Here is a 461,373-nt window from a genome sequence, read left to right as displayed (position 1 = left end):
TTGCGTTTGCCTAATATTGCCGCACCGATTCCGCTTTCTGCTCCACCCAATATGACCAATTTGTTTTTCAATGCTAAATTTTAATTGCTTAATTCGTTGATTTAATCTTATCTGATTTTCAGAGTAATAAATGTCAAAACGGCCAGTAGAATGCCGACAATCCAAAACCTCGTTACAACTGTTGCTTCATGTATTCCTTTTTTCTGATAATGATGGTGTAAGGGCGACATCAGAAATATCCTTTGCCCGGTTCCATACTTTCTTTTCGTATATTTGAAGTATGCCACCTGCATCAGCACAGATGCATTTTCGATGACAAAAATACCGCAAAGAATAGGTATCAACAATTCCTTGCGAACAGCAACAGCCAAAGTTGCGATGATGCCACCGAGTGTCAGGCTGCCTGTATCTCCCATAAATACTTGAGCCGGAAAAGCATTATACCACAAAAAACCGATGCAAGCACCGATAAATGCAGCGGAAAAAATGACCAGTTCTCCGGTATCGGGTAAGTGCATAATGTTCAGATAAGTAGCTGTTATGGCATTGCCTGACAAATAGGCCAATATTCCTAAACATGTACCTGCTATCGCTGATGTTCCTGTGGCTAATCCGTCAATACCATCTGTAAGATTTGCAGCATTTGAAACAGCAGTTACAATAAATATGACTGCCGGGATATAAATTAAAAATGCCCATTTATGGTAGTTATCCCCTAAAAAAGCAAGCAGTTTACCATAATCAAACTTATAGTTTTTCAGAAATGGCACGTTGGTTACCGCTGCTTTATAGTCCACCAACACTTTTTTAACTCCATCAACTTTTGTGGTAAACCGATATTCTTCTTTGTAAAAGGTTTTTTGAGGGGTATTGGAAATGTCTTCACGAATCACAATATTTGGATGGAAATACATGATACTGCCCACAATCAGTCCTAATCCCACTTGCCCTATTAGTTTGGTTCTGGCCCGCATTCCTCCTTTGTCGCGTTTAAAGACTTTGATATAATCGTCAATAAACCCGATTGTACCCATCCAAATCGTGGTAAGAAGCATCAATATGATATAGATGTTCAGCACTTTAGCAAGCAATAAGGTTGGCAGAAGAATGGCAAACAAAATAATTAAACCGCCCATCGTTGGTGTGCCTTTCTTTTTTTCTTCACCGGCCAGCCCCAATTGTCGGATATCGTCGCTAACCTGCATTTTATGCAGCTTGGCAATCAAGCGTCCTCCAAAAACAATGGTGATGACCAATGAAATAATTATGGCTAACCCTGCCCGAAACGAAATGTATTTAAACATTCCTGCACCGGAAACATTGTATTTTGCCAAATAATCAAAAAAATAATAGAGCACAATAAAAAATTAATAATTAACAATTTTCAGCATTTTCCAGTCTTCTTGAACTGCCTGCTTCTTCTTATTTACATATTTATGTTTTTAAACCCGAAATTTGATTTAAAGCGGTCTGTAATTCTTCCTTATCGTCAAAGTGTTGCCGGATGCCATTGATTTCCTGATATTTTTCATGCCCCTTGCCTGCAACGAGTATGATATCCCCTTTTTTAGCCAGCATACAAGCGGTTTTAATAGCTTCCCGGCGATTGGTGATGGAGATGGCTTTACCGGAATATTGAGGGCTAACTCCGGCTTTCATGTCATTAATAATAGCTTCTGCATCCTCATATCTCGGATTGTCAGAAGTCAGAATGACCCTATCACTTAATTCACAGGCCAACTTTGCCATGACCGGACGTTTGGCTTTATCTCTGTTTCCACCACATCCCACTACAGTGATGAGTTGTTCGTTTTTGGTTCTGATATGATTGATGGTTTGCAATACCTTTTCAAGCGCATCAGGGGTATGGGCATAATCAACAATGCCTATAATGGTTCGTTCCTGATTACTCACATTGTCAAACCGCCCTTCTGCAGCTTTTAAAGCACTTAAATGGGTCAGTATATTGATTTTTTCATCAATCAGGAGCATTGCGGCTGCATAAGCAGCAGTTAAATTGTAGGTATTAAACTCTCCAATGAGATGGGTATGCAGTTCTTGACCGTCCATCAAAAGGACTAATCCGTCAAAGGAATTTTCGAGAATTTTTGCTTTAAAATCAGCCGGTGATTTGAGGGCATAAGTAAATTTCCGGGCTCCTGTGTTTTGCAGCATGACCTTACCGTTTTTGTCATCTGCATTGACTAAAGCAAAAGCCTGAGAAGGCAGCATATCAAAAAAAGACTTTTTAGCTTTTATATAGTTGTCGTAAGTCAGATGAAAATCAAGATGATCGTGGGTGATATTGGTAAAAATACCTCCGGCAAAGTGTATCCCATTAACTCTGAATTGCACCATTGCATGTGAACTTACCTCCATAAAGCAATAAGTACATCCTTCATTGACCATTTCATTCAATAATCGGTTCAGTTGAATGGAATCAGGGGTTGTATGTGTTGAATCATACACGCGGTGATTGATGAAATATTGAATGGTCGAAATCAATCCGGTTTTAAAACCAAGTTTCAAAAACAGTTGATACAATAATGTGGTGGTAGTGGTTTTGCCATTAGTACCTGTAACTCCAACCACCTTCAATTTTGAGGAAGGATTGTCGTAAAAATTGTCTGCTATAATTCCTAAGGCTTCGGCAACATTATCTACTCTGATATAAGTGATATTGGTTTGAATAGCTTCCGGCATTTTTTCGCAAAGGATAACAATTGCACCTTTAAGAATAGCATCGCCTATAAAAGCATGCCCATCTGAAAGAGTGCCACTGATAGCTGCGAACAAAGTATTGGGTTGAACAAGCCTTGAGTCTAAACAAAGATGTTCAACTTCAAGATTCGTGCTGCCCAGCACTTCTTTGAGCGCTACCTTATATAATATGTTGCTTAATACCGGCAATTTTATCTTTGTTTTATGTTTGTTAATTCAAATCAATTGCAACTACATCTCCTTTTTTAAATCGTGCTCCATAGCTTGGATTTTGACCGACTACCTGACCATACCCCGAAAACTTGACCTTTAGACCTTGCGATTCGAGCAGATAAACAGCATCACGAAGCCCCATTCCCATAACATTGGGTACCAGATTGTCTATGACGGTCATATTTTTTAGTGCGATTTTCTTTTCTTTCCGGTCGGGAATTGCCCAATCGGTTATTTCAGCTTTAGAAGGCAGTGTCTGATGTTTAATTCCGAAAAAGTCATAGATGGCTTTCAAATCAGATTTGTAGCCACTTTTAATCATAGGAGGAAGTATTTTTTCCTCCTGACTGTTGTCGGATTGGTTGATGGCTACTTGAGAGGTCATTTTCAGAGAGTAGTATTTTTCAACCACATCCCTGAAAACCGGAGCTGCCACCTGCCCACCGTAATATTCACCGGAAGTAGGCGATTTTATGACAACAATACAGGAATACTCCGGTTTCTCGGCCGGAAAAAAACCTGCGATAGAAGCCTGATATACCGGTTTATAACCCTGATCTTCTTTGGCAATTCGAGCTGTACCTGTCTTACAGGCCATCGAAAAATTGGGATTATAAATGCTTTTAGCAGTGCCTCGTTCAACAACACCTTTCATTATTTCCCGTATTTTCTGAGCAGTAGATTTTTTACAGATTTGCCTTTTCAAAATGGTGGGTTTAAACTGTTTGATCTCAGTGCTCATATCTTTGATGCTGTTTACTAAATAAGGCTGCATCATCATTCCGTCATTGGCTATTGCATTAAAAAAGGTAAGCAATTGCAAGGGCGTGAATTCTATTTCATATCCGATAGACATTTGAGTAAGGGTAATTCCGCTCCAATCTTTATCAGTTGGTCTTTTTACAACCGGAAAAGGTTCACCCTGTATATCAATTCCGACCGGTTTTGTCAGACCCATTCGCTCTAAAGCATCAATAAATTCACCCGGGGCTTTGCGGTAATATTGGTCAATTAGTTTTGAAATGCCCACATTTGAAGAAATTTCAATTGCTCTTGCTACTGAAATAGAATCAACCGGATGTTTAGCCACATCCTCCATCCATTTATTGTGATATTTTTTCCTTCCGCCCTCAATATCAATGGTGGTGGTATCAGTAATAAACCCGGCATCGAGTAGGGTTGCCAAAGCAGCGATTTTAAAGGTTGAACCCGGATCGCCTTTTTCTCCGATTGCGTAGTTAAAGTCTTCGATATAGGAGCCATCAGAATTTAACACAAGATTGGAAATAGCTTTTATTTTACCGGTTTTCACCTCCATCACAATAGCACATCCATGGTCTGCGCGGTACTTTTGCAATGCGTTTCTTAGCGAGCTGTCTAAAATATCCTGAAGGTTAATGTCTATAGTGGTATAAACATCTTTCCCATTCTGAGGCTCTTCTCCAAATTGTTCGTAGATAGGCACCCATGTATTTGCCATGGAACGATACATAGAACGAGGCACTTGGGTTCCTCGTAAAAAAGCATCCTGAGTGGCTTCAATTCCAACTTGTTGCGCGTTTTCCCTGAAATAACCTATCGTTCTTCGGGCCAACATTCCAAAAGGTTGTTCTCTTTTTGTGCGGCTTTCAATGATTAACCCGCCTTTAAATCTTCCGAGTTTAAAAATCGGGAAGTTGCGGATGACCGGTAAATCATCGTAATCAACATTGGATTTTATCAACAAATAGGCATTTTGAGGAGGGGTTCTGCCATTGACTAATTTTTCAAGGTAATCTTCTTTACTTCGGTCTTTAAAGTACGCCGATAAACAGGTAGCCAAAGTATCCATTTGTTTCACCAAACTATCATCTAAAATGCGCATATCCATACGAATGTCGAATACCGGCAATGAAGTTGCGAGCAATCTTCCGTCTTCGGAATAGATATTTCCCCTTTCGCCTTCTATAGTGTCAACTCTCGTCGTATTGATGCCCTGTTTTCGCCAATAGTCTCCTTCTATTACCTGAATTTTTAGGGCAAACGCCATAATCATGACCCCCATCCCACATAAAAGCAGGAAGAACAAATTGATGCGCCAACTTATATCGCGTTTGATGCTCATTTGGGGAGATGTTAATGAATATTCGGAAAATCGTTTCTAAGAAATGTTTTTGGTAATTTTTAATCCTTGACTATAATTTTTTTCGGGGGCTCGTTGAGTTCTTCCAATCCGAGAGGCTTTACCATTTTTGCAACTTCACTTTGTTTGCTCCTGATCATCAGTTTTGACTTTGAGGTCATGTATTGCCATCTCAGTTCTTTTAGTTCACTTTGAATAGTGTTTAATTGTCTCATGCTTCGTTCGGCATATCTCGCATTGGCGATATAGATAACTGCAATAAAAGCAAGGAAAAAAATATAGCGCAAATTGTTGGCGATTAAGCTGCGCTCATCATATTCCTGACCGCTTAAAATCATTGATTTTAAACGGTATAAAAAGCGCTGTATGAAATTTGTTGCCATTTGCTTTGCGATTGTAATTAAGTTTGAACCATGCTTATTTTTTCCGGGCAACCCGCATTTTAGCACTGCTTGCTTTTGGATTTTGCCTGATTTCGTTTTCTGTTGGGGTAATTATTTTTTTGTTAACTCCAACCAACGGGATATTACTATTGCCATAAAGGTCTCTTTGTACGATGCCATCAATACTTCCAGTTTTGATGAAATTTTTAACCATCCGGTCTTCCACTGAATGATAAGAAATGACTACAAGCAAACCACCCGTGCGAAGTGCCTCTACGCTTTGTTCCAATAATGCCTGAAGAGCGGCCACTTCTTTGTTTACTTCCATTCTGACAGCCTGAAATACCCGAGCTAAATATTGCTGGGGTTTTCCGATGCACAAAGGTTCGGCCAATACCAATAGCTGTTGAATAGTATCAACCGGTCGTTTTTTTCGCTCTTGTACAATGGCATTGGCTAATTTCCGGGCATTGGGGATATCTCCAAAATCCTTAAAAATCTGCGCAAGATTTTCGGCCGGGTATTTATTAAGCACCTCATAAGCACTCAATTCATTATCAGCACTCATGCGCATATCTAACGCTTCAGATCCAAATCTTATGGAAAATCCGCGATTGGGAGTATTAAACTGATGCCAGGAAACACCAAGGTCGGCTAAAATTCCATCCACCTGATTGATATTGTACAGGCGCAAAAAGCGTTTCAGGTGTTTGAAGTTATGAGGTACGAAGGTAAATCTGGAATCAGTGAATGTGTTTTGGAGAGCATCCTGATCCTGATCGAATGCAATTAACCTTCCGAAATTCCCTAATTGCTCTAAAATAGCCTTTGAATGACCCCCTCCACCAAAAGTAACATCTACATAAATGCCGTCCGCTGCAATTTGCAGCGCTTCAACAGCTTCCTGTAGCAATACCGGTTGGTGATATAGGTGGTTTTCTGTCATTGGCTAATTTGTAGTTTAATGGGAACTCCATTCAAAAATTTTTTAGTTGGTCTTCTTTACTCTGTCCTCGCCCATAATGGTATTTGCTAAACTTGCAAATTTGACGGGATCCACATCCATGACTTCATCATATATTTTACTTGACCAAATCTCTATACGGTTAAAATACCCCAACAAAATGACATCCGATTCAATCTCTGCATAATCCAATAGTCGTTTGGGCAATAACAGTCTGTTATTTGAATCTAACATCACCTCGTTTGCTCCCCTAAAAAACTGTCGCACAAAGCGTATTTGCTCTGTGTTGTAAAAATTCAAATCTTCTAATTCTTTCGTTACCCGCTCCCATTCAGGAAATGTGTAAAGGGTCAGGCATTTTTCTATCCCGCGGTTGACCACAAACCCGGTGTTATTCTCAGCCGGCATTTGTTTGGTAAACCGAACAGGCATTACTAATCTGCCTTTCAGGTCAATTTTGCAATCTATTTCGCCTAAAAACCCGCTCATTTTCCCATTTTGTCAGGTAAATGTAAATTTTTGGGTAAAGTTACCACTTTCCTCCACTTTCCTCCACTTTTTACCACAAAATGATAATTTTTTTTTGAACCTTCTTTATTTTCATTAAAAAAGCCCCATTTCTTCCCTTTTTACCATCGGAAAACCACGATGTTATTAGTTTTGGTTTTAAGATTTAACCATTATGAAAGGGAAAAAATCAAAGATTTGTAAAGCAGAAATGCAGAAATTAAAATTCAGCATTGAGTGAGTACCCGAGAATGAAAGAATGGTTAGTTGCAACTTTTTTAGTTTCTCATCTAAGCAAATGTTTTTTACCGATTCTGTTTGTTACCATTCATAGGGGTACGCTTAACCTGATTATGTTTGGAAATCGTTGTGAATGTCAGTATTTTGCAATCTCAATTATGTTTGTGCAAACCCTCTCTATCTTATGATTAAAAATTTAACGCATTTAATTTATACGTTTAATTGTTTCCTTTTTTTATTGATTGGCAGTAATCTGCCTACCTGCATATCTATTGCCCAAAATCTAAGCATTACCCCAACCGGAACAGCTTGTGAAACCGACCCTGCCAGAGAACGCAGCAAGGCCGATCATAGTCAGGCAGATTGGTACTTGGCCATGTTGGAACCCAACGCAAATGTTCTGAAAGTCGAAAGTTTATATCAGGCGTATTTTGTCAAACATCCCAACGAACGAAGTAAGCTCAGAAAGCTTTGCCAGTTGTGGATTAACACCCAAAAACTACAAATGGATATCAACGGGCAACCTCTGCCTCATCCGGTTTGGGACGAAGATGATATCCGCAGTTTTATTCTTCAAAATTCATCGGATTTATCCGGCGGTCAATACAGAGATGATTGTTCAACCCAGCCGGCATGGAATGATTGTTCAGGATCCTGGCGAATGATTGGCCCTTATCATGCCGAACCTACCAGATGTTTGGCCGCACCAAATCCTTCTTCTTATATGATGGGTGGGTTTTGCGACCGCGTTTATATTAACCCATCCAATACAGATAATTTGTTTGCCGGACTTTCTTATGGCGGCCTTTGGGTGTCGCAGGACAAAGGAGAAAGCTGGACTTTAACAGACTCTCAATTCCCTAATGGCACCAATACTTACGCAAACCGGGATTATTATTATGGAAAAATTGAAGCAAGCATGGTAAATCCGGCATTGATTTATGCTGCAACAGAAACCGGGGTGCTTAAATCTACCAACTATGGAATGAACTGGACGTTGTGCCCAACTATAAACCGCACTGTAGATGCCACCAAGCGCCCCTATTTTGTTACGCTTGCAACTGACGATACTTTGACTGTTCTCGCCAGTTTTGGAAGAAGAATTTACCGTTCCGTAAACGCCGGACAAACCTGGAACATCGTATTTGACAACAACAGCGGCGGTCCCAATCACAATTTCACTTCCCAGCATGTGGTAAATACGACCTATGGTTTGTATGAAAGAACTTACAATTTTTGGGGCCTGGCTTTTCACCCTACTGACCCTAATGTTGTTTTACTTGGTGTTTACAACAGTTCAAACCAAGCATGCATTTACAAATCCATTGACAAAGGAGCTACATTTAGTTTATTAGTCAATGTAAGTCAAAATCTAAATCGCACTATGCCCGCCAACTTGTTTTTTGAAGTAAAACCTGTTGCCCCAAGTAAAATTTTTGTGTTTAGTTTGTTTACACAGGATACCTTATATAAATACAGCAGTGCCGACGGGGCTTTGTTAGACAAATACCGGGTTGGAGCAGAACTGGAGGCCTTTGACATAACCCATAACAACGAAAGCGTCCTGTATGCCGGATACTATGGTTCCGGTGAGGTTAAAAAATCGGTCAATGGCGGGTTAAATTTTACAGCTATGAATCCCGGCTATACAAGTTGCCCAAATTATATTCACCCGGATGTGCGCTGTATTCATGCCATTGGAAATACAATTCTTATTGCCACAGACGGCGGGGTTTCTATTTCCGAAGATGCAATGAGCACAACCCGCAGTATCGGCAACTTTATATCGGCCATTGATCTTTGGGGGTTTTCGAGTGCCTTTAAATCGGATATCGTAGCGGCAGGATGCGATCATGGGCCGACTAAAATACGAAGATTTGACGGCGAGGGAGGATGGCTGGAAGTCGGTGGTGGGGATGCTTCTGATGTAACGGTCAATCCCGTCAACGATCGCTGGTTTTACCACAACAACGGCTACAACAAATACAAAAGATACATTAACGACAATGGTACAACCAGCAGTTATGGAGTGGTTGAAAACATCAGTTTTCACCGGATAGAATTTCACCCCAATATCTGGACTACTTCCTATGGCATTTCCGGAAACAAAGTGTTGATTTCGACAGACAACCTCAGTACAGCTACCGATTTTTACGATTTTGGAGAAACGGTCAACCGATTTAAAATTGCCTTGAAAGATCCGGATATAATGTATGTCTTGCTGAGCAACAACAAAATCAGAAAATCAACCAACGGAGGAGCAACATGGACACTGATTACCCCACCTTCGGGAGTTACCGGCGGACAAACCAATATCCGTGATATCGAAGTTGGCGCAAATCCAAATGAATTGTACGCGCTTTACGGCAATTTTCAAACTACCTGCAAGGTGGTGAAATCCGGAAATGCGGGGGTTAACTGGAGCAACATAACCGGAAACCTGCCCTCAGCATCCGCCATTCAGTTGGTCTTTCAACGCGGCACAAATGAGGGCTTATATATTGCCTTAACCGGCAATGGAGTTTATTACCGCAACAACATGATGCCCGAGTGGGTAAATCTCGGATCTGGTTTGCCCATGTCGGGCTACTGGCAAAATATTTATACCGTACCGGCAAAAAACAAATACCGGATGGGCAGCAGTCGCGGAGCATGGGAACACGAACTTTATGAAACTTCCTATGTTCATACCCTCATCTCTACCGACAAAACTTCTACTTCCTGTATGAGGGACAGTATAGGGTTCAGAGATTATTCCGCCTATTATGGGGAAGTTAGTTTTGAATGGACTTTTGAAGGTGGAAATCCGCCAAATTCAAATCTCGAAAATCCAAATGTTTCTTATGATACTCCCGGAGTGTATGACGTATCTCTTACTGTAACAGATGCCATTGGCAACACAGATACTCAAATTCTCACCGATTTTATCACCGTACTGCCTTCGGTTTGCGAAGCAGATACTCTTGCGGGAAATGCACTTCAACTGGATGGAGTCAATCAGTATGCCACAATTCCCGCACTTAATCTGAACAGCAATACAGTTACTATAACTGCCTGGATAAAAAGGAACGGCACTCAGAACGATTGGGGTGGCATTGTTTTTTGCCGAGGTGGTAACACGACCGCCGGAATCAGCATCCGTTCTTCCAACGAACTTCGCTATCATTGGAATGACGGAGGGTATAACTGGTCTTCCGGATTAACAGTGCCCGATAATGATTGGACACATATCGCTTTAGTCGCTTCTCCAACATCCATGAAAATTTACCGCAATGGCATCGCAGCCACAAATACCACAACTATCAATCCTGAAGAATTTAACGCTTCCATCAATATCGGCTATGATGCTAACAGCAGTTCGAGGTATTTTAAAGGGTTAATTGATGAAGTCTGTATTTACGACCGAACACTCAGCCAAGGCGAAATCCGTGAACTGATGCATTTGACCAAAAAGCCGCAAACTGAATCCAACTTAGTTGGGTATTATCAGTTTAACAACAACAATACAGGTACTATAGAATACGACAAAGCCAGAGTTAACCACGCTACCCTGATAAACGGTGCTGAACGGGTGCTTTCTACCGGACCTTTTGCCGGAGGGCATAGTTTTAGAACCTCCGTTACTTCTGCCGCTGTAGTAGATGCCCCACAGGTTGGCTGGAAACTGAAGTTTGGTTCGGGAACATATCCCAATGGTGAAATTGTACTTAACCGGCTTCATGCTGTCCCCGATATGCTCCCCCCGTGCAGCAGTTATTCTTCAGACCATTATTACTGGATATTAAACAACTATGGAACAAATGCAATTTTTACCATTCCGGACTCCGTATATTTTTATGGAATCCATGTCCCCTCATCAGAAAATGTAGGGTTGAATCAATATAACTTATACCGCCGCAATTTTAATGCAGAAGGAAACACCTGGGGAGTTTCGCCCTCTATACCCGTTGGTCTCACGGAAGGCAATCAGGGCAGTTTTAAGTTTAGCAATCAAAACAATCTCAGCTCACAGGGGCAATACATTATTACTGCAAACCTGACCCAACAAAACATTGCAGGACAAACCCAAGCCTGTATAAATGGAACAGGCAGCTATTCGGTCGAACCTTTAAATGAAGTTAATGTCAGTTATACCTGGTTGATTGCTTCCGGAAACGGAGTGATTTTGTCAGGACAGAATACGCCTCAAATTGAAGTTCAGTGGCTCGACAATACCCCCGGACAGGTGAGTGTTACAATCGAAACCTGGTAAGTGCGAACTACGGACTTTGGAATTGAGCAGGTAGTCATTAAGCGTTTAAAGTAACGGGAAATACTGTCCGTAAAACCACCTATACGACCCTTATTTTGAAGAAAATTTTTCTAAAAAGAGGCTAAATTTACGAAACTACACCTATTCAGCCGAAATTGACAATTTCACTACAGGATAGAAGGATTGTTATTTTTTTAAAGGTTTACTTCTTTAAAAACCAATACCGCCCCCTTTTTGGAAAGGGCTTCTTCCAGAATATCCGCATCAGATAATCCAAATTTCCTGATTTCTTTTTTTGGTATGGTCATAATGTTGGATTTTAAAGGTTTATGTACAATATTGGTATCTAAATATTCTCAGTAGGATGCAAAAAGCACTGTGGCCGTGTTGAAGGTCATTGTGGCCGTGTTGAAGGTCATTGTGGCCGTGTTGAAGGTCATTGTGGCCGTGTTGAAGGTCATTGTGGCCGTGTTGAAGGTCATTGTGGCCGTGTTGAAGGGTATCGTGGCCGTGTTGAAGGGTATCGTGGCCGTGTTGAAGGGTATCGTGGCCGGCGACAGACGGCTTCAACACGGCCACCGGGGGTTTCAACACGGCCACCGGGGGTTTCAAAGCATCAGAAATCATATTTTTTTGGGGCAAAGAAGCATCAAAGCCGGAACAGGGGGGCTTTTTTGTGGTGTAAGGGGCTATTGATTTGATGGTTTGATGCATAAAAACAACGGTAAGGGGTTACAAAACGCATCCGAAGGGTTAAAAAAGGAGGATTTCGGGTTAAAAAATTCCGGGTTGAGATATTTTTAAAATAATCATGGCTGAAAATGCAAATTTTTTAACTATCCAAGCTTTTTTGGGAAAAAAATTTGAAGAATCTAGGTTTTTTTTTGGGGAAAGGGGGGATTAAGAAATTCAATTACACGGATGAGGTTCACCGGGTTTTTGGTTCCACAGCGGTTCGGGGAGTTTTTGAGTGTCCGGAGTTTTCTTTTTATACCAACTCTGATTTAATTTTGATCCATCAATTACTGACGTAGGTCTTTAAATTCCCCTCCTATCCCACTTGAGTTAATCTTGCAGGGGTTTGGTTGGTGTACCTGCTTTTGCCGGAATTGAGGATGCTTCGGAGTACCGGTGCTTTATTGCTTTATTCGGCAATTATTTATCACAGAGGTTCGCAGAGGCAGCACAGAGAACCACAGAGTATATTATTTTTCTCTGTGCAAAAATCTTCGGGGAGAAAAACCTCTACAAGATTAGCACTTGAGGGGAGCAGGGGGGTGTCGGGTTAGGGGTGGGTTCTTTTAGATAGTGAAGTGGTATAACCTTATTACCTTAGTAAAATATATAACAAGTAAACTCACAAACCTTATTACCTTTTAAAAATGAAAGCATAAAAAAGGGATGTATGCACTTCGGACAATAAAGTAATAAGGTTTTTTTTGAGTGTGTAATTAGTTGGTTACTAAGGTAATAAGGTGGTGGTGAAAACAAACTACTCGGTTTGTCACCTAAAGGAGGGCAGACTTTTTCAATTATTCTTAACCGCCTAAGTCAACTCTTTAAGTCATCCACAGACATTTAATACCAACTCTAATTTGATTTTGCACCATGCATGATTGGTTAAAGTTTTTAAATTGGGTGGGTTATTTTTAACAACGTAATGGTATTTAAACAAAAAACACCTGCCGCACATCGAATTGCAGCGCACATTTGTCCGCCTGTTATTATAAAATAACAGAATAAAGGGTATTAAATTAGGGGTACAATAAAGTTTTGCAGATTGACAATGACTTAATGCAGGGGTACTTTGAGTTATTGCAAAGGTGCATTAAGTCATTGCAGAGGTGAATTGAATTATTGCAGGGGCACACGAGCCTTTTTCAAAGGTACATTATATTAATGCAGGGGTGCAGTAACCCATTGCAAGGGTGCATTCATCCAATGCAGGGGTGCAATAACCAATTGCAGGGGTACATTAAGTCATTGCAGAGGTGATTTATTGTGTTGCAGAGGTGCAAGAAGCTTTTGCGGAGGGAATTTATTGTAATGCAGGGATACTTTGGAGCAAATTAAATCCTGCTCAATCAACTGATATTATTGGCTGTTTAATGTGAGTTCCCCCAAAGTTTTAAAATTGCCAGCAAATGACAAAACAATACAGCCGGGACTATAAAAGCAGGTAATAAAATGAACGGGGAATAAAAAACAGCAATATTGGGTTGAGCAAAACCGAATCGCTGAAAAGGAAAGGGAGCAGAAAGTACCGCTGTTAAAACAATATTGAATAATAACCCCAGGCAAATCAGATTCCACAACAATAAATGTTTTTTTTGAAGGATTCCTTTTTCTGCTCCATAGTATGCAACCAAAGGAGCAGTCAACCCGGCCAAAATGTCAAAATTTCGTCCTCCGAAAGTCATAATTTCAGGAATTGCCCCTTGTACAAAACACCAGTACAAAACTAACTCTACCGGTATCCGGGCTACATGCAACCAGGTCAACAAATTTAATGGCATGGATTTGGCATAAAGTAAGGCAGGGCGATACATCAACACAAAAACGATAAACAGTAAAGGGGGGAGCACAGCCAGCAAGAAACGGGGAGGAATATCGTTGTAGTGTCTGTAAAAACCTGTCCAACCTAACCAAAATTGGAGCAATATCCAAACAGCAATACAACCAAATAAAAGTGAAAACCATCTTTTGTGGGCAATTTCATCTGATTTTTTAACCGCCAAACCTAAAAAAAACAAAACAAGCAACAAGCTTATAACAAAGGTCAGGGTAACATAAGCAGGTAGTCCGGGTAACATAGCAATATGATTATTAAAAAAATAACTGCTTTTAATTAAAGCGGGTGAAATTAGTCAGAATACAAATAATTTGGCGCAATATGTGAGTAATTTTTCCCGTATTTACTTTTTTTATATCCGGTAAAACCAAAAACATACGACAATTTGGTTCTTTTAGTTGCAACTGATACATTTTAGCCCTTTTATCCTTAATTTTATCGGCCAATTTCTGCCTTATTTGATAAACCTTTAATTTACTTAACCCAAGCTAAATATTAAAAATTAAACTTCACTTAAAATATGAGAAAACTTCTACCTGCCTTAGTTTTATTTTTTCTCCACTTTTCCATTTATGCACAGGTTCCACCTGATACTGACCTTTGTCATTGGGTGGATGCAGGGCCTGACCAAACCACTTGCGGAGGGCAGGCGGTTACCCTGACTGCTACTTTTGCAAACATGAGAGAAACAAACACTTATGCGGTTGGTAATATACCCTACAATCCATTTAGCTTTACCACCGGAACCAATATATTAGTAAACATAGATGATATTTGGTCAAGTGTCATCAACATGGGCTTCAATTTTTGTTATTTCGGAAACAACTACAACCAATTAGTCGTTGGTTCGAACGGAGTAGTTTCTTTTAACCTGCCCTACGCCAACGGTTACTGCACATGGCCGATTAACGCAGCATGGCCTAGTGCAGCACAGAATATGAATAACACCATCGGTTGTCCCTGGCACGATATTGACCCAAGTGTTGGTTTTAATCCCAACCGTATTAAAATTCACGTAGATGGTACAGCGCCTTGTCGCAGATTTATCATCACGTTTTATCAAATTCCGATGTTCAGTTTTGCCTGTAACAGTCAACTTTCATCCCAGCAGATAATTCTCCATGAATCGAGCAATATCATTGACCAACATATTTTGAATAAACCACTTTGTACCACATGGAATAGTGGACGTGCCATACAGGGCATTCAAAATGCGGCGGGTAATGTGGCGGTTGTAGTTCCGGGTCGCAACTCCCCCACTCAATGGACCGCAGCAAACGACGGAAAACGTTTTTATCCGACAGGTGTTCCCACCTATACTATATCATGGCTTCAGGGTGCTACTGTAATTGGAAATACAGCTTCAATCAGTGTAACACCTTCCGCTACTACCACATACACAGTAAGAATAACTTATGTCAACTGTAATGGAACGCAAACCACAGTTACCGATAATGTAACCGTAAATGTAAACCCCATCACGCCCCCACCATTGCTTCCACAGGATATTTGTGCGGGACAGCCTGCTACTTTAAATGCCGGGCCGGGTTTTACCAATTATGCATGGTCTAATGGTGCTTCCACTTCATCCATCACGATAAGTCCTGCTACAACAACCACCTATACCGTTACTGTAACAAACGGAGCAGGTTGTACGGCAAGCAGTAGCGCATTAGTAACGGTCGGAAACAATATTGTTCCTCCTACTATCCCTCCTGCAACGATTTGTCAAAGTGCCTCTATTCCTTTAAATGCCGGAACAGGATTTAGCGATTATCAATGGTCAACCGGACAAACCGGACAAACCATCACCGTTAATCCCGCAGCAACAACCACCTACTCAGTTACGGTAACCAATTCCCTGGGCTGTAGTGGTGTGAGTAATGTTACAATAACCGTCAATCAGGTTACACCGCCGGCTTTGGCTCCGGTAAATGTATGTGCCGGTCAAAGTGGATTATTAGATGCCGGCCCGGGTTATAACGGTTATGCCTGGTCAACCGGATCAACGACACAAACAACTACGGTCAATCCCGCAGTACCCACTACCTATACCGTAACTGTGACGAGTATTGACGGTTGTACAGCAAGCAGCAGTGTATTGGTCAATATCAGTACTTTGACTCCACCTTCCCTGATTGGACCTCCCGTGCTTTGTTCGGGAAGTTCTGCCATTCTGAATGCCGGACCCGGATATGCTTCTTATGCTTGGTCCACAGGGGGAACCGGTCAATCCATAACGGTCAGCCCGACCACCGGAACAACCTACACTTTAACTGTAACTGATGCTTTCGGTTGCACGGCAGCAGCCTCCGTATCTGTTCCTGTTAACCCCCCGCCTACCCCAAGTATCAGTGGTTCAACCACTTTTTGTGCCGGAGGCAATACTACATTGAGCGCACCACCCGGATTTAACATTTATACCTGGTCAAATGGGGGGAATACCCAAAGTATTACCGTAACCGGTGCCGGTACCTATACAGTAACCGTTACAGATGCAAATACCTGTACCGGAACTGCGCAAACAACCGTTACAGTTAATACTAATTTAAATCCATCCATTGCCGGGAATCTTACTCCTTGCATTGGACAAAATACTACATTGGATGTTGGGGCAGGTTTTGCGACCTATTTGTGGACTCCAGGTGGAGCGACCTCTCAAAGTATTAATGTTCCGGCAAACTCCGGAACCTATACTGTTTCTGTTACTTCATCAAACGGGTGTACCGGAACCGCTAATGTGACAGTAACCAATGCGCCTGACCCAACTGTTTCTATCAGCGGAGATACTGATATCTGCACCGGTGTAGGATCGTTGTTGACCGCAAATCCGGCAGGCTATTCACAATATCAGTGGTCGAACGGAGCATTGGGCCAAACCTTGAATGTAACAGCAGGAGGAACTTACTCCGTTACCGTTACCGACTCAAACGGATGTACGGCCAGCACAAGTTCTACGGTCAATCTTAACGATATATCTTTATCGCCTTTAACGGCTCAGCAAACTTGTTTTGGAGGCACGGTAAATCTTTCTGCACCTGCCGGATACAATAACTACGCATGGTCGAACGGTTCAACCGGTCCTGATATCAGTGTCAGTCCTGCAGCTACTACTACTTATACCCTTACAGTAACGGATGCAGATGGATGTACTGCTTCTACAACCGCTACCGTCAACATTACCCCACCACCTGTAGCCTCAACTGATGGTGATTTAAACGCTTGTGTTGGCGATGTCGTGTTTTTGGGTGCAACAGGTGGGGTAGATTATGTTTGGAGCAATGGCGATACGGGTTTTGTTATTGCAGTTAGTCCTGTAACTACAACTACTTACACTGTTACAGTTACCGATGCAGGAGGATGTACGGCTACTGCTGAAAGTACGGTTTTTGTTTCACCGCTTCCGGTACCGGTTGTAACAGCCACACCTCCCGAATTTTGTATCGGAGGAACTTCTATACTTACAGCAAGCGGCGGAACCAATTATTCATGGAGCACAGGAGGGGGGAATGTTCCTTCAGTGGTGGTAACCCCAACCTCTACAACAACTTATACTGTTACCGTTACCAGTGCTGCCAACTGTTCGATTACCTCATCAGTAACAGTAACCGTAAATCCGCTTCCGGTGGTCAATATCAGCGCGCCTTTGGCAATATGCAATGGTCAGGTTGCCAGTTTAACCGCAAGTGGCGGAGTTAGTTATGTTTGGGATAACGGAATGACGGGTGCTACTATTAATGTAAATCCCTCACTCACTACCACATATTCTGTAACTGCCACCGATGCCAACGGATGTACGGCTTCTCAAATTTTTACGCTTGGTGTAAACGGAATACCGCAGGCTATTGCCGCAAGTAACGGGCCTGTTTGTACCAGTCAGTTTATTCAGTTGTTAGGAGATGTTACCGTTCCGGGTGGTATTCCTCCGGGCAGCGCAATTGAATATAGTTGGACAGGGCCAGGCGGCTATACTTCGAGCGATCAAATTCCTTTCATACAGGCCGATACTGCAATTCCGGGTACCTATACTTTAGTGGTAACCGTAAACGGATGTGTTTCTGCGCCTGCCAGTACAGTAGTTGATTTGCTGATAGCTCCAATAGCAACAGCAAGCAACAATGGCCCGGCTTGTGGCGGCAATATCCAGTTATTTGCTACCTCCGACCAACCCGGCGCAACTTATCAGTGGTTTGGACCGGGCATTACTCCTGCTACAGAATTTCAGCAAAATCCAATTCTTACCGGAATGAATGCTCAATCGGGCGAATATACCGTTTTAGTTATCGTTGGAAATTGCCCTGCCGTTCCGGTCAGTACAGATGTGATTGTTACGCCGCCTCCGGTTGTCAATATTCCACCGGTAAGTTTTTGTCAGGGGAATGTTGCCAATTTATCCGCAACTGCAGGATTTGAACAATATCAATGGGCATCCGGTGAAACCACCCAAACCATTACCATCATTGGCAGCGGCACATACACAGTTACTGTTACAGATTTGGCAGGTTGTACAGCCTCTGCAACAGTAAATATCAATACCAGCGCATTACCGGTGCCGGCAATCAGCGGAAACACTACTATTTGTAACGGAGTAGCTACCACCCTGACAGCAAGCGGTGGAACTACTTATCAATGGAGTAACGGAACCAATACAGCAAGCATCAATGTTACTCCTGCAACTACTACTACCTATACAGTTACTGTTACTAATGCGGCAAACTGTACCGCCGAAACAAGCGTTACGGTTACGGTCAATGCATTGCCGGTTCCCGTTATGGACGGACCGGGTGATATTTGCATCGGCAGCAGCGCTACTTTAACGGCATCCGGAGGAGCAACCTACCAATGGAGTGGTGGATTGGGAACTAACAGTTCTGTAACTGTAAGCCCATCAAATACAACGACCTACACAGTAACTGCCACTAATGCTCAAGGGTGTACTGCCACTGCCAATTATCAGTTAATCGTTAATTCGCAACTCACTCCTAATATTCCCGGACCAACTACCCTCTGTGCCGGTTTGTCTATGACCTTAGGAGTTTCCGGTGCTTATACCACCTATAACTGGAGCGAAGGCAGTACTTCTTCTACGATTACTGTTTCTCCGACAACCAATACTACCTATAGTGTTACTGTTTCAGACATCAACGGATGTACCGGAACTGATAATATCAATATCACCGTATTCCCCCAACAATATGTAACGATTACTGCTGCACCTGCTTGTGGTGGAACAGGAGTGTTGAGTGCAACAACCGGTTTCTTCAGTTATTTATGGACTGGAAACCAAAACTCGCCCAACCTGAATGTTAATGCTCCCGGAACTTACACAGTTACTGTAACCGATGCAAATGGCTGTACAGCCAGCGATTCCTATACTTTTGTTCCCATACCCAACCCGACTTTATCTGTACTTAGTACAACCAACCCAACTTGTGGTAATCCAAACGGAAGTATCAATGTGAGTGGAGGAGGTGGAACCGGAACATTAACTTACAGTTGGTCACACAACCTCGGGTTGAATGCATCCACTGCCAACGGACTTACTGCCGGTTCTTATACAGTTACAGTTTCTGACGGTAACAACTGCACGGCTGTTCAAACTGCAACCATCACCAATATTCCGGGCCGGTTATCAATACAATGACCCCAACCAATGCCACTTGCGGAAATGCTAACGGAAACATCAGCGTAACTGCATCAGGCGGAACAGGTGCATTGACCTATGCGTGGTCGCATAATGCAGTGTTGAACAACCCCAATGCAACAGGATTAAATACCGGTTCTTATACCGTTACTGTTACCGATGCCAATAACTGTACCACTTCGCAAACTGTAAGCATCATCAATCTTGCAGGGCCAACATTAGCTGTCAGCAACATTTTTAATGCCGCCTGTGGTTTAAGCAATGGCGAAGCTACGGTTTCTGTATCAGGAGGAACTGCTCCTATTACCTATAGCTGGTCACAAAATCCGGCATTAAACAATTCAACTGCTTCTAACCTTGCAGCAGGAAGTTATACTGTTACGGCAACCGATGCTAACGGATGTCAGGCAATCTTGCCAATTGGTATTGCAAACGAGGGTGCTCCTACTGTTACCCTGAACAGCAGCACTAATGCAACATGCGGGGGAACCAATGGTGCAATCAGTGTATCTGCATCAGGTGGCACCGGTGTTCTCAATTATACATGGTCGCATAACGGAGCTCTTAACTCAGGAGATGCGACCAATCTTGGAGCAGGCAACTATTTTGTTACCGTTACAGACGAGAACAACTGTATTGATGTGGAAGCCATTGTAATTACCAATATCCCCGGACCTACGCTGTCAGTAACAGGCATTACAGCCGCCAACTGCGGCGGACCTACAGGAAGCATAACAGTTTCTCCTGCAGGAGGAACTGCACCATTGACCTATTCATGGTCGCATAATGGAGGATTAAACAGTCCGAATGCAACCGGATTAGTTCCGGGTCTTTATACTGTAACTGTAACTGATAGTAACCTATGTGTTTTTACCATAGATGCAACCGTTGTTGCAACGCCAGTACCGACTTTATTGGTTACTGCCGAAAATCCGGCCAGTTGCGGACAGTCCAACGGTAGCGCAACGGTTAGTGCATCCGGTGGAGTTGGACCTTATAATTATTCATGGTCTCATAACCTTGCTCTAAACGCTAACGCCGCTTCAAATCTTGCTACCGGGGCTTATACGGTAACCGTTACAGATAACAACGGTTGTACGGCTTCTGTTGCCGTTAATGTTCCTACACTGAATGCAGCAGTTTTGAATCTCGTTTCCACTGTCAATTCCACTTGTGGATTAGACAATGGTACTGCTACTATCTCTGCCACCGGCGGAAACGGTACAATTACTTACGCTTGGTCGCACAATATCGGGCTTAACAGTACTAATGCCACCGGACTTGCACCGGGCAACTATACCGTTTCTGCTACCGATGCTACCGGATGTCTGACAACACTTGATCTCAGTGTCAGTGCCGATCAAGTCCCCTCAGTCAGCGTAACCGGAGTTAACCCGACCACTTGTGGAAATGACAACGGAAGTATTCTGGTTTCAGCATCAGGTGGAATAGGTACAATTTCCTACTCATGGTCACACAATCCGGGACTGAACAACCCAAATCCAACCAACCTTCCAAGTGGTACTTATACGGTAACTGTAACGGATGGAAATGGTTGCGAAGCAACTATTTCAGCCGATGTTGCCTCAAGCCCTGCTCCGACAGCAAGCATAGCGCCAACTGCAACGACCTGTGGGTTGGATAACGGATTAGCTTCAGCTTCAAGCACCGGGATTACCGGACCTGCTTACAGTTGGTCAAATGGAATGAATACCCAAAATCTGAGTAATCTTGCAGCCGGTATCTATACAGTTACAATTACCGGAACAGATGGATGTACAGCAACAGCAAGTGCCACGGTGGACACAAGTCCTTTGCCAACTGCAAGTGCCGCACCGGTTGCTACAACCTGTGGATTGGATAATGGAAGTATTGCAGCATCAAGTACCGATATTACCGGACCGACTTATAACTGGTCAAATGGGTTGACCACCCAAACCATTTCAAATATACCTGCAGGCAACTATACCGTTACCGTTAGTGGTGGAGGATGTTCTGCAACTGCAAGTGCTACTGTAGATGTCAGCGCATTACCAACTGCCAACCTAACACCTGTCGCTACTACCTGTGGAATCAATAACGGTAGCCTTAGTGTAACAAGTACCGGTATAACATTGCCATCATATAGCTGGTCTCCTGCGATAGCCGGTAATCCGCAAAATCCAACAGGATTAGCGCCGGGTTCTTATTCCGTTACAGTTACCGGCACAGACGGATGTACTGCAACCCAAACAGCAACAATAGCGGCATCAACTGCTCCGGTACTCAGTACCGGAACTGTAAATCCCGCAAGTTGTGGTCAAACGGATGGTTCTGCAAGCGTATCCGTAACCGGAGGAACAGCCCCTTACACTTATTCCTGGTCTCAAAATCCCGGATTGGACAACCCCAATGCCACCGGTTTAGGGGTGGGTTCTTATGCGGTTACTGTAACAGATGCCAATGGTTGCACCGATAACCATAGCCTTAATGTAACTTCGTTGAACGGACCTCAATTAACTTTAGTAGGAACAACTCCCGCACTTTGTGGTCAAAATACCGGTACTGTAACCTTCAGTTCTTCCGGAGGTACGGGAGCTTTAACCTATACATGGTCTCACGACCCATCATTAAACAGCCTGACTGCATCAGATTTACCCGGCGGTACTTATACAATTACAGTAACTGATCTCAACAATTGCGACAATGTATTGTCGGCTACTGTTGACAGTTTCGACTCTCCGGTTGCAAGTTTAAACGCTACCGGTTCTGACTGCGGATTAACCGATGGAACAGCAACTTTAACCGTATCTAACGGCACGGCACCGTTCAGCTATACCTGGTCGCATAATGCTTCCCTTAATTCACCAAATGCAACAGGTTTAGCGCCAGGTAGTTATTCTGTAACCGTTATCGACGACAATGGCTGTGATGATACAGCAACAGTAATTGTACCCGGAAATATGCCGCCGCCTGCCCCTGTTTGTGGACTAATTACCAATGCCTCACTCGAATTTTTATGGACTGACATTCCCGGTGCTACAGGCTATGAAATTACTGTGAACGGAGTAACAGATACATTACCTGCCGGTACCACAACTTATACTGCTACAGGTTTGGCTCAGGATGAAACCGTTACAATCAGTTTAACTGCTTTAGGCCCTCCTGAATGTGGAAACAGTATAACCGTATCTCAAAGCTGTATCACTTTGTCATGTCCGGCATTAACGCCCGTTATTTCAGGCTTATCGGCGACTTATTGTATTGATGCCGCCGCCGTTACTCTTACCGGAACTCCTTCAGGTGGAACTTTTAGTGGTACAGGAATCAGCGGTAATACCTTTGATCCTGCACTTGCAGGTGAAGGGACTCATACCATCACTTATGATTACAATGATGGTGGAGTTTGCTTTTATACTTCTTCCCTACCTGTTATAGTAGCCGGATTACCGGAAGCAGCTTTCACAGCTCCTGATGTCATCTGTTTAGGCGATCAGGCAGATTTCCAATTTACTGGAACGGCAGTTGCCGGCTCGACTTATTCGTGGAATTTCGGAACTGCAGGAACTCAAACCGGCGCAGGCCCACACAGTATATCTTGGAACAGTCCGGGTAATTATACGGCATCATTAATCGTTACCACTCCGGAAGGTTGTACAGCTCAGTTTTCTCAACCCGTTGGTGTTTCTAATGTAAGTGTTACCGCTACCACGGGTACCGGCTTTATTAACCCGGGTCAATCGGCACAGCTTACAGCTCTTGCCAATTCGGCCTTAAATGGTTCACTGACCTATTCATGGAGTTTAACAGGCGGTACTATTGATTGTACCGATTGTTCTGACCCCATTGTAACCCCTGTTGACGATAATACTACATACACGGTTGTTGCAACTGACGAATATGGTTGTTTGGCTTCCGCCTCACTTAACATAGGACTGATCTACCAAAAATCTGTCCTTATTCCCAATGCCTTCTCTCCAAACGGAGACGGTGAGAATGATATTTTCAGACTCGCCGGCTTCAATGTTGAAACCGTCAACCTGTATATCTATGACCGTTGGGGAAGTCAAAAATTCCAGATGATTGGAGAAACCATTGACAAAGGATGGGATGGAACGTTCAAAGGAAAGGATGCGGAACTTGGCGTTTATGTATATTATGCCGAAGTAACTTTTACCGATGGTTCTGAAGAGTTCTTTAAAGGCAATGTTACTCTTATAAAATAAAAACGGGGTTTGAACCTATCGTTTTACTCCCGATAATTTTATCAATTATCGGGAGTTTTTTTGTTACATACTTCAAAAATTCTAATACCGGCTATGCTATAATTTTACACCACGAGTTAATGGAAAATGCTTTTAAAATCAACTCCTATAAGCAATCTGAGTGGTTTATTTTGGATATTGAAGGAGTATTTATACGAGCTAATTTTAAATAAAAGGTGGCATTAACACCCAGACGGCATAAGAAAATAAATCGCATTTTTACAAATCTGACATGGGATTCCGTATTTGTAAAAACATTGTATTAGCTTTGAGGCATGATAGATCGTTTGCTTTCAGAAAAGATGCGCAGCCTGGCAACAAAAATGCCGGTTATCAGCTTGACAGGTCCAAGACAATCCGGTAAGACAATGCTGGTTCGCCGTATTTTTAATGATTATCGGTATGTCAATTTAGAAAATCTGGAACAGAGGCAGTTTGCCCAACAAGACCCACAAGGGTTTATCCGTTCATTAGGGGCTGGAGTTGTGATTGACGAGGCTCAATATGCCCCCGATATTTTTTCTTATATTCAGGTTGTAGTGGATGAAACCCGGCGAAATGGGGAATTTATCTTAACCGGCTCCCAAAACTTTCAATTATCTGCCCGGATTAGTCAAAGTTTGGCAGGACGAGCTGCAAATTTGTATCTGTTACCTTTTTCCAACGAAGAACTAAAAAAAGAAAACTTGTTGCCTGATGATTACGAGTTGATTTTATTTAATGGTTCATATCCAAGAATATACGACCAACAAGTATCGCCACAGGATTTTTATCCTTCCTATATCGAAAACTATGTAGAGCGGGACGTAAGACAACTGCTCAATGTTGCCGATTTAAGCAAATTCCAGTTATTTATTCGTTTGTGCGCAAGCCGAATTGGTCAGTTGCTCAATTTAAGTGCAATTTCTGTAGAAGCCGGAGTAGATGCCAATACGGTTAAACGATGGTTTTCTATTCTTGAAACCGGTTTTATTGCATTCAGATTACAGCCCTATTTCAAAAATTTCAACAAGCGGCTTACAAAAACTCCAAAATTATATTTTTATGATACCGGTTTAGTCTGTGCATTACTTGGTATTCGCACAAAAGAACAATTAGACACACATTTTATGAAAGGATCTATTTTTGAAAACTTAATTGTAATCGAAACCATGAAGCAGTTTTATCATCGGGGTATTCGCCCAAATTGTTTTTTCTGGCGCGACAATACAGGAATTGAAATTGATTTGATTATAGAAGAAGGTGGCAAAATCTTTCCGGTGGAAATTAAATCCGGTCGTACAATTCAGTCCGATTTTTTCCGAAACCTCGAATTTTTCAATCGCATTTCTGACAATCCACCTGAACTCGGGCATATTATCTATGGAGGTGATAATAATCAATTTCGTTCTTCAGCCACAGTGAACGGTTGGAAAGATATGCCGGTGTGGTGTGACATACGTTAAAACTATTCGTTCTAATATTATAATTCGCCAATACCCACACTCCCGTAAAAAAGAGTATCCTGCTTAAGCGCCTTTAAACTGAATTTTCGACTAATTCTCTTTTAAACTCAGATACTTCGTAATCTAATGCGCTCCCTGAGCAGTTTCAACAGCCTCCTTTTCGCCCAAATAGCGGTCAATAACAGAATGTGCGAGGTAAATCAATGGTGTAAGTACTACCGCCGCCGTAATTTTATAAATATATTGAATAATACCGACCGAAATAACCTGTTGAAAACTCCAGTTTCCAAGTACATAAAAGGCAAGGAACAAAATCAGAAAACTATCTACAAGTTGAGAAATAAAAGTTGAACCGGTGGCTCTTAGCCAAATCAACTTGTTGCCTGTTATGCGCCGGAAATGATGGAACAGTGTGGCATCTAAAAACTGACTGACTAAAAAGGTGGTCAAAGAAGCAAAGATAATATTCATTCCCTGAGTGAAAATACTGCTGAAGGCAGTATTGATATTATACGGATTTCCACCTAAATCTACGGTATTGTTTTCGACCCAGAAACCGGCAGGAGGCAAACCCGTAACGATATAGATAATCAGGAATCCATAAATAATTGCTCCGACAGATAGAAAGGTAATTCTTCGAACACCTGCACGCCCGAAGTATTCGTTGACCACATCGGTTAGAATAAAAACAATCGGCCACAAAACTACTCCGGCACTCAGATTGATGTCCAGTTTAAGACCTCCTACTAATGGAATCTGTGCAGGTGCCCATCCTACCAATTGTTCAAACGAAAAAATCTTTACCCCTATAATTTCGGCAAGTAAGGCATTGGCGATAAAAATGACAGTAAGCCCTACAAAAACATTGTGTTTCCGTTGTTCAAATGTGAGTGTCATATTTAAAATTTGCGATTAGTCATTGATTTCGTTTGAGCGTACCAATTTACTTCCAATTGCACAATGAAGGCAGCGTTTACGACTACAGTACTCGTTGAAAAGTTGTAATAAGGCCTGCGTTTGATGAGCACTTTTTGTTTTAACGCCTAAAGATTTCCAATGGTCAACAATATGATTGGTTTCAGCAGGTAATTGCTCTAAAAGCTGTAAAGCTTTGTCTTTAAGTTCGGGTATATCCCGGGCATTGCCATAAACAAACAAAACCGGTGCAATGGTATTAATAATTATTGTATAAATAGTCGGGTTTCCCAATGTTTTATTGGACGATTTCGACTCTTTGTCAAAAACATAATGATTCTTCCAATACCCTGAAATAGAAACTGAAAGCATATTCTTGTATGCCTCTTTAGTTTCTGCTTCAAGTATATGTGAAAATAAACCGCTTGCTGATTGATGAAACATCAGTGCAAACTGTGCCAATCGTATAGTAGGGAAATTGGGAGGTCTCAATCCTCCAAACTTCCATAAATGACCGGGTAACGACTTCAACTGATGCTTTTGTTGCAAAAACTGAAATTCCTTTTTCAAGGCAACAGGATAATCGTCTTTAAAATCCTGATTCAATAACCCCGACATGCCAAACAACAAAGCTTCCAACTGAAACAGTTTATCTTTGTATTTAGCCAAAATAATTGAAGGCAAGGATTTCGCCAGCAATTCGAAGGGTTCAGCATTGGCTTTTGCCCCAAAACTACGCGCCAAAAACTGATAAAATGTTTCTTCCCAATTATGCAGATTATTTTCCAGGACCTGCATAATGGGCAGGGTTTTTTGTTCGAGCCGCTCCACAAGGAGTCTGTCGAGCCAATTAGAAAGCACAAAATTATCGGTTTGTGGGAAAAACTTTTCACATGGTATCCACCTCGAATTTCCAAGCAGTAAAAGATAATTCCGGTATAAACGCGGATCTAAAAATTTTTGGAGTTCTAAGGTAGGAATATTGCTTCCGGCAGTATTAATTAAAGGGATATCGTCTTCATACACTACATGCAAGATGATATTCTGATAAGCCCCATCGTGCTGATGTTGATGCTTTAACCAATCGGACGATTTAATATGAATTTCAACGTTACCTGCCCACAAAGTATCGCCAATTTTTATTTTGGCATTAAAAAAGTCCGGACCTGAAGAAGTATGTGATTCACCGGTAGAAACTATTTGAACCTCCTCACCGGTTGTTGTGCGCAATCCATTCTGATTGTACAGTCGCAGTTTCCACACATAAGATAAAAATGCTTCTGTCATGGTGCATCAACAAGTTGGTGAAAGTTGGGTTTCGACACAAATTTATACAAAATAACCTTTTGCGCAACTTTCGTTCCTATTGACTCTTATAAATTAAAAACCTTTCGTAAATCTGTATAAAAGTTACCTTACGGGTAGGAATTCATTTACCTTAAAAGTGTAATATTCCCTTTGAGAAACTCCTGCCTGCCACTGATTAAATTTGCGACTAAAGTAAAGACGTAAACCTCCATTTCCTGTGGCTCACCTTTGTAGGTTCCATCCCATCTTCCCTGTGGGTCGTTTGTTTGGTAAACCATTTCTCCCCAACGATTAAAAATTTTAAGTTCCATAAAAGCAATCCCACTATTTCCTTCAACCTGTAAAAAGTCGTTGTTGCTATCTCCATTTGGTGAAAAAGCATTGGGTACGCCGATATAAATCACAGGAATCACTTGAATAGACTGACAAATAGTATCATTACACCCTTCATCAGTCATAGCAATCAGGCATACATCAAAAAACCCGGTATCTTCAAAGGCATAAATCGGGTTTATTTCAGTAGAAGTTCCTCCATCACCAAAGTTCCACAAATAACTATCTGCAAACTGGCTTTGATTGGTAAAGAAGACGATCTGACCTACCTCTGCTAATTGGTTGCTGTAGGTAAAATCTGCTATGGCATTGGTATAGACTTCTACGGTAGATAAGGTGATGTCGGAAATATTACAGGTGCTCGAATCAATAGCTGTCAGTTGTATGGTGTATATACCGGGGTTTGGATAAGTATGGCTCACCGAAGTTCCCTGAGCGGTGTTTCCATCTCCAAAATCCCATAGATACAATACAGCATTGCCCTCTGCCTGCAAATCAACGGAAAGAGGAGCACAGTTGCTTTGAGGCGGAATTAAAATATCTCCTTCGACCAGGGGAGGAGGTGGCAGAAAAAATGTTGCAGTAGCCGTATCCGGCAATGCACAAGGGGTTGAGACGACCAAAGTTGCGGTAATATTTCCCGAAATATTGTACAAATGAACCGGATTGGCTGCTGTAGAAGTTGTGCCATCACCAAAATCCCAAAGGTATGTTACATAATTTCCATAATTGGTAAAAAAGGAAACCTCTTGCGGGTCACAAATTCCGGGAAGCTGATAAGTGAAATCGGCTACAATAACAGTATCGAGAGCTTCAATATTAAAAATTGCCTGGTCGCTGAGGTTACAACTGCCCGGATTAAAGGCGGTCAGCGTAACTGTGTAAACTCCCGGCAATGGATAGGTAATCGTCGCATCAGGGGTAGTAGCAGTTATTCCATTACCAAAGTTCCAAAGATAACTTGTGGCATTGATGCTATTATTAGTCAGTTGAACATCGAGCGGAATACAACCAAAAACAGGGTCGGCTACAGCCTGTGCAATTACGGGAGGTAAAAGGGTAATTGTTTGTGTTGCGACTGCTGTTACCGGACAAGATGGGATTGTGCTTGCAATATTCAAAGTGATTGTATAAGTGCCGGGTTGATCGTAAAAATGGGTGGGATTTGGGTTTGTACTTATATAGCCGTCTCCAAAATCCCAATTGTATGAAACAGCCGGGTTTCCAACCTGGGGAGATACATAAACGGAAAGTTGAGCGCAGTCAATTGCAGGGGTAAAATCGGCGGTGAATGTTGCCGGATCTATTATGGTAATATTCAGGTAGGCAGTATCGGCAATATTGCATGCACCAGGTTTGGAAGCAATGAGCATCACCGTATAATAACCTGTATCGGTATAGGTATAGCTTGGGTTGGTTTGTGTGCTTGTTGCTCCATTGGTACCTAAATCCCAGAAATATTCTGTCGCACCATAACTGGAGTTTTGAAAATTGACAGTTAAAGGGGCACAGCCAACAAAATCAGGGGCAGCGGAAGCCGAAGCGAGCACATAAGGTGGTTCGAAGGCAAATTTTACCGCCCCTAAATTGCAATTGCTCGATTGATTGACATTTGACCATACTCCCGGTGTAGTTGGGAAAGCGCTTGTTCCACCACAACCCGCACAAACCGCCTGATATATGATACCCTCCTTATCAAATCGGCTTGTACCCCCATCAACATGCTCGGCAGCAGTAGTTAAAAAGCCTCCCGACCCACCAAAATAAGAGGCATATTCAACTGCAGAAGCATCTTCTTTGAGTACAAAGAAATAAAAGTCGCTGCCATCTGTTGAAAGTTGAAAGGCATTAGAGGTAACAGGAAGCCCGTTAGTAGTCGAAGTGGAAACACTTGAATTAACCTGACCTCCCCAACCTGAAACATAAACCCGGTCACAGATATCCACTAAAAAAGCGCTTGGTGAAATGTTAGGACCCCCGTTTCCGTTTCCAAAAACGGTAGAAAAGATGGTTGAACTCAAATTGTTGGTCAATTTATGGATATATTGCCCACTGTTTGGAACGCCATAAATTCCAGCCGGAAAAATTGGATATGCCCCGGTTGTCTGTCCTACCGTATAAACATTCAAATCATCGTCAAAGTCCACAAAAAAAGATTGATCATAGTTGTTCGTACCTAAATATGTTGAAGCTAAAATTGCCGTTCCCGCGGGGTTAATCTTTGCAATATACCCATCAACTATTCCTCCTCGATAGGAAGTATATAAAGCACCCGAAGTAACCGGAAAATTGGTGCTGACTGTACCGCCACAAACATAAGCGATACCGGAAGGGTCAATTTTTACCGAATAGGCTGCATCAGCCGAACTTCCACCAATATAACTGCTATATAGTAAGGTACTGAGATTGGGATTAAGTTTCACCAAAACTCCATCTTGTGTACCCCCGCCATAGTTTGTTTGAAAAGCACCGGATGTTGTTGGAAAATTTGCTGAGCGTGTACTTGAAGCAATAAATACATTTCCGGATGCATCTAAAAAAACTTCGCCCCTCGCCTCATCTCCATAATTATACCTCAGATTATTGGCTAAATTGAACCCATCATTATTGTTGCCGCCCAAAAAAGTTGAAGCCACCAAACTGCTGCCAGTTTGATTTAAACGGGTGATGACTATGTCTGAGCCGTTTACAAACTCAATATTGCTAATAGTTAAGCTGTTGCCACCATTAAATGTGTTGTCATAACTTGCAGTCATTGCTGGATAATTAGTACTACTAGTGGTACCTAAAATCAACAAATGATTGTTTGAAGGATCAACGATTAAACTGTGAGGCAACTCACTGCCTGTACTTCCACCGATATGAGTCGAATAAATCAGGGTATTGCCAGAAGAGGAAAATTTTGCGATGCCAATATCTGTAACAAAGTTTTGGATGCTACCTCCTCCCGAATAACTGATTTGAAACGCTCCTAAAGTTGTTGGATAGCCGGGTCCAAAAACTGCACTGCCCGCATATAAATTTCTCTGATTGTCGTAAGTGGCCGTCAGTCCCCAATTGTCTGCAAGTGAACCAGTAAAAGAAGAAAAAACAATAGTCGGATCAATAATGAGCTCCAAATCTGTTCGGTAACCCTTTGGAAAAAAAAATTTTAAACTGTTGCCTTGTAACCTGAAAACACAGGGCACCTGTATTTCCCTGCCGTTGACATATTGATAGGCATAAGGTTTTTGGTCTATCAAAGTACCGACCGAAGTAATGATCTGCAAATTGCCATCAGGTCCGAGCTGAATATCATCAGTTCCGCGATATTCAACTTCAATTTGATCTGCATTAGCATTGGGAGCCACTATAAAATCATATTTTATTGCTTGGTCTGATTGCGTATAAAGACGCAATTCAATACCGTTATACAGATTTTGGTATTGCACTTCCCTATACATTGGAACAAAAGTGGCCCAATTTTTGGGTTCATTGTCAATAAAATAGTTCCGGTATGCAGAAGATGGACAATTGCCTCTGATTTGAGTACCGATGGAATTGATAAAATTGATTTCAAAAGCATGGCATTCAATTGCTGAAAAATTAAGGTCTAAACCGGGATGATGCCTTTGATGATGCAACATATCTAATTGTTCTACATTCATCAACAGAAACGTGAGCTTTTTAGGTTCAACATATAATCGCCCTGCCTTGATTTCGGCCATCGAAAGAATGTTTTGCTGCCATTGGCCTTTGTTCTCAATAAAATATAGGTGATTACCATGCGGCTCGTCTGCATATTCATGTGGATATGAGGCAAATACAATCACAGGAAAAAGCAAAAAAATTAGAACTGTATGAATGCAGGAATAACAAGTATGTTTAAAAAAAGAGGGAACTTTAAGATGTTGAGTGCCGGTTCGAATGGCCATAGTATTAGGATTAAAGTTTTCTGGAAATATAAACTTCATGAGTTGTTCGATAATATAAACGTTAAACGCTTATCGAGTAGTTAAAAGTTGCTTTATTTTTGCCGCATTTATTTTTTAATCCAATAAAATAACGTGAGGTTGGAATTAAATTTAGATAAATAATAGTGGGGAATAGAAAAAAGAGGTTGTGGTTGATATAATTTTGAGTTTGGAAAAAAAATCACCAACCAACAACCCCTCTATTCTTTATGCTTCTTGTTATAACAAACAAACTGGTATCGTTGTACATAGAGATTGACGATTTATTGCTTGACTATACTAACTGCAATCAATCACACTGTATTTTGGGTCATAAACCTCGGGGACGAAAGCTTGGTTTAAGTCCATCGGAAATAGCCACAATTCTTGTATTTTACCAATTATCCGGTTACAAAACTTTTCAATACTACTATGAACAACTCATTTTGGGCGAATTTAACCATTATTTTCCGAAAGCACCTGGCTATAAGCACTTTTTATCATTGATACACAAATGCTTGCCGGTATTAGTGCTTTGGATGTTACGTTCATGTGAAAAAGCCCTCAAAACAGGCTGTTACTTCATAGACGCAACCAAATTACCGGTATGCCATATACATCGTCAAAGCCAAAATCGGGTGTTTAAAGACATCGCTGCCAAAGGTAAGACCTCCACAGGTTGGTTCTTTGGCTTGAAGTTGCATTTAGTCATCAACCAATTCGGAGAAATTGTTAAGTTTGCGTTTACTGCTGGAAATGTGGCAGACAATAACCACAACTTGCTGCGCTATCTGTTGGGCAACTTGCAGGGCAAATGTGCGAAAGACAAAGGCTATTACACCAAACTCTTTGACGAATTTGTTAAACAAGGTTTACAACTTATCCTAAAACCAAAGAAGAACCGTAAAAATCAATATCCCGCTTTGCCTAAAGATGTCTCTCTCAGTAAAAAAAGAGCATTGATTGAATCGGTAAATGATATTCTGAAAACAGTTTGCAATTTAGAACACACAAGACATCGCAAACCGGAAAACGCTGCTACACATTTTATGGCTGCGCTAATTGCCTATCAACACTTAGATAAAAAACCATCTGTTTTTATCCCCAACGAAAATAATTACACAAACACCATCCAATTTGTTGCTTAATATCACTTAATCCCTTGTAAAATAAGGCTCCAATTTCCAACCTCACGTTAAAATAACGAATAAGTAACGACGATTACAAAAAAACAGTTTGAGTTTTACTTTTCCGTTATCAATGTCATTAACCTTTTAACCTATAAAATTTATTGATTTTTATTTGTCTGATGTACTTTCAATATTACTACATGAATAAAAGATTACAATTTCTTGAGCGCTATTTGTTTTTTTTTCTTGGTCTTAGTATCGTTATCTGCTTTGCCGGTTTTAAATATCCTGCTCCATTTTCTCAAACAAGCATCAGTGACTATATTGACAAATACAAAGGTATTGCTATTTTAGAAATGCACCGCACAGGGATTCCTGCAAGCATCACATTGGGTCAAGGTATTTTGGAATCGAGCTATGGTAACAGTTATCTTTCAAGAAATGCAAATAACCATTTTGGGTTCAAATGTCGTAATGACTGGTTTGGCGAGGTTTTTATTCAACATGACGATAAAGCAGATGACTGTTTCAGAAAATACAATCATGTTTATGAGTCATTTATTGACCATTCCTATTTATTAACTACCAGTAAAAGATACGCCGGATTATTTACTCTTCCCCCTAACCAATATCGCAAATGGGCACAAGGACTTCAGGATGCCTATTATGCCTCCAGCAACAGATACGCTCAGTTCTTGATTAATATTATCGAATTTTACGGACTACATTATTACGATACTGCTTCCTATCAAAGATATGTAATTCATCCTGTTTATGCTGACTTGCTCACAAACTATGAAACCATCTATACTTTAACCCCGGTAGCACAAAAAAGCGAATCCACAGCCGCAAATGCACCAATTTCTGACACCAACAATTTTAATTTGATTTCACTTCAAATTGCAAAAACCGAGAAAAACTTATATGCTGTTCAATCAGGAGAAACGCTTTATAAAATTTCACGAAAATTTAACACCTCTGTTGAAATGATTAAACTTTTAAACAAACTCAGGGATACTAATATAAAAATCGGGCAACAACTGAAAATACCGGATTAACACCCCCCTCTTAGTTCTTATTGCAACTAATCCATTTGGTTCTTCGTGCCCTTTAGAAGTTATATATTACTCTTTACTTTGGTCTTCCCAATGAAGAAAAACTTCAAACTCTGGCTAATTGTAATTCTATGTTTGTTAGTCCTTCCTATGTTTTTCTCTGCAAGAGTTGTTATTCCTGTTGAAGAAACAGTTTTTAATGACTGGAATAAAAATAGTTTTTGGTATTACCCCTGGGGTAAATCGGGTGTACATAAAGGAATTGATATTTTTGCTCCTGAAGGAAGAAATGTTTTGTCTGCAGCAAAAGGTATAGTATTATTCAGCGGAGAAAATAAAATGGGTGGTAATGTGGTGGCAATTTTAGGTGCAAAATGGAGAATTTATTACTATGCACATTTACAGTCATTTCAGGTAAGTCCGGGACAATGGGTCAAACAAGGGGAAAAATTAGGTCAGGTAGGTACGAGCGGAAATGCAGCAGGAAAGCCTCCGCATTTACATTTTTCTGTTGCTACTCTTCTGCCCTATCCATGGAATTGGGACAACTCACCACAAGGATGGAAAAAAATGTTTTACCTAAATCCTGATAGGTTGTTGTGGAAATCATTCGGAAAAACCGAAATTAACTTAAAAAGGTGAAAATAGGTTATTTATTGCTTTTTAATACCTTTGCAAAGGTTTCTGAATGACACCGTTATATTTTTCTCCTCCAACCGATGTAAAACATGAATGCTCCCCAACATGTTATCCTGTTGATAGCAGATAGCCTCCGTTTTGATTCAATATATGCAAACAATGAAATTGGTTTACCTTATTTTCTTAAAAAAGGAATTCAATTTACCCAAGCCCGTTCGAGCGGATGTTGGACTTTACCTGCAACGGCTTCCCTCTTTACCGGGCTCATGCCGCATCAACATGGAGCGACCAGCCAAACCAGATTTTTAAACCCCGCCGTTCCAACTCTTGCTGAACAACTCAAGAATTTGGGATATAATACTTATCAGGTTACAGCAAATGTGGCAACAACCCATATTTTTGGCCTGCATAGAGGTTTTGATGAAATTTGCCGAACGTGGAAGATAGTTCCTGCAAAATTTAACCGGCTTCAGCAATTTCTCGCTCTGATTGGAAAGCCACGTTTAAGACGTATGTTGTTTTCAAAGGACTTGCTGATGAATACCATGTCCGAAGACATTGAAGCCAATAAAACATGGCTGCAATATACCCATCAAGATACGTTGAACGAAGCCCGCAACATTATTGCCCAAAATGAAAAAAAGAACGAGCGAAGTTTTATCTTCATAAATTTTATGGAATCCCATTTTCCATATCATGTTGCTCCAACTTTTCAAATGCTTTCATCCGGCTTTTACAAAAAATTCCGAGAATTGGCAAGCCTCTACAATACGCTAAATCAAACTTTTCTCAAAACCGATCAACTACATGTTAAAGAGGATATGTTGCAGGTATTACGCAAACGACAACGAAAAAGTTGGGAGGCTTTAGCCCCGGCAATCAATGATTTTGCCGAGGAAATGCACAAAGACCGCAATACTCTGTTGATGTTTGCCTCAGACCATGGTGAAAACTTCGGAGAGCAAGGGTGGCTTTATCATTTCAGCAATGTTACCGAAGCAGGAAACCGGGTGCCGCTGTTTGTACTTCCGCCCTACCACCAACAATCTTCAACAGTAGATATAGAAGTAAACACCAAAGACCTATACCATACGATAATCAAAGCCTGTGGAGGCGACACCTTGCAACCATCACTTTTAAAAGAGCCTCAAATGTCGGTTCCCGTTATGCAAAGTTATTGGTACAACAACCATGGCAGAACCCTTCCCAAATACAAATACAATCAGATTTGTTTTGTTAATGAAGGCTCCCGTTATCTTTTTCGTGACAACAAATGGTTTGTTGCACCGACTACCAGATTTACTGAAACAGAAACCAACTATGAACCCTTACCCGGTAATTCCAACCCACTTTATGAGTGCATTGATAACCTGGCTTTACGCAATAATATGTTAAATATACTGTCAGACTTTTCAGCCTTTTCGCAAAAAGTAGGAACCGGAAAATAATAAATCACTGAACCCTCTTTTTCTTTCAACACAATCAACTCTTATAAGCATAACAATGAAATTGGGGCATTTCTTGAACTACCGGAGATAAATCATCATCCTTTATCCATATCATGAATTCCAAATCGTTTTTTCTTCCCCTTTTTGGCTTTTATTACCTTCTTTTACTTTTTTTAATAGGTGCTTGTTCCGGAAACACATCAGCGGATGCAATTTCAACTTTTAAAACACCTGCGACAATATCACCTGAAGAAACAGTGATCCGGTTTTTGGAATGGTATAAATCCAACAGGCACGAATTGAATAAAATTCCCCTTGTTCTCAATTCGACAGCTTTAGAGGATACTACAAAACCATATACAGTAAATTTTGAAGGAACAGAACATTATTTATCCGAATTAAAAAAATGCGGGTATCTATCTGAGAAATATCTTTCCTCCTGGAGAGATTATTTTGACAAAGCGGCACAAAACTGGAAAGACAATCCGCAGTTTGAAGGGCCACCTGACTATTTTGATTATGATTTCATCATGTTGTCTCAGGATTTTACCGAAGAGCTGAAAGAACTTAACCTAAGCAATGCTACCCTCAATCAGATTGAAAACGATTTTGCTTATGTAGTTCTGAATTTCAAAGTCTCGCCTATGAAACTAAGTTATCAGCTTTCGCATAATGGTGGAAAATGGCAGATTGATGATATACAAAATATAAGCGGACAAGAATAAAATGTTTATTTTGTAGCCAAATCTTAGGTTTGATGGTTATATTTACCCGAAATTTCAAAAACAAACAATGAGTAATTTGCTGTTAGAGGTTAAGAATTTAAAGACCTACTTTCATGTAGAAGGAGGAACTGTAAAAGCAGTTGATGATGTGAGTTTTACTGTAAACAGAGGTGAAATTTTGGGTATAGTTGGCGAATCCGGTTCCGGAAAATCTGTTGCTTGTCTTTCAGCTATGCGATTGATTGCCACACCTCCCGGCGAATTTGCAGGTGGTGAAATTATATATCATAAAGAAGACGGCAGCACCGTGGATTTACTGAAAGTGCCATTACACGAAATGCGGCAGTACCGTGGAAATGATATTGCCATGATTTTTCAGGAACCGATGACTTCTCTCAATCCTGTGTTTACCTGCGGTGCACAGGTTGTTGAAGCAATTCAACTTCATCAAAAGCTACCTTTAAATGAAGCCAAAGCTTTAACGATTGATTTATTTGCGAGTGTAAAACTTCCAAATCCACAAAGAATTTACGATGCCTATCCGCATCAACTTTCGGGCGGGCAAAAGCAACGAGTTATGATTGCCATGGCTATGTCTTGCAAGCCTAGCCTTCTGATAGCCGATGAGCCAACTACCGCCCTGGATGTTACTGTTCAAAAAACTATACTTGAACTTATCAACGACTTGCAGACTGAAAAGGCTATGTCAACCCTGTTTATCACCCACGACCTCGGCGTAATTGCAGAAATAGCCGACCGTGTCATTGTGATGTATCAGGGTAAAATTGTGGAACAAGGCTCAGTTCTTGAAATATTTGACAACCCTCAGCATCCCTATACTAAAGGTTTACTTGCTTGCCGGCCTCCTTTGGGCAAGCGTCTGCGAAAATTACCCATTGTCAGTGATTTTATGACTACCGATAGTGAGGGAATCATGCAGGTAAAAGATATTTCAGTCAAAGATATGCTTAGTCAGGTAGAAGTAAAGCCCGAAGAAACTAAACAGCGCCTGAATACCCTGATGGAAACTCCCCCTTTATTGGAGGTCAATCAGCTTAAAACCTATTTCCCATCCAAAAAGAGTTTTTTTGGACGAACCCTAAGTTGGGTTCATGCAGTTGACGATGTCAGTTTTGTGGTACACGAAGGGGAAACACTTGGCTTAGTAGGCGAATCAGGTTGTGGTAAAACAACAATTGGAAGAACCATATTGAGATTGACTCCGGCTACTGAAGGTTCCGTTATTTACAGAGGGAAGTCTATTTTCGACCTAAGCAAGGGCGATATGAAAGATATGCGACGGCACATGCAGATTATTTTTCAGGATCCATATTCTTCGCTAAATCCTCGTATGACTATCGGAGCAAGTATCATAGAACCTCTGCAGATACACGGCATTTTGAACAACGACAAACAACGAATGGAAAAAGCCGCCGAATTACTTCAGACTGTGAGTATGTTTCCTGACCATCTGATGCGATATCCTCACGAGTTTTCGGGAGGGCAGAGACAACGAATCTGCATTGCCCGTGCCTTAGCTTTAGAGCCTGAGTTTATAATTTGCGACGAATCGGTATCTGCCCTTGATGTTTCAGTTCAGGCTCAGGTACTAAATCTGTTGATTGAACTGCGCGAAAAATACAAGTTTACCTATATTTTTATTTCTCACGACCTCAGTGTAGTAAAATTTATGAGCGATAGAATGGTGGTCATGAACAGAGGTAAAATCGAAGAAATCGGGCCTTCTGATGAAATTTACAACAATCCGACTCACGATTATACCAAAAAACTGATTGACGCTATTCCAACAGGAACTCTTGAGCGTATTAAAAGCAGAATGAATAATCGTATTGAAAAAACAATACTATAACCTATTATTTATCGTTAATAAGAAGTTAATGCAAAAACCTGGACTTCAAAAAAAATTTTTTGAAGGCATGACAATTTTTTTTAAACATTTTTGGAGTTAAGCTATTCAAATAACTACCACAATACCTACAAATTTAAGAAAACTACATACACACCTAAACTCTCATAACTCTATGTTTATTACCATCATACTACTTCAGGTTGCTGATACAACCGCCAAAGCTACCTCTTCAAGCGTTTCTCTTTCTTTTTTCGAATTATTTAAATTGGGAGGATTGCTTTTTATGATACCTCTTACTTTATTATCTATTTTAGGGGTATATATTTTTATTGAGCGGTATATAGCAATTACAACAGCTTCCAAAATTGACAGGAATTTTATGGACCAAATTCAGGGGCATATGATAAGAGGAGATATTCAATTGGCCACCAATCTTTGTCAGCAACAAAATACACCTATAGCCCGAATGGTCGAAAAAGGTATTAAACGATTAGGGAAACCCTTGCGCAGCATAGAAGTGGCTATTGAAAACGAAGGGAAACTTGAACTAATGAAACTAGAAAAGAACCTTGCTATATTAGCAACAATTGCCGGTGTTGCTCCAATGATTGGATTTTTAGGCACTGTTACAGGTATGATTACTGCTTTTTTCCAGATTTCCAATGCAGGTAGCAACGTAGATCCGAGTATGTTAGCCGGTGGAATTTACCAAGCCCTGATTACTACTGCAGCAGGTTTAATGATTGGTATCCCGGCATATATCGCTTATAATTTTTTAGTCAATATGGTCGAAAAAGTGGTTTTTAAAATGGAAGCTACATCAGTTGGTTTTGTTGACTTTCTTCAAGAACCGGCTAAATAAACCCATATTTGTTTAATTTGTCTGATTTGCAGTAAAATCAAACTAATAGGAGGTTGACTTTTTTTTTATTCATAAGTCTATTCCATCAAACACCCACATTCGTTATTTCGGCATCTATTTCTTAAATCAGTATTTGTTCAGTTTTAACATCGCCTTTCCGGTTTATCACAAACTAATTGCCATGGCTATCAAACCGTCTAACAAAGTCAATGCTACTTTCAGTACAGCGTCTATGACCGACATTGTATTTTTGTTGATTATATTTTTTCTGCTGACTTCCACTTTTGTCAATCCCAACGCGCTGAACCTCGTTTTACCCAGCTCGCAAAGTAAAACAACTGTAAACCAACCGGTATCTATTTCAATTTCGGCAGATTTGAAATATTATGTCGGCAAACAAGCCGTTGAGTTTGTCAATATACGACCCATAGTTACCGAACAGCTAAAAAATCAACCTGATGCAACAATTGTTTTAAATGCCGAAAAAAGTGTTCCTATCGAAAAAGTTGTCGAAATTATGGATATTGCCAATGATCTAAAAGTAAAAATGGTTTTGGCAACAGCCCCTCTTAAAGAATAAGCCATAAAACTTCTAAGCCATGAACTCATACCTACAGGAAAACGAACCAAAAATATCTACAGAAGGCGCAATTGGTACTGCCGTTGTCCATTTGTTGTTACTACTTTTACTTTTTTTCTTTGGGATGAATGCCGTCATCCCCCCTTTGGAAGAACAAGGAATACTGATAAATTTTGGCAACTCTGAACAAGGTTCAGGTGAAATTCAACCCGTTTCTGACGAAGCTGCCAGTAATTTCTCAGAAGCCACTTCAGTAGAATCAAGTGCTGCGGAACAGCCTAAAACCCAACTGCCTGACCCGGTTATTGATAATCAGGCACAAACTTCGAATGATGATGCTGCTCCGGCGCTCCCCGTAGAAGACAAAAACAAACATAAAGAAACTGAAGAGGTGAAAGATAACAAAAACAAACCCACCCCAAAAGACGATAATAAACCTAAAACCGATAAAGCACAGGAAAACACGCCACAAAATACCAACCCCAAACCCAATGTTGACCCCAAAGCGTTGTTCCCTGGCAACAACAGCAATAACACAACAAGTCAAGGCAACCAAAACAACAGCAACGAAGATATAGGAAAAATAATGGGTAAAGTGGACATTACTCCAAATACTGGAACTGAAAGCCCCGGTATGGGCGACAGCGGAGTAGGATATGAACTCAGCGGCAGACGGTTGTTGGGAATTCCACCAATTCAGGATAACTCGCAGGAAACCGGCAAAGTCGTAATTAGAATAAAAGTTGACCGAACCGGACAAGTTATTGATGCTCAGTTTCAATCTTCCGGTTCTACGACTACAAGTTCCACTTTAAAAAATAAGGCTTTGGCTGCTGCAAAAAAAGCCAAATTTAACGAAGCCTTGGCAGGACTTGAAATTCAAACCGGAACTATCTCCTTTACCTTTAAAGTCAAGTAATATTCTTTCATGAAACACCTTAGATTATAACCGTTAAAGGTTGTGGTTAAATAAGTTTTTTTGATCTTAAAAAATTTAGGTTTGCCACAAGCAACAGGAAAGTTGAATCGGGGTATTAATTCAATCATTCAAAAAAGTTAATGCACTTCCTTGCCATGAAAAAACTCATATTCTTATTTTTACTTACCTTACTATATACAGGCATGCAAGCACAAAATGAAAACCCCGATTTTGATCAGCAATTGGCCGATTCTCTTGGTGCTGATGAATTAGGTATGAGAAACTATTATTTGGTAATCCTGAAAACAGGAAGCAGTACCCTTGAAGACAAAGACCGGCTGAATACAATTTTCAGGGGGCATTTCGATTTTATCAAACAAATGATTACTGAGGGCAAACTGATTATTGCCGGGCCATTAGGCAAAAACGACAAATCATACCGGGGCATTTATATTTTTACTTTATCAACCAAAGATGAAGTCGAAATCCTTTTACAATCCGATTTGTCAGTTAAAGAAAAAATTTTCGACTATGAAATTTACCCTTGGTACGGATCTGCAGCATTGCCAACATACCTTGATACTCACAAGAAAATAGAAAAAAAGAAACTTTAGGCTTAATGTTAAAAACATAAAAGTTCCTTCTTTATATGAATCCTTACATTGCAAAATCTCTTTTTGTTTTCCATTTTTATTAGCGCAAAGATGGTAAGATATATTTGCATTAATTCACACAACTTTTATAGACCTTTTTAATCTTACCCATACCAAATTTCATCTGCGGCAAACAATTCCGGTTGAAGATTATGGTCAATTTGACGTTGTTGAGCAGGTTTCAGCATTTCTATTGCCAATTGCTTGATTTTAGTTTGATAGGCGGGCAATGTCCATTTTCCAAATATTGTATGCGCTCCTTCATATTCCTGAACCTTGTATTCCTGTGTCGTGGTGATATATCCATGATAGCCGTTGGAATAAGAAGCTATGATGGCATGTTTCACCCCTCTATGTTTTAAAATCCGTAAAGCTGAATCTGCTATGCGTTTACCTGCCATAGTGGTAACTTCTGCTGCAATACCCAAAATTGCCAATTCGCCGATGATGATGATTTGTAAAGGAACAATCCTCGGCATCCACGGTGTTCGCCCAAAATATCCTTCACGGTCAATTTGTTTCATTCGTTTGATAGTTTCATCAACTGCTCCCGGAATGATTAGTTTCTGGATATAATACGTCCCGAGAATTTTACCGATGCTCGATTCGATGGTAATTTGTTTGGAACCATGTGATCGGTATTTAAGCTGAATATCTTCCATATCTTTTTTGCTCCTGAACAAACGCAAAACGCTTGTTTCATAAGCCTTTATCATTTTGGGAAGGATGGGTCCGCCCAAACCAAGAAAAAAATTGCTGAATTCATCCAAAGCAGGACGATCATTAGCACCTAAAAGCATGTGAATCCCGACAGCAGAAGGTGCTGTTCTAACTCCTTTTCGTCCAAGAATAAACTCACTGTCCACTTCAATATTTGACATATTGATATACATCAGTTCGTAGTCTATTCCACCTGATAAGGCTTTTTGGTTTATGGCTTGCTCAAACAGGTCTTTGGCTTTTTCAAATTGCAAATACCCGTTTTGACGCGCAGATTCATATTCCTGATGAATCGGAATAGCAGGTTTGTATTGATGATTGGGAGAAACATCACCGGCAGTATCCTGAGCAAAAGCCGTAACAATACTATTATTTGCAGTTTTACGGCGGAGGTGTTTTTCTAAATATTCAGCAGCATAGCCTTTGTTATCATAACAAATCCGATGGTGTGTGTTACCAACACTTGTTGTATGTACTCCAAACCAATTGATTGCACCCAAGGGGGTTCCTCCTTCAGCTTCAAACCGAAGGAGTTTCATGTTGCGGTCAATTGCCAGATGATGATCTTTTTTAAGAAAGGGTTTAGAAACTTCGGGGTTTGCATTAAAAGCTCTGATTGAGCGATTGAATGCCACCGGAATATCTGGTTCAAAAACCCCGGAATTGAAAAACAACTCCGAAGGTTTCAAATTTTGGGCAGCAGATACAATGGCATTTACGGTGCCTGTAACAATATTATTAAAAACTTTCGGTTGAAAGCCGGGGATGGCTACGTTATACAAAACATAATGAGAATAACCGCCGGGAGCACTATGCGTATGTTGAGCACTCAATAAAACATTTGCGTCCTCAAATCCGAGTTCTGGATATTGAGTTTGCAAAACCCTGATTACTTCTGCTTTGACAGCAATTGTATAAAAACATATCTCAGTATTGACTAACGCAACTTTTTTTCCACTTTGTTTGTCCTGTATCACAAAAGCACGGACTGAGATAGGGGTTTCAACATCTTTGACAATATGTGTCGGAACAGCATATCCCATCATCCCTTTTCCGTAAACAAAAGCAGTAATATCTTCTTTAGCAACTCCTACTTCGAACATTATTAAATTGAGGTGTGATTTGAAAAACCCTGCCGATGTTGTTTTGACAACAACGGCAGGGAATATTTTTTAAATAATTGATCAGCGATTGTGAGTTATTGTATATCTGCTGATAGTTTATTTTTTTGAGTCGAGTTGGTTGGAATTTTTTAAAACGGATTGTTTCAGAACAAAATACAATTTAAAACGAATAGCTAAATCTGATATTGTAGCTTCTTGGCGGGTCAATCAACCCCGGACGAAGTGCGTATTCCAAATTTGTCATATTTTTACAGATAAAGGCTACACTTGCGGATTCCGTTACTCTGTAATTTAATCTTCCGTCAATAACCAAAGTGCCACCGTTGTGTTCTTCTCTGAATTCCTGAATACCCGGCAACAGGCGATTAAAGGCTTCGTCAATGGCTTCCATAAAACTATAGTATTGAAGATTCCCACCAATAGTCAGTTTTTGGATAAAAGTACCTTCAATATCAGCTTTGACCGTATGGCGGAATCTGTATTTCAGGATGTTTTCATCAGAAGAGGACAATACATTCTGTAGGGTATCAAAATCCTGAAATGTCGGAGTTATCCATGTATAACCAATTAAAGCATTGACAGGAAGTCCAAACACTTTTCCGGTTCCCGCCACAGTACAATCAAGTCCGAATATACGGGTATCGCCAATGTTGATAGATTGGAATCCGGTTCCGGCGTTACCGGTTAGGGTAACTGGGGGATTTACCAAATCTGCATATTCATTCCAAATATTAAACGTGCCTAACAAGGGGCGTAAGGCTTCATTTACCCCAAAAGTAAACTCCATCATGTTGTTATATTCGTTAATAAAGCCTGACACGTCAATAAATCCTTTCCAGTCAGAAATCTTAATTCCCTGTTTAATTCCTATCTCTCCGCTCCATCCGGTTTCGGAATCCAGGTTTTCGTTCGGGAAAATGCCGAAAGGAACCTGAATGGGTAACCCTTCAACTGAAATATTTCCAAGATTGGTAGAAACATATTTTTCGGCTATAGTTGGGAAACGGTAAGCTTGTCCAAAAGAAGCCCTGATAAAAGTAAATTGAGCTGCCTGATAGTTGGCTCCGGCTCTGAAAACGGGCTTGGCTTCTTTATCTCCTTCAATTTCATTATACTCATAGCGGGCACCGAAAGAAAGGTTAAGTTTCTCAAAAAACTTTTTGTCGAATTGTGCATAGGCGGCTAAATTAGAAGAAGAAAACTTGGCACCTCCTCCGTAAAGTTCAGCATCTGCTTTTGCATAATTACCGACTAACCCTCCTGTAATAGTAAACGCAATGTCTTCAAATCTTTTTTGTGCCTGGGCTTCACCATAGTAAAAATCTGATTTAGTGCTTTGATTAGTGTCGTTTTGGTTGTTGTTTCTATAATATCGCCCTAATACTTTTATTTTAAAGCCGGAGGCAGTAAAGTATTCGACAAATGGATCAAGGGTTGCTTTAAACCCGTTGTTGTTTATAGGAGGAAGTGCTTTGTATAATAAATACGCTCCCTCAGCAGCCGAGCCGCCATCATCTTTATCCCAAATCAAAAAACTGGCACTGGTGTTTTTCTGAATATTAGTATTTACCCCAACAGACAATCCGGGGCGGTTTTTAAAGCGATAGCGGGTATTGACATTAATCCTGCCCATTCTGCCATAATCCGGTCTTCGCCATCCTGTTTCATTAAAAAAATACCCCCCGGTTACTAAGTCAAACTGGTCAAATTTTCTTTTATAGGCAAAAGAACCTCCAGTTTCAATAGGGTATGCACCACCCCACCATCCTTTATTAACAGTATCTACAGGAGCACCGTCTTCATCGTAACGGATGACTTCGTTATCGCGCGGATTTTGATACATTCCGGTAAAAAAGGTTATTTTTCCTTCCGGTTTCGATTTTGGATAGGCTGTACGCATATTGATAATCCCGTTCATAGCAGAAGACCCATAAAGAGCAGATGAAGCACCTTTGATAATTTCAACCTGTTCCAGGTTTTCGATGGGGAGAAAATCCCAGTTTGGAAAACCTGCATCGGCCGTCAACACCGGAATATCGTCCATCAACAGCATAACACGGCTTCCTGCTCCATAAGAGTATCCGCTGCCACCCCTGATATTGGCCTGTCCGTCAACAACATCTACTCCCGGAATGCGCTGAATGGTTTGGTCAATGGCCGTACTGTTGGTATTTTCTACCATTGAAGGTTTGATAACTTCCAATGAAACAGTTTGTTCTCCAAGTTTCTGCTCAAATTTACCTGCGGTTACTACTAATTGATCTAAGAGTTCTGTTTTTTGAGTAATGGCAATATTAAGCGTAATCATATCTCCGGCTAATACTTTTTGGGTTATTTTCCTTTCAGTATAACCAACATAACTGTAAGTAATAGTATAGCTGCCGGCGGGAAGACTAAGAGAGTAGTTGCCGTCATAGTCTGTTTGAGCGCCCCTTGTTTCATTTTCAACCATTGTGGATACATTGACAAATCCTAATGGTTCGCTCGTTTCGTTATCGGTTACTACTCCTTTGATGGTTGCATTTTGAGCAAAACCAGTTAAAGGAAGCAGTGCGATGAAAAAAAAGATAAAAATTTGTTGAAATCTTTTCATAAAGCACCTGTTATAGTTAAATTATTGAGTAAATGAATTGGCTGTTCTGCAATGTATGGGCAAAGTTAATTTAGCTTGTCAGAAAGTTTGTAAGACTTTGCAAATTATACAGAAATCTTTGTGTTAAAAAACACCTTATTTATTTTTTGGCAGCAAATACATTTATATTTTGTCAAATATTGGTTTGTCTGCCTTATTTTGGAATACAACGTAATATTCCTGTTTTTCCTGTCGTCAGGTAACAAAAACCTCTTTTAAATAGTGAACTCATTGGAAAGCAAAATATAGATAATACTGAAAACCTGAAGCCATAAAAAACCAATAATAAAATCTTCTTCTTACTTGCCAAATTCATTAAAACAAATACTATGAAAAACTTATCCTTATTTTTCCTCGTAAAAATTTTTGGTTTCTTCTTAATCAGTATTTCGGTTCAAGCGCAAATTTCAACGCCAAACAATAATGAATACCAAGTAACAACTACACCAAGTATCACTGTGGGATTATGTCCAAAGCCTGATTTGCGTGTAACAGCATTTACAGCAAGGCATGTTACAAAAGGGGAGATTTTTGGAGAAGGGTCTCATCAAATCCGATACTATTATATCAATTACAGGGCAACAATTAAAAATGCCGGAAGTGTTGCAAGTGAAAAATGTAATCTTGATCAACAATTTAGCCCGCATAACCAAAATAATTTTACTTCCGGAGGTAATTGTTTGTCATTTGCACCTTTGGCTGGGAATAGTAGCAGGGATGTTGATGGAGTTATCACAGTTATAGTTCCGGTTTCTCATACAGCCGTAAAATTGCGATTACATATTGATGCTGCCTGTGGAGAACAACTGCCGCTTTATTTAAAGGTAAATGAATGTATAGAGAATAACAATTTCTCTGCCATTGTTACGCAGTCGCTTTTGTAGAGGACCTAAAACTTTTTCAATTTTTTTTTGAAATTATTCATTTTGGTAACAAACCACTTTATCTAAAAGTAAAATCATCGAAAACTGACCACAATATTTTTAATCATTCATAAATCTAAATTTTTCAAATCTCTTTAACCTTTAAAAAACAATTAAAAAAACCATGAAATCAATTTTCACTAAAACCCAAAAAAACATGAAAGACCTAACGTTTCTTTTTTCAACAGTATGCTTTTGTTTACTGATGTTTTGTACAAACTCTCAGGCTCAAAGTATCAATGTTAATCCGAACATTTACCAAACTCCGATTGGACAAAATTTTCCTTATGGAAATTACTTTTGCGTGAAAGCTGACTTACACATAACCGCATTTGCAGTTCAATCAATTACCCCCGGTTCAGTGGTCGGTACAGGTGCTACAGCAACCAAATATTATACGGTAAATTTCCGTGCAACAGTTAAAAACAGTGGACAAAGCGCCAGTGTTACCTGTAACCTGATGCCTGAGTTCAGTCGCTTTAATGAGAATAATTTTTATTATGCAGGATGTCAAACCTTCGCCCCCCTAAATGCCGGTGCATCCCGGGTTGTTGATGGAAGTATGACCATTCGCATACCGGTTTCCCATACTCAAGCCAAACTTCGTTTGTTTATAGATTCGCCTTGTGCTGAAGAATTCTTACCCGCTTATGTAAAAGTAAACGAGTGTAACGAGAACAATAACTACTCCACCATCATCACAACTACTCTTTCCGGACTTTAAGGATAGATTACAATCAAGACATATTCAAGCGGCAATTGTGAGATTGCCGCTTTTTTTATTTATATTTAGCTCCATTTCATCACAAACTTAACAAACCTTAACCATATTTAACCATCGCTTAACACCTTGCAATTATTTTATTGTCCTAAATTTGCCATCGTTACAATATTGTACTACAACCCCCTCATTTTTCACTTTTAAAAATCCAACATTATGAGACGTTTACCATTCTATTTTACTTTGACGGTTTTTATGGCAATCTTATCAGGAATTGCACTTTTTGTACAGGCTCAGGACTCCCAATCGGGAATGAAAAAGTACGAAGTTGTGATTGATAATTCGGAAGCAGGTAAGAGCAACAAAGGTTTTATGGGTGTGATGTTAAACATCAACAAAGATAAAAACATAGAAAACGGTGTTGAAACCGTAAATTCAACTATCACGATTACCGAAGTAATTAAAGACAGTGGTGCTGAAAAAGCAGGTTTAAAAGCCGGCGATGTAATTATGTCTGTCAATGGTACAGATGTGTCGAAAGACAGCGATTTGCTTGGCAAAGCTTTGGAAAACACAAAAGCCGGCGATCAAATAACAATGACTTATTTGCGTGAAGGTCAGACTGCTTCTACGACCCTGGTTTTGGGAGAACGGCCTCCCATGGAAGAAAAGAAAATGATTTGGATTGACAAATCGGAAGCCTCCAACAGCAACAAAGGATTCATGGGCGTGATGTTAGACATAAATAAAGAAGAAACGGTTGAAGACGGTAAAACTGAAAGCAGTTCTACTATTACTATCACCGAAGTAATTAAAGACAGTGGTGCTGAAAAAGCGGGACTAAAGTCCGGTGATGTCATTTTGTCTATCAATGGATCAGATGTATCCGGAGACGGCGATTTGCTATTCAAAGCTTTAGAAAACACCAAAGCCGGTGATGTGGTACGGGTAACCTACCTTCGCGATGGTCAAAAAGCCAATGCTTCTCTAACCTTGGGCAAACAACCTGAAAATCAAATGATGCAGCGAAAACAGGAATATAAAAGCAGCGGCGGTTGTGCAAATATGGAAAAATCTGCCGGATGTTGCGCAGGTGGTGCTAAAGACAGCAAAAAAACTTTTCTTGGTGTAGTAGGTGAAACTTTAACTGCTGAACTAATTGCAGAAAACAACTTTAAAAAGAATTTACAAGGTATTCTAATCAGCGAAGTGGTAAAAGGCAGTGCCGCTGAACAAGCCGGACTACAAACAGGCGATGTGTTGACTCATATTAATAAAGAAGACATGGAAACAATGGAAGAACTTGTTAGAACCATTGGCGCTATGTTGCCGGGTGATAAAGTTACCGTGAAATTTCAACGCAACGGGAAAAACAAAAAAGCAGAAGCGACCTTGTTAGAAAAAGGTAAAATGGAAGGAGGATGTTGTTCAAAAGGTTCAACTCCCCACTGCGAGAGTAAAGAAAGAAAAGGCACCTGGATGGGAAAAGATAATATGGAGAAAGTGATTATCATCAAAGACGGGCAACAGGGCGATGTCGTATTTATGAATGAAAACGGCGAGGAAACCCGGATTAAAATGGTCAAAGTAATCATTACTGAACCTAACGATGATGAAATGCAGATTTTGAGTTCGGCTATGGACAAAATTGCCAATAACTCAGATGCAAAAACCATCACAAATCAACCTGAAGCATTGGGTATCAACAATTTGTCTTTGTTTCCAAACCCAAATCAAGGTCAATTTACCTTGAGTTTTGATGCAGCTTCCAATCAACCGACTTCTGTAAGAATTAGCGACTTGTCGGGAAGGGAGATTTATAGAGAAGATATTACCAATATTGAAGGTAACTATACTAAAGAACTCGATATTTCAAGCAATTCAGAAGGCATTTATTTTCTTCAGATTGTACAGGGTGATAAAATTTTAGTGAAAAAACTGCTCTTACAACAATAGGTTGTTTCAAACATAGTAGTTTTTGTCTTTGTTCCTGGTTGTTTAACTACATCAATACTCCGGTAAACAGTTTTGTTTGCCGGAGTTTTTTGTTATCTGCATCTATTAATAAATCTTAGAAAAAATTTCAAGCGGACTTTTACTCAATATCAAAGGCACTGAAAAAGAAATTTCGCCATACCAAATTATAGTATATCAAACAACGGAGGCTCTGTTATTGACTTCCAAGTTTCAACACTGCCATGCCAGTATGCTTTTTCCATATCAGAATCAGGGGCTGTTATACACATCACAGAATCGGAAACAGGGTCTAACATACTCATCAGGGGTTGAAGGGCATTTTTCAACTGTTCTAATTCTTTCACTGAAAATTTGGGAGCTAAATGCACCGATTTTTGCAAACGGGAACATCCTTTTTGGGTCAATAGTTTTGAAATTTTTTGGCGCAACTTGTCATTGCTGATATCATAACTTATAATATAATTATTCATGCTTGTTTTTTTTCAGGATTAAACTGACTGTTTTTAATACAGTTACACAAAGAATTATGACCACCAATAGTTGAAGAATACCACCCATAGGGATAATTGGCAACCATAAACTATAGTTGTTGTCGCCATCTTCGTTTTTACGAAAAGGATGGTGTGCGTCTAACTGCATTAGTTCTTGTTGGTTTAGGTCTTGTGGATGGTCAAAATGTCTTTGTGTTGGAAGGAATATAAGCGCATCAGAATCTGGTGTTTTATATATCCAGAACCTAACTCCTCCTCTTCCACTGCAAGCACCTCTTCCGAACAGTTCCTGTTTAAAATTGTCCATACAAACTGAACCAACTCTAATTCCGTCTTGTGGCGGATTCTTAATTTTTTGAAAAGTACTGTCTGTTTGGTTAGAAGTACGGTATTTTTCATCCCAATCAATTGTGTCTGCTTCTGTTGTCCGGACGGTATCGTCTTCATTCGAATCGAAAAAAGATTCAAAAAAAGTTCTTAACCAGCTATTAGGTTGTTTCACCTCAGTTGTGTCTCTTACTTCTGAAACAGGAGGTTTTACAACGCCGGGAGAATGTTCGCTTGCATAAATTTGGTTAACACTAATACCCAACCACAGCAAAATGTTCAAACCATAGTTATTAAATGAGGACATAATTGGTAATCTTACTTTGGTGATGAAATAAATTATCGCCTATATTTATTAACCAGCACTAACTATAATTGTCATTTTAACATTCTATTCATTTAGATTTATGTCCATGAAAATCTCAACCTAAATTTTGTTACCCTATATTTAAAATCGTTTTAATTGTTTTATGATTTTTAATCCAAATCCTGATGTTCCGGTTTAAACTGTTTGAGCATAGTGGCAAAACGGTAAGCATCCATTTGAATATGTGTAATCCTCTTCCGGTTTTGTTTTTTATAAAACACCATTTGTTCTGTAAAATTCAGAAAAGAAGATATAACTACATTTTTTGACCTTCCGTTAAGTCTTACACCTTCAGTTTCTGAATGATCAAAATCTAATCCGGCATCTAACCTTCCATTTCTGCAAAGCATAATAGCCGTTTCATCTGCCCATTGGCGGTAAATTTCTACAAAATCATAAGTCATAGTCGGTTTGTTGTATTCATCGGCATGAAGTATGCCACAATAAGGATCTATTCCTGCTTGAATCAAGGCTAAATACACCATTGAATAGGTCATGCCATACAGATAGTTAAGTAGGGAGTTAAAAGGATCAATAGCCGGATTCCGGCTGCGGTTGGTATAAGCAAACTCAGCGGGGAGAAGAGTTGCCAAAGATTTAAAATAGTATTTAGACGCATTACCTTCCCATCCCCGAAAAGTTGCTAAGGTTTTCTCCCAGTTATTTTCTTCGGGAAAAGAAAAATACTTCCATTGTTTAAAGCGGTTTTCCATGTTTATCAAAATTTTTTGACTTAATGTAAACTGATCTTTAAATTCTCTTGGGCAATCTTCTGATTTCTCAAATTTATAAAGTAACTCCAACTGATGTTTTATTTTCTGCATCATTAAATGTTGTAACCAAATCAATGCATCCGGATGAGTACAAAACAGTGCCTGATTTTTTCGGATTGTGGCTATTGACCCAAATTGGCCGCTCCAAACCTGACCTTCGGCCTGTCCAATAGAATTGAGTAATAAAACCGGAATTTGACATTTCAATGCTAACCAAAGTGCTCCTGTACTGACGACAACCCCTTTCGTCAGGTATATTGCACGAATACTCCTTACTGCAAATTGAACAGGTGCTTCAGAATTTTTTGTTCTTACCAAAAACATTCCATCTTTTACGCCCAGATAAGAGCCATAACTGTCAATAAATAATTGCATTTTTTTGAGGTAAATTTTCCAGGTTTATTCTAAATGAGGAGTTTAAGTGGGATGAAGTACTTAAAAGAAGCGGATATTTTAACTCAAATATACTTAAATCTATTGGTGTATTAGATGTATTTCTCTTTTTTTAGCAGTCATCCTGCAAAACCTGCCAGGACTTTATGATTTTTCTTTGCAGATTTGATTTTTGATGATGACATTTGCAGGGCTGTTTACAATATTTAACTTTAGGTTAAAGTTTCTTAAAAAACATAAAAAAATGATAAAAACAAACCTGATTACAGGGTTTTTAATGTTTGTGCTTTCCTTTAATGTCGCGCAAAGTCAGGATTTAAACCTTGCCAAACTCGATAGTCTGGTAGATTTGCTTGCTATGAGCAACAAAGCCTTGGGAAGTGTTGCCATTTCCAAAGAAGGTAAAATACTGTATTCAAGAGCAATTGGACATATCGGCACTCAAAACGGAAAAAAAAAACCGGCTAATATCAACTCAAAGTATCGCATTGGTTCAATTACCAAAATGTTCACGGCTGTGATGATCATGCAATTGATAGAAGAAAAAAAATTGACTTTAAACACCCCTTTGAGCAAGTTTTACCGGAAAATACCCAATGCAAAAAAAATAACAATCAGCCATTTGCTAAAACACCAAAGCGGGATCTTCAATTTTACCGGTGATCCGGAGTATCCGACTTATATGATGTATCCTCATTCGGAAAAAGAAATGGTTTCAATTATTTCTAAACCTGATCCGGAATTTGAACCGGGAACAAAAACTTCATACAGCAATGCCAATTATGTTTTATTAGGTTTTATTGTTCAAAAACTCACTAAAGATTCCTATCAACAGGCTTTGTCCGAAAGAATTACTTCTAAATTAAGACTTCGGAATACTTATTTTGGCAATAAAGCCAACCTCCAAAAAAACGAAGCACGTTCCTATAAATGGCAAATGAATGATTGGCAAATAGAGCCCGAAACTGACATGAGTATTCCACACGGAGCCGGAGCAATTGTATCAACTCCAACCGATTTGACCAAATTTATTGAGGGTTTGTTCAACCATAAATTGGTAAAAGAGAGCAGCCTGAAACAAATGATGAACATGACAGACGGTTTGGGCATCGGTATGTTTCAGTTTCCTTTTGGTGAAAAAAAAGCTTTTGGTCATAATGGAGGCATTGATGGGTTTGCTTCTACTTTGGGTTATTTTCCGGACGAAAAAATAGCCATTGCTTATTGTACAAACGGACAGGCATATCCGATGAATGACATCCTGATCGGATTGCTGAGTATTTATTTTAATCAGCTTTACAACCTGCCCAACTTTAAAACTATAGAAGTTCCACCGGCTTCCTTAGATCAATATACCGGTGTTTACAGCAGCAGTCAAATACCTCTTAAAATAACTGTAACTAAAGAAAAGGATGCTTTAAAAGCACAAGCAACCGGTCAGCCGGCTTTTACCCTTGAACCTGCTGCGAAAGATGTGTTTAAGTATGACCCTTCAGGGGTTGTGATGGAGTTTCTTCCGGATAAAAATCAAATGACTCTAAAACAAGGCGGAGGAGTCTTTTTATTTATAAAAGATTAGATTAGAGGGGTGTAAGGCTATTCGTCCATGTTTTTGGTAGGCTTAAACTTATAACCAACCCCCTTAAGGGTTTTAATGTATCCTTTGCCCAATTTTTCGCGAAGTTTGCGAATATGTACATCAATAGTCCGATCATTGACAATCACATCCGTACCCCATACTTTATTTAGTATTTCTTCGCGATTAAATACTCTTCCGGGTTTGGAGGCCAGCAAATACAAGAGTGCAAATTCTTTTCTCGGAAGCTCAATCGGTTGGCCCTTCATGGTCAGGGAATGTGTAGTTTTATTGATGATTAAATCAGAAACCTTCAAGATTGCTTCCTCATCATCCGTTGTTTCAACTTTTTGAAAGCGACGCAAGAGTGATTTTATTTTACTAACTAACAAACGGGGCCGAATGGGTTTGGTGATATAATCATCAGCCCCCAAATCGAGTGCCATGACCTGGGTAAATTCCTCGCTCCGTGCAGTCAGAAATACGAGTATGGTATCTTTCAGTTCAGGCAACAATACCATTTCTTTGCAGGCCTGCATCCCATCCAATTCGGGCATCATGATGTCGAGAATGATAAGCTGCGGAACATGCTTTTTGGCCATTTCTATAGCTTTCAATCCATTAGGGGCTGTAATTACGGTGTAATTTTCTTTTTGCAGGTTATACCTGACAAACTCCAGTACATCGGGTTCATCATCGGCAATGAGAATCTTAATTTCGTTTGGTTCCATTATTTGGGATATTTGTTGATGATTAGCTTTTTTTACCCATTTTTGCGCTAATAAATCAACATATTCATTTTTTATCCTCCACTAAATTCAGGACAAATACTTTCCAACTATTGGCATCCTTCTACCCACTCCAAAAGCTTTTGACGACACCCTGAGTATTGGGGGTGTTTGATGCCGCTTAAATTCATTGATATTGACCAGTCTTAAAGTTTTTGCCACTAATGCTTTGTCAAATCCCATTGCAATAAGTTCATTTGGGCCTTGTCGTTTTTCAATATATTGATACAATACCTGATCTAATTCGTGATATTCCGGTAAAGAGTCGCTGTCTTTTTGATTAGGTCTGAGTTCAGCAGAAGGCGCTTTCACCAACACATTCGCGGGTATGATTTCTTTTTCACGATTGATATACCTGCATAAAGCGTAGATTTCCGTTTTGTATAAATCACCAATTACCGAAAGCCCTCCGCACATATCGCCGTATAAAGTACCATAACCTACGGCCGTTTCACTTTTGTTAGAAGTATTCAGGACAATGTATCCAAATTTGTTTGAAAGTGCCATCAGGATATTTGCCCTTATTCTTGCCTGTATGTTTTCTTCAGTAACATCAAAGGGCTTGCCTTCAAACAAAGGACCTATGGAGTCCATATAACTTTGATACATATCCCTGATCGGCACTATTTCATAAGGGCTACCTAAGTTATTTGCTAAATGAATGGCATCGTCTATCGAGTGATCGGATGAATACTGAGAAGGCATCAATACAGAACGCACATTATCTTTCCCCAAAGCATGAACTGCAAGTGTAAGGACTAAAGCAGAATCTACACCTCCGGACAATCCGAGGATGGCTTTCTTAAATCCAAGTTTTGAAAAATAATCCTTAATGCCCAATACCAAAGCGCCGTAAATCAGTTCTATTTTTTGCTTGGGTTGTTCTCCTGTTTTATCATTCGACAATGCAACCGGAATATTGTTATCCGGTAATTCATAATAACGCAAAGCTTCTTCGAAATAAGGTAATTCATCAATTATGTTACCGCTTGCATCCATCACCAGAGACCCACCGTCAAAAATCAACTCGGTCTGTGCTCCAATGCAATTTGAGTAAAAAATTGGCAAATCATACCGCCCGGCATTTGCTTTAAGTGTATGGATGCGCTCATTTGCCTGATTGAAATGAAAAGGCGATGCTGAGAGGTTTATCATCACATCGGGACGTTGTTTGACCAATTCATCCATCGGACAGATTGGGTAAAGAGGGTTTTCGTTGCCCACGTTCCATATATCTTCACAAATTGTCAAAGCTATCCGTTTACCTTTAAAAACAAAAGTTTCAAACGTTGTGGAAGGCTCAAAATACCGGTATTCGTCAAAGATATCATAAGTTGGCAGCAAGGCTTTGTTCGCAATATGCAAAACTTCGCCATCTGAGATAAAATAGGCAGAATTAAACAAATCTTTTCCCTCTGTTTTCGGATTTACCGTTGGGCATCCTACAGCAACGGCAATCCCTTTACTTTGTGCTTTGATTTTTTCCAATACCCCGTGGCAGCGATTGATAAAATCAGAAAATTCAAGAAAATCGCGGGGAGGATATCCACATACCGCTAACTCACTGAATACTATTAAATCCATCCCGTTTTGACGGGCCTGATCAATAGCTGCTAAAATTTTAACTGCATTGGAATCAAAATTTCCAATATGATAGTTTTGTTGTGCAATTGCAATCTTCATATTAAAACTTGTGCCCGCAAAGATAAAACGAATGAACAACAAGCAAGCAAAATTTTTTGTGTAAAATTTACACTTTGACAGATTCCAACTAACTATAACCTAAAAGAAGTTGAAATGGAATCTTAAAAAAAACAAAACTGCACAACCTGATCTGATTTTTGACCAGATAAAACTAATTATCCGATTCTTTAGAGAGGAAAACTGAGTAACTTATACTCAATCAGGTTTTTAAAACCTCCGGATTAAATTGAAAATAAAGACTCTTTTTTCAAAATCAGTTCAGGTAATTTTTTTTGCAGACGATTAAAAAAAACTTCCATCAAAGTACATTATCTCAATAGTTCGTTAAAATAAGTGAACTATACTCATAATCTACCTTTACTAAATTTAATAAAGTTTGGTAATCAATATGTCGGCATAACCTTATTACCTTAGTAACCGAGTACTTTCTTATTATCAAAACCTTATTACCTTATTCCCATAATAATAAGATACTATGTTAGTTTCAAAGGGAATTGATAAATTTTTTTAGGATTTTTTAAAAAAGTTTTAATTTTGCTGTTGGAAGTTGTGACTATTCGTTTAGGACATAGCTATCCTGTGTAGCAAGAGTTAATTCTCTTGCTACTTTTGTTTTGTATGAACACTTACAATATATACGCTAAATCTGTTTACCCGTTGGTAATTTTAGATAGCGTTATTATTATGCAAACGTATTTGCATTTTTAGAACTTGCACTGTTTTCTTTTTTACAGGCAATGTGCAAGCTTATTCGATTTGGCAGTAGTAGCTTCTACCCGTTTTTGATGGTAATGACTATCAAAATCTTTTTTGTTTTTTTCCATGGAACACATTAAACAGAGCAGTTTCCTGCTTGCAGCCGTGATGCCTTTCATTTTTATGCCACTCTTGTCAGTTATTCGGTCAAACAAGTCTTTGATAGGCATATTATACCTTACTGCTGATAGTGCCGGCATATAGAGTGCTGCTCTCAAAAAACTATTTCCGTGCTTTGAGATGCGTTGTTTGCCTTTAAAAGTGCCGGACTCTCTTTGTACTATATCAAGTCCTGTGTACTTGGTAACTTGCTTGGCATTGTTAAAATTCTTAAACAAATTAGTTTCAGCCAGCACAATCGTAGCCGTGATGCGCCCAATACCCCGGAATGCTGACGGCACGCTTAACTGCCTCTAACAATGGCTTGTGTTTACTAACCAATAGTGCCATTTCTTTTTCTACCGCCTCTATCTGTTTTTGTAGGAGATTGACAGACTCTTGATTTCGTCCAAGCGTTGATTTAGAGGGCATGGAAGACCTTAGCATGGCATGTGTACGATTTTTCACGACTGTTTTATCCGCTATTAACCGACCATGTTCTCTGCAAAGTTGTTTGAGTTCGTACACCTCTGCTGATGGCGGCTCCCAACGGGCTAAGGTCTTCTCAAGCCCATTTTAACAAGTAAGCGGGCATCTATACCATCGGTTTTTGACAATACATTTTCCGATTTTTTGTATGCCATCGCTCTACTGGGCAATACAACAGTTACAAAAGCTCCTGACTTGTCCAAATAATAAGCCAGATCCTCATGGTAAATGCCCGTAGCTTCCATCACAAAAACACGGTTAGTACAGTCTGGGTGGGTGAATTTAGTAACATACGCTAACAAGGCTTCATGACCCTGATCATCATTGGCAAAGGTCTTTTCCTCTCCAATATGTACCGTTTCCTCTATAGGCAGTTTGTATCCAATACGAACCGAATGGCTCTTAGAAGATACATCTATGCCAATAACTTCTTTTTTTGTGGCACTATTCTTTTAGCACCCAAGTTCTCAGTTCCTTTTTTCTTCATCTTATGCAAGATTTAAAGTGAAAAAATGGGTTAAACTACCTAATACCTCACTCCAACCATCCTCGCATTTCTATCCGAGATTATGCTTTTTCATCCTTTAGATGATCGATATCTCAAAATACTATTCGGTCTTCTGAACAGGATTGCGATATATCTTTGTGTTTGATTATCAAGGTAATAATGCCTCTCCTCTTTCCGAGCTTAACCCACACATAATAGCACTTCTATCTTAAAAAGCACTACTTTGCATCTATCGGGCAAACATACGAGGTAATAAGGTTGGAAAATTACTTGATGACATGTTGTTACAAAGGTAATAAGGTTTTGAACCAATATTAAAATGACCGTAATTTTGACATCTCTGATTAATATTGTGAGTTATCAATAAATCAGCCAACATTTTTGATCTCATATATTTGAGCTGTTATGCCGCTTCACTTTTAACGAACTATTGTTATCTTGCAGTAGGAGTGAAAGGCGAACTGGTTCAAAGATTTTACCATGACCAAAATACTAATTGAAAATTATTCACCACAATGGGCAGAAACATTTCAACAACTTAAAACAGTTTATCTCCAAAATTTGGGCAATCTTGTTTCTGATATTCAGCATGTCGGCAGTACTTCTGTGGTAGGATTGGCTGCAAAACCCATTATAGATATTGACATCATCATTGATGACCCCAAAAAATTAGATGCGGTAATTGAAAAACTTGCTGTCCTGGGTTATGAACATCGGGGTGATTTGGGTATAAAAGACCGGGAAGCATTTAAGCGAAGTTCAGAACAAACCCCTTTTGACGGCTCATTCAGGATTTGGGAAAAACACCATTTATACGTTTGTCTTTTAGGCAGTATCAGTTTAAATAATCATTTGGCTTTCCGTGACTTTTTAAGAAACCATGCGGACAAAGCCAAAGAATATGGAGCACTGAAAAAGAATCTGGCTCAGAAATATCCTTTTGATATAGATTTATATGTGGATGGTAAAACCTCGTTTATTATCAATATTCTCCAGTTAGCCGGATTTGTTCAAACAGATTTAGATGATATAGTAAAGTCAAATACTATCCCTTTAAAGAAGTAACGGGAAAATAAATTTTGGGTTTTCAGATTGTTTTAGGTGTTTTTCTTTGTATTCGGTGTAATTTTAATTTTCAATAATTCTGAAAATAATTGATGATAGTCGGTTATTTTTTAAATAAAGTATATCTTAGCATTTACTTTTGAAAAACCAATTTTTAAATAAGAAATAAATTTAAAATATAAGTCTGGTTGTTTAACACGTTCAATAATTTATAGCTGTTTTTTGGTTAATTCTAAGATTGGGTCATTTAATTCTGATGATTAGCAAAAGATTGAAAGTAGAATTTGTTTTTTTGTGAATGATAGAGTTAGGCTACGTATTTCCTAAATGCAAATAGCGATTTCACCTCTTATAAATACTTAATGTCAAATAATACTAACCTTCTAAAATGCAAACATCATGAGTAGTTTTTTAAAAATCATCAAATGGGCCGGGATAGCATTAGCAATAATAGCTATTTTTTTTATTGTATTTGTGCAACTTTCCTGGAATAAAAAATACGATGCGCCATACCCTGAAGTAAAGGCAAGTACAGATTCGAGCCTGATAGCAAGAGGGAAATACATAGTTTACGGGCCTGCACATTGTGCGACATGTCATGTATCGAAAGACAAAGAAACTGAGGCTGAAAACGGGCTTGAAATTCCATTAACCGGTGGTCGGGAATTTGACTTACCAATTGGAACCTACTATAGTTCAAATCTTACTCCCGACCCCGAAACAGGAATTGGAAAATTAACTGATGGAGAGATAGCACGAACCTTGCGACATTCAGTTGGAAGTGATGGCAGAGTGATTGTACCCTTTATGCCATTTCAGGGATTAAGTGATGAAGATTTAACAGCCGTGATTTCTTTCTTGCGTTCACAGGAACCGGTAAAAAATGAAGTTGCTAAAACTAAACTGAATTTATTGGGAAAAGCAATATACGCTTTTGGGGTTTTAAAACCTGAAGGACCTAAAAGTGATCCTCCCCAAAAAATAGCCATTGATTCAACTGTAGAATACGGCCATTATATCGCCAACTATGTGGCTAATTGTGTGGGTTGTCATACGGCAAGGGATATGAAAACAGGAGAATTTATTGGGGAACCATTTGCAGGGGGGCTAATGCTTGAACCAGAACCGGCTAATAAAAATTACGGGTTTATAACACCCAATCTTACTCCGGATAAAGAAACAGGCATTATGGCTCATTGGGATGAGGCAACATTTATCAAACGATTCAAAGCAGGTAAATTGCTGCCGGTAATGGGAATGCCTTGGGGATCTTTTTCAAGAATGAATGAAGTGGAGTTAAAAGCAGTCTATCGCTATCTTCAATCTTTGGAACCGGTTAAAAACAAAATTCCAAAGGTTGTTTTTGCTCCCGGAGAAAAATTCCCACATTAACTATTTTCTTATCAACAACTTATTCATAAGCCGGTTTTAAAAATTCTTTTGTAAAAGCTAAAATGTAATTGTTAAAATAGCATTAAACAAAACAGCATTAAAATGGGGTTAGATTTTGAAAACAAACTAACAATCAGAAGGATAAACCCGGCTGAAAATATCCCTTACGAGTTGCTTTTAATGGCCGATGATGCTGTGGAAGCAATTGATAAATATATTTATCACTCGCAAATCTTTATTTGTGAAATTGACAACCGACAAATTGCCTTATATGTGTTGAAAATAAACAACGATCAAACTGCCGAAATTAAAAACCTTGCGGTCATTCCAGAATTTCGGGGTTTTGGCATCGGAACTTTTCTGATCAACCATGCGATAGAAAATTTAACAAGCAAAGGAATCAAGACATTATTTGTCGGAACCGGTGAAACTTCTGAGGGCCCTTTAAAACTATACCGGAAACTTGGCTTTACAGACTATACTGTAATCAAGGATTTTTTTATAGACAATTATCCAAGACCAATTTACGAAAACGGAATATTGCTGAGAGATATGATTGTCCTAAAAAGAGATTTGTCTCTAAAAGATAGCACTATAAAGTAAAACTATTAAAAAAACTTGTCCGATATTTGTCTCTAAAAGATAGCACTATAAAGTAAAACTATTAAAAAAACTTGTCCGATATGACTTTAGTCATAAAATCTCACTTTTATACCGGCCTATCTTTGTAAGGAAATCAGTAATGCCCAAAGACAATTCAAAAATCACGATAAAAGAAGACATTACTACCAATCACTAAATATTTAACACATGAAAAAGATTGCTATTTTTCTAAGCCTTGTAATTTTCTTAGCTGCATGTGGAGGTGGGCAAATGACCCCTCCAAATCAGCCTACTACTATTAAAAAGACAAGTTCCTCTCCTGAAGACGATATGCTTGCACAAGGAAAAGGAATCGGAGAAGTTAAAAGTGTTGAACTCGGAACGCCTCTTGATCAGGCAAGGGTGGGTCGGGGTAAATCAATTTATGATATGAAATGTTCGGCCTGCCATAAACTAACCGCAGAGCGGGTGGTTGGCCCCGGCTGGTTAGGGTTAACAAAAACCCGAAAACCGGAATGGATAATGAACATGATTACCAATGTGGAAGTCATGCTCGAAAAAGACCCGGAGGCACAAAAGTTGCTGGAATTGTGTCTGACCCGTATGCCCAACCAAAACGTTTCAATCGGGGATGCCCGCGATGTGCTTGAATTTATGCGACAGGTTGACGGGGAAAAATAGAGTTTGAATGCCCTAATCTTTTCAAATCATTTCACTACACTCAAACTAAATATTTTCCAAATACCCTTTAATCCTGCTACTGTTCAACCATTTTTTAACTATTCAAATACTTAAACGACTGAATTATGAAAAATTCATTTTCGATGAAGCAATGGCTGATAGGCTCGCTTATTTTTGTAGCCATATTGGCTTTCGCAATAAACGGTTGTAAACCCCAAAATATGGCAACAGCCGTTACCGGGGATGCAGCAAGTAAAGTTTATGTAGCTCCCGGTAAATACGACGAATTTTACAACTTTGTTTCCGGTGGTTTTAGCGGTCAAATGGCTGTTTACGGACTGCCCTCCGGCAGATTGCTGAAAGTTCTTCCCGTGTTTTCAGTTAACCCCGAAAGTGGTTATGGGTATAGTGAAGAATCAAAACCCATGCTTAATACTTCACATGGTTTTGTTCCCTGGGATGACCTTCACCACCCAGAACTTTCTCAAACAAATGGTGAAGTTGACGGCCGTTGGATTTTTGGCAATGCAAACAATACTCCTCGTATTGCCAGATTAGACCTGAAATCTTTCAAAACAGCCGAAATAATCGAAATCCCCAACAGCAGTGGAAACCACTCTTCGCCGTTTATTACCGAAAATACAGAATATGTGATTGCCGGCACGCGGTTCAGCTATCCTATGGACAACAAAGAAAGCAATCCCGATGTGTCAATTGATACCTATAAAGACAACTTCAGGGGCACAGTTTCTTTTGTGGGAGTTGAAAAAGAAACCGGACACATGGATATCGCTTTTCAAATATTGTTGCCCGGGGTGAACTTTGACCTGAGCCATTCAGGAAAAGGTCCTTCAAGCGGTTGGTTTTTCTTTTCCTGCTACAATACCGAACAAGCCTATACTTTATTGGAAGTAAACGCTTCGCAAAAGGATAAAGACTTTATCATGGCGGTTAACTGGAAAAAAGCTGAAGAATATGTAAAACAAGGTAAAGGCAAAAAACAAAAAGTTCGTTATGCGGTGAACAGATTTGATGAACACACACATACCGCCACTTCTACTATTAAAGAAGAAGTTTTGGTTTTAGACCCGAAAGAATTGGCCGACATGGTCTATTTTATTCCTTGTCCCAAATCTCCGCACGGTTGTGATGTAGATCCTACCGGACAATACATTATTGGTAGCGGAAAACTGGCAGCGACAATCCCTGTATTTTCATTTGCAAAACTGCAAACAGCCATTCAGGCTAAAGATTTTGACGGCGATTTCGATGGTATTCCGGTTGTAAAATACGAATCTGCATTATATGGTGAAGTTAAAAAACCAGGACTTGGCCCGCTTCATACAGAGTTTGACGGCAAAGGAAATGCTTATACTTCTTTCTTCGTTTCTTCCGAAATCGTCAAATGGAATATCGAGAAACTGGAAGTTTTAGACCGCGTACCTACTTATTATTCAATTGGTCACCTTTGTGTTCCGGGCGGCGATTCTCAAAAACCGTTTGGCAAATATGTGATTGCATACAACAAAATTACCAAAGACCGCTATTTGCCCACAGGACCGGAGCTCACCCAATCAGCGCAGCTATATGACATTACCGGCGATAAAATGCAGTTGTTGCTTGACTTTCCGACCATCGGGGAACCCCACTACGCACAGGCATGTCCGGCAGATTTGATTGCTAAAAACTCGCTCAAAATTTTTAAAATTGAAGAAAACACGCATCCCCGCGCTGCTAAAGGCGAAGGTCAGGCCAAAGTGGAACGAAACGGCAACGATGTGCATGTTTATATGACTTCCATACGTTCTCATTTTGCTCCCGATAATATAGAAGGGGTTAAATTAGGCGACAATGTCTATTTTCATGTAACCAACTTAGAGCAAGATTGGGATGTTCCTCACGGATTTGCAGTTAAAGGTGCAAACAATGCTGAATTGCTCATTATGCCCGGCGAAACTCAAACCCTGAAATGGACACCCGACAGAGTTGGAGTGTTCCCCTTCTATTGTACCGACTTTTGCTCGGCACTGCATCAGGAAATGCAAGGATATTTGAGGGTTTCTCCGGCAGGCTCAAAAGTAGAACTCAAATATTCAATGGGTAAAACCGAAAAACCCGAATAAATCTTTTTCTAACTGATTATTATGACGAAGAACAGGGCTGAATAAGTAGTAATTTCTCTGCAACCTTGCGGGTGAAAACAAGCCCGCAAGGTTTTTTTTCTAAAAAAAACATTATGCACAAACTAACTATAGTTGCCCGAATAATCGTAGCTGTTGCTGCACTTTTATTAATAGCCACCTATTTTTTACCGGTATGGAAAATTCAACTTTGGGCACCTCAATATCCGGAAGGGTTGGTGATGAAAATTTGGTTAACCGATATTTCCGGAGATGTCAAAGTTATTAATGGTTTGAATCACTATATCGGAATGAGAACCATCGAAAAAGAAATGTTTCCGGAATTTACCTGGCTACCTATCATTATTGCCGTTTATATTGCACTTGGTTTGGCAGTCAGTTTGTTTAACCGGTTCAGAGGATTGGTAATTTATGCAGCACTGCTTGTAATTGGTGCTGCGGTTGCTATGACCGATTTTTATTGGTGGAGCTACGACTACGGGCATAATCTCAACCCTGATGCGGCCATTGTTGTACCGGGTATGGCATATCAACCCCCGCTTTTAGGTTATAAAGTGTTACTCAATTTTACCGCTTTATCTATTCCCGATACCGGAGGATGGGTCATCACCATTTCCGGAGTGCTTGTTTTTTTGGCATTGTTTTATGAAATTTACGTATCTCGCAAACACCGCTTCAATACTAAAAATGCGACGGCCGTCATTTTGGTGTTGAGCAGCTTGAGTATCTTTTCTTTTACCGCCTGCGAAGTAAAGCCAAGACCCATCAATTTTGGAAAAGACTATTGTTCTGTTTGCAAAATGACGTTGATGGACAAACGGTTTGGCGTTGAAGCTGTTACAAATAAAGGCAAAGTGTTTGTTTTCGACGATTTGGTCTGTGCTTCAGAATGGATTAAAAACGACAAAGCCAGGTATGACAATGTTGCTTTATGGCTAACCGTTGATTTTACCCAAAACGGAAAACTGATTGAAGCCACAAATGCACATTACCTTCACAGTTCCGAGTTTAAAAGCCCTATGGGTTCTAATACAGCCTGCTTTGAGCATCAGGCAGATTTTGACAAGGAGAAAAACCTGACCAATGGCGAGGTTACTTCATGGAGCAAAATCATGAAAACACGACAACTGAAATAAGGATTAGAGTTGTTGTTCTTCTCTTACACTGCATGTTTTCGACCCGGATTTTTTGATGTTTTACTTTTATCTCCATGCAAACAGCTAAATTAATTTTCGGACTTCCGGTTATTTTAATTTTCTTTTGCAGCATCGCTTCTGCACTATTCCCTTTAAATGCCGCAACGCATACAGTTTGTCAGGATTGCCCGTTAAACCAATTGCAAAATGCGCTCGATTTAGCAGAGGCCTGTGACACCATTCTTGTCAAAAAAGGAATTTACCAACCTGAAGTACTGGAAGTTAAAAAATCTATCGTTCTTATAGGTCTGGATTTCCCTGTATTGGATGGACAAGAAAAAAACGAATTGATAGCCATAAAAACCAACGATGTAACTATTTCGGGGTTTGAAATTATCAATGCTCCCTTTTCAAGTTCAAGAGAACTGGCAGGCATTAACGCCTACAATGCTTCCAATATTCACATCACCAATAACCGGTTTAGCAATACCTGTTTTGGGATTTACCTGGCTAATGTTGCGCATTGTACCATTGAAAATAATTTTCTGACCTCCAACAGCGAAATTGAGTTAAACGCCGGCAACGGAATACATGCGTGGAAATGCGAACACCTGCTCATTAGCAACAATGAGGTAACCGGACATCGGGATGGAATTTATTTTGAGTTTGTAACCCAATCTCAAATTACCGGTAACCATAGTTATGAAAACCTGAGATATGGTCTGCACTTTATGTTTTCACACGAAGATGAATACCGGAACAACAGTTTTGTCAATAACGGAGCCGGAGTTGCTGTGATGTACACTAAAAAAGTAACCATGTTAAACAACCGGTTTATCCACAACTGGGGAGACAGTGCTTATGGATTATTGCTGAAAGACATTACCGACAGCCATATTGAAAACAACTTGTTTGACCAAAATACCACCGGAATTCAAATGGAAGGAAGCAGCCGGATTGTGATTACCCACAACACTTTTTCTTTCAATGGTTGGGCAGTTCAGTTACAGGCAAGCTGCGACAACAACAATTTTTCAAAAAACAATTTTAGCGCTAACACTTTTGATATAGCCACCAACGGCACTTTGGTACTCAACGAAATCAACCACAATTATTGGGACAAATACGAGGGATATGACCTGAACAAAGATGGAGTTGGAGATGTGCCCTATCGCCCTGCAAGTTTATATGCCATGTTGGTTTCTGAAATGCCATTTACCATTATGCTGTGGCGAAGTTTTGTAGTTTATCTGCTCGACCGCATGGAAAAAATTATTCCGAGCATCACACCAGAAAGTTTAATAGATTCTAAACCTTTAATGAAACCGGTAAAACATGATCAGCATAGCACAACTCCATAAAACTTTTGGCAACCTGAAGGTGCTTAAAGACATCAATATAGCCTTTGACCAAGGGCAGGTTGTTGCGGTCATAGGCCCCAACGGCTCGGGCAAAACCACTTTTATCAAATGTCTGTTGGGAATGGTGATGCCCAATCAGGGACAGATTTTTTTTAACGGGAAAATCATCAACAACGACTGGAGTTATCGAAGCCAGATTGGATATATGCCTCAGATTGGCAGATATCCTGACAATATGAAGGTCGGACAGTTATTTGAAATGATGAAAGACATTCGCCACAACAGTACCGGCAACACACAAACAGACGAAGATTTGCTCAAATCTTTCAACATGGAAAGCATCTTTCATAAACCCATGAGAACTTTATCGGGAGGAACAAGACAAAAAGTAAGCGCATGTCTGGCATTCCTGTTTAACCCACCGGTCTTGATTTTGGATGAGCCTACAACCGGCCTCGACCCGCTTTCGGCCGAAATATTGAAACTTAAAATCGCCCGTGAAAAGGAAAACAACAAACTCATCCTGATAACCTCTCATATCCTGAGCGATCTGGATGAATTGGTAACCGATGTAATGTACATATTTGAAGGAGATGTGTTTTTTTACAAACCCCTCGAAGAATTAAAAACAGAAACCGGCGAAGAAAAATTAGGCAAAGCCATCGCAAAAATTATCAAACAAGGACATCAAATTTTTCAGGCCTGATTGCCGGTGCACACAAACCAAATTTAAAACTTAAAGAATGTATAAATATGGAAACTTCTGTCATCAAACAACGAACGATCGGTGAAATAGTTGCCGAAAACTACCATGCAGCAACCGTATTTGAAAAACATCAGATTGACTATTGTTGTGGAGGCAAAAAAACGCTAAATATGGTATGTCAGGAACGGGGCTTGGATCCGGTAAAGTTGCAAAAAGAAATAGAAGAAACCAATCTCCCTTCTGAAATGCCGCCTTCACAAAATTCTTCAAAATGGAGTTTGGCTTTATTGGTCAATTATATTGTCGAAGCACACCACCAATACATCAAAGAATCTATTCCGGTCTTGTTAAAAAATTTAGATAAAATAGCTTCAGTGCATGGTAAAAATCATCCCGAATTGTTCATCATTCACGAGATATTTAAAACCTTAAGCGTTGAACTATCCGAGCATTTACACAAAGAAGAAACTGTTTTGTTCCCTTATATCATTCAGTTGGTAAAAGCCGAAACAGAACATACAAAACCCGAATTGCCGGTTTTTAACACCATTCAAAATCCACTCAGAATGTTAGAAACTGAACACGATGTTGCCGGAAATTTGATGTTCAACATCAGAGAACTCAGCAACCGGTATTTTCCTCCTGCAGATGCCTGCACAACCTATAAAGTAACCCTGTTGAAACTTCAGGAGTTTGAAACAGACCTCCATCACCATGTTCATCTGGAAAACAATATCTTGTTTCCAAAAGCTGTGAAACTGGAAGAAAGTCTGAGAGCCAATCCCTAAAAGGGACTGCCTGACATTTTTTTACTGATTTTTGAGGACTAAAGTTGAAAACCTGACCTAAATGGGGGCAGGTTGAACAGCTTTTTGCAACTTTACATCCGGATTCTGTTTGGAAAAAAAGATAATAAATGGGAAAAATCATCAAATACGTACTGTACGATATACTTCAAAATAAAATCATTATTGCCTACACGCTGTTTTTATTAGTGGTCAGTGTCAGTATGCTGAGTTTGGAAACTGATCCGAATAAAGGTACACTCAGTTTGCTTAATATTATTTTAATCGTACTCCCTTTGGTGAGTATTGTGTTTGCAACCATTCATTTTTACAATTCGTATGAGTTTATCGAATTACTGATAGCTCAACCGCTCAAGCGCAGTAAAATATTGTTGAGCCAGTTTTTGGGAGTTTCTATTGCCTTGCTTTTGGCTTTTGGAATAGGGGTGGGATTGCCATTGGTAATTCTTGGTTTTAATGAAGCCGGTACTATGTTGCTGCTTTCCGGCGCTTTATTAACTGTAATATTCACATCTTTAGCTTTTTGGGCCTCCGTTATCACAAACGACAAAGCCAAAGGAATAGGAATTTCGCTGCTGATCTGGTTTTATTTTTCCCTCATCTACGATGGGTTGGTCTTGCTTTTATTGTTCAGTTTCAACGATTATCCCCTCGAAAAAGCGGTCATGCTGTTTACCGCCTTAAATCCGGTTGATTTGGGACGAATCATGATTCTGCTTAAATTAGACATCTCTGCTTTAATGGGATATACAGGAGCCTTGTATAAACAGTTTTTTGGAAGCGGTTACGGAACCATGATTTCAACTGCGGTCATGTTAATCTGGGCGGTAATTCCCATTGCTTTTGCAGTAAGAATTTTTAACCGGAAAGATTTGTAATCCAAAGAACAGGTAAAGAAAGTAGCTGCTTTGATTAAACGGATAAGTAACTAACTTAGTTGTTTTATGGAAACAACCCTGTAAACAGAAAAGTGAAATTAGTACTTGATTTTCAGTTACTGAAAATTAAGAAGAATCAATTCCAATAGGGTTGTTTGGCTTATAAATATGATGCGGAATGCAAATTCAAATCTAATAGTTGCAAAGAAAATACAACCTGAAAACATGTAATTCTAACTCATGTCAATCAAAACAAATCCAATTTAGGCAGGTTAAACACCCCCTTCCCCATCAGGAAAAGCCAATTTTAAATCAATTTTATTAAAAAAGGAAATAAGAAACGAACCGTTTCTTACTTCATTCTTCTTTAAAATTATAATTTCCCTCTTTAAAATTGACTTTTCCAAGGATAAAATGTAAATTCTTTCCCCTAAAATGTCAATTAAAATCTTACCAATTGAATTTTGCAAAGTTTTTGAAATCAGAAATGAACCGTTTCTTACTTCGTTCTTTTTTAAAATTATAATTTCCCTCTTTTAAATTGCAATTTTCACTTTTAAAATTGCAATTTTCACCTTTAAAATTGCAATTTTAATTGACAAAAAATACATTTTTTTTTTGGTTTGATTACTAATGTATCTGGTGTCTTTTTGAGAGAGGCGGTTCAAAATGAAAGCAAGGTCAGGCATTTTGAGGTATGCCTCCCGGTTTTTTGATGCAGGGTTACCAATTCTTGAAGTTGACAAACTTTGTTTACTTCAAATGCTCCATTTAAGTTGATTAGCCTTGTCTATGACAAACTCATTATTCTCCCACGAAGCAAGTAAAAGGAGGCGGTTGGGGATTTAGGGGTAAAAAAGGGTTGTTCATACAGGAACTAAGCCCTAACTTTGAAGCAGCAGTCAACAAATATATTATTTCTATTCGGGTATATCGTCTAAAAGTTCTTTCAACTCCTCATCCGATATATTATTTACTTCTGATTTATCATAAATAGCAAGCAAATAAAGCGTTAAAGCCACGACCATAAAATGGGTAACAATGCGTGCTCCACTTCGTTTCCCGCCGCCCTTTGATTGAATACTTAACCGAATTTTTATAGCAATTTTTCCCAAGCGATACCCCTTAACTTGGATATTCTGCTAATTTTACTACAAGTTCAGAAAACTCATTTTTCAAAGAAGGGTATTTTTTTACCAACCTTTTCAACTCTTTTCTAAACTTAGGAACGGCAATAATATTATAACTCATTTAACAAATCTTGTATAGTTATGCCGGTAAGTTTACCTTCCTGTATCATTTTTAGCTCCTCAACTGCCTTTTTAATGTCGCCTATTGTTTTTGCCTTTGCTTCGGTAAGGGGTTGAATTTTAACATAAGGTAAACTTTTAAGAACTTCCAATAGCGAATTAGCTTTGTTATCTTTAATTTCAAGCAAAACTTTCATGGTTTTTTTTTAAAAAAACAACCATTTATGCAACTTTGTTCTTAAACAAATTAAACACTTTTTTTTAATATTTATCTTCGATTGTTCTCTAATCCGGCGGCACGACCTCACCATTAAACCCGACTGCATTAAACAACTTTTTTCAAAATAGCAATTAAAAACGGTATTGACAACATTGAATACGCCTACGATGCCAATGCCTATATGATTCATTGATGCCAACAAAGGCATCATTCATGATACAATACAACGCGCATCAACCTGCATGAGACCATTAACCACTTCCAAAAATATACTCTGCCAACTTACCCTGCACCATCTCAACTTAAATATAGATTGGATGTTATCAATTCTAAGCATCCTTTCAAATATTTTTTCCTCTCCATTAATCCTGTTCAGTAAATTAGTAGGGAAAAGTGTTTGTTGGTTTGTTAAGTTACCTTTGTGGTTGTTCCGCTTGATTTTTTGGTAGGTATCCGGAAAAAAATCACATCCTGAAACTCAGATTATACTATGATCTTCAAAGGCTCAAACATTGAAATCATTGATTTTTCGGACGAAATCTGCGAACCGATTAAAACATTAAACTACGAATGGTTAGAAAAATATTTTCAAGTAGAAGAGGGAGATGTACGTTCGCTTTCTAACCCTAAAACTGAAATTATTGATAAAGGAGGTTTTGTTTTTTATGCAAAACTGAACCATGAAATTGTTGGCACTGCTTCACTTCTGAAAAAAACGGATCAGATTTTTGAATTGGGGAAAATGGCAGTAACAGAAAAAGCACAAGGTTTCGGAATCGGAACGCTTTTGTTGGAACACTGTTTAAAAATTGCAGGACAAATTGGCGTTCAAAGGCTCATTTTATATTCAAATACTAAACTAAAGCAGGCAATTCATCTTTACCGCAAATACGGGTTTGTTGAAGTTGAATTGGAATTAGGGCTCTACGAAAGGGCTAATATTAAAATGGAAAAGCGCTTATAACTTCAGCAGACTGAAGTTAAATCTGCCTTGATATCACAAATTTGGTGTTTTGTAATTTTTTGTGTTTTGGACAAAATCTCAGAAGTTTGTCGTTTAGAAACATGGGGGATTTTTGAAAAATTATACCTGCGTCTGTTTCAGTTACTGAGCAGTTTTATGCTTGCTGCATTTATTTTCATCCCAAAAACATCACAAAAAATTCCAAAAATTGCCGGAAGGCCCAAAGAGTTTTTAGGTTCAATGAATCCAATGTTTTAAGTAACCACATGCGGCAATTAATAGCGCAATAAAGGCAAACCAATGCGTTGAAAATTCGGTTGCATTGCCGAAAAATCGAAAGACGAAACATCTCCGTCCATATTTACATCGGCTTCTTTATAGCTGCTTAGTTGTAAAAATTGCTGCTTGTATTTGGTGAAATCTCCAATTGTTACTGCTCCGTTTGCATCGGCATCACCCGAATAAAGAAGGGCTTTTGTTCCTGACAAAATTTGCTGATTATTGCCATAGGCCTTGGAAACAGCCTGACTAAAGTCGAATGTGTTTCCGGAGTTTGGCAATACAACCGGCACATCGCTGAGAACTGCGAGATGATTTCTATGGCGAACTGCCACAAAACAGGTTGTGTTTGGCGGAATATTGTTAAAAACTACGCCTGTTGCGCTGCTTCCGTTTACATCCGTTATCCATCCGTCATTTAACAAAACAGCGGCCTTTCTGGCTATCAGCATTTTGGTGGCAGTTTCTCTCAATTCTATTAACACCCAATCTACCATATTAGCAGGTTTTGCAGAAGGGGAGGCAAAAGACTCTGTGCCGTTGTAATTATAGGGCGGCAAATTATAAGGCTGAGTTAATGGAATAATGTTCAGCGTGTTAAGGGTAGTGTTCATCAAATCGGTTGTCTGATTAAAGGCACCTTGTAAAAAAGCTTTGACAAAAACGGGCGTGTTGCAATCCTGTGCAATGGTTATGGTAAAATTTTGAGAGCACCCTCCAAAACTGTCTGACGTGTATTGAATTGAATAAATACCTGCCAAACTGGAAGTCAATAAAATTGCTCCTGTCTGGGCATCAATAGTAAGCCCTGCAGGTGTGGATGAAAACACTCCTCCGGGATTTCCGGTAATCACCGGAGTAACAAAACCCTGAGCTTTGCAATAAGTATTCCCGTTCGGAAAGTAAAAACCCGCATTGCAACTGACAAGGGCGGAATAGGCGCAGATTTCAAAGTCATCTATTCCGGCATACCAGTCCCAGCCATTCCCATCATTATAGATGAATCTCACCTGAAAATCCGGGTTGAGGTAGGGTGTAATGTCAATATCTGCCTGTGCATAATTGCAACCCCAAAATCCACAGTTGCTGTTAAAAGTATAAATCACATCTTCCCATGCACTTCCGCTCCATACACGAACCCTGAAAAACCCGCCTATCGTGTTGAAATTGTATTTAAACCGGAGCGATGCCGCAGAATAGTTGTTCATATTGATGACCGGAGAAGTAATCATCAGGGCTTCACCTCCATCTGAATCATAAGCATCATCGTCAAAAAACATCATACAGGATTCGTTGATGCTGTTGCCATCTGTAGTTGTTCCAAACTGCCACAAAGCAGCCGGGTTAAAACCTATGGCACTATTACTCCAACCTACAGGAATGGAACAACCATCAAAATTTTCAGAAAATACGGTACTACATTCACACTGTGGACGAAAACCGGTATAAGTACTGCTTCCGAAACAAAGAGAAGGGTTCAGATTGTCAGAAATGGAAACGGTTATGGTCATATTTCCGGTTGCCGGAAGATTGGGGATTATAACTTGCTGAGGGCTTCCGGAATAAGTTTGCGGGTATTCAGCTCCGTTTACTGATACAGTAAACTGACCCGACAACTGAAGATAATTGACTGTTAATGCGAGATCATAAGTGGCAGTTTGAGAATTGCAGTTTTGGGGTGTCAGTGCACTGATAAACAAATTAGAAGTTCTGAATTGTTGAATTCTTGGCGGTCCGAGTTGTCCGTCTCCGCAGTTTGCATAGGCATAAACCTCGTAGTAGGTACAAGGTAGTAACCCGTTTAATAAATAATTAACCCCGCTTTGCGCGATGGTTTCAAAAATCCAGACCGATGTTCCCTGCTGTTTAACTCGAATCAGATAATCGAATGAGGTAAAAGTATAGGTAATAAAGCCTACATTAGCCGAAGTTGGGGATAACGGCAATCCGAAAGCAACATAAGGAACAATTGCACTGATTGTGGCAGTTGCCGTATTGCTCAATAAAAAACCAGAACAAATACTTTGCAACTCCACCGAATAGCTTTTACAGGGTGATAACCCGTTGACTGTATAAGTATTGGTTGTAACTGCGGTATTCACCAAATAAACAGCACCTCCCGTTTCTTTAATCCTTACACTCACCAAACTCCCCCCGTTAGTCCAGTTAATGACCGCAGTGCCTGCACTGGGTTGAGAAACCATAATATTTGCAGGGCTGCTAACGGCAGGGATGTTCAGGGTTTGAGGATAGGCGGTAATATTTCCGCTACAGACAGGCAGTAGTTCAACTTCATAATCATAACATGCAGACAGTCCGCTAAAAGTATAGCTCTCTCCGGAAACCATAGTTTGTAAAATCCAGTTAGCCTCGCCACTCCGTTTTATACTGACCTGACATTGAGGTGCATTGTCTTGCCAGGTCAGGGTATTAGTATTACTGTCGAAGGCAATCTGAGTTGCTGATAAACAAAAAGGGCAATGATGTTCTAAACAGGTGCGGCTACCGAGATGGGTTTGTATTAAACTGATGGAGTTTGACGAAAATTCGGTTAACGTAGGAAGAATAGTTGGCTGCATGAGGTATAAGGAATTGCTCGGATCGTGGGTTGCTCCAAAACAATGACCAAGTTCGTGTGCCGATAAAGCTCTGAGCGAGTTAAAGTTTGCACTGTAATCCTGCACCAGACTATACCGGTTATTGGTACAAAGTGTGCCAACCGGTGAAACACCCACTACACTTCCCGTAAAATCGCGGTCAGTCCACAATTGTGCTACATCAAAAGGTTGGGAAAATCCTCCGGCGTTTCCCCATGCGGCAAAAGATGTTTGCAGAGCAGCCGGATCCAGTGTACTGCTATACCCATCACAGGTTTCACAACCCGAAACCACAATTTCAGTAAGCAAAAAATCTATACTAAATACTGCATAATTAGGCTGTACAGCATTTAAAACAGCATTGAGGTGTTTGTGTACCTTTTCCGGGCTGCCTTTTTCCTCTAACAACAGCCAATCGGCTGCAAATGTGAGCTCAACTGTTGTACATTCGTTTAATTGTTTGTTTTCATCGTCTTTTTCTCTGGGCTTGTACCCCTCATGAATTATTTTTTCAAAACAATTGAGCGGATGAGTTTGAATAAAGTCGTCCTGTTTATAGATCAAAAACACCTCTTCTTCAGCTCCTGAAATCCAATAGTTTAAAGGTTCAATCATCAACTCAATTCCTTGAGGATTGGTAACAAATCCGTAAATAAACCCGGGATCAACCGATAAACGCACTTCTCCCCCACCCATCAGGCTGCCTTTGTATGCAATATTTGTAGGAGTTGGTAAAATTTGTTTCCCCATTTGAGTTTGCAAAAAAAACTTAAACCCATTGCTCCGCATATCGTTGGGTGTTAAGTTGAGGTTCCACAAATCTTCTCCCAGATATAAGGTTAGATTCAACCTGTTATTCCTCGAAAACTTAAGATAGTTGCTTATTTCGGATGCAGGGATTTTAAACAACCGGTATTCTCTGATATGTTTGTCTATTTTAGACGATATTGACTCAGTTGGAATAACTGGAATACCATAAAATTCGGATTGAGCGAACGTTCTAACAGAAATAAAAAAAGAGAGTACACTCAAAACAGCCAACCCATAAAACCGGTACATAAAAAAAGATATTTTGCCTAAAGTTAAGGGATAAATCCTGATTCAACCCTATGCACAAGAGACAAGTATCCTGATGGGCTTTCGAAGGTATGGTAAAAAAAACAAAAAACCAACTGACACAAAAGCATCAGTTGGCTGAAATTGGTTAAAAAATGACTGTTTATAAAACAATTACATCCACATTACTAAGAAGTTCATAAATTCATGTTTCAATTCCCCGTAAAGGCGTCTGAAAATCTGCATATTATCTCTCATTTCTTTGTGATCGGGGAAATACCGATGTTCAATAGCAGTCGGATTCTTCTCGGTTTCAGTTATCAGATGCCCTTCATGTTCGTTAATTTGATGGCGATATTCATCAATGACCTCATTTTGGCGTATAAACTGATTCTGAAAATGCTCAATTTGAGCCTGAACTTCATGCTTCGTATTTTTCAGGGACACATCCCCCAACCTTTGTTGAAATATCTTTAATTCTTCTTTGTAAAAACTAAGTTCACTTTCCCAAATCTTGTGTTCAAAATGAAGGTCTTTCAGATAAATATGTTTTGCATTCATTGTGCTTTAATTTATTGTTAAAATTCTATTGTGTTTATCTGCTGCGAAGGTAAAGTTATTTAGCAGTTTTATAAATGATAAAAGTCACTATGGAACTTGATTTTTTACTCCGTCCGTTTAAAATGGGTATCCAGTTATAACATTGCCAATAAAAAAGTAAAAAGGCATCTCAATATCTAAGAGATGCCCAATTCCAACTTAAAGAAGAGAAAGTAAAAACATGGGTTTGTTTATCTCAACATAAGTTATCCTGCTTCAAATTAAATAGGCTTGATGCCCATAATCCTTTGCCAAAGTTCCCGGAATGCATCCCCCATTTTAAAATCTCTTCCATTATCATCCCTGCTTTGATGCATTACTACATTTCCGTCGGGGAGTTTTTTAAGATTAAAAGCGAAAATAAACTTTTCCGTACTACCTTCAAAACCCATTTTTCCGAATTTCAAGTCATAAAATCGAACTTCATCCGGATTATTATGCGGACGTACTGCATAATATCCGTTGCTGAACCACTTAACCCTGTCCACAGCATAGGAATCCTGAATACCGGACAGCAAACTATCGTTTCGGGCAATAAAGTCATAATGTATATGGCGGTCTTTGTCAAACAAGGAATAATAACCCATATAATAACCACGGTCCACCTCAACCACCGCATACCATAAAATGCTGTTAAGCGGGGTTGTTGCACTCATAAACCGCTGATAGTCTATCTTTTGCTCATGAAGAGAATTGGCAAAAATGCGGTCAACATAAACTTTAGTGCCCAAAGTAAACAGCATATAAACGCTGCTGATAATTAATCCGGCATAGTTAAGTTTCCTGCGCAAAGGGTTTGTGCGGTTAAAAAACATTGCAAGAATAAGCAGCAACAAAAAGGGAATGGTGTAAATAGGGTCAACAATAAAAATATTGTTTAACCCTACCCTGTAATCGCTAAAGGGTAAAAATAGCTGTGTGCCATAAGTGGTAAAAGAATCCAGAATAGGGTGTGTAATAATTCCTAACAGAAACAATTTAACCCAATCCTGAAGGGTAGTTTGAGCAGGGTGATTTTTATACCATTTCCAAAACAACCAACCGAGAATAGGCCCTACTATCAACGCAAATAACAAAGAATGACTATAGCCTCTGTGAAATCCCAGCCTTTGCACATTGTCCAACAAAGGGCTAAACATCACATCCAAATCCGGAATAGTTCCGGCAAATCCTCCCCAAAGAACTGCTTTATTGCCAATTTTTTTGCCAAGTACCGCCTCTCCGATAGCAGCACCAAGGGTAAACTGTGTAATAGAATCCATGCACTGAAGTAGAAATAAATAAATCAAAAACAACTTTTGCAGAAATACGATTACAATAACTCCAAATACATGGTAATAGTTTTGAAGTACAACCGCATATCTCAAACAAAGTAAGTTGCTTCAAAAAACGCTTCCATAACAAGGAAAGTCCTTACATTTGTAACATCAATTCAAATCTTTAACATTCAATTTTCTTCACTAAAAAGAATATGCCCGTTAAATACACAAAATCCTTTACCCTCCGGTATTTTATCATTTCCGCTTTGGTCATTAGTGCCGACCTGTTCCAAAACCATACCTTAGAATACTTTCTGAAGCCACTTTTGATGATCAATCTGATGCTGTGGTATTGGATTAATGCACCAAAACCGGCAGGCAAACTGACGATTATCGTGTTGGTTTCTTTATTTTTCTCTTGTTGCGGTGATGTATTTTTGATGATCAAACCTACTTCTCAAATTTTATTTATCAGCGGGTTAGTGTCATTTTTAGTAGCGCACCTGCTATACATCAGGGCATATCGGCTTACTTCTCTGCCAATCACACAAGGTATATTCAGAAAAAGTTGGTGGCTTTTGATTCCGTTTGTTGTTTTTGAAATTGCTTTGCTCTATTTGCTGTCTCCAAATTTAAAGGATTTAGCCATACCTGTAAGTGTATATGCAACAGTTTTATTGTTAATGGCTGTTTATGCATTGAACCGATACGGGGTTGTACCTGAAATTAGTTTCCGGGCTGTTTTTATCGGAGCTTTGGTATTTGTAGTTTCAGATTCTCTGATTGCAATCAATAAGTTTTATCAACCGGTACCTTTAGCAAGAGTCTGGATTATGGGAACATACTGCCTCTCTCAATGGCTGATTGTTTGGGGACTGATGAAAGGCGACAAGTGGTAAAAAGTTAGCTGAAAAAAATGAGCCTAAATCTGAACAACCAGCTTTCCGGTTTTTGGGTAGTATTCAACTTAATATCTTTGTGTTTTTTTTAATTTTAAGGTAAAATTCTTAAGCTATGTACAGGTTGATGTTGATATTTGTTTGGTGCTTGATGCCAATGGCGTTTCTTTATGCAGAAAGAGGGGATATCATCAGTTTCACCCTGATGGAAACCAAAACAGTAGCAGAATTACAGACCGAAGCTACTGCAGCCACCGGATTACCTCCCTCTCTTTTTGGATTTGAATATGATATTGCTGCCTATAAAGTGTTATATGAAACGGTTGATTATGATGGCATGTCTTCCACCATTGCATCTGCTTTGGTTTCATTTCCAACCAATTATCCATGTGCCCCTCCAATGTGCACTTATGGTCATGGGTTAGCCCTCAAACATTGGGAGGCTCCTTCCTCTCTTAACAATATTTACTCGTTTATCGGAAAAGGGATTGCTTCTAACGGATATATTTCACTAACCCCCGATTATATACATCTGGGCTATGATGCTTCGCCGGGGTTTCAGGCGTTTATGCACGCAACCACCGAATCAGCAGCTACCATAGACCTGATCCGTGCAACAAGAACCTATTGCCAAAACAGCGGCATAGATTTTAATGACCAATTATTTATCAGCGGATATTCACAGGGCGGACATTCTAGCATGGCTACCTGTAAACAAATTCAGGAACATCATTCCGATGAGTTTTCCATCACAGCAGCTATGCCGGGAGGAGGTACTTATGACCTTTCCGGCATTGCTGCCGACTCTTTGGCTTCTCCGACACGAACAACCGGAGAACCTCATGCTTTTTGCCTGATTAGCCGCGCTTATTACGAGATTTACCAGCCAGAGTTAATCAGCATGGGCATCACCACTCCTTTTTTCGACTATTTTAAATCTCCCTATGACTCACTCCTCACACTAATTTTGGATGCAACCAACCCCTTTGCCAATACTTCTCTTTTAGACAGTATTCCAAACCGGATGCTGGAGGATATTTACCGGGAAGAATTTTTATATAATCCTGACTTCTGGATGCGTGATTTTCTGGCCTTTAATGATTTATACGACTGGTCTCCACAAATGCCGATGCGATTGTTTCACAGCGATGCCGATGTCGAAAATCCGTTTCCGAATGTGTTATTTACTCTCGAACAATTTGGACTCAATGGTGCTGCTGATGTTGAGTTGCAAACGGTAAGCGGATTTAGCCATTCAAATGCAGGGCTTTATCACGCCCTGGCACTTCGTCAATGGTTTGGATCGCTGCGCGAAAGCTGTGCAATTGGGATTCATCAGGAAATACCTGAACTCCTAAAAGCAACCGCTTACCCGAATCCTTTTTCTGATATTTGTACAATTGACTTAAGCAACGTAAGGACTCAGGTTTCGGGATGGGAACTTTTAACAATTCAGGGGCAATCTCTTCAATCTGGAACAGTTGCTGGAGGTCAGCAGACTATTTCCTTTTCATATCAAACAAATGAAAAGGCACAGATTTTGGTCCTTGTTCTTAGTTCTGTCAATGGACAACAATCAGGAATTCCATTAATTTATCAACCACAACTTCATAAATAACCGAAACCCAATAAGATGCGGTATAAATTATTAGGCAAAAGCGGGCTTAGGGTTTCTGAACTCGCATTGGGAACCATGACATTTGGAGAAGATTGGGGTTGGGGAACCGCCAAAGAAGATTGCCGATTGATTTTTGATACTTACGCCGAATCAGGAGGCAATTTTATTGATACTGCAAATTACTATACCAAAGGTAACAGCGAATCAATTCTGAGCGATTTTATTCAAACTGACCGCGACTATTTTGTTTTGGCAACCAAATACTCGTTGAATATGAACCCTGCAAACCTGAATGCAGGAGGAAATCACCGGAAGAATCTAATGCAATCTGTACATGCGAGCTTAAACCGCCTAAAAACTGAATATATTGATTTGTTATGGATTCATGCCTGGGATTTTACAACCCAACCTGAAGAAATAATGCGTGCAATGGATGATTTGGTGCGCATGGGTAAAGTTCTTTATATCGGCATTTCTGATGTTCCTGCCTGGATAGTTGCAAAATGTAACACGCTTGCCGAATGTAAAGGATGGACTCAGTTTGTTGGACTTCAAATTCAATACAATCTGCTTGAAAGAACTGTTGAACGCGACCTGTTACCAATGGCTGATCATTTCGGACTATCTGTTTTGGCTTGGGGACCTCTTGCATCCGGTATTCTTACCGGAAAATACCAACCAAACAATCTTCAGCCGGTTGAGGAAAAAAGGCTGAAAGAAAACAACCCCAGGTTAACGGAAGCCAATTTTGCCATTGCGGATAAAGTTGTCAGTATTGCCAAAGATATAGGCTGCACGCCTTCGAATGTTGCCCTGAATTGGATTCGGCAACGTGGTAAAAATATCATTCCCATAATTGGTGCCAGAAATTTGAAACAACTAAATGATAACCTCGACTGCCTAAAGGTAAATTTACTACCCGAACAAGTAGCAGCTCTGAACGAATGTAGTACAGTAAAACTTGGTTTCCCGCACGAGTTTTTGCAATCCGACAATGTAAAAAAACTGTTATTTGGTGAAAACCATAGTAAACTCGATTTCTAAATTAAAAAGTCTGGAAAATCAAGTTTGATAATTCGGTAAATTATCAAGCCTGATTACTACAAATTCAATTTAAAAACAGGAGTCTTGTACAAAAAACAAAGGATAGGCAACCTATTTCATTGATGATTGCTTAAAAAACCAAAAAAAATAAAGGTTATCATTACAACGGATTTTTTTTTACTTATCTTTGCAGCCAATTTTTACGATTTTACAAACCAGTATCAGCAATGGAACAGATATTGAAATATGTGGAGGAGCAGTTAATACCCAAAGTAGAAACTCCAGAATTTAAAGCCGGCGACAATGTTACCGTTCACTACAAAATTATTGAGGGTGAAAAAGTTCGTATTCAGCAATTTAAAGGAATAGTTATCCAAATTAAAGGAGGTCCTAAAAATGCCAAACGAACCTTTACCGTCCGAAAAATTTCGAGTGGTATCGGGGTTGAACGCGTATTCCCCGTTTCTTCTCCTAATATTGAAAAAATTGAAGTGAACAGATATGGAAAAGTTCGCCGCGCACGTTTGTTCTATCTGCGTGATGCTCAGGGTAAACGTGCCCGTATCAAAGAACGCCGGGTACTTACAGGAGCAGATGCTAAAGGTAAAAACGATTAATTTAATGACTTCTTTGCATTAAACCGGAATGGATATCAATATCCGGCATAACATAATCTCCTAAAAAAGGGCGGCAACCAATAACAGGTTACCGCCCTTTTCCTTTTTATGCGATTTCAGGAAATTCAAATTTACCGGACAATTAGCTTAGAGGTGGCTTGTTGTGTTGAGGTCAGCACTTGAATCAGGTAAATTCCTTTCGGCAAACCTGAAACATCTATTTCACAAACTTCTGCAGATTTGTTAAGGGTTTCTTGTTTCCACACTGACCCATTTAAATCAAACAAAGAAATACTAATCGGACCCTCAATATTAAATAAAGCCAACGAAACCAGGTTGTTTGCGGGATTTGGAAACACCCTAAAAGCTGATTGCAGGTTAAAAATAGGGGTTTCACTAAAATCACCTGCAACAGAAGTAACCACTGAAGTTCCAATTTTTGTCAGAAAATAATCGTATTCTCCTAACGAAGTCAGTGTATCGGCATCGAAATTGGTTTGAATATCAAAAGCACCGGCAAAAAACAATTGATTCCCCGCATCAAAAGCAAGTGTGTTAACCGTTTCGGAATTTACGCCACCGGCTGTTTTAATCCATAGAATTTGCCCATCCGGATTTAATTTGGCTAACAAAACATCATCCGCACCCTGCGAATTCAAAGTGTCTGATTGATAAAAAACAGTTGGAGAAAAATTCCCGGCTAACCAGGCATTCCCATCGGCATCAACACTAAGTTGGCGAGCAATGCTGACACCCCAGCCATTGACAGGTGTTATCCATTGAACTGAACCGTCTTCTGTTGAAAAACGGGCAACAAAAGCTGAGTTGACACCGGTAATTTCTATGGTATCATTATTCACGGTCAAAGGTTCATTGGTCTGCCCGCATACATATAATTCACTGTTAATCCCTGTTGCTATACTTTGTAAACTTTGTATGCCGGGATAAGCCATCGTTTTGAGCCATTCCACATTTCCATTTGAATCAATTTTGGCTATAAAAGCATCTGTTTCATCCAAAGACTCATAATAATAGCCTCCAAATGTCATATATCCGGTAAAATAACCAACAGCATAAGTATTCCCGTCTAAATCGGTATTGATCGCAGCTAAAGTGATGCCTGTTTCATTATTTCCCAATTGATGCCACAACAGTGCTCCATTATTATCATATTTAACTACTGCAAAATTGTAAGAATCCGGTGGTACAACAATCAGGTCATGAATATTTATAGTATCTCTAAAATTAAAACCCAAATAGGCAGAACCAAATGCATCGGTCGCCAAGCCTGCTGAATTTGCATTTCCATTACCCCCAACCTGAGTTACCCATTGTATATTGCCTTCGTTGTTCATCATAGCAGTAAACACATCTGAATCAAATTTGCCGGAAGTTTGTAAAGGAACATCATCTAACATCAAAGTGTCTGAAAAGATGCCGGTTACAAAAAAATTGCCTTCACTTCCGGATACAATGTGCGTAGCGCGGTCATTCCCCTTTCCGGTGAAGGTTTTCTGCCAGATTGGATCACCTGAATTAGTAAAAGCTGTAAGTAAAATATCGGAAGTGTAAATCGTATCAATCAAGATATAGGTAGTATCAGTTCCGGATAGGGTGTCAATACTTACTGAAGGAGCAATAGTATGACCGGCAGCATAGATGTTTCCATCTGTGTTGGCTGTAATGCTTAATATTTCATCTAACCGCGTACTATTTCCTGAAACAGACCAATCAAAAGTCTGAGCCTGAACGAAAACAGAAGATAAAAAAACCAGAAATATAATAGCCAATAATAACCGGGAAAAAAGGTCCATTGGTGATTTCATTTTTTCGTTAAAACAAATTTATTTTTTCAACTTTAGCACCATCAACTAAGCAGGATAAACATAATCGTGTAAATACTCATATAGTTCGGTTAACATGCCCTGTTTTGTTATAGTAGCATGTTCTATGATAGGGCTACTCTTTTGCAACAATTCAGCTAAAACATGGTCTATTAACAATTTTCCAAAAGTTTCGGAGGAGTCGCGGGGCAATTCATTAGGCAGGTTATCTATTGCCATTATATCTATCGTATGAGGTTGGTAAGGGGTATCTTCTCCCTGAGTTTTGGGGTTATATCCCATAACCGGATTTCCGATCGTTGTTGCTCTCAAAGTAGCCGGAACAGACCCATTAATGTCGCAACTGATGTCTGCGATTACTTTAATCTTAAAATCAGGGCTGTTCATGTCAGATTTGGTAAAAAATACCGGGGCTTTGGGACTCCAATAAATACCGTTTATCATCAAATCGGTTTGGCTTGTAAAAGGCAGAAAAGTGCTGTAAAACAATTGAGGATGATGATAAAACTCATGTGTTTCGTAACTGTGAAACTTTTTATGCCGGTATAAATCATGATTATGCAAATGCACATAAACAGGATAGTCATATCTGTTATTTAAATATTCCTGTACTGATATATGTTTTATCTTCAGGAAATCTAAAACCTCTTTTGCTCCAGTCGCTACTCTTCCGGCACCTGTCAATGCAATTTTCATTGGTGGTAGTATCAAACGTTCATATACCCTTTTTAACTGTTCATAATCCCCACATTCATAAGCCGGTGGCAAGTTATATAGGCCTGTTTTTAAGCCGTAAGCCTTCAAACCGTTATGTGCACCAACAATTCCTGCAAATCCTCCAAACCCGATGATTCTTTTTCCGTTGGCATACCGGAGACATTCATAATCAATCAGCTCGATGTTTTTTTGGATTATCGTCTGTAACAGTTTTTGATTCGATACCTGCTTCTTAATGGTATGAGAAAAAAACAGGTAAGTTTTACCTGCTATCAACCTGTCTGGCAACGGTTCTTTCACTCCCATCAAGATATGGCATTTAGTGAGATCTTCCTTGACTTCAATTCCTGCCTGTTCATATTCAGAATCGGCAAAACATCGCTGTATTGAAGGCTGTACACTTATACTGACTTCCGGAAAGTTTTCTTGTATAAAGGAACATTGACGGGGTGTTAATGGTACTCGGTTGTCGGGAGGATTCTTTTCTTCCCTTATTATACCTATCAGGGTTTTATTCATGAGGGCAGTTTCTAACTTTAGCGGGCGCAAAAGTAACAATTTGTAACGAAACGACTGCAAAAATCGTACAGTGCCAATATGAAAACGACATTCCCTGCGAAAGGATATGATAAAAAACTTTCTGTAGTTACAGGTTGTTTATATGAACATATCCACATCCTTTTAAAACCGGTTTAAATGCAATTGTATGAATGCAGACAAGTTAGAACGCATTGCTATTATTCTAAAAACAGTTGCGCACCCTGTTCGCTTAGGTATTGTTGAATTACTGGAAGCTAACGGCAAATTATGTGTAAACGAAATTTGTGAACAGCTCAAAACAGAACAATCGCTGACATCCCATCATTTGGCCAATATGAAAATGAAAGGTTTGTTACATGCTGTAAGGGATGGGAAAAACGTTTTCTATTCTATTAAAGAAAAAGAAATCACCACAATCATAACTTGTCTCGAAAATTGTAATTGCAATATGAGGTAGTATTTTTTTGTAAGGCAAATTAGAGAATTGTCTTAAAATCAAAGTTCAAACACTTATTTTGTGCGGCCTAAGTTAAATTTCCTTAAAAACATGAAGTTGTCATCATATTTTTGTAGTTTTGTAGTTAAATAAAGCGACTTGTTTAACTAAATACTAAATCAACATAGTTGACAATCAAAAAGTACGATTTTCAGGTATGAAATACTCAAGCTAAGAGGGTTATTTATTTTTTTGATAAGAAGTATAAAAGAAATACCTTTGACACATGAAATTTAAAATAGAACAATTTTACGACAAACAATTAGCTCACGCTTCATATCTGATATTAAGCGAAGGAGAAATTGCATTAATAGATCCGGGGCGAAACCCGAATCCTTATTATGAATTCGCACAGGCACATCATGCAAATATTGTCGCCGTTATTGAAACACATCCCCATGCCGATTTTGTAAGCAGTCATTATGAAATTGCTAAAGCAACAGGGGCAACCATTTATGTGAGCGAATTGGTCGGAGCTACTTATCCTCACGAGACTTTTGATGACGGAGACATTATTACTATTGGGAAAACGTTTTTGCGTGCCATCAACACTCCGGGACATTCACCGGATAGTATTTGTGTTTTATTGAGCAACGAAGAAGGCACTGACTTAGCCTTGTTTACTGGTGATACCTTGTTTATTGGTGATGTCGGCCGTCCTGATTTGCGCGAAAACGCCGGCAATATTACGGCTACTAAAAGAGCATTGGCCTTGCAAATGTTTCACAGCACACGCGAGCGCATTATGCCTTTGCCAAAACATATTGCCATACTTCCAGCACACGGAGCAGGTAGTTTATGCGGTAAAAATCTAAGTGAAAATCTAAGCAGCACATTAGAAGAACAATTGCAATCTAATTACGCTTTGCAGGAAATGGAAGCTGAGGAATTTGTTAATATTCTGTTGGCTGAACAACCTTTTATACCCAAATACTTCGGTTATAATGTTGACCTGAACAAAAAAGGAGCTTGTGGTTTTGAAGCAAGTATTGCACAAGTGCCTCAGTTACCTTCAGATACTAAGATAAAAGAAAATAATCTGGTCATTGATGTCAGACCTCAGGAGGAATTTAAAAAAGGGCATATAAAAGGTGCTATCAATATACAAGTTAAAGGTAAATTTGAAACATGGCTTGGTTCAATTGTTGCCCCGGGAGAAAATTTCTACCTCGTTGGTTCAACTACTGAAGAAGTAGAAATGGCAGTCAAAAGAGCAGCTAAAATTGGTTACGAATCTTATATTACAGGAACTATTGTTAACCCTGAAAACTGTGATAGTCAAAGTCCGTCAATAAATATGGCCAATTTTGAAGAGTACCTTTCAGATTACACAATCTTAGATGTCAGAAACCCAAAAGAAGCTGAAAATAAAATTTTTGAATCAGCTATTCAAATTCCTCTTTACGAGTTGCGAGAAAGAATTAAAGAAATTCCAACCGACAAACCCGTTGTTGTTCATTGTGCCGGTGGGTCCCGATCTGCTGTTGGTGCGAGCATCTTACAACATGAATTTTGTGACGAACAAGAAGTTTTTGACCTCAGCGAAGCTGTCAAAACTTTTAATTCTAAAATAACAAATACAGAAACCGTTAATTAAATATTTTTTGCACAAACTGAAAGTCTTAAGACAAATCTGATACAAATATATTCGGGGAAGGCAACTAAAAACCACAAACTGCCTACTCTATATAAACAAAATGGTTTTTTCAAAAAACAAATACCATTTTAAAAAACCAATTGCCACTTAATCTTAAAACAACCCAACTTTTTTATGTCATCGGAAGAATTTAATACCGCAGTTGTTCGACTCTACGACACCATAAAACCCTATGCTGTCAGTTTGACTAAAAACATGATTGATGCCGAAGACTTGATTCAAGATACAATGACCAGAGCATTCAGGTATAAGGATAACTTTAAACATAACACCAATCTAAAATCATGGTTATTGGTTATCATGAAAAATATTTTCATTAATCAATACAGACAAAAAGCTACTCGCAAATATACCCTTGTAGATCCGGTTGAGCAGTTGTATCAAATGAATGTTTCTCATACTACTTTTAACAGCGGAGACTCGGATTTAACAATTGAAGACATCAATCATGCAATTGCACGTTTACCAAAAGCTTATCAAACCACGCTGTTAATGAACGTACAGGGCTATCAGTATCAGGAAATAGCAGATGCGCTGAATGTTCCTCTTGGAACAATCAAAAGCCGTATTTTTTGGATTCGCAAACGCCTCGCAGAAGAACTCAGACCTTATATTAACCGTACCGGTAAAAAGGTAGAATACTCGTTGAACTGATCATCGTTCACTTAAAGCAGAATAAAAAAGCGTGTGGTTGTTTTACCACACGCTTTTTTATTTTAGTGAAACTTTGACCACTTATAGACTTTGGTTTGAGTAGCCCCCGAAAGTTGAACCATATACAAACCTGATGATAGATCCGGAACCTGAAGCAAATGGCGGTTCTGACCCGGTATAATTGCCTCAAATGTCTGGCGATAAATCAAACTTCCGGCTGAGTTGTAAACAAACAAGTCTAACATTCCTGATTCGGTTTCGGGTAAAAAATAAAAAAGCTCCCAACCGGTATTTGGTGACCATGCTATATGTTTAATAGAAAGTGCAGTTCTATTTTCAATAGCAGGGTCAACACCAATAACTGCAGGGCAATCAAGCTCAGTTTCCAAAGTATAAGTATTCGTATTATTCTCCGGATCTGTTACTTCAATTTCAAAACTGAGAGTTGAAGTTTCACCCGCTAAGGCAGTATATGAATCTCCTGATTGAAGCGCTCCCCCATTGATAGTATATCCCAAAACATTTACTTCATATTCTCCAACCTGTGAACAAACCTCAACACTGACAGTACAGGTATCGGCAGGATTTATGACAAGGCGGGCACTTTCAAAGGGGTCGGGATATATTGTTACGTTAAACGGTAAAGCTGCGGGAGCGCAGCCGGATGGAATATCCCATAACTCAGCGTAAAAGTAATATTGTTGCTCTTCGCAAAAACCGGTATTGTTGGCAGTTAAAGTTATGCTGTTTCCAAATTGTCCATTTGACCAATATGTGGCACTACTTGATTCAGGGTTGGTCACCAAAGCCGACAAGGTATAATCCTGTCCGTCATAAACGCTTACCATTCCCGTAGTTCCGGTTGGATAGTTGATTGTAGGGCAAGGCGGAGTTGTGCATGAAGAATTAGTAAAGGTATCGTAAAAAGTACAGCCCGAATCATTTATGCGAAGCGTTACATTATCGTAGAATGGAACATTGGTAACTATGCCTTCATTTGATTCGTTCAGAAAAATTGGCATATTCATTACTGCATCAAAAACAGAATTAATAGAAATACCCGAAACTGAAAACGTTAAACTATAGGTCATACTACTAATGTAGCAATTTTGTTCTAAATATTGGACGGAAGGCGAAGGAAGAAGGATTATTTCAAACTGATGCCTTTCACCTTCACAATTCGTTGCGGGTTCGTATAAAGCCATATAATAAGTGCCTAAAGCAGGCGGATAAAAGGTAAGTCCGCTATTAATAAGAGTCCCCCCCACAGGAGCATCGTAGATTCGATAGACATAAATACCACCGCTGGGAGCTTCCAAAAATTTTGGGCCTATTAAAAAGGGATCACAAGCATAGTTTATAGCCGGCAGAGGAATGGCATCCGGCAAATTACACTCGACATAAGTATGAAAGGCTGAGGCTTCATTATTTGGAAAGCAGGTATATAAAGAACTCAAAACGGGATTAAAATCTGTATTGCCCGAAAAAGCACTATAGATGCATGTAGCACCCAAATCGGATTTTATCCAGGTTTGATCGGTTGTAAAACATGCTGCATTTGCCCAACCTGTATCTCCGGGGTTCACTCCTATTTGCCCAAACACATCCACATTATAAGCGCCATTGAACAAGGCGACTGCATCGTTTCCGTTAAAATTTAAATTAGAAGAGGTAATATCAGGGGTAAGACCGGCTAAATCGGCGCTCGGATGTGCTATCAATAAATAACTGTTGTGATTTAACATGCCTGATAATGGTACTGTACTACTTACCGTTGTACTACCATTGCTGTAAATCCGTACACTATAAGCCGATAAATCTATAGTTGCGCCGGTGCCGTTATAAATTTCAAGATATTTATTGAATGATGAACCTTCCATATAAGCAGAAATAAGTAAGTCTTCACAGCTTGAAGTATTATTGCGTAAAGCTCCCGAATTTATCCATTCTTTAATTATGGCAATATTGGCAGCACTCACACTTCCGGAAGGAGGCATATTTCCTCCTGAGCAGTTTGGGATAGTCGGATCAATTTTAGTAACGAGCGGGCTACCATTCGCATTAAATGGAATAACCGCCTGTCCGCAACTGCTACCGCCCGAAAACAAACCATTGTAACTGATATTTAAACCGCCTGAATTGGGATGGCAACCTCCACAACCATGCATACTAAAAATATTGCTGATGTTTGGGGTGTAATAATAAGGTTGTGAATAAACTTTAAGAGAAAAAAAACAAAAACACAGGGCAAGAAAAGTGGTAAAAACTGGCTTCATAAAAAATGGCAATTAAAGTTGGATATTTGATTACTTGAATTTTGTTAAATAATTTTGATGTCGAAAAAATTACTTAACTTACAACCCATATTTGTACTTATCGGTTTGCTTCTTTTATCACAAAAAAAGTTAGGTATATGACAAAAGTAATTACAACCCTACTTTGTTGTCTGTTTTGTGTTCAATTCCTTACAGCACAATTTAGTCCGAATGGCGAAATTGAAGATATCCGTGAGTTGTCCTCTAAAATAACCGTTCCATTTACTATGCCCGATGGCACTCAATTGATGACCGACATTACCTTGCCAATTTTAAGGGATTCACTGGTCATTAACCTTAATATGAATGTGCCAATTTTAGGAAGTGTGTCCGGAAAATTGCAAGTCTTGCCCAAAGGCACCTGGTATATCATTTATGAAACCCTGAACGGTGAACCCAACGACAACCCTTACCGCGTACCTATCATTTTAACCCGCACACCTTATGACAAAGAAGGAGAAGATATTGTAGGCTCGGTTGTTTCGGTGATGGGCTATGGATATTGTCAGCAAGACATGAGAGGGCGGTATTCTTCAGGAGGTGTTTACTTACCTATGTATAGCGATGGATGGCGTAAGGATCCTTATCATCCGGACATCAAACATGTTTTGGACATCACAGAACTGGATGATCCTCGAAACGGCAACTTTCACGAAGATGGATACAATTCCATTAAATTCATTACTGATAGCCTGACCTATTCTTATGATATAGATACAGATGGTATTCCTGATTTTACCGATTTACTTTGTAATGGAAGTGTCGGTATGTTTGGCGCATCGGCATTGGGAAACACACAGTTGCAATCTGCCTTAGCCCATAGAATTGACCCAATGACCCGAGGTCTTAAATGCCTCATGCCAATCGTTGCAGCCAGCGAACATTATAAATGTACAGGATATCAAAACGGTGTTTTCCGGGACAGATTGGTAACCGGCTGGCTCAGAGGACAAATTTTTAGTGGAACTGAAGATGATTTTATTGATATAGACACCGATCTCAACAACAATATCCATACTTCTGCCGATTATGGATTAACCAATATGTTTGATGCAGCAAATCTTGCAATTGATCATTTTGTCAGTGTAAGATACAACAATGGGGTTTGCAGCTATTATCCAAACGGAAGATTGCGGGGCGATATGGATGCAAGCCGTGCTCCTGTTAATGCAACAGGAGAAGGTGATATTGCCGGTGAACATAGTAGGTATGAAAATCTGGAAGTTCCTGTTTACCATGTAACCGGATGGTGGGACATATTCAACGATGGTCAGATAGAAACTCATCGTTTGACCAGACAGCATATCGGCCAAACTAATCGCCAACTTCAAAAAATAATTATAGGCCCGTGGGCACATCAAACAATAGGTAGCAGAACTACCGGAGATTTAACCTACAAGGAAAATGTTGCCGATTTCACCAAAATAGATATCAGCGATATTGACATAGACAATATCCCTGTTTCAGCTATTATCAATTCTGAACTTATCGGTTGGTTCAGGTACAATCTGAACTATAACAATTTTGCGAATATTGGCGAACCACGGGTTCGTATTCCGGCAAGCCAAATGTGGCAAACTGTTAATAGTTCTTTAGGGCAATTACAAGTCCGAGTTCCTGCAAGTGAATACCGGATTGATTTTCTTGACTTTTTTAATTTTATCAACGGAGCAGGCGGGTTAGATGCAGTTCCTGTTGAACTGACACTACCTTCGGGTGGAAACATTACTCTTAATGTAGCCATTCCGACTTTAGATGAACCCTTAATCAATGGATTAGACGGTATAGAACTTAACAGTATCCCTGTTCAGGATTTTCCTAATATTCCTGCCGTCAGGTTTTATGTAGTTGGGCCGGTTAACGATGGTGTTCCCGAAAATGAAAACGTTGGAAACTATTGGCGAGGCTCAGAAACTTTTCCCCCCAGCGAGAGTATAGAAAATCAAAAAATGTATTTACATCAGGACGGTTCCATTGATTTAACACCCCCATCAACTGACGAAGGTGTTAAAATGTATGTTCATGATCCGGACGATCCTATTTTAACCATAGGAGGCGCAAACATGATTGTACGTACTCCTCAGGACGATCGCGACAGTCAAGGTCAGTTAGATCTTGCGGATTCCCGTTACGCCCCTTATTCTATGGATCGGGAAGGTGTAGTGCATTTCATCAGTGAGGCCATACAAGATTCTTTAGCCATTATAGGAAATCCTGTATTCACACTTTATGCCAAAACAAATCCCGGAGGAACCATGAGCGGTCCTACTGATACTGACTTTTTTGTTCGTGTTTTAGATGTTTATCCGGACGGAAGAGAATTATTTGTGTTTGAAGGCTGTATCAATGCCCGCGCTCGGGAATATGCCCGTTCTATTGCCGAAGGGCTTGAAAATGACGAAGCTCCTTTTACCAACATTGAAATCGGACAGGTTTATGAATACAAATTCGCCATGCAACCCATAGGGTATGTTTGGGGGAAAAACCACCGGATAAAAATTCTAATCAGCAGCAGCAATTATACCCGTTATCAGGTAAATCCCAATCTTCCAATAGAAGATGGAGAATACTTCAGACGTAAACCCGGCGATGGCAGAACTTATACTTTCAATGGTGTTGAAATGACTCCCCGCACTGCCGTACAAAGGCTGCATTTCTCCCCCCAATATCCAACCAATATAGATTTACCGGTATTGACCAATGGTAGTATTACCGGCATAAATCCCGCGCCAAACAACAAACCTAATGCATTTACAATTTTAGCCTACCCAAATCCTGCCAATGAATTGCTGAGTATTTATCCATCGAAAACTGCAAATTATCAACTTTCTATAAATACGCTTGCAGGTCAATCGGTTTATCATGCTCAGTTTTCGGATGCAATCAGCATTCATCTCGGCAACTTTAACCCGGGTTTGTATATTGTAACTGTTACTAATCAAGATACCGGAGAATCGTCCATGCAAAAGGTTACAGTGGTTAAATAGATATCAAAAAAAAACGATGAACTCTTATTCGGGTTCATCGTTTTTTTTGTTAGAGAGTTTTACTACAGAGTTCTTGTGGTAATTCAAATGACTTAAGTTACCCAGGCAGTTCAAGCATTTTTAATTCCTCCTATTAGAATAACCGATGCTTTAACAAAAGAATTTGTCTCTATAAGGGACCTTTTTTGTTCTGTTTATCAAACTAATTCTGCTTTAAAGGCGACTTGGACAATACTTTTTCGAGGTCTGAAATAATACCCATATCGCTTGGTCTTTTGGCATTGCTGTCTGCAATAATTCCATCAGCATCAATTATCAGGTAACGAGGAACCCCTTTTACATTATATTGAAATCCGGCATCAGATTCTAATGCACTTGCTAACAAATGTAAACTGGTATCACTGCTGATATCTTTAGTTCTAAGGTAGTTTGCCCAAACTTCCTGACTTTCATCAACAGAAATATAGACAAACGCCACATTTTTATGACTAAACCTTTTTTTCAACTTCTCTGAGTACGGGAACTCTTTAATACAAGGTCCACACCAGGTAGCCCAAAAATCAACATATACGACTTTACCTCTTAACTGAGAGAGGGTTATAGTATCGCCATTCAAATTGGTCAGCGTAAAATCGGGTGCTTGTTGACCGGCTCTGATTTTATAAGATTGGTCAAAAATTTCAGCAAGGGCCTGATTGAAATTGCCAAAAGGACAGGCGATGATAAATTCATCAAATTTTGGTGCCATTAACTCTACTTTACTGTAAGTACAAGCATCGGCGATGCTGATGGCCTGAACAAAATAGAGCGCTTTTCCACTCAGTATTTTTTTTGCAAACTCGTATTTATCGGCATAAAAGTTTTCGGGATTGTAAGTTGCCCTGTTTATTGACTTGTTAAATTTATGCGTTACATACTTGAGCAGAAAATCTGTATAGACATTCAACTGCATGATTTCTTCGTTATTAAAATCAACTTCGCTCAAAAAATCATAATATCCGTCTGGTAAAACGGGGGAGATTTCATTGGTTTTGAAACTGTATGCAACCGGAAAATCCATCAAAACCGCTGCCCATTCTGCTAAAATCTGAGCTTTGACAAAGTTCTCGCAAAGGGCTGTAATTATGTTTTTTTCTTTAAAATCACTCAGCAACTGCTGCTTTTGTTTTTTTAAATCGTTGGCGTAAATGATAAAATCTTCCGGCGATAACTCGCTCATTTTTTGGGTAGTAATGCTTCGCTGGGTAGCACGGTTAAATTTACGGTAATATTCAGTGGTTAAGCGGCAGTTTTCAGCTCCTCGTCCTGTATATTTTATGGTATTGACTAAATCAACCCCATTTAATGTAATAGTTAACCCGTCTTCCGGATGAATGAAAACCGGTACACTTTGGTTGGCATGAAAAATCCAGGCGAATGTGGGATATTCCAAAGGTAGCTGAATGGTAAACTGACCGGTACTATCAATCTTAGAAGCAAAACTCAGAATGTTATTATTGATTGGATTATCCAGAATATCCAGACTTATCAAAGCATTCTGAGCTTTCGTAATTTTCCCGGAAATGGTAACTAAAGTTTGAGGTGTTTTTCTCTGAACAACCGGAACAATAGGGGCTATATCAGGTTCAACGATATTTGTAAGCTTGATAGGTTGTTTGTTTTTACCCTTCCTTTTTTGAGCGTTTGCAGTCTGAGGCATTAAAATCACCAAAGTCATAAGAATCGCAACAAAGCCGGGGAAAAAGCGAAATAATTTGCACATGAAAAAAGGCTAATTCAAATTGACCAATACAAAAACTGAAAAAATCGTATGATTTTAGTTGGTTGTGTTAAATGACCAAAATAAGCAATAATCACCGATGTTGTCTTTATGATTTTTTGATCTAAAAGACAACCAATGTCAAATGTTTTATACCGGCAAGTGGTATATCCATCAAATCTGACTAAAACTGTACTTCCTTTATTCTTAAATCTGTTAAAAATTTGCGGTCAGCGACTAAGAATTGGTTGACTCTACAATCTAATTTTCGCAAAGTTGGAATTTTAAAATCAATTGCTTTTAAGTTGCCTGCTTTAAGTAGATTATGAGAACAGTCTAATCTTTCGAGATTTTCGAGATATGGCAACCCATTCAGCGACATAAGTTTATTGTGGCTGCAATTAAAATCGGTCAGGTTTATCAGTTTCATAATCCCGTTTATATTGACCAGTTCATGCCCGCTTACATTCAATTTAGTAAGATTGGTTAGGTGTTTAATTCCCGACAAATTAGTTAACTTAAAGGTCAGTGTATTCTTAGTAGTATTGTCCAGGTCTAAGGTCTTCATATACACTAACCTCAATATGTCGGCATCAGTAGGTTTGTTGATGGATTCTATATTACCCATAGCCACATTGAATGCTTTTTTCCACTGGGGTTCTAATTTACTCCACCAATTAAGCCTTTTGTCTTCTGTTTCAAATTCTTCGGGCAGGGGTAATTCTACTTTTTTTGTTTGCTTGCCCCCTGTTTTAACATTCTTTTTAGCTGTTCCTTCTTCAGGATTCACGGTTGGTTTATTTGTGTCTTTTTCAGTCATTTTTTTGCTGTAATTTTCTGGTTTAGATATTTTAAATTCTTTTTTTTCGGTTGCTTGAACTTTATGATGCTTGGTTTCTTCTTTAACTACTTTTTCAACTACATTCTTTGAAGTTCGGAGATGAATAAGTTCAGTTTTCTCTTTTAAAGCCTTTACTGATTTGAAGTCTTTGATTAACAATTGTCGAGTTTCTTCATCTATTTTTGCATGGGGGCTGTTTTCAACCTCAATGTTTTTGTTTTTCAGATGCTCTTTAACAATATCAATTTCAACGTTAATTTCAGAAGCTACTCTGGTTAATCTATATGCCTTTCCTCCTATTTGTTTTGCCGGTACTACCATTTTTTTTTTCTGCAAAACTATGGTCTCACTTTTTCCGTTCAATTCAGTTTTTAATTCTGTCTTGGTTTCGGGAATTATCAAAACCGGAACAGGGTCTTGCACTTTAACTGCCTTTTGTTGTTTGGTACTTTTATTGATGGTGTTGGCTGCTTTGGAGGGTTGTTGTTGCTCTTTTTCGTTTGCTTGCTTATCTAATTCTTTGGGAAGTTTTAGTTCTGATTCAACAGATTTTTTAGAAGGTTTCTTTTTTAATGTTTTTTGCTTATTCTCAGTTTCAACATTTTTCTCTATTTCTTTTTCAGGCAACGGCGATTGAACTTCTGGTTTTATTTTAGATTTAAGTGCATTGATTTCTTCCTGATATGCCTTTTTTAAGGTTTCCAATTCTGATTCTGCCTTTTTTCTGATAACAATAAGTTCTTGTGCCTGCTGGTTCAGCTTTTTGTTGGACAACAACAATAACTCCTGCAGATTTTTAATTTTTTCTTCAGCAATTTTCACCTTTTCTTCTTGTTGTCTTAGCAACACTTCTGCACCCGGTGCTACAAATCTAATCTGACGGGCACATTCCCCTTTGCTGTTGGTACCAATGACACATTCAATTTCCATATTTTTGGTAATTACAGAATTGTCAACGCCCTCATCAAAATAAGATTTTCTGAAAAACAACCGCTGGGGTCCATCTACTATTGAGATAAATCCCGTTTCTCTTACCTCGTCATAAATTGAAATGACCCCTTTAAAAAACTTAATGGTTGCAGGCTTAATAACAACATCTTCGGCAAACAGTCCTTTTTCTGTCTCTGAAATTTTAAATTCAACCTCCTGTCCTTCTTCAAAACTCAGGTTGGAATCTGATGATTTTGTAAAAGCAATATCTGTTTCTTTCAAAAATGTGATTCCTCCCCATCCCCTTTGGTTATTGTAAAACTTAACCACCCCATTGTAATGCACTTTGGGGGGATTAAGAACCTTCTCTAATTCTTTGAATAGTTCGGAAACCGATTGGTCTAACCGTACATTGATGTCAAGATCGAACAACATTAAATGTTCTCCATCTGTTGTTTTAATTACCTCGCCCATAAATAAGCGGGTGGGTCGGTAATCGCGATCTTTCCAACGATAACGGCTGTATTTAGGATCTGAATAGTTATCATTGCTGATAACATTTCCATTATACATGTCTGCAAGACTCAAAATATAATCATCCGCTCTTTTGCCACCGCTTACCTGATGAAAATTGCCGTTATTGAGCATATAGTTGTAAATATCCCTTTCATCGGGTGGTAGCTTATGTGCGGTATTGGCATCAAAAATACAAAAGAACGGTTGTTTCTTGATTTTTCTGAGAATTAACAGCAATTTCAAAAGAACAGCTAATGAAGGAACTTCGGGGTTGCTCCAATAGCAAACATTCGTTGCGTCAATGTAATATGTGGTTGTTTTATTTATTTGGTTATTTGTCGTTAATTTACTCATTTTAGTTGGTTTGAAAAATCTGTCCAACCAATTGTATTGATGGCTTCTTTGAGAGCTACTAAAAAAACAAGCGAGTTGAAAATCGCTTCTTGCGTTAATATGTTTATGCTTAGTTACTTCATTTCTGTAGTCTGGTTACTTTAAGTTGATGTAACAACATATCTGATTAGTATGAAGAGGTGGGTGAAGCCTCAAAAATTTAATTGGTCTTTTTGTTAATGCTTTTTTTTGTGGTTTTTTTTTAGAAACGCAATTTTGCCCGCATTATTGCTTAGTTTGTTTTAAAAAAGATATTGTTTTTAAAAACTTACTAATGTTTGTTTTCTTGTTTTCTGTCTTTCAAAAAGCAATCTTTTCAAACATCTACAAATTGCAGTTGCAAAGTTAGCATTTTTCTAATTCAAAAAATACTAACCAATTCAACCTCTAAACACCGAATAGTGATATTTGGTTTAAAGGTTTTTTTGAAAAATTGTATTTATACTAATTAACACCACATTACAGGTCTAATCTATATGCTTAAGGATATAGTTGGGGTTAAGCATAGTTAGATTTGAAATTATTTGTTAGCTGATGCAGAGGTAGCTAACGATGAATTTGAGTATATAATCAGGCGAAGCATTTTGCAAGTTTGTAAAACTGCTCATTTTGATGTTATCATTCATATTCTGCCGGATATCTGTACAAACCTTTCTGTTTTCTTGTTTCTGTGTTATTGATTTGATTTAAGTGCTTTATAAGTTTTAGTACAATTTACCTCTTAAAACGTTTGAATAATTCAAAGAATTACCACGAACCTCCGGCACCTCCTCCTCCTCCCGAGCCGCCACCAAATCCTCCAAAAGAACCTGAACCTCCTGAAAAACTTCCAAAATCACTATCTCCCCAATGAATAATTACAGGCCCCGTTCCGCTAACTCCCCTTCCGCTAAAAGTTCTGCCTCCACCACCTCTCCTGTTTCTATTGATATAGGATATCATAATCATAATGAACATGTATATCAAAAATATGGCGACAGCTATCCAGATATCAGCATTTTTGTTTTCTGCCGAATCATCCGGAACAAACAACCCCGATAAAATTCCGATGATAGCGGTTGTAGCTTTATCAATACCTTCATAATAATTTCCATTCCGAAACGAAGGTATCATCTCTGTTTCAATAATGCGTTTACATCTTGCATCAGTCAACTCGCTTTCTAAACCATATCCTGTGGTGATAAAGGTTTGACGTTCGTTTGGTGCAACCAAAATAACAACTCCGTTATTTTTTCCGGCCTGCCCGACACCCCATTTTGACAGAATTTCCTGAGCAAAATTGTAAGGTGCATCACCGCCCAGCGATTGAACAGTAACAACCGCTATTTGAGTAGAAGTCGAATCATCATAAGCAACCAATTTTTTTTCTAATGCGGCCTCCTGATCATCAGGGAGAACATTAGCCAAATCATTGACCAAACGCGGCGGGTTCGGCCGGTCGGGTATCATTGAACCGGCAAAACCTGCATACAAATTAAACAAGGTGAATATAACAATTATCCAAACCTTTTTTATGGTTAAAAATCGGTTATTTATCATCAACTGAAGTTTGGTCATAGGTTGTTTTAGGGTAGCAAATTTATGGAAATGAGATAAAATCAGCAATAAGATGGCATCTCCTGACAATAGTTCGGGATTAACAATTCGTTTAATCACCAAATGAAATTTCATCCGGAAGTTCATTTATATCGTTTTCCTGATATGGGAAAAATTCGCGCAATTTGTTTCCTGCAATTGTAATGCCTTCTACTAAACCCTTAGAATACTGTTTGGCAGAAAAATACTTTAGTACTTTATCTCTTATCTCTTCCCAAAAATGTTCGGGAACTAATAAATTGATGCCTGCATCTCCAATTACAGCGAATTTATGATCCTGAACAGACAGATAAAATAAAATGCTGTTTCGCTGTGCTGTTTTATGCAACTCCAGTGTTTCGAAAACAGATGCCGCCCGGTCTAACGTTTCTTGAGGGCAATTGTCTTCTATATGTACCCGTACTTCGCCTGATGTTTGGGTTTCAGCATCCCGAATGGCACAAACGATATCAATTTGTTCTTGTTTTGAAAAAAAGTCTTTAGCAGTAAGCATTTTTAGAAAATTGAAAGTCAGAAAGCATCAATACCGATACCTCAAAAAAACTGAGAATCAGTTAAATACAAGTAATAAACCAAACTTGCTGCTGTATTTATTTTCCGAAATCAACAGTCGGTGCTTTTTCGCTTCCTTTGTCGGCTTCAAAATATCCTTTTTCTTCAAACTTAAACATTCCTGCAATTAAGTTGGACGGGAACTTCCTGATATAAGTATTATATGCCTTTACCGTTTCATTAAAGTTTTTCGTTCCACGGAAATACGGTTTTCTGTGCCTTCTAATTGTGATTGTAACTCAATAAAAGCCTGAGTTGCTTTTAGTTCGGGATATCTTTCTACACTAACTAACAGACGGGAAAGTGCGCCGCTTAATTCGTTTTGAGCTTCCTGAAATTTTTGAATAGATTCAGGGGTCAATTTACTGGCATCTACTGTTATTCCGGTTGCTTTTGAGCGTGCTTCAATTACTTTGGTGATGGTTTCTTGTTCAAAATTTGCAGCACCCTTTACCGTATTCACCAAATTGGGAATTAAATCGGCGCGTCTTTGATAAGCATTTTCTACTTGTGCCCAACCGGATTTTACTTCTTCATCAAGTGCAATCATCTTGTTATACCCACAAGAATTGAACAACAGCATGACCGCAAAAAAGACAGAAATTTGAAAGACTTTTTTTAACATTGTTAAGTTGTTTTTTAAAGTAAAAATAAAAAGTTCTGCAGGATTTCAGGTTCTCTTAAATCCATTTATTTATCTAAGGCAAATTTTAAGAAAACACTCAAATCTAAAACTAATTTACTTATGGTATAACCAAAATCAGCTTAAAACTGTTCCCTGAATTTTTATCCTCATTTAAAAAAATCAAAAAGGGGGTAGTTACAAGCTGCAAAGTTGATTTCTAACTCCTTGCCTGATACTGTCTTTACCCTATTTTGTAGGTTTGTATAAGCCAATGAAATAGTTTTTTTGTCAAATCACAAGTTTTAGTGTTTTTGTTCTCTTTATCACAGATATATCCCTCAAAATCATTCATTGACAAGGCTAACATCAGGAACTAAGCTGCCTTTTGGCTGAACCCTGTTTTAGTAAAAAAAATATAAGTGGCAGTTTTGAGGATTATTATCAATTCCTTGTTGAAAAATGAAATAAGAAACACTTGATTTCCTGTTTAAAAAAAAGAAAATGGAATAAGAAATGGGGCATTTCCAACTTCATTATTCTTAAATGAAGTAGTAAATGGGCCATTTCTTGTTTTAAAAGTTTTTAATAAAACAAGAAATGATCCGTTTCCAGTTTCATTATTTTTAGATGAAGTAAGAAATAGGTTGTTTCTTGTTTCATAAAAGAAAAACGAAGTAAGAAATGGGTTGTTTCTTGTTTCATAAAAGAAAAACGAAGTAAGAAATGGGTTAAAAACTGTTTCAATAAGTTTTAGAAAGTCAATTTTATTCCTTTTAAAATCAATTAAACCGGGTATGTTATTAATTTTTTGGAGGAGTTTTACTGTGAAATAGTTTTGAGGCAAGAAAAGATAAGCTGTAAAAGCAACGGCCCGATTTTAAATCTGTGAAAGCAACTATTTTCTTTATGTTCTAAGCCCGAAAAACCTTAGAGTAGATCTTTCTTCCTGGTTTTGCCGGTTTAGGAAAAATTCGATTTACGTCAAAATGTAAAAAATTCAATTCTTAAACTTTGTTAAGTTTGGGTAAAAAAGGCGATAAACAATAAAAAAAACAAGGCGATGGAACTTTTTTATCTATTTTTGCTTTCTAAAATAAAGATGTATGAGGATAGTAAAAAACCCGATAGCCGAAGGGATGCTCAAATTATCTATAGCAGGAGATTTAGATGCAGGCTCTTCTATGGAAGTTGACAGAGCTTTTAGCGAAGCGCTCCAAAACAGACAATTCAATATTTTAATTGACTGCAAACTACTCGAATATATTTCATCTGCCGGATTAGGAGTCTTTATTTCTCACAAAGATGATTTTGAAGACAACAAAGGGTCGTTTATCTTTTTCGATATGAACGAAAAAGTTTACAATGTTTTTGAGCTACTCGGCTTACACAATATTTTCAAAATAGTTTCGAATGAACAAGATGCCAAGAAGTTGCTTTCTTATGAAAAAAATTGAATTTACCACATCTTGCTCCAAAGACCGGTTAAGCGAAATTCGCGGTTTTGTCAGAGAGCAATTGGCGCAACTTCATATTTCTGATGTGGAAAAAAACCAAATAGTATTGGCAGTAGATGAGGCATGTGCTAACGCCATCATTCATGGAAACAATTGCGATGAAACCAAAAAATTAAAATTATTGCTTGAAATAGGGACCAACAATTTGTTAGTCGAAATTTCGGATGTCGGAAAGTTTCGGCCAAACGAAATAAACTGGTCCACCCGAAATGCAGTTGCGGAATCTTTACGCCACAAAAACCGGGGCGGATTGGGACTGGCACTGATGAACCGGATTATGGATAAGGTTAAGTTTTACAGCAAAAACGAAGTCAATATCTGTTTGTTGAGCAAACGGATTAAGAAAACTTAGCTCTTTTTTTGAAACGTCTTTCAGTTTATAGTTTCAATATTGAAATGTTGACAAAAGCTGCTTGAATAAAAACTTGTAATAACTAATTGATGAACCGGCTACTTTTAGCCGGTTTTTTGTTTGCTTAATTTTCTCAATGGTATAACTTTGCAAGCATAGTTAATCTGTTAGTTTATGACGAACCATATTCATAATTTTCTTAAAGCTTGCTGCTCTGTTGCCTGGCTTATGTTTTCGGTGATACTTTATGGTCAGGACTATACTTCATACATAGTCGGTGATACGGGTGATGTTTCTGCCACCACACAACCGGTTTATGCGTTGATGGGAGGTGCTTCAGAAAATGATTCTGCCATGGTCTGGTTTTTAGAGCATACCGGTGGCGGAGATATTGTCGTTTTGAAAACTGAAGGTGGAGACGATTACAACAATTACCTGTTCTCACAATTAGGTGTAACCCTGAACTCTGTTGAAACCATTGTTTGTCATAGCCCCTCTGCCTCCAATGACCCATATATTATCAACCAATTGAATAACGCAGAGGGAGTTTGGATTGCCGGTGGAAATCAGGCAACCTTTTTAAATTACTGGAAAGATACTCCGGTTGAAAATACCCTAAATTATCTGATTAATGAAAAACAAATACCTGTAGGTGGAATTTCTGCCGGCATGGCTATTATGGGTAGTGTGGTTTTTACACGCGAAAGCGGTGATGTCGTCTCTCCTCAGGCACTTTTGAATCCCTACAATGCCAATATGCTTTTTAGCAAAGATGAGTTTTTACAAAACCCTTTGCTTCAGGATGTCATTACAGATACCCATTACAACAACCCCGACCGAAGGGGCAGGCATGTTGGTTTTTTGGCACGAATTGCACAGGATTATGGCATATCTGCTTATGGAATCGCATGTAATGAATATACGGCTGTTTGTATTGATTCCGATGGCAACGCCTTTGTTTTTGGTGAGTTTCCGGCTTATGAAGATTATGCTTATTTTATTCAGGTAAATTGCCTGTTGCCCAATCTGCCTGAAGTATGTACTGCAGGACAACCTCTAACCTGGAACAGAAATCAACAGGCTTTATTGATTTATAAAGTTCCCGGCACAGTTGAAGGTTCTTACTCATTCAGGTTATCTGATTGGGAAACAGGAACAGGTGGTGAATGGGAGAACTGGTATGTCAATAATGGTCAGTTTTACGATCTTGCTGATGCAGAGCCTGAATCTTGTATCGGAACCAATATATCAGAATTGCCTTTTACAAGCTCTTTCCTTTCCTGTTTTCCAAACCCTGCGACAAACATGCTGACCATAGAACTGTCTGAAAAGTCTGCTACATTTGGTACTTTACGGTTAATAAGTACAAACGGACAGGTTTTAAAAAATATAGTACCCGAACAACATCAGGTCATTTTAGATATAAATTCATTAAATTCCGGAGTTTATTTTCTGCAATATACTTCAGCAAGCGCTAATCAAATTATACAATTTCACAAACAATAATTTATTTGCCGGATTTTTTAACCCCCGAATATGCCAAATCAAAAGAAAAGTAAAAGAAACAAAGCACCGGTAGAAGTTTGGATTGTAGATCCAATCAAACGATTTATTAATAATAGCACCATGAGTGGTATTATCTTGTTTTCCTCTGCGTTTTTAGCGCTCTTGTTGTCAAATTCTCCCTGGCATGAAGAGTTTCATCATTTATGGGAAATTGAATTTTCGATCCGGTTTGGAAATTTTGACATCACCAAAAACCTGCATCATTGGATTAATGACGGCTTAATGGCTGTTTTCTTTTTTGTGGTAGGGTTAGAGTTGAAACGCGAAATAGTAGCCGGTGAATTGAGCAGTCCTAAAAATGCCGTTTTACCAATTGCAGCAGCAATAGGCGGAATGTTTTTTCCGGCAGTTATTTATCTGTTGTTCAACCCTGAGGGAGACCCTCATAGTGGTTGGGGAATTCCGATGGCTACCGATATTGCTTTTGCTTTGGGGGTATTGTATTTATTGGGCGATAGAGTTCCTATTTCTCTCAAAATCTTTCTCACTGCACTGGCGATTGCCGATGATATTGGAGCGGTTTTAGTTATTGCCTTATTTTATACTTCCGATATAAATTTTTTGAGTTTGCTGACGGGTGCGGGTTTTCTAACGATTTTGTTGTTAGCTAACATAACAGGTGTACGAAACACCTTGTTTTATGCCATTATAGGAATAGGCGGATTGTGGCTTGCATTTTTAATGTCGGGAGTTCATGCAACCATAGCCGCAGTTTTAGCGGCTTTCACCATACCCGTTCGGGTAAAAGTGGACGAAGCAACATTTACCGAAGAGTTGAGCTATTTGCTTGAAAAATTTAAAGAGGCCCGTCCTAATAACGTTCCAACCGTTACTGATGAACAACTGCATATTTTAGAAGAAATCAGGGATGCTTCAAAAAATGCCTTAACACCGCTTCAAAGACTCGAACATGCCCTTCACCCGGTCGTAGCGTTTATCATTTTACCCATTTTTGCTTTGAGCAATGGTGGAATTACCTTTACAAGAGAGGTATTGACTCAATTGGGTAGTCCGGTGATGTTGGGAGTTTTTTTCGGACTTTTATTGGGAAAGGTTATTGGAGTAGTTGGAACCGTATATACAATTACCAAACTCAAATTGGTTTCGCTTCCAACAGGAATGAAATTCCGCCATGTTTGGGGTGCAGGTTTTTTAGCTGCAATCGGATTTACGATGTCATTGTTCATATCGGGTCTGGCTTTTAAAGACCCGGATTATATCATTCAGTCAAAAGTCGGGATTTTGTCTGCCTCTATAATTGCAAGTTTTATCGGCTATTTTATCATCCGATCGGCAGCTTCAAAATAAAAAACCTTTCGAGTGATAAAGATTCCTTGATTTTCAAGCCAAATAAAATGGCAACGGGAATATTGATATCTGTGGATTTTTCTAAAAAACGAAAATTGAACTCCGACTCTTACTTTTTCATAAACTGAAGAGCGTTCATTGCCTTGCCCGACAAACTCATTTTAGACATGGTCTTGAGCATTTTTCTCATTTCTTCAAATTGCTTCATAAACTGACTGACTTCTACCACATCATTTCCGCTTCCCGCTGCAATTCTTCGACGACGACTTGGGTCTATCAGGTCGGGATTGCTTCTTTCTTCGGGAGTCATGGATAAAATGATGGCTTCGAACCGTTTAAACTGAGAATCGTCAATATCCACATCTTTGAGAGCTTTCCCCAATCCGGGTATCATAGAAGCCAAGTCTTTGATATTGCCCATTTTGCGAATTTGGTTCAATTGTGACAGGAAGTCGTTGAAATCAAATTTGTTTTTGCTGATTTTCTTTCTAAGCTCCTCTGCTTGTTTGGCATCAAATTGTTCCTGTGCTTTTTCTACAAACGATACAATATCGCCCATGCCCAAAATTCTTTGAGCCATACGGTCAGGATAAAACAAGTCAATGGTATCCATTTTCTCGCCAAAGCTGACAAACTTGATAGGTTTATTGACCGTGTATTTGATAGACAAAGCAGCTCCTCCTCTTGTATCACCGTCTAATTTGGTAAGAACTACTCCGTCAAAATCTAATTTTTCGTTAAACACATGAGCGGTGTTAACCGCATCCTGACCGGTCATAGAATCGACTACAAACAAGGTTTCATCAGGATTGGTGCTTTGTTTTACTGCGCTAATCTCGTTCATCATTTGTTCGTCAACAGCCAAACGTCCGGCGGTGTCTATAATTACCAAATCAAATTTGTTGTCTTTGGCATGTTGAATTGCGTTTTTAGCAATGGCAACCGGATTTTTACTGCCTTCTTCAAAATAGACAGGTATCTCTATCTGACTACCCAGGATTTTTAATTGCTCCACAGCAGCCGGACGGTAAACGTCTCCGGCAACGAGCAAGGGGCGTTTTTTTCGTTTGGTTTTTAAAAAATTAGCCAGTTTTGCCGAAAAAGTCGTTTTTCCCGAACCTTGTAAGCCTGCAATCAAAATCACTGAGGGGTTACCTGTCAGTTTTACATCGCTGACGGTTCCACCCATCAACAAGGCTAACTCATCCTGCATGATTTTGACCAATAACTGTCCGGGCGATACCGCCGTCAGTACATTTTGTCCGATTGCTTTGTTTTTAACTGTATCTGTAAACTCTTTCGCAATTTTATAATTGACATCCGCATCAACCAAAGCCCGGCGGATTTCTTTCATCGTCGAAGCTACGTTGAGTTCATTGATGCTGCCGTGCCCTTTTAAGGTTTTAAACGCTCTGTCTAATTTTTCCTGCAAATTTTCAAACATATCTTTAGATCGTTTTTGTCATTTAATATCAATTCCGCTTTACTGCTTTCAAAACTTTTTCGTCTGCAAATGAAGGTTACTTATTGTAACCCCAAACACAAACCGGATTATAGTTGTAAAACGGCTGCAAAGTTAGCGATTCCGGTTAATATTCGGGTGATTTTAGACTTTGTAAAAATTATTGCGCTGGGTAGTCATGTGATTCGTCCCTAACAAATTTCTTAAAAGTTTGCTTGCTCCCTCTAAATCCAAAAATTCCGGATGTTTGTCGAACCCATATTTCAGGTAGTTTTCTTTCTTAAATGCCGATTTTTGGAGCATGTTTTTGTCCTCAGAGCCTAAATCAAACAATTTTTTTCCGGTTGTCGGTGGTACTTCTAAAAGCCAGACTAAGTAATCGTCTAAAACTCTTAAAATATAATCCCAATTATCATAAATACTTTGAACCAACCCAAGGTCTTGATGGGCATCTTCAAAAATACAGATTTGCATGATTTTTTCGGTAAGATCCGGTTGTTGATCTTTGACCGTGATGGATGAAAACAATTGGGCAAACTTGCCCTTAAATGCAAGTTGATTTACCGGTGAGCCTATAATCAAATAATGATAAGTTTCCGGATATAGTGAACGCATGACTTCCGTCAGTAATACTGTAAAAGTAGCGGTCAGTTTTACAAGATTGCCATCTTCCGGAATTTCGACCGATAAAATCATCGCCCTGCCTAATTTGTATTGCCTTACAGGAACCTCGTTGTTTACAATGGCCGTATAGGTATGTGCATCCTGCATTAAACTGATGTCGGTGTTAAAAGTCAGATAGCCGTTTGTTTTAACGTCAAAAGCACCTTCGCAAAGTTCGAGGGTAATTTTTTTGAGCAGAATTTTTCTTTGTGAATCATTCAAAGGCTCATCCAAACGGTAAAGGGTAACTTCCAAATCAGGATGGTAAGCTAAAACCGGTACCGGAGCTTTTGAATTGACAAGCATTTTATAGTTTAACCGGTCATAACCCTTGACCATACAAGATTTTCCGTCAAAGGAATGAATTTGAGAGGGCAGGTAATTTTGAAACAACAAGTCAAATGAAATAACATGTACTGTTTCAACTCCCTGTACAATTTCAATTTTCTTTAAAAAAAACAGATTGAGATCCTCTTTGATTCTGGGCAGCAGTTTATATAAATTAACCTGTTTGAACGAATCGGTTTCCCGGTCGTGTTCGTAAATAGATCGAATAGTCAGGTAATTGGAGGCTACAATATCAATATCAAATGCCAGACGAATTAAGGTTTGCAACTCCTGTTTTACAAATATTGCATTGGGGTTAATCCAAACAATCGCCTGAAGGATTTGGCTTTCAGACAGTTCATCAACAACTAATCTTTCCAGCAAAGTTCTGGCAACTTCAAACCTGCTGGTCATCCTTTTGGAAGAAAGCGCATAGAGGGGAGTACGCCAGAAATATTCGATATGCTGAACAAAAAATTCTCTCAATAAATAAGGAGGGGAAGCAATGTGCAAAAACAGATTTTCTTTTGCGTAAACCTGCCATTTTCTCAAAGCAGTAACTAAATTAAATTCTGCATCTCTGACTAATAAAAATGTATTAGTTCCGACAGCCATTAAGTTTCCTACCGCACTGCATTGTATCACATTGGTTCCCTTGGTTTGCAACGTTCGGGGAGCCACAATTGAGGGTATCAGGCTTCCCACATTGTTGTCGGTTTCTTCAATGTATTCGTAATACGGCAATTTTTCGTGGTTGGCAAATCGGATGTCTGAAATTTGTTCTCTCCTGGCAATCAAAGCAAGTACTGCTTCTGCTCCTAAAAATCTTTCGATATGTCCGGTCAATAATTTATGTTGAAACCAACTGTTCCCTTCTAACTTCCAGAATAAAACAAAAGCAGATTCAGACATGCTATGGCGCATTCTCACCTCTCTCAGATTTCTTTTAACTTCCAGATTGTGCATCACTGATGCCTGTAATGCTTCCCTGTAATCGGCTAAAACGATGCTTTGAATTTTGTCGAATTTGTTTTTCAGGATATTGAGAAGGATATTATTGGAAGTCAGTGCTTCAGAAAAAATTTCATCTCCATTTAAAAACAGGATAGTTTGCAGGTTTGAAAACCAACTATGTCCGATTATATTTTTTTCCAAAATATCTTCGGCAGAAGTTACAATAATACGGGAAGTAAATCCTACATCTTCAAGTCGGCTGAAAGTATGCACCCTGAAAAACTCTCGGTTGCCGGTCAGTCTGAATATCCATGAGTTAATCCAGTCAACGATTTGCTGATGGTATTTTGAGTTGGGATAACATCGTTTAGAAGTGATTACCAGAATATTTTCTCCATCCATCAGACGGCGTAAAAAAACCGAAAACAAGAGAGGGGCAACTTCGTCCAAAACCACATCATCTATCAACATATCGTTTTTGTTGACCAGATTTTGCAGAATATCATAATCGTCCAAAGTTAAATTGTACCCAATATTCATCAGACTTGTTGCCTCAATAATGTCCACTGTAGTCGGGGCAGGTACTTTTTCTTTTGGAGGGGCAAACGACCAGGAAAGCAGTTTTTTGTCTTCCCAAATCTTTTGATATTCAAACCAAAGTTGAAGATAATCATTGGGAATTGTCGTTTTTTCAGGCAACTGAGCCGGAGGTTCGGGTTGTTCTTCAATCCGGGGATGTGATAAATACCAATGCATTTCTAAAATAAGAAACAACGCAAACAAACAAAGAGCCGGAAGATTAATCAAATGGATATCAAATCTGTCAGACAATATTTTGAGGGCAAACAAAATTAAAAACATCCCCAATACAATCCAGGCAAGATACTTTGCATACAGTCCGGTAAACACCCATTCTTTTCGAATCACTATTCCTCCTTTATCATCGGTTTTATAGGCTATCGAAAACTTTGGCAAAACAGGAATCTGACCTGCGGTTTTCTTTTTCGAAAAAATCCGGCTTCCTTCGTTTGCAATCAGTTTCACGATACCAAATATGCCAATCAGCAAAAGAGAGTACATGATTTCTGTATATCCCTGGAATATAGGTAAAAAATCACCCTGTCTGATTAAATAATCCACATCAATATAATATTCGTAGATTGCCAACAATACCATTAAAAGACCAATAAAAGGAATCCAATATTGCTTCCATCGTTGGCCGTAAGGCTGGTTTCCGATGGCCAAAAGCAGATAAACGCCTAAAAGGGTAACTCCTATGTAAAGTAATATTTCCATGAAATCGTATAGGTGTGGAACTAAAAAATAAAGAGCAGGATTTTTTTAAAGTTTTAATCTTTGTAGTTGAGCAATGAACCGGTTTTACTATTTGTGGAAAAGAGTATCTTTTGTATAAATTAAATCCTGACTAAAAGAAACCATGCTGATTAAACGCGCACATTTTGAGGTAATCACGTAAGTAGTGTTTTCAACCGAACCCACTCTGAACTCCTCCCTTTGTCCGGTAAAAATATAAGATACCGGCATATATGCCAAGTTTGCCGATGGTGGAAGGTTTATATCAGGTTCAGTCATTTTCTGATTATACTCTGAGGTAATGTTGTTGGTGTTTTTTCCAAAAGCATTGAGTATTTTGCTCGCTATATTTTTATGATTTTGCAAATTTCTACGATGAAAATCGTAAAGAATGTTGATTTGTTGCTGTTCTAACTGAGCTTTACAAGCACGATCATAATTTCCTCTGACCACATTCAGATTACACAGCGATTTCAGATAGACTTTCTGACGGTCAAATTCATTGTTTATATTTGTGCGCCTTTCCTGTGCGCCATCAAATGTATATTGTAAAATACGCCGGATGTCTTTTCTGTGTTTTCTGCCGGCCAACCAAATCGCCAAAAAAACAGGTGCCAACATAAAGCCTAATACCAAAGCATAATAGGCCAGTTTAATCCCAAGTGGTTCGAACCGAATATAGACATTGGTAAAGGTAACCCCTAATATGATGATGCTGACAATTACAATCCATGTCAGTTCAACCATGCTCGGACGACTAAACAATAAAGGTTTTAACTTCCCTTCCTGTTGTTGGCTGAAATCATCCCAATCGTCGTGATAGGCTTTTGATAAAAAATTTTGTTTGGCTTCTTCTTGCAAAGTTTGTCGCTGACGTTCCAAATCCTCCACCAAATTATTGATCTGATCAACCGGTTTTTCTAAAGCATCTGATTCTGACTTAAATCCTGCATTGATGCAATTCTGAATCTTTCGCTTGGCCTGAATGCTGTAATCTTCCAACTGTTTTTTTAACTCTTTATTCCACTCATTCCATTTTAATACATCTCCATTTGTTCTTAAAAACTCTACCTGCAATATTTGAGACTGAACTTTTTCCAACACTTCTGTGCATCCGCAGTTATTGTTCTGAAAAAGTTTAATTTTAATGGGAGGGGGAACACTGTAACGATTGTTTAATTTAACCTCCAAATCATATAGCTGTACCCAATAATCTCCTATCAGCTTTATCAGTTCCGGTTCATTCAGGCTTAAGGTAACCGTATAGTTTTTGCCGGATAAACTGACAATGATGTCTTCCTGCTCTGCAATCAGGGTAAGCAGGAAAGACAGTTTGAGCAGGCTTTTTTGAAAAAACACATCGGGATTCATAAAAAAAGGCAAGCGCATCAATCTGAACAGGTCGTTTTTCAAAGCAAAAATTCCAAATTGCTCACTAAAGCAAATTTTTAATGCTCCCGAAGGTAAAAAATTGGCATATCGGGTAGGATCGTTTTTGGTGGTTTCCAATCTTTTAAAAAACTCGTTCTTTATCTCCTTCAAAACTTGCTCATCAATATATGCAATCTGTTGATTGGCATTAAAATCCTTTTTCTGAAGTTTGGATGGCTGTAACATTTCTTCTACTTTTTGAATAATGTTATTGACCACTTGCATTACATCTTGTTGCGTGTTTTGAGGAAGTCCTGAAAATCCGTTGTTAATGACAATGCTATTGTCTAAATTAATACGCCGCCAGATTGAATCCAATTCCATCATTTCTGCATCAGTTGTAATGAAATTTGCAGAAGACCGGATATAACCAAAAGCATCCAACTCCCAACATTCTTTATAAGACTTGCTTGCTCCAATCGAAGGAATCGCCTCGTCTTCATTGACCTGGTCAAGGGCAATTATGCGGGTTTGTGCCGGACGATTGGGAAACTGCCCTGCTTCTAAAAACAATTTTCTGATCAGCAACATTTGTGCAGAAATGCTGTCTCGGTACGGCGATTGTTGTCGGGCATCAATATTGATTAGAAAAACAACCTGCCATTTGACAAACCCGCGTCTTTCCAAAGTTTTTCGCACTTCCATAACCGATTGCTCCAGGCGTTGGGATACAGAGGCGGTGGTTGGAAAAATCAACTGTATTTTTTCCTCATTTATCAAAGAATATAAAAAAGGTTCGGCATGTGCCATGCCCGGAATACCGGGATGTAGATTGACGACAAAAGTTATCATGTTGCTGAGATAAATAGGGTGTAGATGGTCAGGTTTAGGTTAAAACACAAGATTAAACGATATAATCAAATCTTAAACGCTCCGGAAGGTTCAATTACAGATTTACATGATAAAAAGTAATAGATGAAAATCAAAAGTGGTGAAATAATTTAGATTTAACCTTTCGGGCAATAACCTGTATTGAATCAAACCTAATTGGCAAAGATAGGTTGTATCGTTCAAATTTTTACTTATAAACAGATTATATAAACAAGTGGAGCGAAAATGTATTAAATCTATAAAAAAACCATGAGTTTTTTGAAACAACTGATTTTTATCCCCGGCTTTGTATCCGAAAACAAACAGAAAAAAACTAACTTCATACCTTGGTATATATATATCAACTTAAACATCACTCTATCACCGTCAAACATTGTCAGTTTGGAAACCTGTTTCAGAAAAATTAACTTTGCAGATAAGGTTACCAATTCCCTTCTCATATTGCTCTTTCATCATTGACATTATAGATGCTAATTCGAAAAATCTTACAAACCGATAAGTCCAAAACAACAGTTTTAATCCGCTTGTTAGTCGGTGCCGTTTTTCTTTCTGAAGGTATTCAGAAATTTCTATTCCCAGCCATTCGTGGGGCAGGGCGTTTTGAAAAAATTGGACTACCCTACCCTGAGTTTTTAGGCAGTTTTGTAGGATTTTTTGAAATTGTATGTGGCACTTTTATTTTAGCAGGATTTCTGACACGCCTGTCTGTTATTCCAACAATCATCATCATATTGGTGGCAATAATGACTACAAAAACCGATATTTTAGTTAATCAGGGATTTTGGGAAATGCTGCATAGCAGCCGTACAGATTGGTCTATGTTGCTTGGCAGCTTTTTTTTACTTATCAAAGGTGGAGGGAATTGGTCAGTTGACCAAAAACTAAATCAAACATTTTAGCCCATGGAAATCTTTATTGTTTCCCTGCTCGCCTTTTTATTCGCTGTACTTACCTTCTTTTCAGGTTTTGGATTGGGAACTATGTTGACTCCCATTTTTATGATTTTTTTTCCTGTTGATTTAGCGATTGCTTTAACCGGTGTTGTGCACTTTTTTAACAATATTTTCAAACTACTTTTGGTGGGTCGCAAAGCAGACAAAGAAGTTTTGTTGCGTTTTGGTGTCCCTGCTGTTTTGGCTGCCATTTTGGGTTCGTGGTTATTGCTTCAAATTCCTGATCAAAAAGCCTTATTTTCTTACCAATTGATTGGTCATTCATTCGAGGTGTATCCGGTAAAACTATTGATTTCTATCCTGATCATCATTTTTGCAAGTATGGACTTGATACCTTATTTTAGCACTCTAACCTTTGATAAAAACAAACTTCCTGTCGGAGGTATATTAAGCGGATTTTTTGGTGGGCTTTCAGGAAATCAGGGGGCTTTGCGTAGTGCTTTTTTAATAAAAGCCGGGCTTTCCAAAGAATCTTTTATCGGAACGGCAGTTGTAGTTTCAACTTTTGTTGATATTACTCGTTTGAGCGTCTATGCCACAAAATTTACCAAAGCAGGACTTGGTAACAACCTGCTCCTTGTAACTTTTGCTACTTTATCAGCCATTGCAGGTGCTTTTCTTGGAAATAAACTGTTAAAAAAAATAACCTTCCGTTTCTTACAGGTGTCCGTGTCTATTCTGTTAATTATTGTTTCCATTGCCTTGGGAGCAGGATTTATTTGATAAGCCCTTGCGTTTTTAAAAATACTCTTGGCTTTAACTTGTATTAATTCCTTTTATGTACATCCCTAAATTAAATTTGATGACAGACCACAACGAAATTGTCGCATTTATGCAACAGTTTAGTTTTGCAATCATCATAACAACCAAGAAGGATTTGCCAATTGCTACACATTTGCCTTTCATAGTTACTGAGGAAAATGGAAGCATCGTTTTGTATTCTCATTTTGCAAAAGCAAACGAGCAATGGAAAGAAATAGAAAACCAAACAGTTTTGGTAATATTTTCAGAACCTCATGCCTATATCTCACCAAAACACTACGAAAAAGAACTAAATGTTCCGACCTGGAATTACTTGTCGGTTCATGCTTATGGTCAGGCAAAATTAGTAGTTGAACCCGATGAAGCGATGAACCTGCTGAACAATACCATCAGCAATTTTGATTCATCTTATCTGGAACAATGGGAAAAACTGCCCGAAACCTATAAAACTGGAATGATGAAAGGAATAGTCGGTTTTAAAATAACTGTTACAAACCTTCAGGCAAAGAAAAAATTAAGCCAAAACAAAACTTCGGTCGAACAACAGAATATCATCAACGAACTAAAGCAAAGCAGCAATTCAAACGAGAGACAAATTGGTGTATTTATGGAAAAGGAGAAACTCAGTTAAAGATTCAAAAGTGTTTTATAGTCTTAGTTTTAACATTTAATTTTTTAAAAACTTATGAATACGATTTCAAACCCGGTTGTGTATTTTGAAATTCCGGTAACCAATGTTTTAAGGGCTATTCAATTTTACCGGGCAGTTTTTGGTTTCGAATTTTTTACCGAAAATATTGACGGAAACGAAATGGCTCATTTTCCTTTTATTGAAAACGGAACGGGAATTAGCGGTTCGCTTGCAAAAGGTGAAACTTACAAACCAACCATTAATGGCACTTTGGTCTATTTCGGCTGCAACGATATAGACCTAATTCTCAACAAAGCAGTCGAAAATGGCGGGAAAGTTCTTTACCCAAAAACCTCAGTTGGTTCCATAGGATTTGTTGCCGAATTTCAGGATTGTGAAGGGAACAGAATAGCTCTGTATTCAAAGCCCTTAACTGATGAAGTATGAACTTTATTTTTCAAACTAAGAGGTTGAGTTTACGGAAGTTTGAGTTGACAGATTCAGAGTTTATAATCGAACTTTTAAACAGCGAAGGGTGGATACGGTTTATAGGCAACAGCAATGTTAAAACTGTAGATCAAGCCCAAAACTACCTGTTAAACAGCCCTCTAAAAAGTTATACTTTGAATGGTTTCGGCCTGTGTATGGTCGAAACCATAGCCGACAAATGTCCCATCGGTATGTGTGGTCTTGTTTTCCGCGAAAATTTGGACAAACCCGATATTGGATTTGCTTTTCTGCCTGCATATCACGGTAAAGGATATGCTTACGAAATAGCAAACGCCACCTTAAAATACGCTAAGGAACATTTAGATATTCCTGAGGTTTATGGCATTACCGTAGAAGATAACCACAAATCAATATCATTACTAAACCGACTCGGTTTTAATTACCTAAAAAATATCAACTTCTCTAATGACAATACTCCTTTAATGCTATTCAGCTCTGATAGCCATAAATCCTAACTTTAACCCTCAAACTGGTTAATCCTAAAAATCAATTCCCGGTATTGTTTTTAAATTGCTCTATTGAATCAAGACCGGTTTGTGTGGCAAAAAGAGAAAGTTGTTTTGACAGTAGCGTTATATAATATAGGATTGTCGTTTCTTTATCGGGAGAATGATTAAATAATGTGGCTTCTTGAATCCAAAACCTACCTATCAAAGTAAGCAAAGACACAAGGAAAGCAATATCTTCATCAGTTGACTGAATTTGTCCTGCCTCAATCAATGTTTTAAAGATTCTTGTAAATCCTGCCACTCTATTATTATAGGTTTCTTTATAGTTAAACGAATCCGCTGATTTTAGCTCTGACTGAATGTATTGATTACCTATAAAAACTCCTCTGTATTGATATTGAGATTCAAATATACTTTTCATTAGTTGGAGAAAATGACTTAATGTGGCATCCTTCTCAAAATATTCTTCATACAACGAAGAGTTAGCATCTCTAAACTGATTTAGCAATGCAATTAAAATATCTTCTTTCTTTCCAAAATGGTAAGAAAGGTTACCGGGGCTTATATCTAAATCACGGGCTATCTCTCTGACTCCCACATTTATATATCCTTTCTCATTAAACAATAACAGGGCTTTCTGAAGAATTTGCGCTTTCGTTTTCATTTTTTGAAAAATTTAGCACAATGTACTAAAAATAATTTGCAAAATTAGTACGATGTACTATTTTTGCAAAAAACATTATGAATTACCCATTTGAATTGCCACATACCATTCGTTCTCCATTTGGTGAAGTACTGATATTTCATGCTATTGAACATGAAGAGGGTGTCCCAAAAATGATTGTGTCCAACAAATTACAACCCGGATCAGGTCCTCCATTTCATGTTCACTTCAAACAAGATGAATGTTTGACTGTAATGACCGGTTTGATGGGTTATCAGATTGAAAATCAGCAAGAGGCTTACCTTAAAGAAGGAGAAAGTGTCATGTTTCCTAAAGGAGCTATGCATAGATTTTGGAACGCCGGTGAAGTTGTTCTGGAATGTAGTGGTTATATAAAACCGGCAAACACGATTGACTATTTTCTCACCGGAATTTACCGGTCAATGGAAAAAGCAGGCAAACCTGAAGGTGACCTTTTTGACAGCGCTTTTTTAATGACCCGCTACAAAACAGAGTATGATTTAAAAGACATTCCTGTTTTTGTAAAAAAAGTAATATTTCCGGTAACTGTCTTTATAGGAAACTTGCTCGGCAAGTATAAACATTTTGAAAACGCTCCTAAACCAATTAAATAATAAACAATGAACAACACATTACAACATCGTCTTTGGATCTTCTCAATGGTCGCTGCACCTGTTCTAATCTCTATCGCTCAGTTTTTTTGGGTTAATGGATTGCTGACCATAACAGCCGGATGGATTCAAGTATTGAGCTTTACCTTTTGGATAGTCGCATTGCAGGGCATGTTCTCTTTCCTTAAAATTGAGTTGCCTAAATATGCAGTTGTTGGCTTTTTAATAGCTGTTTATGCCTGTATCGGAGGTGCCGGGTTTGGTTATGATGGAATTTACACCAACGCTTTTGGATATACTACTCAGGCAGAAATTGATGGGTTAATTGCAAAAATCGGAGCAGGCATAATTCCTGTTTTGTTCCTGCCTGGGGCTTTGTTTCCTCTAAGCCTTGCAGTTCTTGGCATTCAACTCATCAGAACCAAAAAGATTGCTCCCTGGATCGGTATATTCTTGTTTGTTGCTGCAATTGGATTTCCACTTAGCCGTATTCCCAGAATAGATATTTTGGCACATTTTGACAATTTACTGCTGATCGTTTCTCATGTTTTAGTTGCAATCAAAATAAAAACCCAATAAACTTTGGAATTAATAACTTAATCCTGTCGAAGCGATTTTTACTATGGAAAAAGTTCGAATAACTGGAGTTTGGGTATATTCGACTTAAGCATTTATGTTTTTTTTACGGAATGTTAGCGACTATTATTTCTCAATATCCAAATTGGATTCATAAACTTCCGGAATCTCTGACAACGACAAATGAGTTTTATCTTTTAAATACAATTTGGTCAATTGTTGCTTCTGTTTCTTTATTGCTTCTTATTCCGGCATTATTTACCCTTTATAAAAATCACTTCTTAAGAAATTTGAATTGGCCTGAGCAATTCAGAAAATTACCGGTTAATGATTGATAAATATTTAATCTACAAAAGTTCTTAATCAATTTTATCCGGTTTTGGTTAATTTTGCAGTTTGAAGTTCTTAAGGTATTTCGTAAGAGTTGTTACCTCAAGTCAAACTGCTTTAACCAAAAATCACCTCATGGCCAAGTCAGGTAAAAAAGATACTAATTCGGGCATTAAAGACTCAAAACTGCCAATTGTTGATAAAGCGGAAGAAGAGGAGTTGTTCCCTGAATTGAAAAAAGCATGGAAGGATGTTCGATGGGTAGGCTTTTTTGTGTTTTTGTTTGTGTCTATTCCATCAATGGCTGTTTCCACTTTGCTAACGAAGTTGTTGTCACCAACTGCTATGAATGCAGAAATGGGACAAAATCTTTTAGAAATTGCCTTAAAAACTGCCCCGTTGACTTTGGCGGTTATCATTATAGTATTTATTCATCTTCGAGACTGGATTGAATTTGGGTGGGGATCGCTTTTTCTTAGCATTTTTGTTCTGCTCGTCACCACGCTGTTGCTTAACAAACAAGGGTACGAAATGATTAAACTGGCTTGGGCTCAGTCAACCGGAAACGTTGCTATTACTTTTTTGTTAAACCTGTTGTTAGGCTATTTAGGCATGTATTTTTGGTGGCCTTTTGTTTGTTCTTTAGTTGTCGGAACTTTTGGAGCTTGGGCAACCAACCGTCTGATTACTGCAATTGAGTAATATTCCTCAAAAAACGGACTTTGACAATATAAACACGACCAAAAGTCTTTGTAAATGGCTAAAATATAATGATTTTAAAATAAGATTACTTCGAAGTATAATATTGTCCATTCTCACTAATTTTTTGATAATTCCAGGCTATAATGTCTGTTGATACGCTTAAAAAACCTTTGATAGCATCAACTTGTTTTATTAAAATGAAACAATCAAACCGGTTTTTTATCGTATATGTTTGGGCTATTTTAGCTGTTTTCTCCTCTTGTGCAAACAGACAGGCATCCCCATTAACAAATTCTGCAAACAAACAAACCTCAAATAAATTAATGGAAACTCACAATTTAAATCCATCTGCAGTACCTGACTCTATTGAAATTGCAACCCTTGGCGGAGGTTGCTTCTGGTGTTTAGAAGCTGTTTACCAAAGTTTGGAAGGAGTCTTAAAAGTAGAATCGGGATATATGGGTGGTACCATTAAAAACCCCTCGTACAAAGAAGTCTGTACCGGTAAAACAGGTCATGCCGAAGTGGTTCAGGTTAGTTTTAACCCCAACCAAATTGGCTTTAAAGATATTTTAGAAGTTTTCTGGCATATTCACGATCCAACTACACTCAATCGTCAAGGAAATGATGTTGGAAGCCAGTATCGTTCTGCTATTTTTTATCATAGTCCGGAACAAAAAGCAATTGCTGAACAATCTAAATCAGAAATATCCCTGACCGGACTTTGGTTAAATCCGCTTGTTACTGAAATTACAAGTGCCACCGATTTTTTCAAGGCAGAAGATTACCATCAAAATTATTTCTCAGAAAATCCCGATCAGCCTTATTGTGTTTATGTGGTCAACCCAAAACTGGAAAAATTTAAAAAACAGTTTAAAAATCGGCTCAAAGAAGATATTGCAGAATAAAGGCATTAAAGATTGTATAAAAAAGAGCCAAATTTGGGTTGAAGAAGCAGTATAATTTTTTATTGCCAGACATTCCGGTTAAGACTGTCGGCAATTGAAATCATATCGCCCGTTTCGTAAAAATCATTGTAGATAAAGTTGGGATACCTGCCTGTACTCATTTTACAATCATCAATATGTTGTAAAAGTGAGGCTTTGGAATTAACAATAACTGCTGAATCGTAGCGGGGATTTATCACGGTAATAAAATGATTCAGCAAATATAAATCATGATCAATATTTCCCCTGTTAACAGAACACGAAAAATCGTACCGGCTTTGAGCCGAGTACGGATTGTCAAACATATGATTCCAGTTACTTAAAATTCCGGGTAAATTGTTTGGATTGCTAACATTAGCAAACACCACCAAACGCCGTTTACTATCAATCATCTCCTTTAAAGTTGGCCACGACTGATTTGATTGTTTGATGAACAGGTAATCACTTAGCTGAGTGAATGAAAATGCATCAAGTAGTTGGTTGATATTCGTATTTGTATCTTCAATTGTGATTGTAATTACTTCATTAGGCTGATTGTCCATAAATTGCTTAACTTCCAATAATATATCTGTAAAAAACAAACAGCCAAAACCGGGAAAATTGTGATAAACATAAATTGCGCTATCCACACAATAAGCATCTCCTGTAAGCCACCACACATCTAAATTCAGGCATCTGATACCATCTTGTAATTGCTGACTGATATTTCGTTTTTGATTGGCAACTAAGTTGTGAAATTCCGGTTCATATGCAAATGAATTGTGTGTACCTGCATAGGTATGTTGAGTATAAATATGGTTACAGAAATCAGGGCTACCATTACAACTTTGTGAACTTTCCAGAATTATTTCTTCTCTGCATCCACCGGAAATTACAGAGAAAAACAGAATTACAAAAAGAAACCAATGCTTTACAGCCTGTAAAAAGTTGCCAGAATATCGAGAAAACAAATTCATTTTTGCGCTATTTAATGATGCAAATCTACTATTATAAAACGATATTTTTGAAAAGTTGGAGACTTCAACTTATCCAATCTGTCGGCAAATACTCAAGATTTGAACAGAAAGGAATACTCCAAATATAAAACCGCATGAAAAACCTATACAATTGTTGATAAATTTTGTCTCTACCAATAAAATAATTATCTTTGCATCCACTTTAAATCTTTATTTAAAGAAAATATTTAATCCGTTTTTTTCACCATTAAAAATCTTTTGTTTTGACTGAAGAAAATTTCGAACAGCCTGAAATGCTGGATAATGATTCTGACAATAACGAGTCAGAAGAAATGGATAGCAATGCCGAAGAACAATTAGCTGCTGAAGATACAGAAGCTGTTGTTGAAAATGATACTGAAGAAACCGTCCTAAGTGTTGCAGCACTTATAGAGGATGATGAAAACACAGGCACTCCTGCCTCACATGATGATTTTGATTGGACCTTAGGTAAAAGGTCTCAGAAAAATTATGCTAAAGAAGAACGTGAAAAATACACAGACTTGTATGACAGCACTTTTAAAACCATTGCTAAAAATGAAATCATCAAAGGTCGGGTTGAAGCAATCAGCTCTACTGATGTTGTTTTAGATGTGGGTTTTAAATCTGATGGGTTAGTTGCTTTATCTGAATTTCGCGACATGCCTGATCTTAAGATTGGAGATATCGTAGATGTTTATGTCGTAGAAAAAGAAGACAAAAACGGCCAATTGATTTTATCCAGAAAAAGTGCAAAACTGCTCAAAGCATGGGAAAACATCGTTCGTGCACATGCTGAAGATGAAGTGGTACAAGGGCTTATTATCAGTAAAACAAAAGGTGGTCTTATCGCTGATGTATTCGGTTTGGAAACTTTCCTTCCCGGCTCTCAAATTGATGTGAAGCCTATTGTGGATTATGATGTATATGTTGGAAAAACCATGGACTTTAAAGTGGTTAAAATTAACGAAGCCATTAAAAATGCAGTGGTATCACACAAAGCACTTATTGAAAGTGATTTGGCAGAACAACGTCAACGAATTATCGCACTATTGGAAAAAGGTCAGGTTCTGGAAGGAACTGTGAAAAACATAACTGACTTTGGTGCATTTATTGACCTTGGCGGTGTTGATGGATTGCTCTATATCACCGATATTTCCTGGGGTCGTATCAACCATCCTTCTGAAGTGTTAACCTTAAACCAGAAACTCAATGTAGTAGTGATAGAATTTGACGATGCTAAAAAACGCATCTCACTCGGCTTGAAGCAACTAACCCCACATCCGTGGGATGTTTTGGACGGCACACTCAGCGAAGGCTCATTAGTTAAAGGCAAATTGGTTAATATTGAAGATTATGGGGCATTCCTCGAAATTACCCCGGGAGTAGAAGGGCTTATTCACGTATCAGAAGTATCCTGGTCAAACCAACCGATCAATGCTCGTGAATACTTTAAAGTCGGACAGGAGTTGGAAGCTAAAATCGTTACTCTCAATCGCGATGAGCGAAAAATGTCTTTAAGTATCAAACAATTACTTTCAGATCCATGGGAAAGCATTGAAGAACGCTTCCCGGTCGGTAGCCGTCATTCCGGAGAAGTCAAAAACATTACTCCTTATGGTGTTTTTGTCGAACTTTCAGAGGGAATTGGTGGAATGGTTCATATCTCAGACTTGTCATGGACTAAACGCTTTAGCCATCCTTCTGAATATTCAAAAGTTGGTGAACAATTAGAAGTCATAATTTTGGGTATTGATAAGGAAGCACGTAAACTTTCTCTTGGGCACAAACAAATCGAAGAAGACCCTTGGGATACTTTTGCTACTGTTTTCCCAACGGGATCTATTCACCAAGGTACCATCATCCGTAAAGACGACAATGGTGCAACAGTTTCCTTACCCTACGGTTTAGAGGCTTTTGCCCCTATTAAATTGTTGAAAAAGGAAGACAATACCACTGCCTCATTAGATGAAACCCTCGATTTTGTAATTTCAGAGTTCGACCGTAATGATAAACGCATTATTGTTTCCCATATAGAGACCTGGAAAAAACAAAAAGAGCAGGCTGAAAAAACTGAAAAAGAAAACAAAGCCAAAGAAGATCAGGAAGCTACCGAAAAGGTTCAAAAAATTAATCAGCAAACTGAAAAATCAACCTTTGGCGACTTAGATGAATTGGCTCAATTGAAAGCTAAAATGGAAAGTTCTTCATCAGAAGAAAGTAAAGTCGCAGAAACAGCAACTGAAGAAAACAATAATGAAGAAGAAACAACTGATGCTGAAGCTGAAAACGAATAAATAAGTCTATACTCTAAACTTGTTTTTTTATAACGACCGGCGTTGCTTATGCAATGCCGGTTTTTTATTGTTCAATTTTAGGTATTTTACAAAATATAACATACTATGTGTATGAAAAATGTTTCTGTTTATGGGTGATTGATACTTCTGTTAAACCTTATAAGTTATAACAAGTACCCAAAACCGTGATAGATAAACTGGAACAAAGCTTTGATTTCAGATATGTAGAATCAGAGGTGTTTATGCTTTTGCTCCGAAGAATGTAGGACTATTAAAACCCAGCAATAAAAAAGCCCTTTTACTTAAAAAAGTAAAAGGGCTTGATTTATCATTCGTTAAAATGTTGTTTAACGCCTAATCAATAATTGCCGGGTTTCGGTTAGTCATTCTTTCCAACTCTTCTTTAGAACCAACCACTAAACGACGGAATTGTCGGGAACCTGTTCCTGCAGGGATAAGGTGTCCAACAATGACATTTTCTTTTAGTCCAAGCAAATCGTCCCGTTTTGCAGCAATAGCTGCCTGACTAAGTACTTTGGTCGTTTCCTGAAATGAAGCGGCTGAAATCCAACTGCTTGTTCCTAAAGATGCTCTGGTAATACCCTGCAAAAGCGGTCTGGATGTGGCAGATATTGCATTCCTGAACTGAACTAATTTTTTATCATTTCGACGAAGGTAAGAGTTTTCTTCTCTCAATTGTCTAAGTGATACAATTTGTCCGGTTCTCAAAACAGTTGAATCTCCGGCATCAGTTACTACCTTTTTATCAAAAATGCGGTCGTTTTCTTCCATGAATTCGATTTTGTCAACCGCCATTTTTTCCATAAACCGGGTATCTCCGGGTTCAACGATGCTAACTTTACGCATCATCTGCCGCACAATAGACTCGATATGCTTATCATTGATTTTTACCCCTTGTAAACGGTAAACTTCCTGAACTTCATTGACCAAATATTCTTGAACAGCAAAGGTTCCTTTTATATTCAGAATGTCGGATGGAGTAATGGCTCCGTCTGAAAGCGGGTCTCCGGCTTTGACAGAATCATTTTCCAATACCAGGATATGTTTAGACACAGGGACTAAATAAGTGCGTTTTTTACCGGTTCGGGATGTAATGGTAATTTCGCGATTACCTCTTTTTATTTTTCCATAGGAAACAATTCCATCAATTTCAGAAACAACGGCCGGATTTGAAGGGTTACGGGCTTCGAACAGTTCAGTTACCCGAGGTAGTCCACCGGTAATATCCCTTACTTTACCAATAACGCGAGGAATTTTAATCAACACCTTGCCTCTGTGCACCATTTCGTGATTTTCCACATTAATGTGAGAACCTACCGGTAAACTGTAAGAATACAACTCTTTACCATCCACAGCATCTAAAATTCTGATAGAAGGAATCAAGGTTTTGTTTTTACTTTCAATAATAACCTTATCCCGATATCCGGTTTGTTCATCTGCTTCTTCGCGGTAGGTAACTCCTTCAGTTATGTGTTCATACTCGACAGCCCCTGTATATTCAGAAACAATTACAGCATTATAAGGATCCCAATCACAAATTACATCGCCTTTGGAAACTTGCTGTCCGTTTTTGACATAAAGGTTTGCACCATAAGGAATGTTATTAATAACCAATTGACGATTGGTTTTTGAATCTAAAATTCTGACTTCACCATTTCTTCCAAGTACAATTTCCTTAGTATCTCCATTTTCAGCAACGTGTACACAACTACGCAATTCATCAAGTTCAATTATACCGTCGAATTTTGCAGTCAACTTTGATTCTGTTGCTATGTTAGAAGCAGTACCTCCAACGTGGAAAGTACGGAGGGTCAACTGGGTTCCAGGTTCACCGATTGATTGAGCGGCAATGATTCCAACTGCATCTCCAATCTGTGCCATTCTGTTATGGGTAAGATTTCGTCCGTAACATTTTACACAGACACCGTACTTAGATTCACAAGTCAAAACTGAACGGATAGCAACACTTTCAATTCCGGTTTCCTCATCAATATAACGGGCAATATCATCTCCAATCTCTTCACCGGCAGCAACAATCAACTCTTCGGTATGCGGGTGGTAAATATCCTGAAGTGCCATACGTCCTAAGATTCTTTCATACAAAGGTTCTACAACATCTTCATTGTCTTTTAGAGCAGAAATTTCAATTCCTCTCAACGTATAGCAATCTTCCTCTGAAATTATTACATCCTGAGCCACATCCACCAACCTTCTGGTCAAGTAACCGGCATCTGCTGTTTTCAATGCCGTATCTGCCAACCCTTTTCTTGCACCGTGTGTAGATATAAAATATTCCAAAACTGACAGCCCTTCTTTAAAGTTTGCCAAAATTGGGTTTTCTACAATTTCCGGTCCTACAGAACCCGACTTTCTGGGTTTCGCCATCAGTCCTCTAAGTCCGGCCAACTGTTTAATTTGTTCTTTAGAACCCCGTGCACCGGAATGGAACATCATATATAAGGCGTTAAAGCCCTGACGATCTTCTTCAATACCTCTGATTAAAGTATCACTGATTCGAGTCCCTAAACGGGTCCAAATATCAATGACCTGATTGTAGCGTTCGTTATTGGTAATTAAGCCAATCTCATAGTTTGAAGCCACTTCATCTACTTCAGATTGTGCTCGTTGAATCATTTCAAGTTTTTGAGAAGGTACCAGCAAGTCGTTAATACTAAATGATAATCCCCCTTTAAATGCCCATTCAAAGCCCATTTTTTTGATATCATCTAAAAATTGAGCTGTTCTTGAAATTCCAACAACTTTTATTATATCTCCAATAACCGTTCTGAGTTCTTTTTTGGAAAGCAATTTATTTATGAAACCAACTTTAGAAGGCACCACTTCGTTGAATAAGACCCTGCCGGTTGTTGTAGTAAGGAGTTGGCTTGACAAATTGCCTTCTGCATTGCGAACCTTTACCTTCACTTTAATGATACTGTGCAAATCAAGTGCTCGCTCATTAAAAGCAATAATAACCTCCTCGGTAGAATAAAACATTTTACCTTCTCCCTTCATGGGATGACCGGGTATGCCTTTTCTTTCTTTGGTGATATAGTAAAGACCCAAAACCATATCCTGAGAAGGCAATGCAATAGGCGTACCATTTTGCGGATTGAGGATATTGTGAGAGGACAACATCAACAATTGAGCTTCCAGGATGGCTTCGTTACTTAACGGAACATGCACCGCCATTTGGTCTCCGTCAAAGTCAGCGTTAAATGCCGTACAAACGAGAGGGTGTAACTGAATGGCCTTGCCTTCCACTAATACAGGCTGAAAGGCCTGAATTGATAAACGGTGTAATGTCGGTGCCCGATTAAGCAATACCGGATGTCCTCTCAGAATGTTTTCAAGAATATCCCAAACTACGGACTCTTTCCGGTCAACTAATTTTTTTGCTGATTTTACCGTTTTTACTATCCCTCTTTCAATCAGTTTTCTGATAATAAATGGTTTAAACAACTCAGCAGCCATTGCTTTAGGCAGTCCACATTCGTGCATTTTCAAGGTCGGACCTACTACAATTACCGAACGACCGGAATAATCTACCCTTTTTCCAAGCAGGTTTTGTCGGAAACGTCCTTGTTTGCCTTTCAAAACGTCACTTAAAGATTTAAGTGCTCGTCCACCTTCTGCTTTTACCGCATTTGATTTTCTTGAATTATCAAACAAAGAATCCACTGACTCCTGAAGCATTCTTTTTTCGTTTCTCAAAATCACTTCAGGTGCCTTAATCTCAATCAACCTTTTAAGACGATTGTTTCTGATAATCACTCTACGGTAAAGGTCATTCAAATCAGAACTGGCAAATCTGCCTCCATCCAAAGGAACTAACGGTCGTAATTCCGGTGGAATAACTGGTAAGTATTGTACAACCATCCATTCAGGGCGGTTCTCTCTGACTGAATTTGCTTCGCGAAAAGCTTCAACAACACTTAATCGTTTAAGAGCTTCTGCTTTACGTTGTTGTGATGATTCATTTTCTGCGGAAGTTCTCAATTGGAATGATAAACTGTCGAGATCTATTCTTTCTAAAAGATCTTTTACAGCCTCACCTCCCATTTTTGCTATGAACTTATTAGGATCTGTATCAGGCAAATGTTGATTGTCTTTTGGAAGGGCATCCAGCATTTCGAGATAGTCTTCTTCGTTGAGCAGGTCGAGATAAGACACTTTGTTTTCCAAAACACCCGGCTGAATCACAACGTATCGTTCATAATAAATAACCGTCTCCATTTTTTTAGAAGACATTCCAAGTATATAACCGATTTTGTTGGGCAGTGATTTGAAATACCAAATATGTACTACCGGAACAACAAGTTTGATATGCCCCATGCGCTCTCTACGCACTTTCTTTTCTGTTACTTCAACTCCGCATCTGTCGCAAACAATACCTTTGTAACGAATACGCTTATATTTGCCGCAAAAGCATTCATAGTCCTTAATAGGCCCGAAAATGCGTTCACAAAACAAACCTTCGCGTTCCGGTTTATAAGTCCGGTAGTTAATGGTTTCAGGCTTTGTTACCTCTCCATAAGAATTTGCCAATATGATATCCGGAGATGCAAGGCTTATAGTAATGCTTGTAAAGTCAGCGTTTTTCTTTTTCTCTTTATCTTTTTTAATTGCGGACATAATTACCTTTTGGTTTAATGTTTTGAAAAACTTAGAAGACTTGTTGTTAACTTGCTGATCATGTATTCAGCTACTCTTACCCTTCTATTTTAAATCCAATTCAAGTGCTAAACCTTGCAACTCGTGCATGAGAACGTTAAAAGATTCCGGAATACCGGGATTTGGTATTACGTCTCCTTTAACTATTGCCTCATAAGCTTTCGCACGACCTATTATATCATCTGATTTAACAGTGAGCATTTCCCGTAAAATATTAGAAGCACCAAAAGCCTCCAATGCCCATACTTCCATTTCACCAAATCGCTGACCTCCAAACTGTGCTTTTCCACCAAGAGGCTGTTGTGTGATTAATGAATAAGGACCAATAGACCTTGCGTGCATCTTATCGTCAACCATGTGGGCTAATTTTAGCATGTAAATTACCCCTACGGTAGCTGGCTGATGGAATCTGTCACCGGTTTCTCCATCGTATAAATAAGTTTGTCCTAAAGATGGCAACCCGGCTTTTTTAATTTCAGATTCAATCACATCAACCGTAGGCCCGTCAAAGATAGGGCAAGCGTATTTTAGCCCCAGTTTTTTGCCGGCCCATCCTAAAACGGTTTCGTAAATTTGCCCTAAGTTCATCCGGGAAGGCACCCCCATCGGGTTGAGTACTATATCCATTGGCGTACCATCTGCTAAAAATGGCATGTCTTCTAAACGTACAATCTTCGCAACAATTCCTTTGTTACCGTGACGGCCTGCCAACTTATCACCTACGCGAAGTTTTCGTTTTTTGGCAATATACACTTTTGCTAATTTCAAAACACCAGTAGGCAATTCATCTCCGATGGTAATACTGAATTTTACACGTTTAAATCGGGCTATTTCTTCACCAACTTTGATTGTATAATTGTGAACAAGTCGTTTCAATGTATCGTTGGTCAGCGAATCAGTTGTCCATTTTCGCATATCCAATATTCTGAAATCATCTATAGCGCTTAAAATCGGAAGTGTGAACTTCACTCCAACTGGAATTACTTCTTCCTGGTGGTTATTGCGAATGCCTTCTGATCTTTTGCCTTCTAATAATTCCATCAGTTTGCCCAACAATATATCACGCAACTTGTCCAATACTACTTTGTGTTCGTGTTCAGCTTTGGTAACTTCGTCCTTTTCTTTGCCTTTGCTTTCTTTGTTTTTCTTGGCACGGGCAAAAAGTTGTTTTCCTATCACAACACCTTCAATAGAAGGTGGAACTTTTAAGGAAGCGTCTTTAACATCACCGGCCTTATCTCCAAAAATTGCCCGCAACAGTTTTTCTTCCGGTGTTGGATCAGATTCGCCTTTAGGTGTGATTTTACCAACCAGAATATCTCCTTCTTTGATATGAGCACCTATTCTGATTATTCCGTTCTCGTCCAAATCTTTAGTAGCATCTTCACTGACATTGGGAATATCATTGGTCAATTCTTCTTCACCCAATTTTGTGTCTCTGACTTCTAAATCAAAAGACTCGATATGAATAGATGAAAAGATGTCTTCTCTGACCACACGTTCAGAAATCACAATTGCATCCTCAAAGTTATAACCTTTCCAAGGCATGAAAGCAACTGTAAGATTCTGACCTAATGAAAGTTCACCATTGGCTGTAGCAAAACCCTCGCATAAAGCCTGCCCTGCTTCGACAAGATCGCCTTTTCGGACGACCGGTTTGAGATTTATGCAAGTTGCCTGATTGGTACGTCTGAATTTAATTAGTTCATAGGTTACACAATCATCTTCAAAACTAGCAATCCGCTCTTCATTCGTTCGTTCATATCGGACTACAATTTTGGTAGAATCTACAAATTCCACGATCCCCTTTCGTTCTGCGTTGAGCAACATTCGAGAGTCCTGGGCTACTTTTGCCTCCAAGCCTGTTCCAACAATCGGAACTTCAGGACGAAGCAGAGGAACCGCCTGCCGCTGCATGTTTGACCCCATCAAAGCGCGGTTTGCATCATCGTTTTCCAAGAATGGGATTAACGAAGCAGAAACTCCAACAATCTGGTTTGATGCAACGTCAATAAATTGAAGTTCTTCAGGAGCAACAATAGGGAACTCACCTTCCTGTCTGGCTTTAATTCTATCTGCCTTAATACTGCCGTCTTTCGAATCAATTTCTGCAATTGCCTGACCAATCATTTTATCATCTTCCTCTTCAGCAGATAAATAGGCTACATCTTTTGGCCCCATCAATACCTTACCTTCGCTCACTTTTCGGTAGGGAGTTTCCAAAAAGCCCAAATCATTTACTTTTGCATGAATGCACATCGTAGAAATTAAGCCGATATTTGGACCTTCAGGGGTTTCAATCGTACAAAGGCGTCCATAGTGAGAATAGTGTACGTCCCGGACTTCAAAACCAGCCCTTTCTCTAGATAACCCACCAGGACCTAAAGCAGAAATACGGCGTTTATGCGTGATTTCAGAAAGTGGGTTAGTTTGGTCTAAAAACTGTGAAAGTTGGCTGGTTCCGAAAAATGTATTGATAACAGAAGACAAAGTACGTGCATTAATCAGGTCAATTGGTGTAAAAACCTCTGTATCCCTAACATTCATACGTTCGCGTATAGTTCTTGCCATTCTTGCTAAACCAACACTAAACTGTGCAAACAATTGTTCACCAACTGTCCGAATACGGCGGTTACTTAAATGATCAATATCGTCAATCTCTGCGTTCTGATTGGTCAATTTCACCAGATATTCTACCATACTGATGATATCTTCCTTAGTAAGCACTCTTACAGATTCAGAAGTTGTCAACTTTAACTTCTTGTTGATTTTGTAACGTCCTACTTCCCCCAAATCATATCGTTTATCCGAGAAAAATAGTTTGTCAATAATACCACGGGCTGTTTCTTCATCCGGGGGGTCAGCACCTCTTAATTGTCTGTATATATGCTGAACAGCTTCTAATTCAGAGTTGGAAGTATCCTTTTGCAAAGTATTCAAAATAATTGCAAAATCTCCTGCACGTTCGTCTTTTTGAAGAATGATGGTTGCAATACCCGTTTCGAGAATATCCTGTATATTATTTTCGTCTAATACAGTATCCCTGTCCAATAATACTTCATTTCGCTCTATGGTAACAACTTCACCGGTATCTTCATCAACAAAATCTTCGACCCAGGTTCTAAGAACCCTCGCTGCCAGTTTTTTTCCAAGATTAGCCTCCAGGGTAGTTTGAGTTACCTGAATTTCATTGGCAAGGTCAAACAATTCTAAAATAGACTTATCCGTGTCATAACCAATTGCCCGTAACAAGGTAGTTACCGGAAACTTCTTTTTACGGTCAATATAAGCATACATCACATTGTTGATGTCTGTAGCAAATTCTATCCAGGCACCCTTAAAGGGAATTACTCTTGCAGAATAAATCCGTGTGCCATTTGGATGTACACTTTGACTAAAAAATACACCGGGAGAACGATGCAACTGCGAAACTACGATACGTTCAGCACCATTTACAATAAAAGTGCCCTTTGCAGTCATATAAGGCAGATTGCCCAAAAAAACCTCCTGCTCAATTGTTTTAAAGTCAACATGCTCTTCGTCGTTACATGACAAACGCAGTTTGGCTTTTAAAGGCACACTATAAGTTAGCCCCCTATTGATACATTCTTCAATAGTGTATCTGGGAGGATCTATAAAATAATCCAAAAATTCGAGGGTAAAAATGTTTCTTGCATCACTAATGGGGAAGTTTTCTCTGAAAACAGCATACAAACCCTCGTTGGACCTGTTTTCTGGAGTAGTTTCAATTTGAAAAAACTTCTTAAATGCATCAATTTGAATTCCTAATAAATCAGGGTAATCGAAAGTTTGTTTGATTTTGCCAAAGTTAACTCTCTCTGTGTAACCGCTTTTATAAATAGCCATATTAAAACAGACTTTATTTTGAATTAAAGTAAATACAAAATAGGCAAAGGAACAGGCTGTTCCATTGCCTATTTAAGCGGATAAATGTAGTTGTGTTGATAGTTTAAGCGTAGCGAGTAAAATTATGTGTGAAAAATTGGAAACAAAATAGGATTGTACAATAACAACGCACCAATTCCTTTAAACATTCAACAAGTAATAGTTGAATGACGGAGTTTCGCTAACTGTTTTTCAAAACACAATAATTACTTCACTTCTACTTCCGCACCAACTTCTACTAATTGAGCTTTAATTGATTCAGCCTCTTCTTTAGAAACTTTTTCTTTCACAACTGAAGGAGCTGCATCTACCAAATCTTTGGATTCTTTCAAACCTAAATTAGTAATGTTTTTTACAACTTTCACAACATTTAGTTTATTGGGACCAGCCGATTTTAGTAAAACATCAAATTCGGTTTGAACTGCTTCTGCTGCTTGTTCGGTACTGCCACCTCCACCGCCTGCAACCATAACTGGAGCAGCAGCAGCGGGTTCAATGCCGTAATCATCTTTTAGAATTCGGGCTAACTCGTTAACTTCTTTGACGGTTAAGTTAACTAACTGTTCTGCAAATGCTTTTAAATCTGCCATTTTATTATTTTTTTAAATTGTTTTCAAATTCGCCTTTTAAAAAAGCAAGCGTTAGTAAATATTGAATATATATCTAGAGTGCGTAACCAAAGGATTGTCTGTATTATTCTTTTTCAGATAAAGTCTTGACAATACCCGCCAATTTATCACCACCCGATTTCAAGGCAGAAATAACATTCTTGGCAGGAGATTGTAAAATTCCGATAACCTCTCCTAACAATTCAAACTTGGATTTCAGTTTAGTAAGTGTTTCCAGATTTTCTTCACCTACAAAAACTGCTGAGTCAATATATGCGGCTTTAAAAACAAAGCCTTCCATTTTCTCATTGTTTTGTAAGTCTTGAATTGCTTTTGCAGGTAGATTCGATGTCTCGGTAAAAATTATAGTTGTCGGTCCGTGTAACTGAGAGTAAATATCAGTGTATTTAGACTCGCTGATTTGGTCCAAGGCCTTTTTGATAAGTGTATTTTTAGCCACTTTCAACTGTAACCCCTTAGAATAAAATATTCTACGCACTTTGGTAATCTCTTCAACCGTAAGAGTTGATGAATCTGCCAGATAGAAATATTCGCTACTGCCAAATTTTTCCTTAAGCTCCTCAATGATTGCCGCTTTTCCTTCCCTTCTCATGATTAAATACCTTTAATTGATTTAGGTTCAATGGCAATTCCGGGACTCATCGTACTTGCCATAAAAATACTTTTAAAATAGGTGCCTTTTGCTGCAGTAGGTTTCATTTTAGCCAATGTCTGTACCAATTCCACTGCATTTTCTGTCAGTTTTTCGGGTGAAAAAGAAACCCGTCCAACCGATGCATGGATGATACCAAACTTGTCAACTTTAAATGCGATTTTACCTTGTTTTACTTCGGCAACAGCTGCGGCTACGTTAGGGGTAATAGTTCCGGTTTTGGGGTTTGGCATCAAACCACGGGGGCCTAAAACACGTCCTAACTTACCAACTTGAGCCATAACATTAGGGGTCGCAATAATGACATCTATATCTGTCCATCCTGCCAAAATCTTATCAACATACTCATTGAGTCCGTAATAATCGGCACCGGCTTGTTTTGCTTCTTCTTCTTTATCCGGAGTACACAAAACCAACACGCGTTTTACTTTTCCTGTACCATGTGGCAAGGAAACTGTACCACGAAGTGCCTGATCCGGTTTGCGCGGATCTACTCCAAGTCGCACATGCAAATCTACAGACGCATCAAACTTAGTGGTATTAACCTCTTTTACTAATGCAGCAGCTTCAGTAAGGGCATACATTTTGTTGCTGTCAACCTTGCCTACTATTGCTTTGCGTTTTTTTGTGAGTTTCACGATATTTAGTTTTTACTCTTTGCTCAAAAATCTGTTCCTAATATACTCTACTTGTCTAAGACTTCTGCCAGGGTGGGGTTCCTGATACTGTAACTCCCATACTTCGGGCTGTACCTGCGACCATTCTCATTGCAGATTCGATAGTAAAGGCATTCAAATCGGGCATTTTCTTTTCAGCTATCTGCTGAACCTGCTCCCATGTTAAATTGCCTACTTTACGACGGTTAGGCTCGGGCGAAGCTCCTGCGAGTTTGCTTGTTGCCTTTTTAGGTTTTAACTTACAAGCCTGTCCAATTAAAATTGGAGTAGGAGGCGTTTTAATGACAAATGTGAATGACTTGTCTTTATAAACTGTCAATAAGACCGGTAACAACTCGCCTTGCATCTCCTGAGTTCGTGCATTGAATTCTTTACAGAACTGCATAATATTAACACCTTTTGAACCGAGTGCCGGACCAATTGGCGGGGATGGATTTGCTTGTCCTCCTTTTACTATCAGCTTGACCAGGTTTTCTACTTCTTTAGCCATTAGCTTTGATTAATTTTTTCTACTTGAACAAAATTTAACTCGACCGGAGTTCTTCGACCAAAAATTCTTACGATGACTTTCAGTTTTTTCTTGTCTTCGTGTATTTCCTCAATTGTGCCGTCAAAATCATTAAACGGACCGTCAATAATCTTAACTTTTTCGCCAATAATAAATGGCTCTATAACATGTTCCCCAACATCCTGCATTTCATCTACTTTTCCTAAAATCCGGTTGACTTCAGATTCACGAAGCGGGATCGGAGTTTCAGTTCCCAGAAAATTAATGACTCCATTAAAATTCCGTATGCTTTGAACGATATCGGCGTGCATTTTACCTTCTAATGCTTCCACAAGAATATATCCCGGATAAAAGTTGCGGTCTTTGACCGATTTTTTTCCGTTCTTTACAGTATATACCTTTTCTAATGGAACTAAAATTTGTGTTACTATTTCGTTCCATTTATTAGCTATCAGCATTTTGTCAAGATGCTCTTTTATTTTGCGCTCCTTACCGCTAATAACCCTAAGGGCATACCACCTTTTTACAGGTACCTGTGTTATTTCTTCTTTCATGCTTAAAACAGAATGCTACAACCAATATTAACTAAAAATGCTGTAGATATAATACATAATTCCTTGAAACAGATTGTTTTCAGGATTTGCACCAAAAATAAAATCAATTAAAAAGATAGTGATCGAAAATATTAATGTGGCAATCAACACAACCATCACACTGCCCTGAAGTTCTTCCCAAGTGGGCCAACTTACTTTATATAACAGTTCGTGAATGGTTTCCTTTATGTATAGTTTTACCTTCTCCATTGTCGAATTTTCAGACTTTCAATTAAAATTAGCACGGGCGGAAGGGCTCGAACCCTCGGCCTACGGTTTTGGAGACCGTCGCTCTACCAACTGAGCTACACCCGTTCAAGTTCTTTTGAGAATAATAGTATTAAGATAAAATCTCAGTTACTTGACCTGCACCAACTGTACGACCACCTTCACGAATTGCGAAACGCAAACCTTTTTCCATAGCGATGGGGTAAATCAGTTCTACGTTAATGGTCAGGTTGTCGCCGGGCATTACCATTTCCACACCATCGGGAAGGGTAATTGAGCCGGTTACGTCAGTTGTTCGGAAATAGAATTGCGGACGGTATTTGTTAAAGAACGGAGTATGACGGCCGCCTTCTTCTTTGCTCAACACGTACACCTCAGCTAAAAATTTAGTGTGAGGTTTTACCGATCCGGGTTTGCAAATAACCATTCCTCGTTTAAGTGCGTCTTTGTCAATACCTCGCAACAGCAAACCTGCGTTATCACCGGCTTCTCCGCGGGTCAAGATTTTGCGGAACATTTCCACACCTGTTACTACAGAAGTTAAAGGTTTTTCTTCAACGGGACGAAGACCGATAATTTCTACAGGGTCGCCTGAGTTAATAACCCCTCTTTCAATTCTTCCGGTTGCCACAGTTCCACGACCTGTAATTGAAAACACGTCTTCAATAGGCATTAAGAAAGTTTTATCAACTGCACGCTCTGGTACAGGAACATAGTCATCAACAGCCTGCATCAATTCTTTGATAACCTTCATTTCTTCGGGGTCACCATTCAAAGCTTTTAGTGCAGAACCTTTAATAATTGGCGTATCATCACCGGGGAAGTTGTAAAAAGTGAGCAACTCACGTAATTCCATTTCTACCAACTCTATCAATTCCGGATCATCCACCAAATCCACTTTGTTCATATAAACAACGATACGGGGAACACCTACCTGACGAGCCAACAAGATGTGCTCACGGGTTTGAGGCATTGGGCCGTCAGTTGCTGCGCAAACCAAGATAGCACCGTCCATCTGAGCAGCACCGGTAACCATGTTTTTCACATAGTCGGCGTGGCCGGGGCAATCTACGTGTGCATAGTGACGGTTATTGGTTTCATACTCTACGTGAGCGGTATTAATCGTGATACCTCTTTCTTTTTCTTCAGGGGCAGAGTCAATTGAATCATAGTCTTTTTTCTGTGCCAATCCTTCCAAAGACAATACATAGGTAATTGCCGCTGTTAATGTGGTTTTACCGTGGTCAACGTGTCCGATAGTTCCGATGTTAACGTGCGGTTTGTTACGTACAAATTCCTGCTTAGCCATAGTTTAATTTTCCTTTTTAGGTTTAAGCGATTTTGTTAAATTTATTTTTATTTAATGAGCCAATGATGGGAATTGAACCCATGACCTCTTCCTTACCAAGGAAGTGCTCTGCCCCTGAGCTACATTGGCCTTTTTAACATTTGGTTTACAAATGAAAAAAGAGCGGGAGACGAGGCTCGAACCCGCGACCCTCAGCTTGGAAGGCTGATGCTCTACCAACTGAGCTACTCCCGCCTGCTTGTGTGCCGGTTACTTTCGTTTGGGCACACAAAGTTTCTATATTAAATACCGAGTGGGGGGAGCAGGATTCGAACCTACGAAGGCATGAGCCAGCAGATTTACAGTCTGCCCCAGTTGGCCGCTTTGGTATCCCCCCAATCAGAATTTTATATCCTTATCTATGTCAAAAATGCAGGATTTACTGACTTTAAACCCTGCTTTCTCTTTCGGTGTGCAAAGATACGATAATTGTTTTTATCAAGAGCATTTTTTTTGAAAAAAAATTACCGAAGTCGAATTTTATCTTTATATCTTTCAATTTGCTTTTTTAAGGATTCAACAGCCGCATCTATTGCCTCTTCAAACACTTTGTTTGTTTCTGCGGCTATGATTTGTTCACCCGGAAGATTGATTTTAATCTTTGCGGTCTTATCTTTTATATGGCTGGACTTATTGTCTAAGGTCAAATACACTTCAGCATCGGTGATACGGTCAAAATATTGTGATAATTTACTGACTTTTTTTTCAGTATAATCAAGCAAAGGTTGTGCTGCAGTAAACTGAACGGATTGAATGATTACCTTCATAAATTGTTGTTTTTCTGTTTAAAAAATTAACATTTTCACAAGCTCATTGTATCAAATACTGACTATATCATGTCTTCAGTATTTATAAATGATAAACTCAACTGTTGTTTATAGTTTTGGTGTTTACCCTCCTCTGGGATGTGCCTGCTTATAAGCTTCTTTTATCTTTTCAATAGAGGCGTGGGTATATATCTGGGTAGCAGAAAGACTGGAATGTCCCAGAAGTTTACTGATTGATTTTATGTCTGCTCCATTATTTAATAAAGTAGTGGCAAATGTATGACGCAGAACATGTGGGTTTTTAGCAGATGTGGTGGTAACATAACCTAAATATTTAACGGTTAAAAGGTAAACAGATTTCGGATTTAATAAATTCCCTTTTTTATTCAAAAATAAATGTTCCTGCGCAGGATTGGGAAATGTTTCATTGCGCACATTCATATAAACTTCAAGTTGTTTTAATTGTTTTTGACCGAGTGGCATTATTCGCTCTTTTTTTCCCTTGGCAATGAACCTTACTGTTTCAGACTGAGTGTCAATTGAGTTGATGGTTAATGACAAAAGCTCACTAACCCTCATGCCTGTGGCAAAAAACAGTTCGAGAATGGTTTTATCCCTAATTCCGGTAAAATCATCGGTAAACGTTACTTCATCTAAAAGAAATGCTATTTTTTCCTGATCAATATATTTCGGCAGTTTTCGTCCTGTCTTTTGTATTGACGGTATATTTTGCGTAGGAGTAACTTTTACAATAGACTCCCTTTTCAAAAACTTATAGTAAGATTTAACAGCAGATACTTTGCGCTTGATGCTTACGATTTTCAACTTTTGCAAAACCAGTTCAGCTATCCACGATTTCAGATGCTGCAAGGTAATTTTATCCGGGGTAATATCCTGAATTTCGTAAGTCAAAACCACATAAGCATACAGTTGCTCAATGTCATTTTTGTATGCAATCACCGTATGTGGTGAATATTTTTTCTGATTTTCTAAATACTCAATAAAAAGTTGGAGCGGTGGAGTACAACTCATCTATGCGCTAATGTTTAATGCCCGTAAATTAAAGTATTTATTTTGAAAGCTACAAATTTCCGGCTCATTACCACTAAGAATTTTTGATACCTTCGCTCACTTATTTTTGTAATAGCTAAAATTGTACACTTATTGTCCCTGTTTATCTTCTGGTTAATACTTAATTTCATACAACTTTACCAAACCTGATGCAAACCTAATTGTTATTTATTTCATAAAATCATGTGAATGAGATATCGAGTGTTGAAATTCACGATTATCTCTCTGATAATTTCACTGATGATTTTGCACAATTTTTTCCGCTTTTTTAACCAACTTGTAATTTTTCACTAAACATACCTAAATAAAATGTCTGTATTTGATTTAGACCTGATAAAATCGGTTTATGCCGATATGCCCCGAAGGGTAGCCGCTGCCCGCAATTTTTTGAATCACCCGCTCAGTCTGACCGAAAAAATTCTGTATAGCCATTTATGGGAAAACCGGTTACCTCAAACAGCTTTAAGCAGAGGAAACGACTATGTTGATTTTGCTCCTGACCGAGTGGCAATGCAGGATGCCACCGCACAAATGGCACTTCTACAATTTATGACAGCCGGTCGAACCAAAGTGGCAGTGCCAAGTACTGTTCACTGCGACCATTTGATTTTAGCCAAAAACGGAGCAGAAAAAGACCTGGCTGAAGCAATTGACACCAACAAAGAGGTCTATGACTTTTTGGCTTCTGTGTCTGATAAATACGGAATTGGATTTTGGAAACCCGGTGCCGGTATTATACACCAAGTGGTTTTAGAGAATTATGCTTTCCCGGGTGGCATGATGATCGGAACTGACTCCCATACCGTTAATGCAGGCGGTTTGGGTATGGTAGCTATCGGAGTAGGTGGAGCAGATGCAGTAGATGTAATGGCCGGAATGGCTTGGGAACTGCTGATGCCCAAACTCATCGGAGTTAAACTCACCGGAAAAATGAACGGTTGGACTTCGGCAAAAGATGTTATATTGAAAGTAGCCGGTATCTTGACTGTGAAAGGGGGTACCGGATGTATTCTGGAATACTTTGGCGAAGGTGCCCGCAATATATCGTGTACAGGAAAGGGAACAATTTGCAATATGGGTGCTGAAATCGGCGCAACTACCTCTTTGTTTGGCTACGACGAGGCTATGAGCAGATACTTACGAGCAACTGAACGAAAAGAAATAGCCGAACTTGCCGATGCTATCGCACACCACCTGACCGGTGATGATGAAGTTTACCTACACCCCGAAAAATATTTTGATCAGGTTATAGAAATTGATCTTTCCTCGCTCGAACCCCATGTAAATGGTCCCTACACCCCTGATTTGGCATGGCCAATTTCTGAGTTTGCAAAAGCAGTAAAAGACAATGGTTATCCGCAAAAGTTAGAAGTAGGATTGATAGGTTCTTGCACAAACTCCTCTTACGAGGATTTGGATAGAGCTGCTTCTATCGCAAAGCAGGCAATCGCTAAAAAATTGAAAGCAAAGTCTGAATTTACCATCACTCCCGGTTCTGAACAAGTTCGTTATACCGTAGAACGAGATGGAATCCTCAGTTTGTTTGAAAAAATAGGCGGAGTTGTGCTGGCGAATGCCTGCGGGCCTTGTATCGGGCAATGGAGCCGGCATACTAACGACCCAAACAAGGCCAACTCGATTATTACCTCGTTCAACCGGAACTTTGCCAAACGAAATGATGGCAATCCCGCCACCCGAGCATTTGTCGCATCGCCCGAAATCGTTACGGCCATGGTACTTGCAGGCGACCTTTCCTTCAATCCGCTTGCCGATACCTTAATTAATGAAGACGGAATTGAAGTAAAGTTAGATCCTCCTTTTGGCGATGAATTGCCCCAAAAAGGGTTTGATGTGAAAGATGCAGGCTATGTTGCCCCTGCGGATGATAGCAGTAAGGTTAATGTTGTCGTTCATCCCGATTCCAAACGCTTACAATTGCTCTCTCCTTTCCCCGCTTGGGAAGGTACTGACCTGAAAGGTCTTCGATTGCTCATCAAAGCCAAAGGCAAATGTACAACTGATCATATCTCGATGGCCGGACCTTGGCTGCGCTTTCGCGGTCATTTGGATAATATCTCTAACAATATGCTCATCGGGGCAACTAACTATTTCAATGATCTGGCAAATACTGTCTTTAATCCCTTAACCGGAGAATTTACAGCAGTTCCGGATTTAGCTCGCTATTTTAAAGCAAAAGGAATAGGCACCATAGTTTTTGGTGAAGAAAACTACGGAGAAGGCTCAAGTCGTGAACATGCCGCCATGGAACCCCGTCATTTGGGAGTAAGAGCTGTTGTCGTTAAATCGTTTGCCCGTATTCATGAAACAAACCTTAAAAAACAAGGTATGCTGGCACTGACTTTTGTCAATCCTGCTGATTACGACCTGATCCGTCAGGATGATGTTGTTGATGTAGTAGGTTTAACCCATTTTGAACCCGGTAAAAACCTGACTATCGTATTAACCCATGCTGATGGAAGTTCCAACTCATTTGAAGCAAAACATACTTACAACGAGCAACAAATAGCCTGGTTTAAAGCAGGTAGTGCACTAAATCTGATTCGTCAAAAACAACTTGTGTGAAACCTGTCTTTTAACTTAGAGGATTGATTTGTTAAATTGGCTGTTAGGTTAGTCTATATTAATGCCACTCCTTCCAAGGTAGTGGCATTAATTTTTTGGTTTTGTCAATGGGTAATACTCCTTTTAAATCCAACAAACTCGAACAATTAACCAATACTATTATAGTTTTAGCCATTCTGTAATTCTTTACCTGCTGACAAGCTTAATCCTCCTATCTCACCACCGCCACCTTCCCCCGCGCCAAAACTGCGCCCGATTGTGCTACGGTATAAACATACACCCCCTCCGGCAGATGTGCCACCGAAATGGTTTTATGGGTTTCGCCTGCACCAAGAGTAGTTTGCATCACGGTTTGGCCGGTGAGGGAGAGAAGTTTTACCCCTAAATCCCCTGAAGGGGACTTTAAGACATCTGTTAATTCAAATGTTAGGGTGTTTTGGGCGGGATTGGGGTAAATATGTATGGTTTTCTCCCCCTTTAGGGGGCCGGGGGGTAATATTCCCACCGGCCAATCGCAGCCATTGTAGGGCGGGCAGGGGTTGCCGAGGCTGTCGGTGCGGATGACCCAAGCATCTTGATTGTTGGGAAATACCCTGCCGCAAAAGCCTGCCAACATAAAACCGCCATCAGGAGCAGGGGCAAAGTCCCATAAATACTCTGAACGATTGGCTGCCGTTTCGTAGCGGTAGGTTCTGCTCCATAGACTGTCACCCTCCGCGTTGATTTTAAACAGCCAGCCGTCGGCAGAACCACCGCCGGTGCCAAAAGAAGCATTATTGGCAACACACATAAAGTTGCCATCTTCCAAAGGCATGATTTTAGTAATATTCTCACTATACTCTCCCCCATAAGTGCGCACCCACTGCGTAATGCCAAAGGTGTCTGTTTTTAGAATGTAGGCATTGCCGGCAATCTGCCAGGTGGGGGCAGCATATTGATTACCAGTTATCATATAGCCATCCGATACCTGTATTATATGTGAACCGTAAGTAGCAAAATTGTTCCCATAAAACCGTTCCCACAAAACATCGCCCTGTGGGTTGATGCGGATTAGCCAGATTTTAACGGTTTCTGTACCAGGGTAGATACGACTGCCCAATATTAAATACCCTCCGTCTGGTAGTTGCATCAGGTGTTCGCCGGCTTCCGAGTTGTTGTCAGTGCCATAATATCTGTCCCATTCCATATTGCCATCGGAATCTGTTTTGATAAACCATATCCGTGCATAGTCGTTGGGAAAGTTTTGCGAAAAACCTACCAGTGCAAACCCTCCGTCCGAGGTTTGGATAACGTCTTTGGCCCCTGTGATTTTGAGGCCTCCTAAATATTTTCGTAGCCAAATAGTATCACCTTCCAAGCCAAGTTTTAGCAAAGCATAACTGTATTCTGTTGTTTCAAAACTATAATGTGCAGTTGCAGAAACCACAAAATTATCTCCGGATTTGTAGTATATATCGGCATCTATAAAACTTTCATTTAGCTGACCATAGGCACGAGTCCAAATACTATCACCGCAAGCATCTATTCTGGCAAAACACATTTTAGAATTATTGGGTGATAAGTTTAAAGTTGAACCTCCTGTCAGGTAATCATCGTTTTCTAATAATACTATGGATTTGAAAGTATCATAATATCCGTTAAAATCATATAGGTTATCCGGCGAACAATCGGTTTGAGCCTTTAAAGGTATAGGGACGCACAATAAAAAAACTAAAATAAAGTGTGGGTTATTCATAGCGCAAATTATTTGGAGATGAACAATTTGCCCGTTTTAACATTCCCGTCACTTAATTGTAAAGATAGGATATAAATGCCGTTTGCCAGACCAATGGGCAAAGCATAGGCTTCGGAAACATTGATATAGCTCGCTTGCACTTGTCCATATAAATTGTAAAGTGTAAGTCTCTGCCAAGGTTCAACGGTTTTCAGACGAATACTGTGAGTTGCTGGATTGGGATAGAACCAATTTTGTTTTTGTGACAGCGAAGTCTGGTTCGGGCGTTTAGCACTCTGGCCTATTGGCTGAGGAGTTCGGTCGTAGGTTTGCAAACGAGGAATGGCCAACAAAGACTGAATATATGTTGCGGCAACAGTATTGTCGTTTACCGCAAGCTCTTCAAATTCTACAATTTCTTGCTCGGTCAAATCATACAGACTGCGCCCGTCTTTGACCACCAGTTCCAACAGCTTGTAATAATCTTTTAGATAGGCATTTACAACAGTATCAGCATCGAGTAACAGACGGTAGTGCCTGACCAAGGCGGTATCGCCCTGTTGCATGTAAGCGCCCAGCAACATGGTTCTGGCCAGACGGGTATCCAATTCGGTTAAAAAATCAATCGCCTCTTGTTGGGTAGAGTCCTGTTGCAAATAGTATTGCACAGCCTGTGTGGTACGGACAGATAGTTCGTTATCCGAAACCGAATTGTTTCTGATGTCGTCTGCTAGGGCTTCGGGGCTGCCGTCTCCAACGCCTGTCATTCCCTCAAAACCACTTAAATTAGGCAAAGGAGGCAATTGTATTTGGTACTCCTCCCCATGTGTAAGATAGCGGATACATTGTGCTTCAAAAGCAGCCTTAGTATTGCTTTGGGCTATAGTTTGTACCAATGACGTTTCTGTTGGGGTGAGTTGCTTTGCCGTTTGCGCAATGGTTGTTTGTTTCATGTTCCGGTATGATTTGGTTCTTACAAATATAGTTTGTTTGTTTAACTCTTTGCACACGGAATTGTAAGTTGGCGGGAATTTGTTTCGCCAAAACTATGAGGTTTTTAAACACCCTGCCTTTCAGGTTTTTACTTTTCACTTTTAGTTTTTCACTTTTCACTATCGCACCACCGCCACCTTACCCCGCGCCAAAACTGCGCCCGATTGTGCTACGGTATAAACATACACCCCCTCCGGCAGATGTGCCACCGAAATGGTTTTACTCGTTTCCCCTGCACCCAAAGTAGTTTGCAGGACGGTCTGACCGGTGAGGGAGAGAAGGGTAAGGCTCGTTTCGGCTTCGCTCAACGAGCCGGCGGAAAGATCGGGGAACGTGATTTGAAGGGTGTTTTGAGCGGGGTTGGGATAGACGACCACCCCTGCCCCTCCCAAGAGGGGAACCGGTGCTATACCTACCGGCCAATCGCAGCCATTGTAGGGCGGGCAGGGATTGCCGAGGCTGTCGGTGCGGATGACCCATGCGTCTTGATTGTTGGGAAACACCCTGCCACAAAAACCTGCCAACATAAAACCGCCATCAGGAGCAGGCTGAAAGTCCCATAAATACTCTGAGCGGTCTGCTGCAGTTTCGTAGCGGTAAGTTCTGCTCCAGAGGCTGTCGCCCTCCGCGCTGATTTTAAACAGCCATCCATCGGGCGAACCGCCGCCTGTGCCAAAGGTAGAAGTACTTCCTAAAATCATAAAATTCCCATCGGAAAGTTGCATGATTTTGTCAAACTGTTCGTAATAATAACCGCCAAAAGTATGTGACCATTGTGTGATGCCAAAAGTATCTGTTTTTAATACATAAGCATCGCCGTTAGTTTGCCAAGTAGTTCCCGGATGTTGGGTACCCACTAACATATAACCGTCTGACACAGGGATAATATGCGTTCCTCCTGTAAAATAGTTGTTTCCATAAAGCCGTTCCCACAAAACATCGCCTTGGTAATTGGTGCGGATAAGCAAGATACGGTACACTTGGGTGGAATGATTGTATCGGTAGCCCAATATTAAATACCCTCCATCGGGCAGTTGCATCAGGTGTTCTCCACCTTCCGAATTACTGTCAGTGCCGTAATATCTGTCCCATTCTATATTGCCTTCGGCATCGGTTTTGATAAACCAAATTTGTGCATAGTCGTTGGGAAAGTTTTGTGAAAAACCCACCAGCGCAAACCCGCCGTCCGAGGTTTGGATAACGTCTTTGGGACCAGTAACCTTTATGCTGTTCAGATAGGTGCGCAGCCAAACGGTATCGCCGTTCAGGTCAAGTTTCACCAAACCAAATCCGTAAATCTGGGTTATATGGTTGTAATAAGCGGTGGCGGATACTGCAAAATCATCTCCTGATTTGTAGTAAATGTCAGCATCAACAAAACTTTCATAGCTTTGCCCATAGGGAATTGACCATATAGTGTCGCCACATATATCTATTCGGGCATAGTACATATTATAATACCCAACCGTAGAACTCCATGAAGAACCACCTGCTATGTAGTCCCCATTATCTAATAAAGCTAATGATTTGAAAGCCTCTAATTGCCCGTTATAATCATACACTTTACCCGGAACACAGTCGTTTTGAGCCTGTATCAAAAAACCGATGCCGAGAAAAAAAACTGCGAAGTTGCATATTTTTTTCATGACGCAAACTATTTTGAGATGAACAATTTGGCCGTTTGAGTTTGGCCGTTTTCCAGAGTCAATTGGACGATATAAATTCCGTTTTGCAGGTTTTCGGGCAACGACAGACTATTATTTTCAGAAGTATATCCGGCTAATATCTTTCCGAGTAAATTGTAGAGGGTGGCTGTTTTCCATTGCAGGTTAGAAGCAATGTTTATGGTGTTTGTGGCGGGATTGGGATATAACCATGAAGCATTTTTTGACTGGCTTACTTGGTTTGGGCGTTTGTTGCTTTCATTTACAGGTTGCGGAATGCGGTTGTAGGTTTGCAGGCGGGGCATGGCCAGTAACGACTGAATGTAGGTGTCGGTAGAATTGTCGCTACCCATTAGAGATTCAAAATCTGAAGATTCATGCTCGGTCAAATCATACAGACTGCGCCCGTCTTTGACCACATCGTCCAACATTTTGTAGTAGTCTTTCAGGTTGGGATTGACAACAGTGTCAGCGTTCAACAGCAGGCGGTAGTGCCTCACCATAGCGGTATCGGACTGTTGCAGATAGGCACCGAGCAACATGGTTTTGGCTTCGTGGGTGTCTAATTCTGTTAAAAAATCAATCGCCTCTTGTTGGGTAGAGTCCTGTTGCAAATAGTATTGCACAGCCTGTGTGGTACGGACAGACAGTTCGTTATCCGAAACCGAATTGTTTCTGATGTCGTCTGCAAGATCTTCGGGGCTACCGTCTCCAACACCTGTCCCTTCAGAAAAACCGTTTAAATCGGGCAAAGGAGGCAATTGTATTTGGTACTCCTCCCCATGTGTAAGATAGCGGATACATTGTGCTTCAAAAGCAGCCTTAGTATTGCTTTGGGCTATAGTTTGTACCAATGACGTTTCTGTTGGGGTGAGTTGCTTTGCCGTTTGCGCAATGGTTGTTTGTTTCATGTTCCGGTATGATTTGGTTCTTACAAATATAGTTTGTTTGTTTAACTCTTTGCACACGGAATTGTAAGTTGGCGGGAATTTGTTTCGCCAAAACTATGAGGTTTTTAAACACCCTGCCTTTCAGGTTTTTTACTTTTCACTTTTAGTTTTTCACTTTTCACTATCTCACCACCGCCACCTTCCCCCGCGCCAAAGCAACACCGCCGTACTCAACCACATAAATATACAACCCCTCCGGAAGATGTGCCACCGAAATGGTTTTGACGGTTTCTCCCGCCGCAAGGGTGATTTGCAAAACCAACTGACCCGTGAGGTTGTAGAGTTTTACCCCTAAATCCCCTGTTACCCCCCAGCCCCCTGAAGGGGGAGTTTGGCCTTCGGGTAGGGCGAAGGTTAGGGTGTTTTGGGCGGGGTTGGGGTAAATATGTAAGGTTTTCTCCCTCTTTAGGGGGTCGGGAGGTGAAATGCCTACCGTCTGCACAACCACCTCCAGCGTGTAAACCGAAGTATCGGCACAGACTACCAAAGTGAGGGTAGCGGTGTAGCTGCCGTTTTCTTCGTATTCGTGAGTGGGGTGTTCTGCCGAAACCGGCGGGCTGCCGTCGCCGAAATCCCAAACATAGTAGCCGCCTTGGGCAAGGTAACTGTTTTGGCTTAGGTTGGTAAATATGATAGCACCGCTGAAATCCTGGTAACTAAATTCTGCCTGCGGATTGGGAACTACGCCGAAACAGATGGATTGGATTTGGGTGGAGGTATCGTTACAAACGATGGCTTGGAGGGTAACGCCGTAGATGCCCTCCGTCTGGTAGGTGTGGATGAGCGTATCTTGGGTGCAGGGGGCGTAGCCTTGCCCGCAGAGGTAGGGCGGGCTGCCATCGCCCCAATCCAATACGTAATACCCGCCGTCTATGCTGTCGGGATAGGCGTATTGGCTTTGGTTGGTGAACAGGAAACGGCTTGGTACATCGGGGTCTTGCTCTGTGGTAAATGCAGCTTCCGGCATAGTTAGCAAGCCCATGCAGTTGGTTTTGACTATATAGCCCCTCCCCAAAGACCATTGTATGCCGGGGTTGGAGGTGGGAACAATAGTATCTGTACGACCTACTACCACAAACCCGCCTTTGGGAATTGGTACCGGGGTAAAGTCATATCCGTAATCGTTAATTTCTTGTTGACCATATCGCCTATGCCACATCAGATTGCCCAATGAGTCTACTTTGGTGATGAGTAAATCCATACCAGGGTCATCATTTGATTTAATACTGCCAATGGCTACGTATGTAGTGTCCAGAAGGGAGGCCACCTTCACAAATTCACTTCTTTCTTCATTTAAAAAATATTTTTTACTCCATATACTATCACCGGCATTATTGGTCTTTAACAAATGTGCTTTTCTGAATCCACTTTCCCCACAAAGGATTAAACCACTATCTCGGGTCAGAGCCATATCATAACAGGCATCGGTAGTACCGACATCATAAATTCTTTCCCAAGCCATTGTTCCGTTGCTGTTAAACTTAGTTAGATAAAATTCGCCGGATTCGTTGAACAAATAGGCATTGACATACCCTGCGGCATAACAGCCGCCATCATCGGTGGGTAGTACAGCACGAAAGACGCAGTGGTAAGGATATGTCCAATCCGTGTATTCCCAAATCTTTTCTCCGCTTGAGTTAAGTTTAGCGAGGTAGAGTTTATCTCGATTGGGTGATATAAAGGGTGGGGTGTAGTAGCCGCCAATGAATAGGTCGCCTTCGGTGTTTTTGGCAATGGAGTAGCCTAATGAGGCATTGTTGTCGGGGGTAATGTTTTTTAACTCAATTACATTTCCCTCGTTATCAAGGTAAAGCAGAAAAATATAATAATAATTGTCAAATTCGTTTGTAGAAATGTATCCTGTAGCTACATATCCTGTTTCCGTTTTTACCATATCGTAAACGCCAAAATCTCCGCCAATAGTATCTACTTCGTAATATGTTATTGGAGTTTCAAAACCAAATTGGTTTGATTTTGCAAAGTAAGACCACGAAGTGTTAAAAGTGCCATAATCTATGAAATAGCGCCCTATTACAGAAAAAGTAGAATCATTCTCTGTCATCACACAAAAAACATCGTTACCTATGGGTGCATCTAACCTTGTTTCATAATACTTGTTTTGTGAAAACACAGCCCCTCCTAACAAAAAAAGCAAACAACAATATATTGATAGTAACTTTTTCATGTACAATCATTTTGCAAGTATTGCGTCGGTTTTGAAACCAACGCAATACTTAAAGGTAACTAAAATTACCCGTTTACTAATGCATTATCATTACTTTGTAGATAGTAATATTGTTTCCGTTTGTTATCATGCGACAGAAATAAATCCCGTTTGCCCACTGCGAAACATCAATGCTGTATGTGCCACTATTGGGCAGTGTTTGTATATCTTGTACTTTGCCAACTGTATTGTACCACTCTAGAGTAGCTGCTACGTCATCGGTATTTACATAATTCAGCGTAAGTATATCGCTTGCAGGATTAGGGTGTATTTGCAAACTGTTCGAGGCAAACGTACTAACGTTTTTAAAGTTGATATACATCTGCCAATAACCATTTAGTACCTCTTGCGGTAAGGGAGGTAATTGTATTTGGTACTCCTCCCCATGTGTTAGATAGCGGATACACTGTGCTTCAAAAGCAGCTTTGGTATTGCTTTGGGCTATAGTTTGTACCAATGACGTTTCTGTTGGGGTGAGTTGTAATGTGGTTTGCGCAATGGTTGTTTGTTTCATGTTCCGGTATGATTTAGTTCTTACAAATATAGTTTGTTTGTTTAACTCTTTGCACACGGAATTGTAAGTTGGCGGGAATTTGTTTTGCAAAAACTATGAGGTTTTAAACACCCTGCCATTCAGGTTTTTCACTTTTCACTTTTTAGTTTTTCACTTTTCACTATCGCACCACCGCCACCTTACCCCGCGCCAAAACTGCGCCCGATTGTGCTACGGTATAAACATACACCCCCACCGGCAAATGTGCCACCGAAATGGTTTTACTCGTTTCCCCTGCACCCAAAGTAGTTTGCAGGACGGTCTGACCGGTGAGGGAGAGAAGGGTAAGGCTCGTTTCGGCTTCGCTCAACGAGCCGGCGGAAAGATCGGGGAACGTGATTTGAAGGGTGTTTTGAGCGGGGTTGGGATAGACGACCACCCCTGCCCCTCCCAAGAGGGGAACCGGTGCTATACCTACCGGCCAATCGCAGCCATTGTAGGGCGGGCAGGGATTGCCGAGGCTGTCGGTGCGGATGACCCAAGCATCTTGATTGTTGGGAAACACCCTGCCGCAAAAGCCTGCCAACATAAACCCGCCATCAGGAGCAGGCTGAAAGTCCCATAAATACTCTGAGCGGTCTGCTGCAGTTTCGTAGCGGTAAGTTCTGCTCCAGAGGCTGTCGCCCTCTGCACTGATTTTAAACAGCCATCCATCGGGCGAACCGCCGCCTGTGCCAAAGGTAGAAGTACTTCCTAAAATCATAAAATTCCCATCGGAAAGTTGCATGATTTTGTCAAACTGTTCGTAATAATAACCGCCAAAAGTATGTGACCATTGTGTGATGCCAAAAGTATCTGTTTTTAATACATAAGCATCGCCGTTAGTTTGCCAAGTAGTTCCCGGATGTTGGGTACCCACTAACATAAAACCGTCTGACACAGGGATAATATGCGTTCCTCCTGTAAAATAGTTGTTCCCGTAAAACCGCTCCCACAAAACATCGCCTTGTGGGTCGGTGCGGATTAGCCAGATGCGCACCACTTCGGCAGTTACATTGTTGCGCCTGCCCAATATCAGATAGCCCCCGTCAGGTAGTTGCATTAAGTGTTCTCCGCTTTCAGAGTTGCCGTCAGTGCCGTAGTACCTTTCCCATTCCATATTGCCTTCGGCATCGGTTTTGATAAACCATATCCGGGCATAATCGTTGGGGAAATTTTGCGAAAAACCTATCAAGGCAAAACCGCCATCTGAAGTTTGGATAACGTCTTTAGGACCTGAAACCTTTATACTATTAAGATAGGTTCGCAACCATATAGTATCGCCATTCAGGCTGAGTTTCACCATTGCATACCCATACATTTGGGTTACGTGGCTGTAGTAGCTTGAAGTAGAAACCACAAAATTATCCCCGGCTTTGTAGTAAATATCGGCATCTACAAAACTTTCATTTAATTGACCATAGGCATGTGTCCAAATAGTATCACCGCAAACATCTATTCGCGCAAAACACATATTAGAATTACTGGACAATAAATTTAATGTGCCTCCCCCCGTAATATAATCTCCATTGTCTAATTTGACTATAGATTTGAATGCGTCTAAGTATCCGTTAAAGTCATAAACACTACCGGGTACACAATTCGTCTGGGCTGTTGTAATGCAGCAAGTGCTGATTAAAAAAACTATAGAATAGCACAATGTTTTCATGATACTGGTTATTTAAAAATGACCAACTTGGCAGATTGTGTTTGTCCATTTTGTAGGATTAGCCGCACGATATACATGCCATTTGGCAAATTGTCCGGTAGAGGTAGGGGTTGGTTGGCATAAGCATAACCTGCTACTTCGCGCCCATGTAAATTATACAGAGTAGCAGTGTCCCATAGCACATTACTTGCAATGTTGAATGTATGGGTAGCCGGATTGGGATATAACCATGAAGCATTTTTAGGGTGCATTGATTGGTTCGGGCGTTTGCTGCTTTCAGCCGTAGGTTGCGGAACCCGGTTGTAGGTTTGCAGGCGGGGTATGGCCAGTAACGACTGAATGTAGGTGTCGGTAGAATTGTCGCTACCCATTAGAGATTCAAAATCTGAAGATTCATGCTCGGTCAAATCATACAGACTGCGCCCGTCTTTAACCACATCGTCCAACATTTTATAGTAGTCTTTTAGGTTGGGATGAATGGTAGTGTCTTCTTGCAGTAGCAAATCGGAACGTTTTAATGATTTGGAAAAGGTTTGAACAAGCAAATATACTTCTTTTTGGTTTTTTATTTTTCAATGGTCGGTAAGCGGGTGCGACGCTGTCTGCGTTTCCAACGCAAACAGCGTTTTAAATGATACCTACCGCACCACCGCCACCTTACCCCGCGCCAAAACAGCACCACCGTTCTCAACCACATAAATATACAACCCCTCCGGAAGATGCGCCACCGAAACGGTTTTACTCGTTTCCCCTGCGGTAAAGGTTGTTTCGAGGATGGTCTGACCGGTGAGGGAGAGGAGTTTTACCCCTAAATCCCCTGTTACCCCCCAGCCCCCTGAAGGGGGAGTTTGGCTTTCGGGTAAGGTAAAGGTTAAGGTATTTTGGGTTGGGTTGGGATAAACCTGCAACATGCTCTGTAATTCCCCTCCTTGGAGGGGTTGGGGTGGGTTTCCTACCGTTTGCACAACAACCTCTTGCGAATACACCGAAGTATCTCCACAAACGACGAGGGTGAGGGTAACGGTGTAGCTGCCGTTTTCTTCGTATTCGTGGGTGGGGTGTTCTGCCGAAACCGGCGGGCTGCCGTCGCCAAAATCCCAGAGATAGTAGCCGCCTTGGGCAAGGTAGCTGTTTTGGCTTAGGTTGGTAAATATGATGGTGCCGCCGAAATCCTGGTAACTAAATTCTGCCTGCGGATTGGGAACTACGCCGAAACAGATGGATTGGATTTGTGTGGAGGTGTCGTTGCAAACGATGGCTTGGAGGGTAATGCCGTAAATGCCTTCTGTTTGGTAGGTGTGAATGAGCGTATCCTGAATGCAGGGGGCGTAGCCTTGCCCGCAGAGGTAGGGCGGGCTGCCATCGCCCCAATCTAAAATATAATGCCCGCCGTCTATGCTGTCGGGGTAGGCGTATTGGCTTTGGTTGGTAAAGAGGAAGCGGGCGGGCAGGTTGGGGTCTTGGGAAACGGAAAACGCCGCCTGCGGCAGGGTGAGCAAGCCCATGCAGTTGGTTTTGACGATGTACACATCTGCAGTTGATTCTGTTTCTGTTCGACCCACACAAACAAAACCTCCTAAGGGCTTCGGAACTGGGGTGAAATTGTAAAAATAATTGTGTGATAGTCCATAATTGTAAAACCGTGTCCAAATAAGTTCTCCATCAATGCCACGAATTTTCATAATAAATGCTTTCCAAGGAACTCCTATATACTTCACATTACCAATGCAGATAAAATTTTCTCCAGTTTGATAACACTTGACTGTTTCACTTTTGTAACTGTCAATCAAATACTGCATATTCCAAAGAGTATTTCTTTCTGAATCTAACCTTAAAATTGTAGCATACAAACGATTATTATTAACCGGATTTGGCAAATTACTTCCACCTGTGAGCAAAAATCCCTCATCGCAGGTCAATATAGCGTCAGTTAATCTATCTTCATATCCTACACTAAAAGTTTCACTCCATTCAATAAAACCGTCAGGATTGATTTTCAAGATAGCGAAGTTACCCAAATGATATCCAGTAAGTACATTAACATCTGCAACCGCATACACTCCGCCGTCAGATGCGGGAAGCAATTTGTGAATAGCATTCCTGTAATCATACGTGCCATAGTAATTTCGCCAAACTACTTCGCCATTGGTCATTTTTAACAGCCACATTTGGGTTGGGTTTGTGCTTTCAAATGCCTCCCCGCCCACATAATAGGTATTAGTTTCGGGGTAATAGTACATACACATAGCATCTCCTTGATAGGGGAACTCTCTAAGGTCGTAAAAATTTAACAAATTGCCTTGATGGTCAATTTCCGTTAAATACTGGTGGTCGTATGTGTCGTTGGTAATGGGTGCAGCTACCCCGTTGTTCATCCAACCACTTATGGCAAATCCAAATGGAGTTGAAATCATATCTCTACGCACAAAATCACCATACTCTGCACCATAATTAGTTACTATATAATTAGCCAAACGATCGTCAGAAAAAACAATATTTGTCTTTTCTCGGCTGTTAATATCAAAGTAGCTACCACACCCCAAAGCAAAAGTTGTATCGTTAGTGTAAATTATATCTGAAGATGCTTGTATCCAACCCCATGAAATAGTACCTTCGTAGTATTTAGATTGAGCTACAAGCAATTGCATAAGTACAGTCAGAAGTGTTATTATCACTACTTTATTCATAATTACTCATTTTAATAATTAATAATAATGCCTTGCTGCTTAAAGAGGGCAGCAAAGCATTATGAAAATTGCTACTTACCGGAAATCACAAATTTACCGGTGTAAGAAGTGTTTTGGTTGTCTGTCAAGTGGTAGTAGTATAAGCCGGTTTTCCAATGTGCAGTATTTACAGACAGTTTTGCAAGATTGTCTTTTATGATAACTTCTTGTACTTGTATCCCAATGCCATTGTAAATTTTGAGTGAGAAGGGATCCGTACCCTTCAAATTTAGCTGAAAATTAACATATTCGTTTGCAGGATTGGGATATACGGTTACCGATGGCGCATTACTACTGCCCTGATTTTTAAAATGTATATTCCAATTGCCCAAGCTATCGGCTATAATAGGAGGTAGCACAGGTAGTGCGAATACAATTTCTTCGCCATAAGCAGAGTACAGTATTATGCGGGCATCCATTGCAGCAAGGGTATTGGTCGCCGCAATTTCTCTTACCAATGCTTCTTCTTCGGAGGTAATATCGAGGTAAGTCAGGTTGCTTTGCGCCAAAGCGGTTTCTAACTGAACGAGCTGTTTAAATCTATGCGATTCTTCCTCCGTATCGGGCAAAGCGGCTGTAAGACTGCCTGACCTAAAGCCGGAAACAGGGAAAGGATTTTTTTCATTACGCATAAATTGGAGTTTAAATGCGGTTTAAAGAATGTTTTGTTAGTTGGTTTGTGTTCCCCAATTGCTAAATATAGGTGATGCAGATGAATGACGCAGTAATATACAAAAATAGTTGTGTGAGTTGTCAGGAAAAAAAATAAAACATCCTTCAATTTTAGGAGAGGGTCAAAAAATAGGGTTGACTCTAACGTAATGCAGGGGTACTTTGACTTAATGCAGGGGCGCAATGAGTTATTGCAGGGGGACTTTAAGTCAATGCAGGGGTGAATTAACCCAATGCAGGGGTGCATGAAGTCTTTGCAGAGGGGAATTGATTTATTGCAAGGGTGCATTAACCCGATTCAGAGGTGCATTAACCCAATTCAGGGGTGCAATAAGTTTTTGCAGGGGTACATTAAGTCATTGCAGAGGCACAAGGGTTCATTGCAGAGTGGCTTATGGGCTTTGCGAAGGAACAAAAAGCTAATGAAGACCCTGATTTTCGGGTATTGCATGAAAATTTGAACATTCTATTTTAAGACTGCAACAAAGAATGGCAGTAGTTATCTTTAAAAATGTTGTATTTTTATGCCTTATTCCGGCGCTTTAGAAATACCTACTTTTTGAAAGTTTTACCTATTTCAACAAAAATGGCAAGATTAATTTTCGGGTTTTCATTCACTTTGTTAACCCTCATCTGTTTCTGTCAAAACGGTTTTGCTCAAAACGGCGAGAAGCCCAAAGAGAAAGACATTACTTCGAGAATTAGCGCAACGACAGATTTTTCTGTAACCAAGAAGTTCGATTTTGCCTTTTCTCAAGAGGTAAGACTTAACCAAAATTTGGGTAAAGTGAACAGCCACCTGACAGAAGCATCGGTTGGATACAAAGTGTTTAAATGGTTGAACACCGGGCTAACCTACCGGTTTACCAAACGTTTTGAACCGGAAGCGAACAACAAACACCGGCTTTATGGCATTTTAGGCGTTGAATATCAGTTTGAACCCATTAAAACCGAATTTGGTGCAAGAGTAAGGGTAGAAAGAGAGTGGATACATGATGAAGACGGGGTGGAAGGTGACATCAGACCGAGAATTAGTGCTGCATATAAGAACAAAAATATTCGGTTTGAGCCCGGAGTGAGTGCTGAATTTTTTTGGACTAAAAAGCAGGAAGAAACAAAATATGTTTATTCTCGCTATCGTTTGAGAGCCGGATTGGATTACAAAATCACCAAACATCATGAGGTGTCAGGCTATTATGCTTATCAGAGTGAGGAGAAGAAAAAAAGTATAGAGGTTATCCATATTATAGGGCTTTCATACACTTATAAACTAAATTTGTATAAAAAGGGTAAAAAGAAAATACCTTCAAATATATAGTTTGAATATGTCCCAACCATTGATAGGAATAATTATGGGTAGTCAGTCAGATATGCCGGTTATGCAGGCAGCGGCTGATATGCTTCAACAGTTTGGAGTTTTGTACGAAATTACGATTGTTTCAGCACACCGCACACCCTTGCGGATGGTAGAATATGCGCAAAGTGCATACAAAAGAGGGCTGAAAGTAGTTATTGCCGGTGCCGGAGGGGCGGCACATCTTCCGGGCATGACGGCTTCACTCACTGCACTTCCAGTCATAGGCGTTCCCATAAAGTCGAGTAATTCAATTGACGGATGGGACTCTGTTTTGTCTATTCTTCAGATGCCCAACGGGGTGCCGGTTGCTACAGTAGCACTCAATGCTGCCAAAAATGCGGGATTGCTCGCCTTGCAAATTTTGGCAACATCTGACCCTGATATTTATCAAAAAATGTTGGATTACAAATCGGAGCAGGAAAAACTTGTGTTAAAACAGGCTAAGAAGCTTGAAAATGATGAATAATCTGTTTTTGAACTGGCAGAATAAAATTGTCTGTTTTAATAACAACACTGCGTAAATGATCGGGTTTTCATTAACAAATGTTGTTTAAAAAAAATTATACGGTTATTTGTTTTTACCGATAGCACTAAACATAAAAATAGAGCGCACGGTCAAAACATTATTAAACTGACCCGAAGCTCTGAATACGCTGTTGGGATCTTTTCTGACCGGCAACAGGGAATAGGCACCTCGCAAATTTACCCCCCAAACAGGGGTAAACATATAGGAAATGTCTGCAACAATAGACCATTCCCAATTATTAGCCTTGTTTGTACTAAAATAAGACTCGGTTGCATCTATCCCATTTTCAAAATACCTGCTTCTGACCAAACGGCCAAGGGCAAAGCCGGCACCAAACGTAAATCCGCCTTTCCGGTCGTGAAACTTGGCAATTACCGGAATTTCGGCATAATCTAGTATAATTTTAAAATCAAACGGATTATTAGCCGTGATCACTGCCCTACTCCCTTTTTGAGCAAAGAGCAATTCAAATCCGACTGACCAACGGTCGGTAAAAGGCAATTCCGACAAAAATCCGGTGTTTACCCCAAACTTGTTATATCCACCTATATTATCGCCATCTATTTGAGAAAAATTTACCCCTCCTGCAATACCCGCCCTGAATGTTTGGGACTGTACATTCAGACAAAAAAATATAAGCAGCAGGAAGTAACAAGATGTCTTTTTCATAAGTAAAATGGTGTTAATTAGAGAGCCAAGATAAGCCTTTTATTCTGTTTGGAACATAACCCCGCACAATGCAAGTTGTGATGGATTGATAACAACGAAAGTATGGCAAGGTTGATTTTAGGTAGCTATTTACGATGGTTGGTAACGAAAATATAACAAGCGCCGTATGTGCGGCATATTGGGAGCAACAGATATACAAGAAGTAATTTTGTCCCGTTGGGACATAATATAACTTCACCGGTGCTGTGTTACCAACATAACAACCCTAACGGGTTTAGCTTTTCTATACCTCCTAAGTTGTTGCGTTTATAGAAGGTATAGAATTGTTCTCAATTCACCCATAAATAGCTGTACGATAAATTTCTCCCCTCCAATATTCAATTAAATACCGGTAAAGTTTTGTGAAATACTTTTTGTTGTAATTTTAATGCTAATTAGCCCCGGCATTTTGAATTTGACTCATTCGGGAATTTAATCAGGACGGTAATAAATAGCGATTTCTGAAAGTATCAAATGCAAACAGGCTTATACTCACACTCTAAACTAAAGTTTTATGCGAATTTTAAAAATTGTCCTCTACGGGCTGGCCGGATTAGCCGCATTGTTATTGGTTGTTGCGTTATTATCACCGGGTTCTTATCGGGTCGAAAAATCAATTGAAATAAACAGTCCGATTGAGAGCGTTTTTCTTCAGGTTGCAAACTATAACCATTTCAGAAAATGGAATCCATGGTCTTTATCAGACCCTAAAGCAATCTATACTGTTACCGGAATTCCTGCAACAGCAGGACATCAGTATGAATGGAATGGTGAAAATGTCGGAATCGGCAAGTTAACGATGACCGAAGTTATTCCCAACAAATCCGTAGCTGCAAAGTTGACTTTTGTTGAACCGCACGTTTCGGGTGCAGACGATAACTGGACCTTTGAAACCACTGCATCGGGAGGCACTAAGGTAGTTTGGGTCAATTCCGGCAATCTTAGTTTTCCGGTCGAACGTCTTTTTGGCTTGTTTTTACGAGGCATGTTAAATAAACAGTTTGAAGAAGGCCTAAACAACCTCAAAAAAATCAGCGAAACAGGTAAATTATAGTTATATTAGTTGGATTAGCTTGATACTTTGCGTTTTTTTCCAAAAAAATAATCCTGGTTGATGCTTTCTACTAAAAGCAATATTGCTGCTAAACATCCCCTAAATATTTGGCTATGAAAAAAAAACTGATGTTGATGGTATGTATCTGGTTGCTCAATGATGCTTCAACCCTATGGGGGCAAGTGCCGACCGTATGGCAACCACAGGGAATTGGAGGTGGAGGGGCATTGTTTTTTCCAAAAATAAACCCTGACAATGACAACGAGTTTTATATCAGTTGCGATATGAGTCAGTTGTTTCACACTACCGATTTTGGACTAACTTATTCTCAATTGCATTTTCAGCAATTGACGGCAATGAATATATCTACTTATGAGTTTACCAATAATCCCAATATTGCTTATTCCATTTACAACGACGGCAACGATGGATATCCGGTTAAAACCATCAACGGCGGAACAACCTGGACGGCATTACCGGGTTATGACACTGATTTAGGGGCAGTTTACCGTTTGGTGTCTAACTACAACAACCCCAATCAATTGTTGATGAACTATTATGGCGATATTGTTTTCAGCAACAACGGAGGCACTTCGTTTACACTGGTCAAACATGCAGCCGATATGGGTGCAGGAATCATCATGGGCGGCGCATTTTTTGAAGGGAACAATATCTATATCGGCACAAACGAAGGCATTTTTTATTCCACAACTTCAGGAAGTTCGTTTACCCAAATGCCCAATACCGGCATTCCATCAAGCCAACGGTTATGGCAATTTTCGGCAGCAAAGGCTGGGGCTACCCTTCGGTTTTTATGCGTAGCAGGTAATAGCGGCGATATATACAACGGTTTGATGACCTGGGACTATTATGGTGTAGCGGCAGGAGTATATACAATGGACAACTTGTCGGGAACCTGGGTTTCCGCCTCATCGGGCATCAACTTGTCCAACGACTTTGTGATGTATTGCGGCATGGCCTGGAATGATGTCAACACCATGTATCTCGGTGGAAGCGATGGTGATCTTTCTGCTCCGATGATTTTAAAATCAACTAATGGCGGCTCAAGTTGGACCAAAGTATTTTTGTCCACCAACAACCAAAACATTCAAACCGGATGGAGTGGCTGGCAGGGAGATAAAAACTGGAGCTGGGGAGAATCGACCTTTGGAATAGCCGTAGCTCCATTCAACGCAAACAAAGTATTGTTTGGTGATTTTGGGTTTGTGCATACCACCTCTGATGGTGGTGCTAATTGGACACAAGCATATATCAATGAAGCAGACGAGCATCCTGCCGGAAGCCCGACTCCCAAAAATCAGACTTATCACAGCATCGGGCTTGAAAACACCACCTGTTGGCAGGTATTTTGGGTAAACAGCAATATTATGATGGGAGCTTTCAGCGATATAGGCGGAATCAGAAGTGCCGATGCCGGTGAAACCTGGGGATACACCTATTCCGGCTTTTCGGTCAATTCGCTATACAGGATTGTGCAAACCACAGGCGGCACTTTGTTTGGCGGAACATCCAACATTCACGATATCTACCAAAGTACCTATTTGCAAGACTCGCGGTTAGATGTAGCAGATGGTAACGGTAAAATCATTTATTCAACCGATAACAGCAGTACCTGGGTAACTATGAAAAACTTTGGGCATCCGGTATTTTGGTTAGCCTTAGACCCCAACAATCAAAACCGGTTGTATGCTTCGGTCATTCACTACGGCGGTGGTGGTGCCGGCAGTCAGGGCGGTATCTGGGTAACAGAAAATGCCAATCTTTTTGCTGCATCTACCTGGACCAAACTTCCCAACCCTCCAAGAACCGAAGGGCATCCGGCAACTGTTATTGTGTTAAATGATGGTAATGTCGTCTGCACTTATTCGGGCAGAAGAAACTCAGGAGGAACATTTACCGCAAGTTCAGGAGTGTTTATGTATAACCCTTCCCTCGGAACATGGTCAGACCTCAGTCATACAGGCATGTATTACTGGACTAAAGATATTGTAATAGACCCCAACGACCCTACTCAAAACACCTGGTATGTTTGTGTGTTTAGTGGTTGGGGAGGACCTCCAAACGGATTAGGCGGACTTTACCGCACCACCAACCGCGGTAATTCATGGACGAAACTCACCGGCTCTCAGTTTGACCGTGTAACCTCCATCACCTTTAACCCTCAAAATACCTCGCAAGTATATCTCACAACCGAAACTCAAGGGCTTTGGGTAACCGGCAATATCAGCGCAACTACCCCAACCTGGAACTTAGTGGACAGCTATCCTTTCAGACAACCAGAGCGGGTCTATTTTAACCCCTACGACCAAAACGAAGTTTGGGTGTCGAGTTTTGGAAACGGAATGAAAATGGGCAGCGTCTGTACCCTGACTCCCGAAATTACAGGAACCGTCAATGTATGCCAAAATAATTCTTATACCTATTCTGTTGTGCCCGGTCCGGCAGGAACCAACTATCAATGGACTGTAACCGGTGGAGTCATAACCTCGGGGCAAGGAACAAGCAGCATCACCGTTTTGTGGAACGTGGGAACAACCGGTACAGTTGGAATCATTCAATCAGAATGATTTAATCTTGAAAATCGGTCAATAAACATAATACTCCTATTTGCCTTCTTTAAAAATAAGATATTCTCCAAGTACCCAAAAAAACAAATAACGTTACCTTCGCAACTTGATTAACCATTGTTTAATAATGAAACACAACGATATGAAACGCAATTTTCTTTGGAGTCTTCTTTATTTTTACCCTTTGACTTTATTGCTTTCCTGCGATGACGGGAAAGAACAACCCTGGGAATTTTTTGAACGATTACCCGGCACCTGGCAACTTCAGGGAAAGCCGGTTACTGAAGTCTGGAAAAAAGGGGAGAAAAAACACGAATACACTGCAGTGGTGATGGAAACTCTTCAATCGGAAAATCTCCAGACTAAAGAGGTAGTGCGGGAAGAAATCAAAGTGGACAAAGAAAACGGAGAGGTGTATTACTATGCAAAGGTTTATGGCCATAACGAAGACAACACCGTTCCTTTTAAACTTATCAGTTTTACCAAAGACAAAGTGGTGTTTGAAAACAAGCGGCACGATTTCCCTCATAAAATTACTTATGAGTTTACCTCTGATCAATCTTTGCGTGCTGAAATAAGCGGCACTATGAACGGAAAAGAAGAATCTTTTCTGTTTGAATACCAAAAAAAGTTGTAAGGCGATCAATATTCTACCGGATTAGTGTAACATTGCCCTTAAACTCCTCTACCTTACCACTAACCAAGGTTACAGTTCCGTAATAAACATATACACCAATCGGGCAATCCTCCCCCTTAAAGGCACCGTTCCATGGAGCGGTCAGGCTATTGCTTGAAAAAACTTTTTCTCCCCAACGGTTGTAAACATAAAGCGATACGGCGGTGATATTTTCCGGTGGAGTAATCACCATAAACGCATCATTTCTGCCATCGGCATTTGGCGAAAAAGCCGAAGGTATAGCATAGGGTGCAACCGGATCTTCAGCTACAACTACCGTAACAATGCCCTTACAACCGTTAGCATCCGTAACCGTCAACCCATAGCTGCCCGGTTCAGAAACAGTGATGCCCGGCGAAACAGCACCGTTGCTCCATTGGTATGCGGTATAATTGCTGTCAGATTGCAGGGTGGTGGAAAAGCCCGTAAAAAATCTCAGATCTCCGGTGATGGAGGGCGTAGGTGGTGTGAGCAGACTAACCGTCGCTGCATCAGTGGCTGTTGCCACACAACCACCTATTATTTCGGTTACGGTAACACTGTATATACCGGGAGTTGACACATTGACAGACGGAGCAATTGACCCGTCAGACCATAAATAGGAAGTGTAATTGCCGTCGGTTGGGGAAAGTAAAAACGAAGCATCCGGACAAATTGCCACATCCGGCAGGTTGACTATCGTGCTGACTGTGGTCAGGGTTACATTGGCAGTTGCCGTTGCAAAAGCCTGACATCCGTTGACCATCTGACTGACGGTTACTCCGTAATTTCCGGGAGAAGAAACGTTAATAGAAGGGGTAGTCGCCCCGTTTGACCACAAATAGGTATCATAACTACTGTCAGTTGCAAGAGTTGCAACTCCATCGGGACAGATAACTGCATCAGGTACCAACACCTGTGAGGTAACACTGATCACTTCTACGGTAACAGAAACCTGAACAGAACATCCGTCGTCGTTGCTCACACTGACTATGTAAGTGGTTGTTTGCGAGGGTGAGGCAACCGGAGTCGGGCTTGTAGGGTCATCCAACCCGTCAAAAGGAAACCACAAAAAAATGTTGCCATTGGTTGAGTTGACTTCTAATTGAACCGATTCGCCCTGACAAACGGGCGCAACCGGAGCGGCTGTTGCCGTTACTGTCTGAGTAACAAAAATGGTAACCTCGTCTGAATCCTGACAATTGACGATTGGATTAATAACTGTCAGTGTGTAAGTAGTTGTTTGTGTCGGCGAGGCAATAGGGTTCAGGATATTGGGATTGCTCAAACCTGTAGCAGGCGACCATTGATAAACGGTTCCGTTAAATGCGGCTCCTTCCAGCATAATACTGGCTCCCAAACACATTGTAATATCTGCACCTGCCGAAGAATTTGCCTGCGCCAATACTACAGCGCAATTGGTTACATTAAACTGAAAATCGCGCAGGTTGGTGCTCAACAATACTCCGTCCCGGTATTCGTGCACGCAAACACCCACTACAAACTGTCCGATTTGATTGGGAAATGCGTTGAGCAAACCGGTAACGGGGTCAATACTCATCACGGGCGTTCCTCCCAATTGGTCTGTGGCTGTGTAAGGTGCAAGAAAAGTGATTGGGGTATAAGGAGGATCTGATGCGTTTAAGGGTTGAGGGTCGAGGTTGGTTGCTCCTGAAAAAGGGTTGCAAATTGTGTAAACCAATGAGTCGCCATCTGCATCGGTAGCCGAATGATCGAACACCAACGGGCTGTTGGCACAGATGGCTATGGGCGGGAAATTATTAAACACCGGCGAACTGTTGTTGCAAGGATTTAGGGCACTTTGGGGAACATTGGCCACATAGGTTGAGCCGGTGCCTCCCGGGTTGACAATGTTGACAATAGTGTTGTTGCGGCAACATCGCTGATAGACAATCTGATAACCTCCGGCAAGGAAGGGCAAATTGACGTTGGTTTGGTAAAAGCCTTCCTCAACACATACGTCCGGAACGGTTTCAATACATAGCCCGTCGGTAGTAATAGGTAATTGAGTGATGACGGGGCTAAACATATCAACTGACTGGACGATATCGCCCGATGAATTAAATATAGTGATATAAGCCGGGTTGTCAAATTCTGCGCAGGCAATACAATAACAATCGCGGTAAATCACCAAAGTTATCCTGAACTGATTACCTCCTATACATTCATAAGTCAACTCACCGCCCACGAGGTGGGCGGCATTTGCTTTTTTCGGAACAAAAGCCAGGATACTAAATAGCAGGAAACTGAAAACAATCAGGGTTGTGTTTGACTTCATAAGAGGTTTGGCTATTGTGGTTGGTGTGATATGGGCAAAGGCGGTTATCTTTCATACGCTTTGTGTTGAGCAGCATAGTAACAAAGTTACTACAATTTGAATTGATAGATTCATCCTGTTGACTAATATCCGACAATCACCAATATTTTTCGGTGAATATGAAGTGTTTGGCTATGTTTGAGTATATGTCGTATTTTAAGCGGGTTTGTTCAATACCAGTATCCCAGCATATCCAGTTCGCCGTCTTCCCAAAGTTTATCTCCAATGCTTTTCACCATCAGACAGCAGTCATCCACCTGTTCATAGCCCAATCCGCAGTTTTTACCCTCGTTAATTTTAAGCCAGGCTACCTTTTGCAGGGTTGCTTTATACCCTAAACGCTCGTAAAACGAGGGCTTATCAGTTACAAGAAACAGAAAATCAATATTGTTTGCATGATTTTTGGCGAGTTGCTCAAATGCGAGCATGAGCCTTGTTCCATATCCCTTGCCCTGACAGGAAGGGTGAACTGCCAGATCTATCACACCAAAAACCGTTACCAAAGCATTATTCAGATTCATCACCCGGAAATCTATGCCAAGTTGCCCGATAATTTTATTGTCCTCCGACAAAATAAGGCGGTGATGTGGCAATTGTTTATAGTAAATCCTGCCATTGTACCCGGCTTCCGGAAAACAAGCAGGCAGCAGTGCGCGGAGTTCTGCTTTGGCAGAATCGGTCAGATGAAATTCGCTGACTAAATCTATGGTTACAGTAGGGGGCATTGTGGCGTTTTTGTGCGGTAATATCTGAGGTTTTAGGAGCACTTCCAAACTCAGACAGGCGTAGCCACCAATTTGTCGTTATTCAACACGGGCGGTTTTCCGGCAAGCCATTCTTTTTCGTTTTCCGGTGTCAGGATCATGGGCATCCGTTTTTTGGAGTTGTGAATTTCGCTCATCAAAGCATTGGCCTCCATTGTCAGAATAGCGTAGGAGCAGATGACTTCTCCTGTGGACCGGTCAATCCACTCGCTCCAAATTCCTGCAAAGGCGAACGCTTCATTTCCGGGCAAGGTGAGGAAATATTTTTGCTTTTTTTTACCCTTTTCGTCCAACCACTGCCATTCAAAAAAGCCGTCTGCAAGCACTAAGCACCTGTTGTTTGCCGAGATTCTGAAAGCCGGTTTTTCAAATATGGTTTCGCTTCGGGCGTTCAGCGTGTTTTTTTTAATACTGTCGTCTTTTGCCCAAGGTGGTATTAACCCCCAATGAAACAGTTGTATGGTGTTTGGGGCAAGGTGGGTAATGACCGGTGTTTGGGGATGCTGAAACCCGTTGTAAACTGCCGGTTGGTATCGGGCTTTGTTTTCAAACCTGGCATCAAAGCGGTGTTCCAGTTCCTGAGCCGATTTAGATTGTTGAGAGTGAAAGCACATTAGATTTAATTAGAGGTGGATGGTGATGATGTCGCTCAGTTTGGTGGTGTATCGGGGAGAAAGTCTTTCCTGTTTCATTTTCCAAATCCGCTTGGTATCCTGCGAGCCTAACCTTATTTTTTGTTGTCCGTAGGCGGTATTAAGCCTGTCCATCACCTGCATCAGCGGAACATGCCTCGAATCGCTGTTTTCAAAAAAGGTGAGTTGTGTGGCATTTTCAGGGGTGAAATCCTGTACAATAACCCCTGCTTTTTTGTAGCGATAACCCGATTTAAAAATACGCTTCAATGCCTGTATAGCAAACTTCGACAGTTCGATGCTCGAATTGGTGGGGAAAGGCAGTTTAACCACAATGTTGCGGCTGTATTGGGGCAGGTCTTTCCGGTGTCCGTTGGTGTGGATAAATACCATTAAAGAGTTGCAGCGCGAATGTTGCCGGCGCAGCTTTTCGGCACACGAAGCCGCAAAAGTAGATACCCGTTCCTGTAGTTGGTCAAATCCGGTATAGTTTTTTTCGAACGAGCGGGTGGTGGCGATGTTTTTCTTGGGCTGCACATCTTCCAGTTCAATAGTCGGGATGCCTTGCAGGTCGCGTTTCAGGCGCAATCCTACGATGGTCAGGTGCTTTTTTACCCACACCTCGTCAAGTTGGGTAAAGTCATAAGCCGTTTTTACCCCAATGCCATTCAGCCGTTTTGAGTGTTGCCTGCCAATTCCCCAAACGTCTTCTACCTTCAACCATTTCAGCACTTTGATGCGTTTTTCCTCGCTGTCAATGATATAGACCCCCCCGGTGCGTTGGGGAAATTTTTTGGCGATCCGGTTAGCGGCTTTTGCCAATGCTTTTGTGGGAGCAATGCCAATACTGATGGGTATTCCCGTCCATTTGAGCACCTTGCTGCGCATCCGCCCTCCATATTCCTGCAAATCGTACCGCTCAAATCCGGTTAACTTTAAAAAAGCCTCGTCAATACTGTATATTTCCATATCGGGGCTGTACTCGCCCAATACGCTCATCACGCGATGGCTCATATCGCCATATAAAGCGAAGTTTGCAGAAAATACCTGCACATTATGTTCATCAAACAATGCCTGATATTCAAACGCCGGCGCACCCATCGGAATATTCAACGCCTTGGCCTCGTTGCTGCGGGCAATCACACAGCCATCGTTGTTGGACAACACCACCACAGGCTTGCCGATGAGGTCGGGACGGAATACCCGCTCGCACGAAGCGTAAAAATTATTGCAATCAACAAGGGCAAACATTATACGGATTTAATGACGTGGGTAACTACCCCCCAAATTTTCAAATCGTTAAATTCTTCAACTTTAATCGGACTATAGCTGACATTTGCCGGCATTAGCCATAGTTCCCTTTTCAGAATTTTGATTTTTTTCAGGGTAAACTCCCCGTCAATATAACAAACCGCTACCTTCCCGTCAACCGGCTCAATGCTTTTGTCTATCACCAACAAATCTCCGTCGTGTATTCCCGCGTCTCTCATCGAATCGCCTTTTACCCTGCCATAAAAAGTGGCAGACGGGTGTTTGACTAAATGCTTGTTCAGGTCAATGGTCAGATCAATAAAGTCGAGTGCCGGCGATGGGAAACCCGCACTGATGCCTGCCGACAAATAGGGCAACTCTAATTCCGAATCGGTCAGGGCGGAATAAATGTCTAAGGTCGGGCTTGTATGTAGTTTTAAGGGCGGTGGGGGCATAGTAATGTTGTTTAAGAATTATCCGGCCTTTAAAACAAACCGGTATTGTTCTCAAAAATACACCATTAAAAACAAAAAACAAGCAAACGTGGCAACATTTAAAAAACATTTAACCGGCAGAAAAGTGGAAAACACAATGCTAAAAAACGTAGCCAAAATATTTAAGGGGCGAAATCTTGACTACCAAAGTGCATAAATAAAAGGCTTATTTTAGTTGACTTTTACTTCTGCCCTACTAAATATTGCCGGACTTATTAGCTAAATTGTTTGGGTTTTTGTCCTTGCCCTGCAAGTTCCACCAATTCAGCAATCCGCTTCTGACGCGTTTCTTCTCGCTTGGCGAGTTTTAGCCATAACAATATGCTTTTTTTGACCGACTTGCTCCATCCAAGAAAATAATCCATAGCCTGGAGATTATCCAAAAATGCCATTTCCAAATCGGGCGGCAGCATCAATGCTTCCACATCGTCTAAAATGGTCCACGACCCATTTGCCTTTGCCCTTTCAACCACCTCCAATCCCGCCTGAGTCATTCTTCCCTCTTCTATCAGATTTTGGATCCTTGACTTGTTCAACATGGACCAGATACTGTCCGGCTTTCTTTTAGTAAAATATTGCATCGTCCTTTCGTCGTCAACCGATTTTGCTTTGCTGTCTATCCATCCGAAACAAAGGGCTTCTTCCACTGCTTCGCTGTACAGAATAGTCGGTTTGTCCGACTTTTTTTTGTAGTAAATCAGCCAAACCGATGGCTTGATTTGATGGTTTTGTTGCAACCATTCTCTCCATTCGCCTCGGTTTTTGGGGTAAAAGGTTTCTGTTTCTTTCATAACGCTTTTGGGGATTTGGAGGGAGCGTCAAAGTCAGGTCGGCGTTGTTGCTCAACAGTTTCTTGCTTTTTGCCGTATGGCTGCAAAGTTCGCAAAAACTTAATAGCGCATGAAAGGCATTAGCTGGCTTTTTTAATAAAATGGCAAAAAAACTAAAAAAAGTAAGACAAAAAACACAAAAAAAAAAAAAGTTAATAACTTTGCAATAACTTTGGATTGATTCCAAATCAAAACTATTACTGCCCAAGATTATAATCAAGCAAATACTTCAAATTCAGGTATTACATTAAACAATTTTACAAAATTAAAATCACTTGCGATGAAAAGAATTATTAACTTATTAGCAATCGGATTATTATTTGTTCTTTTTTTAAACTCATGCGGAAAAGACGAAGACTATCTTCCAACATTTAACTTGCGTTTTACCAATACTTCAAGTAATCCTTACCTAATAGAAGTTGACGGAAACAGCAATGTGATTCAGGGAAGTACATACAAGGACTATAAGCTTAAAATAGGCACTTATGCTTGGGAAGTAACACAACAATCGGGGTATATACTTTATCCTACAGTGCTATCTGGCACAGTCAATCTAGACAAGGATAAACAAATAGTATTCCCCTAAAACATAACAAGAATAAAAAACTATGAACCGTTCAATGGTCAATGTGATAGTCGAATGAGGAGGAAGTTGATACATAATATCTTATAGCCTCCAGCGTGAATGTATTGCCCCCCAAAAAATATATAACCGAAAACAAAATCACTTACAATGAAAAAAAACATTTACTTCGTGTCAATAGGAGTATTATTTGCAATTATCACACTAATGACAGTTTCATCTTGCACAAAAGTAAAACAAATAGGAAGAGTTAATATGATTTCGAACAGAAATGTTGACCCTAAACTAGATTATAGTGTTATATCAACATACTCAGGAGGCAGCCAACGAGAACTTAAAAAAACAAGAGCAGTAACATTAGAAGATGCAATAGACCAAACAGTTAGAAAAATTCCGGGAGGTGAGTTTCTAATGAACGCCAGACTTTATGTCGTAAATAAAAAATACTATGCTGTTGAAGGTGATGTTTGGGGTGTTAAGTCAAACATCGCTTATAGAGGTTTTAAGGTTGGAGATAAAGTGATTGTTGATGGCATCATCAATTCAATAGCAACCATAAAGTCGCTTAAGGACGACAAAACCTGTTTCATAGAAAGAATTAATGGGCTGATTGAGGAAGTGCGTTATGACAGAATAAGCAAGGCTGAATAATTAAACTTATTAGTGTTTAATCAAACAATTCACCGTCAGGCAATCAAATAAATAGTGGGATGAAAAGAAAACCAACCGATAGGGTCGGTTGGTAGTAAGATGGGTAGCAATGTTTCAATAAACAATTTTATTTGTGATTGGAATGATAAGCTTGTCCGACTTTTTTTTGTAGTAAATCAGCCAAACCGATGGCTTGATTTGATGGTTTTGTTGCAACCATTCTCTCCATTCGCCTCGGTTTTTGGGGTAAAAGGTTTCTGTATCCATAACGTCAGTGGAGGGTCAATACAAATTAAACTCATTAAATAATCCGATATAAATGCTTGAAAATTTAAGGGAAAGCACCGGTAGATTATGTAACGATCAGCCGCGAAAGTACGAATAAAAAGCAGGCCATTGCATGAAACAGAACTATTAACCGCCACAAACACAGTTGTGTTTTCGCGGCAAAAAAATAAATTTGGATACATTGTCAAGCGAATCTCATTTCTTAATTCCCTTCATTAGCTTAAAAAACTGACCGGTCAGGGGGCAGAGCTTCACCTCTAAATCCGCTGCTACCCCCCAGCACCCTGAAGCTAATCTTGCAGAGGTTTTTCTCCCGAAGATTTTTGCACAGAGAAAAATAATATACTCTGTGGTTCTCTGTGCTGCCTCCGCGAACCTCTGTGATAAAATAATCGCCGGGAATAAAGCACCGGTACTCCGAAACACCCTCAATTCCGGCAAAAGTCGGCACACCAACCAAACCCCTGCAAGATTAACACTGAAGGGAGAGTTAAGACGTTGTTTATTGCAAAGGTGAGTGTGTTTTGAGCGGGGTTGGGGAACAAATTACCATTATTAGCCAATCCCTTTTCAAAAAAATGTGCCGGTCGTCGCCCTTGTTTGCCACTGCATTTTGCCAAACCTCATAGTTTTGGCAAAACTATGAGGTTTTTAAACACCCTGCTTTTCAGGTTTTTTACTTTTCACTTTTAGTTTTTCACTTTTCACTATCTCACCACCGCCACCTTCCCCCGTGCCAAAACAGCCCTGCCGTTTTCAACCACATAAACATACAACCCCGCCGGCAGATGCGCCATATTTTATTTGCTGTCTGTAATTTTATCTGCCGGGGATTTAAACGGACAAATTCGGCGGAGCGTGTTCATAAAGCAGGGCTGTAGTTTACCCGGCAGAGGTTATTTCCTTTTGTCAATGAGTTGTTTGATGGTATAGTGAGAAAGGGCCATAATACTCATCATCGGGTTTACCCCGCTGCTTGCCGGAAAAGCGCTTGCATCTGCTACGTACAAGCCTTTAACGTTGACCATTTCGCCTTCGGGGGTCAGGGGGTGTGTTTTAATATTTCCTCCCATCCGGCAGGTGCCCATCTGATGGGCACTGAACAGTGAAAACTGTCCGCTTTTCCAACCCCATTCGGGCATTTGGTTAAAAAATTTGAGCAGTGCGTTTTCGGTCGTGTTGCCGGTAATATGCCTCAGCCGGTGATGGGGGAAGATAATTTCTTCAGCTCCGGCAGCTAAAAGAATCCTTGCAGATTTTTCTATACCTGCAAGCAGGTGAGTTCGGTCAAAGGGTTGTAAGGCATAGTGATAGCGCGGATACCCCTTGCGGTCAACGGTGACAGAACCTCCGAATTTATCGCGGGTAAGTACAATAATATTTGCTGCATTTGCCATTCTGAGCATATACGCTTTGTGCTGAGCAGCGGATTGCCAAGGAGTGGCCAATGCCATCAGTCCTGTATGTGCGGGCGGTGTTTCGAGACGAACGCCATAGTTTTCATTCATACGGGCATAGTCATCATTCAAAGCTGATATCATAGTGCCCCACCAGGGGTTGACTGCATTAGGGTAAAAACCACTGACAACCACAGTTGGGTGAAGAAACAAATGCCTCCCTAATTCGGGGTGGCTGATTCCGCTTCGCATCAATAAAGCAGGAGTATGTAATGCTCCGGCACATACTACCACGGTCGTTGCTTTGATGACCATGCGTGTTGCCAATCCCATCCCGTTTGTCTGAACAATTTCAACACCGGTAGCCTTCCCTTTTTTGGTAGTGATTTTCTGTGCTGTGGTATTGACCATAATTTTGGCACCTCGGTCATAAGCCCGCTGAATCCATGTTTTGAGTGTTCCTTGCTTATTGCCTGACTGACAACCGAATCCGCAATAGCCACAACTTTGACATTCATCATCTGAACATCCCTTTACATTTCTGGGCACGACTTTGGGCTTATTGCCCACCAACTCCGATCCTCGCCAAAGATACCGGTTTTGGGCATTATGGTTCGACTCGCTTTGGGTGATGTTGGCCTCATTTGAAACCATATTCATACTTTCGCGATAAGCATCTGTCAGCAGGTGTGGCAACAGGTGCTGATCTGACCATTCCTGTAAAATATAATCGGGGGTATTGATGGCAGCAGTCCAGTTAATCGTAGTGCCTCCGCCCAAACAACTGCCGGCAAAAAGAGATACGCCGCCATCTGTGGTAGTCAAAGCACCTTGTTGTTCGTAGGTGCGCTGTATCATCTCCACCTCACGTTGGTTAAAATCGCTTTCATTCAGGTATGCTCCTTTTTCGAGCAAAATGACCTCGAATCCGGCTTCGGCCAACATGCCTGCCGCCAAACCTCCACCGGCCCCGCTGCCAACGACCACCACATCGCAAGACAAGTGCGAAAGTCCGGCAGGGAAATAGGGCTGAATGGGTTTAGCTACCGGTTTGGGAGCACTTAAAGGTCCCGGATATTTAATAAACTTCCAATTGGGGTTGGGTTGCCGGTTGTAGGATATGCCATAGTGAAGGAAAGTTGTTATTTTTCGAAGGGCGCAAAATGCTTTGCGAATTTGGGGGATACGGCTGTTTGACCAACTTTGTAAAGCAGCTTCGCGCTGTTTAAAAGGCATAACCGCTATGCTTTTCAAACCTTTGAAGCAAGTCAATCCAAAAAGAGGGCTTGCAAGAAGAGAAAATAACTGTTTCAACTCCGATTGTTCGGCAGGGGGCAGTGTTGCTGCCAATTCCAATATCCGTTCCGGCACTTCCAGATCTGTGGCCTTCAATTGCCAAAAAAGAGACTCGGCCGGATTGTCTTGTTCTATTGGTGCTACAAACGTATTGCAAACAGCACAGAGTGCCTGAAATTGTCTGGCGTTTATCTGAAGTTTTGGAAGGCTCATAAAGTTGTGGTTGTCTGTATGTCTTGTTTCAAAACGGCGGCAATGAGGGATTAAAATGTCTGAAAGTAAGATGTTCGCTTTCGTTATCCGCAAACATAGCCGATTCTTTTTATTTACCCACCATCTGATTTTTATCTTCTTCGGTCAGTTGCAAATCGGCGGCACATTTGGAAGGAGTAGGACGATGTAACATAAAAGAGAAAAAAACGGCCATAAATAAATAGGCATGTACAATTTTTCCGGTAATGAACAGAGAGATTAAGCAAAACAAGGCCGCCCCTTCCAATATTGCAAGCTTCATAATATTAGCAGTAAAGTAATGGCGCAACTTTTCTTCGAGCGGCGTTTTTGAGGTAATCCGTGAACGCAACAGGTTCATATAAATAAAAGGTGCTCCTAAAATTGCCCCGACAGCTAATATTCCTGCAATTAGCTGAAGCACGGAGTTCATCTCTTCATTGGTCTGTTTTGTTTGGAACAACACTACAAAAGCAACCAATTGAACAACGACCAAGGCGGTAAAAATCAAGCCAAGAGTTCTGAAAAGGTGGCTGGTTTGTTCAGAAAGAGGGGTTTGCATATCAGACAGTGTTTTTAATTGACTAATAAGTATTTAATCAGAAAACATTCAACAAACATTTTAAACAAAGAAGTGGAAATATGTAGTATCCTGACCAAATTGCAGTTCAGACCGAATATCATTGCCCGCTATACTCCACGAAGTTTCGGGGAGTCTCATATAATCGCACCGACAGTTCAAATTCGGGACGAATGCGAAGGCGTAATTTTTGCCAGATCACCACCACTATGTTTTCGGCAGTCGGGTTGAGCGCAGCAAATTCAGGAGTATCGAGGTTGAGATTTTTATGATCAAAAGGCTCTATCACTTCTTCCTCAATAAGGTCCTTCAGCACTTTAATATCCATCACAAAACCCGTTTTAGGGTCAATTAAACCGGTAACTTTTACCTCAACTTCGTAATTGTGTCCGTGATAATTTGGATTATTACACAATCCGAATACTTGTTTGTTCTGCTCGTCAGTCCATTCCGGATTATGAAGCCGGTGTGCTGCATTAAAATGTGCGGTGCGAAATACAGATACTTTCATGCTTAGGGTTATTGTAAAATATATATTCCGTCTAAAAATATCCTTTTTACTTGCGAATGACTATTACATCAACCGGTGTAGCCGGAACATTTGCCTTTCAACAAATGGATAGCGTCTTTGTTTTTATTACTTTTGATGCCGTTTACATACATACTTTAAGCAAAAGTACAAACAATGACCAATTTCAGAACTATTTACGATTTCACTTTAGAAGGAATAGATGGAAAACCAATCACTTTTAAGCATTTTAAAGGAAAAAAGATATTGATTGTCAACACCGCTTCCGAATGTGGATATACTTCTCAATACGCACAACTACAAGAGTTACATTACTTTTTTGGGGACAAATTAGTGATTGTAGGCTGTCCGAGTAATGATTTCGGGAATCAGGAACCCGGATCAAACGAAGAAATAGCTGCTTTTTGCCAAACCAACTTTAAGGTTGAATTTCCTATGTCCAAAAAAATAAAAGTTGCCGGCGAAGGTAAACACCCCTTGTACAAATGGTTATCAACTCAGAACTACCATAAAGAAGTGAGTTGGAATTTTCAAAAATTTTTGTTCAACGAAGAAGGCAAATTAATGGATGTTGTGTCTCCGGCAACCGAGCCATTAAGTGCTGACATGTTAAGTCTGATACAATTACCCTGTTAGCCGATAAAATATACTATCCCATGTTGTTTGAAAACATTACTGGCCAGGATTGGGTTAAAAACCGCCTTCTTCAAAGTGCGAAGCAGGGAAGGGTTAGCCATGCACAGCTTTTTTTAGGCCCTGAAGGAAGTGGTAATTTGGCTTTAGCCATGGCTTATGCGCAATATCTTAATTGCACAAATAAACAGGAAACTGATTCCTGCGGGCGTTGTAACAATTGTTTAATGAACCGGAAAATGGCGCATCCGGATGTGCATTATACCTATCCGACCGTAACCACCGGCAGCAAAGGAAGGAAAAGTGCAGAATACATTGCCGAATGGCGGGAGGCAATTGGACAAAACCCGTACTTGAATGTGTTTGAATGGCTGCAATATATCAAGGCCGAAAACAAACAGGGCAATATTACCGCCGAAGAGTGTGATGAAATTGTCCGCAAACTCAGCCTTACCTCCTATCAGGGATTATATAAGGTGTTGATAATCTGGATGCCCGAATATTTAGGAAAAGAGGGCAACAAACTCCTGAAAATTTTAGAAGAACCGCCACCGGGCACCTTGTTTTTATTAGTAGCCGAAAATATGGACGTACTTCTGAGTACCATTGTTTCCAGAACGCAAATATTGCGCATCCCCCCACTCTATCCGGAAGAAATTAAACGATATCTTCAGGAACACCAAAATACATCTCCTGATATTGCATCACAGATATCGGGATTAGCCAACGGCAATTTGAATGCTGCTTTGCATCTGTTAGAAAATGCCGATGTAAACAACCGCCTGATGATGGTTCATTGGATGGATGTTTGCCTGAACAACAATGTTGCTGATTTCACAAGATTTGCCGATGAAATGTCCGAAAAAGGACGGGAAATTCAAAAAAACTTTATCGGATTTTGTCTGTTGTTTTTCAACCGGTGCCTTCGCTTCAGCATATTTAAAACAGAGATTCAGGAATTTGAAAATCAGGAAAAGACACTATGCCTGAGCATCCTGCCATATCTCAGCCTTAACAAATTTCAAACACTCATCACTTTGTTCGAAAAGGCAGATTACCACATCACCAGAAACGCCAATTCTAAAATTGTGTTTTTTAACCTGTCCTTGCAGCTTGCAGATTTGCGAAAGTGAAAAAAATCGTTGTACAGATAATTTTTACAAGGCAGTAATTTGATCAGCAATGACCTAATCAACGGTTAAAAACACCGGGCAATGATCGGCATGTTTGACATCCATAAAAATATCGGCACTTTGCAGTTCATTTTTCAATGCTTCTGATGCTGCCCAATAATCAATACGCCAGCCTTTGTTTTTTGACCTTGCATTGAACCTGAAACTCCACCAACTATACTGATGTGCTTTGTCGGGGTGAAACACCCTGAATGTATCTATAAAGCCACTTCCGAAAAATTCATCCATCCAGGCGCGTTCTTCAGGTAAAAATCCGGAACTCTTTTTGTTCCCAACTGGGTCGTGAATATCAATAGGCTTATGACAAATGTTGAAATCGCCCCCGATTAACAGTTTGGGTCTGATAGTTTTGACCAAAAGACAGTAAGGTAAAAAATCTGATAAAAACTGCATTTTAAAAGCCTGCCGTTCTTCTCCCGACGAACCCGAAGGGAGGTAAACATTCATCACCGAAAGCCCGTCTTCAAAATCGAGACGCAAGATTCGCCCTTCGCGGTCGTATTGCTCAATTCCACACCCTACTTCTACATGAACCGGAGCTTTTTTGGTCAGCGTAGCTACCCCGCTGTATCCTTTTTTTTCGGCACTGTGCCAATAAGTGTGGTAGCCAAGTGTTTCAAAAACACTCATATCCAATTGGTCAGGCTGTGCTTTGGTTTCCTGTAAACAAACAATATCAAAATTGCTTTGTTTCAGCCATTCCAACAACCCCTTATCCATTGCTGATCTGATGCCGTTAACATTGTAAGAAACAATTTTCATGGTATAGCTTTCTTTTCTGTATATTGAATTTCAACTTTTAAGGGTTAGTTAAGTTGCTAAAAGTTCCGGGAACTGTTATAATTTAAGTTTGTATTTTTGTGGGTTGTGATTAAGTTTCAAGTGACGATTCAAAATTAAAATTTAGGTAACCTCAGCCAAAAACCCATACAAAAATTCACAATTTTAACGTTATAATAACTCCATCATTAAACTTTGGCCTTTAACTTGTATCGTAAAGTTGTTATCGGGGTAAAATTAAACAAACACCACTAATGTGTTTTAAAAACCTGTTTTATTTTTATCCGGTTACTTTGAATGATGTTCAAAACCCTAATTTTGACCTTTCACCACTTTCATGCTATCAAAAACTAAAAACCTGTTGCTGTATCTGCGTTTTCATATCTTTTGCCTGATTTCTTTAGTGTCAATTTCTATTTGTTTATTATATACCTCAGAAATATCGGCACAATCCATTACTATTACCGGCAAAGTATTGGACGATGCAACTATTGAGCCAATACCCTTTGCAAGCGTTTATCTCAAAGGCACTACAACGGGAACAGTAACAGATTTGGATGGCACGTTTACCATTCAGACCCATCTTCCACTTCCCGATAGTATTGGTGTATCTTCGGTTGGTTATCAAAGCGTATTTAAATATCTTGGCCCATCTCCTTCACAAACTTATGTGTTTCGTCTTGTACGGATGGAAATAGTGATGGACGAGTTTACCATCCTTGCCGGCGAAAACCCCGCTGATATTTTGATGCAAAAAGTAATTGCTCAAAAAGAACAGCACAATATTGCCAATCGCGAAAATTACCAATACGAAACCTATAATAAAATTGAAGTTGACCTGACCGACATTAACCCAAAAGTTACAGAACGCAAAGTAATGAAACCCTTTGCTTTCATTTTTGACAATGTCGATTCCCTGTCAGAAGAAAAACCTTTTCTGCCTATTTTTTTAACCGAAACGCTGTCAGATTTTTATTACAGTAAAAATCCGAAATTAACCAAAGAGGTGATCAAAGCCAGCAAAGTGTCAGGCGTAGATAATGAAAGTGTTACCCAGTTTTTGGGAAATATGTATCAGCAAATCAACATTTATGATAACTGGATGCCGGTCATGGGTAAAAATTTTCCAAGCCCTATCAGTGACCAAGCTTTGTTTTATTACAAATTCTCCCTCATAGATAGCACTTTTATTGATAATCAATGGAGCTACCACCTTACTTTTAAAGCGCGCAGGGATTTAAGTACTGTTTTTTCCGGCGATTTATGGGTAAGAGATTCAGCTTATGTTGTTCGGCGGATTAATATGCATCTGGACGGTAAAAAAGTCAATATCAACTTTATTGACAAACTTAACCTGTATCAGGAGTTTAAAGAAACCAATACAGATATTTGGGTTTTGGTCAGAGACAAATTAGTGGTTGACTTTTCTGCCACCAAAAATGGAGCAGGCATTATAGGCCGAAAATCAACCTTCTACAAAAACTTCTTCTTTAACAACCCCCAAATCAACAAAATTCTCGAAAACCGCGAAGATGTAGTAGTAGCGAAGGATGTGTTTAGCAAGCCACCTGAGTTTTGGAATACGGCACGACATGACAGTCTGACTGCAAACGAAAAGTCGGTCTATGCCATGATAGACACACTGAGCAATATGCCGGTTGCCAAAACTTATGTCAATATTATAACCACAATTGTAGGCGGGTACAAAAAGTTAGGACCCATTGAAATTGGTCCGTATTTCAATTTAGTAAGTTCAAACGAAGTTGAGAAATGGCGATTTAGTATTGGAGGTCGAACCAGCAAAGATTTCAGCACCCGGGTTTTATTAAGCGGCTACGGTGCTTATGGACTTAAGGACAAGCGTTTTAAGTACAATGCCGAAGCGTTGGTATTACTCAACCGGAAACCATGGCAAACCTTGAATATAGGATATAAGAACGACCTCAATATTCAAAGCAACAGCACAGAAGAAATTGGACAGGACAACCTGTTAGCCGGGCTTTACCGCCGCCCTGTTCCCCAAAAACTGACCAATATCCGGGCAGCCGAACTAACTTATGCCCGCGATTGGTTTTTGGGTTGGTCAAACAAACTGACCTTGACACATAAAATTTTTCAGCCACAGTTCGATTTCTATTTTATTGACGAACTCAACCCGCTAACTCCGCCAGACAGCACCATTACTACCACCGAAATCAAACTGAATACTCGATTTGCCTATAAGGAAAAATTTGTTTCGGGTAAATTCTTCAGGGTTAGCTTAGGAAGTGATTTCCCCATTGTCAATGTCAATTATACCTTGGGCATTAAAGGCATTTTAAACAGCGAATTTAAATACCACCGTCTCGACCTTAGTGTTTACGATTGGTTTTATGTAGGTCCAATGGGCTATACCTCCTATAATTTTACAGCGGGAAAAATATTTGGCAAACTACCTTTTTTACTGCTGCACAACTTTCCGGGCAATGAAACCTTTTTTTACAATCGTTATGCCTTTAACAGGATGAACGAGTATGAATTTACCGCCGATACTTATGCCTCTTTGCTCATAACTCATCACTTTGAGGGCATTTTTTTTAACAGAATTCCGCTGCTAAAAAAGTTAAAACTGCGAGAACTCATGACCGCCAAAATAGCCGTTGGAAGTATCAGCCAACAAAATCGCAATGCCAATTACGACCCGGACGGACTTTACAAAAACTTTAACGACTTGTTGACCAAATGGGAACTGCCTGATTGGCAAATTCAAACCCCTACTCTGCAAAAACCTTATATTGAAGTGGGTGTTGGCATAGAAAACATACTCAAGGTTTTTAGAGTGGATGCCGTTTGGCGGTTAACCCACACTGATAAGCCCGGCAAAATTGGTATCAGAACCGGGCTGCAATTGGTTTTCTAACCCTGCCCGGCAAGATTATTTATCTGCAAAACTCCTCCTGTTTTTCAAATCAAACTGCTGTATTTGAGGCATTTGCAAATGAACTCAAAAAAAAACTCCGCTATTCCGAAACAGCATACTCGTTCATACTTTCACCATAACCATCGCCAATCTCTTTAAATCCTTTTTCCTGATCAGCAAGCAATTTGAGGATAAGATTAGAAATGTTTGTATCGTGATTATTGAATCTGAATTCCAATTCCTGCAAATACAAAAATGTATATTGAGGTTTTACACCATAAAACTTGGTCAGCTTCTCTTTGGAATAATGGTAAAAGCGATTGGCTAAAGGAGTAAATTTAGCTAAAATTTCAGCATCTGTTTCCCCGCTGTTGTTCACCTTATTTGTAGCGGGAACACTTCCTGAGTTGTTTGGCAATTTATTGGAGGAAGAATCTAACGGCAAGACATAAATCTTTTCGTCTGCATTAACTAAATGAAAAACCAACGACTCTTCAGCATTGTTTTGGTTGGAGTTGAGGCATAAACCCTGATTCTTATGCCATAATATTCTGCAACTGTTGTGAGGCATTATTTTCATTCCTAAACGTCCGAGCCGCTCTGATTCATACGCTGCTATAGCTTCCCTTATCTGACGATAGTATTTGTTAATAGTGTTTCTGTGAAGCTTGAGTTTAAATGAGGTATCAATTGCAGTTAACCCTGCGGCAAAACAATTGACAATACGCCGCACACGCCTTTTACTAAGGTTGTTAGTTTTCATTAGTTAATAGTTGAATTTAATAAGGGTGTCCTATAAAATTCAACACATTAATTAAACCCGGTTGTGCCTTAACTTAACACAATCTTGATTTCTTAAATTTAATGTATTGGTTTTATAGCTGTTTTCGGCCGCAAGATAAATAAAAAACCCAACCACATTTTACATTACCATGACATTTTGAAAAAAAAAACAACTGATAATTTCACATTTGTTTGCACGCATAAGTGTAAACCATTGTCAAGCAATTTTTTGGAGCATTTTTTTACCACATTACATGTGTTTAGCTTGAACTATGCTGTTTAAAAAAACGATTGTTTAATAAAATCGAAAATGTTAATTTAACATGAAAGTTGTACCGTGAAAAACAAATAAATGGAATCAGAAATTTAGTTTTGGAGTTTCGATATAATCATAAGCAGGATTCAAGTTATAAATGCAACTTTGTGTTTAATAGCTTACCTTTATAAGTTCTTTTAAAATTTAAAACAATATCCAAATTCCATGAAAAACATCTTCGACCAAAGCGTTACCGCTGAAATCATTGAACGCATCAACAAGTTAACTCCGGATACTCAACATTTATGGGGTAAAATGTCGGTTGACCAAATGTTGGCGCATTGTAATGTAACTTATGAAATGGTGTATGACAATATTCACCCAAAACCCAACTTTTTGATGCGTTTCATATTGAAAACATTTGTTAAGGGCAACATTGTCAACGAAAAAGCCTATGCTCAAAATTTACCGACCGCTCCGCAATTTCTCATAAAAGGCGATAAAGATTTTGAAAAAGAAAAAAAGCGGCTGATTGATTATATCACCAAAACCCAACAATTAGGCGAGGATTATTTTGATGGGAAAGAGTCTCATTCTTTTGGCACTTTAACAAAGTCTGAATGGAATAATATGTTTTACAAACACCTCAATCATCATTTATCCCAGTTTGGGGTTTAATTCAGAATGTTTGGGGACTTATAGATTAGTGCATCTTATTTTTTGCTTCTGCATATCCAAAATATGGTTATACAGAGTTTCTCAATTTTGTAATGTTTTAAATCAGGACATAACCACTCCAAAACAAAGGCATATTTTTATTGCTGATCATTTCTTGTTTTGCTTTTCGCAACGCACCGCTGTAGGTCTTGCCTTCCAACACGTATTTGAAAAAATATTTGACTAATTGACTGCTTTGATGGTCATATACTTTAAAGAGGGTAAATACAATGTTTTTTGCGCCTGCGAAAAGAAAGCCTCTGTTCAAAGCAAAAATTCCTTCGCCTTGTTTTTCCTCTCCTATTCCGCTTTCGCAACAACTCAATACTACTAAGTCTGCTTTGATTTTCAGGTTAAAAGCATCTGACAGGTAAAAAACAGGTTGTCTGTTTTCTTGAATATCGGGTGAAAATATGATGCCGGTCAGTTCCGGTTGGTTTTCGCGAAAGCCTGCATGGGCTGCTATGTGAATAAACTGATAATTTTCGGCTTCAGTGTTGAATTTTGAAATTGTGGCTTCTTCGTGAAGAAGGGTTTTACATGTTGCTCCTTTGTCAGAAAACAAGTCTTGAATGGCTTGTACTTCATCTTCGGAGTAGATCAGCTCCCGATATTCCATCCCGTTTATAAACCTGGAACGGGTTGCCGCAACAGACTGAAGTTGTTCATCGTTTTGTTGAGTGGTACTGAATGGAAGTATTTCGGAATTTGTTGCATTTGAATAAACCGGAGCTATGCCTAAATAGGTACTTGGTTTGGGTTGTATTTGATCTTCAGAATGTTTGCAAAGCTGGTAATGCCATAGCGTTGCAGAAAAATGATAACTGATTTCGTATTCGTTCAGGAGATATGGCAAATTTGAATAGGATTCTCCTGCGTTAGTTTCTCTTATTAAAAGTGTTTCAAAGGGCAAGCGGGATAAAATTCCATCGGGAATGATAATCAGCTTTGAGTCTTTTTCTAAAGGAAGTTTCTCTATAACCGGAGCAATCAATAGTTGGTAGAGCTTGAACCCTAGCGTCAGATATTCGTCTTTATCTATTTCTGCTATTCCTTTTGTTCCGACTCCGAAACGCAAAAAATCACTAACCTCCTCGTCGAAGTCTTCCGGTAAAAGAGATTTCAGCACAACAAAATCATCGAAAGTGATGGCAAAAGTGTATAGCTTGTTTCCACTTATAAAATACTCTAATAAGCAGACATCATTGGGCAGTGAAGACTGCAAGGTTTTAACACTAACCGTATTAGTTTGATATTTCAGCAAGAAATAGTCCGGATAGTCTGTTTCAAATTGCGACAAAAGACTATCTCTTTTTAGTTTCAGATCATAGATTTGCATTTTTAGCCCTTTAATTTGTTCCGGGTTTTGTTGCTCGTTTTTTTTACATTGTTCTTCCTCAAGTTCATTTTGCAATGCACTGAGTTTGAGCTTTAACCTGTGCTCTTCATCCAATAGCAGCTGTGGAATTCCACTGTTTGATTTTGCAACGCTCTCAATGAAACTGCTCAACAAAACAGACGATTTACTTTTTTCGGAACAATAAAACACTTCGTGTAACGCGCGATTGGGTATAGGGAGATCAATATCGGGGTTCAACTCCTGTATTTCATTACATGCTTTTTCAAGGTTATTGTTTTCGGTTTGAAGTCCGACTTTCCAACTTAGGTCAACGGCAGTGGTATAAACTTCTTTGGAAAACTTACCCAATGCCAGTTTACTTTCTTCAGACCTGAAACTTTTTCGGGTCAGGTCAATCAGTTGTGTAGCATGAAGACTGTAATACCATGAAAGAGCAAAGTCTAATTCCTGATGACCATTTTTATTATAGCAACTTAGAGAATCATTGGAAAAAGATAAGAAAACCTCCATCAATTCTTTGGAAGGAACGATTATATCATAAGAAGGCAAAGTATAAAAAGAATTGAATGAGTAGTCAGGCAATAAACTGACAAGGGCTTGTTGATAATACTTATATGCAGATTGAAACTGAGCCTTTTCGGTATGAACAATGGCTAAATTATGCAGGCAAACTGCCGTATAGTTGTGCCTTTCTCCATAACTAACTACCCAATTGCTCAAACATTTTTCAAAATAGTCAATAGCTAAATCTATTTCACCGATAGCTTTATATGCAGTTCCAAGGTTATTATAAGCAATTCCCACATAAGGATGGGTTTCTCCATATTGATTAATCCATAAATGAAGACTTTTCAGGTGATATTCAATTGCTTTACTAAAGTTGTTTTGTGCGTTATAGTTAAAACCGATATTTGTATATACGCCTCCTAAATGAGGGCTAGATTCATCGTTTAGCCTCAAAATGATTTCCATACATTTTATGTATTGCTCAGTCGATTCATCCAGCAATCCTTTACTGGCATAAACCGAACCCAAATGATAAAATCCCCATGCGGTATCCATATTCCATTCTCCGAGAATTTGCAACCTGATGTGTAGGCATTTTTCAATGTAGATAATTGCCATCTCAGAATCTCTCATAGAATTATATACTGAACTTAGGTTGTGATAACTCCAGGCAGTTTCAGGGTGCAATTCGCCCAAGACTTCTAATCTGATGCTTAAACTTTTTTTCAGGCAATAAAGGGCTTTTTCATATTGGTATTTTAAGTAGTATTGATGCCCTATATCTGAATAGCTTTTTGCTGTTTCGTGGTGCATTTCCCCATAAAATTGCAGTTCAATATCCAATGCTTTTTCACTATAACTTAAACCTTTATCCTGTTCACCTTTTCGGCAATAACAAACGCCTAAATTTTTTAAGGTTAATGCTATATCCGGATGATTTTCTCCTAATGTCTGCAAAAATATATCATAGCCTTTATGATAGTAAGGAATTGCTTTATCGTGTTGGCCCATATTAGAATAAATTGAACCTATATTATTATAGTTGACAGCAGTTTCGATATAATTCTCGCCAAACAATTGCAAATTTATACTTAGACTTTTTTCATAACACGACAAAGCCATTTCATATTTGCTATGAAGCGTATATGCAATTCCTAAATTGGTATAACTCCTTGCTGTTTCACCATGCAGTTCTCCTAAATGCTGGATAGCCTTGCTATGATTAAATTCCATCTCGGCTGTACGTCCATACAAAAGATTGGATTTCCACAAACATTTACCCCTATCATTTAAACTTTGTATATGTCTTTCCCAGTCCTGTGCTGCTTCAAATTCCGGAATTAGTTCGTCCAATAATGCCAAACAATCCTTATACCTACCATCTTTCATCATCATACGTATCTGATCAAACTGTTTTATAGCATACTCGAGGTTCATGTCATATTATTTTTTAGCGGGTAAAAAATATGAGATCATCTTTTGGCAAAACTAAACAAAAAACAAGTATGTTACTCTATTCTAATTCAAAGAAATTCCAAAAATTTTATCATAATTATAGGATACAATGTTTGAAGCTCTATCTATTTTAACTGACAAAACCGGTTAACAATGTTCCGATATATGATTTTTATATTGGAATGTTCCAGTTTAAAAATAAATCTGCCCAACGAAACTATTCATCGAATACACAAAAAAGCCCCAACTCTTTCCCCCGAAAGTGCATTAATTTGCAGTTCCCATTTTTCGACAAGAACCAAACAGTTATTGAAAAAAGGGGCAGGACAACTCCTCTACACATTCTTTATAAAACACTGTTTTAATGAAACCTTATGCTGATGTTTGGGGAAAAAACACCGGAGGTTTAACAGAAAGTATTGCGGTTATGCGAGAAACTCCTATGATTTAGAGAAGAAGATAATGAGTTTAAATCTCAGTCAGCGCGGTTTCCTGATATTCGTTGGTCAGTGCTCTGAAATCAACAGGAACTACTTTTGAAACACCTTCTTCGGGCATAGTTACGCCATAAATAACATCTACGGATGCCATGGTATTTTTGTTGTGGGTAACCAAAATGAACTGTGATTGTTCAGAAAACCTGCGAATCATGTTGCTGAACTTGGTAATGTTGGCATCATCCAAAGGGGCATCCACTTCATCTAAAATACAAAAAGGTGCCGGTTTAAAAAGATAAAGGGCGAAAATGAGCGCAAGTGCTGTCAGCGATTTTTCACCTCCCGACAACTGATTGATAGATTGGGGGCGTTTACCTTTTGGACGGGCAATGATGTCTATTTCTGACTCTAACGGATTTTCGGGGTCTGTCAACAACAAATCGCAGGCATCTTCTTCAGTAAACAGTGCTCGAAAAACATGGACAAAATGGGTTCTTATCTGGTTAAATGCCTCCATGAGTTTTTCGGTGGCGGTTTTTTCAATTTCCCGCATAGTTTTCAACAGCGATTTCTTTGCTTCGACTAAATCCTGTCTTTGTGCGATGATAAAATCATATCGCTCTTTTATTTCGTTATAGGCTTCAATGGCAAGTGGATTGATTTCGCCAAACTTTGTAATTTGAGCACGGGTTTTTTCTACTTTATCTTCGAGTTCGGGAAGGTCAATATTTTGTTTTGGCGATTGTTCCAACAGGTCTTCGATGTTTACCTGAAACTCGATGTCTAATCGCTCTTTGATTGACAAGCGGTTTATTTTTAGTTCGGTAAATTGCTGCTCTATATTGTTGAGCCGCATGTCGGCCTGTTGTTTTTGTTGAAACAGTTCCCTTATTTGTTTTTCGATATGTGCAATAGCGTTTCTGGCTTGGGTATAATCTGCTTCCACTTCTGCCACTTTTTTTTCCTGCTCCTCTTTTTGGCGGTAAAAAACTGAAAGAATTTCGACGATTTCGTTCAGTTCTTCCAGTTGTTTTTTGTGTTGTTCTTCAGATTGCTGGCGGGCAATCAGATTATTAGTCAATTGAAGATTGGTTTCTGCTAATTGTTTTTGTTTAAAACTAAGGTTTTGCTCTATGGTATTGAGCCGGTTTTGTTGTTTGTGAAATTCTATGTTTTGCCGGTTAAACTCGTTATTGGCAAGGATAAGCCGGTTGTTAGCCTGTTCAAGAACTTTTGTGTCTTGGTCAATCTTGAGATTTTGAGCATTCAGGGTTTCTTTGAATTTAGCAAGTTTAGCTTCTAAAACGGGAGTTTGGTTTTGAAGGTCCGTAATATTTGTTGCCAGACCGGCATCCATAGTTTGGCTTTCGTTGAGGTAAGATTGTAGATTTTCAATCCTTAGCTTGAATGATAGGATTTGTTTGGAAATGGTTTCTGTTTGGTTTTGATGCCGTTTAACTTCTGTTTGTTTGGCTACTTGCAAGTTTTTAAGCTGAATAAGTCGGTTTTTATGTTGTGTGATGCCATTTTGTAAGGCTTCTGCCTCAGTTTTCAGTTGTTCCAACAAAGCGGTAAGTTGTTCTAACTGTTGTCTCTTCCCAATTCTTTTGCCTTCATAGACACCGACTGATCCCCCTTCAACACTAGCTTTTGTTCGGATTGATTTTCCGTTTTGGCTGATGAAAACAGCACCTGTTGAAAGTTGTTCAGTCGTGGGTTCAAAATCATCAGAAACAATAAAAACGCGGTATAAAAGGTGTTCTGCCAATGATTTGTATTCCGGTTTATGAGTCAAAATGCCGGTAGCACTTTGAATTTTACCTGAAGGGTCAGAAAATTTAACGGGCAAAGGTGGTGAAGCACTGTTTAAATCTTCTAGGATGAAAAAACCGGCTTTCCCCTTTTTATTTTTATCGAGCAGTTGAAGAGCAGTTGAGGCTTCCTGCCATGTATTCAGTACATAATGGTTCAAATAAGGTTTCAGATAGTTTTCAACTGCTACCTTATACTCATCGGGACAATTGATAACATCCAACAACAAAGGCGCTTGCCTGGTATTCCATTGGTTTGCGTTTTGTTTGAGATATTTGACCGAATCGGGAAACCCCTCCAAACTGTCCACCATACTTTTGAGCAGATTAAATTCATTTAAACGGGCATCATATAGCCTGTTCAGGTCGTTAAGCTGCAATTGAATTTCGGCAAGTTGTTTGTCTGCTGCCGCAATTTGTGATTTCAGGCTTTCCTCCTCGTCTTGTAAATAGGTCAGGTAGTCCTGAGCATTTGCATGTTCTTTTTCCGATTCTTCAAGTCCTTGTCGAAGCTGCTCAAGTTCCTGCTGTTGCGAAAAAAGGCGGGATTGATTGTTGTCTAATTGTTTTTGAAGGTTGTCTTTCTGAGTGTTCAGAACTGCTAATTTCTTTTCCTGTTCAAATACTGATTTCTCTGTTTCGGCCGCAAGTTTTTTTAGTTCATCTGACTTAGAAAGTGCTTTATTGTGTTCAGTTTTGGCAAAGTCGGCTTGTTGTTGAAGATTCTGAAGCTTTGAAGTAAGTTGCCCGATAAGTTCTTTTTCACCATCGAGGTCATGAGCAAGAAAATCTGTCTCGCGGGTCAGGTTTTCGGTCAGTTGTGTGGCGTTGTTAATTTGTTGGTCAAGGTTTTCTGTTTTTTCTTTCAAAAAAGCAATATTCTGTTCCAACAGGTTTTTGTTGTTATCATGGGTTCTGAGTTGTGCTATACCTTCATTCAGGATTTGTTGTTCTTGTTTCAGCAGACTTTCTTTGTTCAGAATTTCGAGTTTGTTGTGTTCAATACCGGCTTCTGTTTGTGCGATTTGGGTTTCAATAAGTTGCCGGTTGTCGGTTTCGGTTTGCTGAAGAGAATTTAGTTGTTGAAGTGCCGCTTTGTGGGATTGTAGCTGATGAAGTGCTAACTCTACACTGAGTTCTTTGTATTGATTGCGGAGTTTGTAATATTTCTCGGTTTGCTTGGCCTGTTTTTCGAGTATTTTCAGGTTTTTTTCAATTTCAAACAACAAGTCTTCGATGCGGGTTAGGTCGGCATCTGTAGCAGCAAGTTTAGAAAGGGTTTCCTTTTTGCGTATTTTGTATTTGGAGATACCGGCAGCTTGTTCAAACAACCGGCTTCGGGAATTGTCTTTGTCGTTCAGGATTTCATCAATCATCTTCAGCTCGATGATGGCATACGAGTCGCTGCCAATTCCGGTATCTAAAAACAAATCGGTGATGTCTTTCAACCGGCAACGAACATCATTGAGGCGATATTCGCTGTCGCCGCTTCGATACAAAATGCGACTGATAGTAACTGTCGAAAATTCGGTGGGTAAAAGGTTGCGTGTGTTTTCGAGGGTAAGTGAAACTTCTGCCCTTCCTGAAGGTTGACGCTTTTTGCTGCCGTTAAAAATGATGTTGTCCATCTTTTCGAGGCGAAGCATCTTGCTTTTTTGCTCGCCAAGTACCCAACGAATAGCATCAACTGTATTGGATTTGCCACAACCGTTTGGCCCCACCACTCCGGTCATGTTTTCGGTAAAATGCAAAACGGTTTTGTCGGCAAAACTTTTAAAGCCTTTTATCTCAATAGATGATAACCGCATGGGAAGGGAAGAATTTGCGGCAAAGATAACTGAATAAAGTTAAACTTTAAAGCGAATCAGTCCTGCCTAATACCAAGTCTAATTTAATTTTGCACCACACATGATTAGTTAAAGTCTTTAAATTGGGTGGGTTATTTTTGACAACGTAATGGTATTAGTGCTTTCGGGAAAAACGCCTTCCCACTTTTTATTGGCACAGTCAAATAGTTTTTGAATTTTATCTTTCAGTTGGGTGATGCTTTTTCAAGAAAAAAGCAAATGTACGGCTATCACCCGTAAAACAATCAGAAAAGGAAATCTTCGCTTAAAGCGATGACCTCAGAAAAATAATCCCCCCTCCAATTCTTCATTTTTAACCCTATTTTCTTCAAAAATTAACCCGATAGCTTAAAGCTTTAATCGGATGGATTAATGCTTTAACAGGATGGATTAATGCTTTAATCAGATGGATTAATGCTTTAACCCGATGCCTTAATGCTTTAACCCGATGCCTTAATGCTTTAACCCGATGCCTTAATGCTTTAACCCGATGTCTTAATGCTTTAACCCGATGTCTTAATGCTTTAACCCGATGTCTTAAAGCTCTAACCGGATAGCTTAATGCTTTAACCCGATGTCTTAATGCTTTAACCCGATGTCTTAAAGCTCTAACCGGATAGCTTAATGCTTTAACCCGATGCCTTAATGCTTTAACCCGATGCCTTAATGCTTTAACCCGATGCCTTAAAGCTTTAACCCGATGCCTTAAAGTTTTGAGCTTTTTGGTTGTTATACCAACTATGATTTGATTTTGCACCACACATGATTAGTTAAAGTCTTTAAATTGGGTGGGTTATTTTTGACAACGTAATGGTATAATATACTGATGCATCCGGTTATGCTGTCAACTGTCAAATAATTAAATTTTATCTGCCATTGCCTTTTTATCTTAATTTGTGTTTATACTGAAGATGAGTGTTAATAATAACAATCACTTTAGTTCAACAAAAACCGGAGATAATTGAGATTTAAACTTGTTATCGGTAAGTTGTTTACTCTCCTTTGTTGTCCAGTTCATCAGGGTTATATGATATTGGCTTTCTTCGTTGTCTGAGCTGTTAAAAACTACCCATTTCCCATCCGGACTCCAGTCATGCCAACCTTCCGATAGTTCGTTTTCAATCAGTTTCCATTGTTTTTTGCCGTCAGGGGTGATGGCAAAAATACTATGCCTGCCGTCTTGTTTGGAAACATAAGAGATAAAGTTTTCGGTTGGGTGCCATTTGGCTGAACCTGCACGATAGCCGTATTCTTTGGCGGAAGGGTTGTTTTCGGGATAATGCGTTAATTGTATGCTGTTTGTTCCATCGGCGTTCATCAAAAACAATTCTTCGTGGGTGGCTTTATCCCTTTTGTTTTGTTTGAACGAATAAACAATCTGTTTTCCATCCGGAGAAAAGCAGGGATCACCATAACGCGCAATAGTGTCGGAAGTGATTTGAGAATATTTGCCCGTTAGGGTATTTACTATGAATAGTTGATGCCGGAGTTGATTGCCTTTACGACCGGTAACTACCAACTCTTGTCCGTTATTCCGGCTACTCATCCAACTATCTTCCAAACGTAGCGCGGAAACTTTTTTAATGTTCTTACCCTCAGCATCCATTTCATAAAGGAAGAAGCAACGATAGCAAGTATCTCGGTCGCTGATAAAAAACAGGCGATTTTGATAAGCATGATAAGTCCAGGCTACATCAGGATGGTTGGAGATGTTCTTTTTATCCGATCCGTCAAGGTTCATCGAAAATATTTCCCAATCGTCTTTAGAGGTATCGGGAAGGTGAATATTGTAGGCTATGCGGTATTCCTTATCCGAACTTTGAGTTTTTACAGGCAACTTTCCACAAGAGAGGAAGCAAACGAATACTGCTATCGGCAATAGCAGGTATTTCATTGTTTGTGGCATCGGTTATATGACCTGGTTAATAGTTCCAACAAATCGCGGTCAATTTGATTGGAGTTGGTAATGGAAATCATGTGAGAAATACGAGGCATTGGCCCGGTAAGTTTCGATTTTTGTATCACTTCGGTAAATGGTTCATCCCCAAGGTCAAGACCTAACCGGATTTCTTTGGGTTTTACATTCACCGCTGCAAATTCACGAACTGCGGTAAACGACAAATAAGTCTTTTTTGGGATTAACTGTGTTCCTTCAAATTCCGACATAATCTTTTCGGCAACTGCATCAAATAAAGGACGCATGTCCGCACATTTAGCAAATTGGTTTTCCAGCAAAGCGTTTTCATTTCCGTAAACCACTTCACCGTTGTTTAAAAATATTCCGGCTGTAAGAGAGGCTTGCATGTGATTTAACCCATACTCCCTTTTTAACCAATCCAATATTTCGTTTTGCTTCGCCAAACCCGATGTTTTCACCACATCTAACCATTCCTGCAACGTTTTTCCTGTTTTTTCTTTTGCAGTGTCTATAAATTCCCGTTCAAATTCGCCCGATGTTTTTGCCATGATGATGTTTTTTAGTAATTACCGCCAAGTACCAAGAATGAAGCCAATCAATGTAAAATAGAGGGTGATATAACCACCGTTGATTAAAATATACTTCCACGAACGCTGTTCAAAAAGCGCGACAACGGTAAAGATTAAAGCAGAGAAGCCAAAGCCTGCAAGAAACCCTGCCGTAGTTCCCCAAACCATATCGGTTTTATCGTCTCCAAGAAAGAAAGCAAGATTGTAGCTGATGAAGAAAGAGATAATTAAGGTTATGCCATAAGTTTTTGCTGGATTTACCTTTTGAATGTCTTCTTCCGTAAAGCTGTTTTCCTTCATCCACGCCTTGTAGAAAAGCATGGGGGAATACCAAATTGCCCCTAACAGTAAATTGACAACCGCACAAGTCAGCACTGCCCAATGATTGATGTAAAATTGTTCCATTGTCCTTTTTTTATACAAAGGAACAAAAATAGGTTGGTTGTGTATTGGAAAAAATTTACCTCACCCAACTGCTATGTAATTGGTAAACTCACTTTGGGCCCGAATAAATTGAGCAGGGGTAAAACCGGAATAGCTTTTGAAATCGTTGATAAAGTGGGCTTGATCGTAATAACCGCTATCAAAAGCGATGCCTGTCCAATCGGCAGTTTTGTTGTTCTCAATTTCGCGGATTGCTTTCTGAAAACGAATGATTTTAAGAAACCCTTTAGGTGTCAGTCCGACATGTTCTTTGAACAGTTTGATAAGATGTTTTTGTGAAAACCCTACTTTTGTCGAGATCCTTTCAATGCTTGTTTGATTTGGCTTTTGAAGAATTTGGTTGACGGCGTAGTCCACAAACGGATTAACGAAAAGTTTGTGTCTAAACATGTTAAGCAGATGGGTTTCGGCAAACAAAAACTTTTGCTTTACCAATTCTAAAGAAAGCAGCTTTTCCCTCATGTTCAAAATTTCGTTGGTCATCACCAAATCTCCATCTACCACACTGTCCGTCAAAACATGTAGCGGGATTTCAACAAACGGATAAGCCTTGCCTTTGTGAAAATTGATGATAAACATTTCGCTATCCCGCCCTGAAGGAATAGTGATGTAATGATTTCTGATACCCGAAAACCAAACCTGTTTGCAGGTCTGAATTTCCTTTAACGTGTGATTGTCATATATGAATTTGGGATAGTCGGTCAGGTCAATCACCACATTCACATTACCATCGGGCAAAAACCGGTCTATTGAATGAACGGGGTTAAAGTCTCTGTAATAGACGAAACTCTCAATAAACTGATTGAGCGGGAAAGCTGGGAAATGGGTTTCGAAAATCATGGAAGGGATATCATATCAAGCCATCGTTTTTGGGATTGTCTGCATATACAGCAAAGTTAGGTAAATGTTATTGTATTGCGCTCACTTCACCTAATTTCACTTAGGAAATGTGATTAAATAATTTCCCTTTTTTCATAAAAAGCAATGAGGACATAGGTGAAAGTTTAACCGCAAAGGAGCGCAAAGAATAGCACTGAATATGCTTTGCGAAACTTTGCAAGTAACTTTGCGGTAACGTTTATCTAAAAAAATATAGGGATTGATGTATGAGTAAGGATATTCGCCCCCATGAATTGTATGCAAAAATTGCCGGATTGCTTCAAAAAGCAAGGCAAAATGTGGTGCGTGCCGTTAACCAAACGATGGTCTATACCTATTATGAAATAGGGCGGATGATTGTGGAAGATGAACAGCAAGGTAAAGAACGGGCTGATTATGGTAAGCAGATTTTGAAGGAATTATCCAAACGGCTTGCCGTAGAATTTGGTAAATCCTTACAGTATAATGTATGTGTTTCAAGACACTCATCTGGTTTATAATACTTCTCTTGTAGAAGAAAGCCTCCCACTAATTTTAAATCATTTTTTGGAAAGCAATCATTGTTCGGCAAATCCTTAAATAAATTTTCCTTTGCTGCACCTAAAAGAAATGCTGCGGCAGGTAGTTTAAGTTGACGACTATAATTTCCCACAACTTTTGGGTTGTTGTTTCAACAAAAACGAAGATTTCAACTTCTTGAGCATTGTTTTTCTTTATTATTCGGGCTTATTTTTAAAAAAATGACAAAATTATGACAAAATAAATTTGCAAAAATTTGGAAATGTCATAAGGGGGGGGATTTTTGCATTTGTTAAATGGTTAATTACCAAATACGAACAAGAAAATGGTTGTTATTGCCTAAACATAGATAGTTTGCCGGTATAAAACAAGTGCGCAAAGTTTAATACCCACTACCTCAGGTAATAATAGGCGGTTTTTCCATAACACCACCAAAAACCGACTTATGGCGCAATTGCTGAAAGCGTTAGTGTAGGCAAAAATTTTAAACGTTTTTTATCATGAAGATTGTAACTTTTTTACTTGTGTGCTTATTTTTGTTGATTGTTTCCTGTTCAAAAGAGGAAGATTCTAATTTAATAACAGAAGAAGCTAAAACCGATTGTGTTTGGAAAACTCCGAACAACAAAATTATCCCGTGTCAATTTAAAGATAAGTGGGAAAAATATGAGCAGGAGAAAGAAAGAAATTGGTATTATAAAACCTTATATTGCACTACTGATGAACTTTTACCTGGAATAAAATGCATTAGTGGCGGTAACGATTGTAGTTCTGCATTTGGGTGTACTTACTGTCTTAACTGTTAAGCAGGTTATTAATAGTGCTAATTTAAAGAAGTTTTGCAAAAGTATTATTTAGAATTTCTAATCAAGAGCAAGATGCAATGTTGTTGTTCTATTATACAACAATTAATTAGCATTTTGCTCTTTGTTTCAATATTGATAAAATAATAATTTCTATTTATGAAAGTGATTTGTTACTTTTCATTATCCTTTATGATGTTGTGTTTTGTTTCATGTAACATCGCAAACAAGTATAAGGATAACTATGGAGGAATACCTATTAATGATAAAGCGCAAGCAAAGTACCCCTCTTTAATAAAGTTCAATTTTGATTCTCTTAAGATTTCCCCTGAAGGGATGATTGCTGACTATGGTGGAAGTAATCATACAGCGACAACGAACAGAGAAGATTCGGCTTTGGTTATTTTGCAGAATTGTGTAAATAACACAATAGACATGTATAACCTTGACAATTTACAATTTCATTCAACATACTATTTGCCTTTTAAAGAAAATGTTTGTGGAGACATGTCAAGTTGTGTTTGGGGACAGAAAAAAATATTTTGTCTTCTTCAGAATAGCAACTTATATAGTATGACTGACAGTAATAATTATCAACTAATTACTACCATCAATAATCATCCCCGAATGATTCATCAAAAACTAATTGTCAGCGAATCCTTAGATCATTGTAATGAAATTTTTATCAATAAAGATAGTTTGCTTTTTTTTCCTGTAACAAACCTAAATCATAATAGAAACTATGATTTTCCGCTAACCGCTGCATATAACCTTATAACAAATGAAATTAGTTTTCCCGGACTTCAATATCCTTTTATTATGTTTAAAAACGATTACGGGTTATTAGATAGAATTCATCAATATTATTTTGAAAGCAAAATTATATATACTTTTGAAGGTTTGCCTGAAATCTGGCTTTATGATACTAAAGGCAAAACAGTAGAACGATTCTCATGTAAAAGTTCTTACCAAACAGATACGATTTTGCCTATAAATTTTAAACGCAATCCAGAAACCAAAGATTTTTTATGGAAGCATTTTATGAATAGTGCACGTTATGAACGGTTAGTTTATGACCCGTTTAGAAAATGTTATTATCGCTTTTTTATACTGGCAATGCCGCAAAAAAATGAACAAGGATTTTTTAATACTTATAAAGATAGAAGACTTTCAGTTATGGTATTGGACGAAAATTTTAACATCATAGGAGAGTCCCTTTTACCCGAGGATTATTATGCAATATTTTTTGCTGTGGCTTCCAAACAGGGATTGTTGTTAAATCTCGGACCTCTTAAAAAAGCTACTATAAATGGATTTAATATACTCAAAATCAACTTTGCTACTCAATAGTGTTTTACCTATTTTGATGTATTGGTATTTATGTAGTCCGGTTTATGCGCAACAAAATACCAACTACAGTCAATTTGACAAAATGTTGCCCATAATTGACTCCACTATATTTATAAGTAATTATGATAAGGTTTTTATAGTTCATTTCAATTTTTGCACTTCGACCAAATACTGCGGGCAGCATCTTATCAATTACATGCTTGCCGCTAAAGGCAGTAGAATTCTGGTGGTTTGCGAAAACACCAATGCCAAAATTTTAGACCCGTTAAAAACGTCCGACCGGTTTGAGTTTAAGGAAATCAGCAATCTCACACTTACACAATACGGTCTGTTTTCGGTTTACAACCTCCTTATCCTTCCCGGTAAAAAGAAAATAAAAAAGTTGTTATGAAGCCGGTATTGTTGTGTTTCTTGTTTGTTGCTCTTTGGTCGGGTTGTTTAAGCTCCGACAATGCCGGTATCAGCAAAAGAAATGAAATGCCCGATACCGTTACCGTTGATTTTTTAAAGCGTGTATGTGCAATAAATCCTGATGACACCCGCCATGTTGTGCTTTTGGTTAATTCTTCTTTTTGCGGTTCGTGTACCGAAAAAGTGAGACTGTTTTTAAAAGAAATCGCCCCGTTACCCTGCCGGAAATGCTTTATTATTGCCAATCCCGACTCTGCCGTTACCCATATAGCGCAAAATGCAAGGAACAGTACACCGGTTTCCGTTTTACCCGACACGCTTGCCCGATATGATTTGTTAAACCCTTACAGTAAAATGTATGTGTTTCAAGACACTCATCTGGTTTATAATACTTCTCTTGTAGAAGAAAGCCTCCCACTAATTTTAAATCATTTTTTGGAAAGCAATCATTGTTCGGCAAATCCATAAATAAATTTTCATTAATTCTGCTTAGACGGTGTATTGTTATATATTTTAGACATAAATAGTGCCGGTCACGTTCTAAAATTGAATCCTGCATTTCCCTTTTTTCATCAAAAGCAATGAGGACATAGGTGAAAGTTTAACCGCAAAGGAGATCAAAGAATAGCACTGAATATGCTTTGCGAAACTTTGCGAGTAACTTTGCGGTAACGTTTATCTAAAAATATAGGGATTGATGTATGAGTAAGGATATTCGCCCCCATGAATTGTATGCAAAAATTGCCGGATTGCTTCAAACAGCAAGGCAAAATGTGGTGCGTGCCCTTAACCAAACGATGGTTTATATCTATTATGAAATAGGGCGGATGATTGTGGAAGATGAACAGCAAGGTAAAGAACGGGCTGATTATGGTAAGCAGATTTTAAAGGAATTATCCAAACGGCTTGCCGTAGAATTTGGTAAAGGGTTCTCTGTGGATAACCTTCAAAACATGAGGCAATTTTTTCTTGCCTTCTCAATTTACGAGACGACTTCTCGTATTTCTTCTTCACCTTTATGCGATGGCTCAAAATTAAATCATGTTGGTATAAACTCCGTGCAAAAATCTCTGAGATAAAAACCTCTACAAGATTAGCTCCTTTGGAGAGTCCGGGGGAGGTCGGGTGCTGGAGTGGGTTCTTTTAGTTGGTGAATTGGCATTAGTTGTTGCTGTGTTTTTACTAAGGTGGGCTGTATTGCCACTGAAAAGATAACGAGCTATTAAAATTCCTGCATCATTTTCCTATTTCCAACCCCATCATCCGTTCCAAATGATGATACCCGATCCCTAAATATGCTTTTATGTGTTTGATTTTGTTTAAAATGCCTTCTTTATCAACAGTTGCATGTTGTTTTCTTAGGGCGGTAATCATCACATTCTTCGGGGTATGAGCATCGGAAACAAACTCGAACACTTTTGTTGAGTAACCATAATACTCCAAGATTAAAGCACGGATACCATCAGTTACCATTTCGGCTTGCCGTTCTAAAAATATCCCGTGTTTGAGCAAAAAGTCTAATTCAGTATGGGTTTTATGTTTTTCCATCTCTCGCCTGATTTGTTTATGACAACAAGGGGCAACCACGATCAAATCGGCATGTCCGGTTATTCCTTTATAGATTGCATCGTCTGTTGCGGTATCGCAAGCATGAAGGGCAATTAAAACATGGGCATCATTGTTTTCGTATTGTTCGATAGAGCCTTCGACAAAATGCAAGTCCTGAAAACCGGAGTTTTGGGCAATTTGGTTGCATAACACTACCAAATCTTTTCTGTATTCTACCCCAATTACTTTTAACGGTGTTTTAAGAACATTATTCAGGTAATCATAGAGCGCAAAGGTTAAATATCCTTTTCCTGCTCCCATATCCACCACATTGGTTACTTCACGATTAGGTAGTTCTTTAAGCAGAGAACTCAACACCTCTATATAATGGTTGATTTGCCGGTATTTGTCCTGACTTGCTTTGTAAACATTTCCCGAACTGTCGGTAATGCCGAGTTCGTGAAGATACCGTTTTCCGGTTGTTTCAATTTTTCTGTTTTTTGTGTTGTCATGTTCTGTCGAGGGCAAGGTTTTAAATACAGGAGGATTCTTTTTTAAATTCCATTTTTTGTTGAATTCTAATTGAAAATCACTTTCGATGGTACAAAGTGCGACATGCCTAAAACTTTGAGTGCTTATCTGGCTTTCAATGACTGATACAGCTTCTATAAGGCCATAGTTTTTAACAATGTCTTTTGTTTTATATCGAAAAGTAAAACTCAGTTTCGATTCCTTTTTGATAAGGGCAATTTTGGCATAAATTTTTTTTAACTCTGTTTCCTGACCACGGTAATTTCCCATGCTGATTTTTACAAAAGTTCCCTTCTTCAGGCTTTTGTCTATTTCATCAACAAAATTGCGAATCGCACTCTCCATATCGTGGATATTGAACCTTTACAGGTATGCAGGCATACAGTTACTTGTTGAGGAAAGCAGAATACATCCAGACCAACTTTTCCTGCGCCCGGATATAATCACTCATCAGTGCATTTGTTCCTTCATCGCCTGCTTCTGAAGACAAATCGAGCAATTCTCGTTGAAGTATAATAATGGTCTGAAAGGATTTTAAAATATTGCCAACAGCTTCCATACCATCACTTACAAAAGTGCTTTCTTCAATTTTGGAAACCTTGCGATAATCTGAATAATTATGGTTGGGTGAATAGCCAAGCGTTAAAATTCGTTCGGCAACTTCGTCAATCTTTAGTAACAAGTCGTTGTAAAGTTCTTCAAATTTTAAGTGAAGTTCAAAAAACTTCTCGCCTTTAATATTCCAATGAAATCCCCGGGTGTTTTGGTAAAAAATGGAGTAATTGGCCAATAACTCATTGAGTTTCGAGGCCAGATTTTGAGACATGGTTCGGTCTAAACCAATGGCATTTACGTTTTTCATTGTATTTACTAATTTAGTATGTTAGAAGAATAACAGTTAAAAAATTGATAAGTTTTATCAATACTTTTTTCAACAAGTTTTTCAACTTGCTTTATGCTTCTTTTACTATTGATTGGCTACCTTTTGGCTTTCATCAGCAATTGAAAATAAACCTTATTGTAAACCGGTGTTTCGACTTGTAAATCCTTTGCTTGATTCACGACATAACCGGTCAGTGAATTTAGTTCGGTTTGATGATTGGCTTTAAAATCACGGTGCATGGAAGAAGTGTTTTCAGGAGGCAGCAATCTCAATCGGTTGAGTGTTTTTTCGGCAATTTCTTCGGGTGTTTCAATACCTTTGGAACGAGCTACCTTGATTATCTCGTCAATCAGTTGAACAACCGTTGGTTCATGATCTTTTAAAAGCGGGCCAAAAGAAGTATTGAAAAAAGAAGTTGCCGTAGCAATAGGAGAGATAAAAATAAATTTTTCCCAGGTAACTGCCAAAATATTCTTTGAATATGTTGCATCTATTCCTGCTTCTTTCATCGTTTTTTCGAGCCAGATCAAACTCGGATTGTCAGTAGTACCATCTCCAAAAAAAATCTTTTGAAATTGCCCGTCATTTTCAATCACGCCTGCCTCTTTCTTATGAGAAGCAATATAGACACAACCCTGTAATATCTTGGTCTCAGGTAAAAACTGTTGAATCCTTTCTTTAGCATCTACTCCGTTTAGTAGCGGTAAAATGATCGTATGTTCTGCTATACATGGTTTGAGTTGTAAAATAGTCTGTTCTAAATCATACCCTTTAGTACAAATAAGAATAAAATCGGCAACTCCTGTTTGAAAAACATCATCGGTAGCAAGTTTAGGAGTTGCGGTAAAGGTTTCTCCAGTTTTGTTTATCACCTTTAACCCATGTTGCTGAATTTGTTTTAAATGCTCGCCTCTTGCCAAAAAATAAATATCTAAGTTAGGGTTGTTGTGATTTTTTTGTGCTAAACGCCCTCCAAAATATCCCCCTACTCCACCAATACCTGCTATTAAAATTTTCATAGTTGCTCTCATTAGCATTGCACTTTTAAAACCATTCGTTATAATTCTTAAAAATTATTTTCCTTTTTTTCAATTAAGATAAAATTTGTTTTCAAAGAGTCTGTCGTTTGGTTAAAGAAGTTTTGGTACGTTGTTTTTTTTCTATTGGTATGTGTTCCCCAATAATCGAAATTGATAATGGTAAATTCCTTTTCCGGCACGATCCAAAACTTGAAATAATGATAGGGTTGTCCAAAAAAGCCCAAAGTATCAGTATGAATATATTTTTTATCGGGCTTCAATTGATTCGCTTCGGCAATTTGGTTGATGATTGAAAAAGCCCGGCTTTTTACCGAAAATTCTTCGTTTTTGTTTTTCACTTTATAAGATGCCATATACTTAGTTGTGTGCATACAAGCAGAAAATAAAGATAAAAGTGTGGTAAAAAACAAAAAAATCAAGGTCCTATTAAGTTTTCGCATGAAATAACGGGAATTAAGGGTAAAGAATGACTTTACAGTTATTTTTTACTTTTTTTGGCTTTAGGGTTAAAATCAAGACAAAGCTGAATCCAACCGGATAAATCTCCTTTAGTTTTAATGCCCGATTCTGTTACAAAGACATATCCTTTCATGGGTTTTCCGGAAAAATCCATCGGAATACAATCGTTTCGCTCTATAGCAGTAGGGTATGCCTCTTCTCCAATCCGGCAAAGCACATAATTTTCGTTGGTTTTTTTGTCAATATGTGTTCCGCAACACATTTTGTCATCTACCATAAAACAAATTCCGCTAAACATTTTTTTTTCGGTAAAATCAACGCCTTTGTCGGCTAAAATTTGCCTGATTCTCAAAGCTAAAGTTTCATCGTAAGCCATGGTTAACTAATTTTGGAGGTTTTGAATAAACACGAGCGTATTTCCATCCGGGTCTGTTATAGTTGCAGTTTTCTGTTGTTCTTTGACAAAAACTTCTCCCAAAAGCCTTCCACAATTTGAAATACATAATTCTATCGTTTCTTCAAGGTCTGGCACCTTAAATTCAAACTGATGTCTGCTTTGTTCTGCTTTAACACCGGCTATCTCATTGGGACAAAGAAGCAGGTTCAGTCCGAGTATTTTGCCGGCATATAAAGTAGTGCCATAAGCCTGTTTTGGCACAAATTTACATGAAAAAACTTGGCTGTAAAACAGCACCATGCTTTCAATATCCGTAGAAGCCAAGGTTATCTTATTTATTTGAATGGGATTCTGATTGTTCATTTCATAGTATGTTTTCTGAAAGGGGAAAAAATAAAAAGCCATATTTTGAACAGAACGAAATTTTTATTCCGATAAATTTCACATTTTATTCTAATAAACGAGGATGATTAGCTAAACGTCTCTTTCGCTTTGTTTTTGTTGTCGAAATAAGCTTTTACCGCTTTTTCTCCAAATGTATAAAAAACCACGGGGGTAACAATCATATCCAGCAAAGTGCTGCTGATTAACCCTCCCAAAATAACGGTAGCAACGGGGTATAGTATTTCTTTGCCCGATGCCTGAGGATCTAAAGTCAGGGGTATCAAAGCAAGTGCGGCAACAAGCGCAGTCATCAGAACCGGCACCAATCTTTCGAGCGAACCGCGAACAATCATTTGACGGTTAAAGGATTCGCCTTCGTGCTCCATGAGGTGAATGTAGTGTGAAATCATCATAATCCCGTTTCTCGATGCAATCCCTGTCAGCGTAATGAATCCCACCATCGTTGCAACAGAAAAAGTGCCCCCGGTAATCAAGACAGCCGCAACACTTCCTATTAATGCCAATGGAATATTGAGCATAATTTGCAAGGAGATTTGCACGGATTTGAAGTGCGAATAAAGGACAAGGAAAATGCCGATAATAGAGAAAATGCTGAGAAACAGGATGAAGCGCGAAGCAGATTTTTGGCTTTCAAACTGACCGCCATATTGTACGAAATACCCTTGCGGCAGTTTTACCTTTTCGGCAATATTGTTTTGGATCTCCTGAACGGTTGTGCCTAAATCTCTTCCTTGAACGTTACAACTGATGGTGATTTTGCGCTGTGTGTTTTCGTGCATGATACTGTTGATGCTCGTTGTGTTTTCGATGTCGGCAATTTGTTGTAATGGAATTAGCGTTCCATCGGGGGCATCAATCAAGGTGTTACGAATAGATTCTATGTTGGTGCGCTCTTCTCCGGTGGTGCGGAGCAGGATATCAAAAGTCTTGTTTCCATCCAAAATTTGTCCGACAATTTTGCCGTTGTGAAAAATCTCCAGGTCTTGTGCTACTTTACCTGACTGTAATCCGTAGCGTTGCAGGGCATCGCGGTTTACTTTGATGAGCAATTGCGGAACCATAACTTGTTTTTCGATTTGCACATCCACCACACCGGGAATGGTTTTAATGGTTTCTGAAATTTGATTGGCATTGGTGCGCAAGTCGGTTAGATCACTGCCAAATAGTTTGATGGCTACTTGGGCACGAACACCTGAAAGAAGATGGTCTAAACGATGCGAAATGGGTTGCCCTACGTTGATGCTTACTCCTTTAAGGATGTCTAATTTTTTGCGGATATCGGCAATAATCTCATCTCGGTTTCTGCTAATATCCGCTTTTAGTTGCACATCTATTTCAGAATTGGAAACGGGTTCTACATGTTCGTCCAATTCAGCACGTCCGGTTCTGCGACTGACAAATTCCACTTCGGGAACCTGTAACATCAGTTCTTCAGCCATTGTGCCTATTTTGTTGCTTTCTTCCAAAGAAGTTCCCGCAGGGGTAGAAAGGTTGATGGTAAAAGAACCTTCGTTGAAAGGAGGTAAAAACTCGGTTCCGAAAAAGGGAACGATGCTGATGGATGTGATAATTAAAAGAACCGCCCCGCTGATTATTGTTTTGGGTCGTTCCAAACCCCAATGAAGCAGTTTGGTGTCGTGTTTTTTGAGGAAGCGCACCAATCCGCTTTCTTTTTCGCTCTGTATTTTTTTACTTCCAAGCAAACAGGAACACAACACAGGAGTTACCGTAAGCGAAACAAGGAGCGAGGCGATGATAGAGGTAATATAAGCAATGCCTAACGGTGCAAAAATCCGCCCTTCGATGCCCTGCATCCAAAACAACGGAAGGAAAACCAATACCACAATTATTGTTGCATAAACAATAGAATTTCGCACTTCCCTACTTGCTTCATACACCACTTGTAACAGCGGTATGGGAGTTTGTGAAAGATTGTTTTCGCGAATTCGCCTGAACACATTTTCGACATCCACAATAGCATCATCCACCAATTCACCGATGGCAATAGCCAATCCCCCAAGCGTAAGGGTGTTGATGCTAAACCCAAAGAATTGGAAAATGATGGCAGTAATGACCAACGAAAGCGGAATAGCGGTGAGGGTAATCAGCGTTGTACGGATATTGAGCAGGAATAAAAACAAAATGATGACCACTAAAATAAATCCATCGCGCAAAGCAGCTTCTACATTCGACAAGGCGGCATTGATAAAATTCTTCTGCTGAAAAATTTTAGAATTGAGTTGGATGTCTTTGGGTAAAGACTTTTGCAGTTCGTCCAATGCTTTCTCTACTTCGTTGGTAAGGGAAACTGTACTAAAAGCAGGCTGTTTTTCGATGGTAAGAATGACAGCAGGTTTACCGTTAATTCCGGCATCCCCTCTTTTTTGTGCCCCGCCAAATTTCACCTCTGCCACTTGCGAAAGTAAAACAGGAAGGGCATCGCGGTTGGCTACGACCGTGCTTTGTAAATCTTGTAACGAATAAGCCCTGCCTACATTTCTGATAATGACCTCCGAGCCGTATTGATTAAAAAACCCTCCGGTGCTGTTTTGGTTGGTGAGCGTTAAAGCTTTGTCAATATCGTCAATAGAGAGGTTAAACTGTTTCAGTTTTGCCGACGAAATCAATACCTGATATTGCAAACGCTCGCCGCCGATAGCAATTACCTGCGAAATACCTTTGATGCTCATCAATCGTCTGCGAATGGTAAAGTCAGCCAAGGTGCGCAATTCGGACGGAGAAGTGCTGTCGGCCGAAATTCCCACCATCATTATTTGCCCCATTACGGAACTAATGGGTCCCATTATGGGGGTAATGCCGTTGGGTAACTGAACCGTCTGCAGTTTTTCGGCAACCAATTGCCTTGCTCTGTAAATATCGGTGTTCCAATCAAACTCAACAAAAACCATCCCGATACCAATTGCCGAACTGCTTCGAACATCCTCCACATTTGGAGCGCCATTCAAGGCTGTTTCAACAGGCAACACTACCTGAGTTTCGATTTCTTCGGGAGCCATACCGTTGGCCTCCAAGAAAATTGTTACCCGAGGACGGTTAAGATCGGGCAACACATCTACCGGCAAATTGATGATGGTGAAAACGCCATATACCACAAGCATTGCTGTAAAAGCAAGTACAAAAAGACGATTTTCGAGAGAGAATTTTATAAGTTTATTTAGCATGATGTTTTTTAATTTTCAATTGGCAAGTTTTTCAATTGGCAAGTTTTCCAATTGGCAATTTGCCCATTGCCCATTGCCTATTGCCTATTGCCTATTGCCTATTGCCCATTTGCCTATTTGCCTATTGCCCATTTGCCTATTTGCCTATTGCCCATTGCCTATTGCCCATTGCCCATTGCCTATTGCCCATTTGCCTATTTGCCTATTGCCCATTTGCCTATTTGCCTATTGCCCATTTGCCCATTTGCCCATTTGCCTATTTGCCTATTGCCCATTTGCCTATTTGCCTATTGCCCATTTGCCTATTGCCCATTGCCCATTGCCAATTTGCCCATTGCCTATTGCCCATTGCCCATTGCCTATTGCCCATTGCCCATTTGCCCATTTAAATATCAATACTTTTCAGGGTTTTGTATCATGTGATTTAAAAGTTTTCCAACCTCTTCAGATTTGGAGAAGAGGTCTTTAAACTGAATTTCGGTCATGTATTTACAGGCAAATGAAAATTCTAACCATGTCTGAGTTTCTGTATTTTCCATATCCGCATCACTTACTTTTGAAACGAAGTGGGCGGGGTATTGTCGTTTTCTGTAACTCTCTGAAAGATTAGCACAAACACTCCTACTGCTGCGTCTTATCTGATCGGTTAAAGAATACTTTTCTTCTGACGGAAACCTTTTACTTTCTTCAAAGATTTCCATTGCCAGCCGAAAAGCTAACTTATACGCCTTTGTATCCTGAACTCTTTTAACTGCCATAACTTTAGTTTTAAAAATAACCATTTGTTAATAGTAAATTGCCCATTGCCCATTGCCCATTGCCTATTGCATATTTGCCCATTTGCCTATTGCCCATTGCCCATTGCCCATTGCCCATTTGCCTATTGCCAATTGCCCATTTGCCTATTTGCCAATTGCCCATTTGCCCATTGCCAATTGCCCATTGCCCATTGCCCATTGCCCATTGCCCATTTGCCCATTGCCCATTGCCCATTGCCCATTGCCCATTGCCCATTGCCCATTTGCCCATTGCCCATTGCCCATTTGCCCATTGCCCATTTGCCAATTGCCTATTGCCTATTGCCCATTGCCCATTTGCCTATTGATTCAAATAAATCATCTTGAGTTGATAGCCCGAATTGTTAACCACTCTTTCACCCTCTTCGATGCCTTTGAGGATGCCGGTATGAGTGCCGTTATTCTCACCAAGTTGCACGTATCTGACAGTGTATGTTTCTGCTGCGTCTTTGATGAATACGACAGGTTTGCCGTTAATCTCCGTAATTGCCGAATTAGGTAAAGCAATTAAATGGGAACTTTCTGAGGCGAAGACACGGATATTGACAAACTCACCGATTTTAAAATCGCCATCGGGGTTTTTCAATTCAAACAATACTCGTTGAGATTGATTGGTGGCGTTGATTTCCTGTGCCAAGGAGAGCAGTTTGACATCGCTCGTTTTGTGGCTGTCGTTGTTGACACATTCGATGGTAAACTTTGCACCTTCCTGCACTTTGTGAGCGTCTTTATCAAACACCTGCGCTTCGGCATAAATTTGTTTCAGGTTGGTGATGGTGAACAGAGTTTGTCCTGCACTAACCGTTGAACCGATAGACAAATTGAAGTTGGCAACAACTCCGCTGATTGGGGCGGTAAGCGATATGGTTTTCCCTAAATTACCCTTAAACAACCGGAGATTGGTTTCGGCTTTTTGCAAACGTGCGGTGGCTTCGTCCACATCTTTTTTGGCGGCTATGTCTTTAATCGAATTTAACCGGTCGAACTCTTTTTTGGCGGCATCATATTCGGCAGCAAGGGTGTTTTTTTCGGCCATAAAGCTAACCTGAGTTTCCGCATCTATGTTTTGTTCGATAACGGCCAATTGTTGTCCTGCCTTAACCTGCCCCCCTACACGAACATTGAGGGAAATAATTTTCCCGTTTTGAGGCGTGCTGACTATTGCCTGACCGTTGCTGCTGGGGATGATTGTTCCGAACAATTTGGTGCTGCCGGTAAAAGAACCAACGGAGATTTTCTCGGTAAAAACATCGAACAGGAATTGGGTTTCTTTCGGAACATGAAAACTGTTTGAAAAATTGTTTCCGGTTTTTGCAGCCCCGTGATCATCGTCTCCGTGGGCTATATTGTTTTGAACAGGTATCAGCCAATAGGTAAACAAAAGCAGACAGGATATGAATTGCTTTCCGGCTTTGGTGTTTCGTTTTTGCAACAATAGTCCAATGCCCAATCCCACTACGAGTGCAGCAAGAATGGCTAACCATATCTGCCAATCACCCAAACTAAAGTGTTTGTGCGCTTCCTCTTCTTCGTGTGGTATTTCCATTCCTGCATCAATATTGGACAATAGAATGAGGTCAGCCCCTAATGCACTGTTTATGTTAACCGCCAATGAATACTTTTTCTTTTCGGGAAAAGTGGTTTCAACGGTGTAAGTCCCTTCCCCGCTTTGTTCGACAGTAAAAACAAGTTGACTGTCTTCTTGTGCAGCAATTTTTATGTCGGCTTTATCAACAGGTTTGTTGGTTGCATATTCGCTTACAAACAAAGTAAGGTGCGTGGGTTCACCTATATGAATATGTTCGTAACGGATAAGCAACTCGTATTTATCGGAGACCGCTTCTGAAGTTGAATACTTCTGCTCTTGAGCAGTTGGAGTTGGTGTTTCATCACCGTGCGTATGATCATCTCCGCCTCCGGCAATTAGCAATTGGCAATTGGCAATAAGGAATATCAGCAGCGATAATGTTTTAAAAGATTGGCTTGTTTTCATTACTTTCCTGTTAAAAAGTTTAGGCTAATCACTGATTGATTAAGGGAACGAATTGTTTCCAGATATTTTACCTGAATATCAAAGGCATCCGACAGCGTTCTTAAGTAAGTGATGTAGTCGGTTTGACCTGCCGAAAACATTCTTGACGAGGAGGATATTAAATCATCGGCTTGTTTTAGGGCTACCTTTTCGTAAAAATCTATCGAAGTTTGGAATTTTAAGACATCGCCTTTTACCTGATTCAAACTTGCAGCGAGGTTTTGGCTTTGCCCCAAAATATTTTGCCCGGTGATTTCCACGTTGGTTTGTGCGGCTTTGATTGTGGCTTTGTATTGCCAAAACCAAATCGGCACATTTAGTCCCACGCTAAACCTCAAGGGTATGATCGTGTTCCTTAGTCCTTGGTTCATATAGCCAAGGGTAAAGCCGGGTAATGCTTTGGTTTTTTCTAACTCCAAAGATTTTACAGCCACAGATTGCGCCTGAATTTGGTATTGAGCAAAGGGAGTGTTGACGGTTGATGAACTGTCGGAAACAAGGTCGGACAGTAAAAGCGCAGTGTTCCCTTTGGCAAAAGGCGTAGTGGAAATACTGTCGTCAATACCTGTGTATAATTGCAGTTGTTGTAAGGCAATCAGGGCATCGGTTTGGGCTTGGAGGTAGCGGTTATGCACCTCGCTATATTGTGCGGCGGAATATGTTTTGGCAACAAAATCTATCTGCCCGGCTGTAAACTGACGGTTGGCAGCATCGGAAATGTTGAAAAAGATGCTGTCCTGTTTTTTCAATTGTTGCAAGATTTGATTGGCAAATTGCAGGTGCAGGTAGGCGGTCTTCACCCGTTGCCTGATGTCTGCTTCGGTGATTTTCTTTCCTTTTTCTGCCAACAGGGTTTGCTGTTTCGCAAGTTCTCCTTGTTTTATATATACTGATGGGAACTCGAAAGACTGCAACACGCCAATTGTCATAAACTCTCCTGTCGGGCTTTCCATGACGATATCGGGGTTGGTAAGATTAAAACTTTTTCCCTCCAATTGCCTGTGCTGTTTCACTTGCAAGTCGGCAGCTTGGAGAAATGGGTTGTTTTTTAAAGCAAGATCAACGGCTTCCTGCTCGGATAAAAGGGTTTGAGCAGTTGCAGCCGATGTATAAATTATGCTAAAAAAAGCCAATAAAATGGAGGTAATATGTTTCATTTGTTGAGTTATTTACCATTGATTTTTCGCCTGATTGCAGGGCGAATTCCTTATCCTCCACTTAAAAAGTTAAGTGTAACAATGGAATTGGGAAGCAGAAATGTGTTTTTGGGTGCATCATTTCATTTCATTTTGCAACAGACATGGGAATTTGTCAAAAAGCAATAGAATGCCCTGCAAATCGAAACTCTTGTACAGAGCAGCTTAAGAAATGAAAACCGGCGATCCTCTAAGCCCGTTGGGTAACGGCAAGTAAGTTAGATTGGGAGGGGGGAGGTCGGGGAAAAATCGCACCTCGTCAAAGAATGGTGTAAGAGATGATTGAACTGTTATTGCTTCAATCAATAAAAGATTGAAGTAATAGCGGGAAATGTCGTTAAATTTGAAGGAGGGAGATACAACGTAATCTTCATAATGAGAAGGGTGGACGAAATGAGTGGAATGATCGTGTCCTTCGTTTTCTTGGCTATGATGAATGTGGGAGGTATGCTCTGATTGGTGGTGTCTGTCGGCTTCCTCTTTGGTTTCGTGGTGGTGGTGAGGGACAAACAAATGCACAAGCATCATCAAATATGCTGAAAATATACCGGCAAATATGAATTGATTTTTACGCATTGTCGCAAAGTTAGCATAATATTCTACTTAAAAGTTGTTTTTGTTCCTGCTTTTACTGTTTTCGACTTTGGGATTGATTAGAATAAGCCAAATATCGAAGGTGTTTATTCCCTTTAGTCTGTTAGAGTGTGTAATGCCGATGAGTTTATAGGTTTCAAGATTTTGTATCGCAACCTTAGTAACAGAGTAATATCTTATCATCTCAACCTTATTATCTTATTAATAAGGTAATAAGGTTAAAGAGTTTACTTGATGCTTTTTTACTAAGGTAATAAGGTTTTCCCCTCTCGGGATGCAAATTTTAAACTACCGTATCTTACAACCCAAAGGGAAAAACTTGTTCCATAACCTTTAGGCAGAACACATTGGCACCATCGTCATCTCTCTGTTGAATCCCTACGGGATATAGATGCAGTTATTCTTCCACATTCCAAACGAAGAATAGAATGAGAGGCAACCGCATTCCAAACAAACTATAGAAAATACTATCGCTGAATGGTGATTTTGCTTTGGCTGCTATGATTGCCGTTGGAAGCCTGCAAAATGTATATCCCCGATGGAAGATTTGTCAAATCAATATTGGAGGCGTTGGCGACTTCTTTTTGACTAAAAACAGTTTCACCCAATAGATTTACAATTTTAACTTCTACATAAGGGATGGCTTTGGGAAACTGAACAGTGAAGTTTCCCTGACTCGGATTGGGGAAAATGTAGGTTGCCATTTCTTCGTGAGCATCCAAACCGGTATTCAAATCAAACGACAGGCGGACGATTTCATTGGTGTTGGCATTGACATACCAAATCATACCATCAGGACCTATTTTTACACCCATCACTCCGGGAGTTCCGGTGGGTATTCTTCCCAACTCAACTCCGGCGCTTCCGGTGATGTCGTAAATAATGATGTCGCCATTGGCATGATCGCTCACAACCATTCTATCGCCCACTATATCAATTCCTGATGGCTCTGACAAACCCATATCTACATAAATATCAAAGATAGCATTGGTATAAGAAGAGTATTCGACAATTGGTTCGTGTGGTTCGAGGTTGGTTAAAAATGTCCCCGAAGTGGCATCCAATCTGACAATTCGCTGACCGCCGAAATCGCAGTAATACACCATGTCGGTGTTTTTATCGTAAACAATATCGCTGATGACATGATGGGTGGGGTCGGCTTCTAAAGTTGCCTGTGGAAATCGGCGAACGATTGCATCGGAATGGTCGGAGTGTCCGGGGCCATGATCGCCTGCAAAATCATAGCGCACGATATCGCCCGAATACCCATCGGTTACCCAAAATACATTTTCTTTTTCGGCAGCAATTCCCATGCAATGCGGGCTTTCGTGTACCATATCCAAATGGCTTCCGTTAAAGCCCGAAGGTTGGGCATAAATGAGGGGGTCGCTGCTCCAAAGGGTGGGGCCGGTAAAAGGTTCACCACCATCGTGATTGGCATCAAAAACGCCGGTGGAAGTAGCAAAATTTTCATTTTCGCTAAATTCAATACCGGTAGGCAAACTCATAAAATGCCATGCGTTTCCATCTTGTTTCCATTCCGAAGTCTGGTTCAAAAATCCGGCATTTTGAATGGTAACTGTACTTCCTCCGCTATTTTCAGTACCTTTATTGATTGCCCAAAGTTCATAACGGGTAAGGATGGGATGAAAATCCAAATCGCGGGGGGTTTCCAGTTCATTAGCAGAGGAGGCGACAATTGTTGCTACCGGAGTTTGCCCGATGAACTGGTCGAGATAATTTGGAGTTGGCGGGCCTACTATTACCGACTTTGTAATGATATCATTGCTCGGATCCATGTCCGGATTACCGTTGAGATTGCTTGCCCAAAAGGATACGTTAAAAGTTCCTAATGTGGCAATCCAGGGTAAACTTGTAATAGCTTGGTATTTGGTGAATGGGCTGATATTCAAACCGGAAATGGTTTCAGTAACCGGCACACTCCCCTCTATCTGATAATTCAAATCCAAAGAGGTAATGGTGTTGGAACTGTAATTATACAAAATAGCTTCTATGACTGTAATCCCCGGATTAATATAACTGTTCAGATTTATTTTTTGTGCGCCCATGTTGTAGGCAAGCGGCTCATCGGCAGTAAACGGAAGGCTTGTACCCGGGTCATCTCCGGAGCCTGTAAGTTCGCTGTAAACCGGAAACCCATTGATTAGAATGGTAAATTTAGCACCATAATCGCCCCAATCATCGGCATAAAAAATATGATAGTCTGCTCCTTCTGTCAGGCAGAAAGGGCCGGATGTATAGGTTTGGTTATTCCCATACCCACCGGGTTCCTGATCCTGATTGCCTGCACCATCGCAGCCCACTGCTGTGTTTCCGCCGCTTGCTATGGTTCCATCACCACAGTCGTTGGTTTCGGGCAGTAGTTGCCAGTAAATTTCATATCCGTAATTATCGGTTTGAAGCTGTATATATACTTCCACTTCACCGGTGTTGCATTGTGCCCAAACTTGTGTGGACATACCAAAAAACAAAAGCATCGCGTAAATAACTTTTTTCATTGCGTGTGTGTGTTTTGTTGGTTACAAAAGGGGTAACCGTCCTTGGTTGAAGTTCAATTTTATTGTTCGATGTGCCGCCGGCATCCCTTTGCAGCCAATGTTTCAACAAAGATACAAATTCAATCAGGATTTACAATTTTAGACGGAAGACAGCTTTAACATTCGCTTTCAAAACGATTATAGTGGGCAAAGGTAATCAGGTTGCGATGATAAGATTTTACCCTGTTACTAAGGTTGCGATACATAATCTTGAAACCTATAAAACCATCGGCATGACACATGCTAACAACCGAAAGAGAATAACTTATCCCCCCACCCCCCACCACAGCTAATCTTGCAGAGGTTTTTCTCCCGAAGATTTTTGCACAGAGAAAAATAATATACTCTGTGGTTCTCTGTGCTGCCTCCGCGAACCTCTGTGATAAATAATAGCCGGGAATAAAGCAATAAAGCACCGGTACTCCGTAATACCCTCAATTCCGGCAAAAGTCGGAACACCAACCAAACCCCTGCAAGATTAAACCCACAGAGGTCAGTAAAGACAAAAATATAAATTTTAAGCACTTACAGCTATCAGTTAAGACAAATAGAGAGGTCTATTTAAGTTACAGAGAAAAACTTAGACAAAGAGATGTTTCTGTAACTTACTTTGATAGCAGTTAAAACAAAATAATTACTCTGTAATCAGAATTGAGGTCAGTTAAAACAAAAAAATGTCGCTGTAACAAAAATAGATAGTAGTTAAGACAAAATAATTGCTCTGTATCATCAACAAAAGTCAATTAAAATAAACAGATAGCTCTGGGAGTAAAAAAAAAGTGAAAAAAAAGTTGGGTAGCGCAAACTTTTTGGATTTGGTTTGCGTTTTAATGGCAGATAGCAACAAATTTCTTACCGATAAACTAATTTGCCATGCCAACACCCCTTCCAGATTGGAGTTATTTGCGCAATGTGTTCAACAATGTGACAAGCAGTAATTTCAAACGCATGTTATCGCTTTCGGCCGACCACAAAGCAAAACTGTTACACAACAGCCTAACAAACCCCGACATCAATACTTTGTATCTGCTATTTGAGCCGATACATACGGCATTTACCAATAAATATACTGCCGTTACCACAAATTTTGGCGCATATAAAAGCGCAACAAAAACCGTAGAAACGCTTGCCGCCGAATTGAGTAGTAAGCATATTAAATCGTGGGATATTAAAATTCAAAACGTTTATGAAGATCACACTGCCGAATACGAATTAATCATGCACAACGGGCGCGCTCCTTTTCAGTCGGGCACTTACGAACAACGCCTTTTGGCAGTAGAATCCCTGGCAGAATCTTTAGCATCTTATCCTTTGCTTTCCACCGTTTTAACCTCGGTTCAGGCTTTTGCAACAGCATTTAAAACGGCACGCCTCAACCAACAAGCATTGGAAGGTGCCGACTCGAGTTTGCGCGTCGAATTAGAGCAAGCCCGCGAAGACCTTGCATTGGTGATGCACCGCATTTTTGGTCAGCTCATCTTTTTATTTGCCGATCAGCCCGGCATTATCGAATCTTACTACGAACTTCAGTACCTCAAAGCCCCCGTGCCAAAACCAAATCCAAACCCGTCAATAAATATCAATGCCAATAGCCGTCAACAGGCTATGGAAGGGCTATTTGTTAGTACCGACAATTTTGAATTGGAAAATACAGGCGATAATCCTTTAGGATTTTTCCTCACCGAAGACGAACTGAACCCCACGCCCGACAACTTGATGGTGATGCAACCCGATGCGAAACAAGTCTATTCCACCGCCGAACTTAGTGATACTACCACTCCTCGCAAATTGCTTGTCGTTAATTTAAACAGTACAGCAGGGAAATTTAAAGCAAGGCTGGTGCAAGAAGAGTAGCTTTTTTTGATTTGCGATTTTAAATTTTCTCCCTTTAGGCAGTTAGATACGGGAGTATGAAACTTGCAGCACGAGAGGGAAAATCCTTATTATCTTAGTAAAAAAAGCATCAAGTAAACTCAAATATCTCATTGCCCTATTTTCATTTCAACCGACAAAGGTTTGGGATAGATAGGTATCCCTATGGCATTGGGTTTAATCTTATCATACAATTCCACCTTAAAAATTCGACAAGTTACCATCAACACCAAAGCCTCTTTAAGCCCGTCAAGGCCAAATTAAAGACAAAGTGTTGCGATTTGATTAACTTTAAGTGAATAAACTTCGACTTAAAAGGCTACATTTATGTTCTAAAATCATTTTCAGACATAAACCTTTTAGCATGAAACAGTTTTTACTCACTATCATTTTCTTGTTCGGTCTGTTTTCCTTTTACATTCAAAAAGCCTTCGGGTCATCATGCTATCAAATTTGCACGACCGGTGAAACCGACATAGTTTGGTGTCCAAATGATTTGAGTTTTAACACCGAATCACTTCAAGTGGTAGATTTGCGCTTATTGCCTGTTAAAAAGGGGAAATTTCATTACATAGAAGGTCAGCTTTATGTAAAGATTAAAGACCGTGCCCATGTTAACATAGAATATAAAAACGGGCAAAATCCCAATATCAGCAGATGGAAAAAGCACATTTCTCAATATGGAATTACCAGAATTGAGAAAGCATTTCCACGTTTGCCGGAAATGAGCCAATATTATCGTGTTGTTTTTGACCGCAGCGACTTAACAAATGATTTGCTCAAAGATTTGAGCAGCTATTCCTATGTGGATTTTGCCGAAAAGGTACCCCAACATCAAAAGTTCCTCACTCCCAACGACATACACCCCAATCAGTACAATGTGTTGATAACCCAAGCTGAACAAGCATGGGATATTGTTACAGGCAGCAGCAATATTGTAATCGGTATGGTGGACGATGCCGTTAGGCTTGACCACGAAGATTTGGCAGCAAATATCTGGGTCAATACGGGCGAGATTGCCGGAAATGGAGTAGATGATGATGGAAACGGCTATATTGATGATATAAACGGGTGGGATGCTGCCGACAACGACAACGACCCCAACCCACCGGCTTCTGCCAATGACAACAATTTTTCGCATGGAACACACTGTGCCGGAATTGCTGCAGCCGTTACCGATAACGGTTTAGGAGTAGCTTCCGTAAGTTTTAATGTCAGTCTGATGGCAGTAAAAATTGCAGATGATGCTACCGAAACACTCACCGGTGCCATGCAGGGCGTTGAATATGCAATTGCTGCCGGAGCAGATGTCATCAGCATGTCTTGGGGAGGCGGCGCACCTTCGGCAACCGAGCAGGCAGTGTTTACAACTGCTCATAATGCCGGGATTGCCTTAATCGCTGCTGCCGGAAATGACAATACCGATGTGTTGATGTATCCTGCATCTTATGAACATGTGATTAGTGTGGGAGCATCTGACGATGCTGACCTAAAAGCAGGGTTTTCCAACTATGGCGACAGTATAGACGTGATGGCACCCGGTGTCAATATCTGGAGTTCTGTGGCTACTACGACAAGCTCTTATACTTTTTATGATGGTACTTCCATGGCATGTCCTTATGTATCGGGATTGGCGGCATTAATGCTTTCTCTTGATCCCAACCTTACTCCTACCCGATTAGAGCAATGTTTGGAAGAAACCGCCGACAATATTGATGCGCTCAACGCCGGTTTTGAAGGGCAGTTGGGTGCAGGAAGGGTCAATGCGTTTCAGGCAGTATTATGTGTGCCGAGCGAGCCGCTTGCCGCATTCAGCGCCAATTTCTTTGGAAATGCCTGTGCCGGTAACCCCATACAGTTTACCGATTATAGTGGAGGAATTGACCTTTCGCAATGGGAATGGTCTTTTCCCGGCGGCGTTCCGGCAAGCAGTACCCTTCAAAATCCTGTTGTAACTTATGCAGCAAACGGCACCTACAATGTTACCCTCATCGTTACTAATTATTTAGGGGTAGATACGCTTACAAAAACCATAGTCATAGGACCACCCACCGCTACCATTGGTTCTGATACGCTCATAATTGCGGGATACCCGGCTTATTTGAATATCAGTTTTACCGGAACTCCCCCATGGAGCGTAACTTACAACAATGGAACTACTAATATTACGGTGGATAATATCAACCAAACACCTTTAATTATCCCCGTTTTTCCATCGCAAACCACCAATTACACCATCGTCAGCACATCCGATGCCTATTGCAACGGAGTACCTGCAGGTAATGCCATGGTAACCGTTGACGGTGCTTTAGATGACCCCGACAGCCCCTACTTCCTCGTCCAACAAGTGCTTTTGGGAGGAGGATGTTTGAGTGTTTCCAATGTTCAATACACCGGTCATCCCGATGCGTTGGGCTATTTTGAGCAAACCCCCAATCTCGATATAGGATTTTCAGAAGGAGTTTTGCTGACCACCGGTTACAATAGTATAGTTTATGGACCGGACAATGAAGAAGGGGCAACAGAACCCGGAGGCGGTATGGGATTACCCGGATATGCCGACTTGAATCCTTTGGTTTCTCCGGCTATAACTTATGACGCAACAGTCTTGGAATTTGACTTTGTACCATCAACCGATAATATTTCATTCCGGTATGTGTTCGGGTCAGAAGAATATCTTGAATTTGTCGGTACGGGCTTTAACGATGTTTTTGCCTTTTTTATGAGCGGACCCGGTATTGTAGGGCAACAAAACATCGCCCTTGTTCCCGGCACTGCCATTCCCGTAACCATCAACAATGTCAACGACGGAAGTTTTTCAGCTTATTACATCAATACCCCCGATAATGCAGCCTATACTCAGTTAGATGGGATTACCACAACATTGACCGCTTCTAAAACAGGCTTAATTCCTTGTGAAACCTATCATATAAAATTGGCCATTGGCGATGCCGGTGACCATATCTTAGACTCAGGTGTATTTTTAGAAGCCAACAGCTTTAGCGATGGCAGTGCCATTGACGTTCAGGCTTTTGGTTCCGTTCCCGGTACAGTTCAAACCTACGAAGGTTGTGCTTCAGGCCAGTTTGTGTTTATCCGTCAAGACCTCAGCACCCTCAATCAGGATTATGTCATCAACCTGACCGTTTCGGGTTCGGCTATCAATGGTGTAGATTATGTTTCAATTCCCAGTTCTGTAACTATTCCTGCAGGTGATACTACTTTCACACTTATTATCAACGCCTTTAATGACGGGCTTCCCGAAACAATAGAAACCATTACCCTGCTGCTGACAGATATCCAATGCGATTGCACCTTTACCCCGCTCAATGCTACTTTGCTCATTTTCGACAACCTCGAAATAGATGCCGGCGAAACCGTCAGTATTTGCCCTGGTCAAAGCGGGCAATTACAAGCAACGGGGGGAACCAATTATATTTGGTCGCCTGCCGCTTCGCTCGATAATCCCAACATTGCCAACCCTGTTGCCTCGCCCGATGCCACAACCTGGTACACCGTAGAAGGTACCGATGCTTTTGGATGCCAATCGGTCGATTCGGTCATGGTGTTTGTCTTTAATACCCCCTATTTCCCCAATATCAGTTTAGACACAGTGATTTGCAGCACTGACGTAGCAATAATCCCGTTAGAAACAGTAACTCCTATATCAAATTATGATTACCAATGGATTCCTGCAACAGGTCTTGACGATCCCTTTAGCCCTAATCCCACAGCAACACTGACCGAAAGCATTGTCTATTCGCTGATTGTTACCAATCCACAGGGTTGCTCTGTTTCTCAAACAGTTACCATAGATATCAATGCAGTCAGTACTTCAGTGGAGTTACAAGATGCCGCTATTTGTCCGGGAGAAACTTACACTTTTGATGCAGGCAGTTTCGCCACTTACTTATGGAGCGATGGCTCATCCGGACAATTACATACTGTCGGAACTCCGGGAATTTATAGTGTTACGGTTTCAGATGCTGTAAATGGCTGTTTTGCTTCTGCATCGGCAGAAATAACTTCCCTCCCTCAACCAACTCCAGTCATATCAGGGGAAACCACCTTTGTTACCGGGCAAACCACTTTGCTGCAAGCAGACACAGATTATGCTTCTTATCTTTGGAGTACGGGCGAAACATCGGCCTCCATCAATGCCGGAACTGCCGGCACTTATAGTCTTACGGTTACTAACAGTGATGGATGCAGCGGAAGTACTGCTATCAATGTAACCGAAATTATCGTAGCTCCTTATATAATCCCAACTGCATTTTCGCCTAACGACGACAACGTAAACGACGGATTTATGGTCATAGCCAATTCTCAAAACATCAGTGCTGTTGAAATGACAGTTTATAACCGTTGGGGTCAGGAAATGTTTTTCAGCGACGACCTGAATAAATCATGGAACGGAAAATACAAAGGAGTAGATTGCGAAATCGGCACTTACGCCTATTTTGGAAATATTACTTTAAGTAACGGTGAGGTGAAAGCATTTAAGGGCAATGTAACACTTATCAGATAACTCGAACTACCCATTATATTAATCAGATGAGCGCTTAAACATTGCAAGGCAATCCTCAAAATCTTAATGTAAAGATGGAAATGCGAAGCACAATATTCAATACTATTCAAACTTCAACCTAATGAACAGAAAAGAATTCTTAAAAGCAATGGGAATTGCGGGCATCACACTTAGCTTACCCGCATCAAAAATGTTTAGCGGTCGTTTTCGTCCATACATTTCTGATAGTTGTGTGTTGATTCCCTCCGAAACAGCAGGTCCTTTCCCTTTAGATTTGACCACTAATATCTTTTACTTCCGGCAGGATATCCGCGAAGATAGGGCCGGAGTTCAGTTTAATGTTCGGCTAAAAATAATCGGTAATGTAAATTGCGAACCCATGCCCGATGTACGGGTCAATATCTGGCATTGCGATAAAGATGGAAACTATTCGGGTTATGGAACTCAAACCGGGTTGACCTATCTTCGCGGGTATCAGATGACTGATACCAACGGAGAAGTGGAGTTTATCACCATACTTCCCGGATGGTACAATGGCAGAGTTTGCCATATCCACTTTCAGGTTTACGTCAGTTCTGCTTATGCGGCAGTTTCGCAATTTGCTTTCGACCAGGCAACAATTAATACCATTTATGCAGCAAATCCTACTGTATATACCAAAGGAGAAGACCCCTTAACTCCTGCTACCGACAGTATTTTTGCTGACGGTTATTCTTTGCAAGTTGCAACAATTACCCCAAACCCTGTTACCGGAGGCTACGATGCATATCTGGAAGTAACTGTACAAGGAACCGGAACCACAGGCGTAGGACATATTGAAAAAGAAACCGCCAAACAGGTTACACTTGGTCAGAATTTTCCAAATCCTTTTTCCAACAAAACCGTCATCCCCTTTGAACTTCACCGCCCCGCCCAAGTAAAACTCGAGCTTTGGAATCTAAACGGCACAAAAGTCGCCACTATTGACAAAGGCTATTTACCGGCAGGCAACCACTCGGTAGATATTCAACTTAAAGACTTGAACCTTCCCGTTGCTTCATATGCCTATCAAATAGCAATCCAAAACGAGGCTGGCACTTTCGTAACTTATAAATTAATGACCGGATTATTTTAAAGATTCTTGTTGCCATTGCTAAGAGTAGAGACAAGACATGCCTTGTCTCTACAACAGCCCCAAAAAAAAAATCCCCGCCTGAAATTGCTTTTAGACGGGGATTTGTTTTTAGAGGGCTAATGCCTCTTATCAGTTAAATCGAAGCCGGTTTATTGACCTAAAATTAACTTATAGTTTTGAACATCTCCATTCGCAGTAGTCAGCCTTGCGATATAAATACCGGCAGGCAGGTCGTTTGCTTCAAGGGCTATATTAATAGTTTCACCGGCATTGACGATACCATTATACAGTTCTCTGGTTTGCTGACCATTTACACCATGTAGAGTAACCGTAGCTCCTGTTGTTTCTGCTACACTAAAGGCAATATTGGTCTGACCGACAAATGGGTTGGGATAAGCGGTGATACTTGACATTTCACCGGCTTTACCACGGCCACGAGATTCTTTTGGAACCCAGAACCATCCATAAGCACTCTGTCCGTCTGTAGAAGTTATATAAACAATATACCAACCTGTTTGCAGCCCAGAAATATCTTCAGTGGTAGCACTATATCCTAACGGTCCTTCCCAAGTATAAGTATAAGGTGGAGTACCCCCTGCAACTGTAATATTAACAGCACCAGTGCTAGTACCATTATCCACTGTAATCAGTGAACTTACGATTGATAAGTCATTGATACTTGTAGGCAAGTTAGAATATACTGTTTCACAACCCACTGCATCGGTAATCGTTACTGTAAATATGGCATCATCAGTGTAGAGAACATTGATGGTTCCGGGTGTAGGTACACCATAAGTAACATAAGGCGTAATATCCCATTGGTATTGCAATGGCATAGTAAACGAGCCTGTCAGGGTAATATAACCGAAGTTGAAGAATGAAGAAGTACTGGTACCTGCTTCATAAACCAATGTAAACGAAGCCTCCATATCGCAACCGATACACAAGGGCTTAAGAACGTCGTAAGTATAGGTACATCCGTTTACAGCAATATCTACTGCCATATTATAATCACCATCTCCGGGAACTTCATTGGTCAAAGGAGTAAGATAGCTGATATAAGGGCATTCCGGTGTTGAGTAGCTATACGTACAAACGAAATCGTTAACATTGATAGTCGGCATTTGCGGAGCAGCATAGAATGTCAGTGTTAATGTTCCTGCGGGTTGAAGTGTGCCGGTAGCACAGGTGCCCATTGCATAGAGGGTATATGTGCTAGGAGTACAACCGGTTGCTGTAAGGTTTAACGGAGCGTTTTCGTCAACAGGTTGAGTATAGTCGCTATCGTAATACCAATACACATCACCCAACCCGGGCATACCACCGGTGTCAAGGCTGCCTTCAAAGTCATCAAAGTCGGCTACTAAACCTTCACAGGCAGAACCTGTAATGTCAGATGGAATATAGCACACATCACAGGCCGGTTTTTCAATCTGATAAGTTACGGAACATCCGCCGTTGGTCGAGGTGACAGTTACCGTACTTTCAGGCGTACCCAAAACTTCGTTGGAAGGAATGGCCGGGATGAATGAAGTGGCAGGACAGGTAGCAGGCGCATAAGCGTATGTACAGATGGTGCCGGTGCTTGTTAAGACCAATACAGGTGCTTCGGGTGTCGGATAAATCACCAAAGTCATAAATCCGGCATCAAAAAACTCTCCTGTCGTACAGGTGGCTCTTGCCCATAAAATCACTGATTGCGGAGCGCAACCGGCGCCTGTATAGGTGGCTGTATAATCGGGAGGTGCCGGAACTGTATAAGTGGGATTGAGGAACCATTTGATGGTAAACACAGAGCCGTCGGCAGGATTGCCCTGATTATCCTGATAACCGATACTTGCTTCGGCAGCAGTGAAGTTGGGAGTTTCACCATCGCAAAGGAAGTCGGTAAAGGTAGATGGTGTTGAAATCACCTGAGTACATAAGCAACGAACATCAGCTTCCCAACCAATATCCGAAATGATGAAATCCGAAGTAAAGAAGAAGGTCAAGCAACCGCTGGGGTTAGAAGCTGTAAAAGTAGATCCTGCCCAATCACTTCCGGTAGCCGGTCCTGCAAGTGGTGTAGCACTTGGACCAAACGAATCATACACAGTCATGAAATCGAAATTGTTTTCGATTTGGAAGGTGTTAAATGTAACTTCTACCAAATCACCCGGGTTTTCGCCACAGATAATGTACCATCTGCGTTCCAAATCTACGTAATTTCCTGCTGCCCCTCCTGAATCGGTAAAGGTTTCGTTGCAACTTAAAATAGTAGGTTGGGTTTCCTCAATACAAAGGTCAAATGCTTCTTGTTCAAATGGATCGAATAAGTCCCATGCACGAACTATATAAGTTTGTCCCGGTGTTCCCTGGAACAACATTTCGTCGGCCGTATTATCCCAAAGAATTTCACATTGTTCAGCATTGGTTGCCGGAGCAGAAGTTGACAAACAGTTCACACAAGCAGGATTTGTTGCTGCCGCACCGGCGCAAAGACCATCCCACTGCGTATTACAACAGAAGGGGTCGGCAGCACAGATAGATGCCTGGCATGCGGGATCGGATGGGAAGCCGGGGCCGGGTTGTGCCTGATTACAGAACGGGCCTACAGGACCGCCTCCAAAATCTGCACAAGTACCGCTATATATTTCAAGACCTAATGGTGCAATCGGGGTGCCACCAATAAAAGCGAAGAAAGTAATATTGTCAATACTGATGGTAACCCAACCGCTTGCCGGCATCACAAAAGTGAACCAAACATCGCCGCCGAAATAATAGGAAGCCCCAAACTCATTGTCAAAACATTGAGGCCCTGAATCGGGGGAGTCACTTGCGCCCACTGTGCTGTACGTATTGCAGGACGGAACTTCTAAGTTGATCGCTGTTGCACATTCGTCATTGGTAACAGGTGGCGGCAAATCGGTGCAAGTCGCGGTTAAGGTGAAGTTACCGGTTGCTGAACCAAAGCCGGCTACCATCACATAATAAGTTACTCCGTTAAGAGCTGCAAAAGATACGGTTGATGGTCCAATACCGCCGCATCCGTCGTCATCGCCAATAACACAGGTAAATGCGCCGCAAGAACCGGTGTAAACGAAAAGTTTCGAGTCATACGTAGTTCCGGTACACAAACTAAGTGTTACAGCCTGATTGTTGGCAGTAAAGGTGTACCAAACGGCACCGGCAGTACTGGCTGCTGTAGTACAAAGAGGACCGTTACCGGCATTGGTAGCTCCAATTGTCGTACCTGTTACCGTTGCTCCGCAGGTAATGGGTATTGCTGTGGTACAAAGGTCGTTTCCAACCGGATCAATACAGGAAAGAGTCAAAGTAAAAGCACCAGTAGCTGTTCCAAATCCGGCTACCAGAATATAGTAGGTAGTGCCAGGTATGGAGGCAAAAGATACAGTTGATTGCAAACCGCAGGCATCGTCATTCCCTGTTACACAGGTAAATGCTCCGCAAGAACCTGTATATACAAATAATTTGGAGTCATAACTGGTGCCGATACATGTAGTTGCCTGAACAACCTGACCGGTTCCAACGAAAGTGTACCAAACACCACCTGCTGTACTTGCAGCCGTTACGCAAAGCGGCCCGTTACCGACATTGCTTGTGCCTGCAGTTGTACCTGTAACGGTTTGACCACAAATAAGCGGCAGAGCGTTTACGCACTCATCATTACTTACTGGAGGTGGTGGTGGTGCTAAACAACTTGTGCAGGCAGGATTAATCGCTGCAGCACTGGCACAAAGACCGTCCCAAGAAGTGTTGCAGCAATATGAGTCAGCGGCACAAATTGCTGCTTGGCAAGTTGGATCAGAGGGAAAACCTGGTGTTGGGAAAGGTTGAGCCTGATCGCAGTATGGCCCGCCGCCGCCGGCAGTAGAAAGGCAATTGGCACAGGAGGGGTTAGTGGCAGCAGCACCGGCACAAATACTGTCCCATTGGTTAGTACAACACCAAGAATCTGCGGCACAAATTACAGTTTGACAGGCGGGGTCAGACGGAAAGCCCGGTCCCGCTTGTGCCTGATCGCAATATGGCCCGCCGCCGCCGGCAGTAGAAAGGCAATTGGCACAGGAGGGGTTAGTGGCAGCAGCACCGGCACAAATACTGTCCCATTGGTTAGTACAACACCAAGAATCTGCGGCACAAATTACAGTTTGACAGGCGGGGTCAGACGGAAAGCCCGGTCCCGCTTGTGCCTGATCGCAATATGGCCCGCCGCCGCCGGCAGTAGAAAGGCAATTGGCACAGGAGGGGTTAGTGGCAGCAAGACCGGCACAAATACTGTCCCATTGGTTAGTACAACACCAAGAATCTGCGGCACAAATTACAGTTTGACAGGCGGGGTCAGACGGAAAGCCCGGTCCCGCTTGTGCCTGATCGCAATATGGCCCGCCGCCGCCGGCAGTAGAAAGGCAATTGGCACAGGAGGGGTTAGGGGCAGCAGCACCGGCACAAATACTGTCCCATTGGTTAGTACAACACCAAGAATCTGCGGCACAAATAACCGTTTGACAGGCGGGGTCAGATGCGAAACCTGCACCTGCTTGTGCCTGATCGCAGAAAGGTTGTGCTTGCGTTGATAACGCGGCAAAACACAACATGAGGATAAGCGTAATCTTTTTGATCATGGTTAAAAATTTTATGAATAAGTTGAAAGTTCCGAAATTTGGGAATTGGCAAGAAGTTATTTGGCTATTTTTTTTCTTTCTTCCAGTAAAGTAGCTTTATTTCTGAGAAGCTTGTTTTCTCTGATCATGTCCACAAACATTTGAGGACGGAAAGACACTTCCAATCTTAAGGCTTGATCTTGTTGAAATGCGAAATGGGGATATCGGGTATAAAAAGTTTCATACATTGCCTGAGTAGAAGTTCCGTATTTAATGTAGTCGGGTACCGGATAATTGGGGTCTAAGCGGTCATCTATCACATCGCGCATAAACTGTTTTAACTGCTCGTCTTTCATGTTGTAAATATCGGCCACTTTATATACTTTTCCATTGACGAGAATGGTTTCCTTACTGGATTTATTCTTTGAGTTAGCATTGGAATTCTCAGACGAAAGTACCCTGTCATTTGATGAATTGGATTTGGAATCAGCGGAGTGTTTTAAAGAGCCATTGTCTTTACTACATGCAAAAATCAGAGTTAAGCCCAAAAAGAGCAAGTAATAAACAAATGATTTAATTTGATGAAACATAAAATACAGATTAGCTTTAGGGGCTTAAAATTGTTTTGTATCAAAGATAAATAAAGTTGCTAATTTCCCAAAAAAAAATGATTTTTTTTTCAAGCTGCCTGCTTACAGATATATACAAATGCAGGCGGCATATTGAGCAAAGTAAAATGCAATTTTACACTGGAAAACATTTTTTCAAATTTTTTAAGTTGTAAAGGAGAATAGGAAAGGTGAACAAAAGTTCCGCCGGAAATCAGTGTTTTGGTTACTTCTGTTTCGATGTTTCGTGCAATATCTTTGGGCAAGACTACTAAGGGAACGGAAGAAACGATATAGTCAGCTTTTTCAAAGCCAAATTTTTGAAGATACTCCCCTATTTTTTCGGCAGAGTCACAAACCAAGTGGAGGCGGGTATCATTCACCTCTTTGTGTATCATGTTACAGAATTTTTCGTTTACTTCAAAGGAGATTAAAATAGCATCGGGATGCATTTTTTCAAGCATGGCCTTAGTGATGCACCCATCTCCGGCCCCCAATTCTACAATACATCTGGCTTTTATAAAATCTATTGGTGCAATGATGTTTTTTACCAAAAATTTTGAGCTGAAGGTAATTGTGCCTACTGTTTTGAGATTTTTAAAGGCTTCTGATAACAGGGTAATTTGTTTCATGCGTTAATTAATTAGCAGGAATTCAAAAGTTAAAAAATTGTGCTGAAAATATCTTTTTAACAGACAAAAACAGGTAGTTACAAATGTAAGAGGTTTTTGGTTATCTGTATCATATTATTGTAAAAGAATTCTAAATTACACAAAGAAAATTACAGCAATTGCCTGTTACCTGTATATTCATCATCAGGGAAAAGTAAAAAACAAGCATAAAAAAAGCCGCAAACACCCGAATTTGTTATGCAAGGTGTTTGCGGCTTTTATTTATTTCTTTTTGAACTCTATTTGTCTATAATGTTTTCAATTTCAGTTGCGTCATCAGCACCTGCAGGTCTTTCTGAAGGCAAGAAGGCATTGGAAAGCAAACTTAAAACGATGAGAGCAGCAGCAAGAGTCCAGGTTGCTTTTTCGAGAAAATCGGTAGTTTGTTTAACACCCCCCATTAAATTGGAAGAGCCTCCGCCAAAACCTGCACCTAACCCGCCACCTTTGGGGTTTTGGATGAGTACAACTACGATAATGAACAAGCAAATCAGGATGATTAGAATAGTAATGAACGAATACATAATATTACTTACGTTAATTTGTTTTTAATTTCTTGAATTTTGGCTGCAAAGTACGCCTTTTTTTCCGGAAACTTTATACATAAACTTTCATAAATTGCAATTGCCCTGTCATAATTTTCTTGCCTTGCATAAACTCTGGCCATTGTTTCGGTAATGTAGTTGTCTTCAATTGAAAAAACGGGCTTTGTTTTGGGTAGGTCGGAATCATCCAAAAAATTTTCTTCATCCTCTTTCGTTTCGGGCATTTCCTCCTTTTCCGGTAAAATCTGATCCGTTTGTTCATCTGTTTTTGGATCAAAATCCTGCTTTTGCTCCTGATTGCGATTCAGGTAATCCGCTAATCTTGATTTCAGGTTAGAAATCAGGTCAGAATCACTTTTTATACTATCATCAATGATTATTTGTGTGGAATCTAAAGCACCCTCTTCGTTTAACCTGTCAATATCATTAGCAATCATTTGCATCGCTTCCGCTTCAATTTGTGCCATATTAAAATCATCTGTATCAGAGAATTCTTCGTTTAAATCATTTGTATTTGCCAGAAAATTTTCGTGTAATTCCTGATCTACTAATTTATGAGCTTCTTCCTCTATGTTTATGGTATCCGAAGTCAGAGAACTGGATTCCGAATCGTCATCTTTAAGTTCATGGTAATTAACTATTTTGGAATGTTCTTCATTGTTCGATAAGTCTGAAATAATCTGCAACTTTTCTTCCTGAAGATAAAGCTCCGGACTTTCTGTTAGATGTCCTGTTTTATCGTTTTCAGACTTGTCTTCAGGTTTAAAAATCGAACGTTTAAGCCCTGAAGTCAAATTAAAATGTACGACATTTTCTTCCTCATCCGTTTCTGACTGAGCCGGTAACACTTTTTCTTGCTTTGTTTCAATATCCGGTAAATTGTCGGTGATTGAATGGTCAATATCCGGGTTCAGGTCTTTGTTTTTAACCGGCAGATTATAGGTTAACAACTGATGCAACTTTGTCCGGTTGGCGGCATATGTGGCACATTTGGTCAACACCTGCTTTATATTTGTATTTTCAGGATGCAGCAAGACTTGTTGTGCCATTAAGAGATATCCGGTCTGAAAATAGGGATATTCAGATAGCATTTCGCGGAGTTCTCTGAAATTCACCTCTGTAATCTGTTGAGGTTTATCTATTGCTTGTAAAAGTTTTCGTTTTTCCATGATGCCGATTTTGGGGTTAATGTATTATTTCGGCTTAAAGGTAACTGCTTCGTATTATATTTTGCTAATTTTTTTATCTTTTTTGCAAAAAAAATTAGCCCAAAGGGGGATTTGCTTCAAAAAAAAGTTAAAAAAATTGATTGAACCCAATAGACAAAATTGGGGGTGCAAATTAAGAAAAAAGCAAGAGATGTGGTTTACCAATTCGCAAAGGCTTTATTAAAAACATCATCTACCAAACGGGTAACGATCAGGTCTATGAGTTGAGATTCAACATCAGCCAAATTGGCATTACGGTCAAAGTTTTCAAATTGTTGAAACGACTGACTCCAACTTTCTTCAGTGATACTATTATTATACTCTACTCTGATCACAATAGTTAACCGGTTTAATGCTGCCTGATCTCCTGCACCGGATGCTGCCGGCTCTACAAAATAATTGAGAATTGACCCTTTAAACTCTGCATGACCTCCGGAAGGGACAATATCTAACCTCGCTTCTGATGCAAATTTGGTTTTCATCTTTTCAACGATAGCCTGACTTAAGGAAGGTGCAACAGTACTCGACAAATTCGGAAAATCTTCGACACTAACCGTTTTCACGCCCGGAGCAATACTGATACCTTTAAAGGTATAACAATTAGTGAGTAACAAAGTAAAAGAAGTAATCAGGAATAAACTAAAACGAAGCTGCATATTGCAAGTCGGTTGGCAAACAGATGAACAACAAAGGTACATATATCAGGCAAACTTTAAAAGACCGGGCAAATTTTGAATACATTCTACTTATTGAAATTGCTTTGGCTTTTTTCTTTGAATTACTAACCAAACCCCTTAAAAAAAAAGAGTTCAGCAACTGTTATGCCTTCTCCGGAGGTGGTTTAAAAACTGAAAATGAACCTATATTTGGTTCGATATTAAATATGGTATTGAAAGATCTTTGCTCCATCATTATTGGAAATCACGAATTAAACTCAAATCAAACAGATCTCATAAATTTTTTACAACAGTTTTTTAAGTTTTCTCTAATTTGTTATTTTTCCCTGAAATACTCATTTTTGATATAATTTAAACTCCTAAAAATAATCTGTCCATAAACCACAAATAACGTCAGTTTGGGTTGTGTTTATTTTAAATCCTATTCTGATTCCTTCAGTTCCTCTCCTGATTCCTTTTGAATGCCCAAAAAACCCGACCTATGAAATCAAAAAATGACTATGATCCTTATCAGTTATATGATGTGATTGAACCAAATTGTAATCCGATTCGCAGAAAAGTAAGAAAAGCTCAAAAACTAATTATTCAACCTTTAACAAACAATTTGCAAAATGAAAACATTTTTATCCATTTTGAAGTGGACGGGCATTGTGCTCGGCAGCTTAATTCTTCTGTTGGTCATTGCTGTTTACCTGAAATTTCCACCTAAATTAGATGCTCCTTATCCTGACATTACGGCGAGTACCGACAGTTCGGTGATTGCACATGGGAAGTACTTGGTTCATGGCCCTGCACATTGTGTTACCTGTCATTCGACCAATAATAGAAATGACCTGGGAAAATTGGGTGAAAATGTTTTTGCTTTCCCCCTTTCCGGAGGGTTGGATTTCAATATGCCGGGTGCTAAAATTTATTCGAAAAATCTAACTCCTGACAAAGAAACGGGAATTGGAAGATATAATGACCGGGAAGTAGCCCGTATGATACGACATGGAGTTAACGCAAAAAATGAAATCATGTTTCCGTTTATGTCTTTTGGAAATGTGAGTGATGAAGATTTAACTGCCATTATTTCCTATCTGCGATCGTTAGAGCCTGTAAAAAATGAGATACCCGATAGTGAACTCAATTTTATCATGAAGGGGTTGATGGCTTTTTTAATAGAGCCTTATGGGCCTAAAGGAGAAGTAGCCAAATCCGTTAAAAGGGATACAACGATTGAATATGGGAGTTATCTTGCCAATTCGATAGCTGCCTGTTATGATTGCCATACCAATTTCGACATGATGACCGGTAAGTTTATCGGTAAACCTTTTTCAGGTGGAGCTAAAACTCCGAGTGTCAATGAAGATCCCAATGTATGGGTGATGTCGCCAAACTTGACTCCTGACCCAAAAACCGGAAAAATAACGCAATGGCCGCAATCTCAGTTTGTTTCAAGGATGAAGGCCGGCAGATTGGTGAAAGAAAGTATCATGCCCTGGGAGTCCTTTAAAATTTTTGACGAAAAGGACCTGATTGCCATTTATAAATATCTGCAATCGCTGCCGCCTGTTTACAACGAAGTGAATGAAGTTGTGATTACCGAAAAATAGAAAGGTATTTCTAAAAATCAGCCCACTACAGCAGCCTGAATATCAGTCAATAACTGACGGGCTTCGGTCATGGTTTTGATTTGTTCAAACACAAGCATAAAACTCTCTTTGCTTTGCTTGAATACTGCCTGAGGCAAATTTTTATGAATATGCTGAATGATATTGAGAAAAACAGGCGATTGATAATAAGCCGAATTTTGATTTTGAACAAAGTAGCAACGTAGTTTGCGTCCTTTGAACAAAATGCGGTCGAAGCCTAATTTTTTTGCACACCAGCGAAGTCTTACGGCTTCAAACAACTCTTTGACCTCTTTTGGAGGAGCGCCAAAACGGTCTGAAAGTTCTGCTTTGAATTTTGCAAGTTCTTCTTCTGTTTCGACATTGTCCAAACGGGTGTAGAGGGCGAGCCGTTCGGGAGAACTGCTGACATAATCGTCAGGTATGAGCATATCGAGGTCGGTATCAATCTGACAATCCCCAATAAAAGACTGTTCGCGTTGGTTTTCCTCTTCGAACAGGTCTTTAAATTCGTTATGTTTCAGTTCGCGGATGGTTTCATCCAAAATTTTGTGATAGGTATCATAACCGATATCTGCAATAAACCCGCTTTGCTCTCCTCCCAGTAGATTTCCTGCACCACGGATGTCCAAATCGCGCATGGCAACCTGAAACCCACTACCCAGTTCTGAAAATTGTTCGATGGCTTTTAACCGCCTTCGGGCATCTTCGGGAAGGGTAAAAAGCGCAGGGCTGATCAGGTAGCAAAAAGCTTTCCGGTTAGAACGACCCACCCGGCCCCGCAACTGATGCAGGTCGCTGAGACCAAACCAATGTGCGTTGTTGATGATCATGGTATTAGCGTTGGGCACATCCAAACCGGCTTCGACGATATTGGTCGAAACCAACACATCGTATTTCCCCTCAATAAAGCTTAACATCCTTTCTTCCAACTGATCATTGTCCATTTGACCATGAGCCATTCCGACACTGACATCCGGACAAAGTTTCATAATCATATTGGCAACTTCGGCCAAATCTTTAACCCGGTTATGGACAAAAAACACTTGACCTCCCCGATAAACCTCATAGTTGACGGCTTCGCGGATTTTTACTTCATCAAACCCAATTACTTCTGTTTCAACAGGTTGTCTGTTTGGAGGTGCTGTGTTGATAACCGACAAATCTCTTGCCCCAAGCAGTGAAAACTGGAGCGTTCGTGGAATTGGAGTTGCAGTCAGGGTTAGGGTATCTACGTTAATTTTAAAATTGCGCAATTTTTCCTTTGCTGCTACGCCAAACTTTTGTTCTTCGTCAATAATTAGCAAGCCAAGGTCTTTAAATTTTACCTTGCCTCCTAAAATGGCATGGGTGCCAATCAGAATATCTATTTTCCCATCTGCCAGTTTTTGTAAGGTTTCTGTTTTTTGTTTGGAGGTTTTGAAGCGGTTTAGAAAATCTATGGTAGCCGGAAAATTTTTAAGCCGTTCCGTAAAAGTTTTAAAATGCTGAAGGGCTAAAATAGTAGTGGGCACCAAAATAGCGACTTGTTTGGAATCTGCAACGGCTTTGGCTGCTGCCCTGATAGCTACTTCAGTTTTACCAAATCCCACATCACCGCATACCAACCTGTCCATGGGGTAGGGTTTTTCCATGTCGCGTTTAACGTCCATCGTGCTTTTGAGTTGGTCAGGAGTATCTTCATAGATAAACGAAGCCTCCAACTCGGTTTGCAGGTAGGTATCGCGGTTAAACTGATATCCTTTGATTGCCTTTCTTTTGGCATAGAGTTTAATTAAATCCTGTGCAATATCTTTAATTTTCTGTTTCGCCTTGCGTTTGACATTTTCCCAGGCATCCGAACCAAGTTTGTTGATCTTTGGCGGGGTGCTGTCTTTACCCATGTATTTCGTCACTTTATGCAGGGAATTGATCCCAACATAAAGTAAATCGTTGTCTTTATATACAATCCGAATCACCTCCTGAACTTTTCCGGCCACTTCTATTTTGCTCAACCCCGAAAATACCCCTACCCCGTGGTCAATATGTGTAACATAATCTCCGGGTTGAAGAGAGCGAAGTAATTGAATGGTAATGGCTTTGTCCTTGCTATATCCTTGCTTGATATTGTATTTGTGGAAACGGTCAAAAATCTGATGATCGGTATAACAGACTAAATTCAGGTCGAGGTCTATAAACCCTTCGTGAATGGTAGTAACAAGCGGGTAGTATTTCAAATGAGCCTTCAAGTCAGTAAATATCTGGTCTAAACGGTTAACCTGTCTTGGGGTATCTACAAAAAGGAGGTTGGTAAAATTATTCGATTCGTTTTGTTTCAGGTCTTTAATCAACAAATCAAAGTTCTTGTTGAACGAGGGCTGAGGTTTAGAATGATATTCTAAAACTTCGGAATCTGCAAAAAGCCGTTCGCTACCAAACTCAACGATGGAAAACCCAAGTAAATCCTCTCTTAACTCCCTCGAACTGAGGAAATTTGAGGCTGGAGATTCGCCTTTAAACACTTCTTCGGCATCTACAATACCCTGATTCTGAAGATTTTCAATGGCTTGTAAGGCCTTGTCATAACAGATTTGGTTAATTTCCAACAGGGCCGGTAAATCCTTTACCCAAATTACTGTATTGGAGGGAATAATCTGAAACAGGGAGGTTTTTTCCTGACCTGTAAAATGGGTTTGGATGTTGGGGACAATAGTAACCTGTGCAAGTTTGCGAACAGAAAGTTGGGTGAGTGGGTCAAAAATCCGGATGGATTCCACCTCATCCCCAAAGAGTTCAATCCGGTATGGAAGGTCATTGCCAAAAGAATAGATATCTAAAATTCCTCCTCTGACCGAAAACTGACCGGGTTCATAAACAAAATCGGTTCGTTCAAAACCATAGGTAACCAATAATTCTATAATGAAATTGATATCGGCCAGTTCGTTGATTTTAAGAAAAATGGTGTTCTTATCCAACACTTTGGTATTGACTACTTTTTCAAAAAAAGCCTGCGGATAGGTTGCCAACAATTCACCGGTAGTGGCTGATGCATGGATTTTGCTCACTGTTTCGGTTCGAAGCAGTACATTGTTTTTGTTGACCTCTTCAATCGAGCCGGGTTTTTTAAAAGAATCCGGGAAAAAAAGCACCTCCTTTGACTGAAGCAGGTTTTTTAAGGTGTTCTGGAAATATGCAGCTTCTTCCTTATTATTAAGGATAAACAAGTGTGACTGTGGAGCAGCCCAATAAACACCTGCTGCCACAAATGCATCCTGAGAACCGGTTAGTCCGCTTAGATGAACCCGTGCGCCTGATAAAACCTGAACCCAGGAAACAAGTTGACGGGTTCGGGTATCTGTGCTGTATTGTTTAATCAGTTCTCGTAATTCCATGCCGAACGGCAAAGTTAACGTTTATTTGGAAATGCACCTCCCCATGCCTGAGTTAAACGATGAGGAGTAAAAGGCAGCAAAAAGCCGCAAACCTTCATTAAAAAGATTTGCGGCTGAAATTGTAGCGAGGACGGGAATTGAACCCGTGGCCTCCGGGTTATGAATCCGACGCTCTAACCATCTGAGCTACCTCGCCATTGACGGTGCAAAATTAGTGTTTTGCGACCACTAATTTACATTTATCGAGGTATAAATTCTAAATTATTGGTTTTAGTTCCTAAACCCAAGTATTAAAAGGCGATACCAAAGGTGATTTCAGTGTTAAATTCCAGATTTTTGAGTTTAATGGAAGACGGGTCGCTGCTCAGGTTGTTCAACACTTCGTTTTTGAACTGTGAAAAGCCAAGACTCGCCTCGCCGCCAATCCTTAATATCTTAAACAGGCGCAGATTTAAGCCGCCAAGCAAACTAAATCCTGCCTTTACACTTCCGTTGTCAATTTGATCTACGATATCATTCAAGTTGTTGCGGACATTGTCTTTACCATTAAATGTTAAAGGAACAAATACCCCTAAATAAGGCGAGAGAATACCGGTACCGAAATGTTTTTCAAGACCAAGGTAGGTGGTAATGCTTTCGCGTTTAACATCGTAATTGGTTACTAAAGAATCTCCAAACTGATAGGTAAGTTTATCGAGGCCGGCACCTAAACGAAAAGCCCATTGATTTTTGTCAAAAATACGAAGGTTGACCGAAAAAGAAGTCTCTCCTTTGTAGTTGACCTCTGTGCTGTCTAACCCTTCTACCTTTTCGATACCAAAGGCTTTAATATTTCCAATGATACTGACGCGTTGTTGTGCAAACACCTGTTGACTAAATCCAACCATGAAGGCAATCATTACTGACAAGATAGTGCCGTAAGTTAACTTCTTTACTGTGTTCATGAGAATTAATTTGGTAAGTGATGGAATAGATAATCCTTTTACGATCATTTTCGTTGATTGATGCCTTTATTAAATAAGGCAATAACCCGTATTTCATTGCATATTCATAGTATAAAAAGTTATGCAAAGGTAATTAGACTATTTTTATCTGCAATGTTTAATCAACCGGCAAATTAATCAGTTCGGGGGTTTATAAAGCAGCTTTAACAGAAAAATATCTGCTTTTTTTGTACTTTTGCGGGTTTGCTGAAACCGATACTCAATCGGTTTGACTGCCTTGACCGGAATCCTTTTATTCAATTTACAGCATGTCCATTACCATATTAGCCATAGAATCCTCGTGCGACGACACCGCGGCTGCCGTAATACAAGACGGAAAATTGCTGAGCAATGTGGTCGCAGGACAAAAAGTACATGAAGATTATGGCGGTGTGGTTCCGGAACTTGCATCCCGGGCACATCAACAACATATTGTGCCGGTTGTCCATCAGGCTTTGAAAGAAGCAGGTGTTGATAAACACGACCTGAATGCCATAGCATTTACTGTAGGTCCCGGTCTAATCGGATCTTTGTTTGTCGGGTCAAGTTTTGCTAAAGCATTAGCCCTTGGTTTAGACATCCCCCTCATAGCCGTCAACCACATGCGTGCCCATGTCCTGGCACATTTTATTGAAGAACCTACTCCAAAATTTCCCTTTCTATGCCTGACTGTTTCTGGCGGACATACTCAAATTGTTAAGGTAACAGATTTCAGAACGATGGAAATAATCGGTGAAACTTCAGACGATGCTGCAGGCGAGGCATTTGATAAAACTGCCAAACTATTAGGTCTCCCCTATCCCGGAGGACCTTTGATTGACCAATTGGCACAAAAAGGCAATCCCGATGCCTTTAAATTTCCGGATTCCAAAACTTCAGAACCTTTCGGTTTCAGTTTTAGCGGAATCAAAACTTCGGTCATGTATTTTTTGCAGAAGCAAACTAAAGCAAATCCCGATTTTATTGCCGAAAACCTGCACGACATTTGCGCTTCAGTACAAAAAACCATTGTCGGTACATTGTTGAAAAAGTTTTACCTCGCAGCTAAAGAGCTTCAAATAACTGAACTTGCCATTGCAGGAGGTGTATCTGCAAATTCAGCATTAAGAAACGAGTTTGAAAAGTTGGGGGTTCGCAATAACCTGAAAACCTATATTCCCAAGTTTGAGTATTGCACTGATAATGCCGGCATGATTGCCATGGCAGCCTGGTATCAGTATTTAGACCGCGACTTTGTTTCACAGTCGGCTGTTCCACAAGCCCGGTTTCCTATCAATGAGGTCTAAAACAACGAAAGAAGGTGTATTTTCCGTTTGCAGCTAACTATTCCATAAATTGATAATCGGTTGTGGCAGCTTGTTTTTTATCAGATAGTTTGAGAATACAACCAATATCCTGTACCTTCGCTTTTTGATAACTCCATCATTACAACCATTAAACTTCACCGGCAAGCATCATGAAATCAATACTGTACACATTGTTAGCAGTCTTTTTTACCCCTTTACTGCTATCGGGGCAGGAAAGCATCACGGTCAGCGGAACTGTTACAGATGCTCAAACCAAAGAACCTCTTATTGGAGCTACCATCACGGTTCAGGATACTGCTATCGGAACAACAACCGACATCTATGGCAACTATCAGCTTACGGTTAAGAAACTGAGCACGCTAAGGTATAGTTTTGTTGGATATGAAGACCAAACTGCCGTTGCGGGAGGGAGTATTGCCATATATATTGCGCTAAAACCGAGCGAACTCGGCTTGAACCCTGTGGTTGTCAGTGCTTCGCGAAGACGAGAAAAACTGCTCGATGCGCCTGCATCTATCTCGCTTATTGAAGCCAAAACCGTTAAAACTCAGGTAGCTGTAACAACCACGGATTTGGTAAACAATGTACCCGGAGTAGATGTAATGAAAACCGGTATTCAGGGTGCAAATGTCGTAGTGCGGGGATTTAATAGTTTGTTTTCAAACGATCTGATGGTATTGGTTGACAACCGGATTGCCGGAATACCCTCATTGCGTGCCAATTCTTTGCAAATGATTCCCAATGCCAATGAAGATATAGAGCGGATTGAAATATTAAGAGGACCTGCATCGGCAGTTTACGGGCCAAACAGCATCAACGGAGTCATGCACCTGATTACCAAATCTCCGATTGACGAACAGGGAACCCGCATTCAAGCAGGAATTGGATTGCGCTCTTATATGTCTGATACCTTGCCTGTTGTTTCTGCCGAAAACCCAAAATTCGATTCTAAAAATTTTGGAGACCGGATGGCCTGGAGCTATGGGTTAAGGCATGCTTCTGTCATTAAATCGAAAAACGAAAGCCTGAAAATGGGGTATAAAATTTCGGGCAATTATTTTAACGGAAACGATTGGAAATACAAAGACCCAAACGAACCCGATTCTATTATTCAGGGCATTCAAAACCCAAACGGCAGAATTGAATTATTGGAAAATGGTCAGCAAATACCCTCTGATTCAGTGGCTGCCGGTGTTAGGGGAGATTATGTGGACAATACCCGTAACGAGGAAATCAGCAGATATAATTTAGATGGAAGATTCGATTTGCGATTTAAAAAAACAGGTGAAGTTGTGCTTGCCGGCGGATGGAACAAAGTCTCCGACCTGTCTTTTACCCCACTGGGAGCTTTGCAAAACATCGGATGGCAATATTGGTATGCCCAAACCCGATTGCGCTATCGCAACTTGTTTGCTCAGTTTTATGTCAACGGAAGTCATTCCGGCGATAGTTATTTTCTGCAAACAGGCGACCGCTCTATAGAAAAATCTAAACTTTGGGCAGCCCAAATTCAACACAGCGCTTCTTTATTAAGCAGTCTTAAACTAATTTACGGAATAGATGCTTTCTGGACCCGACCAAATACCGAAGGCTCTATTAACGGAAGATTCGAAAACAAAGACAATATAAACGAATACGGTGCATACTTGCAGGCAGATTACAGAATCACCGCAAAACTCAACTTGACTGCTGCGCTTCGTTCTGACTATCACAGTGTGATGGAAAAAATTTTCCTCTCTCCGAGAGCTGCCCTGCAATATAAACCTAATGCTGCCCATGCGTTCAGGGCAACGGTGAACCGCGCTTTTAAAACACCCGGAGCCGGCGCATTGTTTATTGACATCCTTCAAAGCAGGCTGCCCACCGATATAACCGTCAGAGGAATTGGGAATACCGACGGATTTAACTATAGTTTTGCCCCAAATCCATTGTACGAAAACCAAAATCTCGCACAATTCAGAACTTCCTATGGAAATCAAAATCAATATTACAATGTGGGGGATCAAAGCATTAACAATGCAGCATGGAACGGCGCTTTGGACATAATATTCAGCGGCATTCAGCAACAGTTGAGTCAAGACAGTCTGTTGGCTCAGTTTGCCGATTTGGTCAATTTGGCGGTCGGACTCATTTTGCCCGATACATTGGGAAATGTAGGGCATGTAGTCAATGACCTCAATCTGAGTACCCGAACATTTTCACCTTCTGAGTGGAAAAACCTGAAAAACATCAGACCCATGCATAACGCCGCAGTAACAACTTATGAGTTGGGTTACAAGGGGTTGTTGGGAAAACAACTGTTTTTTACGATAGATGCCTACAGGTCAGTGTTTAACAATTACATCTCCCCTGCAACACTCATCACTCCGGTCCTCATGTTTAATGCTGATGATTTGTCCAACTACTTAGCGCCGATTGTGGCTTATAATCTCGAAAACTCTCCCTCTCCTGCCCTGAACGCCGCTTTGGTTACCATTTTAGATGACCCCGACCGGGAATTTTACGGATTGAGAGGGAACGGCAACGGCAGGGCAGATGATGAAGTGGTAGCGATTATGAGTTATGCCGCTTCACAATTGCCAATCGGAGCAATCAGTCCTGACAATACAGACGGAGCAACTATGGTGATTGCAACCCGAAACATTGGTGAACTAACTGTGAGCGGGATAGATTTTTCGGCAGCCATCTATCTATCAAAAGAACTAAAATTCAGTGGCTCTTATTCTTTTGTTGACAAAGATTCCATTCGGGTACCTGATGCACCTTACGGTTTTATTGCATTAAATGCTCCAAGACACAAATTCCGGGTAGCTGCCGATTATGCTTTACCCAAATCCGGGCTGACTTTTGGTGTTCAATTCAGATGGCAGGACGGTTTCCCTGCAAACTCGGGTTCCTATATCGGCTATGTCAATGCCCGAAGTGATTTGGACCTTCATTTTGCCTGGACACCCACTTTCTACCCAAAATTAGACCTCACCCTGTCAGTTCAAAATGTTTACAACAATAACACCCCTTACTTTGTAGGAACTCCGAATATCGGGCGATTCAGTATGTTTCGTATTGCTCATTCGCTTTGATTATTCCGAAAGAATCATCTAATCCATTTATTTACCTATTTTTGTACATCCTTTCATCATCAGCGCACTTTAACTTATGAAAAAAATCTTACTTTTTGTTTTGTTGGCTGCCGGAGTTACTTTCTTTCAATCATCCGGCCTTTTCGCCCAATGTGGCGACCGATACCTTTTGCCCATTTTCAGCAATGTAACGGTTGTTAATAATGTTCAGTACGGCAGCAATGTAACTGTTGAAGGAACAACTAAAATTTTGCAGTTCGACTTTTACGAACCTCAGGGGGATGATTTTGAAATGCGCCCCCTGATAATTCTGGCACATGGAGGCACATTTGTTGCCGGAGATGAAAACAGCCCCGACATCGTTTACCTGTGTCAGGAACTTGCAAAAAGAGGTTATGCCTGTGCTTCTATCAATTACCGGCTTCTGCCCTATGCGACGGCCATTGCTTCTTTGTTTAACGGTCAAATCCAATCAGTCTTTTTTGACGAAGTCGCTAAAGCCGTAACCGACATGCGTGCTGCTATCCGATATTTCCGTCAGGATGCTGCTACCACTAATGCGTATCGCATTGACCCCAATCAGATTTTTATCGGCGGTGCATCAGCCGGAGCAATAACCGCAGTTCATGCCGCCTATCTGACATCTGAAACAGATTTTGACGGTTATACCTTAACCGGAGGATTGACCCCTATGGATCATATCAACAACAATGGTGGATTTGAGGGCAACAGCGGAAATCCCGGCTATTCTTCATCGGTCATCGGATTGATAAACCTTTGCGGAGCAATCGGCAGTATCAATTTTATGCAGGCAGGTGAAACTCCAGTGGTCAGCCTTCACGGTACAACCGACAGCGTTGTGCCTTATGGAACAGGTAGCGCCAATGCCTTTGGAGTACCGGTAATTACGGTTGACGGAAGTCAGGTTATGCACCAACGCGCCGACCTGCTCAATATACCCAACGCCCTGTTAAGTTTTCCCGGCGAAGATCACATGGCGCACGACAGCCAGACAAACCGCCCTGCTTCATTGGCTTTTATCACCGAATTTTTGTATGACCTTGTTGATTGTTCGTCTCAATCGGTTGGAATAGAACAAAATACAACACAACAACTTCAACCCGACATTGTGCTATATCCTAACCCGGCAAGCAGCAATACCGAAGTAACGTTATCCTTTAGCAATTTTGATGCTCCCAATGTTACTGTCCAGTTGTTTTCCCTTTTAGGACAAAAAGTTTTAGAGTTTACAGCCCCCTCTAATACCTTTGTTTCCTTGAACCTCTCTAAGCTTTCTGCAGGAATGTATCAGGTTATGGTTTCAGATGGAGTTAAAATGTCTGTTAAAAAACTCAGCATCGTTAAATAATCTTCCATAATATTTTAATAACAACGTGCAAATAAAACTCCGGCAGGGTTCAAAACAGTCCCTGCCGGAGTTTTGTATTTTAGGAATGCCAATCAGATACTTCAGCCAATTCTGAAACATTGATTACCTTTGCACCTGAATTTTTAAGGTCTCGTAGTTCAACGGATAGAATAAGAGTTTCCTAAACTTTCGATCCGGGTTCGATTCCCGGCGAGACCACTTTTACTTATTCCCGCCATTATTTTTTTTCAGCCTGAATCCCCTTTTAGGCTTTTAAGCCAAATTGTAAAGGAAAAAATGTTAAATAGAAAGATTTTTAAGTTGAATTTAGCCTTTAAAATTGACTTTTTAGAGAATAAAATGAACATTTTGTTGAGGAAAATAGCAATTGTTTCCCTTACAATGTCAATTTAAACAAAGGAAATTAACATTAAAAACATCAAAAAGTCAATTTTAAAAGAAAAAATCGCAATTTAAACGATAAAAAAATCAATTAAAACTTGTAAAATGGATTTAGAAAAGATTTTTGAAGTAAGAAATGGTTCAAATCTTGTTTCAAAAATCTTTTCAATTGACATTATTTTTGGTCAAAATTTCTGTTCGGCTTCCAAAGAAATATTTTAATATTGGTGTTTACCGGCAGTCCAGCCTCGTTTTGACAAAAACTTTTCGCCGGATTCAACAGCTCCATTTTCGATTTGGGTTCCCATCGAGTCATTCCATCGGTTTAAAAATCCAAACAAAGCAATGACTCCGAGTATTTCGACAATTTCTCCATCATCCCAAAATTGTCTTAATTTTTCAGCAATTGAATCATCCACTGAATTAAAAGTGGTGGAACATGCCAGGGCAAAATCTAAGGCAGCCCTTTCAGGTTCGGTAAAAGCCGGATGGGTTTTAAATTCCCATATATTTTCAAGCTTTTCAGTTTCAGCTCCATATCTTTCAGCCGCTCTGATGGTATGCGCCTGACAGTATCTGCATCCTGCTGTATAACTGCTGATATATCCAATCAGTCTCTTCAGCGCACTGCTAACTCTTCCTCTATTTTCCATAACAGCCTTGTTGAGCGCAATAAAAGCATAAGCTATATGAGGGCGATGGTACATAGTTTTAACACTATTGGGACAAAATCCTAAAGTTTCGTTAAAAAAGGAAATCAATTTTTGGAACTCATTATCTTCTAATTCAGGAGCCGGGTAAACTAATGGCCTTTGCATTTAGCATTTGGGTTTATAATTTTTCTTAAAATACTCTAATTCACTGAAATTTTTTGGTTGATAACTGAATGACCTGATGTCATAAATTATGGTTAACCGGTTCTTCCCTCTACTACATCATCAAATTTGGTATCAACAGGCTCCCACAATTCGATTTTATTCCCCTCTAAATCAACTAAATGCACAAACTTTCCGTAATCATAGGTTTCGATGGGGCCAAGCACCTCAACTCCTTCATTTTTTAACTGTTCGACAAGGGCTTCGATATTTTCAACGCGGTAATTGATCATAAAATCCTTGGTTGACGGATCGAAATATTTTGTTTTATCCGAAAAAGGGCTCCATTGAGTATATCCTTTTTGATTGGGGTCATCTTCTTGTCGCCATTCAAATGTAGTACCCCATTGGTCCGTATTTAAACCTAAATGTGTTTTATACCAATCCTTTAATGCTTCGGGATCTTTACATTTAAAGAAAACGCCGCCTATTCCGGTTACTTTTTTCATGATATTTCAATTAAATTGTTTGATAAAAAATTTTTAAGAGAATACTTAGCTACCTGTAAAGCCATCAATGAATGTTTTCCGGATTAATTTATTGCTAACATGCCATTCAATTATTAGGCTGTTTGTTTCAACAAAAATAGTTTAACTGCTTAATTTAAGGCTAATTATAGAACAAATTATTCTTTGGGGCGACTAAACCCGGATATTCTGCCGTTAAATCGTCAATACGAGTGATTGAATTTTAAGAAATTTAAGTAGAAGTATGCTCAGAGTAAACCGAAAACAAGAACGAGTGTACCACTTTAATAAGAAGAAAAATTAGGCCTCTGAATGTCAAAACACTACCTTTGTATTTATTGACCCGAAACGTAATAAGTTGTAAATGATGATTCGGTTTAGTTTTCCACTCTTTTTAGGAGTTTTGGTAACCTTGCTTTTCATTCTGATTGCGGTCAGATATTTTGTTTTCAACCCACTAAAAATGGAAACCGTATCCAGTCAGGATTCAAGCATCTTGTTGGAGCGCATTAACAAAGTGTATAAAATGGTGTTGGTAGAAGGCGAGTTTACCGAATTGTTGTCTCACAGGGACTATTACGGCTACGATTTGCCAGGTTTCCGCAAAAAAGCCATCATCAAAATACAGGCAAAAGTTTTGGCAGGCTACAATTTAGACAGCTTGAAAATTGTAGTGGATGAAACCAACAAAGTATTGAAATTGCAAAAATGGCCTTCGCCCGAAATTCTTGCCATTGACTCCGACATCAGTTATTATGATATTGACAATGGTTGGTTTAACAGTTTTACACCCGAAGAACTGACAAAGCTGACCCGCGATGGAAAGGATTTAATCAGAAAAAAAGCAGAAGAAAGCACGTTGTTGCCAACCGCCGAAAAACAGGCAATTCAAATGTTGGAAATGATTCAGTTGCTTGCCGAAAGTTCAGGATACCGGGTAGAAATTGACCCAAAATTGCCGGTTAACCGTAGAAATTCATCAGAAAAGCCGACTTCAACCGAAGTGCCTATTCAAATTATCCATCCCATCGAGCCTTCAAAAACTGCGGTTGAACAAGAAAGCGGGAATTGATTTATAGAGGGCAAAGAATAGTTAGCTAAACAGGTATAAAACATCTGACTTGGTAAGGCTTTTGATAAACCCTTTATCAGTGCCAATCAGGTCGGCAGCAAGTGTCTTCTTTTTAAGTTGAAGCGCCAGAATTTTCTCTTCCACAGTGTCTTTACAAATCATTTTATAGGCAAACACATGATTGGTTTGACCTATGCGGTGGGTGCGGTCAATGGCTTGTTGTTCAACTGCCGGATTCCACCATGGATCTACAAGAAACACATAATCGGCTGCTGTGAGGTTAAGACCGGTACCTCCTGCTTTAAGGCTGATTAAAAACACTCTGCAATCGGGGTTAGTCTGAAACAGACGAACAGCTTCTTCCCGTCCGGCAGGAGTTGTTGCGCCGGTCAGATACGTAAAGCCGATATGCCGTTTTTGAAGTTGGTTTCTGATCAGTGATAACATGCCTAAAAACTGTGAAAACACGAGGATTTTGTGTTTGCCGGTATGCTCTGAAATATGTTCCAGCAATTCGGTCAATTTTACCGATTCGGCTCCATAATCTTCAGAATCTTTCAACAGTTCCGGAGAGTCGCAGATTTGGCGCAGTTTCATCAAACCTTCCAAAATGTAAATTCCTGCACGCGAAATCCCGTCACTGTCAATTTTCTCTAAAATTTTATCGCGATATCTGTCTTTAAATGCTTCATACACTTTGCGTTGCTTGCTGCCCATCTGACAATAAAGAATGGTTTCTGTTTTTTCAGGAAGTTCCTGCGCCACCACTTCTTTGGTACGTCTCAATATGAAAGGATGGACAATTCGTTTCAATTCATCAATTCTATCTGCGTCGTTCTGTTTGTCAATGGGGTTGGAATATTGTTCCTTGAAAAAATCAATACTGCCCAACATTCCGGGGTTCAAAAAATTGAGTTGCGCAAACAAGTCAAAGGTATTATTTTCAATCGGAGTGCCTGTCATGGCAATTCTGTTTCGGGCTTTCAGAAGCATTGCCGACTTGTATCGTTTGGTTTCCGGGTTTTTTATTGCCTGCGATTCGTCCAAAATCAGATAGTTAAAGGTAAAATCCATAAACTTTTCAATATCGGATGCCAAAGTACCGTAAGTAGTCAACACAATATCGAAACCTTCGAAAACGGGAAGGTCTATTTTAAATCTGTCTGTACCATGATAGCGAAGAACCTTCAATCCGGGGCAAAACTTTTCTACTTCTGCTTCCCAGTTAAAAATGAGCGAAGTTGGAACCACAACCAGATTGGTTGAATGTTGTCCAATGCTTTTCAAGTGCTGCAAAAAAGTCAGAACCTGAAGTGTTTTACCCAAACCCATATCATCTGCCAAACACCCCCCCCAACTAAATTCGTGAAGAAAATTGAGCCAATTAAAGCCGGCCTTTTGATAAGGGCGAAGCTCGGCACTGACTTCGGCAGGTATGGTTATTTGTTGAATTTGGTTAAAATTTTTTAGTTTTTCTTTTTTCTCCCGCAGTTCTTCCAACACAGATTCCTGATCAATGTCCTGGTAAAGTTCGTCTATAACTGAAAAGTGAAGTTTTGATATTTTAATTTCATTTTTACCTTTTACATCTCCCATTTTAAAAATGGCAGCATATCTTTTTATCCATTCTTCGGGTAAAATGCCAAGGGTTCCATCACTCAGTTTAACAAAATTTTCTTTTCTGATAATGGATTTCTGAACCTCTTTGAGCGATACGCTCAATTCACCAAATTGTATTTCGGCATGAATATCAAACCAATCAATCCCTGATCTGATGCTGAACGATAGCGTAGGTTTGTTTACGTTGTATTTAAATTTTGTTAGCGATTTTAAACCAAATATTTCAACCCCTTTGTTTTTCAACGTTTCGATTGCGTTTAAAATCCATCCGTTGACCATGACTTCCTCAAAACTGAGATAAAAAAACAAGCCGTTCGTATCGGCATACTGATCAATGAAATTGGGGTGGAGATGCAACATCAACTCTTTCAAATGTTGTTCAAAATCACCGTCTCTATGCAACCTGAATGTGTCAATATCGGTTGAATAGACTAAAACAGTCTCGTCATCCAATTCTACCTGAACGTCTCCATAATCAACAATTGGTTGTAAAATGAGATAATCTTCATTTTCTTTCAAATAAAGTTGAGCCTGGGGTGTTGCAGTTTTATCTTTCAGTTCAAATTCAGTCAATTTGTTTTCTACCTCAAAATAGCTTTGAAGTGGGGCAATTACATTAGCAAACAAACTTGGGTAAGCACTTTTTTTAACTTTTATCAACGGTTGCTTGATGAATGTTTTAAAAATTTCAGGTTGATCCCGGTCATCTATGATCATCAGTTTGCGTTGAGAAATCAAAAGAAAATTGGCTACCGTTTTTACATCGTTAATTGGAATTATTTCATGTCCAACATGAAGCCGGGCTTGAAGCTCAATAAAATCGTTGTTTTCGCAGACCAAAAAAGACATCACTGCCTTGTCGGACATTAGGGTAATTTCTTCCAGTAAATGTTTTACAATTCCGGCATATTCCGAGTTATTGAGATAAGCCCGTTTGCCCTGCATCAGCATAAACAATTCTTCCAGATTTTTTTTTACGTAGTTTTGCAGGAAATCATGTTGCTCTTTTGTCAGTCCTTTTTCTGAAAACATGGTTGAATTTTGGCCCCAAAAAGTATAAGTATTCACCTTCAGTTTTTTTGCTGCCAAATTCAAAATACTTTCAGCACTGATTTCCTGACATATTTGAATGAGACGAATGTCTTTCTCATCCAAAACAGGCATGTTTCTTAACTCCAGGTTTCCGGAAACATTGTACATAGAACTGATATGGGATATTAATCTATCACCATTCGGGCCGATTTTACCGGTTATTGGAGTCAGTCCAAAATAAGGATATTTCATGTTTGCCGTTCTTAAATCAAACACATACCCTATTCCAAATTTGTCCGGTTCGGGAAAACGCAGATCTTTTTCGCCTTTGTTTAGTGGATTTAGGGCAGCCTTAACCGGAAGTTCAATTTTTTTTAAATGAGGCGACAGATTGTTTTTATTTTGAGTTAAAACAGGGATTTCTTTCAATTTAATCAAAGATTTGTCGAGGACTTTCATCTTTAGATTTTCATTATCAAAGAAAAAACTAAACTTCCCTGTCAGGTCATCCTCGAGCGAAAATCCGTAATCTGCCAAAAGTTTGTTTTTTCGCTCCGTCCAATCTTTCATGTGCTCAAAAGCATACGGACCTTTTGAATAATAAAGTTGCATAAACACCACCGCCCGATGCAGACAAAGGGTATTTTGGGATTCTATGCAGTTGCAGGAAGTTGCGTATTGTTGGTCTGATATTTTTTGAATGGTGATGTTAAACAATTCATTTTTGTAACTCAATGAAGCAGATACAGTTTGGTTGATTTCCATTTCAATTTTTGCCCGCAACCCGTAAGCCAGTTGACGTACTTTGATCCAATCGTCTTTTGAAATATAACGCTTTAGAATCTTCTCATCAATCGCTGACATATTTAACAATACATTGCCTTCTTTGTATATTTCTGCCTTTTCAGCGACATTGGATTTAAATGTTAAAAGCCTAACTCCCAAATCCATTAAAGCAGCCACCCCATGTTTGCATACAAGTTGGGTGTCTGCGGCTAAACAGTTACAATTCACTTCTATCTCATCCGGATTCAAAAAATTCTTTATGACTACCTTATAGTTTTTATTGAAAAATGAATCGCTTTCAACACTATAGGTTGCCGTGTAATTTGTAGAATCAAACTTTTTAAGTGTGAATGAATTGGATTCATAAATACGTCTGCCTTTATCAAAGGTTTTCTTATCGGCAAAACTTGAGATAAAATCTAAAATTGTTTTATGAAAGATTTGCTCCATCATTGCTTGATTCTATTGGCTTTTCTAAAAATAAAACTTGGTTTGCGAAAAAACAAACCACAAAGGTAAGAATAAGCTCTAAAATCAAATTAAACAACAAAACCCCCTGCCAACTTTTTGGAAAAAGTAATGCTGAGGGTTTTGTTGTAGCCTGCCGGCAAAATGAGAAGTTGACCGGTAGGTTTTACTCGCTTAGTTTTATTTTTTTGCTAAATTCTTCGACTTCATCTTTAAATAATGAATTCATACTCTTTTGATCATTGACTGTATTAACGGCGTGCATTACAGTTGTATGATCTCGGTTAAAGAATTTACCTATTTCCGTCAAAGATTTGTTTGTAAAAGTCCGGCAAAGATACATTGCTACTTGACGCGGAATAACCAATTCCCGTTTTCTCGAATTACCTTTTATTCCTTCCATTGGTATCCGGTAATGTTCAGATATGGTTTTGGTGATAAATTCACAGGTAATTTCGGACGAAACATGATTGCTGACATTGCGGACACTTTCTTTGGCCATATTCAAATCAATTTCTCTGTTCATCAGTAAAGATTGTGCCAGCAAATGATTCAAAACCCCTTCCATGGTTCTAATACTGTCGTTGATATGATGAGCAACATAAGCAGATACGTCTCTTGGAATTTCGATGCCTTCCATTTGCGCCTTACGCTCAAGAATTGCAATTCTTGTTTCTAAATCAGGGATTTGAAGCTCGACGGCTAACCCCCATTTAAATCTCGATAACAAACGGTCGTTAATTCCAGGAAGATCGCGGGGCGGCACATCTGAGGTCAAAATCAACTGTTTACCACTTTGGTGCAAACTGTTAAATGTATGGAAAAAGTGCTCCTGTGTTTTTTCTTTGTTTGCAAAAAACTGAATATCATCAACAATCAGGACATCTATGTTTAAATAAATATTGCTGTATTGATTGGCTTTCCCCGATTTCAAGGCTTCAATAAACTGACTGATGTAAGCATCTGCATTGATAAACAGTACTTTCTTGTTGGGATGTTGAATTTTGAGCTCATTGCCAATTGCATGAGCGAGGTGAGTTTTACCTAACCCCGAATCACCATAAATTACCATCGGGTTATAGGCTGCACCGGGTTTTTTGGCAATCGCAAAACCTGCCGAACGTGCCAGTAAATTGCAGTCTCCTTCTATAAAATTTCTGAAAGTATAGGCGGGATTTAACTGAGAATCGAGTTTGATTTGACTGACAATTCCTGGAATTACCAGTGCATTTCCCTCAAAACCGTTTCTAAATTCTTCATCATCCAGATGCTTATTTCCTCCGGTTGCATTAGTAAACAAAGGTTGTCCATTCTTCTGTCCGCCTTTATCCACCATAATCATGTACTCAAACTTGGCATCCGGTCCTAATTCGGACTTAATGGATTTATTGATTTTATCGGCATAATGCTCTTCCAGCCATTCGTAAAAAAACTGGCTTGGCACCTGAATCGTGATGGTTTTATTTTCCAGCTTTACAGGTACTATTGGTAAAAACCATGTTGAGAAGCTCTGTTCATTGTTTATTATTTCTTTAAGGTATGATAAGCAATTATCCCAAACATTTTGTAATGTTTTCATGGCAAAATGGTAAAAAATTAATAATGTTTTTGGCGCTGTTTTGTTTTTTAATCATTTCTAATAGTACGACTCCCCTCGTTGAATTTCATCTCAAATTGTGTTCGTTCTTAACCGTTCATTGTTTTGCTTGAATTGAATAGCGTTGTTTAAGTTCAATATTTTAGCGACAAAAGCCCTTTACAAACCGGTTTGGATGGCTTCCAATGGTTTGCTGACGTGCAAATGCAGTGTATGTTTTTAATAATATACCCTACTAATTTAGTAGTGTGTTTTTTGGAACAGATTGTTCCGATGCCAGACTGATTGGCAATTCTTTTTTATATCCCCGCCTTGATGCGGGATTGCAAAGATGCTATAACTTTTGCTTTTTTTTAAGCCCGAATTGTCATTTTTTAAAGCAATTATTTAAACCTTTTTTATCCCTCGTCTTTTTTTAAATCCCAAACCACTAAAGATGCTTGATTAAAATAGACTTATCCATTTACAAGAAACTTAAATTGTTTAAATAAAAATGTTTCTATCCTCTTTTTTTAATCTGGCTTCAGGCAAAGTTCAGTATTTATGAAATGCTGATAAAAAGGTTATTTTATTCTGTATATTTACACCCTGATTTCAAACAACCTGAAATTGAAAAGTTTGCTTCCCATGAAAAAACTTATACTGACTATAGTCTTGTTTGTATTTACCGGACTTAGTGCTTTTGCACAACAAGATGCCCAATATACTCAATACCTGTTTAACGGCTTAGTTATAAATCCTGCTTATGCAGGTAGCCGTTCTGCTTTCAGTGCGCTGGCTATTTACCGCTATCAGTGGGTTAAAATTGAAGGTGCTCCCCGAACTTTGGGGGCAAGTTTGCATAGCCCGATCAATGAAAGCAATAATTCTTTAGGGCTGTCAATAGAAAACGACATGATTGGCGTGCATAACAGGTTTAGTGCTTATGCCAGCTATGCCTATCGTTTACAAATTTCAAACACCGCGCAACTTGCTCTGGGTTTAAGTGCCGGAATACTCAGCTACCGATCAGACTGGACAAAATTAGAAGCCATTCAGGACCCGACAGATCCAAATTTCAGTTCTGTTGCCGAAAACAAAATCTTGCCGAATTTCGGTTTAGGAGTATATTTTCATAGTGAGCGTTATTTTATCGGGCTTTCTGTTCCACATTTGCTGAGCAGCGAACTGGACGACCTGAGTCAACTCTCCAAATATAAACGTCATTATTTCCTGACCGGCGGCTATGTATTCGATTTAAGCCCTGCACTCAGACTTAAACCTTCTTTTCTTATTAAATCCGTTCCTTCAGATTCGCCTTTTCAGGCAGATTTGAATTTAAACCTTTTAATCAAAGACATGGTTTGGGTAGGAATGGGCTACCGGACAGGAGATGCTTTGTTATTTACTGCCGAATACCATTTGCAAAATGGTTTACGCTTTGGATATGCTTATGATTTCAGTGTATCAAAACTCAATCCCTATAACAGCGGCAGTCATGAAGTAATGATTGGCTGGGATGTCGTGCGGTCTAAACCCGAAAAAGTTTTAAGCCCCCGCTTCTTCTGACCACAACAACGCAAACCACTCATGCAACTCTTTTATGCTCCCGAAATCGCTCGGGATATCAATGTTTTATCACCGGAGGAGTCGCATCATTGTATCCATGTATTACGACATAAAGTTGGCGATACGATCCACCTCATTGACGGTGTTGGCAAGTTTTACAAAGTGCTAATCACTAAAGCAAGTTTAAAGGCCTGTGAATATGAAATTTTAGAAATTGTTCAGAGTGAGCAAGAACCTCCTGTTAATATACATCTTGCCGTTGCTCCGACTAAAAATATTGAACGGTGGGAGTGGATGTTGGAAAAAGCCACAGAATTGGGTGTATCTCAAATTACCCCGTTGATGACAAAACGCACGGAAAGAGCAAATCTAAGAATAGAACGACTACAAAAGATTATACTTTCTGCCACAAAACAGTCTTTAAAAGCAATTGTGCCTGTTCTGCATCCTCCGACAGGATTTACTCAACTCCTCTCAAATCAGCTTCAAACAACCGGAATACAAAAGTTAATTGCTGTTATTGATGACAACAATCTTCACCTTTGGCGGGTTTATACCAAAAGCAACGATGCGTTGATTCTGATTGGACCGGAAGGCGATTTTACACCTGAAGAAATAGAACTGGCATACCAAAACGGGTTTAGTCCTGTATCTTTGGGAAGAAGCCGGCTTAGAACGGAAACGGCTGCTATTGCCGCCTGCCATACTTTGAATATGCTAAACGAATAAATAATTTGACCCCCCAAATCAAAGCATGACCATGCTTAAGTTGGAACGGAATAAAATTTTTACTCCTTTTAATCACCTGACAAGTAATTATATGCGGAACAATTCGATTATTTGGTTCATTTTTTCTGCTGTTTTCTGCCTTATCAACCCTTCATTGGTTAATGCGCAAAATAGCAATGTTAAAATAGGATTGCTTAAATATAGCGGTGGGGGCGATTGGTATGCCAACCCAACCTCTTTGCCCAACCTGATAAAATATTGCAATAAGGAGTTAGGAACAAATATTGATCCTGAACCCGAAACTGTTGAAGTGGGAAGCCCTGAAATTTTTAACCTGCCTTTTATACACATGACCGGTCACGGAAATGTGGCTTTTTCCAATGATGACGCTAAAAATCTTCGTCAATATCTCGAATCCGGTGGGTTTTTACATGTTGACGACAACTATGGAATGGACCCCTATATCCGGCCGGCATTGAAGCTGGTCTTTCCTGAACTGGATTTGGTGGAACTGCCATTTTCACATCCTGTTTACAGCCAACGATACCAGATGCCAAACGGGTTGCCAAAAATTCATGAGCATGATGGTAAACCTTCTCAAGGGTTTGGGTTAATTTACCAGGGCAGGTTGGTGGTCTATTACAGTTTTGAAACAGACCTGGGAGATGGTTGGGAAGATCCCGATGTTCACAACGACCCACCGGAAGCCAGAGATAAAGCCTTAAAAATGGGTGCAAATTTAGTACAGTTTGTATTTACCCAATAATACCATTACGTAGTCAAAAATAACCCACCCAATTTAAAGACTTTAACCAATCAAGCGTAGTGTAAAATTAAATCATAGTTGGTATTAAATGTCTGTGGATGACTTAAAGAGTTGACTTTGGCTGTTAAGAATAATTGAAAAAGTCTGCCCTCCTTTAGGTGACAAACCGAGTAGTTTGTTTTCACCACCACCTAACTACCTTAGTAACCAACTAATTACACACTCAAAAAAAACCTTATTACCTTCTTGTCCGAAGTGCATACATCCCTTTTTTATGCTTTCATTTTTATAAAGTAATAAGGTTTGTGAGTTTACTTGTTATATATTTTACTAAGGTAATAAGGTTATACCATTTCACTATCTAAAAGAACCCACCCCTAACCCGACACCCCCCTGCTCCCCTCAAGTGCTAATCTTGTAGAGGTTTTTCTCCCGAAGATTTTTGCACAGAGAAAAATAATATACTCTGTGGTTCTCTGTGCTGCCTCTGCGAACCTCTGTGATAAATAATTGCGGGAATAAAGCAATAAAGCACCGGTACTCCAAAGCATCCTCAATTCCGGCAAAAGCCGGCACACTAACCAAACCCCTGCAAGATTAACTCAAATGGGATAGGAGGGGAATTTAAAGACCAACGTCAGTAATTGATGGATCAAAATTAAATCAGAGTTGGTATAACAAATAAACCATAACAAAAAAGCCTCGTGCTCTTTCGGGAACACGAGGCTTTTTTACTAATGTACAAAATAAACCTATTTGGCTTTGGGGCATTTTCGGTTAAAAATAGTGTAGGTAATCCCAACATTGGTCATCAGATAGCCATCTTTATCGGTCAGAAAACCGCGTTGTTTACCAACTTCACCGATTGGGTTTCCAACCTCATCAGACCGGTCTGAAAGTTCAGCAGCGATTGTTCCGTCACCTAAAAAATAAGTATCCGCAAAAGTAGTGCTGACATCATCTATATAATCGGTAAAGGTTTTGCGATAGGCAATCTCCACATAAAAATTCCAGCCTTTGCGCATCCAATACTTAATACCTCCTCCAAGAGGAATAGAGGGCTGTATGAGCTTATAAGGTTTGTGACCGGTGTAATCAGAGTTTTGCTGACCTTCAGTACCTAATTCATGAAGATTATAGGTTTCGCCTTCATATTTTGTTCTGGGATTAAAATAAAACAAGGCTAATCCTGTAGTCAGATAAGGCGTAAACGAATGTTTTGCGCTACCGATAATGTATTTTTTAAAATGCAGGTCAATTTGTCCGGAAACCTCAATCAGATTGCTTTTGAAACTCAGATTGCGGGCTTCCTGATATGGATTTTTAGAACTTGCGTCGTTGCCTACTAATCGTGTTATGCCAACGCCTGCCTTCAACATGATATAGTCATTCATGGTATAACGGTAAACTGCCCCAAAAGCGGGACGGGTTTTGGTCATATCATAGTTGGTATTTAAATCGCCAAAATAGGTGCCGCTGCCAAGCCACAAACCAACTTCAGAATGTTGGGCAAAACTATTAACTGCAAAGGCCAGAAAGGTGAGAGATAAAAAAACTGTTCTTAATTTAATGATCATTTCCGGAAATTAAAATTAGCATTTTGGTGTAAACGGAGAAAACTCCCGTCTTATTGTTTGGAGATGCTTTAAAATAAAGAGGTGACCGAAAAATAGTTTTAACAAAAAGAAAGGCACTAAAAAACAATCAGTTCTTTAGTGCCTCTACATGCAATAACTATATGATTAAAAAGGGAAAACCCAAATTTCAATTAGTTAAGAGCGTTTTCTAAATCTTTACCGGCTTTAAATTTAACTACGTTGCGGGCTGCAACAGATACTGCCTTTCCGGTTTGCGGATTGCGGGCAGTGCGAGCCGGACGGTTGCTTGACGAAAAAGTGCCAAAGCCAACTAAAATTACTTTGTCGCCTTTTTTAAGCGTGTCTTCAACGCCTTTAATTAAAGCGCTTAATGCAGCAGTAGCCTGAACTTTTGTTAAGCCCGACTCACCGGCAATATGGTCTATCAATTCTTTTTTGTTCATGATTATTAAGAATTTACAATTAAATTAAATCTGCCGCAAAGATAGTACATGTTCTTTTAATTGCAACCCTTTACAACAATCTTGTGTATATTTTTTTGAAATTTTACAATTTAAATCGTTTTGCATACATTTTAAGCTGCTTTTTGAGCAATAAAAAACAAGGTTCTTTTATATTTGCTCCATGAAAAATACTCCTTTTACCGATTTTCATATTGCGTCAGGCGCAAAAATGGCCGAGTTTGCCGGATATAATATGCCTATCAGCTATACCGGCATCAACGACGAACATCTCTGTGTACGTCAAAAAGCCGGCATATTCGATGTTTCCCACATGGGACAGTTTATTGTTCGGGGTGATGGCGCTGCACAACTTGTTCAGAAAATCAGCAGCAATGATGTATTAAAACTCGAAGAGGGGGAAGTTCAGTATTCCTGCCTGATGAATCATCAAGGCGGTATTACAGACGATATGTTGGTCTATAGACTTCCGGGTAATGCGTTTATGCTGGTGGTCAATGCCGCAAATATCGAAAAAGACTGGAACTGGCTGTTAAATGAAAATCATGAAAATGCCGAACTGATTGATATATCTGACCGCACAGCATTGCTGGCAGTTCAAGGCCCTATGGCAGCACAAATCCTGCAACCCCTTACAAAGATGAACCTGTCGGAAATGAAATACTATACTTTCGAAAAAGGAATCTTTGCCGGGTTTGAAAACATCCTGGTATCTGCCACCGGATATACCGGCGCAGGCGGGTTTGAAATATACTTCGATAATGAAAATGCTGCTGCTATCTGGGATGTAATTATGGAAAAAGGAACCCCCTTTGGTTTGCAACCTGCCGGGCTGGGTGCAAGAGATACCCTTCGACTTGAAAAAGGGTATTGCCTTTATGGCAACGATATTGACGATACCACCACCCCGCTCGAAGCCGGTTTGAGCTGGATTACCAAACTTAAAACAGACCTGCCTTTCATCGGCAGAAGTGAATTATTATCACAACAACAAACCGGAGTTGCCCGAAAACTTGTAGGTTTTGAATTGATACAAAAAGGAATACCCCGACACCACTACCCTATCACAGATGCAACCGGCAACCACATCGGAACGGTAACTTCCGGCACTTTCTCCCCCTCGCTCCAAAAAGCTATCGGTATGGGTTATGTTCCAACTGATTTTGCCAAAGCAGGCACTGCTATATATATAGATATCAGGGGCAAACTGACCGAAGCACGGGTGGTTAAAATGCCGTTTTTATAGTGCCGGTCTGTCTTGTTCTAAAACAGGTTTCCAACATTGGGGTGTTTACTCGTCCCATATCCGCAAAGATGTAAAATAATACAAGTTATTTATACAGCAATACTTAGCCCTTAATAATCGTTCAAAAAATCCAATGCTGCTATTTCGTTTTGCTCAATAGCTATTTCTACTGCCCGTTTTGCAGCCTCTAATAGTTCTTTGCTTTGGGCTTGTAATTTGAATGATTGCTGCATTTTTTCGGAAACTACCTTTTGTATATTATTTGGGAAAATAGGAATAACCAAATCCTTGATAGAGGTTTGAGTTATTAATGGCTGAACTGAACCACCAGCAATTTTTTCCATTAATTCTGCATTTATATTTGAATTTAAGTAGCAAGTATAAACGTCAGGCAATAAATTGTGATGAAGCCTTAAACACAATACATTATCCGAATAAATACTGTTTTCAAACTTTTTGTTAACAGTACCAAATGAACCAATTGCACCAACTCGTGCAGTTAGAATGTCTCCTTCTTTTGTAAATTTTGTTAATCCGTTAGTACTGACAAAATATTTTTCATCCTCAACAATCCGACCTTTTGATATATTGGTATTACGGATATAGAACGTTAGACCTTCAGCCTTTTCATGGTACTCGTTGCAAAAATCTCCTGTATTTATCTCCAATAAACTATTTCCTATGGTGGACCAACCATCTTTATATTCCTTTATTATATTTTCAATCTCATCATACTTCGGCTGATAATATTCCGCATCAATTCTTCCACTTGAAAGAAAACTTTCTTTTAGTGTTTTGGTATTGTTGTTTTTGATAGTAGGTTGCCAATTGATTAAACCCAATTCTTGTAATAGGATATTTTCGGCTTCGGTGTAAAGAACTTTGGATTGCTGAATTTTTAAATAATAGGTTTGAATTGTTTTTTCAATTACTTCCTGAAAACTATTTGAAATAACAGGCACTTTCATTTCTTGCAAACACTCTGTGCCTAAGTTTCTCTGTCTAATTCCTTTTGCATATCGTTCAAGTTGTTCTCTGCAATACTTAGTAGATAATATAACAAAGAACACTCTATTAGAGATAAAAACAGTTTGCTCATCCCTTAAATACACCTTAGCAACTCTTTGGTTCCAAGTTGCATTACAAGGCACTTCAAATATCAATGAAACTTTGCCAACATCTGGTGGGTCACCAGTTAAAGACATTAGTATATCATCAACTTTAAGTAATTCGCCTTTTTGAAAGATGAATTCTTCTAACTCTAAATTTTCCCATTGCTCTATAAATCTCTTTTGAGTTACATCACCAATCTTTGCAACTTTAACGCTGCGATTTTCCCATAAATTTAATTCCGAAAATTTATCAGAAGCATAAGCCCTGCCATTGTCATAATTGGCAACCTCAAAAAATGGTATGGAGTTTTTGCGGAGTAATTTTTCATTATTCAAAAATCGTTTATCAAAATATTCTGACTCAATTCTATAATCAATAATATTTTCTAAGGCGTTATATTTTATTTCAACCACTTCCAGCCCTTCCAAGAAACCTTTATATTTAGGTTCGTTGAATAGGGCGTTTAATCCCCCCGGCCCCCTTTTTAAGGGGGAGAAATATCCGCCCTCGTTGCGTTGAGGCTGTCTAAAAAGCCCCTCAAAAAGCAGTTCTCATAAATCAAAAAAAGTGATTTAAATATTTTTTTATGAGGGAAAGAAACTGTAACTTTAGGAATAAAAACAAGCGAAATGAAACCACAATTTAAAGCCATACCCGCCAATAAGTTAAGCCTGTTTCCTGAAAACATTTTTGACAAGATACCGGCAAACCATCCCGTTATGTTAGTAAATGAATTGGTGGATGGTTTGGATATAGACCACATAATCAAGCAATATAAAGGCGGAGGTACGACGAGTTATCATCCCGCATGATGTTAAAAGTATTGTTCTACGCCTATTTAAACAATATTTATTCGTGTCGTAAAATCGAAAAAGCGTTACATGAAAACATTCATTTTATGTGGCTTTCGGGGAATAGCCTTCCCGATTACAGAACCATCAATTATTTTCGGGGCAAAAGGCTGAAGGGGAGTATTCAGCAGTTGTTCGGGGATGTGGTTCGCATGTTACAGAAGTTGAAATATGTCAGCCTTGAAGTCCAATACATAGACGGTACGAAGATAGAATCGGCATCCAATCGTTATCGTTTTGTGTGGAAAGGGAGTGTAGAGAAAAACAAAGCGAAATTGGAAAAGAAAATACAGGCAATCTTGTCGGTAATAGAATCACAGATTAAAGAAGACCAATCGGAACCGGATGGGGAGGATACCTCCAAAGCCATTGACAGCAAAGAGCTAAAAGAAATGCTGTCAAAGTTGAACAGCGAAATAAAAGACAAAGACAAAACCATCCAAAAGCAGTTAAAAAAGTTGGCAGAAGAACACCTGCCCAAATTGGAGCAATATGAGCAACAGTTGGAAACGCTTGGCGGGAGGAACAGCTACAGCAAGACAGATGAGGATGCTACCTTTATGCGCTTGAAAGATGACCACATGCAAAACGGTCAGCTGAAACCGGCTTACAATGCACAAATCAGTACCGAAGATCAGTTCATTACCCATTACAGCATCCACCAAACGCCTGGCGACACCACGACTTTAGAAAAGCACCTCGACGGTTTTGAACAACAATACGAAACCCAAAGCAAAGAAATATCAGCCGATGCAGGTTATGGAAGCGAAGAGAATTACGAAATGCTGGAAAACAAACAAATAGCCGCTTATGTGAAATACAATTATTTCCACCATGAGCAAAAAAAGGCTCAAAAGAATAATCCATTTCTGGTTCAGAACTTATACTACAACAAACAGGAAGATTATTATGTATGTCCGATGGATAAAAGGATGGAGTTCGCCGGAAAAGGCAAACGGATAAGTTCCAATGGTTATGAATCAGAATTGCATTATTATGAAGCCAAACATTGTGAAGGGTGTCCGATGCGGGAAATGTGCCACAACTCACCCGGAAACAGAAGGATGGAAGTCAGCCATAATCTGAACCGGCACAGAGACAGAGCAAGAGAACTGCTTACTTCCCCAAAAAGGGTTATACTACCGGAGCAAACGACCGGTAGAAGTAGAAGCAGACATTCGGACAAATGAAAAGCAACAACAAGTTCACAAGGTTCACATTAAGGGGGCTTGATAAGGTTGCTATTGAATTTGGGTTAATGGCAATTGGGCATAACTTGAGAAAATTGGCAAAGAAGAAGGGAAATGCACAAAAAAACGGTCAAAATCCCTCATATACCGACCAAAATCAAGCAATAGTACTCCACTTTATCATTTTTGATAGTGCATGGGACATAGCCGCTTAATTTTCAGCTTAAATTAACCCACAATGTGGATGCTTTTTAGACAGCCTCTTAGGGGGAGTTATTTCCTGCTGCGGGTTAGGGGGAGTTATTTCCTGCTGCGGGTTAGGGGGAGTTAGCTCCGGAGTTAAAAAATGCGCTAATTCTTCCAGCACACCTGCCATATTTTTTCTTACGTCTTTATCTGCAATTCTAATTACTTTTAAGCCCAAAACTTTCATTTGCCTATCTCTTTCAGCATCATATTGCATTGCTTCTTCGGAAAAATGGCTTGCTCCGTCAATTTCTATAACTACTCCTTTTTCTTTACAATAAAAATCGGCTATGTAGTTGAGTATTGGCTTCTGACGATTGAAACTTAGTCCCAAAAATTTATCGGCTTTTAATTCATTCCAAAGCAGTATTTCTGCCAGTTCGCTTACATTTCTCAGATTTCTGCTAAACTGTTTTAAGTTTGGATTGTAAGGTAAATGGTACTTACTGAAAAGTAAATTTTTGGTGGGTATATTATTGTTTTCTAAAAATTCTTTTGTAAGCCCCTCTGTTGAAAATTTTACTTCTTCAAAGGGGCGGAAAGGAAAAAACTTAAACATTCTTTTTTTGCAAACTCTGCAAATGCTTCGGCTATTCCATCAAAGCCCCAATCTTCGTTTTCGGTGGTGCCGTCGTAAAAAGTAAAGCTGCCATAGTTCAATAAATCCTGTGCTACTACGGGATGCATATTGCCTTCTATAAAGGCATCTTTGCTTTTGGCAGTTATGTAGCTTTCGTAGTTGTTTACTCCCCCTTGCCCCCTCAATGATGGGGAATTCCAAGCAGCAAAGTTCTTTTTCCAATAAATGGGTTCGCCGCTATTGTTTTTACCGCTTATTTGCTGTGTGGCAAAAAATATGTTGTAGTCGTCAACTTTCGGGCAAAGTTTATCATCCCATTTTTGCACAAACAACACGCTGGTTTTGGTGCCGGTATGTGGTTTAAAGGTGTTGCCGTGCAAGCCAACTACTGCCAAAATTCGGCAATGCCCGGCAATGTATTCCCGTATGTATTTATCGCTGCTGTTATTAAACCTGCCCTGCGGCAATACCACTGCCATACGCCCTCCGGGTTTTAAAAATTTGAGGTTGCGCTCTATAAACAGAATATCTCTGCCCATTGGCTTTTGTCCGTTGCCTTTTTGCTGTGCAAGGTCGTAATGGCTGAGTATGGTTGTTTCTTTGATATCCCCTGCAAAGGGTGGATTTGCCATTACTACATCAAAATTAAAATGATTGTAGTCGCCTTTTCTCTCGGCTAATTTTCTTAACCGTTTAAAGCCTTCACCAAACACATCATCCCATGTCGGATCGTTTTTCAGCATTTCCCATTTGGTAAAATCGAGGGTGTTTAGCTGCAACACATTGGTTTGCCCATCACCGGCAATTAAATTTAACGCCCTGCTTACTCTTACGGCTTTTTCATCAAAATCAATGGCAAAAACTTTTTCTTGCACATATTCAATACAAGCCTGTGGTTTCTTTTCGGCTGTCATCATATAATTATGAGGCAAGCCCAATTTTTTTAACTGGTTCCGCCACACATGGAAAATACTATGTACTGTAAACCCACTGCTACCTGCGGCTGTGTCAATCACATACTCTTCGGGCTTTGGGTTCATCATCCGCACACACATATCAATCACATAACGCGGGGTGAAATATTGCCCCTTTTCGCCCTTGCTGCTTTTCTGCATCAAAAATTCAAAAGCACTGTCCACCACATCCAAATTGCTATTGAATAGCTTATAGTCTTGCAAAAAAGAAACACATACAGAAAGATGTGTTGGCGTAAGATTTATTTTAGTGCCTTCCGGAAAAACGCCTTCCCATTTTCTGTTTGCACGGTCAAACAGTTTTTGAATTTTATCTTTCAGTTGTATATCATCATGCCCGTGATTGTAAAATTCTAAATTTCTCGTACTTCTTTCCGGCTCATTGCCGCTTTGCATTTCATCAAACAGCTTTGAGAAAATAAGTTTAAACACTTCTTCAAATACATCAACTCCGGCATTTGCCAATACCTCATCTTCCATATCCTGAATAATATCTTTCAGCGATTTACCCTTTGGATTGGCTTTTTCCTGGTCTATCAGGTTTTGCAGCGTGAAAGGTTTATTGAGAAAATCGGCCAGTGTTTGGTCGGCTTTCGGCAAACCCAAAATGGCTTCAAAAAAGTTTGGGTTCTTTCGGTGGTAAAAATTGATGGCATCGCCATTTGTCCAAACTGCCATTGTTGCCCCTGTGCCATGGCAATAACTTTTTAATTGTTCTTTACCGTCTTTGGCTTTGGGCTTTTTTATTTCAGCAATGATGTAAGCCGTGCTAAGGTCTTTATCGCTTACTACCACAATATCTGCCCGTTTTGCTTCTCTGCCAAACTTGACAGGATATTCAAATTGGATTTGTTTTGCCGGGTAGCCGTATTCTTCCAATAACTTGTAGGCATATAATTGCCTGATCACTTCTTCGGGAGTAATTTTGATTTCCTTATTACGAATGATGCAAACGGCTTTGTATTCTTTGCCCTTTTTACCTTCGCTTACGGCGATGCGGTTTTCCAACCATTGTATTTCGGTTTCGGTAAAAATGGTTAGGCTATAGTCCGAATTTCTAAGTATTTCATGAATGTTGCTCATTTGATATTACTTTCTATAAAGGGTGATGCTATTTCAAGAAAAAAGCAAATGTACGGCTATCACCCGTAAAACAATCAGAAAAAGGAAATCTTCGCATAAAGCGACGACCTCAGAAAAATAATCCCCCCTCCAATTCTTCATTTTTAGCCTTATTTTCTTCAAAAATTAACCGGATGGGTTAATGCTTTAACCGGATGCCTTAAAGCTTTAACCGGATGCCTTAAAACTTTAATCAGATACCTTAAAACTTTAATCAGATACCTTAAAGCTTTAACCTGATGCCTTAAAGTTTTAACCTGATGCCTTAAAGTTTTAACCTGATGCCTTAAAGTTTTAACCTGATGCCTTAAAGCTTTAACCTGATGCCTTAAAGCTTTAACCTGATGCCTTAAAGCTTTAACCTGATGCCTTAAAGCTTTAACCTGATGCCTTAAAGCTTTAACCTGATGCCTTAAAGCTTTAACCTGATGCCTTAAAGCTTTAACCGGATAGCTTAAACTTTTGAGCTTTTTGGTTGTTATTTCAGTGTTTTGAGTTCAAAAACACAGTTTGGGCGATAAAGCAGCAAAAAATAGCGCTTGGAATACGTAATTTTAATTAATTCACATCTAAATCGTCGGATATGCCTTATGCCAATTTGAGAATAGCGTTTCCCGAAGCCGACTACCTGCTTGCCAAAAACGATTTTGATCATCTCAAAAGCCGGCTTCCGTTTGTTATCAACCTCACGCCGGCCGAAAAATCGGGATATTTGCGACTTGGCGGAAAAGCGATGATGTTTGTCAGAAAGTCGTTGCAGTTTTATACCGACAATCCTGCCTTGCAAACGGGATATGTTTCGCTGACGGAGTGGAAAAACGATTGGGAAACGATGGAACGCTTAGAGATGCTGTTGTTGCAGGTCAATGTTTTGCAAGAGGCTTTGCAAGACACGGTAACTGCCCTAAAAATGGAAAACATGAGTTCGGCGTTGTCGTTTTACAATATTTTGAAAAATGCTGCCCAACAAAACGTGCCCGGAACGGACAATATCCTTTCGGAACTGAAAGAGATGATGCCGGGCGTACATCGAAAAAAAGTCAAACCGGCCGAAGCTAAAGCCGAAAATCCCCAATTGAATGCAGATGAAACGGGTTCGTAACTATTTACCTGGCTTGGTTCGGAAGGCGTAAGCGATTAAAAGCTTAATATCTTAGTAACCAACTAATTACACACTCAAAAAAAACCTTATTATCTTATTGCCCGAAGTGCATACATCCCTTTTTTATGCTTTCATTTCTATAAGGTAATAAGGTTTGTGAGTTTACTTTTTATATATTTTACTAAGGTAATAAGGTTATACCATTACATTGTCAAAAATATCCCACCCCAATTTAAAGGCATAAACCAATCATGTGTGGTACAAAATCAAATCATAATTGGTATAATACCGCAGGTTTTCCTTTTGAAAAAAAGTTGTGCTTTAACTGTACTGAGTTAAAATCCTAAAAAAACCCCCGGAACATATTAAGTAACGGGGGTTTTAAATATCAAAGCGATGGTCTTATCTATGAAGCTCTATATATCCCTGCTTTCTGAAAAGTTCTCCCTGTGCTGTATTTCTCACCACAAAATAGTAGAAATAAGTACCGTCGGGAACCGGTTCGCCGTTGGTAAACCAGGTGCCATCCCAGGGGTCGTCATTGGAATAGTTGATTTGTTGATAAACCACATCACCCCAACGGTTGAAAATCATCATTTCTGTTTCTGCATCCACAAAACATTCGCTTAAGTTGTCCAAATTGCTGATGATATAGGTATCATTAATACCATCTTCATTGGGTGAAAAACCGGAAGCAAACAGAAGTTCACAACTTGCCACATTGATGAAAACCCAGGCAGTATCACAAACTGCTTCTGTGCTGCCTGCCGGCGTTTCGCAAAGTATGTACTGCAGAGAATCAACTCCTGTAAATCCTGAACCCGGCGTATAATTTATTGCCCAATTGTTCGGACTCTGTTCAACGGCCGTTGCTGTACCGTTTAACGGAAGAGTCAAAATGCTAACTGTTACAAGCCCCTCACCCGGATAAGTATCGTTGTCCAAAACCGGAATAGTAACAAGCGTATTGAGCAGGGTTTCGGCATTGTCGTTGACAGCGATCACAATAATTTGGGCTGTTGTATCAGGAGTAACACAAACCACCACTTGTGCTGTATCAGTCAGTAAATCATCAATAGCCTGTATGATATAACTAAATGTGTCGCAGCCTGTAAAGTCAGGATTGGGCGTGTAACTGATTGAATCTCCAACAATTACCGCAATCCCATTTGTTGGTTCGTCCACTATATCCATCAACACAACAGCATCAGGGTTTGAAGGATCGTCAGGATCGTAGTCGTTTGCCAATACCGGTATGGTTATAGGTGTGTTTTCGGGTGTTGTGCCGGCATCATCTACCGCAACAGGTGCATCGGGCACACAGGTAACGGTCATGTTAACGGTAACAGGCACACACGCTCCCGATTCATCGCAAACAGTAAGAATAAAAGTATCTTCACCACAAAAATCGGGGTCAGGGGTATAAGTGATACAAGTAGCACCACCCGAAGTTACCGTTCCGTTTAGAGGCGGCGTATCCACGACTATTACTGCCGGGGTCAGGTTTCCGAAGTCAAGTCCATAAACCGGATCTGTAACACAGATTAAAATGGGGGTATCTTCAGGTGTGGTTTCGGTGATAATATGATCCGGAGGCGGTGGGCCGATGATGGTAATGGTTACATAAGCTGTATCGCAAAGCACCGGCGAGCCGTCGTCGCAAATCACATAAGAGAAGTAGTCCACAGGTCCGCAACCCGATAGCGGAGTATAAGTAACTGATGCGCCATCGGCATTTAACACAGCAATTCCACAAGGTTCAGAGATAAATGTAACGGTAAGGTCATCATCATCGGGGTCGCTGTCGTTAGCCAAAATGTTAATCACCACCGGCACATCAAAATCGGTAAACGAAACATCGTTTTCGGCAAGCGGCGGATGATTGCCCGGAACACCGGCGCAAACATTGACCACCACAGTGGCCGTGTCGCAACATACAGCCAATCCGTTGTCGCAAATCACATAAGTAAAGCTGTCCAGCCCGCAGAACCCGGTGTTGGGCTGATAGCAAAGCGTGCTGTCAGGTTGGAAAATAACCGTTCCGTTTGTAGGTTGTTCAAAAGTAACAAGAGCCAGAATGTTTCCGCCAAAGGCATCGGAATCGTTGGCAAGTACGTTAATACAAACCTGCGTATCTTCGGGAGTAAATGCGGTATCGTTCCCTGCATTTGGGCACTCGTTGGTCATATCGAGCGGCAAGATGATGATGGTGACAAGTGTGGAGTCGCAAAGCCCCGCAGCATTACACACCTGATAGACAAAGTAATCGGTCGTATCCTGCTCTCCTGCATTGGGTGTATAAGTCGCCAAACCGGTGATCAGGTCAATTGTAACCACTCCCAAATCAGGGTTGTCGAGTACAACAATGGTAGCAGGTAAGGGGAATCCGATGTCGTTGTCCAAAATATCAATCACCACCGGTGTTTCGGGAGCAGTTACCGCAATATCGGGCTGTACCTCAAACGGAACGGGAGGTCCGGGTTGGATGGTGATGGTAACGTAAGCAGTATCGCAAAGTGTGGGGGATCCGTTATCACAAATAATGTATGAGAAGAAGTCAATTCCGGTTGCTCCCGCGTCAGGAGCGTAGGTAATATTACCTCCGCCTGCATCTGTAACAGTTCCAAACATCGGGTCTGAAAGGAAGGTAATCGTTATGAGGTCGCCATCGGGGTCGCTGTCATTTGCCAAAATATTGACGGTAATGGGCGTACTTTCCGCTGTAACATAATTATCATCCACTGCAAGCGGCGGATTGTTCATCGGGCCGGTTCCTACAGTTATAACGACTGTTCCGGTATCGCATAAAACAGGGCTACCGTTGTCGCAAATTATGTATGTAAGACTGTCAAGTCCGGTGAAGCCGGTCGGAGGAGTATAACACAATTGTTCGCCCGATTGCAAGATGGTGCCGCCATTTACTGAGGTTGCCTCAAAATTGGTCAGGAAAATACTGTTGCCTCCAAGCGGGTCAAAATCGTTTGCCAATACCGGAACACAAACCTGCGTGTTTATGGGTGTAGTGGTTACATCGTTTACGGCTACCGGAGGAAGATTGGTATCTGTTGGTGGCAATACAATAATAGTTACCAATGTGGTATCACAGTTCGTGGGACTATTGCAGATAACATATTCAAAATAGTCGGTTCCGACAAAATCGGTGTTGGGGGTATAGGTAATTACTCCTGTAATTGCATTGTCTATGCTTAGGGTGCCATTTTCGGGAGGGAAGCTGACCCCTGCTACGAAGATGCCATCGCCAAAGTCATTGACCAAAATATTATCGGTCAAAGGCACATTTACATTTGTATAGAAAATATCGGGTTGTGCCAAAACAGCTTCAGGTACTATGTTTACAATGACATACGAAGTGTCGCACAAAGACGGGCTTCCGTCATCACAAATAACATAAACAAAATAATCGGTTCCCAGATAACCTGTGTTGGGTGTGTAGGTTACCGTATTATCGGGATTAATCACCGTTGTTCCGTTAAGAGGCACAGTTGCTACTGTAACTGTAATCAAATCACCGTTCGGATCGCTGTCGTTGTCCAAAACGCTGATGATGACGGGGATATTAAGTGTTGTTGAGACGGTGTCGGGTTGAGCCAAAGGCGGTAGGTTGAGACAACCGGTATTACCCACTCCCACAGCAACATAAGCGGAGTCACAAAGAGCGGGATTACCATTGTCGCAAACAATATAACCAAACATGGTGCAGCCTTCAAAGCCCTCAACGGGGGTAAAAATAACACTCAATCCGTCGGGAGCAATCTCAGGAGTACCGACTAAAACCGGGTCAGGGGCATCAAAAATGCCGGTAACCACTATGGGATCTCCGTTGGGATCGGAATCATTATCCAATACCGGAATATCAACCGGCGTGTTGATTGGTGTTGAGGCATAGTCATTGTTTGCAATAGGAGGCTGATTCCCTACGTTTGCCGGAATAACAATCAACGCGACAATTGTTTCCTGACATTCGCCCGCACAATCGCAAGCGGTATAGAAGAAGTAGTCCTGTCCGATATAATCGGCATTGGGCAGATAGGCTAAGGTATTGCCGTCTGCAATGACAATTCCATGTGCAGGTTGTGTAAAACCGGTAATTGTGAGTTGCGCGCCAAAGTCATTTTCTAATACCGGCATCAATACCGACCCGTTTTGGGTTACAAAATAAATATCCGGTTGAAGCGATATGCCCGAAGATACATAAACGGTTACCGTTGCTGTATCACATAGCCCGGTCGGGTCGCAAATCTGATAATCAAATACATCAACACCCTCAAAACCAACAGATGGGATATAAGCAATTGAATTTCCGGGAACACTCACAAAAGCCTGCCCGTTGACAGGGGAGGTAATCAGGGTAATGAGCATCAACCCGCCATCTGCATCAAAATCGTTGTTCAAAACAAAAATCTCAACCGGCTCATTTACACCGATACAGATATCGTCGTCTGCCGCAACGGGAGGCACGCCTGTTGAACTGACCTGAATGGTTACCCAGGTAGTATCACACAAAGAGGGCATCCCGTCATCGCAAATGATGTATGTAAAGTAATCGGTTCCTGTAAAGCCCGGATTTGGTGTGTAAGTAGCTGTGTTGTCTGTATTCAGAATAACGGTGCCATTAGCCGGGTCTGATCCTATAGAAACGGTAATCGGGTCGCCATCGGGGTCAAAGTCGTTGCCCAAAATGTTTATCGTAACCGGTGTATTAACTCCTGTAAAGGCTTCATCCGGAACTGCAATCGGAGGATTGTTGGGATAAGGCGGAACTCCAACTGTTACGCCTATCATTGCTGTATCACAAAGAACCGGAGTTCCGGTATCACAAATCACATAAAGGAAACTATCTAACCCCGTAAAACCGGGATTAGGCGTATAAAGCACCTGATTGTCAACAATCGAAGCAGTACCGTTGGTTGGAGTGGTTACGGCAGTAACCGTCAACAGTTGTCCTTCGGGGTCGCTGTCGTTCACCAAAACCGGAATTTGAATGGGTGTATTGACAGGAGTTACCGCAAAATCATTGTTAGCGGTAGGCGGCAGGTTAGGGTTGCTTTCGGGCAAAACAGTTACCGAAACTATTGTGGTTTCGCAAACATTGGCCACACTGTCACAAACGGTATAGAAGAAATAATCTACTCCCGAAAAACCGGTATTGGGTGTATAAATTACCTGAGTACCATCAGGAGAGAAGGTTACCGTTCCATTGTCGGGTTGGGTAAAACTGCTGATGATGAGGTTAGCTCCTAAATCATTGGATAACACATTGATTTGAATAGGGGTGTTAAACGGTGTTTGCACCACATCGGGTTGAGGGTCAACTTCCGGAACCGGTCCGCCCCCTGTTACCGTTACCGTAACGGTTGTATTATCACATGCGCTTGCACTGCATAAATCACAAACCGTATAAGTAAATACAACAACGCCTGTAAAACCGGCAGGGGGTGTATAGACCACTTCATTATTGGCGTTTACCGAAGCAGTACCATCAGAGGGCTGTGTAACTACCGTAACGAGAATATCATCGCTGCAAATTCCTATATCGTTTGCCAATACATCTATGCTAACGGATTGCGTATTGGGCGTAGTAGCAATATCAGGAAAAGCAATCGGTGCTGCACAACTCACAAAAGAATAGACTACTGTTGTGTCGCAAACGCCTAAATTGGTACAACCAATAATGATGAGGGAGTCCTGTCCTGTGTATCCGGGCAGTGGCGTGTATTGAAAACAACCGTCAGTCAACAGGTTAATTCCACAATTAAAGGTTGCTGTTACACTGATGATGGTAATTCCATCTTCGGGACTGATGTTGCAAAATTCGGGACAGATAATGGTGGGCACCATCGGTTCAGTGCAAACAAATACCGGAGGTCCGTTCGGGCAATCGCTGATGATTTCAATGGTTACGACCGCAATATCACACAACCCTTCCGGATCACAAATCTGATAAGTAAATGTGTCAAATCCGGTATAATCATTATCAGGGGTATAAATAAAACCATCTCCATTGGCATTAAGCGTGATTGTGCCATGTGCCGGTGGTGTTGAGGCTGTTATTGTGATGACATCACCGTCAGGATCTGAGTCATTGGTCAGAACAATAATTTCTACCGGTGTATTTTCCGGAGTAGTCGCCGAATCATCAACTGCTACCGGCGGATTATTGACCGGTGTATCACAATTTGCCTGTACTATCACGTTGACGTAAATTGTCTGACAAGCACCTGTATTGTCGCAACCGGTGATGGCTAATAATTCCGGGCCAAGGAAACCGGGTAGCGGGATATATTGAATACATCCCTGTACCGGAAGAATCATTAAGCCGCAATTATACGTAGCGGTAATTCCGGTTACCTGTGCGGTTTCGTTCAAATCACAAAAAACAACACATATCTCCAAGGGGGTCATCGGCTCTGTACATAAATTGTCGGGGTTGATACAAGGCGGCTCCGGTTCTATTATAACCGTAACAATGGCTTCATCACATAGTCCATAAGGGTCGCATATCGTATAGTTGAAAACAGCAGTGCCGGAAAACCCGGGGGTAGGAGTAAACACCAAATTATTGCCAATCAACTCAACTGTTCCTCCTGAAGTCGGCTGTGTAAATGTGGTAATAGTGATAGGGTCGCCATTAGGGTCGCTGTCATTGACTAATACGGTTATTGTAACCGGTGTGTTAAACGGAGTAGTGGCTGTATCGTCAATGGCCACCGGCGGATCATTGACAGGTTCACAACTTTCAGCTACATTTACACTGACAAGTATGGTTTGGCAGGCTCCGGTATCATCGCATCCTGTAACAGCAATCACATCTATCCCCACATAGCCCGGTAGTGGAGTATATTGAACGCAGTTATCGCCCAATAATACAATTCCGCAATCGTAAGTTGGATGGACTTCTGTTATTGCTGCCGATTCGTTCAAATCACAGAAATTGACACAAAATTCAATGGGCGTTATAAAGGTAGTACACAGGTTATCCGGGTTTATACAAGGTTCCGGATCTACTTCACAGGTTTCCGCCACCAATATCGGAATCACAATGGTTTCACATTGTCCGGTGCTGTTACATCCCACCAATTCCATCATTTCAGTCCCCATAAAACCGGGCAACGGGGTATAAAGGATACAGTTGTCTGAGGTAATTAAGATGCCACAGTTATAAGTCGTGTTAATCTCCTGAATGGTAGTATTTCCACTGATATTACAAAACTCCACACAAAACTCAATGGGTGTCATCGGAGTTGTGCACAAGTTTTCCGGATTGCTGCAGGTTTGATTTCCACATTCAGCATCCACCTGAACAGACATATAAATCAATTCACAATTACCGGTATTGTCACAAGCCTTAATGGTAATTGTATTGCCTCCGGTCTGACCCGGTAAGGGAGTATATTGTATGCAGTTGTAGGCTTGTATAGACAATCCACTGTCAAATGTGCTGTTTACTTCTGTAATAGCTGCCGAAGCATTGAGGTTGCAAAATGAGACACAGATGCTTACAGGTGTAACCGGCTGAGTACAGATAGTACCTGAATTTGCAGGGTTGGTGCAAACGGTTGTACTTCCCCCGCCTGATTCAACGGTAAGAAAAACGGTAGCAGTATTGCAACCCGTTGCATCACAGGCAGTATATGTAAAAGAATCGGATCCTGAATAACCCGAATCTGATTGGTAACACAGTTCTCCTGTGCTCGAGTTAAGCGAAACTGTACCATGCAAAGGCGGTGTGAACGTACCTACACTAAATGAACTGCCATCCACATCATAATCGTTGGCTAAAACGTTTAAACATGTGGTTGTTCCTTGATTCACAGCAAAAGCATCTGCCACCGCAGTAGGAGCCTGCCCGCAAGCACCGACGGTCAGTTTTAAAGCTATTGTTTCGCAAACTGTGGGCGAAGAGCAGGCAATCAGGTAAATCGTATTCAGACCGGCAAATCCGGTTTGAGGTTGATAGCTCATACAGGTGCCCGAGTTGGTTATTGTTGCCGTACCATTACCCCCCGTATTGACTAAAATTATTTCATAACTTCCGGTCAGCAGGCAGAAATCGGGGCATAAGTTAAAGACAGTTCCGGCAGGGCTGCAGTCAAACAGAACGGTTTCACAATCATTGGGATTGTTGCAATCATCCGTGATTTGTAAAATTGAATTGGCTGTAACCGAACAGCCCATTCCGTCAATGATGTTAAAGCTGTAATTACCTTCCGAAAAGCCCTGAATACAGTGTTGTCCGTTTCCAAATCCGGTTCCATAATTTGCGCCGGAGCTGCCGGTAATCTGAAATGGCGGTGTTCCGCCGGAAATCGTAAAACAGACCTCACCGTCAGAATTTGTGCAACCCGGATTGTCAGATTGAACGGATACCGATATACCTGAAGAAGCACCGGTTATATTAAAGCTATGTTGTTTAGAACAACCCTGAGCATCAGTTACCGTAAAATTGTAGGTGCCTGCGGCTAATCCACTCACACATTGTTGCTGATTTTGGTTGTAATTACCATTCAGCATCGTAAGCCCTGTAATTGTATAAGGGGCAGTACCTCCATTGAAACTGACACAAACACCTCCCAAACCGGCACATCCTGCTGAGGTTGAAGTCAGGTTTACGTTGATAGTATTGTTAGTTTGGTTGATGGTAAACGTTTTTGAACCGACACATCCATTTGCGTCCGTCAATGTAAGTGTATATGTATTGCCTAAAAGATTGAAACACTGTTGAACGCCATTGGTAAACGTTGAATTAATACCTGCCACTCCTGAAGCGGTGTATGGAGGAGTTCCTCCACCGACAGTAATACAGACAGAACCCGGAGATTGACAAGTGGCGTTGCCGGTTGTTGCAGTAATATTGACAGAACTTGCTTCCATAACGATGCTGAACGCCCCGTTTTTGCTGCATCCGTTATTGTCCGTAACGGTAAAGTTGTAAGTGCCGGGGGCTATTCCGCCAAAACATCGCTCCTGACCTTGTCCAAAGCTTCCGGTAATTGCTGCAACTCCGGAAACTGAATAAGGAGCGTTTCCGCCGGTAAAGGTAAGACAAACTCCACCGCTTGAAGAGCATGTGGACGGTGTTACCTGTAAGTTTGTAAGAATATTATTGTTTTGCTGACCGATGCCCACAGTTTCTGTAACACTGCATCCGGTTCCTTCATCTGTTATAGACAGCACATACAATCCCGGAGGCAAATCTCCGGCACATTTTTGCTGATTATTCAGAAAAGTTCCAAATTCGTATCCGGTAGCATAGACCTGATAAGTACCTGTTCCGCCTGAAATTGTCAAACAAAAACTTCCATTAGCAGAGCCACAACCGGCATTTTGCACCGTACTGACCACATTTACGCTTGCGGGTTGCATAACTGTTGCCGAATGATTGGCAATACATCCGTTAGAGTCGGTGATTGTAAAATTATAAATACTGGCCTGTAATCCGGTCAAACAGGATGCTTGTCCTTCGTTCAGAACTGTTCCGCCACTCAAAGTGTAAGGCGGGGCACCACCGGACACAGTCAGGCAGATTTGCCCGTTTGCGATTTCGCAACTTGTCGGTAATACTGTGCTTTGAACTAACATATCAGTATCGGAACAATCATCGCAGGTTGCAGTTTGCATTATCGTAACAGGCGCTAAGGTTTTTGAACAGTCGTTGGCATCGCTGATCAAGATATCATAGTTGCCGGGAGAAAGATTTTGAATGCAATGAGAGCCTGTATTGTAAGAACCATAAGTTTCCCCGTTTAAGCTGACCGAGTAGGGAGGAGTACCGCCACCTGCAAAATTAAAACAGATCTGGCCTGAGTTGATGTCTTCGCAGTCGTTAACGTGAATTACCGAAGTCTGTACCCCATAGTCGGGTTCATCTTCGTAAACCTGAACGATTTGTGTAATGGGGGAACAACCACAACCTGTATCTGTTATGGTTATCTGATAAATACCTGAAGGAAGTGTTTGAGGATTAGCAACTGCCGTGCCGGTTATGGCATTTATTATTGAACCTGAATAATTGCCGGCACCACCACTTACTTCTACTGAAATACTTCCATTTGAAAGCCCGCAACCGGCATTTTCTGTTGAAACAAGCGCACTAAAATCCTGACAACAGCCACAAGCTGCTCCGGACAAAACGGTTATATGTACGGTATCCCGAACAATCGGGCAGGCCGGTTGCGTAACAGACCACACCAATTTGTTCAGCCCTAATGACAACCCGCTTACTGTTGTAGCAGGATTACTGCTGTTGGCAAATGTTCCGGTTCCGGCACCAGGAACCACCGACCAAACACCCGAACCGCCCACCGGAGCCGAAACTGCCGCAAGGGTGGTGGAGGTTTCACATATAGTTTGATCGCTTCCTGCCTGTGCGGTACAAGTCGGACAGACGGTGGCTGCATTAAAAGTATCGCTGATGGTAGCACTGCAACCTTGTGAATCGGTAAATGTTACGCTCCACAATGCGCCATTATTGACTGTAATTGTAATCGAAGTGCCATTAGTTACAGTAGTTGGCCCTGTATAAGTTGCATTATTGACACTGACAGTAAAAAGCTGACCTGCCTGATACAAAGGCATTCCTCCGGATGCTGCTACCCCTACTTGAGCCGTAGCACCACCACCTGCACAAACATAGGCAGATTTATTAGCTACAACCTGATGTAACAACACAAACGAAGCAGTCGGACTACTCAAATCTGTACAATTGGGATTAAAACTGCCCAAAGGAGCACCCTCACCAATGAACGAATACAGATATAAAGGTTGATTTAGTGAATTTAACTGATTGTTGGTAAAAACCGTATTAGGTCCAAGAAACAAATGGGACAATGAAGCCCCTGTCAAAGAGGTTAATCCGCCGTTGGTTGAAACAGCCAGTCCCACATAAGAACTTGCAACTCCAAGGGTATAGCCGGTTGCGCTGAATGAAATCTGATCTCCCCAACAGACAAAGTTTTTAGATCTTGAAGCTACTCCGGCATCTACACTGCATGCTGTTCCACAGACCGCACTGTTAAAGGTATTATTCAACACATAAGAACAGCCCTTGCTATCTGTAAAGGAAACAGACCATGCGCCATTCGCGATAATGATATTGACCGATTGTCCATTGTTGATTTGTGAAGGACCGCTGTATGTAGCACTTCCGCTAACTGTAACAGTAAATTTTTCATTGGCCGGGCTATATGCAGGCATACCGCCGGTAGGGGCTAATGCTATAGTTGCAGTTTGGTTGGCATTACAGACATAGGTAAACTGATTGTTTCCATTCAAATAAATGGGACCCAACAACACAAAAGAGGAAGATGGGGCACTCAGGTCAAAACAACTTGGGTTATACGAAAACGGATTGCCCTCACCTATAAAGGAATGGGCATACAGGGTTTGGTTTATCTCTGCAATATCGTTGTTGATATGTGAGGCTGTTGCTCCTGCATACAAGCCGTATTTCTCATCATTCATCAGGTCAGAAAATGAGGCATCCGGTGTAACCAATAAACCAACATAGCCTGTGGAGGGATTTCCAAAATTATAGCCCGATGCAGAAATTGAGATACTTTCGTTCCAACATACATATTGTTTGCTGACCGTAACCGAACCAGCGTTTGCGCTGCAAACGCCACAAACATTGGCCTCAATAAAAGTACCGGTTGCCACACCCTGACATCCGTCACTATCGGTAAATGTAACAGTCCACGGCAATCCGTTAGTAACTGTTATGCTGACTATCTGATTATTGCTGACCAAACTTGGTCCGCTATATGTTGCATTTTGTACGCTAATGTTAAATTTTTCTGTTCCGCTGTTATATGCAGGCATTCCCCCTGCAGCGACTATGTTTAAAGCAGCATTACCTCCGCCCAAACAAGCATAATTACTCGGAGAAGTGATGATGTTTTGTAAAACAACAAAAGGTCCTGCCGGAGGACTGATGCTAAAACAGGATGGGTTTATCTGTAAAATACTGCCGTTTCCCGACCCGATAAATGAATAGACATACAAAGGCGTATTTACCGGAAAACCGGTTCCATTTGGCGGAGTATTAGATGCACTTGCAGTTGGAACGCCGGTTGCAAGATATTTGGTTGCAGCTAAAAAACCGGCAGATGAATTTACTGCCGCATTATTTGTTACCATTAAACCCGTATAAAAACCGGAATTTGCCGAATAACCATTTGCCGAAAAATTAATGGATTCGCCCTGACAAACATAATTATTGCTAAAAGTCGCTGTTCCTGGGTTCCCGGCACTTCCCGAACCTGAAAGACTGTTAAGTGTGCCTAAGTTACCCTGATTATGTTGAGGCTGATTATTACTCATGTTAATCAGGGTAAACTCTGTGCTAAAATAGAGGTTAGGATTACCTGATGCATTGACCACATTAAAACAAACCGTCCCCATAGTTACCCAATTTGCAGCACTAACCACCGGACATTCAAAACCTGCGGTAAAGGAGTTTAACAAGGTTGTGAAATTTGCTTCTCCTTCCGAACCTGTTTCTGAAAAATTAAAGGAAGTGCTCAGATAAGGGTTATAATTAACAACTCCGGCTATGCTGCAAGTGGTTGCTGAATTGAAATTCAAAGCACTGTAAGCAGGGGTATTGACCACCGATTTGTTGTAATTAAACCAAATGGTATGTGAGCCTAATGCAAAATCAGGTGCTCCCGTTGATGCTTTTATTTGTATGTCTATACAATAGGTGCTACTCCCACACCCTCCTTGGCCATTGTTGAACCTCAAATCATACGTTGAAGGATTGCTGATTTGTGCGTAGCTCCAAATAGTGGTTATCAGCGCTAAAGCCAATATATAAACAGTCAGGGTTAACCTTTTGCTCATAGCAGAATTATTTTTCATTACTTATTGTATTGCTTTCGGGATAAGACGATGCTTTAACTAAGCAATCATTAAGCAATAATTATTCCACTTTTTTAGGGAGGTCTTAACCAACCACAGAGCAAACGAATTGCCCCTCTTGCATGAGCCTGATAACTTCTGGAGAGCAGGACAATTTCAGCAGTTTTTTAGCTTTTTAAAGTGAACCGGTTTAAAATCTGACTACAGTCCCACCTATGTACTTAAACATTAAACGGGGGGTAATACATATACGTAATATAGCCCGTTAGTAGCCCTTTCGTATAGCAGGTTCATAAAACACAAACGGTTCCGTGAAAAAAAGCTCAATTTTAATTTAATGTTTAACAAACACTAAACAAAGTAAAACTTTCAAAAAAACGAAAAACTAAACTAATTGGAAGAAAAAATCTGAAAAATAGCACATAAGCTTTAACCCCAAAGCAATGCTATTCTTTTGGAAATTAGTTTCGGATAGGCACTAAGTCTTTACAGTAGTGCCATTTTTTTTCCCCAGATAACACGAATTTTCGAAGAATTTTCAAGTGCGTATTAACCTGTTGCAGGGGTGCATTAGGTCATTGCAGGTGTGGATTAAGTCATTGCAGAGGTACCTTATTTTAAAGCAGGGGTGCATTAGTCCTATGCAGGGGTACAATGAGGCATTTCAGGGGTACAATGAATCATTGCAAGGGTACATTGGGTTTTTGCAGAGGCACATAATTCTATTGCAAGGGTTCATTGAGATATTGCAGAGGTACATTGACGCAATGCAGGGGTACATTGAGTTATTGCAGAGGGGCTTAGATGTAATGCAGGGGGGTATGGAGGCTTTGCAGAGGCTTAAAAAGTTGTTTTTCCTACTAAACCGTGTTGCAATTGGTTGCCACTGTCGGGTAGGTATATTACCTCCTGATACACTAACTCCCCTACCCCATGAACGGGGAAATGCCATCCTTGTTTAACCTAACCCTGCTTGAAACACCCTGAACCTTGCAATAAACAAAATCTTACCCCCCCTTCATGATGCTTGAGGTGACCGGTGATTTAGGGACAATTCAGGAATTCGAAGTGAGCTTTAACATCCTCATAGTTATGTGGTTCTACAAACCCGGATAACATCGGGCAAAACCGTTTAGTTTGCACATTTGCAGACGGGTTTTTATATTTATGGGGTAGTGTGTTTAAAACCACGTAGTTTTGGCAAAACGATGAGGTTTGACAAATCTCACAGGCAAACGACGGCGGCAGCCGACATACTTTTTTACAAAGGAACTGGGTAAAAATGGTAAATTGTACTCACTTCCAGCCTCAAACAATCCATATTATTGAATCTGTGTGAACATAATCTTTAAGTATCATCCGTAAATAAGTATGTTTCTTTAACCCACTTTTTGAAAATTATTCCATGAACTTTGCAAAACTTAAAAATGTTGTATAGTGCAAACCGATACTTAACTCAAAAACTTTTATGGTTAATCGGCCTTTGCTATAATTTTTTTATCTTTACAAATCTATAGAGACTTAAAAAACATACTCCATGTCAGTTCAAAACATCAATCCGGTAACAGATATTTCACCTATCAGCTTTACTCAAAGTGCTATCAATGAAATAAAAGCCTTAATTTATGAAAAAGAAATTCCTCAAGACCACGGGCTTCGTGTAGGGGTAAATGGTGGCGGATGCTCCGGGCTAACCTATATTCTTGGCTTTGATGTCAAAAAAGATGGCGATGAAGAATTTGACATGAACGGTGTCCGGATTTTTATGAACCGGGCACAAGGCATGTATTTATTGGGAATGGAAATAGATTATATGAATGATCTGAACAATAGAGGGTTTATTTTTAATAACCCTAATGCTTCATCAACCTGTGGTTGTGGTACTTCTTTTTCTGCTTGAGTATATTCGATTTCAGATAGTTTTGTCGGTATTTAATCCATCAAAAAAGGGGCTGTATTTAAACAGCCCCTTTTTTAATCAATTTTCAAGGTAATTTTTACCCGGTCAAACATCCGTTTTTTTATTCGTTCATATTCTTCGGGAGTTATAACCCCTTGCTGTTTCAACTTTTCAATATCTCTGAATGAACCGGCATCGGCCAAATTTTTAAATTGATCAGCAAAGGATTGTGCAAGTTCTTTACCTTCAGTTTTCATTTGGATAAACAAGTCGTTAAATTTTGACATTTCAAAGTTTTCAAGCGTTCCACCTTCCTGAAAATGTTTCGCCAAAACCTGTCCCACCGCATAAGTGCTGGCACCGGAGAGCAATGGCATTGAAATAGCACCTGTTACTGAGCCAATTATTGGAATAACTTTTATAATGCTGCTCATTACTCTTGGGGTCATCCCGCCAATCACAGCAATCACCCTTGATTTAGCTAAAGATTGGTTAAATGGGATACCATAAACCTCGCAAAGGCTTTTAATCATTTCTAATTGCAAAGCTGTAACCAATCCGAAATCGAGTATTGGAACCGGCAATAAACCTGCTGCAACCGACCATGAAACATGGTTTGTAATAACTTTTTGTGCGGTTAAATCCATGGTATTATGTTTATCTTACTGCAAGTTAAGTAATTTAGATTTTTAAACAACCAATAAAAGTGATTAACCCAATTATTCATTGAAGTTTTTGGTTGTTGGCATGTCTTAACGCATCCCGTTTAGTTTTTTTCTCTAAGTTTTTCAGCAAAACTTCGGTCAGATTGACTCCGGTTTGATTGGCTATACAAACTAAAACAAAGAATACATCGGCTAATTCGTCCCCTAAATCAGCAGTATGTTCACTTTCTTTAAACGATTGTTCTCCATACTGACGAGCTATTATTCTGGCCACCTCTCCTACTTCCTCGGTTAAAATTGCCATGTTTGTCAATTCGTTATAATAACGAACCCCTACCGTCCTTATCCAGTCATCTACCAATTGTTGTACTTCAGCAATAGTTATTACGGGAAGTTTTTCTTGCATTGTTTTAGATTTTAATAGTATGGTGAAATCATCAAATATACAAGTACACCTGTAACTGAAACATACAACCATAGTGGCATTGTCCATCGGGCAAGCCGGCGATGCCGGTCAAAATTGCCTGAAAAAGCTCTTAAAAAAGTAAATAAGATGAGCGGTAAAATTAGGGCAGCCAATACGATATGAGTCAGTAGTATAAAATAGTAAATATACTTCACAATTCCCTCTCCCCCAAATTTTGTCGATTCGGTCATGGCATGATAGGTAACATACGAGACCAAAAATAAAGCAGATAGTACTAATGCGGTTATGTTGCAGATTTTATGTTGTGTTACTTTTTTTCTTTTAATAAAATAAAAACTGGTTAAGAGTAAAAGTGTTACAGTTGCATTGATAATTGCATGAAGTTTTGGCAAGACCATAACATCGAACGGCAATTGAATATCTATCTGTGGCAATCTGAAAAGAATGGCAACAAGAATTGGAACAAGTACAGAAATAATTACAATCCCTTTCACCCAATATTTTTCACTACCGGGGTTTACCTGAATGCCCATAAACTGAATTTGTTTGAAGATTTATCTTAAATGAATGATGCTATAAATTTATTTGCTATTCTGTTTCCTGCTTTCGGCTTCTGCTGCGCTGCGCTGTCTGTCAAGCACCATTTCCTTTTTATTCGAAGGATAATCCAACTGTAAAATCTTAATATCGGTCATCAGTTTGTTGACCTCAAGGCTATCAGTTCCATCGTAATATCCTCTGATAACACCCGATTTATCCAACAAAACAAACTTTTCGGTGTGAATAAAATCCTCGGAACTCCCGTCCCCTTCTGTTGCAGTAACAAAATACCCCTTTCGGGCTATATGGTATAAGTCAGTTTTAGATCCGGTCAGGAACAACCATTTAGTTGGGTCGGCTTCATATAGACCTGCATATTCGGCCAGAGTTTCGACTGAATCACGTTCCGGGTCAACAGTATGAGATAATAGGAGAATGCTGTCATCATCTATAAATTCTTTTTGAACGCGCTGAAGTTGCGAGGACATTTTGGGGCAGATACCCAGACATTTTGTAAAGAAAAAATCAGCCACTACAATTTTATTGTGAATGGTACTTTGATTTACCATTTCACCGGTATGTGCCTGAAATTCAAATGCAGGAATTGTATGCCAGCTTGTATTATCAGCGACAACTCTGTTTGTCTGATTATTATCGGCTTCCAAAGCGCCATACCTTGGCAGCTCCGGTAGATTTTTTCGCCGCTGTGCCTGAAAATAGTCAAAATGGTCAAAAAACAAATAAAAAGCAACAGGCACTAATACTGCTATAAATAACCCTAATATTTTGGACTTCACAAATATTAATTTTTAATGTCAGAATTATGAAACTTAGAATTCAGAATTAATTAGCTTACCTGTAAAAAGAAATTGCGCCACGGTTGTAGTTGTATTAACCACGACTATGGCGCAATTGTTTTTAGACAAAATTGTTTATCTGGTATGCCCGGTTTAATGTCCGGCATCTTTATGTTCCTGGCTGTCATGCGAGCCATGATCATCGTCGTGGTGATGAGGTGCCCGGATTTCTTCCTGAATAAATTGACCGTCGGTTTTATTGTTTAACCATTCCTGGCCTTCCCAAAGGAAAGCGATAATAAACCATATCAGGAAAAAGGTTGGTGCCAGAATAGTTATGGTTAATGCACGGGTTTCATAACGAATATGCATAAACTCACCGACTATAAAATAAGCCTTGAGTAAACTTGCGGCAATAAAAAAGCTGTTCAATAACAATCTCGGACCGCTATGGTCTTTAAAAATGTTCATCCAGACTAATGCTGCAGCAACTTCAATAATTGTGATAATCGCGAGCCAAACCGTAGCTCTGTAAACCGCATTAACCTGACTTTTGTAAACCTGAGCGTCATACGTATGTGCCATTGTATGATTTTTTTAATGATTACAGTTCTTTAAATTAAAATAACAGACTTTTTTACAATAAGTAGAAAGCGAGGAATACGAAAACCCAAACCAAATCTACAAAGTGCCAGTAGAGTCCTACTTTTTCTACCATTTCATAATGTCCGCGTCTTTGATAAACTCCTCTTAAAGTCTGAACGAAGATGATTACATTGATTACTACCCCTGAAAAAACGTGAAACCCGTGAAATCCGGTGATCAGGAAAAATAACTGACCAAATGCCGGTGGTCCGTGAGGATTGTGAAAAAGTGTGGTTCCATGACTGATCAAGTGTGTCCATTCCCAAGCCTGACAGCCAAGGAATGCTGCCCCTCCTAAAATCCCCAGGAACATCCATTTTGCGACACCGCTTTGATTCATCATGTGCCCTTCCTGAACAGCACGTACTACAAACACACTACTCAAAATGAGTATGAAGGTCATAATACTGACGAAGCCTAAAGGAATATTCCATCCCTGTAAAAAAGGCATAGAGTTAAAAACTAAGTTGGGATCAGCCCAGACATCACTGCTAAACCGGATTGCGCCATAAGAAATGAGCAGAGCTGAGAAGGTAAAGGCATCTGAAACCAAAAAATACCACATCATCAGCTTACCATAGCTCACCGAAAATGGGGATTTTCCTCCTTTCCATTGCTCTTGGGCAGTAGCTCCTACTGTAAGCGTTTCTGTTGCCATTGAGTTGCGATTGTATTAAATTATTACAATAAATTCAGTTAAATAATCAATATAAATTCTTTCAGGCGGGCAAATTTACCTAAAAAAATAAAAAAATACGAGTAAATAAACCCAAAGAATTCCTACAAAATGCCAATATCCGGATAACATTTCAATTGGCAGGTTTTTTTCAGTATTGATTTCTTCCAAAAGTTCTTTGACAGGGTCAGGTTTCGGAAGGGCTTTAATAAAAAAAATAGTTAAAAACAAAATACCCCCTAATACGTGTGCTGCATGAAGCCCTGAAATCACATATACAAAAGAACCGGAAGGGTTGCCTCTCAACAATATGCCGTAGCTTGCAAGTTGCATCCATGAAGCATACTGCAAAATGATGAATAAAATCCCTAAAAGCAAAGTTAGTCCTATGAGATTTTTATAGGCAATCTTGTTATTTTGCTTAAATGCTTTTTGAGCGAATATGAGCGTCAAACTGCTTAAAGCTATTACTAAGGTGCTGATATAAAATAAAGGAGGTAATTCAAAGGCAAGCCAGTTCCCGGCAGCTCTTCTTACAATAAAAGCACTGGTAAGCCCCGCGAACATCATAATGATGGTCCCTATACCCAACCAAAGTGCAAACTTCTTGGGGTGTATTCTTTCAGGCTGTTTCAGTGTTTTAGCGTGCATTGTTACACTTTAATTCTTGGCGTAGTTTTATAAATTTAAAAGACCAAATCAAGCACCATTGCAACTTGCAATAGCGGGAGATACAAAATTGAAGCAATCATCACTTGTAAAGCATGCCGGCGATCATTATTTCTGACTAAGTTGATGCCGGAAAATAAAAACATCAAACCTAATATCAACGCTACTGCTGCAAAAACATAGCTAAAGATTCCCAATATGACAGGATACAGTGTTAACAGTATCAGGAAAAAGATGTATGCAGTAATTTGTCTCGAAGTTCGACCGCTTTTATCATCAGCTCCCGAATGAAATTTAAATCCAGCTTTGGCATATTCATCAGCACCAAGCCATCCAATTGCCCAAAAATGGGGAAATTGCCATAAAAATTGAATGCTAAACAAAAGATAGGCTTCATAACCTAATGATCCGGTAGCAGCAGTCCATCCGATTAAAGGGGGAAGCGCGCCGGGAATAGCACCTATTGCCACCGCAATATTTCCTACTCTTTTTAAAGGAGTATAAACAAATGAATAAAGCAGCAAAGACAAAACACCAATAAAAGCGGTAAGGCTGTTAAAAAAATAACTCAAAATGACTGCTCCTATTACACCGTTAATGCCAGCAATCAGCAAACCTTCAGTTGCACTCATTCGCCCGGCTGCAACAGGTCTGTTTTGTGTTCGAACCATCAGCTTGTCGAAGTCTTTTTCCAAAACCTGATTGATAGCATTTGCTGAGCCGGTAATAAAAAAACCGCCCAAGCCAAGTAATAACAAACTGAGGAATTCAAAGTTACCAATTGTAGCGAGACTATACCCCATCAAAGCTGAAAAAACAACAGTCAAATTAAGTCTGAATTTTACCAATAAAGCATAATCTTTTACCCTCTCTGCCATTAAAGCAAAAAAGTCGGAAAGAGATATATCTTTAACTGGAATCATATTAACAGTTTATCGGTTTGTATAGATTATTTTTGGATTTTAACGAATTAGCCTACGGTTTGTGTATCGTAGGCTAATTCGTTGGTTGTATTATATAAAATGAACTATGCTTGCTCGTTATTAGGTTTATCCTTCCAGATCTGATTATCCGGAAGGTGTTGTGGAACATAGTCCAATCCTCCTTTACCATATTCATAGGGTCCACGGTAAACACTTGGGATAGCACCGGGCCAGTTGCCATGTCCGGGAGCCATCGGAGTTGTCCATTCCAAAGAATTTGAATGGTAAGGATTTAGGGAGGTCATTTTCTTGCCGTAGAGGGCGCTGTGAATGAAATTAATGATAAAAAGAAACTGTGCAAAGAAAACCAGAAGCGCGGCAAGTGTAATAAATACATTCAAGCTACTATAAACATCAAAAGTTTCAAAGTTGCTGAACTGGAAGTAGCGGCGTGGAACACCGGTCATTCCAAGATAGTGCATCGGCCAGAAGATGCAGTAACTTCCGATAAAGGTTATCCAAAAGTGTATATAGCCTAAAGTGTTGTTCATCTGTCTGCCGTTGAACAGTTTAGGAAACCAATGATAAACACCCACAAAAAGTCCGAACCCTGCTGCGAGCCCCATTACAATATGAAAGTGTGCAACAACAAAATAAGTATCGTGAAGCGGAATGTCTAAAGCTGAGTTACCTAAATAGATACCGGTTAAACCTCCGGAAATAAACAAAGAAACAAAACCGATTGAAAATAAAGTATCAGGCGTAAAATTGATATTTCCTCGCCAAATAGTTCCAATCCAGTTAAAAACCTTGATTGCTGAAGGTACCGCAATTAAAAGAGTGAACAACACGAAAATTGAGCCTATGAATGGGTTCAGTCCTGAAATAAACATGTGGTGTGCCCACACAAGAAAGGCCAAAACAGTAATTGCCAGAATGGACATCACCATTGCTGAGTAACCAAAAATCGGTTTCCGGCTATTGGTAGCCAAGACATGGGATACCATACCCATTGCAGGTAAAATCACGATATAAACTTCAGGGTGTCCTAAAAACCAGAACAGGTGCTGAAACAAAATAGGGCTTCCTCCCTGCAGTAACTCGCCTGCTGCATTGGTAAGTGGTTGACCGCCGATATAGATATCTGAAAGGTAAAAACTTGTGCCTAAATGGCGGTCAAAAAGCAGCAATATAGCTCCTGAGAGAAGAACTGGAAAAGACAATACCCCTAAAACTGCGGTAAAGAAAAAAGCCCACATGGTCAAAGGCATACGCATCATGGTCATACCTTCGGTACGCATGTTTAAAATGGTTGTAATATAGTTCAAACCTCCAAGCAATGAAGATACAACAAACATTGCCATACTCAACAACCAAAGAGTCATACCAAATTCAGAACCTGTACTTGCCTGTGGTAAAGCACTTAAAGGTGGGTAAGCTGTCCAGCCTCCGTCAGCAGGACCTGTTGATATAAACAAGGAAACCAACATGATCATCCCTGCTAAAAAGAAGAACCAATAAGACAACATATTCAAGAAAGGAGAGGCCATATCTCTTGCTCCTATCTGAAGAGGTATGAGTAAGTTACTGAAAGTTCCACTCAACCCTGCAGTGAGTACAAAAAATACCATGATTGTACCGTGCATGGTAACTAATGCATAATAAAAATTGGGAGCTAATTTCCCACCTTCTGCCCACTTACCTAACAAATATTCCAGGATAGGGAAAGATTCATCAGGCCAAGCTAATTGCAACCTAAACAAGACAGAAAATAATACCCCTATAAAGGACCATATTATACCTGTGATTAAAAATTGCCTGGCAATCATTTTATGATCCTGGCTAAAGATGTATTTGCTTATAAAACTTTCTTCATGATGATGTTCATGTTCATGGTGGTCATGGTGGTCATGAACATCAATTTTTATTTCAGTTCCGCTTTCAGTGATAGCCATAACTTACTTTGCTAAAGGTTTAAAAAACTGTTGGATAAAAAAACGATTCAACCGGTCAGTTATATTTTTGAAGTTTTAGATTTCTGCGCCTTATCGCTGTCTGGTTGATTTTCTATATTTCCTGTTCCCGTTTTTTCGGGAGTCGTAGTTTTATTTAAGCCCAATTTAACATAAATTGGTTGCTGTTGGGCTTTCCATGCATTATAATCAGCTTCATCGTCAACAACAACGACTTTTCGCATATTAAAATGTGCCTGTCCGCATAACTCAGCACAAGCCAATTCATAGTTAAAGTCGGGGTTATTGAGTTCCTCCCGCATTTGTTTGGTTGTTTTAGTTGGTGTAAACCAGAACTGAGTTGGAATACCGGGAACAGCGTCCATTTTTACCCTGAAATGAGGCAGATAAAAACTATGCAGAACATCAATAGCATTGATGCGAACTAATACAGGCTGACCTAATTTAATATGCATTTCGTCTGCAATGAAGTCATCATGATTGGCAGTATCTTCCCAATCCAATCCAAGTGCATTGTCTCCGCCTATTAACTTGACCGATTTTTTGCCAATTTTATTATCTTCTCCACCATAACGGAGGGTCCAGAAAAACTGTTGCCCGGTAGCTTCTATCTCAACTGCTTCCTGTGGTGCAGGGCCGGTAATTTTGTACCAACTTCTCAATCCTTCATAAACCAAAAGAATCATTACAACAGCAGGAATTGCAGTCCAGATCAATTCTAATTTATTGCTTCCCGGAAAGTAGTATGCGGTGTTTGTGCCATCTCTTCTGTATTTGAAAGAATACCAGAACAAAGCAATATGGGTAAGGAAAAATACAGGTACTGTCGCAACTAAAGTCCAAAAAAACATGTCACGCAACCACACTCCATGCTCGGAAGAAGGAACAGGTAAATATAGAGGTGCATAGTGAAAAGTTGACCAAACAGAAGCGATAGTTCCAAAAATAAGGAAAAACAGAAACATCCTGCCATTAAACCTATTGGCATTATGCATAGCTTCTTCCTCTCCTTTAAGAGCAATAATCATCTCATTCGTCTTTGCTAACTGAAAGATAATAAGCAAGACAAGTGCTATAATCAGCAGACCTAATGTTGTTGTTAACATAGTATATCGTTAAGCGCGAAATTCAATAATTAAGAACAGATTTGAAACACCAAAAAACAATCAAATACTATTATAAATTTTTTTTACAGGGAGCCCAATTTTTTAGGTATGATAAACCCTGCTTTCTTTAAGAAACGGATGGTTTACAGGGGTTAAAGATTGTTTAGACAAGTTATACAACATTAAATAAACAAACAAACCGGCAAATGTTAACAACAATCCGACTTCATAAAGTCCTATTCTTACTACTTCTGCATGTTCGGCATGATGTCCGTCAGGTGCAGCATGATTGTCGGCAGCGTGTGCCATATTGGCAAAAGCTCCCGGCATTGTCATTTGATAAAAATCAAGCCAATGGCCAAAGATAATAATGAGCGCAGCGCCAATCATAATACTATGGGAACGATCTCTTTTAATATTTCTGGTAATTAACAGGAAGAAAGGAGTCACAAAGTTCATCAACACACATAACCACATCACCACCGGATAATTGTCAATCCTGTATTTAAAATAAAGGGTCTCTTCGGGTATATTGGCATACCAAATCAGCATAAACTGAGAATAGAACAAATAAGCCCATGCAACACTAAACCCAAACATAAACTTTCCTAAATCGTGAAAATGCTCATCGTTTACTCCTTGTAAATAGCCGTTTTTAGTAAGATATACCAAAACAAGCATCATGAACGATATGCAAGTTACAAAAATACTGATAAAGTTATACCAACCAAACAAAGTACTATACCAATGAGGCTGAATTGACATGATCCAATCCCATGAAGAAGTTGAGCTGGTAACCGCATAAACAACAATAAAGATGGCAGCTATATATTTACTGGTTTGATACAATTGTCTTCCTTGTTGTCTTGTTCCTAAGTCGCTTTGAACAGAATTCCGGCGAAGCAGCCAAATTAACCCTGTCCAAATAGCAATATAAGCTACAGCACGCCCCAAAAAGAAACTTACATTCAGAAAACTTCGCTTGCCATCTAAAATAGCATCGTAAGAAGGGCTGTTTGGATCATATAATTCTTCGTGCGACCAATGATAGATATGATGCATTCCAAAAACCAAAATAAGAATCATGAGTACGCCTCCAATAGGAACATACATCATCATCGCCTCCGGAACCCGTCTAAAAAGCGTAATCCATCCACCATAACCTACAATATGGGTTGAGAGGAAAAATGCGGCAACTAAGCCAAGCATCAGAAAAAACACATTATTATATAGTAATCCTGTCCAAAGTCGGGTAGGGTTATCTAAGTTCATAAATGCGCCTAATGCCGTAAGCACAATTCCTGCAATCAGCAAAATTAAGGTGAACCTTTTTGCTTCTCCGGTAATGGTATATTTTTCGTTTACCGTGCTCATTATAATAATTTTCGGTTAATTTTTATGCCTTATAAATTAAAGTACTCTGAATTCAGTACGACGGTTCATTGCTCTTCCTTCTTCGGTAGTATTTGGTGCGGCCGGTTTTGTAGCGCCAAAGCCTTTGAAGTCAAGACGGGTCTTGTCAATACCTTTGCTGACCAAATAGTCATACACAGCTTTTGCCCGCTCAGTGGACAATGTTTGATTAGCTGCAGCATCACCTTGATTGTCGGTATGACCGTCAATCTCAATTTTCATGGCAGGCTTGCTGTTTAATAATGCAATCAGTTTATCCAATTCTATATTTGATTCAGAGCGCAGGTTGAATTTACCGGAAGAATAAAATACGTTGTTTAGTTTAACTACTTCACCGGCTTTAAGTTCTCTTGCCTGAGCTGTAATTTTATCCAATTCAGATTCTACAAAAGTAACCGGGGCTTCAACTGAAGCATCTGTCATGCCTGTTGTTCCCGAAGCAGGAAGTTTTGGGAAGTTCATTCCTTTTGTATAAGACTTATTTTGTCCGGTAATAGCGGCCAACACATCTTCAATTGTGGCTTTGCTTTGTACTGCCAAACTGTCGTTTGCTAAAATATGTGCCGCCTGCAACTGTTTAATATATGAAATGACTTGCCACCTCTCGTCTTTATTCAGTTGCCCGGCATAAGAACCCATCAGGTTTTTTCCGTGCTGAACAGAATGGAACATTTTACCTTCGCTTAATACTAAAATACGATCTTCAAAATAAGAGGGAGGAGGTGCAGGGTATTTTCCATTGCTGACAATAAATCCTTTGCCGTCTCCTTTATCTCCATGGCAAATTGCACAGTTCACCGTATATAGTGCTTTTCCTTTTTCTGTTATCTGAGCATGGACTTTGTTGTAAGGATTGACCAATTCTGCACCTGCTGCTTCATATCCTTCGGGAGTATCCGGATAATGATAAGGCATATATCCTCGTGGGATTGTACCTTTTACCGGTTCTCTTGCCGATTTTCCATCAGTAAACAGATTGACCATTTGTCCGTCAACCATAACTGGTCTGCTTGGCGTGTAGTATTCATACGCAACAGAATGTGCCATGTCGGGCATATATTCACGACCGGTAAAGTCTCCTCCTGCCCTGCATCCTGCAAAGAACAAAACTATAACCGCTGTTACAAAAAATAGAATAGTATGTTTATGCATTTCAAATGCTTTTTTCGTTATCCGAGTCTTTAGTTAATGATGATGGGCATGTTCAGTAATTGAACCTCCATCTTGTCTGAAAAGATTAGGGGCTAATTCGTTTTCCATTTCCTTGACATATATTTCTTCGGCACCACTTTCTTTCATCAACCTGGTGATGTTGTTGATATCAGCTTCTTCGTGATAGCGTTTAAGACAAAAAGCCATTACAAACTTATCGTCGGTTATCCGGGTATCTACAATTTCGGCTTCTTTCAATACAGAAAACCCATTACGTAAATAGTAAACAACCGTCATGCCGACCGATGCAAAAAGTACGGTCAATTCAAATCCAATCGGACCATAAGCAGGAAAACTGAAAAAGGGTTTTCCACCTACAATCACCGGCCAATCTATTGCCATTGTATAAGACATAACAGACAGAGCAGTCAGTGTTCCGATAGCACCGAATACAAACCCTATGGTATGAAGCCGGGTGTCTTGCAAACCCATTGCTTCATCCAATCCATGAACCGGAAACGGAGTAAAAACTTCATGAATTTTATAGCCGTCTTTGCGAACTTTAGCTACCGCATTCAACAGCACATCATCGTCGTTATATACTCCAACTAAATATTTATGTTTCATTACTGCTTGTTTTTGATGCTTGCTTTTTGTGAAACCTATTTGTTATTTATCGTCTTTATCAAGCGCTCCTGCCAAATTGGCTCCTCCACTGTAAGATTTTTCTTCTTCGATTTTTTCTTTTTCTGCAATAGCCTTAATATGCTGGTCGCCGGCTACTTTTAAGATAGCCTTCACTTCTGCAATTGCAATAACCGGTAAGTAGCGGCAGAAAAGAAGGAAGAAAGTCAAAAATATACCTATCGTTCCGACAAAAATGCCTACTTCCACCAACGTCGGAGAGTAATAAGTCCAACTTGAAGGGATATAGTCGCGGTGTAGTGAAGTAACAATAATCACAAAACGCTCAAACCACATACCTATATTGATGAAGATAGACATGATAAAAGTAACAATCACACTACGGCGTAATTTTTTGAACCAGAATATTTGCGGTGACAATACATTACAGGTCATCATAGACCAATAAGCCCACCAATAAGGAGCAGGTTCAACGCCTAACATTGGGCCGAATATGAAAGGATCTGCCACCCTGTTCCGTATAAATACCCATTGCTCATAAACATTTCCCGAATACCAGGCAACAAAAAATTCAGTGATATAGGCAATTCCGACAATCGAACCGGTCATGACTATAATTTTATTCATTGATTCTATGTGGGCAATCGTAATATAGTTTTCGAGGTTCATCACTTTTCGGGCAATAAGCATCAGGGTTAAAACCATCGCAAATCCAGAAAAAATAGCCCCTGCAACGAAATAAGGAGGGAAAATAGTGGTATGCCATCCGGGAATAACAGAAGTAGCAAAGTCAAAACTTACGATAGAGTGAACTGAAAGAACCAGAGGAGTTGATAATCCTGCCAAAACAAGGCTTAATGATTCAAAACGCTGCCATTGTTTCGCGGTGCCTGTCCATCCAAAACAGAGGCGGGCATAAATTGCTTTAGCCCATCCTTTTGAGCGGTCGCGAATAGTAGCGATATCCGGTAAAAGGCCTGTGTACCAAAACAAAAGAGAAACCGTGAAATAGGTACTGATGGCAAATACGTCCCAAAGTAGCGGAGAGTTAAAGTTAGGCCAAAGGATACCCCTTGTGTTGGGATATGGAAAGATGAAAAATCCGAGCCAAATCCGACCCATGTGAATTAAAGGGAATAAACCGGCACACATGACCGCAAAAATTGTCATTGCTTCTGCTGCACGGTTCACTCCGGTTCGCCAGCGTTGTCTGAACAACAATAAAATTGCTGAAATCAGAGTACCGGCGTGACCAATACCAATCCACCAAACGAAGTTGGTAATATCCCATGCCCAGTTTACGGTTTTATTTAAACCCCAGACACCAATGCCTTTCCAGATTGTATAAAGAATGAGCAAAACACCCATGGTTGCAATTGCTCCCGAAACAAGAAAAGCAATCCACCAAAGACGGGGTGGTTGTTCTATACTCCGGCTTATGTCTTCTGTAATATTGTGAAGAGATTTGTTGCCGGTAATTAAAGGTTCTCTAATGGGAGAAGTATAGTGCATAACAAAAAACTGTTTTTTTCTACAAATAAGAAAAGCTAAACCTTGGCTTTTACCTAATGAAGGTCAATTATCCTTGATGTTTATCTACTTGAGACTGATTTTCTTCATCCATTGCTTCACGATTGCGGATCTGGGTTAAATAAGCTACTCCGGGAAGCACATGTAATTCTTCTAACAAACGGTAGCTGCGCTCGTTAGCAGTTAAAATTGAAACCTCTGTCGTTGGGTCATTGACATCTCCAAAAACAATAGCATCGGCAGGGCAAACTTGTTGACAAGCGGTTTTAATTTCACCATCCTGCAACTTGCGATTTGCTTTTTTAGCTTCCAATTTACCTTCCTGAATGCGTTGAACACAGAAACTGCATTTTTCAATTACTCCGCGGGAACGAACTGTTACATCGGGATTGAGGACCATGCGGGTTAAGTCTTCCAACATGATATGCTCATCATTATCAAAAATTGTGTTTTTGTAAAAGCTGTCTGCGCCCTGATAATCGTACCAGTTGAAACGGCGAACTTTGTAAGGACAGTTGTTCGCGCAATAACGGGTACCGATACAACGGTTATACGCCATTTGATTGATTCCTTCGCTGCTGTGGTTAGTTGCTGCAACCGGGCAAACGTTTTCGCAGGGAGCGTTGTCGCAATGTTGACACATCATAGGCATAAACGTAACATCCGGATTTTCCATATCTCCCGAATAATACCGGTCAATACGCATCCAATGCATTTCATGTGCCCTGACTACTTCCTGAGCTCCGACTATCGGGATATTGTTTTCGATATTACAAGCAGTTACACAGGCATTGCACCCCACACATGTATTTAGATCTATTGACAAACCCCAATGTAATCCTCGCGTATAAAGTTCGGTGTGGGGGCCATACTCATTGTCTTTTCCGTAAAGGGTAAAGAAATATTCGTCCTGATTTTCTTTCAGTTTCTTGCTGATATGATTACCTGCCCATTTGTCTTTCTGATAGGTGAGTAAATTTGTTTCCCGAATGAGAGGACGTTTGTTTTTCCCTACCCCTGTATCATCAATAGTATGATGGGTTTGAGTTCGGGGAAGTTCATAACGACCGCCAACTTTTTCGATACTTACTCCGGAAGAAACGGTATAGGTAAAGTGTTTGCCATCAAAGCCGACAAAAGGAAATGCATTTTTACCGACATTACACTGCGGAACTCCGGCTCGTGTTCTGCCATATCCCAAAGAAATAGAAATTGTATCTGCTTTTTGACCGGGTTGGAAAACTATGGGGAGTTGAACAGCATAATTGCCTGCTTTAACTTCAACCATATCATGTTCTTTCCAGCCTTTTTCGTCTGCCATTTTTTTAGAAACAGCAACAAAATTATCCCAGCATACTTTTGAAATCGGGTCGGGTGTTTCCTGAAGGAAAGGATTGTTGGCATATCGTCCGTCGCCCATCAGCACACTTTCATACACCACCAATTTTAATCCTGAATTGCCGGCAGTTTGAGAAATAGCCTGTACAGCAGCATTGATATCACCTGATGCAGGAATACTGACTGCATTGACAGTTCCTGTTTCGGTTTTGGTCTCTTGTTTACCGGATTCAATGGCTCGGTTGGCATACATGCCTCCAATTACCCCAACGGCAGTTTTGGAAGGGTTATTTACCTCAAAAATTCCGTCGTGCAAAGATTTGTCCCAAAACGAATCAAAACTGTTTAAAAGACTTTGCTTGGGGAAAATATTTTGCTGCCAGTTACTGCGAAGATAATCGTAGTATTGGGCTTCATTGCCTGACCATCTTAGCAAACTTTCCTGTGCAGGACGAGTATCAAACAACGGTGCAATAGTGGGTTGTGTAAGACTGTAACAGCCTTCTTTTACTTCAGCATCGCCCCATGATTCCAAAAAGTGATTATCCGGACATAGATAAGTTACATGTTCAGCAGTTTCGTCAATCCGGTCGGACATAGAAACCGTCAACGCAACTTTTTTCAATCCGCTGATAAATTTCTCACTTTCCCGATAATTATAGGCAGGATTTGCACCACTAAGTAGAATGGCTGCACCTACTCTGCCTGCATTCATCTCTTCGACTAAATCAACCATCGCTTTATCGTTACCCTGATAAAGTTTGTATGGACGGTTTAAATCTATGGTGTTGCCATAATTGCCCAACAAGTTGTTGATGGCATTAACGACCATTTGAACATTGGCATTTTTTGAACCACAAACCACCAAAGATTTACCTTTATTAGCACTAAGATCGGCAGCAACTTTTGAAACTGTTTCCTGTAATTTTGGATCTAAAGTTACCGTAGCACCGGTTCCACCCAAGGCTTTTAGTAGCGCAACTGCCACTGTGCCTTCTTCATCAGGACTTACCGTAATCCGATTATCAGCCTTTCCTCCTGTTATGGTCATCGTCGCTTCAAATTGCCAATGTTTAGACATTTTTGGCTCATCTTTGTCAGCAATTTTGCGATTTTTAATGTATTGTTTGGTAAATTCGACTGGCGAAACCCAGGTTCCTAAAAAATCTGCACCGATCCCAACGATCACATCTGCCTTACTAAAATCATAAGAAGGTATCACTGACTTACCAAACATTTGTTCGTTGGCCGTTGTGATGCTGTTGTATGAAATAGCGTCAAAAACTACATGTTTGGTATTGGGAAAACGAACTTTAAAATCATCAATAGCCTTCAAAGTTGTCGGGCTTGCGATGCTATCTGAGATGATCGCAATAGATCCGCTTGCTGAAGCTAATTTCTGCTTAATTTCCCCATCAATGGTTTTCCAATCAGCAACTTCACCATCCTTTTTTGGAGACAGACTTCTGGACCCGTCATATAAGCTGACTACGGCAGCTTGAGCGCGAGCATTTGTAGCACCTTGTGTAATTTCCGACAAAGGATTGCCTTCAATTTTTATTGGTCTTCCTTCGCGGGTTTTTACGAGAATACTGCAATAGTCATTGCCACTTAAAAATGAGGAGGCATAAAAATTGGCAATACCGGGAACTAATTCTTCAGGTTTGATGGCATAAGGAATTGCCCGTCTTACGGGTATCTCGCAACTGGCAGCTATGGCAGCGGCCGTAACGCTGAACCCTAAAACTTTTAGAAAATCCCGACGGGTGGCTGTGTTTTCATTGACAACATTACCCAACTCATTTAAAATGGGTAAATCTTCGGGAAATTCGTTGCGTTTTTCTTGAAGGAATTTTGAGTCTTCGTTCAATTCCTCGAAACCTTTCCAATATTTCTTGTGCTGCATGTTGCTTTATATCTTAGTGATTCCGACTATTTCTAAGCGAAAATATGATTTAAAAGTTGGCTGAGTATTCTATTATAAATTGCTGCATTTTAACAGCAAACAATGTTGTTTAATTAATAATGGCATTTTTGACATTCCAAACCGCCAATATCTTCTACGGTTACCTGTTTTACTTTTCCTGATTTCAACCCTTCATGCAGTTTCTCATAAGATTTGTAAAACTCATTGCCTCCAAAGTTGACACTTGTTTGGCGATGACAATTCACACACCACCCCATTCCTAAAGTTGAATGTTGTCTTAACACTTCCATTTCTTCGACAGGGCCATGACAAGTCTGACAGGCTACACCACCTGCTGTAACGTGTTGTGAATGGTTAAAATATACATGGTCGGGCAAATTATGGATACGAACCCACTCTATCGGTTTTTCTTCATAGTCAGGTTTGTATTGCATTTTATCAGGGTCCCAACCGACGGCATCATATATCTTTGCAATTTCGGTAGTTCCATATACAGGGCCTTGAGAAACTGCCTTGTGACAATTCATACACAAACTTGGAGAAGGGATAACCGCAGATTTTCCTTTTGCAGCCCCCGAATGGCAATACTGACAATCTATTTTATTAACTCCTGCGTGCAACTGATGTGAAAATTTGATGGGTTGTGCAGGAGCGTAGCCTTGTTGTCTTCCTAACTTGGTAGCACTGTCAACAGTTGCATATCCGAGAAAAATCAGAACTACCAAAGAAAGTAAGGCAATCATTTTTTTACTGAACAGTACTTTTCCAAGTGGAATTGAAACCGGAACAAGCTGGCCCATTCTTTCCCGCATCAAGTTGCGCAAAGCATCTGAAATTCGGGTTAAAATCAATAAAACAGCGAGTAAAACAACGGCTATAATAACCAGAAAAATAGTAATTGTATGATCACTGCCTCCGGTAGCAGCACCTGCTTCTCCTGTTGGGGCCGCAGCTACAGCAGCAGGGGTTTCGGTTTCTACCTTGATATAACTAAGAACAGCATCAACGTCGGCATCAGACAAGCTGAAAGCAGGCATCACCGACTTATTGAACTCGTTAAATATGGCAACTGCTTTCGGGTCATTAGCTTTAATTAATTCCTGCGAATTTTTAATCCAGCTTAGTAACCATGCTCTATCGTATTTATCATATACGCCGGCCAATGCAGGACCTACTAATTTTTGATTGATTTTATGGCAACTTGTACATTGTGATGTAAAAATGGTTTGTCCTTTCTTATATTCCTCTCCACTTCGAGGATCACCATCCTGAGCCTGAACAGACAAACCGGATAACGATAAAAAGAACAAGCAAATGATTAAATCGAACAGCCTTTTGTTAAGCATATTAATTTATCTATTTAGAGCTGCAATATTAATGGAAAGTCAAAAACTTATGTTAATATTAGTTAAGAACCTTTTTTGACGGTGCAAATTTATGGATTAAAACCATAAAAAAAATATTGCCCTAACTTTTTTTCGTTCTTTAGACAAGTTCTAAATTGCGACATGGCGTTTATTCAAATTTGGACAAAAATATACTTTATTCTCCCTGACACATTCATTTAATATTATTATAGTTTGTTTTTAAAAGCATTTACCTGTCTCAGGCATTGACTGAGTTATTGTAAATAGAATTTATTTCCTTTAACTTTGCAAACCTCATTAGGGTACTTTTATACCATCATTAATTTTTCAACTCCATTTACATGTTTAGTAATTTAAGTCCTTTAGAGATGCTGGTTTATGGCATTGGAGCGATTTTGCTCTTGTTTATTGCCTTGCGATTGGCCAAGTTTTTTTTCCGAATAGTAATCATTGTTGCAATTATTGCAGCAATTTATTATTTTTTGACCAATAAAAACGAAAAAACCAATACTCCGGACAACAACAATACGGTTAGCACCGAAAGTATATTTGGCGATACTGCTATTTCTGTGATGCACAAAAAATGCAATAACGGAACTTCTAAAGATACTAAATGTGTCTGTTTGGTTAATCCTGTTTATACAGACCTGAGAACCAGATATACGGAACTGGGCTTGAAAGAGTTGGAAGATAATAAAGTTTTGATGCTGAATGAAATTCGAAAGAGTTTAAAAAAGACCTACCCGGAAATAGAGTCCTGCCTTAAACAAAGAGGCAGTGAGGGTCTGAAGTTTCTCGATATGCTTCAGTTACCTTAAACCGAAAAAGGGTTAAACTTTTTGGTATCTTTAACAAGTACTAATGTTGTATTTAACTGCATATCAGGTATTCCACAAATGGAATACTTAACTTTTAAAGCTTTTATTTCAAGCGTTAGCCAAAAGGTTTAAAATTGTTTTGCATCGGTTTGTTGATTGTGCAAATCTTAGCCGGCCCTGCTTCAGAAATGCATATCATTTTAACCATAGTTTTATTTATACCTTTGTTGCAACAAATCAGACGATGAACAGACGCTTTGCAGCAAATGTAGCAGTATTGGTATTTGTCAATTTGCTCATAAAGCCTTTATGGATTTTTGGAATAGATCGAACCATACAAAACACGGTAGGTCCTGCGACTTATGGTGCTTATTTTGTTCTGTTTAACTTTTCTTTTTTGTTACAAACCCTGCTTGACTTTGGAATTAATAACTATAACAGTCGTGCAGTAGCACAAAACCACGATTGGATTGAAACTCATTTTTCAGGAATATTGACGGTAAAATTATTTTTAAGTTTAGGTTATCTAATCCTCTGTCTTTTAGGTGCTTGGATTTTAGGTTACAAAAACTTTGACCTGTACCTTCTTTTAATACTTTGTTTCAATCAGATTTTACTGTCATTCATCACCTATTTCCGTTCCAATCTTCAGGGTTTACACCGGTTTCGTTCAGACAGTTTTATGTCTGTACTCGACCGGATTTTGATGATTCTGATCTGTTCCGCAATTTTGTGGGGGGGAGTTTTACCTCCACCATTTAAAATTCAATGGTTTGTGTATGCTCAAACTGCCGGATACTTTTTAACGGCAATGGTAGGAATAGGTTTAGTTGCAGGGCATCTCAAAAAACCTGTATTTAACTTTGACCGGGAATTTTTAACCGGAATTTTGCGGAAAAGCTACCCCTTTGCTTTGATAGGAGTATTGATGAGCATCTATCATCGGATTGATTCGGTGATGCTTGAAAAAATTTTGCCGGAAGAAGGTGCATTTCAGGCAGGTATTTATGCTTCGGCTTACCGGATTTTAGATGCAGCCAATATGATAGGTGTCCTTTTGTCAACTATTTTGTTGCCTATGTTTGCAAGAATGTTGATCAAAAAGGAATCAGTAGAAAAATTAGTCGGATTTGCGTCTAAAGGTTTGTTTTCATTTGCAGCAGCCGGGGCTATTTCTTGTTTTTTCTTTAGGGAATCAATTATGAATTGGTTGTATGCTGATGCTACCCCTTACTATGCATCAGTATTTGGCTGGCTTATTTTGTCATTTATTGCCATTTCTTCTGTATATGTTTTTGGGGCTTTTTTGACCGCCAACAATAATTTATGGCAGATCAATTTAATTGCCCTGGTCAGTGTTGGAATAAATGTAGGATTAAACCTCTTATTGATTCCTCAATTCAAGGCAATAGGTTCCTCCTGGTCAGCTCTGATAACTCAAAGTTTTGCAGCCCTTGCATTTATAATTGTAGCCATCAAAAACCTATCCTTGCCTGTTCGATTCCTTGAAATTTTCAAATGCATTTGTTATTTGCTTTTATGTTCAGGCATATCCATTGCTGCTACCCAGATAAATTTTTTTTCGTGGCAACTCTCCTTTTTGCTGTCTTTTTTCGTCTGTCTGTTAACTGCATGGTTAATTGGTTTATTATCAATCAGAACAACAATGAATTTCTGATACAGGTTAAACGGATTTGCCGGTAGTTTAAGTCAGTATTTACCTATCTTTGCCCTTTATTTTAAATCAGATAAGCATTTTATTAAGCATATATTATGGAAGAACTCATCAGAATACTATATCGTTGGTTAAAACCTATCGGGATAGTCAGCGCTATAGCTGCTGTTATCAGTGCCATCGTTTCCTTATTATTACCTGAATATTTTTTATCTACCGCCATCATCACACCCATCAATCCGCATTTGATGGACAGAACCTCACTGTTCAGTGTTGAAGGTGGAGAAACGCCGGTTTATCTGTTTGGTGGCAAACCTGAACTTAACCGGTTAGTTACTTTATCACAATCCAGAGCTTTAGAATCTCATTTGGTGAACAAGTTCAGACTGTTTGAGCATTATGATATTGATACTACCGATAAATTAAAAGATTATTGGGTAAGCGAAGAATTGCGCAGTCATTTTAAAACCGTAAAAACTCCGGACGGTTTATTAAAAATTGAAGTCATAGACAAAGACCCTGCCTTAGCTGCCCAAATTGCCAACGAGATTGTTACCCAATTGGATACACTCAATAAGCTGGTGATTATGGAAAAAAAATTAGGCTTTACTTCTCTATATGCACGAGAAGCAGAAGTTGCTGAAATACGTCTTGAAACTATGCGCGACAGTCTGATAAGATCTATTGAAAATAACCCAAAAGACACGGTAACCGCCCATGTCTTGGAGCGAATTATCAGAAAAGCAGTAGAAGAGTATAATTCAGCAAATACTATATACAAACAACATCTTTCAGCAATTCATCAGCCATATTCTTCAGTTTATATAATCGAAAGTGCTGTTCCGGCGGTAAAGAGGATTAAGCCTGTCCGGTGGTTAATTGTTGTCAGTGCTACTTTAGTAACCTTGGCCAGTATGATGTTGATGGCTGTTTTTATTGAAAAGTTTAAAGACTTCAATTTTGAAGAGCACCATCAGGAAACATTTTAAACCCTTTTTTACCGGTGTTATGTAAATTAACTCGTCCTCTTTTTGTGGTGTTCCTAATTCTCTAACCCGATATGTCCGGTATCAGTCAGCAGTTTCGAATCAATCCGGCAGGAATATTTTCTGTTTTTGCCGTATTTACCTTAATTTCCGCAATCATGGCCATTGCCGAAAATGCCTGGTATCTTTATGCCCTGCCGATGTCGGTCATCTTCGGACTGTTTGTTGTCAAGTATTTCAGGCAAACCTACCTGTTACTGTGGTTTTTAATACCTCTATCTATAGAGTATGAGTTAAGTAGCAGCCTTGCGACTGATTTACCTACTGAACCTTTTATTGTTTTGCTGATGGGGGCAACAATACTATTTGCACTTGCCAACCCAAACACTATAACACGACAGTTGTTAAATCACCCTGTTACAACTATACTTTGTCTGCATGTAGTCTGGATAGGGATTACAGCTTTTTTTTCCCAACAACTTATCGTTTCGGGAAAGTTTTTTGTTTCAAAAATCTGGTATATCGTTGTTTTTTACTTTCTGACCTCTTTGCTTATCAGGAACGAAAAACAGTTTAAACCTATCTTTTGGTGCGTTGCCATCCCCTTGTGCTTTGTTATCATTCAATCTGTCATCCGGCACGCCATGCTTGATTTTGAGTTTCAGGAAGTCAATAAGACATTAACTCCGTTTTTCAGAAACCATGTCAATTATGCAGTAATGATTGCCGTAGTTTTCCCTATTGCAGTTCATGCAAGAACATGGTATAAAAGTGGGAGTTTAGAGCGGTTGCTGGTTCATCTGATACTTTTTGTCTTTTTGACAGGAATTGTATTTGCTTATACAAGAGCCGCCTACTTGTCTGTTCTGTTAATACCGGTCATCTATTTTATCTTCGCAAAAAGGCTTACGAAATGGATTGCTGCTTTGTCCTTATTTGCCATCTTATTGCTGGGTGTTTTTATGGCAAACGACAACCGGTATCTTTCTTATGCACCTGATTATGAATCGACCATCTATCACGAAGATCTGGAAGACCATATAATTGCCACATTTGAGGGTAAAGATGTCTCTTCCATGGAACGCATATACAGGTGGATAGCGGCTGCAAGAATGTGTGCCGACCGTCCGCTGGTTGGATTTGGACCCGGTAATTTTTATAGCTATTACCGTTATTATACCATTGACAACTTTGAAACTTATGTCAGTGATAATATAGAGCAGTCCGGAGTACACAATTATTTCCTGATGACTCTGGTAGATCAGGGAATAATCGGGCTGGCTTTGTTTTTGGCGTTTTGTCTTTCTGTGCTGATTGCCGGAGAATATCTTTACAGGAGAAGCCCGCCCGAACAAAAAAGATTTGTCATGACCTTGCTGATTTCATTTGCCATCATACTGCTCAATATTACTTTGGGCGATTTGATTGAAGTAGATAAAATCGGCTCCTTCTTTTTTATGATAGCCGCCCTGATTGTCAATTTTTCAATTTCATCTAAAAACAAAGAAGCCAATCTTTCTTTGCCGGAGGAAACAAACCATCCGTAAAAGAAAGATTGGCAATCTTAATATTGTGAATCAGCAGGTTATACAAACGTGCGTGCTTAGTCTTTGTCAACATATTCGACCTGAATAGTTACTTCTGACAAATCGCTTTCAATATCGGCATCAACCAAAATTCGGCCACAGTGTTCGCAAAGAAGGATTTTTTTGCGCTGCCCTATTTCGAGCTGTCTTTGAGGGGGTATAGTTCCGAAACAACCACCACAAGATGCACGGGAAATACGTGCAACGGCTAACCCGTTCTTGTAAGAGTTGCGAATTCGGTTATATGCACTAATCAAACGTTCTTCTATCATTGCGGCAGCCGAATTAGATTTTACCAACAACTCTTCTTCTTCTATCCGGGTTTCTTCAATGGTTTTTTCTAATTCTTCGCGCTTCAAAACCAAATCTTTTTTTCGCATATCAGCTTTTAGGGTAGCTTCGTCAAGTAGTTTTTGATTTTTATCAATCACCTCTTTGGTTTGCTTGATTGTTTTTTTAGCTAACTCAATATCCAATTGCTGGTTTTCAATTTCTTTAGCCAAAGCTTCAAACTCGCGGTTGTTTTTAACATTCATTTGCTGCCCTTCGTAACGGGAAATCAACGTTTGAGATTCCTCTATTTTCAGGTTTGAGGCGCTGATTGCTTCATTCAATTTGTCAATATCTCCTTGCAGGTTGCGGATTCTAAGGTTTAATCCTTCAATTTCATCTTCCATATCCTGAACCTCAACCGGCAACTCCCCTCTTAAAGAACGGATCTCGTCAATTTTGGAGTCGATTTGCTGCAAATGATACAGCGCTCTGAGTTTTTCTTCAACCGTAACTAATTCTTTATTGGTATTACTCATATTTTAAAAGCAAAGCGTTTGAAAGATGATTTAAAAATAAGGTTTGGGAGGTCTGAAACGACTTGAATTACAAATAATAAACCGGATTCGTGTTTATTTGAGTTAAAACGGCCGCAAAGTTAGTAATTTTTTCGGTTAACAAATCTTTTATCAATTCAATGGTAAATTGTTCACTTTCAAAATGCCCTATATCGGCAAGAATCAAGTGATGTTCGGCATCAAAAAACTGATGGTACTTAACATCGGCAGTAACATAAACATCGGCCTTTTGTGCTATTGCATGAGACAGTAGTGAAAACCCTGTACCTCCACAAACAGCCACCGTTTTAATCTGTTTCCCCAAGAGTTTTGTATGCCGGATACAACCGGTTTGCATTGTTGATTTTAAGTGCTTTAAAAATTCAGTTTCTTCCAGTGCCTGAGGCATATCGCCAATCATGCCCAAACCGATCCTAGAATGTGTATTTTCTATAGTATTGATTGTATAATTTAGCACGGAACCTGGAGGCAGGTTGTTAAGTGCTTTCATTATTTCTTTTTCCTGATGAACGGCAAAAACGGTTTCTATTCTGACTAAATCGCCATCGAAACTGCTGTTGTCTGAAAAACCATTCCCTGTGCTCAAAACGGTTTGTTCATACGTAAACCCGGCATCAATCGCTCTTTGAATTGAACCGGAGTTTAACCAGATCAACCTAAGTGCTTCTGCTTGTTCGTGATGACAAACAACGCTCAACTTCTTTAACAGCCCATTTTGAGGAACTAATATGCGGCAATTCTGAAGCCCAATTTTTTCGCAGATTTTTCGGCTGACACCATTTTGTACACTATCCAAATTGGTATGACAGGCATAAATGTTTATATCGTTTCTGATGGCCTTGATTACCGTGCGTTCTACATAATTTTTACCGGTAATTTTCTTTAAACCACCAAATACAATCGGATGATGAGCAATCACTAAGTTACAACCCAACGCAATCGCTTCGTCAATCACTTCCTCGGTCGAATCCAGACAAATCAATGCTTTAACAAAGGGTGCATCAGGGTTTCCGGCAATCAAACCGCTATTGTCATAACTTTCCTGATATCTAAGCGGAGCAATATTTTCTAAAATATTGACAACATCTTTAATGGTCATACTGACGTAATGGGATTCGGGCAACTAATAGAAGTCTTGATAAGGCTATTGTAAATAGTACTTAAAACTGAGCTTGAGCGGGTTATTCCCATACGATTTTTTCATCTTTGTTATACCACAACTGAAAACGCGAACCATACATTTCTTCAATAGGGTTGCGTTTAATTTTCAAAGTCGGGGTAAGCAATGAGTTTTCAACGGTCCATTCCTCTTTAACCACCACCAGAGTTTTGAGGTGTTCATGTTTTTCAAATCTTCCGTTCACCTTTTGAACGGTATCGGTTAAGCTTTCTCCTACCCGGTTTTTCTCGATAGATTTACCCGCTTCAGATAAAACTACCAAGGCAATGGGTTGAGGCAAATTAGCACCAACTACACAGACCTGCTCTACAAATTCGTTTTCGGACAACTCCATTTCGATGGGTGCAGGTGCAACATATTTGCCTTTTTCCGTTTTAAAAATTTCTTTGACCCTTCCTGTAATTTTTAGGAAATTATCTTTCCCGATTATTCCTTTATCCCCTGTTTTGAGGTAATGATTTTCGTCAAAGGTTGCCGCCGTAATTTCGGGTTCTTTGTAATAACCCAACATATTGGCATCACTTTTTACGAGGATTTCGCCAATTTCACTGATTTTAACACTAACATGCGGCATGGGTTGCCCAACATATCCGAACTCAATCCGGTCGGGGCGGGTGAAATGTGAATAGGCACTATTTTCGGTCATGGCATAAACTTCCTGTATCGTAATACCGAGTTTTTGAAACCATTGTAAGAGAGATGCAGGAATAGGGGCAGCTCCGGTAAAGCAAAACTTAGCTTTGGTCAACCCCAGCGACTTTTTTATTTTATTTTTAATCAGGGTAGAAATTACAGGAATAGACAGCAATAGATTGAGCTTTTTCTGTGGCAGCTTTTCCAGAATTTTTTTCTGAAATTTTGTCCAGATACGGGGTACTGCCAGAAAAATTGAAGGCTCGGCAAATTGCAGGTTTTCGGCAAACGTATCTAAAGATTGGGCAAAATACACCTTTGTCCCGAAGTAGATGCTCCCCATTTCGACTAACATCCGCTCTGCAATATGTGAAAGGGGGAGATAAGAAAACAGATGTTTGTCTTTGATATCGCTGATATCAATCACTTTCATGGCGTTGGTAATGGCGTAAGAAAAAGTATAAAAAGAGTGCATCACCCCTTTGGGTTTACCGGTAGTTCCGGAAGTATAGATAATGGTCATCATTTCGTCCAAATCTCGATCTATTTCACCTTGAAGTGGTTCATGTTGTGCAATCAATGTATCCCAGTTGTCAAACTCTTTGTCAGTTTTATACATATCGGGAAAAGAAATGCAATAAACATCCTCGGTTAAACCCGGTTTCATTGCACTCCAGTCGTCTAATTTGCCGACAAACAAGACTTTGGCTTCGCTGTGCTGAAGAATATAATTCAAAGTAGCGGCGGTAATATTGGGATATAGCGGAACAGATATGTGTCCGCTCATCATTATTGCCAAATCAGCCATTAACCAATGTGCACAGTTTTTGGAGACCATGGCAATTTTACTGCCTGAAGGCAGATTAAGTGCCTTTAATGCTGCTGCCATCCGGCGAATTTGATCGGCTGCTTCTTCCCATGTAAAATTTATCCATCTGCCATCAACGGGTTGTTTTAAAAAAACCTCTTTTGGCTTTTGACTTTCCCATTGGTACAACATATACAACGGGGTTTTGAAAACGGATCTGTCCTGCATGATTTGATTGTTTTTTTATAGATAATCCTGATAACAAATAACCAACGTTTGTTCGTGTAAAGGGCTAAGTTAAACATTATACCGAACAGGAAAAAATATTTTAACCTTGAACGCTAAAAAAACAATAAAATTTGTTTTTTACATTCTATGTTATCGCTTTTTACCGGAATAGCCGGGAGGAAGGATACCGGATTTTGTTTTTTGATTTTTCTTTTTCGAAGCCGTTTGTTCGGCATTTGCAGGGCAGCCGCTTCTGTTACAAGACACAGAACCAAACATTAAAAACGCAATTAGCAGGAAAAATACGGATTTTCTGAGCATGAAATTTGAAAAGTTATTTTTGAAAAAGAATCATTCAAACCTGCCTTTCAGGCAATGTTTTTATATAAACGGTAAAACCATGTTTTATTGTTTTGCAAAGCAATTAAAAAAGTCTAAAGCAAATTTTTGAGTAAAGTTAAAAATTCTTTTTCTTCACAGTGGAGCCAATTTTTGTTTGTGAATCCTGAAGCTGTCAATGCTCTATAAAACAGCCTGTAATATTGACGTTTTAACTGTATTGAAGCTATTTGAAAAAAAAATGAACCGAAAAATAGTGAATCTTACAGCACAAGTGCTAATCCTACCCTTTTGCTTTTATGTTAGCCATGCCGATTATGATTCCATTTAAGCTTTGGGAGGAAATCTCAACTTAAATTTTCACTCAGAAATGGAGACTACTAAAATATGATGAAACGCTTTCAAATTCAAAACAGCTAAATTGGAGGGCAATCCATTATTTGATTTCATCCACTTTTTATCGTGCTTTGTTTTTCTGTAAACTCCATCCCACTGACCTGCAAAAAGTATTTCGTGATGATTTAGCACATTGAAAGTATATAAATTTTCAGGCAACCCGTTTTGTTGACTTTCCCAATCCAAACCATAATTGGAGGAAACCAATAACTCATTGTAGCTCATCGCATAAATCCGGTTTTTATCTGAACTGATATGATGCACACTAAGATCAGGGGTCATATTTATCCATGTTTTGTCTGTTTGTTGCCTGTATATTCCCTGATTGGTTGCCAAATAAAAACTTCCGTCAAAAGAAGTTGCCCCATTTACCTGTAAAAAACGCTGTCCAAACTCCAACTGCCAATTTTCACTCGCTTCGTTAAAACAGTAAAAACCGTCATTAGTACAGACATAGAGTTGTTGGTTAAATTCAAAAAAACGTCTGATAGTCAAGTTGGTTAGCCCCGAATTACAATTAGTCCATGACTTACCGAGATTGTTTGTATAAAAAACTCCGGCAAACTGTGTTCCCACAAAAACATCGTTTTCTAAAAATGCCAAAGCCCCTGGATTGGCTTCGATTATTTGTTTTTCAGTGGGTATGTTTTCCCAAAAATTCGTTTTAAAGTTATATTCATAAACCCCGCTCTGTTTTGTTGCCAGACCCAGTTTTTGGTTTGAAACCGCTATACCGTCTAAACCAATTTTATCAGTTTGAGGCAAACCAGAACCGGCATTCACCCAATTTTCCCCGTTGTCTGAAGAAAAAAAGAGGATGCCGGCCTCGGTTTTATCACAAAAGGTGCTGCGTTCAGAATCGTTTTTCTCAATTCGAAACTTGCTGTCTTTCTGCGAACTGCAGGAGTAAAACAAAGAAACAACAAATAAAAAAAAACCTGCCTTAATCATAAGACTTAATGTAAACAGTCTGATTACAGGATTTTAGAAGTTTTTGAATATTCAAAAAAACCATTTACCGTATTCCGTTTTAACCTCTTTGGTTTTTTCATTATATTGCGCATAGCATTGTTGTTTTTGTAAACCGTCAGCACAATATCCGGACGTTTCATCACAACCACAATGTTTTTGATTTTTTCAGCATACTTTTGATCAAGCCATCCGGGAATCAATTTGGCTTGCATCACATAAAAACAAAGTCCTTGTTTGCAGATTTTTATACCGTATTTAATGGTATCTTCAATCATAGACCGGTTGATGCCTCTGTGTGATAAGCGAAGATTTGCATGAGAAGTGAAATATGGACTTGTATTAGAATCTTCTACTAAATCAGGATCATCAAATCTTGGCAAATAATAACTCAGCATCAACCCGTCATCAAAGTTTAGCTCATTTATCATTTTCCTCATTTTTAATTGAATTGGCTTCATAGCTTTACGATTTTTCATCTTGTTTTAATTTATAGTGAATAATTTTATTGTTAACTTTTTTACTTCTCTCTAACTTGCATTTAAAGTGTTTTTACCTCTCACTTTTTTTATTAAGTGAGTGCATTAAATCTTTAAATAAGTTGCATCTCTATTTAGTTCCAATCAAAGGTTTTTTGTTATAAAATATCAACTTAACCTATTGAGTTTAAAACATGCCATTTGACTACATTTTGTTAAATCATAGCATCTCGTTAAAGGCTTTTAACCAATTTTAACCGTATCTTTCCCAAAAAGTATTGAGCCTTTACATGAATACTCTTCAAGCTTGTCTTTTTTGTTTGTTGTTTAGCTTTTTATGTTTACAGTTTACAGGCTGTATTCAACAAGATTCAAATAAAAATGAGCCTTTAATATCACACCCAACCGGTTTATATAAAACCTACCAGTCAAATCTGAATAGTTTTGAAATAAATATCCCGTCAGATTGGGAAATCAATGAATATCCTTCATCAAAAATGCTCAAGGCGATTGTTTCTAAAGACAATTTAACCGCCACCGACAATGAGTATCGCGAAAACCTGAGCATTGAACTGATACCTGTTTCTACCGTTTTTAACCTTTCACCTGCCCAAAATGACAGCATCCCTCCTTTTGATATCAATACTTTTATCCGTTGGTTTTTTGATGACCTTCAACTAAAAACCGGCGATTTTAAAGTAATTGAAATAGGTGAAACCCTGATAAACGGTAAACATGCTGCACAACTGATCTATTCCTATAACCATCCTCAAGAGTTTACAGGCGAGTTAAAAGCCATTTCTTTTCTGTATATCCATAAAAATCAGGTTGTCATCATTACCTGTCTTGAAGAATTGAAAAAATTTCAAAAACAATTAAAAAAGTTTGAATTTATGGCGCAAAGTATCCGGCATGATTATTAGTAAATGTTCACAAACCGGTATTTCCCCCTATTTTCATTATTTTTCATTGCTTAACTTTCCGTCATCAACCGACAATTTGCAATTGCTTGATTTGATTCTATTTTTATGCGTAACAAGTTTCAGAAATCCCTTATCCTGTCTTTAAAGGTAGTCATCACCGGGCTGCTTACCCTCCTTTTAATAGCCATTGAACTTGCACAATTGCAGTATATCCAAAGCCGGAGATATTCCTTTGCAGCTCCGCAGGTATTTTCAGGCGACTCGTTGTATAACCCATATCAATCAATTGACAGTCTTTGGCAAAAGGGCAATCTCCACGCTCATGCCCGTGCCTGGGGAGGAATCACAGATGGCAAACACAATACTACCGAAGCATTGATTGAAAAATACAAACAGATGAACTATTCCGTAATCTGTGTTTCAGACTATCATAGCATCAACCCGCGACAAGCAATCCAGGAACCTTCTTTTATTCCGGTCTATGAACATGGATATAATCTTTTTAAAGCGCATAGACTTGCGATGGGTAGTCATGATGTTTCTTTTTACGACATTACTTTGTTTCCCAACACAAGTGACAAACAATATATCATTAACCGCATAAAACAGCAAAGCCCATATCTGACTATAGCTCATCCGAAATTCGGCGGAGGCCATACTTTTGAAGATCTCGCCCTTTTGAGTGGTTACGAATGTCTGGAAGTGCTCAACCACTACCGCCTTTCGGATAAACATTGGGACACAATTTTATCGGCCGGAAAACCTGTTTGGATTGTTGGAAATGACGATAACCACAACATCAGCAAACCGGATGAAACCGGTACAAAATGGACGATGATTGCCTCCAACACCAACAAAGGAACCGCCATTTTGGAAAACCTGACCAATGGAAAAGCTTATGGTGTGGAAGGAAAGGGAGGGGTAAACGACAATCATCTTCAATTTTTAAAAGTAAATGGTCAAACCCTGTTTCTAAAGCTCGAAAAACCTGCAAAAGAAATTGCATTTATTGGTCAAAACGGAAAAACAAATGCCCTGTTTACCAATACCGACCATGCAAGTTATGCGTTTCTTCCAACTGACACTTATATACGGACCCTTATCACCAACGAACAAACTAAAATGTACCTTAATCCGGTCATCCGATATGATGGAAAAACAAAACCCGAAAATACCATGACGGCAGTATATAATCCGATTAAAACATGGTTGATGCGGTTAAGGGTAGTGGTAACTGCTATACTCTCTTTGGTTGTTTATTATATTTCAGTCAGAAAGCTGTGGTAAGGCTTTATCAGTTTGAGTGTTTATGTATTTGTGTGATTTTTTATAATAAATTAAAAAACTACCGGTCGCTATTTAAAACGATGCAATTCGCTAATCCATAGAGGTTTTGTTAAATAACAGTTCGAAAAATTGTTAATTTAAAACCTAAAAAAGGTAAATTTACTTTTTAAAATTGTCTTTTTATAAGTTCTAACTATGATTGTAAAGATTTAAATTGACATTTTGGGCTTGTAAATTGAAATGTTGGACTTCAAAATTGACATTTTGGTTTTTCTAATTATAATTTAGAAAGGGGGAATTGAAGTTTTGCTTTATAAAATTGCAATTGGAAGGATTTTATTGATGAATTTCTTCAGTAAAAAAGCAATTTCCATCTTTAAAAATGCAATTTTTTTGTTTTTAATTGACATTTTTTTCACCCTCTTGCAGCCATTCTTTTTCAATTCCCAAAATACGGTGGGTTATTTCAGGAGCGCGGTATTTGCTTTTTGATAAATGCCCCTAAATTTTCATTGTTTGGGTTGCCTTTTTTTGATGGGGGCTAAATCTTCACCGGTTACTCTGTTGAGCCGATATCGGGGCGGGCTTTTGTTTGAAACCGCTTTTCAAAAGCAAAGCGTTTAAAGTAAAAATTGTAGAAAAAGACGATTCCGGTTGCAATGAGTTTGGTAATGTATTGATGTTGGGTAAAAAAAGGGTATTGGGTAAGTAGATAAATAATGGTTGTGCCCAATCCAATTCCACCCACCGAAACCAGTACTGACAATAAAAAAGCATGATGCGCTTTTCGTTGAAGCGAGAATACCATTTTTTTGTGCAACAAAAAATTGACCAACATCCCGCAAAAACTCGAAACGATATTAGAAGGTACGGGTGCAAAGAGAAAAAAAAGGGTAAAGAGCAGATACAACAAGTAATCTGTCAAAGTAGCAATGAACGAAGCAAGGGCAAATTTTAACTTCTGCTCATATAAGGTGTAAACTTTTTTTATCCATTGCTGCATAAAGACACTTGATTTGACCAATTGAGATTAGTCAATTTAAGCGCAAAGTTAGCGAATTTTGAACGAGTCGAATCACAGAAAAAGCGAAGAACAGTCAAAAGTGGCGTTTGGAAAATTTAAATCCGAATAAAAGGGGTCTGTTAGTTTTCACTCTTTGGAGGTAATTTCCGCCATTTGTTGTCTATAAGTGAGAAAGTAAACATCCCTCGTCCATAAGTGGCGGCAATCAGAAGGCGGTCTTTTTCATGCAGGCATAAATCTGTTACCGGAACCGGTGGAAGGTTATCGCCCAACATATACCAGTTGGTTTCTTTGCATGTTTTTACAAATACTCCCGTATCAGTAGCGACAAAAACCGTAGCAGTATCTGTCGGATCAACAATGATATCATTCACCGGTGTTTGAGGCAGGTTTTCTGAAATATTAGTCCATGTTAAACCGGCATTCACCGATTTATATAAAAACGGTAGATAAACGGTGTTTCTAAAACCCGAAAAAGCCACATAAACCGTTTGTTCCTGGTCTGGATTAACGGCAATGCTGCTCACCCATTGTAAGGGTAAGCCCACCGAAATATCTTTCCAGTTCTGACAGTTATTTGCTGAAAGCCACAAATTTCCGTCATCGGTTCCTGCATAAACCATTTGGTTGTCGGAAGTTGCGACTGCAATAGCGCTAACTGCACCATAGACGAGATTGTTGTTTACCCCGTTCTTGGTTAATACAGGACTCACCGGAAACCAATTCGCCGCTTTGTCCAAAGATTTATATAACCGATTGGCACCATAGTATAAGATATGCGATTGAACAGGATCAATAACAAAAGGTGTATGCCAGATTTTTCGGTCAGACATACTAATTCCATCTGTGGCATCCCGAAACTTATTACCGCCATCTTCAGACTTGAGGAGGTTTCCGTACTGATAAGCTGCATAAATCGTTTCTGGGTTTTGAGGGTCTGTTAACACCCCAAAACCGTCTCCTTCAATCAAAATTTCCCACTCGTTGTCTAAACTGTTTACCAAACGCATAATTCCGTTATCCTGAGTGCCTCCGTATAGTATTCGCGAATTAGTGAGGTCAGCTTCGCAGGTATAAAACTGAATTACCGGAGGCCCCGGCAAAGATTCCCACAAATCTCCGCCGTTTTTAGAAATACAAACCCCTCCATCGTTTCCAAGTAGAATCAGTTGCGGGTTTAGGGGATGTATATACAAAGCATGTTGATCTACATGAACGGCTTTGGTCGAAATGTTTTGCCAGGTTTTTCCTCCGTTTTCAGTCCGGTATAAGTCAAGACCAAGGGCAAAAACAAGATCAGGATTTTGGGGATCAACGCGTATTGCACCAAACCACCAACCATAATTTTCATAGATGTTTTTCAATGGGCGGTCATTCACCCTTTTCCATTGATTGCCAGAATCATCCGTTCTAAAAATTCCCTGAAAATATCCCTGTTCATCGGCAAAAACAGCATATAAAATTTCGGGATTTGAAGCCGAAACAGAAATACCTATTCTTCCGAGATCAGCCTGTGGCAATCCGTTTGTGAGTTTTTGCCAGGAAATGCCGGCATCCATCGAACGGTAGATACCACAGTTTTTCCCTCCATATTTCCGAAAATCCGGTCTTCTTACCCGCTCCCACATCACCGCAAAAACAAGGTCCGGATTGTTGGGATGAACAACCACATCCACACATCCCGTTGTTTCAGAAATAAACAGCGTTTTCACCCAGGTTTTACCTCCGTCTTTGCTTTTATAGAGTCCTCGTTCCTGATTGTTTTTAAACAAATTTCCCATCGCAGCCGCAAAAATCTGTTCCGGCCGATTGGGGTGAACAGCAATCCGGGCTATACTTCCTGTTTTGCCGAGTCCTATATTTTCCCAACTCATTCCCCCATCTGTACTTTTGTACATGCCTGTTCCATCATAGGTTACAGACCCTCCTCCTCCATTTGCTTCGCCGGTGCCGACATAAATAACATCAGGCTGATGAGGATCTATTGCGATTGACCCGATTGAAAGGCTGAGCTGTTGGTCAAAAACAGGGATCCAAGTTTTCCCAAAATCAACCGATTTAAAAACACCTCCGGTAGCCGAAGCAGCGTAAATGATATTCGTATCAATTGGATGCATGACTACATCGGTGATACGGCCACTGATATTTGACGGGCCTGCAAATTTCCACTTTCCCTGACCGGTGGCAGCTCCTTTTGATAAGGTTGAACGGGCTATTTGTGTTTGAATCAAAGCCTGATGATGTGTTTCCGAAAAATTGCTCATACGTGCAAACTGAGCAGGAGTTGGCTCTGCACTTTCTTTACCTTCTTCTGCATAATTGTCTGGCCGGTTTTCAAAATTGCGGCAAGGTGCAATAAGCATTAAAGCAGACAAAAGCATCGTGAAAATCCAGGTTTCAACAGCGTTGGTGAAAGGGACTATGCTTCTGCCGGTCTTTTTGAAATCCATCATAATCATTAATTCTTTAAACAATTTTTAAAGTAACGCTGAATTGTGTATTAGTTTAAACAGCATCCATTTTTGCCCGATACTTTTAGCTTAAAATGATGAGCTAAATAATCACCATGTTCTGAAAAGTCAATAACGTAAAAAGTCTGTACAAAATATAACGTTAACCGGTTAAGGAACTATTCAAAAATCCGGGATGCTCTTTGTAGGAACATTTGAACCGTTGTATTTACCCAATGAAATCAAAATAAAATTCAGTGTTTACTAACTGATTCACCACTTTTTAAAATAAATTTTACTCAATTCAAAGATAAAAAATGTCATTGGCAACGCAATGCGTTGGATTTGCGACTTAAAGGCAGGAAAAACTTTGCATCTCTTACAGATTATACGTAATTTTAGCCTCACAAACCGGTAAAATTAAAATTTCAATTCATTTAATTTGGTGATTTATGAAAAAACATCTACTCCTGATTATAATCTTTGCCCTTACCATTCTTTCTGTTTTGCCCTCACAAGCCCAACCTGACCCTTGTTTGGGTTCAACCAATCCACTCACTGTTGCCGTTCAGGCTGGAAATGATGGTTGTGCCTGTAATGGGTTTGCTCAAATTTTTGTAACAGGAGGCACTGCCCCTTATGTATATGTTTTTAACGGCTTTAACATGTCTGAGCCTTTTATTACGGGGCTATGTCCGGGCACCTATTATCTTACGGTAATAGATGCCAATGGTTGTGAGGCAATCGCTACCTTTACTATTGTTGGTGGTATAGACATTACTACAATTGTTCTAATTCCAACTCAACCGGATTGCGGATTAAACAATGGTGCTATTACAACTGCTGTTACCGGCGGAGGTACAGGAGGTTATACTTTTCTATGGAGTAACGGTGCAACTACAATGAATCTTTCCAATTTACAGCCCGGCACTTATTGTGTTACAGTATCCGATGCTATGGGTTGCACAGTGTCAGAATGTACGGTTTTACAATCCAACCTCTCTGTTGAATATGAACCGGCCACCTGCGGTTTGTGCAACGGCAGCATTGAGTTTTCAGACAGCAGTTTATATATTGTCAACGGTCCGGCCGGAGCTACTCAAACCTACCAAGGACCGGCAATAATTAACGGCTTGTGTCCGGGATTTTTTATGATTTACAATACTCCCGGAGGCTGCCAAACAATGGTTGAACTGATTAATATAGACTTGCCGTTTACGGCCGATGCAAACTTTAACACCTCAATTGGCAATGATGATATATTATATGCCTGTATAGGCCAACCCATTCAGTTTATTGCCCCTGATGGAAACCTGACCGTATTCTGGAATTTTGGCGAACCCACTTCGCTTACCAACACTTCTAACTTGCCAAACACCTCTTATACTTATCAAAACACCGGTACTTATGAGGTAACATTAATAACACAGGGCTGTACCGATGCCGATACCCTTCAACGCACCATTATCATCGAACAGGGAATTGCCCCCCCGATTGAATGTGCATCCTTGGTTTGCCCCGGTCAGGAACAAGTGTACAATACTTCCGTAGTCTGCGACACTTATAACTGGACAGTTTCCGGCGGCACCATAACAGGCGGACAGAATACTGCTGAAATTACCGTTGTCTGGAACGACGTGGCAATGGGGACGGTGGAACTTACGGTTGGCGATTGCGATGGCAGTACTATTTGCAACCCTATTGGCAGTATTCAGGTGCCAATTGTCAGCAACAATATCCCAATCAATGGACCGGATGTAGTTTGCGCCAATACAAATGCGCTGTACAGTGTTCCTCAATATGGAGGTGTTCAGTATAACTGGAGCATCAATCCTCCTTCATCGGGTGTGATATTATGGCAACAGTACAACCAGGTTGGAGTTCACTGGAATAATACAGACGGGGTTATTTCAGTCAGTTTAAACAGCAGTCTGGCAGCATGTGCTGCTGTAAATTTGTTGCCTATCGAGGTCAATCAGACTTATTCCATCGTTGGCAGTGATATTGTCTGTCGTGGTTCAGAAGTTACTTACAGCACTTCGGCAGGTTTACACAACTGGTCAGTTACCGGTAATGCCACTATTGTCAGTGGTGGAACAAACAGCAACCTCGTTACGATACAGGTGGGATTAGGTGCTTCGGGATTTTCTGTCAGTGCTACACCTACCGACATCACCCAATATTGCGATTATCCACAAACTTTAGCAGTTGATATAGGCGATCAACCTGCTCCCCCGTTGATTGTAAGTTCGGGTTATGTATGCCCCGGAAGCGCATATACCTATAATATTGCATCCCCTGCTTCAGATGTGAGTTATTTCTGGACGGTAACCGGTGGAACACCTGCATCCGGCAGTGGAACCTCTCTAAGCATCACCTGGTCTGTTGGCAGCCCTACCTACAATTTGTTTGTTACTGCTCAAAGCAATTCGTCACCATTTTGTACTTCTTCATTAGGCACCAATATCCCCCCATTAAACGACCTTGTGATCATCGGAGACGACGACCTTTGTTCGGGCGATAAAGCTTTATATTCTGCACAACCCTATTTACCCGATTTAACTTATGACTGGGAAATTAACCCGCCGCTTGCCGGAAGTATAGTAGCCGGACAGGGCACTTATAATATCGAAGTTCAATGGAACGCAGATTATCCTTTTGCCACCCTCTCTGTCAGTGCTTGCAATATCAGCCAAAGTTTATTGATAGCCGTTCATCAGCCTCCTGTTTCATCAATTTCCACTTCCGGAAATCTTTGTGCCGGCAGCAGCATAGAATTAACGGTCATCCCTGCGGGTTTTGTTGCCTACGAGTGGGGAGATGGCACTTTGGGCAATAGTTTTACTGCGAGCAACGGCGGAAGTTATGTAGTAAATGTTACAGATGCCAATGGTTGTACCTCCAATTCTTCCATCCATATTCATCAATACCCTCTTCCGGAAGCGGCAATTTCGGCACAAGGGCTGAACACTATTTGTTCCGATGCCCCAACCAATGTTAATATTAGTGCCTTGGTTGGAGATGGTTATAGTTACCAATGGTTTGAAAATGGGGCTTCTTTTGGCGGCAGCGTTTCTACGATAACACATACCGGAAGCGCAGCCGTTGCAAATTTTACCTATTCCGTACAGGTAACTGATGCCAACGGCTGCCAGAATACTTCCAATGTTTTAACCATCATTCAGGACATCTGCAATTTTGATCCGGGATCATGTCCGGGCGGAACTTGCCCTTTGCCGGGTGGAGGCGGGGGCGGCGGAGGTACTTGTGTTGCCCTGCCCGGAACAGTTATCGGTAACCAACCTGTTACCCCACATTGTTTTGATGTAACATTTCAAAATACGTCAGTAGGTGGTTTGAGCTATGTCTGGGATTTTGGCGATGGAAGCCCGTTGATCATGTCCCCGGACGAAAGCCCGCAAACACATACTTTTAGCGAGCCCGGATTTTATGTGGTAAAAATTACCGGAACTTTTCCCAATGCAAATCCCGTTCCTGTTACCTGCAATTATATGAGCTATTCGGTGGTAGAAATTCCCCTTAAAGCCGATTTTGACCATATCATTCCCTGCATCAACAGTGCTACTCAATTTACAGACCGTTCCCGACATTCTACCGGCACAACCATTACCTCCTGGAACTGGGATTTTGGAGATGGATTCAGCAGTACAGATACCAACCCTTCTCATACATATACGGTGTCCGGAGATTATGACGTAACTCTGACTGTAGGAGATGGAAGTTGCACTTCTACCATCGTTAAAACAATTACCATCTTCGATTTACCGGATGCCGGATTTAATATCCCCCTTCAGATTTGTCAGGCTGAAGCTGCTGTTTTTGTTCCGGAAATAAATCCGGCTGCCATTCAATGGGATTGGGATTTTGGAAACGGTGCTAATGTCAGTACGCAACAGCCGGAACAAAGCTATCTGCTTGATGGCAACTATACCGTTTCCCTTACAGTAACCGATAACCGCGGTTGTGTAAATTCGGAAAGCCAACCCATTACCGTACTTCCTGTAGGAAACGGAAACATCGGATATTCGACCCTCAATGCCTGTGAAGGACAAAGCATTACCCTTACAGCCCCTGCCGGCACCGACTACCTGTGGACCGACAACTCAACCGGAAGCACCATGAATGCCACTCAAACAGGAAGCTATACGGTTACTGTTACACAAGCAAACGGTTGTACTTTCAGCGCATTACCCGTTCAGTTAAACTTTGCACCTTCTCCTCCTGCCAATATTACTCCTGCTGATTCACCCGTTAATCTTTGTCCTGGAAACAGCATCACCCTGAATGCCAATGCAGGAACCAATTATGCTTATTCATGGAGTACCGGCCAAAGCTTGTCAGGCATTACCCTTCAACATGCTGACATACCACCGTCAGGACTTACCGTATTTGTAACCGTAACTGATGCACAAACCGGCTGTTTGAACGTTTCAACGCCAATAATCGTCAATGCGGTAAACCTCGCACCTCCGACTATTAACCCTAATCAACCTGCAGCCCTTCAGCTTTGTGAAGGTGAAAGTCTTGTTCTCAACGCTACTCACCCCACTTTGAGCAACTTTAGCTGGAACAACGGGGAAGCCGGTAGTAATATCACCGTTTCGGCTGCCGGAAATTATGCCGTAATGGTAACAGATGCCAATGGATGTACCAATGCAACAAACGTAACTGTTGGCGTTAACAGCGGTGGTGATATGGCCGCTATTCCGGTAGGTTGTTACGAATATTGTGAACTCGAACCTTTCTTTGTTCCAAATATTTATGCAGGTTATCAATGGTTGTTGGATGGCGCTCCTATTGCCGGAGCAAATTCAAATGAATTCGTTCCTCCTCAAACAGGTGATTATCAGTTGCAGATAACGACGGTTTGGGGATGTCAGGACACTTCAGACCTGTTAAGCCTCAACCTGATTGATTGTCTGGAATGTTTGGTTACCTCATCTTTTACCTATTCCCTATCCTGTTCAACAGTTCAACTTCAGGCAAACGCTACCGGCAATGGAACTTTATCCTACTCATGGGATTTTGGTGATACCACCACAGATACCGGCAATCTTGTGTCACACAGTTATGTGGGTTCAGGTACATATACCGTTTGTCTGACCGTTGAAAATCTCGCCCCTGACAATGACACCTGTACAGAAACCTATTGCGAAGACATCATCATTAACGGGGCAGATTTGTTGAGCATTTCAACAGATAGTTTGCAGGATACAGACTGTGGTGAAACAAACGGCAGTATCAGCATCACTGTTACCGGCAACAATCCTCCTTTTACGTATGAATGGTCTGATTTGTTTAATGGTGAAGACCGCATCAATCTGGGTGCAGGAATTTACGACCTCACTGTAACTGATTCAGGAGGATGTGAAACGTTTGAGACCTTTACCATTACTGAATTGCAGATGGAAACTCCGGTGCTGAATTGTCAGACTTCTGAACTGACACAAATCATTGTTGGCTGGAACATTATAACCAATGCAACGGGCTACGAAATCAGCATTAACGGCAACCTTCCCATACTGCTACCGCAAGGCATTAACTCCCATACATTTACCGGCTTGTTGCCCGGTCAAAGCTATACCATTTCGTTAGTTGCCATTGCTCCTTCACCCTGTATCAACAGCCTTCCATCTTCGGTTGTCTGCAATACCCTTCCTGATCCCTGCCTGACCACGGTATTTACCATAACCGCTCAAATCACACCGGAAACCTGTGGTCAAACAGACGGAGCCATAGATCTTAGCGTAAGCGGAGGGGCAGAACCTTATCAGTTTTTATGGTCAACCAATGATACAAACGAAGATTTGACGTTAATAACCTCGGGGCTTTATTCTGTTACCATCACAGACAATAACGGATGTTCAGACACTGCCGGCTTTACAGTTGATTGCAATCCCTTACCAGACCCATGTCTGACCACTGTTTTTTCTGTCACCTCTCAAACCACAACAGCCACCTGCGGACAAGCAGACGGGGCAATTGATTTGAATGTTGGCGGAGGAGCGGAACCTTATCAGTTCCTGTGGTCAAATACTGAAACTACGGAGGACCTGGCATTGGTAACTTCGGGCAGTTATTTTGTAACAATTACAGATAACAATGGTTGTACGGCTACTGCCAATGCAGAAGTAACTGCCTTTTTACCTGCTCCCGAATTGTTCTGTTATAATGCCACAGATACAGAACTTACGGTCAACTGGAGTTTGATTGCCGATGCTTCAGGATATAATATAAGTATCAACGGGGAAACACCGGTTTACCTGTCCCCCGATGTATCAGAATATACTTTCACCGGACTTTTACCCGACGAAAATTATACCATCTCATTAGTAGCTTTGGCTTCTTTTGTTTGTGATGACAGTGAGGCATCTTCTGTGAGTTGCACAACAGAAATACCCCTTTGCGATCCCGATTTTATAGGGGTAATGATTTCAGTCAGTGATACGCTTATTCAGCTTGGTGAAGAAGTACAATTAAGTGCAGTTACCGGCGGATTTTATGGCATACTGATATTTGAATGGGCTGCCAATGACTTCGTGCTTTCCTGTACAGATAGCACCTGCACACATCAACCGGAATTTGTAACCACTTATACAGTTACCGTTACAGATGAGTACGGTTGTTCTGCTTCTGCAAGTATTGTGATAGATGTGCGAATGCCCAATAAAGTATTGATCCCCAATGCTTTTACCCCTAATACTGATCCTATAAACAGCATTTTCCGGGTAGCAGGGTTTAATATTGACACCTATCAGTTGAGTGTGTGGAACAGATGGGGGCAAAAAGTATATGACTCCGGTTTTACCAACGATATAAGCATTGGATGGGATGGACTCCATAACGGAAAAGAATCGGAACTCGGGGTGTATGTATATATGGCTAATGTTCGCTACACTGATGGAACCGAAGAAAAACTGAAAGGGAATGTTACGTTAATCCGGTAATAATATGCATCCCTACCTCGCTTTTTGCTGGATAGGGATTAAAAAATTTCTTTGCTTTTGTGACAAATGCCAGATTTGTTTTAACAAAGATTATGGTTCTTATTGCCACGGTTTGCTACTTCAGATTCGTGTAGTTTTAGGGTTTTAAAAAATGCGACCTGAATATACGGCTGATTCATTCTCGTTAGTTTTATACCCGTTTGAGTTGTTTGAACATATATATCGTTTGTTTAACTCGCAGTACTCGAAATTGCAGATTGACAGGAAATTATTTTGCAAAATCCTTATAAGTTTGGCAACCTATAAGGATTGCCTCTTCCGAATACTAAACAAAAGCTACCGCACCACCGCCACCTTACCCCGCGCCAATACAGCACCCCCATCCTCAACCACATAAACATACAACCCCTCCGGCAGATGCGCCACCGAAATGGTTTTATGGGTTTCGTCTGCACCAAGAGTAGTTTGAAGCACGGTTTGGCCGGTGAGGGAGAGAAGTTTTATTGCTATGCCTCCGCCTCCTGTTACCCCTAAATCCCCTGTTACCCCCCAGCCCCCTGAAGGGGACTTTGACCCGCCGGGCAGGGCGAAGGTTAGGGTGTTTTGGGCAGGTTTAGGGTGAACGAGGAGGAGTTTCCCCCTTTAGAGTTAATCTTGCAGGGGTTTGGTTGGTGTGCCGACTTTTGCCGGAATTGAGGATGCTTCGGAGTACCGGTGCTTTATTGCTTTATTCCCGGCAATTATTAATCACAGAGGTTCGCAGAGGCAGCACAGAGAACCACAGAGTATATTATTTTTCTCTGTGCAAAAATCTTCTGGAGAAAAACCTCTACAAGATTAGCCTTTAGGGGGTCAGGTGGTAAAAATCCCTACCGCATCACCGCCACCTTACCCCTTGCGACCACCAAACCCCCTTGCTCTGCGGCGTAGAGATACACGCCGGGCGGCAGGGGCGGAGTTTGGAGGGGGGTAAAGATGTCGTAGGGCGGAAGGGGTTGGGTGGCGATATGCCTGCCTTGTATGTCGTATAAGTGCAACTGCGCCGCAGGATGGGCGGGCAGGTTGTAAAATACTGCCAACTCGCCGTTGCCCAACCATGTTACTTTTACGGGAGAAACCGCAACGTCGCTACCTGCCTGTGGCGGCGGGGTATCCATGCCCGTTACTACCGAGTGGACAATGGCGGTATCGGTACAGCCGCCCTCGCCAAAACAACCCATGGCATTTACTTTCAACAAGACCGCCTGACCTTTCCAAAAACCGGTTTCGGGGTCGGGGCGGTTGGCATAGCCCGTGGCCACTATATCGCCGTAGGGGTCTTCGGTGACCGCATATAAAGGCATATAATGTCCCAATGCTTCCCAATACACAAACTCCCGGGACCAGAACAACTCGCCTTGCGGACTAAGTCTGAATATCCAACCCGTTAAATATTCGGGATATGCTTCCAAGGTGTAACCGCAGCCTATTATATCTCCGTTGGCACACACATACAGGTCTTGTATGTTTCTAATATAATCAACACTGGCAAACGTATATTGCCAAAGACTGTCCCCCTCTGCATTATAGCACCTGACAAAAAAGGATCCCCGGTCTTGTGTTGCTCCTCCAAGTTTTACGCCCCAAGAAACTACAAAGTTGCCGTTTTTAAGGGTTGCCAAGTGCATATTAGCCACACCCATATACACATCGTTAATGGCTTGCTCCCAAATAGTGTAGCCAACGGTATCTGTTTTTCGGAGGTAGCCATAGATTTTGTCGGGTTCGTTTTGCGCACCTATTCCTAATATATACTCTTGCGTGGGGAGGAGGAGGATTTCACTACTACTATTAAAAATATAGCCCTCTATCGGCGAAATGGTATCTTGTCTTAAAATCAATAAGTTTGTATCTAACTTAAGCAATAAATTATTAAGACTTGAAGTATTGCTGCCAAAAGTAGTAAACGAAACTATGTTATCACCATTTAATATGCTAAATGGCGCACTATTCTGTAGTTCATTGCCGTGCGACAAACTTTTTATGCTATCACCTGTTGCGCTTATAACGGTATATAGGTCCTGACTACTTAATACGGCAGTATAATGCCCTCCGCTAACTAAGTAGTTCCCATTTGGTAATTGTATTAGGTTATTAACCCCGGAGTCGAAAGGATAAGTATAAAAAACGGTACTCCACTGAAGGTTTCCGTTTAAATTGGTTCTAAAAATGCCGCTTCCGCCTAATACAGTAATTGACCCTGTCATAACAACATATCCCGTTTCATTAGCCAATATATCTAACCCATTATCTGAACTGGTGCCAGTGATGCTAATGGTTTTTATGTAGTAGTCTTGTGCATGCAAGGACAAACAAGAACAATAATACAGCAGAAATAGGTGAAGTATATTGAGTTTTTTCATTGCTGCCAAAGTTTTACTTTGATATTGAAAAAATCCCCAACAATTTACACAATATGAGTTGTGGAAACTGTCGGAGAAATTGAGATGGTTTAATGCTGAATAACCAGTTTGGTCTGTGCTATACGAACGCCATCAGTTATTAAGCTAAGAAAATAAACACCATTTAACAGGTATGTGGTGGGCAGGGTGAGGGTCTGTTCACCGTCGGGTATGGGTATATGCTGAACAATGTTGCCTTGGGCATTATACAGTTGCAGGGTAGATTGTTTTTCGGTAAGGAAAAGGGGTAGGCTAATTGTTACCTGCTCTTTGGCGGGGTTGGGCTGCACCCAAAGACGGTTGGCGGTTTTGAGGTCTGTAAGAGGTACTTTTGGGTAGGGGGGTGTTGATGAGGTTTTGCCACTTTCGGTAGGTATCAGCCATTCAAACTGCTCGCCTGTCAGCAGGTTTAGCAGGGCTTGTGCGCCGGGGGCTTGGTTTTGGTAGCTTTCAGCTATATTGCTCAGGGCTTGGTACTGGGGTTCGCTCAAGCTAAAAGTATCGGTTGCCGACAGGCGTTGAAGATTGATTTGTTGCACGGTTTTATAGTCCTGCTCATCGGGGGTATCGGCAGGCAGGCTGTTCAAAAGGGTTTGAGCATCGGCAATATTGCCATTGCCGGCTTTCTGACCGATTAAACTGCGCAGGGCAAAGGGGGTGTTTTCGGATAGCAGGAAGTTGTAAAGGACAAATAGTATCATTGCGTTATATTTTTTGTGTGAAGATAGAAAAAATGATACGGTTTGTAAAATCTGTTTGGACATAAGTGCTTGCCAGTCACCCCTAAATCCCCTGTTACCCCTAAAGAGGCTGTCTAAAAAGCATCCACATTGTGGGTTAATTTAAGCTGAAAATTAAGCGGCTATGTCCCATGCACTATCAAAAATGATAAAGTGGAGTACTATTGCTTGATTTTGGTCGGTATATGAGGGATTTTGACCGTTTTTTTGTGCATTTCCCTTCTTCTTTGCCAATTTTCTCAAGTTATGCCCAATTGCCATTAACCCAAATTCAATAGCAACCTTATCAAGCCCCCTTAATGTGAACCTTGTGAACTTGTTGTTGCTTTTCATTTGTCCGAATCTTGCTTCTACTTCTACCGGTCGTTTGCTCCGGTAGTATAACCTTTTGGGGAAGTAAGCAGTTCTCTTGCTCTGTCTCTGTGCCGGTTCAAATTATGGCTGACTTCCATCCTTCTGTTTCCGGGTGAGTTGTGGCACATTTCCCGCATCGGACACCCTTCACAATGTTTGGCTTCATAATAATGCAATTCTGATTCATAACCATTGGAACTTATCCGTTTGCCTTTTCCGGCGAACTCCATCCTTTTATCCATCGGACATACATAATAATCTTCCTGTTTGTTGTAGTATAAGTTCTGAACCAGAAATGGATTATTCTTTTGAGCCTTTTTTTGCTCATGGTGGAAATAATTGTATTTCACATAAGCGGCTATTTGTTTGTTTTCCAGCATTTCGTAATTCTCTTCGCTTCCATAACCTGCATCGGCTGATATTTCTTTGCTTTGGGTTTCGTATTGTTGTTCAAAACCGTCGAGGTGCTTTTCTAAAGTCGTGGTGTCGCCAGGCGTTTGGTGGATGCTGTAATGGGTAATGAACTGATCTTCGGTACTGATTTGTGCATTGTAAGCCGGTTTCAGCTGACCGTTTTGCATGTGGTCATCTTTCAAGCGCATAAAGGTAGCATCCTCATCTGTCTTGCTGTAGCTGTTCCTCCCGCCAAGCGTTTCCAGCTGTTGCTCATATTGCTCCAATTTGGGCAGGTGTTCTTCTGCCAACTTTTTAACTGCTTTTGGATGGTTTTGTCTTTGTCTTTTATTTCGCTGTTCAACTTTGACAGCATTTCTTTTAGCTCTTTGCTGTCAATGGTTTTGGAGGTATCCTCCCCATCCGGTTCCGATTGGTCTTCTTTAATCTGTGATTCTATTACCGACAAGATTGCCTGTATTTTCTTTTCCAATTTCGCTTTGTTTTTCTCTACACTCCTTTCCACACAAAACGATAACGATTGGATGCCGATTCTATCTTCGTACCGTCTATGTATTGGACTTCAAGGCTGACATATTTCAACTTCTGTAACATGCGAACCACATCCCCGAACAACTGCTGAATACTCCCCTTCAGCCTTTTGCCCCGAAAATAATTGATGGTTCTGTAATCGGGCAGGCTATTCCCCCGAAAGCCACATAAAATGAATGTTTTCATGTAACGCTTTTTCGATTTTACGACACGAATAAATATTGTTTAAATAGGCGTAGAACAATACTTTTAACATCATGCGGGGATGATAACTCGTCGTACCTCCACCTTTATATTGCTTGATTATGTGGTCTATATCCAAACCATCCACCAATTCATTTACTAACATAACGGGATGGTTTGCCGGTATCTTGTCAAAAATGTTTTCAGGAAACAGGCTTAACTTATTGGCGGGTATGGCTTTAAATTGTGGTTTCATTTCGCTTGTTTTTATTCCTAAAGTTACAGTTTCTTTCCCTCATAAAAAAATATTTAAATCACTTTTTTTGATTTATGAGAACTGCTTTTTGAGGGGCTTTTTAGACAGCCTCCTTTGACCCGCCGGGCAGGGCGAAGGTTAGGGTGTTTTGGGCAGGTTTAGGGTGAACGAGGAGGAGTTTCCCCCTTTAGGGGGTCAGGGGGTAAAAATCCCTACCTCATCACCGCCACTTTCCCCCTTGCGACCACCACACCCCCTTGTTCGGCGGCGTAGAGATACACGCCGGGCGGGAGGGGCGGAGCATATACGCTAACGACAATTTCCCTTGCCTGTATATTTGGACATAGTTGGGCAGTAAGGGATTGCCAACTTACTGCAACCTCTAAAATATCTCATAAAGCCTGTTTGTTCAGGCTTTAAGGAGCAATGAGAGCGGGTTGATATAAATATGAAAACCATATTAAAACAACATAAAAGAAACGGCTAAGGTAGCCAGCAAATAAAAAAACAAAAACAACGGATAGAAAAAAAACATAAATATCCCCTGTTTGAAAAGAGTTTTACCCCACCCCTGCCCATACATTTTTTTCATCGCCAAAGATAAATATACAGCGCTCAACAATATAGGCCCAAACATCCATTTGGCATTAAAGCCCCAAATCAACATGTAAATGGACAAAAGCAGATATAAAAAGGAATGTAAATGAATAAAAAAGGTGAGGTGTTCTACAAAAAACCTATTTCTACGGATATAGAGGAGTTTAAAAAACAACGCTAAAAGGGGCATTAACAAAATCATCATAAAAGGAAGTGCACCTATAAAATAGTGTAAGAAATCCTTTCCTCTGCTTTTGTATAGTTTTACAAGCTGAGTGGTGATGGTAGTAGCAAACGGATTTTCATTAAAATAGGGATATTCCTTTTTCAGAGAATCCATAGTAGTTTTGGTGTCGTATTTATCTGCAAGTGCAATGACCCTGTCAATAGATATTTTGTCATCCAAAAAGTTAATACTGCCCGATTGGGTAACTTTTACCTCATTCAAAATACTGTCCTTAAGATTAATTTCGATTCCATCGTTATTGATAACCGGAACATCCAAATTGTTTATGGCAGATATCGGCTCAGAATTTTCGACCAAAGACAAGAGCTTTGCCGAAAAAAAGGAAAAGTAAACTAAACTGATGATAAAGTATAAGCGGAAAGGCACCAGATAACGTGCAATCTTACCTTCAGAAAATGCAAGGCTCAATTTGCCCGGCATAAACAAAACCGTACCAATGGTAACCAATAACTTCGAGTCTAAAACAAGGTACATATTGATACTGTCTTTCAGAAATCTGCCAAAAGACACAATACGTTCATTGTTTTCCTGCCCACATTGAGGGCAAAACTCATCCGGTTGATTTTCTGCAAAAACATAGCTGCAGTTTTTGCATATCGGGCTTTTTTGCTTTCGGACTGCCATTTTCAATATAAATTATGGTGTCAAAATTCAATTTCTTATTTACCAATGACTTTTGGAATTCCAAACATCGTATTGGTCATCGAAAACAAGATTGCAAATAGTATGGCCGGTATCATTCCATTTATCGAAAAGCCATCAACGATGTAACCGGCCAACATGACTAATGCCCCGTTTAATACAAGCAAAAACAAACCAAAAGTAAGTATAGTCAGTGGCAAAGTGAGTGTGGCAAGAATTGGTTTGACAAAATAGTTGATTACCCCCATCACAAACCCCACACAAACAGCGGTGAAAAAACTGTTAATAGAGATGCCCGGCAGCAATAATCCTAAAACATAAACCAATAACCCGTTTACCAAAAGGGCAACAATAAAATCTTTCATAGTTCAAACAAATTTGGATTAAAGATACTGAAATACAATTGTACTTGTACAGATTGTAACTTCAATGAATCAATTTGACTTATTTTGTGGCTTAATCCCTACATACACCATGTCTATTCAGGAAGAATCTTATGTCTATCGTTTGCCCGACAATCTTGTTTATGGCCGTAATCCGGTCATTGAAGCCTTTCAAGCCGGCAAAGAGTTTGAAAAACTGTTTGTTCAAAAAGGACTTGGCGGCGATGCTATTAAAACAATTCTTCAATATTCCCATCAGCAGGAAACGTTGGTTCAGATGGTTCCGATCGAAAAGCTTAACCGGCTTACAGGCAACAAAAACCATCAGGGGGTTGCAGGCTTTACCTCACTGATTAAATACTATGAATTGGAAGACATTTTGTCGGAAGCATATAATTCAGCCAATCCTCCGTTATTATTGATTTGCGATGGCATCACTGATGTCGGCAATTTTGGGGCAATGGCACGAACGGCAGCCTGTACAGGGGTAAATGGAATTATCATTCCTCAAAAAGGCGCAGCGACCATCAGTGCGGAAGCTATTAAAGCATCATCGGGGGCTTTGTATGAAATTCCGGTATGTAAGGTCAGGTTTTTAGATCGCTCAATTCATTACCTGCAGGAAAACGGGGTTCAGGTGATTGCAACGGATATTAGCGCTCAAAAATGGATACATCAAACAGACCTGACAATTCCGACAGCTATTATTATGGGTGCTGAAGGGAAAGGAGTCAGTCCTGTTTTTATGAAAATGGCAAATGAAAAGGCAAAAATCCCTATGACGGGCAATTTCAATTCCTATAATGTTTCCGTTGCAACTGGAATCATTTTGTATGAAACCTTGCGACAAAGACTGATTCAAATGGGTTAGACTTCAGGCAATTCTATTAGATTTTTTGATTTTTTTTTTTGCCCGAAGTGGTAAATGCTATGCCCGGATAAAAAAGAAAAAAAGCGGGCGCGGCAGGATTCGAACCTGCGGCCATCCGGTTAACAGCCGGATGCTCTACCACTGAGCTACACACCCTATCCGGGAATCAAACAGATTTAAAAACAGAGGTAAAATTCTTTTTTACTAAGAAGGAAATCCTATTGAATCTCCTAAACTCTATTTCTTTTTTTATGCGGAAGCAGTAGGACTCGAACCCACAATTCTGGTACTAACAGAATTAACTGTTTTCAAGACAGTCTCCTCATCCGGCCGGATTACTTCCTTAGTTATATTTATTAAAAAATTTTTCGATTATCGTCAGATAAGCAGTCAAATATTAGGTGCGTCCGGCAGGTCTCGAACCTGCAACCCTCGCATTAAAAGTGCGATGCTCGACCTATTGAGCTACGGACGCAAAATCTGATGTTTCCCAAAAAACTACAGGTATAACAAACAGAAAAAAGAAAAAACCGCAAGCCACTTTGTTAAAGGTAAGTGCCTTGCGGTTTATCCGGTTTGATACTCAGAAGAACAATAACTATCCGTATCTCGCACCTTCGCCCTTTATGGCATATTCCTGATTTATCCAACTTGCTTTTATGGCATTGGCATTTACAATCATTGCTTTAGGAGCAAAAGAAGTCGGACGATGACTGTTGTTCACTGATCCTGCGGTCAAACGTGCTGAGGCCAATTGATTGGCATTGATTACAAAACGAGACACCTGAACGGCTACGATAACAAAAATTGCGGCTTGGGACATGCTTGAAGTTCTCATGGTTTTTTGGATTTTTAGAGTTTAAAAAAGTATTTGTTTTTATGGGCTTTGTTAAAAACAAAACGCCCGCTTTGTTTTTGGTTACTGCTAAAAACAAAGCGGGCGTTGACATACAATGAGCATAAGGCATTAATTACCTTCTACTTTTTGGGTGTATTGCCGGAATAGCAAACTTTGTATATAGCGTTTATTGAAATTCTTCATCTTACTGTCTTTTTCCACTTTTTCTAACAACCTGATTTAAAAATCTTTTTTTGATATGACTTCCGATAAAAGGTTGTTATCTTCTTTTCTTTATTTGTCTGTTTGTCATCATAGACTTTTAAAGATTAGCCGGGTTTAATAATTTGTAAAAAATTTTTGTTTTTTTTAAAACCTGTTTTATCCCGTAACAACAAGTTTATATAATAAGTTCCGTTGTTTCCCGATTCTATCAAATTTATATTGGATGTTTAATTCGCCTATATCCTTTATATTGTTTACTGAATCCTGCAATGGTTAAATAATTTGGAGCTTATATACTATATTTCCGCTTCAATTCCTTCCAAAATTGTTGAAGATGGCAAATCAGGTCAATGTCTTTATTGCATTTGCTCCAAATGATAACAGCTACTTCGAAGCTTTGCAAAAACATTTAGTTGTTTTGGATCGCAATCCAAATATTCATTTCTGGTACGAAGACAGAACTGAATTCGGAAAAAACAAAGAAGTAACACTTGCTAAAGAACTGGAACAGGCTGACTTCATCCTGTTGATGTTAAGTGCAGATATGGTAGCCTCTGATTTTTACCAAAACAAGATGCTCCCCAATTTGCAGCACTTTAAAGACAAGGAGGTAAAAGTAATCCCTATCATTATCAGAGAAACGCTATGGGACGAAGAACTTTTTGATAAAAGACTCATCCTGCCCAAAAATGGGGTCTGGAGTGATGATATAGGTTACTGGAAAAATCCGGATAAGTTTTATGTTCATGTAGCTTCTAAAATCATCGAATGGGTTGATGATGAATTGAATAACCAGGGCATTGCCTCAGATTTGAGTGGATATGAGAAAAAAAACACAAAAAACAAGTATAAACAAGGAAAAGTGTTGTATCTCATACCGGAACAGATGGAATTGCTCAAACGGCATAATTGCCTGATAAGGATTGCTCCTGAAGAAATTTCCTTAGACGAATTAAAAAAAGGCATAAAAAATATAAGCGAAGCAAACATTCAGGACATTCGGATTGACAGCCTGATGAAAGCTGAGATTATTGACGATACTGATGGAGAATATTTTGATATAAACTTAATCGGTGATTTAGAGCAGGCAATTGAAGAAGACGGTTATACCGATTGGCAATATAGCATTAAGCCGTTAAAGGAAGGTGTTCACAGTTTATGGCTGAAAATCTCCGTCATGGTCAGAATTCCGGAGTTAGACAAGCTGGCCTTTAAAAACATCGTGGTTTTAGACAAAAAAATCATGGTTTCGACCTTTATAGTAGAGCAACAGGAATCATGGCAGGTAGCCGAGAATCAGACTATACCTTTCAGCGCTGTTAACTTGTTAAAAGAGGTTGATGACAGCAATAAAAATGACAGGCGAAAATTATCTAAAATTATATTGCCATTATTACTTGGCATATTAGCTTTTCCTGCTTTTGCCATGTTTGCCTTTACCGATTGGACAACCTCTGTTTATCTAAAATTGGCTTATGACGAACACCGTATGTTACAAGACGAACGAATAGCGGTAAAGAAAAATGGGCAATGGGGTTTTGTCAACAAATGGGGAATTGAAAGTACCAAACCGATGTACGATAAAGTCGGTAATTTTTCAAACGGAATTGCCACAGTAGGAAAAAACGGGCAAGAAACCCGCTTAATTCGGGCAACCAATCAATCAGGTTGGCAAGCAATATGGAACCCAATTGATTATCCTTGCCTTGAGAATGATTGTACTTGTCATGATAACTATTGCGGACTTAATGGCTCTTGTATAAACAAAATATGTATCTGTAAAAACGGTTTTACAGGCGATCGTTGCCAAACACCGCCTTTTTCTTCCGACCCTTGTAAAGACATTGACTGCGGACTCAACGGCAATTGTGTGGATGGGATTTGTATTTGTAAAAACGGCTATTCAGGCGACCGATGCCAAACACCGCCTGCTCCGTCCGACCCTTGTAAAGACATTGATTGCGGGCTCAACGGCAAATGTGTAAATGGGATTTGTATTTGTAAAAATGGCTATAAAGGTTCCCATTGTCAGACTCCGCCTTCACAAACCGATCCATGTATAAATATAAATTGCGGACTAAACGGAACTTGTCTGAACGGAATTTGCAAATGTAAAAACGGCTATACCGGCTTGAGATGCGAACATCCGCCACAAAAAACAGATATTTGTGCCGAGCTTCGTTGCACAGAAAATGGTACTTGTAATCCCGTTACCAAAGTTTGCGATTGCAAACCCGGTTATTCAGGCAAAAGATGTCAGCTCAAATCAGGTTTGTGTTATAATGTAAACTGTGGCAGAAACGGTACCTGCAATCCGGAAACCGGCAAGTGCGATTGCAAAAACGGTTATACCGGTGACAAATGTCAAACTCCCCCTCCCGATCTTTGTAAAAATGTAAAATGTCTGAACTATGGCACCTGTGATCCAAAAACTGGGAAATGCAATTGTACAAATGGCTTTAGCGGCGACAGATGTCAAACTCCGCCTAATCTGTGTAAAGATGTATTTTGTAAGAATAATGGGACCTGCGATCCAAAAACCGGGAAATGTATTTGCCAACCCGGTTTTTATGGAGACCGGTGTGAATACGAAGGGTTAAAATAGAGGCGTGGTTAAATACCAAATGGTTGACATCTTTAAAATGTCAGTTTCCGGTTTTTAAGCGCTTTCATCGCCAGCGTAATGCCTTCAAGAGTTAGTGGGAACATCCGGTTGTCAAACTGTCTGCGGAGCATTTTAATGGAAGTTGCATAGTCCCAGTACTGGTAATGTGAAGGATTCAGCCAAACCGTAAACGGATACTGGTCTTTAATTCTCTGAAGCCAAACCATACCCGGTTCATCATTGTAATGTTCAACACTTCCGGCAGGTTGAGTTATTTCATAAGGCGACATATACCCATCTCCCACTATTATTACTTTGTAGTCGCTGTTATATTTATGCAGGACATCCATAGTGGAAATGCGATCTTGTCTTCGGGTATTGTCTTTCCAAAGGTTTTCGTAGATGCAGTTGTGAAAATAAAAATACTCCAAATGCTTAAACTCATATTTAGCAGCAGAGAACAGTTCAGAACATAGGCGGGAATGTTCGTCCATTGAGCCACCAACATCCAAAAAAAGCAAAACCTTTACCTTGTTTTGACGGGAAGGCATCATCTCTAAATCCAAAATTCCGCCATTGTGAGCGGTTTTATGAATCGTTCCGTCAATGTTCAGTTCATCGGGAAAGCCTTCTCTTGTAAATACCCGTAACCTGCGCAAAGCCATTTTAAAGTTACGCGTATTCAGTTCGGTGTGATCGTCAAAGTTTTTAAAATTCCTTTGGTCCCAAATTTTTATTGCACTTCTGTTTCTTCCGCTTTCTTGCCCGATCCGAAAACCTTCCGGGTTATAGCCATTTGCTCCAAAAGGGGAAGTCCCTCCGGTTCCGATTTGACGATTACCTCCTTCGTGTCGCTCTTTTTGTGTGTTCAGCAATTCTTCAAACCGCTCCATCAGTTTATCCAATCCACCCATTGCTTCGATCAGGGCTTTCTCTTCATCAGTAAGGTTTAACAACCGGTTGGGGGTCAGCCATTCTTCCGGTATCAGCATTTCGGGAGAAAATTGCAGGACTTCTGTTCCTTTAAAATAGTGGCTGAAAATTATATCGAAACGGTCTAAATATTTTTCATCTTTAATCAGAATCGTCCGGCAGAGGTAATAAAAATCCTCCGTACTGTACGCACCTATTTCTTTATCGAGCGCATCCAAAAGGCTGAGGTATTCTTTTAGCGATACCGGTAACCCGTTGGTTTTAAGCAACAAGAAAAAATCTAAAAACATAAATCAGCTTAAAAGTCAGGGCAAAAAATAATGAACCCAAGAATTTCCAAAGGTAATCAATTTACCCTGAATTAGGAATCTGGTTTGGCGATTACCGTTTTATACTTGAAAAACCGTACTTTGGCAACAACACTGAATGAATAAATCCTTTTGTATGCAACATCCCTATTCCATTGGCTTGTACAATTGGCTGGCTCAACATGCCGATGAAAAGAAAGCAATACCTATGTCGAAATACATGCGTTTTAAGTTTCCTTATTTTGGCATAAAATCTCCCGACCGCACCGATTTGGTCAAAACGTACTACAAAGAACATGGTTTGCCTCCTATGAGTGAGCTGGAAACAATTGTTAAGGAACTTTGGAATGAAAAAGAGCGGGAAGCACATTATTCAGCTTTGGATTTGCTCGAAAAAAATGTAAAAAAACTTAACCCCTCTCATTTTCCATTGATAGAATATCTCATCACTCATCAATCCTGGTGGGATACCGTAGATACAATTGCCGGAAGATTGGCAGGTGAAATGTTTAAACGAAATCCCGAAGCAATCGGCCAGTATCCCGAAGTTTGGATAAAAAGTTCTGATTTTTGGCTTCAGCGGGTTGCTATCCTATTTCAGTTAAAATATAGAGATAAAACCAATGCCCCTCTTTTGTTTGACTATATCAACCAATGTGCAACTTCAAAAGAGTTTTTTATTCAAAAAGCTATTGGTTGGGCTCTCAGGGAATATTCAAAAAGCAATCCCCGATTAGTAACCGATTTTATCAATCAAAACAATCTGCCCCCATTGAGCAAACGGGAAGGAATGAAATGGCTGAACCGAAAAAAATAGTGATTATTGGTTAGACGCTATTCGTCGGCAATTGTCAGATCTGTCGAACAGTTCTCTTTGTCATGGTATTGAACCATATTTCAGGTTGGAAATGACCCGTTTTCGGTTGAAAATGACCCATTATCGGTTGAAAATGACCCGTTATCGGTTGAAACTGACCCGTTATCGGTCGAAAATGACCCATTATCGGTTGAAAATGACCCATTATCGGTTGAAAATGACCCGTTATCGGTTGAAAATGACCCGTTATCGGTTGAAAATGACCCGTTATCGGTTGAAAATGACCCGTTATCGGTTGAAAATGACCCGTTATCGGTTGAAAATGACCCGTTATCGGTTGAAAATGACCCATTATCGGTTGAAAATGACCCATTATCGGTTGAAAATGACCCATTATCGGTTGAAAATGACCCATTATCGGTTGAAAATGACCCATTATCGGTTGAAAATGACCCATTATCGGTTGAAAATGACCCATTATCGGTTGAAAATGACTCGTTTCCACATGGAAATGACCCGTTTCCACATGGAAATGACCCGTTTCCACATGGAAATGACCCGTTTTCGGTTGGAAATTTTGGGTATGATAGCAACTGCCCTAAAAAGTGTGTAAGTTAGAAAAAAGTAAGCATCAAAATTTTTTTTAAATTTGTTGATACAAGCAATAAATCAATTCACTATCTTACACCATCATAAAAAAACACATTGGGGAAAACAAACCAACTAACGAAACATTTTTTAAACAGCATTTAAACCCCATTTTATGCGTAATGAAAAAATCCTTTCCCTGATTCCGGCTTTAGGTCAAGCAGTCTTGCAACCGCATTGCCCGATACGGAAGAAGATTCGTATAGATTTAAACAGCTCGTTCAGTTAGAAACCGCTTTGGCGCAAAGCAACCTGACTTACCTCGATATTACCTCCGAAGAAGAAGCATTGGTAAGAGAAATTGCAGCGACCAATACCCTTGCTGCAATGGATGCTCGGGTAGCACTCTACATAGGCTATGGCGAGGAAATTTATATAAATTTGCCACAGTTTCCGCAAGTTATTGCCGAAAGCATCTCGCAGTTGCAATTGCAGTTTAAAAACCAACCCGATACCCATGTATGTAGCATCGTGCCTAACCCCGCCACTAATATCGTTTTGATAAACTACTCCCTACCTGATGAAGAACATGCAATATTTACGGTGTATGATATAAGCGGAAAAACCGTTTATAAACAGATGCTTCAGGAAAGCGGAAGTTTCAGTATAGATATCAGTCAATGGGTAAGCGGTATGTATTACTGCCGTTTATTGGGCAGCCAACAAACAAATATCAGCCGTAAACTGATAGTTGCCAACAAATAGTTTTTCACCTCAAAGTCCCAGCATGTGTTTATGCAGGGACTTTGTTTTAAAAACAAAAGCATGTACAAATCAGCGTATCTTCTTATACTACTACTTTTCTACTATTCGGTTGCCAAGGCTCAGAATAAATACTACGAAAAAACAAAAAACTTTGGCGCATTAACCCAATCTGCCGGAGAAATACACATTTCAAACGACAGTATAATGGCAATATGGTGCGGCACACATCAAACTGTTAGTGCTAACGAAAAAACTTTTTTATTACTAACTGATATAAATCTTGATAATATTGAAAAAATAGACTATGGCTATGATGTTGGAGAGTTTGTTATTCTGTCAATGATTACGACCCCTTATGGATACGCTATTTGTGGGTGGACGACTGATTGGGATAGTAGTAATTATGGCTACCCCTATCTTTTAGAAGTAGATCATGAAGGCAACATACTGAACAATTACGATTTACGAGAATTTCCCTACGAAGGCAATGCCATTGCCTTACTCTACTACCCCGATAGCAATACCTACTATATAGGTGGGAATACATGGTATAGCGGTACCAATACCCAAATGTTGCTCATTAAGATGACCAACGGAGAAGTGGTTTGGCGAAGATATTATGATGATTATGACCACTTGAATGCGATAGTTAAACTACTACCAACACCTGACAACGGAGTTTATGCAGTAGGCATGGTAGATGTTTATCCTTCTTTTTATTTTGGGAATTTTTATTTGGCAAAAATTAATGCATTGGGCGATAAAGAGTGGAGTAATACTTATAGCATAGGATATGAAGATCAAAGCACAGATGGTTTGCAGATAGATAACGGAGGGTTTTTAATAGCCGGAGGAAGCAATTTGCCGGGCGCTGTAAATAATAGTAAGAAATATCCTTCTTTACTGTGTTTGGATTCTCTTGCATATGAACAATGGAATAGAATCACTACTAACCGACAAAAAATAAATTAAGGAGCTGCCCATCGGGGCAAGCTCCTTTTTTCATATTTTGGTTCTACTACAAACTAAAAATATGAGAGACAAAGATAAGCATTTAGTCGGTCAGCCGATATTCAAACAGTTATTAGAATTTGTTCCACGCAACAAATTTGATTTGCTTGTTAATAAGTACCAATCAGATCATTATTACAAGACCTATGATTCGTGGACACAACTTGTTACGATGCTATTCGGGATATTGAGTCGATGTGATTCTATGGGAGAAATCTGTGATGGTATGCAGGGTTTAACAGGCAAACTCAATCATTTGGGCATGGATAAATCACCGGCAAAGAGTACGGCAGGCGATGGTCTTAGAGGTCGAGACAATGAATTTTACCAAGCCGTTTATTTTATGTTACTCGAGCATTTTAAGCCTATTTTGTCGGTCAGCCGGATTGGGAATGTCTCCTTTTCCAAACTTTTCATTTTCGATTCAAGTACGATACGCCTATTTTCGAACATTATGAAAGGAGTTGGTCGCAATCTCAAGAATGAAGGGAAGAAAAAAGGCGGACTGAAAGTTCATATGATGATTGATGCCCACAGTGATACGCCAGAGTTTGTAAAAATCAGTGAAGCTAAACAGCATGACAAGAATTTTCTGCAATATTTGCATCTGTCGCCTCACAGCATGGTTGTGTTTGACAGGGCTTACAACCATTATCTTCAATTTGCTCAATGGACAGAACGACAAATCAATTTTGTATGCCGTTTGAAAAAGAATGCTGTTTATCAGACACAGGAAGTTTTATTTACAGCAGAGCCGGCAAAGAACCAAGCGGGTGTTTTGTCGGAAGAACGCATCTTACTTGCATACAAAGAAGATAAACAAGAAAAGACTTTGCGCCTTCGAAAGGTAACTTACAGGGATGAAAAGGGCGTATGTATGACTTTATCACCAATAATTTTGAGATAAGCCATGAAGAAGTCGCCTATCTATACAAGCTGCGATGGAACATTGAGTTGCTTTTCAAGAAGCTCAAGCAGAATTTTCAGCTGCATTACTTTTATTCCGGAAACAGAGAACGGCATCAAAACTCAAATCTGGTGTACCCTGATTGCACAACTTTTACTGCAAGTGCTTCGGGTAAAATCAGAGAGCAAAAAAGCCTTTTCAACCATTGCAGCACTCATTAGAATTCATCTAATCAGTTATCTTGAAATATTTTGGATGGTGCAAAACAGCCGAAGAGCTTACAGCAAGCTCAAAAAACGAAACAAATCGCCTAGTATCCAAATTGATTTATTCTAAAATAGAGGGGGGTAGGTTTTTGAAGGCTTGGAAAAATTCCTTGAAAATAAAGGGCTTACAATTGTTTTTTGCCGTTTTTTAAAGATTACCCGTTTAATAGTGGAATAGAATATATTTTCCTGAAAGTTCGGGCGGGGGATATATAGGAGAGGTTATTCAGGATGGCGACAACTTTATTTGTATAGGAGGCAAACGCGATGTCGCGGGAAGTTATACAAAAGCCTTCATCATGAAAGTTCGCGGTAGCGATGGAGAACCATTATGGACACGGTTTTATGATTATGGGGTACAGCATGATTATTTCTACAATTTCACCCCCGTTCCGCAACCGTTGGGCGGTTTTGTGTGTGTAGGTCGCACAGAACCTGCATCAGGTGCCGATGTCTATATAGTCAAAACCAACTGCATGGGCTTGCTAACTATGCCGGAAGCTGCATTTACCACAGAGCAAGACCCCGATGTACCAAGCCGTTTCCTGTTCACCAACCAAAGCCAATACGCCTACCCCGACAGCATAGACGGCGGCTACTATGTTTTGAACTGGGGCGATGGCAGCCCGCCCTACCTCTGCGGGCAAGGCTACGCCCCCTGCACCCAAGATACGCTCATTCACACCTACCAGACGGAGGGCATCTACGGCGTTACCCTCCAAGCAATAGTTTGCAACGACACCTCCACCCAAATCCAATCCGTTTGTTTCGGCTTCGCTCCCAATCCGCAGGCAGAATTTAGTTACCAGGATTTCGGCGGTGCTATCATCTTTACCAACCTAAGCCAAAACAGCTACACCGAGCAAGGCGGCTACTATCTCTGGGATTTCGGCGACGCCAGCCAGCCATCATCGGCAGAACACCCCACTCACGAATACGAAGAAAACGGCAGCTACACCGTAACCCTCACCCTCGTTGTTTGCGGAGATACTTCGGTGTATTCGCAAGAGGTGTTTGTGCAAACGGTGGGGAACACACCCCTGCCCCTCTCAAGAGGGGAATTTCCTGACATATTGCAAGTCTATCCAAACCCCGCCCAAAACACCCTAACCTTTCATCGGGTTTCAAAGTCCCCTTCAGGGGATTTAGGGGTAACTGAGGATTTAGAGGTAAGTTTCTACAACCTCACCGGCCAAACCGTGCTTCAAACCACGTTGGGTGCAGGCGAAACCCATAAAACCATTTCGGTGGCGCATCTTCCGGAGGGGGTGTATGTTTATGTGGTTGAGGATGGCGGTGTTGCTTTGGCGCGGGGCAAGGTGGCGGTGATGAGATAGTGAAAAGTGAAAAACTAAAAGTGAAAAGTGAAAACCTGAAAGGCAGGGTGTTTAAAACCTCATGGTTTTGGCGAAACAAATTCCCGCCAAATTACAATTCCGTGTGCAAAGAGTTAAACAAACAAACTATATTTGTAAGAACCAAATCATACCGGAACATGAAACAAACAACCATTGCGCGAACCACATTACAACTCGCCCCCGAAGAAATAGCATTGTTACAAACCATCGCTCAAAGCCAAACAAATATGGCATATTCTGCCCGCAGTTTGCTATACCTTGCTATGGGGCAAGAGTTTGAACAAAACCTGCCGCCACTGCCCGACGAACTCATGTCAGCTAACTGGCAAATGCTTATCAATTATAAACAAGGGGTACAAACAACAGCAAAAGTGCCTTTAAACATTTCACCCAATCCGGCCAAAGATGAAGTTTTTATTCATTTCCAAACGGAAAATGCTCAACCGCACGAGTTACTGTTTTACGACATGACCGGTAAACTAATCAATACGCAAAGACTTTTCGGCTCAGGTATTTATAACCTAAGCACTACCTTATGGAACAACGGCATTTATTACTACTACCTTGTTAAAAACGATGCAGTTTTTGAAGTCGGAAAACTAATAATTATAAAGTGACATTCATCAAATTCCAACAAATCCCGTTTACAGTGTTAGTAAACTGGATTTGTTAATGTCAAATTAGGTATGAAAACAATGAAGTTGGTTTTAATGTTATTTCTTTACTGCCTTTGTTTCAATCTTCATTCTCAGAACAATCTGAAGTATTTTGAAAAGAAGTTTGGGTGGACATTTGTTCAATCGGCACAGAACATTATTGCGCTTGATACCGGATATGCTATTTCTGTTGGTTATTTTGTTTCTTCTGATTTATTTCATCATGCCCGGTTTTTGACAATAAGCGATATTGCCGAAGAAATAACATCTTTCGATTTAAATAATGCTTACTACTCTCTTTCAGATTTAATTAAAACACCCGATAATGGATATGCTTTAGTGGGTTTTAAATCCAATTGCGATACTTGTTTCGGTCCTTACCACACTTATTTACATTTACTTGATGAAAACGGAAACTCTATATCTCAATACAACATAGGGGCAAATGGTTTTGAAAGCGGAGGTGGTGTTATTTGTTATTCAGATATTGAATACAGTTATTATGTGGCAGGCAACTATATTCCCACCTTCATTACTCCCAATAGAGAAAAACTATACCTCACTAAAGTTACCACTGAAGGCGAAAAACTTTGGGAATACACCAATTGGATGTATCCTTATAACTGTTCGTTCCGCGCCGTGTTGCCCGCTCCTGATGGCGGGTGTTATGCGGCAGGGTATGTAAACGTACATGCCCCATCATTGGGAGACTTTTTGTTTCTAAAATTAAATGCTAATGGTATCTTAGATTGGGAAAAAGTTTACAGCTTCAATACGGGAAACGGCGGAGCCGCTGCATTAGGTCTGGCAGCCACAATTGATAATGGTTTTGTTCTTTGTGGTTCAAGCAATTATGGAAATGCGCGCCTCCTAAAAACAGATGTAATGGGAGATTCGATATGGAGTAGGGAGTACTTCCCTAATGAGCAAATAAGTAGTTTTTTAACTGTTACAGTATTGCCCGACAATGCCATTGTTTGCATCGGCAGCATTAAATCCTATGGTGTTTCTGGAACCGATATGCTCATAGCCAAAGTAGATTCTGTAGGAAATTTAATGTGGGTACGCAAATACGGAAGCCCTATGTATCACGATTATGGCTATGATTTCACCCCAGTTCCTCAGCCTTTAGGTGGCTTTGTCGTGGTAGGTAGGGCAGAAAATTCTACCAATGCCCTTGCCTACATTGTCAAAACCAACTGCATGGGCTTGCTCACTGTGCCACAGGCAGCATTTGCCATCTCCCAAGACCCCGATTTACCAAGCCATTTTTTGTTTACCAACCAAAGCCAATACACCTACCCCGACAGCATAGACGGCGGCTACTATGTTTTGAATTGGGGCGATGGCAGCCCGCCGTTCCTCTGTGGGCAGGGTTACGCCCCCTGCACCCAAGATACGCTCATCCACACCTACCAGACAGAGGGCATCTACGGCGTTACCCTGCAAGCCATCGTTTGCAACGACACCTCCACACAAATCCAATCCGTTTGTTTCGGCTTCGCTCCCAATCCGCAGGCAGAATTTAGTTACCAGGATTTCGGCGGTTCTATCATATTTACCAACCTAAGCCAAAACAGCTACACCGAGCAAGGCGGCTACTATGTTTGGGATTTTGGCGACGGCAGCCCGCCATCATCGGCAGAACACCCCACCCACGAATACGAAGAAAACGGCAGCTACACCGTTACCCTCACTCTCGTCGTTTGCGCCGATACTTCGGTTTACACGCAGGAGGTGGTTGTGCAGACGGTAGGCATTTCACCCCCCGGTTTATCACCCCCCGAACCCCTAAAGGGGGAGAAAACCATACATATTTACCCCAATCCCGCCCAAAACACCCTTACCTTTACCTTACCCGAAAGCTTAACTGAGGCTGTCTAAAAAGCCCCTCAAAAAGCAGTTCTCATAAATCAAAAAAAGTGATTTAAATATTTTTTTATGAGGGAAAGAAACTGTAACTTTAGGAATAAAAACAAGCGAAATGAAACCACAATTTAAAGCCATACCCGCCAATAAGTTAAGCCTGTTTCCTGAAAACATTTTTGACAAGATACCGGCAAACCATCCCGTTATGTTAGTAAATGAATTGGTGGATGGTTTGGATATAGACCACATAATCAAGCAATATAAAGGCGGAGGTACGACGAGTTATCATCCCCGCATGATGTTAAAAGTATTGTTCTACGCCTATTTAAACAATATTTATTCGTGTCGTAAAATCGAAAAAGCGTTACATGAAAACATTCATTTTATGTGGCTTTCGGGGAATAGCCTGCCGATTACAGAACCATCAATTATTTGCGGGGCAAAAGGCTGAAGGGGAGTATTCAGCAGTTGTTCGGGGATGTGGTTCGCATGTTACAGAAGTTGAAATATGTCAGCCTTGAAGTCCAATACATAGACGGTACGAAGATAGAATCGGCATCCAATCGTTATCGTTTTGTGTGGAAAGGGAGTGTAGAGAAAAACAAAGCGAAATTGGAAAAGAAAATACAGGCAATCTTGTCGGTAATAGAATCACAGATTAAAGAAGACCAATCGGAACCGGATGGGGAGGATACCTCCAAAGCCATTGACAGCAAAGAGCTAAAAGAAATGCTGTCAAAGTTGAACAGCGAAATAAAAGACAAAGACAAAACCATCCAAAAGCAGTTAAAAAGTTGGCAGAAGAACACCTGCCCAAATTGGAGCAATATGAGCAACAGTTGGAAACGCTTGGCGGGAGGAACAGCTACAGCAAGACAGATGAGGATGCTACCTTTATGCGCTTGAAAGATGACCACATGCAAAACGGTCAGCTGAAACCGGCTTACAATGCACAAATCAGTACCGAAGATCAGTTCATTACCCATTACAGCATCCACCAAACGCCTGGCGACACCACGACTTTAGAAAAGCACCTCGACGGTTTTGAACAACAATACGAAACCCAAAGCAAAGAAATATCAGCCGATGCAGGTTATGGAAGCGAAGAGAATTACGAAATGCTGGAAAACAAACAAATAGCCGCTTATGTGAAATACAATTATTTCCACCATGAGCAAAAAAGGCTCAAAAGAATAATCCATTTCTGGTTCAGAACTTATACTACAACAAACAGGAAGATTATTATGTATGTCCGATGGATAAAAGGATGGAGTTCGCCGGAAAAGGCAAACGGATAAGTTCCAATGGTTATGAATCAGAATTGCATTATTATGAAGCCAAACATTGTGAAGGGTGTCCGATGCGGGAAATGTGCCACAACTCACCCGGAAACAGAAGGATGGAAGTCAGCCATAATCTGAACCGGCACAGAGACAGAGCAAGAGAACTGCTTACTTCCCCAAAAGGGTTATACTACCGGAGCAAACGACCGGTAGAAGTAGAAGCAGCATTCGGACAAATGAAAAGCAACAACAAGTTCACAAGGTTCACATTAAGGGGGCTTGATAAGGTTGCTATTGAATTTGGGTTAATGGCAATAGGGCATAACTTGAGAAAATTGGCAAAGAAGAAGGGAAATGCACAAAAAAACGGTCAAAATCCCTCATATACCGACCAAAATCAAGCAATAGTACTCCACTTTATCATTTTTGATAGTGCATGGGACATAGCCGCTTAATTATCAGCTTAAATTAACCCACAATGTGGATGCTTTTTAGACAGCCTCCTGGGGGGTAACAGGGGATTTAGGGGTAACAGAAGGCAGCGTCATAGAAATAAAGCTCCTCACCCTCACCGGTCAAACCGTGCTTCAAACTACTCTTGGTGCAGGCGAAATCCATAAAACCATTTCAGTGGCGCATCTTCCGGTTGGGATGTATCTCTATGTGGTCGAGCAGGCGGGCAGTGTGTTGGCGCGGGGTAAGGTGGCGGTGGTGAGATAGTGAAAAACCAAAAGTGAAAAGTAAAAACCTGAAAGGTGGCGTGTTTAAATCCTTATAGGTTTGCCAAACCTATAAGGATTGGCATATACAGGCAATCATCAAAACAACTATATTTGTACGAACCAAATTGTAAAAAATTATGGATTCTCAAATCAACCGAACTTACCTCGATATCACCTCCGAAGAAGAAGCATTGGTAAGAGAAATTGCAGCGACCAATACCCTTGCTGCAATGGATGCGCGAGTAATTCTATATACAGCCTTCGGTGAAGAAATAATACTTGCCTTGCCTCAACTTCCTTCCATAATAGCCGAAAATATAGGAAACTGGAATGTACATTTTAAAAATAAAAATGATGTAAAAGACCCGAAGGTTATTGTATATCCCAATCCTACAACTGATATACTTTCTATTCAGTATTTTCCTGAAAAAAATATAGACTATAAGTTACAGATTTTTAATTCTCAGGGTAATCTACAAATGGAAAGTTCATTAAACAACAAAAAGTCCTTATTTACCTTAGATATTGGTAACTGGTCAAGCGGGCTATATTATTACCACATCAAAGGCAATAGCAATATGCCTATTGTTGGTAAATTTACAATTATCGGTAAATAGCGATTTTTTAAAGACCTTGCTTATAAATAAAGCAAGGTCTTTTTTCATTCCCTAAAGTTTAAATTTCATATCATGTGGAGACTTATAATTATATTGGCATGCACTTTTTTTTTTTTTACAACCAATTTGGGCACAGAATAAGTACTATGAAAAAAACATAAAAACATTGTTTACCCAAGCTGTAGGTGAGATTGAGTATTACGATGGGAACAAAGTTTTATTGGGTACAGGTTATTTAAAAGATGCTTACAGTTTTGAAAAAGTAAAATTGATTTTTACCAATGATCAAATAGAAGACACAATATCGTTCAATTTTGGTGAAGATTTAGGCGATTTTGTCCTTAAAGACTTAATCCAAACTCCAACTGGTTTCGCCATAAGTGGTCGGATGAACAATGGTGTAGTTAATCCGATTACTAACGAAACCCATGACACTCAATACTTGATGGAGGTGGATTTCGACGGAAATTTGCTCAATTTTTACAGCCTTCAACAGTTCCCATATCAAGGTGATGCGATATGTATGTATCATTATCCCGAAACCAATACCTATTATGTTGGAGGTGAGGCATTCGTAAGCACTGTTCCTACTCAAATATGGTTGCTGAAAATGACGGATGGCGAGGTGGTATGGCACAATAATTATGGCTCTTATCCATATCGTAATACCATATATAAACTACTTCCCGCTTCAGATGGTGGTGTATTTGCTTTTGCAGATGTAAATGTAAATACTGGTTTTTATTTAGGTAATTTTGCTATCTTAAAAATCAATTCTGACGGTCTAATCGAATGGAGTGAGACTTTTAGCGTTGGATTTGAAGACAGATTAACAGACGCTATATTTACAAACAATGAAGGTTTTTTACTTGCCGGGGCGAGCAATATACCAAATCCGATCAATAACAACAGGTTGTATGCAACTTTGTTACGATTGGATTCATCAAGAAATACAATTTGGAGTAAGCAGTTTTTTACTGATAGTTACAGGAGTGAAATAGTCAAATGTCATAAAATTGGAGAGGATTTTATTTGTATTGGCAATATAAAGAATATAGGTGTATTTTGGAAATCTTTCATTATGAAAGTACGAGGTAGTGATGGGGAACCTTTGTGGACTCGATTGTTTGATTATGGGATATCGCACGATTACTTTTATAATTTCACTCCTGTTCCTCAACCTTTAGGAGGCTATATTTGTGTGGGTCGTGCAGATACTATTGAAACAATTAATTCTGAACTTTGGTCTCTTGGTGGGGCTTACATCGTCAAAACCAACTGCATGGGTTTGCTCACCCTGCCGCAGGCAGCATTTACCATATCGCAAGACCCCAACCTGCCCGCCCGCTTCCTGTTCACCAACCAAAGCCAATACGCCTACCCCGACAGCATAGACGGCGGCTATTATGTTTTGAACTGGGGCGATGGCAGCCCGTCCTATATCTGCGGGCAAGGCTACGCCCCCTGCACTCAGGATACGCTCATCCACACCTACCAGACGGAGGGCATCTACGGCATTACCCTCCAAGCCATTGTTTGCAACGACACCTCCACACAAATCCAATCCGTTTGTTTCGGCTTCGCTCCCAATCCGCAGGCAGAATTTAGTTACCAGGATTTCGGCGGTGCTATCATCTTTACCAACCTAAGCCAAAACAGCTACCTTGCCCAAGGCGGCTACTATGTTTGGGATTTTGGCGACGGCAGCCCGCCATCATCGGCAGAACACCCCACGCACGAATACGAAGAAAACGGCAGCTACACCGTTACCCTCACCCTCGTTGTTTGTGGAGATACTTCGGTTTACACGCAGGAGGTGGTCGTGCAGACGGTAGGGAACACACCCCTGCCCCTCTCAAGAGGGGAATTTCCTGACATATTGCAAGTCTATCCAAATCCCGCCCAAAACACCCTAACCTTTGCCTTTACAGAAGGCTTAACTCCCCCTTCAGGGGGCTGGGGGGTAGAGGGGGATTTAGGGGTAAAACTCCTCTCCCTCACCGGTCAGTCCGTCCTCGAAACAAACTTTTCCGCAGGGGAAACTCACAAAACCATTTCGGTGGCACATTTGCCGGAGGGGGTATATGTTTATGTGGTTGAGAACGGTGGGGCTGTTTTGGCGCGGGGGAAGGTGGCGGTGGTGAGATAGTGAAAAGTGATAAACTAAAAGTGAAAAGTAAAAACCTGAAAGGTGGCGTGTTTAAATCCTTATAGGTTTGCCAAACCTATAAGGATTGGCATATACAGGCAATTATCAAAACAACTATATTTGTTCAAAGCAAATTGTAAAAAATTATGGATTCTCAAATCAACCGAACTTACCTCGATATTACCTCCGAAGAAGAAGCATTGGTAAGAGAAATTGCAGCGACCAATACCCTTGCCGCTATGGACGCTCGGGTAGCACTCTACATAGGCTATGGCGAGGAAATTTATATAAATTTGCCACAGTTTCCGCAAGTTATTGCCGAAAGCATCTCGCAGTTGCAATTGCAGTTTAAAAACCAACCCGATACCCATGTATGTAGCATCGTGCCTAACCCCGCCACTAATATCGTTTTGATAAACTACTCCCTACCTGATGAAGAACATGCAATATTTACGGTGTATGATATAAGCGGAAAAACCGTTTATAAACAGATGCTTCAGGAAAACGGAAGTTTCAGTATAGATATCAGTCAATGGGTAAGCGGTATGTATTACTGCCGTTTATTGGGCAGCCAACAAACAAATATCAGCCGTAAACTGATAGTTGCCAACAAATAGTTTTTCACCTCAAAGTCCCAGCATGTGTTTATGCAGGGACTTTGTTTTAAAAACAAAAGCATGTACAAATCAGCGTATCTTCTTATACTACTACTTTTCTACTATTCGGTTGCCAAGGCTCAGAATAAATACTACGAAAAAACAAAAAACTTTGGCGCATTAACCCAATCTGCCGGAGAAATACACATTTCAAACGACAGTATAATGGCAATATGGTGCGGCACACATCAAACTGTTAGTGCTAACGAAAAAACTTTTTTATTACTAACTGATATAAATCTTGATAATATTGAAAAAATAGACTATGGCTATGATGTTGGAGAGTTTGTTATTCTGTCAATGATTACGACCCCTTATGGATACGCTATTTGTGGGTGGACGACTGATTGGGATAGTAGCAATTATGGCTACCCCTACCTTCTAGAAGTAGATCATGAAGGCAACATACTGAACAATTACGATTTACGAGAATTTCCCTACGAAGGCAATGCCATTGCCTTACTCTACTACCCCGAAACCAATACCTACTATATAGGCGGGGATACATGGTATAGCGGTCCCAATACCCAAATGATGCTCATTAAGATGACCAACGGAGAAGTGGTTTGGCGCAGATATTATGATGATTATGACCACAGGAATTTTATTTGTGATTTACTTCCCACACCTGATGGTGGAGTGTACGCAGTCGGTACCATTGATTCTTGGAATGGATATTATTTCGGGAATTATTATTTAATGAAAATTGCACCAGATGGCACTACCGAGTGGGACAATGTATATAGTATTGGATTTGAAGACCTATGTACAGATGCGCTTCTTTTGAGTGATGGTGGTTTTTTGATATCGGGAGGTAGCAATATTCCTAATCCTATAAACAACAATAAATTATATCCCACTCTTTTAAGATTAGATACAGCCAGAAATGTAGTGTGGGATAAATTATATTTCCCTAATGCAGAAGAAGGAGGTATATTAAAATGCTACCAAATAAGTGAACATTTTGTATGTGTTGGAAGTATTAAAAGCGAGGGAAGTGATTATATACAAGCCTTCATCATGAAAGTTCGCGGTAGCGATGGAGAACCATTATGGACACGGTTTTATGATTATGGGGTACAGCATGATTATTTCTACAATTTCACCCCCGTTCCGCAACCGTTGGGCGGTTTTGTGTGTGTAGGTCGCACAGAACCTGCATCAGGTGCCGATGTCTATATAGTCAAAACCAACTGCATGGGCTTGCTAACTATGCCGGAAGCTGCATTTACCACAGAGCAAGACCCCGATGTACCAAGCCGTTTTCAGTTTACCAACCAAAGCCAATACACCTATCCCGACAGCATAGACGGCGGCTACTATGTTTTGAATTGGGGCGATGGCAGCCCGCCATTTATTTGCGGACAGGGCCACTCTCCCTGCATTCAGGATACGCTCATCCACACCTACCAGACAGAGGGCATCTACGGCATTACCCTCCAAGCCATCGTTTGCAACGACACCTCCACACAAATCCAATCCATTTGTTTCGGCTTCGCTCCCAATCCGCAGGCAGAATTTAGTTACCAGGATTTCGGCGGTGCTATCATCTTTACCAACCTAAGCCAAAACGCCTACATCGGGCAAGGCGGCTACTATCTCTGGGATTTTGGCGACGGCAGCCCGCCATCATCGGCAGAACACCCCACCCACGAATACGAAGAAAACGGCAGCTACACCGTTACCCTCACCCTCGTTGTTTGTGGAGATACTTCGGTTTACACGCAGGAGGTGGTCGTGCAGACGGTAGGGAACACACCCCTGCCCCTCTCAAGAGGGGAATTTCCTGACATATTGCAAGTCTATCCAAATCCCGCCCAAAACACCCTAACCTTTGCCTTTACAGAAGGCTTAACTCCCCCTTCAGGGGGCTGGGGGGTAGAGGGGGATTTAGGGGTAACAGAAGGCAGCGACATAGCAATAAAACTCCTCTCCCTCACCGGTCAAACCGTCCTCGAAACAACCTTTACCGCAGGGGAAACGAGTAAAACCGTATCAGTGGCACATCTGCCGGAGGGGGTGTATGTTTATGTGGTTGAGTACGGCGGTGCTGTTTTGGTGCGGGGGAAGGTGGCGGTGATGAGATAGTGAAAAGTGAAAAACTAAAAGTGAAAAGTAAAAAACCTGAAAGGCGGGGTGTTTAAAAACCTCATGGTTTTGGCAAAACCATGAGGTTTGGTAAATCGCAATGGCAAACGAAGGCGACAACAGGCACACCTTATGGGGTAGTGTCCGCATTTCGGAAAAGTGTCTTATTTCAGGAGTTGACTCTCACACTCACCAAACCTTAAGCTGAAGATAAGCTCTTTTCAATTTTTTTTAAACATTTGATTAAAACGTTTGAATAAATCAAGGTTTTGTTTTTACATTTGTGCCCGTAAACTGAAAAATTTATATGGAAGAGAAAAATGCAAAAAAAGAATTAGACACCACCACTGAGGCAAAAATAAAAGCTGCGGCACGGACTGTCTTTCACAAAAAAGGATTTGCGGCCACAAGAACAAGAGACATTGCAGAAGAAGCAGGAATAAACTTAGCCCTGCTGAATTATTATTTCCGCAGCAAAGAAAAGTTGTTTGAGCAAATCATGTTTGAAACCATATTCGGGTTTATGCAGAATATGGCACTCACTTTTAACGACGAAAGCACTACACTTGAAAGGAAGGTAGAGTTAATCGCAGATAAATATATTGATCTGATTACTAAAGAACCTGAGATTCCACTATTCATAATGAGCGAAGTTCGAAGGGATGAAACGGGCTTTTTTGAAAAACTTCCTATCTGGCAAATGATATTAAACTCTGTTTTCATCAAGCAATATCAATTAGCCGTTCATGAAAATAAAGTTGCAGAACCCAATCCATTACATTTTATAATGAATATTTTAGGCATGGTCGTTTTCCCATTTGTAGCAAGTCCGATGTTGAAAAAAATTGGCAACTTAAACGATAAACAATTTAATTCAATGATGCAGGAACGAAAAAAACGGATACCAATATGGGCTAAAGCCATTTTAGAGGCCCGATAATTTTTTGTTCAGACATTAAACAAATGATTTAAACAAAATAGCAACCCTCATGATTAACAAAACAATCTCAATAATTACATTAATCAGTTGTCTAACGACTATCACCTATTCCCAAAACAGCTCAATGACAATTGACAGTTGTTTTTTATGGGCAAAACAAAACTACCCTTTGACGAAGCAGTATTCGCTAATTGAAAAATCTAAGGAGTATTCAATTGACAATGCCAACAAGGTTTTATTGCCTCAATTCAGCATCAATGGTCAGGCAACTTATCAATCGAATGTAACAGAAATTCCAATTGTGTTGCCCAATGTGAATATTGAGCCGTTAAGCAACGACCAATACAAATTATATGGAGAGGTGTCTCAATCCATTACCGATTTATTTATTGTAAAAGATAATAAAGAATTTATAGCTGCCAACATACAAATTGAAGAACAAAAAATAGACGTAGAGTTATACAAACTTCGCGAACGCATTAACAATTTGTTTTTCGGCATTTTGTTGATTGATGCGCAAATTCAGCAAACCGTCTTGTTGAAAAGAGATTTACAAAACGGGATTGATAAAACAAACATAGCCATTACGAACGGTATTGCTTTAAAAAGTGCTGCCGATAACTTAAAAGCCGAATTGCTTAAAGCCAATCAGCGCACCATTGAGTTAAAATCAAACCGCAAAGGATATCTGGACATGCTTTCCCTTTTTATTGGTAAACCAATCAATGACAGTACAATATTGGTGAAACCACAACCGCAAATAGTTTCTAACTCTATCAACCGGCCGGAATTAAAACTTTACGACTTGCAGAAAAAAACGTTTGACTACCAAAGCAAACTGATTGCAGATAAAAATCTTCCGCGTTTGAGTTTGTTTTTTCAGGGTGGATTGGGAAGGCCTGCCCTGAATATGTTGAGCAACGATGTGAGAGGTTACTATATCGGTGGAATTCGTTTGATTTGGGGTTTCACAGGATTTTACACCTATAATAATGAGAAGAAAATGATAGCACTCAATCAAAACGGGCTGGACTTACAACGGGATATTTTTCTGTTTAACACCAATCTGACCATGCAACAACAAAATTCTGAGATCACGAAAGTTCAGGAACTTTTAATATCAGACCACGAAATTATCTCTCTGAGAGAAAACATCAAAAACGTTACCAAAAACCAGTTGGAGTTCGGAACAGCAACTACTAATGATTATCTGACTGCGGTAAATGCTCAAGACCAGGCACAGCAGCATTTGATTTTGCATCAGTTACAACTATTATTGGCTCAATATAACTATCAAACTACCACCGGAAATTAGTTTAAAAGCTCTAAATCAAACATAGCAATGCATAAAATCACAGCGGTAATCATCTTAACAAGCCTCGTTTTTCTTTCAGCTTGCACTTCTAACAATCATTCTTTTGATGCTTCAGGATCATTTGAAGCAGTGGAAACCATCATTTCTTCAGAAGCAACGGGAATCATCAAAGAATTTAAAATTGAAGAAGGGCAGGTTTTAAAAGCAGGCGATAATATTGGGTATATTGATACCACCCAACTTTACCTCAGGAAAAAGCAGTTGAAGGCTCAGGTTAAGTCTTTGAATAACCGGTTGCCAGACATACCACAACAAACTCAATATTTTGATGCACAAGCAGCCACCGCCCAAACCCAGTTACAGGCTGCTTTAAATGAACGGAAGCGCTACGAAAATCTGGTGAAAGAGGACGCTGCAACCCAAAAACAGTTAGATGACATCAACAGTCAAATAGATGTTCTGAAAAAGCAGATTGAAGCGCTACAATCACAGAAAAGTGCCCAACAATCAGCATTGAACACCAATTCTATGGGATTACAAGGTGATAGATTACCCTTGCAGGTTCAGATTGAGCAATTAGACGATCAAATATCTAAATCAAAAATAATTAACCCAATTGACGGAACTGTTTTAAGCAAGTATGCGGAACAAAACGAAATGACCTCAACGGGTAAACCACTTTACAAAATTGCCGACCTGTCCACTATTATTCTTCGTGCTTATATCAGTGGTGATCAATTGCCACAGGCAAAACTCAATCAGAAAGTGAAAGTACTAACTGATGATGGGAATGGTGGTTTCAAAGAAGGAGAAGGAACCATTATCTGGATAAATGATAAAGCAGAGTTCACTCCTAAAACCATTCAGACAAAAAACGAAAGAGCTAACATGGTTTATGCAATTAAAGTAAAAATGACCAATGACGGCACTTACAAAATCGGCATGTATGGAGAAATTGAATTCAATGAAGAAATAGCAGTTGATAATATTCAAGGAAAATAAATTGTGAATAGTATAAAAACTGCTCTGTAATAATAATTTTTCACGCTCAATCATCAATTGCCGCTTAATCAAATGGATGTACAGTTAAACAACATAATAAAAACCTACAATAAAGGCAGTATAAAAGCGGTGAATGATGTTTCGTTTGAGGTGAAGCAAGGCGAGTTGTTTGGGTTAATTGGTCCTGACGGAGCAGGTAAAACAAGTATTTTCCGCATACTCACTACCCTGCTTCTGCCCGATAGCGGCTCTGCAAGAGTAACTGGTTGTGATGTGGTGAAAGATTATAAGCAAATACGCAAACAGGTCGGTTATATGCCCGGGCGGTTTTCATTGTATCAGGATTTAACGGTAAAAGAAAATCTCAACTTTTTTGCTACTGTATTCAATACATCTATAGAAGCTAACTACGATTTAGTGAAAGACATTTATGTGCAGATAGAACCGTTTAAACATCGCAGGGCAGGAAAACTATCAGGTGGGATGAAACAAAAACTTGCTTTGTGTTGTGCGCTAATTCACCGTCCAAGGGTTTTGTTTTTAGATGAACCCACAACAGGAGTGGATACCGTTTCCCGCAAAGAATTTTGGGAAATGTTAAAACGATTAAAACAGCAGGGCATCACTATTCTGGTTTCTACCCCTTACATGGATGAAGCAACATTGTGCGAACGCATAGCCTTAATACAAGGAGGGAAAATTATGAGTATTGATACTCCGCAAAATATCATCCACAAATTTTCTGAAAAACTTTTTGCAATCCGTGCCAGTAACATGAGCAAGTTGTTGAACGACCTGCGAAAGATTGAACTCATTAAAAGCTGTTTTGCCTTTGGCGAATTTCATCATATTACTTTCCAGAACGGCAGTAATGAACAAACACATAAGGATTTAATGAACCAATTACAGCTTTGTGGGAATCAAGAAGTGCTGTTGAAAGAAATTATGCCATCCATTGAAGATTGCTTTATAAAACTAATGAACTAAATGACAAACGAAGCGGTAATAAAAACCGACAAACTCGCCAAGCGTTTTGGCGACTTCATTGCTGCCAATGAAATCACTTTTGAAGTTTACTCCGGTGAAATCTTTGGTTTCCTTGGTGCAAACGGAGCAGGTAAGACAACAGCCATGAAAATGTTGTGCGGACTTTCAACCCCTTCATCAGGCAATGCCACCATTGCCGGATTCGACATCTACAAACATACTGAAAGCATTAAGAAAAACATAGGATACATGAGTCAGAAATTTTCACTCTATGAAGATTTAACCGTGAGTGAAAACATCAATTTTTTTGGAGGTATTTACGGATTGAGTGATAAAGACCTCCATCAAAAAAGCGAAGCCCTCATTTCAACGTTGGGAATGAAAGACATGAAAAAAAAATTAGTGGGTTCTTTGCCTTTAGGCTGGAAACAAAAACTGTCTTTCTCGGTCGCCATTCTGCACGAACCAAAAATTGTTTTTTTGGATGAACCCACCGGAGGCGTTGACCCTGTAACCCGAAGGCAATTTTGGGATTTGATTTATGCAGCAGCCGACAGAGGCATTACAATTTTCGTTACGACTCACTATATGGACGAGGCAGAATATTGCAACCGCGTTACCATGATGGTTGATGGAGTAATTAAGGCGTTGGATACCCCCACAAAATTGAAACAGCAATTCTATGCAGCAACAATGGATGAGGTGTTTTACGAATTGGCAAGAGGAGCAAAACGCAAAGCAGATTAAACGATGAAACAGTTTTTCACCTTCATACGCAAAGAGTTTTATCATGTTTTCCGTGACCCGAAAACCTTGTTGCTGCTATTTGGAATGCCGGTAGTTCAGATTTTACTATTTGGTTTCGCACTGACAAACGAAATTAAAAATTCCGGAATCGTGGTATGTGATTATGCAAACGATGCAGCTTCACACCGCATTATTGACCAATTGGAGGTAAATAATAATTTTGAAATACAGGACAAAATATTGAGCCATCTGGAAATTGAAGAGGCTTTCAAAAAAGGAAAAATAAAATTGGCGATCATATTTCCGACTAACTTTTACAATGATTTACTCCATTTGAATAAAGCTCAGGTTCAAATCATCGCCGATGCTACAGACCCCAATACTGCCGGTACTCTGACTAACTATGCAACCAATATCATCATGGAATACCAGCATGAATTGATGCAGGGTAATTCAGCACCACTTCAAATCAATACAGAGGTAAGAATGATTTACAACCCTGAATTAAAAGGTGTTTTTAATTTCGTTCCGGGGGTTATGGCCTTGGTACTGTTGTTGGTTTGTGTGTTAATGACCTCCGTTTCTATAGTTAGAGAAAAAGAAACAGGAACGATGGAGGTACTGTTGGTTTCTCCATTCAATCCCATTCTTGTAGTTATCAGTAAAGCCGTTCCTTATTTCTTTTTGTCAGTTATAAACCTCACTGTCATCTTATTGTTGAGCACAACTCTCATGGGAATGCCAATCAATGGCAGTATTCCCCTACTCTATTTTGAAAGTTCGTTGCTTATACTTTGTGCCTTGTCTTTGGGCTTGCTTGTATCTAATTCAACAGATAGTCAGCAAACCGCCATGCTTTTTTCCTTAATGGGTATGTTACTTCCAACTATGATTTTCACCGGCTTTATGTTTCCGTTGGAAAATATGCCTAAGCCCTTACAAATTATTTCAAATATTGTGCCTTCCAAATGGTATTACATTATTATCAAATCAGTAATGATTAAAGGTCTCGGATTTTCGTATATCTGGAAAGAGACACTAATTCTTTTAGGAATGACTTTGGTTTTGCTCACAGTCAGTATCACAAAGTTTAAAATCAGACTTTAGTCGTCGAAAAACTATGAACAGGGAAATCCGGTAACAGATTTAAACATAATAAGTCAATTCCAACCAAATAACTTTCAACCTTTATTGCTCAACATTTGACATATATGCGAACCCTAAAATTTCTCCTCCAAAAAGAGTTCCGCCAAATTTTTCGCAATCCCATGATTTTGCGAATGATTATTGCTTTGCCTTTAATTCAGTTGCTTATTATACCTTTGGCTGCAGACTTTGAAATAAAGAATATCAATATTTCAATTGTTGACCACGACCACAGCACTTACTCAAGACAACTCGCCAATAAAATTTTTGCATCCGGTTATTTCAAACTGAACGATTACAGCAGTTCGTTCAATCAATCGTTCTATGAATTTCAAAAAGACAGATCCGATGTTGTGTTGGAAATTCCCAAAAACTTTGAGAAAGATCTTATACGAGAGAACAAAGCTAATCTGTTTATTGCCGTAAACGCCATCAATGGAACAAAAGCATCAGTAGGCAGCACTTATTTAGGAAGAATTATTTCCAATTTCAATGCCGACATCCAAACCGAGTGGATAATGCCCCAACGAAACAGCATTTCACCAAGTATTGAAATAGCAACACTCAACCGGTTCAATCCTTTTCTCAATTATCCCTTCTTTATGGTACCCGGTATTTTGGTCTTACTGGTTTCAATGGTCGGTACATATATGTGCTCACTCAACATAGTAAAAGAAAAAGAAGTCGGCACGATAGAGCAAATCAATGTAACACCCATTAAAAAACATGTTTTCATTTTAGGCAAACTGATACCTTTTTGGATAATCGGCAATATCGTTTTTTCATTAGGTTTGTTTGTCATTGCAATCCCTGTTTACAAAATTATTCCGGTTGGTTCTTACTTCCTGATATATGGCTTCCTTTCTGTTTACTTAATTGCATTGCTGGGTATAGGTTTATTGATTTCCACTTATAGCAATACACAACAACAAGCCATGTCGCTTGCATTTTTCTGCATGATGATTTTTATGCTGATGAGTGGTTTATTTACCTCCGTAAACAGTATGCCCGAATGGGCAAAATGGATTGCCTATGCAAATCCGGTAACTTACTTCATTGATGTAATGCGGATGGTAATGTTGAAAGGAAGCAGTTTTGGCGACATTAAAAGCCATTTGTTTATAATAACAGGAATGGCCGTTTTCTTTAACACCTGGGCAATACTTAATTATAAGAAAACAACTTAAATAAATCCGGGTTAAAATCGGAAACAATATCCGGTATAAAAAGACAATATCACTGACCCTAATTTTCTGTCAACGCTTCTTCAAGGTTTGTGATATTTATGTCTATATGAGAATCATCATACACAACCTCTCCATTTTTGATCAACAAGAGTTGAGGGGATTCATGATATACGTTAAACACTTCTGCAATTTTATTGGAAACACTGCGGTGTGCAATCAAATCTAAAAAAAACATTTGAACCTGATTTTCATGAAAAATCCAATGCCTTTCCAATTTGCTTTTGGCCATATCGGATGTAGAACAACGGGTACTATGTTTAAAAATAGCACAAGGAATTATATGTGACTGTTCAATAATTGTATCTATATCAGCCTCTGAATGTATAAAATGCCAACGAAGCGTTTTGTTTTTTTCGGTATTCATTTGCTTTAAAAATGTCATTTCTTTTAAACTAAGAATCAGGAAACAATAATAACTCCAATTGGTTCATTGATTTATGTAAAGCAAATAAACTGAAACACTTGACGTTTTGCAATACATTTGATTGTTCTGCAAACTTTAGCCGGGTTTATTAGGTTGATAATCTGCCGGATCTCATAACCTATAAGTGGTTTTAAAATATGCTATCTTTGCACAAAACTTGACTACTCCAATCTATTTTTCAACCATTTTCCACCTTAAATCTACTTTTACATGAACAGAGATTATAAAGAATCTTTGAATTTACACGAACAGTTACGCGGTAAAATTGAAGTTGTTCCAAAAATAGAAGTCAATAATACCCATGATTTGTCCTTAGTATATTCACCCGGAGTTGCAGGGCCTTGTTTAGAAATTGCTGAAAATCCTGAAGAAGTTTGGCGATATACAATTAAAGGCAATACAGTAGCAATTGTTACAGACGGTTCTGCTGTCTTGGGATTGGGTAATATCGGGGCTTTGGCTGCACTGCCGGTGATGGAAGGGAAGGCCATGTTGTTTAAAAAATTTGCCGGTATCAATGCCTTTCCCATTTGTCTTGACACCCAAATTGTTGATGAAATTGTTCAAACCATTCGTTTGATAGCTCCTTCTTTCGGAGGCATTAATTTGGAAGATATATCCGCACCACGATGTTTTGAAGTAGAAGAAAAACTGCAAGACTTAGGAATCCCTGTATTTCACGATGACCAGCATGGAACTGCCGTGGTTGCACTGGCAGGAATCATCAATGCCTGTAAAGTTTTAGGCAAACAAATCAAAGACCTGAAAGTAGTCATTAATGGATCGGGGGCAGCAGGTGTGGCAATTGCCCGTTTATTGCGTTGCATCCGAAATGATTCGGAAACATGTATTCCTGTTAAAAGTGTGTTGATGTGCGACTCTAAAGGGATTATCCACAGTAAACGGACTGACCTGAACAAAGTAAAACAGGAAGTGCTTCGCTATACCAATAAACTTAACCAACAGGGAACACTTTTTGATGCTTTGAAAGGAGCGGATGTCTTTATCGGAGTAAGTGTAGAAAACTTGCTGACTGCCGATCATATAGCTACAATGGCAAAAGATGCCATCGTGTTTGCAATGGCCAATCCCATACCCGAAATTATGCCCGATGAAGCTTTCCGTGGTGGGGCAGCAATTGTTGGAACGGGAAGAAGCGATTTCCCAAACCAGATAAACAATGTACTTGGGTTTCCGGGAATTTTTAAAGGCGCACTGAATGTACGTGCTCGGGTAATTACTCCAAGAATGAAACTTGCTGCGGCTTATGCAATTGCTTCTTGTGTATCCAATCCAACCCGGGAACAAATTATTCCTTCGGCATTGGACGATCATGTAGTTATGGCCGTTACAAAAGCCGTTGAAGCAGCAACTCTGGAACCCAGTGTCTGTGAATAAATTTTGATTGCCGTTTTTATAAATTAAGCGAGGCCGGCAGTTTTCAACAAAGGTTCGATGGTTGCTTTTAACCGGGTATCCGGTGTTGTGGGCTTTGATTTATATAGCTCAATTGCCTGAATGTAATGTTTATCAACTTCTGATTGATTGAAGTTAAGTTCCTTTTTCATTGCCCACAATGTGTATTGAAGGCTGATGGAAAAATCATCAGATAGCCCATCTATATTACCCATGCTTTCAATTTGGGTGATGATTTCACGCTGCTTTGAAATATCCGAGGATAAAATTTCAAACTGAAGTTGCATTTTTATCAGTTTTGACACATTTTCCAAATCAGTCTGTATGGCAATTTGTAAAACCTCCAGCGATTTGTCAATCAATTGCATGGCTTCATTCAGATATTGTTTTTTGGAGTCAAAAGGCAGATTGTTTGCTTTTATCAACCGGTAAATATATCTGCTCTTTTCTGCAAGCCAATAGGCATATTCATACAATTGCTGCTTTTCCCCGGATACTGCAATCGCATCATTAATGTATTCAAAAGCTTTTTCGATATTACCTTCTTGTTCATAGACAAAAGACAGCCAACCCTTGTCTATGCTAATGCCCATCGTGTCATTAATAATTTTAGCGTTTTCTATACACTTGTAAAGTCCTTCTTTACCCTCTGCATAATTACCAAGGTTAATATGCACCCTTGCCAAGCCACCTTCAGCAATATTGATCAATTGTTTGCGTCCCAATCTTTTGGCAAGTTCAAGTCCCTTTGTAAAATTAACGCTCGCTTCTTCGTAGCGCCCGCAAAGGTCATACATAGCTGCCAGATTTATCAAAAGATGAGAGAGCGAATCAATATCTCCGGAATCCTGAGACAGTTGAATGCCTTCTAAAAAAATAGGTTCTGCTTTATCAACGTCTCCTAAAGTAGTATAGACACTTGCAAGACTGATATGATTGCTGAGACGATGCGTTTTAAGACCGCTAATCTGAATAATGTCTGATACCTTATGATAATACGTCAAGGCTTTTTGCATTTCTCCTTTAAAAAAATAGACATTACCTAAGTTTCCTGCCACACCGATAGACAGGGTATAGTCATTCAATTGTTCAGCAATTTCTTCAGCCTTGGCGAGATGTTCCAAAGCTTCATCAAAAAACCTGCTCAGGTTGTAGTTGACACCTAAAGTATAATAAGCATATCCCAGTTTTTGCAAATCGTTAAGTTGAATGGCAATCTCCAACTCCTGTTTACCTATTTCAACGGCTTCTGACGAATGTCCGATCATTGAGAAAAAATTGGCAATATTGTGCATCAACTGAATGACGGCATAGGGGGAATAGTTATCCTGCTGAATTATTCGCAGCGATTCTGTATAGGTTTCTACAACACTATACCCTTCTTCTTCTAAGGTTGACCAAATTTTTAGCAGATCAATGAATTGTTGATTATCATAAAGCAGATTAAACACATCGGGCATTGCCATTAATGTATGAAGTCGTTTGGTATTTCCGCTGTATTCAAACAACCAGGCAAGCTCTTTGATTCTTCTTGTTTGTTCTTCGTTGTCAAAAGTCTGATCAACCTTGTTTGGTTCAGAAATCAAAGCCAGATATTGCAGGCGGTTGGACAAAACCTTTTGTTCAAAATAGGCAGCTAACTCCTGAGTAAAGTTTGAGCGTTTTTTTTCATCCTGATGATACCTGTGTTCGACAGCTCTTCTAAGATAAACATGAAAGAAAGAGATTAACCCGTTTTTTCTCAACAGGTGATAATCAAAAGCCGATATGATCGCAGAAAGACTCACTCTGGATATTTTACACAATTCGGCAATTTCATCCTCCGTCAGTCCAAAACGGGAAACCCAAAGGAACGATAAAACAAAGTTGACGGTATCGGGATGAAAAGAGTGTTCCAATCGTTCCAGAACATGTTGAAAAAGTTCGTCAGTATTTGTACTGCTCAACAGGGTTTTGATCACATCACTAAGGCTTTCATGTTGACCGTGCAGTCTAAGTTCTTCCAATAATATTCTCAAAAACAAAGGAGTTGAAGTTTTGCTGTCAGAAGCAATTTGTTTGATTAATTCAGCCGGTAAAGATTTGCTGTATTCTGACAAATAGCGAACTGTCAAAGCTTCTCTTTCTCTTTCGGTCAGGGGTTGAACCTTTAAAATTTCGCTTTCCTTTTTTTGCCACTTTTCAACAGCTTCATCAATATTGGTTGAAACAATCAATTTGATGTTTGCAGGTAAAATCTCCGGCATCCAGTTCAAACTTTGAGAACTTTGAGTCAATTGGTCAATACTGTCAATTACCAAAATCGCCGGTGTATCTTTCAGGTAACCTAACCACTTTGGAACCGATGCTTCCACCTGGTTTGATTGATTTGGGATTTTTGCCTCCACACCGGTCAAAGCTTTAATTTCGTGTAATAAGTGCAGAATTACATCAACGTGATCATTAGATTTTGCACCCATCCCTACATAATGTTCAAAAACAAACACCCCGGGATTTCTTTTTTTGAACATGTCTATCCAAAAAGCCAGTAAAGCCGATTTCCCGGCACCGGAATTTGCATAAACCATTAATTTATCAGAATCAGATGAATTGGCAAATTCATTGAGTGATTTGATATACTGCATGTTGGGAATATATGAACGGCGACGACTTTCGGCAAACGATCGATGATAAGCTCGAATACGGTCGAGTTCGGTTTCCTGTTGGGCATCGGGGAAATCGCGGGCTATGAGTGCTAAAAAGTCGTCGTAAACCATCTTGCCAAATTCTTCGGCATTGGCATATTCCTGAACGGCAATACCTTTTTGCAATATGACATTCCGTAAATCATCAATGCGGGGAGTGTCTTCGTTGGCTTGAGCTGTTTTTTTGAAATAAAACAACGGTTGAGGTTTCAATCCCTCCCCTGCTCCTACCGTATATTTCCCTTGCTCATCAAGTCCGCCATAGCGAAACTCCATTTCGGTAATTGACAATTCGTCAAAAATGGCTTCTTCCATCCAGGGGTAATCATTCAGCAGATAAGCGTCTTTGCTGATTTCTATGTAGTCGGGAATATACCCGTAACGCCCTCCCAGAAATCCGATGAAATAAGGGCGGCACCGGTCTATTTCTTCCATACAAGTGCGCACAATCCTACCCAATACGGCTTCTTCGTCGGTTATTCCCCAACGCAAATCTACCTCTGTAACGGTGATGCCTTTGGCACGGCAAATTGCTTTTATTTCGGGAAATATCTTTTTCATCAATACCTCGCGTTCGTAGTTCAAATCGCGAAAAGTAGAGGAAAGGAACACGCGAACATCTGTTTTTGACATAGTTTATAAATTCACCTGATTTCATTAAAAAATTTCAGAACTAATAACCGGGTAAAAGTTAAATTTAAAAGCAGTACCCTTTCAATAACCTCAAACAAATGACCATTTCAGGCTATATCAAAACTGGCAGGAAAATGTTCGGGCAACATCGTTGTTTCGGCTATTGTTTCTCCAATCTTTGCGAGTTCGTAACGACATTCGATGTAATCCATCTTTCTGAAATTATAGACCTCTTTTGCAGAATAGTTTAACCCAAACCGGCTTAGAGATTCTTGTTCCAAACGAACATTGTACCTCAGATAGTGAAGGGCAGGGTTTGGAGTAAGCAGGTCATCATTCAAATCTCCCATTTCTCCATCAATTTCTAATGGTATTGGAGAATTTGACAAATATTGCAAAATGATTTGATTGAGCTTGTTGGCATCATTTAAAAGATATTGGGCAGGTCTTTAAAAATGCCGAAAACTTTCCGGTCATACGCTTTTTTAACATCGCGTTTTGTAGAAAACATTCCCGTGCCAACTGATACTAAAAGTAAATTCTCGCTACCCGTTGGCCAATGAAATGGAAATCCCTGAAGTGTGGCAATCAAAAAAAGTAAAAAAGCAGGGTTGTTATACATACTCATCCCTCCGTCAATAAAAACGGCCGGTTCGTTGTTACCAACCTGTATGATTTCGGGTCTAAAATATCCCGGTGCTGCGGTACTGGCTCTGACCACCTGCCAAAGGGGGATATCTTTGTTGAAAGGATAAAATTTTCCGTTGGGATGGTTAATAATTGGCCAGGTACTTTGAGTATCGGCCCTTTTGGTTACAATACATAAACCCGTTTTAATTCTACTATCACCAATGGTAATATCGGTAAACGCATCTTTAAGCGTTTTTTCCAAAGGCTGATAATCGTATTGTTGACCGCGCCACATAAATTTCCAATCACCCGGATTGTTAAGTTTTCTTTTTACCCCAAATATAAAATTACCTACTTCGAGATAATATCGTTTAATTTCAGCAGCGGTAAACCCTAAAGACAAAGTTGAAGCGATGATAGCACCCGTACTGGTCCCACCAATAAAATCGAAATATTCACATAAACGCAAATCAGGTTTATCGTAACGTTGGCGCAACATTTTTTCTAATTTTTCTATAAATCCAACTGCCAAAGCGCCTCTTATTCCTCCTCCGTCAATGGCTAAGATTCTTTTCGGCCCCGGCTTGATTAAACGTTGTAACAGTTGTTCCATTTTTATTAATGGTTAGTGTTTAATTGTTAATGATAAAATGGTCAATTGTGAATAGTCAAATAATGTCTAAAATCTTTTGTCTTTTGCCTTTTGCATATTGCCTTTTGCCTTTTGCCTATTGTCTTTTGTCTTTTGCCCATTGCCTTTGCCTATTGCTTATTGCCTTTTGCCTTTTGCCTTCCTAATAACAAAGCATCATCCTTTCGGCATATCCAATGGTTTTTCGCGATTTAGCATTACCCAGTCTCCATTTTCTATCAAAGTTTCTTTTCCCAATTCAAAAATGACGAGTTGTGCTTCTTCATATTTCTCTGCGGCCAAATACTCCTTCATAAGCAAACTAGCCCGGTCATAAAGTTGACTCATAAACTCATACCGCTTTGAATGTTGTTTAAAAGCCCTTTTATCGCCATAAGTCTCTGTCATTACGGCAAAGAAAGGAAACAACAACATGATTGTGATATACCAATGAGCGGGGTATTTAATAAACCCAAACAACATGGCGCAAACGTTGGCAAAAGTCAAAAGCACTCCGACAATAAAAAAGAACATCATCCATTTTTCAGTACTGTGGTATAGCTTTTCATTTTTTAAGGCAGATTTGCGGTAATATATGCGTTGGTCTTCTATCCAGTTTTTGTAAACAATAGCAAAATCTTTAGGATCCGGATCATTTTGCCAGGTATTCAGACTTTCAATTTTTTGCAAACTTGCCCTAATCCAGTTCAGCACATTTTTTTGTTTGCGCATATAAAAATGACTAACCGATTGAGAAATTCCGGCCAACTGCCAGAATATCATAACCCTGCATCCTTCAGCCAAAGCCCGGTAGTCCAAATACCTGCTCTCAAACTGTTTTTTCTTGCTATGACTGAAAAGCAGGAGTGCTGAAAACAATCCTCCCAAATATAAAACCAACAATATCGCTTCACTGTAAAACAGGTGTGCATAAATATCACAAATCAACAACGATATAAACATGATGGCAAACAAGCGGTTAAACAGGTTTTTTACCTTAGCTCCATACTTTTGAGCCAGAGTATCGGCAACTGCGAAATTGGTAAGGAGATTGCTCAAATCTGCATTTAACTCGTTTTCTTCTTTTACACTAAACAAATATCTCCTGTTTTGTTCTAATGCCGGTTCCCGGTTTATGAACAACCGTTTTGATTCTCTGTTAAAACGATCTAAAAACCTGAGCTCATCTAACAAGTCCACGATTTTTGAATGACTACCACTTAATTTGGTGACAGAAAATGCGGGCATTGTCAACACTGTGCTTTTTTTTCGTGGTGTACTGATATGATAGACGATTCCCGAAGTTTCAGTTTGGAAAAAATCTGTGCCTGATTTTCTGAACTCGGGAGGAACAAAACCTTCCAACATCATTTGCACCGTTTTGGCAGTTCCCGCAAGATAGTCGTTGTTTTCACCGTTCCAAAAGGCTACTAAAACATCACAATGCTTAACTACATAAAGGGCTGCCGAAAAATAAGCCAATTCCCGGTCAGATAGCGGATTGGTGTTCAATTGGGTGGCAGGTACTGCCTGCTCAACTATAAACCTCTTATCGCATTGGTCGAGGGCTTTCAAAAAGTCTGACTTTTCCTCTTCTGTTTCAAAATCGTTTAAATAATCATCAACCGGCAACGGTAAAGGAGCAATCACCGGAATTTGCATAGATAATGCAATATTGGCTGCCAGCAAATCGGCACCGGATGCCAAAGAACTCATTACCGTTATCGGAGAATCAGGATAAGAGGTTTTGAGTTGTTGAATATAGCTGCTAAAGGCTTCTGTTAATGCTGTCAAATCTTTAGGAAACAAATCCCTATGCCCCGTAATGCCAATTATAACAGGTATCGGAGCTATCTTAAAAGTGTCGTTCATGCATCAAAGGTGGAGCGGTTTAATCCCTGCTTTTTATGGTGTTTATAAAATTCGGGAGTTAAGATAGATAAAAAACCCATTTCCTTTCACCTTGCATAGTCTGGGTGAAAAAATTAGTCCTTAATTTATCATGCAGACCTCGCTAAACGCTTATTATGACCTTACAACTGTTAAGAGGAAATTATGGAAAGCGCTAAATTTTAGACATGAGTTATTTTCAATTTCATATCCTTCCGAATCTCCTTGCGATTGTTTTATTATGAGGCTTTTTTTAAAAACCCAGCCTTTGGTTAAATTTTACAGTTTTGCTGTCTATTTTTTGGTAACCAGAATTTTATCAATTCGCTGGCCATCTTTGTCTAAAATTTCAAGTTCATAGTTGCCTATGTAAAATTTATCTCCGATATCGGGCAAAGTATTTGAGTTGTAAATAATTAACCCAGCCACAGTAGAATACTTGGAATGATAGTCTTCAGGCAGTTCGATGCCGAAAAATTTTGTAAAGTCAATTATTGAATACTGGCCGTCAACAAACCAACTGTTTTCTGCTCTTTTTGTGATTTCGTATTCGTCCTGATCAAGTTCTGTAACATCTCCAACCAGGGCATCCACCACATCATCCATCGTTACAATTCCAACCGTAGTTCCGTATTCATCCACTACAATGGCATAATGCATTTTTTCTTTTTTAAAAAGTTCCAGCACTTTATAGGCGTAGATGCTTTCATTCAGATAAATAGGCTTTTTCAAATAATCGGTAATGTCAAATTCTTTATCAGTGGTAGGGGTAAATAAATCCTTTAACAACACAATACCAATAATATCGTCCAGATTATTGGTTTTGCAGACCGGATAGGCGGAATGTTTTTCCTTGTTAATTTTTTGTTTGATTTCCTCCCATGAATCTTGAATGGTAAAGTAAACCAATTCGCTTTTGTGAGTTAACAAGGAGCTGACTCTCCGATCGCCTAATTCAAAAACGCGCTCTACTATATTATGTTCTATGTCCTGAATTTCACCTCCTTCAGCACTTTCCTTGATAATAGATTTAATTTCTTCTTCCGACACCTTACTCTCACTGGTCTTCCTGATTCCCATAATACTCAGTAAAATATCATTTGTAAAGGTTAACAGCCAAACAAAAGGAGCAGTAATCAGCGAAAGGATGGTCATGGGTTTAGCCAAAAAAATGGCAATCGGCTCCGGAAATGTCATTCCTATTCGCTTTGGCAACAATTCGCCTAAAACAATGGATAAAAAAGTTACAAAAACAACAACTATTCCGGTTGCTATGGGTGAAGCATAGTTTTGAATGGCTTCAAACCGGGATAAAAATTCTGCAACATCGCCGGTCAGGTTTTCACCGCTATAAACCCCCAACAGAATTCCGATTAACGTAATGCCAATCTGAACAGTTGATAAAAACCGTGAAGGATTCTCAGTTAAATCCAGCGCAGTTTTAGCTCCTGTACTGCCCTTTCTTTTTGCATTTTCCAATTTAAACTTGCGGGAAGAAACTAAAGACATCTCTGACATAGAGAATACTCCGTTCAAAAGGACAAGTGCTAAAATGATGATGATTTCCATAATATTTCCGGCTTAAGATGCTGTTTTTTATTTAGCTTCAACAATTGCAATGGTGATTTAGGCTTTTACTTAATTAACCTGTTTAATGCTCAAAAATACTGGTATAAATGTATCTTTTGTCCTTTTTAAAAGATATTTTAAGAAGTGAAATTGGCAGCAGCTTGTCAAATAAAAATGCCTGATGAAACAAAATTACTTTTACAGAATAAATTCAACAAAAAAATGCGGTTATGGAACTTGAATAAATTACCATTAGATTCCTTTAAGTATGAATTTGTTATTACTATCTTTTTGTTGCCTACATAAAAAGGAATTAATCCTTTTCCATGCATTTTAAAATAATTCTTCCCTTTCTTAACATCGGGAAATCTTTTTTTTAACCTTGGAGAAGCTAAAAGATTTTAGCCATTACCTGTTTATTGAGCTACACTCTGAGCCTTTAATTCTTTTTTTTATGGGACATTTTGTTGGTTTGAGTTGCCGTTGGAAGTCATCCTTTTTTTGAGTCTGTAATTAATACAGATGATATAATATTTAAACCAAAAGATGGGATGTTGAACAATGTAGGAAACAATAAATACCCCTCATCTTCTATTTGAATACAACAATGATAGCAAACCAAAAATCGAAAACCCTTCGTATTTTTGCCACAATATCTTAGATTAAACGAACCATGAAAAAAGTTGCCAAAAGCCCCGACATCAAATCTATAACCAACAACGCAGCATGAAAAAGAATTTATTTATTGCCTTAGAGGGGATTGATGGAAGTGGTAAAAGTACACAGGTAAAACTTTTGGCAGAAAGATTAAAACAAGCAGGACATAAAGTTTATACTACATTTGAGCCTACAGATAGTCCGATTGGATCGGTTATCAGAAATATTTTTAATCATAGAATAGAAGCCGATCATCGGGTGATTGCAGGTCTTTTTGTTGCCGACCGGTTGGATCATTTGCTGAATAACACCAACGGAATTTTAAAAAAATTGGAAGAAGGCTTTACCGTCATCACAGACCGTTACTATTTTTCATCATTTGCCTATCAAGGGGCGCATGTTTCTTTGGATTGGGTGATTGAAGCCAATTCTTTAAGCGCTGAACTTCTTCGTCCTGACTTAAACATATTCATTGACATTTCGCCTGAAATCAGCATGAAGCGGTTGAACAAAGGAAGAAGTTCAATGGAATTGTATGAAACCCTCGACAATTTGAAAAAAGTCAAAGAAAAATATTTTGAAGCAATAGACCGACTTCGGCATCAGGAACAAATCTTTTTTATTGACGGCAACCAAACTCCCGAAATCATTGCAGAGGAAATTTGGAACGAAGTGGTACTTTTAGTCTGAGAAGGGGCGACCCTTAAATAGATTTTTTTCTGTCTAAAAATTCAATTTCCACAAAATAATTTCTGATCGTGGGTCTTGCAGTTTTAGTAGTTGCCACTTTAACAGGAAAAACAGGCTTCCCTATGCATTGAGCATGATATTGAGATCTAATTTTTTCATCTTTAAAACCTCCTGCATCACTCTTTGACCTCTTTCGGGGTCAGATAAAAGATTTCCGGTAATCGCAGGAACAATTTGCCAGAAAACCCCAAACCTGTCTTTCAACCAGCCACACATACTTTCTTCACCGCCTTCGGTAAGGCGATTCCAATAGTAATCAATTTCTTCCTGTGTGTTGCAGTCCACCACCAGCGAAACTGCCTCGTTAAAGGCATAGCCATGTGCCCCGACTCCATCCATAGCGATCAGGTCATGATTGTTGAGTTTAACCTCCGAATACATCACTTTTCCGGCGTTGGGGTCATCTTCAGGAAACGGCACCAACAATGGGACGAAAGAATTTGGAAAAACAGAAGTATAAAAACGGATGGCTTCCCCGGCTTTTCCAAACATACCATCGGTAAACAGCAGGGAAGGAATTATTTTTTGAGTATCGGTTGTTGTTTCAGCTACTGTTATTTGCCAACTCATCCCATATTTGTCTTCCAACCAACCATAACGGGAACTCCATTCATATTTGTCAATGGCCATCAGGGCTTTGCCTCCTTCGATAAGTTTTCCCCATATTTCATTGGTTTGTTCAATCGTGTCGAAAAGAGCAGTAAATGAAAAAGAAGGGTTAAACTTAAATCTGGAGCCTGCATTTAACCCCATAAACCTGGTTCCATTCAGTTCAAATTCAACAACTAAATGATGGATATTAAGGACTTTAGAATTGGGAAAGACAGAACAGTAATATTGGGCGGCTTCAAGTGCAATTCCATCATACCACAAACAAGATTTTATCGGATTGTCATACATAGTTGTAAAGATAGTTTTAGTGGAGTTCGGTATAAGATTTAAACTTATTTAAAATCGCCTGCCATCCGGCTTGTTGCAACTCGACCGGAAAAGTGTTTTCTGCTTCAAAGGTTTCAGTGATGTTTATTCCTCCATCTGCAGATTCGAAAATTACCGACACTTCTCTGCCATCGTCCAAAACATATTCAATAACCTGATGGAGCTTAACATTGGTATAAGTACCTGAAAAATCAAATCCATGGCTTCCGTCTTTGGCTTCCATTCGGTAGTTGTATTTCCCTCCAATTTCCAGGTTATTTTCGGCTACGGTAGTATGCCAGTCTTCTGATGCGGCATTCCAGTGCAAAATATGTTCGGGGCTTGTCCATATCAACCAGACTTTTTCGATGGGAGCTTTTACAAAAGCAGTTACTTTTATTACAGTTTTTTTAACAGGCTCCATAGTTAGGATTGCGTTTTAGGTAGATGAAAATTGAATCTACAAAAATGCGCAAAGTTTGTTGAATTCAAACGTTTATTGTTTTTTTATTGAAGCAAAGCTTACAACAAAATTCTAACTTTCATTTTCACGCAATAGTGAAGTTAGGTTTGAAGACTGATTTTTTTAGATTGCGGAACATAAGACGGATATTAAAAAATTACTTTATCCAAAACTTAATCAATTCCAAAGGTGTTTTTTTTAAAGTATTCCGGCTTAATTTTTTATGGCTTAAAATTATCTTATCAATTACTGATTTCTTTTTTGCCAAAAATTAGCCTGGTTGAATATTTGAAAGCCTTAATTTTGAAAACCACCATTATTAATTAAATAAATCGTATCAATTATGTCATTAAGATTAGGAGATGTAGCTCCAAATTTCAAAGCACAAACTACTGAAGGAGAAATTGACTTTTATTCATGGCTGGGAGATTCATGGGGGGTGTTGTTTTCGCATCCTGCCGATTTTACCCCCGTTTGCACCACCGAACTCGGAAGAACAGCCATGTTAAAAAACGAGTTTGAAAAAAGAAACACCAAAATTATTGCGGTTTCGGTGGATGATTTAGCTTCCCATAAACGATGGGTGCCCGATATCGAAGAAGTCAACCGCGTTTCGGTCAATTTTCCGATCATTGCAGACGAAAATCATCAGGTTGCTCAGCTATACGATATGATTCACCCAAATGCCAGCGAAAAATCTACGGTTCGATCGGTGTTTGTCATTGGCCCGGATAAAAAGGTAAAACTGACTTTGACCTACCCTGCATCCACCGGACGCAATTTTAATGAAATTTTGCGTGTCATCGATTCACTTCAACTGACTGCCAATCATAGTGTGGCAACTCCCGTAGATTGGCAGAACGGAGACGATGTTATTGTTACGTTGAATGTGCCAACCGAACAAATTCACGATAAATATGGCGTTGATGCAAACATCAAAAAACCATATTTGCGCTATGTTCCACAGCCTAAATAACCGGTAAAGGATATTGTACATTTTATGGGGTTGTAGCTGTGTTTAAACTGATTAAAAAACACGGCTGCAACCCTTTTTAAATTTATTCATGCCTGTACGAGGTATTTATACCACTTCGCTATCTAAAAGAACCCACTCCTAACACCTCCGAGGAGTGGAATTTAAAGACTTTAAGCATTCATGCGTGGTGCAAAATTATATCATAGTTGGTATAACCCTTTTTTCGAACTCAATTCCTGAAGCAGCAAATAGGTAGGATGGCTGGAAAAAAAATCCCAAACACGGGTATAAGCGAGAAACTCAATTTTAGAACCGAATTTAGAAGGGGATTTCAGATAAATAGTCAGCAAAGGTGGGTTTAAAAACAAGAACTGTCTGACCTGTTCGATTTCGGACAATGGAATTTGAATGGTCTGACGGTAATTACTGATTAACAGGTAATCCTGAACGAGGGTAACCTTTTTAAGATGCAGGCAAAACCGGAAAAGTACCCAAATGCCAACAGACAAGGCAAGCACGAAGCCAAATAGTAAAATTAAAATGGTTTTAAAGTCAATTTCGCTTGTAAAAGCTACCGAAACAATAGTTATTGTGGCAATCAAATAGATTATTCCGAAAAAAAATGGAAAAACAAATTTCATCACCGGAGTCCATGAACTCGATAAAATTCTTGTGTCTGCTTGCATGTTCTACTTTTCCTGTTTTATGAAACACCTAAAAACCTCTCAATATCTGTTTAAGGAATGGTGATGTCGGTGTTTCCTTTTAAAATCGGATGTTTTGTTTGCATGGGCATTACTTTGTGATACCATTCCGCCAACTCATCGGGCAAACTCTGGACATCGAACGGCAGTTCCCGAATTATATCTATCAGCGAGTTGATACGGGCTTCCATAGAATGGTATTTGTTCAGTACAACTACTTTTTTATCGTGCAGGATGCAGTATCCCGAGTTAAAACTGCCTTTCCCTGTCTTCAACCGGTAACCTCCTTCTTTCAAAAGGTTTTCAAGTGCCTCTAAAGTATGTTGTGTGTACCTCATATATAAAAGTCAGCCACTTTACCGAAAAAGTGGGATGTTGGTAAGTTGAAAAAATTAGCTTTTGCGCCAAAAAATGCTTGATTTTTCAGACAGGAGAATTGGTGAAAGATTCCCCACCGGCTAAAATGTTCAAAAAAACACCGTTTCTAAAATCGCGAATGTCTTTATGAATTAAAAAGGCATGCCGTCTTCGTCCTCAGGAGGAGGCTGAGAATTATTTGAATCGTTTTCGTTGCCTGAAACCAATTTCCAAGCCCTGACTTCGGTGTACCAGCGACCATTATATTCTCTGCTTTCGAGGTCTATATACGCCGTAACTTTTTGTCCTTCTTGTACTTTAAATTGTTCGACTTTATCTCCCCAAAGCATAACCAATACTTTTTTGGGATATTGACTCTCCGTTTCAAGTATAAATTCCTGTTTGCGCCAAGGGTTACCACTGCGGTTTGTACCTTCCTGTAAAGGCAGTAACTGAATAATTCTACCGGTAATTTCCATATTCTTACGCGTTAAAGAGTTGCTAAGTAGGCCGAAAGTTACATCTTTTTATACATTATTGATACATTGGTATAAATTACTTTTATTTTTTTGTGCGAGCGTTCTACCTTTTTTTTACCAAAACTTCATAAAATTTAAGCAAGTTTAACCTCGCTTTTTTACTCAAAAACTACAACAACCACTTAAACCGGAAAAAAACAAAGAAACTATTTAAGTCCGGTTTGTTTGGGAACAATCTACAATTCAGACCCGGTAAAAAAAAAGCAAGCACATTTATAAAAAAAATTTTCGCCCATACATCTGTTTTATTCACCAGGCAAGGCAAAATTTTCTCCAAAAAAATGTCAATTTTATAGATTTTTAAATCAATTTTCCTCAATTAAATTGACTTTTCTCTCCTAAAAATTTCAATTTTAAAGGTTAAAAAATAGATTTTTGGAAGTTTAATTAATCTTTTGTTTCCTAAAATCATCATTTTATTGAGTAATGAAGTAAGATTTGACCCAATTCCGGTTTTTATAAAAGTTTTAAAATCAATTTTCCTTTTTAAAAAAGCAATTTACGCTTTAAAAAAAGCAATTTTCCTCCTTAAAAAGACAATAAAATTTGCTTCTCAAGTTAGTTTTTTGATTTTAATTTACCGGCTTCTTACCTACTTCGGGAAAGGGTAGGCGAAATCAGGGCTATAGGTTGTCAGTTTTTGATTGAAGCCCCCCCCTGTTTTTAAAGGTCTGACCCGCAAAGTTTAACTGAGGGTAATAAAACAAGAATTTACCGCTTTCCAAAATAGCATAAATCTTGTTTTAATGTGTTACAGACAAGAATTGTCCGGATTGGGGGTACTTTGCACATTATTCCGGTATAAACTCATAACATCCCAGGTCCCAGGCTCCATCGTTGCGGTTGTTTCCCAACAAATCGGTCTGTAAACTGATGGTTGTAAAACCGAGGTCAATTTGAAAGTCGGACAATCCGGCGTTGATGCAAGGCGAATCGTCGTTCAATCTAAAATCTCGTTGAAATGAGTTGACAAACAGGGTGTCCTGAAAAGCAGGGTTCAACAGACAATCGGCAACCAAAGGGTCAGTATTGCTTCGCTCGGTTTTTAGCAGACAACGAGTAAGCGTGGTGATAAAATTTGGATCTCCGCCTTCGAGTTCATCATCGAGCAGAAGCTCTTCTTTTTCACTTCCGTAAATGATACAGTTGGTAAAAGCCGTTTGTGTGTATGGAAAGATACTGACGGTATTGTCTATCGGAAAATAATTTGCAATCCTGACAATAGGGCTTCGATGATTGATGATGGCGTTGCTGTAATTTGCAAAAGTACAGTTGACAAAAGTATATTGACCCCCATACTCGAACTGAAGATTGTGGCGGCCACAATTATAAATCAGGTTGTTATAACCGACAATTCCGGTTGATAGACCGATGATGCCCGAATCGAAAATATCGCGTATCACACTGTTCCCGATAATCAAATTGGGACGTTGATTGACCGAAACCGAGTCGGTTCTGATTCCAAACAGGGCGTTTTTAATCAATGCCCCGGTAATCAGGTTGTCGTAGCTGGCACTAAGCAGGTATATACCGCCCCATTGTCCGGGGATTCCATCGTAATATTGTTCTAAGCGGGTGCCGGTAAATGTAACAATCTGGGTAGAGTCGGTTCCGCCATTTACCAGAAGGCTTCCCTTAACATATAGTACAGCGTTGTTGTGAAGATGGATTCTGCACCCGGGCTCAATGGTCAGGCGTTGAAGGGTATCAACGATAATGCCTCCATAGATAACATAAGGCTTGTTATTGGTCCATGTAGTGTCGCCGGTAACCCCTACCTTATGCCCGTTTGGAGTTCCGGGTCCGAAAAAATTGGCGTTTTGCCCCCATGCTCTCAGAATTACCTTTTGAAGGTTGCCGTTTGTTTCAAACAAAATGCTGTCTTCTACCACAAAGGGAGTAGTAGTGTCGTCGGGGTCTATGGTAACTTCTACAAACACATATACACTATCTTCGGCCCAAACTTCGATATTACTCAGGTTTTTACCCGAAAGTCCGTCAATATTCATTCTAAACGGAGAACCTTCGCCACCCCCCATCCTTGCCGAAGAAATATTAATCCGGTTTTTATGGTTGTTGTAAACCAAAAAACCATGGGTAGTAGAGCCAACGCTTGTAAATACGGTATCAAACCCTAAAGTATCGGTTGAAAAAGCGAGTTTGTCGGAAGTATCAGTAGCCCAGTTATCATCACGACAAAAGGTGAACAATAACATCAGGGCCGCACAAATACTAAAAAGGTAAATCTGAATAAATCGGTATCTGAACACGTTGTATTTTTAAGGAATGAAACCGCAGTTTGGCCGGCAAAAGTGTAAGAAGATGATTAAACGAAACAAAATGTTGCATTCGAGCCGCAAATATCAGGTCGCAAAAATAGACAAACTATGCCAAAGCTCGAAGTTTTGGTTGGTGTAATTAGATTAGGATAATACGGAAACGCAATCCGTATTTTGAAAAATCCTTCAAATCAATTTTTCTCGTTACATTCCTTGTAAAAAAAATCCCTGATATCCTCCTTCAGAAAAAAGTAAGCACTGCAAATTTTTTTTAAATTTGTTGATACAAGCAATAAATCAATTCACTACCTTACACCATCATAAAAAAACACATTGGGGAACACAAACTAACTAACGAAACATTTTTTAAACCGCATTAAAACTCCAATTTATGCGTAATGAAAAAAGTTCTTTCCCTGTTTCATGCTTTAAGTATTTGGTTGTCTTCGTATCGCTTTCCCTATATATATGGGGGGGGGTAATGTGTTGATGGGGCAACCGCTTGATTTTTGCGGACTGATTGAGAAGCCGCCGCTTCAACAAGGACAAACAGCCCGTTTTTACGATCGGTTTGGAAATGCTTATACCGAAGAAGAGGTAAGGCTCAATTACTATCCTTTAGCTTTCAAAAGCGATTGTGAGAGCGGACATTTCGATCTTTACTTTGAAGGAACAACATGGTCAGATGAGGAACAAGAAACTATCTGCCAGGTTTTTGCTGACCTTTCTGATTTGATTATCTCAGAAAGCGACCTTCCTGTCGATATTTTGGTAAATAAAATGGAACTTACTAGCGGTGTTGCCGGAACCGGTTCCCCATTTTGGGAGGCTGAATGTGGCATGGCAAACAGCCTGATTTTAGACCGCCTCAACAACACTTACTTAACTTCTTATCCTGCAGGTTATTTTTTGGGCGAATTGCGAATCAGTAACCTTTATGCTTGGCATACCTTAGACGACGACCTGCCAACCGATGACTTTGATAACCCTACGATTGCAGCCAACTATTTAGACCTTTACAGCATCGCATTACACGAAGCCTTGCATATTTTGGGGTTTGCCTCCAGAATAAGCGTTAACGGAACGCCCCTGTTGGATGGCGATTTCTATTCCCGTTGGGATAGATTTATTTATTCTAAACTCGAAGAGGACTATTTGTTGCAACATAACCCTTCTATAGATTGTTGCGACGACTATACCTTTAATGAAACCGATTTCCCCGATATGCCCGATGATTTGGCTTCGGGCTGCAACTTAAAATTAGCATTTAAAAACGCGGATGATGTAATTATTGCACCCGTAAATGTGGGTGCTTACACCACATTTACAGGCGGTAACGGTCCTTCGTTTTTTCTGAATAAACTCTCGCATTTAGATTTTGGTTGTGCTACAAACCTGGGATTAAGTCCGGCATTAAAATATGTCATGCACTACGAATTTGATTATGCCGAAGCAAGGCGGGTAGTTACCGCCGAAGAGCAACAGATACTCTGTGCATTGGGCTATCATTTAGTCACCGAGGAAAGCTGCCCGCAAAACTGCGAAGTATTTACCAACCCCGATTCCTATCAAATCTTTTTACAGGGAACGGCTGCCAATAACCCGCTTATTTTTGACTTGACCGATAATAACAGCATCACAGCTAATGATATCATACCCGAAGGTGCAGACATAAGCATCGTTACCGATTGCGGTTTTATAGGCGATTTAAATGTAACCCTTGTCGGTACTACCCTAACCATAACAGCTACTTCAACAGGTATTTTCTACTTCTGCTACACCGTAGTATCTTGCGATGGTATTTGTCAAACCGAAATAGTAACCGTTGTCGTAAAGAACGAACCAATAGAAACTGTATGCGATGATCCATACTGTAATATTGTGTGCTTTGGTGATTTTGAAGAGTTTAATTATAATGATGTCATTTACGACGGACTAAATGTGCCCGAAATACAATTTGATGGTAGGATTAGCAGTCCTCATATTACAGACTATGATGAAAACAACCAATTGCTTATCGCGATAGCAGGAACTCTTTCGGCATTCGATTGGGATGCAACTCCTATTCCTTTATCAAAACCCATACCAATAGGATGCGAAGTGGTAATCAGTTTTAACGCAACTGCATTATATATGTACTTGCTTGCATGGGGAAATGATCCTGACATAGAACCCACTATACAATTTACAGCTTTAAGCGATTATCCTCCTTGTTCGTCTTTTCCTTTTCCAGATTGCACTAGCGATGAGTTTTTTTTGTGTGGTAGCACAATTACCGCTACAAATATGAACTTGGATCCATGTGGACTTCCTATTAATTATCAAGCAATTCAACCTACTGCAATGACTGCCATTTTAGATGCCATTGATTTTAATAATTTACCTTTTTACAGTTTTACCTGGATAAATACTACTGGAACACCAATTAATACTTTGCTTTTGAATGTCAATTCAACTATCGGTAGTTCAGAGAATGCAGGGTTAACAAATTTGTTTATAGACAATCTAAAAGTTACCCTCGAATGTGAAGAACATATCAGTATAAGTGCAGACGATATAGACGATGTTTGCCCGGGCAGTATTGTTACCATCCCCTATACTATCTGTTTAGAAACTCCCGAAACAGGGCCTTTTGACCTCGTAAGTGTATTTTTGGATGCCGACATAGAAAGCCTGCCCGGAGTTTCTGTGGTTAACGGTAGCGGTGTTTTTAATAATTTTGGGCAAACAACTGTAGATTTTGACCCCAATACCAACCTTTGTACAACTGTTGATCTAAACCTCAACATTGGCTCTTCTTTTACTGTTGGGCAGGAAATTATTATCAACATGCAAGCCATTAATTCCGGCACAAGCGGTATATGTATAAGTGGAAACGGCGCGGGGATAAATGTAGTGCTGACCATTATTGAGTGCGAACCGACAGTTCCCCCTTATGATTGTCTCGATATAACCAACTTTTTCACCGTGAACGCAGGCACACAGGATGTTTATATACTATCCGAGTTTGGCGAAAACCGGAACAGCTATTCCCCGCCCGCCACTGCCACATGGCAGCCCGGTTCCCATCCGTTTACCGCTATTACCGGCAGTTCAACCGACTTGTCGTTTAATGTGGATTTGGTCATCCCCAACGGCATAGAACTTGCTATCAACGATATGAATCTGTTTTTTGCCCCCGACAAACGCATTCTTGTACAGCCCGGCGGATCGCTCAGTATAGAAAATACAGTGATTGACGGTGTTTGTGAAGTAATGTGGACAGGTGTTCAGGTTCAAGGTCCGGGTATAGATATCACACCATCCCCAAGTAATGCAGGGAAATTCGATATGTATGAATCGCAAGTGCTACACGCTATCTTAGGAGTAGTAAATATGAATTTAGCCCCGCTCAACAATACCACTATTGCCAATACTTCGCCGCCGGATAACCCATATATCAACGTATCTTCAATTTCATTACCCGTTTTGTTTTCCGACTCTCCGGCAAGAGCAACCTCCGGAGGTATAATTTCTATCAACCACTCCAATTTTAAAGGTTGTTTTCAGGACATCAACGTAAGTTGGAACAACAACATCAATTATTCTTTTACACACAACGATTTTCTTACCGAAAGCGCCGGTTTATGGTATCCGTTTAACAACCTAATCGAACAGCCCGAAGCCGGCATTCATGCCACATGGTGTAACCGAATTGTTGTTTTAGATTGTTATTCTCATAACCATAAATATGGCATCAGAGCAAACCACGTAGCACACCTGCTGGCAAGAGATAACTTTTTTGAAGAAAATCAAGTAGGAATCTCTGCCCGCAATTTTAAAAACGCCATATCGCAGGTCAGTATAATAGAAACCAATAATTTTCAAAACTGCCGCCTGTCTGTACAAGCAGACGGAAACGACTTGTGTAAGCTGATAGGGAACAAGGTAAACGACACCGGTAACAGTATAGATTTCTATAACCCTCTTCTCACCGCTTCATTCTACCTGCGAGGCTCAAACATATTGGCAACCAACAATTTTCTGCATAATACGAATATGGGTATCATCATCAACCAAAGCGATATGGACGGCTCAATAATTGCCGGCAACCTCGTCAACAACACCCAACAAGCCATCATAGTAGAAGGCGATAATTCTGCCACATGGTTCTGGTGCAACCACTTGTTGGATTACGCCCATTACGGTTTAGACTTGCGAGCCTTCTACAACTCGAATGGAGTTCTTCCACAACAGGGAGATTGCGATTTAAATTTACCTGCCGCCAATACTTTTGTCCCTTACAGTGGCGAAGGTGTTTTCGGGGTGATGGACATTAGGTTAGGCCCCGCTGTCGGAGGCTTCGAAGTAAACAGCATTATTTATAACGATGTAAATGCTACCGAACTGATAGATGAAGACTTGTCGGCAATCGGAGACTACGAACCGGAAAATTGTTTTGATATTGGATTAAATGAATTTTGTTCAGACCAAGGATATACTCCAATCTCTGATGTAACAGAATATTTTGGCATTGATGCCATGACTGATTTAGAATTGGCTGAACTCGTATTGCGATTATTGACAGACAGCAATTATATTGATGCTTTGTCTTTACTGCATGAGTATAATGAATATCTTTTGGCCCAACGCCGGCTTGTCCCGCATTACATTGCTATTGACAGCATTGAAGTTGCACAAAATCTGTTGAACCTGATAGATGCCGAAACCGAGGAAAACCTTAGGTTTGTGGAGTTAAATCAGTTGTTGATTGATCTGCGCAACGACAACCGCACCATATTTGAAATAACAAATGCCGAAGAAGACCAACTATTAGATATAGCCGAAAGCGGCACCAAAACGAGCTACAAAGCGCAGACATTGCTATATCTGGCAAAGACGATAGAGTTTCCCGTCGAATTGCCGGCCTTGGCAAATGGCGGCGACAACTGGTACACTTCGTTTAAAAATTGGAATAATCAATCACTGTTTAGATTATATCCAAACCCAACTACCCAAACAGCATTTATAAATTGTACATTGTCTAAAGACGAGGAGGCCATTTTAACTATATATAATTCTATAGGTAAAAGAGTAAGCACCAACTCGTTTAAAAATAGTGGAACATTTAATATAGATGTTCATCATTTTACATCTGGGTTGTATTTTTATACAGTAAGCCTTAATGGCAAAACCATTTTTAAAGATAAATTGGTTATCTTAAACTAATTATTCACATGCCACGCAACTAAACATTAAGTTGCGTGGCATTTTAAATTAACCAATTATGAAAAGCTGTTTACTGGTAACATTTCTATTGTGCATATTGTCTTCTGATTGCTTTGCTCAAAAATATTTCTCCAAATCTTATTCTTGGGAGATAAGTCATCATGCTTCGACAATATTACAGCAAGATACTTTATATTATCTTTCCGGAAGATTTGCTAATCCTGATAATTTTTTAGTTTGTTCTTTTATAGTTTCAGTTAATCTCAATGGTGAGAACTGGGTAAGACAAGAATTTTGTGGCTCTTACTTTGAAAACGGTGCAATGGATTTATTGGCTTTAAATGATAACAATTTTTTATTAGTAAGTGAAGGAAGAAACGTAGAAACGGATTCAGCTTTATCTTACTATGTGTTGTTACAACCGAATTTACAACCAATAAATGCTTGGCAATTAAATAGTACCAATCTCAGATGTGCTACAAAGACAGGTGAGAACGTTTTAATGGGTGGTTGGATAGACCTTCCAGATAATAATGGTCTTTATCTATATCTAACGAAAAAGAACCCTACCACTGGCTTTATCTTATTAGATACTCTATATAATTTCTATTTTAACACTTCTAATAAGCTAAATTGGATTCAAGACATCGCCGCAACGCCAGATGGGGGCGCATATTTGTTGGCAACGGTCAATTATGATAACAGCGATATAGCCCTCATCAAAATAGATTCTCTTGGCAACTGGCTTTGGCATCAGGTTTTTGACCTCAACCCCACTAACTGGATTTCATGTGATGTAGCAACAAGTTTATTTGTTGGCAGTAGTGGTAATATCTTTTTTTCGGGAAGGAGAATTGTTCCCAATGTAAATACTTATGCTTATGTCTATAAATTAAACCCAGATCATAGTGTGGCTTGGATAAACAACGAGCATTTTTTAGAAAGTGCCGCATCAAGCGTAAAAGAATTAACAACAGGAGAAGTTGTCATTGCCGGTTCAACCTACCCATATTCCATGGCTCCGTTGGTACTATTAGATGCCGAAATTGTAAAACTCGACAGTTCGGGGAACACGCTTTGGAAACGGAGATACGGAGGCAACAAACCGGACTATTTCTACGACCTCATCGTCCAAAACCACGACTACAGCGGCAAAAGCGGGTATGTGCTGTGCGGCAGAACGGAGAGCAACACCGCTTCGGGTTCGGGGGCGGACGCATGGTTGGTCCGCTTAAACTGCATGGGTTTGCTTACCGAGCCTAAGGCTGATTTTTTGGCGCTGCCATACCCATCCATGCCCCAAACCATAGCCTTTGCCAACCAAAGCCAATACGTCTATCCCGACAGCATAGACGGCGGGCATTATATCTTAGACTGGGGAGACGGCAGCCCGCCCCTGCTTTGCGGTCAGGGCTTCGAACCCTGCAGCGGCAGCCTGCCCACCCACACCTACCAATCATCCGGCTTATACTCCGTTACCCTGCAGGCTATAGTTTGCAACGACACTTCAACTCTCACCCGTGCCGCGTGCATAGATTTCGAGCCAAATCCGCAAGCGGCTTTCGGTCACGAAATATTAGATTACACCGTGTTGTTCACCAACCTGAGCCAAAACGCATACATCGGGCAAGGCGGCTACTGCATCTGGGATTTCGGAGACGGCAGCCCCCCTGTTTCCGAAGAACACCCCGTTCACACCTATCCCGACAACGGCAATTTTACCGTTAGCTTAACAGTTGTCGTGTGTCAGTCCACTTCGGTTTACACCGGGACAATAGCAATAGCAAAACCGGTAGGCATTTCTCCCGAAAATCCCCTCCTCGGAGGGGCAGGGGTGGGTTCCATCCTCGTCTATCCCAACCCCGCCCAAAACACGTTAACCTTTGCCCTACCCGAAGGCCAAACTCCCCCTTCAGGGGATTTAGGGGTAACAGATGGCAGCGGCATAGCAATAAAACTCCTCACCCTCACCGGCCAAACCGTGCTTCAAACTACTCTTGGTGCAAGCGAAACCCATAAAACCGTTTCAGTGGCGCATTTGCCGGTGGGGGTGTATGTTTATGTGGTTGAGAACGGCGGTGCTGTTTTGGTGCGGGGGAAGGTGGCGGTGGTGAGATAGTGAAAAGTGAAAAACTAAAAGTGAAAAGTAAAAAACCTGAAAGGCGGGGTGTTTAAAACCTCATGGTTTTGCCAAAACTATAAGGATTGGCATATCGCATTGGCAAACGAAGGCGACAACAGGCACACTTTTTTTGAAAAGGGGTTGGCTTATAATGGTAATTTGTACCCTAACCCTGCCCAAAACACACTGACTTTTGCAATAAACAATGTCTTAACTCCTTTCAGTGATAATCTTGCAGCGGTTTGTTGGTGTTCCGGCTTTTACCGGAATTGAGGATGCTTAGGAGTATCGGTGCTTTATTCTTTTATTTCCGGCAATTATTTTAACACAGAGGTTCGCGAAGGCAGCAAAGAGAACCACAGAGTATATTATTTTTCTCTGTAGTGCTCTGTGTAAAACCTCTGTGTTACTCTGTGCAAGTGTACCGGTGCTTTATTGCTTAATTTCCGGCAATTATTTTATCACAGAGGTTCGCGGAGGCAGCACAGAGAACCACAGAGTATATTATTTTTCTCTGTAGTGCTCTGTGTAAAACCTCTGTGTTACTCTGTGCAAGTGTACCGGTGCTTTATTGCTTTATTTCCGGCAATTATTTTATCACAGAGGTTCGCGAAGGCAGCACAGAGAACCACAGAGTATATTATTTTTCTCTGTAGTGCTCTGTGTAAAACCTCTGTGTAACTCTGTGCAAGCGTTCCGGTGCTTTATTGCTTTATTTCCGGCAATTATTTTAACACAGAGGTTCGCGAAGGCAGCACAGAGAACCACAGAGTATATCATTTTCCTCTGTAGTGCTCTGTGTAAAACCTCGGTGTTACTCCGTGCAAGCGTACCGGTGCTTTATTGCTTTATTTCCGGCAATTATTTTAACACAGAGGTTCGCGAAGGCAGCACAGAGAACCACAGATTATATTATTTTTATCTGTAGTGCTCTGTGTAAAACCTCTGTGTTACTCTGTGCAAGCGTACCGGTGCTTTATTGCTTTATTTCCGGCAATTATTTTATCACAGAGATTCGCGGAGGCAGCACAAAGAACCAAAAAGTATATTATTTTTCTCTGTGGTTCTCTGTGCAAATCCTCTGTGTAACTCCGTGCAAGTGTATCGGTGCTTTATTGCTTTATTTCCGGCAATTATTTTATCACAGAGATTCGCGGAGGCAGCACAAAGAACCAAAAAGTATATTATTTTTCTCTGTGGTTCTCTGTGCAAATCCTCTGTGTAACTCCGTGCAAAAATCTTTGGGAGCCCCCTACAAGATAAACTTCAGGGAGTTGGAGTGGTAGCAGGGGTTTTAGTGGCAACTCAGGAATTAAAAGTAAGCCTCTACAACCTCACCGGTCAGGCAATTTACAAAACACCTTTGTTTCGGCAAACTCAACATGCTTTGGTTCAACCACAAAATCATTTCAATAGTCCATCAGCCGGATAGAATATATTAGCCCAAGTTTTAACAAAAACATTCTCTGCCTACTTCTCCTGCCTGTAAATTGAAAATCTTCTGAAACCCCAGAGTTGCAAACGGTGCATGAGCGATACTTTCAAAACACCCATGCCATATTTAACACTCCGTTTAAAGTTGATAGATGAGGCATCGGTAAAATATTTGGTAGGGCAGGTAACTTCGGATATTTCAAAGCCTGCGTAAAAAATCTGCGACAGCATTTGGTTGTCAAACACAAAATCGTCAGAGTTGGCATCAAAATGAATAGTTTCGAGTACTTTCCGCGAAAAAGCGCGATAGCCGGTATGATATTCGGATAGTTTCTGACCGATTAAGATATTTTGAAAATAAGTCAGAAACCTGTTGGCGATGTATTTATATAAAGGCATTCCACCTCTTAACGCCCCTTTTCCCAAAATGCGGCTACCCAAAACCACGGGATATAAATCCAAAGCAATGATACTTGCCATAGCAGGAATTAGTTTAGGCGTATATTGGTAGTCAGGATGTAGCATGATGACTATATCGGCACCAAGTTCCATTGCTTTGTGATAGCAGGTTTTCTGATTGCCCCCATAGCCTTTGTTGTTATCATGCCTGATTATATGGTGTACCCCTAACTGATGGGCTACTTCTACGGTATTGTCTTTACTGGCATCGTCAACCAATATCACTTCATCTACAATGTTATGTGGTATTTCGCTATAGGTTTGTTCGAGGGTTTTGGCGGCATTGTATGCAGGCATCACCACCACTACTTTTTTATTAAAGAGCATTTTTTAAAAGTGAAAAGTGAAAAGTGAAAAAAAATTTCAATTACATTTAGCTTTTTGATTTCTATATAATATAATTCTGTTCGTTGTTTTAAGGCTGGTTTATCCTCTCATTTTTTTTAAAGATTGCCCTTATAGTTTGATATAGCTGTTAAGTTTTAATATCCCAAAGCTGTATCTTCTCCCCGTATATCGCCGGCACCTTCCAGTGTTCCGTCACTTCGAACCATAATTGCATCAACCCTTCCTATGGGTTCACGGGTAACGATTTTATGCCCCATTTTCTCCAATTTCTGAACACATATTTTGGATAAAGAATTTTCCTCGATAAAAACGGTATCAGGTTTCCATTGATGGTGAAACCGTCCGAGGTTTACGGCTTCCTGCATGGTCATTTTGTATTCTACCACATTCAAAAATGTCTGAAAAACAGAAGTGATGATCGTTGAACCACCCGGAGAACCCAAAATCATAAAAAGCTGTGCATTTTTTTCGATAATTGTAGGGGTCATAGAACTCAACATTCTTTTAGAAGGGGCGATTGCATTTGCTTCTGCGCCAACTAAACCGTAAAGATTAGGCACGCCGGGCTTTACACTGAAATCGTCCATTTGATTGTTGAGTAAAAAACCGGCACCGCCCACACAAACCCTCGAACCGTAAGAGCCATTAAGGGTGGTGGTAACAGAAACAGCATTTCCAAATTCGTCCACAATCGAATAATGGGTGGTTTCTTCTTTTTCAACTTTAGCTTTGGATTTAACCGGCTCTAATTTTAAACCCTCGATTTTCCCTGCTGTAATGTTTGCCGAAGGGGTTGACTTTTCGAGATTGAAATCTTCCATCCGTTTGGCCAGATATTTTTTCCCCAACAATGCCGATACCGGAACCGTAAAAAAATCCGGATCACCAAGATGAGTTGCCCGGTCTGCATAAACCCGGCGTTCGGCTTCTACCATTAAATGAACAGATTGAGGCGTATGAAACCCCCATTCTGCAATAGGGTAGTTTTCGACTAATTTCAACAATTGGCTGAGTGCTACCCCTCCGCTTGACGGAGGAGGCAGTGAAATAATCCGGTAATCTTTGTATTGACTGATCAGCGGGGTTCTCCAAACAGATTCGTAATTCTTAAGGTCGTCCATTGTAATGATACCTCCCCCTCTGTTCATTTCTTCAACGATGGATTTAGCAATGGTGTCTTTGTAAAATCCATTGCGTCCTTTATCTCTGATGAATTTCAGGGTTTTTGCCAAATCTGGTTGTTTGATAGTTTCACCTGCTTTCCATCCGCCCTCTTTCACAAAAACACAAGGCTTCGTGTTGAGCCTTTTAAAATCTTCCTGAATTGTGTTGAGTTTATTGGGTTCAATGTCTGAGTAAAAATAAACCCCGTTTTCTGCCAGATCTATAGCAGGTTGAATCAGTTCCTGCCATGGCAAGGATCCATATTTTTCGTGTGCCTTTACCATTCCGTCAACGGTTCCCGGAACGCCTGCCGCCAAATGTCCCAAAAGGCTTAAATTGGGTATCACATTGCCAAGACTGTCTAAATACATGTCCCGATATGCTTTAAGCGGTGCTTTTTCGCGGTAATCCAAACTGGCAATTTCTCCGTTTTTTGTTCGCAAGACTAAAAATCCTCCGCCGCCAATATTGCCTGCACTCGGATAGGCTACTGCCAAAGCAAACTGAACAGCGACTGCTGCATCAATGGCATTACCTCCTTTATTTAAAACCTCTACGCCAATCCGTGTGGCATCTCTATGGGCGGTAACCACCATAGCTTTGCTTCCGATTGCACCTGAATATTGTGCATTCGTGTTGCGGTTCAAAAGATTTGGAAACGGGGCTTCCTTACATCCTGTTAACAGGAAAATAAAAAAAATCAAGCTATATATACGAAACATAAACATCAGCAGATAATAACCAAGTCAGAAAGTGTCTGTCTGCAAACAAACTGACCGGCCTTACAATTTAAGAGTTGTCCAATGTTATTTTTAGCAAATACAGGCAAAATAACATGAAACCAAAAACAAGGCAAAAATAACGGATATAATTTACCTAACACTATTTTTTTACCTTTCCGGATGAGAAATAAAGGTTGTCCAAACATAATATTGGAAAAACCAAATCAATATCGCACCTGAAACACGCCAATACGGGATCGGTACAACTGATACAGGTTAAAATCAGACATGCTGACTATACCATCTAAGTTGCCATCTGCTTTGTGGTAGCCAAAAGGAAGCCCGGATTGAGTTAGGAACAGGTTAAAGTCGGCAATATTATGAATACCATCTGCATAAAAATCGGCAGGTATCATGGCACCTAAAGAAGTCCCTTCAATTTGCAAAAGTTGGTGATTGCCATCTTCTACAGTTCCGGACAATCTAAAATCAATTACAGTGCCTTGAATTGCCTGAACAGGCATAGCGGTTCGAACGCTTGTATGGTTTCGATGCCGGATTGTAAAATAATAGGATTGATTTGTGGTCAACTGCGAAGTTTCTATAAACCCGCGAAGACAGGTACTTCCATCGGGAAAAATACCGCTTATGCTTCCATCCTGATGTAAAATGCCGCATAAAACAATTGCCGGTTGTTGTTGATCTTCCGCATTTTGGGCTTCAATAACCACATAATCTACCATATCGGCTGGCATTTCGCTGTATTGGGTATAGGATTCGGCACAAGGCAATAACCAGGGAAGTTGGTGATAAGGCGGGGTCAACGGAAGTATATTGTTCTGGCGCAGGTAATTGCGCATGTTTCCCTGAGCCATTTCATACCCCCCCCCCAAAATGGCTTTAAACTCCAACCCTATGGTTGGGACTTGCTGAATTGTTATGTTTGCACTATCTGTACAGCCATTTACATCTGTTATTGTAACAGAATACTCACCCGGAGCTGTAACAGTTCTTACAAAGCCGGTTGAATTGTCATCCCAAACATAGTTAATACCCCCATTTGCTATCAAATCTTCAGATGGGTTCATACAGCTAAGACTAACCGATTCCGGCAAAATAGCAGCAACAGGATTGTCCATAACCATCACAAACACTGCATCTGATTGGGAACAATTGTATTCGTTTATAACCGTGAGCTGGTAAATATCTGAATCGGTTGGGGTAAATGGGATTCCGTTTGCAACACCGTTGCTCCAGTTAAGTGTGCCGCTTCCGCTACCGTTCAGCACAATGCTTTGCCCTTCACATACAGATTGGTCAGTTCCCGCATTGACAGTTGGCAAGGCATGAATTGCCAAATAAGAGGGGTAGTTTTTGTGAAATGGCAGACCGTATTTATAGGCTGTAATCAATACAGTATAGGTTGCCGGAACAAGAGTATTGGCATTTAAAGTTGCCCCGGTAAAGATTAAGCTGCCATTTCCGTTGCTTAAAGTCCATTTTATCGAATCGACCGGAGTTCCTGAATAATAAAAATCCAGATTTTGTCCGGCACACAAAACAGAACTGCCGGTAAACTGAATAGATGGAGCACTTCGGATAATGACCGGATAATCTTCAACTTCTCCAAGAGTGGTTCCGCAAGCTGAACTGTAATCTCCCCAGTAACCCAGTCTGACACGCATTCTGCAAATCTCATCTTCGACTGCAGTAGCCGGAATGGTAATACTTCCACTGCCATTGCTGCCTGTATTCAAATCCAAAACCACCCGTTCCGATTGGTTAAATTCGAGGTCGTTATTGTAGTCCACCCAAATAATCAAATCATTGGAAGACCAACTTGTATTAAAATTGGCAGAGACTGTATAAGTGGAATCCTTGTACATGACAATAGGTGTATTCGGATAATAAGTATAGGCATTATTCCCGGTAGAGGTATTGGAAAGATTGGCGCAATAAAAATTGTTGATATACAAATTGCCGTTTTCGCTTTCACCACTTGCCGCACAATATTCGTGGGGCTTCAGTTCATACATAAATTTATAAGTTTCCGTAGTGTCCGCATTTTCACCTACGGCAAAGACTTTAAAATACAGATTTGTTCCGGCGGGATATTCCGGAAAAGAAGAGTCGGTTTTCCAGTAATTTCCTGTCAAATGGCTCATCGGAATAGTATTGGAAAAGTCTGGAGAATTGACCGACCATTTCACAAACACATCCGTCAGTTCGCCGTTGTATTCAATTTGAGAGGTAACCCATTGTTCAACTTCTGCTCTTGGTTGGTACAGGGTAGGAACGGAGGTTATAGCAGTATGAGTAATTGACGGATACTCATTTCTGTCTTTGAGTTTGTACTCCCAAAGACCGCGTCCCCAGGTGGCGGCATGAATGGTATTTGAACCATAGTTGATATCCATTTCTCTGATGGTAACATTGGGCAGTCCGGGGTTATACAATTCCCAGGTGGTGGCATTCATGGGTTTGACAAATAAACCATTTTCTGCACCGAGGTAAATATTCCTTTGAGGCGTATGGTCAATTACAGCACACCGGACAGGCATATTACCGAGGTTGTAGGTTATATTTTGCCAGGTTGTGCCTGAGTTGTAGGTGATATAAACCTTTTGATTGTTTGCTTCATAATTGGCATAAGTTACAATCATTGTGGCATCGTTTTGGGGGTCAAAAACCACATCGGTAATACTATGATTGGGCAACCCATTTTTTATTGAACTAAAGGTTGCGCCTCCGTCGGTAGAGAGTTCTATTTTTTCACTCCTTGTTGCCACTATTATATTGCTGTTGTTTTCTGCAATGGCTGCAAACTGAATTGTTTCACCGCCAAAGCCGGCCGGAGTTCCTAAATCAACCCAATTGTTTCCGAAATCCAAACTTTTGTGAACCAGCGTTCCCAACGAATACAGGGTCATTTGATGGTTCGGATCATAAAACATGGGGGCTATCCAATTGCCATCCTGACCGGGAGGGGTACAACCATGATTGGTCAGCCCGCCGTCAAAAGTTCTTCGCCTCGAGCCGTATTGCCAACTGCCAATCATCCAGTTGTCGTTCAAAGTATGAATGATGCCCTCCATACCGTCAGCACCGGTATATTCTATCCATCCGTTTTCGGTCAGGATGCTCGTGCCGTTGTCCTGAGACCCACAAATGGTTCTGTTAGAATTAGATTGCGACATGCCTAAATTATAGTTTTCCCTGATTCCGGTCGTAAGACTCAACTTTTGCCAGGTTAGCCCATTGTCGGTTGATTTGCAAAGAAATCCATCTGTACAAGCATAAAACACACCGTTCATACAGGTCAGGTAATTGCAGTCTGCATGTACATACACATTGCTGTTGTTGTATGCCTGCTGATTACCACCTCCGCCATGTTGCGAACTTCCCAAAGACCACCAGGTTGCCTGCGCAAAGGTTGCACCGCTGTTGACACTCCTGAATAAATCCACATATCCGGCAACTATGATATTCGTATCCAGATCATTCGGAACTCCGTACCATAAACTAATCCCCGAAGGTGTGGGATTTAAAAAGGTCAAAAACGAGGAGCCTGTATTATAAGATTTCCAGATACCGTTGTCTGAAACTGCGAACACACAATTGGGGCAAACAGGCGAAACTGAAATATTGATTTCGGCATTGTCATTACCCGGCAAATCAGTTAGCGGGCTAAAATTCACACCCTGATTGGTGGATTTCATTATTTTATTTCTATTACTCCCCCAATAATAATTTTCATGCAGATAGACTATATTGTTATCAGTCGGGTGAAACTCAATGTCCTGAACATCCCACGAGTTATTGCTCTGTACCCAGGTTGTCAAATTGTTGGTTGAGCGAAAAATACCCTTGTTGGTGCCGACAAAAACGAGATTTGGTATAGTCGGGTGATATTTTATAACATTGATTCTAAAATTGCTGCCTAAACCTCCAAATCCCAGGTTGGCAGGATTAAAAGCAGTTTCGGTAAAGTTTACGCCTCCGTCTGTCGAACGGTATATACCAAAAGAATAGCCATTGCCCGCCATTCTCACGTTGATTAAGACCGAATCAAAATGGGCAGGAGAGGCTGCAATGGCATTTACACCGGAAGCAGGGAGAAAGTCGGTGTGATGTTCCCACGATGCTCCTCCATTATCGGTGCGCCATAACCCACCACTTCTTGATCCCATGTAGATTTGTTGTTGGTTGGATCTGTTGACTTCTACAAATTCGACCCTGCCAAGCCCCGCCGCATAATGCCCGGTGATTTGTCCAATGGTATCCGGCCCTAAATTCTGCCAATTATCTGTCGGGTTGTCCTGAGCTTGTTTTTGAACTTGTCCTTCACTTTTTATTCGCAGGTATTCTTTCCATGGCATAAAATGATCTACCATCCTGTTGCCGGATGGGGCATATTTTGCTTCGTTTTCATCTTTCCACCTTAAATACTGCTTATAGCCCGAGCCTTTAATCGAAACATCTATCCTTTGGAAATAAGCCTCGGCAGAATCACAGACCGTATAAAAGTTAATCGAATTGTCAGCCATCATGGCTTTGTAAACCGGATAAGGCTCAAAACTTTTTTTTACTTCGGTTTTGCTTTGTGCTGATAAAGAGGTTGTAGTGAAACAAAGGGATATATACAACACTAAATAACTTGCAAGATGCCTGATCATATTGAATTTACTTAATTAAGGGTAAAATTATAAAAAGCCTCCGGATTAAAGTAAAAATGTAATTTTGTTCTTCAGAATGTACTTGAAACCGGTTTATAAGTTCGGATTGAGGTATGTATATTAATCCCGTTTTTTAGTAGCTTAATTTTCAACAGTTTGATGAAATTTAGGTTTTTTTTAAAATGGAATACTCCGAATTTTTTTTCAATAAAGCATTTCAATATGTCCGAATTGGTAAAAATCAGAATTGACAAATGGCTTTGGGCAGTTCGCATTTTTAAAACCCGCACCTTAGCGACAGATGCCTGTCATGCTGGAAAGGTAAAAATAGAAGGAAACAGTGTCAAAGCTGCTTATATGCTTAAGATTGGTGAAACACTGACCGTGCAAAAGGAAGGAGAGAAAAAAATACTTAAAGTGGAAGCTTTGATCGAAAAAAGAGTAGGTGCTCCTTTGGCAGCCACTTGTTATACAGATTTGACCCCGCCACAAGACCCCAAAAACGATTTTGAGGAGGCTATATTCCATTATCCGAAAATGGCTCAACGCAAAAAAGGCGAGGGCAGGCCGACCAAAAAAGAACGTCGTCAGTTGGATGATTTCAACACTGATTTTTAAATAACAAAACTGGGGGAATTAATCTGTTTCCTGATGTAGGATAAAAGAAACAACTATTTCTGATAAAATACGAGTAAAGAACTCATGTGTACATTTACCTTTCTGCCTCTTGGAAACTATGAATTTATTGCTACTTCTAACCGGGATGAACAACCCGATAGAGCTGCTTATAATTTTTCAGATTTACAAAACGGAAATGGAGTCCATCTTTTATTTCCCAAAGAACCCAAAGCCGGCGGAACATGGCTTGCCACCTCAAACGATAACAGGCTGGTTACAGTTTTAAACGGTGCTTTTGAACGTCACGAACGAAAATCTTATTACAAGCGAAGCAGAGGGTTAATGGCACTTGATTTTTTTGATTACCCGGGTGCTCAACAATTTTTTCAAGGGTATGACTTTGACGGAATCGAGCCTTTTACTATGATTATATTCGATAAAGGAAATCTACTGGAATATCGTTGGGACGGAGAAACCCAATATATCAAACCACTGAAAACTGACCTTCCTTATATATGGTCTTCCGCAGCGCTTTATACTACCGAAGCCAGAATACACAGACAACAGTGGTTTGACGAATGGCTCCATACTCAACAAACCTTCTCCCGTGAATCTATCTTCCAGTTTCATTCAAATGCCGGAAGCAATGACCCGCATAATGGATTGGTGATGAACCGGTTTAATATGGTGAAAACCGTTAGTATAGCCTCAATACAGAAAACACTCACTGCGTTTGACTGGTATTTCCAAAATTTGGTTACTCCTCAAACAATCGTGAAAACTTTGGTTTTGTCTTAAGAATACTACTTCGCGAAATTCGCCCAAATAACCATCCTACATAAATTTGCTTATATTTGCCACAGATATAATAAACCACAAGTTTTTACCCCAACACTAAATGGCTGACTTCTTTGTATTGTAACAGCCGGATATGTTTAGGATAATTTTTTGCTACCATGCTTCACATTTTACAACAGCTTGTCTTTATTGCCATACTCGGCACTATTGCTTACTTTGTCGCTAAAAAAGCAAGGCATATATACCAAAACATCAGAAAAGGAAAACCCCTGAACAGAACCGACAAGCCGGCAGAACGTTTTAAAAATATGCTTTTGCTGGCCTTTGGTCAAAAGAAAATGTTCCGCAACCTGACTCCTGCCTTGCTCCATCTTTGTGTGTATGTTGCTTTTGTAATTACTCAGATTGAACTGATAGAAATAATTATTGACGGTGTTTTTGGGGTACATCGTTTTTTTTATCCGGGTCTTGGTAGCTTTTACACCTTTATTATCAGCTTTATAGAAATTCTTTCAGTGCTTGCATTTATTGCGACAGTTGCTTTTTTGTCACGACGCAACCTTTTAAAATTGCCGCGATTCAACATGAAAGAACTTACGGGATGGCCCATGAAAGATGCCAATCTTATACTTATTGGTGAAATCATTTTAATAACCGGCATATTTAGCATGAATACAGCTGATATGCAGTTGCATCAGGGGGAATACGGCTTTGTTGTAAGCAGATGGTTGATGCCTTTGTTTGCAGGACTTTCTGAGAGCACCCTTCACATTATCGAGCGTTTTGGTTGGTGGTTGCATATTTTGACAGTATTCGGATTTCTGCTATACCTCCCCTACTCCAAGCATCTTCATATAGTATTGGCCTTCCCCAATGCCTATTTTGCCGATTTAAGCAATACAAAAGGGGAAATGAGTAACATGCCGAGAATTACTCAGGAAATTAAGTTCATGCTTAATCCTGAAGAAATGACCGAAGCACCACCTGCAGAAGCTGAGCGTTTCGGTGCCAAGGATGTGTACGATCTGACGTGGAAAAGCCTGTTAGACGCATATTCGTGTACTGAATGTGGAAGATGTACGGCTGCTTGTCCGGCAAATTTAACCGGCAAACTGCTTTCCCCCAGAAAAATCATGATGGATACCCGTGACCGTCTAGAAGAAATAGCCGATTCAAAAAAACATAACGGTGCAGACTTTGACGATGGTAAATCTTTGCTCCACGATTACATCAGTGCCGAAGAACTCAGGGCCTGTACCACTTGCAATGCCTGTGTCGAAGAATGTCCGGTTAGTATTAATCCACTCAACATTATCCTCGAATTACGCCGTTATTTAATACTCGAAGAATCCAATTCACCAGACGAATGGAATAAAATGTTTTCAAGCGTAGAATCAAACGGAGCAGTATGGCAACTTCCAGCAGATCATCGTTTGAACTGGATAGATGAATTAAGTCAAAAGACGTAAGACTAAAGACAATAGGCAAAATGCAATAGGCAAAATGCAATAGGCAAAATGCAATTGGCAAGAAACAGCAAAAACCTTTGCGACTTCGCGTCTATGAGAACAAATCATCACAAATTAATCAATATACACTTTTCACTTTTCACAATTCACTAAAAAATGTCTCAACCATTTCAAGTGCCTTTGATGTCAGACCTTGTTGCACGGGGTGAAAAACCGGAATATTTATTTTGGGTTGGCTGCTCAGGCAGTTTTGACCAACGTGCTCAAAGTATCACAAAGGCTTTTGCCCGGATTTTACACCATACCGGCGTAAAATTTGCCGTTTTGGGAATGGAAGAAGTCTGTACCGGTGATCCTGCAAGACGTGCAGGAAACGAATTTTTGTTTCAAATGCAGGCTTTAACCAATATTGCTACCCTGAATCAATATGAAATCACCAAAATCGTAACCGCCTGCCCTCATTGTTTTAACACCCTCAAAAACGAATATCCTGAGTTAGGCGGACATTATGAAGTTATTCACCACACACAACTCCTTCAGCAATTGATAGATACAGGTAAAATCAAACTCAAAGAAGGGGGAAGTTTTAAAGGAAAACGAATTACGTATCACGATTCATGTTACCTCGGAAGAGCAAATGGAATTTACGAAGCTCCCCGAAAAGTATTGGAAGCATTGGATGCAGAGTTGGTTGAAATGAAACGCTGCAAATCAAGAGGGCTTTGTTGTGGTGCAGGAGGTGCTCAAATGTTTAAAGAAGACGAACCCGGAAACAAACACGTCAATATGGAGCGCACCGCCGATGTTTTGGAAAGCAAAGCTACTGTTGTTGCTGCTGCATGTCCGTTTTGCAATACGATGCTGACAGATGGGGTAAAGTATAACGACAAACAAGACGAGGTTCAGGTATTAGATATCGCAGAAATCATCGCTAAAGCAGCAGATTTATTTTAAAAGGGTTAAGACTTTATACGTAAGATAACGAACTAATTCATGAATCTCTTCATTATTTTATAAAGGCTTAAACTAACCATTCATCATTATCACATCAACACCTCTTAAACTGTTCTTATCAAAGTGTAGTTAACGTAATTTATTCACTTTTCACTTTAAAAATGACCGGATACGAAAACATGCCTCCAAGTGCGCGCACTTGGATTTACCAAAGCAGTCGCCCATTTACCTCCGAAGAAATCCCCGTAGTAAACCAACTTTTAGAAGAGTTCGCTACGCAGTGGGTAAGGCATGGAAAATTGTTAAAATCATGGGCAGGCATTTTGCACCGTCAGTTTATTGTATTGATGGTGGACGAGGAGGCTTTATCTGCAGGAGGATGTTCGATAGATGCTTCTACCCGAATGTTGAAGCAAATAGAACACACCTACCAACTCAACCTGTTCGACCGGCTCACAATAGCCTACCGAAATGAAAACGGGCAAATTGCAACCGCCCCCCGCCATGCTTTTGAAGCCCTGCTCGCCCAAGGAATAGTAACAGATAACACTCCAGTTTTTAACAATTTAATTTCTACTAAGTCGGGGTTGGAAACCGAATGGGAAGTCCCTTTACACCAAAGTTGGCACAAAAAACTGATAGGTTAGATTCCACCTTGACAAAGGTTTAATCTTAATAATGCATTACGGTTGACCGGCAATATTAATTTTAAACAGCGGAAAAGCCGATGATTTTAGATTTTAAAAAACAGAAACTGTTGTAAAGTGTTTTCCCGATTTTTTTTTAATCACGTCATTCGGTTTTCAGAATGTACTTTATGTTGTTACCAGTTCACCAATTAGTGTAGCCGTATCGTCTTGGTAATTCACCGAAACAGGTTGGTCGTTCAAAAGCCAATGGTTTAATTTGGCTGAAAAGTTTTTACCTATCTTTTTATAAGTTCGCACCCCCATTAAAGCTAGTGCTTCTGCATTGCATTGCTGTTCATATTGATTGTTCATAGGAATAACCATCAGTTTTTTACCAAGATACAAGGCTTCGGCAGGTCCTTCAAACCCCGCTCCCATTAATACTGCTTCTGAGGTAGCAACAGCTTCTACCCAATGAGCATTATCAATAGGACAAAGTTTAACATTGTCTTCGGTTACAGGTCGAGGTAAATTTTTGGTAAACACTTTCCATAAAACAGCCGGAACATTTTTAAACAGTTGAACTAGCATGGCAGGGTGATACGCTGGCAGGTAAACAGCAATATGCCCATTGTTTTGAATAGAGGCCTTTCGAATTTCTGAACGAATCACAGGCGTGTAAATAAAATTATCATACTTATTAAAGTGAAACCCGATTGATTTGCTGCCCGGAGCATAGTTTCGCATCAACCATTCTGGTGCTTTTTCGATTTTTGATGGACGGGGAGTTTTGTCAGACATGAAAGCAGCCTGATGACTCATTGCTATACATGGCAATCTTCGCATTTTACAAGACCATGCTGTTACAGGTTCGAAATCGTTAATAATCAAATCGTACTGATGAAGCCTGCATTTCCAGATATCGAGCAGTAATTGCAACGGTTTTATCTTTTTAAAAGTACTAAACCAATCAATTCCCCCTTTCTTTCCGGCACAAAAACTAAGCCCATACTTTTTGTAACATACCTCAAAAGGCAGATAAAGGCTTGCCTGAGTACCACTCATAAAAACATCTACTTGACCATACTGCTGTAAGTGTGGTATAATTTCTATAGCTCGGCTGATATGACCATTGCCTGTAGCCTGTACGGCATATAATATCTTCATTATCTCTCAGCCTAGTTTAAACTGAACAAAATCTGAATCGGCGTAAACACCAGGTGTTTCGTACAATTCTAAAATAAGCTGATTAAATTGCTTATCTGATTCTTCGGTAGTTTCGTTTTGAGGATAATGGTAAAGAGTCCATTTGCCTTTGTCATATTCCAAAGCACTTAAATTTTCTATCCAGTCGCCAGAGTTTAAATATTGAACACTTCCTTTTGATGTAACGATATGCCGAATTTGTGGATGGTGAATATGCCCACAAATAACAAAATCATACTTTTTTTCTATGGCGATTTCAGCGGCAATTTGCTCAAAATCACTCACATATTTAACTGCTCTTTTAACACTGTCTTTTACCCTTTTTGATAAGGACATTCGAGGCTTTCCCATCCATTCAAGAAAGTTATTGATCGTCTTGTTTAAGCGAATCAATAAATCATAGCTGCTTCCCCCTAACTTTGCAAGCCATTTTCCACAAGTAATTGAAGTATCGAAAACATCGCCATGAAAAATCCATGTTTTTTGACCGTTTAAACTGAGCAACATTTTATCTGTTAAAAAAAAATTGCCCAAGGTAAAGCCCGAAAACCGTCTCAAAAACTCATCGTGATTACCAGTCAGGTAATAAACCTTAGTACCGGAAGCTAAAAATTTCATGATTTTTTTAATGACTGCAAAATGCTCTTTTGGAAAATAACTTTTGCTAAAATTCCATCCATCAATTATGTCACCATTCAATATCAGAATTTCAGGCTGGATAGTTTTTAGATATAACAATAGTTCTTTGGCATGACAGCCATAAGTGCCTAAATGGGTATCGGAAATTACTACAATTTCTACTTTGCGTTTTTGCATGTTGAGAATAGTTTAATGAAATCAAAAACGTATGCAAAAGTAGAATGGACAAGTCAAGTAAATGTTAAATCAAGTTTGTGGTTTAGTTATGATTTAGTAACCAACAGGAACTTTTGAAATCTCATAATTTTTTCAACAAGTAATTTATACTACTTTTGAGTGCTCAAAAGCATTAGTATGGTTAATTCATAAAACTTCCTAACTATTCCGAATTTGGCAATAAAAAAGGATGATGTGGCAATATCTTTCCCAAACGAACATCTCAAAATCTGTCAAAAACAAAAAAAATGGACTTTGTTAGTAATTTATTAGTTTGTTTTGGCAACATATTATTTTAAGAACGGAAGATGGAGGATTTACTTATGAAATTTACCATCATTTAGTCCGGCAACGTTTTTTACAATACTGTATCAATTCATGGCAACAAACAAGAAAAAAAGAAGCAATCGCCTAATCTATATTTTAAGTGGGGTTGTGTTAGTATTACTTATTGGATTATTTATTGGCAAACAACAGGGCTGGATTGGAAAACCCCAACACACTAAAGTAGCCACTGAAAAAGCAGAAAAGCGCACCATCATAGAAACAGTGTCCGCCAACGGTAAAATTTACCCTGAAACCGAAGTTGCTATTTCCCCCGATGTTTCTGGAGAAGTGGTTCAATTGACGGTAGAAGAAGGCGATTCAGTTAAAGCAGGAGTATTGCTGGCCAAAATTAACCCCGATACTTATGCCTCTATGGTAGAGCGCGCAGATGCTGCGGTGAATGCTTCTAAATCCAGCACTTCCAATGTGGAAGCACAAATCACACAATTACAGGTACAATTGGAACAGGCCCGTAAAAACCATCAACGCAACAAACAATTGTTTAACGATGCGGTGATATCACAGGCAGACTTAGAAACTACTGAAACTGCAGTCAAAAACATAGAAGCACAAATAGCCGCTATCCGTAAAAGTGCAGAAGGAGCTACTTACAACGTTCAAAGCGCACAAGCCTCACTCAAAGAAGCCAAAGAAAACCTCAGAAGAACCAATGTTTATGCGCCTATCAGTGGAGTTGTGTCACAACTAAATATCAAAAAAGGTGAGCGGGTTGTAGGGACTTCTCAGTTTTCAGGTACTGAACTAATGAAGTTAGCCAATTTTAACAATATTGAAGTTAGGGTAGATGTGAGTGAAAACGACATCATAAGAGTATCGGTAGGCGATACGGCTATTGTTGAAATTGATGCGTATTTAAACCGCAAGTTTACCGGTTTAGTAACCCATATTGCAAGCAGTGCCAACAGCATCAACCAACTTTCAGGGGATCAAATAACCAATTTTACCGTAAAAATACGGTTGCTTAAAGAATCTTATGAAAGTTTGTTTAAAGAATATAAGATGCCATTCCGACCCGGTATGTCTGCTTCCGTAGATATCCAAACAAAAAGCGCTGTTAATGTGATTACTGTTCCCATACAGGCAGTAACCACCCGTGAAATTCCCGACTCACTGAAAAAAACTAAATCTCCTCAAGCCACAGAATTACAAGAGTTGGTTTATGTGGTCAAGGACAGCAAAGTAAAAAGCTATCCTGTAAAACCCGGAATACAAGACAATACTTATATAGAAATTTTGGAAGGACTTCAACCCGGCGATGAAGTAGTAAGCGCGCCTTATAGAGTTGTTAATAAAACACTAAAAGACGATATGCCGGTTGAAGTGGTAGATAAAGACAAACTTTATACCAATACAAGTAATAAAAAAGAAGAAGATCAGGAAGAAGAGTAACCTGTAATCTGTTTTTTAACTATCGGTTTGCTTGATAAAGCAAATTCATTCCGACTTTATCCCATATAGGATCAAACTTTTTGGTTACCATATATAAATATTGGTAGAAAACTTATCTTTGTGTTGTTTGTTAACAAATCAGGTAAATTCAGACTATTAAAAACCAATCCCGGTTTTTAGCCTAAATTTGTGTTATTTCTTTAAACATTGGTTACTATACTGAATAACCAACAAAGATGGCAATTACTTTGGATATACAACTAAACCCGAATCTATACCTTCGCAATCCCTCGGAAACTAAACTCGGCAACAAGATAATTTCTTTCAGTATTGAACTGATTGAAAAAATGGGATTCGAAGAATTTACCTTTCGAAAACTGGCATTGGCAATTAATTCTACCGAAGCATCAGTTTATAGGTATTTTGAAAACAAACACAAATTGTTGGTTTACCTGATTTCCTGGTATTGGGAATGGGTGCGCTTCAAAATCATACTGCGAACAGAAGAATTGATAAGTCCAACCGATAAGCTGAAAGCCGCCCTAAAAATACTGGCAGAAGCCTCAATTGAAGACCCCGAAACAGAATATATTAATGAAACCCTGTTGCACCATATTGTTATCTCAGAAGGACCCAAAGCTTACCACACCAAACAAGTAGATAAAGAAAATAAAGAAGGGTTGTTTTTGTGTTACAAAGCCCTGTGTCAGAAATTATATGAAATCATTCTCGAAGTAAATCCATCCTTTATTTATCCTCGTTCTTTGGCCAGTAATTTAATCGAAATTGCCACCTCTCATATCTATTATGCACAACATCTCCCCCGTTTGACTGATATCAGAGTTAAAGAAAATGATTATTCACAGGTCGAGCAGCTACTCTCCTTCTTTGCTTTTGGACTTCTTTGCCCGGAAAACACCGGATTGCCATCCTCTGAAATTTAAATATTGTGAAACAACGCTTTGATTTTTAGTAGTGCTAAATTTAGACTACCGGATTAAATTTTACCCTTAAACACTTATTAAACAAGAGTTGCAATACATCACAAGATGAGTATTTGTTAAAAACCCGGCGATTTTTCGGATACCACTATTTGTTTGTTTGTATTAAGGTGTAAATTTAGCCCAAATATAAACACTATGAAACTACCCTTCCTACCAACAAATTCCTATTTAACAATTACCGTTTTTGTATTGTTACAAATCGGGTACAACAGTTGTAATGCAGGATCAGAAAGAACCGCAAACTATGACTCTGCAAAATATGCCTCAACAACAGATTACGAAAGCGGAGGAGATTCAGAGCCAGGAACAACAGATGCGCTTGCCGTAAGTGCGCCTAATCAAAATTCAAACGGTGATATCCCTACACCGGTCAATCCTACCAAAATCATCAAAAATGCATCTTTAAGATTACAAGTTAAAAACTATGCTGATGGTTTGAAACAAGTGAAACAAATCGTCTCACAATTTGGCGGTGCTATAGGGTCAGAAAACGAAGCTAACAGCGCGTATCGGTTAGAAAACAATTTGACCATCAGGGTTCCTTCCCAACAATTTGATACTTTGGTCAGTCAGCTCATAACTGTTGCCAGTTATGTAGAAAGTAAACAAATTAGCTCTGAGGATGTAACCGAACAATATGTTGACATTGAGGCAAGGATGAATGCAAAAAAACAAGTAGAGGCCCGATATCTCGAAATTCTCAAAAAAGCAGTTAAAATTGAGGAAATTTTATCTGTTGAAAGACAACTCGGACTCATCCGAGAAGAAATTGAATCTGCACAAGGCAAGTTGAAATACTATGACAACAGAGTTCAGTTTAGCACAATCAATTTAAACTTGTATCAGCAGTTAGACTACACCTCTCCTTCACCTAACCGAAGTTTAATCGGACGAATTCAGGAAGCTTTCTTAAACGGATGGTACGGACTCATCGAATTTTTGGTCGGATTGGTCTATATTTGGCCCTTCCTTTTAATTGCTTTCGGCGGTATATTTTTTGTTTACCGCTGGCGCAAAAAACGAAAAATGCAGCAAACACCAAAACCTCCTGCTGACAACAACCCTTAAAGCTGAATCTGAACCAACGATTAGATATTTGAAATAAATTAAATCAACTGATGTTAAAAGACCCCACCAATCAACGTCCTATCAGAGTACTCATTGCGAAAGTAGGTTTAGACGGACATGATCGAGGCGCAAAAGTAATCAGTGCCGCACTTCGCGATGCCGGAATGGAAGTTATTTATACAGGTTTGCGACAAACACCACAAATGGTTGTCAATGCTGCTTTGCAGGAAGATGTTGATGCTATCGGAGTCAGTATCTTATCAGGTGCACATATGACTGTCTTTCCAAAAATTATCCAGTTGATGAAAGAGAACCAATTGACTGATGTGCTGCTGACAGGAGGCGGAATCATTCCGGACGAGGATAGGGAAGTGCTACACGAAATGGGAGTGGGAGAATTATTCCCTCCGGGGAGTGGACACCTCAGTAATCGTTGAATACATCAAAGATTGGGTTAAACAACACAGGAGTTTTTGATAAACCATCCAGATTAAACCCTAAAACTGAAGGACTCTCATCCGATAATTTCGGGTGATGTCAACAAAAAGTAATAATTTGAACGAAAAATTTTTTTTTGATAAAAAAGTACTAACTTTACGCCCGAATTAACAAAATGGTTCATTATGAAAAATTACAAACAATTAACTTTAGGCTTGATTGCAGCGCTTTTACTTTTTAGCGTAACAAATCTTTTTGCCCAAGCCGACGGGGATTTACCCCCCAATGCAGTAGCCGGTAAATGCTACGCTAAATGTCTTATTCCCGATCAGTATGAAACGGTAACTGAGCAAATTTTGCTTAAAGAAGCCGCTTCACGCATCGAAGTTGTTCCCGCTGTTTATGAAACAGTCGAAGAGCAAATTCTTGTAAAGGAAGGTTACAAAGTTCTTGAAATTGTACCTGCAACTTTTACCACAGTTGAAGAGCAACTATTGGTAAAAGAAGCCGGCAGCCGTTTAGACTATGTACCCCCTGTTTATGAAACCATTACCGAACAAGTATTAGTTTCTCCTGCTACAACCAAATGGGTACAAGGTAAAGCTGATCGCAACTGCTTGAACGAAGACCCCGAAAAATGTAAAGTGTGGTGTTTAACAGAAGTACCTGCACAATACAAAACAGTTACCAAGCAAGTATTGAAAACACCTGCTGCTACAACTGAAACTCCTATTCCGGCTGAATATCGCACCATTACCAAAGCAGTGGTTCAGACTCCTGCTTCTACCCGCGAAAAAGAAGTGCCCGCAGAATATAAAAATGTAACTAAACAGGTACTTCGTTCACCCGCTACAACCCGTGAAGTGGAAATACCCGCAGAATACAGCACTTTAAGCAGTCAAAAACTGGTTAAAACCGGTGGTTTTACCGATTGGGTGGAAGTATTATGCGAAGCTAAAGTAACTGCTGCTAAAGTTTACGAAGTTCAGCAAGCACTTAAAGCAAGAGGTTATGATCCCGGACCGGCAGATAACGTTATGGGAGCACGCACTAAAGCTGCTTTAGTTCAGTTCCAAAAAGACAATGGCTTACCCGTTGGCAACCTTAACGTAGAAACTCTACGTGCATTGGGTGTATCTGGAAAATAAGCATTGCTTAACTAACTTATTAAAAAAGCCTCCAATGAAGTTTCATTGGGGGCTTTTTACTTTATTGCCTTTTTATTGTGTTATCTTTTCTATTACCGTTTATATACATAAAATAGGTTTTCAAGCAACTTGTCAATATATGGAATACAACTATTGATAATCAAAACTCTAACGAATGGAAGTTTCATCTATTAAGATTGTGTTTGCTTGAGAATTTTCTGTTTAGTACTTTTGCAATCTAAAATCTCCATTATGATACAGCGAATTCAATCTGTTTACCTATTGCTCACTGCTATCTTTAGCAGCATTTTTATTTTTACGCCATTTGCTATCAGTGGAGACACGATATTGAAAACCTTGAATTACACATCACTTGTTGCTTTGAGTGCTTTGGTTGTAATAGTTAGCCTGACAACTGTTTTTTTATATAAAAACCGCAATTTGCAGGTAAATCTATGCAGATTAGCAACTCTGCTGATAGCTGCAATTTTAGGTGCCGGTATTTTTTATGCACTTACCACACCCGGAAACGACTCTCCACATTATGGAACTGCCTTTCCCCTTTTAGGAGCCATTTTTGTATTGTTAGCAATACGAGGAGTTAAAAACGATATTAAACTTATCCGGTCTATGGATAGGCTGCGGTAGAAGCGGTGTCAATCTTCCAATTCGAAATCTTCTGACGTTTGCTTTTGGGCTTTGATTAATTTTAGTCCCAACACTTCTTTTGGTGCAAGCATGCGCCACCTTCCTCTGGGCAAGTCCTTTTTAGTCAGATTGGCATACATTACGCGGTCAAGTTTTTGAACTTCGTATCCAATATGTTCAAAAATACGACGAACAACCCTGTTTCTGCCCGAATGAATGCTTATACCAACTTCGCTTCGGTCATTGGCATTTACATAAGCAATTTCATCAACGGTTGCAAGTCCATCATCCAAAATGACACCTTTTGAAATTTTGTCTAAATCCTGCTTTAATAAAGGACGGTCTAAAATTGCATAGTATATCTTTGGCACTTCGCTGCTGGGATGAGATAGTTTTTGAGCTAATTCGCCATCGTTGGTCAATAAAAGCAAGCCGGTCGTGTTGCGGTCTAATCGCCCGACCGGATAAAGCCGCTCCTCTGTTGCGTTTTTAACAAGGTCAAGAACAGTAAGCCGTCCTTCCGGGTCGCGTGCGGTAGTAATAATGTTTTTAGGTTTATTTAGCAGCACATACACTAATGGAGCGGGATTTAACACTTTACCATTATACCGTACAACATCTTTATCAAAAACTTTATGCCCCATGGCAGTAATCACTTCATTGTTTACGGTAATTTTTCCGGCTGCAATTAACTCATCTGCCTGTCTGCGGGAACTTGTACCTGCGCTTGCAACGTATTTGTTTAATCTCATTCCGGTTGTGCGCAATTCTTCGTAAACTGAAACAGGGGTTTTAATATCCTGTTTTCCAGCTAAGGTTACTCGTTTCTTAACCTCCAACTTTCTATCAATTCTTTTAATAAGCGGTTTTCGGATAAATCCTTTATGATCAGAGTAATTCCTTCGATCTTCCCACTCATTTTTATTATGATTGTTTTCGTCCGGTTTTTCTTCGCGAGCAGGAATAATTAGCCGTTTTTTTAAAATTTTGACCTGTTTCGAGGGTTGTTCAAGTTTGTTTTCTTTCCTTTTACTTATTTCTCTGTTTTCATCAGATTGGGGTCTTTCCTTTTGAATATTCTCTTGTTTAGAAGTGAAGATGCGCTTTTTCAACACAGGAAAGCCGGTTTTCCTTTTAGGATAGGTTCTTTCTTCCCGCTCATGATGATAAGTATAGTTCGTTGGCCTGTCTTGTTCATCTTGATGTCCAAGAGTGCGTTTCTTTAAATTCGGATAGCCGGTTTTGCTTTTTGAAAAAGGTTTGTCCTCTCTATCACTCCGATTGGAATAGTTCGGGTTTTTCTCCTGTTCGTCTTTGCTGGAATAGGTTTCTCTTTTTGAGGAATAGTCCGAATTTCTTTTTAAATAGGGTTTTTCGTTGCTTTCCTCCTGTTTAAAATAGGTTTTCCGTTTGTCCTTTTGGTTATCGCCATACCTATTTGAATAGTTTCTGTCCTCTCGACCGTAATAACCCGTATTGCCTCCTGACTCGTTACGATCTTTTCCATGTTTTGTTTGAGATTTGTACTCATATCTTTTTTTCTGTTCTGCAGTATTTGCGATTTCCTGATCTTTATCAATAAAGCTCTTAAATCTTTTTGCCAATTCCTGTGTTTCCTGAGCTTCTATTTTTCTGTTTTTCATGCTTTTCTTCAACTCTCCCCCTTTTATTTTTTTGGGAGAAAAGTTATTTTGTGATGCGTTTTTTTTCTTACCGGATATGGCATTGGATTTGGTGTTTCGTTTTTTCATAATTAACGGGAATAAATATTAAAAATAAAGCCTGATGGCAGCACGCCTTATTCCGGCGTTCCTATTTGATTGTTTTGTGGTTGAATTTCTTTGAGTTTTGGCAAATCGGCAATAGATTGAAGTCCGAAATAATCCATAAATAACTGAGTGGTGCCATAAAGTAACGGTCTTCCCGGCAAATCGCTTCGTCCTGAAATTTCAATCAGTTCTTTTTCTAATAACTTTTGAATGCTGTAATCACAGTTTACCCCTCTGATTTGTTCTATTTCTGATTTGGTAACGGGTTGTTTATAAGCAATAATAGATAAAGTTTCGATTGCAGAAGTTGATAATTTTTTTCGGGCTTTGATGTTCAGATAAACTGAAATTGTTTTATGATAAGCAGTTTTGGTCAAAAACTGATAGCCATCGCTAATAGGAATCAGTTCAAAAGCAAAATTGTTGTTGATATACTTTTGCCTAATCTCATGGATGTATTGATTCACTTGTTTTGCGGAAATCGGAATTTCCAAAGTTTTTTCTAAAGCAGCTATAATTTCTGCTTCTGATACTGCCTGATTTGCTGAAAAAATGATTGCTTCAATATGTAATGCTATGCTGTCCAAAATACTGAGATAACCGGCGTTGAAAAAGGTAAATACTGAATTTTATTATGCCTTCATTTTAATGGAAATGAGGGATAACTCTTCAGGAAAATTAAATGCTTGCCAAAGCTCATGATATAAAAAACCGGTGCCTTAATGTCCGATTATTGAATCTATCTTAAAACGCATCAAAGGTACGATTTTTTTGACTGCCTTTGTGATGATTATTTAGAATAAAGATAAAAGCAAGTATTACATCTTTGTTTTTTAAGACTTTAAAGCCAGAGACCAGATTAAATTTTTGAAAAGGTAGGATACTCCTTACCTTTGAGTTTGTCTGCCGGCATTTTTGATTGTATTCATCAGTATTAAAAAAGTAGCAACTCCATCAAATTGAACAATTTGACAGACCAAATAAAAAATTCACCTCCTTTTTTTAAAAAAATGGCTAAGATAAAAACCAGGTATTTATGTCAGCAATGTGGTGCAGAATCGGCAAAATGGCTTGGAAAGTGTCCGGTTTGCAATACATGGAACAGTTATGTGGAAGAAGTAATTCATCACCCCGACTCAAAAGAAACAGCAGCCACGCTGATTGGAGGGTTTGAGCCTTCGGTTTACGAAGCAATTGGAATCACACAGGTACAAAGCGTTGAAAGCAGGCGATTGAAAACTGCAGACGAAGAATTAAACCGGGTATTAGGTGGAGGAATTGTACCAGGATCTGTAATATTAATTGGTGGTGAACCGGGGATTGGAAAATCAACCCTTATGCTTCAGTTAGCAGTACAAAGTAACTACAAAGTGTTGTATGTATCCGGCGAAGAAAGCACACAACAAATAAAAATGCGTGCCGACCGGTTGGGTGTTTCTAATGTTAATTGCTTCTTGCTGACGGAAACTAATCTTTACAATATTTTTAAACAATTAAAATTAATGAACCCGGATGTTTGTATAATTGACTCAATACAAACGTTGGTTTCACCCATTTTAGAATCAGCCGCAGGTAGTGTTTCACAAATCAGAGAATGTGCCGGAGAACTTCAACGCTATGCAAAAGACACAGGTACCCCTGTTTTTATTGTAGGACATATTACCAAAGACGGACAAATCGCCGGACCGAAAGTTTTGGAACACATGGTGGACACGGTTCTGCATTTTGAAGGCGACCAACATCATAGTTACCGGTTATTGCGAACTCAAAAAAACAGATTTGGTTCTACTGCAGAGTTAGGAATTTACGAAATGCAACAACATGGACTAAGACAGGTGAGCAATCCTTCTGAACTTCTCATCTCTGAAAACAGTCGCCTATTGAGCGGTATCAGTATTGCCGCTATGATAGAAGGTATGCGCCCTTTATTGGTCGAGGCTCAGGCCTTAGTCAGCAGATCTGCTTACGGCACGCCTCAACGATCAACTACAGGGTTCGACAATCGTCGCCTGAATATGTTGCTGGCGGTACTTGAAAAACGAAGCGGTTTCCGGTTTGGGGATAAAGATGTTTTTATCAATATCGCCGGAGGCCTGAAAGTAGAAGACCCTGCCATAGATTTAGCTATTATCAGTGCGCTGCTTTCCTCGTTTGAAGACATTACAATACCCCCCGACTCCTGTTTTGCCGGAGAAGTAGGTTTGTCGGGCGAAGTGAGAAGCGTTAACCGCATTGAACCCCGTATTGCAGAGGCAGATAAATTAGGTTTCAAAAAAATCTTTCTCTCAGCAAGTCATAAAGGTCTTCCCGAAAATAAATACAAAATTCAACTGGTACCGGTAAATACTGTTGAAGACTTATATGGTGTACTTTTTAAGTAGTGGTCCTTGTTTTCAGTTTTTTTCAAACCGGATGTATTGATGCAGTTTATTTTTTTCGAGTTGTACCCGGAAACAAGGTAGTAGGTTGAACCTGTATTAAGGTGCGCCCCTGTTGACTCATAAAAGTAGCCTGTTTTTTTAAAGCTTCCGTGTCAATATAACTTCCGGCATTAGCTACTAAATTTTGCTGATACAGTTTCGCATAGTAGTATAAGTTGTGAAGCATATTTACAAAAGTTGTATCTCCACTACTTTGAATAGTAGCAAGATAAGCAGAAAGTTTATTTAGGATTGATTCAGTGGAGGCAGGCGGAGCAGATGCTACCTGCAATACCGGATTGTCAACCTCCTGATTGGTTTGCCCAACTGTAGCAGGAGCAAAAACAAATTTGCCATAAACCGAAAAATGGTCGGATAAATCAAAAATGCGCCAAAGCTTGTCTTCAATTGTCCTGAAAACACGCACTTCATTGGTCGCTTTTAAAGGTTTTAAAAAACTTTTATGCGGGAAAATGTAGTCTAAGTAAGAGACTCTGTAATCATCTGAACAATAATAGTTGTCTTTCCCATTAAAAGTGTACTTATTGAGTTCATAAAAAGGTTCCTGAACAGAAACAACTTCTAACATTTTACAATATTCATCCGAATTATTTTTAACCCTATCAACATTCAAATCACCTCCAATCAAAACTGCTTCTGATAAGGGTATATTTTGTTGACTGACGAACTGATAAAGTTCTTCCAGTTGTAATTGTCTGGCTGCAATTCTCTTTTTACTCCTTCCTGCCTGAGCATGAGTACCAAAAAGGTGATAATTTCTGCCGAGTTTATTGATTTTTGCATACATAACTCCTTTGGCAGCAAAACAATCTTCGCCTACACAATTGGAATAAATGTGTTGATTGGTTGCTTCAATCGGCCATCTGCTTACAATCACCACCCCTCCGCTAAACAAACTGCCATTTTTATCTAATACCTTTGTCTGATATGGATATTCAAAAGATAGTCCTTGTAAGAGAATATCCCGTGCCGCATTGTAAAAAACTTCGTTAAAAATAATGGCATCATAACCATGTACTTGCTGAGGCAGAACAGAAGCTCTTCGCTGCTGATGTGTAAATGCGATAGGCGGTTTTAAGAGAAAAACATTATAAGATAGTACGTTGATTATATCTGGGTTGATCAAATCAACGGGATTGGCGGGATAAGGCTGATGTTCGTGAATAGCTAACAAAATATCGCTGTTTGCAGCACGCGTGTTGCAGGCAGCAAACTTTGCGGTCATTTTTTTACCGTTCAGCATAAAGTCAACATCGTGAAATTCATTGTTGCTATGCCAGCTTTTATTTGTGTCTTTGGTGTTTAAAGCAAACTTCATTCTGCTACCTAAGACCAATCCGTGCAACCAAACTTTAAATTCAATAGTATCGGTGTCGGTATATATTCCAATAGTGAAATAATAATTATTCCCATTTTTAATGCCGACATTTCTGTTTGTCCATAACACATTGGTTTCTGGTTGCCATGCCGGAATAATGCCTTCTTTCCCCCACCAGGCATCATCTGATAATACAGTGGACGATTGTAAAGAAGTGGTTACCCAAAGTGGTAAAGAAGTGTTGTTTTGGAGTAAAATGTAAGATTCGGCTTTTAGGTTAAATGTAATTGACAGGGTAAACAGCAGTAGTAAAAGAGAGATTACACAACCTCTGATTAAATGCTCCATTGCTTTGTGTGTGTTGTAGTAGTGATTTGATTAAAGGATTTGATTGATACCCCCTGCGCATATAAACGATAGATCTTTTAAATTGTTATTCTGGCTGATATTGATTGATTGATTTTGTTTGGTTGTTAGTTATTCTTTGGATAGTTCTTTAAAATGCTATTTTTAAGGACTGTTTACTTCCTGACTTATTGTTCACTTTGGCTTCACGTTTCTATTTCAGTTTATCTTTAAAAGAATTTTGTCCTATAAACTTACTTCTATTGGCAGCGGAAATGGTCAATTAAGATACATTACGCCAATTACAACTAAATAACACAAAAAAATTCTTTTACTCAAATTACTTTTATCGTCTTTATACAAACGGGGTAAACATGTCTAATAATGTTTACCCCGTTTTATGTACATCCTGTTTTATGGAGTCTGAATTTATCTGCCTGTTCGCAAACCATTAACATAACTCACCATAAATGCATCCTTAAAGCCCCTTTGTTTTATTTTGTAAAGTGCTTCATCTGCGCTCATTTGGTCTGAAAAGTTGCCAATCAATACCCGTTGAGCATCGCCAGAGGTGCTTGTTTCAAGCCCTATTTTTCCAATATCCGTCAATTTGTCAAATTGTGAGATGTCGGGATTGCGAAAAACACCTAACTGAATACGGTATTCTCCGGCAGATTTATTTGTGTTTGCGTTGATTGGAGTTACGTCTTTGCCGGCTGTAAGGTTATCGTAATAAGTTGGAGTGCCTGAATTGTCTGCTGTAGTGGTTGAAGTATAATTGCCGGCACTGTTGTTTCCTGCGGTTGCAGGTTTTGAATCCTTTGTTTTATTTTTCGCAGAGTCAAAATCTGTTGAATATGCATGAGGCAGCTTTTTAGATTTACCGCTGCTTTTTGGTTTGCTGTAGCTGTTTTCAGAGTCATAACTGCTGTCCGTATAACTTTGATTTTTACTGCTATCTTCACTATTGGGTTGGTAGCTGCTATGTCCAGCTCCACCGTTTATTAAATTTTTATCTTTGTAATAATTTTTCCCCCGGTGATAATCCTGAAGTCCGAAATATCTGGGCGCGCTATAAATAGCATTGGCGGCGTAGCCTACAATGGCAAATTCTGTTCGCCGGTTATCCTGATGACGCGCATCATCACAAGGAATTCCATCTGAACACTCGTTGGTCAGTTGAGTTTCTCCAAAACCTTTTGCTGAAATTCGGGTAGCGCCAATCCCTCTGCCAATAATAAAATCCAGGGCTGATTGTGCTCGTCTTTCTGCCAAAGCGCGGTTGTATTCGTGAGTACCTCTGGAATCAGTATGCGAACGAAGTTCCAGAATAATAGAAGGATTTCGGTACATAAAATCCACCACTTTGTCTAATTCGGGTTTTGCGTCTTTACGGATATAGTGTTCGTCAAAATCATAATAAATATGGTTCAGATTGAGATAATCACTCGGAATACCATCTGTAATTACCACCTGATCTTGTGGCTGAATTTGTCCTTGTGGCCCGATTTTGGTTTCGTCAATTACTTTTATAATCGGGAAATCCAATGGCATGACACTTTCTGCCGGTGAGGCGCAATCTCTGCCTTTGGTTGATACGGATTTTACTTCGGTAAAATAATACTCTTTGGCTGCATGAATGACAAAGTCCGATTCAGAATCCAAATCGAAAGAATATTTACCGGATGCATCAGTAACTACCGTTCTTTCTTCGCGGGTGTCCACATTGGTCAAGGTAACAATGGCTCCCTCAACCGGTTTTTGTGTGCTTTTATCGGAAACTATACCCTCGCCCTTACATTTTGCTGCAGCAGTTGAGCCGGGACCTCCTTTTGGACATAGCGGAATTTTAACTTCAACTTGGGTGCCGCTCATGCCAACGGTTGAAATAGTTTGACTCCCGTCTTCATAATTGAGGCGGCTGGCTTTGACTTCATAGGACTTGCCGGGAGAAATGGGAAAAGAAAAACCGCCCTTTGCATTGGTGTTTCTTTTTTGCATCACTTTCCCGTTTTCAACAAGTTCTACCATAGCCCCTTCAATTGGTTCTTGTGTGTTGCAATCAACTACAACTCCAAGTAAAATATTGGTCAGTTTAGTGTAACTGTAAATGTCGTCATCACCTTTCCCGCCAGGACGGTTTGAAGAAAAATACCCTTTTGCGTTTGATGCGTCTATGATAAAAGCAAAGTCATCCGTATTTGTGTTAATTGGATAGCGAAGATTTTCAGGAGCACTCCAGGTTCCGTCATCCTGTAACTGAGAGGAAAAAACGTCTAAGCCTCCCAAACCCGGAAGAGCATCGGATGCAAAATACAAAGTATTGTCTTTGCTGATGAATGGAAACATTTCGCGTCCTTCGGTATTGATTTCAGGGCCCAGATTTTCGGGGCTGCTCCAACTGTCGCCGCTTCTGTAACTGACATAGATGTCGGTTTCTCCATACCCGCCCGGCATATCGGAGACAAAATATAATGCCTGCTCATCAGCACTCAGCGTGGGATGTCCGACCGAGAAATCATCGCTGCAAAAAGGCAGTTCTTTTACGCTGCCCCAACGATCATTGCCGTCAGATTTAGCTTCATAAATTTTTAAATTTACCGTGCTTAGTTTTTGTTCGGTATCGTAGCCTACAATCCCGTTCTGATAATTGTTCCTCGTAAAATACATCGTTTTAAAATCCTGGGTAAAAGTAACGGTTCCTTCATGTACCCAAGTATTTGCCTTCCCTTTGAAAGGCTCCGGTGCCAAAAGGCTGTTAACATTATCGCCGTCTTGTTTGGAATAGAACAGATCTAAAAAGGGAGCTTCCCGCCAATTGTATATCTTAGTTTTATCCTTCACATTGGATTCTGAGGAATAAACGATGCCTTCACTGTAAAAAGCAGGGCCAAAATCGGCTTTGTCGGAATTGACTGAAGCTGCCAATGCAGTTTGGTAAATACCCGGATTGGATAGAAAATAATTTGCCTGTTCACATGCTTCTGCTTGCCTCAACCCTCGGGAATCGGCAGGTACTAACTGAGCGTATTCTAAAAACATTTGTTTGGCGCGATCAAACTTGCCATTCATTTTTAACGCCATTCCATAATAGTATTTATGTACCGGCTCACTTTCAGGCAACTCAACAGCTTGTTCAAACCAGTATTCAGATTCAACAGGCATGTTCATCAGGCGATAACATTCTGCTAATTTGATTTTGGCTTCCGATAGATCATCATCTTTTGCCAGTATTTTTTTGTACTGTTCGGCAGCCGCCGGAAAAGCAAACTCATCAAAGAGTTGATTGGCCTTTTTTAGTCTTGGGTCTGAGGATTGTGCAGAAACTGTTATTACACACAACAGGCCTAACAGCAATAGCACGGCACAACAAGTATTCTTCATGTCGGGATGATTTTAATTTTCTTCTGCTTTTGTTTCAAGTCTTACTTTAAAAAACAAAAACAATACCAATTTTAGAATGACTGCTTTATTGTGAACTCACAGATTGGAATTATACACTGTTCAACAGACAATAATTCTCAAAATCTTAAATTGAGCGGCTATTACTACGCTATTTATATTGCGATTAATAAATGTAAAGATATGCACTATTCATTAACCACCAAAACAATAATTAAAATTCCTGATTTTTTAATCAACAGCCGGAACACATTATTTTTGAAATTCTGAATATGAATTGAATGTAGTTGAAAAGTACAACAACTCAATAACTTTCAGTTATCCGGACTCGGTTACTATTTTGAGCAAAGTTCGGAATGCCACAAAGTGATTGGCATATCTTTCTGCATGTTGTCTTTGCAATTTTGGGGCAAACTCGCGTTGATAGGTAAAATAATCGGCGATATTTTTGCATTGATATTGAATTGTATAAGTAACTCCTGAACTTTCATCCTGTTCCATCAATTTGCAAACCCGGAATTTTTGAAACAACTCTGTTTTCATCACTTCAGGAATATGTTCAGTTTGCATCCATAACAACCAGTCGTCGTGTTTGCTAAGGTCAATTTTTACCGTAACGCTATAAAGATACATCTCAACCTGTTTTTTTTAGAAAAAATGTTTTCCGGTGCCACCTGTTGGTATTATGCAAACTTAATCATTAAATCGTCAGGATGTCGAATCGGGAAACAGTTTTTTGCTTTTGTTCCAGATTACTAAAACATCTTTTAGATTTTTTGGGGGGTTATCTAACGATTGATTGTGCAGGACGATTAGACAGTTCAGTTTTGGGTTTTAGTATTCCAATAAAATATAAGTCCGTTAAATTAATTAATCAGAAAGGGCAGGTACTCAACTTCATGCACTTAAAATCAATGAGGTTAAAGGTCGAAAAAGCTAAAAATCTATCACTCATATATTTTTCATACCTTTGCCCCTTTAAAAAAGTAAACAGTATCCAGTAATGTTGAATTTAATATTGTTCGGACCTCCGGGAAGCGGTAAAGGTACGCAGTCTTCTTTTTTAATAGAGCAGTATCGCCTAAAACACGTTTCAACAGGCGATTTGCTACGAGAAGAAATGGCAAAAGGAAGCAAGTTGGGCTTAGAGGCTCAGAAGTTTATGGAAAATGGGATTTTAGTGCCTGATGAAGTAGTGATTGGCATGATTAGCGATAAATTAGATGAATATGCCGGAAAAGTAAACGGATTTATTTTTGACGGGTTTCCCAGAACAGTTGCTCAGGCAGAAGCCCTCGACCGGTTGCTCTTCGAAAAACAAACAGAAATAAGCAAAGTACTGTCTTTACAGGTAGGACAAGAAGAGTTGACCCGTAGGATATTAGAAAGGGGAAAAACATCAGGCAGAACTGATGACAGTGAAGAGACTGTACTTAAACGCATTCAGGAATATCATTCAAAAACTGCTCCTGTTGCCGGCCATTACGAAAAGCTGGGCAAGCTTGTTAATATTGATGGCGAAGGCAGTATTGACGATATTACAGACCTTCTCTGCGCCGAAATAAATAATTTGATTTAGTTTCTGAATAACATTGCTGTTTTAAAACCACAATTCGGTCAGGGTTGATTGTCCCGGATTCCGGTTGTTGATGGGTGAAATATATGGAAGGTGGTAATTTTGTAGATTATGTAAAAATTTGTTGCCGTTCCGGTAACGGCGGGGCGGGGTCTGTTCACCTTCGCCGCGAAAAATATATTCCCAAAGGTGGCCCTGACGGAGGTAATGGAGGCAGAGGCGGGCATATTATTTTGCGCGGAAATGCTCAATTATGGACCTTACTGCACCTGAAATACCGGAAACACATCATAGCCGAATCCGGAAAAAATGGAAGCGGAAATTTATCAACCGGTGCTGAAGGTGAAGATATTATTCTTGAAGTCCCTTTGGGTACAGTTGCCAAAGATGCCGAAACAGGCGAAACTGACTTTGAAATCACCGAAGATGGTCAGGAAGTGATTTGGGTTCCGGGAGGAAAAGGCGGGAAAGGCAATGCACATTTCAAATCTCCTACAAACCAAACCCCGCGATATGCACAACCCGGTGAACCGGGTCAGGAAGTCTGGAAAATTTTAGAACTTAAATTGCTGGCTGACGTAGGGTTGGTAGGGCTTCCAAATGCCGGAAAGTCAACGTTATTAGCAACAGTTTCGGCAGCTAAGCCCGAAATTGCAGATTACCCCTTCACCACCCTCGTCCCTAACCTCGGTGTTGTTGCCTATCGCGATCATCGCTCGTTTGTTATGGCAGATATTCCCGGAATTATCCAGGGCGCACATAAAGGTAAAGGTTTAGGTCACCGGTTTTTGCGGCATATTGAGAGAAACTCCATCCTCCTGTTTCTTATTGCTGCAGATTCTCCGGACATAAAAAAAGAATATGACCTGCTCCTCAAAGAATGTAAACTCTATAATCCGGAACTGACCCATAAAAAAAGAATTTTAGTGCTGACAAAATCTGACCTGATTGATTCAGAGCTAAAACAACTCCTCATCCCCACATTACCAAAGCGCATCCCTTTTGTGTTTATCTCATCTGCAACTGGAGAAGGAATTACCCAACTTAAAGACCTGATTTGGCTAACTCTGAATAAACCCGAAAACTAAACCCAATTTCCTTCTCCCACAATATATGCCAACAAACCCAAACGTTCATAATACCGGCGATAGCCCTTCTCTGAAAAGTTGGATATTGCTCATAGCTTCGGCTGTTATCTGGGGTAGTTCTTTTATCCTCATGAAAAAAGGTTTATTGGTTTTTTCACCCCCGCAAGTGGCAACAATTCGCATATTCTTCTCAATGTTAGCACTTTTGCCCTTTCTTTTCAGCGGATTAAAGCATATCAATAAAAAAAACCTGCCTTATGTGTTGGTGGTTGCCATTTCAGGCAGCGGACTGCCTCCCTTTCTTTTTACCGCAGCTCAGGCAAAACTTCCAAGTGCTGCTGCCGGTATTCTCAACTCCTTTACCCCTTTATTTACCCTGATTATCGGAATATTGGTCTATCATGTCGTTTTTGAATGGCGAAAACTGACCGGTGTATTGTTAGGGCTTGCAGGTGCTGTAGTTTTGGTCTTTACTACCGCACCGGACAATAATGACGGAAACAGTAACTACTTTTATGGACTCTATGTCCTGATTGCTACGTTATGTTATGGCATTAGTGTAAACACATTGAAACAATATTGTCAGGACATCCCTGCAACCGCCCTGAACAGCGTGGTTTTTGCCCTTCTGGGACCCTTAGCTGCAATTTACCTGTTCAGTTCTGATATTTTTTCTGTTATACAAACCAATAGCTATGCCTATACCGCCTTGGGTTATTTGGCTATTTTAGCCGTTTTCAATACTGCTTTAGCCGGTATTTTGTACTTTAAACTGACTCAGCAAACAAGTGCATTATTTGCTTCCACGACAACTTACCTGATTCCCTTTGTGGCCGTTTTGTTTGGAGCTTATGATGGCGAAACTATCGGGTGGAGCTACGGTATCGGCTTAATGCTCATCCTTGGAGGGGTTTATCTGGCTTCGAGGTAGTTATTATATTCGCTCGATTGCAGAGCGCATTGAAGCGTTACAGGTTCGCATTGCTTTTCCCGCAGATAACGCAGATTTTCGCAGAACTTGTTGATGTGCATTGAAGTGTTGCAGTTTCTCATTGCTTTTCCCGCAGATAACACAGATTTTCGCAGAATTTTTTTGGTGTGTATTGAGGCGTTGCAGATTCACATTTTTTTCCCCACAGATAACTCAGATTTTCGCAGAATTTTTTTGGTGTGCTTTGAGGCGTTGCAGGTTCACTTTGTTTTTCCCGCAGATAACTCAGATTTTCGCAGAATTTTCTGGTGTTCACTGGGTTGTTGCAGGTTCGCATTGCTTTTCCCGCAGATAACGCAGATTTTCGCAGAATTTTTTTGATGTGTTTTGTGGCGTTGCAGATTCACATTGTTTTTCCCACAGATAACACAGATTTTCGCAGAATTTTTTTGGTGTGCTTTGAGGCGTTGCAGATTCACATTGTTTTTCCCACAGATAACACAGATTTTCGCAGAATTTTTTTGGTGTGCTTTGAGGCGTTGCAGGTTCACTTTGTTTTTCCCGCAGATAACCCAGATTTTCGCAGAATTTTGTTGGTGTGCATTGAAGTGTTGCAGGTTCACTTTGTTTTTCCCGCAGATAACCCAGATTTTCATAGAACTTGTTGGTGTGCATTGTAGCGTTGAAGGTTCACTTTGTTTTTCCCACAGATAACGCAGATTTTCGCAGAATTTGTTGATGTGTTTTGTTGCGTTGCAGGTTCATACTGTTTTTCCTGCAGATAACACAGATTTTCGCATAATTTTCTGGTGTGCTATAAGTCTTTGCAGGTTCATATTATTTTACCCACAGATAACACAGATTTTCGCAGATTTTGCTGCTGTATATTGGGGCGTTGCAGGTTCGAATTGTTTTTCACGTAGATAACTCAGATTTTCGCAAAATTTGCTGACGTGTATTGTGGCGTTGAAGGTTCTCATTTTTTTTCCTGCAGATAACTCAGATTTTCGCAGAATTTTCTGGTGTGCATTGAGGCGTTGCAGGGGTGCTTTGAGTTATTGCAGGGGCACAATAAGTCATTGCAGGTGTGCAATAAGTCTTTGCAGGGGTACTTTGAGTTTTTGCAAGTGTGCATGAAGCTTTAGCGGAGGCACAATAAGCCCTTGCAAGGGAACTTTAACTTTTTGCAGGTGCACAATAAAGTTTTGCGGAGGCACAATATGTCATTGCAGGGGTGCAACAAGTCTTTGCAGGGGGACTTTTGGTTATTGCAGGGGTGCATTAAGCCTTTGCGGAGGCGAATTAAAGCTTTGAAGGGTGAGTTTATTTGATTCGGGTTTTACATAGTCATTTTTTTTCTGACAATGCCAAGTCGATTCCACAGATATTCCATTACAATCAGCCAACGCCGGACTATCATTCTGAGAGGAGGGTAACACAGCGTTTCGCAAAGAGTTTCGAAGCGTTTCTCATAAGGTAAAATGATATTGTGGGCTTAACCTACTCTTTAAAATATATAGAGGGCTTTTCAGACAGGTTATTTGAGACAATTACAACTGAACTATTGATATGCAGTTGGTTCGACTTCAACTAAGCAAACTTTTAAAAATAAAATGGATAATTTTGGACATACTAAATATTTAATACCATCTATGATTTGATTTTGCACTACGCATGATTAGTTAAAGTCTTTAAATTGGATGGGTTATTATAAACAACGTAAAGGTATTACCCCTGCAACAGAAAACAGGATAGGTGCGAAATATAAAAAAAATCAATAAAAATACTTGTTTGGCATCTCAATCAGACAAATCATCTTAACTTGTACTATCTTTGTAGATGCTCGATTAAACGGTTAAAGTATTTTGGAAGCAATTCTCCATAAAACTCACCTTGTCGCCAATTATCTACCCCCTTCCGGCGATTTTAACCCATCTTTTGACGGTTTTATACTACCATTTGGCTGATATATGCCAACCTCCGGTCTCCATTAGCCCCTTTTCGCCATTTCTACATCCCTATTCGCCGTTTCTAAGCCCCTTTACGGCGGCCACGATACCCTTAGAAACGGCCACGATACCCTTAGAAACGGCCACGATACCCTTAGAAACGGCCACGACACCCTTAGAAACGGCCACGACACCCTTAGAAACGGCCACGATACCCTTAGAAACGGCCACGATACCCTTAGAAACGGCCACGATACCCTTAGAAACGGCCACGACACCCTTAGAAACGGCCACGATACCCTTAGAAACGGCCGCGATACCTTTAGAAAGGGACCAAGCCATAAAAGACACAAAAATAGCCTCCTGATGACCAACTAATACCAACTCTGATTTGATTTTGCACTACGCAAGATTGGTTAAAGCCTTTAAATTGGATGGGTTATTTTTGACAATGTAATGGTATAACCTTATTACCTTAGTAAAATATATAACAAGTAAACTCACAACCTTAATACCTTATAAAAATGAAAGCATAAAAAAAAGGGATGTATGCACTTCGGACAATAAGATACTATGTTAGTTTCAAAGGGAATTGATAAATTTTTTTAGGATTTTTTAAAAAAGTTTTAATTTTGCTGTTGGAAGTTGTGACTATTCGTTTAGGACATAGCTATCCTGTGTAGCAAGAGTTAATTCTCTTGCTACTTTTGTTTTGTATGAACACTTACAATATATACGCTAAATCTGTTTACCCGTTGGTAATTTTAGATAGCGTTATTATTATGCAAACGTATTTGCATTTTTAGAACTTGCACTGTTTTCTTTTTTACAGGCAATGTGCAAGCTTATTCGATTTGGCAGTAGTAGCTTCTACCCGTTTTTGATGGTAATGACTATCAAAATCTTTTTGTTTTTTTCCATGGAACACATTAAACAGAGCAGTTTCCTGCTTGCAGCCGTGATGCCTTTCATTTTTATGCCACTCTTGTCAGTTATTCGGTCAAACAAGTCTTTGATAGGCATATTATACCTTACTGCTGATAGTGCCGGCATATAGAGTGCTGCTCTCAAAAAACTATTTCCGTGCTTTGAGATGCGTTGTTTGCCTTTAAAAGTGCCGGACTCTCTTTGTACTATATCAAGTCCTGTGTACTTGGTAACTTGCTTGGCATTGTTAAAATTCTTAAACAAATTAGTTTCAGCCAGCACAATCGTAGCCGTGATGCGCCCAATACCCGGAATGCTGACGGCACGCTTAACTGCCTCTAACAATGGCTTGTGTTTACTAACCAATAGTGCCATTTCTTTTTCTACCGCCTCTATCTGTTTTTGTAGGAGATTGACAGACTCTTGATTTCGTCCAAGCGTTGATTTAGAGGGCATGGAAGACCTTAGCATGGCATGTGTACGATTTTTCACGACTGTTTTATCCGCTATTAACCGACCATGTTCTCTGCAAAGTTGTTTGAGTTCGTACACCTCTGCTGATGGCGGCTCCCAACGGGCTAAGGTCTTCTCCAAGCCCATTTTAACAAGTAAGCGGGCATCTATACCATCGGTTTTTGACAATACATTTTCCGATTTTTTGTATGCCATCGCTCTACTGGGCAATACAACAGTTACAAAAGCTCCTGACTTGTCCAAATAATAAGCCAGATCCTCATGGTAAATGCCCGTAGCTTCCATCACAAAAACACGGTTAGTACAGTCTGGGTGGGTGAATTTAGTAACATACGCTAACAAGGCTTCATGACCCTGATCATCATTGGCAAAGGTCTTTTCCTCTCCAATATGTACCGTTTCCTCTATAGGCAGTTTGTATCCAATACGAACCGAATGGCTCTTAGAAGATACATCTATGCCAATAACTTCTTTTTGTGGCACTATTCTTTTAGCACCCAAGTTCTCAGTTCCTTTTTTCTTCATCTTATGCAAGATTTAAAGTGAAAAAATGGGTTAAACTACCTAATACCTCACTCCAACCATCCTCGCATTTCTATCCGAGATTATGCTTTTTCATCCTTTAGATGATCGATATCTCAAAATACTATTCGGTCTTCTGAACAGGTATAAAAAAGAAAGAGGGGGAATTCTTATTTGCGATATATCTTTGTGTTTGATTATCAAGGTAATAATGCCTCTCCTCTTTCCGAGCTTAACCCACACATAATAGCACTTCTATCTTAAAAAGCACTACTTTGCATCTATCGGGCAAACATACGAGGTAATAAGGTTTTTTTTGAGTGTGTAATTAGTTGGTTACTAAGGTAATAAGGTGGTGATGAAAACAAACTACTCGGTTTGTCACCTAAAGGAGGGCAGCCTTTTTCCATTATTCTGAACAGGCTAAGTCAACTATTTAAGTCATCCACAGACATTTAATACCAACTCTGATTTAATTTTGCACCACGCATGATTGGTTAAAGTCTTTAAATTGGGGTGGGTTATTTTTGAGTGTGTAATGGTATAACCTTATCCATTTAAAAGTTTGGTAGCCTCTTAATTGGGGAAAAAATTTGCAAATCATCTGTATATTTGAGTTGCTCAATTCAAACAGACAGCACCAAGATGACTATTGACAATCGCGGATAATCAATAGCCCCATGCCATTGCCCGGATTGACTAATTTAGTTATTTCCCCCGAATTGCTATGTACCTCATTTGCCGGCTTTACAAAATAGGGTTTTTAATATATTGTTTCCTTTTGCTGCTTTCAATAAAATTGGAGGCACAAACAACTCATGCACCTTTTTCGTTGGTACATTTCACGACAGATCAAGGGCTATCGCAAAATTATATTACCTGCATTGTCCAGGACCGGCGCGGTTTTATATGGATAGGCACATGGAACGGCCTCAACCGCTTTGACGGCTATAACTTTGTGTATTACAAAAACAGGCAGGGCGACTCTCTAAGCCTTAGCAATAACTTTATCAATGACATTGAAGAAGACAAAGAGGGAAATATTTGGATAGGCACCAACGATGGTCTTAACCGTTTTGACTATGAAACCGGAACTTTCCGGCAATTCAGACATCCGCATATCAAATCCGAAGGACTTACGAGGTATCAGGTTACTTCTGTTTTTGATGACGGAAATGGCCTTTTATGGCTTGGCGCATTTAACGTTTTAGATAAATTTGACCCTAAAACAGGAGTCGTTTCACATTATTTCCCACCTGTCAATGTTCAGTTATTCGGCGATGAATACTGTTATATTGCCGACATCATCGAGTTTCAGCAAGACCTGTTCGTCTCTGTTTGGGGAGCGGGAGTTTTCCGTTTCAACCGTAATTCCAATACCTTTCATTCTGTAACCACTCCTCATAAAACGAATTTATCCAAAACGTGGATACATGATTTTCACCTCACCCCCGACAAACAATTACTTTCGATTGAAGGGAATGTATTGCGATATCAATCGGATAATAATTCTTTCCTCCCTATTACGAATACTTCTTATTCTGATGCTTTTAATGAAATTCACACAGTACATTCTATTAAATCGGGTCAATACTTAGTTGGTACAATGGGCAATGGAATAAAAGTGTATGATTCTGATTTTGAAATTTCTGACCACTTTTTGTTAGATCCCAATCAAAGCAATCAAACTAATAATTTCGTGAACACTTTATTTGAAGATGCCTGTGGGGAAATCTGGGTGGGCACATCGGGCAATGGCTTGTTTAAATTTGACCTTCAAAAAAGAAAAATCCAAATCTTCCGAAACGACCCGCTTCAGCCCAACAGCTTGGTGGACAATAATATCTTTTCTTTGAAAGTACTGGAATCGGGAAACGTCTGGATAGGAACACGATTAAAGGGCATTAGTATTTACGACCCCATACAACAAACTTTTACTCATTTACGAAATCAATCCTCCAACCCAAACAGCCTTAACTCAAACTTTATAAAGTCATTTTATCAAGACAAACAAAACATTATATGGATTGGTACCTGGGGCGGAGGATTAAACAGATACGATCCCGTAACCGGTAAATTTTCTTTTTTGGCAGAAGCTAAAACCCCAACCTCCTTATGCGACAATTTTGTAACTTCTATCTGCGAATCTACCGACCGCAAACTTTGGGTGGCTACTGCAAACGGGGTTGCAGTGCTAAATATGGATGATTGGGAAAGTGGAATCTTTAAAAACTATCTCTATAAAAACGACGACAACAGTGGTCCAAACGATCGTCGAAATAATGTTGTGTATGCCGACCATCGCGGAACTATATGGCTTGGAACAGAAGCCGGCGGACTAAATCGGTATAACCCCCAAACCGATACTTTCGATTACTTTTTACACAATCCTAATCAAATAAACAGCTTGGGAGGCAGCAAGGTGCAATGTATTTTTGAAGACAGTAAGCATCGGTTATGGATTGGTTGTTCTGGAGGAGGATTGAATTTATTTGTACCCGAAACTGAACAGTTTATTCATTTTACCGAAACAAACGGCTTGCCGAACGACGATATAAAAGCCATACAAGAAGATGCCAAGGGTAGGTTATGGATCAGTACGGATGCCGGAATTTCTTGTTTTTATCCCGAAACACAGACTTTCAAAAACTATAACTTACAGGATGGGTTGCCCAGCAATCAATTTACCGTACAAGCTTTGGGATTTAACAAATTGGATGGTAAAATCTATGCCGGAACCAAGGAAGGGGTTGCAGTTTTTCATCCCGATAGCATCCCCAACAGCACTTTTTTGCCACCTGTATATATCACCTCCTTTAAAAAATATCGCACCGAAGGAGATAACATCATCACCCAACAGATACAAGGCGTAGAAACCTTGCAAAAAATTGAACTCTTGCACTTAGAAAACACGTTCAATATCGTTTTCTCTGCCCTAAATTACCGGAACAGTGCAAAAAACAAATATGCCTACCAACTTCAGGGACTGAATGAAAACTGGGTAGAACTGGGAACAACCCGTGAAGTTACCTTTTCAAACCTTCCTTCGGGAAAGTATGTGTTATGGGTTAAAGCATCTAACAACGATGGTGTTTGGAACGAAACCGGAACTACATTATCCATCATTATTCATCCACCTTGGTGGAAAACCTTTTGGGCGATGATATTATGGGTGAGCTTGTTAACCGGATTTGTGGTTCAACTCTACCGGTTTCAACTTAAACGAAAATTAGACCACGCCGAAGCTATTCGCCTAAGGGAGTTAGATTTGCTCAAGTCGCGCCTCTATACCAATATAACTCACGAATTCCGCACCCCGCTAACTGTTATTTTGGGCATGACCGACCAAATTGAACCCAACGTCGCCTCTGAACAAAAAGATGCGATAAGCATGATTAAGCGCAACGGGAAAAACCTGTTGCAACTCATTAACCAACTCCTCGATTTATCTAAATTAGAAGACAAATCGCTTCAACTCAATATCCAACGAGGCAATATCATCCCCTTTTTGCATTATCTAACCTCATCCTTCCAGTCTTATGCCAATACACAAAACCTGGCGTTGCGCTTTTTTAGCCCTATAGAATCGCTCGAAATGGATTTTGATCCTGTGCAATTGCAACACGTTATGAGCAATCTCATTGCCAATGCCCTCAAGTTTACCCCTTCGGGTGGGGAGGTGTATGTGCGTATTGAACAAACAAATGAACATTGCCAAATTAGCATACACGACACCGGAATTGGGATTGCCGAAAAAGATTTGCCTCATATCTTCGAGCGCTTCTATCAGGTCGACTCTTCTCCTACCCGTGCAGGCGAAGGAACGGGTATAGGGTTGGCTTATGTAAAAGAATTGGTCAAACTTATGAATGGCAGCATCTTGGTAGAAAGTCAATCAGGGAAAGGGAGCGTATTTAAAATCTCATTACCCATTACCAAAACTGCCGTAGCATCAGAAAAAATTATATTCCCCACAACAACAACCGACTACGTCGGGCAAACCAATACCGTTGCACCTGCAAACGGAGAATTGCCGGAAGATTCGCCATTGTTACTGATTATTGAGGACAACCCCGATGTAGTGTCCTATCTCAAAGCCTGCCTGCAAAACACCTACCGGCTGAGCATTGCATATAATGGTGAAATCGGAATTCAAAAAGCATTAGATGAAATACCCGATCTGATTGTAAGCGATGTGATGATGCCGGGTAAAGATGGTTATGAAGTTTGCCATCATCTAAAAAATGACGAGCGAACCAGCCACATCCCCATAGTTTTGCTCACCGCAAAAGCCGAACAAAAAGACAAACTCATAGGATTGAAACATGGCGCAGATGCCTATCTCAGTAAGCCTTTTGACAGAGAGGAGTTGATGATCAGGTTAGAAAAGCTGAACGAACAAAGGAAACGAATCATAAACCGGTTTACCGCCTCCCTTTCTGATTGGGTAACTCAACAAACAACTTCGGCTAACGAAGATTTGGATTCACTCGAAGAAGACTTCACTAAAGAGGATGCCTTTATTGAAAAACTGAAAACCATTTTGGCAGATAATATCGAAGACGACAATTTTGCCCTGCCGCAGTTGTGCCAAAAAATCGGAATGAGCCGTTCGCAGTTATTTCGCAAAATGAAAGCACTCATCAATCAATCCCCTTCTGATTTTATCCGCACCTACCGCCTTCAAAAAGCGAAGCATCTGCTAAGTACTACCGATTTAACTGTATCGGAAATATCTTATCAGGTAGGATACAAAGACTTAGCACATTTTTCCAAATCCTTTTTCGATGAATTTGGCACAAACCCCAGTGCAACTCGCAAGTAGCTGATAATCAAAGGATTACACACCTGCTTTAGCCATATATCGCAACGGATGAACTAAAATTTTTTTTGTCCCTGCAACCAATTGACAAACATTTGAACGCAATTGACAAGGGTTTGGCGGAGCCTTGCCGGTATCTTTGCAGCATACCTCATCACTACACTGTGCGCTATTCCTCCACTTAAAATTCATCATTAAAAAAACCAAAACAAAATGAAGAACTTTTTAAACAACATCAAAAATGTAATCCTCACGATTACCCTGTTTGCCCTTTTTGGTATGTGGGCACAAGCACAACAGGTAGTTAAAATTACCAACCGATGGACAAATGAAAACCTTGGTTTGCAAAGTGGGAACCCGATTTGTTCCACTTCCGCCCCCGATACATGGATAGTAGAAAAGGTTGGCGAGGGCGACTATGTGCGGCTCAAAAACGCAGCAACCGGCACCTATCTGCACAATGAAACCGGTCAGTTGGGTGCGGGAGCTATTCAACCCGGTTGGTGGAGCGCACAATGGACTTTAGCGGCCAATGACGGACATACCAATATCATTAACCGATGGACAGGAGGTTATATCCACAACGAAAGAGGGAAATTAGAAATTGGCCCGATTGATGCCCCGGGTTGGTGGAGTGCACAATGGGCGATGAAACCCGCCTCAGGGTCGGGCAACCAAGCAAACAATATATTGGCAGATCCGGAACCCGATGATCCACGAAAAAGGCTTCGTCTAACTCCGCTTAGTAAAGACCGTGCCGTAGGAATTCAAGGAACTTCACAATCCATGGAATTTAATATGCGTGTGAATGGATTTATTTATGCCTACACACTTTCACCTCAACAAAAAATTGTCCATCTGACTACTCAAGGCAGCATCGCTAAACCGGGAGTTCAGGCCGATAACACAACCGATAAGAGAGGCTTTTTTCTCGAAAAATTAGAAATCACCATTGAGCCGACAACCGGTGCCGAACATGTTTACCGGGACATGGATTCTCCGGCAACTGATACAAATACCGGCAGCCGAACGGTAACTTCTTCTGTTGATGTCGGCGCAGGACTTAGCGCAGATGGAGGTAGTTTAACCGCAGGTGCTGGCGGGTCAGACTCTTTTACCCAAAACATAGACGGATTTAAATACCTCAATAACAGCAACGGCAAAAAACTGCACCATGTCATACAATTAGCCAGCAGTTCCGTTGGACCTTACGAAAGTTATAAAGATCTCTTAGATATGGGATTTGTCGGTTCGTTTTCCGGCACGCCATTAGGTGAACTTCCACATCAGGCTATCAATAATATGCCCATCATAGCACAAGGATTGTGGCAAACTTATGACGGCAATTTTAGTGGTAAGGTTACCTTTAAAATTACCTATAAAATGGATTTGCGATGGGTGGAAAAAACCAACTATTTTTTCACGGTTGACACAAAAAGCACCACCACCAACGATTCAATGACCGAGTATATTACTGTTGACTTTGGTAGTATCAAGTAAACATTGTTAATAGACATCAGGGTATTTAGCAACTACATTTCCGAATAAACTATACCTTATCGGCGGGCAGATTTGCACTTTATGTGCATATCTGCTCGCTTTGTTTTGGATAAACACAGCCCTAATCAAGCAATAGTATCTGGGTGAAATCTAATAAGCAAATTAGGTTTAGCAGCTCCGGAAAAGCGGATTATTCCCTTTATGCTGTTAGCATGTGCAATATAGATGAGTTGATAGATAGGTTTCAATAGTTGGCATCGCAACCTTAATAATAAGGTTTGTGAAATTATACCAACAATGGTTTGTATGTAAATCATACTGACAAAGAACTCTTGCTATTTAGCAAAGACCTCTTGCTGTTTGACAAAGCCTCTTGTCGAGTGTCAAGCCACCTTTTTTCTTATCTGAGGGAGCAATTCCAAACCCACATTAGTCAATCTTCCAAATATCGGTATAACTTTATATCATGCAATTACTATGTTAATAAGGTTATTCCCTTTGAGGCTGTAAATTTCAAACTATACTATCTTACAACCGAAAGGGAATAAATTAGTACACGAATTAACTTGGCCTCTTTATGATGAAAAACTATATCGCATTCACTCTAATATGTTTTACGTCCTCTACCCTTTTTGGGCAATCTTTTGTTCTACCTGATCAATTTAAAAAATCAAATATACTCAGAATAACAGAGTATCTGCCGGATTCTTCTTGGATATCAATAAAAGTATTTGGAGAGGATTCCTTAATTGTTCAATCAAGTACTAAAAGTGGTAGTTTAAATACTTGGATACATCTCTATCTAATATCAGACACGGTAAAAACATTTTACGAGTGCGAAGCAGATACTACAAAGTGTCGTATGTTAAGATATTATTACTCAGAAAATGGCACCCAAACAGGAATGAAGCGATTTTCGTACCGCGATACCATTCAACCAAGCATTGTTATGACCGATTACCTGAGAGATAATCAAGAAAGGATTATTGCCTACACAGTTTTCAACTTTAACAATAATAATTCAGTTGCCAGAACACATGCCATTACCTATAAACGAAAGGGGAGAAAAATAATAGAGCGTTCGTTTGATAAAAATGGCAATAGCCAAGTAAAAGTGCGTTGGTATTCGAGAAAACATTACCTCACCAAGTATCTGTCTTATATTCCAAAACTGCCAATAAAGAAAACTATATTTTGCCAAAGACACGCAAAGCGCGATATTCAACTTTATATAAAATACAAAAACGATGAACAAGGAAATTGGGTTAAATCCTACTATATCAATGGCATTAGAAAGCAACTTCGCACGATTCGTACCATTGACTATAGAGAATAGTTTTTGAATAGTAGGTATTGTATAGCGTACCCGACTATTAATTTTTCAACAAATCAATCAACCACTTACCCAACTGAAACCCGAATCCATCCTGAAAAATGCTGAAAAGGGCTGCTAATACTGCTAAAAAAGCTGCTATTGCTGAACCCCACCAAACCGCTCGTTTGTAGATAGACCGTTTCGATTCAGACTTTTCCGAAGATACAATTGGCCCCGCAGGGATTGGGGTTAGAATTTCAGGTTTAAATATATCTAATAAAGGCCGAATTGGAATAGGTTTATAGCCATTTTTGGGGCAATCAATAGTTTCTTTATCATTGTTCAAGCGTTCAATCAATTCTTTTTCTTTGTAGTAAGAGGGGGAATCGGATGTAGCACAGACATCGCAATTACAGGGCACTTCTATATTAAAAGACAAATCTATGCCAAAATGATAGCCTGAGTTAATCTCGTCTAATTCTTTTTTGATAATGGCCAAAAAACCACGCTTATTAAAACCTTTTACGCTTATTTCTATTTTGTTTTTTCCAAACTCTTCGCGTATTTGGGCTTTGGTGGTATTTCCATACTCATTTATTTCCAACTCTACCCCGCGTTTCCATACTATATCGTCTTTAATATACTGATGCAATACTACAATAAGCCGGGTTACAATGCCACTTGGCATAAAATCGTAGGTGTAGTAGATTCGAAGAGGGGGTTCTTCTGAACCAAAACTCTTATAGTTTGTGGGGGGATTTTCAGGCAATAAATTGGGGACTATAAACAACTCATCATTTTCGGGAGTGCGGTAGCATAGCCCAAATTTCATCATTAGGGCCAATAAATCATCATGTGCATCTCGATATTGCGGTTCGCACCATAGCTGTTTTAAATCTTCTTTTGAAAAATGCCCGGGTTTAATGCCTTTTCTATCTTCAGTATGGTTTAAAATTTCGTACACCGCTTTAGTTGCCCAATCCGGTTTTAAAATAACCAGTTTATTCAATACGGCATCTTCCCTGAAGTGCAGCAGTACGCCCAAATCGTGCAGGTAATCACTCACAAAATCTTGTTTGTCGTGGTCTGTAATACCAAGTTTTGAGCAAACTTCCCGATACTCACTCAATGTAATATGATCTTTGCCGGCATTTTCTGTAGAAATAGCTTGTAAACGATTGCGAATGTCTGACCATTTCTTTGGCACCTTTTCGCCGATTTTAAAATGGGGTAAGGCTCGAATATTGTATTCAATCCCGTTTTTTAAAGCTGAAAGCCCAATATTAGTTTGCAAATTAACGACAAACGATTCGCGAACAACGTTTTTGAAATTTTTCGCAATATCATCAATAGGTACTTCCATTTTAATGTCTCCTTTCTGATTGGCCACAATGATTAAAGGACTGTCTTCACAAAGTAATTGCTGTGTTTGCAGCCAATATTTAGTGGTTTCCTTTTCTTCTTTTCGGCCATCGAGTACCAATACATATAAGGAGCGTTTGGTTAAGAAAAATTGATGAATGGTATGGTAAACCAATTGTCCTCCAAAATCCCAAATGTGCATAATAAATTTAGGCTTGCCTTCTGTTGCAGGGAAAATACAATCTACTACTTCTACACCAATTGTAGTTTCATCTACTGTAGGGAGGGTAGCTGTTTCTTTTATTGTTTTTCGTTTCAACGATGTTTTTCCTGCTGCCGCATCACCCAAGATACAAAGCTTCGCCTCATAAATAGTTACCTGATCGCCCTCACTTATGTCTTTGAGGTAATTTACAATTGCGGCTACCCCCCTTTCTACAATTTCCGGTGACGGGTTTATCAGATTTTTGTTTCCATTTAGATATACATATTGCAATTGCCCTGCACTGCCTTCCGGCAACGATAGTTCCTGCAAATCGTTATCAGCAGCATCTATGGTATGCAGTTGCGGGCAGGCACTACTGAAAATGATGTTTTGCAGAGTTTTGTTACGAGAAACATCTAAGTACTGTAAAGCCGGTAGTTCGGGCAATTGCAAACGGGTGAGTTGACATTCATTGAGGTCTATATGGCTTAAATCGGGTAGTTCTTTATTGGTAAAAATAAGCTCCGACAAGGGGTTTTCGCTCAGGTCTAAATGGTGCAGCTTTGGTGCATTTAGGGTAATGGAGGCAATTACATTGCTGCTCAGATTGAGGTATTGTAATTGGTTCATTTCTTCGGGCAGTGATAGGAATTGCAATTGCCCGATTTGGAGTTTTATGTCATTGGGGCTTTTGGGTTGAAGGTCATCTTTCCATTTCCCACACAGGTTGAGTGCGGTTAAATTGCCGTTTTCGTCTGCACTGTAGGTGTAGCGGTGGCGAGACAATACTATCTCGGCAGGGTTGTTGCCGGTAAACGCTTTCAGAGAAATACCGGTTTCTTTTTCTATCTTTTTTATGATGGGTGGGGTCATACCTAAGTGTATTTATCAGTTATGGGAGTAAAATTAAAAAAGCAGCAGAACTTTTGCATCAATCATGGCTACTCATACTGCTGCTTTAGCAGATATTTCTGCATTTTCGTCCGGCCAAAAGCAGGGCAGGACAATCGTTTGTTCAGTGGCGTCATCCGACTTATCCCTGTGAGCTAAAAGGAACACCAAGCGAAACCCGATATTGTTGTTGTCGTTATCGGGGTGATTGTTGTTGCGGTTGGCAACAGCGCAACTATCGGCGTGGTTGTTCCAGTTGCCGCCGCGCAAAACGCGATTGGCAAGTATAACGATTGACCTTTTTTCATCAGTTGGTATTTTGTTTTATAAAGAGTTGTTGCCTTAAATATATCGTATCGGCAAAACGGGCAAATGCCAGCAGGGAATTGGCAGATCGGCTGCATGTTTGCTGGCTCCAATAGCCGTTTTCATAATTGCGGGTTGTTTGGTTTATTTTGTGGATAAACCGGCGTTTGCTGTTTTGTAATAAGCGCGTATTGTGCGGAAAAATCAGATAGCCCAAAAACGGCAAACCGTATTGGATAAGGTTTAAATTGGGCGGTTTTATTTCGCAAAGCAATTGGTTGTTGATATAGGTCCTTATTTTTTCAAGCACCTGCTTTAGTGTTTCTTTATCGGAATGCCACAGCACCATATCATCCATATAGCGCACGTAAGCTTTTATGCGTAGGGTTTCCTTAATGTATCGGTCTAAACCGGTTAAAAAGTGGTTGGCAAAATACTGACTGCTTAAGTTGCCAATGGGTACGCCTCTGTTTGGCTCAGTTTCGTAGCTGTCAATAATACAGTATAAAATATGCAATAATTTGCGGTCTTTAAATTGGCGCAATAATTGTGTTTTAAGAACAGAATGATGGATGCTGTCGAAAAATTTGCGAACATCGAGTTTTAAATAAAAAGGATAGCTGCGCGCATATTCTTGCGCTCTTCTTAATGCTGCATGTACGCCTTTGCCCGGGCGGCTGGCATAGCTGTCAAAAATTTGCGCGCTATCAAAAAAAGGATGACAAATATTCATCAGCGCATGATGCAATACTTGTTCATTAAAAGCAGGCGCGCTTATTTGTCTTTGCTTGGGTTCGTAAATGGTAAATTGCCTGTAGTTGCCAACAGCTACTTTGCCGCTCATTATCTGCTGCTTAAGAAGTTCTGTATTTTCGGAAAGGTTGGCACGGTAAACCCTTACCGCACGACTATGAGATTTGCCTTGTTGTGCTTTGTAAAATGCCAAAAGCAGGTTATCCGTTTGGGCTATGGCGGGTATTAAAAAATTAGCTCTTTTCATCTTTAGGAGTTTTGAGGGGCTGTTCTTGTTTTTCTGTCGGTAACGCAGCTAAAAAAACAGGCCCGTATTTATCGGCTTTTTTATCGCCTATACCTTTTACACTTTTCATGTTTGCGGCAGTGAGCAATTCAATTTTGGAGAGATTGGCTAATTCTTCATCCGTAAACACGGCGTAGGCAGGTACGCCCTCGTCTTTAGCAATTTTCAACCTGATTTTGCGCAATTCTTTAAAACGTTCAAAAGCAGCCGGTTCTAATATTTCGCTGTAATCGGGTTTTTGTCCCGAATTGTTTCCGGGTGAAGTGTCGTGCTGATTAAGGTATTTGACACAAAAACTCCAAAAGATACCTTGTTCATTCGATACCAATTGCTCGCGAACCTGTAAAATTTTTCTGCTTCGTAAAAAAACATTCATCTCTTCGTTTACGGCCTCGCCGCCTATCGCCGGTACAGTGAAAACTCTAATTTGCATAAATATATGTATGTGTTTTTCAAAAAAATTTCTTTGGGGCTTTGCCCCAAACCCCATTGCGGTTGCAGGCTGCCAATTTCTACCAAACTTTCGCTTGCATACAGGTAGCAAAGCAGCCGCTTAGCGCTATGGCTGCTTTGCCACCTGTATGCCGCTATCCCTCTTTTTTTTCTTTTCATCCTCTTTTTTTTTTAGCTCACAGGTAATAAGCCGGACTCTGCGCAGCTAAACTAAAAGGAACACCAAGCGAAACCCGATATTGTTGTAGTCGCCATCGGGGTGATTGTTGAAGCGGTAGGCAACAGCGCAACTAACGGCGAGGTTGAACCAGCTGCCGCCGCGCAAAACGCGAAAGGCAGAATCTCCGCCCTCCCAAGCTGAGCCGTCTTGCGGCGCACCCTTATAATCGGTATGCCAATTGTCTGCGCACCATTCCCAAACATTTCCACTCATATCATACAAACCCAGTTCGTTGGGTATTTTCAATCCTACATCTTTGGTTTCGCTGTGGCTATTTTGGTCATACCAGCCCACTTCTTTCAGTTTGTTGCTGCCGGCATAATTATATTCCCCCCTTAGCTGTCCGCCTCGGGCGGCATATTCCCACTGTGCTTCGGTAGGCAAGGCATAGCGGCCTTTGGCAGGGGCAGCGCGTTTTGTTCAAACGGCCGGGGTTTGTATTGCTTGTTCAGTAAGGTTATAAATGCCTGTGCATCGTGCCAACTCACGCTTTCTAACGGCCGTTGCGGGCCTTTAAAGCGACTTGGGTTTTTACCGACAATCGCTTCATAAACAGCCTGCGTAACGACAAACTCTGCCATATAAAAATCGGGCACGGTTACGGGGTGTATGGGTTGGCTCTGTTCAAATAAGTTGCTGCCCATGTCAAATTGGCCGCCTTTTACCAAAACAAGGCGAAAACTAAGGTTGCCGGGCAAGGTTTGTATCAGGTAAGGCATGTATGCAACGGTTTAGGATGTTTACCGGCAAAAATAAGATAAAAAAGCAACTTTTAAGGTGTTTTCAAGTATCCATGATTTGTGCCTAATGAATTGAAAGCGAGCGAATATCCCCAACCAAAAACGAATCTTTCATTTTTACGGGGTTGAACAAAAAAGACTTTGGTTACTGCGGGCAAAGACAACACCATGCGCAAATAATACCGGTTGCCACCGCTGCGTTAAGCGACTCGGCATTTCCAAACTTGGGGATGGTAATGGAGTGTTGTATAAATGGTAACACCTCGTCAGAAATACCTCGTGCTTCGTTGCCGATAACAACAAAAGCGGGAGGTTTGCACTGGGCATCGAATATGTTTTGCCCATTCAGCATAGCACCGTAAACTGCGATATCTGAAAATTGGGTAAATAGCAATGAAAGAGGTTGGTAAAAAACCTTTACCCTTAAAAATGACCCCATCGTTGCCTGAATGGTCTTGGGATTGTACAAATCTACACACGAAGGAGAACAAAAAATATAAGGTAATCCAAACCAATCGGCAGTACGGACAATAGTACCGAGATTGCCCGGGTCTTTTATTTCGTCCAAAACCAGACATACCTGCTGTTCAACAACCTCTTTCTGCGGTTCAGTTTCCGGAATTGGGCAGACAGCAATCACTTTGTTTGGGCTATCTAATTGCGAAATTTTTTTAAGTTCGGCCTCGGTTACTTCCTGAACAATAAATTTTGAAATGTTGTGTTTTAGCATCTGCCGGTGCTGTTCTAACCAATCGGGTAAGGCATAAATTGCGTCAACCGGATATCCTGATTTAAGCAATTCAGAAACGATTTTTTCGCCTTCGGCAATAAAACGGCCGTATTTTTGCCGGTATTTTTTTACAGACAAGGCGTTTATAAATTTAACCTGTTGGTTTGACAGCATACTGACCTGCTAATTACATGAATAGATGAAGCTACCCCTAAATGTGTAACTTTGCTATTGAAAAAACCGGAACTTAAAAAATACGGTACAAAAGTATTTAATTCAGGTAAAATTAAACGCTGTTTCTCCTAATCACAATTCGAACAGTGGTCAATGTTTCATAGAAAATTGCATTACCTATTTCCGGCTACCCTACTTGCTTTAGCTTGCGTTCTGAACGCCTGCAGCAATTTAAAATACCTGCCTCAGGGTAAGAGCCTGCATACGGCAACAATCATCAACATTCATCCCAACACTAAAATAGAAGATAAATATACGGTCAACAAAGACATTCTGGCATTAGCACGTCCAAAACCAAATAAAAAAATGTTGGGGATTGCGCGATTTAAGCTGTCGGTCTATAACCGTACTTTAAACAAAAAAAGCAGTTTTATAACCTGGCTTCACGAAAAAATAGGCGAAGCACCGGTATTGACCGATACTGCTATGTTGGACCGTACCCGCCGGAACATGCAACAGTATATGTTTAACCACGGCTATTTTAACAACGTGGTGAAATATTCGACCAAAGAAAAAAACCACCGTACTAAGGTTACCTATAATATCAGCGCAATCAGCCCTTATATCATTAGGGAGGTTTATTATCCCCCTGACACCGCCGGCATCTTGCAATCTTTGGTTCACAAAATGCAGGAGAAATCAGTTATACAATCCGGTCAGGATTTTAATGTTGACCACCTTCAGGAAGAGGTGAACCGGATAACTTACGAACTTCGGTGCAAAGGATATTTTGACTTTATTTCCAAAAACCTGACCTTTGAATTAGACAGTAGTCTGGGCAATCGCAATTTGGATGTTTATCTGAAACTGAAAAAACCATCGGAGATTGAAGGCAGTTACAAATCCTATACCATCAACAAGGTTTATGTTTACCCTGACTACGAAGTGGGCAAATCCCCCGGAAAATACACCGATACTCTTGTGGTCAATAATGTCAATTTTATATCATCCGGAGTAAAATTTAATCCTAATACCCTTAGTTCTTTGTTATTGATTAAACAAGGCCGGTTATATTCTCAAAAAGAATGGGAATTTAGTCTGAACCACTTGTTGGGATTAGGGGTCTATAAATTTGTCAACGTCAAATTCGATAAAGTTGACAGTACCGGAATTGACCCCCGGTTAGACTGCCGTATCTTATTAACACCGGCCAAACGCATGAGTATATCGGGCGAAGTAGAAATTAACAACCGCGCACAGCAAAGTGCTTTAGGTGCAGCAACCAGCACCCTGTTGGGAACGGCAGCCTCGGTCAGTTATCGCAATAAAAACTTGTTTGGAGGTGCTGAAGCGTTTAGTTTTAACCTGTTTGGCGGGTTAGAATTAAACCCGCAGCGCAATAACGACAATGCAGCCAACAATGTTCTGATTAACACACTGAACATCAGCGGAGAGTTACAACTTTCGTTGCCCAAGTTCATCGTTCCATTTAAACTCAGCAATCAATCGCGCTATTTTCTGCCCAAATCTAATTTCAGACTGAGTGCTAATTATCTCCGGAGATTTAATTTTTACACCCTCAATTCATTCAATATTAACTTTGGATACGACTGGAACGAAAACAACCGTAAAAGACATTTGCTAAACCCGATTTCGGTGAGTTTGCTCAGTCTTCAGGACAGGGCACCGGCATTTGAACAACAACTCAGCCAAAACCCGTTTTTAAGACGAAGTTTTGAAGAACAAATCATTCCGGGAGCAAACTATACCTATATATATAATACCCAAAACCTCTCACAACACCGGAATTTTGTTTTCATGCGAACCTCAATAGATATCGCCGGAAACACTTTTTTTGCCGTAGATCAGATTTTAAAAGTTACCGGAATTGCAGAACGAGACAAAAAACTGAACATTCTTGGAAGTTCGTATGCACAGTATGCCCGCATTGAAGGAGATTTCAGGCATTATACGATTTTACCCCGCGATCAAACTTTGGTAACAAGAATCAATGCGGCTATCGGAGTGCCTTATGGAAACTCCGGCGTATTGCCATACATCAAACAATACTTTGTGGGAGGCCCCAACAGCATCCGTGCATTCAGAATAAGAAGCATCGGACCGGGCTCTTTCGGCTCGTTTGCCGTGCCCGACAGCATCATCATTGATGAGTTTGACCGTACCGGAGACATTAAGTTGGAAGCCAATGCGGAATGGCGTTTCCCGATAATCTCCATGTTAAAAGGTGCTGTATTTGCTGATTTAGGGAATATCTGGACATTAAGAGAAGAAAAATCGGGAACCGACCCCGACACCGGAAGTCCGGTATATACCCGTCCGGGAGGGCAATTTAAAGCTAACTCAATCTTCAACGAAATTGCAATAGGTACCGGTTTAGGTCTCCGGTTAGATTTCAGTTTCTTTGTCATGCGGTTCGATTTGGGTATTCCTTTGCGCAACCCCTCCTTACCAAAGGGCGATCGTTGGGTAATAGAAAATACATTTGAAAAAAAATGGCTGATCAACAATATGAACCTCAATCTGGCAATCGGCTATCCGTTCTGACAACAGGTTTAAGGTTCGTTGTTAATGGTTAGTGAGCGAAGATAAACTTGCCGGTTACTCCTTATTATTCCTCATTCCAAAATTATTGATCGTTAAGGGGGCTTTGCTTATAGTTGAAAAATTAATTCCAACCTTACGCTATGTTATCGTGTTCAACCATTCAACAATAGCGGTTAGGGTAGCAATAAAATTAAACTCATAACTTTAATTCAATTTCCATATCAGGAAGTCTTGGAAAACTTTTTTTGCCTGATAATCAATGAGTTATGTTGTTTTACACAATATTTTTTTAGTAGCAGGCATCAAAATCAAATCAATCGCCGTATATTTGCGGGCTGAAATTTAAAAACAATAAGAAAAAAGTTGAATTGTGGATACATTAAGTTATAAAACCCAATCGGTTAAGGAAAAAGACATAACCCGCGATTGGTACGTAATTGATGCGCAAAATATGGTAGTAGGAAGAATGGCTACTCATATTTCACACATTTTGCGCGGCAAGAACAAGGTTTGGTACAGTCCGAATATGGATTGCGGCGATTATGTCATTGTCATCAATGCAGAGAAAGTGCGGTTTACCGGCAACAAAATGAATGACAAAGTATATGTCCGTCATACAGGATATCCGGGCGGACAGCGTTTTACCACGCCGGCCGAATTGATGGAAAAATTTCCGGAGCGCATCATCGAAAAAGCGGTAAAAGGTATGTTGCCCAAAAACCGCTTAGGACGTGCAGTTTATAAAAAACTATTTGTTTACACCGGCTCCGAGCATCCGCACAAGGCTCAACAGCCCAAAAAACTTGAACTATAACATTTATGCAACAAATAAAGGAATTAGGCAGAAGAAAAACCGCAGTAGCGCGTGTGTTTCTAAAAGAAGGAAGCGGGAAAATTACGGTTAACGGCAAAGACATCTCTGCATATTTTACCGTATCGCATTTGTTCGACAGCATTTTACAACCTTTCAGAATTACGGGAACCGAAGGCAAATACGATATTAAGGTAAACCTAAAAGGTGGCGGGGTAAAAGGTCAGGCCGAAGCCCTTCGTCTTGGAATAGCCCGTGCATTGGTCGAAGACAATGAAGAATTCAGAAAACCTCTGAAAGACCAGTTTATGCTGACCCGGGATGCCCGCGAGGTAGAGCGTAAAAAACCGGGGTTGCGCAAAGCACGCCGCCGAACACAGTTCAGCAAACGTTAAGACTATCTGTTTAGCCGGTTTACTTAGTATTTTAGTTCAAAATCAGTTCATCACCGAAAATTTTAAAATCAACATAATGAGTGGTCTTTCCCAACAGGAAATGTTAGATGCAGGTGTACATTTCGGACATTTGCGCAAAAAGTGGAATCCTAAAATGCTACCCTATATCTTTATGGAGCGCAAGGGTATCCATATTATTGACTTAAACAAAACCAACGAAGGGCTGGTACGTGCAGCTAACGCCATGCGCAAGATAGCACGAAGTGGTAAAAAAATATTATTTGTTGCTACTAAAAAACAGGCAAAAGATCTGGTAGCCAAAGCAGCAGAAGAGGTGGGAATGCCCCACGTAACCGAACGTTGGTTGGGTGGTATGCTTACCAATTTTACCACAATTCGCAAGTCTATCAAGAAAAAACAAACTATTGAAAAAATGCTTTCCGAAAAAGCAACTGCGCTGACTAAAAAAGAGCGCCTGATGCTTGGCCGGGAACGCGACAAATTAGACCGAATCCTCGGCGGAGTAGAAGATATGTCACGCGCTCCTTCTGCCTTGTTTATTGTTGACATTACTCACGAACATATTGCTCTTGCAGAAGCTAAACGCTTAGGTATTGCAACTTTTGCTATTGTAGATACCAACTCAGACCCCACTTCTGTTGATTTTGCAATCCCTGCAAACGACGATGCGTCAAAATCAGTCGGTATTATCACCAATTACCTGATTAATACCATCAAGGAAGGTTTGGCAGAGCGTCAAAAAGACAAACAGGAAACAGATTACTCAGATTCTTCCAACGAAGAGAGCCGCAGCAGCAATGTGAGCGAAGCCGGTTCTGATAAAGATCAGGAACAACGCCGCAGAAACCTGCGCAGCAGAAAACGCAAACCCGGTTCGGGTGGAGGTTCGGATAGCTAAACTTACTGCCCGCTCGAATGTTCTTTATTATAAAGTTGCATATAATAGTATGCAGTTTTAAAAAAGCATATCTGCTGTTCAAATTTTGTTAATAACATAACTATAAACTGAAACTAAAAATGGATTCTTCTTTTAAAATAACTGCCAAAGAAGTTAATGAACTCAGGCAAATTACCGGTGCCGGTATGATGGATTGCAAAAAAGCCTTAGTTGAGGCTAACGGCGATTTTGAGGCTGCCATCGAGTATCTTCGCAAAAAAGGACAAAAAGTGGCCGCAAACCGTGCCGACAGAACCGCAACCGAAGGCGCGGCTATAGCTAAAACAAATGCTCAAGGCACCAAAGGAATTGCTTTGGTGGTAGGTTGTGAAACTGACTTTGTTGCAAAAAATGAAGACTTTGTGGCCTTCGCTCATAGAGTAGCTGACGTTGCTTTAGAAAATATGCCCTCCGATTTGGATGCCTTGCTTGAATTAAATATGGATGGCATGACTGTTGCGGATAAACTGAGTGAGCAAATCGGAAAAATTGGTGAGAAAATCGAAATATCCCAGTTTAACACCATCGAAGCTCCCGGAGTAATTGCCTATATTCATGCCGGAAACCGCATCGGTGTATTGGTCGCTGTCAACAAAGCCAAAAACACAAGCATTGAAGAGGCCGGTAAAGATGTCGCCATGCAAGTCGCTGCAATGAAACCCATCGCCCTTGATGAAGACAGCGTGCCGCAAAACATTATTGACAAAGAATTGGAAATAGGAAGGGAACAAGCACTTGCTGAAGGTAAACCGGAAAACATGGTTGATAAAATTTCGCAAGGAAAGCTTAAAAAGTATTTTAAAGAAAACACCCTGTTAAATCAACAATTTGTAAAAGACAATGACAAATCTGTCAGAGACTACGTTAAATCTATTGATAAAGATTTGGTAGTTACAGATTTCAAACGCGTTGCAATAGGCAAATAATTTAACAAAAAAGAGAGTAGGTAACTATTCTCTTTTTTTTTGTTTGTAACTTTCACAAAATTGAGGTGATGAATAGAAAAAACTTTAAAAACAGTTCGATGCCTAACAGTAGTCCGAAACTTCCGCTCCCCCACTCTTCCGGAATTTCATTTAATTTAGATTCCTCCAATGGCAACTATGGATATGAAGTCGAAGGAGTTGGTATTGGAAAAGGAGAAAAACAGCATCCTAAATTTAAAAGGGTTCTGCTCAAACTAAGCGGAGAAGCGCTGATGGGCAATCAGGAATATGGCATTGACCCTGAGCGGATGATGGAATATGCCTATCAAATCAAGGAAATTGTAAAAATAGACGGAATTGAATTGGCCATCGTCATTGGCGGCGGTAATATTTTTAGAGGAATGGATGCTTCACACATGGGCATAGATCGTGCATCGGGCGACTATATGGGCATGTTGGCTACGGTTATGAATGGGATCGCCCTTCAAAGTTCCCTCGAAAAAATTGGGTTATTCACCCGTTTGACCTCAGCCATTGAGATGCCTAAAATTTGTGAACCCTACATTCGAAGAAGGGCTATCCGGCACCTCGAAAAAGGAAGAGTAGTTATTTTTTCGGCAGGAACCGGACATCCTTTTTTTACCACCGATACCGCAGCTTCATTAAGAGCCGTGGAAATAGATGCTGATGTTTTGTTAAAAGCAACAAGGGTTGATGGAGTTTATACCGCCGACCCTGAAAAAGATCATACCGCCATTAAATACGATACCGTTACTTTTAACGAAGTGCTGACCAAGGAACTCAATGTGATGGATATGACTGCTTTTGCCTTATGCCGAGAAAACGAACTGCCGGTCATTATCTTTGACATGAATAAAGTAGGAAACCTGCGAAAAATTATTCACGGTGAAAAAATTGGCACCTTAGTAAGTGAAAGGTCCTAATCTTTCATCTATTCATAACAACTGCCGGAAAAGGGTAACATAGTATAGTAATAATATGTTGCCCTTTTTGATTCAAACCGGTGAAGTCAGTTAAGATTTCAGAGCAGGGGAATGCTGTTTCAGTAGCTGTTTTTGCAAATAACGCGAAGTTCGATTAGGACCTTCAGGGCTCCATCCCGGGGGGTAAAATGCATAACGCAGACTATCTTTCCAGGTAGTGGCAGTTTTCATATCCTTCCAAAGTGATGAAAACTCGTGAGTGGCAATTTTAAGTGGATTGAAAGTATTTATATTGGAGGTTATCCCAAAAACCGGTGGTTCTATCAATTCTTCTTCCCGTTGAAAAGTCCCGAAAATTTTGTCCCAGATAATCAGTATGCCTGCATGATTTCTATCTAAGTAAGGTATATTTACCGAATGGTGAACGCGGTGATGGGAAGGTGTATTCATAAACCATTCTAAAAAGCCTAACTTTTTAACGGTTTGGGTGTGCAATAAAAACTGATAGATCAGGCTGACCGATTGCATCATCAGTACCATCAAAGGATGAAATCCGATAAAGGGCAACCAAATCCACCAGAAATATTTATACAACAACTCAGACCAACTTTGCCTCAAAGCCACCGCAAAATTATATCGCTGCGAAGAATGATGGTTAACATGTGCCGCCCAAAGCAGCCTTACTTCATGGCTTAAACGATGGTGCCAGTAAAAAGTGAAATCATCTGCAAACAGTAAAATTACCCAAGCCCACCATGTCCAACCGATTTCAAACAACCGGTATTGGTAAATTGCAGAGTATAACATTAAGGCCAAGGCCTTCATTCCGGCACCAATGAATACCGAACCAATCCCCATGGTTAAACAGGCGATGCTGTCCTTGGTTTCATAAAGGTCTAAATGCTCTTTATAACCAATATATAGTTCCAGTGCCATCATTACAATAAAGAAGGGAATAGCATATATAATGATTGGATCGAGTAATTGGTCCATAAAAAAGGCGTGATTTTGATTGCGAAGATAACAAAGAAACAGCCACCTCTGTCCAGCATTTATCAAATACTGAAGAATGATTTTTATTTATAACCATTTTAATCCATCGGATTAGTGGTTTGACCCGATGGATTTGTTCTTAGTAAATATGATTAAACGGGAAAGATATTCCTCTTCAGCATGTACAAATTTTACTGAGTTTTTTCTATGGTAAGCCCTACACTGATAACCTCAGTTAGAGCATCTACACGCATGTTTTGTTCCAGTTCAAACTTATACTTACCAAGTTCAGGCATAATGGCATTTGATTGAATGGACACTTGTTGATTGATAATGCTTCCTGAGTCTTTTCCAAACCATTTGCCCGACTTATCGGCAAGCGGTAATTCTACACGACTTTCCATCTTTTTGCCGGATGGCAAAGTCGTGTGTACTTTCACCCACATATTGCTAAAGGCATAGTCGTTACTGTGTCGAAGGTTCAGATATAGGTTATAGCGAGAAACTGTATCCGATATTTCAGGTTCAAAAACCGGTATATTTTCATATTTCCATGTTCCTTCGGCCAGTTTAATATTTTTTTCAAATACTGTATTGGTCGAACATCCAAAAAACTGTAGGGTAGTTATAAAAAACAAACACTTCAGTATTGATTGCTGCATATTTTTTACCTGTAATTTATAGGTCAGTTTAATGAAACTTGAAAGCCATGACACCTGATCCTTCCTGAACCGGATTAGACCCAATAAATGGATTTTATAAAAAAGTAACTATGTAAATAAGCTATGAAATTATTCAGGGCTTATCTTCCGTGTTGTTATTATTATCGGTTTTATTGCGTTTTGTTAACACAACAGGGTTTTTGATTTCAGGTTTAGTGGCAGTGTTTCCCACATCCTGATCCGGTCTTCTTTTTTTCTTTTTTTTCTTTTTCTTCTTAAATTTATCAATGTCTTCCAAAGTTGCCTGGCCAACCAGGTCTTCAAATTTGGCAGCAGGGGCTGATTCAATTCTTTTCTTGGTGATTGTTTCGAGAGTTTCAGGAGGTTGTCCGTTTTTTATGAGTTGTTGAATTTGTTTTACTTCGTCAACGCTCAACATGACCGGCGGATTTGGCCCGGGGACAGTGTACCACATCAGGCGTTTAAAAATATCCGTTTTAATCAACACACTTTTACCTGCCTGGGTATAAAGCACATCAACATCTTTCGGAAAATCTTTTAAGGCATCCAAATAAGTATCCAACTCATAGTTCAGGCAACACTTTAATCGCCCGCACTGTCCTGAAAGTTTTGATTGGTTAATGGCTAAATTCTGATAACGGGCAGCAACCGTAGATACTGACTTGAACTCGTTTAACCAGGTTGAACAGCAAAGTTCACGTCCGCAAGTACCCAACCCTCCAATTCGGCTTGCTTCCTGACGCGCACCAATCTGACGCATTTCAATTTTTACTTTAAATTCTTTAGCAAACTGCTTGATAAGTTCCCGGAAATCAATGCGCTCGTCAGCGGTATAATAAAAAGTGGCCTTTCGTCCGTCCCCCTGATATTCAACATCTCCGATTTTCATATTCAGTTCTAACTGACGGGAGATCACTCTTGCCATGAGCATACTCGAAAATTCCTGTTTTCGGGCATCTTCCAGAATTTCGATATCTTTCTCGTTTGCGATCCTGATGATGCGCTTGATGTCGGCAGATGCTTCTGAGATATTTTTTTTTCTCAACTGCAAGCGAACCAATTCTCCACTGAGGCTAATCTGACCAACATCATACCCTCCTGTTCCCACTTCGACAACCACCAAATCGCCGGTATGGCAATCGAGGTTATTGGTATTTCTGAAATAAGCTTTTCTGCTGCCATTTTTAAAACTAACTTCTACGATCTTAAAACTATCTTGTTGTGCTGAAAAAGGCAAGTCGGAGAGCCAGTCATATACGTTCATCCGGTTGCACCCACCGGTTGAACAACCTCCGTTGCTGCGGCAGCCGCCGGGCTTACCGTTTGCCTGTGCGCCTGAACCGCACGAACCACATCCCATAATGTCAATGATTAAAATGTGAAAAATATGTTGAAGCAAGCAGGTTTTTAAACGAGCCTACCGATGTATTTACCTCTAATAGATTTTAGAGGCAATTGTGATGCAAATATAAACAAATAATCGTTGAGTATAGTGTGATTGAATAACCTGAAGATGAAAACATACACTGTGCCTGTTCTTAAAATTCAGCACAAAAAAATGTATCCGTCAAAAAGACTAAACTGATTATTCGGGGTATTCGTGTCTGACTACTTGCACTTCATCACAAAAGCGACAAATACTTGAGGCAATACCCGTATTGCGCCGGGTTCGTCCTGCAATCGCTTTAAAAACGGGTCCGCTTTTTATTTCATCACACTGCAGACATTCATTAAGCGATCCATCCGGGTTATGATAGGTCGTCAAATCGGGGTTCAGGCACTCCTGTAAGCAATGCACTTGGGTGTTTCTGGCATTATATGCCCAAATTTGAGCGCAGGGTTTGGTAAACCCTAATCCCTGAATACAGTTGACCAGCGAGTCGAAAGGTTTGGTAAAATTGGCAATAGCACATTGTCTTACGGGAGTTCCGATATCGAGGTCTTCTGCATATACCGATAAATCAGTCAATGTGGAGCATAGACCACATGCATCATAATGTGTTAGAACTGCTCCGGCTGATTTGGCAGCCGCCTCGTCAGAAAACGTTTCTAAACGATATAATCGTGCTGCCAGATTTTCGACAATTACCGCACAAACGGAAGGATTTTCTTCCGGCAACGCTTCGGTATATGGATCAGTGCTTAGTTCTTCAAAAGGAGTACTCAGAACCCATGTTTTTAGTGCTGCCAACTGCTGAGGGCTAAACTCTTTTGACGTAAAGTTTTTACACAAACATGTGGGGTTACACCTACTATAATCTAATCCGGTAGCCGCTATCGGTTGACCGAACATCGTACCATTGCATGGAATATCCGGTTCGTGTTTGCAAGCTGAAATAGAAAGTACAACATAAAAGACTAACAAAAACAGCAGGGGGGGAAGGGCTTGTTTTGATTTCATCTGAATATGTGTTAATGGTGAATGGCAAATGGTCAATTGTGAATGATTGTTGAGCCGGTCGAAACAATGCTCATTTTTGAGAGTCCTCCCCTTCTACTTTTTCACCGTTTGTTTTTCTTTATTCTTGCCTTGGTGTATGCCGGGTAGCATAGACAACAGGTCAATCACAATATGGTCGGTTCCGGGTACATTCTGCTTGGCGGCGTTTTTGGCCGATTTGTAGCAGGTAAGGGCGGCGGTCATGTTTTCTTGTCGAAGGGCAATGATGGTATCGTTGACTGCTTCTTCCAACGAGCGCAATTGCCGCAACAACGATTCGAGACGGGTTTGAACGTCATGATCATTTTCCCACGCTGTAATATCTAAATAGGGCACCCTTATTTCGGGATGATTGCGATAGTGCTCTAAGGCACGAACGACAAAGGAGGTAGAATTTTTGCCCAAACGCAGATACTTCGTTTTTTCGTCTCCCCTAAGGTTGATTAAAAAGGGCATTCGATTGATACAATTTTTGAGATCTTGCTTGGCAAGAACAAGCTCGGCTTCGGTAAATACCGGAGTTAAATTAGCGTAAGGCATGATTGGTTGATTTTATGGTTACAAGGTACATATTTAGCTTTTTATGTCAGCTTGTTTTGCCCGCAGATTTTCGCAGAAAATAGATTTTAATACATTTCGGGCATAGCTTATACTGAGTGATCCTATATCAACATCTGTTTGTGGAAAAGCGTAATGTTATTTCAAAGCCCCTTCCGCTACTTGAAAACCTATAATGGGTTTTTGGGCACAAAATCCCTTCCATATATCGCTTGTGAAATGGCAAAAAACATCTGTTTTTTTTAAAACGCTGCTTTTTCCACTTTATTATGTCCAAAACTTAATAAACATGATTAAGTGCTTAACTGAGTTAATTAAGTGTTTAATCTTCTTGGTTAAGAGTTTATCTAACTTTAATAAATGCTTAACAAGTTTGGTTAAGAACTTACCTAACTTTATTAAATGCTTAACTATATTGGTTAAATGTTTAACTGAATTGATTAAGTGTTTAACCTGATTGGTTAAATGCTTAACTGACTTGATTAAGTGTTTAACCTGCTTGGTTAAATGCTTAACTAATTTGATTAAGCACTTGATTGTTTTGATTAAATAATGAACCATTTTCGATGAAAAATGGGAGTTTTAGGGGAAATAGCGGGATAGGAGGGTATAGATATTAGCATTACCTGCACTACTTTGTATGGGTATATGCTGAAATCGAGGTAAACAAGGAGCGGGATTCTCCATTAAGACTGTAAAGTTTACTGCTTCGCCCCTTCCAACACTATCCGATGTTGATCGGCCAAGGCCGCAAGTTTTTGCTGCAACCAGTTTTTAAAATGATAGCGCATATCGGGCATCTCTAATTCGGTTTGCAGGCGTTGGAAGTTGGAAATATTAAAGTCATAGCGCATTTTATAGAGCTTTGGCAAAAAAGAGAGCAGGTTTTTCAGTGCTTCGTATCTAACAGGGGGCAATTCGTTGCGCCGTCGGGCAAGGGTGTGTTTTACACTGTCCAAGAGGTTGTAAAACGCATCGTATTCATCTATCTCGTAGTAGGCAATCAACATAAGCGGCTTGCCGTAAAAATATTCTTGCTCGTGAAACTTACTGTGGCTTGCCAAAAGCGCAATAGCGTCTTTGAATTTCCCCTCATTAAAACATATCCGGGCATCCACAAACATCAGCCAACCCTCTCTGATTTCGGGCAACAGATGAGATTGATAGTCGGCGATAAATTGTTGAAGCCATTCTTTGCCCTTTACCCAATATCCAATATCGGTTACGTTGTTAAATAACCAAGCGGGAATCTGCTCCCGGCGTTGTTCGTGAAGCGTTACATTGTGCAGATAGAGGTCTAACAACATTGTCTGCGATTGACTATGCGCATGGTTTTGCCGATGAAGATAGTTTGTCAGGTAGGTGTTAAACCTGATTTGAGAGTCGTTGCTCAGCCCGGTCTGATGTTGTTGGAGGAATTGAAAGAAATCTAAGAATGTATCCCATGTTGCATCGTGGCGGGCAAGAGCCGCTGCGTAGTAATCGCCCAAAAGTTGGGGATTGTCGGAATAATCAGAGGGTTTGAATATTTTCCATGCGGCTTCCATTTCACTTAAATTGTAAGGATGTGCCGTTGTGTTGAATTGCAAATTGAGCATAACCGCATACAAACGAAAGGTATAAGTCCAGAAAAAACAAAACAGGTTGTCCATTTTTTGTTGCAAGGCCTCGTTTCGCTTGTCTATGAATTGTTGTTTATAGAAAAGGTAATCGGTCAACCGGTCGTAATGAGTTCGCCATTCATAGTAATAGCCATCGGTAGCTTTGGTGCGCTCCAGTTCGTTGTGAATGGCGGCTATTTTTTTCTCTGCAAGGGTAAACATATTGCGCATTACCAACTCTTGGGCAATGGCCAGCTCTTGCCGTATGGGGGCAAGCAGCGAATTTTCCTGTGCCAAAAATCCCTCTGCCAACTGCATGGCATCTGAAATGAGATTGCGCAAAGTGGCATCGTGGTAGGGTTTTTCAGCCCCAAATATCTGTGTGTGCAGCAGTGTTTTTTCTACTTTTTTCTCTGTAAAATCGGGATATGCCGCTGCAAGCAATTCGCAAAAAAGGATGAGGTTCTTGCTTTTATTGAAGTAAGGCGATTGAGAATACTCCACAAATCGCTTGATTTCCTTTGCAGAAAAGGTTTTAAGCAACGGTATCAGTTTGGAATTTTTCATGTAGTCGGGCTGTATTGTCCGTACAATATTAAGGACTAAAGGCGGAAAGCTGCTACAAACGGACGTTTTTTTCTTTGTACTTGCTCTGAAACCTGCCGATGTTTGTAGCATAAAAGCAAAACGCCATTATTTACCCATCATCTTTTAGCTCTCGATCATGAAAAAATTAGTCCTTGTCTTTTGCAGCATTTGTATTGTAAATTTTTGTTCCGCTCAATCTATTACAGGTGTTTGGATTCCCATTAATTGCTATGCCGTCATTGAAGGCATTACGCACGATATGACGGAAAGTGTTATCAAATTCGAGCCGGAGGTGGAATACACAAACGATGGAAGGGTTATCAGCGCACTCTCTCAAGGCGAGTATGGAGAAATGTTTGAAACCACCTATCAACACAAAGGCAGTGAATTATTATTAACCAACGTTCACACCGGCGATGTTATCATCATGCACATTTCCGATTTCTCCGACACTTCCCTCACCCTCTCCAACGAATTGGAAGGCACAAAAGTAGTTCGAAGCTATCGAAGGAAGTAAATTCTTTTTTCTTGCTGAAGATGCTTTCACTTTTCGATGCCCCTTTTCTTTTACTTATTTTCTACAACATCTCCCATCTATGAGAACGATACTATCCACTCTTTCCCTTTTTATAGCAGTAAGTTTCCAAATTTTTGCCCAAGTGCCACAAGGCATCAACTATCAAGCTATAGTCCGAAACGAAGCCGGACAGGTCATTACCAATCAAAACGTCTCCTTTCGCCTGTCGGTCAGGCAAAATGAAGTATCCGGCACAATACAATATCAGGAAGAACATAACACTACTACCAATGCGCATGGGCTAATCAATCTGCAAATAGGCAATGGTAACGTACTTAGCGGAACATTTAACGACATTACCTGGGCTGACGGACTACCCAAATACCTTCAAATAGAACTCGACCCAAACGGAGGAACAAACTATATCAATATGGGTGTGCAGCAATTGACGAGTGTGCCCTATGCGATGGTGGCCGGCAGTGTTTTGGGAGGAGGCAGTGGCTGGAACTTAGACGGCAATGCCAATACAGACCCTGCCAGCCACTTTATCGGAACAACTGATGCACAACCCTTGCAGTTCAGGGTAAACAACCTTCCTGCCGGACTATTGAGCGATTTAAATACTGCCTGGGGTGTTAATGCCTTGCCCAATATTACTTCAGGCGTGTTTAACGAAGCAGTTGGAACAAACGCCCTCATCAACAACACATCAGGCAACAACAATGTAAGCATCGGCACCAACAGTCTTTACAATAACAACGCTAATCATAATACTGCAATCGGTAGAAGTGCGCTTCAAGCCAATACATCGGGCAATTCTAACACCGCCATCGGAGTACATGCTCTTTTTCAAAACACCGAGCGCAGCAATTTGGTAGCCGTTGGCGACAGCGCTTTGTTTCACAACGGCACAAATGCTACCGAGTTGTTTCACGGTGCTGCCAATACTGCCTTGGGCAGCAAGAGTTTGTTTTACAATACCATCGGCAGAGATAACACCGCTATCGGGTATATGTCGCTACATAACAACACAAGTGGATATGCCAATACTGCAAATGGGGTACTTTCTCTTTTTAACAATACCACAGGCATTGACAATACTTCCACTGGATATCAATCGCTTGCCCTAAATACCACCGGCGTTTACAACTCGGCAACAGGGTCTGGTGCTTTACGGGAAAATACAACCGGTAATTATAATACTGCCAATGGTTTTCAGGCACTTTTCTCAAACACTACAGGTGAATTCAACACAGCTATTGGAACCAATGCACTGCTTTATAGTACAACAGGTCGAGGAAATACCGCCGGTGGATTTGGGGCACTTTGGGAAAATACAACCGGAAATAACAATAGTGCTTTTGGAAGAGGAGCTTTAGTAAGCAATACCACCGGTTACAGCAATGTAGCCATAGGCGTAAGCACTTTGTCCAGAAGTGTGAACAGAAGCAATAATGTCGCCGTTGGCGATAGCACCTTGTATAACAATGGCTTTGGCGTTGCTTCCAATGCTACTTTTGAAGGCACACAAAATACGGCAGTAGGAAGTAAGGCATTGCTCAACAACACAACAGGCTGGCAAAATACAGCATTTGGCTATCATGCATTATACAATAATGTAACCGGAACCGGCAATACGGCTATGGGCATAGCTGCACTTTATGCCAATACCAATGGTGCGGGCAATGTAGCCATTGGTTTTGGTGCGTTAGGCGCTAATACAAGCGGACAGCTCAATGTAGCTATTGGAGATGATGCCCTGTATGGCAATAGCACCGGTTTTTACAATACAGGGGTAGGCGTAAGTTCTGGCGGTAATGTTGCCGGTTTAAACAATTCGGTAGCGGTAGGTTATGCCTCGTTTCCGAACAACAGCAATGTGGCTTTACTGGGCAATACTACCACAACTTGCGGCGGTTTTAGCAATTGGAACAACTGGTCCGATGGGCGTTTTAAAATAAATGTACAGGAAAATGTAGTCGGTTTAGCATTTATAAACGTTCTTCGCCCTATCACCTACACTGCCGATATGCACAAACTAAATGCTTTTATTTACGGAGATAAAGCCCAGGAATACGAAACCAACCTGAAAGAAATTATTCAACAACGGGCCGGCGAAATTCAATCGGGATTTATAGCGCAGGAAGTAGAAGCTGCCGCCCAACAAACGGGTTATGTGTTTAACGGGGTAATAGCCCCCGATAATCCCGATAACCAGTACTACACCCTTAGTTATGCCGCCTTTGTGGTGCCGTTGGTAAAAGCCGTACAAGAACTGAATCAAATGATAGAAACTCAAAACACCACCATTTCCCATCTGCAACAAAAAACCGAAAAAATGGAAGCCGAGTTGCAGCAAATAAGAGCTATGCTGACAGGTACTAAAAATTAACCAACCCATCATCACGCAACTATGGAACGAAGAGACTTTCTACTTAAATCAAGTATGCTATCGGCATTTGGACTTTCAATGCCATTTTTGCCGGTTATCACCACAAAAGACAACCCTTTTCAGCAGGTTTTGTTGCCCGCCCTGCCGCCTTTGGAGCACAACAACGGTTTGCAAATCAGAGTTTGGGTGCGCTCGGCTATGACCAATGGAATGTATTCAAACGTTGAATGTGCTGTTGGCCCTAAGTTGATGGGACCACCTCCACACTATCACAAAGAATTGGATGAACTGATGTATGTGGTTGAAGGCACAGCAAATGTTTTAGTCGGCAATGAAGTGGTAGAAGTTCATGCGGGAGGATGGCACTTGCGGCCACGAATGCTGAAGCATACCTTTTGGAATGTTTCTGACAAACCCCTGCGTTTTATAGATATGTATTTCAATCAGCCTTTTGAAGAGTATCTGGAAGAAATTTTTCACAAACTGACACCAAACAATGGCTATCCCGATGGATCAGAACGGAAAAACAATGCGATTATGGCATTAAACGAAAAATTTGGACTGATTTTTCCCGATAACTCTTTTGAAGAGATGGAAGATATTAAGCGGATGTATGGGTTAAGTTAGCACGGAACAGAACGGATTTTAGAACGAAATACCCTCGTAAATATCAGTCAAATTTAATTGTATGCCCAGTATAGGCAGCGGGATGGTATCAGATAGTTGAGTATAAATATCGTCTTCCCAATGTTCGCCGTCGGGTAGTTTGCGGTAAACATCCACAAAAACGGTATCTGTATCCACCAACACGTAATATTGTAATGTCGGAATTTTTTTGTAGCGCAAAAATTTATCAACCTTATCATACAACTTAGTTCCTTCCGATAATACTTCTACAACCAAAACAGCATTAGTTATAAGTAAATCATCAGGGTTAATACCCTCTTTAGAAGCAACGCAAATATCGGGGTAGGTGTAATCTTTTTTTGACTCGATTTGGAGTTTTACGCTTTCCATAAAAACTTCAAAGTTGCTGTTTTCTAACGCCGACATTAAAGCAAAGCAAAATTTAAGTGTGATTTTGTTGTGTTTCAATTTAACTCCGGGCATAGCTATAATTTGACCGTCAATAAATTCGTGTTTTATTTCAGATTGCAATTCCATTTCCCAGTATTCTTCAAAAGTGTAGTGTCTTTGAACAACCGCATTTTCCATAATTTTCTGTTTTACAATTACAAAAATAAACAAACTCTGCAAAACTAACAAACATTACCATTCAGTAAATTCAATCACCCATTTTTATGAAACACTTCATTTTCTTAATTGGTTTTTTCTTGGTTTCCAAATTTGCATTTGCAACCAACTTCTACGTAGCCACTACCGGAAACGACAACACCGGCAACGGAAGTATTAACCAACCTTTTGCTACCCTCCCACGCGCAATAGAAGAAGCCAATCCGGGAGATATTATTGAGCTTCGCGGAGGCTTTTATATCAGCCATGAAATTAGAATCAACAAAAATAACCTCACCATTCGCAGTTATCCGGGAGAATATGCGAGTTTGATTGCCATCACCGAAAATCCTGATATCGCCAGTTGTATTTGGTACAATGATCCTGAAACAACCGGGGGATTGCTTGAAAACCTCGAAATAACCGGTGGGTACTATTATGGACTTAAGTTTGAAAGCAACTGGGATTGGGATAATGGCATCCCCTTTGCCGACAGGCGGGGAGTGAGCAACATTACAGTGCGCAACTGCCATATACATCATACCGGACGTGACGGCATTAAACTCACCCCTGCCAGCAACAACATCACCATCGAAAACTGTCAGATAAGCTATACCGGCGTGGGTCCGGGCGCTGCTGCCGATTACAACGCCGAAGGCATTGACAACGTAAACGCCAACAACATGATTGTGCGCAACTGTTATATTCACCATACTGCTACCACAGGCATATATGTAAAAGGCGGGGGCAGAAACTGTCTGATCGAAAACAATACGATAGAAGATGCCGGTGAAGGTGGAATTTATCTGGGTTTTTATACCGATGCCGAATGGTTCGATACCGATTACAACCCAGATTATTATGAAAACATCAACGGGACGGTGAAAAATAACTACATCATCAACACCCAACACGCGGGACTTGGGATATTTGGCGCAAAAGATGCACGGGTGTGGAACAATACCATCATCAATGCTGCCCAATCGGATGTTTACGCTGCCTTAATGATTGCCCCAAGCGATGTATGGGTGAGCGACAGCTATACAGCTACCCCGCCCAATAACAACGTGTCTATCCAAAACAATATCTTTACCCAAACCCAAAATTCCACCATGCCAATGGTGAGAGTAAGAGAAAACGCTTTGAGCGGAACAGTTACCTGGTCTAACAATTTGTACTATAAAAATGGCAATAGCCCTGTTTTTTTAAATGACAACATCACTTGGGAAGACCTCACGTTTGAACAGTGGCAAACACAAACCGGCCAGGATAACAACAGCCTTCAAGCCAATCCGCTATTTGATGAGGTATTACATATTCAGGCCGGAAGCCCCTGTATTGATGCCGGAGTTGTATTGCCCGGAATCACCACAGATTTTGAAGGGCAAATCCGCAACGGGATTCCCGATATTGGTGCCGATGAATATGGCATCAATTCAACTGCAACTTTTCCAGAAGTTTCAAATTCAGCGGAATTGGTGAATATAATTGGCAATACGCTCTTTATTACTGCTCAATTCCCTGTCTCAGACAATCTCTTTGTGTATGATATGAGTGGCAAACCGGTTTTCTCCATACCCATTCAACTTCAACAAGGAAGCAACTATATTGAGCTATCGGAGTTGCCTGCCGGTATTTATCTCCTGCATCTCGCTAAAGCAGGGATAGCTGTAAAATGGGGACGAAGATAGGGAGCAAGATTTTTATCCTTTAAAAAAAACAGGGCATCAGTTTTTGTATTGATACCCTGTTTTTTCTTTGTAAGCAGCAACTGATGATGAAAGCCGGCCGGTAAAATTTTCTTTAGTAACACATTCGTATTATCGAACTAACCTCACAAACACCAGAAACTTTCCTTTATACTGAATATAGAAATTAAAATAAGCCACCACAAATTGACTTTGCACTTAAAACAGCTACTTTTGCATTCGATATCACCCTATTATCACATTTAAAGCAAAAGTAATTAAAACCTGCCCGATGTGAATAAGGACAAAACGCAAATAATGCCCATTTTAACCTTTTGCAACTCAACCTTGGACTGATTGGCATAAAACTGCGATAACCTGTTTCGTAATATTTGCAACACAACAACATAACAAAATCATGAACATCGTTATTACCAATTTTGAAGAAGCGGGTATGCCGCAGGAAATGGCCGACAACTGCTGTAAACTGATAGCCTGGCGCATAGAAGATACCTACGATGCCTTACCTGCTGAAGGCGATGATATTACCATTCTCTATTCCGAAACAGACCCTTTGCAGGAAACAGATAAGGTTGATGACAGTGCCTTCTTTATATATTTCGATGTGGTTAAAGTAGAATCAGTACCCGATGATACGAACCCCGATAATGCGACTGTTTACCTTGAACTTGTTTTCTAAACCTTTGGTTTTACCTGTCTTAAAAGAGGTTAGATAGAGTTTACTCTCCAAATTACATTGCTTTCCAATAAGATATCCGCGAAAATCTGCGTAATACCCGGGAGTAAATCGAGCTAATATACCGATAAAGCAAACAACCTGCAATTACAAAAACCAAAACAGCCCCCAAGTTTTCTTTGGGGGCTTTAAGCGTATGCCCATAACGTTAGATGATTGTTCAGATGATTTAATCTGACTTTATTACCCAATAACCTATCGGGTCCCAACAAATAAAATTCAACCACAAACAAATTCCTCAACCAAAACCGACCTACTTTTGCACTCAATATTCAGGAGTTATCGAAATCATCATGCCCCGAAATCCACTCAATACCTCTAAACCACTCTTGCAACTTCAAAAGCAATTGAACGGAGAGTTGTATTTTGACAAAACCATGCGCTCACTTTATGCCACCGATGCTTCTGTCTATCGGGAGCTTCCCTTGGCCGTAGCCTTGCCCAAAGACAATACCGATATACAACATCTCATTGCCTTTGCCCACCGTTACAATACTTCCCTGATACCTCGTGCCGCCGGAACTTCCTTAGCCGGTCAATGTGTTGGCAGTGGTATAGTGGTTGATGTGTCTAAACATTTTAATCAAATTCTCGAAGTCAATGAAACTGAAAAATGGGTCCGGGTTCAACCCGGTGTTATTCGCAACGACCTGAACTATTACCTGCAACCCTTTGGCCTGTTTTTCGGACCCAACACCTCTACTTCAAGCCGTGCTATGATTGGCGGAATGGTGGGAAACAATTCTTGCGGTTCCTACTCTATAGTCTATGGCACAACCCGCCAACATGTTCTTGAACTTAAAACCATTCTCAGCGATGGTTCAGAAGTAACCTTCGGGCCGATTAGTCGTGCCGGTTTCCGTCAAAAAGCTATTGGCAGCAATCTCGAAAACCAAATCTACCGCCAAATTGCCGCCGACCTCAGCCGCCCCGATGTGCAACGAGAAATTCAAGCACAATTTCCACATCCTGAAATACACCGCCGCAATACCGGATATGCCCTTGATGAACTTCTTAAAAGTAACCCATTTGATTCATCCGGGCCTGATTTCAATTTTTGTCAGCTCCTTTGCGGTTCTGAAGGTACTCTTGCTTTCATCACTGAAATTAAACTAAGCCTCTCCCCGCTTCCACCTAAAGAACAAGTATTGCTTTGCGCCCATTTCGCATCGGTAAACGAAGCATTGCATGCAACACTTGTTGCCATGGAACATCAACCCAGAGCAGTCGAACTGATGGATAAAATTGTGCTGGACTGTACCAAAGACAACCTCGAACAACAAAAAAGCCGCTTTTTTATTGATGGCGACCCTGCCGCTATCCTGATCATTGAGTTTGCCGCCGACAACCTCGATGAAGCGACTCAGCAAGCGGAAACGCTCATTCAACATTTTAAACAGGAAGGATTTGGATATGCCTTTCCATTGGTCTATGCGCCTAATATCCAAAGGGTTTGGAAACTTCGCGAAGCAGGACTTGGGGTGTTGGCTAATCTTCCCGGTGATGCGAAACCGGTTGCGGTCATTGAAGACACTGCTGTTCGCCTTCAAGACCTGCCGCAGTATATCGCAGATTTTACCAAAATTATGGACAATTTTGGGCAAGAAGCCGTTTATTATGCCCATGCCGGAGCCGGAGAGCTTCACTTACGCCCTATCCTAAACCTTAAAGATCAAAGACATCGCATATTGTTTAGACAAATTGCAGAGGCTTCGGCAAATTTAGTCAAACATTACGGCGGCTCTCTAAGTGGTGAGCATGGTGATGGCCGGGTAAGGGCTGAGTTTATTCCTTTGATGGTTGGTTCAAAAAATTATCGGTTGTTTCAGCAAATTAAACAAACCTGGGACCCTCATCAAATATTTAACCCTGGTAAAATAACAGGTGCTTTGCCGATGGATACCAATTTGCGGTATAGCCCGGGGCAGGATACCCCACAATTTAACACCCTTCTCAATTTTGATGACACAGAAGGTTATCTGAGAGCGGCCGAAAAGTGCAACGGTTCGGGCGACTGCCGGAAATCTCATCTTTCGGGCGGAACTATGTGTCCCAGTTATATGGCAACGCGAAACGAACAAGACACCACCCGTGCCCGTGCAAATATTCTCCGAGAAATTCTGACTGCCGATGAGGTTGGTCGCGCAAGCAATCCATTCGACAGCCGCGAAATATATGAAGTGATGGATTTTTGCCTTTCCTGTAAAGGTTGTAAATCTGAATGTCCTTCAAATGTAGATATTTCGGTTTTAAAAACTGAATTTTTACACCAATACTACAAAACCCACAAAATCCCGTTGCGTTCAAAGGTTTTTGCAAATATTGGAAGCTTAAACAATTTGGCAGCCATCATGCCGGCAATCAGCAATTTTTTTCTGTCCAACAAAATGACAGGTTCTGCCATGAAGCGTTTGCTTGGCGTAGCTCAAAAACGCCAACTTCCGCGCTTACATTCGGTAACTCTAAGAAGCTGGTTTAAAAAAAATGCGCTATCCATCCAAAATCCAAAAGGGTTAGTTTATTTTTTTGCCGATGAGTTTACCAATTTTAACGATGTGCCGGCAGGCATCAAAGCCATACAATTATTACAGATGCTTGGTTATCAGGTGCTAATGCCTTCCCATGCAGATAGCGGTCGCGCCCATATCTCAAAAGGTCTCTTGCCTAAAGCTAAGGAGTTTGCGGATCAAAACATACAAATTTTTCAAGACCTGATTACCCCCGAAACCCCTTTAATTGGGTTAGAGCCTTCGGCGATCCTTTCATTCAGAGATGAATATCCTAAATTGGCAAGCCCACACCTAAAGGAAATCGCTCAAAAAATTGCCGCAAATACCCTGTTATTCGAAGAATTTATTTGGAGAGAGGCAGAAAAAGGGAATATTGTGCCGGAAAATTTCACCCAGGAACCAAACCATATCCTTCTTCACGGTCATTGTCATCAAAAAGCCCTGTCTTCGGCAGATTTTTCTGCAAGGGTGTTGAGTTTGCCTCGCAATTATTCGGTTCAGGTAATTCCTTCGGGATGTTGTGGCATGGCAGGTTCGTTTGGATACGAGGCTGAACATTATGAAGTTAGTATGCAAATCGGCAACTTAGTGCTGTTTCCCGCAATCAACAAAGCCCATTCATCAAGTTTAATCGCTGCTCCCGGAACAAGCTGTCGTCATCAGATCAAAGACGGTACCGGAAGACAAGCACTTCATCCTGCCGAAATCCTGTTTGATGCGTTAATAATCCCTGCTTAATCACTTTTCAGAAACTTCATTGCAGAAAAAGCTCCTGCATTGAACTTCGAAAAACAAACAGATCACAATTTGTAAAAATCTGCTTAAATTTGCTTAATGTAGTTTCTATGTTAATTAAGTGCTCTCCATTTTTGGATGGTCTTTCTTATCGAAAACATTAACCATTAACCCTGTTCTGTTTTATAAACCTTACTTCTGTTAAATACGGGTCAAACCATTGACTTTGCAAACCAATCAATAGCATTTATGAAAAAACTCCTGCTCATGTTTTTTTGCTCATTGTTTGCAACAAACTGTATTGCCTTTAACTTTTATGTTTCGCCTTCAGCATCCGGAGCAGGAGATGGCAGTTATGACAATCCCTGGCAACTGCAGCAGGCTTTTAATTCTCCCGCTGCCATCAACAACCCTACAGATACTGTTTGGATTTGGTTAAGAGGAGGAACTTATACCAATATGTTTAATAGTCAAACGTCATTTAGTTGTTTTACCAACGGTACCGAAAATGCGCCAATCATATTCAGAAATTACAACAACGAAAGAGCAACGATTGACGGACAATTGCTTTATACTCTGGCTTTTAGTCTCGGCAATTGCAGCTATACCTGGTTTTGGGGAATAGAAGTTGTAAATTCTGACACCTCTGACCGCGACCATTCAAACATTAACCGAATGGGAAATATTTTTTGCACAGCCGAAAATATAAAATTTATCAATCTAATTGTCCATGATATGGGCAGCGGTTTGGATTTGTGGAAAACAGCTACAAACTCAGAAAGCTATGGTTGTATCATATACAATATCGGCAATAATTTGCTCAACGGAATAAATTGGGAAGGTCATGGGCATGGGATGTATCTGCAAAATGATACCATCGGCATCAAAAACATCCACAACAATCTTGTGTTCAGCACTTATGGGTTTGGCATCAGGGTTTGGCAAACCACCACAACCGATGCTATTGGTAATTTTGATATACGCAAGAATATAGTCTTTAATGGTGGTGCGGCTTCCGAAAACCTGGGAGGAGTTGGCAATAACTCCAGAACACATAATTTTTTTGTAGTTTCTAATAGTGTCAATAACCCTATCCGCAATACCGTTATTAAACACAATTACACATTTGCCGGCACAAATACTCCCCGCCCTCCCGTAAATGCTTTCGGGTTAAATTTCGGAGTCGAGAATATGGTCTTAGACAGTAATTACCTGACTTGTCAAACAAGATTGGGGTTCAATAATACCCCAGTATTTAATGCCTTTGTTTCAGGCAATCAAATTATAGCCGGTATTCCCGCTGTGTATGGTTATTATCTTTGGGGATTTAATGAAACCCATTATCCCCAAAACACCTATTTACCCGTAGTGCCGGATTCCGGATTGGAGTATTTTGTTTTGCCAAACAAATACGAAAATGGCCGGGCGCATATTGCTATTTATAATTGGGGAAGTGCTGATTCGGTGCAAATAGATATCTCGAATACGGGGCTACAGCCCGGTGAGGTTTATGAATTGGTCAATGCGATGGACTATTACAACGATATCATTACCGGTACATTCCCCGCAAACGGCGTGATTACCGTTCCGATGACCGGACATACATTTGCACCGGTAATTGGTTCTTCTAAAGCCCCTGTATCGCAATTTCCGGTATTTGGAGCTTTTATCATCAGAAAAGCAGGCTGTTCTTTTTATCCGGTGATTAGTGGCAGTACTTCAGTTTGTAGCAATGAACCACAAATTTATTCCGTCCCGGAAATTCCGGGTAGTAGTTACATTTGGACTGTTACCGGAGGCAACATTGTATCAGGGCAAGGAACTTACCAAATATCTGTACTTTGGAATAATGGAATAGCGGGAACGGTAAACATAATTCAGGAAACACCCTGAGCTAAATTTGGCGGATGGCTTCAAGCTATCTTTATTGGTACTCAGTTCGTCATTTAACATGATAATTCGCTGTTGCATTCCTTTACATTTCCAGTTTTGTTTCTAAATTAAAAAGTTTGTAAGGGGGATTTAATCATGTTCTAAGCAAACAAAATTTCCGGTTGACCTATTTTGTCTTATCTTTGTTACTTAGGCATTCTAAACAATAAAAGCCATGCAATTTGTAGATGTTACCAATGATGTAGCTTTCAGGAAAATTTTTGGAAACGAAAATCGCAAGGAATGCCTCATATCTTTTCTTAATGCCATTCTGGATTTTCATGGCGATAGGGAAATTGTTTCGGTTAACATCTTAGATCCTTATCAACTACCGAATTTGAGAGGTGGTAAAGTTTCGATAGTTGATGTAAGAGCAACAGACCAGGCAAACCGAAACTACATTGTTGAAATGCAAGTAGCCGAACTGGATGGTTTTGGTAAAAGAGTGTTGTATTACTCTTCAAAATCGTATAGCTCACAGATTACAAGAGCCGAGTTTTACCAACAACTCAATCCTGTTATTTTTATCGGTATCCTCGAATTTGGCTTTACCCAAAATCCGCATTATCTCAACCGAAGTCATGTAAGAGATGTGGAGACCGGTGAAAGAACCCTGCACGATATTGAATTTAATTTCATAGAACTGCCTAAGTTTAATAAACAGTTGCACGAGTTAGAATCCCTAACCGATAAATGGATTTTCTTCATAAAAAATGCTGAAAACTTAGATGTTATGCCCGAAAACATCAACGACGAAGGATTAAAGGTTGCTTATGAAGAAGCCAACAAATTTTCATGGACACAAATTGAGTTAGATGCTTATGATTATGTATCCATGAGGGAAGGAGATGCAAAAGCGCGCTTTGATTTCGTTACTAAAAAAGCATTAGAAGAAGGCGAGTTAAAAGGGTTGGAAATAGGGATGATAAAAGGAATGGAAAAAGGAATGGAAAAAGGAATGGAAAAAGGAATGGAAAAAGGGAAATTAATAGAAAAGGCAGAAATTGCCAAAAAAGGAATTTCTAAAGGGCTTGACAATGAAGTAATTGCCGACCTGACCGGATTAAGCACGGAAGAAATTGACATACTGAGAGATGAATTGAAAAAATGAGACGAAGGAAAAAACCTGCGTAGTGGTCTGAAGTGTTTGGATATGTTGATTGTTTAAATTTTATCCGCTAAAGTCTTTATGAGTTTTTTAGCTTTTTTCACCGCCTTGTTTTCGGTCATAAACCCATTAGGGGCAATACCGTTATACATTAGTCTGTCGCAACATTTTACCCCGTCTGTCCGCAACGAACAGGTGCTTAAAGCAAGCATCTTTGTGGTGGTTATTTTAGTAACCTTTTTGCTTGCAGGTACATACATCCTGAATTTTTTCAACATCACCATCGAAGGGATGAGAATTGCAGGCGGCTTGATGATTATCCGCTCAGCCTACAATATGTTGGATGGAAATTTTAAAAAGGGAAAAGCCATTAGTGCCAAGGTGGAAGAGGAGGCTATGACCAAGGAGGACATTTCGTTTTCCCCATTAGCAATGCCAATGTTAGCCGGGCCGGGTTCTATTTCGCTGATTATCAGTACCGCAGCAGGCATCAGCGACCCTATGGATTATGCCTACATAATTTCTGCCATTTTATTGCTGGCTGTTGCTGTCTATATCATTTTCCGGTTCTCTCCGCTTTTGTTTGCGAGGATTGGACAAGGAGGGCTTTCAGCACTTCAACGAATCATGGGCTTTATTGTACTGACGGTTGGTATTCAATTTATCATCAATGGAATTTCCCCCATTGCAAAAAACCTGCTTAAAGGAATTTAATCTCAAATAACCGGTTAGGCGGACTTATTTACTTCCAACTTATTATGGTTTGAAAAAATCAGGGAACCAATCGAATTGCCGAAAAAGCCGGATGAGTGAAATTATATTTATACCGCCAGGGAACCAAAATGATAGCTGATTCCATCTGAAACCATCAACATATAAAACCCTTTTTCAAGATTCAGATTGCACAACCGCACAATCTTATTCAACATGGGAGAAACGGGAATCACTTCGTTTTTGCTAAACAATAATTTTCCCTCCAAGTTATAGATATGCAGGCTTAATTGCTGTCCGATGGTTTTAGGAATTTCTACCGTGAAATCGCTACCGTTTTCAGTTCTTGCCGATTTAATTGCAAGGCTCATAACTTAATAGATTAAGGCTTAGTAATCTTTAGGGGGTGTAAGCGTATTTTTAACGCAAATAATAAGCCAAATATTATTTCATGTCTGTTATTACCCTTGAATTAAAGGCTCTTTGACTTAAAAGTTCACTTTTTTTAACCTTTGCTTTAACTATAAAGCTTATTTAAAAATTAGGCCCCTGTTTTTTTAAGGGCAACATACCCTATCCAAAACATTAGTTCTTCTCTTAGAATTTTTTAAAACGATACCTTGGTTTTTAAAAATTTTAACCCAATCCGCACAAATTTTTTGCAGACAGAATTGCTTTAAATGAAGATTTTGGAGAATAAGTGCCTCAAAAAATGTCAATTGAAGTAAATAAAATTGACTTTTTGCGCTTTCAAATTGAGATTTTTAAGTTTTAAATTGCGATTAAAACTTTTTCAATTGACATTTTAAAGTTTTCAATGTCAATTCCCATTCTTAAAACTGACATTTTCTTTTCTAAAATCTCTTTTGTCTTCGTTTAAAAATCAATTCTAAACTTTCAACAAGGCTGCCACAAATATAAGATAAGACGGTCGTGTTTTTTCTTCTATATTATAGATATTTAAGCGACATTGACCAAATCTGTTGGCATAAACCCGTCTGCGAATTGAGTATTAAAAATTGAATCGGGCGATTTTCGTACCAATTTAATAACTGTTTTGACCGTAAAACGCGTATTACAGAGTATTTTGAGGTCTAAAATGCTAAAGTTAGGGTTATTGTATTTAACCTGATATTGTGCCTGCAAAATTTTAGCCGTCAAGGTAGCGGTAAAGCATAGATTAACAAAATTGGTCAGATTTTTCGAGGTGTAGTTTTTGAAATCGGATAGTCCGAAAAATTGTTTGGCATCCCGAAAGTCAAACTCAATCTGAAAACGCAAACTATAATAATCTATCATAGTTTGCCAGTCGAGGTTAGGGTCGGTGGTGCAAAATTTAGAGAAGGCTACTTTTGGGTTTTCAAATTGGTTATTTTTACTATCCCCACATTTAACAGGTTTTTGCTTAAGGATTTGTTGTAACAGGGCAGTTGCCATATCTGAGTAAGGAGACCATTTTCGGTTTTGGTGTCTTTCAGTTCTTGGTTATCAAGGTTGTTCAAATCTACTTTTTCTCCGTATTTTTTGGGTCTTCCCCGATGTTTTGGGGCTACTGGGTCTGAGTAGGCATAGACGAGGGCGGCATTTACAGGCAAACGGGTAATCAGGTGAAGTCCGGTCTTTGTTACCGCAGAGAAATAATCTGCCGAGGCATAAGCACAGTCTGCTACCATATAGGTCAGGTTGATGCCCGGTAAGCACGAAAGCAACTTGTTTAACAAGGCGGTGAATGCCCGAAAGGATGCCGTAGGATTGGGCTGCTTGGGTCGGTTTTTGCTGCCTTGCTTCCTGCCACGAACCAAACATCTGCCTTCGGCACTGCGCCGCTTGCCAGCTAATGCCTTCTTTTTCTGTTCCGCTATCCGCTTCCTGTCCCCCTCTGTCTGTACGACTTGCTCTACCACCATCGGATATGATTTCCGTTTCCCCACAGCTATCAGAGAAGCACAAAAAAACAAATCCCGAATATGGGGCATTTCTGAATGCTGCTCCAAAACTTCGACAAACCATAGGTCTTGTCCCGACTTTTCCCTTCTACCACTTCGTCTATGGCTATAATATAATTCTCCTCCGGTTGATACACCCACTTCAAAAACAACTTCATACGAATGCGCTCCCACAGGTAGTCCTCTGACATAAAACGAAACCAAGTGCGAACAGAGTAGTTACTATAGCGGCATAAACTCCGTACACTTACTCCATATCGAATACACATAAAACAGTACAGAAAATCCCTTAATTGTAATATCTTTGCTACTGACAGGATGTCTTTATATAACTCTAAAGGCAGAATGTTGGGAGGCATATACTTTGATTTTGGGTTTGCAATTCGCAAAATTACAAAGATATCGCCTCCCTTCTTTTTTTTAATGTGTGGCAGCCATGTTGAAACTTTAACATTGCTTTTCTCAATCTAAAAATTACAATGTTTATCTTTTAAATTGCAATTTTTTCTTTTAAAATTGACAATTTAGAAGTTTTTATTGAAACAGTTTTGACCCTGTTTCTTACAATTTTATTTGATATTATAGGGTTGACAGGACGTTACAAAAAGACCAACCCGGAATTTTTTGAGCCTCCTGTTTGGGTTAATGAAGAAGTAGAAAGCAAATAAGAATTTCAGATGCCGTCCAAACAACAGCAAACGGATTAAGCAATTGTTTAAAACAAGGAGGTTTGTCTGCCCGGTTTGTCCGATTGTTCAAACTCCAACAGCCATTTTTTGCGCCACAATCCACCGGCATATCCGGTTAAGTCACCACTGCTGCTAACAATTCTATGGCAGGGCACAACAATTGCAATAGGATTAGCTCCGCAGGCAGCACCTACTGCCCTTGCTGCACTGATATTTACCAGCTTTTTAGCAATTGTTCCATAAGTGTCTGTTTCACCAAATGAAGTATTCAGCAAATAACGCCAAACACTTTTTTGAAATGCAGTTCCTTCCAAATTCAGAGGGAGGTCAAACTTCATCAGGTTTCTGTTAAAATACTGATGTAATTGCTCTTTTGCACTAATCAGACAATCTAATTGCCCTTCCTGCGAGTCTATCGGGTTATTATCATCGGTAAATTCCATGTAATGTATTCCCGAATGAGTCGCTCCGATTTTAATTCTTCCAATCGGAGAATCATAAAAGGCAAAACCTTCCATTTCTTTGTGTTTTAAGTTGAATGAATACCCTCCCCCTTTCAATAATCACAGCGATAAATGTTTTAGGAAGTTTTCAGTTTTATATGAATGAACCTGACCGCTTGATTTTGCAGAATATTTGAAAGAATGCAAAATTAGCGAAAAACAATTCAATAACTTTACGCCCGCTTTTATTAACTTGATTCTTTCAAAAAGTAACCTCTGTGAAAAAACGAAATTCAACCCGTTTTTATTCACAACAAAAATCTGATTATGAAAGTATTGATAATTGGCGGAGGGATAATGGGCAACACTTTTGCCGAAAGTTTTTTATCGGCACATATCATCCGTCCTAAAGACCTGACCATTCTCGAAGCCAACCCTCAACGGGCAGAATATTTGCGACAACGCGAAAGAGGCACTATTTATGAAACAGCCGGAAGCTATATCAACGAAGTTGACCTTGTGGTACTTGCCGTTAAACCTCAGGATGCCGAGTTGGTATATCCCGTTATCCGGGAATATCTTAACCCCGATACTCTTATCCTTTCCATCATGGCCGGGGTAAAATTGTCAAGCATCGAAAAAGGTTTGGGTGTGTCAAAAATCATTCGTTCCATGCCTAACCTGCCGGCTCAAATCGGGATGGGAATGACCGCATTTACCGCAAAAGAAGAAGTCAGCCGTAAAGAAATTATTGCCGTTCAAAACCTGTTAAGCACTACCGGTCGCGCCATTCACTTTGATGACGAGCGTATGATTGATGCCGCCACCGCTATTTCCGGCAGCGGGCCTGCTTATGTTTATTATTTTATGAAAAACATGATAGAAGCTGCCACTAAACTGGGATTTGCCGAATCGGAAGCAGAACTTCTGGTATGGCAAACCTTTGTCGGTGCGATGCAGTTGCACAATAAAAGTAATTTTAGTTGCGATGAATGGATAAAGCGGGTATCTTCAAAAGGCGGAACTACAGAAGCAGCGGTCAAAGTATTTGAAAATCAGGAATTAGGCAATGCAATTCAAAATGGTATTTTGGCTGCATTTCAAAGGGCTGAAGAATTGGGCAAATAATCGCTATTTTAATTTACAAAAACCTGCCTGTAGTAAATTACTTACCACATTTTGAGTTATTAAGTGACTCATTGCTGCAAATTTAAGCTCAATTTAAAGAAAAAATCAATCCTTGTCATTGACGGTACTAAGCCAAAAAAACTGTTCAAAAAAATGTTCATTTCAAAACTTAATAGCCTCTAAATAGTTGCAGTTTTGGTAAAAGTAATAGTACCTTTGCGCTTTATTTAGTTTTTCAATAATTTGCACTGTAATGGCCAATATAAAGCTAAAAAAAGGGTTTGACATAAAAATAAAAGGAAAACCCCAACAAGAAATCTTTCCACTTAACAGCCGCACTTTTGCCATCACCGCTTCCGATTTTACAGGTCTTTCTCCCATTCCCAAGCTTTTGGTCAATATCGGAGATGAAGTCAAAGCCGGCTCTCCACTTTTTTTTGACAAAAAACATCCCGACAATTTATATGTTTCTCCGGTAAGCGGTGAAGTTGTCGAAATAAGAAGAGGCGCAAAACGAGCCATAGATGAAGTGGTAATCTTAGCCGACAACAAAATGAACTACCTGTCCATTGAACCTATGCGCATCAGCAGTGCTTCACGGGAAGAGGTAGTGAAACATTTGCAGTCAACCGGATGTTGGCCGTTTTTCCGCCAACGCCCATTCAACATCATCGCAAATCCGAACGAAACTCCCCGCGATATTTTTATTTCCGGTTTTGACACTGCTCCTCTTGCTCCCAACCTTAATTATGTCATGGAAGGGCAAAAAGATGATTTTCAGTCAGGGATTGAAGTGCTTCGCAAACTGACTAAGGGCAAAGTTTACTTAAATCTGAACGGTAGCACTACTGCTTCAAAAACTTTTTCAGAAACAAAGGGCGTTGAGTTAAACAGTTTTACCGGCCCTCATCCTGCCGGATGTGTGGGCGTTCAAATACATCATATAGCCCCCATCAACAAAGGAGATATTGTTTGGACCATCAACGCTCAGGATGTTTTGGTGTTAGGAAGGGTCTTTTCCAAAGGGCAGTTCAACACCGAACGATTGATTGCAGTAGCTGGACCTTGTGTTGCAAAACCTGCATATTATAAAACCTATATCGGTGCTTCTGTTGAAAGTTTGGTGGCAGATAATTTGACCAACGAACATGTTCGTTGTATCAGCGGCAATGTTCTAAGCGGCAAAAAAGTGGAAAGAAACGAGCATGTCGGTTTTTACCATCAGCAATTGAGTGTGATTGAAGAAGGCGACAATTACGAATTTTTTGGATGGTTGCTTCCCAGCTATCCCCGACCCAGTCTTTCCCGAACCTTTACTGGATTTTTAACGCCATTTAAAGAATACAATGTAAATACCAACACCCATGGCGAACATCGCGCAATGGTTTTAACCGGAGCCTATGAAGCAGTTACTCCTATGGACATTTTACCCATGCAGTTGCTAAAAGCCATCTTGTCCAATGATTTAGATCTGATGGAAGGGTTGGGAATTTATGAAGTAGTAGAAGAAGACCTTGCTTTGTGTGAGTTTGTATGCCCTTCTAAAACAGAAGTTCAGCACATATTACGCGAAGGATTAGAAATCATGCAAGAGCAGTCATAACTTAAAAAAATTTTAAAATAGCACATTCCTCTTGCAGGATTTGTGTTAAAATATTTATTTTCTACAACCGGTGTTCACCTTTTTTGTTTGTTTCTTAACAAAAGTGATATGAATTTTTTCAGAAAGCAGTTTGATAAAATTAAACCTTATACTGAGAAGAATAAGTTTTTGCATACGGCTTACGATGCATTTGAGACTTTATTCTTTGCTCCCAAAACAGTTACAACAGGATTGGGCGTACATATCCGGGATGGTTTAGACCTCAAGCGGACGATGGTTAGTGTGGTCATCGCATTGCAACTCTGCCTGTTGTTTGGTATTTTCAATATCGGACATCAGCATTTTGCCGCCTACGGTGTTTTTACAGGTTATACGGATGGGTTGATTTATAAAATCCTTTACGGCTTACTTCAAATTTTACCTTTGATTATCGTGGTTCATGTAGTGGGCCTTGGAATAGAGTTTTATTTTGCCTCTAAAAAAGGTCATGGCGTAGAAGAAGGGTTTTTGGTAAGCGGAATGCTCATTCCTTTAATTATGCCCCCCGATGTTCCACTTTGGATGGTGGCCCTTAGTGTTGCTTTTGCAGTAGTCATTGCCAAAGAAGCGTTTGGCGGAACAGGCATGAATATTTTGAATATCGCCCTGACAGCCAGGGTATTTGTGTTTTTTGCCTACCCCACCTATATTTCGGGTGACAATGTATGGGTTTCTTTCGATTACAATCTATTGCATAAAATATTCGGATTACACCATCTGACTGCCGGTAACATGGCAAATGTAGTAGATGGTTTTTCAGGAGCAACTCCGCTTGCCCTTGCTGCCAAAGGTGGTTGGGAAGCTGTTATTCAAAAATACAGCATTTCCCAGATGTTTTGGGGAGATATTCCCGGCTCGATCGGAGAAATGTGTAAGCCTGCCATCATAGCAGGAGCGTTAATGCTCATCATTACCGGTATTGGTAGTTGGCAAATCATGGTGTCTATGATAGCCGGATTATTGTGCGTTGGATTGGCTTTTAACGGATATGCTTCTTCGGTTTCTGGAGCGAGTCCTTTCCTTGCTGTACCATTTTATTATCATTTAATAATGGGAAGTTTCCTGTTTGCGATGGCTTATATGGCAACAGATCCGGTAACGGCTGCACAAACTCAAACCGGAAAATGGGTATATGGGTTTTTAATCGGAGTGGTAGGTATGATTGTACGTGTTATAAATCCTGCCTATCCGGAAGGATGGATGCTTGCCATCTTGTTTATGAATGTATTTGCCCCGTTGATTGACCATTTTGTAATTCAAGCTAACATTAATAGGAGGTTAAAAAGAAGTCATGCCTAATACAAATAGCAACTCATATACTTTTGCTTATGCTGCCGCGCTAACGCTCATTGTGGCAGTTGCACTTGCTGCCGCTGCAACAGGTCTTAAACCCATTCAGCAACAAGCTATTGATTTGGACAAAAAAAGATCCATTCTCAATGCTGTTACCAACCTTTCCGATAAAAATCAAATTTTAAAGGAATATGCTGAAAAAGTAACCGAAGTAGTTATTGACGAACAGGGAAATGTAGTCGAAGGTGTTAAAGCTTTTGACCTTGCTTTAAAGAAAGAATATAAAAAGCCCGAAGCAGAACGCAAGTTGCCATTATATATTTACAATTCACCGGAAGGTAAAAAATACATCGTTCCCATGCACGGTGCAGGGCTTTGGGATGAAATTTGGGGTTATCTTGCTTTAGATCAGGACCTTAATACCATTAAAGGTGCCAGTTTTGACCACAAAGGCGAAACCCCCGGACTCGGTGCTGAAATTACAACCGAAAATTTTCAAGGTCAGTTTGAAGGGAAAAAATTAGCCGAAGGTGCTGACTATAAGTTTAAAGTGATAAAAGGTATTAACCCAGGTACGAAATCAAACCCTTATGAAGTTGACGGCATATCAGGAGCAACGATTACAGGTGATGGTGTTAACACAATGATTGAAAAAAGTTTTG

At 40.1% G+C, this 461,373-nt stretch carries 341 protein-coding genes, 9 tRNA genes and 6 pseudogenes (2 of these 356 running past the window's edge); 164 read left to right on the top strand and 192 right to left on the bottom strand.

Annotated elements, in window-relative coordinates; genetic code table 11:
* The 7 genes from murD to mraZ all read right to left on the bottom strand — a co-directional run.
* A protein-coding gene (murD, locus tag IPM47_10170) for a UDP-N-acetylmuramoyl-L-alanine--D-glutamate ligase (protein QQS31251.1) crosses the window boundary here: on the bottom strand, positions 1-71 show its start. Its footprint begins 1,306 nt before the window's first position; only the first 71 of its 1,377 coding nucleotides appear in the window; its start codon is at positions 69-71; its stop codon lies beyond the left edge, outside the window.
* Positions 72-107: 36 nt separating this feature from the next.
* On the bottom strand, positions 108-1,358 hold the full coding sequence (locus IPM47_10165) for a phospho-N-acetylmuramoyl-pentapeptide-transferase (GenBank protein ID QQS31250.1): 1,251 nt from the start codon (positions 1,356-1,358) through the stop codon (positions 108-110).
* Between the two features lie 76 nt (positions 1,359-1,434).
* Positions 1,435-2,910 (bottom strand): UDP-N-acetylmuramoyl-L-alanyl-D-glutamate--2,6-diaminopimelate ligase, encoded by a 1,476-nt coding sequence (locus IPM47_10160; GenBank protein QQS31249.1) that lies wholly within the window; start codon positions 2,908-2,910, stop codon positions 1,435-1,437.
* A gap of 22 nt (positions 2,911-2,932) precedes the next feature.
* The gene (locus tag IPM47_10155) at positions 2,933-5,038 is read right to left on the bottom strand and encodes a transpeptidase family protein (protein ID QQS31248.1); all 2,106 of its coding nucleotides are present in this window, start codon (positions 5,036-5,038) and stop codon (positions 2,933-2,935) included.
* A 59-nt stretch (positions 5,039-5,097) separates the two neighbouring features.
* The gene (locus IPM47_10150) at positions 5,098-5,394 is read right to left on the bottom strand and encodes a hypothetical protein (GenBank protein QQS31438.1); all 297 of its coding nucleotides are present in this window, start codon (positions 5,392-5,394) and stop codon (positions 5,098-5,100) included.
* Between the two features lie 79 nt (positions 5,395-5,473).
* A complete protein-coding gene (rsmH, locus tag IPM47_10145) occupies positions 5,474-6,385 on the bottom strand; it encodes a 16S rRNA (cytosine(1402)-N(4))-methyltransferase RsmH (GenBank protein ID QQS31247.1) in 912 nt (303 codons plus the stop codon).
* Between the two features lie 42 nt (positions 6,386-6,427).
* Positions 6,428-6,892, bottom strand: coding sequence for a division/cell wall cluster transcriptional repressor MraZ (mraZ, locus tag IPM47_10140; GenBank protein QQS31246.1), 465 nt, complete (start codon positions 6,890-6,892; stop codon positions 6,428-6,430).
* A 442-nt stretch (positions 6,893-7,334) separates the two neighbouring features.
* Here mraZ and IPM47_10135 point away from each other — a divergent pair, with 442 nt between their 5' ends.
* Together IPM47_10135 and IPM47_10130 are read left to right on the top strand one after the other, a co-directional pair.
* Positions 7,335-11,402: a PKD domain-containing protein gene (locus IPM47_10135; GenBank protein QQS31245.1), complete on the top strand. Its 4,068-nt coding sequence runs from the start codon at positions 7,335-7,337 to the stop codon at positions 11,400-11,402.
* Between the two features lie 384 nt (positions 11,403-11,786).
* A complete protein-coding gene (locus IPM47_10130; protein QQS31244.1) occupies positions 11,787-12,098 on the top strand; it encodes a hypothetical protein in 312 nt (103 codons plus the stop codon).
* A gap of 1,409 nt (positions 12,099-13,507) precedes the next feature.
* Here the strand turns inward: IPM47_10130 and IPM47_10125 are convergent.
* On the bottom strand, positions 13,508-14,215 hold the full coding sequence (locus tag IPM47_10125; GenBank protein ID QQS31243.1) for a hypothetical protein: 708 nt from the start codon (positions 14,213-14,215) through the stop codon (positions 13,508-13,510).
* Between the two features lie 279 nt (positions 14,216-14,494).
* Between IPM47_10125 and IPM47_10120 the strand changes: the two genes are divergently transcribed.
* From IPM47_10120 to IPM47_10110, 3 genes are all read left to right on the top strand, one after another.
* Positions 14,495-19,618 (top strand): hypothetical protein, encoded by a 5,124-nt coding sequence (locus tag IPM47_10120; GenBank protein ID QQS31242.1) that lies wholly within the window; start codon positions 14,495-14,497, stop codon positions 19,616-19,618.
* On the top strand, positions 19,615-23,823 hold the full coding sequence (locus IPM47_10115; GenBank protein QQS31241.1) for a gliding motility-associated C-terminal domain-containing protein: 4,209 nt from the start codon (positions 19,615-19,617) through the stop codon (positions 23,821-23,823). Before IPM47_10120 ends, IPM47_10115 begins: the two co-directional genes overlap by 4 nt.
* A 314-nt stretch (positions 23,824-24,137) precedes the next feature.
* The gene (locus IPM47_10110; protein QQS31240.1) at positions 24,138-25,307 is read left to right on the top strand and encodes an ATP-binding protein; all 1,170 of its coding nucleotides are present in this window, start codon (positions 24,138-24,140) and stop codon (positions 25,305-25,307) included.
* 123 nt (positions 25,308-25,430) lie between these two features.
* On the opposite strand, the gene IPM47_10105 is transcribed toward IPM47_10110, so the two are convergent.
* The 3 genes from IPM47_10105 to IPM47_10095 all read right to left on the bottom strand — a co-directional run bounded on the left by IPM47_10105 (position 25,431) and on the right by IPM47_10095 (position 31,816).
* Complete coding sequence (locus IPM47_10105; GenBank protein ID QQS31239.1) at positions 25,431-26,204, bottom strand: queuosine precursor transporter; 774 nt, start codon at positions 26,202-26,204, stop codon at positions 25,431-25,433.
* Positions 26,205-26,219: 15 nt separating this feature from the next.
* Positions 26,220-27,509 (bottom strand): DUF2851 family protein, encoded by a 1,290-nt coding sequence (locus tag IPM47_10100; GenBank protein ID QQS31238.1) that lies wholly within the window; start codon positions 27,507-27,509, stop codon positions 26,220-26,222.
* Between the two features lie 146 nt (positions 27,510-27,655).
* Complete coding sequence (locus IPM47_10095) at positions 27,656-31,816, bottom strand: PKD domain-containing protein (protein QQS31237.1); 4,161 nt, start codon at positions 31,814-31,816, stop codon at positions 27,656-27,658.
* Between the two features lie 209 nt (positions 31,817-32,025).
* Between IPM47_10095 and IPM47_10090 the strand changes: the two genes are divergently transcribed.
* The 10 genes from IPM47_10090 (at position 32,026) to IPM47_10045 (ending at position 41,637) form a co-directional block, all read left to right on the top strand.
* Positions 32,026-32,943: an IS982 family transposase gene (locus IPM47_10090; protein QQS31236.1), complete on the top strand. Its 918-nt coding sequence runs from the start codon at positions 32,026-32,028 to the stop codon at positions 32,941-32,943.
* Positions 32,944-33,125: 182 nt separating this feature from the next.
* Positions 33,126-33,983 (top strand): glucosaminidase domain-containing protein, encoded by an 858-nt coding sequence (locus IPM47_10085; protein ID QQS31235.1) that lies wholly within the window; start codon positions 33,126-33,128, stop codon positions 33,981-33,983.
* Positions 33,984-34,073: 90 nt separating this feature from the next.
* Positions 34,074-34,622, top strand: coding sequence for a M23 family metallopeptidase (locus IPM47_10080; protein QQS31234.1), 549 nt, complete (start codon positions 34,074-34,076; stop codon positions 34,620-34,622).
* An 86-nt stretch (positions 34,623-34,708) separates the two neighbouring features.
* On the top strand, positions 34,709-36,067 hold the full coding sequence (locus tag IPM47_10075) for a sulfatase-like hydrolase/transferase (GenBank protein ID QQS31233.1): 1,359 nt from the start codon (positions 34,709-34,711) through the stop codon (positions 36,065-36,067).
* Between the two features lie 113 nt (positions 36,068-36,180).
* Positions 36,181-36,792 (top strand): hypothetical protein, encoded by a 612-nt coding sequence (locus tag IPM47_10070; protein QQS31232.1) that lies wholly within the window; start codon positions 36,181-36,183, stop codon positions 36,790-36,792.
* 67 nt (positions 36,793-36,859) lie between these two features.
* Entirely contained in the window at positions 36,860-38,662 is a 1,803-nt protein-coding gene (locus IPM47_10065) for an ABC transporter ATP-binding protein (protein QQS31231.1), read from the top strand.
* Positions 38,663-38,834: 172 nt separating this feature from the next.
* Positions 38,835-39,524, top strand: a complete 690-nt coding sequence (locus IPM47_10060; GenBank protein QQS31230.1) for a MotA/TolQ/ExbB proton channel family protein — start codon at positions 38,835-38,837, stop codon at positions 39,522-39,524.
* A gap of 181 nt (positions 39,525-39,705) precedes the next feature.
* A complete protein-coding gene (locus IPM47_10055) occupies positions 39,706-40,104 on the top strand; it encodes a biopolymer transporter ExbD (protein ID QQS31229.1) in 399 nt (132 codons plus the stop codon).
* Positions 40,105-40,123: 19 nt separating this feature from the next.
* Positions 40,124-41,023, top strand: a complete 900-nt coding sequence (locus IPM47_10050) for a TonB family protein (protein ID QQS31228.1) — start codon at positions 40,124-40,126, stop codon at positions 41,021-41,023.
* Between the two features lie 155 nt (positions 41,024-41,178).
* Positions 41,179-41,637: a hypothetical protein gene (locus tag IPM47_10045; GenBank protein QQS31227.1), complete on the top strand. Its 459-nt coding sequence runs from the start codon at positions 41,179-41,181 to the stop codon at positions 41,635-41,637.
* A 143-nt stretch (positions 41,638-41,780) separates the two neighbouring features.
* On the opposite strand, the gene IPM47_10040 is transcribed toward IPM47_10045, so the two are convergent.
* Both IPM47_10040 and IPM47_10035 read right to left on the bottom strand, forming a co-directional pair.
* Positions 41,781-43,499: a neutral/alkaline non-lysosomal ceramidase N-terminal domain-containing protein gene (locus tag IPM47_10040; protein QQS31226.1), complete on the bottom strand. Its 1,719-nt coding sequence runs from the start codon at positions 43,497-43,499 to the stop codon at positions 41,781-41,783.
* A 181-nt stretch (positions 43,500-43,680) separates the two neighbouring features.
* Positions 43,681-46,113, bottom strand: a complete 2,433-nt coding sequence (locus IPM47_10035) for a TonB-dependent receptor (GenBank protein QQS31225.1) — start codon at positions 46,111-46,113, stop codon at positions 43,681-43,683.
* A gap of 368 nt (positions 46,114-46,481) precedes the next feature.
* Between IPM47_10035 and IPM47_10030 the strand changes: the two genes are divergently transcribed.
* The 3 genes from IPM47_10030 (at position 46,482) to IPM47_10020 (ending at position 49,752) form a co-directional block, all read left to right on the top strand.
* Entirely contained in the window at positions 46,482-47,036 is a 555-nt protein-coding gene (locus IPM47_10030) for a hypothetical protein (GenBank protein QQS31224.1), read from the top strand.
* Positions 47,037-47,232: 196 nt separating this feature from the next.
* Positions 47,233-47,799 carry a hypothetical protein gene (locus tag IPM47_10025; GenBank protein QQS31223.1) on the top strand — a complete coding sequence of 189 codons (567 nt, stop codon included), beginning with the start codon at positions 47,233-47,235 and terminating at the stop codon, positions 47,797-47,799.
* A gap of 213 nt (positions 47,800-48,012) precedes the next feature.
* On the top strand, positions 48,013-49,752 hold the full coding sequence (locus IPM47_10020; GenBank protein QQS31222.1) for a PDZ domain-containing protein: 1,740 nt from the start codon (positions 48,013-48,015) through the stop codon (positions 49,750-49,752).
* Between the two features lie 185 nt (positions 49,753-49,937).
* Here IPM47_10020 and cas2 read toward each other — a convergent pair whose 3' ends face one another.
* The 3 genes from cas2 to cas1 all read right to left on the bottom strand — a co-directional run bounded on the left by cas2 (position 49,938) and on the right by cas1 (position 52,106).
* Positions 49,938-50,243, bottom strand: coding sequence for a CRISPR-associated endonuclease Cas2 (gene cas2, locus IPM47_10015; protein ID QQS31221.1), 306 nt, complete (start codon positions 50,241-50,243; stop codon positions 49,938-49,940).
* Positions 50,236-50,898, bottom strand: coding sequence for a hypothetical protein (locus IPM47_10010; protein ID QQS31220.1), 663 nt, complete (start codon positions 50,896-50,898; stop codon positions 50,236-50,238). Before IPM47_10010 ends, cas2 begins: the two co-directional genes overlap by 8 nt.
* 170 nt (positions 50,899-51,068) lie before the next feature.
* On the bottom strand, positions 51,069-52,106 hold the full coding sequence (cas1, locus tag IPM47_10005) for a CRISPR-associated endonuclease Cas1 (protein ID QQS31219.1): 1,038 nt from the start codon (positions 52,104-52,106) through the stop codon (positions 51,069-51,071).
* Between the two features lie 262 nt (positions 52,107-52,368).
* On the opposite strand from cas1, the gene IPM47_10000 reads away from it, so the two are divergent.
* Entirely contained in the window at positions 52,369-53,703 is a 1,335-nt protein-coding gene (locus IPM47_10000) for a serine hydrolase (GenBank protein ID QQS31218.1), read from the top strand.
* A gap of 17 nt (positions 53,704-53,720) precedes the next feature.
* Here the strand turns inward: IPM47_10000 and IPM47_09995 are convergent, their stop codons facing one another.
* The 5 genes from IPM47_09995 to IPM47_09975 form a co-directional block, all read right to left on the bottom strand.
* On the bottom strand, positions 53,721-54,431 hold the full coding sequence (locus IPM47_09995) for a response regulator transcription factor (protein QQS31217.1): 711 nt from the start codon (positions 54,429-54,431) through the stop codon (positions 53,721-53,723).
* 87 nt (positions 54,432-54,518) lie between these two features.
* Positions 54,519-56,171: an NAD+ synthase gene (locus IPM47_09990; protein ID QQS31216.1), complete on the bottom strand. Its 1,653-nt coding sequence runs from the start codon at positions 56,169-56,171 to the stop codon at positions 54,519-54,521.
* A 749-nt stretch (positions 56,172-56,920) separates the two neighbouring features.
* Positions 56,921-57,349, bottom strand: coding sequence for an IS110 family transposase (locus IPM47_09985; protein QQS31215.1), 429 nt, complete (start codon positions 57,347-57,349; stop codon positions 56,921-56,923).
* Positions 57,294-57,494: a hypothetical protein gene (locus IPM47_09980; protein QQS31214.1), complete on the bottom strand. Its 201-nt coding sequence runs from the start codon at positions 57,492-57,494 to the stop codon at positions 57,294-57,296. The genes IPM47_09985 and IPM47_09980 overlap by 56 nt, the downstream gene beginning before the upstream one ends.
* Before the next feature lie 107 nt (positions 57,495-57,601).
* Complete coding sequence (locus IPM47_09975) at positions 57,602-57,961, bottom strand: transposase (GenBank protein ID QQS31437.1); 360 nt, start codon at positions 57,959-57,961, stop codon at positions 57,602-57,604.
* Positions 57,962-58,524: 563 nt separating this feature from the next.
* Here IPM47_09975 and IPM47_09970 point away from each other — a divergent pair.
* The 10 genes from IPM47_09970 to IPM47_09925 all read left to right on the top strand — a co-directional run bounded on the left by IPM47_09970 (position 58,525) and on the right by IPM47_09925 (position 68,813).
* The gene (locus tag IPM47_09970; GenBank protein ID QQS31213.1) at positions 58,525-59,109 is read left to right on the top strand and encodes a GrpB family protein; all 585 of its coding nucleotides are present in this window, start codon (positions 58,525-58,527) and stop codon (positions 59,107-59,109) included.
* A gap of 399 nt (positions 59,110-59,508) precedes the next feature.
* Entirely contained in the window at positions 59,509-60,501 is a 993-nt protein-coding gene (locus tag IPM47_09965; GenBank protein ID QQS31212.1) for a cytochrome C, read from the top strand.
* Positions 60,502-60,603: 102 nt separating this feature from the next.
* Positions 60,604-61,104 carry a GNAT family N-acetyltransferase gene (locus tag IPM47_09960; GenBank protein ID QQS31211.1) on the top strand — a complete coding sequence of 167 codons (501 nt, stop codon included), beginning with the start codon at positions 60,604-60,606 and terminating at the stop codon, positions 61,102-61,104.
* Positions 61,105-61,311: 207 nt separating this feature from the next.
* Entirely contained in the window at positions 61,312-61,785 is a 474-nt protein-coding gene (locus IPM47_09955) for a c-type cytochrome (protein ID QQS31210.1), read from the top strand.
* A gap of 143 nt (positions 61,786-61,928) precedes the next feature.
* Positions 61,929-63,908, top strand: a complete 1,980-nt coding sequence (gene nosZ / locus IPM47_09950; GenBank protein QQS31436.1) for a Sec-dependent nitrous-oxide reductase — start codon at positions 61,929-61,931, stop codon at positions 63,906-63,908.
* Between the two features lie 113 nt (positions 63,909-64,021).
* Positions 64,022-65,062: a nitrous oxide reductase accessory protein NosL gene (locus IPM47_09945; protein ID QQS31209.1), complete on the top strand. Its 1,041-nt coding sequence runs from the start codon at positions 64,022-64,024 to the stop codon at positions 65,060-65,062.
* 74 nt (positions 65,063-65,136) lie between these two features.
* The gene (locus IPM47_09940) at positions 65,137-66,423 is read left to right on the top strand and encodes a nitrous oxide reductase family maturation protein NosD (protein ID QQS31208.1); all 1,287 of its coding nucleotides are present in this window, start codon (positions 65,137-65,139) and stop codon (positions 66,421-66,423) included.
* The gene (locus IPM47_09935; protein ID QQS31207.1) at positions 66,398-67,129 is read left to right on the top strand and encodes an ABC transporter ATP-binding protein; all 732 of its coding nucleotides are present in this window, start codon (positions 66,398-66,400) and stop codon (positions 67,127-67,129) included. The genes IPM47_09940 and IPM47_09935 overlap by 26 nt, the downstream gene beginning before the upstream one ends.
* A 47-nt stretch (positions 67,130-67,176) precedes the next feature.
* Positions 67,177-67,917, top strand: coding sequence for an iron-sulfur cluster repair di-iron protein (gene ric, locus IPM47_09930; protein ID QQS31206.1), 741 nt, complete (start codon positions 67,177-67,179; stop codon positions 67,915-67,917).
* A 128-nt stretch (positions 67,918-68,045) separates the two neighbouring features.
* The gene (locus IPM47_09925; GenBank protein QQS31205.1) at positions 68,046-68,813 is read left to right on the top strand and encodes an ABC transporter permease subunit; all 768 of its coding nucleotides are present in this window, start codon (positions 68,046-68,048) and stop codon (positions 68,811-68,813) included.
* 920 nt (positions 68,814-69,733) lie between these two features.
* Here IPM47_09925 and IPM47_09920 read toward each other — a convergent pair.
* Together IPM47_09920 and IPM47_09915 are read right to left on the bottom strand one after the other, a co-directional pair.
* Positions 69,734-70,064 (bottom strand): annotated as a pseudogene (locus IPM47_09920) (hypothetical protein).
* Positions 70,054-70,260, bottom strand: coding sequence for a hypothetical protein (locus IPM47_09915; GenBank protein QQS31204.1), 207 nt, complete (start codon positions 70,258-70,260; stop codon positions 70,054-70,056). Before IPM47_09915 ends, IPM47_09920 begins: the two are co-directional and overlap by 11 nt.
* 513 nt (positions 70,261-70,773) lie before the next feature.
* Here IPM47_09915 and IPM47_09910 point away from each other — a divergent pair.
* Together IPM47_09910 and IPM47_09905 are read left to right on the top strand one after the other, a co-directional pair.
* Entirely contained in the window at positions 70,774-71,247 is a 474-nt protein-coding gene (locus IPM47_09910) for a GNAT family N-acetyltransferase (GenBank protein ID QQS31203.1), read from the top strand.
* 66 nt (positions 71,248-71,313) lie between these two features.
* On the top strand, positions 71,314-71,505 hold the full coding sequence (locus IPM47_09905) for a hypothetical protein (GenBank protein ID QQS31202.1): 192 nt from the start codon (positions 71,314-71,316) through the stop codon (positions 71,503-71,505).
* A 17-nt stretch (positions 71,506-71,522) separates the two neighbouring features.
* On the opposite strand, the gene IPM47_09900 is transcribed toward IPM47_09905, so the two are convergent.
* The 3 genes from IPM47_09900 to IPM47_09890 all read right to left on the bottom strand — a co-directional run bounded on the left by IPM47_09900 (position 71,523) and on the right by IPM47_09890 (position 77,041).
* Positions 71,523-75,182, bottom strand: a complete 3,660-nt coding sequence (locus IPM47_09900) for a hypothetical protein (GenBank protein ID QQS31201.1) — start codon at positions 75,180-75,182, stop codon at positions 71,523-71,525.
* Between the two features lie 171 nt (positions 75,183-75,353).
* Positions 75,354-75,740 carry a hypothetical protein gene (locus tag IPM47_09895; protein ID QQS31200.1) on the bottom strand — a complete coding sequence of 129 codons (387 nt, stop codon included), beginning with the start codon at positions 75,738-75,740 and terminating at the stop codon, positions 75,354-75,356.
* 260 nt (positions 75,741-76,000) lie between these two features.
* A complete protein-coding gene (locus IPM47_09890) occupies positions 76,001-77,041 on the bottom strand; it encodes a metal-dependent hydrolase (GenBank protein QQS31199.1) in 1,041 nt (346 codons plus the stop codon).
* A gap of 209 nt (positions 77,042-77,250) precedes the next feature.
* Between IPM47_09890 and IPM47_09885 the strand changes: the two genes are divergently transcribed.
* The 4 genes from IPM47_09885 (at position 77,251) to rplS (ending at position 81,216) form a co-directional block, all read left to right on the top strand.
* Positions 77,251-77,937 carry a lysoplasmalogenase gene (locus IPM47_09885; GenBank protein ID QQS31198.1) on the top strand — a complete coding sequence of 229 codons (687 nt, stop codon included), beginning with the start codon at positions 77,251-77,253 and terminating at the stop codon, positions 77,935-77,937.
* Between the two features lie 115 nt (positions 77,938-78,052).
* Positions 78,053-79,555 carry a hypothetical protein gene (locus tag IPM47_09880; protein ID QQS31197.1) on the top strand — a complete coding sequence of 501 codons (1,503 nt, stop codon included), beginning with the start codon at positions 78,053-78,055 and terminating at the stop codon, positions 79,553-79,555.
* 15 nt (positions 79,556-79,570) lie between these two features.
* A complete protein-coding gene (locus IPM47_09875; protein ID QQS31196.1) occupies positions 79,571-80,599 on the top strand; it encodes an aldo/keto reductase in 1,029 nt (342 codons plus the stop codon).
* Between the two features lie 227 nt (positions 80,600-80,826).
* Positions 80,827-81,216 carry a 50S ribosomal protein L19 gene (gene rplS, locus IPM47_09870; GenBank protein QQS31195.1) on the top strand — a complete coding sequence of 130 codons (390 nt, stop codon included), beginning with the start codon at positions 80,827-80,829 and terminating at the stop codon, positions 81,214-81,216.
* A 131-nt stretch (positions 81,217-81,347) separates the two neighbouring features.
* Here rplS and IPM47_09865 read toward each other — a convergent pair whose 3' ends face one another.
* Together IPM47_09865 and IPM47_09860 are read right to left on the bottom strand one after the other, a co-directional pair.
* On the bottom strand, positions 81,348-83,030 hold the full coding sequence (locus IPM47_09865; GenBank protein ID QQS31194.1) for a T9SS type A sorting domain-containing protein: 1,683 nt from the start codon (positions 83,028-83,030) through the stop codon (positions 81,348-81,350).
* Between the two features lie 57 nt (positions 83,031-83,087).
* Positions 83,088-84,296, bottom strand: a complete 1,209-nt coding sequence (locus tag IPM47_09860; GenBank protein QQS31193.1) for an alanine dehydrogenase — start codon at positions 84,294-84,296, stop codon at positions 83,088-83,090.
* A 187-nt stretch (positions 84,297-84,483) separates the two neighbouring features.
* On the opposite strand from IPM47_09860, the gene IPM47_09855 reads away from it, so the two are divergent.
* From IPM47_09855 to IPM47_09845, 3 genes are all read left to right on the top strand, one after another.
* Complete coding sequence (locus IPM47_09855) at positions 84,484-84,774, top strand: helix-turn-helix transcriptional regulator (GenBank protein QQS31192.1); 291 nt, start codon at positions 84,484-84,486, stop codon at positions 84,772-84,774.
* A gap of 265 nt (positions 84,775-85,039) precedes the next feature.
* Positions 85,040-86,410 (top strand): MBL fold metallo-hydrolase, encoded by a 1,371-nt coding sequence (locus tag IPM47_09850; protein ID QQS31191.1) that lies wholly within the window; start codon positions 85,040-85,042, stop codon positions 86,408-86,410.
* A gap of 174 nt (positions 86,411-86,584) precedes the next feature.
* Entirely contained in the window at positions 86,585-87,124 is a 540-nt protein-coding gene (locus IPM47_09845; protein QQS31190.1) for an RNA polymerase sigma factor, read from the top strand.
* Positions 87,125-87,186: 62 nt separating this feature from the next.
* Here the strand turns inward: IPM47_09845 and IPM47_09840 are convergent, their stop codons facing one another.
* The gene (locus tag IPM47_09840) at positions 87,187-89,400 is read right to left on the bottom strand and encodes a lamin tail domain-containing protein (GenBank protein QQS31189.1); all 2,214 of its coding nucleotides are present in this window, start codon (positions 89,398-89,400) and stop codon (positions 87,187-87,189) included.
* 137 nt (positions 89,401-89,537) lie between these two features.
* Here IPM47_09840 and IPM47_09835 point away from each other — a divergent pair, with 137 nt between their 5' ends.
* Positions 89,538-92,426: a CocE/NonD family hydrolase gene (locus IPM47_09835; GenBank protein QQS31188.1), complete on the top strand. Its 2,889-nt coding sequence runs from the start codon at positions 89,538-89,540 to the stop codon at positions 92,424-92,426.
* 202 nt (positions 92,427-92,628) lie between these two features.
* On the opposite strand, the gene IPM47_09830 is transcribed toward IPM47_09835, so the two are convergent.
* The 5 genes and pseudogenes from IPM47_09830 to IPM47_09810 form a co-directional block, all read right to left on the bottom strand.
* A complete protein-coding gene (locus IPM47_09830) occupies positions 92,629-94,188 on the bottom strand; it encodes a TlpA family protein disulfide reductase (GenBank protein QQS31187.1) in 1,560 nt (519 codons plus the stop codon).
* Positions 94,189-94,369: 181 nt separating this feature from the next.
* Complete coding sequence (locus IPM47_09825; GenBank protein ID QQS31186.1) at positions 94,370-96,826, bottom strand: cold shock domain-containing protein; 2,457 nt, start codon at positions 96,824-96,826, stop codon at positions 94,370-94,372.
* A 786-nt stretch (positions 96,827-97,612) separates the two neighbouring features.
* Positions 97,613-98,536, bottom strand: a complete 924-nt coding sequence (locus tag IPM47_09820; GenBank protein ID QQS31185.1) for a TPM domain-containing protein — start codon at positions 98,534-98,536, stop codon at positions 97,613-97,615.
* The gene (locus tag IPM47_09815; GenBank protein ID QQS31184.1) at positions 98,514-98,954 is read right to left on the bottom strand and encodes a TPM domain-containing protein; all 441 of its coding nucleotides are present in this window, start codon (positions 98,952-98,954) and stop codon (positions 98,514-98,516) included. Before IPM47_09815 ends, IPM47_09820 begins: the two co-directional genes overlap by 23 nt.
* A gap of 97 nt (positions 98,955-99,051) precedes the next feature.
* Positions 99,052-99,638 (bottom strand): annotated as a pseudogene (locus IPM47_09810) (LemA family protein).
* A gap of 1,103 nt (positions 99,639-100,741) precedes the next feature.
* On the opposite strand from IPM47_09810, the gene IPM47_09805 reads away from it, so the two are divergent.
* The 4 genes from IPM47_09805 to nhaA all read left to right on the top strand — a co-directional run bounded on the left by IPM47_09805 (position 100,742) and on the right by nhaA (position 104,378).
* Positions 100,742-101,092: an STAS domain-containing protein gene (locus IPM47_09805; protein ID QQS31183.1), complete on the top strand. Its 351-nt coding sequence runs from the start codon at positions 100,742-100,744 to the stop codon at positions 101,090-101,092.
* Complete coding sequence (locus IPM47_09800; GenBank protein QQS31182.1) at positions 101,079-101,504, top strand: ATP-binding protein; 426 nt, start codon at positions 101,079-101,081, stop codon at positions 101,502-101,504. The genes IPM47_09805 and IPM47_09800 overlap by 14 nt, the downstream gene beginning before the upstream one ends.
* A 174-nt stretch (positions 101,505-101,678) precedes the next feature.
* A complete protein-coding gene (locus IPM47_09795; GenBank protein QQS31181.1) occupies positions 101,679-103,010 on the top strand; it encodes a Type 1 glutamine amidotransferase-like domain-containing protein in 1,332 nt (443 codons plus the stop codon).
* 30 nt (positions 103,011-103,040) lie between these two features.
* Complete coding sequence (gene nhaA / locus IPM47_09790; GenBank protein QQS31180.1) at positions 103,041-104,378, top strand: Na+/H+ antiporter NhaA; 1,338 nt, start codon at positions 103,041-103,043, stop codon at positions 104,376-104,378.
* A 109-nt stretch (positions 104,379-104,487) separates the two neighbouring features.
* Here the strand turns inward: nhaA and ffh are convergent, their stop codons facing one another.
* The 3 genes from ffh to IPM47_09775 form a co-directional block, all read right to left on the bottom strand.
* On the bottom strand, positions 104,488-105,822 hold the full coding sequence (ffh, locus tag IPM47_09785; GenBank protein ID QQS31179.1) for a signal recognition particle protein: 1,335 nt from the start codon (positions 105,820-105,822) through the stop codon (positions 104,488-104,490).
* 162 nt (positions 105,823-105,984) lie between these two features.
* Positions 105,985-109,080: a hypothetical protein gene (locus IPM47_09780; protein ID QQS31178.1), complete on the bottom strand. Its 3,096-nt coding sequence runs from the start codon at positions 109,078-109,080 to the stop codon at positions 105,985-105,987.
* A gap of 87 nt (positions 109,081-109,167) precedes the next feature.
* Positions 109,168-111,321, bottom strand: a complete 2,154-nt coding sequence (locus IPM47_09775; GenBank protein ID QQS31177.1) for a hypothetical protein — start codon at positions 111,319-111,321, stop codon at positions 109,168-109,170.
* 506 nt (positions 111,322-111,827) lie between these two features.
* Here IPM47_09775 and IPM47_09770 point away from each other — a divergent pair.
* The 5 genes from IPM47_09770 to IPM47_09750 are packed head-to-tail and all read left to right on the top strand — an operon-like array spanning position 111,828 to position 114,671.
* Complete coding sequence (locus IPM47_09770) at positions 111,828-112,259, top strand: DoxX family protein (protein QQS31176.1); 432 nt, start codon at positions 111,828-111,830, stop codon at positions 112,257-112,259.
* A gap of 3 nt (positions 112,260-112,262) precedes the next feature.
* Entirely contained in the window at positions 112,263-113,036 is a 774-nt protein-coding gene (locus IPM47_09765; protein QQS31175.1) for a sulfite exporter TauE/SafE family protein, read from the top strand.
* A gap of 55 nt (positions 113,037-113,091) precedes the next feature.
* The gene (locus tag IPM47_09760) at positions 113,092-113,706 is read left to right on the top strand and encodes an FMN-binding negative transcriptional regulator (GenBank protein QQS31174.1); all 615 of its coding nucleotides are present in this window, start codon (positions 113,092-113,094) and stop codon (positions 113,704-113,706) included.
* A gap of 54 nt (positions 113,707-113,760) precedes the next feature.
* The gene (locus IPM47_09755; protein ID QQS31173.1) at positions 113,761-114,153 is read left to right on the top strand and encodes a VOC family protein; all 393 of its coding nucleotides are present in this window, start codon (positions 113,761-113,763) and stop codon (positions 114,151-114,153) included.
* Positions 114,150-114,671: a GNAT family N-acetyltransferase gene (locus tag IPM47_09750; GenBank protein QQS31172.1), complete on the top strand. Its 522-nt coding sequence runs from the start codon at positions 114,150-114,152 to the stop codon at positions 114,669-114,671. Before IPM47_09755 ends, IPM47_09750 begins: the two co-directional genes overlap by 4 nt.
* A gap of 31 nt (positions 114,672-114,702) precedes the next feature.
* Here IPM47_09750 and IPM47_09745 read toward each other — a convergent pair whose 3' ends face one another.
* Entirely contained in the window at positions 114,703-115,329 is a 627-nt protein-coding gene (locus IPM47_09745; protein ID QQS31171.1) for a TetR/AcrR family transcriptional regulator, read from the bottom strand.
* Between the two features lie 77 nt (positions 115,330-115,406).
* Here IPM47_09745 and IPM47_09740 point away from each other — a divergent pair, with 77 nt between their 5' ends.
* The 4 genes from IPM47_09740 to msrA all read left to right on the top strand — a co-directional run bounded on the left by IPM47_09740 (position 115,407) and on the right by msrA (position 118,477).
* Entirely contained in the window at positions 115,407-115,964 is a 558-nt protein-coding gene (locus IPM47_09740) for a cupin domain-containing protein (protein QQS31170.1), read from the top strand.
* 6 nt (positions 115,965-115,970) lie between these two features.
* Positions 115,971-116,540 (top strand): hypothetical protein, encoded by a 570-nt coding sequence (locus IPM47_09735; GenBank protein QQS31169.1) that lies wholly within the window; start codon positions 115,971-115,973, stop codon positions 116,538-116,540.
* Positions 116,541-117,002: 462 nt separating this feature from the next.
* A complete protein-coding gene (locus IPM47_09730; protein ID QQS31168.1) occupies positions 117,003-117,569 on the top strand; it encodes a hypothetical protein in 567 nt (188 codons plus the stop codon).
* A gap of 197 nt (positions 117,570-117,766) precedes the next feature.
* Positions 117,767-118,477, top strand: coding sequence for a peptide-methionine (S)-S-oxide reductase MsrA (msrA, locus tag IPM47_09725; protein QQS31167.1), 711 nt, complete (start codon positions 117,767-117,769; stop codon positions 118,475-118,477).
* 59 nt (positions 118,478-118,536) lie between these two features.
* Here msrA and IPM47_09720 read toward each other — a convergent pair whose 3' ends face one another.
* Entirely contained in the window at positions 118,537-119,472 is a 936-nt protein-coding gene (locus IPM47_09720) for a phosphatidylinositol-specific phospholipase C domain-containing protein (GenBank protein QQS31166.1), read from the bottom strand.
* 293 nt (positions 119,473-119,765) lie between these two features.
* On the opposite strand from IPM47_09720, the gene rpsA reads away from it, so the two are divergent.
* The gene (rpsA, locus tag IPM47_09715; GenBank protein QQS31435.1) at positions 119,766-121,787 is read left to right on the top strand and encodes a 30S ribosomal protein S1; all 2,022 of its coding nucleotides are present in this window, start codon (positions 119,766-119,768) and stop codon (positions 121,785-121,787) included.
* A 354-nt stretch (positions 121,788-122,141) separates the two neighbouring features.
* On the opposite strand, the gene rpoC is transcribed toward rpsA, so the two are convergent.
* The 15 genes from rpoC to IPM47_09640 all read right to left on the bottom strand — a co-directional run bounded on the left by rpoC (position 122,142) and on the right by IPM47_09640 (position 136,822).
* Complete coding sequence (gene rpoC / locus IPM47_09710; GenBank protein ID QQS31165.1) at positions 122,142-126,443, bottom strand: DNA-directed RNA polymerase subunit beta'; 4,302 nt, start codon at positions 126,441-126,443, stop codon at positions 122,142-122,144.
* A gap of 84 nt (positions 126,444-126,527) precedes the next feature.
* Complete coding sequence (gene rpoB / locus IPM47_09705; GenBank protein ID QQS31164.1) at positions 126,528-130,349, bottom strand: DNA-directed RNA polymerase subunit beta; 3,822 nt, start codon at positions 130,347-130,349, stop codon at positions 126,528-126,530.
* 245 nt (positions 130,350-130,594) lie between these two features.
* Positions 130,595-130,978, bottom strand: a complete 384-nt coding sequence (gene rplL, locus IPM47_09700) for a 50S ribosomal protein L7/L12 (protein QQS31163.1) — start codon at positions 130,976-130,978, stop codon at positions 130,595-130,597.
* Positions 130,979-131,081: 103 nt separating this feature from the next.
* On the bottom strand, positions 131,082-131,609 hold the full coding sequence (locus tag IPM47_09695; protein ID QQS31162.1) for a 50S ribosomal protein L10: 528 nt from the start codon (positions 131,607-131,609) through the stop codon (positions 131,082-131,084).
* Between the two features lie 2 nt (positions 131,610-131,611).
* Positions 131,612-132,310, bottom strand: a complete 699-nt coding sequence (locus IPM47_09690; GenBank protein QQS31434.1) for a 50S ribosomal protein L1 — start codon at positions 132,308-132,310, stop codon at positions 131,612-131,614.
* A gap of 52 nt (positions 132,311-132,362) precedes the next feature.
* On the bottom strand, positions 132,363-132,836 hold the full coding sequence (gene rplK, locus IPM47_09685) for a 50S ribosomal protein L11 (protein QQS31161.1): 474 nt from the start codon (positions 132,834-132,836) through the stop codon (positions 132,363-132,365).
* Positions 132,836-133,408 (bottom strand): transcription termination/antitermination factor NusG, encoded by a 573-nt coding sequence (gene nusG, locus IPM47_09680; protein ID QQS31160.1) that lies wholly within the window; start codon positions 133,406-133,408, stop codon positions 132,836-132,838. Before nusG ends, rplK begins: the two co-directional genes overlap by 1 nt.
* A 27-nt stretch (positions 133,409-133,435) precedes the next feature.
* Entirely contained in the window at positions 133,436-133,657 is a 222-nt protein-coding gene (secE, locus tag IPM47_09675) for a preprotein translocase subunit SecE (protein ID QQS31159.1), read from the bottom strand.
* A 32-nt stretch (positions 133,658-133,689) separates the two neighbouring features.
* Positions 133,690-133,762: transfer RNA gene (locus tag IPM47_09670), tRNA-Trp, on the bottom strand.
* A 25-nt stretch (positions 133,763-133,787) separates the two neighbouring features.
* Entirely contained in the window at positions 133,788-134,984 is a 1,197-nt protein-coding gene (gene tuf / locus IPM47_09665; protein QQS31158.1) for an elongation factor Tu, read from the bottom strand.
* A 57-nt stretch (positions 134,985-135,041) separates the two neighbouring features.
* A tRNA-Thr gene (locus IPM47_09660) sits at positions 135,042-135,113 on the bottom strand.
* A 32-nt stretch (positions 135,114-135,145) separates the two neighbouring features.
* Positions 135,146-135,218, bottom strand: a tRNA-Gly gene (locus tag IPM47_09655).
* Positions 135,219-135,277: 59 nt separating this feature from the next.
* Positions 135,278-135,360, bottom strand: a tRNA-Tyr gene (locus IPM47_09650).
* Positions 135,361-135,487: 127 nt separating this feature from the next.
* Positions 135,488-135,790, bottom strand: a complete 303-nt coding sequence (gene raiA, locus IPM47_09645; protein QQS31157.1) for a ribosome-associated translation inhibitor RaiA — start codon at positions 135,788-135,790, stop codon at positions 135,488-135,490.
* Positions 135,791-135,913: 123 nt separating this feature from the next.
* On the bottom strand, positions 135,914-136,822 hold the full coding sequence (locus IPM47_09640) for a tyrosine-type recombinase/integrase (GenBank protein ID QQS31156.1): 909 nt from the start codon (positions 136,820-136,822) through the stop codon (positions 135,914-135,916).
* 348 nt (positions 136,823-137,170) lie between these two features.
* Between IPM47_09640 and IPM47_09635 the strand changes: the two genes are divergently transcribed.
* A complete protein-coding gene (locus tag IPM47_09635; protein ID QQS31155.1) occupies positions 137,171-139,444 on the top strand; it encodes an aconitate hydratase in 2,274 nt (757 codons plus the stop codon).
* A 211-nt stretch (positions 139,445-139,655) separates the two neighbouring features.
* On the opposite strand, the gene IPM47_09630 is transcribed toward IPM47_09635, so the two are convergent.
* The 10 genes from IPM47_09630 to IPM47_09585 all read right to left on the bottom strand — a co-directional run bounded on the left by IPM47_09630 (position 139,656) and on the right by IPM47_09585 (position 152,548).
* Positions 139,656-141,179, bottom strand: coding sequence for a T9SS type A sorting domain-containing protein (locus tag IPM47_09630; GenBank protein ID QQS31154.1), 1,524 nt, complete (start codon positions 141,177-141,179; stop codon positions 139,656-139,658).
* Positions 141,180-141,187: 8 nt separating this feature from the next.
* Positions 141,188-142,111, bottom strand: coding sequence for a T9SS type A sorting domain-containing protein (locus IPM47_09625; GenBank protein QQS31153.1), 924 nt, complete (start codon positions 142,109-142,111; stop codon positions 141,188-141,190).
* Between the two features lie 159 nt (positions 142,112-142,270).
* Positions 142,271-143,797 carry a T9SS type A sorting domain-containing protein gene (locus tag IPM47_09620; GenBank protein ID QQS31152.1) on the bottom strand — a complete coding sequence of 509 codons (1,527 nt, stop codon included), beginning with the start codon at positions 143,795-143,797 and terminating at the stop codon, positions 142,271-142,273.
* An 8-nt stretch (positions 143,798-143,805) separates the two neighbouring features.
* Entirely contained in the window at positions 143,806-144,726 is a 921-nt protein-coding gene (locus tag IPM47_09615) for a T9SS type A sorting domain-containing protein (protein ID QQS31151.1), read from the bottom strand.
* Positions 144,727-144,886: 160 nt separating this feature from the next.
* Positions 144,887-146,950: a T9SS type A sorting domain-containing protein gene (locus IPM47_09610; protein QQS31150.1), complete on the bottom strand. Its 2,064-nt coding sequence runs from the start codon at positions 146,948-146,950 to the stop codon at positions 144,887-144,889.
* 76 nt (positions 146,951-147,026) lie between these two features.
* Complete coding sequence (locus IPM47_09605) at positions 147,027-147,503, bottom strand: T9SS type A sorting domain-containing protein (protein QQS31149.1); 477 nt, start codon at positions 147,501-147,503, stop codon at positions 147,027-147,029.
* Between the two features lie 160 nt (positions 147,504-147,663).
* Complete coding sequence (locus IPM47_09600; protein ID QQS31148.1) at positions 147,664-149,190, bottom strand: T9SS type A sorting domain-containing protein; 1,527 nt, start codon at positions 149,188-149,190, stop codon at positions 147,664-147,666.
* Between the two features lie 8 nt (positions 149,191-149,198).
* A complete protein-coding gene (locus IPM47_09595; GenBank protein QQS31147.1) occupies positions 149,199-149,693 on the bottom strand; it encodes a T9SS type A sorting domain-containing protein in 495 nt (164 codons plus the stop codon).
* A 135-nt stretch (positions 149,694-149,828) separates the two neighbouring features.
* Positions 149,829-151,877: a PKD domain-containing protein gene (locus IPM47_09590; GenBank protein ID QQS31146.1), complete on the bottom strand. Its 2,049-nt coding sequence runs from the start codon at positions 151,875-151,877 to the stop codon at positions 149,829-149,831.
* Between the two features lie 71 nt (positions 151,878-151,948).
* Complete coding sequence (locus IPM47_09585; protein ID QQS31145.1) at positions 151,949-152,548, bottom strand: T9SS type A sorting domain-containing protein; 600 nt, start codon at positions 152,546-152,548, stop codon at positions 151,949-151,951.
* A 626-nt stretch (positions 152,549-153,174) separates the two neighbouring features.
* On the opposite strand from IPM47_09585, the gene IPM47_09580 reads away from it, so the two are divergent.
* Positions 153,175-153,906, top strand: a complete 732-nt coding sequence (locus IPM47_09580) for a DUF2490 domain-containing protein (protein ID QQS31144.1) — start codon at positions 153,175-153,177, stop codon at positions 153,904-153,906.
* Positions 153,907-153,913: 7 nt separating this feature from the next.
* Positions 153,914-154,411: a 5-(carboxyamino)imidazole ribonucleotide mutase gene (gene purE, locus IPM47_09575; GenBank protein QQS31143.1), complete on the top strand. Its 498-nt coding sequence runs from the start codon at positions 153,914-153,916 to the stop codon at positions 154,409-154,411.
* A gap of 102 nt (positions 154,412-154,513) precedes the next feature.
* Here the strand turns inward: purE and IPM47_09570 are convergent, their stop codons facing one another.
* Positions 154,514-155,140, bottom strand: a complete 627-nt coding sequence (locus tag IPM47_09570; protein ID QQS31142.1) for a PorT family protein — start codon at positions 155,138-155,140, stop codon at positions 154,514-154,516.
* Positions 155,141-155,693: 553 nt separating this feature from the next.
* On the opposite strand from IPM47_09570, the gene IPM47_09565 reads away from it, so the two are divergent.
* From IPM47_09565 to IPM47_09555, 3 genes are all read left to right on the top strand, one after another.
* On the top strand, positions 155,694-156,233 hold the full coding sequence (locus IPM47_09565; protein QQS31141.1) for an SRPBCC family protein: 540 nt from the start codon (positions 155,694-155,696) through the stop codon (positions 156,231-156,233).
* Positions 156,234-156,346: 113 nt separating this feature from the next.
* On the top strand, positions 156,347-158,821 hold the full coding sequence (locus IPM47_09560) for a hypothetical protein (GenBank protein ID QQS31140.1): 2,475 nt from the start codon (positions 156,347-156,349) through the stop codon (positions 158,819-158,821).
* Between the two features lie 127 nt (positions 158,822-158,948).
* Positions 158,949-159,458 carry a hypothetical protein gene (locus tag IPM47_09555; protein QQS31139.1) on the top strand — a complete coding sequence of 170 codons (510 nt, stop codon included), beginning with the start codon at positions 158,949-158,951 and terminating at the stop codon, positions 159,456-159,458.
* A gap of 13 nt (positions 159,459-159,471) precedes the next feature.
* Here IPM47_09555 and IPM47_09550 read toward each other — a convergent pair whose 3' ends face one another.
* The 6 genes from IPM47_09550 to IPM47_09525 form a co-directional block, all read right to left on the bottom strand.
* Positions 159,472-161,775, bottom strand: coding sequence for a gliding motility-associated C-terminal domain-containing protein (locus IPM47_09550; protein ID QQS31138.1), 2,304 nt, complete (start codon positions 161,773-161,775; stop codon positions 159,472-159,474).
* Between the two features lie 209 nt (positions 161,776-161,984).
* Positions 161,985-162,539 (bottom strand): GNAT family N-acetyltransferase, encoded by a 555-nt coding sequence (locus tag IPM47_09545; protein QQS31137.1) that lies wholly within the window; start codon positions 162,537-162,539, stop codon positions 161,985-161,987.
* A gap of 50 nt (positions 162,540-162,589) precedes the next feature.
* Positions 162,590-163,192, bottom strand: a complete 603-nt coding sequence (locus IPM47_09540; GenBank protein QQS31136.1) for an SOS response-associated peptidase — start codon at positions 163,190-163,192, stop codon at positions 162,590-162,592.
* Positions 163,193-163,201: 9 nt separating this feature from the next.
* Complete coding sequence (locus IPM47_09535) at positions 163,202-164,461, bottom strand: Y-family DNA polymerase (protein ID QQS31135.1); 1,260 nt, start codon at positions 164,459-164,461, stop codon at positions 163,202-163,204.
* The gene (gene umuD, locus IPM47_09530) at positions 164,461-164,916 is read right to left on the bottom strand and encodes a translesion error-prone DNA polymerase V autoproteolytic subunit (GenBank protein ID QQS31134.1); all 456 of its coding nucleotides are present in this window, start codon (positions 164,914-164,916) and stop codon (positions 164,461-164,463) included. Before umuD ends, IPM47_09535 begins: the two co-directional genes overlap by 1 nt.
* A gap of 254 nt (positions 164,917-165,170) precedes the next feature.
* Positions 165,171-165,746 (bottom strand): YdeI/OmpD-associated family protein, encoded by a 576-nt coding sequence (locus IPM47_09525; GenBank protein QQS31133.1) that lies wholly within the window; start codon positions 165,744-165,746, stop codon positions 165,171-165,173.
* Positions 165,747-166,065: 319 nt separating this feature from the next.
* On the opposite strand from IPM47_09525, the gene IPM47_09520 reads away from it, so the two are divergent.
* Both IPM47_09520 and IPM47_09515 read left to right on the top strand, forming a co-directional pair.
* The gene (locus IPM47_09520) at positions 166,066-166,371 is read left to right on the top strand and encodes a hypothetical protein (GenBank protein ID QQS31132.1); all 306 of its coding nucleotides are present in this window, start codon (positions 166,066-166,068) and stop codon (positions 166,369-166,371) included.
* 147 nt (positions 166,372-166,518) lie between these two features.
* Positions 166,519-167,019 (top strand): hypothetical protein, encoded by a 501-nt coding sequence (locus tag IPM47_09515; protein ID QQS31131.1) that lies wholly within the window; start codon positions 166,519-166,521, stop codon positions 167,017-167,019.
* A gap of 1,184 nt (positions 167,020-168,203) precedes the next feature.
* On the opposite strand, the gene IPM47_09510 is transcribed toward IPM47_09515, so the two are convergent.
* The 3 genes from IPM47_09510 to IPM47_09500 all read right to left on the bottom strand — a co-directional run bounded on the left by IPM47_09510 (position 168,204) and on the right by IPM47_09500 (position 171,322).
* Entirely contained in the window at positions 168,204-170,213 is a 2,010-nt protein-coding gene (locus tag IPM47_09510) for a GMC family oxidoreductase N-terminal domain-containing protein (GenBank protein QQS31130.1), read from the bottom strand.
* A 109-nt stretch (positions 170,214-170,322) separates the two neighbouring features.
* Positions 170,323-170,793 carry a hypothetical protein gene (locus tag IPM47_09505; GenBank protein ID QQS31129.1) on the bottom strand — a complete coding sequence of 157 codons (471 nt, stop codon included), beginning with the start codon at positions 170,791-170,793 and terminating at the stop codon, positions 170,323-170,325.
* 118 nt (positions 170,794-170,911) lie between these two features.
* Positions 170,912-171,322: a 6-carboxytetrahydropterin synthase gene (locus tag IPM47_09500; GenBank protein ID QQS31128.1), complete on the bottom strand. Its 411-nt coding sequence runs from the start codon at positions 171,320-171,322 to the stop codon at positions 170,912-170,914.
* Between the two features lie 174 nt (positions 171,323-171,496).
* On the opposite strand from IPM47_09500, the gene IPM47_09495 reads away from it, so the two are divergent.
* Both IPM47_09495 and IPM47_09490 read left to right on the top strand, forming a co-directional pair.
* Positions 171,497-171,976, top strand: a complete 480-nt coding sequence (locus IPM47_09495; protein QQS31127.1) for a glutathione peroxidase — start codon at positions 171,497-171,499, stop codon at positions 171,974-171,976.
* 20 nt (positions 171,977-171,996) lie between these two features.
* Positions 171,997-173,106 (top strand): hypothetical protein, encoded by a 1,110-nt coding sequence (locus tag IPM47_09490; GenBank protein QQS31126.1) that lies wholly within the window; start codon positions 171,997-171,999, stop codon positions 173,104-173,106.
* Between the two features lie 54 nt (positions 173,107-173,160).
* On the opposite strand, the gene xth is transcribed toward IPM47_09490, so the two are convergent.
* The gene (gene xth, locus IPM47_09485) at positions 173,161-173,928 is read right to left on the bottom strand and encodes an exodeoxyribonuclease III (protein ID QQS31125.1); all 768 of its coding nucleotides are present in this window, start codon (positions 173,926-173,928) and stop codon (positions 173,161-173,163) included.
* Positions 173,929-174,283: 355 nt separating this feature from the next.
* Here xth and IPM47_09480 point away from each other — a divergent pair, with 355 nt between their 5' ends.
* The gene (locus IPM47_09480) at positions 174,284-176,845 is read left to right on the top strand and encodes a carboxypeptidase-like regulatory domain-containing protein (GenBank protein QQS31124.1); all 2,562 of its coding nucleotides are present in this window, start codon (positions 174,284-174,286) and stop codon (positions 176,843-176,845) included.
* A gap of 100 nt (positions 176,846-176,945) precedes the next feature.
* On the opposite strand, the gene IPM47_09475 is transcribed toward IPM47_09480, so the two are convergent.
* Complete coding sequence (locus IPM47_09475; protein ID QQS31123.1) at positions 176,946-177,608, bottom strand: hypothetical protein; 663 nt, start codon at positions 177,606-177,608, stop codon at positions 176,946-176,948.
* Positions 177,609-178,109: 501 nt separating this feature from the next.
* On the opposite strand from IPM47_09475, the gene IPM47_09470 reads away from it, so the two are divergent.
* A complete protein-coding gene (locus tag IPM47_09470) occupies positions 178,110-178,562 on the top strand; it encodes a DUF1569 domain-containing protein (GenBank protein ID QQS31122.1) in 453 nt (150 codons plus the stop codon).
* 97 nt (positions 178,563-178,659) lie between these two features.
* Here IPM47_09470 and IPM47_09465 read toward each other — a convergent pair whose 3' ends face one another.
* The 7 genes from IPM47_09465 to IPM47_09435 form a co-directional block, all read right to left on the bottom strand.
* Positions 178,660-181,905 (bottom strand): CHAT domain-containing protein, encoded by a 3,246-nt coding sequence (locus IPM47_09465; protein ID QQS31121.1) that lies wholly within the window; start codon positions 181,903-181,905, stop codon positions 178,660-178,662.
* Positions 181,906-182,391: 486 nt separating this feature from the next.
* Positions 182,392-185,979 carry a chromosome segregation protein SMC gene (smc, locus tag IPM47_09460; protein QQS31120.1) on the bottom strand — a complete coding sequence of 1,196 codons (3,588 nt, stop codon included), beginning with the start codon at positions 185,977-185,979 and terminating at the stop codon, positions 182,392-182,394.
* A 367-nt stretch (positions 185,980-186,346) separates the two neighbouring features.
* Positions 186,347-186,775: a hypothetical protein gene (locus IPM47_09455; protein ID QQS31119.1), complete on the bottom strand. Its 429-nt coding sequence runs from the start codon at positions 186,773-186,775 to the stop codon at positions 186,347-186,349.
* Positions 186,776-186,949: 174 nt separating this feature from the next.
* A complete protein-coding gene (locus tag IPM47_09450; protein QQS31118.1) occupies positions 186,950-187,912 on the bottom strand; it encodes a PD40 domain-containing protein in 963 nt (320 codons plus the stop codon).
* A complete protein-coding gene (locus IPM47_09445) occupies positions 187,909-188,484 on the bottom strand; it encodes a DUF4287 domain-containing protein (protein ID QQS31117.1) in 576 nt (191 codons plus the stop codon). Before IPM47_09445 ends, IPM47_09450 begins: the two co-directional genes overlap by 4 nt.
* An 18-nt stretch (positions 188,485-188,502) precedes the next feature.
* Positions 188,503-188,910 (bottom strand): DUF1761 domain-containing protein, encoded by a 408-nt coding sequence (locus IPM47_09440; GenBank protein ID QQS31116.1) that lies wholly within the window; start codon positions 188,908-188,910, stop codon positions 188,503-188,505.
* Positions 188,911-188,970: 60 nt separating this feature from the next.
* Complete coding sequence (locus tag IPM47_09435) at positions 188,971-189,789, bottom strand: helix-turn-helix transcriptional regulator (protein ID QQS31115.1); 819 nt, start codon at positions 189,787-189,789, stop codon at positions 188,971-188,973.
* 266 nt (positions 189,790-190,055) lie between these two features.
* Between IPM47_09435 and IPM47_09430 the strand changes: the two genes are divergently transcribed.
* The 6 genes from IPM47_09430 (at position 190,056) to IPM47_09405 (ending at position 193,990) form a co-directional block, all read left to right on the top strand.
* A complete protein-coding gene (locus IPM47_09430; GenBank protein ID QQS31114.1) occupies positions 190,056-190,328 on the top strand; it encodes a hypothetical protein in 273 nt (90 codons plus the stop codon).
* 519 nt (positions 190,329-190,847) lie between these two features.
* Positions 190,848-191,153 (top strand): hypothetical protein, encoded by a 306-nt coding sequence (locus IPM47_09425; GenBank protein ID QQS31113.1) that lies wholly within the window; start codon positions 190,848-190,850, stop codon positions 191,151-191,153.
* A 156-nt stretch (positions 191,154-191,309) separates the two neighbouring features.
* Positions 191,310-192,500, top strand: a complete 1,191-nt coding sequence (locus tag IPM47_09420) for a DUF4221 family protein (GenBank protein QQS31112.1) — start codon at positions 191,310-191,312, stop codon at positions 192,498-192,500.
* Complete coding sequence (locus IPM47_09415; GenBank protein QQS31111.1) at positions 192,460-192,891, top strand: hypothetical protein; 432 nt, start codon at positions 192,460-192,462, stop codon at positions 192,889-192,891. The genes IPM47_09420 and IPM47_09415 overlap by 41 nt, the downstream gene beginning before the upstream one ends.
* Positions 192,888-193,379 (top strand): hypothetical protein, encoded by a 492-nt coding sequence (locus IPM47_09410; GenBank protein QQS31110.1) that lies wholly within the window; start codon positions 192,888-192,890, stop codon positions 193,377-193,379. The genes IPM47_09415 and IPM47_09410 overlap by 4 nt, the downstream gene beginning before the upstream one ends.
* Positions 193,380-193,612: 233 nt before the next feature.
* Positions 193,613-193,990, top strand: coding sequence for a hypothetical protein (locus IPM47_09405; GenBank protein ID QQS31109.1), 378 nt, complete (start codon positions 193,613-193,615; stop codon positions 193,988-193,990).
* 157 nt (positions 193,991-194,147) lie between these two features.
* On the opposite strand, the gene IPM47_09400 is transcribed toward IPM47_09405, so the two are convergent.
* The 11 genes from IPM47_09400 to IPM47_09350 form a co-directional block, all read right to left on the bottom strand.
* Positions 194,148-195,335 carry an SAM-dependent methyltransferase gene (locus IPM47_09400; GenBank protein QQS31108.1) on the bottom strand — a complete coding sequence of 396 codons (1,188 nt, stop codon included), beginning with the start codon at positions 195,333-195,335 and terminating at the stop codon, positions 194,148-194,150.
* 40 nt (positions 195,336-195,375) lie between these two features.
* Positions 195,376-195,852: a DNA starvation/stationary phase protection protein gene (locus tag IPM47_09395; protein ID QQS31107.1), complete on the bottom strand. Its 477-nt coding sequence runs from the start codon at positions 195,850-195,852 to the stop codon at positions 195,376-195,378.
* A 116-nt stretch (positions 195,853-195,968) separates the two neighbouring features.
* Positions 195,969-196,892 (bottom strand): 2-dehydropantoate 2-reductase, encoded by a 924-nt coding sequence (locus IPM47_09390; GenBank protein ID QQS31106.1) that lies wholly within the window; start codon positions 196,890-196,892, stop codon positions 195,969-195,971.
* Positions 196,893-196,939: 47 nt separating this feature from the next.
* Positions 196,940-197,266, bottom strand: a complete 327-nt coding sequence (locus tag IPM47_09385; GenBank protein QQS31105.1) for a hypothetical protein — start codon at positions 197,264-197,266, stop codon at positions 196,940-196,942.
* 125 nt (positions 197,267-197,391) lie between these two features.
* A complete protein-coding gene (locus IPM47_09380) occupies positions 197,392-197,748 on the bottom strand; it encodes a TfoX/Sxy family protein (GenBank protein QQS31104.1) in 357 nt (118 codons plus the stop codon).
* Between the two features lie 6 nt (positions 197,749-197,754).
* Positions 197,755-198,132, bottom strand: coding sequence for a hypothetical protein (locus tag IPM47_09375; protein ID QQS31103.1), 378 nt, complete (start codon positions 198,130-198,132; stop codon positions 197,755-197,757).
* Between the two features lie 107 nt (positions 198,133-198,239).
* On the bottom strand, positions 198,240-201,356 hold the full coding sequence (locus IPM47_09370) for an efflux RND transporter permease subunit (GenBank protein ID QQS31102.1): 3,117 nt from the start codon (positions 201,354-201,356) through the stop codon (positions 198,240-198,242).
* A gap of 392 nt (positions 201,357-201,748) precedes the next feature.
* Positions 201,749-202,114 carry a four helix bundle protein gene (locus tag IPM47_09365; GenBank protein QQS31101.1) on the bottom strand — a complete coding sequence of 122 codons (366 nt, stop codon included), beginning with the start codon at positions 202,112-202,114 and terminating at the stop codon, positions 201,749-201,751.
* Between the two features lie 10 nt (positions 202,115-202,124).
* On the bottom strand, positions 202,125-202,421 hold the full coding sequence (locus IPM47_09360; protein ID QQS31100.1) for a hypothetical protein: 297 nt from the start codon (positions 202,419-202,421) through the stop codon (positions 202,125-202,127).
* Between the two features lie 33 nt (positions 202,422-202,454).
* Positions 202,455-204,146, bottom strand: a complete 1,692-nt coding sequence (locus IPM47_09355) for an efflux RND transporter periplasmic adaptor subunit (GenBank protein ID QQS31099.1) — start codon at positions 204,144-204,146, stop codon at positions 202,455-202,457.
* Positions 204,146-205,342, bottom strand: coding sequence for a TolC family protein (locus IPM47_09350; GenBank protein ID QQS31098.1), 1,197 nt, complete (start codon positions 205,340-205,342; stop codon positions 204,146-204,148). Before IPM47_09350 ends, IPM47_09355 begins: the two co-directional genes overlap by 1 nt.
* On the opposite strand from IPM47_09350, the gene IPM47_09345 reads away from it, so the two are divergent.
* Positions 205,334-205,510 (top strand): hypothetical protein, encoded by a 177-nt coding sequence (locus tag IPM47_09345; protein QQS31097.1) that lies wholly within the window; start codon positions 205,334-205,336, stop codon positions 205,508-205,510. The genes IPM47_09350 and IPM47_09345 overlap by 9 nt on opposite strands.
* A 36-nt stretch (positions 205,511-205,546) precedes the next feature.
* On the opposite strand, the gene IPM47_09340 is transcribed toward IPM47_09345, so the two are convergent.
* Positions 205,547-205,957 carry a hypothetical protein gene (locus IPM47_09340; GenBank protein ID QQS31096.1) on the bottom strand — a complete coding sequence of 137 codons (411 nt, stop codon included), beginning with the start codon at positions 205,955-205,957 and terminating at the stop codon, positions 205,547-205,549.
* Between the two features lie 485 nt (positions 205,958-206,442).
* Complete coding sequence (locus IPM47_09335; GenBank protein QQS31095.1) at positions 206,443-208,494, bottom strand: T9SS type A sorting domain-containing protein; 2,052 nt, start codon at positions 208,492-208,494, stop codon at positions 206,443-206,445.
* A gap of 912 nt (positions 208,495-209,406) precedes the next feature.
* Here IPM47_09335 and IPM47_09330 point away from each other — a divergent pair.
* The 3 genes from IPM47_09330 (at position 209,407) to IPM47_09320 (ending at position 216,047) form a co-directional block, all read left to right on the top strand.
* The gene (locus IPM47_09330) at positions 209,407-210,387 is read left to right on the top strand and encodes a hypothetical protein (GenBank protein QQS31094.1); all 981 of its coding nucleotides are present in this window, start codon (positions 209,407-209,409) and stop codon (positions 210,385-210,387) included.
* Between the two features lie 382 nt (positions 210,388-210,769).
* A complete protein-coding gene (locus IPM47_09325) occupies positions 210,770-214,933 on the top strand; it encodes a choice-of-anchor L domain-containing protein (protein ID QQS31093.1) in 4,164 nt (1,387 codons plus the stop codon).
* A 121-nt stretch (positions 214,934-215,054) separates the two neighbouring features.
* Complete coding sequence (locus tag IPM47_09320; protein QQS31092.1) at positions 215,055-216,047, top strand: hypothetical protein; 993 nt, start codon at positions 215,055-215,057, stop codon at positions 216,045-216,047.
* Positions 216,048-216,196: 149 nt separating this feature from the next.
* Here IPM47_09320 and IPM47_09315 read toward each other — a convergent pair whose 3' ends face one another.
* The 6 genes from IPM47_09315 to IPM47_09290 all read right to left on the bottom strand — a co-directional run bounded on the left by IPM47_09315 (position 216,197) and on the right by IPM47_09290 (position 224,339).
* Complete coding sequence (locus IPM47_09315) at positions 216,197-220,672, bottom strand: T9SS type A sorting domain-containing protein (protein ID QQS31091.1); 4,476 nt, start codon at positions 220,670-220,672, stop codon at positions 216,197-216,199.
* A gap of 56 nt (positions 220,673-220,728) precedes the next feature.
* Complete coding sequence (locus IPM47_09310) at positions 220,729-221,241, bottom strand: hypothetical protein (GenBank protein QQS31090.1); 513 nt, start codon at positions 221,239-221,241, stop codon at positions 220,729-220,731.
* 89 nt (positions 221,242-221,330) lie between these two features.
* Positions 221,331-221,891: a methyltransferase gene (locus IPM47_09305; protein ID QQS31089.1), complete on the bottom strand. Its 561-nt coding sequence runs from the start codon at positions 221,889-221,891 to the stop codon at positions 221,331-221,333.
* A gap of 278 nt (positions 221,892-222,169) precedes the next feature.
* Positions 222,170-222,454 (bottom strand): preprotein translocase subunit SecG, encoded by a 285-nt coding sequence (gene secG, locus IPM47_09300; protein QQS31088.1) that lies wholly within the window; start codon positions 222,452-222,454, stop codon positions 222,170-222,172.
* 8 nt (positions 222,455-222,462) lie between these two features.
* The gene (locus IPM47_09295) at positions 222,463-223,644 is read right to left on the bottom strand and encodes a hypothetical protein (GenBank protein ID QQS31087.1); all 1,182 of its coding nucleotides are present in this window, start codon (positions 223,642-223,644) and stop codon (positions 222,463-222,465) included.
* 197 nt (positions 223,645-223,841) lie between these two features.
* On the bottom strand, positions 223,842-224,339 hold the full coding sequence (locus IPM47_09290) for a hypothetical protein (GenBank protein ID QQS31086.1): 498 nt from the start codon (positions 224,337-224,339) through the stop codon (positions 223,842-223,844).
* A gap of 632 nt (positions 224,340-224,971) precedes the next feature.
* Here IPM47_09290 and IPM47_09285 point away from each other — a divergent pair.
* Positions 224,972-225,955, top strand: coding sequence for a c-type cytochrome (locus tag IPM47_09285; GenBank protein QQS31085.1), 984 nt, complete (start codon positions 224,972-224,974; stop codon positions 225,953-225,955).
* A gap of 17 nt (positions 225,956-225,972) precedes the next feature.
* Here the strand turns inward: IPM47_09285 and mfd are convergent, their stop codons facing one another.
* From mfd to IPM47_09270, 3 genes are all read right to left on the bottom strand, one after another.
* Complete coding sequence (mfd, locus tag IPM47_09280) at positions 225,973-229,344, bottom strand: transcription-repair coupling factor (GenBank protein ID QQS31084.1); 3,372 nt, start codon at positions 229,342-229,344, stop codon at positions 225,973-225,975.
* Positions 229,345-229,466: 122 nt separating this feature from the next.
* Positions 229,467-229,540 (bottom strand) — tRNA-Met (locus IPM47_09275).
* Positions 229,541-229,634: 94 nt separating this feature from the next.
* On the bottom strand, positions 229,635-230,288 hold the full coding sequence (locus IPM47_09270; protein ID QQS31083.1) for a hypothetical protein: 654 nt from the start codon (positions 230,286-230,288) through the stop codon (positions 229,635-229,637).
* Positions 230,289-230,596: 308 nt separating this feature from the next.
* Between IPM47_09270 and tsaD the strand changes: the two genes are divergently transcribed.
* The 4 genes from tsaD to IPM47_09250 all read left to right on the top strand — a co-directional run bounded on the left by tsaD (position 230,597) and on the right by IPM47_09250 (position 236,302).
* Positions 230,597-231,613, top strand: coding sequence for a tRNA (adenosine(37)-N6)-threonylcarbamoyltransferase complex transferase subunit TsaD (tsaD, locus tag IPM47_09265; GenBank protein QQS31082.1), 1,017 nt, complete (start codon positions 230,597-230,599; stop codon positions 231,611-231,613).
* A gap of 170 nt (positions 231,614-231,783) precedes the next feature.
* Positions 231,784-234,714 carry a TonB-dependent receptor gene (locus IPM47_09260; GenBank protein ID QQS31081.1) on the top strand — a complete coding sequence of 977 codons (2,931 nt, stop codon included), beginning with the start codon at positions 231,784-231,786 and terminating at the stop codon, positions 234,712-234,714.
* 76 nt (positions 234,715-234,790) lie between these two features.
* A complete protein-coding gene (locus IPM47_09255; protein ID QQS31080.1) occupies positions 234,791-236,083 on the top strand; it encodes a T9SS type A sorting domain-containing protein in 1,293 nt (430 codons plus the stop codon).
* 147 nt (positions 236,084-236,230) lie between these two features.
* Positions 236,231-236,302, top strand: a tRNA-Arg gene (locus IPM47_09250).
* A gap of 401 nt (positions 236,303-236,703) precedes the next feature.
* Here IPM47_09250 and IPM47_09245 read toward each other — a convergent pair.
* A complete protein-coding gene (locus IPM47_09245) occupies positions 236,704-237,303 on the bottom strand; it encodes a carboxymuconolactone decarboxylase family protein (protein ID QQS31079.1) in 600 nt (199 codons plus the stop codon).
* Between the two features lie 92 nt (positions 237,304-237,395).
* Positions 237,396-237,809 carry a VOC family protein gene (locus IPM47_09240; protein QQS31078.1) on the bottom strand — a complete coding sequence of 138 codons (414 nt, stop codon included), beginning with the start codon at positions 237,807-237,809 and terminating at the stop codon, positions 237,396-237,398.
* 481 nt (positions 237,810-238,290) lie between these two features.
* Between IPM47_09240 and IPM47_09235 the strand changes: the two genes are divergently transcribed.
* Positions 238,291-238,899: a DUF4230 domain-containing protein gene (locus IPM47_09235; protein QQS31077.1), complete on the top strand. Its 609-nt coding sequence runs from the start codon at positions 238,291-238,293 to the stop codon at positions 238,897-238,899.
* A gap of 21 nt (positions 238,900-238,920) precedes the next feature.
* Here the strand turns inward: IPM47_09235 and IPM47_09230 are convergent, their stop codons facing one another.
* Together IPM47_09230 and dnaA are read right to left on the bottom strand one after the other, a co-directional pair.
* The gene (locus IPM47_09230) at positions 238,921-242,790 is read right to left on the bottom strand and encodes a DEAD/DEAH box helicase (GenBank protein QQS31076.1); all 3,870 of its coding nucleotides are present in this window, start codon (positions 242,788-242,790) and stop codon (positions 238,921-238,923) included.
* A gap of 181 nt (positions 242,791-242,971) precedes the next feature.
* Positions 242,972-244,384 carry a chromosomal replication initiator protein DnaA gene (gene dnaA / locus IPM47_09225; GenBank protein ID QQS31075.1) on the bottom strand — a complete coding sequence of 471 codons (1,413 nt, stop codon included), beginning with the start codon at positions 244,382-244,384 and terminating at the stop codon, positions 242,972-242,974.
* Between the two features lie 645 nt (positions 244,385-245,029).
* Here dnaA and IPM47_09220 point away from each other — a divergent pair.
* The 3 genes from IPM47_09220 to IPM47_09210 all read left to right on the top strand — a co-directional run bounded on the left by IPM47_09220 (position 245,030) and on the right by IPM47_09210 (position 247,445).
* Positions 245,030-245,950 (top strand): type IX secretion system membrane protein PorP/SprF, encoded by a 921-nt coding sequence (locus IPM47_09220; GenBank protein ID QQS31074.1) that lies wholly within the window; start codon positions 245,030-245,032, stop codon positions 245,948-245,950.
* Between the two features lie 21 nt (positions 245,951-245,971).
* Positions 245,972-246,679, top strand: a complete 708-nt coding sequence (locus IPM47_09215; protein ID QQS31073.1) for a 16S rRNA (uracil(1498)-N(3))-methyltransferase — start codon at positions 245,972-245,974, stop codon at positions 246,677-246,679.
* 91 nt (positions 246,680-246,770) lie between these two features.
* Positions 246,771-247,445 carry a DUF4159 domain-containing protein gene (locus tag IPM47_09210; protein ID QQS31433.1) on the top strand — a complete coding sequence of 225 codons (675 nt, stop codon included), beginning with the start codon at positions 246,771-246,773 and terminating at the stop codon, positions 247,443-247,445.
* A gap of 752 nt (positions 247,446-248,197) precedes the next feature.
* Here the strand turns inward: IPM47_09210 and IPM47_09205 are convergent.
* Complete coding sequence (locus IPM47_09205) at positions 248,198-249,022, bottom strand: outer membrane beta-barrel protein (GenBank protein QQS31072.1); 825 nt, start codon at positions 249,020-249,022, stop codon at positions 248,198-248,200.
* A gap of 191 nt (positions 249,023-249,213) precedes the next feature.
* Complete coding sequence (locus tag IPM47_09200; GenBank protein QQS31071.1) at positions 249,214-249,486, bottom strand: HU family DNA-binding protein; 273 nt, start codon at positions 249,484-249,486, stop codon at positions 249,214-249,216.
* 181 nt (positions 249,487-249,667) lie between these two features.
* On the opposite strand from IPM47_09200, the gene gcvT reads away from it, so the two are divergent.
* Positions 249,668-250,750: a glycine cleavage system aminomethyltransferase GcvT gene (gene gcvT / locus IPM47_09195; protein ID QQS31070.1), complete on the top strand. Its 1,083-nt coding sequence runs from the start codon at positions 249,668-249,670 to the stop codon at positions 250,748-250,750.
* Positions 250,751-250,860: 110 nt separating this feature from the next.
* Here gcvT and IPM47_09190 read toward each other — a convergent pair whose 3' ends face one another.
* On the bottom strand, positions 250,861-252,291 hold the full coding sequence (locus tag IPM47_09190; protein ID QQS31069.1) for a restriction endonuclease subunit S: 1,431 nt from the start codon (positions 252,289-252,291) through the stop codon (positions 250,861-250,863).
* A 201-nt stretch (positions 252,292-252,492) separates the two neighbouring features.
* Here IPM47_09190 and IPM47_09185 point away from each other — a divergent pair.
* Positions 252,493-253,999 (top strand): annotated as a pseudogene (locus IPM47_09185) (IS1182 family transposase).
* A 128-nt stretch (positions 254,000-254,127) separates the two neighbouring features.
* Here the strand turns inward: IPM47_09185 and IPM47_09180 are convergent.
* Positions 254,128-254,709, bottom strand: a complete 582-nt coding sequence (locus IPM47_09180; GenBank protein QQS31068.1) for a DUF559 domain-containing protein — start codon at positions 254,707-254,709, stop codon at positions 254,128-254,130.
* Positions 254,670-256,787, bottom strand: coding sequence for an N-6 DNA methylase (locus IPM47_09175; protein QQS31067.1), 2,118 nt, complete (start codon positions 256,785-256,787; stop codon positions 254,670-254,672). The genes IPM47_09180 and IPM47_09175 overlap by 40 nt, the downstream gene beginning before the upstream one ends.
* 622 nt (positions 256,788-257,409) lie before the next feature.
* Between IPM47_09175 and IPM47_09170 the strand changes: the two genes are divergently transcribed.
* The gene (locus IPM47_09170; GenBank protein QQS31066.1) at positions 257,410-257,928 is read left to right on the top strand and encodes a hypothetical protein; all 519 of its coding nucleotides are present in this window, start codon (positions 257,410-257,412) and stop codon (positions 257,926-257,928) included.
* A 402-nt stretch (positions 257,929-258,330) separates the two neighbouring features.
* Here the strand turns inward: IPM47_09170 and IPM47_09165 are convergent, their stop codons facing one another.
* Positions 258,331-270,789 carry a tandem-95 repeat protein gene (locus IPM47_09165; GenBank protein ID QQS31065.1) on the bottom strand — a complete coding sequence of 4,153 codons (12,459 nt, stop codon included), beginning with the start codon at positions 270,787-270,789 and terminating at the stop codon, positions 258,331-258,333.
* Positions 270,790-272,344: 1,555 nt separating this feature from the next.
* Here IPM47_09165 and IPM47_09160 point away from each other — a divergent pair.
* A complete protein-coding gene (locus tag IPM47_09160) occupies positions 272,345-272,707 on the top strand; it encodes an iron-sulfur cluster assembly accessory protein (GenBank protein ID QQS31064.1) in 363 nt (120 codons plus the stop codon).
* A gap of 74 nt (positions 272,708-272,781) precedes the next feature.
* Here IPM47_09160 and IPM47_09155 read toward each other — a convergent pair whose 3' ends face one another.
* From IPM47_09155 to IPM47_09080, 16 genes are all read right to left on the bottom strand, one after another.
* Positions 272,782-273,354 carry a DUF697 domain-containing protein gene (locus IPM47_09155; protein ID QQS31063.1) on the bottom strand — a complete coding sequence of 191 codons (573 nt, stop codon included), beginning with the start codon at positions 273,352-273,354 and terminating at the stop codon, positions 272,782-272,784.
* Positions 273,355-273,430: 76 nt separating this feature from the next.
* The gene (locus IPM47_09150) at positions 273,431-273,757 is read right to left on the bottom strand and encodes a nucleotide pyrophosphohydrolase (protein ID QQS31432.1); all 327 of its coding nucleotides are present in this window, start codon (positions 273,755-273,757) and stop codon (positions 273,431-273,433) included.
* Positions 273,758-273,789: 32 nt separating this feature from the next.
* The gene (locus IPM47_09145; protein QQS31062.1) at positions 273,790-274,332 is read right to left on the bottom strand and encodes a DUF420 domain-containing protein; all 543 of its coding nucleotides are present in this window, start codon (positions 274,330-274,332) and stop codon (positions 273,790-273,792) included.
* A 48-nt stretch (positions 274,333-274,380) separates the two neighbouring features.
* The gene (locus IPM47_09140; protein ID QQS31431.1) at positions 274,381-274,908 is read right to left on the bottom strand and encodes an SCO family protein; all 528 of its coding nucleotides are present in this window, start codon (positions 274,906-274,908) and stop codon (positions 274,381-274,383) included.
* Between the two features lie 381 nt (positions 274,909-275,289).
* Positions 275,290-275,721 (bottom strand): cytochrome C oxidase subunit IV family protein, encoded by a 432-nt coding sequence (locus IPM47_09135; protein QQS31061.1) that lies wholly within the window; start codon positions 275,719-275,721, stop codon positions 275,290-275,292.
* Between the two features lie 52 nt (positions 275,722-275,773).
* Positions 275,774-276,439, bottom strand: a complete 666-nt coding sequence (locus IPM47_09130) for a cytochrome c oxidase subunit 3 (GenBank protein QQS31060.1) — start codon at positions 276,437-276,439, stop codon at positions 275,774-275,776.
* A gap of 75 nt (positions 276,440-276,514) precedes the next feature.
* The gene (locus IPM47_09125) at positions 276,515-277,108 is read right to left on the bottom strand and encodes a cytochrome c oxidase subunit 3 (protein QQS31059.1); all 594 of its coding nucleotides are present in this window, start codon (positions 277,106-277,108) and stop codon (positions 276,515-276,517) included.
* A gap of 35 nt (positions 277,109-277,143) precedes the next feature.
* Positions 277,144-278,049, bottom strand: a complete 906-nt coding sequence (cyoE, locus tag IPM47_09120) for a protoheme IX farnesyltransferase (GenBank protein ID QQS31058.1) — start codon at positions 278,047-278,049, stop codon at positions 277,144-277,146.
* Positions 278,050-278,153: 104 nt separating this feature from the next.
* Positions 278,154-280,004: a cbb3-type cytochrome c oxidase subunit I gene (locus IPM47_09115; protein QQS31057.1), complete on the bottom strand. Its 1,851-nt coding sequence runs from the start codon at positions 280,002-280,004 to the stop codon at positions 278,154-278,156.
* A gap of 59 nt (positions 280,005-280,063) precedes the next feature.
* Entirely contained in the window at positions 280,064-281,128 is a 1,065-nt protein-coding gene (locus IPM47_09110) for a cytochrome c oxidase subunit II (protein ID QQS31056.1), read from the bottom strand.
* A gap of 102 nt (positions 281,129-281,230) precedes the next feature.
* Entirely contained in the window at positions 281,231-282,502 is a 1,272-nt protein-coding gene (locus IPM47_09105; GenBank protein ID QQS31055.1) for a quinol:cytochrome C oxidoreductase, read from the bottom strand.
* 36 nt (positions 282,503-282,538) lie between these two features.
* Entirely contained in the window at positions 282,539-283,693 is a 1,155-nt protein-coding gene (locus IPM47_09100) for an OmpA family protein (GenBank protein ID QQS31054.1), read from the bottom strand.
* 33 nt (positions 283,694-283,726) lie between these two features.
* Positions 283,727-284,320, bottom strand: a complete 594-nt coding sequence (locus tag IPM47_09095) for a DUF3341 domain-containing protein (protein QQS31053.1) — start codon at positions 284,318-284,320, stop codon at positions 283,727-283,729.
* Between the two features lie 42 nt (positions 284,321-284,362).
* Positions 284,363-285,850 (bottom strand): polysulfide reductase NrfD, encoded by a 1,488-nt coding sequence (gene nrfD / locus IPM47_09090; GenBank protein QQS31052.1) that lies wholly within the window; start codon positions 285,848-285,850, stop codon positions 284,363-284,365.
* A gap of 67 nt (positions 285,851-285,917) precedes the next feature.
* Positions 285,918-289,112 carry a TAT-variant-translocated molybdopterin oxidoreductase gene (locus IPM47_09085; protein ID QQS31051.1) on the bottom strand — a complete coding sequence of 1,065 codons (3,195 nt, stop codon included), beginning with the start codon at positions 289,110-289,112 and terminating at the stop codon, positions 285,918-285,920.
* A 113-nt stretch (positions 289,113-289,225) separates the two neighbouring features.
* On the bottom strand, positions 289,226-290,479 hold the full coding sequence (locus IPM47_09080; protein ID QQS31050.1) for a c-type cytochrome: 1,254 nt from the start codon (positions 290,477-290,479) through the stop codon (positions 289,226-289,228).
* A gap of 362 nt (positions 290,480-290,841) precedes the next feature.
* On the opposite strand from IPM47_09080, the gene IPM47_09075 reads away from it, so the two are divergent.
* The 4 genes from IPM47_09075 (at position 290,842) to IPM47_09060 (ending at position 295,526) form a co-directional block, all read left to right on the top strand.
* Positions 290,842-291,318 carry a hypothetical protein gene (locus IPM47_09075; protein QQS31049.1) on the top strand — a complete coding sequence of 159 codons (477 nt, stop codon included), beginning with the start codon at positions 290,842-290,844 and terminating at the stop codon, positions 291,316-291,318.
* Between the two features lie 244 nt (positions 291,319-291,562).
* Complete coding sequence (locus tag IPM47_09070) at positions 291,563-292,996, top strand: oligosaccharide flippase family protein (protein ID QQS31048.1); 1,434 nt, start codon at positions 291,563-291,565, stop codon at positions 292,994-292,996.
* 95 nt (positions 292,997-293,091) lie between these two features.
* The gene (locus IPM47_09065) at positions 293,092-293,982 is read left to right on the top strand and encodes a hypothetical protein (GenBank protein QQS31047.1); all 891 of its coding nucleotides are present in this window, start codon (positions 293,092-293,094) and stop codon (positions 293,980-293,982) included.
* Between the two features lie 71 nt (positions 293,983-294,053).
* A complete protein-coding gene (locus IPM47_09060) occupies positions 294,054-295,526 on the top strand; it encodes an O-antigen ligase family protein (protein QQS31046.1) in 1,473 nt (490 codons plus the stop codon).
* A 56-nt stretch (positions 295,527-295,582) separates the two neighbouring features.
* Here IPM47_09060 and IPM47_09055 read toward each other — a convergent pair whose 3' ends face one another.
* The 5 genes from IPM47_09055 to IPM47_09035 all read right to left on the bottom strand — a co-directional run bounded on the left by IPM47_09055 (position 295,583) and on the right by IPM47_09035 (position 301,427).
* Complete coding sequence (locus IPM47_09055; protein QQS31045.1) at positions 295,583-296,374, bottom strand: hypothetical protein; 792 nt, start codon at positions 296,372-296,374, stop codon at positions 295,583-295,585.
* A 67-nt stretch (positions 296,375-296,441) separates the two neighbouring features.
* Positions 296,442-297,512 (bottom strand): Nif3-like dinuclear metal center hexameric protein, encoded by a 1,071-nt coding sequence (locus tag IPM47_09050; protein ID QQS31044.1) that lies wholly within the window; start codon positions 297,510-297,512, stop codon positions 296,442-296,444.
* 82 nt (positions 297,513-297,594) lie between these two features.
* The gene (locus tag IPM47_09045) at positions 297,595-299,262 is read right to left on the bottom strand and encodes an AMP-binding protein (protein QQS31043.1); all 1,668 of its coding nucleotides are present in this window, start codon (positions 299,260-299,262) and stop codon (positions 297,595-297,597) included.
* Between the two features lie 699 nt (positions 299,263-299,961).
* Complete coding sequence (locus IPM47_09040) at positions 299,962-300,948, bottom strand: hypothetical protein (GenBank protein ID QQS31042.1); 987 nt, start codon at positions 300,946-300,948, stop codon at positions 299,962-299,964.
* A gap of 23 nt (positions 300,949-300,971) precedes the next feature.
* Positions 300,972-301,427, bottom strand: coding sequence for a DUF4258 domain-containing protein (locus IPM47_09035; protein QQS31041.1), 456 nt, complete (start codon positions 301,425-301,427; stop codon positions 300,972-300,974).
* A gap of 308 nt (positions 301,428-301,735) precedes the next feature.
* Here IPM47_09035 and IPM47_09030 point away from each other — a divergent pair, with 308 nt between their 5' ends.
* A complete protein-coding gene (locus tag IPM47_09030) occupies positions 301,736-302,368 on the top strand; it encodes a hypothetical protein (GenBank protein ID QQS31040.1) in 633 nt (210 codons plus the stop codon).
* Between the two features lie 105 nt (positions 302,369-302,473).
* On the top strand, positions 302,474-303,655 hold the full coding sequence (locus IPM47_09025) for a hypothetical protein (GenBank protein QQS31039.1): 1,182 nt from the start codon (positions 302,474-302,476) through the stop codon (positions 303,653-303,655).
* Positions 303,656-304,211: 556 nt separating this feature from the next.
* On the opposite strand, the gene IPM47_09020 is transcribed toward IPM47_09025, so the two are convergent.
* The gene (locus tag IPM47_09020) at positions 304,212-304,658 is read right to left on the bottom strand and encodes a GtrA family protein (GenBank protein QQS31038.1); all 447 of its coding nucleotides are present in this window, start codon (positions 304,656-304,658) and stop codon (positions 304,212-304,214) included.
* Positions 304,659-304,798: 140 nt separating this feature from the next.
* Positions 304,799-307,153: a glycosyl hydrolase gene (locus IPM47_09015; protein QQS31037.1), complete on the bottom strand. Its 2,355-nt coding sequence runs from the start codon at positions 307,151-307,153 to the stop codon at positions 304,799-304,801.
* A 428-nt stretch (positions 307,154-307,581) separates the two neighbouring features.
* Here IPM47_09015 and IPM47_09010 point away from each other — a divergent pair, with 428 nt between their 5' ends.
* A complete protein-coding gene (locus IPM47_09010; protein ID QQS31036.1) occupies positions 307,582-314,097 on the top strand; it encodes a PKD domain-containing protein in 6,516 nt (2,171 codons plus the stop codon).
* Between the two features lie 336 nt (positions 314,098-314,433).
* On the opposite strand, the gene IPM47_09005 is transcribed toward IPM47_09010, so the two are convergent.
* The 6 genes and pseudogenes from IPM47_09005 to IPM47_08980 all read right to left on the bottom strand — a co-directional run bounded on the left by IPM47_09005 (position 314,434) and on the right by IPM47_08980 (position 320,867).
* Positions 314,434-314,682 carry a T9SS type A sorting domain-containing protein gene (locus tag IPM47_09005; GenBank protein QQS31430.1) on the bottom strand — a complete coding sequence of 83 codons (249 nt, stop codon included), beginning with the start codon at positions 314,680-314,682 and terminating at the stop codon, positions 314,434-314,436.
* A gap of 284 nt (positions 314,683-314,966) precedes the next feature.
* Positions 314,967-316,499, bottom strand: coding sequence for a hypothetical protein (locus IPM47_09000; protein ID QQS31035.1), 1,533 nt, complete (start codon positions 316,497-316,499; stop codon positions 314,967-314,969).
* Positions 316,500-316,588: 89 nt separating this feature from the next.
* Positions 316,589-317,239, bottom strand: coding sequence for a T9SS type A sorting domain-containing protein (locus tag IPM47_08995; GenBank protein QQS31034.1), 651 nt, complete (start codon positions 317,237-317,239; stop codon positions 316,589-316,591).
* A 273-nt stretch (positions 317,240-317,512) separates the two neighbouring features.
* A pseudogene (locus tag IPM47_08990) lies at positions 317,513-319,016 on the bottom strand (IS1182 family transposase).
* Positions 319,017-319,476: 460 nt separating this feature from the next.
* Positions 319,477-320,484 carry a DUF3667 domain-containing protein gene (locus IPM47_08985; protein ID QQS31033.1) on the bottom strand — a complete coding sequence of 336 codons (1,008 nt, stop codon included), beginning with the start codon at positions 320,482-320,484 and terminating at the stop codon, positions 319,477-319,479.
* Positions 320,485-320,519: 35 nt separating this feature from the next.
* A complete protein-coding gene (locus IPM47_08980) occupies positions 320,520-320,867 on the bottom strand; it encodes a phage holin family protein (GenBank protein ID QQS31032.1) in 348 nt (115 codons plus the stop codon).
* Positions 320,868-320,976: 109 nt separating this feature from the next.
* Between IPM47_08980 and rlmB the strand changes: the two genes are divergently transcribed.
* Positions 320,977-321,756 carry a 23S rRNA (guanosine(2251)-2'-O)-methyltransferase RlmB gene (gene rlmB, locus IPM47_08975; GenBank protein QQS31031.1) on the top strand — a complete coding sequence of 260 codons (780 nt, stop codon included), beginning with the start codon at positions 320,977-320,979 and terminating at the stop codon, positions 321,754-321,756.
* An 84-nt stretch (positions 321,757-321,840) separates the two neighbouring features.
* On the opposite strand, the gene IPM47_08970 is transcribed toward rlmB, so the two are convergent.
* The 4 genes from IPM47_08970 to IPM47_08955 form a co-directional block, all read right to left on the bottom strand.
* A tRNA-Asn gene (locus tag IPM47_08970) sits at positions 321,841-321,912 on the bottom strand.
* Positions 321,913-322,010: 98 nt separating this feature from the next.
* Positions 322,011-322,099, bottom strand: a tRNA-Ser gene (locus IPM47_08965).
* Between the two features lie 59 nt (positions 322,100-322,158).
* Positions 322,159-322,231 (bottom strand) — tRNA-Lys (locus IPM47_08960).
* 123 nt (positions 322,232-322,354) lie between these two features.
* Positions 322,355-322,594 (bottom strand): hypothetical protein, encoded by a 240-nt coding sequence (locus IPM47_08955; GenBank protein QQS31030.1) that lies wholly within the window; start codon positions 322,592-322,594, stop codon positions 322,355-322,357.
* Between the two features lie 559 nt (positions 322,595-323,153).
* Between IPM47_08955 and IPM47_08950 the strand changes: the two genes are divergently transcribed.
* Positions 323,154-325,424, top strand: coding sequence for a hypothetical protein (locus tag IPM47_08950; GenBank protein ID QQS31029.1), 2,271 nt, complete (start codon positions 323,154-323,156; stop codon positions 325,422-325,424).
* Positions 325,425-325,456: 32 nt separating this feature from the next.
* Here the strand turns inward: IPM47_08950 and IPM47_08945 are convergent, their stop codons facing one another.
* Positions 325,457-326,647: a VWA domain-containing protein gene (locus IPM47_08945; protein QQS31028.1), complete on the bottom strand. Its 1,191-nt coding sequence runs from the start codon at positions 326,645-326,647 to the stop codon at positions 325,457-325,459.
* A 154-nt stretch (positions 326,648-326,801) separates the two neighbouring features.
* Here IPM47_08945 and IPM47_08940 point away from each other — a divergent pair, with 154 nt between their 5' ends.
* The 22 genes and pseudogenes from IPM47_08940 (at position 326,802) to IPM47_08835 (ending at position 349,741) form a co-directional block, all read left to right on the top strand.
* A complete protein-coding gene (locus IPM47_08940) occupies positions 326,802-327,482 on the top strand; it encodes a DNA alkylation repair protein (GenBank protein QQS31027.1) in 681 nt (226 codons plus the stop codon).
* Between the two features lie 31 nt (positions 327,483-327,513).
* Positions 327,514-328,095, top strand: a complete 582-nt coding sequence (locus tag IPM47_08935; protein QQS31026.1) for a hypothetical protein — start codon at positions 327,514-327,516, stop codon at positions 328,093-328,095.
* A 212-nt stretch (positions 328,096-328,307) separates the two neighbouring features.
* Positions 328,308-328,835: a T9SS type A sorting domain-containing protein gene (locus IPM47_08930; GenBank protein ID QQS31025.1), complete on the top strand. Its 528-nt coding sequence runs from the start codon at positions 328,308-328,310 to the stop codon at positions 328,833-328,835.
* Positions 328,836-328,895: 60 nt separating this feature from the next.
* Entirely contained in the window at positions 328,896-329,807 is a 912-nt protein-coding gene (locus tag IPM47_08925) for a hypothetical protein (protein ID QQS31024.1), read from the top strand.
* 61 nt (positions 329,808-329,868) lie between these two features.
* Entirely contained in the window at positions 329,869-330,753 is an 885-nt protein-coding gene (locus IPM47_08920) for an IS4 family transposase (GenBank protein ID QQS31023.1), read from the top strand.
* On the top strand, positions 330,720-330,974 hold the full coding sequence (locus tag IPM47_08915) for a transposase (protein ID QQS31022.1): 255 nt from the start codon (positions 330,720-330,722) through the stop codon (positions 330,972-330,974). The genes IPM47_08920 and IPM47_08915 overlap by 34 nt, the downstream gene beginning before the upstream one ends.
* A gap of 344 nt (positions 330,975-331,318) precedes the next feature.
* Positions 331,319-332,356: a T9SS type A sorting domain-containing protein gene (locus tag IPM47_08910; protein ID QQS31021.1), complete on the top strand. Its 1,038-nt coding sequence runs from the start codon at positions 331,319-331,321 to the stop codon at positions 332,354-332,356.
* Positions 332,357-332,514: 158 nt separating this feature from the next.
* Positions 332,515-332,994 carry a T9SS type A sorting domain-containing protein gene (locus IPM47_08905; GenBank protein QQS31020.1) on the top strand — a complete coding sequence of 160 codons (480 nt, stop codon included), beginning with the start codon at positions 332,515-332,517 and terminating at the stop codon, positions 332,992-332,994.
* A gap of 78 nt (positions 332,995-333,072) precedes the next feature.
* Positions 333,073-334,917 carry a PKD domain-containing protein gene (locus IPM47_08900; protein ID QQS31019.1) on the top strand — a complete coding sequence of 615 codons (1,845 nt, stop codon included), beginning with the start codon at positions 333,073-333,075 and terminating at the stop codon, positions 334,915-334,917.
* 100 nt (positions 334,918-335,017) lie between these two features.
* Positions 335,018-336,520, top strand: a pseudogene (locus IPM47_08895) (IS1182 family transposase).
* Positions 336,521-336,731: 211 nt separating this feature from the next.
* The gene (locus tag IPM47_08890; GenBank protein ID QQS31429.1) at positions 336,732-336,905 is read left to right on the top strand and encodes a T9SS type A sorting domain-containing protein; all 174 of its coding nucleotides are present in this window, start codon (positions 336,732-336,734) and stop codon (positions 336,903-336,905) included.
* A 139-nt stretch (positions 336,906-337,044) separates the two neighbouring features.
* Positions 337,045-337,524 carry a T9SS type A sorting domain-containing protein gene (locus IPM47_08885; GenBank protein ID QQS31018.1) on the top strand — a complete coding sequence of 160 codons (480 nt, stop codon included), beginning with the start codon at positions 337,045-337,047 and terminating at the stop codon, positions 337,522-337,524.
* 166 nt (positions 337,525-337,690) lie between these two features.
* Positions 337,691-339,673, top strand: coding sequence for a PKD domain-containing protein (locus tag IPM47_08880; GenBank protein ID QQS31017.1), 1,983 nt, complete (start codon positions 337,691-337,693; stop codon positions 339,671-339,673).
* Between the two features lie 146 nt (positions 339,674-339,819).
* Positions 339,820-340,290 carry a T9SS type A sorting domain-containing protein gene (locus IPM47_08875; GenBank protein QQS31016.1) on the top strand — a complete coding sequence of 157 codons (471 nt, stop codon included), beginning with the start codon at positions 339,820-339,822 and terminating at the stop codon, positions 340,288-340,290.
* A 30-nt stretch (positions 340,291-340,320) separates the two neighbouring features.
* A complete protein-coding gene (locus IPM47_08870) occupies positions 340,321-342,417 on the top strand; it encodes a PKD domain-containing protein (protein ID QQS31015.1) in 2,097 nt (698 codons plus the stop codon).
* A 307-nt stretch (positions 342,418-342,724) separates the two neighbouring features.
* Complete coding sequence (locus IPM47_08865; GenBank protein ID QQS31014.1) at positions 342,725-343,357, top strand: TetR/AcrR family transcriptional regulator; 633 nt, start codon at positions 342,725-342,727, stop codon at positions 343,355-343,357.
* Positions 343,358-343,406: 49 nt separating this feature from the next.
* Positions 343,407-344,672, top strand: coding sequence for a TolC family protein (locus tag IPM47_08860; protein ID QQS31013.1), 1,266 nt, complete (start codon positions 343,407-343,409; stop codon positions 344,670-344,672).
* Between the two features lie 27 nt (positions 344,673-344,699).
* Positions 344,700-345,674, top strand: a complete 975-nt coding sequence (locus IPM47_08855) for an HlyD family efflux transporter periplasmic adaptor subunit (protein QQS31012.1) — start codon at positions 344,700-344,702, stop codon at positions 345,672-345,674.
* A gap of 72 nt (positions 345,675-345,746) precedes the next feature.
* Entirely contained in the window at positions 345,747-346,661 is a 915-nt protein-coding gene (locus IPM47_08850) for an ABC transporter ATP-binding protein (GenBank protein ID QQS31011.1), read from the top strand.
* Positions 346,662-347,408 (top strand): ABC transporter ATP-binding protein, encoded by a 747-nt coding sequence (locus tag IPM47_08845; GenBank protein ID QQS31010.1) that lies wholly within the window; start codon positions 346,662-346,664, stop codon positions 347,406-347,408.
* Between the two features lie 3 nt (positions 347,409-347,411).
* Positions 347,412-348,515 (top strand): ABC transporter permease, encoded by a 1,104-nt coding sequence (locus IPM47_08840; GenBank protein QQS31009.1) that lies wholly within the window; start codon positions 347,412-347,414, stop codon positions 348,513-348,515.
* A gap of 104 nt (positions 348,516-348,619) precedes the next feature.
* On the top strand, positions 348,620-349,741 hold the full coding sequence (locus tag IPM47_08835; protein ID QQS31008.1) for an ABC transporter permease: 1,122 nt from the start codon (positions 348,620-348,622) through the stop codon (positions 349,739-349,741).
* 58 nt (positions 349,742-349,799) lie between these two features.
* Here the strand turns inward: IPM47_08835 and ytxJ are convergent, their stop codons facing one another.
* The gene (gene ytxJ / locus IPM47_08830; GenBank protein QQS31007.1) at positions 349,800-350,183 is read right to left on the bottom strand and encodes a bacillithiol system redox-active protein YtxJ; all 384 of its coding nucleotides are present in this window, start codon (positions 350,181-350,183) and stop codon (positions 349,800-349,802) included.
* Between the two features lie 252 nt (positions 350,184-350,435).
* On the opposite strand from ytxJ, the gene IPM47_08825 reads away from it, so the two are divergent.
* Positions 350,436-351,623 (top strand): NADP-dependent malic enzyme, encoded by a 1,188-nt coding sequence (locus IPM47_08825; protein ID QQS31006.1) that lies wholly within the window; start codon positions 350,436-350,438, stop codon positions 351,621-351,623.
* A gap of 23 nt (positions 351,624-351,646) precedes the next feature.
* Here IPM47_08825 and IPM47_08820 read toward each other — a convergent pair whose 3' ends face one another.
* From IPM47_08820 to IPM47_08800, 5 genes are all read right to left on the bottom strand, one after another.
* Positions 351,647-354,958: a tetratricopeptide repeat protein gene (locus IPM47_08820; protein ID QQS31005.1), complete on the bottom strand. Its 3,312-nt coding sequence runs from the start codon at positions 354,956-354,958 to the stop codon at positions 351,647-351,649.
* A gap of 107 nt (positions 354,959-355,065) precedes the next feature.
* Positions 355,066-355,347, bottom strand: a complete 282-nt coding sequence (locus tag IPM47_08815; protein QQS31004.1) for a hypothetical protein — start codon at positions 355,345-355,347, stop codon at positions 355,066-355,068.
* Positions 355,348-355,385: 38 nt separating this feature from the next.
* The gene (locus IPM47_08810; GenBank protein ID QQS31003.1) at positions 355,386-356,201 is read right to left on the bottom strand and encodes a patatin-like phospholipase family protein; all 816 of its coding nucleotides are present in this window, start codon (positions 356,199-356,201) and stop codon (positions 355,386-355,388) included.
* A 195-nt stretch (positions 356,202-356,396) separates the two neighbouring features.
* Positions 356,397-358,091 carry a hypothetical protein gene (locus IPM47_08805; protein ID QQS31002.1) on the bottom strand — a complete coding sequence of 565 codons (1,695 nt, stop codon included), beginning with the start codon at positions 358,089-358,091 and terminating at the stop codon, positions 356,397-356,399.
* Between the two features lie 312 nt (positions 358,092-358,403).
* A complete protein-coding gene (locus IPM47_08800; GenBank protein QQS31001.1) occupies positions 358,404-359,678 on the bottom strand; it encodes an HlyC/CorC family transporter in 1,275 nt (424 codons plus the stop codon).
* Positions 359,679-360,404: 726 nt separating this feature from the next.
* Between IPM47_08800 and tmk the strand changes: the two genes are divergently transcribed.
* Complete coding sequence (gene tmk / locus IPM47_08795) at positions 360,405-361,025, top strand: dTMP kinase (GenBank protein QQS31000.1); 621 nt, start codon at positions 360,405-360,407, stop codon at positions 361,023-361,025.
* Between the two features lie 120 nt (positions 361,026-361,145).
* On the opposite strand, the gene IPM47_08790 is transcribed toward tmk, so the two are convergent.
* On the bottom strand, positions 361,146-361,985 hold the full coding sequence (locus IPM47_08790; protein ID QQS30999.1) for a VOC family protein: 840 nt from the start codon (positions 361,983-361,985) through the stop codon (positions 361,146-361,148).
* Positions 361,986-362,001: 16 nt separating this feature from the next.
* The gene (locus IPM47_08785) at positions 362,002-362,427 is read right to left on the bottom strand and encodes an SRPBCC family protein (GenBank protein ID QQS30998.1); all 426 of its coding nucleotides are present in this window, start codon (positions 362,425-362,427) and stop codon (positions 362,002-362,004) included.
* A gap of 382 nt (positions 362,428-362,809) precedes the next feature.
* Between IPM47_08785 and IPM47_08780 the strand changes: the two genes are divergently transcribed.
* On the top strand, positions 362,810-363,442 hold the full coding sequence (locus IPM47_08780; GenBank protein QQS30997.1) for a peroxiredoxin: 633 nt from the start codon (positions 362,810-362,812) through the stop codon (positions 363,440-363,442).
* Positions 363,443-363,642: 200 nt separating this feature from the next.
* Here the strand turns inward: IPM47_08780 and IPM47_08775 are convergent, their stop codons facing one another.
* The 4 genes from IPM47_08775 to IPM47_08760 form a co-directional block, all read right to left on the bottom strand.
* On the bottom strand, positions 363,643-364,128 hold the full coding sequence (locus IPM47_08775; GenBank protein QQS30996.1) for a hypothetical protein: 486 nt from the start codon (positions 364,126-364,128) through the stop codon (positions 363,643-363,645).
* Positions 364,129-364,178: 50 nt separating this feature from the next.
* On the bottom strand, positions 364,179-364,484 hold the full coding sequence (locus IPM47_08770) for a hypothetical protein (GenBank protein QQS30995.1): 306 nt from the start codon (positions 364,482-364,484) through the stop codon (positions 364,179-364,181).
* 171 nt (positions 364,485-364,655) lie between these two features.
* A complete protein-coding gene (locus tag IPM47_08765; GenBank protein QQS30994.1) occupies positions 364,656-364,982 on the bottom strand; it encodes a DUF3127 domain-containing protein in 327 nt (108 codons plus the stop codon).
* An 851-nt stretch (positions 364,983-365,833) separates the two neighbouring features.
* Positions 365,834-367,312, bottom strand: coding sequence for a hypothetical protein (locus IPM47_08760; protein ID QQS30993.1), 1,479 nt, complete (start codon positions 367,310-367,312; stop codon positions 365,834-365,836).
* Positions 367,313-367,789: 477 nt separating this feature from the next.
* On the opposite strand from IPM47_08760, the gene IPM47_08755 reads away from it, so the two are divergent.
* The 4 genes from IPM47_08755 (at position 367,790) to IPM47_08740 (ending at position 376,083) form a co-directional block, all read left to right on the top strand.
* Positions 367,790-372,529, top strand: coding sequence for a T9SS type A sorting domain-containing protein (locus tag IPM47_08755; protein ID QQS30992.1), 4,740 nt, complete (start codon positions 367,790-367,792; stop codon positions 372,527-372,529).
* A gap of 58 nt (positions 372,530-372,587) precedes the next feature.
* Positions 372,588-374,648 carry a T9SS type A sorting domain-containing protein gene (locus IPM47_08750; GenBank protein ID QQS30991.1) on the top strand — a complete coding sequence of 687 codons (2,061 nt, stop codon included), beginning with the start codon at positions 372,588-372,590 and terminating at the stop codon, positions 374,646-374,648.
* A 48-nt stretch (positions 374,649-374,696) separates the two neighbouring features.
* Positions 374,697-374,924: a hypothetical protein gene (locus tag IPM47_08745; GenBank protein QQS30990.1), complete on the top strand. Its 228-nt coding sequence runs from the start codon at positions 374,697-374,699 to the stop codon at positions 374,922-374,924.
* Between the two features lie 1,006 nt (positions 374,925-375,930).
* Positions 375,931-376,083, top strand: coding sequence for a hypothetical protein (locus tag IPM47_08740; GenBank protein ID QQS30989.1), 153 nt, complete (start codon positions 375,931-375,933; stop codon positions 376,081-376,083).
* 38 nt (positions 376,084-376,121) lie between these two features.
* Here IPM47_08740 and IPM47_08735 read toward each other — a convergent pair whose 3' ends face one another.
* The 3 genes from IPM47_08735 to IPM47_08725 form a co-directional block, all read right to left on the bottom strand.
* On the bottom strand, positions 376,122-376,871 hold the full coding sequence (locus IPM47_08735; GenBank protein QQS30988.1) for a glycosyltransferase family 2 protein: 750 nt from the start codon (positions 376,869-376,871) through the stop codon (positions 376,122-376,124).
* Between the two features lie 155 nt (positions 376,872-377,026).
* A complete protein-coding gene (gene ggt, locus IPM47_08730; GenBank protein QQS30987.1) occupies positions 377,027-378,778 on the bottom strand; it encodes a gamma-glutamyltransferase in 1,752 nt (583 codons plus the stop codon).
* 224 nt (positions 378,779-379,002) lie between these two features.
* A complete protein-coding gene (locus IPM47_08725) occupies positions 379,003-383,454 on the bottom strand; it encodes a hypothetical protein (protein QQS30986.1) in 4,452 nt (1,483 codons plus the stop codon).
* Between the two features lie 222 nt (positions 383,455-383,676).
* Between IPM47_08725 and IPM47_08720 the strand changes: the two genes are divergently transcribed.
* The 5 genes from IPM47_08720 to IPM47_08700 all read left to right on the top strand — a co-directional run bounded on the left by IPM47_08720 (position 383,677) and on the right by IPM47_08700 (position 387,940).
* Entirely contained in the window at positions 383,677-384,072 is a 396-nt protein-coding gene (locus IPM47_08720) for an RNA-binding S4 domain-containing protein (protein ID QQS30985.1), read from the top strand.
* 84 nt (positions 384,073-384,156) lie between these two features.
* The gene (locus tag IPM47_08715; GenBank protein ID QQS30984.1) at positions 384,157-384,870 is read left to right on the top strand and encodes an NRDE family protein; all 714 of its coding nucleotides are present in this window, start codon (positions 384,157-384,159) and stop codon (positions 384,868-384,870) included.
* Between the two features lie 158 nt (positions 384,871-385,028).
* Positions 385,029-386,339 carry a (Fe-S)-binding protein gene (locus tag IPM47_08710; GenBank protein ID QQS30983.1) on the top strand — a complete coding sequence of 437 codons (1,311 nt, stop codon included), beginning with the start codon at positions 385,029-385,031 and terminating at the stop codon, positions 386,337-386,339.
* Between the two features lie 156 nt (positions 386,340-386,495).
* Entirely contained in the window at positions 386,496-387,293 is a 798-nt protein-coding gene (locus IPM47_08705) for a (Fe-S)-binding protein (protein ID QQS30982.1), read from the top strand.
* 161 nt (positions 387,294-387,454) lie between these two features.
* Entirely contained in the window at positions 387,455-387,940 is a 486-nt protein-coding gene (locus tag IPM47_08700; protein QQS30981.1) for a hypothetical protein, read from the top strand.
* Between the two features lie 168 nt (positions 387,941-388,108).
* Here IPM47_08700 and IPM47_08695 read toward each other — a convergent pair whose 3' ends face one another.
* On the bottom strand, positions 388,109-389,089 hold the full coding sequence (locus IPM47_08695; protein ID QQS30980.1) for a glycosyl transferase: 981 nt from the start codon (positions 389,087-389,089) through the stop codon (positions 388,109-388,111).
* Between the two features lie 6 nt (positions 389,090-389,095).
* Positions 389,096-389,944 carry a UDP-2,3-diacylglucosamine diphosphatase gene (locus tag IPM47_08690; protein ID QQS30979.1) on the bottom strand — a complete coding sequence of 283 codons (849 nt, stop codon included), beginning with the start codon at positions 389,942-389,944 and terminating at the stop codon, positions 389,096-389,098.
* Positions 389,945-390,361: 417 nt separating this feature from the next.
* Between IPM47_08690 and IPM47_08685 the strand changes: the two genes are divergently transcribed.
* The 6 genes and pseudogenes from IPM47_08685 (at position 390,362) to IPM47_08660 (ending at position 396,026) form a co-directional block, all read left to right on the top strand.
* On the top strand, positions 390,362-391,720 hold the full coding sequence (locus IPM47_08685; protein QQS30978.1) for an efflux RND transporter periplasmic adaptor subunit: 1,359 nt from the start codon (positions 390,362-390,364) through the stop codon (positions 391,718-391,720).
* Positions 391,721-391,956: 236 nt separating this feature from the next.
* Positions 391,957-392,664 carry a TetR/AcrR family transcriptional regulator gene (locus IPM47_08680; GenBank protein QQS30977.1) on the top strand — a complete coding sequence of 236 codons (708 nt, stop codon included), beginning with the start codon at positions 391,957-391,959 and terminating at the stop codon, positions 392,662-392,664.
* Between the two features lie 195 nt (positions 392,665-392,859).
* A complete protein-coding gene (locus IPM47_08675) occupies positions 392,860-393,792 on the top strand; it encodes a DUF4349 domain-containing protein (protein QQS30976.1) in 933 nt (310 codons plus the stop codon).
* Between the two features lie 50 nt (positions 393,793-393,842).
* Positions 393,843-394,269 (top strand): annotated as a pseudogene (locus IPM47_08670) (cobalamin B12-binding domain-containing protein).
* A gap of 146 nt (positions 394,270-394,415) precedes the next feature.
* Complete coding sequence (locus IPM47_08665) at positions 394,416-395,378, top strand: peptidoglycan-binding protein (protein ID QQS30975.1); 963 nt, start codon at positions 394,416-394,418, stop codon at positions 395,376-395,378.
* Positions 395,379-395,630: 252 nt separating this feature from the next.
* Positions 395,631-396,026: a DUF4293 domain-containing protein gene (locus tag IPM47_08660; GenBank protein ID QQS30974.1), complete on the top strand. Its 396-nt coding sequence runs from the start codon at positions 395,631-395,633 to the stop codon at positions 396,024-396,026.
* Positions 396,027-396,034: 8 nt separating this feature from the next.
* Here the strand turns inward: IPM47_08660 and IPM47_08655 are convergent, their stop codons facing one another.
* Together IPM47_08655 and scpB are read right to left on the bottom strand one after the other, a co-directional pair.
* Positions 396,035-397,669 carry an rRNA pseudouridine synthase gene (locus tag IPM47_08655; GenBank protein ID QQS31428.1) on the bottom strand — a complete coding sequence of 545 codons (1,635 nt, stop codon included), beginning with the start codon at positions 397,667-397,669 and terminating at the stop codon, positions 396,035-396,037.
* A gap of 155 nt (positions 397,670-397,824) precedes the next feature.
* Entirely contained in the window at positions 397,825-398,382 is a 558-nt protein-coding gene (scpB, locus tag IPM47_08650) for an SMC-Scp complex subunit ScpB (protein ID QQS30973.1), read from the bottom strand.
* A gap of 423 nt (positions 398,383-398,805) precedes the next feature.
* Between scpB and radA the strand changes: the two genes are divergently transcribed.
* Positions 398,806-400,176: a DNA repair protein RadA gene (gene radA, locus IPM47_08645; GenBank protein QQS30972.1), complete on the top strand. Its 1,371-nt coding sequence runs from the start codon at positions 398,806-398,808 to the stop codon at positions 400,174-400,176.
* 46 nt (positions 400,177-400,222) lie between these two features.
* Here the strand turns inward: radA and IPM47_08640 are convergent, their stop codons facing one another.
* The 3 genes from IPM47_08640 to IPM47_08630 all read right to left on the bottom strand — a co-directional run bounded on the left by IPM47_08640 (position 400,223) and on the right by IPM47_08630 (position 405,934).
* Positions 400,223-401,902 carry a sphingomyelin phosphodiesterase gene (locus IPM47_08640; protein ID QQS30971.1) on the bottom strand — a complete coding sequence of 560 codons (1,680 nt, stop codon included), beginning with the start codon at positions 401,900-401,902 and terminating at the stop codon, positions 400,223-400,225.
* Positions 401,903-402,328: 426 nt separating this feature from the next.
* Positions 402,329-405,283 carry a carboxypeptidase regulatory-like domain-containing protein gene (locus tag IPM47_08635; protein QQS30970.1) on the bottom strand — a complete coding sequence of 985 codons (2,955 nt, stop codon included), beginning with the start codon at positions 405,281-405,283 and terminating at the stop codon, positions 402,329-402,331.
* 336 nt (positions 405,284-405,619) lie between these two features.
* Positions 405,620-405,934, bottom strand: coding sequence for a DUF4286 family protein (locus tag IPM47_08630; GenBank protein ID QQS30969.1), 315 nt, complete (start codon positions 405,932-405,934; stop codon positions 405,620-405,622).
* A 370-nt stretch (positions 405,935-406,304) separates the two neighbouring features.
* Between IPM47_08630 and IPM47_08625 the strand changes: the two genes are divergently transcribed.
* The 4 genes from IPM47_08625 (at position 406,305) to IPM47_08610 (ending at position 411,212) form a co-directional block, all read left to right on the top strand.
* Complete coding sequence (locus IPM47_08625; GenBank protein QQS30968.1) at positions 406,305-406,880, top strand: adenylate kinase; 576 nt, start codon at positions 406,305-406,307, stop codon at positions 406,878-406,880.
* Between the two features lie 83 nt (positions 406,881-406,963).
* Entirely contained in the window at positions 406,964-407,965 is a 1,002-nt protein-coding gene (gene obgE / locus IPM47_08620; GenBank protein ID QQS30967.1) for a GTPase ObgE, read from the top strand.
* 25 nt (positions 407,966-407,990) lie between these two features.
* A complete protein-coding gene (locus tag IPM47_08615) occupies positions 407,991-408,896 on the top strand; it encodes an EamA family transporter (GenBank protein QQS30966.1) in 906 nt (301 codons plus the stop codon).
* A gap of 1,893 nt (positions 408,897-410,789) precedes the next feature.
* The gene (locus IPM47_08610; GenBank protein ID QQS30965.1) at positions 410,790-411,212 is read left to right on the top strand and encodes a hypothetical protein; all 423 of its coding nucleotides are present in this window, start codon (positions 410,790-410,792) and stop codon (positions 411,210-411,212) included.
* 503 nt (positions 411,213-411,715) lie between these two features.
* Here the strand turns inward: IPM47_08610 and IPM47_08605 are convergent.
* A complete protein-coding gene (locus IPM47_08605; GenBank protein QQS30964.1) occupies positions 411,716-412,771 on the bottom strand; it encodes an IS110 family transposase in 1,056 nt (351 codons plus the stop codon).
* A 796-nt stretch (positions 412,772-413,567) separates the two neighbouring features.
* Here IPM47_08605 and IPM47_08600 point away from each other — a divergent pair.
* The 3 genes from IPM47_08600 (at position 413,568) to IPM47_08590 (ending at position 420,426) form a co-directional block, all read left to right on the top strand.
* Positions 413,568-417,593: a response regulator gene (locus tag IPM47_08600; protein ID QQS30963.1), complete on the top strand. Its 4,026-nt coding sequence runs from the start codon at positions 413,568-413,570 to the stop codon at positions 417,591-417,593.
* A gap of 210 nt (positions 417,594-417,803) precedes the next feature.
* Complete coding sequence (locus IPM47_08595; GenBank protein ID QQS30962.1) at positions 417,804-419,090, top strand: RICIN domain-containing protein; 1,287 nt, start codon at positions 417,804-417,806, stop codon at positions 419,088-419,090.
* An 862-nt stretch (positions 419,091-419,952) separates the two neighbouring features.
* A complete protein-coding gene (locus IPM47_08590) occupies positions 419,953-420,426 on the top strand; it encodes a hypothetical protein (protein ID QQS30961.1) in 474 nt (157 codons plus the stop codon).
* A gap of 37 nt (positions 420,427-420,463) precedes the next feature.
* On the opposite strand, the gene IPM47_08585 is transcribed toward IPM47_08590, so the two are convergent.
* The 8 genes from IPM47_08585 to IPM47_08550 all read right to left on the bottom strand — a co-directional run bounded on the left by IPM47_08585 (position 420,464) and on the right by IPM47_08550 (position 426,525).
* Complete coding sequence (locus tag IPM47_08585; protein QQS30960.1) at positions 420,464-422,845, bottom strand: hypothetical protein; 2,382 nt, start codon at positions 422,843-422,845, stop codon at positions 420,464-420,466.
* Positions 422,846-422,917: 72 nt separating this feature from the next.
* Positions 422,918-423,133: a hypothetical protein gene (locus tag IPM47_08580; GenBank protein ID QQS30959.1), complete on the bottom strand. Its 216-nt coding sequence runs from the start codon at positions 423,131-423,133 to the stop codon at positions 422,918-422,920.
* 37 nt (positions 423,134-423,170) lie between these two features.
* Complete coding sequence (locus IPM47_08575; protein QQS30958.1) at positions 423,171-424,169, bottom strand: reverse transcriptase; 999 nt, start codon at positions 424,167-424,169, stop codon at positions 423,171-423,173.
* Entirely contained in the window at positions 424,156-424,641 is a 486-nt protein-coding gene (locus IPM47_08570) for an HRDC domain-containing protein (GenBank protein ID QQS30957.1), read from the bottom strand. The genes IPM47_08575 and IPM47_08570 overlap by 14 nt, the downstream gene beginning before the upstream one ends.
* Positions 424,608-424,820 (bottom strand): hypothetical protein, encoded by a 213-nt coding sequence (locus tag IPM47_08565; protein QQS30956.1) that lies wholly within the window; start codon positions 424,818-424,820, stop codon positions 424,608-424,610. The genes IPM47_08570 and IPM47_08565 overlap by 34 nt, the downstream gene beginning before the upstream one ends.
* Before the next feature lie 46 nt (positions 424,821-424,866).
* A complete protein-coding gene (locus IPM47_08560; protein QQS30955.1) occupies positions 424,867-425,265 on the bottom strand; it encodes a formylglycine-generating enzyme family protein in 399 nt (132 codons plus the stop codon).
* On the bottom strand, positions 425,217-425,600 hold the full coding sequence (locus tag IPM47_08555) for an SUMF1/EgtB/PvdO family nonheme iron enzyme (GenBank protein QQS30954.1): 384 nt from the start codon (positions 425,598-425,600) through the stop codon (positions 425,217-425,219). The genes IPM47_08560 and IPM47_08555 overlap by 49 nt, the downstream gene beginning before the upstream one ends.
* Positions 425,601-425,766: 166 nt before the next feature.
* Positions 425,767-426,525 (bottom strand): RNA methyltransferase, encoded by a 759-nt coding sequence (locus IPM47_08550; GenBank protein ID QQS30953.1) that lies wholly within the window; start codon positions 426,523-426,525, stop codon positions 425,767-425,769.
* A gap of 153 nt (positions 426,526-426,678) precedes the next feature.
* Here IPM47_08550 and IPM47_08545 point away from each other — a divergent pair, with 153 nt between their 5' ends.
* From IPM47_08545 to IPM47_08520, 6 genes are all read left to right on the top strand, one after another.
* Positions 426,679-429,090 carry a BamA/TamA family outer membrane protein gene (locus IPM47_08545; GenBank protein QQS30952.1) on the top strand — a complete coding sequence of 804 codons (2,412 nt, stop codon included), beginning with the start codon at positions 426,679-426,681 and terminating at the stop codon, positions 429,088-429,090.
* A gap of 370 nt (positions 429,091-429,460) precedes the next feature.
* Positions 429,461-429,904 carry a 50S ribosomal protein L13 gene (rplM, locus tag IPM47_08540; protein QQS30951.1) on the top strand — a complete coding sequence of 148 codons (444 nt, stop codon included), beginning with the start codon at positions 429,461-429,463 and terminating at the stop codon, positions 429,902-429,904.
* A 5-nt stretch (positions 429,905-429,909) separates the two neighbouring features.
* A complete protein-coding gene (gene rpsI, locus IPM47_08535; GenBank protein ID QQS30950.1) occupies positions 429,910-430,296 on the top strand; it encodes a 30S ribosomal protein S9 in 387 nt (128 codons plus the stop codon).
* Positions 430,297-430,372: 76 nt separating this feature from the next.
* On the top strand, positions 430,373-431,215 hold the full coding sequence (gene rpsB, locus IPM47_08530; GenBank protein ID QQS30949.1) for a 30S ribosomal protein S2: 843 nt from the start codon (positions 430,373-430,375) through the stop codon (positions 431,213-431,215).
* A gap of 119 nt (positions 431,216-431,334) precedes the next feature.
* Positions 431,335-432,180 carry an elongation factor Ts gene (locus tag IPM47_08525; GenBank protein ID QQS30948.1) on the top strand — a complete coding sequence of 282 codons (846 nt, stop codon included), beginning with the start codon at positions 431,335-431,337 and terminating at the stop codon, positions 432,178-432,180.
* A 98-nt stretch (positions 432,181-432,278) separates the two neighbouring features.
* Positions 432,279-433,124, top strand: coding sequence for a UMP kinase (locus IPM47_08520; GenBank protein QQS31427.1), 846 nt, complete (start codon positions 432,279-432,281; stop codon positions 433,122-433,124).
* Between the two features lie 90 nt (positions 433,125-433,214).
* On the opposite strand, the gene IPM47_08515 is transcribed toward IPM47_08520, so the two are convergent.
* The 6 genes from IPM47_08515 to IPM47_08490 form a co-directional block, all read right to left on the bottom strand.
* Positions 433,215-434,117 carry a sterol desaturase family protein gene (locus IPM47_08515; protein ID QQS30947.1) on the bottom strand — a complete coding sequence of 301 codons (903 nt, stop codon included), beginning with the start codon at positions 434,115-434,117 and terminating at the stop codon, positions 433,215-433,217.
* A 191-nt stretch (positions 434,118-434,308) separates the two neighbouring features.
* A complete protein-coding gene (locus tag IPM47_08510; protein QQS30946.1) occupies positions 434,309-434,779 on the bottom strand; it encodes a gliding motility lipoprotein GldH in 471 nt (156 codons plus the stop codon).
* 133 nt (positions 434,780-434,912) lie between these two features.
* The gene (locus tag IPM47_08505; protein ID QQS31426.1) at positions 434,913-436,160 is read right to left on the bottom strand and encodes a hypothetical protein; all 1,248 of its coding nucleotides are present in this window, start codon (positions 436,158-436,160) and stop codon (positions 434,913-434,915) included.
* Positions 436,161-436,385: 225 nt separating this feature from the next.
* Positions 436,386-437,201, bottom strand: a complete 816-nt coding sequence (locus IPM47_08500; protein ID QQS30945.1) for a hypothetical protein — start codon at positions 437,199-437,201, stop codon at positions 436,386-436,388.
* A gap of 93 nt (positions 437,202-437,294) precedes the next feature.
* The gene (locus tag IPM47_08495; GenBank protein QQS30944.1) at positions 437,295-437,780 is read right to left on the bottom strand and encodes a hypothetical protein; all 486 of its coding nucleotides are present in this window, start codon (positions 437,778-437,780) and stop codon (positions 437,295-437,297) included.
* Positions 437,781-438,499: 719 nt separating this feature from the next.
* A complete protein-coding gene (locus IPM47_08490) occupies positions 438,500-440,077 on the bottom strand; it encodes a hypothetical protein (GenBank protein QQS30943.1) in 1,578 nt (525 codons plus the stop codon).
* 46 nt (positions 440,078-440,123) lie between these two features.
* Between IPM47_08490 and IPM47_08485 the strand changes: the two genes are divergently transcribed.
* From IPM47_08485 to IPM47_08475, 3 genes are all read left to right on the top strand, one after another.
* Positions 440,124-440,504, top strand: a complete 381-nt coding sequence (locus tag IPM47_08485; GenBank protein QQS30942.1) for a hypothetical protein — start codon at positions 440,124-440,126, stop codon at positions 440,502-440,504.
* Positions 440,505-440,583: 79 nt separating this feature from the next.
* A complete protein-coding gene (locus IPM47_08480) occupies positions 440,584-442,896 on the top strand; it encodes a tail fiber domain-containing protein (GenBank protein ID QQS30941.1) in 2,313 nt (770 codons plus the stop codon).
* Between the two features lie 21 nt (positions 442,897-442,917).
* A complete protein-coding gene (locus tag IPM47_08475) occupies positions 442,918-443,523 on the top strand; it encodes a cupin domain-containing protein (GenBank protein ID QQS30940.1) in 606 nt (201 codons plus the stop codon).
* 18 nt (positions 443,524-443,541) lie between these two features.
* On the opposite strand, the gene IPM47_08470 is transcribed toward IPM47_08475, so the two are convergent.
* A complete protein-coding gene (locus IPM47_08470; protein QQS30939.1) occupies positions 443,542-444,111 on the bottom strand; it encodes a Uma2 family endonuclease in 570 nt (189 codons plus the stop codon).
* A gap of 86 nt (positions 444,112-444,197) precedes the next feature.
* Here IPM47_08470 and IPM47_08465 point away from each other — a divergent pair, with 86 nt between their 5' ends.
* From IPM47_08465 to IPM47_08440, 6 genes are all read left to right on the top strand, one after another.
* A complete protein-coding gene (locus IPM47_08465) occupies positions 444,198-445,820 on the top strand; it encodes a right-handed parallel beta-helix repeat-containing protein (protein ID QQS30938.1) in 1,623 nt (540 codons plus the stop codon).
* Positions 445,821-446,235: 415 nt separating this feature from the next.
* Positions 446,236-446,517 (top strand): hypothetical protein, encoded by a 282-nt coding sequence (locus tag IPM47_08460; GenBank protein ID QQS30937.1) that lies wholly within the window; start codon positions 446,236-446,238, stop codon positions 446,515-446,517.
* A gap of 350 nt (positions 446,518-446,867) precedes the next feature.
* The gene (locus IPM47_08455) at positions 446,868-449,822 is read left to right on the top strand and encodes an FAD-binding protein (protein QQS30936.1); all 2,955 of its coding nucleotides are present in this window, start codon (positions 446,868-446,870) and stop codon (positions 449,820-449,822) included.
* 246 nt (positions 449,823-450,068) lie between these two features.
* A complete protein-coding gene (locus IPM47_08450; GenBank protein QQS30935.1) occupies positions 450,069-451,712 on the top strand; it encodes a hypothetical protein in 1,644 nt (547 codons plus the stop codon).
* 214 nt (positions 451,713-451,926) lie between these two features.
* Entirely contained in the window at positions 451,927-452,862 is a 936-nt protein-coding gene (locus IPM47_08445; GenBank protein QQS30934.1) for an Rpn family recombination-promoting nuclease/putative transposase, read from the top strand.
* Positions 452,863-452,940: 78 nt separating this feature from the next.
* Positions 452,941-453,573 (top strand): MarC family NAAT transporter, encoded by a 633-nt coding sequence (locus tag IPM47_08440; protein QQS30933.1) that lies wholly within the window; start codon positions 452,941-452,943, stop codon positions 453,571-453,573.
* Between the two features lie 107 nt (positions 453,574-453,680).
* On the opposite strand, the gene IPM47_08435 is transcribed toward IPM47_08440, so the two are convergent.
* The 5 genes from IPM47_08435 to IPM47_08415 form a co-directional block, all read right to left on the bottom strand.
* Positions 453,681-453,941: a hypothetical protein gene (locus IPM47_08435; GenBank protein ID QQS30932.1), complete on the bottom strand. Its 261-nt coding sequence runs from the start codon at positions 453,939-453,941 to the stop codon at positions 453,681-453,683.
* A gap of 589 nt (positions 453,942-454,530) precedes the next feature.
* Positions 454,531-454,869 (bottom strand): hypothetical protein, encoded by a 339-nt coding sequence (locus tag IPM47_08430; protein ID QQS30931.1) that lies wholly within the window; start codon positions 454,867-454,869, stop codon positions 454,531-454,533.
* A 47-nt stretch (positions 454,870-454,916) separates the two neighbouring features.
* Positions 454,917-455,546: a transposase gene (locus IPM47_08425; GenBank protein QQS30930.1), complete on the bottom strand. Its 630-nt coding sequence runs from the start codon at positions 455,544-455,546 to the stop codon at positions 454,917-454,919.
* Complete coding sequence (locus tag IPM47_08420; protein QQS30929.1) at positions 455,507-455,875, bottom strand: hypothetical protein; 369 nt, start codon at positions 455,873-455,875, stop codon at positions 455,507-455,509. The genes IPM47_08425 and IPM47_08420 overlap by 40 nt, the downstream gene beginning before the upstream one ends.
* 356 nt (positions 455,876-456,231) lie before the next feature.
* A complete protein-coding gene (locus tag IPM47_08415) occupies positions 456,232-456,723 on the bottom strand; it encodes a methylated-DNA--[protein]-cysteine S-methyltransferase (protein QQS30928.1) in 492 nt (163 codons plus the stop codon).
* Positions 456,724-456,975: 252 nt separating this feature from the next.
* Here IPM47_08415 and IPM47_08410 point away from each other — a divergent pair, with 252 nt between their 5' ends.
* The 4 genes from IPM47_08410 to nqrC form a co-directional block, all read left to right on the top strand.
* Complete coding sequence (locus tag IPM47_08410) at positions 456,976-457,776, top strand: pyrroline-5-carboxylate reductase (GenBank protein QQS30927.1); 801 nt, start codon at positions 456,976-456,978, stop codon at positions 457,774-457,776.
* A gap of 253 nt (positions 457,777-458,029) precedes the next feature.
* Entirely contained in the window at positions 458,030-459,379 is a 1,350-nt protein-coding gene (locus IPM47_08405) for a Na(+)-translocating NADH-quinone reductase subunit A (GenBank protein ID QQS30926.1), read from the top strand.
* A 108-nt stretch (positions 459,380-459,487) separates the two neighbouring features.
* Positions 459,488-460,717, top strand: a complete 1,230-nt coding sequence (locus IPM47_08400) for an NADH:ubiquinone reductase (Na(+)-transporting) subunit B (GenBank protein QQS30925.1) — start codon at positions 459,488-459,490, stop codon at positions 460,715-460,717.
* Positions 460,710-461,373, top strand: partial view of an NADH:ubiquinone reductase (Na(+)-transporting) subunit C gene (nqrC, locus tag IPM47_08395; protein QQS30924.1) — the 5' portion only. It continues 119 nt past the right edge of the window; the window shows 664 of its 783 coding nt (coding positions 1-664); it begins with the start codon at positions 460,710-460,712; its stop codon lies beyond the right edge, outside the window. The genes IPM47_08400 and nqrC overlap by 8 nt, the downstream gene beginning before the upstream one ends.

The organism is Sphingobacteriales bacterium, from assembly GCA_016700115.1.
Classification (GTDB): Bacteria; Bacteroidota; Bacteroidia; order Chitinophagales; family UBA2359; genus UBA2359.
Note: the sequence above shows the minus strand (reverse complement) of the source record. Positions and strands in the feature narration are given on the sequence as shown.

What these genes read in the sequence shown, in the direction of transcription:
- IPM47_10155 (QQS31248.1), bottom strand. Translation starts at nt 5,038, where the DNA reads ATGAGCATCAAACGCGATATAAGTTGGCGCATCAATTTGTTCTTCCTG.
- IPM47_10150 (QQS31438.1), bottom strand. Translation starts at nt 5,394, where the DNA reads ATGATTTTAAGCGGTCAGGAATATGATGAGCGCAGCTTAATCGCCAAC.
- rsmH (QQS31247.1), bottom strand. Translation starts at nt 6,385, where the DNA reads ATGACAGAAAACCACCTATATCACCAACCGGTATTGCTACAGGAAGCT.
- mraZ (QQS31246.1), bottom strand. Translation starts at nt 6,892, where the DNA reads ATGAGCGGGTTTTTAGGCGAAATAGATTGCAAAATTGACCTGAAAGGC.
- IPM47_10135 (QQS31245.1), top strand. Translation starts at nt 7,335, where the DNA reads ATGATTAAAAATTTAACGCATTTAATTTATACGTTTAATTGTTTCCTT.
- IPM47_10125 (QQS31243.1), bottom strand. Translation starts at nt 14,215, where the DNA reads ATGTTACCCGGACTACCTGCTTATGTTACCCTGACCTTTGTTATAAGC.
- IPM47_10120 (QQS31242.1), top strand. Translation starts at nt 14,495, where the DNA reads ATGAGAAAACTTCTACCTGCCTTAGTTTTATTTTTTCTCCACTTTTCC.
- IPM47_10115 (QQS31241.1), top strand. Translation starts at nt 19,615, where the DNA reads ATGACCCCAACCAATGCCACTTGCGGAAATGCTAACGGAAACATCAGC.
- IPM47_10110 (QQS31240.1), top strand. Translation starts at nt 24,138, where the DNA reads ATGATAGATCGTTTGCTTTCAGAAAAGATGCGCAGCCTGGCAACAAAA.
- IPM47_10105 (QQS31239.1), bottom strand. Translation starts at nt 26,204, where the DNA reads ATGACACTCACATTTGAACAACGGAAACACAATGTTTTTGTAGGGCTT.
- IPM47_10100 (QQS31238.1), bottom strand. Translation starts at nt 27,509, where the DNA reads ATGACAGAAGCATTTTTATCTTATGTGTGGAAACTGCGACTGTACAAT.
- IPM47_10095 (QQS31237.1), bottom strand. Translation starts at nt 31,816, where the DNA reads ATGAAGTTTATATTTCCAGAAAACTTTAATCCTAATACTATGGCCATT.
- IPM47_10090 (QQS31236.1), top strand. Translation starts at nt 32,026, where the DNA reads ATGCTTCTTGTTATAACAAACAAACTGGTATCGTTGTACATAGAGATT.
- IPM47_10085 (QQS31235.1), top strand. Translation starts at nt 33,126, where the DNA reads ATGAATAAAAGATTACAATTTCTTGAGCGCTATTTGTTTTTTTTTCTT.
- IPM47_10080 (QQS31234.1), top strand. Translation starts at nt 34,074, where the DNA reads ATGAAGAAAAACTTCAAACTCTGGCTAATTGTAATTCTATGTTTGTTA.
- IPM47_10075 (QQS31233.1), top strand. Translation starts at nt 34,709, where the DNA reads ATGAATGCTCCCCAACATGTTATCCTGTTGATAGCAGATAGCCTCCGT.
- IPM47_10070 (QQS31232.1), top strand. Translation starts at nt 36,181, where the DNA reads ATGAATTCCAAATCGTTTTTTCTTCCCCTTTTTGGCTTTTATTACCTT.
- IPM47_10065 (QQS31231.1), top strand. Translation starts at nt 36,860, where the DNA reads ATGAGTAATTTGCTGTTAGAGGTTAAGAATTTAAAGACCTACTTTCAT.
- IPM47_10060 (QQS31230.1), top strand. Translation starts at nt 38,835, where the DNA reads ATGTTTATTACCATCATACTACTTCAGGTTGCTGATACAACCGCCAAA.
- IPM47_10055 (QQS31229.1), top strand. Translation starts at nt 39,706, where the DNA reads ATGGCTATCAAACCGTCTAACAAAGTCAATGCTACTTTCAGTACAGCG.
- IPM47_10050 (QQS31228.1), top strand. Translation starts at nt 40,124, where the DNA reads ATGAACTCATACCTACAGGAAAACGAACCAAAAATATCTACAGAAGGC.
- IPM47_10045 (QQS31227.1), top strand. Translation starts at nt 41,179, where the DNA reads ATGAAAAAACTCATATTCTTATTTTTACTTACCTTACTATATACAGGC.
- IPM47_10040 (QQS31226.1), bottom strand. Translation starts at nt 43,499, where the DNA reads ATGTTCGAAGTAGGAGTTGCTAAAGAAGATATTACTGCTTTTGTTTAC.
- IPM47_10035 (QQS31225.1), bottom strand. Translation starts at nt 46,113, where the DNA reads ATGAAAAGATTTCAACAAATTTTTATCTTTTTTTTCATCGCACTGCTT.
- IPM47_10030 (QQS31224.1), top strand. Translation starts at nt 46,482, where the DNA reads ATGAAAAACTTATCCTTATTTTTCCTCGTAAAAATTTTTGGTTTCTTC.
- IPM47_10025 (QQS31223.1), top strand. Translation starts at nt 47,233, where the DNA reads ATGAAAGACCTAACGTTTCTTTTTTCAACAGTATGCTTTTGTTTACTG.
- IPM47_10020 (QQS31222.1), top strand. Translation starts at nt 48,013, where the DNA reads ATGAGACGTTTACCATTCTATTTTACTTTGACGGTTTTTATGGCAATC.
- cas2 (QQS31221.1), bottom strand. Translation starts at nt 50,243, where the DNA reads ATGAATAATTATATTATAAGTTATGATATCAGCAATGACAAGTTGCGC.
- IPM47_10010 (QQS31220.1), bottom strand. Translation starts at nt 50,898, where the DNA reads ATGTCCTCATTTAATAACTATGGTTTGAACATTTTGCTGTGGTTGGGT.
- cas1 (QQS31219.1), bottom strand. Translation starts at nt 52,106, where the DNA reads ATGCAATTATTTATTGACAGTTATGGCTCTTATCTGGGCGTAAAAGAT.
- IPM47_10000 (QQS31218.1), top strand. Translation starts at nt 52,369, where the DNA reads ATGATAAAAACAAACCTGATTACAGGGTTTTTAATGTTTGTGCTTTCC.
- IPM47_09995 (QQS31217.1), bottom strand. Translation starts at nt 54,431, where the DNA reads ATGGAACCAAACGAAATTAAGATTCTCATTGCCGATGATGAACCCGAT.
- IPM47_09990 (QQS31216.1), bottom strand. Translation starts at nt 56,171, where the DNA reads ATGAAGATTGCAATTGCACAACAAAACTATCATATTGGAAATTTTGAT.
- IPM47_09980 (QQS31214.1), bottom strand. Translation starts at nt 57,494, where the DNA reads ATGCTAAGGTCTTCCATGCCCTCTAAATCAACGCTTGGACGAAATCAA.
- IPM47_09970 (QQS31213.1), top strand. Translation starts at nt 58,525, where the DNA reads ATGACCAAAATACTAATTGAAAATTATTCACCACAATGGGCAGAAACA.
- IPM47_09965 (QQS31212.1), top strand. Translation starts at nt 59,509, where the DNA reads ATGAGTAGTTTTTTAAAAATCATCAAATGGGCCGGGATAGCATTAGCA.
- IPM47_09960 (QQS31211.1), top strand. Translation starts at nt 60,604, where the DNA reads ATGGGGTTAGATTTTGAAAACAAACTAACAATCAGAAGGATAAACCCG.
- IPM47_09955 (QQS31210.1), top strand. Translation starts at nt 61,312, where the DNA reads ATGAAAAAGATTGCTATTTTTCTAAGCCTTGTAATTTTCTTAGCTGCA.
- nosZ (QQS31436.1), top strand. Translation starts at nt 61,929, where the DNA reads ATGAAGCAATGGCTGATAGGCTCGCTTATTTTTGTAGCCATATTGGCT.
- IPM47_09945 (QQS31209.1), top strand. Translation starts at nt 64,022, where the DNA reads ATGCACAAACTAACTATAGTTGCCCGAATAATCGTAGCTGTTGCTGCA.
- IPM47_09940 (QQS31208.1), top strand. Translation starts at nt 65,137, where the DNA reads ATGCAAACAGCTAAATTAATTTTCGGACTTCCGGTTATTTTAATTTTC.
- IPM47_09935 (QQS31207.1), top strand. Translation starts at nt 66,398, where the DNA reads ATGATCAGCATAGCACAACTCCATAAAACTTTTGGCAACCTGAAGGTG.
- ric (QQS31206.1), top strand. Translation starts at nt 67,177, where the DNA reads ATGGAAACTTCTGTCATCAAACAACGAACGATCGGTGAAATAGTTGCC.
- IPM47_09925 (QQS31205.1), top strand. Translation starts at nt 68,046, where the DNA reads ATGGGAAAAATCATCAAATACGTACTGTACGATATACTTCAAAATAAA.
- IPM47_09915 (QQS31204.1), bottom strand. Translation starts at nt 70,260, where the DNA reads ATGAAAGTTTTGCTTGAAATTAAAGATAACAAAGCTAATTCGCTATTG.
- IPM47_09910 (QQS31203.1), top strand. Translation starts at nt 70,774, where the DNA reads ATGATCTTCAAAGGCTCAAACATTGAAATCATTGATTTTTCGGACGAA.
- IPM47_09900 (QQS31201.1), bottom strand. Translation starts at nt 75,182, where the DNA reads ATGTACCGGTTTTATGGGTTGGCTGTTTTGAGTGTACTCTCTTTTTTT.
- IPM47_09895 (QQS31200.1), bottom strand. Translation starts at nt 75,740, where the DNA reads ATGAATGCAAAACATATTTATCTGAAAGACCTTCATTTTGAACACAAG.
- IPM47_09890 (QQS31199.1), bottom strand. Translation starts at nt 77,041, where the DNA reads ATGGATTCTATTACACAGTTTACCCTTGGTGCTGCTATCGGAGAGGCG.
- IPM47_09885 (QQS31198.1), top strand. Translation starts at nt 77,251, where the DNA reads ATGCCCGTTAAATACACAAAATCCTTTACCCTCCGGTATTTTATCATT.
- IPM47_09880 (QQS31197.1), top strand. Translation starts at nt 78,053, where the DNA reads ATGTACAGGTTGATGTTGATATTTGTTTGGTGCTTGATGCCAATGGCG.
- IPM47_09875 (QQS31196.1), top strand. Translation starts at nt 79,571, where the DNA reads ATGCGGTATAAATTATTAGGCAAAAGCGGGCTTAGGGTTTCTGAACTC.
- rplS (QQS31195.1), top strand. Translation starts at nt 80,827, where the DNA reads ATGGAACAGATATTGAAATATGTGGAGGAGCAGTTAATACCCAAAGTA.
- IPM47_09865 (QQS31194.1), bottom strand. Translation starts at nt 83,030, where the DNA reads ATGGACCTTTTTTCCCGGTTATTATTGGCTATTATATTTCTGGTTTTT.
- IPM47_09860 (QQS31193.1), bottom strand. Translation starts at nt 84,296, where the DNA reads ATGAATAAAACCCTGATAGGTATAATAAGGGAAGAAAAGAATCCTCCC.
- IPM47_09855 (QQS31192.1), top strand. Translation starts at nt 84,484, where the DNA reads ATGAATGCAGACAAGTTAGAACGCATTGCTATTATTCTAAAAACAGTT.
- IPM47_09850 (QQS31191.1), top strand. Translation starts at nt 85,040, where the DNA reads ATGAAATTTAAAATAGAACAATTTTACGACAAACAATTAGCTCACGCT.
- IPM47_09845 (QQS31190.1), top strand. Translation starts at nt 86,585, where the DNA reads ATGTCATCGGAAGAATTTAATACCGCAGTTGTTCGACTCTACGACACC.
- IPM47_09840 (QQS31189.1), bottom strand. Translation starts at nt 89,400, where the DNA reads ATGAAGCCAGTTTTTACCACTTTTCTTGCCCTGTGTTTTTGTTTTTTT.
- IPM47_09835 (QQS31188.1), top strand. Translation starts at nt 89,538, where the DNA reads ATGACAAAAGTAATTACAACCCTACTTTGTTGTCTGTTTTGTGTTCAA.
- IPM47_09830 (QQS31187.1), bottom strand. Translation starts at nt 94,188, where the DNA reads ATGTGCAAATTATTTCGCTTTTTCCCCGGCTTTGTTGCGATTCTTATG.
- IPM47_09825 (QQS31186.1), bottom strand. Translation starts at nt 96,826, where the DNA reads ATGAGTAAATTAACGACAAATAACCAAATAAATAAAACAACCACATAT.
- IPM47_09820 (QQS31185.1), bottom strand. Translation starts at nt 98,536, where the DNA reads ATGAAATTTCATTTGGTGATTAAACGAATTGTTAATCCCGAACTATTG.
- IPM47_09815 (QQS31184.1), bottom strand. Translation starts at nt 98,954, where the DNA reads ATGCTTACTGCTAAAGACTTTTTTTCAAAACAAGAACAAATTGATATC.
- IPM47_09805 (QQS31183.1), top strand. Translation starts at nt 100,742, where the DNA reads ATGAGGATAGTAAAAAACCCGATAGCCGAAGGGATGCTCAAATTATCT.
- IPM47_09800 (QQS31182.1), top strand. Translation starts at nt 101,079, where the DNA reads ATGAAAAAAATTGAATTTACCACATCTTGCTCCAAAGACCGGTTAAGC.
- IPM47_09795 (QQS31181.1), top strand. Translation starts at nt 101,679, where the DNA reads ATGACGAACCATATTCATAATTTTCTTAAAGCTTGCTGCTCTGTTGCC.
- nhaA (QQS31180.1), top strand. Translation starts at nt 103,041, where the DNA reads ATGCCAAATCAAAAGAAAAGTAAAAGAAACAAAGCACCGGTAGAAGTT.
- ffh (QQS31179.1), bottom strand. Translation starts at nt 105,822, where the DNA reads ATGTTTGAAAATTTGCAGGAAAAATTAGACAGAGCGTTTAAAACCTTA.
- IPM47_09780 (QQS31178.1), bottom strand. Translation starts at nt 109,080, where the DNA reads ATGGAAATATTACTTTACATAGGAGTTACCCTTTTAGGCGTTTATCTG.
- IPM47_09775 (QQS31177.1), bottom strand. Translation starts at nt 111,321, where the DNA reads ATGATAACTTTTGTCGTCAATCTACATCCCGGTATTCCGGGCATGGCA.
- IPM47_09770 (QQS31176.1), top strand. Translation starts at nt 111,828, where the DNA reads ATGCTAATTCGAAAAATCTTACAAACCGATAAGTCCAAAACAACAGTT.
- IPM47_09765 (QQS31175.1), top strand. Translation starts at nt 112,263, where the DNA reads ATGGAAATCTTTATTGTTTCCCTGCTCGCCTTTTTATTCGCTGTACTT.
- IPM47_09760 (QQS31174.1), top strand. Translation starts at nt 113,092, where the DNA reads ATGTACATCCCTAAATTAAATTTGATGACAGACCACAACGAAATTGTC.
- IPM47_09755 (QQS31173.1), top strand. Translation starts at nt 113,761, where the DNA reads ATGAATACGATTTCAAACCCGGTTGTGTATTTTGAAATTCCGGTAACC.
- IPM47_09750 (QQS31172.1), top strand. Translation starts at nt 114,150, where the DNA reads ATGAACTTTATTTTTCAAACTAAGAGGTTGAGTTTACGGAAGTTTGAG.
- IPM47_09745 (QQS31171.1), bottom strand. Translation starts at nt 115,329, where the DNA reads ATGAAAACGAAAGCGCAAATTCTTCAGAAAGCCCTGTTATTGTTTAAT.
- IPM47_09740 (QQS31170.1), top strand. Translation starts at nt 115,407, where the DNA reads ATGAATTACCCATTTGAATTGCCACATACCATTCGTTCTCCATTTGGT.
- IPM47_09735 (QQS31169.1), top strand. Translation starts at nt 115,971, where the DNA reads ATGAACAACACATTACAACATCGTCTTTGGATCTTCTCAATGGTCGCT.
- IPM47_09730 (QQS31168.1), top strand. Translation starts at nt 117,003, where the DNA reads ATGGCCAAGTCAGGTAAAAAAGATACTAATTCGGGCATTAAAGACTCA.
- msrA (QQS31167.1), top strand. Translation starts at nt 117,767, where the DNA reads ATGAAACAATCAAACCGGTTTTTTATCGTATATGTTTGGGCTATTTTA.
- IPM47_09720 (QQS31166.1), bottom strand. Translation starts at nt 119,472, where the DNA reads ATGAATTTGTTTTCTCGATATTCTGGCAACTTTTTACAGGCTGTAAAG.
- rpsA (QQS31435.1), top strand. Translation starts at nt 119,766, where the DNA reads ATGCTGGATAATGATTCTGACAATAACGAGTCAGAAGAAATGGATAGC.
- rpoC (QQS31165.1), bottom strand. Translation starts at nt 126,443, where the DNA reads ATGTCCGCAATTAAAAAAGATAAAGAGAAAAAGAAAAACGCTGACTTT.
- rpoB (QQS31164.1), bottom strand. Translation starts at nt 130,349, where the DNA reads ATGGCTATTTATAAAAGCGGTTACACAGAGAGAGTTAACTTTGGCAAA.
- rplL (QQS31163.1), bottom strand. Translation starts at nt 130,978, where the DNA reads ATGGCAGATTTAAAAGCATTTGCAGAACAGTTAGTTAACTTAACCGTC.
- IPM47_09695 (QQS31162.1), bottom strand. Translation starts at nt 131,609, where the DNA reads ATGAGAAGGGAAGGAAAAGCGGCAATCATTGAGGAGCTTAAGGAAAAA.
- rplK (QQS31161.1), bottom strand. Translation starts at nt 132,836, where the DNA reads ATGGCTAAAGAAGTAGAAAACCTGGTCAAGCTGATAGTAAAAGGAGGA.
- nusG (QQS31160.1), bottom strand. Translation starts at nt 133,408, where the DNA reads ATGAAAGAAGAAATAACACAGGTACCTGTAAAAAGGTGGTATGCCCTT.
- secE (QQS31159.1), bottom strand. Translation starts at nt 133,657, where the DNA reads ATGGAGAAGGTAAAACTATACATAAAGGAAACCATTCACGAACTGTTA.
- tuf (QQS31158.1), bottom strand. Translation starts at nt 134,984, where the DNA reads ATGGCTAAGCAGGAATTTGTACGTAACAAACCGCACGTTAACATCGGA.
- raiA (QQS31157.1), bottom strand. Translation starts at nt 135,790, where the DNA reads ATGAAGGTAATCATTCAATCCGTTCAGTTTACTGCAGCACAACCTTTG.
- IPM47_09640 (QQS31156.1), bottom strand. Translation starts at nt 136,822, where the DNA reads ATGAGTTGTACTCCACCGCTCCAACTTTTTATTGAGTATTTAGAAAAT.
- IPM47_09635 (QQS31155.1), top strand. Translation starts at nt 137,171, where the DNA reads ATGTCTGTATTTGATTTAGACCTGATAAAATCGGTTTATGCCGATATG.
- IPM47_09630 (QQS31154.1), bottom strand. Translation starts at nt 141,179, where the DNA reads ATGAATAACCCACACTTTATTTTAGTTTTTTTATTGTGCGTCCCTATA.
- IPM47_09625 (QQS31153.1), bottom strand. Translation starts at nt 142,111, where the DNA reads ATGAAACAAACAACCATTGCGCAAACGGCAAAGCAACTCACCCCAACA.
- IPM47_09620 (QQS31152.1), bottom strand. Translation starts at nt 143,797, where the DNA reads ATGAAAAAAATATGCAACTTCGCAGTTTTTTTTCTCGGCATCGGTTTT.
- IPM47_09615 (QQS31151.1), bottom strand. Translation starts at nt 144,726, where the DNA reads ATGAAACAAACAACCATTGCGCAAACGGCAAAGCAACTCACCCCAACA.
- IPM47_09610 (QQS31150.1), bottom strand. Translation starts at nt 146,950, where the DNA reads ATGAAAAAGTTACTATCAATATATTGTTGTTTGCTTTTTTTGTTAGGA.
- IPM47_09605 (QQS31149.1), bottom strand. Translation starts at nt 147,503, where the DNA reads ATGAAACAAACAACCATTGCGCAAACCACATTACAACTCACCCCAACA.
- IPM47_09600 (QQS31148.1), bottom strand. Translation starts at nt 149,190, where the DNA reads ATGAAAACATTGTGCTATTCTATAGTTTTTTTAATCAGCACTTGCTGC.
- IPM47_09590 (QQS31146.1), bottom strand. Translation starts at nt 151,877, where the DNA reads ATGAATAAAGTAGTGATAATAACACTTCTGACTGTACTTATGCAATTG.
- IPM47_09585 (QQS31145.1), bottom strand. Translation starts at nt 152,548, where the DNA reads ATGCGTAATGAAAAAAATCCTTTCCCTGTTTCCGGCTTTAGGTCAGGC.
- IPM47_09580 (QQS31144.1), top strand. Translation starts at nt 153,175, where the DNA reads ATGGCAAGATTAATTTTCGGGTTTTCATTCACTTTGTTAACCCTCATC.
- purE (QQS31143.1), top strand. Translation starts at nt 153,914, where the DNA reads ATGTCCCAACCATTGATAGGAATAATTATGGGTAGTCAGTCAGATATG.
- IPM47_09570 (QQS31142.1), bottom strand. Translation starts at nt 155,140, where the DNA reads ATGAAAAAGACATCTTGTTACTTCCTGCTGCTTATATTTTTTTGTCTG.
- IPM47_09565 (QQS31141.1), top strand. Translation starts at nt 155,694, where the DNA reads ATGCGAATTTTAAAAATTGTCCTCTACGGGCTGGCCGGATTAGCCGCA.
- IPM47_09560 (QQS31140.1), top strand. Translation starts at nt 156,347, where the DNA reads ATGAAAAAAAAACTGATGTTGATGGTATGTATCTGGTTGCTCAATGAT.
- IPM47_09555 (QQS31139.1), top strand. Translation starts at nt 158,949, where the DNA reads ATGAAACACAACGATATGAAACGCAATTTTCTTTGGAGTCTTCTTTAT.
- IPM47_09550 (QQS31138.1), bottom strand. Translation starts at nt 161,775, where the DNA reads ATGAAGTCAAACACAACCCTGATTGTTTTCAGTTTCCTGCTATTTAGT.
- IPM47_09545 (QQS31137.1), bottom strand. Translation starts at nt 162,539, where the DNA reads ATGCCCCCTACTGTAACCATAGATTTAGTCAGCGAATTTCATCTGACC.
- IPM47_09540 (QQS31136.1), bottom strand. Translation starts at nt 163,192, where the DNA reads ATGTGCTTTCACTCTCAACAATCTAAATCGGCTCAGGAACTGGAACAC.
- IPM47_09535 (QQS31135.1), bottom strand. Translation starts at nt 164,461, where the DNA reads ATGTTTGCCCTTGTTGATTGCAATAATTTTTACGCTTCGTGCGAGCGG.
- umuD (QQS31134.1), bottom strand. Translation starts at nt 164,916, where the DNA reads ATGCCCCCACCGCCCTTAAAACTACATACAAGCCCGACCTTAGACATT.
- IPM47_09525 (QQS31133.1), bottom strand. Translation starts at nt 165,746, where the DNA reads ATGAAAGAAACAGAAACCTTTTACCCCAAAAACCGAGGCGAATGGAGA.
- IPM47_09520 (QQS31132.1), top strand. Translation starts at nt 166,066, where the DNA reads ATGAAAAGAATTATTAACTTATTAGCAATCGGATTATTATTTGTTCTT.
- IPM47_09515 (QQS31131.1), top strand. Translation starts at nt 166,519, where the DNA reads ATGAAAAAAAACATTTACTTCGTGTCAATAGGAGTATTATTTGCAATT.
- IPM47_09510 (QQS31130.1), bottom strand. Translation starts at nt 170,213, where the DNA reads ATGAGCCTTCCAAAACTTCAGATAAACGCCAGACAATTTCAGGCACTC.
- IPM47_09505 (QQS31129.1), bottom strand. Translation starts at nt 170,793, where the DNA reads ATGCAAACCCCTCTTTCTGAACAAACCAGCCACCTTTTCAGAACTCTT.
- IPM47_09500 (QQS31128.1), bottom strand. Translation starts at nt 171,322, where the DNA reads ATGAAAGTATCTGTATTTCGCACCGCACATTTTAATGCAGCACACCGG.
- IPM47_09495 (QQS31127.1), top strand. Translation starts at nt 171,497, where the DNA reads ATGACCAATTTCAGAACTATTTACGATTTCACTTTAGAAGGAATAGAT.
- IPM47_09490 (QQS31126.1), top strand. Translation starts at nt 171,997, where the DNA reads ATGTTGTTTGAAAACATTACTGGCCAGGATTGGGTTAAAAACCGCCTT.
- xth (QQS31125.1), bottom strand. Translation starts at nt 173,928, where the DNA reads ATGAAAATTGTTTCTTACAATGTTAACGGCATCAGATCAGCAATGGAT.
- IPM47_09480 (QQS31124.1), top strand. Translation starts at nt 174,284, where the DNA reads ATGCTATCAAAAACTAAAAACCTGTTGCTGTATCTGCGTTTTCATATC.
- IPM47_09475 (QQS31123.1), bottom strand. Translation starts at nt 177,608, where the DNA reads ATGAAAACTAACAACCTTAGTAAAAGGCGTGTGCGGCGTATTGTCAAT.
- IPM47_09470 (QQS31122.1), top strand. Translation starts at nt 178,110, where the DNA reads ATGAAAAACATCTTCGACCAAAGCGTTACCGCTGAAATCATTGAACGC.
- IPM47_09465 (QQS31121.1), bottom strand. Translation starts at nt 181,905, where the DNA reads ATGAACCTCGAGTATGCTATAAAACAGTTTGATCAGATACGTATGATG.
- smc (QQS31120.1), bottom strand. Translation starts at nt 185,979, where the DNA reads ATGCGGTTATCATCTATTGAGATAAAAGGCTTTAAAAGTTTTGCCGAC.
- IPM47_09450 (QQS31118.1), bottom strand. Translation starts at nt 187,912, where the DNA reads ATGAAATACCTGCTATTGCCGATAGCAGTATTCGTTTGCTTCCTCTCT.
- IPM47_09445 (QQS31117.1), bottom strand. Translation starts at nt 188,484, where the DNA reads ATGGCAAAAACATCGGGCGAATTTGAACGGGAATTTATAGACACTGCA.
- IPM47_09440 (QQS31116.1), bottom strand. Translation starts at nt 188,910, where the DNA reads ATGGAACAATTTTACATCAATCATTGGGCAGTGCTGACTTGTGCGGTT.
- IPM47_09435 (QQS31115.1), bottom strand. Translation starts at nt 189,789, where the DNA reads ATGATTTTCGAAACCCATTTCCCAGCTTTCCCGCTCAATCAGTTTATT.
- IPM47_09430 (QQS31114.1), top strand. Translation starts at nt 190,056, where the DNA reads ATGAGTAAGGATATTCGCCCCCATGAATTGTATGCAAAAATTGCCGGA.
- IPM47_09425 (QQS31113.1), top strand. Translation starts at nt 190,848, where the DNA reads ATGAAGATTGTAACTTTTTTACTTGTGTGCTTATTTTTGTTGATTGTT.
- IPM47_09420 (QQS31112.1), top strand. Translation starts at nt 191,310, where the DNA reads ATGAAAGTGATTTGTTACTTTTCATTATCCTTTATGATGTTGTGTTTT.
- IPM47_09415 (QQS31111.1), top strand. Translation starts at nt 192,460, where the DNA reads ATGGATTTAATATACTCAAAATCAACTTTGCTACTCAATAGTGTTTTA.
- IPM47_09410 (QQS31110.1), top strand. Translation starts at nt 192,888, where the DNA reads ATGAAGCCGGTATTGTTGTGTTTCTTGTTTGTTGCTCTTTGGTCGGGT.
- IPM47_09405 (QQS31109.1), top strand. Translation starts at nt 193,613, where the DNA reads ATGAGTAAGGATATTCGCCCCCATGAATTGTATGCAAAAATTGCCGGA.
- IPM47_09400 (QQS31108.1), bottom strand. Translation starts at nt 195,335, where the DNA reads ATGGAGAGTGCGATTCGCAATTTTGTTGATGAAATAGACAAAAGCCTG.
- IPM47_09395 (QQS31107.1), bottom strand. Translation starts at nt 195,852, where the DNA reads ATGAAAAACGTAAATGCCATTGGTTTAGACCGAACCATGTCTCAAAAT.
- IPM47_09390 (QQS31106.1), bottom strand. Translation starts at nt 196,892, where the DNA reads ATGAAAATTTTAATAGCAGGTATTGGTGGAGTAGGGGGATATTTTGGA.
- IPM47_09385 (QQS31105.1), bottom strand. Translation starts at nt 197,266, where the DNA reads ATGGCATCTTATAAAGTGAAAAACAAAAACGAAGAATTTTCGGTAAAA.
- IPM47_09380 (QQS31104.1), bottom strand. Translation starts at nt 197,748, where the DNA reads ATGGCTTACGATGAAACTTTAGCTTTGAGAATCAGGCAAATTTTAGCC.
- IPM47_09375 (QQS31103.1), bottom strand. Translation starts at nt 198,132, where the DNA reads ATGAACAATCAGAATCCCATTCAAATAAATAAGATAACCTTGGCTTCT.
- IPM47_09370 (QQS31102.1), bottom strand. Translation starts at nt 201,356, where the DNA reads ATGCTAAATAAACTTATAAAATTCTCTCTCGAAAATCGTCTTTTTGTA.
- IPM47_09365 (QQS31101.1), bottom strand. Translation starts at nt 202,114, where the DNA reads ATGGCAGTTAAAAGAGTTCAGGATACAAAGGCGTATAAGTTAGCTTTT.
- IPM47_09355 (QQS31099.1), bottom strand. Translation starts at nt 204,146, where the DNA reads ATGAAAACAAGCCAATCTTTTAAAACATTATCGCTGCTGATATTCCTT.
- IPM47_09345 (QQS31097.1), top strand. Translation starts at nt 205,334, where the DNA reads ATGTTTCATTTGTTGAGTTATTTACCATTGATTTTTCGCCTGATTGCA.
- IPM47_09350 (QQS31098.1), bottom strand. Translation starts at nt 205,342, where the DNA reads ATGAAACATATTACCTCCATTTTATTGGCTTTTTTTAGCATAATTTAT.
- IPM47_09340 (QQS31096.1), bottom strand. Translation starts at nt 205,957, where the DNA reads ATGCGTAAAAATCAATTCATATTTGCCGGTATATTTTCAGCATATTTG.
- IPM47_09335 (QQS31095.1), bottom strand. Translation starts at nt 208,494, where the DNA reads ATGAAAAAAGTTATTTACGCGATGCTTTTGTTTTTTGGTATGTCCACA.
- IPM47_09330 (QQS31094.1), top strand. Translation starts at nt 209,407, where the DNA reads ATGCCAACACCCCTTCCAGATTGGAGTTATTTGCGCAATGTGTTCAAC.
- IPM47_09325 (QQS31093.1), top strand. Translation starts at nt 210,770, where the DNA reads ATGAAACAGTTTTTACTCACTATCATTTTCTTGTTCGGTCTGTTTTCC.
- IPM47_09320 (QQS31092.1), top strand. Translation starts at nt 215,055, where the DNA reads ATGAACAGAAAAGAATTCTTAAAAGCAATGGGAATTGCGGGCATCACA.
- IPM47_09315 (QQS31091.1), bottom strand. Translation starts at nt 220,672, where the DNA reads ATGATCAAAAAGATTACGCTTATCCTCATGTTGTGTTTTGCCGCGTTA.
- IPM47_09310 (QQS31090.1), bottom strand. Translation starts at nt 221,241, where the DNA reads ATGTTTCATCAAATTAAATCATTTGTTTATTACTTGCTCTTTTTGGGC.
- IPM47_09305 (QQS31089.1), bottom strand. Translation starts at nt 221,891, where the DNA reads ATGAAACAAATTACCCTGTTATCAGAAGCCTTTAAAAATCTCAAAACA.
- secG (QQS31088.1), bottom strand. Translation starts at nt 222,454, where the DNA reads ATGTATTCGTTCATTACTATTCTAATCATCCTGATTTGCTTGTTCATT.
- IPM47_09295 (QQS31087.1), bottom strand. Translation starts at nt 223,644, where the DNA reads ATGGAAAAACGAAAACTTTTACAAGCAATAGATAAACCTCAACAGATT.
- IPM47_09290 (QQS31086.1), bottom strand. Translation starts at nt 224,339, where the DNA reads ATGCAGCTTCGTTTTAGTTTATTCCTGATTACTTCTTTTACTTTGTTA.
- IPM47_09285 (QQS31085.1), top strand. Translation starts at nt 224,972, where the DNA reads ATGAAAACATTTTTATCCATTTTGAAGTGGACGGGCATTGTGCTCGGC.
- mfd (QQS31084.1), bottom strand. Translation starts at nt 229,344, where the DNA reads ATGGAATTACGAGAACTGATTAAACAATACAGCACAGATACCCGAACC.
- IPM47_09270 (QQS31083.1), bottom strand. Translation starts at nt 230,288, where the DNA reads ATGAACACAGTAAAGAAGTTAACTTACGGCACTATCTTGTCAGTAATG.
- tsaD (QQS31082.1), top strand. Translation starts at nt 230,597, where the DNA reads ATGTCCATTACCATATTAGCCATAGAATCCTCGTGCGACGACACCGCG.
- IPM47_09260 (QQS31081.1), top strand. Translation starts at nt 231,784, where the DNA reads ATGAAATCAATACTGTACACATTGTTAGCAGTCTTTTTTACCCCTTTA.
- IPM47_09255 (QQS31080.1), top strand. Translation starts at nt 234,791, where the DNA reads ATGAAAAAAATCTTACTTTTTGTTTTGTTGGCTGCCGGAGTTACTTTC.
- IPM47_09245 (QQS31079.1), bottom strand. Translation starts at nt 237,303, where the DNA reads ATGCAAAGGCCATTAGTTTACCCGGCTCCTGAATTAGAAGATAATGAG.
- IPM47_09240 (QQS31078.1), bottom strand. Translation starts at nt 237,809, where the DNA reads ATGAAAAAAGTAACCGGAATAGGCGGCGTTTTCTTTAAATGTAAAGAT.
- IPM47_09235 (QQS31077.1), top strand. Translation starts at nt 238,291, where the DNA reads ATGGAAACCGTATCCAGTCAGGATTCAAGCATCTTGTTGGAGCGCATT.
- IPM47_09230 (QQS31076.1), bottom strand. Translation starts at nt 242,790, where the DNA reads ATGATGGAGCAAATCTTTCATAAAACAATTTTAGATTTTATCTCAAGT.
- dnaA (QQS31075.1), bottom strand. Translation starts at nt 244,384, where the DNA reads ATGAAAACATTACAAAATGTTTGGGATAATTGCTTATCATACCTTAAA.
- IPM47_09220 (QQS31074.1), top strand. Translation starts at nt 245,030, where the DNA reads ATGAAAAAACTTATACTGACTATAGTCTTGTTTGTATTTACCGGACTT.
- IPM47_09215 (QQS31073.1), top strand. Translation starts at nt 245,972, where the DNA reads ATGCAACTCTTTTATGCTCCCGAAATCGCTCGGGATATCAATGTTTTA.
- IPM47_09210 (QQS31433.1), top strand. Translation starts at nt 246,771, where the DNA reads ATGCGGAACAATTCGATTATTTGGTTCATTTTTTCTGCTGTTTTCTGC.
- IPM47_09205 (QQS31072.1), bottom strand. Translation starts at nt 249,022, where the DNA reads ATGATCATTAAATTAAGAACAGTTTTTTTATCTCTCACCTTTCTGGCC.
- IPM47_09200 (QQS31071.1), bottom strand. Translation starts at nt 249,486, where the DNA reads ATGAACAAAAAAGAATTGATAGACCATATTGCCGGTGAGTCGGGCTTA.
- gcvT (QQS31070.1), top strand. Translation starts at nt 249,668, where the DNA reads ATGAAAAATACTCCTTTTACCGATTTTCATATTGCGTCAGGCGCAAAA.
- IPM47_09180 (QQS31068.1), bottom strand. Translation starts at nt 254,709, where the DNA reads ATGTTTAAGTTTTTTCCTTTCCGCCCCTTTGAAGAAGTAAAATTTTCA.
- IPM47_09175 (QQS31067.1), bottom strand. Translation starts at nt 256,787, where the DNA reads ATGAGCAACATTCATGAAATACTTAGAAATTCGGACTATAGCCTAACC.
- IPM47_09170 (QQS31066.1), top strand. Translation starts at nt 257,410, where the DNA reads ATGCCTTATGCCAATTTGAGAATAGCGTTTCCCGAAGCCGACTACCTG.
- IPM47_09165 (QQS31065.1), bottom strand. Translation starts at nt 270,789, where the DNA reads ATGAGCAAAAGGTTAACCCTGACTGTTTATATATTGGCTTTAGCGCTG.
- IPM47_09160 (QQS31064.1), top strand. Translation starts at nt 272,345, where the DNA reads ATGTCAGTTCAAAACATCAATCCGGTAACAGATATTTCACCTATCAGC.
- IPM47_09155 (QQS31063.1), bottom strand. Translation starts at nt 273,354, where the DNA reads ATGGATTTAACCGCACAAAAAGTTATTACAAACCATGTTTCATGGTCG.
- IPM47_09145 (QQS31062.1), bottom strand. Translation starts at nt 274,332, where the DNA reads ATGGGCATTCAGGTAAACCCCGGTAGTGAAAAATATTGGGTGAAAGGG.
- IPM47_09140 (QQS31431.1), bottom strand. Translation starts at nt 274,908, where the DNA reads ATGGTAAATCAAAGTACCATTCACAATAAAATTGTAGTGGCTGATTTT.
- IPM47_09135 (QQS31061.1), bottom strand. Translation starts at nt 275,721, where the DNA reads ATGGCACATACGTATGACGCTCAGGTTTACAAAAGTCAGGTTAATGCG.
- IPM47_09130 (QQS31060.1), bottom strand. Translation starts at nt 276,439, where the DNA reads ATGGCAACAGAAACGCTTACAGTAGGAGCTACTGCCCAAGAGCAATGG.
- IPM47_09125 (QQS31059.1), bottom strand. Translation starts at nt 277,108, where the DNA reads ATGCACGCTAAAACACTGAAACAGCCTGAAAGAATACACCCCAAGAAG.
- cyoE (QQS31058.1), bottom strand. Translation starts at nt 278,049, where the DNA reads ATGATTCCAGTTAAAGATATATCTCTTTCCGACTTTTTTGCTTTAATG.
- IPM47_09115 (QQS31057.1), bottom strand. Translation starts at nt 280,004, where the DNA reads ATGGCTATCACTGAAAGCGGAACTGAAATAAAAATTGATGTTCATGAC.
- IPM47_09110 (QQS31056.1), bottom strand. Translation starts at nt 281,128, where the DNA reads ATGTTAACAACAACATTAGGTCTGCTGATTATAGCACTTGTCTTGCTT.
- IPM47_09105 (QQS31055.1), bottom strand. Translation starts at nt 282,502, where the DNA reads ATGAGCACGGTAAACGAAAAATATACCATTACCGGAGAAGCAAAAAGG.
- IPM47_09100 (QQS31054.1), bottom strand. Translation starts at nt 283,693, where the DNA reads ATGCATAAACATACTATTCTATTTTTTGTAACAGCGGTTATAGTTTTG.
- IPM47_09095 (QQS31053.1), bottom strand. Translation starts at nt 284,320, where the DNA reads ATGAAACATAAATATTTAGTTGGAGTATATAACGACGATGATGTGCTG.
- nrfD (QQS31052.1), bottom strand. Translation starts at nt 285,850, where the DNA reads ATGCACTATACTTCTCCCATTAGAGAACCTTTAATTACCGGCAACAAA.
- IPM47_09085 (QQS31051.1), bottom strand. Translation starts at nt 289,112, where the DNA reads ATGCAGCACAAGAAATATTGGAAAGGTTTCGAGGAATTGAACGAAGAC.
- IPM47_09080 (QQS31050.1), bottom strand. Translation starts at nt 290,479, where the DNA reads ATGCTTAACAAAAGGCTGTTCGATTTAATCATTTGCTTGTTCTTTTTA.
- IPM47_09075 (QQS31049.1), top strand. Translation starts at nt 290,842, where the DNA reads ATGTTTAGTAATTTAAGTCCTTTAGAGATGCTGGTTTATGGCATTGGA.
- IPM47_09070 (QQS31048.1), top strand. Translation starts at nt 291,563, where the DNA reads ATGAACAGACGCTTTGCAGCAAATGTAGCAGTATTGGTATTTGTCAAT.
- IPM47_09065 (QQS31047.1), top strand. Translation starts at nt 293,092, where the DNA reads ATGGAAGAACTCATCAGAATACTATATCGTTGGTTAAAACCTATCGGG.
- IPM47_09060 (QQS31046.1), top strand. Translation starts at nt 294,054, where the DNA reads ATGTCCGGTATCAGTCAGCAGTTTCGAATCAATCCGGCAGGAATATTT.
- IPM47_09055 (QQS31045.1), bottom strand. Translation starts at nt 296,374, where the DNA reads ATGAGTAATACCAATAAAGAATTAGTTACGGTTGAAGAAAAACTCAGA.
- IPM47_09050 (QQS31044.1), bottom strand. Translation starts at nt 297,512, where the DNA reads ATGACCATTAAAGATGTTGTCAATATTTTAGAAAATATTGCTCCGCTT.
- IPM47_09045 (QQS31043.1), bottom strand. Translation starts at nt 299,262, where the DNA reads ATGCAGGACAGATCCGTTTTCAAAACCCCGTTGTATATGTTGTACCAA.
- IPM47_09040 (QQS31042.1), bottom strand. Translation starts at nt 300,948, where the DNA reads ATGATTAAGGCAGGTTTTTTTTTATTTGTTGTTTCTTTGTTTTACTCC.
- IPM47_09035 (QQS31041.1), bottom strand. Translation starts at nt 301,427, where the DNA reads ATGAAGCCAATTCAATTAAAAATGAGGAAAATGATAAATGAGCTAAAC.
- IPM47_09030 (QQS31040.1), top strand. Translation starts at nt 301,736, where the DNA reads ATGAATACTCTTCAAGCTTGTCTTTTTTGTTTGTTGTTTAGCTTTTTA.
- IPM47_09025 (QQS31039.1), top strand. Translation starts at nt 302,474, where the DNA reads ATGCGTAACAAGTTTCAGAAATCCCTTATCCTGTCTTTAAAGGTAGTC.
- IPM47_09020 (QQS31038.1), bottom strand. Translation starts at nt 304,658, where the DNA reads ATGCAGCAATGGATAAAAAAAGTTTACACCTTATATGAGCAGAAGTTA.
- IPM47_09010 (QQS31036.1), top strand. Translation starts at nt 307,582, where the DNA reads ATGAAAAAACATCTACTCCTGATTATAATCTTTGCCCTTACCATTCTT.
- IPM47_09000 (QQS31035.1), bottom strand. Translation starts at nt 316,499, where the DNA reads ATGAAAAAACTCAATATACTTCACCTATTTCTGCTGTATTATTGTTCT.
- IPM47_08995 (QQS31034.1), bottom strand. Translation starts at nt 317,239, where the DNA reads ATGATACTATTTGTCCTTTACAACTTCCTGCTATCCGAAAACACCCCC.
- IPM47_08985 (QQS31033.1), bottom strand. Translation starts at nt 320,484, where the DNA reads ATGGCAGTCCGAAAGCAAAAAAGCCCGATATGCAAAAACTGCAGCTAT.
- IPM47_08980 (QQS31032.1), bottom strand. Translation starts at nt 320,867, where the DNA reads ATGAAAGATTTTATTGTTGCCCTTTTGGTAAACGGGTTATTGGTTTAT.
- rlmB (QQS31031.1), top strand. Translation starts at nt 320,977, where the DNA reads ATGTCTATTCAGGAAGAATCTTATGTCTATCGTTTGCCCGACAATCTT.
- IPM47_08955 (QQS31030.1), bottom strand. Translation starts at nt 322,594, where the DNA reads ATGAGAACTTCAAGCATGTCCCAAGCCGCAATTTTTGTTATCGTAGCC.
- IPM47_08950 (QQS31029.1), top strand. Translation starts at nt 323,154, where the DNA reads ATGGCAAATCAGGTCAATGTCTTTATTGCATTTGCTCCAAATGATAAC.
- IPM47_08945 (QQS31028.1), bottom strand. Translation starts at nt 326,647, where the DNA reads ATGTTTTTAGATTTTTTCTTGTTGCTTAAAACCAACGGGTTACCGGTA.
- IPM47_08940 (QQS31027.1), top strand. Translation starts at nt 326,802, where the DNA reads ATGCAACATCCCTATTCCATTGGCTTGTACAATTGGCTGGCTCAACAT.
- IPM47_08925 (QQS31024.1), top strand. Translation starts at nt 328,896, where the DNA reads ATGTACAAATCAGCGTATCTTCTTATACTACTACTTTTCTACTATTCG.
- IPM47_08920 (QQS31023.1), top strand. Translation starts at nt 329,869, where the DNA reads ATGAGAGACAAAGATAAGCATTTAGTCGGTCAGCCGATATTCAAACAG.
- IPM47_08915 (QQS31022.1), top strand. Translation starts at nt 330,720, where the DNA reads ATGTATGACTTTATCACCAATAATTTTGAGATAAGCCATGAAGAAGTC.
- IPM47_08910 (QQS31021.1), top strand. Translation starts at nt 331,319, where the DNA reads ATGAAAGTTCGCGGTAGCGATGGAGAACCATTATGGACACGGTTTTAT.
- IPM47_08905 (QQS31020.1), top strand. Translation starts at nt 332,515, where the DNA reads ATGAAACAAACAACCATTGCGCGAACCACATTACAACTCGCCCCCGAA.
- IPM47_08900 (QQS31019.1), top strand. Translation starts at nt 333,073, where the DNA reads ATGAAGTTGGTTTTAATGTTATTTCTTTACTGCCTTTGTTTCAATCTT.
- IPM47_08885 (QQS31018.1), top strand. Translation starts at nt 337,045, where the DNA reads ATGGATTCTCAAATCAACCGAACTTACCTCGATATCACCTCCGAAGAA.
- IPM47_08875 (QQS31016.1), top strand. Translation starts at nt 339,820, where the DNA reads ATGGATTCTCAAATCAACCGAACTTACCTCGATATTACCTCCGAAGAA.
- IPM47_08870 (QQS31015.1), top strand. Translation starts at nt 340,321, where the DNA reads ATGCAGGGACTTTGTTTTAAAAACAAAAGCATGTACAAATCAGCGTAT.
- IPM47_08865 (QQS31014.1), top strand. Translation starts at nt 342,725, where the DNA reads ATGGAAGAGAAAAATGCAAAAAAAGAATTAGACACCACCACTGAGGCA.
- IPM47_08860 (QQS31013.1), top strand. Translation starts at nt 343,407, where the DNA reads ATGATTAACAAAACAATCTCAATAATTACATTAATCAGTTGTCTAACG.
- IPM47_08855 (QQS31012.1), top strand. Translation starts at nt 344,700, where the DNA reads ATGCATAAAATCACAGCGGTAATCATCTTAACAAGCCTCGTTTTTCTT.
- IPM47_08850 (QQS31011.1), top strand. Translation starts at nt 345,747, where the DNA reads ATGGATGTACAGTTAAACAACATAATAAAAACCTACAATAAAGGCAGT.
- IPM47_08845 (QQS31010.1), top strand. Translation starts at nt 346,662, where the DNA reads ATGACAAACGAAGCGGTAATAAAAACCGACAAACTCGCCAAGCGTTTT.
- IPM47_08840 (QQS31009.1), top strand. Translation starts at nt 347,412, where the DNA reads ATGAAACAGTTTTTCACCTTCATACGCAAAGAGTTTTATCATGTTTTC.
- IPM47_08835 (QQS31008.1), top strand. Translation starts at nt 348,620, where the DNA reads ATGCGAACCCTAAAATTTCTCCTCCAAAAAGAGTTCCGCCAAATTTTT.
- ytxJ (QQS31007.1), bottom strand. Translation starts at nt 350,183, where the DNA reads ATGACATTTTTAAAGCAAATGAATACCGAAAAAAACAAAACGCTTCGT.
- IPM47_08825 (QQS31006.1), top strand. Translation starts at nt 350,436, where the DNA reads ATGAACAGAGATTATAAAGAATCTTTGAATTTACACGAACAGTTACGC.
- IPM47_08820 (QQS31005.1), bottom strand. Translation starts at nt 354,958, where the DNA reads ATGTCAAAAACAGATGTTCGCGTGTTCCTTTCCTCTACTTTTCGCGAT.
- IPM47_08810 (QQS31003.1), bottom strand. Translation starts at nt 356,201, where the DNA reads ATGGAACAACTGTTACAACGTTTAATCAAGCCGGGGCCGAAAAGAATC.
- IPM47_08805 (QQS31002.1), bottom strand. Translation starts at nt 358,091, where the DNA reads ATGAACGACACTTTTAAGATAGCTCCGATACCTGTTATAATTGGCATT.
- IPM47_08800 (QQS31001.1), bottom strand. Translation starts at nt 359,678, where the DNA reads ATGGAAATCATCATCATTTTAGCACTTGTCCTTTTGAACGGAGTATTC.
- tmk (QQS31000.1), top strand. Translation starts at nt 360,405, where the DNA reads ATGAAAAAGAATTTATTTATTGCCTTAGAGGGGATTGATGGAAGTGGT.
- IPM47_08790 (QQS30999.1), bottom strand. Translation starts at nt 361,985, where the DNA reads ATGTATGACAATCCGATAAAATCTTGTTTGTGGTATGATGGAATTGCA.
- IPM47_08785 (QQS30998.1), bottom strand. Translation starts at nt 362,427, where the DNA reads ATGGAGCCTGTTAAAAAAACTGTAATAAAAGTAACTGCTTTTGTAAAA.
- IPM47_08780 (QQS30997.1), top strand. Translation starts at nt 362,810, where the DNA reads ATGTCATTAAGATTAGGAGATGTAGCTCCAAATTTCAAAGCACAAACT.
- IPM47_08775 (QQS30996.1), bottom strand. Translation starts at nt 364,128, where the DNA reads ATGCAAGCAGACACAAGAATTTTATCGAGTTCATGGACTCCGGTGATG.
- IPM47_08770 (QQS30995.1), bottom strand. Translation starts at nt 364,484, where the DNA reads ATGAGGTACACACAACATACTTTAGAGGCACTTGAAAACCTTTTGAAA.
- IPM47_08765 (QQS30994.1), bottom strand. Translation starts at nt 364,982, where the DNA reads ATGGAAATTACCGGTAGAATTATTCAGTTACTGCCTTTACAGGAAGGT.
- IPM47_08755 (QQS30992.1), top strand. Translation starts at nt 367,790, where the DNA reads ATGGGGGGGGGTAATGTGTTGATGGGGCAACCGCTTGATTTTTGCGGA.
- IPM47_08750 (QQS30991.1), top strand. Translation starts at nt 372,588, where the DNA reads ATGAAAAGCTGTTTACTGGTAACATTTCTATTGTGCATATTGTCTTCT.
- IPM47_08735 (QQS30988.1), bottom strand. Translation starts at nt 376,871, where the DNA reads ATGCTCTTTAATAAAAAAGTAGTGGTGGTGATGCCTGCATACAATGCC.
- ggt (QQS30987.1), bottom strand. Translation starts at nt 378,778, where the DNA reads ATGTTTCGTATATATAGCTTGATTTTTTTTATTTTCCTGTTAACAGGA.
- IPM47_08725 (QQS30986.1), bottom strand. Translation starts at nt 383,454, where the DNA reads ATGATCAGGCATCTTGCAAGTTATTTAGTGTTGTATATATCCCTTTGT.
- IPM47_08720 (QQS30985.1), top strand. Translation starts at nt 383,677, where the DNA reads ATGTCCGAATTGGTAAAAATCAGAATTGACAAATGGCTTTGGGCAGTT.
- IPM47_08715 (QQS30984.1), top strand. Translation starts at nt 384,157, where the DNA reads ATGTGTACATTTACCTTTCTGCCTCTTGGAAACTATGAATTTATTGCT.
- IPM47_08710 (QQS30983.1), top strand. Translation starts at nt 385,029, where the DNA reads ATGCTTCACATTTTACAACAGCTTGTCTTTATTGCCATACTCGGCACT.
- IPM47_08705 (QQS30982.1), top strand. Translation starts at nt 386,496, where the DNA reads ATGTCTCAACCATTTCAAGTGCCTTTGATGTCAGACCTTGTTGCACGG.
- IPM47_08700 (QQS30981.1), top strand. Translation starts at nt 387,455, where the DNA reads ATGACCGGATACGAAAACATGCCTCCAAGTGCGCGCACTTGGATTTAC.
- IPM47_08695 (QQS30980.1), bottom strand. Translation starts at nt 389,089, where the DNA reads ATGAAGATATTATATGCCGTACAGGCTACAGGCAATGGTCATATCAGC.
- IPM47_08690 (QQS30979.1), bottom strand. Translation starts at nt 389,944, where the DNA reads ATGCAAAAACGCAAAGTAGAAATTGTAGTAATTTCCGATACCCATTTA.
- IPM47_08685 (QQS30978.1), top strand. Translation starts at nt 390,362, where the DNA reads ATGGCAACAAACAAGAAAAAAAGAAGCAATCGCCTAATCTATATTTTA.
- IPM47_08680 (QQS30977.1), top strand. Translation starts at nt 391,957, where the DNA reads ATGGCAATTACTTTGGATATACAACTAAACCCGAATCTATACCTTCGC.
- IPM47_08675 (QQS30976.1), top strand. Translation starts at nt 392,860, where the DNA reads ATGAAACTACCCTTCCTACCAACAAATTCCTATTTAACAATTACCGTT.
- IPM47_08665 (QQS30975.1), top strand. Translation starts at nt 394,416, where the DNA reads ATGAAAAATTACAAACAATTAACTTTAGGCTTGATTGCAGCGCTTTTA.
- IPM47_08660 (QQS30974.1), top strand. Translation starts at nt 395,631, where the DNA reads ATGATACAGCGAATTCAATCTGTTTACCTATTGCTCACTGCTATCTTT.
- IPM47_08655 (QQS31428.1), bottom strand. Translation starts at nt 397,669, where the DNA reads ATGAAAAACAGAAAAATAGAAGCTCAGGAAACACAGGAATTGGCAAAA.
- radA (QQS30972.1), top strand. Translation starts at nt 398,806, where the DNA reads ATGGCTAAGATAAAAACCAGGTATTTATGTCAGCAATGTGGTGCAGAA.
- IPM47_08640 (QQS30971.1), bottom strand. Translation starts at nt 401,902, where the DNA reads ATGGAGCATTTAATCAGAGGTTGTGTAATCTCTCTTTTACTACTGCTG.
- IPM47_08635 (QQS30970.1), bottom strand. Translation starts at nt 405,283, where the DNA reads ATGAAGAATACTTGTTGTGCCGTGCTATTGCTGTTAGGCCTGTTGTGT.
- IPM47_08630 (QQS30969.1), bottom strand. Translation starts at nt 405,934, where the DNA reads ATGTATCTTTATAGCGTTACGGTAAAAATTGACCTTAGCAAACACGAC.
- IPM47_08625 (QQS30968.1), top strand. Translation starts at nt 406,305, where the DNA reads ATGTTGAATTTAATATTGTTCGGACCTCCGGGAAGCGGTAAAGGTACG.
- obgE (QQS30967.1), top strand. Translation starts at nt 406,964, where the DNA reads ATGGAAGGTGGTAATTTTGTAGATTATGTAAAAATTTGTTGCCGTTCC.
- IPM47_08615 (QQS30966.1), top strand. Translation starts at nt 407,991, where the DNA reads ATGCCAACAAACCCAAACGTTCATAATACCGGCGATAGCCCTTCTCTG.
- IPM47_08605 (QQS30964.1), bottom strand. Translation starts at nt 412,771, where the DNA reads ATGAAGAAAAAAGGAACTGAGAACTTGGGTGCTAAAAGAATAGTGCCA.
- IPM47_08595 (QQS30962.1), top strand. Translation starts at nt 417,804, where the DNA reads ATGAAGAACTTTTTAAACAACATCAAAAATGTAATCCTCACGATTACC.
- IPM47_08590 (QQS30961.1), top strand. Translation starts at nt 419,953, where the DNA reads ATGTTAAGATATTATTACTCAGAAAATGGCACCCAAACAGGAATGAAG.
- IPM47_08585 (QQS30960.1), bottom strand. Translation starts at nt 422,845, where the DNA reads ATGACCCCACCCATCATAAAAAAGATAGAAAAAGAAACCGGTATTTCT.
- IPM47_08575 (QQS30958.1), bottom strand. Translation starts at nt 424,169, where the DNA reads ATGAAAAGAGCTAATTTTTTAATACCCGCCATAGCCCAAACGGATAAC.
- IPM47_08570 (QQS30957.1), bottom strand. Translation starts at nt 424,641, where the DNA reads ATGCAAATTAGAGTTTTCACTGTACCGGCGATAGGCGGCGAGGCCGTA.
- IPM47_08565 (QQS30956.1), bottom strand. Translation starts at nt 424,820, where the DNA reads ATGAAAAGAAAAAAAAGAGGGATAGCGGCATACAGGTGGCAAAGCAGC.
- IPM47_08555 (QQS30954.1), bottom strand. Translation starts at nt 425,600, where the DNA reads ATGCCTTACCTGATACAAACCTTGCCCGGCAACCTTAGTTTTCGCCTT.
- IPM47_08550 (QQS30953.1), bottom strand. Translation starts at nt 426,525, where the DNA reads ATGCTGTCAAACCAACAGGTTAAATTTATAAACGCCTTGTCTGTAAAA.
- IPM47_08545 (QQS30952.1), top strand. Translation starts at nt 426,679, where the DNA reads ATGTTTCATAGAAAATTGCATTACCTATTTCCGGCTACCCTACTTGCT.
- rpsI (QQS30950.1), top strand. Translation starts at nt 429,910, where the DNA reads ATGCAACAAATAAAGGAATTAGGCAGAAGAAAAACCGCAGTAGCGCGT.
- rpsB (QQS30949.1), top strand. Translation starts at nt 430,373, where the DNA reads ATGAGTGGTCTTTCCCAACAGGAAATGTTAGATGCAGGTGTACATTTC.
- IPM47_08525 (QQS30948.1), top strand. Translation starts at nt 431,335, where the DNA reads ATGGATTCTTCTTTTAAAATAACTGCCAAAGAAGTTAATGAACTCAGG.
- IPM47_08520 (QQS31427.1), top strand. Translation starts at nt 432,279, where the DNA reads ATGCCTAACAGTAGTCCGAAACTTCCGCTCCCCCACTCTTCCGGAATT.
- IPM47_08515 (QQS30947.1), bottom strand. Translation starts at nt 434,117, where the DNA reads ATGGACCAATTACTCGATCCAATCATTATATATGCTATTCCCTTCTTT.
- IPM47_08510 (QQS30946.1), bottom strand. Translation starts at nt 434,779, where the DNA reads ATGCAGCAATCAATACTGAAGTGTTTGTTTTTTATAACTACCCTACAG.
- IPM47_08505 (QQS31426.1), bottom strand. Translation starts at nt 436,160, where the DNA reads ATGGGATGTGGTTCGTGCGGTTCAGGCGCACAGGCAAACGGTAAGCCC.
- IPM47_08500 (QQS30945.1), bottom strand. Translation starts at nt 437,201, where the DNA reads ATGAAATCAAAACAAGCCCTTCCCCCCCTGCTGTTTTTGTTAGTCTTT.
- IPM47_08495 (QQS30944.1), bottom strand. Translation starts at nt 437,780, where the DNA reads ATGCCTTACGCTAATTTAACTCCGGTATTTACCGAAGCCGAGCTTGTT.
- IPM47_08490 (QQS30943.1), bottom strand. Translation starts at nt 440,077, where the DNA reads ATGCTACAAACATCGGCAGGTTTCAGAGCAAGTACAAAGAAAAAAACG.
- IPM47_08485 (QQS30942.1), top strand. Translation starts at nt 440,124, where the DNA reads ATGAAAAAATTAGTCCTTGTCTTTTGCAGCATTTGTATTGTAAATTTT.
- IPM47_08480 (QQS30941.1), top strand. Translation starts at nt 440,584, where the DNA reads ATGAGAACGATACTATCCACTCTTTCCCTTTTTATAGCAGTAAGTTTC.
- IPM47_08475 (QQS30940.1), top strand. Translation starts at nt 442,918, where the DNA reads ATGGAACGAAGAGACTTTCTACTTAAATCAAGTATGCTATCGGCATTT.
- IPM47_08470 (QQS30939.1), bottom strand. Translation starts at nt 444,111, where the DNA reads ATGGAAAATGCGGTTGTTCAAAGACACTACACTTTTGAAGAATACTGG.
- IPM47_08465 (QQS30938.1), top strand. Translation starts at nt 444,198, where the DNA reads ATGAAACACTTCATTTTCTTAATTGGTTTTTTCTTGGTTTCCAAATTT.
- IPM47_08460 (QQS30937.1), top strand. Translation starts at nt 446,236, where the DNA reads ATGAACATCGTTATTACCAATTTTGAAGAAGCGGGTATGCCGCAGGAA.
- IPM47_08455 (QQS30936.1), top strand. Translation starts at nt 446,868, where the DNA reads ATGCCCCGAAATCCACTCAATACCTCTAAACCACTCTTGCAACTTCAA.
- IPM47_08450 (QQS30935.1), top strand. Translation starts at nt 450,069, where the DNA reads ATGAAAAAACTCCTGCTCATGTTTTTTTGCTCATTGTTTGCAACAAAC.
- IPM47_08445 (QQS30934.1), top strand. Translation starts at nt 451,927, where the DNA reads ATGCAATTTGTAGATGTTACCAATGATGTAGCTTTCAGGAAAATTTTT.
- IPM47_08440 (QQS30933.1), top strand. Translation starts at nt 452,941, where the DNA reads ATGAGTTTTTTAGCTTTTTTCACCGCCTTGTTTTCGGTCATAAACCCA.
- IPM47_08435 (QQS30932.1), bottom strand. Translation starts at nt 453,941, where the DNA reads ATGAGCCTTGCAATTAAATCGGCAAGAACTGAAAACGGTAGCGATTTC.
- IPM47_08430 (QQS30931.1), bottom strand. Translation starts at nt 454,869, where the DNA reads ATGATAGATTATTATAGTTTGCGTTTTCAGATTGAGTTTGACTTTCGG.
- IPM47_08425 (QQS30930.1), bottom strand. Translation starts at nt 455,546, where the DNA reads ATGCCCCATATTCGGGATTTGTTTTTTTGTGCTTCTCTGATAGCTGTG.
- IPM47_08420 (QQS30929.1), bottom strand. Translation starts at nt 455,875, where the DNA reads ATGCCTCCCAACATTCTGCCTTTAGAGTTATATAAAGACATCCTGTCA.
- IPM47_08415 (QQS30928.1), bottom strand. Translation starts at nt 456,723, where the DNA reads ATGGAAGGTTTTGCCTTTTATGATTCTCCGATTGGAAGAATTAAAATC.
- IPM47_08410 (QQS30927.1), top strand. Translation starts at nt 456,976, where the DNA reads ATGAAAGTATTGATAATTGGCGGAGGGATAATGGGCAACACTTTTGCC.
- IPM47_08405 (QQS30926.1), top strand. Translation starts at nt 458,030, where the DNA reads ATGGCCAATATAAAGCTAAAAAAAGGGTTTGACATAAAAATAAAAGGA.
- IPM47_08400 (QQS30925.1), top strand. Translation starts at nt 459,488, where the DNA reads ATGAATTTTTTCAGAAAGCAGTTTGATAAAATTAAACCTTATACTGAG.